The organism is Xanthomonas floridensis, from assembly GCF_001642575.1.
GTDB lineage: Bacteria > Pseudomonadota > Gammaproteobacteria > Xanthomonadales > Xanthomonadaceae > Xanthomonas > Xanthomonas floridensis.
On record NZ_LXNG01000001.1, the window covers coordinates 1 to 342870 of the forward strand.

Sequence of the window (342870 nt, forward strand, 5' to 3'; positions counted from 1 at the left end):
GTGCTTGATCAATCCCAGCAGGCGTTGGTCTTCCTTGGCGCGCTCACTGTCAGGCGAGCGTAACCAGGCGTAATAACCCGCCCGGTTGACGCGCAATACCCGACACATCGCGCATACCCTGAATTCCCTGCGATGGTCTTGCATGAACGCGTACTTTGCCTTCACCCCTTGGCAAAGTACGCGGCGGCCTTTTTTAGGATGTCGCGCTCCTCGGTCACGCGACGCAACTCTGCCTTCAGCCGCCGAACCTCGGCGCTCTGGTCCACCTCGGCGCGATGCACCACGCCAGGCTTGCCGAACTTGCGCAGCCAGGCGTACAGGCTGTGCGTCGTGACACCCAGTCGCTCGGCGACCTCTGCCACCTTGAACCCACGATCGGTCACTTGCCGGACCGCTTCGATCTTGAACTCATCCGTATACCGCTTGCTGCTCATGGACACCTCCGAATCTGCCATTTTCCATGGCCTTGAGATGTCTAGGAAAGCCTGGGCGTATCAGGTTTTACGGAGGTGGGTACCGCTGTTCGAGGAGTTTCTACGCTCCGGAGGGAGAGTTGCTGCTGGTCGATTGGGTTGTCAACTGAAAGAGATTGCAGCTTCAGTGCGGCCTATCGGCTCTGTCTAGGCACACTGCTCGTAGTGATCCAGAAGCAGCCGAAGATCTACACCATGGATGGCCCGGACAAACTGCGCATCAAGTTGCCGATGCCCGAAGGCGCAGACCGCTTCAACGCCGCACGCGGTTTGCTGGCCGCACTGACACCGGGCTGAAGCGCAAGGCCGCGTTTGACGGCGTCGCAACAGACTCGACAGCACTACACGTCATGCACGCAGGTGACCACCATCTGTGTGCATGACGTGCGCGGGAGTCATCTCCGATATCGCGCCAATCTGCGTCACCCGCAACGGGCTCGCAGCCCTTGCCGTTGCTCGATGCGCACTGCTCCGCCGTGTTTGAAACACGCGCACGTTGTCCCGGGACTGTCCAGGACAAACGCCTTATGAGCCTGCTTGCGACAAACCTGAGCAGTTAATTTCAAAACTGCTAGAAGATTTCACATTTACGTCATTCGACTGAATTTGGCCTAAATATTCCAGCTGGGCGCCGATACCTGCATAGACCGGCATGACCCTGTGTGCAGAGCACGCCACAGGTCCATGCCACCGCGACCTTCTCCCCGCGTCATCGCACCCAACGTGCGCCATCGCTTGAGGCACCCATGAACACTCCATCTCCCGATCTGCCCGCGCCGTTGACGCTTGCCCTAAAGGGCGAGATGACCATTCGCCGCGCTGCCGAACTCAAGCCGTTGCTGCAGCCGGCACTGGCGCACCCGGGCGGGTTGCATCTGGACCTGGGCGCGGTCAGCGAGATCGACACCACCGGGCTGCAGTTGCTGCTGGCCACCAAACAGGCGATCCAGGCCGATGGCCGGCCGTTTTCGCTCACCGATTCCAGCCGCGCCGTGGTCGATGTGATCGAACTGCTTGGCCTGCTCGAAGCCTTGTATCCGCATGCGGTTACAAGCCTCGACGCACGAATTCACTAACGGACTGGTGACGCGCGCATGGACATGAACCAGCTGATGCAGACCTTCCTGGCCGAAAGCCGGGATCTGCTCGAAGACATGGAACGCCACCTGCTCCAAGCCGAGCGTGGCGAGTCTTCGCCGGATGCGGTCAACGCGATCTTTCGCGCCGCGCATACCATCAAGGGCTCGGGCGGCCTGTTCGATCTGCCGCAGCTGGTGGGCTTCACCCATGTGGTGGAAAGCGTGCTGGATCTGGTGCGCGATGAAGCGCTGACGCTGAGCTCGGAACTGATCGCGCTGTTGCTGGTGTGCTGCGACCACATCCACGCCCTGGTGGAAACCGCCGCCGACCCCAGCCACGCCGATGCGGCGGCGTTGGCCGCCGAAGCCGAGCCACTGCTGGCGCAGTTGCAGACCTATCTGCAAGGCAGCGCCTGCGGCGTCACTGCCACCACCGTGCAGCACAGCACGCCGGAAAAACAGAGCGGTTACTGGCGCATCGGCCTGACGCTGTTCGCCGACGCGCTGCGCTTTGGCAACTCGCCGCTCAAGCTGATCCGCAATCTGCGCAGCCTCGGCTCGGTGGAATCGATCAGCACCGACTACAGCCAGCTGCCCACCTTCGAAGAGCTCGATCCGGAGGCCAACTATCTCGGCTTCCAGATCCTGCTGCGCAGCGATGCCGATCGCGCCGCCATCGACGACGTGTTCGAGTTCGTGCGCGACGATTGCGCGCTGGAGATCACCGCCGTCCCGGCCCCGACTGATGCGGCAGCCGTATTGGCCAGCGCGCCGGTGGCCGCTGCACCGGCCAGCGCACCCACCGCGGTACCGGCCGCTACGCCACCGCGCGCAGCAGCCGACGGCGGCGCACGCGGCGGCGCCGACGCGCGCTCGATCCGCGTGGATGCCGACAAGCTCGATCGCATGATCGACCTGGTGGGCGAACTCATCATTGCCGTGGCCAGCACCAATGCCAACGCGCAGCGCAGCGGCGATGCGCAGTTGCTGGAATCGGCCTCGATCCTTGCGGGGCTGGTGGAAGAGGTGCGCGAAAGCGCGCTGCAACTGCGCATGGTCAAGATTGGCGGCACCTTCAGCCGCTTCCAGCGCGTGGTACACGACGTGGCACGCGAGCTGGGCAAGGACATCGCCCTGGTGGTGGCCGGCGAAGACACCGAGCTGGACAAATCGGTGGTGGAAAAGATCGGCGACCCGCTCACCCATCTGGTGCGCAACGCGATGGACCACGGCATCGAACCGGTCGAGGTGCGCGTGGCGCGCGGCAAACCGGCGCGCGGCACGGTGGGCCTGAACGCGTATCACGACTCCGGCAGCATCGTCATCCAGATCACCGACGACGGTGGCGGCCTGAATCGCGACAAGATCCTGGCCAAGGCGCTGGAACGCGGCCTGGTCGAACCCGGCCGCCAACTCAGCGACCGCGAGGTGTTCGCGATGATCTTCGAGCCGGGGTTTTCCACCGCCGAAAAGGTCACCAACCTGTCCGGCCGCGGCGTGGGCATGGATGTGGTCAAGCGCAACATCACCGCGCTGCGCGGCACGGTCGAGATCGACAGTGCCGCCGGGCTGGGCACCACCATCTCGGTGCGCCTGCCGCTGACCCTGGCCATCATCAATGGCTTCCAGGTCGGCGTGGGCAAGTCGGTGTTCGTGGTGCCGCTGGATGTGGTGGAAGAGTGCGTGGAGTTCACGCCCGACTACGCCAGCGACTACATCGACCTGCGCGGCCGGGTACTGCCGTATGTGCGCCTGCGCGAGCTATTCGCGCTTGGCGGCAAGACGCCGGCGCGCGAAAGCATCGTGGTGATCCGCCAGGGTGCGCAGCGTTTCGGCCTGGTCGTGGACACCTTGCTGGGCGAATGGCAGACGGTGATCAAGCCGCTGTCCAAGGTCTTCGCCCAGGTCAAGGGCATCAGTGGCTCGAGCATCCTGGGCAGCGGCGATGTCGCGCTGATCCTGGACGTGCCCAGCCTGGTCCAGCAATTGCATCCGCAGCAGGACGCGCTGGCCGCCTGAGCCCCGCGCCACCACTGCAAAACGCCGGCGTCATCGTTCGCCAACCGCATCGTTCGTTTCGTTGTTCCCTGACCCCAGGAAGCTACCGCCATGTCACACCGTCTTCCGATCGCTACGCAGTTGTGGTTTACCGCCGCGCTTGCCGTTGCCCTGCCCGTCCTCGTGATCGTCGCCGGCTTTGCGCTGACGCTCTCGCACGCCGCCTTGCTGGCTGCCAGCCTGGTGGCGGCAGTACTCAGCGGCGTGCTGCTGGCCTGGGCCATCCGGCTCGCCAACGGCTCGCTGGAACTGGCCACCAGCACGCTGGATGCGTTCTCGCGCGGCAACTTCGATGTGGCCCTGCCGCAGCTGCGCGACGAGCAGGCTGGCGACGTGCTGCGCGGCCTGCGCAAGGTGCAGAGCGGCATCCGCCACGTCAACGAAGAGATCAACCGCGTCTCGCGTGAACACGATGCCGGGCAGATCGATGCGCGCATCGACGTGGCGCGTTTCGATGGCGACTTCCGCACCCTGGGCGATGGCATCAACCGCATGGTGGCCAGCCATATCGCAGTGAACAAGCAGGCCATGGCCTGCGTGGCCGAGTTCGGCCGCGGCAACTTCGGCGCCGAGCTGGAACGTCTGCCCGGCCAGAAGGCCTTCATCAACGAGGTGGTGGACCAGATCCGCGGCAACCTCACCGGCATGGTCGCCGAGGTCAACCGCATGTCGGCCGAGCACGATGCCGGCGATATCGACGTGGTCATCGACACGCAGCGCTTCACCGGCGATTTCCGCCGCATGGCCGAAGGCATCAATGCGATGGTGGCCGGCCACATCGCGGTCAAGAAGCAGGCCATCGCCTGCGTGGGCGAGTTCGGCCGCGGCAACTTCACCGCGCAACTGCCGCTGCTGCCGGGCAAGAAGCGCTTCATCAACGAGATCATCGACCAGGTGCGCGGCAACCTCACCGGGTTGATTGGCGAGATCAACCACATGTCGGCCGAGCACGAAGCCGGCGACATCGACGTGATCATCGACAGCAGCCGCTTCGATGGCGACTTCCGCAGCATGGCGCTGGGCATCAACCAGATGGTGGGCGCGCACATCGCGGTGAAGAAGCTGGCGATGGGCGTGATGGCCGAATTCGGCCGCGGCAACTTCGATGCACCGCTGGCGCAGCTGCCGGGCAAGAAGGCCTTCATCAACGAGACCGTGGAGCGCGCACGCGGCAACCTGCGCAGCATCTCCGAAGTGATCCAGGTGATGGGCGCGATGGCCGAAGGCGACCTCACCCACACCGTGGAAGGTCGTTACGAAGGCGCGTTTGCCGACATGCAGCGTTACGTCAACACCACCATGAGCCGCCTCACCGAGATCGTCGACGAGGTCAACCGTAACGCCGAGAACCTGGCCAGCGCCTCCGAGGAAGTCAGCGCCACCGCACAGGCGCTGGCCCAGGCGGCCAGCGAGCAGGCCGCCGGTGTGGAAGAAACCAGCGCCTCGCTGGAGCAGATGACCGCCTCCATCGCACAGAACACCGAAAACGCGCGCGTCACCGATAGCATGGCCGCCAAGGCCGCCAGCGAAGCGGCCGACGGCGGCGACACCGTGCGCGCCACGGTGGTGGCGATGAAGGACATCGCCAAGAAGATCGGCATCATCGACGACATCGCCTACCAGACCAACCTGCTCGCGCTCAACGCCGCCATCGAGGCCGCGCGCGCTGGCGAACACGGCAAGGGCTTTGCAGTAGTGGCTGCCGAAGTGCGCAAGCTGGCCGAACGTAGCCAGATCGCCGCGCAGGAGATCGGCGAGGTGGCCGGTTCCAGCGTGGAGCTGGCCGAAAGCGCCGGCCGCGTGCTCGGCGAGATGGTGCCATCGATCCGCCGCACCTCCGACCTGGTGCAGGAAATCGCCGCCGCCTCCGAAGAACAGACCGCCGGCGTCAGCCAGATCAACACCGCCGTGGGCCAGTTGAACCAGACCACGCAGTCGGCCGCGGCCAATGCCGAAGAACTGGCCGCCACCTCGGAAGAGATGAGCGCGCAGGCCGAACAGCTCCAGCAGTTGATGGGCTTCTTTCGGCTGGGCAATGGCGGGCGCGGCGCAAGCCAGACCAGCCGGCCGGGCCCGCGTCGGGTAGTGCAGCCCAGCCAGGCCACGGCCATCCATGCACCGGCGCGGCGCACCAACGTGCGCCAGATCGGCGCGGTGGCCGCGACCGCCGATGCCATCGACGAATCGCAGTTCGCCAGCTTCTGAAGGAGCCGATGATGCAACCGCACAGCAGCGCAGTCACCGGCACGCCATCGTCCACGGCGCCGCAGCAATACCTGACCTTTTCGTTGGGCAAGGAAATGTTCGGCCTGGGCATTCTCGGTATCAAGGAAATCATCGAATACCGGGTACCTACCGATGTGCCGATGATGCCGCCGGCCCTGCGCGGCGTCATCAACCTGCGCGGTGCGGTGGTGCCGGTGGTGGACCTGCAGCAGCGCGTGGGCCGCACCACCAGCCCGATCACCAAGCGCAGCTGCATCGTGATTGTGGAGATCGCCCATGGCGACGGGCATCAGGTGCTCGGCCTGCTGGTGGATGCGGTGAGCGAAGTGCTGGACATCGCAGCCGAGGACATCGTGGAAACGCCCAGCTTCGGCGCCGGCATCCCGCGCGACTTCATCCACGCCATGGGCAAGATCGGCGAGCGTTTCGTGATCCTGCTCGATGCCGATGCCGTGCTGGGCCACGATGCCCTGGCCCAGCTCCCCACCGCCGCACTGGCGGCCTGACAGCCGCATGTACGCAAGGACTCCCATGCGCCCCGCCCTTCTTTCCTGCAACTGCACGCTGGCCGGCCCGGTGCTGGTCGTCGATGACAGCGTGGTCCAGCGCGAACACGCCATGGCGCTGTGCCGCCAGCTGGGTGCCAACGTGGTCGATGGCGCCGCCGATGGCCACGCCGCACTGGAGTGGCTGGGCCGCACCAGCGCGCCGTCGCTGCTGTTGATCGACCTGGAAATGCCGGGCATGGACGGCGTACAGCTGCTCGATGCGCTGGCACGCGGCCAGTACGGCGTGCCGGTGGTGGTGGTGTCGCAACGCGGCGGCGCATTGATCGATGCGGTGATGCAGTTGAGCCGCAGCGCCGGCGTGCGCATGCTGGGCGGCATCGAAAAACCGATGAACCTGCAGGATCTGGCCACCGTGCTGGAGTGCGAACCCAACACCAGCGCCATCGTGCCGGCTGCGTTGCCGGCGGCGATCTCGCCGCTGATGTCCAGTGGCGGCGCAGCCGCCTCGCGGCTGGACCGTGCCATGCGTCGCGGCGAAATCCGCGTGGCCTATCAACCCAAGCTGGATCTGAAGGACGGCCGGCTGCGCGGCGTGGAAGCGCTGGCACGCTGGCGTCGCCCGCAGGGCGACATGATCGGGCCGGACCGCTTCATCCCGCTGGCCGAACGCGAAGGGCTGATCCACGCGCTGACCCAGCAGGTGATCGACAAGGCCATCGCGCAATTGGTCGACTGGCGCGCCGAAGGCTTCGAGCTGAGCCTGGCATTGAACCTGTCGCCCCGCTTGCTGGGCGAAGAGGATTTTCTCGAGCAACTGTGCGCCAAGTTGAGCGACAACGGCCTGAGCCCGGCCGACCTGGTGCTGGAACTCACCGAGAGCGCCATCGTGGAGCCGGCCAATGCGCTGAGCATGCTGGCGCGCCTGCGCCTGCATGGGTTTGGGCTGTCCATCGACGACTACGGCACCGGTTTCTCATCGCTGCAGCGCCTGGCCAGCATCCCGTTCACCGAACTCAAGCTGGACCGCAGCTTCGTGCAGGCCGCCCATCGCAGCCGCAGCCAGCGCACCGTGCTCGAATCCACGCTGGAGCTGGCGCATCGGCTGGAGCTGACCGCGGTAGCCGAAGGCGTGGAAACCCCGGACGACTGGCGCCTGCTGCGCGAGCTGGGCTGCGATCTGGCGCAAGGCTATCTGATGGGTTCGCCGATGCCCGGGCCGATGCTGTCGGACTGGTGGCGCGAACATGCCGTGCGCATCGCGCGCCTGAGCGAAGGCTCCTTCTCCACCGATGCGGATGTGGCCTGACCCATGAGTACCGCCACTGCCATCACCGAACAGGAGTTCGGCCGCTTCCAGCGCTTCATCTTCGAAGCGGCCGGCATCAGCATTTCCTCCGGCAAGAAAGCCATGTTGTGCGGCCGCCTGGGCAAGCGTCTGCGCGAGCACCAGTTCGACAGCTACACGCAGTACCTGCAGCTGCTGGAAAGCCGCCAGGACCGCGCCGAGATCCAGACCGCCATCGATCTGTTGACCACCAACGAAACCTATTTCTTCCGCGAGCCCAAGCATTTCGACCTGCTGCGCAAGCTGGCCGGCGAGCACCGCGGCGGGTTGCCGTTCCGGTGCTGGAGCGCTGCAAGCTCCAGCGGCGAAGAGGCCTACAGCATGGCGATGGTGCTGGACGACACCTTGCAGGGGCGCCCGTTCGACGTGGTGGGTACCGACATCAGCACCCGCGTGCTGGCCAAGGCGCGTACCGGGCACTACGCACTGCAGCGCATCGACGGCATTCCGCAGCCGTATCTCAAGCGCTACTGCCTGCGTGGCCAGGGCGAGTACGCCGGCACCTTGCTGGTGGAGCGGCGCCTGCGCGAGCGCGTGCAGTTCGTGCATGCCAACCTCAACACCGCGCTGCCGTCACTGGGCAGCTTCGATGCGATCTTCCTGCGCAATGTCATGATCTATTTCAACGGCCAGACCAAGCGCGAAGTGATCCTGCGCGTGCTTGCCAACCTGAAATCGGGCGGATATTTCTGCATTGGCCATTCGGAGAGCCTGAGCGAACTCGACATCGATCTGGTCCAGGTGGCACCCTCGATCTTCCGCAAAGCGTGAGCCAAGGATCCGCCGTGCCGACTGCGTTCAACCGCCCCGCCGCCAACCCTGCCACCAACACCATCAAGGCGATGGTGGTCGACGATTCGGCGGTGGTGCGCCAGGTGCTGGTGGGCGTGCTCAACGATGCGCAGGGCATCGAGGTGATTGCCACCGCCGCCGACCCGTTGCTGGCGATCGAGAAGATGCGCCAGCAGTGGCCCGACGTGATCGTGCTGGATGTGGAAATGCCGCGCATGGATGGCATTACGTTCCTGCGCAAGATCATGAGCGAGCGCCCCACCCCGGTGGTGATCTGCTCCACGCTCACCGAGAAAGGCGCGCGCGTGACCATGGATGCGCTGGCTGCCGGCGCAGTGGCGGTGGTGACCAAGCCACGGCTGGGGCTCAAGCAATTCCTCACCGATTCGGCCGATGAGCTGGTGGCCACGGTGCGCAGCGCCGCACGCGCCAACGTCAAGCGGCTGGCCGCGCGCGTCACCGCCGCGCCGCTGGAAGCGGAGGTCAAACACACCGCCGATGTCATCCTCCCCGCGCAAAGCGGCCGTGCACTGGCGCAGACCACCGAGCGTATCGTGGCCATCGGCACCTCCACCGGTGGCACCCAGGCGCTGGAAGAGGTGCTCACCGCCTTGCCGCGCGTGTGCCCGGGCATCGTCATCGTCCAGCACATGCCGGAAAAGTTCACCGCCGCCTTCGCCGCGCGCCTCAACGGCCTGTGCCAGATCGCAGTGAAGGAAGCGGCCAACAACGACCGGGTGATGCCGGGCCGCGCACTGATCGCGCCCGGCGGCAAGCACTTGCTGCTGCGCCGCAGTGGCGCGCAGTACTTCGTGGAAGTGATGGAAGGCCCGCCGGTCAACCGGCACCGTCCGTCGGTGGACGTGCTGTTCCGCTCGGCCGCACGCGCGGCCGGCAGCAATGCGCTGGGCATCATCATGACCGGCATGGGCGACGATGGTGCCGCCGGCCTGCTGGAGATGCGCCAGGCCGGCGCACGCACGGTGGCGCAGGACGAACACACCAGCATCGTGTTCGGCATGCCCAAGGAAGCGATCAAGCGCGGCGGCGCCGACCGTATCCTTCCGCTGGGCGCGATGGCACGCGAGATCGTCACGCAGTTGCAGTAGGCACCGCGTGTGATCCTCATGGCCCGGCCTGCCGGCGTTGCGGGCAGCCCCGTATCGGTCGCCAAGCACGATGGCCGACTGCAGACAACCTGCGCTGCAGTCGGTTCGGGTTTCCGCGGCTCCAGGCGGGCGTTGCGTATCGCGATAGCCTGATGGATGCGATTGCATTGGCAGCACGCTACGGCGCCGTTTCAGACATCATCGCCAGTACCGCTGGCGTGACGCCATCCGCCGAGACGCCCCCCCCTCTGCAGGCATCCGCTGCACGGCGATCTCCCCCAATGCATGACCCTGAGCCACCCACACCCTTGGTCGCCTGGCCCTAAAGATCCATCGCCGCTGCCGCTATCATTCTTGAAGACCCAGCATTGCGCGGGTCACCCGATGCGGCGCTGAGCGTCGTGCCGGGACAGGAGGTGCAGCATGGCAATACGCGCTCTCACCGACAGCCTGTGCATCGATCCGGTCAGCGTCGACTCGCTGTTCGTCGACCCCGTCATCGACGCAGGCGCCCCTCTCCACTGCGCCGCCGCGACAGTGGCGCCAGCCTGCACCTTCGAAGAACAACGTTTCCGGCCGCAGCATTTGCACCTGCAGCAGGCAATGGCCGTGCAGGATCCGCAATCACAGCCAGGCCTTCGCCCCGAGTGGGTGCAGGCACGCGCTGCCTTGCTCGCGATGAGCCATCAGCAATGCGATGAAACCACCGCGCCGGAATTACTCGACAGCTCACCGCGCGCCCGCCTGCACTGACAGTGGCCGGCGCCGCCGACGCACACCGCTTGCGTGCCGGCAGGTCTCATAGCTGCGAATCCAGCGGCAGCCATTCCAGTACCGTCGCTGCGCCGCGGCGCCACAGGCTGGCCGCTGGCTCGCGTGCCCACACCTGCGGCGGTTGTACCGCATCGTCGTGCCAACGCAGCGCGCCCTGTTCCAGCGTCACCCGATAACTGACCGGCGCGCTTATCTTGTGGTTGTACAGGCGCTCCAGCTCCGCAGTCACGGTGCGGTCCTCGAACAGCAAGCCCATCTCGGTATTGAGGTTCATCGAGCGCGGGTCCAGGTTGAACGAGCCGATGAAGCCACGCGCATCGTCCACCACGAACGCCTTGGTATGCAGGCTGGCGCCGCTGGAACCGAACAGGCTGCCATCGGGCTTGCCCATCGGCTTGAGCTCATGCAGGCGCACACCCTGCTGCAGCAACGGCACGCGGTAGTCGGCATAGCCGCTGTGCACGGCTACCACGTCGTTGGCGGCCAGCGAATTGGTCAGGATGTTGACGCGCACATTGCGCTGGCGCAGGTTTACGATCCAGCGCATGCCCTCGTCGCCCGGTACGAAATACGGCGAGATCACCTTCAACTCGCGTTGCGCGTGGGCCATCTCGCCGATCAGTATCGGTGTCATCCAGTCCGCCTGCGGCGGCGCGCCGTCGGCCTTTTCCGGCGGGTCGGAGACGATGCGTGCGTGGTCCAGCCAATGCACCGGGCGGTCGCCCTGCATCAAGGCCTGCACGCTGGGCGCATGCTGTAGCCGCTGCACATAGGGCTGTGCCCGCGCGGAGTCCAGTCCGGCATCCAGGCTGCCGCGCAACGCGTCCAGCGCCTGCGGCTTGGCGGTGACCAACGCAGCCAGCGGCAGCGCATTGGGGCTGTTCCAGTAGGCGTCGAACACCTGCTCGGCTTGGCCTACTGCCGGCCCCACCACCGCTGCATCCATGTCCATGAAATTGGTATCGCGCGCGGCATCGAAATACTCATCGCCCACGTTGCGTCCACCCACCACCGCCATGCGTCCATCGGCAATCCAGGCCTTGTTGTGCATGCGCCGATTGATGCTGACCATGCGCAGCACCATTTCCACCCCGCGCATCAGCGTGCCTTCGCGCGCACGGGTGGGATTGAATAGGCGGATCTCGATCAACGGGTGGCTGTCGAGCGCGGCCAGCACCGAATCGCTGCCGTGGATATTCATGTCGTCCAGCAGCAACCGCACGCGCACGCCGCGGTCGGCGGCACGCAGCAGTTCGTTGTGCAGCAGGTTGCCGGTGAAATCGGCATGCCAGATGTAGTACTGCAGATCCAGGCTACGCCCGGCCGCACGCGCGGTGAGCGCGCGTACCGCGAAGGCATCGGTGTTGTCCGGAATGATCACCACCCCGGTCTGTGCGGCATGCGTCTGCTGCAGCGGCGCCACCACCTTGTCGATGGCGGTGACCACTGCCGTGGCGGGCAACGCGTGGCTGACCGGCCCGCGCTGACGATCGGCAAAACGGCCATAGCCATAGAGCGACACCACGCTGCCCAGCACGAACACCAGCATGCCGATGCCGATCCATTTAAAGACGTTCCGCTTGGTCACTGCCGCCCCCAGGGCTTGCCAGCGCAGCAGTGTAGAGGTTGACCACGCAACTCCATGTGCACGCGCAGCTGCCCGCGCCGGGGCGGCGTCCGGGCACATCTGGCATTGGATGGTGTAGCAATGCTTTCGGGGGGGAGGCTTGCGGTCTGCAATTGCTTACTACAAACACAGCGCTCTGCCGCAGTCGAGCGGCCTCGCATGCGGCACCGGTAACGACTGACGGTATGGACGCAAGGCAGCACCCGCGCGACAGTTGCTCCACCGCCGTCCCTGGCCAGTGCTCACGCAGCAGTGCGTCGCCCATGGCCCAAGCGGTCGCGACAGGTCAGCTGCTGCGGCGTGCAGGCCAGCACGCCTGCAACGCATGCGCTGCATACCGCAGCCGCCAACCACCGCGCCCGCCGGAAGCGCGCGCGGTGGTTCAACCCACAGCGCTTACCAGATCGCGACGCGGTCCTTGTCACCGCGCACCATCGCATCGCCCGGCTTGCACTGGAACGCCTGCGCGAAGACCGGCATGTTCGATGGCGCACCGTTGGCGCGGAAATTGGCCGGTGCATGCGGGTCGGTATTCAGGCGCACGCGCAATTCGCCGTCGGTGAAGTTGCGGCGCCACACCGTGGCCCAGTTCATGAAGAAGCGCTGGTCCTGCGAATAGCCGTCGATCTGCTTGTTGGCATCGGGCTGTTTCTTCAGCGCCATCTGCAAGGCGTCGTAGGCCACGGTCAAGCCACCTAAATCGCCGATGTTTTCGCCAAGAGTCAGCTTGCCCTTGACGTGCACGCCAGGGATTGCCTCGTAGCCGTCGAACTGCGCCACCAGCTGATCGGTGCGCTGGGTAAACAGCTTGCGGTCTGCATCGGTCCACCAGGTGTCGAAATTGCCCTTGGCATCGAACTGGCTGCCGGAGTCGTCGTAGCCATGCATCATCTCGTGCCCGATCACCGCACCGATGCCGCCGTAGTTCAGCGCCGGATCGGCCTTGGGATTGAAGAACGGCGGTTGCAGGATCGCCGCCGGGAACACGATCTCGTTGCGGGTGGCGTTGTAGTACGCATTGACCGTCTGCGGGGTCATATGCCACTCGCGCTTGTCGACCGGCTTGCCGATCTTGTCCAGCATGTAGCGGTAGTTGAATGCCTGCGCGGCCTGCATATTGGCCAGGAATCCGTCGCCACGCGTCTGAAGGCCCGACCAGTCGCGCCACTGATCCGGGTAACCGATCTTGGGGGTGAAGCTGGCCCACTTTTCCAGCGCGCGCTGCTTGGTCTCGGCGCTCATCCAGTCCAGTTGTTCCAGCCGCGCCTTCAACGCGACCGACAAGTTCTGTACCAGCTGCTGCATCTGCGCTTTCGATTCGGCGGGAAATGCGGACTGCACGTAGAGCTGGCCCAGCGCCTCGCCCATCGCCTCGTTGACTGCGTTCAAGGTGCGCTTCCAGCGCGGCAGCATGTCCTGCTGGCCACGCAACGTCTTCGCATAGAAATCGAAGTTGGCCTGCTCGAACGGCTTGGCCAGGTAAGGCGCCGCTTCATCGATGCTGTGGAAACGCAGATACGCCTTCCAGGTCTCCACCGGCGTGTCGGCAAGCATCGCATCGAACTCGGCGAAGTAGCCCGGCTGGCTCAGCGAAAACGTCCCGGCCGGCACCTTGAGCGCCTTGAAGAACGCCTGCCAGTCGAAATGCGGCGTCACCGCGTTGGCGCCGGCCACATCGACCGGGTTGTAGCGCCTGGCCGGGTCGCGCAACTCGATCCGCGACAGCGATGCAGCGGCCAGCCGCGTCTCGAATGCCATGACCGCCTTGGCTTGCGTGGCCGCCTGCGCGGCGGGAATGCCGGACAACTCCAGCACGCGCGCGATGTAGGCCACATATTGCTCGCGGATCTTGGCCTGCGCCGGATCGGTGTAATAGCCCTTCTCGGGCAGGCCCAGACCGCCCTGCCCTGCGTAGGCGATCATCTGTTCGGAATTCTTGTAGTCGGCATTGGCACCGAACGAGAACACGAAGCCCTGGCCCTTGGCATAGCTGTCGCGCAACCACGCGGCGATGGACGGCGCATCGGCCAGCGCATCGATGGCCTGCAACTGCGGCTGCAACGGGGTGATGCCGGCCTTGTCGATGGCCGTCTCGTCCGAGCCGGTGCGCCACAGGTCGGCGATCTTGGCATCCACCGACCCGGCCGACAGATTACCGCGTGCCAGCTGCTCCACCAGCGCATGCTGGATGGTCAACGAGCGCTCGGCCAGCACTTCGAAGCTGCCCCAGCTGCTGCGATCGGACGGCACCGGGTTGGCCTTGAGCCACTTGGCGTTGACGAAGCCGTTGAGGTCCTGGCACGCGTTGATGCCCGGATCCAGGTCGCCGCTGCCGAACGCCACGATCGGCGCATCCAGCTTGGACACATCCACCCTGGCCGGTGCGGCCTGCGGCGCGACGGGCGTGGCCTTGGCAGTGTCGTCGGAGGCGCCGCACGCAGACAGCGCGACCGCGATGGCCAGCGCAAGCGACAGCGGCGCGAACGTGTTCAACCTCATTGAATTCTCCAAACCATGACCACGCCTGCGCGGTCGAAAAAAATCGGCAGCCGGTCGGGAGCCGCCAGCGAAGATCAGCGCATCAGACAGCGCTCGCTTCTTCGTCAGCTACTCTGCAACCGGCCACACCCAGATCACTGCAGCGACACCGCAACGCCATGACGTCCACTGCCGTGCCTCCGCCAACATCAGTGCAACGACAGGCTGCTGGCACGTCTACCACTGACGCCGCGACCGTCTGTTTCACCTAATACTTGCACCCCGGCGCAACGCGCGCCATCGCCTGCAGTCAACGCGGCGCGTAGAACGGCGCCATCAACAGGTACACCGGGTAAGCCAACACCATCAGCACCAGGGCTGCCTCATGCCCGGATGTCGCATCGGCCAACGCCTCCATCTGTCGCGTCGGCCCGACGATGCCAAACCCCAGCAGCAGCGCGCCCACCGCGCAGATCAGCAGCGCCAGCACCAGCCCGGTGTCGGAGATGTCGCCAGCGGCCAACGCGACGAAGGCAGCGCCGCCTGCCACCAGCATGCCCAGCGTCACCAGGTACGCGCGACAGTAAACAGCGGTCATCTGCTGGGTTTTACGCTTGCCGGACATCGTGTCTCGCCCTACCTGGCAGCACGGAGCATGCATCACGCCCACGCACCACTTCCATTCACCACAGCACGCAGCGCTTTGCAGCGTGCAAAAGACAGGCGCTGCGCACAACGCACGCAGCGCTTGAACCACGCAGCGTCGCTTACTTGGCCTTACCCTGGTTGGCCACTGCCTCGGCCGCACGCTTGGCCGCTTCCGGGTCGCCCAGATAGCGGTAGCTGCGCACCTGCAGGTTGTCGTCCAGCTCGAACAACAACGGAATGCCGGTGGGGATATTGAGCTCCAGGATCTGCTCGTTGGAAACGTCATTGAGGTACTTGTACAGCGCGCGCAACGAATTGCCGTGCGCGGTCACCAGCACGGTCTGGCCGGCCTTCAACTGCGGCGCGATGGCGTCGTGCCAGTACGGCAGCACGCGCACCAGCGTGGTGGCCAGCGACTCGGTGCCCGGTAACGCATTACGGTCCAGGGTGGCGTAGCGGCGATCGTGACACGGGTGACCCGGGTCGTTGACGTCCATCGCCGGCGGCGGAATGTCGTAGGAGCGGCGCCAGATCTTGACCTGCTCCTCGCCGTGCTTGGCCGCGGTCTCGGCCTTGTCCAGGCCCTGCAGCCCGCCGTAATGGCGCTCGTTGAGACGCCAGCTCTTGGACACCGGCAGCCAGTCCTGGTCGAGTTCCTTCAAAGCGCCCTGCAGCGTGTGGATGGCGCGCTTGAGCACCGAGGTGTGGGCAACATCGAACTGCAGCCCTTCGTCCTTCATCAGCTTGCCGGCCGCCGCAGCTTCCTGGCGGCCCTGCTCGGTGAGGTCCACATCCACCCAGCCGGTGAAACGGTTGTCCAGATTCCATTGGCTCTGGCCATGGCGCAGCAGTACGAGTTTGCGGGTCACTACGGTTCTCCGATTGGGGGCCGATCAGCCTGCGATTGTAGCGGCAGCCAGCGCATCGCTGGCGTGCACGAGCTGCCTACGCGCTGCACGCGATGCTGCGGCCATGCCCGACATCGCTCCCGTATTCGCCGGTTGGGACGGCAGTGTCACCCAGGCGCTACAGTTGCAGCGGCAACTGGCACGGCAGGTCGTGCTGCAGGACGCAGTCGCCGCAACGCCGCAGTTGCTGGCAGGATTCGATGTCGGTTTCGAGGACGACGGCCAGACCACACGCGCGGCAGCCGTGCTGCTGGATGCGCAGACCTTGCTGCCGCTGGAAATGCAGGTGGCACGCGTGGCGACCTCGATGGCGTATGTGCCCGGGCTGCTCAGCTTTCGCGAATTGCCGGCCTTGCTGCAGGCACTGGCGCTATTGTCGCGCACGCCGGACCTGGTGTTCGTGGACGGCCAGGGCATCGCCCATCCGCGTGGGCTCGGCATCGCCGCGCACCTCGGCGTGGTGACCGGCCTGCCGAGCATCGGCGTGGCCAAGCAACGGCTGGCAGGCACCTTCGTTGAGCCGGGTGCCGACCGCGGCGACCACAGCCCGATCCTGCTGGGCGGCACACAGATCGGTTGGGCGCTGCGCAGCAAGCCGCGCTGCAATCCGTTGATCGTCTCGCCCGGTCACCGCGTCTCCATGCAAGGCGCACTCGACTGGACCTTGCGCACCCTGCGGGCGTATCGCCTGCCGGAACCGACGCGTCTTGCAGATCGCCTGGCTTCGCGCCGCGGCGAGATTGCGCTGCCTGCGCAGGCGAGCCTGCTGTAGCACGCGTCCTGCGCACCGCCGGCGTAGTGAGCAGCGCCGTACGCGACCGTGGCAGTCAGAACATTCCGTCTTGACCAACGCCGTACGCCGCGCGCAAGTCGCGTGCGAAGCTTTGGCTCACCTTCCGTCACGAGCCAGCGCCATGACCACCCTGATCGCCCCACGCGTGCACGACATCGGCGGGTTGCAAGTCCGACGCGCGGTGCCCACCCTGCAGGCGCGCAGCGTGGGCCCGTTCGTATTCGTCGACCATATGGGCCCGGCCGTGCTGGAGCCGGAGCACGGCATCGATGTGCGCCCGCATCCGCACATCGGCCTGGCCACGGTGACCTTCCTATGGGCGGGCGAGATCGGCCACCGCGATACGCTGGGCTCGGATCAGGTAATCCGCCCCGGCGACGTCAACTGGATGACCGCCGGGCGCGGCATCGCCCATTCCGAGCGCACGCCCGGCCCCGAGCGCGCGCGCGAACATGCATTGCACGGCATGCAGACCTGGATCGCGCTGCCACGCTCGGCCGAGGAAACCGCGCCGGCCTTCCACCATCACCCCGCAGCCAGCCTGCCGCAGCAGCACCGCGATGGCGTGTGGCTGCGCGTGATCGCCGGCCGCGCCTATGGCGAAGAATCCCCGGTGCAGGTGTTCAGCGGCACCCTCAATGTTGCGCTGGACCTGGCGCCGGAGGCGGAGGTCGACCTGGACACCGGGCATGCCGAGCGCGCCCTGTACATCCTCGAAGGCGAGGCACAGCTGGACGGCGCCGACGTGCCCGCCCGCCACCTGATCGTGCCGGCCGCCGGTGCCCGCGGCCGGCTGCGTGCCAAGACCCCGCTGAAGGCACTGCTGCTCGGCGGCGAGCCGCTCGATGGCCCGCGTCACCTGTGGTGGAACTTCGTGTCCAGCTCCAAGGAGCGCATCGAACAGGCCAAGGAGGATTGGCAGGCCGGGCGCTTCGGCAGCATTCCCGGCGACCACCAGGAATTCATCCCACTGCCGGAAACGCCGGCCCCCAGGCCGGTTAATTACCCCTGAAACCATGCGCGAAATGTGCAGGCCTGCGGGATCGGTGACCAGGTCTCGCTACGCGGGTGCCGCACTGCACAAGGCGTGCCGCGCCCAGTTGCGACAGGGCTTGAGCTTGCTCGCACAGCTGTGGTAGTGATGCAGGTGTGAGCGGAGCGCGCGCCATGTGGGCGGCAGCCTTGAAGCGGGGAGCTTGAGGCGCTGCAGCGGCACGGAGTTGGCGTCGTCCCGCATCGTCATCCAATGCCGGGGAACCTTCGATGAAGTCTGCATTCTGCCTTGTCGGCCTGAGTCTGCTGCTGGCCGCCACCACCACCACCCACGCCCAAACCGCGCCGGTCTGCCCGCCGCTGCCACCCGCCTCGGGACTGCAGTGGAACGAACTGGCCGGTGCCGATTATCTGGTCTGCAAGGCGGTCAACGCCGAGGGCCGCCAGGTGGTCGGGGTGATGCTGACCACCCGCGACCCCGCCATGGTGCTGGCACGCGATCGCCGCGCCGAAAAGGGCCAGATCCAGCAGGAAGATTTCTACTGGTACAAGCTCGACCTGGGTGGCCGCGAAATACCGGGCATGGAATCGCGCCGCGTCACCGTGGTCGAACTGGGCAAGAAGCGCTACGCACAGCTGTGGATCGATGGCGCCAGCAGCGAGGAACTCACCTCGATGCAATCGCTGGTGCAGGCGATGGACCTGCAACCGGCCAGCCTGGCGTTGCAGCGCTGATGCCTTGAAGGCACGGCGCTGCCCTGGCCTGTAGGCAGCGCCGCGCTAGTGCAGCTGCGTGGCCCGGCGCGGTTGCACCCGCGGAGGGGCTCTGTGCGCGGGCTGGGCGCCGGGGGTCGCAACTACGGCGGTGTCGTTCCCGATCTCCAATGGCGTGTTGGGCTGCATCTCCAATGGCGCGTTCGGCCGCGCCTTCGCTGGACGCAAGACGCAAGACGCAAGACGCAAGACCAGGCTGCTTCGCAGCTGCATGCGCACGCGAGGCCGCGCCTCAACGCCTACGGCGCGACAGCACCGGGGGTGGCAGCAACCTCGATCTGTGGGCAGGTCGCAATGCGCACCTCGCCGGTCAACAGCCGATGGATCGGACACTTGTCGGCCACTTCCATCAGGCGTGCGCGCTGACCGTCATCCAGCGCGCCGTCCAGCACGATCTCGCGGCTGATCTCCGTCCCGCCTGCACCGCGCTGGGTGTAGTGCAGATGCACGTGCACGCCTGTCAGTGGCCATTGCTTGCGCGCCGCCACCATCGACACCGTGATCGCCGTACAGGCGCCCAGGGCACCCAACACCTGCGATTCCGGATCCGGCCCGGCATCGGCGCCGCCATTGGCAGGCTGTGCATCGCCAAGCCAGCGGTGCTGCCCATCGTGGATGGTGACGGTATATGGCACGCTGCCGGTGCTGACACTGACGGGACGGTCACTCATGACGCTCTCCTGTTGCAAGGGTGGATGACGACAGCTGCCGCTGCGGGTGGCCGTCGAACTGCCCCCCCGCAGCGGCTGTGCGCGATCTGCATTGCGCGTGCTGCTGATCGCGCCTGCCGATGCACGCACGACGGTGCAGCTTCACAAATCCGATGCTTCAGAAGCGCCCTTCCTGAAAATCGACGAACGCCTGCATCAATTCCTGCTTGGTGTTCATCACGAACGGGCCATGCCGCATCACCGGCTCGTTGAGCGGGCGGCCCGCCACCAGGATCAGCTGTGCTCCCTGTGTGCCTGCACGCAGCGTTAGCCGCTCGCCGCCCCCCAGCACCGCCAGTTCCTGCGCCGGCAGCGTGCGCGCAGCATCGCTTTCGCCCACTTCGACCTCGCCTTCAAACGCATACGCAAACGCGTTGTGCCCGTCGGGCAGCAGGTAAGTCCACACCGCATCCGGTGCCAGGGCGATATCCAGATACACCGGGCTGGTCGCAGGTTGCACGATCGGGCCGACCACCTCGTCCACCGTGCCGGCAATCACCTTGACCGTCACTCCGGGCGCCGGATGCGCCACCGGGATGTGGTCGGGCGCGTATTCCTGGTACTTGGGCTCGGTCATCTTGTCGCGCGCAGGAAGGTTCACCCACAGCTGAAAGCCGCGCATGCGTCCGGATTCCTGCTCGGGCATTTCCGAATGGATCAGCCCGCGCCCGGCGGTCATCCACTGCACGCTGCCCGGTGTCAGCAGGCCTTCGTTGCCGTGGTTGTCCTTGTGGCGCATGCGCCCGTCGAGCATGTAGGTCACCGTCTCGAAGCCGCGATGCGGATGGCTTGGAAAACCGCCGATGTAGTCCTCGGCCTGTTCGGTGCCGAATTCGTCGAGCATCAGAAACGGGTCCAGGTCCGGCAGCTGCTGGGTACCGATGACGCGGGTCAGCTTGACGCCGGCGCCGTCGGAGGTCGGCATGCCGCGGATGGTGCGCAGCACATGCGCCGGGGTGGTGATGGTGCTCATTGCAGTGTCCCTGTGCAGTGTATGGATGCCGACATCATGGGTGCGCGTGGCGACGCGCCCAACCGCGACGGTTGCAACCGATCGTTCCAAACGCCGGCCTGGCCTCGATGCCGCTAGCGTACCTTGCACCCAAACACCCTACGACCAAAGTTTTACCCTGCTGTCCGAGGCTGCCATTGACCGCAGGCGAGCGCGGGTGGACCCTTGGGCGAATCGTTTCCGAGGGGCATGCATGAAAGGGTTCTCGAAGCTGGCCTGGGGCGCGCTGGCGCTGCTGGCCGCGTTCTGCCTGGGCACCGTGGCACTACGGCGTGGCGAACACATCAATGCACTATGGATCGTCGTCGCCGCGGTCTCGATCTACCTGATCGCCTACCGGTTCTACAGCCTGTTCATCGCCGACAAGGTAATGCAGCTGGATCCCACCCGCGCCACGCCGGCGGTGGCCAACAATGACGGCCTGGACTACGTCCCCACCAACAAGCATGTGCTGTTCGGCCACCACTTCGCCGCCATCGCCGGTGCCGGGCCGTTGGTCGGCCCGGTGCTCGCCGCGCAGATGGGCTACCTGCCCGGGCTGCTGTGGCTGGTGGTGGGCGTGGTGTTTGCCGGCGCGGTGCAGGACTTCGTGGTGTTGTTCCTGTCCTCCCGCCGCAACGGCCGCTCGCTGGGCGATCTGGTGCGCGAGGAAATGGGCCAGGTGCCCGGCACCATCGCGCTGTTCGGCGCCTTCCTGATCATGATCATCATCCTGGCGGTGCTGGCGATGGTGGTGGTCAAGGCATTGGCCGAGAGCCCGTGGGGCATGTTCACGGTGATCGCCACCATGCCCATCGCGCTGATGATGGGCGTGTACATGCGCTACATCCGCGTCGGCAAGATCGGCGAGATTTCGGTGGTGGGGCTGATCCTGCTGCTGGCTGCGATCTGGCTGGGCGGCAAGGTCGCTGCCGACCCGACCTGGGGCCCGGCCTTCACCTTTACCGCCAAGCAGATCACCTGGATGCTGATCGGCTACGGCTTCGTCGCGTCGGTGCTGCCGGTGTGGCTGCTGCTGGCACCGCGCGATTACCTGTCCACCTTCCTCAAGATCGGCACCATCCTGGCGCTGGCGATCGGCATCCTGGTGGTGATGCCCGATCTCAAGATGCCGGCGCTGACCCAGTTCGCCTCCACCGGCGATGGCCCGGTGTGGAAGGGCGGCATCTTCCCATTCCTGTTCATCACGATTGCTTGTGGCGCAGTCTCTGGTTTCCATGCGTTGATCGCCTCGGGCACCACGCCCAAGCTGCTCGCCAACGAAGGCCACATGCGCTACATCGGCTACGGCGGCATGCTGATGGAATCGTTCGTGGCAATCATGGCGCTGGTGGCGGCCTCCATCATCGAGCCTGGCATCTATTTCGCCATGAACAGCCCCGCTTCGCTGGTCGGCACCGACACCGTGGCGGTGGCCGCCAAGATCAGCGAGTGGGGCTTTTCGATCACCCCGCAGGTGCTCGAGGCCACCGCACGCGATATCGGCGAACACAGCATCCTGGCCCGCGCCGGCGGTGCGCCCACGCTGGCGGTGGGTATCGCACAGATCCTGCACCAGCTGCTGCCGGGCGAAGACACGATGGCGTTCTGGTACCACTTCGCCATCCTGTTTGAAGCGTTGTTCATCCTGACTGCGGTGGATGCCGGTACGCGTGCGGGCCGCTTCATGCTGCAGGACCTGCTGGGCAACTTCATCCCGGCGTTGAAGAAGACCGAATCCTGGGCCGCCAACATCATCGCCACCGCCGGCTGCGTGGCGCTGTGGGGCTACCTGCTCTACACCGGCGTGATCGATCCGTTCGGCGGCATCCAGACGCTGTGGCCGTTGTTCGGCATCTCCAACCAGATGCTCGCGGGGATCGCGTTGATGCTGGGCACCGTGGTGCTGTTCAAGATGAAGCGCGACCGCTATGCGTGGGTGACCATCGTGCCGGCACTGTGGCTATTGCTGTGCACGACCTATGCCGGGCTGATCAAGATCTTCGACAGCAACCCGGCGCAGGGTTTCCTGGCGCAGGCGCACAAGTTCCAGGCCGCCATCGCCAGCAACACCATCACCGCACCGGCCAAAACGGTGCCGCAGATGCAGCAGATCGTCACCAATGCCTACGTCAACACCGGGCTGACGATGCTATTCCTGTTCGTGGTGGGCTCGATCCTGATCTATGCGGTCAAGACGATCGTGATTGCGCGCCGCAACCCGCAGCGCAGCGACCGCGAAACCCCGTACGTGGCCTTGCAGCCACATCAGATGGCGGACCTGTAATGGGCACCCAACTCGTTCTGGCCAGCCAATATCAGGTGCATCGCCGCATCTGGCGGCGGCTCATCCAGACCGCACGCCTGTGTTGCGGCATTCCCGACTACGACAACTACGTGCGCCACATGCTGGAAAAACACCCCGAAAAACCGGTGATGGATTACCCCGCGTTTTTCCGCGAGCGGCAGGATGCACGCTACGGCGGCAAGAGCGGGTTTCGTTGCTGCTGATCGGCTGATCGGCTGAGTGCCTGATCAGCGAGTGACTGATCATCTAGTGGAACCGCAACAGGGCGCGATGCGAATCGCGCCCTGTTGCGTTGCTAGCGTGAGTTAACCGCAGGGTGCTTGCCTGCCACCGTCGCCGGACGCACCGCAAGGCAGAGCGGCTGATCTGCGGCTTGGCTGCAAGGCCCTTGCCCGCTCACCGTCGCGGGACACGCTGCAAGCTAGAGCGGCTGATCTGAGGCTTGGTTGCAAGGCTCTTGCCCGCTCACCATCGCGGCACACGCCGCAGGTAGCGCGGCTGATCTGCTGCTTTGCTGCAAGGCCCTTGCCCGCCCACCATCGCAGGACACGCTGCAAGCTAGAGCGGCTGATCTGCTACTTGGCTGCAAGGCCCTTGCCCGCCCACCATCGCGGGACACGCTGCAAGTACGTCCTTGTAAGCTCTTACGCGGCATCCATGCCGCGTAAGGTCCCGCGACGGTGAACGGGCAAGGACCCGTCGAGATGGTCGGTGTGCAAGATGCAATCAATGCATGCGATGCTTCTAATTCGCTAACGCTCATGTCGTTGCGATCCCGCAGCAGCAAGCCAATGCAACTAGCGAGATGGCCCGCTTTTTACCTAGCGACCGACCAACTCTCTGGTGCGATGTCCTCACCGATTGCGGGACCGTGTGGCGGCATGGATGCCGCCACCGAGCCCCCAGGGACGGGTTTACGGCGTGTCCCGCAAGCGGTGAGGGCATCGCACGCTCGACCAACTAGGCTTTGATCCAAGAGCGGCCAATAAAACGTAGCGAGCAGTCGTCAGGTGGGGGTGGACGGCGCGGAGGAGCCGGAGTGTACGGGTGGTTCGTGCCGATTCCGAACACCGGTCGCGCCCGCCTGGCGGCTGCACAGCCGTTTTATCAGTTGCTCTGAGCATTCGACTGCAGCCAAACGATGCGACGACGCGACATCCTCACCCAGCGCGCTTTTGCGCGAGCCGCTCGAACAATGCGGGCAAATCGCGCATATCGTCGAATACCTCCAGCACGCCGATCCGACGCAAGGTCTCGCCGTGCCCCTGTGGAATATGCCTGGCACCGGTAAACCCCAACACCTGCATGCCTGCCGCCAGCGCGGCGGTGGCACCGGTTGGGCTGTCTTCGATCACCAGGCAACGCTCCGGGGCGACACCGGCCGTGCGCGCGGCCAGCAGGTACACATCCGGTGCCGGCTTGGGCCGCTCCACCATATCGGCGCTGAAGATGCGCCCGGCCGCACGCGCAGTCAGCCCGGCGCGCTCCACCGAGGCGATCACGTTGTGACGCCGGCTGTTGGAGGCCACCGCCAACGGCAACGGAATCTGCTCCAGCGCCTCGCGCATGCCTGGGATGGGCTGTACTTCGGCGGCGATCAGGGACTCGCTTCGTGCCTGGATCTGCGCCAGCAAGGTGTCTGGCAGCTGCAGCGCAAAGTGTTCTTCCACACGCCGCAACACCTCGCGCGTGGTCTGCCCGAACGTGGTTTCCAGCAGCTGTTCCAGCGGCTCGCTCGGCACAAAAGACGCGAGCGCCTCACGCATCACCCGATCGGCCAATATCTCGCTGTCGACAAGAACACCATCGCAGTCACTGATCAGTAGCTCGTAGCCCATTGCACCCATCTGCTTGCAAAGCGCCATTATGCCGGCCGCCTTGTGACCATTGGCTGTGCCGCGGCGCCTGCGTGACGCTGACCGCATCGGACGACCCCGGGGCTGCACAGCCGCGCAAGCAGGCCGGGCCGTACGCCGACGCTGCTGCAGACGCAGGTTACGAAATCTTACCGCGCCCGATTTTTACAGCTGGTAGGATCGGCCGCGCTGTGGCGGGACTTGCCGCAGCGTCACCAGGAATGCGATCAGGACAAGGAGATTTCGATGCAGACGCGATTCCCCACCCTGCTCGTTCTTGCGACCTCGTTTTTCGCGGTCTCATGTACCGCTTCAGCCGGTGCCAAGGAGCAAACCACCATGTCAGCTACGCTGCAGGACCACACTGTCGCCTTTCGCGACCCAGGCCTGACCGAAATTGCCGGCGCCATCGCACACGGCGATGTCGCACGGATCAAGACACTCGCCCCCACCGTCGATCTTGCCGCACACGGCGATCAGAACGTGACCCTGCTGGAATGGGCGATCTGGAACGAACAACCCACTGCACTGGACGCGCTACTCGATGCGGGCGCAGATCCGTCGCTACCCGGCATGGACCAGGAAACGGTCGTGCACATGGCCGCAATGGCGCAGGACCCGCAGTACCTGAAAATCCTGTTGCAGCACAAGGCACCGATCGATGTGGTCAGCGCGCGTGCCGGCTGGACACCGATATTCCGCGCAGTGCAAAGCAAACGCGATGCACAGATCGGCCTGCTGCTCGATGCCGGCGCCGATGTGAAGCGCGTCGACCATACCGGCAACAGCCTGTTGCATGTGGCGGCACAGAGCGGCGCCGCGAGCCCGGTTGTCCTTCAACTGCTCCAAGCCGGCGCGGACCCCACCGTGCGCAATGCGCAACAGAAGACCTTCCAGGCGTATTTCTTCACCACGCCGGATCGCCTGCTCAATGCAGCTGGCCTGCAGGTCAGATCGGATGTGCGCGCGTGGTTGAGCGCGCACAACATTCCCGTGGAAAGCAGCCGCTAAGCGCGCTTTTCGTACGACGAACGCAAGGAGCCGCGCATGAGCCCGCCAGATACATCGTCTTCCATTCCCGCATCCACCCCGTTTGCAGAATCGATGCGGGGACAACACCCTCAACCGCAGGATCGGCAGTTTCCCGAATTGCTGCAGGACCTCTACGCCACCGCGAACCAGCGTCGCGAGGGCGGCGCCGAGACCTTTGCCCCCTTGGCCAACGGCTGGTCGCGCATGGACGATAGCGCGCTGCAGCAGGCCGGCATCGATCCTGCACTGCTGCACGACGCCAAGAGCGGTTTCGATGCCGCGTTCTACCGCAATGACCAGGGTCAGGTCGTACTTGGCTTCTGCGGCACCGACGAAGGCAAGGACTGGAAACACAATATCGGCCAGGGCCTGGGGTTCGACGACGCGCAGTACGCGTCGGCAATCCAGCTCGGCAGCCAGGCACGGCAGGCATTCGGCGATCAGGTGGTCATTTCCGGCCATTCGTTGGGCGGTGGCCTGGCCGCAGCCTCTGCCATGGTCAATGACATCCCGGCCGTGACCTACAACGCAGCCGGCGTCAACGATCGCACGCTCGAACGCCAGGGTCTGGATGCATCGGCAGCCAAGGACTACGCCAGCAGCGAGTTGATCCGCGGCTATCACGTCAAGAATGAAATCCTGACCCACCTGCAGGAAGACAGCATCCCGCTGAAGTGGACGATGCCCAACGCCGCCGGCCATCAGATCGAGTTGCCGGAGCCGGACCCGCTATCGTTCGGACAGCGCCTGGTGCCCGGCATGATGCTCAAGCATCGCCTGGACCTGCATGGTATGGATTCGGTGATCAAGGCCCAGGACATGCAGGCCTCGGAGCAGACCCGTGGCGCCTCCCTGCAACCTGGCAGCCAGTTGTTCAACGATGCGGTGGTGCAGCTGGATGGCCAGCGCGAAAGGCTCGGGCTGCGCGACGACACCGCATTTATCAACACGGCGGCCAGCGTGGCGGCACGTGCGGGCAATGATGGCCTGCAGCGGATCGATCACCTGGTTCCCAACCGCAACGGCGACAGCCTGATCGCGGTCCAGGGACGCATGGACGACCCCACCCATCTGCGCAGCCATGTGCAGACTGCTGCTGCCGCCAACGAGCCTGCACATGGCAATGTCAGCCAGCTGCAGCAGCACAATCAACAGCAGGCCCAGCCGCCTGTGCAGCAGCAGGAAGAGCAGCGCAGGGGGATCCAGCAGTAATCCGGATCGCCGAGCGTGCAGGCAGACGTCTTGCAGGATCGCGACTGCCGGCGCCACTTCTGTGATCTCGCACTCGACAGCGGTGCCCGCGCGTGTGTTGCGGAGCCAGCCGGTGCGGTGGCGCTGTTCCGTCGAACAGCTCCACCGCATCGGCGGGTGTCCCACCCCAGCTACCCGGCCCCTGCCATCGCCCGCAGGGTGATGCCGACCAGATAGGCCAGGTAGGTGCCGGTGGCATAGCCCATCGTGCCCAGTAACACCCCCACCGGCGCCAACGCCGGGTGGAAGGCAGCGGCAACCACCGGCGCGGACGCCGGGCCGCCGATATTGGATTGGGAGCCGATGGCGAAATAGAAGAACGGCACCCGCAGCCAGCGACCCAGGCCCCACAGCAGGGCGATGTGCACTGCGATCCAGATCAAGCCAAGCAGGAACAGCCAGGGGCGGTCCAGCAGCGCCAGCAAATCCATCTGCATGCCGATGCAGGCGATCAGGAAATACAGCATCAGCGCGCCGATCCTGGAGGCACCGGCGCCTTCGAGATTGCGTGCGCGGGTGAAGCTCAGCAGCAGCCCCAGGCTGGTGGCCAGCACCACCACCCAGACGAACGGCGTGTCCAGACTGAACTGGGCGGCCCAGCTCAGCTGCGCCTTGCACCACGCGGCCAGCGGGGTGGCCAGCGCATGCGCCAGGCCGACACCGCCAAAGGCCACTGCCACGATCACCATCAGGTCGGTCAGGCTGGGAATCCGCGCATGCTCGGCCTGGAAGCGCGCCATGGGCTCCTGCAGCGCATCCAGCGCGCGCGTGTCGGCGCCGCTGCGCGCATCGATCGTTCGGGCACGCCCGGCCATGAAGATCAGCACTGCCATCCAGACATAACCGACCCCGACATCGACCACCGCGAACTGACCGAACGTGGTCGCGTCCACGTTGAAGACCTCGCGCATCGCCAGCATGTTGGCGCCGCCGCCGATCCAGCTACCCGCCAACGCCGCCATGCCCGCCCAGGTATCGCCCGCCACGGTGGCCGGATGCAGCCAGCGCATCACCCAGAATGCCACCACGGCGCCCAGCATGATGCTCAGCGACGCCCCGAGGTACATGGCCACCAGCTTGGGCCCCAGGCCGAGGATCGCGCGAAGATCGATGCTCAACGTGAGCAGGATCAGCGCGGCCGGCAGCAATACGTCGCGGGCGATGGGGTTGTACAGCCGGGTGGTGGCACCGTCGATCAGACCGATGGTGTTGTAGATGCCCGGCAGCAGGTAGCACAGCAGCAAGGCCGGCACCACGGCGTAGAACCGACGCCAAGGCCCCTGCTCGCGCGACGACGTCCAGAACACGGCGCCCAGGGTGGCGGCGATCAGGCCGAAGACCACGATGTCGTTCTGGATCAAGGCAGTCACAGGTGCAGTCACGACAGGCGGTGATCCGGCAGGAGGGCCGCCAATGCGGATCGAACCACGGCGGCCGATGACAGCGAATCTAACCGACGATGGCGATGGCGCAAACCCTCTACACCGCGCACGCCTGGTTCACGGGCAGCGATCGGGTTGACATAGTCGTTCGGGCCTCGGGCCATTGGCAGGCACCACGAGCGGGCACCTGCGAATGACCCAACGCGACGTACTCGCCTGCTGGCATGGCGCAAGGTCATGTGCCCGGCCTGTCGCGGCTGACGACTTCACGCCCGGCAAAAGCGTCTGCAGTCGTGCGACCGCAGTGCGCAAGACCTCATTCCGCCCCCTCCAGGGCGATGCCGGACCGCCCTTGCAAGCAAGGCAAGTCAGCAGCAATGGCGCTCAGCCGTAGCGACGCACCACCCGCTCGCCGTCGGCCGTATCCAGTACCACGCCGCTGGGCTGGCCGGTGGTCAGGCAGTGCAGCTTGGCCATCAGCTCGGCATTTTCCAGGGCACCTTGCTCGCGCAGGTAACGCAGCGGCGACCATTGCGGGCGGGTGACCCACCAGCCGCCCTGCTCGGGATGGATGCGTACGACGTAGCGAGATTCGTCCATATGGCCTCCGGCCAGTAGGTGCCGCGCTCGAACGATGGTGCGATGCCGCGCGGGAGAAGCGCATCACACCGGGGATCTGGGAACCAGCTCTGGCAGCCAAGCCAACTTGCCCTTACTCAAGGGGCCGCGGGAGAGTGGCCGAGGGCTCCGCGTTTGGCATAACCAGCATGCAGATTTGCTAATGGCAATGCCGTCGGGCGGACACTGGCGGCTGAGTAGGAAAATTCTTACGTGACACAGTTCACATCAAAGGCTACATTCCGACAAACGGAGTGAAGAAATCGTCACACACCGCCGTCATAGAGAGCGTGGACGGCGCGTCAGGAGAACCGGCGCTCATAGACACTGCCTCGGGGGAGGGGTTTCGCATGCATCTGCTCAGAAAGTTCCAGTTTCCGGTCAAGACCGCGATGGTGGTGGGCTATGTCCTGGTGGTCAGGGAAGCCCTGGTGCTGTGGTCCTGATCGGGCTTGGCTACATCGAGGCGTAAGCTGCCGGGTATCGCCGATCGATACCCGACGTTGCGTCTCACTCGCGGTCCACCCAACCGCGCTGGCGTGCCGCCTCCAGGTCGCTGGGGGTGTCCACATCCAGCGCCAGCGCCGGCGCGCTGATGCAGCCCAGGGTTTCTACATCCAGGCCTGCGAACAGGCCGCGCAAGCCGTTGTCGCCGGTCAGCGCCACGTCTGCCCAGGCGGCATGCGTGACCACGGCCGGGATGCCGCGCACACCGGCGTAGCCGCTGGTAGCACACCCGGAACTGGCCCGATCGGCCTCCTCCAGCAGGGCCCGCAGATGCGGCGCGTCCAATGCCGGTTGGTCGCAGCCCAGGATCAGGCTACGGCGCAGAGCGGCGTCGCCCTGGATATGCCGGCGCAACGCCGCAAGGCTGGACCCCATGCCATCGGACCAGTCCGCGTGCGTCAGCACTTCCACCTCAAGCCCGTGCAGCACCTCGGCAAGCCTGTCCGCATCCGCCCCCAGCACGACGACGCACCGGCGTGGCGCGGTCTGTAATGCGATACGTGCCGCACGTCGCAGCAACGTTTCGCCATCGCGCATCAGCAATTGCTTGGAACGTCCCAGCCGCCGTCCGGCACCGGCAGCCAATAGCAACGCCGCATGATCGTTGCTCATGCTCCAGGATCGCGTTGCATGGATTTAAGCGCTTGCCTGCAGCGTCGTGGCAAGGCCGAGGCTGACATAGAGCGTGGGCGGTGGCGCGGTTGGCGCGTGCGGCAGGCTGATGCATGCGAGTCGATGACGCATCGATCGCAGAGCACGTCGTCACTGGAAACAAAGACAGGAGACATGGCGACGTCTTACAAAGTGGAGACGAACCCAGCGTAGAGATCGGACTGTGCGTGCGAGGTGACTGCACACGGCAACCGCGGCATTGCGTGCTCGCGTAGTACGCGCATGACGCACATTGCGCGCAGCGCTGGAACGCTCTGCGTTCGTGATGCCCGGTCCTGTCAGCTGTCACGCACGGGCTTGGCACACATCAGAAGCGCGTTGCGCAGATGCACGCGCCGCACTGGATCAAGCGCAATGCCATTGGCGCAGCGCACTCACGGCAATCCACTTGGCGGCGGCAACACCGCCACCGGACGTGCGAGGCCAGGTTTCCATCGAATCGTGGCCGTGTGCAGGCGTATCGGATGCGCCTCGTGGGCATAGATCTGCCGCTTGTTCGTGAAGCAACACGGGCGCCAGACGCGCCCCCTTGTTGCGAACGTTATCTATGTGCGTGCACGCCTGCGAAACTGACCTGCACGTCCGCTACTGCCTGCGTGGCTTCGGCGATGATGCCGAGCGCGATGGTGTGCGGCGACGACCATCCCATGCGCCAGCCGGCAGGCAGCCGCAGGCGCGCGAGTGCTGCATCGTCATGCCCGAGGGCGCGCAGTGCCTGCAGGCGCGCTTCGCGCTTGTGCCGGCTGCCCAGGATCCCGATGCACGCAACGTTGGATGCCAGGCCGCGAGATGCAACCTGCAGGTCGATCTCGCTATCGTGCGCCAGGCTGTACAACGCAGTGTTGGCGTCCAGCTGCAAGGCCACGAGCGCATCGCCCAGCGCGCGGCGATCGTAGTGTTCCGGCGCCAGACCGGGCGGCGGTTCGCTGGGGCCGTGCGGCCGCAGGACACGCAGTTCAAAGCCCATCTGGCTGGCCAGGGACACCAGCACCAGTAGCGCCGGATCGGCACCCACCACCACCACCCGCAACGGAGGGCGATGCACACGCACGAATTCGCTCGCATGCGCGTCCTGGGCGCTAACGGGATAGCGTACCGCCCCGGTCATGCGATCAAGCGCAACATGAAATGCACGCCGGTGCTGGCGTGCATTGCGCCAACGTGCCAGGTGCTCCGCCAGATCCGGCACCGGCCACACCAGCACCCCAATGCGTCCACCACAGCTGAGCTGGATATCCAGCACCTCGCTACCTTCGCCGTAGTCCAGCCAGCGTGGCCGCCCATCGCGCAGGGCAGCCAATGCTTCGTGCGTCACGGCCGCTTCCACGCAACCGCCGGACACATAGCCAGCCACCCTGCCGTCGGCGCTGATCGCCATCTCGCTGCCCAGTGGCCGCGGCGAGGATCCCTGCACATCGATCAAGGTGGCCATCGCAACGCGCTGCCCGGCACGCTGCCAGGCCGTCAAGACCGGCAGCAAATCCTCGTGCAAGGCATAGCCCGGCCACGCTGGCCACGCCGAGTCGGCCGGCGCCCCCTGCGTAACCGGTGCGACGACCGCGCTCACGCGCGCAGCGACTCGGGCAGGTGCGGCAGCAGCTTCTCGAGCGTGACCGGGTAATTGCGCACGCGCACCCCGGTGGCGTGATAGACCGCATTGGCGATCGCCGCCGCCACGCCGCAGATGCCAAGCTCGCCCACGCCTTTGGCCTTCATCGGCGAGGACATCGGGTCGCTTTCTTCCAGGAAGATCACCTCCTGGTGCGGGATATCCGCATGCACCGGCACTTCATATCCGGCCAGATCGTGGTTGACGAAGAAGCCGAAGCGTTTGTCCACCGCCAGCTCTTCCATCAACGCCGCACCCGCACCCATCGTCATGCCGCCGATGACCTGGCTGCGCGCCGACTTGGGGTTAAGGATGCGCCCGGCGGCGCAGACCGCAAGCATGCGGCGAATGCGTATTTCCGCAGTGGCGATATCCACGCCGACCTCGACAAAATGCGCACCGAAGGTGGACAGCTGCTGTTTCTTCGCCAGGTCGCCGAATTCGATCTTGTCTTCCACCATCAATGCACCGTTGGCGGCCGCATCGCCAAGCGCGATGCGTTTGCCACCGGCACGCACATGGCCATCGGCGAACTCGGCCTTGGCCGGGTCCAGCCCGAGCCGGGCGGCCACGGCCTCGCGCAATTTCACCGATGCGGCATAGACACCGGCAGTGGAACTGTTCGCCCCCCACTGCCCGCCCGACCCAGCCGACGCGGGGAAACTGGAATCGCCCAGCCGCACATCCACCCAGTCCAGCGGCACGCCCAGCATCTCTGCGGCGGTCTGCGCAATGATGGTGTAGGAGCCGGTGCCGATGTCGGTCATGTCGGTTTCCACCACCACGCGCCCACCCTGCTCCAGCCGCATGCGCGCACCGGATGTCATCACCGGCGCATTGCGAAACGCCGCGGCCACGCCCATTCCGACCAGCCAGCGACCGTCGCGCGTACTGGCAGGCCTGGCACTGCGCCTGGACCACTCGAACCGTTTGGCACCTTCCTCCAGACACTTGACCAGCTGCCGCTGTGAGAAGGGACGCTGCGGATTTTCTGGATCGACCTGGGTGTCGTTGACGACACGGAATTTAACCGGATCCATCTGCAGTTTTTCCGCCATCTCGTCCATGGCGATCTCCAGCGCCATCAGCCCGGGCGCTTCGCCGGGCGCGCGCATCGCATTGCCTTCAGGCAAATCGAGCACGGCCAGGCGCGTGGCAGTCAGTCGATTGGCACCGGCGTACAGCAGCTGGGTCTGCGCGGCGGCGATCTCCGGTTCGCCATCGGGCAGGTCGCCAGACCAGGTTTCGTGGGCGATTGCGGTGAGCTTGCCGTCACGCGCCGCGCCGAGGCGGATGCGCTGTATGGTGGCCGGGCGATGCGTGGTGTTGTTGGCAATCAGCGGCCGCGGCAGCATCACCTTCACCGGGCGCCCAACCTCGCGCGCCGCCAGCGCCGCCAGCACCGCATCGGCACGCAGGAATAACTTGCTGCCGAATCCACCCCCCACGTAAGGCGACATGATCCGCACGTTCTCGCGCGGGATGCCGAGCGTGGTGGCCAGATCACGCGCGCCCCAGGCGATCATCTGGTTCGACGTCCAGACACTGAGCTTGTCGCCTTCCCACATCGCGATCGATGCGTGCGGCTCCATCATTGCGTGCGAGTGATCCGGGGTGGTGTATTCGGCGTCGAGCTGTACCGGTGCCGCGCCAAATGCATTCGCGAAGTCGCCCACGCTGCTATTGGGGGCCCCGCCGGACTTGGTGACCTTGGCAGCGCCGCGCGCCTTTTCCAGATCGTAGGCACCCACGTGGCGACCATACTCCACCTTGATGAGTTGGCCGGCTGCACGCGCCTGCTCGAAGGTCTCCGCAATCACCACGGCAATGGCCTGATGGTAATGCTGGATTTCCGGCCCGCCCAACAGCTTGGCGGTATTGAGCTTGCCCTTGTGCAACGCTCCGGCGTTCTGTGCGGTGACGATGCCCAGCACCCCGGGGGCATTGCGCGCTGCGCTCAGATCGATGCTGCGGATGGTGCCTTTGGCGATGCCTGCACCCACCACATGTCCATAGGCGGCGCGGCCAGGCAGATCGTGATGCTCGTAGGCGTACGGCGCCTGGCCGGTGGTCTTGAGTGGCCCATCGATGCGGTCCACGGGCTTACCCACGATCTTGAGTTGATCGATCGGGTTGGTTCCGGCTGGAGTGTCGAATTTCATGTCAGGCCCTCGCGTCGGCCAGGATCGCAGTCAAGGTGCGTTCGACCAGCGGCACCTTGAATGCGTTGTGTTCGGTGGGCTGTGCGCCTTCCAGCAGCACGGACGCAATGGCGCGCGCGCCCTGGCGCGATTGCGCTTCGGCAGCTTCGCTACGCCAGGGCTTGTGCGCCACGCCACCGACGCCAATACGGGCGGTTCCGTCGCGCTGCACGACGGCAGCCACCGACACCAAAGCAAATGCATAGGACGCGCGATCACGTACCTTGCGATACACATGCGTTCCGCCCAGCGGTTTGGGCAGCGTCACCGAGGTGATCAACTCGCCCCTCTCCAGGACTGTTTCCAGGTGCGGCGTGGTACCCGGCGCGCGATAGAACTCCGCCAGCGGCACTGCACGGGTCTGTCCGTCCGGACGCACGGTGTCCACCACGGCATCCAGTACACGCATGGCGATCGCCATGTCGCTGGGATGGGTGGCGATGCAGGACTCACTGGTGCCGATCACTGCCAACTGCCGATTGAAACCACCAATGGCCGCGCAACCACTGCCGGGCAGGCGCTTGTTGCACGGTTGGTTGGTGTCGTAGAAATACGGGCAGCGCGTACGCTGCAACAGATTGCCTGCGGTGGTTGCACGGTTGCGCAGTTGGCCCGACGCGCCTGCCAACAGCGCGCGCGACAACACCGCATAGTCGCGGCGAACGCGCGCATCGGCAGCCAGATCGGTATTGCGCACCAGTGCACCGATGCGTAATCCACCTTCCGGCGTCGCCTCGATGGTGTCCAGGCTCAAGCCATTGACGTCGATCAAATGCGACGGGGTTTCGATCTGCAGTTTCATCAGGTCCAGCAGATTTGTGCCGCCGGCAATGAATTTGGCCCCGGGTTGACGCGCGGCCTTGGCCGCAGCATCGGCTGGCGATGTAGCGCGCTCATAGCTGAAGGCCTTCATGCGCGTTCTCCCGCTACATCGTTGATCGCTTCGACGATATTGGAATACGCACCACACCGGCAGATGTTGCCGCTCATGCGCTCCTGCAATTCCGGGGTGGTGAGCCTGGCCCGGGCGGTGAGGTCTTCAGTCACGTGACTGGGGATGCCACGCTTGACCTCATCCAGCACCGCCACCGCCGAACAGATCTGGCCAGGCGTGCAGTAGCCGCATTGATACCCGTCGTGTTTGACGAATGCAGCCTGCATCGGATGCAACTTGTCCGGCGTTCCCAGGCCTTCGATCGTGGTGACCTTCGCCCCCTGGTGCATCACCGCCAACGACAGACAGGCATTCATGCGATGCCCATCCACGATCACCGTGCATGCACCGCATTGCCCGTGATCGCAGCCTTTCTTGGTGCCGGTCAACTGCAGATGTTCGCGCAGCGCATCCAGCAAGGTGGTGCGGTTATCCAGGGTCAGCGTCACCGGCTTGCCGTTGACCTCGAACGCGACCTGGCTGGACGTATTGGCCGGCTCCGCCGCCTGCCGTTGCGCCACCGCATTGGCAGCCATCGATTGGGTAGCGGCGACACTGGCTGCGGACGCCGTGCCAGCGATCAATACCTCGCGACGGGTCATCTTGATGTCTCTCATGGCTGGCATCTCCAACAATGCTGGCTTGTACAGTTCTTTATCAATGTGCAGGGCCACCGGTCACAGGCGCGTGAGTGCAGCCTGCGCGATCGAGCCTGGGGTCACCCGATTCTAGGGATCGCCTGCACCAGCATTGAAGTTGGAGTCTGCATGCGGTTATGAAACGTGCTCATCATTGGAGGTGTGTTGCCGTGCCGCTGTGTCATTGCGCGATGCGGTGGGACGTCAAGCGTTTGCAGCATCACCTGCGAACCGGGATTTGGGCGACACCTGCATTGCGGCGATGATGCGCGCGCCGCGCATCACCTGTCGGCGCGTCGCCAGCTCGCACGGTAGAGCGGCTGCCAAACCGTAAGCTCGCGGTCGCGGGTGCGCACGGCGCGCAGGAACCGCAGTGGACGCGTGCTACATGCCGCACCAAGCACCGGCCACGCCCGCCTGGCGGTGAGCGCAGTCGGCTTGTTGGCTGTTCAAAACTCCAGCACGATCTTGCCCAGGTGGCCGCCCGCCTTCTGCAGCGCGAATGCCTCGCCGATGGCATCCAGCGGGTAGGCGCGGTCGATCACCGGGCGCAGCGGCAGGCCGTCCAGTGCACGCACCAGATCCTGCTGGTGCCGCCGGCTGCCGACAACCAACCCCTGCAGACGCTGCTGGCGCCCCATCATTTCGGCGGTCGGCACCGGGCCGGCGGCACCGGTCAATACGCCGATCAGGGCGATGTGCCCGCCCACGCGCGCCGCGCGGATCGATTGGGCAAGCGTTCCCGGCCCGCCGACTTCCACCACATGGTCCACACCGCGGCCGTCGGTGATCTCCAGCACCTGCGCAGACCACTGCGCATGCTGCCGATAGTTGATGACATGGTCGGCGCCAAGCGCACGCGCCTTTTCCAGCTTCTGGTCGGATGAGGACGTGGCGATCACAGTGGCGCCCATGGCCTTGGCGAACTGCAGCGCGAAGATCGACACGCCACCGGTGCCCAGCACCAGCACCGTGTCGCCCGCCTTCAGCCCGCCATTGACCACCAGCGCACGCCAGGCGGTGACGCCGGCGGTGGTCAGGGTGGCGGCCTGCGCATGGCTATAACCGGCCGGCGCATGCGTGAACGCGGTTGCGGCCGCCACGACCGCAGACCGCGCATAGCCATCGACCCCGTCGCCTGGCGTGGTCGCAAACCCGGCCTGCAGCGGCTCACCGTCCAGCCACTGCGGAAAGAAGGTGGACACCACATGATCGCCCACGGCGAACTCGCTGACCTCCGGCCCCACCGCTTCCACCACACCGGCACCGTCGGACATGGGAATGCGCCCGTCTGCGGTCGGCATGTGCCCAAGCACGACGCCCAGGTCATGGAAGTTGAGCGAACTTGCCTGAAGGCGCACGCGGATCTGACCACGCGCAGGCTGCCCGGGATCGGGCATGTCGACCAAATGCAGTGCATCCAGGCCGGCGGGATGCGATAGACGAATGGCGCGCATTGGGGGCTCCTGAAGTGTGATCCAGGGACTGGATAGCATGCATGCCGTGATGCGAATGCAGTCGAGCTGGCTTGCATCGGTGTGCGCGGGATGCCGTGCGTCGCAGGCGCATCGTGCGCCGCCGTCAACCGAGCTGTTGCGCCCTGGTGAGCGGCCAATCACAGATCCGCATGCTGCCCCGGCGTCTGCACACGATTGCCGCGAGGCGCGCATAGGCTGGCACACCGGTTGCATCACCCTGCTGGACAGACAGGGAGCCACAGTGACGTCAACGACAAAGCGGCGGCGGCAACGTGCACAGCGCATCGCGTTGTGCTTCGTGCTGGTCGTGTCGTGGATGCTGTTGCTCGGGTCCGAATACTGGTCCATTCACGAGGAACGTGCGAGCGCACTGCGTAGTGCGGAGACGCAGTCGTCAAACCTGGCCAACTCGCTGGCGCAGCATGCCAGCGATACCTTGTCGATCGCCGATGCCGTGCTGTCGGGACTGGTGGCGCGTGTCGAACACGACCAGGGCGCTGCACGCGCGGGCGTGGCGATGCACGATTTCCTGGTGCGCGAGGCACGCCGCTCGGACCGGCTGCATGGCATCTTCATCTACGCCGCCGATGGCAGCTGGGTGAGTTCGTCGCTGGACAGCACGCCCCGAACGCACAACAACGCCGACCGCGCCTATTTCAAGTATCACCGCGATCACCGCGATGCGCTGTCGCTGGTCGGCCCACCGGTGCAGAGCCGCTCCGATGGCAGCTGGGTGATGACACTCAGCCGCCGGCTCAACACGCCCAACGGCGAGTTCGCCGGCGTGGTACTGGTCACGCTGCAATTGAAGTATTTCCAGCATTACTACAGCACGTTCGACGTGGGGCCGCATGGCACCATCGGCATGATCAACGACGACGGCATCGTGCTGGTACGCCGGCCCGACCGACAGGGCGTGGTGGGCGCCTCGATCGCCGGCACCTCCATCTATGTCACCATGCGCGCACGCAAGCACGGTACCGCAACCTATCGCTCGCCGATCGATGGTGTGGAGCGTATCTCCAGCTTCGCGCCGGCGCGCCCGTATCCACTGACCGTGTTGACCGGCGTTTCGGTAGACGACGCGCTGGCAAGCTGGCGGCAAGCAGCACAGCAGCGCATCGTGATCGCCACGCTCGGCTGCATGCTGCTGCTTGGCGTGGGGATCTGGCTGGACCTGCAGCTGCGCCGCATGCACCGCAACGAAGACCGGCTCAGCTCCGAGGCCTGGGTGGACGCGCTCACCGGCATCGCCAACCGCCGTGCGTTCGACCACCGGCTATCGCAGGCCTTGCAGGATGCCGTGCGCCAACAGTCGCCGTTATCGGTCCTGATGATCGATGTCGATCATTTCAAGCTCTACAACGACAGCTATGGGCATGTGAACGGCGATGCCTGCCTGCGCCTGATTGCCGGCGCCATCGCCGCTTGCTCGCGCCGCAGCGATGATGTTGCCGCCCGCTACGGCGGCGAAGAATTCGCCATGATCCTGCCGCATACCGACGCGGCCGGTGCGCTGCGCCTGGCTGATACGGTGCGTAGCGCCGTGGCCGAACTCGGCTTGATGCATCTGCCCAGCCCGACCAGCGCGCACGTCACCGTCAGTGTGGGCGCCGCCACCTTTGAGCCGGGCGAAGCTCCCCGCACCCCGGATGCGATCGTGCACGACGCCGATTCTGCGCTGTATCGCGCCAAGCAAGGCGGGCGCGATCGGACCTCTGCGTGAGTTGCCAGCGGGCTCCGTGTCCGGCCTGAGTGCGCACTGGTATTCCTGCCGGGCAGTACGTGGGCACCAGGTGCGGTGGAGGTGCGTGTTGCACACCCATCTACGGCTGGAAATCGATGATGGCCAGCGTGCCTTGGGTAGTGGAGGACTCCAGATGCAGCCGCCATCCGAAGCGTTCGCAGATCCGGCGGGTGAGGAACAGGCCCAGTCCCGCACCGCCGCCCTGCTTGACCGACTGCTTCAACGATGCGGTGTAGCGCTGCGCGGCTAATGCAGTATCGAAGCCGTCGCCGGAATCGCGAATGCTCAGGCGATGGCCGTGCAGACTCACCTCGATCTGGCCCACATAGGTGTGATCGGCCGCGTTGCGCAACAGATTGCCCACCGCGATGCGCACCATCGATTCGGGCGCATGCAGCGTGAGCGGCTCCAGCGCGCTGATGCAGTACTCCACCGGTTTGGCAGACACCAGATACAGATGATCCTGCACCAGCTCCGGCAGCAGCCCGTGCAGGATGGTCACCTGCTGACGCTCGGCGGGCGTTGGCTCGCGTGACAGGTAGAGCAGCGCTTCCATGATGCGGGTGAGGTTGTCCACCGCCTCATCGATGCGATGCAGCGGCCCTTGCGCCCGTTCCGGCAGCTGCTGCTTGTGCAGGACATCGGCCGCACCGGAAATCACCGCCAGCGGTGTGCGGAACTCGTGACTGGCCTGATCCAGCAGGCTGCGTTCGCGTTCGATCGCGCGCTCCACGCGCTCCAGATGCGCATTGGCTTCGCGCGCGATGGTGTTGAGCTCGCTCTTGCGGTAATCGGTGGGCAGCCGCTGCGCCGGTTGCAGCGGATCCAGCAGGCGCATGCGTCTGGCAAGGTCCTGCACCGGGCGCGCAAAGCCCAGAACCAGCCACCAGATCACCAACCCGATCATCGCCAGATTGCAGATGAAGAACAGCACACTGAGCTGCACGCCGCCATTTTGTTTGTCCTCCAGCGCGGTCAGTTCGATGCTCATGACCAACCGCCCCTGCGGCACGGCGGTCACCAACGCCGAATAGCTGCGGTCGTGGCGGGCGCTGTCGGCATCGCTGGCGAACGGCCCCCAGTGCGGCCGCACGATGGAGAGCAGTTTTGCCAGCAGGGAGGGGTCGCCCTGCGTATCCAGCTGGCCTTCCCCGTAATAGCCCGGCGCCAGCCCGGCGAAGAAGGCGGGCATGTCCGCAGGCAGCGGTGCGCCCGGCTGTAGTAGCCAGCCCTTGACCGGGCCGCTACGCGGTATCGCCTGCCGCAGCTCTTCCGGCGGCAGGCGAGTGAGGTTTTGCGTGCTTACCGTCAGCAATTGCCGCCAGATCGGGTCTTCGATCAACTCCTGACTCAGGAAACCCTGCACCGACATCCCCAACGCCAGCACGACACACGACAGCAACAAGCTGGCGCTGATCAACCATTGCAGGCTGCGCAGGCGAGCGCCGCGGCTCATTCGGCAGCCCCGCCCAGGCGATAGCCGATACCGGTCACGGTGTGCAGCAACTTCTGCTCGCCCTCGTGATCCAGCGCGCGCCGCAGCACATGCATATGCGAGCGTAGCAGGTCGCCTTCGGGCAACGCATCGCCCCAGATCAGTTGCTCCAGCCGGTCGCGCCGCACCACCCGTGGCGATTCCCGCATCAATAGCTCAAGCACCCCACGCAAGGTGCCCGACAGCACCACGCTCCGTGTCCCGCGCGCGATCGCCAGGCGATCCAGGTCGTAGCGCATATCGTGCACCTGCAACACGTTGCCGGCCGTTGCGCTGGCGCGGGCACGGCTCACCATGACCCGCAACCGGATTTCCAGTTCCGGCAGCGCGACCGGCTTGACCAGATAGTCGTCGGCGCCATTCTCGAAGCCCAGCAGCTTGCCTTCCAGTTGATCCTTGGCGGTGAGCATGATGATAGGCGTGCGACAGGCATGTTCTTCGCGCAACTTGCGCAACACACTCATGCCGTCCATGCGCGGCAGCATCCAGTCCAGGATGATCGCGTCGTAGCGATTGCCGATGGCCAGATTCAGGCCCGACTGCCCATCCGGCGCGGCGTCGGGACGGTGACCGCAGGCTTCCAGGTAATCAAAGATATTGGCCGCCAGCGCCCGGTTGTCTTCGATGATGAGGACCTGCAGAACCTGCGTGGTAGCGACCGGGTGCGTTATCGACATGGCAACTCTCAGGAAGAGGAACATCATACGCAGCGCACGGTCCAGCGCATCGACCAGCGCTTGCAGGCCAGATCGTCGCGGTCCTGCCTGCAAGCGCCGGCGCTCAGCCATGCAGCAACCAGCGCAGTGCGGCGGCCACCCCGGCAATCAAGCCAAGCGTGGTCAGCAACAGGCCCAGATTGATCGTCCATTTGAGCAGCACGTAGAGCGGGCGGTACTGCGCACGTAGGCGCTTGCCATAGGCCATCGCTGGCGCAACGCCGGCATACAGGGCGCTCACCGGGCCACGCCGGTCACGCGCGTCGTTGGGCGTCCTCGCCGCGCGCGCCAGCTGGCTGTAGGCGAGATTGAACAGCCGCCCCGGCCAGTGCATCGGCCGCTCTACATCGCACATCAGGATCAAGCGTGGTGCATCGGTGTCGTTGCGCACGAAATGCAGATAGGTTTCGTCAAACACGAAGGCCTCACCGTCTTGCCAGTGGCGGGCCTGTCCGTCGACGTTGATGAAGCACTGCGCTGCATTCGGCGTCGCCAGGCCCAGGTGATAGCGCAGCGAGCATCCCAGTGGATCGGCATGCGGGGTGAGCACCGAGTGCGGCGGCAACACGGCAAACATTGCCGCGCGGATCTGCGGATGGGCGGCCAATACCTCCAGGGTGCGTGGACAACTGGCACGTGCCGAGGCATGCGGGGCGCCATACCAGCGCAGGTAGTAGCGGCTCCAGCCATGTTTGTAGAAGGTGCGGAACCCGACATCGAATGAGGCCGGCGAGCCTTCGCGGCGCGCCTGCTCGAAGCTGCCACCGGCCACCAGCGCCAGGGCTTCATCGCGGATGCACTGCCAGTGCTGGGCCAGTGCCGGAAGCGTGCGGTACATCTGCACTGGCACGAACGGCCCGCGCGCCCCCGCGCGGGTGAAGGCATACAGGATGACGTTAGCCAGCGCGAACACCGGCCAGCTCTTGCGCAGGTACTGGCGCAGGCTGGCGTAGCGCGCCTGCCCACGAAAGCGGTAAACGTAGGTCATCGCCGCAATCCAGCTGGCGAGGACGCAGACCAGCACGGTCATGATCATGGCAGCGCGGCCGTCGCTGCGCCGCGCTGCGTGCGCTCGATGCGGCATGCCATCAGAAACCCCACGAAACGCCGACCATGACCGAGCCCACACCGTCGCGATCCGGTTCGAGCAAGGGGCTGTCGCTCAATGCACCGGGCAACACGCTGTACTGCAGACGCGTCAGGAACTGCCAGCGTTTGCCGATCGGGCGCAGATAGGTCAGACCCACCGTCGTCACGATTGCCGAACCGGGCGTGTACTGGACGCCACCACGCGCGACTTCCTCGTCAAGCGTGCCGTAGTAATAGTTGGCCAGGTCACTGGACAGATGACTGACGCTGATGCTCGGCGTCAGTTGGCCGCCGCCGACACCAATGGCGTAGCCGTAGCGTGCGGTCAGCTCGTAACCATCGCTGGTGCCGGTGACATCGCCCTTTGCGGTGAGCTCCAGCTCGCCACTCCTGCCGCGCCAGGCCGCGGCCAGGCCGACGTCCAGGCCGTCGTCACGGTCTTCCAGCAATGCACGATCGATCCCGTTACGGGCAAGCTCCGCCGCGCCCAGATCGTTTGCGTCCACCCCATCCAGGCGCAGTGCCACGATGGCATCCAGGCCGAAGCGGTCACCGGTCACCAGATGGGCACCGCCACTGATCCCGCGGAAGAAGAAACGCTCACCTTCAAACAGCACCAACGGAATCGGATTGATCCGCGTCCCTTCCCCGGCAAAGGGACTGTCCGCGGCCTCCGCACCAACCCCGAGCCCCCAGCGATAAGGTCCCTGCTCGGACAACGCAGGATCGGTTTGCGGAGTGGTCTGGGCAGCGGCGATGGCGGGCACCGCAAACAGCGCGGCAAGTGCAGGGCGGTAACGGATCATGGGCGATTGCCTTCAAGGGGAGGAGAGCCCGGGCGCATCGGCCGATGTGATCGGCGCCTGCAGCAGCGGTGCGGCGGCAGCGTGCCGCAGCGATGTCGGCCAAATGTCGGCGTTGCACCGACAGTGCCGGCGCAGGTCTGCGACATGACGCCGACATCGACGTGGCACGGTTGCCGCCGCCACGGAGATCCTGCATGCCCACCCCACTGCCCTCGCATCCAGTCCCGGCGCCTGGCCAGGACGCCGCCATCCTTCAGCTGGCCGGCCTGCTCGTGCCATCGCAGGAAGCGACCCGCTGGTTCCACCACGACCCCATCCACGAACTGGGCGGTTGGACCGCCGCACAGCTGAGCCGGATGCAGCGGCAAACGCAGGTGATTGCCTTCCTGCAGGCGGTACTGCGCGGCGAGCGCGATTGAGACTCCCATCGGGGGCCATCACCAGCTCACCGGAGCGCGGCAGCCTGGCAGCCTGGCAGCCTGGCAGCAGAATGATCGGATGCAGCTGTGCCTGTGGCATACGCTTGACCGCGCAGGCACTCCGGCATGTTGCGTAGGCGACTCCAGCGCGGTAAACCAGCCGCGCCCGCATCGCTCGACATCCGCGTATCGGCTTGGAGCAGTCAGGACGACTGCGCTCACCGCCGGGCACCGTGGTCGGTGCTCGCACTCGACACATCAGGTGATGCGCGCGCTGTCCCTGCCTACCTGGCGCCCGCTCGCCACGGTCTGGTCGCCGCTCCCAGCCGACAGCCACTGCGCCCGCCGTTCGCCGGCCTTGGCCGGACGCACGCGACCATTGAACGGAACGGGAGCCGCCGTCGGTAGTGACCGGTACGCTTGCCGCCGTGCATCCATCGCCTGCCGAGAGGCCGCTGCCCGGAGGGCATACACCACGAATCGGTCACTGCTTGAGTTCTTGCATCACCGCATGTTCGAAGGCCTTGCCCTGTTGCTCTGCACCGCCAGCATCGCCGGGTTGAAGCACTCCAGCCTTGAAGGCAGCCTGGAGCGCAGATTGCGGAGCGCCAACGACCCATGCGATCTGATCGTTCGTATGCAACGAGGCAAAACGCTCCGCTCGGGCACGATCTGCAAGCATCGCGTTGAGCAGGCGCAGAACCGCATCGATGTCATACCAATCGTCCAGATTGCGGGCAAGCATGTGGTAGCGCTTACCGTCGAGATAGGCAACCAGCCGATAAGGCCCACTCTCCTGATCGGGCGCCTGTTCTTCGAATACCGCGCCATCGAGCGCAGGCTGCACCAGGGGTGCCAGTGTGCGCAGCAGCGAATCGTGCGCATTGGGGAACTGCCCTGTCTCGGCATCGAAGCCATGGATGTAGCCGGAAGCGGCCAGTACCGAGGTAGCATCCGCAGCCTCGAACCGGGCATCGGCCAACCCTGCCACGCGGTGAAAGCCCAGGCCTGCGAGCGTTTGCCGCATCGCGGCGAGATCCGCAGCGGAAACCGCAGGCGGCGTTGCCGCATGTTCGTCGGTGTCATGCGGTGCGGGACCGGATTCGCACATCGGGTGCTGTCGCGGCATACGCGCACACGCGCTCCAGGCCAGGGCATGCAACTGAGGGTCGCGGGTACGGAAGAAGGCCATGGCGAGTTGGTCGGCTTCCTTGCGGTCGGAAATACGCGCATGCAGTGCGCGTAGGCTGGCCCATGCCGCAGGCTCGGCCCGATAGGCGAGTGCCCACGCCGCATCGCGTACCGCATCGTCGTCGCCCGCATCGATCGCCTGCAATGCGGCACGCGCCAGTGGATCGTGGTCCGGGGGCGGCGCAGCTTCGTCCGCGGTGTCTTCGTAGGCTTCGATAACGGCCCAGTACGCTGTGTCCGGACGCAGCAGGGAGGCAAGCTCCTGCGGCTTACGACAGCTCGCCGCATACGCGCCTGACAGCGCATCCCGCAATGGCGTTGCCGCTCCGTCCATGATCGACCGAACCCTCGAGCAATAGCGCTCGGTCCCCGACTTGAAGCGCGTCGACGCCCGCCAGGCGCTGACCCAACCCGCAACCTGGGAAGACGGCACGCGTGCTGCGGAACGCTCGACAGCAGCAAGCATCGCCGCGTCGCCTGCAAGCAGCAGATCGACGACATGCCCGACCGGCGGCAGCGTCGGATCGCCCTGTGCCCACGCGCGCATGCCATCCACCGTTGCCGGCAGCGCGGCGCGATAGCGTGCAGGCAGCGGAGAACGATCAACCATTACCGCTACCTGCGCACCGGCAGCGGTCACTGCGGTTTCCTGCGTACATCCAGCCAACATCGCAAGACAGCATGCGATCAGGCATCTGAGGACAAGCATGTAATCCGGCATATCGATCCTTCGTTGATTTTTCGGTCACGGCGACCGCTCTCGCGGACCGACCGTCGTCCTGGGGTGGAGCCTGCCCCGCTTGTGCGGGGGATGTCCCTCATCCTGATTGGCGTAAGGCCGGGGGCGCTTTGCCCACCACTGCCATCACCTACGCCGCGGCGCAGCAGTGGACCCGCGCAACATCAAACTGAAATCCAGCGTCTGCTGCGGCGGTACATCCACCCGTTCGATGATCGCAAGCAGCAGATTGACTGCGCGGACACCGATCTCTCGCATGGGTTGCCGGATGGTGGTCAAGGGGGGCGTGAGGTATTTGGACGACGCCAGGTCGTCGAAGCCGACAATGGACAGGTCATCCGGCACGCGGATGCCCAGGTCCCGGCAGGCCGCCAGCGCGCCCAGCGCAGCCTGATCGCTGAAGCAGAAGAATGCGGTCGGCGCGGACGCACGGGCCAACAGCGCCATCGCAGCCGCATGGCCGGATTCCACCGAAAAATCGCCCGGCACCACAACCAGCTTGCGCACACGGCCGCGCACCTTGGCGGACGCCCGCGCCCCTTCCAGTCGTTGCTGGTGCAGGGGGTTATCGGGCGGGCCGCCCACCACGGCGATGCGCTCGTGCCCCAATCCATACAGGTGGTCCATCACGCTGCGCGCAGCGGCCGCGTTGTCGATATGGACGCTGGGAATGCCCAGCGCCGGGTCGAACTCGCAGCCGTTGACCACCGGCGCGGCAGCGCCCAATTGCGTGACGATCTCACGCGCCGTCGGCGGGAGGCGATGCCCCAGCACGATCAGGCCGTCCGCCTCGTTGCGCCGGAGCATTTGCGCGTAGCGCTCCTCGCGGTCGGGCTGGTGCTGGGTATCGCCCAGCAACACCGCATATCCAACCGCCTGCGCTGCGTCCTCCGCGCCTTGCAGGATCTGCGCAAAGAATGGGTTGGCGATGTCCGGGACGGTGACCAGGAGCTTGCCGCTGCGCTGGGTCTTGAGCGTCCTGGCCACCGTGTTGGGAACGTAGCCCAGCGCGGCCGCGGCCTGCTCGATGCGCGCGCGCGTGGACGGCAAGACCTTGTCCGGCCGCGAAAGCGCCCGCGACACGGTGCCGGCGGTGACGCCGACGTGCTTTGCAATGTCGTAAATGGTGATTGCCATGACAGGGGTCTTCGTTCTGCTGTGCAGTGCACAACGGGTCTTGCGGGATGCCCATGCTAGGATAATTCAATCGATTGCATCAGGGCGAATCACGTTGAAGACGCTCAAAGGTCCAGCGCTGTTTCTCGCGCAGTTCATTGGCGACACACCTCCCTTCGATCGCTTGGACACACTGGCCGGCTGGGCCGCCGGCCTGGGGTACTCCGGCGTGCAAGTCCCCACCAGCGCGCCGCACCTGTTCGATCTGGCTCAGGCCGCGCAGAGCCAGGCTTACTGCGACGACCTCGCCGGCATGCTGGCCGGGCATGGCCTGCAGATCACCGAACTGTCCACTCACCTGCAGGGGCAGCTGGTCGCCGTCCACCCCACCTATGACCACCTGTTCGACGGATTCGCACCGCCGGACAAGCGCGGTGATCCCACCGCCCGCCAGGCCTGGGCGGTGGAGCAACTGCTGCTGGCCGCCAAGGCCAGCCAGCGCCTGGGACTGACGGCGCATGCCACGTTCTCCGGCGCGCTGGCCTGGCCTTACTTCTATCCGTGGCCGCAACGCCCACCCGGGTTGGTGGACGCAGCGTTCGCCGAACTCGGCCGCCGCTGGCGCCCCATCCTGGATGCCTTCGACGCCTGCGGCGTGGACCTGTGCTTCGAGATCCACCCGGGCGAGGACCTGCACGACGGCGCGACCTTCGAGCGCTTCCTCGATGTCGTGGACCACCATCCGCGCGCCAGGATCCTGTACGACCCCAGCCACTTGCTGCTGCAGCAGATGGACTACCTGGGCTTCATCGACCGGTATCACGCGCGCATCGGCATCTTCCACGTCAAGGACGCCGAGTACCGCGCCAGTGCGCGCAGCGGCGTCTATGGCGGCTACCAGGACTGGATCGATCGTCCGGGGCGGTTCCGCTCGCTGGGCGACGGCCAGATCGACTTCAAGGCAATCTTTTCGAAGTTCGCGCAATACGATTTCCCGGGCTGGGCGGTGCTGGAATGGGAGTGCTGCCTGAAGCATCCGGAAGACGGCGCACGCGAGGGTGCCGCCTTCATCCGCGACCACATCATCCGCGTGACCGAACGCGCCTTCGACGACTTCGCCGACAGCGGCGCCGATCCGCAATCACTGCGCCGCATGCTGGGAACATAGAAGCCTGGGAGGGCAAACCATGACGCACACCATGTCGCGCTTGGGCGCGATGATGTTTCTGCAGTTCTTCATCTGGGGGGCATGGTTCGTGACGCTGGGCACGTACCTGGTGCAGGGCCCCTTGCAGGCCAGTGCGAGCCAGGTGGCAACCGCCTTCCTCAGCCAGTCCATCGGCGCCATCCTGGCGCCATTCCTGGTGGGCCTGGTTGCGGATCGCTACTTCGCCGCGCAGCGCATCCTGGCGGTGCTGCACCTCGCCGGCGCGGTGCTCATGTGGATGGCGTCCACGGCGACGAGCTTCGGCATGTTCTCCGCCTGCGTCATGGCCTACATGCTGCTGTTCATGCCGACGCTGGCGCTGGCCAACAGCGTGGCGATGCGGCACATGCAATCGCCTGAAAAACAGTTCCCGCCCGTGCGGATGGCCGGCAGCGTCGGCTGGATCGTGGCGGGTGTCTTGATCGGCTGGCTGGGCTGGGAACAGGCGCACCGGCTCGAACTGACGTTCCGGATGGCGGCGCTGGCATCGTTGGCCCTGGGCCTGTATGCCTTCACCCTGCCACACACGCCGCCGCTGGCGCGGCAGCGCGACGCCGGGCTGGGGGAGATCCTGGGACTGGACGCGCTGCGGCTGCTGAAGTCGCGCTCCTATCTGGTGTTCTTCCTTGCATCCATCGCCATCTGCATCCCGCTGGCGTTCTACTACAACTTCACCAACCCTTATCTCAACGCTCTGGGCGTGCGCGGCGCGGCCGGCCTGCAGTCGCTGGGCCAGGTGTCCGAAGTGCTGCTGATGCTGGCCATGCCGTTCCTGTTCGTGCGGCTGGGGGTCAAGACGATGCTGGCGCTGGGCATGGCGGCGTGGGTGCTGCGCTATGCGATGTTCGCCTTCGGCGATGCGGGCAGCGGCTTTTCCCTGCTGGTCATCGGCATCGTGCTGCATGGCATCTGCTACGACTTCTTCTTCGTCACTGGCCAGATCTACACCGATGCGCACGCCGGCCCGGCGGCGCGCAGCAGCGCGCAAGGTTTCATCACCCTGGCCACGTACGGGGTAGGCATGTTGATCGGCACGTTCCTGTCCGGCGCAGTGGTGGAGCACTACACCACGGCGGCCGGTCCTGACTGGCAGCAGATCTGGCTGTTCCCCGCAGGCGTGGCGCTGGTCGTGCTGGTCGCTTTCCTGCTGCTGTTCCGCGACCGGCCGGTCGCAGCCCCTTCCACGCGCTGAGGCCCATTCGATGAGCAAGCTTGGAATCGCCATTGTCGGTACGGGCATGATCGGCGCCGTGCATCGTCGCGCGGCGCTGCTGGCCGGTGCGCAAGTCTGCGGCATCGCCGCCTCCTCCCCGCAACGCGCACGCGACGTGGCGCAGTCCTGGAATGTGCCGCGCGCGTATCGCGACATCGAAGAGGTGGTCGCCGATCCGCAGGTGCAGGTGGTGCACGTGTGCACGCCCAACCATCTGCACCGCGCCATGGCGCAGGCGGCGCTCGAAGCCGGCAAGCACGTGATCTGCGAGAAGCCGCTGGCCACGACGCTGGAGGATGCCCGCGCGTTGGCGGCCCTGGCCCACTCCACCGGACTGGTTGCCACGGTCCCCTTCGTCTACCGCTACCACCCGGTGGTCCGCGAGGCACGCGCGCGCATCGCGCAGGGCGACCTGGGGCCGCTGCGCCTGATCCACGGCAGCTATCTGCAGGACTGGCTATTGGATCCTGCCAGCAACAACTGGCGCGTGGACCCGGCGCTGGGCGGCGCATCGCGCGTATTCGCCGACATCGGCTCGCACTGGTGCGACCTGGTGGAATGGGTTGGCGGCGAGCGCTTCGTCGAGGTCAGCGCAGCCTTCGCGACCGTGATCGCCGAGCGCGGCGCACTCACCGGGCAGAGCTTCAGCACGCCGACGGCGGGCGGCGCGCTGCAGGCGGTGGCGAGCGAGGACGTGGCTGCGGCGATGTTCAGAACCGGCGCAGGGACGCTGGCCTCGTTGACGGTGAGCCAGGTGTCGGCCGGGCGCCGTAATCGCCTCTGGTTCGAAATCGACGGCGCCAGGGCCAGCGTGGCGTTCAACCAGGAGGATGCCGAACGGCTGTGGATCGGCCTGCCCGACCAGCGCGAGGAAATCTTCGTGCGCGGCCCGGGGGCCGGCAGTGCCGAACAACGCCGGCTGTCGACGTTGCCGGCCGGGCATGCGCAGGGCTACGGCGATTGCTTCGAGGCGTTCGTCGCCGACACCTATCGCGCCATCGAAGGCGAGCGGCCGGAAGGCTTGCCGACCTTCGAGGACGGGGTGCGCTCGGCGCTGATCGTCGATCGCGTCATCACATCGGCCAGAACACGTGGCTGGACATCCATCGATTGAATCCCGGGAGGACTTTATGATGAATCTGCCTATACGCAGGACCGCGACCCTCGCCCTGCTGCTGCTCGTCGCCCTGCCCGCCTTCGCACGCGACGCCGCCGGCCCGCAACAGCCCATTGCGGTGCAGATGTACACGCTGCGCAACGCCGGCTCGCTCGATCAACAGCTGAAGATCGTCCACGACGCGGGCGTGGCCGCGGTGGAAACGGTCGGCACACAGAACGTCAGCGCTGCCGAACTCAAGCAGCTGCTGGACAGGTACTCGATCAAGGCGATCTCCTCGCACGTGCAACTGGCCGAGCTGCGCAAGGACCTGGACGGCGTGATGGCGTTCAACCGCTCGATCGGCAACACGACCCTGGTGGTGCCTTACCTGGACGCGAAGGACCGGCCGACCGATGCCGCGGGCTGGACCGCATTGGGGCGGGAACTGGGCCAGATCGCCAAGCGGACACAGGCCAAGGGCATGCGCCTGGCCTACCACAACCACGACTTCGAACTGGTCGACTTCAATGGCAAGACCGGGCTGGAGCTGCTGTTCGCAGCCGCCGGCCCTGATCTACAGACCGAGCTGGACCTGGCCTGGGTCGCACGCGCGGGCTACGACCCGGCGGCGATGCTGGGCAAGTTCAAGGGCCGCATGTTCGCAGTCCACGCCAAGGACAATGCGCCGAAAGGCCAGGCCAAGGACGAAGGCGGCTTCGCCGCCGTGGGCCGGGGCGTGCTGGACTGGAACGCGATCCTGCCTGCGGCGGCCGATGCCGGCGTACGCTGGTACATCGTCGAACACGACCGTCCGCGCGATCCGGCCGCCGTCATCCAGACCGGAGCCGATTACCTGCGTCAGCACCTGCCCGCCAGCACGCATCGCTAGCACGCAAAGGAGCCTGGTTTGAAAACGATCCTGACAATGGCCGTGGCGCTGCTGGGGGCGACGCTTGCGACCACGGCGTGGTCCAAGGACGACCCGACGGCCGGCGCGCAGCTGTACGCAACACACTGCACCGCCTGCCACGGCGCAACGCGCGCAGGCGTCCCGCCCACGTTTCCGGCGCTCACCGACGTGGGCACGCGGCTGCAACCCGCGCAGATCAAGGAGAAGATCGTCAAGGGCGGCGGGCTGATGCCGCCCTTCCCTCAGCTGTCGCAACAGGATGTCGACAACCTCGCCAGCTTCCTGGCGCACTAGGGCGTGCCATCGATGCCCGAGCAGTTCGCGTTGGGTGTGTCAGATTGCCAGTCAGGTCACGCCGCGTGGCGCCGGCTGGTGGCCTGACACGCCCAATCCGCAGATCGGCTCTTGCGCGCCTGGTGCTACGCCATCGTCCCAGCCGCAGCCGCCACACATGCGCGCGCTTCACGCCTGCGTGCAGGCGCAAGAGCGGCGCGATCTGTGCGGGGATTGATGAAACGCCCCCCGATGCCGGCGGCAGCGTCGCACCGGCGCTACAGCGCGCGTACCCAGATGTTGCGGTAGCTGACCTTGGAATCATGCTCCTGCAGCAAGATCGGCGCGCACCCATGCGGTGCATACGACGGCGCGCCGATGTATTCGGTCTTGCCCGCCACGACGGTGTCGTTCTGCACCAGCACGCCGTTGTGCAGCACGGTCATGCGCGCGGGCGACGCGAGCCCGCCCCCCTGCGAGAAGCGCGGCGCCTTCCAGATGATGTCGTAGGCCTGCCACTGACCCGGCGCACGCGAGGCGTTCACCAGCGGAATGGCCTGCTTGTAGATCGCACCGGCCTGGCCATTGGGATAGGTCGGATTGTTGTCACTGTCGAGCACCTGCAGCTCATACAGTTCCTGCAGGAAGATGCCGCTGTTCCCCCGCTGCTGGCCTTCGAACCCCCGCGTCCCGGTGGGCGTGCGCCATTCGACATGCAGCTGGATGTCGCAGAAGCGCTGCTTGGTGCGGATGCCCTTGCTGCCCGGGACCACGGTTAGCGCGCCGTCGGCAACGCTCCAGGGCGCCCGCCCGCCCTGCTCCGACTCCCACGCCGAGAGATCCCTGCCATCGAACAGCACGATCGCGTCGGAGGGCGCGCCGCCCGGGGGCGTGGCCACGGTCGCGGGGACGGGCGTCCACACCTCTGTCCTGGCCGGATCGCGCGACGGATCGCCGCTGGTCTGCGCGAACGCAGGCGCCGCGGCCAACAGGCAGGCCGCCATCAGCAGGGCTCTGGTCATGGTGTTCCCGAGGAAGTGGGGCATGAGCGGCGCGTTGCGGTCCATCAGTTGGTCGCCCAGGCAGGCGTACCCGGGACATAGGCCATGTCGCCGTCGTAGCGGCCCGGCACGGCGACGTAGCGCAGCACGTCGGTGGCTGCGACCTTCGAGCTGAAGAAGCTGAAGATGGCCAGTTGCTTGATCATCGTGAAGTAGTGCGGCATTGCTTTCGCCTTTTCGGCGGTGCCGATATCGGTGGTTTCGACAGCGTGTTTCCTGGCTTCCGCATCCAGCGCGCGCAGCAGCTCGGTGCGCGCCTGCGGCGCGAGCGACACGAATCGGCCGCCAGCGCGTTTGTCGATCTCGCGCAGGCCGGCGCGGAACGTGGCCTGCTGCCGGGCGGTATAGCAATCGGTGACGAAGTGCGCCATGAACGCGCCGGCGCCGGCATCTTTGGCCCCCGGCGTTTTGGTCCGCGGCAGGATGGTCTCGGCGATCTCGTCCAGCGTGCCGACCTCGGCGGCGGAGAAGATGGTCTTCGCCCCCTCGGCCGGCGCCTGTGCCTGGCCCAGCGCGGGCAGACCGATCATGGCTGCCCCCGTGGCGGCGACGATCATCTTCAGCAGGTCGCGGCGTTCCATCACAGGTTCCCCGCTTTCAGTTCGCGCACCGCATGGTCCGCCGCGCGTGCCGTCAGCGCCATGTAGGTCAGCGAGGGATTGACGCAGGCGCTGGAGGTCATGCAGGCACCGTCAGTTACGTAGACGTTCGGCGCGTCCCAGACCTGGTTGTGCTGGTTCAGCACGGAATTCTTGCGGTCGCGGCCCATGCGCGCGGTGCCCATCTCATGGATGCCCTTGCCCGGCGCATAGTCGTCATCGTGCATCTGCACGTCCTTGACGCCGGCGGCCTCGAACATCTCGGCGGCATCGGCTGCCATGTCCTTGCGCATGGCTTTTTCGTTTGCGCGCAGGGATACATCCATCGCCAGCACCGGCAGCCCCCATTTGTCCTTGCGCTGCGCATCCAGGCGAATCGTATTGTCGTGGTGTGGCAGCATTTCGCCGAATCCGGTCATGCCGATACGCCAATCGCCCGGCTGCGTCAGCGCATCCTTCAGGTCGGCGCCGATGTTCAGCTCGGCGATCTCACGCGACCATCCGGTGCGGCTGGCGCCGCCCTGATAGCCGAATCCGCGCAGGTAGCCGCGCTTGTCCGCGGCGACATTGCGGAAACGGGGAATGTAGAACCCGCACGGGCGACGGCCGAAGTAGTACTTGTCTTCATAGCCCTCGACCCGGCCGGAGGCGCCCGCGCCGAAATGATGGTCCATCACGTTGTGCCCAAGCTCGCCGGACGAAGACCCCAGCCCACCCTCCCAGACATCGGTGGCCGAGTTCATCAGCAGCCAGGTCGAGTTGAAGGAGGACGCGTTGAGGAAGATCACGTTAGCCGTGTACTGATAGGTCTGCCCGCTCTCGGCATCGATGATCTCCACGCCCCGCGCACGCTTGCGGTCCTTGTCGTAGAGCACTTCCTTGACGATCGAGAACGGCCGCAAGGTCAGGTTGCCGGTCTTCATGGCCGCCGGCAGCGTCGCCGCCTGGGTCGAGAAGTAGGCGCCGAACGGACAGCCCAGGATGCATTTGTTGCGATACTGGCAGTTGACGCGGCCCTGCTCGGGCATCGGCTGGGTGATGTTGGCGGTGCGCGAGTGGATCAGGTGCCTGGTTCCGCCAAAGGCCTTCTTGATCCGCGCAGCCACGTCCTTTTCGACGATGTTCAACGGGATCGGCGGCAGGAACTGGCCATCGGGCAACACGTCCAGGCCCTCGCGCGTGCCGGCGATGCCGGCGAATTTCTCCACATAGTCGTACCAGGGTGCGATGTCGGCGTAGCGAATTGGCCAATCGGTGGCGATGCCGTCCTTGAGGTTGGCCTGGAAATCCAGGTCCGACAGGCGATAGCTCTGCCGCCCCCACAGCAGCGAGCGACCGCCCACGTGATAGCCGCGGAACCAATCGAATCGCTTGATCTCGGTGTAGGGCGATTCCTTTTCGTTGGCCCACATGCCCTGCAGGTTTTCGACCAGGGCGTAGTCGCGCTTCAACACCGGATAATCGGCCTTCATCGCCTGGGTCGGCCGGTTGTAGTGCGGGAAATCCCACACTTCCTTCATCGCATTGACGTAGTCCTTGACGTGCTCGATGTTGCGCCCGCGTTCCAGCATCAGGACCTTGAGGCCTTTTTCGGTCAGCTCTTTCGCCGCCCAACCGCCACTGATTCCCGAACCGACGACGATGGCGTCGTAGTGATTGTCTGCCATGGATTCTGCTTCACCTGGGTAGATAGCGTTTCAGACGTCGCACAGGCGGATCGCCTCGCGCAGCGAGCCGACGGGATCGGGCGCGGTAGGAATGAATTCCTGCGCCAGATAGCCGTCGAAACCGGTATCGCCGATTGCGCGACAGATGGCGGGATAGTGGAGTTCCTGAGCGTCTCCAATCTCGTGCCGACCAGGCACGCCCGCGGTGTGGTAATGCTTGAAGCATGCGTGATGCTTGCCGATGGTGGCGATGATGTCGCCCTCCATGATCTGCATGTGGTAGATGTCGTACAGCAGGCCGAAATGCTCAGAGCCAATCCGCCGGCACAGTTCGACGCCCCATGCCGAGTGGTCGCAGAGATAGTCCGGGTGATCGACCTTGGAGTTCAGCAATTCCATCACCAGCACGACGCCGCGTTTCTCGGCATGTCCGAGAATGCGCTTGAGTCCCGCTTCGGCATGGTCCATTCCGTCCTGGGGATCCATGCCATTCCGGTTGCCGGAAAAACAGATGAGGTTGCGATAGCCGGCATCGGCCACCAGGTCGATGTGCCGCGTGTAGCGCTCGACCAGCTGGTCGTGGAACTGGCGTCCGGCGAACCCTTTGTCCAGGCCCATCTCCGCGCCGTTGCACATCGCGCTGTACACGCCGTTGGCCTTTAACGTAGGCCAATCCGCCGGGCCGACCAGATCGATGGCGGCGAATCCAAGCTGTTTTACCGTCTTGCACAGCTGGGCGATCGACTGCTGCGGAAACGTCCAGCGGGCCACGGAATGCTTCAGCTTGCCCGTGCGCGGCGTGGCAGCGGCAAGCGCAGGCAGCACGCCCGAAACGCTGAAGCCAAGGCTCCCGGCGACACCCAAGCGCAGCGCATCTCGCCTCGTGAACCCCGCAGCCGGAACCGGCCCGTTCGATTGCATAGACATTCGTTTTCCGGCCTCCCAACCGGTCTCAAATGCTGAGGGTTTGCCTCGATTCAATCGATTGCACCATAGAGGAGGGAATTGTGTCTTTGCAAGACGCAGTGCACGAAAGCCCGGGAGCCAGCCACATTGGCTGTTGCGTCCGTTACGCCGTTACGCCGTTACGCCTGTTGCTCCTGTTGCTCCTGTTGCTCCTGTTGCTCCTGTCGCGCCTGGTGCTGACGGTGATGGAGCGTCAGGCAACGCAGGAACGCGGACTGCCCGGTGTACAGCGGAATGTGGGCATCCGTGAACCATGGCTCCCCATGCAAGCCAAGCGTGGCGACATGCCGGCGCAACCGTCGTTCTCCTCGAAGCCATGGCACTGCTGCGTGGATGATCCATGGGCCAGTTCGACAACGCGCGTCGGGCCTCTCCGCCACCTCGGCCAGGCGCATTCACACACGTGACCCGTTACGGCCGGACTGACCCTCGCCGTGAGCGCCAGCATGGGCCCGACACGAAAGACCACGCCAGATCGTTGCTTGAGCCAACCGCTCGCGATGCCACGCCGACGCCCCGCGAAGGCACGAACACAGAGGCAATGCCGCTTGCCGCCACGATTCGGTTTAAACGTTTCCCGTTGTGGGAAGGACGATGGCGATGCCTGCAATCGACCGCTATCGTCTGGCCGCGACCTGCGTTGGGGTACAGGACGCGACCTCGCACTCAGGATTCGCCGTGCCGCTCGAGCGATTGTCCTGGCACGCGAGGCAGTATCGACGACGCCCACCGGAGCGAACTCTTCCGCGCCCAGCTACCCGATCGCGCCAAGGTCGAGGCGGGCGTTGTAACCAACCGCAAAGGCGGCCGCAGCGAATCGATCGGAACCTTTCCTTCGATCGACACGTGATACGACGTCGATCGGCCAACAGCCGCATCGCCCCATCCCACCGAAGCGGCGCACGCCGTAGTCTTCCCAGCTGTCCTTCGACGAGAACGACGTTACACAGGCAGGCCAGCACCATCGAGCAAAAGAAAAGCCCCTAGAAAGGGGCTCTCCTCGGATCCCACCAACACGCCCTACCAGGCGTGTCTTAGAACGGGATGTCGTCATCCGCAAAATCGTCCATCGGCGGAGCCGACTGCTGCTGCGCCGGCTGCTGACGACGCGGGGCATAGTCCTGACCACCGCCGCCGCCACCGTAGCCGCCGCCCTGGCCGCCACCACCACCGCCCTGCTGGCGCGGGGCCTGCGAGCGCTGCGGACGGTCGCCGCCCATGCCGCCACCGCCGCCTTCACCACGGCCGCCGAGCATCTGCATTTCGTTGGCGACGATATCGGTGCTGTACTTCTCCACGCCGTCCTGACCGGTGTACTTGTCGTAGCGCAGTTCGCCTTCGACGTAGACCTGCGAGCCCTTGCGCAGGTATTCGCCAGCGATCTCTCCCAGCTTGCCGAAGAACACCACGCGGTGCCATTCGGTGCGCTCCTGGTTGTTGCCGTCGCGGTCCTTGCGCACGCTGGTGGTGGCCAGGCTCACGCGGGTGATCGCCATGCCGGCCTGGGTGTACTTGGTGTCGGGATCGTTGCCGAGGTTGCCGACGAGGATGACTTTGTTGATGCCGCGGGCCATAAATGCTTCCGATGGTGCGCCGGCGCCGAAGGGGCGCGGCGGTGAATGTCTTGGGGCCAATGTTACCGCACCTGCCCTGCCCGGGTGCCGCCGCGCGGCCCGCCGCCGGGCCGGGAAATCCCGCGCCGGCAGGTGGGAATCGGCATCGGCCGGCAACCCCGCGGGTCAGGCGCCGCAACGCTTTCCGCCCTGCCCCGGCGGCCGCGGCACACGCGGCGGGACGGATCCGGCCCGGGCACCTATAATCGATGCACATCACGAACGCCTGCGCATGACCATCGCCGAAGACCTCCCCACCGTTCTGGGCCTGCCCCAGATCCAGTCCCTCGCCGCGCCCGACATGGCCGCGGTCGATGCGTTGATCCGTCGCCGCCTGGCGTCGGACGTCGTGCTGATCAACCAGATTGCCGATCACATCATCTCCGCCGGCGGCAAACGCCTGCGGCCGATGCTGGTGATGCTGGCCGGCCACGCGGCTGGCGGCTCCGGCCCGGAGCACCATCAGCTGGCGGCTATCATCGAATTCATCCACACCTCGACCCTGCTGCACGACGACGTGGTGGACGAGTCGGACCTGCGCCGCGGGCGCAGCACCGCCAACGCGCTGTGGGGCAACGCACCCAGCGTCCTGGTCGGCGATTTCCTGTATTCGCGCAGCTTCCAGCTGATGGTCGAGCTGGACCGCATGGAAGTCATGCAGATCCTGGCCGATACCACCAACCGCATCGCCGAAGGCGAAGTGCTACAGCTGTTGCACGTGCACAACCCGGACACCGACGAAGCCGCCTACCTGCGGGTGATCGAGCGCAAGACGGCGGTACTGTTCGCCGCCGGCACCCGTCTGGGCGCGCTGGCATCGTGTGCGGATGCGCAGGTGCAGCAGAAGCTGTACGACTACGGCATGCAGCTGGGTTTTGCCTTCCAGATCGCCGACGACGTGCTTGATTACGCCGCCGAGGCCGAGGATCTGGGCAAGAACCTGGGCGACGATCTGGCCGAAGGCAAGGCCACATTGCCGTTGATCCACGCCATGGCGCACTCGGACGAGGCCACCCGGCAGCGCCTGCGTGCCATCGTCGAACAGGGCGATGCCGCGGCGATGCCCGAAGTACTGGCCGCCATCCATGCCACCGGCGGATTGGACTACAGCCGCCAGCGCGCCGCCGAATACGCCGCCGCCGCCGAGCAGGCGCTGGCAACCCTACCCGACAGTCCGGCAGTGGCCGCACTGCGCGGCCTGGCACGTTACGCGGTGGAACGCACGCATTGATCCGGCGCGCTTCGTGCGCCGGACGGGATTGGGGATTGGAGATTTGGGATTCGTAAAAGCGGCCTGACTTTGCTCTTACGCATCCCGGCATTCGATGGCCCAGCGATGTTCAACGCAAGCCCCTGAGCACGAACTCACGGAAAGATTCGAAAGACGGGACCACGCTTTTGCGAATCCCGAATCCCGAATCTCGAATCTCGAATCTCGAACCACCAATCACCAATCCCGGCTACCGACCAAAACGCTCGTCGAAGAAGTCACCCAACATGCGATAGGCACGCTTGGCGGCGCGCGGGCTGTACAGGCAGCCCGGCGGGCTGTTCGCATCGGCCTCGGCAAAACAATGCACCGCGCCGCTGAAGTTGACGAACTGCCAATCCGCGCCAGCGGCATTCATTTCGGTCTCGAACGCGGCGATGTCGGCCTTGGTCACGCTCTTGTCGTCGGCGCCGTTGAGCACCAGCACCGGTGTCTTGGCCGAGCCGGCTGACGCCGGGCTGGGCGTGGCGATACCGCCGTGCAGGCTGACCACACCGGCCAGCTGCGCGCCGGCGCGTACCAGTTCCAGCACCGTGGTGCCGCCAAAGCAGAAGCCCACCGCACCGATGCGCCCCGCATCCAGCGGCGTCTTGCCGGTCTGCGCCTTGAGTACCTCCACGGCCTTGAGCGCACGCGCCTGCAGGGTGGGCCGGTCGTCGCGCAGCTTCTTGGCCTGTGCGCCGGCTTCGGTATCGTTCTTGGGGCGGATGCCCTTGCCATAGACGTCGGCCACCAGCACCACGTAGTCGTCGCCGGCCACCTGCTTGGCTTTCTCTACGGCAGACGCGTTGACGCCGCGCCAGTTGGGCACCATCACCAGGCCGGGCCGCCTGGCATCGCCGGCGTCGTCGTAGACCAGCACGCCGCTGTAGGTGTCCTTGCCGATCGTCCACTCCAGCGGCTTGGCCTGCATCGCCGCCATTGCCGGACATGCCAGCGCTGCCAGGACGACACCAATCAGACCCACACGGCTCAACGACCATTGCTTGTGCATGTGCTTGCTCCCGGGGATGTGCGCGCAGTGTAGGCCGTGCCGGCGTGCAGACGCGGTCGCGATGTGCCTCGGCACCAGAACCGGCAGCCAGATTGCCGGCCGGCCTTGAGCCAGCGTGCACGTCCCTCGAACGTCTGCAAGGCACGCGCCTGGCAACGGCAGGGCGGCCATCTCTTCCTGCCCCTCTCTCCAGGATGCGCAGCGAAAGAAGCCGGCTTGAACCCTGCCAGTTGCGCTGAGCTTGCCTGGCACTCTCCACCGGTGCCGGCGGCACTGGCCATCGCGGCAGCAAAGGCACTTCTGCTTATCGCGCGCGTGTCCGCAAGTCACTTCGGCACCAGCCGGACCGAACGCAGCCAACTGCGCCAGGATCACCTCGTACTCCCAGCGCGCCGGCAGCACGATGGCCACCGCGTTGGCCCAGGCAACGCTTGTTACTGCACGCCCAGCCCGGGAATCGCACTGATCGCCGCCGGGTCGAACCCGGCCAGCTGGGCGAAATGCCGGCCGCGTGCCACATAGTCGCTGTACGCGCCGAAGCTGGGCGCACCTGGCGACAGCAGCACCACGCCGCCCTGCTCGCCCAGCGCCTCGCGTGCCAGCTGCATCGCCTGCTGCAGATCGCCGGCGGCGTGCAGGCCGAAATGCCCCGACGCGGCAAGCGGTGCCAGCAAGGCGTGGATGCGCGGGCCATTGGCGCCCATGGTGACGATTTCCAGCGGTGCCTGCTGCGCCATATGCTCGGCGAAATCCTGCCAATCCAGCCCACGGTCATGTCCACCGACCAGCAAGGCCACGCGCCGTTGCGCGAAGCAGGCCAGCGCAGCCAGCGAGGCATGGGGGGTGGTGCTGATGGAATCGTTGACGTAGCTGATGCCGTCCACGCGACCCAGCAACTGCAGCCGGTTGGGCAAGGGGCGGAAACTCAACGCGGCCGGCGCCAATCCCGCGGCATCCAGGCCCAGCGCTTCCACTGCGGCCAGTACCGCGCACAGATTACGGCGGTTATGTTCGCCGGGCAGCGGCACGTTGGCGGTATCGAAAATGGGCTGCTCGCCGCGGTACACCACGTCGCCGCGCAGATGCCAGCCGTCGGGATGATTGAACCAGCGCACCTCGCTATCGGGCAACTGCATGCCGCGCAACAGCGGATCGGCCGCGTTGAGCAAGGCGATCCGCGGGCGACCTTCGGTCACCAGCGACAGCTTGTCGCGCGCGTAGCGCGCCTCATCGCCGTGCCAGTCCAGGTGTTCGGGAAACAGGTTCAGCACCAGTGCCAGCTGCGGGCGCGCACCGCTGCGCGCGACCTCGCCGGTCTGGTAGCTGGACAACTCGATCGCCCAGTACGCCGGTGGCGGCTGCGGTGCCAGCACTTCCAGCAAGGGCTGGCCGATATTGCCGACCAGCGCGGTACGGTGCCCGGCGCTGCGCAGCAGGTGCGCCAACAGCGCAGTGGTGGTGCTCTTGCCCTTGGTACCGGTGACACAGATGGCGCCAGGCACGTCGCCATCGGCCTGCGCGTGCTCGGCGAACCACAGCGCGGTGCCGCCGATGAACTGCGTGCCGTGCGCGGCGGCGGCCAGCGCTTCGGCGCGATACGGGCTGATGCCGGGCGACTTCAGCACGATCTCGAACCGGCCCAGCGCCTGCGCGCTGGCATCGGTCTCTACCTGCACTGTCGCATCGTCCAGCGCCGCGAGTTCACGCGCCTCCTCGGCACTGCAGAACACTGTCAGCGGCTGGGCAGGCAGCGCGGTGCGCAACGCGCGATACGCCGCGCGCCCTTCGCGCCCCCATCCCCACAACGCAACCGCCCTGCCCTCAAGCTGCGAAATTCGCACGCACGCGCTCCCACAGCGCCGCCGGGATACGGTGCTCGCCATCGATGGACATCAACGGCTCCAGTTGCAGCTCCTGCGGATCCAGTTGCGGCTGGATCTCGCGGATGAAACGCGTCACCAGTGCGTCTTCCTTCCACTCCGCACGCGTTGCCAGCAACGCCATCGCAGCGCGCGATTCGCGGCCCTCGCCCACGCACTCGAACGGCTTGTGGTCCTGGAATTCCAGCAACGCGTCGTAGCCGCCAGTCTGCGCGGCATCGTCGAGCAGATTGCGCCCGAAGATCCCCACCAGTCGCGTCTTCGGCATGAAGGGGGCCAGCGCCAGGAATACGAAATGGCACTTCGGGCACACCCCGCACCAGCGGTGCACCGGGCGTTCTCCCATGATGTGGAAGTTGCGGTTGCAGCTGGAAAAATGCGCGTCGTAGTGATCGCTCTTGGCGAACTGCCGCGCCACCGCCAGCTCGGACAACGGCCGCAGCAACGAGTAGTAGCGCAGATCGGCCGCCACGTGCCGCTGCACATACTCGCCGAACGCCTGTTCGAAGGCCCAGCCCTTGGACCATTGGTGATTGACCTCGCCGGTACCCGGAATCTGGCTGCCGTAGCTGGCCGAGCGCTCGTTGGAAAACACCACCTGGTCCACACCGGTCAGCAACGCCGACAGCACCAGGATGGCCGAATTCACCGCAGTGACCGGAATATGCCCGTTCCAGGCGCCCTGGCGATTGAGCTCGAACAGCTCTGGCGCCAGGACGCGCCCGACATTGAGCACCGGCAGGCCAGTGCGCTCGGCGCAGGCACGGATGAGCTGCGAGCCACCGATCCAGCTCACGGTCTGATCGACACCGGCCTGGCGCAGGGCCTCGATGCTGACCAGCGAATCCTTGCCGCCACCGATGGCGACCAATGCATGCTCGCGCAAGCCCAACGCAGGCGCTTGGTCAGCTGCCTGCGCAGCCGCCGGAAAGTTGATCTTGCCGTGCAGGTTCAAGCCATTGCGGTAGGCGAATTCGCCCAGGCCATGCAGATACACACTTTCCACCAACGCGGCGGTGTCGGCATCGATGCTGTAGTCGTCGATGGCGATGGTCGGGGGCGCCGCGGCCTTGTAGTAACTCACGCCCGCGATCAGGTGCAGCAGGCGCAAGGCCTGTTGCACCGCCACGGCGTGTGCGCCCTCCAGCGCGAACGGTGCGCCCGGCACGGCGACGGTTTCCACCAGTTCCGGGCCCTGGTCGAAGGCATACACCAGCGTCGCCACGCCGGTCTGCGCGTCGAGCGCGCAGCGCACGAAACGGAATGTGGAGATCTGGTGTTTGTCGAAAGCGCTCATGGACTACCTGCAGGAACGTGCAAACGACGCAGATAACGTCGGCACAGGACATATTCAATCATGGAAAACGGCACCACGGCCCACAGCAGCGGCAGGCAACCGATCGCGAACAACAGCAGCATGACCTGCGAGCCGATCACCTTCGCATCGCCGGTCACCGCCAGCGCCAGCAACAGGTACATCAGCAGCGCCGGCAGATAGCTGAGCCCGCTCAGCAGCACCGTGCGCACTGCCATGCCGCCAGCCTGCCGTGCCGGCGCGCGCGCCTGGCGACGCTGCTGCCAGCGGCCGGAGCACCACGCGCCGGTGCCGGCGGCAAGCACTGCGGGCAGCACCCACTTCAGGCTGTCGGTCCAGGGGACGCGCAGGTCAACCATGTCGATGGCCGTGGACATCACCATCGACGCAGCGCCGGCAAGCATGCTGAGCACCACGAACTCAGCCAGCGGGCGCATCGATGACCTCTTCGCGCGGCAACTCACGCTGGTTGTAGGTGCTGGCCATCGAATAGCCGTATGCACCGGCATCGGCCACCAGCATCACATCCTCCGGCGCGGTGCTGGCCGGCAGACGGCGGCGCTTGCCGAATACGTCCGAGGATTCGCAGATCGGCCCGACAATATCGAAACTGCCGTCGGCCGGCGCGTCGAGCCGGCTGAGATTCTCGATGTCGTGCCAGGCGTCGTACAGCGCCGGGCGGATCAGCGTGCTCATGCCCGCATCCAGTCCCACGCGCTGCAAGCCGTCCTTTTCGATCACCTGGGTGACCTGCGCCAGCAGCACGCCGGCCTCGGCCACCAGATAGCGGCCCGGTTCGATCGCCAGGCGGTAGCCCGGGTGCACGGCCTTGACCTCGGCCAGGCCCTTGGCCCACACCTCCAGATCGAACGGCTCGTCCTCGGCGCTGTAGGGAATCGGCAGGCCGCCACCAATATCGATGGTCTCCACCGTACCGATGCGGCGCGCGAAGCCGGCCAGTTCGTCGTACATCATCCGCCAGTGTTCGCCGGTCTCCACGCCGCTGCCCAGGTGCGCATGCACGCCGGTGATGGTGACATCGAGCGTGCGCGCCGCCTCCACGAACTCGTCCACGCGCGTGGACGACAAGCCGAACTTGGACGCCTTGCCGCCGGTATTGACCTTCTCGTGGTGGCCATCGCCGTGGCCCAGGTCGATGCGCAACCACACGTTGCGGCCACGAAACACCTCCGGCCAGTTGCGCAGCGCCTCGACGTTGTCCACGGTGACGGTCACGCCCAGCGCAAAGGCGGCTTCGTACTCGGCCCTGGGCGCAAAGCTCGGGGTGAACAGCACCCGCCGCGGCGACAGCTCCGGCAGCGTCTGGAACACCCGGCGCAGTTCACCGTGCGACACGCATTCCAGCCCGAAACCAGCCTGTTCCAGCGCCATCAGGATCGCCGGATGCGCATTGGCCTTGATGGCGTAATAGCGCTGGTCCACCGCGGCAATCTGCGCCAGGGCGTGCGCACGCGCGCGCACTGTCGGCAGGTGATAGGCGTAACGCGGCGTACCGGCCTGCGCCAGCGACAGCAAATGCGCGCGCTCGGCATGCCACCACGGCGTGGGCCGCGGACGCACCGACCCGATGATCTCGCGCCAGCGCGGGCCGAACACCTCGCCTTCGCTGACCGGCATTGCCCCACTGTCGATCAATTCCGCGTGCAGGATCGGCAGCAGGCCATCGGCGTCGGCTTCATCGATGACGAAGGTCAGGTTCAAGTCGTTGGACGACTGCGAAATCATGTGCACGCGTTCCTGCCCGAACGTGGCCCACACATCGGACAGCTTGTGCAGCAGCGAGCGCATGCCGCGCCCGACCAGGGTGATCGCCGCGCAAGGAACAATGATCTTGACCTTGCAGATCTGCGACAGATCCGCCGACAGCGCGGCCAGCACGTCGGTATTGACCAGGTTTTCCGACGGATCCAGCGACACGGTGACATTGGTCTCGGCCGAACCGATCAGGTCCACCGACAGGCCGTGCTTCTTGAACAGCGCGAACACATCGGCCAGGAAGCCCACCTGCTGCCACATGCCGATGCCTTCCATCGACACCAGCACGATACCGTTGCGGCGGCTGATCGCCTTGACGCCAGGCACCGGCTCGGCGCTGCCGTCGATGCTGGTGCCGGGCAGATCGGGGCGCTCGGTATCCAGGATCGCCATCGGCACGCCGGAATCGCGGCACGGCTTGATCGACCGCGGATGCAGCACCTTGGCGCCGGTGGTGGCGATTTCCTGCGCTTCGTAATAGTCCAGCCGGGTCAGCAGGCGCGCGTCCGGCACCTCCTTTGGATTTGCGCTGAACATGCCGGGCACGTCGGTCCAGATTTCCACCCGGCTGGCGCCGAGCAGCGCACCGAAATACGCTGCCGAAGTATCCGAGCCGCCGCGGCCCAGGATGGCCGTACCACCATCGGCGTGCCGCGAAATGAAACCCTGGGTGATCAGCAAGCGCGTGGGCTGCGCATCGAAGCGCGCGCGCCAGTCCGCATCCGATTGCCACTGGCACGACACCGACAGGCGCTTGGACCATTCGCTCTGATTGGGCTGCGGCGGCAGCGCCGACAGCCACTGCCGCGCATCCAGCCAGCCCATGTCCAGGCCGCTGGCATGCAGATACGCCGCACCGATGGTGGAAGACAGCAATTCGCCCTGCCCAAGCACCTCGGCCTGCCAATCGAGCGTGCGCGTTGCGGCACGCGCATCCGCAAGCAAGGCGTGCAACGCGGCCAGCCGCTCGCCCAGCACCGTCTGTGCATCGAGCTCAAGCTCGGCAACGAAATCGCGATGACGCTGCTCCAGCGCGGCCACGCGCTGCGCGCTGTCGGCGGCGCCATCGGCAATGGCAGTGAGCTCGTTGGTCACGCCCGACAATGCAGACACCACCACCAGCACGCGGCCGCCGGTTTCGCTCGCCCGTTTGCCCGCCAGTTTTCCAATCGTGTCCCAGCGATGACGACGCGACACCGAAGTGCCGCCGAACTTGAGGACGATCCAACGATCGGTAGAGTGGGGAGCTGACATGGAGTAGGCGGTTAAGATTGGGGGAAAAAGCCGGTGTGCCGGGCGGAACCCCCGATTCTACTGCCAATATCCCTTGCATGACCTCGTCAGTGGTCGCAGTCCGCACTGTGCTATCGCCGCGCCACAACGGTTTACGCTGCAACCATCCGCATGAATGCCTAACCCGGGACCGCGTACAGATGAGCAAGCATCGCTACCTGCAACTGGACGTCTTCGCCAGCCGCACCGGCTCCGGCAATCCGCTGGGCGTCGTGTTTGACGCGGGCGCATTGTCGAGCGAACAGATGCAACAGATCGCCGCTTGGCTGAACCTGTCGGAGACGATTTTCTTTGTGCCCGTCAGCGTGCCGGATGCCGACTATCACATCCGCATCTTCACTCCACGCGCTGAGCTGCCGTTTGCCGGCCACCCCAGCGTCGGCGCGGCGTGGGTCGCGGCAACCCATGGACTGACCGGCTACACCGCCGATGGCCGGCTGCACCAGCAATGCGCAGCCGGCGTCTTGCCGGTGGACGTGTTCGACCGCCACGGCGCATTGCAGGTGCGGCTGCGCGCGCCACGTGCACGCGTCATCGCAACCGGCGACACCCACACGGCAGCATTGCAGGCAGCCTGCGCCGGATTGCAGGTGGCAGCGCAGCCGGCAGCGCTCTGGAGCAACGGCCCGAACTGGTGGCTGCTGGAGCTGGCCGATGCCGCGGCGGTGCGTCAGGCCGCGCCGGATCTTGCCGCGATCACCCGCCTGACCCAGGCCAGCGCCGCCACCGGGCTGGCCATCTACGCGCCCGTCGATGGCGGCAGCGAAGACCTGGTCGTGCGCGCGTTCTGCCCCGGCGACGGCATTCCCGAAGATCCGGTCACCGGCAGCGCCAATGCCTGCATCGCTGCACGCCTGCACGGCGAGGGACGCCTGCCGGGCGAGGACTCGCGCTATGTCGCCAGCCAGGGCCGCGAGGTCGGCCGCGACGGACGCATCCAGGTGGAACTGGACGATCAGGGCGAGGTTTGGATCGGCGGAACGACGCTGCAGGTGATCGACGGCCGCATCGATTGGTAAGCTGCCGCGCCCTGCCCGCGGATCGCCCCTCATGACCACCCGCCGTTTCCTGCAACTGGATGTGTTCTCCGCCCGCCCCGGCAGCGGCAACCCGCTGGCAGTGGTGCTGGATGCGCAGGGACTGGACGATGCCGCCATGCAGGCGATTGCGCGCTGGACCAAGCTGCCGGAGACCACCTTCGTGTTCCCTGCGGCCGATGCGCATAGCAGTTACCGGTTGCGCATGTTCTCGCCGCAAAAAGAAGTCCCGTTCGCCGGCCACCCCAGCGTGGGCACGGCGCATGCGGTGCTCGACGCCGGGCTGGCCACGCCCGACGACGGCCTGCTGGTGCAGGACGGCATCGCCGGGCAGTTGCCGCTGCGGGTGGAGCAGATCGATGGCCACCGCAGCATCGCCATCCGCACGCCACGCGCCCGCGTCGCCGAACAGGTCACTGCCGACGACCCGCGCCTGCACGCTGCGCTGCATGGCTGGCCGCTCGGCAGCCTTCCACCCGCGCTGATGGACGGTGGACGCACCTGGTGGGTAGTGGAACTGGCCAGCGAAACCGCCTTGCGCAGCTTGCAACCGAACTGGGACGCGATTGCCGCGCTGGCCGAATCCACCGGCAGCATGGGTGTGTTCGCCTATGCGCGCGCCGCGACCGCGGGCAGCTACGACCTGGCCGTGCGCGCGTTCGTCGGTAACGGACGGCGCTTCGAAGACGCCGCCTCCGGCGCGGCCAATGCCGTACTGGCCGCATGGCTGGACAGCCGCCATGCGCTGCCCGGCAGTGGCCGCCGCTATGTGGTCAGCCAGGGTCGCGAAATCGGATTCGATGCCTTGCTGGAGCTGCGTATCGACGCCGGCGGCGACGTGTGGTCCGGCGGCCAGGTGCAGACGGTGATTCGCGGGACCTTGGACTGGAGTTGAGCGCTGCGGGCTGCAGGGGCTGCGGCGTCACTGTCTCCGCCAAATCTGAGACGGGTGGTTTAGAGGCAACCCTGATCGACATTCTTCTGCGCTGGAGATCAGCCCGATCAGCATCCAATGCGCGGCGCGCCTGCGTTTGGCCGGCGAATCCAGAAATTTTTGCAGTCTTTTGCGTGCGACGTGCCATCAAGCACCATCGCACACTTGTTTACTGCATGGCTCCCAACCCAAAAAACGCTGCGGTCTCCCGCAGCGTTTTTACAAACAGCTAGATGCAGTCAATCAGTCGGGGCGTACGTCCACGCGCACGCGGATCCTGTCGCCCGGGTTGTAATCGCTACGTGTGTGATACATGCGGCCGCCGTATTCGTAGGTCACGTCGTAACCGTCCACACGTTCGCGCGTGGTGCGATACGCCACCGGCTCGCAGACACTGACGTTGCCCTGGTAGGTGCGGTGATTGGCTTCGTAGATCGAACGACCCGCTGCGACACCGGCCATGGTGCCAACAGCGGTGCCGACGAGACGCCCGTTACCGCCACCCACCTGACTGCCGAGTACCGCGCCGGCAATACCGCCGATGACGCTGGCGACGCCGCGGTTGGAGGCATTGGGCGAGCCATAACTCCCGCCATCGCGATAGTAGCCGTCATTGCTGGTGTAGTAGCCATCGGACGGGCGGTTGTAGCAACGCTCGCTGCTGCGTTCGTTGTAGGAGTCCGACACGATGATCGGATCCACGCGCACCACCCGTGCGTATTCGTAACGACCGTCCTCGTAGCCGCCGCGATAGGTGTCGCGGTAGCCGCTGTCATAGCGCTGCGCCGTTGCGTTGCCCGCTACGGCCAGACCCATTACCAGAGCACCAAGCACAAGAGTTTTCATTGCGGCAGCTTCACAGGGAGGACACGCTGCCGATGCTCGGCTTGCGGCAGTGAAACCGCCCTGAACCAGACGGGCTGTCGAAAGGCCTATTCAGGTTGTCGCCAGCTGCATGGCGCCAGCGCGCGCGCCGACGCCATGCACGCGCAGGGCATCAGTTGGAAAACTCGGTATCCAAACTGATCGGCACGGCGCTCAATGCCTTGGACACCGGGCAATTTTTCTTGGCGGTATCGGCCAGCTCGCGAAACTTGGCTTCATCGATTCCAGGCACCACGGCCTTGAGCTTGAGGCGGATCTGCGACAGCTGCGGGCCGCCTTCCATCGACAGGTCGACGTCCGCTCGCGTATCCAGCGAGGCCGGCGGGAAGCCCGCTTCGCTCAACTGCGCCGATAGCGCCATGGTGAAGCAACCCGCGTGTGCAGCGGCAATGAGCTCTTCCGGATTGGTGCCCTTTTCGTCGCCGAAGCGGCTGCTGAAGGCGTAGCGGGTGTTGTCCATCAGGCCGCTTTGCGGCGTGCTGAGTTGACCCTTGCCGGTCTTGAGGTCGCCTTCCCAATGTGCGGTGGCGTGACGCGAAATACCCATTGCGGTCTCCTGCGATGAAAGGGACCTCACGATAGGGGAGCGGGTGTTACGTGGTGGTGCTGGAGTCGGGAATCGGGAATCGGGAATCGGGAATCGGGAATCGGGAATCGTAAGAGCAGGCTAGCGGTTGGGTTTGTTGGCGAGGGCCTGGGCCATTGGTAGTGGACCTGAAAACCTGTGGCCGGGAAATGCGGTTACTGGGTTGTTATTTCGCCGCTAAATCAGGTGCACTGGCGTGCTGCAGCCTGGCGCGGCACACATGCATGGCGAATTTCATGACTTATGCGATCAATACGACGCAACGGCGTGGCTACACCTGGCACACAGTGCAGACGGTGATGCAGCGCTCACCACCAAGGCAGGCGTTTCAGCTGCACTAACAGCGGGCTACACGTCGTGGCTGACGACCCAGCGCTCGGGCGCGCAAACGTTCTGTATCGATCCGTGCGAGCTGTCTCGATTGCTTCACGTCCGCGCCCGCCTGGTGGCGGACGCGGGTGTTCTGCTGGCGGCATCAACCCAGCAGGGTTTCCAGCACCGCCATGCGCACCGCAACGCCGTTGGCAACCTGGCGCAACACGCACGATTGCGCGCCATCGGCGACGTCGTCGGTGATTTCCACGCCGCGATTGATCGGGCCCGGATGCAGCACCGCCGCATCGCGCCCGGCACGCGCCAGACGCTCGCGGGTGAGGCCGTATTCGGCGTGGTATTGCTCCAGCGAGGGCACCAGGCCTTCTTCCATGCGCTCGCGCTGCAGGCGCAGCATCATCAGCGCATCGGCGCCTTCCAGCATCGCGTCGAAGTCCTGGCCGACCACGCAGCCGTCCAGCATGTCGTCATCGGGCAGCAGGCTCGCCGGGCCACAGACGCGGATCTCGCCGGCGCCCAGTGTGCGCAGCGCATGCAGGTCAGAACGCGCCACGCGCGAATGCTTCACGTCGCCGACGATGACGACCTTGAGCCTGGAGAAGTCAGTGCCCTTGGCCTGGCGCAGGGTGAGCATGTCGAGCAGGCCCTGGGTGGGGTGCGCGCTGCGGCCGTCGCCGGCATTGATCAGCGCGGTGCCCTCGCCGGCTGCGGCGGCCAGCGCTTCCACCGCGCCGTCGTCGGGATGGCGCACCACGAACCCGCGCACGCCCATCGCCTCCAGATTCTTCAAGGTGTCGCGCGCAGTCTCGCCCTTGCGGGTGGAAGAGGTCGACGCGTCGAAGTTGAGCACGTCGGCGCCCAGGCGCTGCGCGGCAAGATGGAACGAGCTGCGCGTACGCGTGGACGGCTCGAAGAACAGCGTGCACACCGCGGTGCCGGCCAGCACGCTGCGCTTGCCGACGCGGCCCACCGCGGCATCGCGGATCTGGCCGGCGCGATCGAGCAGTTGCAGCAGCGTGGCGCGCGGCAATCCCTCCAGGGTGAGCAGGTGACGCAAACGTCCATTCGAATCGAGTTGCATGGCAGCCATCGCAGGTCAGGAATCAGGGAAGAAGAGTGGCCTGGTCGGGCGCGGCCAACCAGCGTTCGACGATCACGGCCGCAGCCATCGCATCCAGTGCCTCGGCATCGCGGCGACGCTTGCGCCCATCGGCGCGCTCGCGCGCGAAACGCTGGGCGGCCTCGACCGAACTGGAGCGCTCGTCGATCAACACCACCGGCAGCGCATAGCGCTCGCGTAGCTGGCGGGCGAATGCATGGGCACGCTTGCGTGCAGGCTGGTCCTTGTCGTCCAGGGTGAGCGGGTCGCCGACCACCAGGCCGTCGGGACGCCATTGCGTGTGCACGCGATCCAATGCCACCCAGTCCGGGCCGCCGGCATGGACGTTGATCACGGCCACCGCGCGCGCGCCTGCACCCAACGCGGTGCCGACCGCCACGCCGATGCGGCGCGACCCCACATCGAAGCCCAGCACCGTGCCATCGGGGCGGATGGTGCCCGCCTCAGGCATGCCCGGAATAATCCGTCAGCCGGAACAGGTCCACGCCGATGCGCCCGGCGGCGGTCTGCCAGCGATCTTCCAGGGCGGTATCGAACAGCACGTTGGCATCGGAGGGCGCGGTCAGCCAGCTGTTCTCGCCCAGCTCGAATTCCAGCTGCCCCGCCCCCCAACCTGCACAGCCCAGCGCCACCAGCGCATTGCGCGGGCCTTCGCCGGCGGCCATGGCTTCGAGGATGTCGCGCGAGGTGGTCAGGAACACGCCCTGCCCCACTTCCAGGCTGGAATCCCACTCGCGCGCATCGTCGTGGATGACGAAGCCGCGCTCCGGATGCACCGGCCCGCCACTGAGCACGATCTGCTCGCACAGCTGCGTGTCTTCGGTTTCGATCCCCATCTGCGACAGCACTTCGCCCAGGGTGTACTCGGACGGGCGATTTACCAGCACGCCCATCGCGCCGTTCTCGTCGTGCTGGCAGATCAGCGCGACGCTGCGTGAAAACGTGGGGTCGGACAGCGCCGGAAGCGCGATCAGCAGTTGGTTGGCCAGAGGCGTGGGTAAAACGGACATGGCCGCATTCTAGCCGTTCGTTCCGCCGCGCGCAGAGCCGCTGCCATACTGGCCGCTTGCCTCGAACAAGGACCGTGCATGCAAACCCTCCCCACCACCGACAACCTCGGCTCCGAGATCCCCCTGCCACGGCAGACCCGTGCCTTCATCGTGCTGGTCGCGCTGTTGCAGGGCGGGTTGCTGTACCTGGCCGCCCTGGGGGCGCAGCACGACGTGCGGCCGTTCACCGAACCCGGCGCGCGCATCTGCTGGTACACCCTGGTGATGACGGTGCCCAGCATGCTGCTGCTGAGCCTGCAGCAGCTGCGCGATCGCCGCCTGTGGCAGCACGTGGCCGGCAGTACGCTGGTATTGGCCGCACTGGGCAGCTGGGCGGCGTGGAGCGCCACCGGTGCCCCCGCCCTGCAGACCGCCAGTGTCCTGTGGCCGTTCGGCTTCACCGTCACGGTCGGGTGGTTCGTCGCCCTGCCCTGGCTGCAGTATCGCCAGCAGCACGGCCACTGGCGGGCGGACTACCGCACCCTGTTCGACCATGCCTGGCAGAACGCGTTGACCCTTGCGCTGGCGCTGCTGTTCGTCTGGGTGTGCTGGATGGTGCTGTGGTTGTGGGCCAGCCTGTTCGCCCTGGTCAAGATCACGGTCTTTCGCGAGCTGTTCCGCGAGCAGGCCTTCATCTACCTGGCGACGGGCGTGATGACGGGACTGGGCATCCTGATCGGGCGCACCCAGCACCGCGCCGTACAGGTGATGCGCCAGATCCTGTTCTCGCTGTGCACGGGCCTGCTGCCGCTGCTGGCCGCGGTGAGCGTGCTGTTCCTGCTGGTGCTTCCGTTCACCGGCCTGCAGGCGCTCTGGCAGACCCGTTCGGCGGCGGCGATCCTGCTGAGCCTGGTCTTCGGGCTGGTGCTGTTCACCAATGCGGTCTATCGCGATGACGACGTGCAGCCGCCGTACCCGCGCTGGCTGCGCCGGGTGGTCGAGGCCGGCCTGCTCAGCCTGCCGCTGCACGCAGCGCTGGCCGCCTATGCCCTGGTTCTGCGCATTGGGCAGCATGGCTGGACCGGCGAGCGCTTCTGCGCAGCCGTGCTGGCGACCCTGGCACTGGCGTACGCCTTGGCCTATGCGTTCGCGGTACTGCGGCCGCGCGCGGGCCACTGGCTGGCGCACCTGGCCGGCGGCAACATGCTGTTGTCGTGGGTGGTGATCGGCCTGGCGATCCTGATCAACAGCCCGTTGCTGGATCCTTACCGCATCACCGTGCACAGCCAGATCCAGCGGCTGGCGACCGGCACGCCCGAGAGTGTGAAAGCGAATCTGGAGTTCCTGCGTTTCGACAATGGCCGCCGGGGCTACCTGGCGGTGCAGTCGCTGCGCCAGAGCCCGGCATTTGCCGGCGATGCCGCACGCAGGCAGCTGGAACAGTTACTGGCACGCACCAGTCGTTGGAGCAGGGATCAACCGGTAGCAGACCAACAGGACAGACAGCTGACCGACCTGACCCAGATCCGCCTGCACGTGACCGTGGCGGCCGGCCAGGCAGCGCCGCCGCCGGATTGGTGGCAGTACCTGGTCAGGTCGCAAATGCTCTCCGGGGCTTGTACGCAGGGCAACAGCAACTGCGTGGTGAGCAGCAACGACCTGGATGGCGACGGCCAGCTCGACGTGCTGCTGTGCAGCCTCAACGCAGACCATGCGGTTGCCTGCGAGCTGCAGACACGCAACCGAGACGGGTGGTATCAAGCGGGCACGGCACAGCTCTACTCCCTCGACAGCGAGGCGATGAGCGAAGTGAGCCAGGCGCTGCGCAACAACCAGATTCGGACGCAGCCCACCCGCTGGCCAGACCTGGCATTGCCGGGAGACCGACGCATCCACATCAGGCCCAGCGAGGAAGGCATGCGACAGGAATCTCGGCCATGAGCGGCTATTGCGCCATCGCCCCGGGCCACCCGGTGCACGGCCATTACCACGACCACGAATACGGCTTCCCGCAACGCGACGAACGCGAGTTGTTCGGGCGGCTGGTGCTGGAAATCAATCAGGCCGGCCTGAGCTGGGAGACCATCCTGCGCAAGCGCGCCAATTTCCGGCAGGCCTATGACGGCTTCGATGTGGATACCGTGGCTGGCTACGGCGACACCGAGATCGCCCGCCTGCTGGGCGATGCCGGCATCATCCGCAATCGCCTGAAGATTCTGGCGGCCATCCACAACGCGCAGGTCATCCAGGCGATGCGTCGTTCGCACGGCAGCTTCGCGCAATGGCTGGACGCGCATCACCCGCTGGACAAGCCGGCCTGGGTCAAACTGTTCAAGAAGACCTTCCGCTTCACCGGCGGCGAAATCACCGGCGAATTCCTGATGAGCCTGGGCTACCTACCCGGAGCGCATCATGCGCAATGCCCGGTCTACAAGACGATTGCCAGGCTGAAACCGGCATGGATGCAGCACGCGTGAGCCGCCACCTGCACGGCGTCGCACGCAACGCCGGTCCGTTGTTTGGCATGCCAACGCTGCGTATCGCATTGCGCTCGCGCAGCGCGTGGCTGCTGCTGGCTGGCCTCACTGGCGTCATCGCGCAGAAGTCACCCTAGAAGCAGCGAACGGTTCGCCGTCAGCGGTCACGACGTGTGCGCGCCGCGCCGAACCGCAGATCACACCCCCATGTAGCGATGCGGGCGGTGATTGAACATCAGCACCAGACTCAGCATCAGCGCGCCGATCGCCGAATACAGCACCTTGTCCGGCTTCAATACGAAGAACGCCACCAGCATCAGCATGGCATCGAAGCTCATCTGCACCTTGCCCGCACTCCAGCCGCGCTCGCGCTGCAGGTAGACCGCCAGGATGCCGATGCCGCCCAGGCTGCCGCGGTGGCGAATGAAGAACAGGATGCCCAGGCCGGACAGCGCACCGCCGGCAATGGCCGAAAACGCGGTGCTCAGATGCGCGTAATCGGCCCAGCGCGGCAGCAGATTGGTCAGCGCGCCGCAGGCAGCGACCGCCGCGAACGTCTTCAGGGTGAATTCCCAGCCCATCCGGCGCACGCTCAACCAGTAGAACGGCAGGTTGACCAGCACGAACACCAGGCCGAAGTTCCAGTCCAGCGCGTAGTGCAGCAAGAACGCCACACCCGCCATGCCGCCAATCATCAACCCGCCCTTGGCGAAGATCGCCAGGCCGAGCGAAGCCACCAACGTGGCCAGCACCATGCCCTGCACGTCCTCGGCCACCGAGTGGTGATACGCGTGATCGTCGGCCGGGGTGCCGGCCGAATCCGGCGGTGGCGTCAACGGACCGGAGGTGACCACGGCGCCGTCATCGGGCAACGGCTCTTGCTCCGGACGCAGATCGGAATCGGGAAGGCTCACGGGTATGGGGACTGCAGTGGGGTGCGATATTAGACACTATCGGCCACTGCGGTTACATCTGAAACAGCACTGCTGTGCCATGCAAGCGTGAGGAAGCGGCGGAAGAACTGGCACGTCGTCCGGCTCGGCCGGCCAGCCCACCACTGCGCGCCACGACCAGACGCAATGCCGGGCGCCGGACCGGGAGGTCGTCTCCGGGTGACTGGCAACATGCGATCGGCCACTGTGGATCGGCTTAGCGACTCAGCTGTATCAGCGCAATCGCCAGCGCAGCAAGCGCGCTGAGCGTGAACAACAGTCCGCCACTGACCAGCCACAGGATGCTCAGCAGCGTGAAACGCTCGCGGCGCCATTCCGGAATGCCCTGCGCACGCTTGAAGCGCCGCAGCCGCGTATTGACCACGGCGATCGGCAGCCAGCCTAACACCAGGAAGAACGGGCGCGATTTTTCGGAGAACGTCAGCAGCAACAACGCGATGAAGACCACTGCGGACAGCCGGAAAAGCCAACGGGATCGTCCCTGCAGCCCAACGCACTGCCCCAGCAGCCTGAAGCAGCTCATCACCCACAGCGGCGCAAGCCCCGCCCGCCAGACCGGCCATATGCTCGGGCGCCCTGTGATCGCGCGTAACGCAATCCAGTTGCGGTAGAACCAGTAGCCGCCGTAGGCCCCGAAGCTGGCGACGAACATCGCAACCAGCTTCCAGTTGGAGGGCGCAAACAGCAGCGCCAGCGGATCGTCGACATCGTGCGTCGCGCTGGCAGCTTCCGGGACGTGCCCCTGCGTCAGTCCGGACGACCTCACCGAACCTCGGCGATCTCCACGCCATCGAGCCCCTGCGACAGGGTCTTGGCGTCGCCTCCCTGCGAGAGCTTGATGCGCAGGCGCACCTCGTTCTGCGAGTCGGCGTAACGCAGCGCGTCTTCGTAGCTGATTTCGCCGGCCTGGTAGAGCTCGAACAGGCTCTGATCGAAGGTGCGCATGCCCAGGTTGGTGGACTCCTTCATGATCTCCTTGAGCTTGTGGATCTCGCCGTCGCGGATGTAGTCCTGCACCAGCGGCGTGCCCAGCATGATCTCCATCGCCACGCGGCGACTGCGGCCATCCGGGGTCGGAATCAGCTGCTGTGCGACCACGCCCTTGAGGTTCAGCGACAGATCCATCAACAGCTGGTTGCGGCGGTCTTCCGGGAAGAAGTTGATGATGCGATCCATCGCCTGGTTGGCGTTGTTGGCGTGCAGCGTGCACAGCACCAGGTGGCCGGTTTCGGCGAAGGCGATGGCGTGGTCCATGCCCTCGCGGGTGCGCACCTCGCCGATCATGATCACGTCCGGCGCCTGGCGCAGGGTGTTCTTCAGTGCGTTCTCCCAGCTATCGGTGTCGATGCCGACTTCGCGCTGGGTGATGATGCAGCCCTCGTGCTTGTGCACGAATTCGATCGGATCTTCGATGGTGATGATGTGCCCGGTGGAATTCTGGTTGCGGTAGCCGATCATCGCCGCCAGCGAGGTCGATTTACCGGTACCGGTGGCGCCGACGAAGATGATGATGCCGCGCTTGGTCATCGCCAGCGTCTTGATCACCGGCGGCAGGCTCAACTCTTCGACCGTCGGGATGCGCGTCTCGATCCGGCGCAGCACCATGCCCACCTGGTTGCGCTGGTAGAAGCAGCTGACACGGAAACGCCCGACCCCGGACACGCCGATGGCGAAGTTGCACTCGTGGGTCTTTTCGAACTCTTCGCGCTGCGACGGCGTCATCACGTTCAACACCAGATCGCGGCTCTGCTGCGCGGTCAACGGCGTCTGCGTGATCGGGCTTATCTTGCCGTGCACCTTGATCGCAGGCGGCATGCCGGAGGTAATGAACAGGTCCGACGCCTTCTGATGCGCCATCAGCTTGAGGAAGGAGGTGAAGTCGATGGTGCTCATGGCGTGCTCCCTCGGAGCCGGGAATTGGGAATCGAGAATCGGGAATTGGAGAAGCCGGGCAATGGAATCGGTACCGGGAACGCGCTCTTGCAATTCCCCATTCCCGATTCCCTATTCCCGTATCACTCGAATATCCGCTTGTCCTTGGCGTATTCGCGCGCCTGGTTGCGCGTGATCAGGCTGCGCTTGACCAGGTCCTGCAGATGCTGGTCCAGGGTCTGCATGCCGTATTGCTGGCCGGTCTGGATCGAGGAATACATCTGCGCCACCTTGTCCTCGCGGATCAGGTTGCGGATCGCCGGGGTGCCGACCATGATTTCCCAGGCAGCGGTGCGGCCGCCGCCGACCTTTTTCAGCAGGGCCTGGGAAATCACCGCGCGCAGCGACTCGGACAGCATCGAGCGCACCATCGGCTTTTCGCCGGCCGGGAATACGTCGATGATGCGGTCGATGGTCTTTGCCGCCGAGCTGGTGTGCAAGGTACCGAACACGAGGTGACCGGTTTCCGCGGCGGTGAGCGCCAGGCGGATGGTTTCCAGGTCGCGCAATTCGCCGACCAGGATGATGTCCGGGTCTTCGCGCAGTGCCGAACGCAGCGCTTCGTTGAAGCCGTGCGTGTCGCGGTGCACTTCGCGTTGGTTGATCAGGCACTTCTGCGAGGTGTGCACGAATTCGATCGGATCCTCGACGGTGAGGATGTGGCCGTATTCGTTCTTGTTGATGTAGTCGATCATGCCGGCCAGCGTGGTCGACTTGCCCGAACCGGTCGGGCCGGTCACCAGGATCAGGCCCTGCGGCTGGTCGATCAGCTGGCGGAAGATCGGCGGGCAGCCCAGGTCTTCCAGCGTCAACACTTCGGAGGGGATGGTGCGGAACACCGCACCGGCACCACGGTTCTGGTTGAACGCATTGACGCGGAAGCGCGCCAGTGAGGGAATCTCGAACGAGAAATCGACCTCGAGGAATTCTTCGTAATCGCGCCGCTGCTTGTCCGACATGATGTCGTACACCAGCGCGTGCACCTGTTTATGGTCCAGCGCCGGAATATTGATGCGACGGACATCGCCATCGACACGGATCATCGGCGGCAGCCCTGCAGACAGGTGCAGGTCCGATGCCTTGTTCTTGACAGAAAACGCCAATAGTTCAGCGATATCCATGCGCTGCTTTTCCCCTAGGCTGCGATTGGAAGGTACTCCCCGGCCGGCAGTATAGCGTTCTGACAGCGCGCGGGAAGCGGCGGGACGCCGGTTCAGGCCGGCAGACCGGTGCAGGGCTGAAGGCGTTGTTTTCCGGACATGAGCGGCCTGCCCCTGCCCGTATCCGGACCTGGGCGCCGCCGAACGCGCCCGGCAACGGCCGTACATGTGCGCAATCCTTCCACCCGCCCTGTCAGCGTGCCTATCCCACCTCCTATATATAGGCAGCCGGACGCTGTGCGCTGGAAGCCAGTCACCGGCGGCGGCACACTAGCGCCCCCGCCTTTGCTGGATGTCCCCGTGCCGGTTTCGTCGCTACAGCAGATTCTCGATGCCATCCAGACCGCGGCAGCCCAGCATGCCCGCAGCGACGTCCGCCTGCTGGCGGTCTCCAAGACCAAGCCTGCCGAGGCCATCGCCGCGCTGGCCGCGCAGGGACAGCGCGCATTTGGCGAAAACTACGTGCAGGAAGCCGAGACCAAGGTCGCCACGCTCCGCGCACTACAGCTGGAATGGCACCTGATCGGTCACCTGCAATCCAACAAGGCCGAGCTGGCCAGCCGGTGCTTCGACTGGGTGCAGACAGTGGACCGCCCCAAACTGATCCCGCTGCTCGCGCGCCACCGCCCGGACGACCGCGCACCATTGAATGTGCTGATCCAGGTCAACATCGACGATGAGCACAGCAAACACGGCTGCGTGCCGGAGGCGATCGACGCGCTGGCCGACGCCGTCGCATTGCAGCCCACATTGCGCCTGCGCGGATTGATGGCCATCCCCGCGCCGTTTCCGGAAGCGGCGCGGCGCGCAGAAGCGTTTACCCGCATGCAGGTGCTATTCGAACAGCTGCAGCAGCGCTTCGCGCAGGTGGACACCTTGTCGATGGGCATGAGCTCGGATTTCACCGAAGCGATCGCAGCCGGCGCCACCATGGTGCGGGTGGGCACGGCGCTATTCGGTGCACGCGTGCCCGCGCCCGACGCATCCGCCTGATCCGCGCTGCATGCACGCACGCACCATCCATTCCTGCTTACTGGAGCTTCCAATGACCCTGCCTTCCGCGTCTGCGTCGTCCGCCAACGCCGGCTCCATCGCCTTCATCGGCGGCGGCAACATGGCGCGCAGCCTGATCGCCGGACTGATACGGCAGGGGGTGCCGGCCGCCTGCATCCGTGTCGCCGAGCCAGTTGCCGACCTGCGCGCGGCGCTGTCGCACGATTTCGGCGTGGAGACGCTGGACAACGCATGCGAGGCCGCCGATGGCGCGCAGACCTGGGTGCTGGCGGTCAAGCCACAGGTGATGGCGTCGGTTTGCGCGCAGCTGGCCGATCTTGCCCAGGCCCGGCAACCGCTGCTGGTCTCGATCGCGGCGGGTATCACCGCAACGCAGTTGCAGCGCTGGTGCGGCGGCGAGGTGGCCGTGGTCCGCGCAATGCCCAATACCCCTGCCCTGCTCGGTGCCGGCGTCACCGGCCTGTACGCCACTGCACGCGTCTCCCAGACCCAGCGCGCGCAGGCAACCGAGTTGCTGCAGAGTGCCGGCGTCACCGTGTGGATCGACGAGGAGACACAGATGGACGCGGTGACGGCCGTTTCCGGCAGTGGGCCGGCCTACGTGTTCCTGCTGGCCGAAGCGATGGAAGCGGCGGCACAGGCGCAGGGACTGCCGGCCGACACCGCCCGCACGCTGGTTCTGCAGACCCTGCTGGGCGCCTCGCGCATGCTCACCGAATCGGGCGAGGCACCGGAGGTACTGCGGCGTCGGGTGACCTCGCCCAACGGCACCACGCAGGCGGCCATCGAGACATTTCAGGCCGGTGGTTTTGAAGCGCTGACAGCACAGGCCATTGCCGCAGCCACCGAACGCGGCCGTAGCCTGTCAGCCGCCAACGATTAGGCGAGCTGTGCCTGCTGCACGGCTTGCGGTTGCTGCAAGGTGTGCGGTCAATGCAAACGCACAGCAACACGCTATTCCGGAGCGGGCTTCGGTCGACCGCGCTCCTGGACGCAGAGCCGCGGGCGATACGGGCTTGCAGTGCAAGGGCGCGATGCTGCCACCGAACTGCAGCGCCCAGCGCCCCATGCACCGCGCATGCGGACAGTGCAATCGATGCCAATCAATGCCACGCCGGCCATGTCCTGGCGCGGCATTGCTATTTCCCGCAATTGCCATTTCCCATAACGGCGCGTGCACCGACATCGTGTCCTGAGCCTGCGCGCGTTCGCGCAAATGCGTGCATGCGCGCGCAACCTGCCTGCTGCTTTGCGTCAGATGCGACGCAAACCTGCGCGTTGTGCGTGTTGGGCAGGGTGTTTTGCACGCGTTCTGCGCCGCTGGTGAACGAATCCCGGTCGAAAGACGCTTTTTTTCGGCTGTTTCATCGTTTGCCTATTGGCGGCGCGCAGCAGTTGCCCTACATTTCGCGTTGCCGACCGGGTCGGCAGACCCAACACCACCAACGAATACGGAACGCATAACTCATGGCAAAAACCGCCGCTAAGAAGGCTGCCCCCAAGAAGGCAGTGAAAAAGGTCGCCGCCACCAAGACCGCAAAGCCGGCCAAGGCCGCTACCAAGACCGCCGCGCCGAAGCCGATCAAGGAAGCCCTGAGCAAGACCGGCCTGGTCGCGCACATCGCCGAATCCACCCAGCTGGCTCCTAAGGACGTCCGCGCTGTACTGGCTTCGCTGGAAGCCACCGCACATGCGTCGCTGAGCAAGAAGGGCGCTGGCAGCTTCACCCTGCCGGGCATGCTGAAGATCACCTCGGTCAACGTGCCGGCCAAGCCGAAGCGCAAGGGCATCAACCCCTTCACCAAGGAAGAGCAGATCTTTGCCGCCAAGCCCGCGACCTGCAAGCTGAAGATTCGTTCGCTGAAGAAGCTTAAGGACGCCGCGCTCTGATCGAGCGCGCATCCGGTGTCATCGAGACGGCCTTCGGGCCGTCTTTTTTTTTGCGCAGTTCCAGGAGCGGCTACCGACACGTAGCGAGCAGTCGTCAGGTGGGTGCGCACGACGCACAGGATCCGGAATGTACGCGTGGCACATGCCAGGCGAGCACCGGCCGCGCCCGCCTGGCGATGCGCGCAGTCGATTTGTGAGCTGATCTAAACGCCATGGCAGCGCCGCACCACACGCCACTCATCACCGCTCGCCTACCATGAGCGGCATCCCCCAAACACCATCATCCGTGACATCTGCACCTCCCACTTCAAGCCCCGCACGCCGGCTTCGTCGCCGCCTGCTGTGGATCGCGGCGCTATGCGTCCTGGCGGTCGGTGCGCGCTGGGCGTGGCAGCTTCCGGTGGCCGAACGACTCCGCACCACCTGGGAACTGTCGCAGATGCCGGCACCGCAGGCGTTGCGGATTCCGGTGCAAGACGTGCGTGCCCGGCAGATCGCGGACACTTTCGGCGCGCCACGGGGACGCGACCGCACGCACGCCGGGGTCGACATCTTCGCGCCACGCGGCACACCGGTGCTGGCATCGACGCGTGGCGTCGTCAGCGCGATCCGCGATCGCGGCCTGGGCGGCAAGCAGGTCTGGGTGCTCGGTCCGGCGATGGAACGGCACTATTACGCGCATCTGGACGACTGGGCAACAGGCTTGGCGGTAGGCGATGTAGTCGCGCCCGGCACGCCACTGGGAATGGTCGGCACCACCGGCAACGCGCGCGGCACGCCGCCGCATCTGCACTATGGGGTGTATGGGCGCAACGGTGCGTACGATCCGCTGCCGCTGCTACGCAAAACCGCGCCTTCGTCGGCCGATTGAGCACGCTGGAACACTGCGTCATGGCCTGTCCTATCGAGTGCGTCGCGGGCTGCGCCTATGGTGGTGATATCCCGAAGTGACGCGGCCACCATGTCCCGAAAACGCTATCGCATTACGGTCACGCCCATCGAAAACGACGGCCGCCCCTGCGACGACCGCTGCACCATCGAGTTCGAACAGCGCTCGCGCGCCGACTGGATGCGCCTGCTCGAGGAATTGCATCTGCGCCGCGACCTCAGCAGCGATGAGTGCGCTGCACTGACGGTGGGATCGCAACTGCTGGAAGACCTGGCCGCGCGGCCACGCGCGCAGCCCAGTGACGCGCTGGACGCGTTGCGGCCCAGGCTGCAGTTGCTGCTGGAACGCCTGCAACGCGTGCACCCCGGGCCCTGAGCGCACAGCTGGCTGCATAGCACCGTTACACTGCGCGCTTCGGGGACGGAGAGGCGCCATGCGCTGGATCGCTATTGCCATATCGCTGGCCGCACTTGCCGGCTGCAGCTGTCAGCGCAGCGCAGATCACCAGATCGACGCGGCAACACCCCCGTCCACGGCGACCACGCCACCACCACCGACCGATGCGGCCGATCGCAGTGTATCGGCGCCACCTGCGGCCGATGCGCTCGCCGCTGCGCAAGCGCGTACCGACCTGGCCGAAGCAGGCGCCACCGTGCAACGCTACCTGGGCGCCCTGCCCGGCGTTGCCCGTGCCGATGCCGATGCGCTGTGGACAGGCGGGCGTCCGCCACCGGTGCCGGATGACGCTGTACTGCGTGCGACGACCGACATCCAGTCGATGCGGATCAATAACGACCCACCGGTCCTGCTGGACCCGGACAACCCGCAGCGACGGATCGAAGTGCCGGTGCGCATCATCGTGCGACGTGCGTCCGGTACGCAGCAGCTGGTTGGCGCTTATCGCCTGCAACCGCGCGCAGGCAGCAATACCCTGGAGATCTACTCGGCCACGCTGCACCCGGTACTGCGCTAACCCGTGGTTCACCGACGCAGACTAAGGTTGTCTCACCTGTTGCCGGAGTCACTCGATGAAACTGCGTTCGCTTGCCGGATCCGCGCTCGCCCTTGCCATGGCACTGCCTGTCAGCGGCGCGTGGGCGGCGCCACAGATCCAGGGACACCAGATCAGCGTGCAGGCCAGCGATCTGCAGCAGTATCTGGGTGGCCGCTTCCCGCAGACGCATGACGCGCTCGGCGGGCTGATCGAAATGACCGTCAGCAACCCGGCGCTGTCGCTGCCGCCGGGTGACCGGATGAAGATGGCGTTCGACCTGGCGGTTGCCACCGCAGGCGCCGCGCCGGCGCCAGTGGGCAATGTCACCTTGACCAGTGCGCTGCGTTACGACACTGCCAAGCAGGGCTTTTATCTGGACCAACCCAGCATCGACGATTTCCGCCCGGCCAACGCCGGTGCAAAGCTCGACCACAGTACCCGTCAGCTGCTCAATACCTGGCTGGCCGACTATGCACGCAAGGAACCGATCTACCGGATCGATCCGGCGATCGCCGCCTCCATGGGCGCGGTGCAGGTGGAGTCGGTGGGAATCCAGAACGGCCGCGTGGCCGTCAACTTCAACCAGAACATCGAGCAACTGGTGCCGGCAGCGGCGCTATCGGGAAAATAGGCCACTCACATCGTGTCTGCACCAGGCAGGACCGCCAGGTGCGACGCAATCAGCTCCTAGACGAAGGCCCGACGCGCAGCGCCGGGCCTTCCCTCATCAGATGCATGCTTATGCCGTCAGCGCTTCTGCGACTTCGGCCTTACGCAGTCAGTGCCTTGGCAACCGCAGCACTGAAGGCGGGAATGTCATCAGGCTTGCGACTGGTGATCAACTGACCGTCCACCACTACTTCCGCATCCTGCCAGCGCGCACCGGCGTTGCTCAGATCGGTCTTGACCGACGGCCACGACGTGACATTGCGGTCGCGAACCAGGTCGCTTTCCAGCAGCAGCCATGGCCCATGGCAGATCGCGGCAACCGGCTTGTTCGCCGTGGCAAATGCACGAATAAAGCTGATCGCCTGCGTGTTGGTGCGCAAGGTATCGGGATTGAGCACACCGCCGGGCAGCACCAACGCGTCGTAGTCTTGCGCCATCGCCTTGTCCAGCGAACGGTCCACCGCCACCGACTGGCCCCAATCGGTGTGATTCCAGGCGCGGATCGTGTCCGCATCGCCCGACGCGATCACATCGACCTTGGCACCCCAGGATTCCAGCAGGCGCTTGGGTTCCAGCAGTTCGGACTGCTCAAAGCCATCGGTGGCAAGCACTGCGATGGTCTTGCCAGAGAGCGAATACGACATGGGGGGCTCCTTACTGAAAGAAGCCCGCACCGTAGGCAGCGTGGCGTTGCGCACCCGTGAACCGATGTATGCGTCGCGTCAGCGCGCAACGCGCGTGCACATGTTCAGCGCTTGAGCTGCAGCATCGTGCCGGTGCAGTTCTTGGAGCCGCAACGGCATTCCCAGATCTTCTTCAGCCGCGGCGTATGCCGTTCGCTCAGGGTGATGCCGTAGTTGTAGGTCAGCTCTTCGCCGGGCTTGATGGCGCGCTTGGCCTCGATGAAGATCTTGTCCTTGCTGCGGTCATCACCCTCGGCCTCCTCGATCACCGCTTCGCAATTGGGATTGCAACTGTGGTTGATCCAGCGCGCGACGTTGCCCTCGTAGTTGGCATCCAGGACGTAATCGTCGCTGAGCGTAAACAGGAAGGTGTGCCCACTCTCCACATCGCCGGTGTCGTCTGCATCCACTTCGGCATGCGTGCGCAGGCGGCCCTTGTACTGGATGATCCGCTCGCCCTTGCGGAGCGGGGCGAGGGCGAACATGCCGTTGCCGTGGATACGTGACTTGCGGGCGGCAACTTTGCGCGACATGTAAGGGTCCGGTGATGGGGCCGCTCATTGTGACTGCAGCGCGCCCGGGCGCCAAGCACAAGCGCGCCAACGCCGGCAATGGATTGCGCTTGCCGTTGGCTGAACCGGGTGATTGGCCCTGCCGCGCCCAAAAGCGTACAATTTCGGTCCGCTTTCGGATTTCCCCGCCCGCTCATGCTGCGCGTCACCAAACTCACCGATTACGCCACTGTCGTGCTGACCGTGCTGGCTGCGCGCAGCGAGCAGGTGCTCAGTGCCAGCGAGCTGGCCGAGCAAGCCGGCCTGGAAGCGCCAACCGTGAGCAAGATCCTCAAGCCGTTGTCGCAGGCCGGCCTGGTCGAAGGCCTGCGCGGCGTGCATGGCGGCTACCGGCTCGCACGCGCGGCCAGCGAGATCACCCTGGTGGAAATCGTCGAGGCAATGGAAGGCCCGCTGGCGATTACCGAATGCAGCCAGGACCACAGCCAGTGCGGCATCGCGCAGACCTGCGGGGTGCGCTCCAACTGGCGTCTGATCAACGACGTGGTGGGCGATGCCCTGCGCCGCGTGACGTTGGCGCAGATGCTGCAGCCCCTCTCCCTCCCTGGCGACAGCCGCCGGCGTTCCATCGCCGCGCGCGTCGCGACCACCTGACCTGTAGGCAGCCCGATGGCCACCGAACTTGCTCCTCCGCAGAATGCGCAGATCCTCGAACGGCTGGGCCGGCGTTACGACGCCGGTTTCGTCACCGAGATCGAATCCGATTCGCTCCCGCCCGGCCTGGACGAAGATGTCATCCGTGCGCTGTCGGCCAAGAAAGACGAGCCGCAGTGGATGACCGACTGGCGTCTGGAGGCCTACCGCCATTGGCTGAAAATGCCGATGCCGGAATGGGCGAAGCTGCAGATCGCGCCGATCGATTTCCAGGCACTGAGCTATTACTCCGCGCCCAAGGGCCCGAAGTACGCCTCGCTGGACGAGGTGCCCAAGGAACTGCTCGACACCTACGACAAGCTCGGCGTGCCGTTGCACGAGCGCGCACGGCTGGCCGGCGTGGCGGTGGATGCGGTGTTCGACTCGGTCTCGGTCGGCACCACCTTCCGCAAGGAGCTGGCCGAAAAGGGCGTGATCTTCTGCTCGATGTCCGAGGCCATCAAGGAACATCCGGAGATCGTCAGGCAGTACCTGGGCAGCGTGGTGCCGGTGGGCGACAACTACTTCGCCGCGCTCAACTCGGCGGTGTTCTCCGACGGCAGCTTCGTGTTCATTCCGAAAGGCGTGCGTTGCCCGATGGAACTGAGCACCTATTTCCGCATCAATGCCGGCCACACCGGGCAGTTCGAGCGCACCTTGATCGTGTGCGAGGACAAGGCCTACGTGTCGTATCTGGAAGGCTGCACCGCGCCGATGCGCGATGAGAACCAGCTGCACGCGGCAGTGGTGGAGCTGGTGACGCTGGAAGACGCCGAGATCAAGTACTCGACGGTGCAGAACTGGTACCCGGGCGACGAGGAAGGCCGTGGCGGCATCTACAACTTCGTCACCAAGCGTGCGGAATGCCGTGGTGCGCGCAGCAAGGTCACCTGGACCCAGGTCGAAACCGGCTCGGCGATCACCTGGAAGTATCCGTCCTGCGTGCTGCTCGGCGACGATTCGGTGGGCGAATTCCATTCGGTGGCACTGACCCATCATCGCCAGCAGGCCGATACCGGCACCAAGATGATCCATATCGGCAAGCGCACCAAGAGCAAGATCGTCAGCAAGGGCATCAGCGCCGGGCGCGGCCAGAACACCTACCGCGGCCTGGTCAAGGTGGACCGCAATGCCGATGGCGCGCGCAACTACACCCAGTGCGATTCGCTGTTGATCGGCAAGCAATGCGGCGCGCACACCTTCCCCTATATCGAGGTGAAGAATCCCGGCGCCACCGTCGAGCACGAGGCCACCACCTCCAAGATCAGCGACGACCAGCTGTTTTACTGCCGTGCACGCGGCATCAGCCAGGAAGACGCGGTGTCGCTGATCGTGGACGGCTTCTGCAAGCAGGTGTTCCGCGAACTGCCGATGGAGTTCGCCGTGGAAGCCAAGAAGCTGCTGGAAGTCTCGCTGGAAGGCAGCGTCGGCTGACGCATCTCCCTTCTCCCCTCGGGAGAAGGTGGCGCGCAGCGCCGGATGAGGGTACGGGCGAAGCCTCGCGCCCCCAAATCCAGGAGACGCTTCGCGCCGACCCTCACCCCAACCCCTCTCCCGGCGGGAGAGGGGCTACATAAGAATTCTGACGGACCATCAGCATGCTCAACATTCAAAATCTCCACGCCAGCATCGCCGGCAAAGACATCCTCAAGGGCCTGTCGCTGGATATCCAGCCGGGCCAGGTGCACGCCATCATGGGACCCAACGGCGCCGGCAAGTCCACGCTGGGCAACGTGCTGGCCGGGCGCGATGGCTATGAGGTCGGCGAAGGCAGCGTGCAGTTCGAAGGCAAGGACCTGCTCGAGCTGCCGCCGGAAGAACGCGCGGCCGCCGGCCTGTTCCTGGCCTTCCAGTACCCGGTGGAAATTCCCGGCGTCAACAACACCTACTTCCTGCGCGCCGCACTCAATGCGCAGCGCAAGGCGCGTGGCGAAGACGAGCTGGACTCGATGCAGTTCCTCAAGCTGGTGCGGCAGAAGCTGGCCGTGCTGCATCTGAAGGACGAGCTGCTGCACCGTGGCGTCAATGAAGGCTTCTCGGGTGGCGAGAAGAAGCGCAACGAGATCTTCCAGCTGGCCGTGCTCGAGCCCAAGCTCGCCATCCTGGACGAGACCGATTCGGGCCTGGACATCGATGCGCTCAAGAGCGTGGCCGACGGCGTCAACGCGCTGCGCTCGCCGGAGCGTTCGTTCCTGGTGATCACCCACTATCAGCGCCTGCTCGACTACATCACCCCGGACGTGGTGCATGTGCTGGCCGAAGGCCGCATCGTGCAGAGCGGCGGCCCGGAACTGGCGCTGGAGCTGGAAAAGCACGGCTACCACTTCCTCAAGGACCGCGTGGTGCCCGAGGCGGCTGCCTGATGAGCGCCCTGCTGGAATCCCTCGCCCGCGGCTTCAGCGGTAACGATGCGCGCCGGGTCGAACTCGATGCCGCGCTGCAGGCCGGCCTGCCCGGCCCGCGCGCCGAAGCCTGGAAGTACACCTCGCTGCGGCAGCTGGAGCGGCGCAGCTTCCAGCCCGCACCGCTGGTGCCGACGCTGATCGATGCCGCCGTGCTGGACGAGATTCCGTCGCCGCGCCTGGTATTGGTCAACGGGCGGCCGTCGCAGGCACTGAGCGATCTGTCGACCTTGCCCGATGGCGTGCAGCTGGGCACCTTGTCCGCGTCGCTGGCCGAAAGCGGCCAGGCGCAACAACTGCTCGGCCGGCGCTTCGACGGCAGCGACGAGATCTTTGCCCGCCTCAATGCGGCACTCGCCGATGAAGGCGTGCTGGTGCAGGTGCAGGACGCTGCGCAGATCGCGCTGCCGTTGCATCTGGTGTTCGTCAGCGTGGCCGGCGAACACGACCTGGCCTGGCATCACCGGCATTTGATCGAGTTGCGTGCCGGCGCGTCGTTAAATGTGGTCGAACATCACCTGCATGTTGGTGATGCGGCGCACCTGGCCAACAGCTTGATGCATGTGCACTTGGCGCAGAACGCGGTGTTGTCGCATGCACGCGTGCAGGCCGACGGCGCGCAGGCGACCTCGCTGCTGCGCACCGATGCCGTGCTCGCGCGCGATGCGCGCTACCAGCGCGTGGATCTAGAGCTGGGCGCCGGCCTGTCGCGACACGAACTCAACGTGCGCCTGGAAGGCAGCAACGCCCGGCTCACTGCCAATGGCGTGCTGCTGGGCAATGGCCGCCGTCATGTGGACACGCGCCTGGGCATCGAACACATCGCCCGCGATACCGCCTGTGAGCTGGTATGGCGCGGCGTGGGTGCCGATCGCAGCCGCGTGGTTTTCCATGGCGGCATCCGCATCCGCCCCGGGGCCGACGGTACCGATGCGCGGCTGTCCAACAAGAATCTGCTGCTCTCGTCCAACGCCGAAATCGACACCCAGCCGGTGCTGGTGATCGACGCCGAAGAAGTGCAGGCCGCACATGGCGCCACCGTCGGCCAGCTCGATGACAATGCCTTGTTCTATCTGCGCTCGCGCGGCTTGCCGCAGGCGCAGGCGCAGCGGTTGCTGAGCGCCGCATTCTGCCACGAGCCGTTACGGGTACTGCCGGACGCGCTGACCGCGGTGCTGGCGCTGCAGCTGGACCGCGCCCTGAATTCGGCGGGCGTGGCATGAATGCACCGGCCGTCACGCAGGGCAGCGCTCCGGACTGGGAGCGCGTTCGTTCGGATTTCCCGCTGCTGATGCGGCAGGTGCACGGCAAGCCGCTGATCTATTTCGACAATGCCAACACCGGGCAAAAGCCGCTCCAGGTGATTGCGGCCACCGACGAGTTCTATCGCCGGCAGAACGCCAATGTCAGCCGCGCAGTGCATGCGCTGGGAACCGAAGCAACCGATGCGTTCGAAGGCGCGCGCAGCAGGCTGGCGCGCTTTCTCAACGTGCGCGCCGACGAGCTGGTGCTGTGCAGCGGCACCACGTTCGCGATCAACCTGGTGGCTTACTCGTGGGCGCTGCCGCGGCTGGGCCCGGGTGATGTGATCCTGATCTCGCGCATGGAGCACCACGCCAACATCGTACCGTGGCAGCTGGTGGCCCAGCGCACCGGCGCCAGCATCCGCGTGGCCGAGATCACGCCCGATGGCGCGCTGGATCTGGACGCACTGCGCAAGGCGATGACGCCCGAGGTCAAGCTGCTCGCCGTTACGCATGTGTCCAACGTGTTGGGCACGGTGAACCCGGTGCGCGAGATCTGCCGCGACGCGCGCAAGCGCGGCATCGTCACCGTGGTGGACGGCTCGCAGGCGGCGCCGCACCGGCGTATCGACGTGGCCGCGATCGGCTGCGATTTCTATGCCATCACCGGCCACAAGATGTGCGGCCCCACCGGTACCGGTGCGCTATGGGCGCGCCGCGAACACCTGCAGGCAATGCCGCCGTTTCTAGGCGGCGGCGAGATGATCAAGGAAGTCAGCTTCGAGGGCACCGTGTTCAACGATGCCCCGCACAAGTTCGAAGCCGGAACGCCCAATATCGCCGGCTTCGTGGGCCTGGGTGCGGCAGTGGACTATCTGGATACCCTCGGCCTTGCGCACGTGGAAGCCCGCGAGGCGGAGCTGCTGGCGCACTTCACAGAGGAGCTGCAGCGCATCGACGGCCTGCGCATCTTCGGCACCACGCCCGACAAGGCAGCGGTGGTGTCGTTCCTGGTAGAAGGCGCCCACGCGCACGACCTGGCCACCCTGCTCGACCTGGAGGGCGTGGCCATCCGCTCCGGCCAGCATTGTGCGCACCCGCTGCTGCAGTACTACAACGTGGCCGCCACCTGCCGCGCTTCGCTGGCGTTCTACAACACCCACGACGAGATCGAGCGGTTTGTTGCTGCGCTGAAGAAAGTGCGGACGCTGCTCGGGTAAGTAGCAGACCCTTCAGTTCTCTGCGCCGTTGCAGTTCCTTCTCCCGCCGGGAGAAGGTGCCCGTAAGGGGCGGATGAGGGTACGTGCAAAGCCTGGCGTTGCTCGGTAGTAGACCCTTCAGTTCTCTCTGCCATTGCGATCCTTCTCCCGCCGGGAGAAGGTGCCCGGAAGAGGCGGATGATGGTACATACGAAGCCTGGTGTTGTTCGACTGCGTGAGCGCTTCGCTGCGCACCCTCCCCCCCCCCCCCCCCCCCCCGGCCCGCGCTTGCGACGCGAGCGCTCCAAGGCACGCGCGCCCGTGGCGCGCAAGCCGTGCCTCTCGCGCCGACGGGAGAGTGGCTCGCTCAGCGGATCCTGCGCGCACCGAGCTAACTGGCATGCATAGCTGATGCAACCGACAAGCTCCAGCGATTCCCAATTCCCAATTCTCGATTCCCCATTCCCGATTCCCGATTCCCGCTAAACTGCCCCTCATGCAGACCACCACCTTCCGCACTGCCACCGTCGATGACATCGACGCCCTTGTCCAGCTGGTGACCTCGGCCTATCGCGGCGACAGCAGCCGTGCGGGCTGGACCACCGAGGCCGATATCCTCGATGGGGCCCGCATCGATCCGGCCGTGCTGCGTCAGGACATCCTGCGCGAGCGCAGCCTGGTGCTGCTGGTCGAACAGGATGGCCGCCTGCTGGCCTGCGCGCATATCGCCGACGACGACGGCACCGGGTATTTCGGCATGTTCGCGGTCGATCCGTCGCTGCAGGGCAGCGGGCTGGGCAAGACCTTGCTGGCCGAAGGCGAGCGCATCGTCTCCACCGAGTGGAGACTGCCGCTGATCCGTATGGCCGTGATCGACGTCCGGCACGAGCTGATCGCCTTCTACGAACGCCGCGGCTACCGCCGTACCGGTGTCTTCAAGCCCTTTCCGTATGGCGACGAACGCTTCGGCGTCCCCCTGCGCCAGGATCTGCGCTTCGAAGTCCTGGAAAAGCACTTCGAGCACGCCACGCCGTGAGCGAGACCTGGACCTTCGTCTGCGCCAGTGATGCGTTGCTGCCCGGCGAAGTGCAGACCGTCTGGGACGAAGTGACCGACACCCCGATCGTGGTGTTCAACCTCGACGGCGCGCTGTATGCGCTGGAAGACCGCTGCAGCCACGAGGACTACGAGCTGTCGCCCGGCAGCTTCGACCCGGTGGCAGGCACCATCGAATGCCAGCTGCATAGCGCCCGGTTCGATATCCGCGACGGGCGCCCGTTATGCGCGCCTGCCTACACCGCCGTCCCCAAGTTCCCGATCAAGCGCGAACACGACGGCATCTGGACCCGCGACGATCGCTGACCGCGACGTCGCATAGGCAAGCAGCGCAGCGGGCAAGCAGAGGTCCCGCTACCGCCTGTCGGCAGGATTGCAAAGAAGAATGATTTGCATTTAAGATCGCAGCCCTTCAGGCCTTCTTAACAACTGGCCTTCTGCGATCCCATGCGCCCAGCCCTGCCCAGCCCCTGCTCCGCCCCATTCTTCTGCCTGCGCCCAATGGCGCTGCGCCCCGGTGTGTCTGCGAGATCGCTGCGGCGCACTGCGTCGGACTAGCTGGCGCGTCATTTCTTTCGTCATCCCCATCCCGCATCCGCCGAGCCGCCGCCAGGCCGGAGCATCGTTTCCTTCTTCGAGACCTGCCATGACTCCCAGGATTTCCCCGCTCGCGTCGGCCGTACTGTTGACGCTGTCCGCTCCTGCAATCGCCCAGCCCGGCGATGCACCCGCGCCTCCGGGTGCGGTGGATCTGGATGCGATCCGGGTGCAGCAGGAACGCGCGCAGAAGCCGTCCTCCCCCAAGTACACCGAGGCGCTGCGCGACACCCCGCAGACCATCACGGTTGTCACCAAGCAGACCATGGACCAGCAGAACCTGCTGTCCCTGCGCGACGTGCTCAGCACCCTGCCCGGCATCACCTTCGGTGCTGGAGAAGGCGGCGGCGGGTATGGCGACAGTATCAACCTGCGCGGCTTCACCGCCAGCAGCGACATCACCACCGACGGCGTACGCGACAGCGCGCAGTACAGCCGCAGCGACACCTTCAACCTGGAATCGGTGGAACTGATCAATGGCGCCAACTCGGCCATGTCCGGTGCCGGTTCGGTTGGCGGCAACATCAACCTGGTCACCAAGACCGCCGGCCAGGGCGATTTCACCAACGTGCTGATCGGCGGCGGCAGCGACCGTTATGGCCGCCTCACCGTCGACAGCAACTACGATTTCGACAATGGCACCGCGGTGCGTCTGAACGCGATGGGCCACACCCAGGACGTGCCGGGCCGCGATGAGGAATTCCGCCATCGCTGGGGCTTCGCGCCGTCGGTGACGTTCGGCCTGGGCTCGGACACGCGCTTCACACTGAGCTACCTGCACCAGCACGACAACAACCTGCCGCAGTACGGCGTGCCGTTCGCGCTTAGCCCGTTCAACGATGGCCCGCTGCCGGGCGTGGACCCGGAGACCTTCTTCGGCTACCGCAACACCTCGCGTCAGGAGATCGACGTGGACATGCTGACCGGCGTGCTGGACATGGATTTCAGCGACACTTTCAAGCTGCGCAGCCTGGCGCGCCTGCAGCGGGTGGACCAGTTCCTCAACGCCACCGCGCCGCAGGGCACCTGGTGCCTGCCCAACGGCACCGACCCGTACACCGGGCGTGCCTGTGTCGGCCAGCCGCCGGCCACCTGGAACCCGAACAGCGGCCCGCGCGGGTTGGTGCGCGACACCGAGAACTTCATCGCGCACAGCCAGACCGACCTGACCGCGACCCTGCACACCGGCGCCATCGAGCACCGCGTGGTCGCCGGCGTTGCCTTCAGCAAGGAAGACTTCGAACTGGACAGCGGCACGCTGTTCCGTAATGCCGACGGTTCCACCACCGGCATCACCTACCCGCTGCAGTCCTTCGACAATCCGTACAACATCTGGACCGGCCCGCAGAACTATGTGCGCACCGGCCACAGCAAGGGCAGCCTGACCAACCAGGCGGTATACCTGTTCGACACCCTGCAGTTCAACGAGCAGTGGATGCTCAATGTCGGCGGCCGCTACGAGCACAACGAAGGCGACAGCACCACCTATACCGTCAATGCCGCGGGCAATGTCACCGGGGTTGCCGCCGGCTTCCCGGCCGGCAGCAAGGAAGACCTGTTCTCCTACCGTGCCGGCCTGGTGTTCAAGCCGGTCGACACCGCCAGCCTGTATCTGTCCTACGCCAACAGCAAGACGCCCTCCAAGGCCTCGGTCAACGGCTCGTGCACCCCGATCGCCACTGCCACCGCCGGTGCCAACTGCAATGTGGCGCCGGAAACGGCGGTCAATATCGAACTGGGCGGCAAGTGGGACGTACTGGATGAGCGCCTGGCGCTGACCGCAGCGGTGTTCCGCAACGAGCGCGAAAACTACAAGGTCAACAGTGGCGACCCGCTGATTCCCGAGCAGGTCCTGGACGGCAAGGCGCGCGTGGACGGTATCGCACTTGGCGCGGCCGGCTACCTGACCGACCGCTGGTCGATCTTCGCCAACTACACCTTCCTGGACAGCGAGGTGCTGCAGAGCGTCTCCAATCGCACCGAAAGCCTCACCGGCGACCCGGTCGCCGGACGCGAACTGGTGCAGACCCCGCGCAATGCCGGCAACATCTGGACCACCTACACGCTCAACCAGTGGACCTTCGGCTACGGCGTCACCTACCAAGGCGGGTTCTATCCGAACAACGCCTCGGCCGCCGCCTACGTCAAGACCGATGATTACTGGGTGCACCGCGCCATGGTCGGCCTGCGCGTCAACGACTGGCTCAGCCTGCAGTTGAACGTCAACAACCTGTTCGACGAGGAGTACTACACCAGCGTGCGCAACAACCTCACCGTCAATGCAGCCGGCACGGTCACCGCCGGCAGCGGCTGGGCCCTGCCGGGCGAAGGCCGCTCGGCAGTGTTGAACGCCACCTTCAGCTTCTGACCTTGTGAAGCGCCACCCGCCCTGCGCGGGTGGCGTGGAGACCACCGCATGCTGCTGCCCATTCCCGATGTCCTCGACGCCACGCAACTGGGCGCATTGCGTGCGCGGCTGGACGCGGCCGACTGGGCCGATGGCCGCATCACCGCCGGCCATCAATCCGCGCAGGCCAAGGACAATGCACAGCTGCCTGAAGACAGCACCAGCGCGCGCGAGGCCAGCGCGCTGGTGCTGGACGCGCTGTCGCGCAGCAGCACGTTCTTTTCCGCGGTCCTGCCGCGGCGGATCTATCCGCCGTTGTTCAATCGCTACAGCGGCGGGCAATCGTTCGGGTATCACGTGGACAACGCGGTGCGCTACGACCGCAGCCGTGGTGGCGCCGAGCCGGTGCGTACCGATGTTTCCGGCACGCTGTTTCTCAGCGACCCGGACAGCTACGACGGCGGCGAGCTGGTGATCGAAGACACCTACGGCACGCAATCGGTCAAGCTGCCCGCCGGACATCTGGTGATCTACCCCGGCACCAGCCTGCACAAGGTCAACCCGGTCACCCGCGGCACGCGCGTGGCGGCATTCTTCTGGACCCAGAGCATGCTGCGCGATGCGGCGCAGCGCCGGCTCTTGTTCGAACTGGATGTCTCGATTCGGCGGCTGACGCAGGACACGCCGGGGCACCCGTCGCTGATCCAGCTCACCGGCGTGTATCACAACCTGTTGCGGCAGTGGGCCGATGTCTGAGCCCGCGCCGGATCCCGCACTGCTGTGCACGCAGCCCGAGCAGGCCATCGCCTCGCTGCGCGGGGCCGCAGCCGGCCACGACAGCACTGCGCAGTTGCTGCTCGCACAGCTGTATGCCGAAGGACGCGGCGTCCCGGCCGACCCGGCCACGGCGATGCTGTGGTACGAAGTGGCCGCCAATGCCGGGCAGCCGGCGGCCATGAACCAACTCGGCCGTTGCCACGAGCTGGGCTTCGGCACGCCCGTCAACGATGCATTGGCGGCGCTGTGGTACCGCCGCGCCGCCGACCATGGCCTGGACTGGGGCATGTACAACCTGGCGCATCTGCATGCCTCCGGACGCGGAGTGGCACAGGACCAGACGCAGGCCCTGGCGCTGTATCGCCAGGCCGCCGAATGCGGGCATGCCAAGTCGATGAACTTCCTGGCGCGCTACCTCGACCAGGGCCTGGCCTGCACCGCTGACCCGCATGCCGCGCGCGACTGGTATCGCAGGTCTGCCGAGGCCGGCGACTTTCGCGGTCAGGCCAGCTACGCCACCTTGCTGGCCGATACGGGCGCGCTCGATCAAGCCGAGCGGTGGATGCGCCGCGCCATCGCCGGTGGGCATGCCGGCTTCCTGCGCCAGCTCACCGCCCTGCTCGGCAACGCGCCGCAGCCGCGCCTGCGCGCGCTGCTGGACGAGGTGACGGCGCGGCAATCGCAGTTGCAGGCAACCGCCGCTGCGGTCACGGCCTGAGCCCCTCATGTCGCGACCTGCCGCCACCACCGCCAGTGCCCAGCAACGCCGCGGATTCTGGCTGCGCATGCTGCATCAATGGCACTGGATCAGCTCGGCGCTGTGCCTGATCGGCATGCTGCTGTTTACGATCACCGGGCTGACCCTCAATCACGCTGCGCGGATCGAAGCCAGCCCATCCACCGAGCAACGCACGCTCACCCTGCCAGCGGCCTTGTTGAAAACCCTGGGCAGCCGGCAGGACGGCGATGCACCGCTGCCGCCCCGCGTGGCGCAGTGGCTCGGACGCGAGCTCGATGTCAGCATCGGCACACGCAACGGCGAATGGTCCGCAGACGAGGTGTATGTCGCGCTTCCGCGCCCCGGTGGCGATGCCTGGCTGAGCGTGGACCGCAACACCGGTGCGATCGAATACGAGCGCACCTCGCGTGGCTGGGTCGCCTATCTCAACGACCTGCACAAGGGCCGCAACGCCGGGCCGGCGTGGGGCTGGTTCATCGACGTGTTCGCCATCGCCTGCCTGGTGTTCTGCATCACCGGGCTGTTCCTGCTGCATCTGCATGCGCGCCAGCGCCGCATGACCTGGCCGCTGGTCGGCCTGGGCCTGTTGATTCCGCTGCTGCTTGCCCTGCTGTTGATCCACTGACCCCTTCCTCGGAGACGACCATGCGCGCCACCCTGACCATCGCCCTGAGCGGCCTGCTCGCCATGCCGGCGTATGCGGCCACGCTCGATATCACTGTCGAGATTCCCAAGCTCAATGTCGCCGAATACCACCGCCCCTATGTGGCGATCTGGCTCGAAGGCGCGGACCAGAAAGTCGCCGCCAACCTGGCGGTCTGGTATCAATCCAAGGACACCGCCGAAGGCCACGGCACCAAGTGGTTGCCGGATCTGCGTCAGTGGTGGCGCAAGAGTGGCCGCACGCTGGACGTGCCGGTCGATGGCGTCACCGGCCCCACCCGGCCTGCCGGCGCGCATGCGTTGTCGTTCACCGATACCAAGGGCGCGCTGAAGTCGCTGCCGGCCGGCCAGTACACGCTGGTGGTGGAAGCTGCGCGCGAAGTCGGTGGCCGCGAGTTGGTCAAGGTGCCTTTCACCTGGCCGGCCACCTCGGCGCAGTCTGCCAAGGCCAGCGGCAACAGCGAGCTGGGCACGGTGAGCCTGACCGCCAAGCCGTGATGCAGGTGCGCGCCGATGCAGTGCCGCCGTGCACGCATCCATGTGCAAGACCCACGCGCCGCATTGCGCAGACGCATATCCACTTTCATCCCCCACGCATCCACGCAGTGCCGCAGTGCGCTGATCAGACACGTGATCCACCCGCCTTATCGTCCTTCAAGGAGTTGTCATGAAACGTTCGCATGTCCTGATCGCGCTGCTTGCCGCACTTCCCGTCAGTGCGTTCGCGCACAAGGCCTGGCTGCTGCCCTCGCAGACCGTCATTGCCGGCGAAGCGCCGTGGATCACCGTCGATGCCGCGGTCTCCAACGACCTGTTCTATTTCAACCATGTGCCGTTGCGGCTGGACAACCTCAGCATTACCGCACCCGATGGCAGCGCGCTCAAGCCGGAAAACCCGGCCACCGGCAAATACCGCAGCGTGTTCGACCTGCAGCTCACCCAGCCCGGCACCTACAAGCTCGGCATCGTCAATGCCGGCCTGTTCGCCAGCTGGAAGGAAGACGGCAAGCCCAAGCGCTGGCGCGGCAACGAAGCCAGCTTCGCCACCGAAGTACCCAAGAACGCCCAGGACTTGCAGGTATCGCAATCGCTCAACCGCGTGGAAACCTTCGTCACCCGCGGTGCACCGACCACCACCGTCTTCAAGCCCAGCGGCAAGGGCATCGAGCTGGTGCCGGTCACCCATCCCAATGACCTGGTCGCCGGCGAAGCCGCGCAGTTCACCCTGCAACTGGATGGCAAGCCGGCCGCCGGGCTGGAGATCGAGATCGTGCGCGGCGGCACCCGCTACCGCGATGCGCAAAACGAGATCAAGCTCAAGACCGACGCCAAGGGCGGCTTCAGCGTGACCTGGCCGGAGCCTGGCATGTATTGGCTGGAAACCAGCAGCGAAGACAGCAAGACCTCGCTGCCGCAGGCAAAGCAGCGTCGCCTGGGCTATGTGGTGACGCTGGAAGTGCTGCCGCAATAAGAGCAGCCGACAACACCGCCGCGCCGCTATCTTGCGGGCGCGGCCGGTGCGCGGAATCGGTCTGTCCCGCTCGTACATTCCGGTTCCTGCGAGCCGTCCATGCCCACCCGGTCACTGCGCGCTACGTGCCTTAGCCGCAGTAACGGCAGCGCACGCAACGGTTCTGGCGACATGCCAGGCCTCTTGCACGATGGAGCCGTCTCCGCGTTGCTGTCCGCGTGGCGACTGACCACGCTGGCATGGTCGAAAGGTGCGCACGGCCGATGGCGTCGATCGCCGAACCATCAGGACGCTGATGCAATCGGCTGCGCCGCACGTCACCATCATGTTTCCTGCCGCAGTGCCCGCTCACACTCCACGTATGAACTCACTCGCTCCTGCAGACACCACGCTTGCCACCCTGGGCGGCCACAGCATGGGCACCACCTGGAGCGTCAAGCTGGTGGCGCCGCGCAGCCGCGACCTGCATCCGTTGCATGCGCGCATCCAGGCAGCGCTCGACCGCGTGGTCGCACAGATGAGCACCTGGGACGCGACCTCGGACATCAGCCGCTACAACCGTCTAGCGGCCGGCCACTGGCAGGCCTTGCCCGATGAGTTCCACACCGTGCTGCGCACCGCGCTGGACATTGCCCGGGCCAGCGACGGTGCCTTCGACCCCACCGTCGGGCCGATGGTCGAACTGTGGGGCTTCGGTGCAAGCGCGGGCCGGCGACGGGTGCCATCGCCCGAGCAGATCGCGCTGGTGAGCCTGCGCTGCGGCTGGCAGCGCCTGGAACTGGATGGCCCGCGTGTCCTGCAACCGGGCGCGGTGGCGCTGGACCTGTCCGGCATCGCCAAGGGCTATGGCGTGGACTGCGTGCACCACGCCCTGGTACAGGCCGACATCACCAGCGCCTTGATCGATGTCGGCGGCGAACTGTTCGGCTATGGAAACAAGCCCGATGGAAGCGCCTGGCGCGTGCTGGTCGAATCCGCCCCCGATGAAGACGCCGGTGCGGCGCTGCCACCCCGGGTGCTCACCCTGGACGGCGTCGCCGTGGCCACCTCCGGCGACCGCTGGCACCGCTTCGAAAGCGACGGTCTGCGCTACACCCACACCTTCGACCCGCGCACCGGGGCACCGATTCCGCACGCGCCCGCCGCGGTCACCGTCCTCGCCGCCGATGCCATGCAGGCCGACGCCTGGGCCACCGCCATGACCGTGCTCGGGACCAACGCCGGGCTTGCCTACGCGCACAAGGCCGGCCTCGCGGTGCGCTTTCTGACGCGCCACGACGGCAGCCTGCGCGAAGCCATGAGCCCCGCATTCGAGCAGCATCTGGCCGCCTCATGACAGCCGCACGCGCACGGGTCTGGCTGGGGAATGGAGCGTTGCTGATTGCCCTTGCCGCAATCGCTGCATGGCTTGCCAGCCTGCACCAAGGCGCATGGTGGAGTGCGCCGACGCTGCAGCGCTGGCAGTGGGCAGCACTGAGCATGACCGTGTATGCCGCGGTCTGCGCTGCCATTTTTATCCGTAACCGCCAGCGGGCCGGCGTGTCGAACGCAGACAGCAGCGGCATGCTCATCGCCTGGGCCAGCCAGACCGGATTTGCCCGCGAGCTTGCCGAGCGCAGCGCGGCCGCGCTGCAAACAGCCGGCGTCGGCGCGCATGCACTGCCACTGGACGCGGTGGATGCCGATTTACTCGCCCGCGTGCCGCGCCTGCTGTGCATCGTCAGCACCACCGGCGAAGGCGACGCACCGGATCATGCACAGGCGGCCGAGCGCCATTGGCTTGCCGGCAATGCGCAGGACCTGGCTGCCGTGCACTACGCGGTCCTGGCACTGGGCGACCGCCGCTACGCGCAGTTCTGCGCATTCGGCCGTCGCATCGACGCCGGCCTGCAAGCACGCGGCGGCACCCGCCTGTTCGAGCGCATCGACGTCGACAACGCCGACCCGCGCGCCTTGCTGCAATGGCAGCAACGGCTGGCGGAACTCACACCGGCGCTGGCAAGCCAGCCAGCGTGGAGCGTGCCGACCTATGCGATCTGGCAGCTGCGCGAGCGTGTCCATGTCAACCCTGGCAGCGCCGGCGCACCGATCTATCGGCTACGGCTCGTACCCCGCGACGGCGCGCTACCGCCGTGGAGCGCTGGCGACATCGCCGAGATCGCCCCGCAGAACGCGCCAGCGCAGGTGGAGGAGTGGTTGCAGCGGCACCGCTGCGATGGCGCGCAGATAGTCGATGGCCGTGCGTTGCGCGACTGGCTCGCGGGCGCGCAGCTGCCTGCAGATCCAGACGCAAGTGCGGGTGTATGTGCAGATCCAGCTGTATGCATGGAGGCAGACGCGAAATCGGATACAGCGATACCACCTGCTGAGCTGGCGGCAATGGTGCCCAACCTGGTCGCGCTGCCGCATCGCGCGTATTCGCTGGCATCGATCAGCGAAGAAGGATATGCCGAACTGCTGATCCGCCAGCATCTGCATGACGATGGACGGTTGGGGATCGGCAGCGGCTGGCTGTGCGTCCATGCGCGTGTGGGTGCCGCAATTACGCTGCGGTTGCGCAGCAACCCGGGGTTCCATCCACCTGCGCCTGGACACCCGATGCTGCTGATCGGCAATGGCACCGGCATCGCCGGATTGCGCGCACATCTGCGTGCGCGCATTGCCGCCGGCGCACGCGACAACTGGCTGATCTTTGGCGAACGCAATGCCGCACACGATGCGTTGTACGCCAACGAGCTGCAGCAATGGCAACAGCACGGCTGGATTGCGCGCATGGACCTGGCGTATTCGCGCGACCCCGCCTCCCCAATGCGTTACGTGCAGCACGCACTTGCCGCCGCGGCCGAGCCCCTGCGCGAATGGATCGACCGCGGTGCCTGCATCTATCTCTGCGGCAGCCTGCGCGGCATGGCGCCGGAAGTGGACCGCACCCTCGACACCATCCTGGGTGCGGCGACCAGGCAGGAGTTGCTGCAAAGCGGGCGCTACCGGCGCGACGTGTATTGAGCAGACGCAGCCAGATTTCAGGCAGGCGCCCTGATCAAACAGCGGTTTTGCCGGGATCTATCTCGGGGTTGCAACCACGCGCCCTGGATGATTCTTAAGTCGCCTTTCAACACCTGCTACTGCCAATGTCTTGATGCAGACCAAGAGCAGCCCGCAAAGCGACTGCGCGGCGCGCCAGGTGTGCACGGCCGGCATTCGGACTTCTCACCACCATGCCTGCGCGTCGGCTACCGAGCGCCGTCTGCACCCACGACGACGGCGCGCTACGCTTTATTCAGTCGCTCTAACCCGGATCGCCAGCAATTCACCGCCGCCATCCAGCACGTAACGGGTACGCGTCGACGCACTCAACCAGGCAGTATCGCCGGCCGCCAGGGCCGGCAAGCCACTCTCGCGCCCGAAGCTGGCCTGCCCGGCGAGCAGATGAATCGCCCAGGCACTGCCCGGGTCGGCGAAGAACAGCATGGTGCCGACCAACGGCCGATGCAGCAGCTCGGCCTGCAGCACATCGCGCCGCCACATCAGATTGAAATCCTGCGTCGGCCCATCCAGCAGCACCGCGCTTACCGCATCTTCGCCGGCAAATCGCACGCGTTGATAGGGCGGCATTAAATCGACGAAACGCCCAACGCACGCAGGGCTTGCGAGAAGATGCTCAGCGCCGCTCAATAGTCCACCGGCGTCAGCATGTTGGCCGACACTCGCTGCGCCAGTTGCATCCGGACGACCCCTTTTCCCGTCACCTGAACCAGTATCGGTGTCGGTGTCGGTGTCGGTGCTGGAATTGGAGTTGGAGTTGGAGTTGGAGTTGGAGTTGGAGGCGGTGTCGGTGTCGGTGTCGGTGTCGGTGTCAGCATCGACATCAGCGTCGACGCCGGCCCTGACGCTGGTATGGGCATCGACATCTACATTGCCAGCGCCATTGCCGAACTGCAGACGCATGCCATTGCCCCGCAGCAGCACCAGTTCACGATCGATGCCAGGAAATGCGGAGAACGCGGCATCCTGCTCGATCTCGGCGATCGACAGGCGCAATGCCCATTCCTCCGCGTCGCCCAGACGCAGGATCGCGCGCGTCCAGCCCAATTGGTTGCGCCACCGCTCGCGGCGGTAGTCGGTGGCCGGAATCACCCGGCTGCTCAGGTCTGTTAGCTGCATCGGCGCATTGTGCCCGAAGCGCCATACCTAGCGCGGTCTGCCCCGGCTACGTGCACGCTGCCGTTTGCCGTTTGCCGTTTGCCGTTTGCCGTTTGCCGTTTGCCGTTTGCCGTTTGCCGTTTGCACGAGCATTCAACACTGCCATGCCATCAGAATCCACGCGGCTGCAGCAGCATGGAGGCGAAAGCGTCCGCAGCGCATCGACATCTTGCGTGGGCAGATTTCAAGCGCCACTGTCCATGCGCCTTGTCGTGCCTTCCACCACGGCAGCATTGCGCTGGGCCCGGCCCAGATCCGCCCAACGAAAAACGCCCGGCTGCACATCCAAGTGCAACACCGGGCGATTCCACGTCCTTGTCGGCTTCCAGCCATCCCCCAGACATCCTGTCCAGTTAGGTTGCGGCCACGCATCCTCGCGTCGAACCGTATCTCGGATCCCTTCCCCTTAACGCCGTCCCACCGGTTTCACCGCCGCCCCCTTGGCAGCCTTCTTGGCAGGAGCCATCGTGGCTCCTACTTCGATCAGGTCGCGATTCCGTTCGACCGTCTTGAGTCCGATGCCCTTGACCAGTGCCAGTTCCTCGGCACTCTTGAAGGGACCGTTTGCCTGACGGTGCTCGACGATTGCCTCGGCTTTTGATCGCCCGACATTCGTCAGCGCCTTGTCCAATTCCTCAGCAGACGCGGTATTGATATCGACCTTTTCAAGCGCGTACGCATTCGAGGACAACAACAACGCCAGTAGCAGGGACTTCAGGACTACGGTAAATGACTTCATTGCAACGCTCCTTGTGGCTTGGGTGATGGTCCTAGCCAGCATTCCTGCCGGCGGAGCCAGTGTCCCGCGCCACATGCAGCAATCCTATCGCCAACGAACTTTTCACACAGCCGGTGAACTGCGCGCCGCCTTGTAGGGAAATCCCTACCCCATGTCACCGGCGTAGAATGTGCTGCTACGTCACGCATTCGGAGCCTCCATGGACAGCGCCAAGATCGACCAATTCATCAGCGACACCTGGGACCGCGAGATCGTCCCGCAACTGGTCGATTACATCCGTATCCCCAACAAGTCGCCGATGTTCGACGCCGACTGGGTGGCCAATGGCTACATGGAGCAGGCCGTGACCCTGATGGAAACCTGGGCGCGGGCGCAGGCCATCGACGGCATGCAGGTCGAGGTGGTGCGCCTGGAAGGCCGCACGCCGTTGATCTTCATCGAGATCCCGGCTACCGGCGCCGAATCCGGTGACGACACCGTGCTGTTGTACGGGCATCTGGACAAGCAGCCGGAGATGACCGGCTGGGATGCCGACCTCGGCCCCTGGGAGCCGGTGTTGCGCGAGGACAAGTTGTACGGCCGCGGTGGCGCCGACGATGGCTACGCGATCTTCGGTTCGCTGGCCGCGATCCTGGCGCTGCGTACCCAGGGCCTGCCGCATGCGCGTTGCGTGGTGCTGATCGAGGCCTGCGAAGAGTCCGGCAGCTATGATTTGCCGGCCTATGTAGATCATCTGGCCCAGCGCATCGGCAAGCCGTCGCTGGTGGTCTGCCTGGATTCGGGCTGCGGCAACTATGAGCAGCTGTGGTGCACCACCTCGTTGCGCGGCCTGACCGGCGGCAACCTGAGCGTGAAGGTGCTGGAAGAAGGCGTGCATTCCGGCGATGCCTCCGGCGTGGTGCCGTCCAGCTTCCGCCTGCTGCGCCAGCTGCTGTCGCGCATCGAAGACGAAGCCACCGGCCGCATCCTGCTCGACGGCCTGCATGTGGAGGTGCCCGCCGAGCGGCTGACCCAGGCCAAGGCGGCCGCCGCGACGCTGGATACCGCGATCTTCGACAAGTTCCCGATGGTCGATGGGTTGGTACCGATGCACGAGGATCTGACCGAGCTGGTGTTGAACCGGACCTGGCGGCCGGCGCTGTCGATCACCGGGGTGGATGGCATGCCGCCGCTGGCCTCGGCTGGCAACGTGCTGCGCCCGCACACCGCGGTGAAGCTCTCGCTGCGGTTGCCGCCGACGGCGGACGGCAAGGCTTGCGGCGAACTGCTCAAGGCTGCTCTGCTGCGCGACCCACCCAATGGCGCACAGGTGAGCCTGGAGCTGGAAAAGGCCTCGTCCGGGTGGAATGCGCCGGAGATGGCCCCGTGGCTGACAAAGGCCATCGACGACGCCAGTCAGGCGTTCTTCGCCAAACCGGCGATGTACATGGGCGAAGGCGGCTCGATCCCGTTCATGGGCATGCTCGGCGAGAAGTTCCCGGGCGCGCAGTTCATGATCACCGGCGTGCTGGGGCCGCATTCCAATGCGCATGGGCCGAACGAGTTCCTGCACATCCCGATGGGCAAGCGGGTGACGGCCTGCGTCTCGAAGGTGATCGCCGAGCATCACGCCGCCTGCCTGCGCGGGGAAACCAGCGGCTCGCCGGTGGCTGCCGATAGCGGCACCCGGCATGGTGGGCACGGCTGCTGCTGAGTCCCGGGGTTGGGCCTTGCATGCGGTTGGGTGCGAGGGTCATCGATTGAGCTGTGTTGTTCGGGGCTTGGGTGAGAGGTCGTTGGGCTTGGATTGGCTGGCGGCCGTACCCTCACCCCAACCCCTGTCCCGGCGGGAGAGCGGCTTGTGGTCGGTGTTTGGCTGTTTGTCCGATTTGCCGTCGTCTTCCGGGCGGCCATCGCCGTCCTGTCTCGCTGAGTGCAGATAGCGCTTATCGCATTGGCGGTGTGTTCGGTGTCGCCCTGTCTGGAAGGAGTTCAAGTGTCGCCCTGCCGGATGAGGGACTCACTGTCGGCACTCCATTCGTTGCCTCGCGTGCGCCGTTGTTCCGTATGCACGTGGCTGGTGAACAGCCGCCACCGCAGGCTCGGGTAGATCACCGGTATTGGCTGGGCGTCGGCGGCCGGCGCCGCCTCCAGGCAGCCTGCAATGGCTCCCCGCCTTCCTTTGCCCTGCATAGGCAATGTTGCCGTCGTACCGCCCATCTGCTGAATGCTGGAGCCCGGGCGGTCACCGCCGAACCAGTGGTAACGCCGTAAAGGAGGTGGCGCCTTCCCTGCGGCGTCGCTGGTGCCGTGCGGCGCGGACCACAGCTTGCAGCGAGTGCCTTATCAAGGTCGCCAGCATTGGGCGCGCAGCGCGGGTGGTAGGCATCCGAAATGCTAGTCTGCCGATCCCGTTCGCTCTGGTGCTGCGATGAACACATTGTTTGGTAGCGACAGCTGGCTCTACGTCCTGCTCGTCGGATTTGTGGTCGGGTTGCTGGCACGTTTCATCACGCCCGGCACGCAGCGTCTGGGGTGCCTGCTGACCATCGTGCTGGGCATTGCCGGTGCGGTGGTGGCGAGCTGGTTCGGCCGGTACATGGGGTGGTACCGCCCAGGCGAACCCGCCGGATTTCTGGGCGCGCTGCTCGGCGCCATCGCCATCCTTGCGCTGCTGCGGCTGTTCAGCGGCAGCAAGCGCTGAGCGCCGCGTGTCCATCACTTCACTACTCAGCAACGAACCATGACGTCTTCGCCTTCAGAGACCGCGCGCGACGCGCTTCGCCTGCAATGGGCGCGCCACGCGCTCGACGATCCGCATGCCAGCCTGCACCGCGCGTCGGTCGACGCGGGGTTTCGCAGCTATTGGCGCACCCACGGGCGCGGCGCGGATCGCATCCTGATGGATGCGCCGCCGGAGCTGGAAAACGTGGCGCCGTGGCTGCGGATGCAGGCCTTGCTGGATGCGCATGGCGTGCGCGTACCGCAGGTGCTTGCGCAGGATCTGCAGACCGGCTTCCTGCTGCTGGAAGACCTTGGCGTGCCGACGTTGGCACAGGTGCTCACCGAGGCCAATGCCGACGCACTGCTGGACCAGGCAATCGCGCAACTGCTGTTGCTGCAGCGCATTCCGCCGCCCGCCGAGAGCGGCAGCTTCGGCGAGGCCTTGCTGCAACGCGATGCCGGATTGTTCGAGGAATGGTTCCTGGGCCACCACCTGGGCGTGCAGCTGAGTTGCGCGCATGCTGAGCAGTTGCAGCTGGTGCAGCGCCGCCTGATGGACAACGCGCTGGCGCAGCCACGCGTGTTCACCCATCGCGATTTCATGCCGCGCAACCTGATGCCGGTATCCGATGGCCCGGCGGTGCTGGATTTCCAGGACTGCGTAATCGGCCCGATCGCCTACGATCCGATCAGCCTGTTCAAGGACACCTCGGTGAGCTGGCCCATCGCCCGCGTGGACGGCTGGCTGGAGCGTTACCACGCGCGCGCTATTGCGGCCGGATTGCCGGTTCCGCCACTGGCGCAGTTCCTGCGCGATGCGGACTGGATGGGCGTGCAGCGGCACCTGAAGAATCTGGGCATCTTCTCGCGCCTGAGCCATCGCGATGGCAAGCACTGGTATCTGGACAACGTGCCGCGCTTCATCGCCTACCTGGATGAGGTGCTGCCGCGCTACGCCGAGCTGGCACCATTGATCGGCATCCTGGACGAGGTGATCAAGCCCGCCCTGGCCGCGCGGACGTCGCAGGCCACGCCATGAAGGCGCTGATCTTTGCCGCAGGATTCGGCGAGCGCATGCGTCCGCTGACCGAGCGCACACCCAAGCCCTTGCTGTCGGTCGGTGGCACACCGCTGATCGTCTGGCACCTGCACAAACTCGCCGCACTGGGCGTGGCCGAGGTGGTGATCAATACCTCCTGGCTGGCCGAGCAATTTCCGCAGGTGTTGGGAGACGGCAGTGCGTTCGGCCTGCGCCTGACCTATTCCTTCGAAGGCGCCACACCACTGGAGACCGGCGGCGGCATGCTGCATGCGTTGCCGCTGCTGGGCGATGCGCCGTTCCTGCTGGTGAACGGCGATATCTGGAGCGACTTCGATTTTGCGCGCCTGTCCGACGAACCAGCCGGGCTGGCGCAGTTGGTGCTGGTCGACAAGCCTGCCTATGCGGCCCACCCCGACTTTGCCCTGGAGGCCGACGGCAAGGTGCGCGCCGATCTGCCAGCAACCCACACGTACGCCGGTATCGGTATGTACCTGCCGGCACTGCTGGGTGACTGGCAATCGGTGATCGGGCCATTGCCTGAGCAGGCCGGCGCGGCGCCACGGTTCGCTTTGGCGCCGATCCTGCGCGCGCAGATGGCACAGGGTCTGGTCGATGGTCTTTATCACGGCGGCCGCTGGACCGATGTGGGGACGCCACAGCGGCTGGCAGAACTGGACGAGCAGTTGGGAGCTGGCACGCGGTAATCGCAAGCACCTGGCGCTTAGACCTGGCGCGTGAGCTTGGCGCGTGAGCTAAGTGCCTGCGCTTGTATCTCGCCGGTTGGCCCCGCCGCAAGGCACCAACTCCCAAGATGCAAAAAAATCGCTGTTCCCAGCGTTAGATGGGCCGTGTAACCAAGAGCCGCTGATAGAACGTGGCGTTGGGTGGACTGCGCGCCCAGAACCAGAGGACGAATGTCCATTCCGATTCTGATCTCGAGCCGCGCCGGCCTGACGGCCGCGCAGTCGTCCTGTTAGCTGGGTTTTCGCTCGCCAGGACTCGTCGAACCACCCTCGACGTTTTCTTCGCGTGGCGAACCGTATCCGAATCGCGCGAGCAGACCACGAGGCTGGTGCCGGCGTCGGACGTGCCGAGCCCGGGATTCTTGCCGCGGAAAACCAAACGCGTAATGGCTACGGTCTGCTGCCTGGCGGCTAGCACCAGGCATGCACTGCGCGCCACCGAGCAGCAGCGCCGCGTCCAGTGCAACGTCCAGCGGGTCCCGGATCTTGGGCGCCCTATCCCGCTTCCATCAGCACACGCCGCAGAAACGGCACGGTGATGCGGCGCTTGGCCGCAAGCGACTCGCGATCCAGCCGATCCAGCAAGGCCACCAGGCCGGCCAGTTCGCGCTCGCTGTGGGTGAGCAGCCAGTCGATCGCCGCGTCGTCCAGCGCAAGACCGCGTCGCTGCGCCCGATCGCGCAGCACCGCCGCGCGTGCCGCGTCGTCGAGCACCGGTAATCCGATGCGGATGCACTGCGACAGCCGCGACCGCAGGTCGGGGAGCACCAGCGCCACCCCATCGGGCATCTGCCGGGCGGTATAGAGCAAGGTACTGCCGGCCGCACGTGCACGGTTGTGGAAATCGAACAGGGCAACTTCGTCGTCGCGTTGCCCGGCGATGCTGTCTACACCGTCCAGCGCCACCAGGCTGCGCCCTTCCAATGCTTCAAGCGCATCGCGCAGGCGGCCGGCAGCAGCCTGCAGCGGCAGGTACGCCGGCGTGCGCCCGGCCTGTTCGGCCGCCGCGCACATCGCCAGGGCCAGGTGGGTCTTGCCAGTGCCGGCAGGACCGGCCAGGTAGAGCCAATCGCCCACCTGCCCGGAGGCCAGGGCCTGCAACTGGGCGAGCAGGCCCTCGGGCGCGGCGATATAACTGTCGAAGCGCTGGTCGGGCGGCGCGCGCAACGCCAGCGGCAACTGCGGAACGCTCACAACCGATCTGCGTCCTTGGTCGGGTCGATGATGACGCTGCGTTCGGGCGTGGACTGCAGCACGATGCCGGCCCGCTCGCCCGCGTACAGATCGCTTTGGGTGTATTGCTCGTGCGCATAGCGCAGCAATACGTTGGCCACCGCGGCCACCGGCAGCGCCAGCAGCATGCCCAGAAAGCCGAACAACTGGCCGCCGGCCATCACCGCGAAGATCACCGCCACCGGATGCAGGCCAATCTTGTCGCCAACGATGCGCGGGGTGAGCACGTAGCTTTCCAGCAACTGGCCAACGGTGAACACCACGCCCACGCCGATCAGCAGCTTCAGGTCCAGCCCCTGCGCCTGCACGATGGCTGCCAGCAGCGCGAGCACGATGCCGGTGGTGGCGCCCAGGTATGGGATGAAGCTGATGAAGCCGGCGATGATGCCGATCAACAACCCCAGATTGAGCCCGATGATGGACAGGCCGGTGGCATAGATCGCCCCCAGCGCCAGCATCACCAGGAACTGGCCGCGGATGAAGCCGCCGAGCACGTCGTTGGACTCCAGCGCCAGCCGGCTCACGGTGCCGATGTAGGCACGCGGAATGACCGCCGCCACCCGCTCCACCAGCCGGTCCCAGTCGCGCAGGAAGTAAAACGCCAGGATCGGCAGCAGCGCCAGGTTGATCACCCAGGTCACCATCGCAAAGCCCGAGCGCGACACGTAGCCGAAGAAGGTCTTGGCAGCACCGCCGGCCTGCTCCCAGTGGCTGCGGATCCAGTCGATCAGGCGCTCCGGGTCCAGCCACGCCATCAGTTGCACGCCGGTTTTAGCCTCCAGCCAGGGAATGGCGGTGCCGATCGCCCAATTACGCATCTGCGGCAAGGCGTCGATCAGGGTCATGATCTGGCGTTCGATCATCGGTACCAGGATCATCAGCGCCAGCACGAACAGCAGTGTCGCCAGCACGAACACCAGCGCCACCGCCATGTTGCGCGAGCGCCCGGCACGTTCGATGCGATCCACCAGTGGGTCACCCAGCCAGGCCAGCAGCAGCGCCAACACGAACGGGGTCAGGATCGGCGCCAGCAGCGAGACCACCCACAGCACGCCGACGATCACCGCCGCCCATTTGAGGCGACGCAGGAAGATGGCGATTTCGGCTTCGGGAGTCAGGGTCATTTCAGGCGGTACTCGGCGTGCTCGTTGTCGAGGATGATCGGGCCCTCGGTCGGGACCGATACCGAGACCAGGGGACTATTGTCGCCGAGCATACGGTTGAGCCCGGAAATGCCCGTGAGCAATTCCAGGTCCACTTCCATGCGATCGCCATTGGCGCTGACCGGACGGATGCTGCGCACCACCGACACGCCCTGCAGCGCAGCGGCAACCCGCAGGTAATCGTCGGCGCTGTGGATGCCGGTGATCACTGCGCGATAGACGCCCGGCACGCCCGAATCCACCCGCTTGGCGTAGCGCTTGACCAGTGCGTCGGCGGCGCCATCGGCGCCGGCGGCCATCGCGCGGCGCGCATCGCCATCGCTGCTGGTCCAGCTGGACAGCACATTGCCGTTGTCCACGAATACCCAATCGGCGGTCCAGCCGGCCCCGCTGCGGTAGAGCTTGCCGATCAGCTGCATCGGCGGGCTGTACTTGGCCGAGGCGCGCGACACCGCAGCGGTGTCCTTGCGCCAGATCGCACCGGCCAGCGCCTGCTCGGCCGCCGCACCGCCTGGCAGGCCGAGCCGGTAGCCGCGCTCGATGGCGCGGTCGAGCACGCTGCGTGCAGCGTTGGCCTGGGCCACGCCGACCAGGCGCGGGCCGCTGCCATCGTCGATGGCCAGCCACAGCACCGGCTTGGGGCGCGGCAACGGCCACACCGGCAAGCCCAGCGCGGCGATCAGGCCATCTACGTCGGATTGCCGGAACCGTGCAACCAGGGTCGTGCGGAAGGTGGGCGCGCCAGTGCGCGAGGTGCCTTGGTCCTGGCGGTAGTCGTAGTGTTCGACGTAGTTGGGTGCGTTACGCAGCGCCTGCGGCACGCCGGGGCGGCTCATGACGCTGCGATCGCCGGAGACCTTGCCCAGCACGGCACCCAGCGCGCGCGCCAGGGCACCGGGGCGATCGGACTCGCTCTGGCTGTTGACCGGCACTTCGGCATCGTAGGCGCTCTGCGCCTTGGCAACATCGCCTTCGGTACGCAGGTCTGCCTGCGCAAAGGCCGGAACGACAGGCATGGCGACCACGAGGGCGAGAAAGAAAGCGAGACTGCGGCGCATCGACGGTTCCATGGCGTAAGCGTATCCGGGTGAATTGTTGCCCGAATGGGGCGCTAGCGCCAACGTGGCTGTTAAAATCGCCGCCTTTACTGCCGAGCCACCCACGCCCGTGACCAGCCCAACGCCTTCCACTCCCTCGCCCATGACCTACCGTGATGCGGGTGTCGACATCGATGCCGGCAATGCCCTGGTCGAACGCATCAAGCCACTGGTCAAGCGCAGCTTCCGGCCAGAGGTGATGGGCGGCCTGGGCGGTTTCGGGGCCTTGTTCGACCTGTCGGGCAAGTACAAGGAGCCGGTGCTGGTGTCCGGCACCGACGGCGTAGGCACCAAGCTCAAGCTGGCGCAGCAGCTGGGCCGGCACGACACCATCGGTATCGATCTGGTGGGCATGTGCGTCAACGACGTGCTGGTGCAGGGCGCCGAGCCGCTGTTCTTCCTGGATTACTTCGCCACCGGCAAGCTGGACGTGGACACCGCCGCGGCGGTGGTGGGCGGCATCGCGCGTGGCTGCGAACTTTCCGGTTGCGCACTGATCGGTGGCGAAACTGCCGAAATGCCGGACATGTACCCGCCGGGCGAATACGACCTGGCCGGCTTCACCGTGGGTGCGGTGGAAAAATCGCAGCTGCTGGATGGCGCGCAGGTGCGCGCCGGCGACGTGCTGATCGGCATCGCTTCGTCCGGCCCGCATTCCAATGGCTATTCGTTGATCCGCAAGATCTACGCGCGTGCCGGCGCCCCGGCCGAGCATGTGCTGGACGATGGCAGCAAGCTGATCGACGCACTGATGGCGCCGACCGCGCTGTACGTCAAGCCGGTGCTGGCCCTGCTCAAGGCGCACGGTGAGGCGATCCACGCCATGGCCCACATCACTGGCGGCGGGTTGACCGAAAACATCATCCGCGTCGTTCCGGACGGACTGGGCCTGGACATCGACGCCACCGCCTGGACGCTGCCGCCGGTCTTCGCCTGGCTGCAGCGCGAGGGCGCGGTGGCCGATGCCGAAATGTGGCGCACCTTCAATTGCGGCATCGGCTTCGTACTGATTGCCTCGCCCGAGCAGGCCGCCACGCTGGAGCAGGCGCTGGATGCGCAGTCGTTGGCGCACTGGCGCATCGGCCAGGTGGTCAGCGCGCAGGGCGACGAACGCGTGCGGATCGGCTGAGAGAAGACCTGCATGGACGCGTCCCCGATCGCCAACCCTTCCACTACCGCTGCAGCTGCCAGCGCCGAAGATCTGCAGCAGCTCAAGCTGCTGTCGATCTTTCACTACGTACTGGCCGGCATCACCGGGCTGTTTTCGTTGTTTCCGTTGATCCATCTGTTCATGGGCCTTGCCATCGTGACCGGCCATCTGCCCATGGAGAGCACCAGCCCGGACGCGCCGCCAATGGACCCGCGCTGGTTCGGCTGGTTTTTCGTGGTGTTCGCGGCAGCGTTTATCTGCTGCGGCCTGACGCTGGCAGGGTTCATTGCCTACGCCGGCCGTTGCATCGCCCAGCGCAGGCGGCATCTGTTGTGCCTGATCGTAGCCGGCATCTCCTGCACGTTCATGCCGTTCGGCACCGTCGTCGGTGTGTTTACGCTGGTGGTGCTGCTGCGTCCGCAGGTCAAGGCATTGTTCGGCGTCGCCGCACCCGCCGCCTGAGATCGATGTGAGCACACCCGCGTTGCGCCGCCCCAAGCTGGCGGCATTGCTCATCACGGTCGCGGTCTTTTCGGTGAGCTGGATCTCACCGCTGTGGCCGGTGGAACAGGCGCTACACAGTTCGTTGACAGTTCTGGGGCTGATGGCGTTGGTGTGGGCCGACCGTCGCTGGCCGCTGGGCACGGGTGCATTCGTGGCCATCTGCGTGTTCATCGCCATGCACTGCATCGGCGCGCGCTGGCTGTATTCCAACGTGCCCTATGAGCGATGGAGCCTGCAGCTGCTGCACTGGTCGCCCAGCGCCACGTTCGGCTGGACACGCAATCATTTCGATCGGCTGATCCATCTGCTGTTCGGGCTGTGCTTCACGCCAGCCATTGCGCAGCTGGCGATGCAGCGCTGGCCACGCCTGACGTTTCGGCAAGCGTTCGTGCTGACGGTGATGACCATCATGTGCGTCAGCCTGGTCTACGAATGGTTCGAATGGGGCATCGCGCTGCTGCTGTCGCCGCAGGCGGCCGAAGCCTACAACGGCCAGCAGGGCGACATCTGGGACGCGCATACCGACATGTTGCTGGCAACCCTCGGCAGCCTGGCTGTCTACCCCATGGTGAGGATATCGTTCAATGCACGCGACTGAACGGCGTCTGCGCCTGGCCGTGCTGGCCTCCGGGCGCGGCAGCAACCTGCAGGCCATCCTGGATGCGATCGCCAACGGGCGCCTGCATGCCGAGGTGGTCGGGGTGTTTTCCGATCGATCGCAGGCGCCGGCCCTGCACAGGGTCGAGCAGGCGCTGCGCTGGAGTGCCAGCCCGCGCGATTTCGCCGACCGCGCTGCCTTCGATGCCACGCTGGGCGATGCCATCGCCGCCGCGCAGCCGGACTGGGTGATCTGCGCCGGCTACATGCGCATCCTGGGCGAGCCGCTGGTGCGCCGTTTTGCCGGGCGCATGCTCAACATCCACCCGTCGCTGCTGCCCAAATACCGCGGACTGCACACCCACGCGCGCGCACTGGAGGCCGGCGACACCGAACACGGTGCCAGCGTGCACCTGGTGGTGCCGGAGCTGGATGCCGGCAGCGTGATCGCGCAGGCCCGCGTGCCGGTCCTGCCCGGCGACAGCGCCGAGCAGCTGGCCGCACGCGTGCTGGCGCGCGAACACCCGCTCCTGTTGGCCACCCTGGAACTGCTTGCCGCAGGCCGCATGCAGATCCACGGCGACGCGGTCCACCTCGACGGTCAGTGCCTGTTTACGCCTCTACGACTAGAGTCCGCTGACACCGCATTGACCTGAATGCGGATACGCCTTCCTCATCCTGTCTCGGACATCCTTGCGGCCCCGTGCCTCCTATCAGCGCATGAACGTCATTCCAATCGCCACCGCGCTGTTGACCACCGCCCTGCTCGCCCCGGCCGATAACGGCCGCGCGCAGCAGCTTCCCGCTGCGCCTGCGCCGACCCCTGCACCAGCGCCGACGGCGCCTGCAGCGGCTGCCGCGCCCCAGGCAGCACCGATGTCTGCCGCCACCCTGCCCGCCAGCACCTGGACCCCACCGCCCTTGGAGCCGTTCGTGGCGACCTACCAGGCGTTCTACCGTGGCAAGGAAGCGGGCGATGCCACCATGCAGGTCAGCCATGGCGACGGCAGCCAGTGGCGCATCGACATGTCGGTGCGTGGCCGCAAGGGCTTCGCCAGCATGCTGGGGCTGAACCTGGAACAGAGCACGGTGTTCCGCGTCGACGGCGGCACCTACGTGCCGTTGAGCCAGAGCACGGTGCGCAAGGCGGTGTTCTTCGGCAAGAAGGTCACCGGCGTGTACAACTGGCAGGCCGGCACTGCGCAGTGGGACGGCGATCTGAAGAAGGAACGCCAGCAACCGATCCCGTTGCAGCCTGGCGACCAGAGCGCGCTGTCCCTGAACCTGTCGCTGATGCGCGATGCGCAACCCGGCCGCAACCTGAGCTATCGCTACGTCGACGTGGGCAAGGTGCGCAAGTACGACTACCGCGCCGCCGACACTACCGAAGTGGTGCAGGTCGGCGACCTGAGTTACGACGCGTTGCGCGTGTACCGCGTCAACAGCGGCGACAACGAAACCATCCTGTGGATCGCCAACGGGGTTCCGACCCCGGTGCGCATCCTGCAACGTGACAAAAACGAGGATCAGGTCGATCTGCGCCTGGTCGAATACCAAGGAACCTGACCATGAACATCCTCCCCCGTACCAGCGCTCTGATCGCCGCCGCTGCACTGGCCGTGGCCAGCCTGCCGGCGTTTGCCGTCCAGCCATTCCAGGCCGACTACTCCGCCAATTACATGGGCATGCAGGCCAACGGCACCATGACCCTGGCGTCCGCCGGCGCCAACCAGTGGCGCTATACGCTGACCATCCAGAACCAGCTGGCCAACCTCACCCAGAGCACGGTGTTCGAGGAAGTCGGCGGCCAGCTGCGTCCGGTCAGCAGCAACGATACCTCCTCGATGATGGTCAAGCGCCGCAATGTCACCGCCAACTACGACTGGAAGACCAGTCAGGCGACCTGGAGTGGCGATATCAAGCCGGACCGTCGCGGCCCGGTCAAGTTGCAGCCCGGCGACATGGACGCACTGCTGATCAACCTGGCGATCACCCGCGACCTGGCCGCCGGCAAACCGCTCAACTACCGCATGGTGGACGAAGGCCGCATCAAGCCGATGAGCTACAAGGTGGTCGGCAAGGAAACCATCACCGTCAACGGCAAGCAGGAGCAGGCCACCAAGGTCTCGCGCGTGGATGGCGACAAGGAATTGATCGCCTGGGTGGTCAAGGACCTGCCGGTGCCCGCGCGCCTGCTGCAGAAGGAAAAAGGCCAGGACGCGCTGGATCTGACCATCAAGGGCCTGCGCTAAGCTCGCCAACCTTCGACCAGAGGCTTGATTGCCACCATAGTTCCGGTCGTAAAGTTATTGAGTGCAGTTCGCAAGTCGTTTAGTGCCGTCAAACGCTTGCTGCGTCGAGGGCGCGATGCCCTCACCGCTCGCGGGACACGCCGTGAATCCGTCCGTGGAGGCTCGGTGGCGGCCTCCATGCCGCCACACGGTCCCGCAATCGGTGAGGACACCGCGCCAGTCGAGTTAATCGGTCGCTTTATTAAAGGCCTGCGTGTTGCTCGGTGTGGGCTGGCAAGCTGACATGACACGCCATTATCCGCACAACCCATCTCACGCACTGCTTGCATCGTGCGTACCGACCATTTCGACGGGTCCTTGCCCGTTCACCGTCGCGAGACCTTACGCGGCATGGATGCCGCGTAAGGTCTAACAAGAACGTACTTGCGGCGTGTCCCGCGATGGTGGGCGGGCAAGGGCCTTGCAGCACAGCCGCAGATCAGCCGCTCTACGACTGATCCATCCGCACCGACCGATCACGCCTCAGGGCTTGGCCGCCGCCTTGTCATCGCCACTGCTGAACACCGTGCGGCAGTCCACGCGGATCTGCTCGTCGTTCTTGCGCCAATAGAACAGGTCGCAATGGCGCTTGCCCTCGACGGTCTTCTTGACCGCCACCGCGTAGAAGGACTGCGCGATCTCGTCGCGGCTGGCGGTACCGTCGCCGTTCCAGTCCATGTCCTTGAACTCGACGCCCTGGGTGATGGCCATGCCCACGCTCCAGGCGTAGGCCAGCCACGCCAGGATCAGCACGATCACGCCCAGCAGGATCTTGCGCCGGGTGGTGAAGCGTCCGCGCAGGATCATGCGGTGCGCCGGATGGTCGCGCCCAGCGCCCCCAGCTTCTCCTCGATGTTTTCGTACCCACGGTCCAGGTGGTAGATGCGATCGATGGTGGTGTCGCCGTCGGCGACCAGCCCGGCCAGGATCAACGAGGCCGAGGCGCGCAAGTCGGTGGCCATCACCGGCGCGCCGCTGAGCCGCTCGGCACCGCGCACGATGGCGGTATGGCCTTCGACCTGGATGTCAGCGCCCAGGCGCAGCAGTTCGTTGACGTGCATGAAGCGGTTCTCGAAGATCGTTTCGTTGATCACGCCTACGCCATCGGCCACACAGTTCAGCGCCATGAATTGCGCCTGCATGTCGGTGGGAAACGCCGGGTACGGTGCGGTGGTCAGGTTGACCGCACGCGGGCGCTTGCCCTGCATGTCCAGGGTGACGCTATCGCTGGTGGTGGTAATGGTCGCGCCGGCTTCGGTGAGCTTGTCCAGCACCGCATCCAGGGTGTCCGGGCGCGCGCGGCGCACGGTGACGCTGCCGCCGGTCATGGCCGCAGCGACCAGGAAGGTGCCGGTTTCGATGCGATCCGGCAGCACCGCATGGTGCCCGCCGCCCAGACGCTCAACGCCCTGCACCACGATGCGTGGCGTGCCGGCGCCTTCGATCTGCGCACCGAGCGCGATCAGGCAGTCGGCCAGGTCGGTGACTTCCGGTTCCATCGCCGCGTTTTCCAGCACCGTGGTGCCTTCGGCGAGCACGGCGGCCATCAGCACGTTTTCGGTGCCGGTGACGCTGACCATGTCGAACACGTAACGGCCGCCCTTCAGGCGCCCGTTGCTGGTGGCCTTGATGTAGCCGTTTTCCACGCTGATCTCGGCACCCAGCGCCTGCAGGCCCTTGATGTGCTGGTCGACCGGGCGCGAGCCGATCGCGCAGCCGCCGGGCAGCGACACTTCGGCGGTGCCGTAGCGCGCCAGCAACGGGCCCAGCACCAGGATCGAGGCGCGCATCGTCTTGACCAACTCATACGGCGCGACCTGGTGGGTGACCGAGCGCGGGTCGACCAGGATCGAGCGGCCCTTGGCCAGGGTGCCTTCGTCGATGGTGACCTCGGCGCCCAGTTCGCTGAGCAGTTTCACCGTGGTGATCACGTCGTGCAGGTGCGGCACGTTGCTGATTTCCACCGGCGCATCGGCCAGCAGGGTGGCACACAGGATCGGCAGCACTGCATTCTTGGCGCCGGAAATATTGACTTCGCCATGCAGCGCTTGGCCGCCGGTCACTACGATTTTTGCCATGGGAATCTGAGAAATCCGAAAGTAGAAGGATGTCGGGGGAATGAAGTGAGGGACGTATCGACCGTGGTGCACCGCGCGCGATGGAACCGGGGAATCGAGCGCCGCCAGGCAAGGTCCGGGACGCGCGGGATACCGTCACTGCGTGAGCGTGAACGACACCAGCAGAGGCGATGCAGGTGCCTACCGCTTACCGCCCCTGCCCCGCACACCGCTTTCGGCCCGGCCCGCCTGATGGCGAGCGCGGCGGCTGCGCTCAGCCTTCCTCGGGCGTCAGGGTCTTCAGCTGCAGCGCGTGGATCGCCCCGCCCATCAGATCGCCCAGGGTGGCGTACACCATGCGGTGCCGCGCCAGCGGGGCCTTGCCGGCAAAGGCCGGGCTGACCACGGTGGCCTCGAAGTGCACGCCGTCGTCGCCGTGCACGTCGACGCGGGCTTCGGGCAAGCCGGATTCGATGAGTTTACGGATGGTTTCGGCGTCCAAAGGGCGTTTCCTCATAAAATGAGCGCACATTCTACTCTTCACCCGAGTTCCCGCATGGCTGTCTCGCACCTGCCTTCTGCCACCGTCAGCGACGCCAGCCTGGTCGCCAGCGGCCAGCGCGTGCTCCAGATCGAGCAGGATGCGCTGGCCAGCGTGGGCGCGCGCATCGGCAGCGACTTCGCCGCGGCCTGCCGGCTGGTGCTGGCCTCGCGCGGGCGGGTCGTCGCCACCGGCATGGGCAAGTCCGGCCACATCGCGCGTAAGATCGCCGCCACCCTGGCCTCCACCGGCACCCCGGCCTTCTTCGTGCACCCCGGCGAGGCCGGCCATGGCGACCTGGGCATGATCACCGAGGCCGACATCGTGCTGGCGCTGTCGTATTCGGGCGAATCGGACGAGGTGCGCATGCTGCTGCCGGTGCTCAAGCGCCAGGGTAATCCGATCATCGCCATGACCGGGCGCGCAAGTTCCACCCTGGCCCAGGCCGCCGACGTGCACCTGGACGTCAGCGTCTCCGCCGAAGCCTGCCCGTTGCACCTGGCACCGACCTCCAGCACCACCGCCTCGCTGGCGATGGGCGATGCGCTGGCGGTGGCGCTGCTGGACGCGCGCGGCTTCACCGCCGATGACTTCGCCCGCTCGCACCCGGCCGGCAGCCTGGGCCGGCGCCTGCTGCTGCACATTACCGACGTGATGCACGCCGGCGACGACCTGCCTCGGGTACACAGAGACGCCAGCCTCAGCGAAGCGCTGATGGAAATGAGCCGCAAGCGGCTGGGCATGACCGCGGTGGTGGACGATGACGGCCGCCTGATCGGCCTGTTCACCGACGGCGACCTGCGCCGCGCGCTGGACAGCGACATCGATGTGCGCAGCGCCGGCATCGCCGAGGTGATGACGCGCAACCCGCGCACCATCGGCGCCGATCAACTTGCCGCCGAGGCCGCGCGGCTGATGGAGGACTACAAGATCAACGGTTTGATCGTGGTGGACGCGCAGCAGCGCGCGGTCGGCGCATTGAACATTCACGACCTGTTGCGCGCCAAGGTGGTTTAACAGGTTCAGTTTTCAACCGCCGGACCCCGTTCTCACCGATTCGTGCCGATGCCCTACTCTCCCCTGCAGCACCTTCCCGCCGACCTGATCGAGCGCGCCGCGCGCATCCGCCTGGCCTGCTTCGACGTCGACGGCACCCTGACCGACGGCAGTCTGTACTACGACCATGCCGGCAACGAGAGCAAGGCGTTCAACGTGCTCGACGGCCAGGGCCTCAAGCAGCTCGAACACGCCGGCATCCATGTCGCGCTGATCACTGCCCGCGCCAGCCTGTCGGCGGAAAAACGCGGACAGGACCTGGGCCTGCATGTGCAGATCGGGGTCAAGAACAAGCGCCTGGCGGTCCTGGCGCTGTGCCAGGAACACGGTCTGTCGCTGGACCAGGTGTTGTTCATGGGCGATGACCTGCCGGACCTGCCGGCCCTGCTGGCGGTCGGCCTGCCGGTGGCCCCGGCCAATGCACACCCATGGATTGCCGAACGTGTGCAATGGCATACCCGCGCACGCGGTGGCGAAGGCGCGGCCCGCGAGGTCTGCGACACGGTGCTGGCCGCGCAAGGCCAGGTCGAACGCATCATCGAAGGATTTTCGGCATGAGCTGGAACTGGCGGACCACGCTGGGCGTGGTGCTGTTCGTGGCCGCGGTCGTGTCCGGCTGGTCGGCGTGGCAGCAGCGCGCGCGTCCGGTCGAGACGGCAGTGGACGATTCCAAGGCCGACTACGTGCTGCGCGACTTCGAGCTGATCGCACTGGACAAGCAGACCGGCAAGGAATCGATGACGCTGCGCGCGCCGGAAATGCACCGTAACCGCGCCGATCAGACCTCGGACATCACCACGCCGGTGTTCCTGCTGCCCGACAACGCCAACCAGCCGTGGACGCTGCGCGCCAAGACCGGCTGGGTCAGCCCCAAGGGCGACGAGCTGCGGCTGCGTGGCGATGTCCAAGGCGACAGCCCCACCACCGGGCCAACCCCGCCCACCACCTTCCGTACCCAGAGCCTGGACGTGTTCCCGCAGCAGAATCTCGCCAAGACCGCTGCGCCGGTGACCATGACCCGGCCGGGTATCATGCAGAGCGGGGTCGGCTTCGAGGCTGACCTCAAATCACGCCAGTACAAGCTCCTTTCCCAGGTCAAGACCCGCTATGAACCGAATGCTGCCCGCTAAACTGGCGTTTGCCGCGCTGCTGTTGCCTGCCATGGCGATGGCAAAAACCAGCGACCGCAATCAGCCGATGGCGATCGATTCCAATGCCAATGATTGCAACATGCTCGACGACAGCGGCAAGTGCCGCTTCAGCGGCAATGTGGTGATCACCCAGGGCACGCTGGAAATCCACGCCGACACCGCCGATATCTTCCAGAAGAACGGCCAGACCGACCGCGTGGTGCTGACCGGCAAGCAGGCCACGCTCAAGCAGCAGATGGACGACGGCGCGATGATGAACGGCCAGGCCGACAATATCGAATACAAGGTCGCCGACGAGATCATCATCCTGACCGGCAACTACAAGGTCGACTCGCCCAAGGGCACCAACGCCGGCCAGCGCATGGTCTACAACACCAAGACCGGCAACATGCAAAGCGGTGGCGACGGCAGCCGCGTGCGCACCATCATCCAGCCCAAGAACGCAGCCCCTGCCGCGGCAACGCCGGCGCCGGCGCCGGCCGCCAAGCCTGCAGCCAAGCCGGCCACCAAGCCGCAGGGGAACAAGTAATGCTGGTCGCCACCGGTTTGCGCAAGAAGTACAAGCAGCGCGAAGTGGTCAAGGAATTCGGCCTGACCCTGGAGGCCGGCGAAGTAGTCGGCCTGCTCGGCCCCAACGGTGCCGGCAAGACGACGTGCTTCTATATGATCGTCGGTCTGGTCGAAGCCGATGCCGGGCGCATCGAGCTGGACGGCCGCGACCTGACCGCCGAGCCGATGTATGCCCGCGCCAAGCTCGGCGTGGGGTATCTGCCGCAGGAGCCGTCGATCTTCCGCAAGCTCACGGTGGCCGACAACATCCGGCTGGTGCTGGAGCTGCGTGAGGAACTGGACACTGCCGGCCGCGAGAAGGAACTGGTCTCGCTGCTGGAAGAACTGCAGATCACCCACGTGGCCGACCAGCTCGGCGCCAGCCTCTCCGGCGGCGAACGGCGCCGCTGCGAGATCGCGCGCGCGCTGGCGGCCAAGCCGCGCATGATGCTGCTGGACGAACCCTTCGCTGGCGTGGACCCGATTTCGGTCGGCGAAATCCAGCGCATCATCATTCACCTCAAGGAACGCGGCATCGGCGTGCTCATCACCGATCACAACGTGCGCGAGACCTTGGGAATCTGCGACCGCGCGTATATCCTCGCCGAGGGGGGCGTGCTGGCGCAGGGGGCACCGGACACGCTGCTAGCCAATCCCGACGTCCGTCGCGTGTATCTGGGGGAAACTTTCCGCCTTTGAGCGCGTCGCCGCGCCATCGCTTCTTCCAGTCAGTGCCCGCATGAAAGCCCGGCTTCAGACATCGCTAGGACAGCAGCTGGTCATGACGCCGCAATTGCGTCAGGCGATCAAGCTATTGCAGATGTCCACCACCGAGCTGGAACTGGAGATCGCCGAGGCGGTGGAAACCAACCCGCTGCTGGAATGGGCCGACGAAGCCGCGCATGCGGCAAGCGAGCCCCCGGCCGCGGCATCGTCTTCCAGCCAGGACACTCCGCGCGAGGACCCCGCACCGGCAGAACGCGATGACGACTGGGCGCAGGACGAGCTGCAATGGACTGGCACCGGTAGCGGCGGCAGCTTCGATGACGACGAGTCCGGCGATGCTGCCGAGCGCGTGGCCGAATCCGAAACCCTCGCCGACCATCTGCTGTGGCAGTTGCACCTGTCGCCGTTGTCGCCACGCGATCGCCAGATCGGCGCGACCCTGATCGACGCGCTGGACGAAGACGGGTATCTGCGCGAGCCGCTCTCGGCGATTCTCGAAACGCTGGCGCTGGGCGCAGCCGTGGACGAGGCCGAAGTCCTGACCGTGCTGCACCAGATCCAGCGCTTCGACCCGGTCGGCGTGGGTGCACGCACGCTGGGCGAGTGCCTGGCGCTGCAGCTGGCAGTGCTCGACCCGGCCACGCCAGGCCGTGAGCTGGCGCTGCAGATCGTGGCCGGCCCGCTGGAACGGCTGCCGCGCAGCGGCGTGGCCGGGCTGGCGCATGAACTCAAGCGCTCGGCCGCGGATGTGGACCAGGCCGTGCAGCTGGTACGCTCGCTGGACCCGCGCCCCGGCAAGCAGATCGGCGAGCTGTCGCAGGACACCTACGTGGTGCCCGATTGCGTGATCTGGCGCCAGCGTGGCATCTGGCGCGCATCGCTGGCCGGCCGCGCGCAGCCCAAGGTCACCATCCACCGCGGCTACGAAAACCTGATCCGCAGCTGCGGTGAATCGGACGCAGGCTATCTGCGCGGTCAGTTGCAGGAGGCACGCTGGCTGCTCAAGAGCCTGGAGGCGCGCGGCGAGACCCTGCTGCGGGTGGTGCGCTGCCTGCTGCAGCACCAGGCCGGGTTCCTGGAATTCGGTGCGCAGGCGCTGCGGCCGCTGACCCTGCGCGAGATCGCCGGCGAGCTCGGCCTGCACGAATCGACCATTTCCCGCGCGATCGCCCGCAAGTACGTGCGTACCCCGCGCGGCACCATCCCGTTGCGCTCGTTCTTTGCCTCCGGCATCGACACCGACAGCGGCGGAGAGGCGTCCAGCACCGCGATCCAGGACATGATCCGGCGCCTGATCGAAGCAGAGAACCCGCGCAAACCGTTGTCGGACGCCAAGTTGGCGGATCTGCTGAAAACCTCCGGCGTACCAGTGGCGCGGCGCACCGTTGCGAAGTATCGTGAGGCCATGAACATTTCCGCCTCCCACGAACGCGTGCGCATCGCCTGACGTTGCAACCACCGCAACGCCGGCCTGTGCCGGGTTTGACGGATCACCGGAACGGTTCATTGGCCCACCGACCAATGGAGGTATCCGATGCGCATCGAGACGTATGGCCACCAGCTTGAAGTGACCCCCGCCCTGCGGGACTACGTGGCAAGCAAGCTGCAGCGACTGCAGCGCCATTTCGACCAGCACTGTGAAGTCCGAACGCAGCTGGCCGTTCGCAAGCCGGACCACCATGTAGTCGCCACCGTCAACCTTCCCGGTCGCACGCTGCACGCCGACGCCAGCGGCTCCACCATGTACGCCGCCATCGACCTGCTGGTCGACAAGCTCGACCGTTTGGTCCTGAAGCACAAAGAAAAGAAATGTAACCACCATGCACGCGAGGTGCGCGACAATCCCGCATGACGCTTCCCGCTTGATGCCCTCATGCCCTTAACCGATCTGATGGCGGCCGTGCGCACCGTAGTGTCGCCGGCCGCCGATCGCGACACTGTCCTGCACACCGCCGCCGCCCTGCTGTCCTGCCGCCAGGCCGGCGCCGACGAGCTCTACACCAACCTGTGCGAGCGCGAGGCCCTGGGCAGCACCGCCATCGGCCACGGCATCGCCATCCCGCACGGACGCTGCCCCAACCTGACCGAGCCCCGTGGCGCCCTGCTGCGGCTGGAGTGCCCGGTGGCCTTTGGCGGCGAGGAGCCGGTGGACCTGGTGTTCGCCATGGCGGTGCCGGCGCACTACACCCACCAACACCTGATGCTGTTGTCGGAACTGGCCGAGCGCTTCTCCGACGCCCAGTTCCGTCAGCAACTGCGCGCCGCGCCGGATGCCGAGGCGCTGATGGCCCTGCTCACCGATGCCCCGCCGCCACAGGCCAGCGCAGCATGAATACCGCCATCACCGCACGCGAGCTGTTCGACCAGCAGCGCGACAAGCTGGCGCTGCGCTGGGTCGCCGGACAGAAGGGCGAGCACCGCGAGATCCAGGCCGGCAGCAACAACGCCCGCCGCCCCTCGCTGGCCGGCTACCTCAATGTGATCTATCCCAACAAGGTGCAGATCCTGGGCACCGAAGAGTTGGCCTGGCTGGATTCACTGGATGCGCGCCAACGTTGGGAAACCATCGAAAAGATCATCCAGGTGCAGCCGCTGGCGCTGGCGATCAGCAAGAACCAGTCCTGCCCGGAAGACCTGCGCGCGGCCGCCGACGAATCCAATACCCCGCTGTGGATCTCGCCAAAGCGCGGCCACGAACTGCTCAACCATCTCTCCTACCATCTGGCGCGCACGCTGGCGCCGCGGGTCACCCTGCATGGGGTGTTCATGGAGATCTATTCGATCGGCGTGCTGATCACCGGCGAAGCCGGCTCGGGCAAGAGCGAGCTGGCGCTGGAGTTGCTCAGCCGCGGCCACCGCCTGGTGGCCGACGATGCGCCGGAATTCACCCAGATCGCCCCCGACGTGCTCGACGGCACCTGCCCCGAGCTGCTGCAGGACCTGCTGGAAGTGCGCGGCCTGGGCGTGCTGAACGTGCGCGACATGTTCGGCGACACCGCGGTGAAGAAGAACAAGTACCTGCGCCTGATCGTGCACCTGACCCGGCCGATGACCGAGCCCACGCCCTCCGGCTACGAGCGCCTGACCGGCGATTCCGGCAGCCGCCACGTGCTGGACCTGGACGTGCCGCTGATCACCCTGCCGGTGATGCCCGGCCGCAACCTTGCAGTGCTGACCGAGGCCGCCACGCGGCTGCATATCCTGCGCACCAAGGGCATCGACCCGGCGGCGATGTTCATCGCCCGCCACAGCAACCTGCTGGAGCGACGCACGCCATGAGTACCGCGCCCTCCACGCTGATGATCGTGAGCGGGCTGTCCGGCTCGGGCAAATCGGTCGCGCTGAAGACCTTCGAAGACCTGGACTACTACTGCTCGGACAACCTGCCGGTCGAACTGCTGCCGGATTTCGTCAAGAGCCGCCTGCGCGGCAACCCGATCGGCGACCAGCGGCTGGCGGTGGGCATCGACGTGCGCAGCCGCAGCGATCTGACCCAGCTGGCGCAATGGCGCCAGGCGGCACAGGAATACGGCATCGAGGCGCGGCTGCTGTTCTTCGAAGCCAGCGATGAAGCGCTGATCAAGCGCTACGCCGACACCCGTCGCCGTCATCCGCTGAGCCATCTCGGCCTGGCACTGCCGGAGGCGATCACCCGCGAGCGTCAGTTGACCGAGCCGCTGCGCATGCAGGCCGATGCCATCATCGACACCAGCACGCTCAACGTGCATCAGTTGCGCCGCCGCGTGGTCACCGAATTCGCGCTCGGCTCCAACGACCGGCTGTCGCTGCTGTTCGAATCGTTCGCCTACAAGCGCGGCGTTCCGGCCGAAGCCGACTTCGTGTTCGATGCGCGCGTGCTGCCCAACCCCCACTGGGATCCGGAGCTGCGCCCGCTCACCGGCCGCGATGCCGGCGTGCGCGACTATCTGGACCACCAGGCGGACGTGCAGCGCTATAGCGCGCAGATCGTGGACCTGCTCGATACCTGGCTGCCGCGGCTGCGCAACGACACCCGCAGCTACGTGACGATTGCGTTTGGCTGCACCGGCGGCAAGCACCGCTCAGTCTACATGGCCGAGCGCATGGCGCGGCATGCGCGCGAGCAGGGCTGGCCGGAAGTGGCGACGTTTCATCGCGAGCAGGACTGAGGGGCTGGGAATCGGGAATCGGGAATTGGGAATCGTCAAAGCGGTATCCGGGGGTCTGTGGCTGCATGCATCCGTGGAGAAGTTGCGGATGCACGATCCTTTTTGAATCTGGCGGTTTGTGGATGGCTTGGGTTGGGGGTGCTGTGGAGAGTCGCTGCGCTGCATTCGGTGCTGCTGGAGTCCTGATGTGCCTGAAACCTTCCTCTGTGTTTTCGCGCAGGTGCTCGCGACGCGTTGAAAGCGTGCCTGGCATCGGTCATGCGTCGCCCTGCTCCGCTTCCCCTGTCGCAGGTACTGCAGCGCTCGCTTGCGAGCTGGTCTGCATTGGCAATGCTGCCCGCATCACGAATCAGTGTGCTCCAGGCTGAAAAACGCGATCGCTGCGCGGGGCCACACCGGTCGCTGCGATGGAGCTAAACGGCTATTCAGTTCGCAACGCATCGGTGCGGGCAAACGCTATCGCGCGGTCATGCCGACCTGTTAACGTTTCGGCATGGCCTGTGGCATTCTCCTCATTACTCATCCCGGCATCGGCGCAGCGTTGTTGAACGTGGCGACGGGGCTGTTGCGGCATTTGCCGCTGAAGACCGAAGCGTTCGACGTACCGTTCGATGCAGACCTGGACGCATTGCTGCCCCAGGCCTCGTCGGCGATGCGACGGGTCGACAGCGGTGACGGCGTGCTGGTCATGACCGACCTGTATGGCGCCAGCCCCAGCAATCTCGCCAGCCGGTTGGCAAAGCTCGGCACGCCGGTTCGTCGCGTGTCCGCACTGAGCCTGCCGATGCTGCTGCGGGTGATGAATTACCCCGAACAAGGTTTGCAGGAGCTGCCCGCCACTGCGGCGGCAGGCACCCGCAACGGAGCGATCATCGACGATGCTTGAACGCGAACTCATTGTGTCCAACCGACTCGGACTGCATGCGCGGGCAACCGCCAAGCTGGTGCAGACGCTGTCGTCCTTCCGCAGCAATGCCACGCTGGCGGCCAAGGGCCGCGAAGTCAACGCCAAGAGCATCATGGGCGTGATGCTGCTGGCCGCTGGCCAGGGCACCAGCGTGGTGGTGCGGCTGGATGGCGAAGACGAGGCGCAGGCCCTGCAGGCGCTGGTGGAGTTGTTCGAGCGTCGTTTCGACGAGGACAGCTGAGCATGCGTGGCGTCGGTGCCGTAGCGTCCGACACGGCGCGGCTGCGCCAGGGGCACGCATGAGTCTGCGCCTGCGCGGACACGGCGCTGCACGCGGCAATGCACTCGGGCGCGCGCGCGTACGCCAGAGCCACACACTGGAAGTGGCCGAGCAACGCGTGCCGGCCAGCCAGGTGGAGACCCAGTTGCAGCGCCTGCACACCGCCATCGATGCGGCACGCGGCGAAATGCAGCAGTTGCGCGACCGCCTGCATGGCGCGCTGGCACGCGAGGTTGGTGAATTCCTCGAACTGCATGCGCTGCTGCTGGACGACCCGGAACTGCTGCAGGGGCTGGATGAGCTGATCCGCACCCATCGCTACAGCGCCGACTATGCCCTGCGCGTGCAGCGCGACCGGCTGGCGGCGGTGTTCGACGGCATGGAGGACGCCTACCTCAAGAGCCGCATGGACGACCTGGATCACGTGATCGGGCGCATCCATGCGTTTCTGCACAAGCGTGCGCCCGACCTCAAGGGTGTGGCCGGGGAGATCCTGGTCTGCGACAACGTGGCGCCGTCCGAGCTGGCGCAGCTGCAGGCGCAAGGCGTGGTCGGCATCGTCACCACGGCCGGCAGTGCGCTGTCGCATAGCGCAATCCTGGCGCGCAGTCTGCACCTGCCGCTGGTGGTGGGCGTCAGCGATGCGGTACAGAAGATCGACGATGGCGATGTGCTGATCGTCGATGCCGGCTCCGGCCAGGTGATCGTCGATCCCACGCCCGACCACCTGCGCGACTACCGCGAGCGCCTGCGCGCGCTGGCCAAGGAACAACGCGAGCTGGGGCGGTTGCGCTCCAAGCCCACGCGCACGCGCGACAACATCGACATCACCCTGCTGGCCAACGCCGAATCGCTGGAAGACGTGGCGCGCGCGCATGCCTTGGGCGCCAGCGGGCTGGGGCTGTATCGCACCGAATTCCTGTTTCTGCAGCGCAACGAGCTGCCGGACGAGGACGAGCAGTTCCAGGCGTACCGCGACACCGTGCTGGGCATGAGCGGCCGGCCGGTAACCATCCGCACCCTGGACCTGGGCGCCGACAAGGCCGACCGCACCGGGTTGACGCTGAGCGACGAGGACAACCCGGCGCTGGGCCTGCGCGGTGTGCGCCTGTCGCTGGCCCGTCCTGCGGTGGCGCAGACGCAGCTGCGCGCCATCCTTCGCGCCTCCGGTTACGGGCCGGTGCGCATCCTGGTGCCGATGGTCAGCGGCCGCGAAGAAATCCAGCTGCTGCGCAAGCAGCTGAAGAAGCTGAGCGCGCAGTTGCGCGCCGAAGGCCACGAGATCGCCGAGCACATTCCGCTGGGTGCGATGATCGAAGTGCCTGCCGCAGCGCTGGCGCTGGACTGCTTCATCGACGACATCGATTTCCTGTCGATCGGCACCAACGATCTGGTGCAGTACCTGCTGGCAGTGGACCGCAATAACGAGGCACTGGGCGAGTTGTATTCGCCGTTGCATCCGGCAGTGCTGCGGCTGATCGCGCAGGTGATTGCCACCGGACGCAGCTATGGCAAGCCGGTGGCGGTGTGCGGCGAAATCGCCGGCGACCCGCGCTTCGTGCCGATGCTGCTGGCGCTGGGGCTCACCGAGTTCAGCCTGCACCCGGCCACCCTGCTGGAAGTACGCCGCGCCATCCGCGACATCCATCTGGGCGAACTGCGCGTACACGGCGAAAAATTGCTGCGCGCACGCGACCGCAAGGGTATCGAGAAATGGCTGGCCTGCAATGCGCAGGGAGTGCTGCGCTAGCCGGCGATCACGGCCCGTCGCCGCACGCGCCCGCTCCCTTCGGGCAGAACATGCAGGTCGCTGCACGCAGCCTGCGCCATGACCATGCCGGCACGTGCCAACCTCGATCCGCCCTGCCCGGCTTCGGCATGTTGCATCCACACGTGCGCATGGATGCGGCAACGCTTCGGCTATCGGCAACTGCCCGACCGCGGCACTGTATGTTTCGTCACCGCGCGCAAGTGATAATGCCGTGCTGACCCAGCACCGCGTCTTCCACTGACGGCGCGTCCACTCTTCCGGGGAGCCGCGCATGGCCGAAGCCGTCCGCCACGACAAGACCGCGCGCCAGCTACGATTGCTGTCCGATGCGCTGGATAGCGGACGCCTGGGGCCGGTGCGCCGGTTGGTCAATACGCTGGCGCCGGCGGAGATCGGCAACCTGCTCGAATCCTTGCCACCGGGCAAGCGTGAAGTGGTGTGGGGGCTGGTCGACCCGGAAGACGATGGCGAAGTGCTGCTGCACGTCGGTGACGAAGTCCGCGAAAGCCTGCTGGCCGACATGGACCCGGACGAAATCGTCGCGGCGGTCGAAGACCTGGACATCGACGACCTGGCCAACCTGGTCGAGGACCTGCCCGACACCGTCATCGACGAAGTACTCAAGTCGATGGATCGCGAGAACCGCGAGCGACTCGAACAGGTGCTGTCGTATCCGGAAGACACCGCCGGCCGCCTGATGAATCCGGACGTGGTGACAGTGCGCGCCGACGTCAACGTCGATGTGGTGCTGCGCTACCTGCGCCTGCGCGGCGAGCTGCCCGATCATACCGACCACCTGTACGTGGTAAGCCGTCGCCACCAGTATCTGGGCCGCGTGCCATTGGCAGCGCTGGTCACCCACGAGGACAGCACCCCGGTCAACCGGCTGATCGACGACGAGCAGCCTGCCATCGACGTGGGGGACGGCTCGGACGAAGTGGCACGCCGCTTCTCCGACCACGACTGGATCTCCGCGCCGGTGGTGGACGACAACAACATCCTGCTCGGCCGCATCACCATCGACGACGTGGTCGACATCATCCGCGAGCAGGCCGAGCACCAGGCGTTGAGCGCCGCCGGTCTGGACGAGGACGAGGACATGTTCAGCCCGGCACGGCGTGCGTTCCGGCGCCGCCTGATCTGGCTGGGCATCAACCTGTGCACCGCCTTCCTGGCCTCCAGCGTGGTCAGCCAGTTCGAGGGAACCATCGAAAAACTGGTGGCGCTGGCAGCATTGATGCCGATCGTGGCCGGCATGGGCGGCAACGCCGGCACCCAGGTGCTGGCGCTGATGGTGCGCGGCCTGGCGCTGGGGCAGATCGGCTCGTCCAACGTGATGACGCTGCTCAAGAAGGAACTCACAGTGGCGCTGATCAACGGGCTGTGCCTGGGCATCGGGCTTGGCCTGATCGTCCTGGTCTGGTTCCGCCAGCCGATGCTGTCGCTGGTGATCGGCACCGCACTGACCGCCAACATGCTCACTGCCGCCTTCGGCGGCGTGCTGGTGCCGGTGACGCTCAAGCGCCTGGGCTTCGATCCGGCCTTGGCGGGCGGGGTGATCCTGACCACGCTGACCGACGTGATGGGCTTCCTGAGCTTCCTGGGCCTTGCCACCTTGATCCTGCTGCCCTGACCGCGTGCAGCAGCGATCCCGCCTGCCGGCATCGGCCATCCTGGCGATCGCATGAATCGACGGCACCCACCGCTGCCGCGTGACGTGCCAGCGCACGTGCATGCGGTAATACTGCAGACCTGTACTCGATGGAGAGTCGTGCGTGATCTTACGTTGCGTCGTACTTGGATTGCTTGCGTTGGTGCTTGCCGGCTGCTCCAGCATGGGTGAGCGTCGACAGGATGGCCGCAGCGGCCACTTCGTCAGCCGCACCTTGCAGATGGAAGGGCGGCTGTATCGCTATCAGGTGTTTGTCCCGGCCGCCAAGGCGGCGCGGCCGTTGCCGATCGTGTTGTTCCTGCATGGTTCGGGCGAACGTGGCGACAACGGGCGCGACCAGGCTGAAGTGGGAGTAGGCCCCTACCTGAGCGAACACACCGCCCAGTTTCCAGCGCTGGTGGTGTTGCCGCAGGTGCCCGACAACGAAGAATGGCTGGGCATCAACGCGCGCATGGCGATCGCCGCGCTGGATGCCGCCAGCGCCGAGTTCGCTGCCGACCCGCAGCGCACCTACCTCACCGGCATTTCGATGGGCGGCTATGGCGCGTGGGAAATCGGGCTGATGCAGCCGCAGCGCTTTGCCGCGATCGTGCCGGTCTGCGGCGCACTCAAGGCGCCGCGTGATGAGCGCCGCACACTGTATGTCAGCCTGGTGGCCAAGGAAGCAGACCCGTATACGGCAGCGGTCACCCAGCTCAAGCACGTCCCGATCTGGACCTTCCACGGCGCCAAGGACACCTCCGTGCCGCCGCATGACGACCGCGCGCTGTACCGCGCTGCGAAAGGCGTGGGCGCCAACCTGCGCTACAGCGAATATCCGGAAGGCAACCACAACGTCTGGGACGTGACCTACGCCGACCCGGCGATGTGGGAGTGGATGTTCAAGCAGCGCCTGCGCTGAGGGCGGCTGCCCACACGATTGCGCAGCCGCCAGGCGGGCGCGGGCGGCGCTCGGAACTTGGTCGGCGGCGTACTGCGCATCGGCGACCTGCTCCGGCCAGGTCATCGGCGAGCCGTCTACCGCCTCGGCGATGGGCAATGGGCAATGGGCAATGGGCAATGGGCGATATGCAACATCGCATCGGCATGCGCCACATGCACACTTTGATTCTTGGCGCGCCGCCCACGCCCACCTGACGACTGCCCGCTACGTTCTGTTATCTCTGAGCGGAGGCATTGCAGCGTGATCGGCGCGATGCATGAATGCCGCTTGGCTTGATTGCGACGACGACCAGCGCATGCCGTTGTCGTCGCGCGGCGACCCCAAGCCACTGCATGCCGCACGCAGTGCCCGACTCCTGCGCGCCGCGTCTGGGCCGGGCGCCGACCATCAATGGTGATAGCCGGTCTCTGCAGTGATCTTGCCGCGGAACACCCGGTACGACCACACCGTGTAGCCCAGGATCAGCGGCAGTAACATGACCAGCCCCACCATCGCGAACAGCTGCGAGGACGGCGGCGCGGCCGCCTGCCAGATCGTGTAGACCGGCGGCACCAGATACGGCCACATGCCCAGCACCAGGCCAAGGAATCCAAGCACGAACAAGCCCATCGCCAGCAGGAACGGCGCCGTGTCCGCTCGCCCCGGTGCAGTCGCGCGCCACAGCGCATAGCCCACCACGGCAACCAGAACCGGCACCGGCATCAACCACAGGTAATGCGCATCGTTGAACCAGCGATCCATCACATGCGATTGCAGCGACGGCAGCCACGCGCTGACCAGGCCGATGAAGACCAGCACGCTGAGGGTCAATGGCCGGCTCAACTGACGCGCAAGCGCGTGCACGTGGCCTTCGGTCTTGAGGATCAACCAGGTGCTGCCGAGCAACGCATAACCGAACACCAAGGCCGCGCCGGTCAGCATCGCGAACGGGCTGAACCAGCCCCAGATCCCGCCGACATAGCGGTCGTTCTCGATCGGCAGGCCCTGCACCAGCGCGCCCAGGATCACGCCCTGCGCGAAGGTGGCAAGGATCGATCCGGCGGCGAAGGCATTGCTCCACAGCCGCCGCGAGCGATGCGCCTTGAAGCGAAACTCGAACGCCACCCCACGGAACACCAGCGCCATCACCATCAACAACACCGGCAGATACAGCGCCGACAGGATCACCGCATAGGCCTTGGGAAACGCCGCCAGCAGCCCTGCCCCGCCCAGCACCAGCCAGGTTTCGTTGCCGTCCCAGATCGGCGCGGCGGTGTTCATCATCAGGTCCAGCTGTGCCTCGTCGCTGCGAAACGGCGCCAGGATGCCGATGCCGAGCACAAAGCCGTCCAGCACCACGTACATCAGCACCCCGAAACCGATCACCGCAAACCAGGCCACGGGCAGGAAGGTCGTCATGTCCATCACGCAGCTCCATCGATCGTTTCGTCGGCTGCAGACAGCGGCCGTGCGGGGGTGTGTTCGCCATGGTCCAGGTGCGGCGCATCGTGCGGCGTCGGCCCGATCTTGCCGATCTTGACCAGGTACCAGATGCCCCAGCCGAACACGAACGCGTAGCCGGCCACATACACCGACAACGAGATGGCGGTCATCAGTGCCGACTGCGGGCCCACGGCGTCGGCCGTGCGTAGCAGTCCGTAGACCACGTACGGCTGCCGGCCCATTTCGGTAACGAACCAGCCGGAAATCAGCGCAATGAAGCCGCTCGGCAGCATCCAGCGCCAGGTCGCCAGCAACCAGCGCCACTGCACCAGCGTGCCGCGCCACAACGCGAACACCGACACCCAGGCCACCAGCAGCATCAGCGAGCCGATCCCGACCATGATGCGGAAGGCGAAGAACACCGGCGTCACCGGCGGGCGGTCGCGCGCCGGCACCGAGGTCAGCGGCGCGATGGTGCCATCCAGGCTATGGGTCAGGATCAGGCTACCCAGGCGCGGGATCGCCAGCGCGTAATCGTTGCGCTCGGCCTGCGCATTCGGCAATGCGAAGACCACCAGCGGAAACCCCTTGCCGGGTTCTTCGGCGTGCCAGTGCGCTTCCATCGCCGCGATCTTCATCGGCTGATGCTTGAGCGTGTTCAAACCATGCATGTCGCCGACGAAGATCTGCAGCGGCACGGTGATGGCCGCAAACACCACCGCCAGCTTGAGCATGCGCAGGCCCGCCTCGCGGTGCACGCCACGGTGCAGATACCACGCACCCACCGCGCCGACCACAAAACAGGTGGTGATGAACGAGCCCAGCGCCATATGCGCAAGCCGATACGGGAACGAGGGGTTGAAGATGATCTTCAACCAGTCCACCGGATGCACGATCCCGCCGATCACCTCGAAGCCGGCCGGCGTCTGCAGCCAGCTATTGGAGGAGAGAATCCAGAACGTGGAAAACAGCGTGCCCAGCGCCACCATGCAGGTGGCGAAGAAATGCAGGCGCTCGGAAATACGGCCCCAGCCAAACATCATCACGCCCAGGAAGCTTGCTTCCAGGAAGAACGCGGTGAGAACCTCGTAGCTCAGCAGCGGGCCGATCACGCTTCCGGCGATGCGGCTCAGTTCCGGCCAGTTGGCGCCGAACTGGAAGGCCATCACGATGCCGCTGACCACCCCCATGCCGAAGGACACGGCGAAGATCTTCTGCCAGAAGAAATACAACTCGCGCCAGACCGGCAGGCGGGTGCGCAACCAGCGCCATTCCAGAAACGCCAGCAGGCTGGAGAGGCCGATGGTGAACGCGGGAAACAGCACGTGGAACGCAATGACGAACCCGAACTGGATCCGCGACAGCAGCAAGGCGTCCATGGAGCAACCTCCAGGCAAATGGGAAGACCACCAACGCGTCAGTGCAGAGCGATTGCCGCCATGCCTGCGGTAATCGAGACTGCGACCGACTGCGCTACGCCTTCATGATAGGGACGCTAGAGCACGTTCCCGATGCGACACGGCGTCGCATCTGCGTCAAACCGTCGCGCCCTTGTGGCCAATCATGCGATGCAGTGGCAGGCGGCAATGCGATAAGCGCGATCACGCCAGCACCTGTGTATTGGCTGCGGCCAGCGTCACGGCGTCGCAGTCGCCCGATGTACGGCGCTGCGCACACCCGCGCCTTGCTGACGTCGTCGGCATGCGCGGACGTCCGGGAGTGCCCATCACCATGCGGTCCACGCAAGCCTGGCCTTGTGCGCCATCAGGCAGGCGACCCCGCACTGCGGTGCGGCATCCGGTTGCGCGGCCTAGTGCGTGCGGCGGATCCGCCGGGCGATTTCGCTGACCACCGCAATGGCAACGGTCAGACCCACCATCGACAGGAACTGCGTCCGCGTCTCGCCCGAGCTGGCCAGCAGCACGAAGATCACGCCCAGGATCGCCAACGCCAGCACGGTCAGAAATGGATACCCGCGCATCCGAAACGGCAAGGCGATGCCGGCGCGATCGGCACGGGCGCGCAGGATCAGCTGCGACAGCAGCGAGATCGTCCACACCAGCAGGCAGGTGGCACCGACGATATTGAGCAGCACCGGCAACACCTTGTTGGGATACAGCAGCTCCAGTGCGGCGGCCGCAAAGCCGAACAACACGCTGGCGATCACCGCCGTCAACGGCACCTGCTCGCGGCTGGTCCTGGCGAGCACGCGCGGCGCCTCGCCGCGTTGGGCCAGCGAGAAGATCATGCGCGACGCGCCATACAGATTGGCGTTGAGTGCCGACAGCAGCGCCACTACCGCCACCAGGGTGATCGCAGTGGCCGCACCGGGAATGCGCGCCACCTCCAGCACCGCGGCAAATGGCGAGCCGAGCGCCTTGCTGGTCCACGGCACCACCGCCACGATCACGCTGATCGAACCGATGTAGAACACCAGGATGCGCCAGGCCACGGTGCGGATGGTACGGGCCAGGCTGCGCCCGGGGTCGGCGGTTTCCGCCGCCGCCACCGCCACGATCTCGGTGCCACCAAAGGCGAACACCACCACCAGCAAGGCCGCGCCAACGCCGGCCAGGCCATTGGGCGCAAACCCGCCGTTCTGGGTGAAGTTGGACATTCCCGGCGAAGTCACGCCGGGCAGCCAGCCGGCCAGCAAGGCGAAACCGATCAACAGGAACACTACGATCGCCACGACCTTGAGGATGGCGAACCAGAATTCGAATTCGCCGAAATTACGCACACCCAACAGGTTGATTGCGGTAAAGGTCGCCATGAACAGCAGCGCCAGCAAGGGCACCGGCAACGCCGGCCAGACGGTCGCGAGCAGGCCGGCGGCGCCGACCGCCTCGGCTGCGATCACCACCACCACCTGGAACCACCACAGCCAGCCCACCGTGGCGCCGGCGGTCGGGCCCATCGCATCGGCCGCATACACCGAGAAGGCGCCGCTGGCCGGCTTGGCGGCCGCCATCTCGCCCAGCGCGTTCATCACGATGATCACCAGGGCACCGGCGATCAGGTAGGACACCAGCACCGCCGGCCCGGCTGCCCGGATGCCGACGCCCGACCCCAGGAACAGCCCGGCACCGATCGCGGTGCCCAGGCCCATCATCATCAACTGCCGCGGTTTGAGCGCATGGCGCAACGCAGGCGCGGCGGTCGAAGCGTTCTGGGCAACAGGATCGGTCGGAAGCGACATGGACGGCATCGGAGAGGTGGTAGCGCGACACGATACCGCGTCGCGGCGCCGGCCGCGCCTCTTGACGCAGCAGCCTAGTCCGGGCTGACGGTGTGGTCATAGGGCGGCGCAGCGCCCTTGTGCGCGGCACGACTGGTCCTGGTCAGAGCGACGCGCGGCAGCGGCACGCTCTGCTGCGGTGCACACCAAGCGGCGTGATGGTGCAGGCGGCGCGGCCAAGGAACGTGCTGCGTGCCAGCGACGCGCGGGATCTGCATCTGCGCATGGCCGCGAGATTGCTCAACTGCTCCTGGAGGTGGTGGCTCCCCGCACACGCGGGTAGCGGCACGTAGGTCAATGAAACCGTCGCCGTCTGCCGGGGCGGTTGCCATGCGCAATGCGCTTCGCACGGCTGCGTTCCAGCGTGAACGGATGCCAGCGCCCCCTACGCGCCGTCATCGGCATCGGCCGGTCAGTGCCTGCCGAGGTGTAGCGTTCGGCGACAGGCGATCAGCCTGCCTTGCGCTACAAGATGCAATAGACGCGGCTATCTGGGTGCATGCGCGCCAATGCGTTGTCACAGGGTCGCCTATCGCCATCCCACGCAGCCGTGCAATGCGGCTGGCACGCACAGCGTTCTGGCGCATCGCGAAAGATCTCCGCGCCGCCATCGGCATCAGCCGGTCAGTGCTTGCCGAAGTGTAGCGTTCGGCGACAGGCGATCAGCCTGCCTTGCGCTGCAAGATGCGATAGACGCCGACGTGCTGCGCGTGCAGTGCCATGCCGCTATCGCGAGGTCGCGTGTCTCTCATGCCACGCAGCCGTGCAATACGACCGCAACGCACTGCGACCTTTGCATCCCGCCCCCCCTGGGCGGCGCCGTCCTTGCCCACGCGTGGCCAGCTGCGATGGCTGCAGCCATCCCTGGCCTGCGCTGTGTCCTGCGAACGTCGGCGGGTACGCCAGGCGCAGGTCTGTGACGAGATTGCCGCCCATGAAAATCCCCGGCAGTGCCGGGGATCTTTGGCTAGGCCGCTGCGCTGGCGCTCACTCCGCCAGGTTCTTGCCCGCACCTGCGGTGGCGATCACCTTGGCCTTGACCTGCGCGGCCGGGGTGACGGTGTAGGTGTAGCCCAGTGGTTCGGGGAAGACCTTGGAGCTGATCCAGGTGGTGGCATTGGCATACGGCTTGCTGCCGTCCGGTGTGCCCCAGGTGATGCCGCTACCCACGTAGTTGTTGATCAGGTCCCAATAGCCGATCTCGCTGCTGTCACGCGACGTCACCGGGTTCTTGATGTTCTCGAAGTAGTTGGATTCGATCTTGGCCACGCCGCCCATGCGCACATTGATGCCGGAGGTGGTGACGTTGTTGAAGTAGTTGTTGTAGATGTGGCTCAGGCCACGGCGCTGCAGCGGCACGCGCGATTCCACATTCTCGAAGCGGTTGTGGTGATAGGTGGTACGTGCCGCCGCATTCTTGGTGTCGCTGTCGCTGAAACCGTTGAGCGCGACCTTTTGATAGTTGTAGACGTAGTTGTAGGACACGGTGACGTGGTGCACGCCCTTCTTCATGTCGATGCCGCCATCGAAAGAGGCATCGCCGGCGCCGGAGCACTTGGTGAGCGAGGCGAACACGGTGTTGTGGTCGACCCAGATCCTGGACGGCGACCCGCTCGAATTGCCCTCCAGAGAAATCGAATCGGCATCTTCGCCGCCTTGCAGCAAGCCGATGGTCATGTTCTGGATGATGATGTTGTTGGCGTTGCCCACCACCCATATCCCGAAGTTGGCCGCCGAGCCGTTCGCCCCCCTGATGGTGACATCGCTCTTGTTCTTGATCTGCACGGTCTTGGCCGGCAGCTTCCACTGCGCGCAGACGTCCTTGATGGTGCCGAAGTCGAACTTGCCGGTGTAGTTGAGCACCAGCCCGCCGCTGCCGGAATAACTGTCGATCGCCGCCTGCATCGCTTCGAAAGTGGCCACATTGACCGGTGTCTTGTTGCCGCCGCCGGTGGTGGCGGCGCCGTAGCCGACCGGGCCGGCGATGGCGCCCGCAGCGCAGGCGGACAGTGCGAGCGCAACGGCGCCCTGAAGCATCTTGCTGGTCATGCAGCCTCTCCCAAAGAAGTCGATGAGCGGCGCATGCCGCCTGCGCAGTGGCAGCGGCGACAGCGACGCGTTACGTGGGGGGCTGCATTCTTCGCGCGATTTAAAACATAAAACAATTATCCATCTCTGAAAGTTTGACGCACCACGGTGTTCTTCCCGCAGGACATGCAAAAGAGACAGCACGGGACAGGCAGGACAGGACACCGCTGCGCTGCGCGACCAACTGCCCACACACATCAACGCTGGCAAGGCAGTGCTTGCGCGTGGCGTGGATGGCGGCGTCAGCGCAAAGCGCTGATCAGGCGTATCGCTACAGCGCTGTGTGCTGCTGCATCTCGATGCAGATGCAGCGCGATGAGTGTGGTGTCAGGTTGGTATCGACGCAGCATGTCGTCGCTGGACGCGCCGCAGTGTCGACGTGCTGTGGGCAGGGAGCCGCCGGACATCGCATCGCTATCTGTGTCGGAACACCATCGTATCGCTCATGAGTGCAGACAGCGACACGCCACGATCAGCCTGACTGCCGCCAAGCCATCGCACGAAGAGGTTGGTGTTGGTGTTGGTGTTGGTGTTGGCGCCAACGCAAGCGTTGCTGGTGCAAGCCGCACCGATCTATCTGCGTGGATAAAGCGACATCGGCAGATGCATCCGGTGACTGCTGTCGGCTACTCCCCATGGCCACCAGCCCTCCGGCACGGCGCATGCTCCGCTCCGGACGCAGTGGTGCCAACAGCGCCGCAAGCACGACAGCAAAAGGATGCAGACCGCCGCAACAAACCGCTACCCAGCACGAAGCCAAGCGAAACAAACCGCTGCGATGCAGCGCTCTCAGACAGTGGGTCCCAACGCGACAGGTAATTTGCCCGCGCCCGTGCCGCGATGGAATGGCGCGCCAACACCGATCGTCAGCAACTTCATGCAGCTGCACCGATACCGCAGCCTACCGACACTACGGCCTCCCACTCCCAGCGCCCCGCCCTCTGCCGCGAGGCAGGACGTCAACGCGCAGACCAGCGGTGGTGCCCCGCAGCTCAGACTGCGCGGCTGGCCAACGGAGCGACGTGCGCCAGTTCCCGGCCGGGCCAGGGCGTGTGGTCGTCGAGGAAATCGCCGACCAGGCGCATGCAGGCCGCGCGTTCTTCCACGTGCGGCATGTGGCTGGAATTGGCGAACACGTGCCAGCGCGCGTCCGGAATCAACCGCGCATAAGGTTCCACGGTTTCCGGCGTGGCTTCGTCGTACTTGCCGGACAGCACCAGGGTAGGCGCCATGATGCGATGCAGGCGCTCGATGATGCTCCAGTTGCGCAGGCTGCCGACCACGTGGAATTCGGTGGGGCCATTCATGGCGTGATACACGGTGGGATCCGCCTCGATGGCGGCAAAGGTGCGCGCCACCTCGTCGGGCCATGGCAGCACCCGGCACACATGACGCGCGTAGAACGCCTGGCTTGCGGCCCGATACGCCGGGTGGTCCAGCGTGCCTGCGGCCTCGTGTTCGTCCAGTGCCGCCTGCACCTGCTCGGGCAGGCCGCCGCGCAGGCGCAGTGCGGCCGCACGCCACAGGCCCATGGAGGCCGGCGAATTGGCGATCACCAGCGCACGCAGCCCGCTGGGCCGACGCACCGCGTGCTCGGCCGCAAGCATCCCGCCCCAGGACTGACCAAGCAACGCGTACTGCGACAGCCCCAGATGCTCGATCAGGCGCTGCAGTTCATCCAGGAACAGGCCCACCGTCCAGAACGCGGGGTCGGCATTGGGAAGGTGGGTGGAATGGCCATTGCCGAGCTGGTCGTAATGAATCACGGCACGCCCGCTGGCAGCCAGATCCTTGAAGCTGTCGACATAGTCGTGCGTGCACCCAGGACCGCCGTGGGCAATCACCAGCGGACAGGCATCGCTGCGCAGATCGCCGGTGATGCGGTACCAGGTGCGATAGCCGCGAAATTCGACGTAACCCTCGGTGGACTGCATGACCTGCGCTGCCTGCGGCAATGATGAGCGCCGAGCCTAGCGGGCAGCCGGCCCGGCGTTAACTGGCAAATCTCACAGGTTTGCGCCGTTTCAGGGCTGCCGCGTCGGGTGCGGCCCACCGGCGTGGCCGGCGGTCCGATCGATCTTCTAAAGCCTTAAGGCTCTAGCAACCGATAGTGCATACCGCGCACCACCGCCTCGACGCGATTGCGCGCACCCAGTTTGCGCGCGGCAGAGTTCAGGTGCAGGTTCACCGTGGCCGTGGAGCGATTGAGCGCGGCGGCGATGCTCTTGGCGGTCAACCCCTTGGCCGAATACTGCAGGCATTCGCGCTCGCGCCGGGTCAGCGCGATGTGGTGGCAGCGGCGTTCCTGCGGATCCAGCAGTTCCTGGGCACGTGCCTGAAAGGCGTGCGCAAGCAGCAGGAACGGCGACAGCCGGGCTTCGGCCAGGCGCGGCGCTTCTGCAGCCACTGCATCCACCGCCCCACTGAAGGTTGCAAACGCGCCACCAGGCAGATGCAGCGGCACGGTGACACCGGTGCCCATGCCGCTGTCGCACAGATAGCGCGTCACCTGCCGATGCTGGCCGCCAACGTATTCCACGCCGTCGCAGTCGCCATCGGTGCGGTAGGACCATACGAACGGCGTGGTCCGCCGCGTGGCACGCTGCTGAACAGGGTCATGTTGGTAATAGCCGTGCTCGCACCAGACATGCTGCATGTCGCCAGGCGCATTGCGCTGCATGAATACCGTTGGGGTGATCAACGTCCCCTCCATGCTCAGCGGCACCGGCGCATAGTCGTACACCACCGACTGGAATCCCAATGCACACACGTCGCTGAACACCCGGTCCAGGCAGGCATTGAGCGTGTGCAGCGCCTGCAGATCGCGGCCCAGGCTGGCCAGAGTGTCGAACATGGGATTCCTTCGCGGGCACCAGAGGCACTGGACGTATCCAGCATGGAAAACCTAGCATTTTTACCAGTGGATGGGCTCGCCGGCCACATTATCGTCACAATGCCGGTCACACAGCTGCACTGCAGCATCGGCATCCTCGGCGCCCGCGCCCGCATCGACCCGGCCTTACCTGACAGCGGACACCCTGCATGACCGATACTCCCCGCCGCAACGATGCGGCTGCGCTGGAACGTTTTGGCTATACGCAGGAGCTCAAGCGCCAGCTCACGCTGAAGGACCTGCTGATCTACGGGCTGGTCTTCATGGTGCCCACCGCGCCATTTTCGATCTTCGGCGGGGTATTCGACATCAGTGCGGGCATGGTGCCGCTCACCTACCTGGTCGGCTTTGTGGCGATGCTGTTCACCGCGCTCAGCTACCAGCAGATGTCGCAGGCGTTTCCGGTGGCCGGCTCGGTGTATGCCTACGTGGGACGCGGATTGAGCAGCGGCATGGGCTTCCTGGCCGGCTGGGCGATTCTCCTCGACTACCTGCTGGTGCCCACCCTGCTCTACGTGGTCGGCGCCAACGCGATGCACAACGTGCTGCCGTCGGTGCCGCAGCCGGCGTGGATTGCGTTCTTCGTGGTGCTCAACACCGTGGTCAACCTGCGCGGGATCGAAACCACCGCGCGGGCCAACCGGGTGTTTCTGTATGCGCAGCTGGTGGTGCTGGCGGTGTTCGTGGTGCTGGCGACGCTGGCGATCCAGCGTGGCGTCAACGGCGCGCACTGGTCGTTGCGCCCGTTCTACAACCCACAGGCGTTCTCGCCGCAGCTGATCTTCAGCGCCTTGTCGGTGGCGGTGGTGTCGTTCCTGGGCTTCGATGCGATCTCCACGCTGTCGGAGGAGGCGCGTGGCGGCAACCGCGTGGTCGGCCGCGCCACCTTACTGGCCTTGTTGCTGGTCGCTGGATTGTTCGTGCTGCAGACCTGGCTGGCAGCCCTGTTGCAACCCACCTTGCTGCGCTACCCCAACGAGCAGGCCTCCAACGATGCGTTTTTCGAGATCGGCCACCTGATCGCCGGGCCCTGGCTGCAGATCGTGATTGCGCTGACGGTGGCCATCAGCGCGGCAATCGCCAATTCATTGGTGGCGCAGGCGGCGACCTCGCGGCTGTTGTTCGCCATGGCGCGCGATCGCCAATTGCCGGCGTTCTTGCGCTACATCCATCCCCGCACCGGCGTGCCGCAGCGCGCCATCCTGCTGGTGGCAGCGCTGAGCATGGTGCTGGGCGAAGTCTTCGTCGGCCAGATCGCCCTGCTGTCGTCGTTGTGCAATGTGGGTGCGCTGACCGCCTTCGTGCTGTTGCATGTGGCAGTGGTCTGGCACTTCCGCCGGCAGGGCCGCCTGGTCCTGCATGGCGTGGTGCCGTTGATCGGCAGCGTGATCCTGGCCTATGTGCTGATCAATGCGGACCGGCATGCGCAGCTCGGCGGGATGGCATGGTTGGCGGCCGGCCTGGCGGTGCTGGCCTTCCTGAAAGTCAGCGGGCGCTCGACCGAGTTCCGCGCCAGCGATGCGCTGGAGTAGCCCGCTTCAAGCCTGAAGCTTTCGCCTTCTTCCAGCGCTGTCATGCAGCCGAGATGCGGCCGATCTCGCACGCGTCGAGCGTGCGATCAGACGCGCGCGGCTCGGCGCGCTACGGCGTCGTCCTGCCACCGCACGCCGGCAGATCCAATGCTGCAAGCATCCCTGACGCAGGCGACTAAAGCGCTGCATCAGCATGGCGGAGCCTTGCGCCCTGCCTGCACTTTGACGCGAGCGCAGGTGCACAACGTTGGCACGGCTTGGCAACGCGAACTGCGTGAAGGCGACTATCGCTTTAACGAGAGATCATCTCTGAAAGAGATTTTCAGCACATATTCAGTTGTAGACATTCGCTAGTCTCGTCTGGCGCCAACGATGGCGCCGCAGGCCATGGCCCCCGCCACTGCCTGCCGTTCCCTGACGAAAAGGACTACCCATGATTCGCAAGAATGCGTTGTATCTCGCGCTGTTCTCCGCTGTTTCCGGCTCCGCGCTGGCTGCGCCGCCCACCGAGATGGATGCTGCACCGGTGAGCACTGCGCCGCAGGCGGCCACGCTCGGCGCAGCGACCTTGCAGTCGGCAAGCCTGCGTGGCGGCATCCTGCCCACACGCGTGGTGCAGCTGGCCGCGCCCAGCCGCCAGGAACTCGGCAGCGTGCGCGAAAAGCGCATTGCGCAAGTCAAACATGGGCAGCCGCTGCAGATCGGCTTTTCGCGTGCCGTGACGCAGCCGCTCGTCAACCTGGCCAAGCTGGATTGGCAGATGGCCGGCGATGGGTCGCGCGTTGCCACCTTGAAGCTCGGCTCGGCGCAGGCGGCCTCGCTCCGCGCGGCATTGGTACTGCGTGGTGCTGGCGCAACGCCGGGCGATCCGTCTCGGGTGACGCTGCGCTTTGCCGGCGACGACGGCCGCGTGTTCGAGCAATCCGGCGCCAGCTTCGTCGGTACCGGTAATGCAATCGGCTGGTCGCCGACGGTCAATGGCGACAACCTGCTGGTGGAGATCTCGCTGCCGGCCGGCCTGTATCCGGAAAACTTCAGCCTCAGCGTCCCGCAGCTATCGCATCTAGACATCAGCCCCACTGCCAGCCCGCGCGACATGATGACCATTGCCATTGGCGAAAGCGATTCGTGCCAGAACGATATCGTTTGCCGTGCCAATCCCACTGCCGGCTTCACCAGCGCTGCCAAGGCGGTCGCGCGCATGGTGTACACCACCAGCCAGGGCTCGTTCCTGTGCACCGGCACCCTGCTCAACAACACCAATTCGCCCAAGCGCAACCTGTTCTGGACCGCCGCACACTGCATCAGCACGCAGACGGTGGCCAACACGCTGCAGACCTACTGGTTCTACGACGCAGCCAGTTGCAACGGCAACACCGCCAGTTCGCAGGCGACCACGCTGACTGGCGGTGCATTCCTGCGCCATGCCAACACCACGCGCGATACCGCGCTGCTGGAGCTGAAGACGGCACCGCCCAGCGGCGCGTTCTACGCGGCCTGGAACAGCGCGGCAATCGGCTCGACCGGCACCTCGATCGTAGGCATCCACCACCCCTCCGGCGACGTCAAGAAATATTCGCTGGGCTCGGTCACCGGGCTGAACACCTCCATCGACGGCAAGAGCCCGCTGTATCGCGTGGTCTGGAACGACGGCGTCACCGAAGGCGGCTCGTCCGGCTCGGGCCTGTTCACCATCGCCAGCGGCGGCGCGTATCAGCTGCGCGGCGGCCTGTACGGCGGATATTCGTACTGCACGGCGCAGACCGATCCGGACTACTACTCGCGTTTCTCCGACGTGTATTCGTCGATCTCCACGTTCTTCGGCCAGTAAGCACGATGGTACGTGGCAGGCGCAGCGTCGCCTGCCACGCTTGCCTGCGTACCGGTTCGGCGGCTGCGTCCCGGCCGGACACACCTAGTGCGTCGCCAGCGGGCGCTGCTTATCGACCGCGATCGATGGACCGATGGGCTGACGCAACTACGGCAAGGCGGTGACGCGTTCGCGCGATGCGTCATTCCACAGCTGTGCTTTCGCGGCCTTGCCCAGCAAGGTGGTCGGGGCGCGATTGCCTGCACGATGCGTGTAGAGAATCCAGTTAGGCAAGCCGGGCAATGCCGTGTTCGCCTCCACCGCACGCGTCTGCTGGAAGCGCAGTAACCGATACACCCAGAAGGTATGCCAGCGGTGGTCGCGCGTGGCAGCCGGGTTGGCGGTAATCACCGACAGTTGCAGCAATGCGCAGCCGCTGCGTCCCGGTACACGCCGGTAATCCTCGGCACTGGGTTCGTGGGTGGGGCACGCGCAGCGCACGGTAGCGATCGCCCTGCGAGAGCACCACCGTGCGCCACGCATTTCCGCCGGCCAGGCCAACGCCGCCACTGCCCAATGTCACCACGTAATCCGCACGGCCGTCGCCATTGAGGTCGGCGCGCTCCACGCCATGAAAGCCGAGCAAGCCGCCGCCCAGTTCGACCGCTGCCAACTGCACGCGGCCGGCAGTGTCCTGGACGTGCAGCGTCGGCACCGCACCGCGGTTATCCATGGCAAGCACGGTGCCCGCATCGCGAAAATGGGTGACGCCCTCCCACTGCGTACTGCCCTCCTCCGCCGGCAATTCGGCCACCGGGCACTGCGAGCCAGCCGGCGGCCGAGACCACGGCGGATACTGCGGATGCCAGGCATGCGCACCGGTGGACAGTGCCAGCAGCGCAATCAAGGCGTAGCGCACGGCCGCCATGCGGCAGGTTGCCGGTAATCTCATCGCGCGCATTCCATGGCAGTGCCTGCGGTCTCGGTGGTGCCGCACTATGCGCAAGGCCCTTGCCTGCGGCAAGGGTGTCCTGCAGCACGATGCCTTTTGAACAACACCGGTCCGCTGCGCCAGTCCTGCAGAATCAGGCAGACTCGGCACTCACTTCTGGAGGTTGCCATGCCGTTTCATCATCATCGCTGCGTGTTGTGGACGCTTGCTCTGGCAACCGTAGCGTTGCAAGGCAACGCGCTGGCAGCAGGCAAGCCGGCCAATCGCGACGACGTCAAAGCCTATGCGCTGCAGCGCTGCCTGGATCACAACTACGTGCACAGCGGCAAGTATGCAGACGATCAGTTGCGCGACCGCTCGTATCTGCTGACCACCTACGCGATGGACAACGCCAAGACTGGAGCGACCGATCGCCTGAATCGTTTTGTCGACGCCAGCACCGCGCATTTCGACAAGAAGACCGTGCCGATGAAGGACGAAGCACGCCGCGGGCCATTCAACGCCATCTTCGCCCAGTGCATGGACTTCTACCGCTCGCCAGCACTGGCCGACTTCATCGCGCACCAGCTTTGACGCACGCGCAAGGTGCGGTGCGCCGTGCGATGCCCTGTGTGCGTGCGCTGTAGCATGCACACTGACCTAGCATCGGCACGTATAGATGGCTCGGGTGCGGGGATGCTGCATCTACTGCGTCGATGCCAGAGTCCAGTGTCTGGCCGGGCAGGCAGATCACGATGGCGACCCGGCGCCGCGGTCGGCACACTCTTCATTTCCGGTGCGCCCAAGGAATTCTCATGCCCGAACCTCTCATCTCGTGCTCCCGTCGGGCGCTGCTGCAGCTGAGCGTGTCCGCCGGGATCGTGACCACGGTCGGCCCGCTCGCGGCAGCATCCAGCTCCAGCGCCAGCCAGGTGCGTGCCAATGGCGACGCGGCGGCGCCCGCACCGTTTCCGGCCAAGGGCAGCGTATTGGTATTGCTGGGCACCAAGGGCGGGCCGACGCCGTCGCCGCTGCGTGCAGCGGCCGCCAATGCCCTGGTGATCGACGGGCAGCCCTACCTGGTCGATTGCGGCAACGGTGTCGCGTTGCAGCTGGTCAAAGCCGGCATCGCGCTGCCGGCACTGCGCGATATCTTCCTGACCCATCATCACTCCGACCACAACGCCGACCTGCTCAACGTGGTGTGGCTGGCCTGGGCCAGTGGCCTGCAGACGCCGGTGCATCTGTACGGGCCACCGGGCATCGGCGCCATGGTGGATGCGTTCGTGGCGATGAATGCCATCGACATCGAGGCGCGCATGCGCGAGGAGGGACGCCCGCCGTTCAGGCCGTTGATCCATGTGCACGAGTTTGACCAGCCCGGCACGGTGCTGCAGAACGATCAGGTGGAAGTCACCGCTGCCCTGGTGGACCACTACACGCTCAAGCCGGCGTTTGCGTACCGCTTCGCGGCGCGCGACCGCAGCGTGGTGTTCTCCGGCGACACGCGTTATCTGCCGGCGCTGGCCGAATTTGCCAAGGACACCGATGTCCTGGTGCATGAGGTGATGCACCTGCCCGCGCTGGAAAAGATGCTCAAGACCAGCGACAACGCGCCGACCTTGCTCGACCATCTGCTCAAGAGCCATTCCACCAGCGAAGAAGTCGGCAGGATCGCCGCCGCTGCGCACACGAAGCTGCTGGTACTCACCCACTTCGTGCCTGGTGGCGACCCTTCGATCACCGATGCAATGTGGAGCGAGGGCGCGCGCAAGCACTACGCCGGCCCGATCGTGGTCGGCGCCGACCTGATGCGGTTGTAGCGGAGCAGATGGCGGTGATCCAACCCGGGATGGCTAGCGGGCCATGACCGGCGTGCGCGCTCCCCACACTTCCGGCCTTGCCTTGCAATAGCGTTCGATGAATGCCTGCTGCGAGGGGAACTGCTCCACTGCGTGCTGGATCGGCTGGGCGATGCCGTCCAGCAGGCGTTGCAGATCCTGGTCGGAAAACGCGCGTGTCAGCGGGTGATGTTGTTCCGGCATCAGGCCCTGGCCCATCAGCACATGCGTCCAGGAATCGACCCGGAATAACTCGTCCGCCGCCTGCCAGGCGTGCGCACGCTCGCGCCAGGCGCGCAGGCGCACCGCCAGCGACTCCGGCAGCTCCATCTCGCGGCATTGCCGCCACAGCGGTTCCTTGCGCTGGGTGGCGTGGTAGTGCAAGGTGACGAAATCGCGCACATGCTCCATCTCGGCGCGGCTAACGTCGTTGAACAGTTGCACCTGCGAGGGCGCGATGCCCTGCGCCGGGAACAGCGTCAGCAGCCGCACCACCGCCGAAATGGTGAGGTGGATGCTGGTGGATTCCAGCGGCTCGATGAAGCCGCTGGCCAGGCCCAGCGATACCACGTTCTTGTTCCAGGCCTTGAGCCGGCGGCCGGTGCGGAATGGCACCATCCAGGGGTCTTTCACCGCGGGTGCGGCCACGTCGCGCAGCAGCTTGGCATGCGCCTCGTCGTCGGACAGGTGCCGGCTGGAAAACACCAGGCCGTTGCCCACCCGGTGCTGCAGCGGAATATGCCAGCGCCAGCCGGCCTCGTGCGCAATGGCGCGCGTGTATGGCACCGGCGGACCCAGCGCCTCGGTCTGCACTGCCACCGCGCGGTCGCACGGCAGCCAGTGGCTCCAGTCTTCGTAGCCGGTGTGCAGGGTTTGCTCGATCAACAGGCCGCGGAAACCGCTGCAATCGATAAACAGATCGCCGGCGATGACCTGCCCGTCTTCCAGCACCAGGCTGGCGACATCGCCGCTGTCCGGGTGCACCGTCACCTGCTGGATCCGGCCCTCGATGCGCGTGACGCCACAGGCCTCGCTGCGCGTGCGCAGGAAGCGCGCGTACAGCGCGGCATCGAGGTGGTAGGCGTAATTGACCGCCGGCTCGCGCGGCAAGGCGAAGCGGTCCACGCGCGAGGCCACGGTTTCCAGGCAGTAATCGCCAAAGCTGCCGCCCATGCCGCGGCGCTGGCTTTCCAGCCACAGATGATGGAACGCGCACACCAGGGTGCTCTGCCCGGTGATACCAAACGGGTGGATATAGCGATCGCCCTGGCGCAACCAATGCTCGAAGGAGATCGAGAGCTTGAAGGTGCCCGCCACCTCGCGCAGGAATTCCTGCTCGTCGATCTGCAGGAACCGGTGAAAGGTGCGGATCGGCGGCACCGTCGATTCGCCGACACCCACCGTGCCGATCTGCTCGGACTCCACCAGGGTGATGTCGAGCAAGTCGCGAAACTGGTGCGAAAGCGCGCAGGCGGCGATCCAGCCAGCCGTGCCGCCGCCGGCGATGACCACCTTGCGAATCTGAGCCTGAGTCACTGCGAACTCCCGTGGACTGCATGTGGAATGGCGGCTGTCATGTGGGGCTGTCCTGTTCGGGACCGCAAAAGAGTTGCACGCACAGCGATGCCAACACGGCCTGACGGCGCGCTGCCATGCGTCCTGACCAGGGACGGCGCAGTCATCCGGCAATCCGCATTGAACGCACTGCGTCCCATCAGCGATTGAGCCTGCCGATCAGCATGGCGCGCAGCTGGCGCGCAAGGATGGGATCGATCGGCCCCAGCGCCTGTCGCGCCGGTTCGGGGAGATGCGCGCCAGCACGCTCGGCCGGTCCGAACACGTAGTAATCGAACAAGGCACGCCACGCATCCTTCTCCGCCGCCGGGCGGTCGCGGATGGCCCATAGCGCGTGATACAGCGCGGGCATCGCCGCCGGCAACTGCGCAGGCGCCGTGCTCCACCAGTAATTGACCAGCACGTTGAACGGCTGCAGCGACTGCACGTGATGCCACCACATGCTCGGGATGAACAGCGCATCGCCCGGCTCCAGCACGGCGGTGCGCGCATGCAGCTGTGCCTGGGCGAATCGCGGGTAGCGCTGCAGGTCGGGAGTGGCGATATCCACCATGCTCACCACCTGCCCGCCCGGCGTGGGGTCGAGCGGCCCAGGGTAGAGATTGGCCACCTGCTCCGGGGGAAACAGCGTAAAGCGCCGCTGCCCGACCGCGCAGCACGCCAGGTTGTTGGGTGCATCGTAATGGCAGGACGCGGTGACGCGATTGCCGATCCAGATGCTGGGCTGCACGTTGACGCCGCTGGCCGCCAGGTCCAGATCGTTGTGTGCACGCAGGCCAGGCAAGCCATCGTCGACCGGCAGCGAGGCCAGATAATAGGTGGGCGGTTGCAGGTCATCGCGATGCGCGGCGATCGCATCCAGCAAGCTGCCCAGGCTGCCGCGCTGCACCTCGAAATTCAGCGCGCTGCAGTCCTCGGTGTAGAACGGGCGGCCGGCGATTACCGGCCCGCCATAGGAGTACTGCAAGGCGCGCCCCGTGTCGTGCGCGCGCAGCTGGTGCATCGCCTCATCCGGGCTGCGCAGGCCGGCCTGCACCAGCGACCAATCGCGTGCGATTCCGCGCAACACCACCGGCTCGGCCGCCTCGCAGAGTGCGGCAAGCGGCAGCGCCTGAGGCCGGCAATCGGTGCGCTCGGCAATCGCGGCGGCAGCAGGGCCATGACGTGCAGGTGCATCCATAAAATCAGGCATGGGCCGCGGCAGGCGCAGTGCGCGCGTGTTGCAGGCGGCGCTGTTTTTCGGCCATCAGGCGGCGCACGTTGTGCAGCGATGCCAGCATCAGAAAGGCACCTTCCAGATACCCTGCCTGGTGCAATTGCTGCAGGGGCTGCGCGTCGAGTCTGGCAAGTCGCTCGCGGTCGATGGCGAACAGGCCGTCCAGGTGGGCGGCATGGGTGGCATCCAGCGCGACATCCAGGCGCACTGGCTGGATCAGGCCCAGGGCATCGAAGGCTGCCGCCATGGCCTGCCCGGCATCCATGCCTTCGCGAATGCCGCGCAGCACACCGATGATGTGTTCCAGGTACGGGCTGTGGCCGCCCTGCGGCAGGAACACGGGCTCGCCCTCGCTGCGGCTGACACGCGGGTGCTCCAGGTCGATATGGATCACCGGCTCCTGCACCAGTGCACCGTCGATCCGCTGCTCCTGGAAGCCGATCAGAAAGGGGCCCTTGGCAACGACGCCGGGCAGATAGTTGGCGCTCCAGCGGCCGTCGTGCAGGAACAGGTTTTCATCCTGGGCAAAACCCAGCAAGGCCACCGACTGGTAGCCACCGGTGGCGGGGTCCTTGCGGAAGAACAGCGGGTATTCGCGCTGCAGGTCGGCGTACTCGGTCACAAACGCCGGCACCAGCCCGACCGCATCGCCGAACTCGGCCCCGAAGCGCAGGACCACGCGCACATCGTGATGCGCCACGTTGTTGAGCACTGCATATCGCGTCATCGACGACTCCAGCAGACATCCGCGGCGGACGCCTGCACTGAAAGATTGGCGTGCGGCGCACCCGCTGCACGCGACAGGCAACGAGCATTGCCAAAAAAACCCAGGCCGGCAAGCGGCACGGCAGCATGCGCGCCGCATCGGCAGCGCGAATCAACCGGTGCCTGCATGCGCCGCCCGGCCGGGAACGTTCACCACATCGCTGCGTGCAGGCCGAGCCTGCGTGTACGCAGCACGGCGGGCACAACCGTTGCGCCGGCCACCGGCAGCTGGTGTCTGCGCAGCAGCACCCGCACGCACGGTGAGCAAGCGATTCGCACGCGACGCACAGCCGTCAGCCAGGCGACGACCGCGCCATGGACGCAGCATATCCAGCGAACATGCCACTCCATGGCGCGGCCGCACCCATCTGACGGTGCCCGCCATCGCCTTGCCGCTGGCCTAGAACGCGTAGCGCACGCCCAGGGTGTAACGCGGCTGCTGATCGATCAGGCGGATGATCTGCTTCTCCGAACGCCCGTGCCAACGCACGTCTTCGCCGGTCAGATTGATCGCTTCAAAGCCCACCGACAGCTGCTTGCTGAGCGCGTAGCTGACGCTCAGGTCGAACTGCTGGTAAGCCTCCACGTAGTACGGGTTGCGATTGGAGGCGTCCTGGTTGGCCGCGATCAGGTATTCGTCGCGCCAGTTCCAGGCCAGGCGTGCGCTCCAGCCGTATTTTTCGAACATCAGCATTACGTTGGCGGTATCGCTCAGCCCGAGCAGCGCGAACTGGTCGCGGTCGATGACGTTGTTGTTGAACGCCACGTCGCCTTCGACGATGGTGTAGTTGGCGTAGATGCCGAAGCCGGTGCTGCCGAAGAAGTACTGCCCGCCCAGTTCCCAGCCATGGATATTGGCCTTGTTCTGGTTGATTGGCCGCGAGACATCGAACTGGTACAGCGGGTCGGCCGCCGTGCCGACCAGGTCGTAGGCGTTTTCCAGTGCCAGGCTCTGCGCCGAGCTGCCGTTGTAGGCGGCCAGGCCACCGGTGGCGGCAGCATTGCGCAACAGCGCCGTGGCCGCGAACAACGAAGTGTCGTTGGCCGAACAGGCCGCCGCCACGTCGTTGCCGGCGGCGCCGACCTGCGCGGCACACGCGCCGCTTTGCAGGAACGCCAGCGCCGCCTGCGCATCCGGGCCCGAGGTGGGATCGGTCAGCCCGTACAGGGTTTCGCGCGACACCGTGGTACCCAGGAAGTTGCTGACGCGCTTGTTCCAGAACGTGGCCGACACATAGCTTGCATCGGCGAAATACCATTCCAGTGCCAGATCGAGGTTGTCCGATTCCAGCGGGTCCAGCGTCGGTGTCTGCGAATCGCCACTGGCGCGGTTGGAAGGATTGATCAGGATCGAGCCAGCCGGGGTGTTCGGCGTGGGACCGGCGAGCAGGTTGTTGTACGGTGCGCGTGCAATGGTCTGGCCGAACGAGGCACGGCCCTTCAACTGATCGGTGATGTCGATGCTGAAGTCCAGGTTCGGCAGGATGTAGTTGTAGCTGGTCTTCTCGCTGAAAGGCTGCTGCTCGGTGGAACGCAGCAACTGGAAGTCGTTGTTGGCCTGCCATTGCAGCGCGACGGGCGTGGCCACCTGCGAGGTGGATTCAACGTCGGTCCGCTCATAGCGCAGGCCCAGCCGCGTGTTGGTGGTCATGCCGGAGATATCGCCGGTCAGTTCCAGCTGCACATAGGCCGCGCGGGTCTTTTCTTCGACCTGGTTGTTGGCGCTGTAGAGCGGGTTGTAGCGCGTGGCCGCCCCATATTGGCTGCCTCCCCACAAGGCCAGCTGGCTGGCGTCGCCACGCCAGGCGTTACGGGCAGCACCATTGGGATTGAAGTCGTCGAACATGCCGACGATGCTCACCGGCCGCAGCAAGTCCGTCATGCCCGGCTCTCTGCCGGCATTGGCCACGCCCCAGTCGCCCAATGCGGAATAGTTGTCGCTGGTCAACCGATGCATGGTGGTGTTGGACGAGCTGACACCGAACTGGAAGCGCCCGTCGTCGAAATCGAACTTGCCGTCCAGGCGACCTTCCTTGGTTTCGGTCACCTGCTTTTGATAATAGATGCGTTGTACCTGCGAGCCGAGATTGTTGGTGGTGAAATCCGGATTGACCACGCCGTTGGTGCCGGCCAGCGAATCGGCGACGGTGGGATACCAGGTGCGTGCGCCGATCGGCAGCGAGTTGTTGAACCACAGCTCCTGTGCCCACTGCCCGCCGCAGGACGGGCCGTTGGTGCAATTATTGGTGCCGGCAAAGCTGAAATAGGTGGCGCTGCCGCCGGTGACCGGATCGTTGGGCAGGCTCTGGGTCTTGGAGTTGTGCGCATCGAAGGTCAGCTGGAAGCGGTCGGTCACCTGCCAGTCCGCGTTGAAGCCGAGCGAGCCGAGCGTGTACTTCTGCTCGTTGCGCTGCTGCTCCATGCCGAAGTCCTTGGCGCCATTGGGCACGTCGCGCAGGTAGACCGGCGTGGCGACCGTCTGGCCGGTATCGAAGGTCAGGTCGGTGAAGCTGTTGGCGCGTTGCAGCCAGATGCCCTGCTCGCCGCGTTCTTCGCGGATTTCGTTGGACGAGTAGGTGTAATCCAGGGTCAGCGTGAGGCTGTCGCTGGGAGCGAACTGCATCACCGCCTGGCCGTTCATGCGCTCGCGCTGGAAATCGGCAAACGCATAGCGGATATCGTTGGGCATGCCGTACAACTGGCCGATTGCCGGTGCGTTGGTCACCACCGTGTCCGGACGCAACGCCGGATCGGTGCCGGTCCAGCGCTGGATATTCCAGCGGTTTTCGGTGGCCTGCACCGAGCCGCCATGGCGCTTCTGGTAGCTGGCGCTCAGGCCGATACCGAAGGTCTTGTCGGGGTTGGTATAGCTGAAGATGCCCGACACTTCCGGGGTCAGCGAATCGCCGAACGGCTCAGAGCGGTCGGACACCATCTTGGCGCCGGCATTGGCCACCACGCCATCGTGATTGAATGGCTTGTCGGTCTGGATGTTGATGGTGGCGCCGATACCGCCGCTGGGTGCAGTGGCGCGGCTGGTCTTGAACACCTCGATGCCGGTAATGGCCTCGGAGGCGAGCTGGGCGAAGTTGAACGCGCGCGTCCCCACGTCCACGCCACCGATCGGGGTCTGGCCAGGCGCGCCGAACGCATCGGCACCGGGAATTAAGCGGCCATTGAGCGTAACCGTATTGAACTGCGGGCCAAAGCCACGCGCGGTGACCTGCGCGCCTTCGCCATCGCGGCGTTCGATCGAGATACCGGTAATGCGCTGCAGCGATTCGGCCAGGTTGGTATCGGGAAACTTGCCGATATCTTCGGCGCTGATTGCATCCACCACGCCGGCGGCATCGCGCTTGATGCCCATCGATTGGTCGAGGCTGCTGCGGATACCGGTGACGGTCACGGTGTCGAGCGTGGTGGCGGCATCGCTGCTGGACTGCGGCGCGGGCGGCGGCGGAGCGACGTCTTGTGCAAATGCGGGATTGATGACCAACAGGCCACCGACGAAGGTAAACATGGCCTTCGACTTGAAGCTGCTCAGCGTACGACGCATCGATGTGTCCTCGGGAGTGGAGTCCAACCGCCTACGGCCGTTGTCGCGGCATGCGACACGGCAGAGTCATGACCACCGCCCGATCGGCGGTGGCGAACAGTACTGCTCTTGAATAAGGTCCCCTAGCGCGCACGCCGGCGATCGCCCCTTCGATCGCCCACCTGCGTTGTGCGGCGCATGCCTGCCGCAGACGTCACCGACACCACGGTGTCGCGAACGCGTGCGCACGGCATCCCCTGCACGGCGTGCCAGCCAGTGATAGCGCTAACACGCTGCGCAGCCTAGTGAGGCATCAAATGACTTGTCACCGTGCGTTGCAGCATAGTGATGGACAGGCACTGTTACAGCCGATACGGCAGTCGCTTGAGTCCGCATGCAGTCTTCAATGCCGGCGCGGCTGTAAGCGTTATCATTCAATTGCGCGAAAACTGGCAGCAGGTGCGGCGAAATTCGCACAATCAAACTGCAGCAGCATGGTCGTGCAGGACGACTGCGCAAACTGCACATCGACGACAACGCGATCGACCCGGACGCACGAGGCATACGATCGTCATGCGGCGCTGGCGACCGACCTCGTGGTGCTGGAAACCAGCACAGAGCTGACGGATGCAAAGGAAAACGGCGCCATCTTCGCAATCGATTGCGCCGTGGGTGGCGGTTGCAGCGCGCGGCGATTGCGCGCATCGGCGAACGTGATCTAGGCGCGGCTGGCAACGTAGCGCGCCGTCCTCGGGTGGGTGCGGACGGCGCGGAGGAACCAGAGCGTACGCGCGCCGCATCGAGCACCGGCTGCGCCCGCCTGTCGGTGAGCACAGTCGTCTTGCGAGTTGCCCTTGAGTCTGCCCGCGCTGGCGACGGTCAGCCGATCACATCCACGCGATCGTCGCTGCGGTCGGCATCCGGCAGCGCATGCTCCGGGTCCAGGGTCACGTGCAGCACTTTCTGCGTGGTCGGCAGGGTCAGCGTGGGCGTGGCGGTCTGCAGCCAGGTCTCTACCGGCACGCGACGGTCCAGGTGACTGCCGTCGGCCAGATCCACGCGCACGGTGACCGGCATGACCAGTTTTTGCCGGCTCCGCAAGGTCAGCTGCAGCCCCTTGGCCGGGTCGTGCTCGACGTACTGCGCGCGGGCGATGCCCATGTCCAGCTGCCAGTTGTTGAAATACCAACCGCGCCACCACTAGCCCAGGTCTTCGCCGCTTTCGCTTTCCATCAGGCGGAAGAAATCCGATGGGGTGGGATGCTTGTAGGCCCAGGTGGCGATGTACTTGCGGAACGCCGGGTCGAAGCGCTCCGGCCCCAGAATCTGCTCGCGCAGCAGCACCAGGCCCAGCGCGCCCTTGAAATAGGTCAGCGGATGACGGTAGGTCTCGCTGGTGGCATCGGCGATGTCCATCAGCGTCGGCGCGCTACGGTCGGCCAGCAACGGCAGGATCTCGTCGACCGGGTTGCCGCCCTTGGGCGCATATTCCGAATCGCGCTTGGGCGAGTACTCGCCCTTGTTGAAAGCGTCCGATGCATAGACATCGATGAAGGTGTTGAAGCCTTCGTCCATGAACGCATGCCGGCGTTCGTTGGAGCCGACGATCATCGGAAACCAGGTGTGACCGATCTCGTGTGCAGTGATCCAGAACAGGTCCTTGCCGCCGTCCTCGAAGCCGTCGAACACGATGCCTGGATATTCCATGCCGGCGCCATAGCCGCCCAGGTTGATCGCCGCCGGCCACGGGTACGCATACCACTGCGAGAAATGCTCGATCGCGCCTTTGACGTATTCGGTGGAGCGGTTCCACTTGTCCGCACCCACCGCTTCCACCGGGTATACCGACATCGCCAGCGACTGCGCGCCGCCCGGCAGGTTGATGCGTGCGGCGTCCCACACGAACGCAGGCGATGCGGCAAACGCCACGTCGCGGGTGTGCTCCATATGGAAGCGCCAGGTGCGCGTGCCGGTGCCCGCCGGTGCCGCCGCACGTGCAGCCACGTCTGCCGGCGTACGGATCAGCACCGTGCGGTCGCTGCCACGCGCCTGTTGCAGGCGTTGCTGCTCGGCGCGGCTGAGGACCTCGGCCGGGTTGGTCAACGCACCGGAGCCGGCAACCAGAAACCCCTCCGGCACCGTCACCGCGTAATCGAAGTTGCCGTACTCCAGATAAAACTCCGAGCCCAGATAGGGCTGCGTGTCCCAGCCGCGCAGATCGTCGTAGACGGCCATGCGCGGATACCACTGCGCCACTTCGTAGATCTCGCCCTGCTTGCTGGCGCTGTAGGCGGTGCGCCCGCCCCAGGTACCCGGCATGCGGTAGCGGTAGCGGATATGCAAGGTCAGCGCCTTGCCCTGCCCGGCCAGCGGCTGCGGCAGGTCCACGCGCATGCGGGTGTCGTCGATGAGGAAATGTGCAGGCTGACGCTTCCCGTCGCTGTCGATCTCCACGCTGGCGATCTGCATGCCGTCGGTGAACTGGGTGCGCCGCGACGGGCGGCTGGCAGCGGCACGTGAATCGGCGCGGTAGATGTTCTGATCCAGCTGCAGCCACACCACGTTCAAGGTGTCGGGGCTGTGGTTGGTGTAGTGGATCGCCGCCTCGCCGCTGAGCGTGTGGCTGGCCGGGTCGATGCTGGCCTGCAGCTGGTAATCGGCACGGTTCTGCCAGAACAGCGGGCCAGGCACGCCACTGCCGCTACGGTAGGCATTGGGGGCGTCGGGCAGTTGCAGCGGCGCGAACAGCGCCAGCGGGTCGAACCCGGCTGATGGCGCCGCGGGAGCGGTGGCGGCCACTGCGCAGGTGCAGACACTGGCACAGGCAAGCGAGACGGCAACGGTGAGTGCTCGGCGCATGGTGGGGAACATGGCGGGTCCTGCAACGGGGGAATGTCCATGCTACGGCCAATTGCAGCGACATCCATGCCATCGCTGGTCAAATGCCTGGCGCGGGACGCGCCTTCATGTCTGGGCTACCTGGCAGGCGCACCCGCCAGCGATACCTCAGCGTGAGGTTGCAAGTTGCGGCGACCAATGTGCGCCTCACCCAGCGCGTACAGCCACCTTGCTGCGATCACTCCTGGGCGAGAGCGCCCAATCGCAGGGCGCCATCGCCATCGTCGGCCAATCGATCGTCCGGATTGCTCAACCGGCAACGCCGCAGCGACAGGCAGCCGCAGCCGATGCAATCGGTGAGCTGGTCGCGCAAGGCCTGCAGTTCGTCGATGCGTGCATCCAGTTGCCCACGCCAGCGTGCGGACATGCGCGCCCATTCCGCGCGAGTGGGCGTGCGCTGATCCGGCAACACCGAAAAGGCGTCCAGCACTTGCTGCAATGGCACGCCCAGCCGCTGTGCCACGCGGATCACTGCAATCCGTCGCAGCACATCGCGCGCGTAACGCCGTTGATTGCCCGCGGTACGCAGGCTGCGGATCAGGCCTTTGCGCTCGTAGAAATGCAGTGCCGACACCGCCACGCCACTGCGCTTGGCCACTTCACCCACGGACAACTCACGCTGCATTGCCTTGACCTCAACCTTGGTTGAGGCAGGATGCTGCGCGGCCATGACCGATGCAAGCAGCACGGTCCTGGCCATACCCACCCGCCCTGGATGTTCGATGCCCACCGATACCGCCTTGCCTGCCGCCACGCGCCCCTCCTCGCCGCCCGTCTCGATTCTTTCCGCGCCGTATCGCGCTGCAGCCCTGGGCATGGTGGCGCTGGTCTCGCTCAATGCCTTCGAATCGTTGGCGGTCGCCGCGGCCATGCCGACCGTGGCGCGCGCATTGAACGGCCTGCCGCTGTACGCGCTGGCGTTCGGCGGCACGCTGGCCACCAGCGTGGTCGGCATGACCGCGGCCGGGCGCTGGAGCGACCGTCGCGGCCCCGGTGGTGCGCTGGGCGCCGGGCTGCTGTGCTTCGTGATCGGCCTGTTGATCGCCGGCCTGGCGCCGAGCATGCCGCTGTTGATCGCCGGCCGACTGTTGCAGGGGTTGGGCGCCGGTGCCTATTCGGTGGCGCTGTATGTCCTGGTCGGGCGGCTGTATCCGGAACACCTGCGGCCGCGCGTGTTCTCGGCGTTTTCTGCAGGCTGGGTGGTGCCATCCTTGATCGGCCCGAGCATCAGCGGCTTGATCGTGCAGCACGCTGGCTGGCGCTGGGTGTTCCTGTCGGTGCCGTTGCTGGCGATTCCGGCAGGGCTGATGCTGTGGCCGGCCTTGCGCGGGCGCACCTGGTCGAACACCACCACCGAATCGAATGCGGTCCTGGGCTGGGCGATCGGCGCGGCCACCGGCGTGCTCGGCGTGTATCTGGGCGGGCAACTGCACGGCATGCTTGCGCCGGTGGCGATGCTGCCGGCGCTGCTACTTACGGTGTATTGCGCCTGGCATCTGCTGCCGGCCGGCAGCTTGCGGCTGGCGCGCGGCCTGCCCAGCGTGATCGCTTTGCGCGGTATCGCGGCGGCGGCATTCTTCGGCTTCGAAGCGTTCCTGCCGCTGCTGTTGTCGCGCGAGCGCGGGCTGTCGCCGTTGCAGGCCGGTGTCGCGCTGAGCGTGGGTGCGCTGGGCTGGTTCAGTGGCTCGTGGTACCAGGGCCATAGCCGTACGGGCTGGTCGCGACCGCGCCTGCTCCAGGCTGGAGCAGTGTTGATGATGGCTGGGATCGCGATCGGCGCAGGCGCGGTGTGGCCGGTGTTTCCGGTGCCGCTGGCGATTGCCGGCTGGGCCCTGACCGGGCTGGGCATGGGGCTGCTGTATCCCAGCCTGTCGGTGCTGACCCTGTCGCTGTCGCCGCCCGATCGGCAGGGGGCCAACAGCTCGGCGATGCAATTGAGTGAAGCCATTGCGGTGGCCGGCATGCTGGCGCTGGCGGGCGCGTTATTCGCCGCGCTGCTGGCATCGGCCACAGTAGCCGCCTATCTGAGTGTGTTCGTGCTGGCCTGGTTGCTGGCGGTGCTCAGCCTGGTGGTGGCGCGGCGGGTCTGAGCCGTGCGGCACGCGCGGTGGCGCGCTTGTCCGCAATAGAAGGCGGGAGACTGACGCCCTGTTGATCGTGGCGTGCGCATGGCGTTGCCGCACTGTCGTCGCCGTTCGCTGAGCATCGTTTGCATCGCCTGCATCGCTGCCCCAACGCAAGACCTGACGCGCTGCCTCATGCCATCTCCGCATGCGACACACCGATGAGCGTGACACCAGCAAAGACTTTGCCGATCTTGCCGGTATTGCCTTGATCGGCACGGCGGATACAACACCGCAACCGATTGGTCATTTTTTCGCCACCCATCTTGACAGCCTTGCAGGCCGGGGCCTGCCGGCACTTGTCCACAGCCTTGTGCAACTTCCATCCACAGGGGGTGTGGAAAACCTGCACTGCATCGCACATCCGCAGGGGCTTGCCTGCGGCTGCGGCCTGTGCAAGGCAGCCCCTGCCCGTGTCTACATCTGCCGACGCCGCCTGCCTACGCCTCATCCGTCACACCGGACACTGGTGCCGGCGCCGCAATCGTCACGACATGGAGCGGCTCACAAACCCGGGGAGTGCCGCCAGGTGCGTGTCCACTGCAGTCAATGTTCGTGCGCCATCCGTACACGCCGGTTCCTGTGCGTCGTCCACACACACATCTGACGACTGCTCACAACGTTGGGTGAGCCATGCTCAGCAGCAGCAAGCCGGCAACAGCCTCACTCCAGGATCACATGTGGCACGAAGCGCGAGGTGTCGCGGGTGATCGGGCCATCGTCGTCGCGCATGCCCAGCCCGGCCGGGCGGTCGGCCACCACCCAGCTACCCACCAGCGCGTGACGGTCATCGAACACCGGCAACCGATGGTGCGCCTGCAGGATCGCCGGGCCGTCCACATACGGCCCGTCGGTTTGCGCGGCCTCGCCCTGTGCGGTCACCAGGGAAATATTGGCGCCCTCGCGCGACAGCAGCGGCTTGCGCACCCAACCGGCGCTTGCCGCCTCGTTTGCCTGCGCGAAACGCGCGGGCAGCAGGTTGGGATGGCCCTGGTGCCGCTCCCACAGCAACGGCAGGATGCCCTTGTTGCTCAACACCGATTTCCATGCCGGTTCGATCAGGCGCACGCGGTTGGCGATCAACGCCGGGCCAAAGCGTTCTTCCATCATGAATTCCAGCGGGTAGAGCTTGAACAAGGTCTGGATCACGCGGTCCTGGTCGTCGGTAAACCAGCCCTCGACACTCAGGCCGATATCCTCGATGGCGACTTCTTCGGTCGCGATGCCTACCTGGTGCGCGCAATCGCGCAGATAGCGCACGGTGGCGCGATCTTCCAGCGAGTCGCGCACCGCCGAAAAATGCATCTGCGCACCCAGCGCGCCATCCACCGCCAGCGCGCCCAAGGTTTCGCACAACAGATCCTGGATCAGGTTGTACTGATCGGTGCCTGCCGGCAGCACGCCGGCGGCGATCTGCTGCTCCAGCCACAACCACTGGAAATACGCAGCCTCGTACAGCGAGGTGGGCGTGTCGTAATTGAGCTCGTACAACTTGGCCGGGCCGTTGCCGGCATACGCCAGGTCCATGCGGCCGTACAGATGCGGGTCGCGGTTCTTCCAGGAGTTGGCGATCCAGTCCCAGTAAAACGGTGGGATGGCCAGCCTGGTCAGCAGCGCCTCGGAGCCGACCACCTCGTCCACCAGCTGCATCGCCATGTCATGCAGGTCCTGGGTGGGCGCTTCGATATCGTCTTCGATCTGCCGCAACGAAAACGCGTAATACGCGCGCTCGTCCCAGTACGGCTCGCCGCCGATGGTGTGGAAATGGAAGCCGAGCGACTCGGCCTGGCTGCGCCAATCCGGGCGCTCGGCGATGGCGATGCGTTGCATCAGCCGCCGAACCCGGAGCTGCGCCCGCCGCTGCCGAACGAACTGCGTGCCGCCGCGCTGGAGCCGAAGCCCGAGCGCGACACGGTGATCGCCCGCGTCGGCATGTCGATCGCGCCGCTGCGCCCGCGCACCGTGCCGATGCGGTTGCTGGCCAGATCACCGTTGGGCTTGTAGAAACCGCCGCTGCGGTAATCGCGATACAGCGGAATTGCGCCGCCGTAGCGATAACCACCGCCGCCGCTCATATTGCCCAGCGCATAACCCAGCAAAAACCCGCCCATCGGCGGAATCCAGCTCTGCTGGCCTTGCGCCGTCTGGATCGCGGTGCAGCTGCCAAATTGCGCATCGCACTCGTAGCGGGTACTGAAACGCGGCGCAGTCTGCTGGTGCTTGGCTGCGGCCTCGTCGTAGGCCTTCAGGCATTGCTCGATGCTGCCCTGCTCCTGCTTGATCTGGTAACAGTCCGATGCCGATTGCAGCACCACCCCAGTTTCCGGCTCCGAGCCGCAGCCGGTGACCAGCGCGGCCGGCAAGGCCGCCATCAGGGTGAGCTTGAGGTTGCGTGATCGCTTCATGGCGCAGTCTCCGTTACGGCGTGATCGCCGCGGCGTTGATCAGGCCCACAGCGATCGACACGCCGGCAGAGAAAATACCGGCGGCGGCGACGTTGTCGGTGATCTGGCGCGAGATGCGTCCGGCCACCAGGTTGGCCAGAAGATACGCCAGCACCTGGATGCCGCAGGCCACCACGCCCCAGATCAGCGCATCGAACAGACTCACCGAATGGGTGATGGCCGAATGCAGCGGCAATGCCACGCCGATCAGGTTGCCGGCCAGCGCCGCGGCGGCGGCCACGTTGCCCTGCCGCAGCAGGGTGAAATCCTTGTGCGGGGTGACCAGGGTCACCAGCACCACCGAGACGATCAGCACGCCCAGGCCGGTGCCGAAGTAGGAAAGAAACGCCAGAAAGCTCTGCAGGTTGATCGGGTTCATGACAGGACCGGTTGAGGAAGGGGCGAGCGCGTGCTCAGGTGATGTCCAGATCGGCAACGGTGACGTCGATCCCGACCGCATAGGTGACGCAGAATTCGTTGGGGCCGGAATCCTCGCCGGTCACCAGCAGGAATTCCTCGCGCTGCAGCTCCGGCACGTCGCGGCTGTAGAGCATGGCGTAATGAGTGAGGTCGCCATCGCGGCGCGGCGGCTGGTAGCGATACAGCACTTCGTCGTAGGCGATGGGCGGAATGCGCGCACTGTCGTCGGTGGACTGGGTGGCGCGCTCCCAGCGCTTGCCGGCGTACTCGATCTGCGCCGCGCCCAGATGCGGGTGCTGCATCACGAACTCCTGGAAGGCCTGCTTGCTCGGCGGGTTCACCGTCTCGCAGTACACGAACGCCTTCATGGCCTCCAGATCGCCGCCCACGGTGGTGACCTGCAGGAAGGCATCGTCATCCAGATAGAACCGGTGCAGCGCATAGCCATCGCCCAGATTGACGTGGCCGTAGCACGGGATGCCCTGGTTGCCACCCGGCAACTCGGCAGTCATCGCATCCGGTGCCATGCGATACAGCGTGGTATCGATGGCGACCTGCCCGCCCACGCGCAATCCCAGCGGCAGCGCATGCCCGATGGCGCCGTTGCCGGAACCGGGCAACGGCGGCGATTGCGATTGGCCGAACAATTTGCTGAAAAAACTCATCGTCAGACACCTCGTGGCGATGCGGAAACGGAACCCGCGGCGGTGCGCAGCGTCTGCCATGCGATGGCATGCGCAGGCACGCGCTGCTCGGCCAGGTAATACAGCATGGCACCGGCGGCCACCGGGGTGCCGGCCGGTGGATTCAGGCGCAAGCCGCTCTCGGGCGTGCGCAGGCCCAGCAACAGCGCGCCGCGCTGGCTGAAATCGGCGGCCAGCATGCTGTACTCCAGCACCTGCGCATCGGCCGGCACGGCCAGGCTGAACTGGGTGGGGCCATCGTCCACCGACAGCAACTCGGCGGTGATCGCCGCGCTGCCCGGGTCCTGCGCGGCGCGGGCCAGGATCTCGGCGGTCATCGGCCGCGTGCATTCGATGGCTGGATAATGATGATTGACCAGCCGCGCGGCACTGGCCGAATCGAAATGCGCCACCACATGCGCAGCCGGCGCGTGCGCCATCAACGCGAATACCGCCGCCAGGGTCTGGTCGTCGGATGGCGGATTGACGATCACCCGCGCCGCGCCGGCGATGCCGGCACGCTGGTACACCTCGGTGTGGGTGTACGACTCGGCTGCCACGAAGCGCATATGGTCGGGCATCGGATTTTCGGCGATGCCTTCTGCCACCAGCACCACACCTTCATCGTCGGTGGCGGTATCCGATAGCAACAACTCCAGCAGACGGGTGGACGCCGCGCCCTGCCAGCCGATCAGGATGGTGTGCCCGCGCAACGCGTCGTAGGCCATCTTGCCCATGGAGTGACGCCTCCAGAAAGTGATGAGCACCGCGCTGGTCTTGGCCAGCACCGTGGCGAACAGCGCCACCGCGCCCGGCATCAGCACGAACGCGGCAATATAGCGCCCGGCCACCGAACCCGGCGACAGGTCGCCATAGCCGATCGTGGTGGCGGTGGTCATGTAGTAATACGGAAACGCATCAAGGCCGACGAGCTTGTGCTCGCCAGCCAGTAGCAGCAACACCCAGCTCAGGCCCATGTGCGCCAGCAAAGCCAGCGCGACCACGCCCCAGCTGACGCGGCGCACATGGCGCCGCAAGACCCGGAACAGCTTTCCAACGATGATCATGGCGCGTCCTGTGCCGTTGCGCTGGGTTAGCTGTCGCTACGCGGAACCTGCTGCACGTCGCGTACCTGGCCGATCAACGGCGCGTTGCCGCTGGTGCCCTCATGACCCAGCTGCGCAGCCGGCTTCTTGAAGCGCGCCAGCACCGCGGCGGCGTTGGATTCGCCTTCCATCAGGCCGGCGGCAGCCAGACGACGGTTCAGATCGCCGTCGCCGCTGGCGGCTTCGAGTTCTTCGGCCGATTCGATACGTGCGGAGGTTTCGGCCTGGCGCGCCTTGATGCGCTCCAGCGATTCCAGTGCCGAGCCCATCTTGCTGCTGGCACCGGAATGCCGCGCAGCGATGGCGGCCTGCGCCTTCTGCACCGCATCGGTGGCCTTGACCGTATCGATCTGCTGGCGCATGCCGCGCAGCTGGTTTTCGGTCTTCTGGATGGTGGTCTTGAGCGTGGCTACCGACTGATCCAGCGCGGTCTTGGACGCCTTGTCGCCGGCGTCTTCGCTTTCCAGCGCAGCCAGCTTCACCGCCACGTCATGCGCCAGCGCCTCGTCGTTCTTGGCCAGGGCACCTTCGATATAGCGCGTGTACTCGGCCATCTTGCCGGCGCGCGCGTCGATTTTCTGCTGGGCGAGCTTGCTCTGCGCCATCAGCTTGGTCAGCTCTTCGCGCGAGCGCGTGAGCTGGGCGCCGGCATCGCGCATTTCCTGGTCGAGGATGCGCAATGCATTGGCATCGACGGCCTTCTGGCCGGTTTCGTGTGCAGTCCCACGCAGCAGCGTGATCAGCTTGGAAAAAATACTCATGACAACGCCTTATGAAAAGAACGGCTTGAGAGATTCGGCGGCATCCAGCGTATTGGCCGCCAGGGTCTGGATTTCCTCGTCGATCTGGTCGAGCGTCGACGATGCCGACAGCTCGCCGAACACCACGTAGCGGTCCTTGCCGTCGACCTGGACCAGTCCCAGGTTGGAGAGCGGATTGAGCGGATTGAGCCGCAGGCAGGCATCGTTGAATGCGGCGCGATCGTTGACCTGGTCGGCATGCGCCAGCAGCGTGGAGACGAAGATCTGCGACCCGGACGCGGCGACCTGGATCTGCATATCGCCGTGGTCGGCCAGGGTGAGGTTGATGGCCGGTTCCAGCCCGTCGATCAGTTCGACCTCGATCGGCTGGCCGCGGTAGCGCTCGGCCAGCAGGCCGTGCAATTCGACAGTGGTGTACTGCGTCATACGATGTCCTGTCCTTCGGTCATGCAGCGGTGGTGATGCAGATGCCGCTGCGGTGATGCAGCAGCAGCCGTGCAATGGGCGGACATACTACAGACTGTGCGCGACCGGCAGAATGGGCCGGAAGTCAGCGGGTCAGGCAAGCTGCAGGCGGAAGTAGACCACCCGTTCAGTTGGCTCGAAACCGCACGCCGCATGCGCCGCCTGGGCATTGCTGTCTTCCAGCCGCGCATCGGAGGCCAGCGCTGCACAGCCCTGATCCCGGGTCCATTCGGCCGCCGCTGCCACCAGCGCACGACCAAGCCCGCGGCCGCGCCAGGCCGGCACCACATACCACCCTTCCAGAAAGCCCACCGGCGTGCTGTCGGTGCCATTGACGTGGTCGTGGCGTACCGATACCTCGGCAAACCCCAGCGGCGCATCCGCATCGTCCACCACCACCAGGTGGCTGGCCGCGGACTGCGCGAGCGCGGCCTGCAGGTCGTCGAGGCCATCGTCGGCATCCGGCCACAACGCCAGGCGCAAGGCCAGCAAGGCGTGTGCATCGGCAGCGACCGCCGCGCGCACCCGCCATCCGGCCTGCGCGTTCATGGATACAGCATCCGCTTGGTCCAGTGGCTGGCCGCATCGGCCTCGTAACGCCAGCGCTCGTGCAGGCGGAATCTGGCGCCGTACCAGAACTCGAACGCCTGCGGCACCACCCGGAAGCCGCCCCAGCCATCCGGACGCGGTACGTCACGGCCGTCGAAGGTGGCTTCCACCTTGGCGATCGCCGCGTCGAATTCGGCGCGCGAGCCCAGCGTCTGCGACTGCAACGACGCCCAGGCGCCGATCTGGCTCATGCGTGGGCGCGAGGCGAAATACGCATCGGATTCGTCCGCGCTCACCAGTTGCACGCCGCCCTCGATACGCACCTGGATGCCGGCTTCGCGCAGACTGCGCCACAGGAACAGCAGCGCTGCCTGCGGATGGGTCTGCAGGTCGCGGCCCTTTGCGCTGTCCAGATGCGTATAGAACACAAAGCCGCGCGCGTCGAACGCCTTGAGCAGCACGGTCCGCGCACTCGGGCGCCCGTCCACATTGGCGGTGGCCACGGTCATGGCGCTGGCTTCCAGCTCGGCGCTGTCGTGCGCCTCGGCATACAGCGCGGTGAAGGTGGCAAGGGCTTCTGCGTACAGATCGGGCATGTCGGTGCGTGGCAGCAGGATGGGCGTCCATTGTGGGCGCATCGCGTGCGCTTGTCCCCTCGCCACGCCGCCGCGTGCGATGACCGCGGCGTCCGCTTCGTTGCCCCGCACATCCTGGCAAGCGCGGGCAGCACGGAGACAGGAATGGTTTCACCACGCCGCAACCGGCCCCGTGCGCGGGCGCGAATGCTAGGATCGGTGCGCATGAACCCCGCTCCCAATCTCGTGATGGTCGGCCCGATGGGCGCCGGAAAAAGCTGCATCGGCCGCCGCCTGGCCGAGCGCTTCGGGCTGGACTTCGTGGATGTGGACCAGGCCATCGTCGAGCAGGCCGGCAGCAGCATCCCGGCCATCTTCGAGCAGCACGGCGAAGCCCGCTTCCGGCAGCTGGAAACGGAGACCCTGCAGGCGCTGCTGCAGCAGGACAACAAACTGATTTCCACCGGTGGCGGCGCGGTGCTGGATGCAGGCAATCGGCAACGCATCCGCACACGTGGCTTCGTGGTCTACCTGCATGTCAGCGTGCCCGCCCAGCTGACCCGGCTGGCGCGCGACCGCAATCGCCCGCTGCTGCAGCGCGCCGACCGCGAGCAGGTGCTGCACACCATGGCCGCCCAGCGCACCCCGCTGTACCAGGAGGTCGCCGACCTCACGCTGGAAACCGATCATTTCTCCCCCAACGAGGCCACCGCGCAGCTGGTGCTGCGGCTGGCCGCGCAATGGCGCATGTCGAGTCCCCCTGCATGACACTTCCCCGTTCCTCGCGCAGCGTCGATGTCGACGGCGCCACCCCCTACACCATCACCATCGCCCCCGGCCTGCTGGCCGACGGCGCACGCCTGGCCAGCCATGTCCGCGGCCGCCACGTGCTGCTGCTCAGCGACTCGCAGGTGGCCCCGCACTACGCCGCCGGCGTGCGCAACGCGCTGCTGCAGGCGCGCCCTGAATTGCTGCTGGGCGAGCTGGTGATCGCCGCCGGCGAAGCCTCCAAGACGCTGGACAACTTCGGCGCCGCCATTGGCGCGCTGGCCGAGCTGGGCGCCACCCGCGACGCCTGTGTGTTCGCGCTCGGCGGCGGCGTGGTCGGCGACCTGGCCGGGTTTGCCGCCGCCTGCTGGATGCGCGGCGTGGACTGCGTGCAACTGCCCACCAGCCTGCTGGCAATGGTGGATTCCTCGGTCGGCGGCAAGACCGCGGTGGACATCCCGCAGGGCAAGAACCTGGTCGGCGCCTTCCACCCGCCGCGCGCGGTGATCGCCGATACCGACACCTTGCGCACCCTGCCCGCGCGCGAGCTGCGCGCCGGCCTGGCCGAGGTGATCAAGTACGGCGCCATCCGCGATCCGCTGTTCTTCCAGTGGCTGCATGCCGAGCGCCATGCCTTGCTGGACGGCGATGCCGCTGCGCTGGCACAGGCGATCGCCCGCAGTTGCGAGCACAAGGCCGAGATCGTGGCGCGCGACCCGCTGGAAAAAGGCGAGCGCGCCCTGCTCAACCTGGGCCACACCTTCGGCCACGCCATCGAGACCGAACAGGGCTACGGCGCGCCCGGCAACGACAACCTCAACCATGGCGAAGCGGTGGCGGTGGGCATGGTGCTGGCCGCCCGTCTGTCGGCGGCGCTGGGCATGAGCTCCGCGCAGGACACCGAGGCGCTGCGCGCCCTGCTGCGCGACTTCGAGCTGCCCACCGAGATCCCGCCCGGGCTGTCGCCCGATGCGTTGCTCGGCCGCATGCGCCTGGACAAGAAGAACGTGGCAGGACGCCTGCGGCTGGTGCTGTGGCGCGGTATCGGCAAGGCCGACGTGGTGCCGGATGTGGACGAGTCCGCAGTGCTGGAGATCCTGGCCGGCTGAGCGCTGCACCGGCTGGCGTTGGTGCCGCCTGCCCTGGCGCTGCCAATGCGCCGCGAAGCCCCCAAACCCAGCAAGCACCTGCCCCCACTGTCTTCGCGCCTGGCGCAGCCGCACCCCGTCCGGCCAACGCCGCCTTCAGCAGTGCCCGGCTACAATCGGCGGCATGCGCATCCTCCTGCAACACGATTCCGGCGGCAACGAGCCGCTCCGCTATGTCCAGCTGACCCTGCAACCGGACCTGTTCGGTGGCTGGGAACTGCTGCGCGAAAGCGGCCAGATCGGCGGACGCACGCAATTGCGACGCGACCAGTACCTGCTGCAGGACGAGGCCGACCGGGCCTTCGAAAAGGCCCGCGACACTCAGCTCAAACGCGGCTTCCAACTCATCACCGGCGGCGCCGACGCGCCGCTCTGAGGACATCTCTTCCCATGCTCAAGAACGATCGCCTGCTGCGCGCCCTCAACCGCCAGCCCGTGGACCGCACCCCCGTGTGGCTGATGCGCCAGGCAGGCCGCTACTTGCCGGAATACCGCGCCACGCGCGCACGCGCCGGCAGCTTCCTGGGCATGGCCAAGAACCCGGAGATCGCCTGTGAGGTCACCCTGCAGCCACTGCAGCGCTTTCCGCTGGATGCGGCAATCCTGTTCTCCGACATCCTGACCATCCCCGATGCGATGGGCCTGGAGCTGTACTTCGTCGAAGGCGAAGGCCCCAAGTTCCGTCACCCGGTGCGCGATGCCGCTGCCATCGCCCGTCTGGGCGTGCCCGACATGGAAACCGAGCTGCGCTACGTGATGGACGCGGTGCGCCTGATCCGCCGCGAACTGGACGGCGCGGTGCCGCTGATCGGCTTCTCCGGCAGCCCGTGGACGCTGGCCTGCTACATGATCGAAGGCGGCGGCAGCAAGGAATACGCGCGCATCAAGGCGATGGCCTTCAACGCGCCGGATGTGCTGCATCAGCTGCTCGGCACCGTCACCGATGCGGTCATCGCCTACCTGTCCGCGCAGCGCGCAGCCGGCGCGCAGGCGTTGCAGGTGTTCGACACCTGGGGCGGCGTGCTGTCGCCGGCGATGTACCGCGAATTCTCGCTGCCCTACCTGACCCGCATCGCACGCGAACTCGAACGCGGCATCGGGGCCGAGCGCACGCCGCTGGTGCTGTTCGGCAAGGGCAATGGCGCCTATGTGAGCGAGCTGGCCGCCAGCGGTGCCGAAGCGGTGGGCGTGGACTGGACGATCTCGCTGGCCGATGCCGCCCAGCGCGCCGGCGGCCGCGTCGCCCTGCAGGGCAATCTGGACCCGGCGACCTTGTACGGCTCGCCCGAGGCGATCCGCGCAGAAGTCGGCAAGACCCTGGACAGCTACGCGCAAGGCAACGGCGGCTCGCGCGAAGGCCACGTGTTCAACCTCGGCCACGGCATGTCGCCGGACATGAATCCGGAGCACGTGGGCGTGCTGGTCGAGGCGGTGCAGAGCTTGAGCAAGCGCTGATTTTCCGTACAGCCGACAGCACTGCGTGTGCTGCCGGTTCCTGAAGAATGCGACAAGCGGCAGTTCGGCAACGCCAGCGCGCAATGCGCTGAGAGCGTCTCACAAGCAGAGCTGTGACGGTTGCAGATTCTCTGCGCCTTCGGTGCGAGAGCACGCAGTGAGAGACCGCTGACGGCATCGAGCGTGCAGTCACGCAGAGGAGCCCTAGCGCCTGCGTGATGCATGCCGCACGAGCATCGACCGCGTCTGCCATACGTCATGCAGCGCTGCTGTGGGTCACTGTGCGATCCAAGCAGGCAACGGCGTGTTTCGGCGATGCGCATCCCCGTGCAGGTCCCTCACTGCTTGCTCGCTGCGCACGCATCGCGATCTGTGACGGTGTTCAACCCATCATCGAAACGCAGTCCCTGTACCTCGGCAGGTTCGCTTCGATCCTGCGCCAACGACGCGTGCCGCAACGGCCGGGCAAGCCATCGTCAAGCGAGCGCAAGCCGTCGGTGCAGCCGCAACGATGCACGCTCTCATGCGTTTCGCAGGGTGTTTTTGTAAACCCGGTTGCGATTCATAGACAAATTCCCCGCACCGCGTTCCAGAACGTGACACCGACTCGTATGCCGCTCTCAAGCCGTATCGGCTTCACGTCGATAAACCCGGCATTGCCGTGGTTTGCACCAATTCTTCGAAAGCACGGCGATCTACTGTGGCTCCACGGTGATGCGGTGCCACTGCAACACATCCGCAGCCAGGCAGGTCGCCTTTACAACCTCGACACCGTTACGTTTGTTCCAGCGTTTCGACATCCGCAAACCCAGGGAGAAAAGCATGGCCTTTCCAACTGCCGTCAACGACCAGATCACCGACTCCGTCACACAAGCCAATACCAAGGTGCTGGGCGATGCTCCGGCCATCGCCATGGGCAACCTGTACCAGGCCACCGCACAGGCACTGGCCAATGCCGCCCACAACGCGACCAATGCGCAGCAACAGAGTTATGTCACCGCGCAGTCGGCCACCACCATGGGCGTGGCCACGCTCTACTCCATCGATACCGCGACCACCGGAGTGGCGACCAAGCAGATTCTGAGCACAGGCGTCAAAGGCCTGGGTTGAACGTGATGCGCTGACCTTCGTCCACTAAGGAGCACCAAATGGCATTTCCCACTGCAGTCAACAACCAGATCACCGACTCCGTCACCCAGGTCAACACAAAGGTGCTTGGCGACGCCCCGGCCATCGCCATGGGCAACCTCTATCAGGCCACCGCGCAGGCGTTGGCCAATGCCGCCCACAACGCAACCAACGCGCAGCAGCAGAGCTATGTGACCGCGCAGTCGGCCACCACCATGGGCGTGGCCACCCTGTACTCCATCGACACCGCGACCACCGGCGTCGTTACCAAGCAGATCCTGAGCGTTTAACGACCAGGCTAACGCCAAGGACATTCGCCAATGGCATTTCCCACCGCCGTCAACGACCAGATCACCGACTCGGTTACCCAGGCCAACCTGCAGGTACTGGGGAGTTCCCCGGCTGCAGCCATGGGCAATCTGTACCAGGCCACCGCGCAAGCGCTGGCGAACGCCGCACATAACGCCACGCTCGCGCAACAACAGATGTATGTCACCGCACAGGCGGCAACCACGATGGGCGTCTCGCTGCTGTACTCGCTCGATACCGGCACCACCGGTGCCGCCACCAAGAAGATTCTCGGCTAACCGATAACGCCGCAGCGTCTTCATTCTTCCACCACCCTGTAAGGAGCTATCACCATGGCCTTTCCGACTGCCGTCAACAGCCAGATCACCGACTCCGTTTCCCAGGTCAATACCAAGGTCCTCGGCGATGCGCCGGCGATCGCAATGGGTAACCTGTTCGTCGCCACCAGCCAGGCGCTGTCCAACGCCGCGCACAACGCCACCAACAACCAGCAGCAGTCCTACGTGACGATGCAGGCATCGACCACCCAGGGCGTATCCACCCTGTATTCGATCGACACCGCCTCCGATGGCGTGGCCACCCGGGAAATTCTCAGCGCCGGGCTTCGGTAATCGACAGCCAGGCGCCGCTGCCAGCGTGTGAGCGGCGCCTGGTTCGGTACGCGATGCCCTTGTCACCTCCACGCATCTGGCTGGTCGAATCGAGAAAGGACGCCTCATGCTGCAACTACGTCATATCCCCACATCCAACACCCTGGACGTCGTCGTGAGACTGATTCGGGGCCGCACCATCGTGGCGACGTTTGCGCCACACCAGAAGGCGGTGATGAACGTCGAGTTCGACGGCATCCTGCCCGTGATTCCCGGCGCGCAGCCGTTGGTCTATCGCCAGAAGCCGGGCAACGTGATCGACGTGGCGCACGGCAATTTTGCATTTCTGGAACGCGTACCCGATGGCGTGGCCTTGCAGTACGCGGGCAGACACGAGCCACAGAATACCGTTCTGTTCTCGGCATCGGCCGGCGTTGAACAGCGCAGGCCGTCGTTGGCTTAGAACGCCGACGCTAGTGCCCCGTCATGGAGCCAAGCGCGCGTGCCGCAAACCTCGCCAGCCTGGTCGGCACTGCCGCAACAGGTGCAGCGATGGCCATTGGGCAGGCGCCGGCCTTCGCGATGGGGGCAACCTATCTGGCGTTGTCGGATTCCATCGCGCTGGCAATGGAAAACGCCGTCGCCAGCCAGCAACGCGGACAGGTACTCGCCGATGCCGCACTCACGCAGATCCTTGCCTTGATCATTCAGAAGGGAGCGACTTCGTCATGATCGACGACAGTAGCGTAAACAGTCAGATCGTCGACGCGGTGAGCAGCATCGTGACGCTGACCACCGGTCAAGCCCCCGCGCAGGCGCTCGGCATGCTCGATGCCGTGATGCTGGAAACGCTGGGCATGGCGATGCACAACGCCGTGAACCGGCAGCAAGGCGCCGGCATGATCAATGCTGCCGCGATTACCGCCGCCTGCGCCAAGATGATCTCGGCACCGTTTCCGGTTGCGCCACCGCCCCCGCCTGCACCACCCGGACCAGCGCCGACAGTTGCACCGTTGCCTGGCCCACCGCCTGTACCGCCCGCACCGGCAGCGCTGATCGCTGCTGCAGCGGCGGAAGCGAAGACGGCCGTCGACGTGTTGAAGACCCAGGCACAGGGCGCCTCGGCCGACGCCGCAACCGCGACTGCCGACCTGATGGAAGTGCATGCGCTGAGCGTACCGCCGCCGCTGCCTGCCACTCCCCCCGCCCCCGGCGCCGCCCCCAATGATGCTGCCACTGCTGATGCTCCTGCTGCTCCCCCCCCAGTTCCGCCCGCAGCCGCAGCTGCTGGCGCACCCACTCCTGCACCTGCACCTGCTGCTCCTGCTGCACCTGCACCTGCATCTGTGCCTGCACCTGCACCTGCATCTACAACGCCGCCTTCGCCATAAGCCGTCTGCGTAGAGGCGCGTTTCACCACCAGGCCTCATTGCCAGGCCGCCGATCAATCCACGGGAGCCGAGATGGAACCGAGCAAGGTCAATGCCCAGGTCATCGATGTGATCAACCAGACCCAGATGGCCACCATGAGCCCGCAGGTCGTGCTGACCAGCGGGGCCGGAAAGGCTTATCAATCGGTGGCGCAGTCCACGGCCATTGCGGTGCAGGATGCCACCGATGCGCTGCGCAATGTCTCGACCATCGCAACCACCGCCGTCGGCGTGGCGATGGCGCAGTACCTTGCCACCGGCGACGCGAAGTACGTCACCGCACTTACCCAGGCGCAGTCGCTGATGCAAGGCGCCACCGACGACTTCGCCAGGATCGGTTCGGCGGCCGGCCTGGTACTGAAGAATTTCCCCGCCGGTTGAATCCACAAGGAGTCCTGCAATGTCCGTTTCAATCACAGGCCGCCTGATTTCGATGCCGTCGATGCTGTCGACGCTCGGAAGGCAGTGCCTGGCCTTCATCGATGGAGGCACGCAGTGGCTGGCCTGGGCGATCCAGTCGCCCGGCGTGCGCTACGACTTTCCCGACGAGAGCAGCTTGCTCGACGAGGTGCAGCAAGGCCTGCACGGCTCGCGGCTGACCTTGCTGCCGCAGCTGGAGCTGAAGGTCAGCCCGGTCAAACTCATGAGCTTGAGCCCGACCGACCTAGGCACGCTGGCGCAGGCCGAAGCCGGCGACACCGGTTCGGTGGTCAAGGCGCGGCTGCAGCGGATCTTCCGCGACAACGCCCTGTACACGGCAAGCGACCTGGCCGCCGGCCGCAGCCTGCTGACGCAGCTGAAGCTCGATGGCGCTGCGGTGTTCCAGTCGTTGGATCTGGAGGACAGCCTGGCACTGCGCCAGCTGGCCGCCGACCCGCCGCCGGCCGACGTGACGCCGACACTGCAGCAGGAAGCGGCGGCATTCGCCGTCGAGCAGGCCCGCACGCCGCTGGAATTCTGCGACTACTACCGCTTCTATCTGGCCTGCACCGCCACCATCGCCGCCGCAGACGAGCGCGCGCATGCGGCGGCTTCGGCAGTGCAGGCGCTGCTGCCGCAGTTGTTCGGCACGCTGGATTGCCCACAGGTGCAGGGGCTGCCCTCGCCCAACGAGGTCGAACGCAGCGTTGCCGAGTGGCTGGCGCGCGGTCGCCAGATCGGCTTCGCGCGGCTATCGCTGGCCGCCCAGCAGATCGTCCAGCACATCCGCTACCGGGGCGATGGCGACGATCAGACGGCCAGCGATGCGATCCGCCGGTATCTGCAGTCTGCGCAGGCATTCCTGGCGGCCAACCGGCCCAGCCGCGGCGTGCTGGGCCAGGATGGCAACAGCTGCGTATTCGCCATGCACAACGACACCCTGGCTGCGCTGCTGCAGGTCAACGGGGGCGTTATCTCGCTGCGGGATTTCGGACCGGCACCTGCGTCCGATAGCAAGCCGGCCGCTGAGGAAACGGAGGACTGGGAGTGAACGCATCGCGCTCGCTGCCCGCGGCCAGCGACCAGGCCGCGCCTGCAATCAGCGCCGCCGACGCGGCCCGCGATGCGGTGCATTCAGGTCGCGCCGCTGCCCTGGCAGCCGCACGCCAGGGCATGTCGCAGGCCGACCGCGCACTGGGCGAGATGCTGCGCACGCTCGCAGCGCAGCGCCCGCCCGATACCGCACCAGTCACGATACCGATCCAGCCATTGCGTACCGATACCGTTGCCCCGCTCCATTCCGCGTCCACTTCAGGAGACACCAGTATGTCCGACGATACCCAGCCCACGCCGCCGAACCAGGCACCACCCTCCACTGCGCAATGGCCAGGATCGTCGCAGATCGAAGCCGCGCTGAAAGCGGCGCAAGCCCAAATCGATCAGGCCATGGCGGCCAGCGATATGGCCGTGCAGGCGGCCATGCGGGTCGCAGCCGCAGCGACCGCAGCAGCCGGCAACAATCAGGCGATCGATAGCGCAGACCAGGCCCTGCAGCAGGCCGACCAGGCTGCTGCCGCCGCGGTCGCCGCCGCGCAGCAGCAGACCGAGCAGGCGATGGCCGCCACGTCGCCAGCGAATCCGAACCCCGGCAGCGAGACAGCCGGCTAACCGATCGATGCAGTTCCAGGTGTCGGCGATGCCGGCACCTGCAGTGGACCGTCCGGACACGTCCGGACCGGTAGCGGCTCCTCCGCCACCAAGGCACTCCGACACCACGACCACACCGCCATCGCCGCGGCAGGCCCGACCAATACACGCTCCGAAGGAGTTGGACATGACGTGCTACGCAGGCTTCGACACGGATCAATTTCCCGGACTGCCCGCCCTCGACTGGCTCAAGACCCAGACCGAGCTGGCGTGGTGCGGCTACTACCTGGCACCGGCGCCGAGCCATGCCGACACCGGCTGGATGGGCCAACGTGCCGCGTTGATCGCGCAAGGCTGGGGCCTGGCGCCGGTCTATTTGGGCCAGCAGACGATCGGCCCCGGTTCGCACGACGTCACCGCCCGGCAAGGCAGCATCGACGGCGCACAGGCCGCAGCGCTGGCACGCGCCGAACGCTTTCCCGACGGCGCGGTCGTCTATCTCGACTGGGAAGATGGCGGCAGCCCGCCCCAAACCGCCATCGACTACATCCGCCTGTGGATCGCCGCGCTAGTGGAGAATGGATATTCACCAGGCCTGTATTGCTCGCACGCGCGCGCAGTGGAACTGCTGTCGCGGATCGGTCCCGGTCCATCCCCGCGCGTCTGGGCCTGGCGTGTCTCCACCGCGGGCCGTCATCGCTATACCGGCGACATCCAGCACATCCAGGCCGCCGATCCGGCCGGCTGCGGCTATTCCCAGGCCATGCTCTGGCAATTCGAGCAGGATGCGGTGCTGTCGCTTCCCGGTACCCCCTGCGACGGGCTGGAGGTCGACTTGAGTTACGCGATAACGCCAGATCCAAGCAGTCCATGAACCGAGGTGCTTCTCACACAATTCAAATCAAGGCTATCCAATGAAGGAATCTCTCCAGCAAGAAAAAATGCGCCGCGCGATTAGCGATAACCTGACCAAGCGGATCAACGACGTGGGACGCTATCCGCAGTTACGCAATGTGCGCTCGGCCGCAGTCCAGGCGCTGGGAATTCTGCAAGACCGCATCACAGCTTTATGTATGGAATTTCAAGAGAAATTTCCGCTACGTGCAGATCAGCCGCTTGCATATTTCTACATCAAGGGCGGCAATGCCTTCAAAGCATGCATGGATAACTTGCGAGGAAACAATCGGGAGCTATTCGACTCCGGCGACTCGGACTGGGACACCCAAATCGTCATCGACCCATGGCTCCCAGGACCTATTCAAGCAGCGCTCCAGGCGAGCATCGAGGAGATCGTGCTGGAGGAAATGCGCAATGCGGGAATCCACATTGCCACTGAAATTGCGCTGATCAGTCCTCCCGAGGACTCCCCATTGACACCCTACGTCTACGTGGATCCAGTTGGCGAGCCAAGGCAGCCTGGCACAGGCGTGGCCTATTTAATGCAGTGCGACGAACCACAGATGTTGCGCCGCATTTTTGACGGCGAACGTATCGGATTATCGACCGACGTCAGCCGTACGATCGGCGACGATCGTACGCCGCCGTCGGCCGCGCAGCCTGACCTTGTGCCGAATCAAAAATTAAGTATTCCCGGAATCTCGTTGAACGACGCCATCAAGCCCTTCATTCTCTATCGGCTCGGCTACACATGGCATGGTACACAGTTCGAGCGCGCCGTGGACCATATCATCGATCGACCTGCAAGCCCGCGCGGCATCTTGATGGAGTTGATCGATGTAAGCCTGCCGCGTCGCGACGCCATCGAGACGATTGCGATTTGGTCAGAAATCGGCCGTAGGCACCTCACCATCCTAACCGCTGGCGGCAGCGAGGAACGGTGGCAACTGCCACTACCGGATTTGGACTACCACCTGCGCGAAAACCTATGGATGCTGTGCGAGATCGCCTGCGATCCGAACGGCCCGGGCGCACACAAGGAAGCCAAGCGGCGCGAACGCGTCGCCACCATTCGCGCGTGGTATGACACGAATAGCCAGTTGCCGCATTTCCAGGCAGTACTCGACGGAATGGCCGGCACGCGCGTGGGTGCCCCTGGCAACGATGCTGCCACGCTGGTGGATGCGATGATGGCATCGGTGCGCGCCCGTACCGTGGGCGCCGCACCGGACTACGCACACGGCCAGCCAACCTCCGCCACTCGTGACCGCGTTCTGGCTGCGCGCCACGGCACCCGCACAATGATCGATCTGCTTGCTTCGGCATTCACCACGCCGGCCATGCTCTCGGCTGCTTTCAGCGACGACCTGCTGTTGATGTCCACGCTTGCGCAAAATCCGTATCTGGCCATCGCGCAGTTGCGTTTTTCCGGAGTAGACATGGCCGCGCTCGTACGGGTTAGCCATCAGGCCCTGCTGAGTCTGGACACCACAGCGTTCGCGCAAGCACTCGGGCGCTGGCTGGGCGAGGACGTTCAAGTCCTTGCCCAGCCCCACAACACGCCGCGCGTGGGCGGGCTCAGCTACGAATGCACGCTGGTGGTGTACCTCGACCAGAAAAAGCCACCGTTCGACAGGAAAGTTCTCGCGTTTCTGACTCTGACCACCGCTACCGATGCGCAAGCACCCTTTCATTCCAACGCCGCCGATCCCGGCAACGCGTATGCTGCACTGCTGGATATCGACAGCCAGCGCAAGGCCGCCGCTGCGGTGATCGACGAGTTCGTGCTGCGCTATCTGCTGTCCAAACAGCACGAAGCGATCAAGATGGTGTTACCGCAGGCTTAGAGCGGCTAACAGAACGTAGCGAGCAGTCGCCAGGTGGGTGTGGGCGGCGCGCAGGAACCAGAGTGTACGAGTGGTACATGCCGATCCCGAGCACCGACCGCGCCCGCCCGACGGCTGAGCAGTAGTTTTGTTAGCCGTTCTTAGAGTGTGTTACCTACAGCAGGCATATTGCGAAACGCTCTCGGGCTCACCCCCACCAACCGTCGGAAGCTCTTCTCGAAATGGCTCAGATCGCCGAAGCCTACCTTCAACGCCACTTCGGTGATGCGTAGCTTTCGTTGCTTCTGCAGCAGCTCTTTCGCCTTCTCGATGCGCAGTTGCTGCAGCATCGGTTTGAACGGGATGCCGAGTTCGTCGCGGAACAAAAAGCCCAGATGCGACTGGCTGACGTGCGCCTGCCGAGCCAGTTCGCCCAAGGTCAGCGACTCAGCGTAGTGCTCACCCAGATGTACCAGGGCGCGCCGCAGTGCATCGTGCAGGCTGGCGAGACGTTGGCCGGGGCGATGCGGGAGGCCGGCGATCCAGTCGACCGGGGTTTCCGGTGGCGCTGGCTCGCCTGGCGGATCGGCCTGTTGCGGCATAGTCGCGTGCGCATTGCGCTGCGCTCCTTGCGCCCGGTCTTCCAGCAGACGCGGCGCGTGGCGCTGGATATCGGCAATGCTGATCGGCCTGCCGGCAGTCATGACCGCCAGGCGCAGCACCACCCGCTGCAGCTCCTGAAGGTTTTCCGGCCATGGGTAGTGGAGCAGGGCGTCCATCAGCACCTCAGTGACCACCTGACCGTGATCCAAACCATGCCGATCCAGCATGCGTTCGACGTGAAAGCCGATGTCCACCCGCCGCTTACGCAACGGCGCGAGCTCGAACGCCAGGACATCCAGTTGCGAGAGCAGCGCCCGCGAAAAGCGTCCGGCCAGCACGCGGCGCGATAGATCGGCGGTGGTGGAAGCGACTATTCGGGGCAGGCCCTCGCCGCCCAACGCAAACCCGGTATTGCAGCGGCCTCGGAGATGTCCTGCCACCTGGCGTTGCAGCGCGTCGTCTAGCTCCTCCACGCCCTGCAGGAACAGCGTTCCTCCTGCTGCGCGCTCGAACCATGCTGCCGGCACGTCGGCAGGAGCGGTACAATCGATCGCAACGAACGGCCCATCGCGCCAGGGCGCAGTGGCGTGCAGCAGGGTCGCCACATGCTCTTTTTCGGTACCGAACTCGCCGCGCACGATGACTGGCAAGCAGCTGTACGCGGCCTGCTCGACGAATTCGTCGATCATCCAGACGTCTTCGCAAACCCCTACGATCATCCACGATCGAGCGAGGTGTTCTTCCGCCCAGGTCCGCGCTGCATCGCGCTTGATCAAATACGCACAATACGTTGCAATCTGCTCGCACAGCGTCATCGCTTGCGTGGTCATGCCGCAGTGGATCGGGGTCACGTGCAGCGTACCGAGCATTTGCCTGGCGTACTGGACGGGGAAACACTGCTCGAACGTCGTCTGGTTGTTCGCCTGATCCGGAGCAGGCAGATCGCTTTCCTCCGCCTCCAAAGAGAACTCGCATACCGCACCGTTCAAAATCTCGCTCTGCGATAGTTCCGCGGCAATTTTCTCCAGCATTTTTGCCAAGGAATCACCGGGAAGATAGGCGCGCTGTAAAACATCGAAGACTTGCTTTTCCATTGATAGTCCGACCTGATCACTGGCGCGCTGGGAAGGCGGCCATACCCAAGTCGCGCCATCCCTGACCAGACCGTCGGCAAAGCTCCAAGAACTGCATTCGCTTTTAGGTTCAACGCTCGCGCCTTCCGCTCGATCACTCCATCGCAACGCGAGGAAACCCACGCTTGCCTTGGCTGGATCTCTCGGAGGCGCAAAAGATTTGCCGGCGAATCCAACGCTTGTAGCAAGCCATAGCGGGCATTAGCACGTGGCCAATCCTCTGTCCCGACGATTCGTGACATGTGGCCGCCCGACATTCAATTGGGTGAGACGGGTCTCATTCGATGAAGGTGCAGCGCCCCTCGCTGCGGCGGACTCAAGCAACGACGTGCCGCGTATCGTTGCGACTTCCTGCACAGTGGTGTGGAGATAATGGGTCGTCCTTCATATGGCGATGCCCATGTCTCAGCCCGCCCCCACCTTGCGCGCCTATGCCACCATCAAGCCGTTGCTATGGCTGGTGTCGCTGGCGATCTTCATGCAGATGCTGGATGCGACCATCGTCAACACGGCGTTGCCGTCGATGGCGCGCAGCCTGCGCGAAAGCCCGCTGCAGATGCAGTCGGTGGTGTTCAGCTATGCGCTGGCGGTGGCGATGTTCATTCCAGCCTCCGGGTGGATTGCCGATCGCGTCGGCACCCGGCGCACCTTCCTGGCCGCCATCATCGTGTTCACGCTGGGCTCGCTGCTGTGCGCCGCTGCGCAACAACTGCCGCAGCTGGTGGCTGCGCGCGTGATCCAAGGTATTGGCGGGGCGATGCTGTTGCCGGTGGGGCGGCTGGCCGTGCTCAAGACGGTGGCGCGCGAAGACTTTCTGCGCGCGATGAGCTTCATCGCCATTCCCGCCCTGATCGGCCCGCTGATCGGCCCTACGCTGGGCGGATGGCTGGTGGAAGTGGCATCGTGGCATTGGGTGTTTCTGATCAATCTTCCGATCGGCATCATCGGTTTTATCGCTGCACTGAGAATCATGCCGGACCATTACGGCGACGCACGCCGGCGCTTCGATCTGGTCGGCTATCTGATGCTGGCGTTCGGCATGGTGGCGTTGTCGCTGGCGCTGGACGGTATCGCCGAACCCGGCATGCGCCATGCCTTCGTGATGTTGCTTGCGATCGGTGGGCTGGCCGCGCTTGCCGGTTACTGGCTGCATGCCGGCACGGCCGCCGATGCATTGTTTCCGCTAGCGCTGTTCAAGGTGGCGAGCTATCGCATCGGCATCCTGGGCAACCTGTTCGCACGGGTCGGCAGCGGCTCGATGCCGTTTCTGATCCCGTTGCTGCTGCAGGTGGGCCTGGAGATGAGCCCGATGCGCGCCGGGCTGATGATGGTGCCGGTGGCGCTGGCCGGCATGGCCGCCAAGCGCGCCGCGGTCAAACTGGTGGGCCGCTTCGGCTACCGCAACACGCTGATGGTCAACACCGTGCTGGTGGGTCTGGCGATGGCCAGCTTTGCGCTGATCGAGGCTGGCCAGCCGCTGTGGGTGCGGCTGCTGCAGCTGGCCTGCTTTGGCGGGGTCAATTCATTGCAATTTACCGTCATGAATACCGTGACCCTGCGCGATCTGGACCGCGAGCAGGCCAGCCCCGGCAACAGCCTGCTGTCGATGGTGATGATGCTGGCGACCGGGTTCGGCGCGGCGGCAGCCGGCAGCCTGCTCGCCGCGTTCAACACGCACCTGGGCGATACGCACGGCGCCACTGCCGCGCTGCATGCCACCTTCCTGTGCGTGGGCGGCATCACCCTGACCTCCACGCTGATCTTCTGGCAGCTGGCCGAAACCCGGCCGCATCCCAAGGATGTGGAGGCAGTGGCGGAATAAGAGCAACTGACAAAACCACTGCGCGGCCGCCAGATCGGCGCGGCATGTACCACGCGTGCACTCCGCCGTCCGCACCCACCTGACGACCGCTCGCTACGTTCTGTTAGCCGCTGTAGACGCAATCGCACGGGCTGGAGCCTGCAACGACATGCGAGATATTTGCAGGTGTCGACGTCTTGGCGCGATCTGCGCGCCTTGCAGAAGGATGGCGCAGGCGAGCGCCTTCGCAAACGCGGCAGGCGGTGTGGAACCGCGATGCTGCCAGAACACGATGCCGTCGCCCTCGCTCGCCTTCGATGCTCACCACGCAGCGGGTCGTGGACACACTGCCGGTATCCGGCGCCACGCTGCATCGCCGATTGGCGCAGCGGTGACGGCCACGCGCAGGAATGAGCGACGGCCTGTTCAAGACCTGGCGAAATCACCATGGGCCTGCCCTGAGGCGGCGCGCAGCTTTCCCCTTCAAGGCGCTTCAGCGCTGCGTCACCGCTGTCGTCAGTGGCGGGACCGCGACCTAGATGTCATCGCGCGCACGCACCCGTTGCAGCGCCTCGGCGATGGTGTCCGCCAGCAGTTCGCCGGTCAGCGGTTTGCGCAGGAAACTATCGAAACCCGCCTCCTGCGCGGCTGGTTCGGCAGCTTCGTCCGAGCGGGCGGTCACTGCGATCAGCGGCATGTCGTAGCCGAACACGCGCAGCTGCCGCGCCAGTGCGAAGCCATCCAGCCCGGGTAGATCCAGATCCAGCAAGGCGATGTCGAAGGTATTGTCGGCCGCCTCGGTGAGGGCCGCCAGCCCATGCGGCGCATGCACCACCGAATGGCCCTGGGAGCGCAACAACCCCAAGATGACCTCGGCGATGGTGGGGTCGTCTTCCACCAGCAGGATGCGCTGCGGCGCAACCGCCGCACTGGCGCGCGGCACCTCGCCGGCCAGCGTGGCATGGGAGATCACCCAGCGCAGCGGCAGGTCCACCACAAAGCGCGTACCCGCGCCGAGCCGGCTGATCACTTCGATATGCCCGCCCATTGCCAGCGCCAGTTCCTGGCAGATCGCCAGGCCCAACCCGCTGCCGCCGTAGCGCGAGGTGGTCTTGGCGCCGTCGCCCTGTTCGAAGCGCTGGAACAGCCGCGCCTTCTGGTCGGCATTGATGCCCGGGCCGGTATCGGCCACTTCGAAGCGCAGGCCCTGATACGAGCCCAGCGTGGTCAGCTTGAGCCCGACCACCCCGCGCTCGGTGAACTTGATCGCGTTGCTGAGCAGGTTGAGCAGGATCTGCCGGATGCGGGTGGGATCGCCGCTGGCGGTAATGTCGCCCAGCAGCCCCACTTCCAGGCTGAAATGCAGGCCGCGTTCCTGTGCCAGCGGCGCCATCAGGCTTTCCACTTCGGCCACCAGCTGGCGCACCGAGAACGGCTGCAGATCCAGCTCCAGGCGTCCGGATTCGATCCGCGCCAGATCCAGCGCGTCGTTGACCAGGCGCAGCAGGTGCGCGCCGGCACGGCGGATCGATTCGGTGTAGCTGCGCTGCTTGGTGTCCAGCGGGGTCTTGAGCAGCAACTCGCTCATGCCCAGCACGCCGGTCATCGGCGTGCGGACTTCGTGGCCGAGCGTGGCCAAAAAGCGGGTCTTGGCCAGCGACGCCTGCTCGGCCAGCTCCTGCTTGTGCACCGCCAATTGCCAGGCATTCAAGCGGCGCAGGCGACGGCGGTACAACAACACCGCAACGGTGACCAGGCACAGCACCAGCATCGCCAGCACCGCCAGGCCCCACGGCGACAACCACCACGGCGGCATGACCTGGAACCGCAGGCTCTGGCTGGCCGACCAGATGCCGTCGGCAGTGCGGCCCTGCACCTCAAGCACGTAATGCCCGGCAGGCAGGCGCGAAAACAGGCGCTCGCCGCTGGGGCCGACATCGATCCAGTCCGGGTCATAGCCGCTGAGGCGGAAGCGGTAACTGGTGGACTCGGGATTGGTGAAGGTCGGCATGCGCGCCACGATGTGCAGGTCGCGGTCGCCGTCCTGTATCTGCAGCGGCACGACGCCGGTGACATCCAGCCCACGCTCGCCACGTCGCAGCCCCACCTGTTCGATCAACAACTGCGGGCGACGTAAATTGGGGCGCATCGTGGACGGATCGAACACCACCATGCCATCGGAGGTGCCGCCCAGTATCTGCCCGCCGCTTGCCTGCACCAACGAGGCCACCTGCATGGGGGAGCTGGGCAGCCCGTCGTGCACGTTGTACACGCGGACCAGCTTGCTGCCAGGATCGACGCGGATCAGTCCACGATGACTGGACACCCAGGCCACGCCACCGGCATCGACCACCATGCCGGTCGGCGCCACTTTCGGAAACTCCTGCTCCTTGCCCACCGTATCCAGATGTTTGAGCTGCGCACCATCCCACAGGTACCGCCGCAGCTCGCCTGCCAGCCCCGCCCAGACGATGCCGCCATCTCCCAGGCGGAACACGTAGGTTGGCAGATCGGCGGCGCCGGGAACCGCGATGAACCGGTCCGATTGCGGGTCCCACCGCCACAGACCGGCGTTGTTGCTCAGCCAGATCTGCCCATCCGGCCCGGTCCGCATGTCCAGCACAGTCAGCGCCTTCAGGCCATGGCTTGCATAATCGATCGTCCTGAGCAGTTGCCCCTCGCCGCTCCACAGCTGTATGCCCTGGGTCATCAGCGCCACCCAGATGCGTCCTTGCGCATCTTCGGCCATCCGGCCGGGCCTGCCCGCCATCTCGGGGTCGGCCGCGGGATCCACGCTCTGCAGCAGCGGCCAGCGCTTGACCTGGCGCGTGCGCGGGTCGTAACGCACCAGCGTTCCCTGCACGCCGATCCAGACCATCCCCTGCCTGCTCTCGAACACGGTGTCGGGGACGCGCACCGGATCGATATTGGGCAGATGCAGCTTGACCCGGCCGGTCGCCGGATCGAAGTACTCCAGCGCGCTATGCGAGCCTGCCACCCAGACACCACCTGCCGCCGATGGCGCTGTGGCGGTAATCGACGGGTTGGTCAGCGACTGCGGGTCATCCTTGTGATGCGAGAACACCGCAAAGGTGTCCCACTGCGGCGGCAGATGCCACAGACCGCCCTCGAGGCTGGCAAACCACAGCCCTCCTTCACGATCCTGGTAGGACTCGAGCCAGTTGCGGTTGACCAGGCCGTGCGCCGACGCACTGTAGGTCGGCACCTTGGCGACGGACGAACCGTCGGTGCTGATGCCCAGCCCAGCGTCGATGTCCAGCCAGTAGCGCCCGCGTCGATCACGCAGCAGCACGCCCCTGACCTGCGGCCTGGTCGGAGCGCTCTGCCATGGGCGCGTGATGGACCGCTCAGCGGTATCGAGCCGGAACGCATTGCCTGCAAGGTCGCTAACCCACAGCACCTTGCCACCCGGCTCCATGTAGAGCCTGTTGACGGTCTGGTCCGCAACCGGAAGCGGCACGCGCTGCATGCGTTGACCGTCCCAGTGCACGAGCCCGCCCCAGGTGCCGATCCACATCGAGCCGTCAGCGGCCGCTTCCAACCCCACGACGCTGTCGGACGGCAGCTGGTGCGGCTCGCTGGCGGCCGCGGAAAAGTGCTGCATGCGCCCGTCCGGCCGATAGCGGTACACGCCCTGCTTGGCGGTTCCGATCCAGAGCGCGCCATCGGATGCCGTTGCCAGTGTCCACACCATGGCATCGCGCAGTTCCGGAAACTGCGGGTCTTCCAGCCGCTGGAAGGTGCGCGTCCTTGCATCCAGGAAGCCGACGCCTCCGTCCTCGAAGCCCAGCCATACGCGATCGTTGGCATCCACGCAGATGCCCCAGATCACGTTGCTGGTGAGGCCATCTTCCATCCGCCAGATGCGGTAGTTGCGGCCATCGAACCTGGCCAACCCGTCATCGCTGGCGATCCACAGGTAGCCCTGCTTGTCTTCGGCAAAATCGTTGATGGTGTCGGAGGGAAGTCCGTCGGCAACCGTCAACTGGCTGGGCACCGGTGTGGCCGGGGTCCGCGCCTGCGCCGGAAGCACGGCCAGACACAGGCACAACCAGAACGCAGCAAGTGGCCAATGGGCAAGGCGGGTCAGGAGGCGCACCGGATCAGTTTCACGACAAGTGCGCGCATAGTGCGGGCCACGCGCGGTGCGGGCAAGCCCGGGCCGGCCGCTGCCGATCCTGCGTGTCTGCAGACTCCGGGCACAGGTCTCGCACCTGATGTTGCCGGATGGCGAACGCCGCCAGGCACGTCGCCGAATGCGCCCAGTCGAAACATCCGGGGCGCTAGCCAGTTGCCCGGGGCGCACCGACGTACGGCTGATCCATAGCAGCGCGTGGGCGTCACCCTTTTACAGGCACAGCTGACGCTGGACGACGTTTTCAGCTACATGCCATCGCGTGCGCCTGCCTTGCGCAACGCGTCGGCAATGATGTCGGCGAGCATGTCGCCGGTCAGCGGCTTGCGCAGGAAACTATCGAAACCCGCCTCCTGCGCGGCTGGTTCGGCGGCTTCGTCCGAGCGGGCGGTCACTGCGATCAGCGGCATGTCGTAGCCGAACACGCGCAGCTGCCGCGCCAGTGCGAAGCCATCCAGCCCGGGTAGATCCAGATCCAGCAAGGCGATGTCGAAGGTGTTGTCGGCCGCCTCGGTGAGGGCCGCCAGCCCATGCGGCGCATGCACCACCGAATGGCCCTGGGAGCGCAACAACCCCACGATGACCTCGGCGATGGTGGGGTCGTCTTCCACCAGCAGGATGCGCTGCGGCGCAACCGCCGCACGGGCGCGCGGCACGTCGCCGGCCAGCGTGGCATGGGAGATCACCCAGCGCAGCGGCAGGTCCACCACAAAGCGCGTACCCGCGCCGAGCCGGCTGATCACTTCGATATGCCCGCCCATTGCCAGCGCCAGTTCCTGGCAGATCGCCAGGCCCAACCCGCTGCCGCCGTAGCGCGAGGTGGTCTTGGCGCCGTCGCCCTGTTCGAAGCGCTGGAACAGCCGCGCCTTCTGGTCGGCATTGATGCCCGGGCCGGTATCGGCCACTTCGAAGCGCAGGCCCTGATACGAGCCCAGCGTGGTCAGCTTGAGCCCGACCACCCCGCGCTCGGTGAACTTGATCGCGTTGCTGAGCAGGTTGAGCAGGATCTGCCGGATGCGGGTGGGATCGCCGCTGGCGGTGATGTCGCCCAGCAGCCCCACTTCCAGGCTGAAACGCAGGCCGCGCTCCTGTGCCAGCGGCGCCATCAGGCTTTCCACTTCGGCCACCAGCTGGCGCACCGAGAACGGCTGCAGATCCAGCTCCAGGCGTCCGGATTCGATCCGCGCCAGGTCCAGCGCGTCGTTGACCAGGCGCAGCAGGTGCGCGCCGGCACGGCGGATCGATTCGGTGTAGCTGCGCTGCTTGGTGTCCAGCGGGGTCTTGAGCAGCAACTCGCTCATGCCCAGCACGCCGGTCATCGGCGTGCGGACTTCGTGGCCGAGCGTGGCCAAAAAGCGGGTCTTGGCCAGCGACGCCTGCTCGGCCAGCTCCTGCTTGTGCACTGCCAATTGCCAGGCATTCAAGCGGCGCAGGCGACGGCGGTACAACAACACCGCAACGGTGACCAGGCACAGCACCAGCATCGCCAGCACCGCCAGGCCCCACGGCGACAACCACCACGGCGGCATGACCTGGAACCGCAGGCTCTGGCTGGCCGACCAGATGCCGTCGGCAGTGCGGCCCTGCACCTCAAGCACGTAATGCCCGGCAGGCAGGCGCGAAAACAGGCGCTCGCCGCTGGGGCCGACATCGATCCAGTCCGGGTCGTAGCCGCTGAGGCGGAAGCGGTAACTATTGGATTCGGAGTCGGCGAAGCTCAGCAGGCGCGCAACGATATGCAGGTCGCGATCGCCATCGCGCACCACCAGCGGCTGCACGTGACTGACGTCCAGCCCGCGCTCGCCACGCCGCAGCCCCACCCGTTCGATCACCAACGGCACGCGATGATCGTTGGGTTTGAGCTCGGCAGGATCGAAGATCACCAGACCGTCGGGCGTGGCACCGACGATCATGCCCTTGGACGATTGCACCAACGAGCGTGCCACGAACTGCGGGTTGGGCAGGCCGTCATGCACGCCGAACACCCGCACCCCGCGCGTGGCAGGATCCACGCGGATCAGGCCACGCATGCTCGACAGCCAGGCCACGCCATCACCATCGATCACCAGCCCTTGCGGCGCCAACGCCGGAAACTCCTGCTCGGTGCCCACCGTGTCCAGATGCTGCAGGCGGCCGTTCTTCCACAGGTACCGATGCAGCTTGCCCAGCCCGGCAAACCAGGCCACGCCGCTGTCGCTGAAGCGAAAGGTGAAGATCTGCTCCCGCGGCGCCCCGGCGATCGCCTCGAACCGTTCGCTGGCGGCATTCCAGCGCTGCAGGCCATGACTTCCTGCCAACCACAGCACGCCATCCGGGCCGTTCTGCAGATCGTGCACGACCACATCGCGCTCCAGCCCATGGCTGCCCCGGAACAACCTGCGCAGCAGCCTGCCCTCTTCATCGCGTTCCTGCAGCCCGGTGGTAGTGCGGACCCAGAGGTGCCCGTCGGCTGTCTGCTGCAGCGCTTCCATCGCTGCATCCTGGGTTTCATCCTGGCCATCCGCCTGCGGTTGCTCGTCGGCCATCTTCCAGCGCCGCAGCGCGCCGCTGGCCGGGTCATAGCGCACCAGTTCGCCGAAATGCCCCACCCAGACCCGGCCCTTGCGATCTTCGAGCACGCTGTAGGACCAGCTGCTCACCCCCAGGCTCGGCAATACCCGCTCCATCTTGCCGATGGCCGGATCGACCCGCTCGAGCGCGCCGGCGGTGCCCACCAGCCAGAAGCGTCCGTCGCGCGATTCGGCAGCGGCCTGGATGGCCAGGTTGCCACCATGCTGGCCGTCTTCCTTGGAGTTGAAGACCACCGCGAAGCGGCGCCAGTTCGATGGCAGGTGCCACAGCCCCCCATTGGGACTGGCGAACCACACCCCGCCTTCGCGATCCTGGTAGGCCGACTCCCAGTTGGGACGGATGCGGCCGTGCGCCGACAGGCTGTACAGCGGCACGTTGCTCACCTCATCGCCGATGGCGTGGCCCAACCCGTCCAGTGTATCCAGCCAGTAGCTGCCATCGTGGTCGCGCAGCAGCACGCCCAGCACCGGAAACTTGGCCGACACCTTCCAGTGATGCGGACGCACGCTGCCATCGGCAGCGCGTCGAAACAGATGATCGTCGCTGGTGCCGATCCAGAGGCTGCCATCGGGATCGGCGGTGAGCCGGGTGATGATCTGCGAGGTCGGCGTGGGAAATGCCTGTCGCTCGAAGTCCTTGCCGTTCCAGTGCGCAGCGCCGTCGGCGGTGCCCACCCACAGCGTGTCGCGGCGATCGACTTCCAGCCGGTAGATCGCGTTGTCGGGCAGGCTGCGCGGGTCATCGGCGCGATGTACGAAATGCTCCAGCGTTCCATCCGGCCGCAGCCGATACAGCCCGCTGCTTTCGGTGCCGAACCAGATGCTGCCGTCTTGGGTGGACTTGATGTTCCAGATCGCCGCACCGCGCAGCGCTGGATAACGCGCACTGTCGTAGAAGGTGAAGCGATGGCGCGAGGTGTCCAGCATCGCCAGCCCCGCCATCCCCGTGCCCACCCAGACCCGATTGCGCTTGTCGACATGGACCGCCCAGGCCTGGTTGTCGCGCAGGCCGTCCTCGATGCGCCAGATGCGGAAGTTGCGCCCGTCGTAGCGCGCCAGTCCATCGCTGCTGGCCAGCCACAGATAGCCATTGGCATCTTCGTCGAACCCGTACACCACGTTGGACGGCAATCCGTCGGCCACTGTCAGCTGCCGCGGCTGCGGCAGCACCGGCACACCGGCGCAGGCCGACATCGGCCAGGCGACCGCAGCCGTCAGGCACACCAACAGCACGCACCTGAGCAGCGACACGGTCGCCAGCACGCGGCAGGAGAAACGGATTGGTTGCAACGTGCGCCCTTGTTCCCTTTCAACGCATAGTGCGGACCGCGCTGCATGCTGGCAACACGCAGTGGTCTGGTGTGCCGCCGGCAAGGTTCCGGGTTGCAGGCAGCGGCGGCGAGCGGCAACCAGGTGCCCGCCAGGCACGGGGGCACGGCGCGTGGCGGGTAGCATCAGTCCGGCAGAGGAATCGACTGCCCGCGCGCACGCGTCACGCGTGCGGCGGCAATGGCCTCCACCAGCATGTCCGCGGTCACCGGCTTGCGCAGGAACCCATCGAACCCGGCGCTCTGCGCCTGGGTTTCGGCATCGCGGTCGGCGCGTGCGGTGACCGCCAGCAAGGGGAAGCCATGACCGAGCCGGCGTAACTGCGATGCCAGCGCGAACCCATCCAGCCCCGGCAGATCCAGATCCAGCAGCGCCACATCGAACTCGCCATCGACCGCCTCGGACAACGCGGCCAGCCCATGCGCAGCATGCACCACGCGATGGCCGCGCCCGCTCAGCAGCCCGCTGATCACTTCGGCCACAGTCGGGTCGTCTTCCACCAACAGGATGCGCAGCGGTTCACCGGCCAGGGTGCGCGCTCGGCCTGCAGTGGCGCGCGTGGTCGAACGGTCGATCGGCAAGGGCAGATCCACGGTGAACTGGGTGCCCACACCCAGCCGGCTGCGCACCCGGATCTGGCCCTTCATCGCCACCGTGAGTTCCTGGCAGATCGCCAGCCCCAGCCCGCTGCCGCCGTAGCGCGAGCTGGTGCGTGCGCCCTCGCCCTGCTCGAAGCGCTGGAACAGCCGCTTCTGCTGCTCGGGACCGATGCCGGGACCGGAATCGCGCACCTTGAAGCGCAGGAACTCGCCATGCTGCACAACCGCAAGCCCTACTTCGCCACGTTCGGCGAACTTGATGGCGTTGCCGAGCAGGTTGATCAGGATCTGGCGCACCCGCGTGGCATCGCCCAGCACCATCAGCCCGGAGGGCAACTGATTGCGGTAGCGGAACTGCAGCCCGCGCGCCTCGACGATGGGGAGCATGAAGTCGGCCAGTTCCTGGGTCAGCTGCGATGGATCGAACGGCTGTTGCACCAGCTCCAGCTTGCCGGCCTCGATGCGCGCAAGATCCAGCGCATCGTTGACCAGGCGCAACAGATGCGCGCCCGCCTTGCGGATCGCATCGACATGGCTGCGTTGCTTGGCATCCAGCGGAGTGGCCAGCAGCAGCTCGCTCATGCCCAGCACACCGGTCATCGGCGTGCGCACCTCGTGGCCAAGGGTGGCCAGGAAATGCGACTTGGCAACCGACGCCTGCTCGGCCAGCTGCTGGCGTTGCTGCGCCAGAACCCATTCCTGCTGGCGCCGTACGCGCCGTCGCCATCCCCACACGCCCAGGCAGAACAGCAACACGCACAGCAGCACTGCGGCCAGCTGGGTAGGCGTACTCAACCACCACGGCGGCCGCACTTCCAGCTGCAGCGCGGGTGCGGCGATCCATTGGCCATCGCCGGCACGCGCCTGCACCTCGATGCGGTAGTCGCCCGGCGGCAGCCGCGAAATGACCCGTTCGCCGGTGGCGCCCTGTTCCACCCAGCGCTCGTCGTAGCCATCTACCCGGTAGCGATAATGGGTTGCTGCAGGATCGACGAACGACAGCAAGCGCGCACTGACGCGCAAGTCGCGGTCGCGCGCGTGCAGCACGATCGGTCGCTTGTGCGGAATCGGCTGCGGCCGCTCGGCGTCATTGCGACGGACCTGCACCGACTCGATCACCAGCCGCGCCACCGCTGCCGGGGAGAACGGCCGCGATGGATCGAACAGCACGATGCCGCTGGTGGTCAGCGCCAGCACCTGTCCGCCGGGGCCGACGACCGGAGGACGCATCGAAAATTCGCTGTCCGGCAGACCGTCGCGCTGGCCGAACAGGCGCACCTGCGGCTGCCCCCGTTTGTAGGCAAACAGGCCACGCGAGGTGGTCGCCCACACGGTGTCGGTGCCCCCCAATGCCAGGCCACGGATTTCGGTCGACGGCAGGCCATGCGCGCGCCCTACGCGTTCCAGCAGCTGCGCCTGCTGCCCATCCCAGCTGTAGCGTTCCAATGCCCCGGAGCGTCCGACCCAGAATTCGCGCGGCGACACGAATGCCAGTGCATAGACCTCGGAGTCGTCGCCACCGATCACCCTGCGGAAGCGCTCGCCCTGCCAGACCCACAGGCCATCGCCGGCCGCCACCCACGCCGAACCGTCCGGACGGATGAGCAGCTGTTGCACCATGCCCCCAACCTCGCTCAGGTCGCTGCCGAAGCGGAAGCTCGCCAGCAGGCGGCCGTCTGCCGCACGCCGCTGCACCCCGCCTTCCACGATCGACAGCCAGAACTCGCCATCGACGCCGGGCGCCATCAGTTCCACCCGGTGGATATCCGAGATGTCGGGCCCCATCGCGAGTTTGCGCTTTCGCCCGGTCCTGGGGTGATACAGGGTGACGCCCTCACGCAGCGCGACCCACAGCGCACCATCAGCGGCCGGCAGCACTGACTGCACGGTTCCACCGCCGAGCACATCGCTATGCAACAGCGGCAGCACCTCGCCCTGATCGCCGACCCGATACACCCCTTCGCCGGTGGTCACCAGGAAGCTGTCACCGTCCACGGCTGCGTTCACCAGGTACAGGCCCTCCAGCTGCTTGCCCTGGGTCTCGAAGATGGTGGAAAAGCGCCGCCAGTCCGGCGGCAGGTAGGCCACGCCCTGCGAAATCAGCCCGAGCCAGAGTCCGCCCTGGCGGTCCTGCATGACATCGAGCACACCGCTGTGGGCAGTCAGAAAGCCGCTGCCGCGGTCGCCCTCCATGATGCGCAGCGTGCGTGTGCCAGGCGCAACACGAAAGAACCCATCGGCTGCTCCCACCCAATAGCCGCCATGGACGTCGTGCACCACGGTGCCGGCACGCACGCTGGACGCCCCGTCCCAGGGCGCAGGCTCGAGCACGTCGTCCGCTGTCACCCGGTACAAGCCCTTGCTGCTGCCCACCCACAGCGTGCCGTCGTCATCCTTGCTCAACTTGAACACCGTGGCGCTCAGGCGCTGCGGCGCGATGCGCACGAACCGTTCGCCATCGCGCATCACCAGGCCGCTTGCGGTACCGATCCACAGCCGGCCACGCGCATCGACCGCCATGCTGAAGATGGTGTCGCTGGGAAGCCCGTCCGGCGCATCGGGAGTGGCACGGAAGACCGTGACCCGGCCATCCTCCTCGCGGCGGCACAGGCCACCGCCACTGCCGCCGATCCAGATCGCGCCCTGCGCCTGCGCCAGTGCCCAGACCTGCCCGACGCAGGCGTCGGCCACGGCAGGAAAGGTTGCAAAGCGCGTGCGCTCTGCATCGAGCATGCTCAGCGGCGCGCCGTTGACGCCCAGCCAGACCCGGTCGCGATCGTCGACCAGCAAGGTTTCCACCTCGTTGCCGGGAATCGAGCCGGCGCTATGCGGGTCGTGCTGCCACACCTGCAGGCCGATGCCGTCATAGCGCGCCAGCCCGTCGCTGGTGGCTGCCCAGACATACCCCTGCCGGTCCTGGGCCAAGGCCAGCACCATGCGCGACGGCAGCCCCTCGGCCGGGCCGAAGCGACGCATCCGTGGCGTCTCTATCTGGTTCACCGCCATCGCATCCATGCCGATCCACAGCAGCACGAACGCAAGCGCGCACAGCACTCGATTGTTCATCGTCATCCTTGTCCCGGCCACCTGCGCGATCACGCACTCCCCGGCCGGACTGCACTGTACCTGCTCCGGCACGCGCGGTGACTACCCGCCAGCGCCAGCGTCCGACCCGCCCGCCGCCTCGGCGAGCACCCGCGCCAGCGCGTTGGCCAGCAAGTCCCCGGTGACCGGCTTGCGCAAGAAGCCGTTGCAGCCAGCCGCCATCGCCTGCGGCTCGGCATCGGCGTCGGCCCGGGCGGTCACTGCCACGATCGGGAAGCGCACCCCGCGTGCGCGCATCTGCGCCACCAGCGCGGCTCCGTCGATGCCGGGCAGGTCCAGATCGCACAAGCCCGCATCGAAACTGCGCATGCTCACCTCCGCCAGGGCCGCCAGACCATGCATCACATGCGTCACCGCATGCCCGCGCGCCTGCAGCAGGCCCACGATCACCTGCGCCACCGTCGGGTCGTCCTCGATCAGCAGCAGCTGCAAGGACGCCTGCTGCGGCGACGCCACCGCACGTGCCGCCTCCGCCGCGACCGCAGGCAGCGTGGTCACCCATCGCAACGGCAGCTCCACGACGAAACACGCTCCCTGCCCCAGCTCGCTGCTGACGCTCACCGCGCCCCCCATCGCCGCGGCCAGTTCGCGGCAGATGGCCAGCCCCAGTCCACTGCCGCCATGCCGCGCATGGGTGAGCGCCCCTTCGGCCTGTTCGAAGCGCTGGAACAGCCGCCCGTGCTGCTCGGCACTCATGCCCGGACCGGTATCGCGCACCTCCACCCGGATGCCTTGACGGGGGCGCTGCGGCACAGCGCAGACACGCAGATGCACGCTGCCACGCTCGGTGAATTTGACCGCGTTGAACAACAGGTTGAGCAGGATCTGCTGCACCCGGCTGGCATCGCCATGCAGTGCCGGCGGCAGCGCGTCATCCAGCTCGCACGCGAACGCCAACTGCTTCTGTTCGGCACTGGGACGCACCAGCTCGACCACCTGCCGGATCAACTGGCGCAGATCGAAATCGCGGTAGTCCAGTGGCAGCTTGCCGGCCTCGATGCGGGCCAGATCCAGCGCATCGTTGACCAACCGCAGCAAATGCTTGCCGGCAGACTGGATCGCACCGGCGTAGCCCTGCTGCCGCGTATCCAGCGGCGTCTGCAGCAGCAACTCGCTCATGCCCAGCACGCCGGTCATCGGCGTGCGCACCTCATGCCCCAGCGTCGCCAGGAAACGCGTCTTGGCCAACGATGCCTGTTCGGCCAGCTCGCGCTTGTGCTGGGCCAGCTGCCACTGCGCGCGCATGCGAACACGACGACGGTAGGCGGCGGCGAACAGCGCTGCCAGGAGCACGCCTGCCAGACAGATCAGCACGATGCCCGCTCCGCTGCGCCACCAGGGAGGGCTGACCGAGAACTGCAGCGAACGCACACGCGAAAGGTTGCCCAACGGATCCACGCCCTGCAAGGCAAGCTCGTAGTCTCCAGGCGGCAGGCTGGCAAATTCCCGGACACCGGTATTGCCGGAGGTCTGCCATTCTGTATCGAAGCCTTTCAGAAAACTTCGATACCGGTTGGATGCCGGATCGGTATACGACAACAACCGGCTGACGAACTGCAGTTGCCGGTCCCCGGGCCCCAACTGAAAAGGGCGATTGACCGGCAACTCAAGACGGGTTCCGTTGCGCAAAACGCTGACATGCTCCAACTGCAGCACCGGGACCACCGGCGCGCTGTCGGGCATTGCTGTATCCAGCAGTACCGTCGAGCCGTCGCTGGTCGCGCCGATCAAGGTATCGCCGCTCAGCAGCAGGCAGTGTTGAATGAACTCCTGACTGGTCAATCCATCGCGCGTGCCGATATTGCGCACTCGTGCCGGCGATACCGAAGCGTCGATTCGCCACAATCCTCTCAGACTGGAGATCCAGACACGCCCGCGTGAGTCGATCTGCATTGCAGACGCATCAAATCCACCCAGTCCTTCGGCTTCTCCGACGTGCTGCACGCGCTTCCAGCGCCCTTCTGCCAGTCTCCATTGTTCTGCGCCGGTGGCACGGTAAACCCAGAAAAGCTGCGAGGATTGCTTGGAAAATGCCTGGATTTGCGCACCTTCAAGGCCTGCTACCGGCACGAAACGCTGCGATGAAGACTCCCAAGCAAACATGCCGGTTTCGCCCGCTACCCAGATACGCCCATCGGGTCCTTGCGCCAGCTGCTGCACTTCGATATTGGGCAACCCTCGCAGGTCTTGCGCGGTAATGCGCTGCAGAATCCTTCCACTGTGCAAATCACGTTGCTGCACCATATCGATGAATGCCATCCATACAGTGTCGCCATCCTCGACAATCCATTCCGGCGGCGAGAGCGACGATGCCGGTTCCGGGCCATCCGAAGGCCAGTGAATGAACTCACTGGTGCTCAGATCCATTCGTGACAGGCCGAACGTCAGGTTACCGAACCAAACGCGCCCGAGGTGATCTTCCAGCGCCGACACCAATTCCATCCCCTTGAGGTGCGGGGACTGCAGACCGGTCTGGAACTTGTCTCCCGTACTCAGGTCGACGCGTAGCAGACGGCCCTCCGCATCCGCCTGCCACAGGCCTCCGGAGCGCAGCGCCGGGGCCAGATCGCAGTAGATCCCATCGCCGGACGGTACAGCAGGTTTGATCACCGCCGTGCGCTTCCAGTCTGCCGGCAGATAGCCCAGTCCGGTGCCATGCATCGGAACCCACAGCCCGCCGTCGGCAGCTCCCAGCAAACCAATGACGTTGCGGCGTGACAACGGCTCGTCGCCATTGAAGGCGGGCACCGGTGGCAGCATACCGCGCGTGCGCCACAGACCACGCCCGCTGCCTAGCCAGAATTCGCCATCGGCGCCAGCTACCACGCTCCAAAGTTCGTTACCCGGGCCAAACATGCCAGCCCAGGGCAACGGCTGCCATTGCTCGCTGGGCCCTCGGACATGCAAACCCGAATCGCTCCCGAACCACAAGCGGTCGCCAGTCCACTGCAGACCGAAGATAGACGCCTGCGGATTCTTCTCGCCTGGCACATACTCCCGGCGCAACTTTTTCCCGTCGTAGTACGCCAAACCGTTGCTGGTACCGATCCACAACCGATGCCGGTTATCGACGGTGAGGTTCACCACCATGGCCTGATCGAGCTCGCCGTCGACCGACCCAAGGTCGATCGACGACATGACATCATCGGCATTGACACGCACCAGCGCACCGGTTGTGGTCCCGACCCAGATATCGCCATCGAACTCGGCGATGCTGAAGATCTGGCCGTCCTTCAACAACGGATACGCTGCGGCGCGATAGTGACGAAAACGGCTGCGACCGGGATCCATGACGCTTAGTGTCTTACCGCACCCGATCCAGAGCCGATCCAGCGCATCGATGTAGAGCGCCTGGATCGCATTGCATGGCAAGGAGGCAGGATCGGCCGGATCGTGGCGCCAGGTCTTGAACCCGGCGCCGTCGTAGCGCACCAAACCATCCATCGTGGCAAGCCATACATAGCCTGCATGGTCCTGGGTGATCGCCACGACCATGGTCGACGGAAGACCATCACCGGGGCCTACGACCCGAAAACGCGGCACCTCCCGGATCTTGGCTGCACAGGGCAGCACACCCAGCAGCAAGGCCATGACGACGATCAGCACACGCATGTGGGAATCCCTTCCACGTCCAGCCGGCATGCTCGCAATGGATCGTTGCAAGCGCAAGCCGCGCGCGCGGCGCCGGGATGTGTCTAGAATCCGCCCATGACGCCCCTCGCCCACCTGTTGCTCCTTCCCGCCCTGGCCTTGACCAGCCTGGCCGCCAGCGCCGCACCGGTGCGCTACGCGCTGGATCCGGTGCATACCCGGGTGCTGTTCGCGGTTGAACATGCCGGCTTTTCCAAGGCGTTGGGCACGGTATCCGGTAGCACCGGCAGCCTGGTCTTCGACCCGGACGACTGGGCGTCCGCACGGCTGGACGTGACCGTGCCGCTGCGCCGCGCCGACCTGGGCGATGCCAAGTGGAACCAGGCTACCCTGGCACGTAACCTACTCGACGCCGAGCGCTTTCCCGACGCGCATTTCGTCTCCACGCGCGTGGAGGCCAGTGGCGACAACCGCGCCAGGGTCACCGGCAACCTCACCCTGCACGGCGTCACCCGCCCGGTCACCCTGGAGGTGACCCTCAACGCACTCAAGCGCCATCCGCTGCCGCCGTTTCGCCGCACCGCCGGGTTTTCCGCCACCGCCACGCTGAGCCGGGCCGAGTTCGGCATCGATGCATGGAAATCGATGATCGGCGACACGGTGGAGTTGCGGATCGAAGCCGAAGCGGTGCGCGAAGGCCGCGCCGACGATGGGCCAGCACCGCCACAAATCCCACCCATCACGCCGGACACAGCCGCCAGCCAGGAATCGGGAACATGAGCCTGAAGAACACCGACCGCTGGGGCGGCGTCAGCCAGACCCTGCACTGGTTGATCGCGCTGCTGATCCTGATACTGGGCATCGTCGGCCTGACCATGGGCGAGCTGCCCAAGACACCGAAATATTTCTGGGTCTACACCGCACACAAGTCGCTGGGGCTGACCGTGCTGGCGCTGGTGATCGCGCGGCTGGGCTGGCGGATCCATGCGGGCGCGCCGCCACCGGTGACCGGCACGCCGCGCTGGCAGGAGCGCGTTGCCGGGCTCACCCACTGGCTGCTGTACGCGATGATCTTCGCCATGCCGCTGTCGGGCTGGCTGTATGACTCCACCAGCGGCCTGCGACCGTTCCGCTGGTTCGGCCTGTTCGATGTGCCCAAGCTCAGCCCTCCGGACGAACACCTGCGCGCCATCGCGCACTTCATCCACGAGTGGGGCTTCTGGTTGCTGATTGCCGTGGTGCTGGCACATGCCGGCGCCGCGTTCTACCACCACCTGTTCCAGCGTGACGCCACCCTTGCGCGGATGTTGCCGCGCGGCTGGCTTTCCTCCAGACCCTAAGGATTTCCCATGTCGTCCAAGCTGTTCGCCTCTCCCATGCTGGTCGCTGCATCGTTGGTGGCCACCTTTGCAGCCGCCCCGGTGCTGGCGGCCGATTACGTCCAGGCCCCCGGCTCGACGCTGGTGTTCGCCAGCAAGTACGACGGCGAAGTGTTCACCGGCAAGTTCCCCGGCTTCGACACCACGCTGAGCTTCGATCCGGCCAACCTGGCTGGCGCCAAGCTCGATGTGCGCATTCCGCTGGCCAGCGCAGTCAGCGGCAACAACGACCGCGACTCGACCCTGCAGGGGCCGGACTTCTTCAACGTCGCCAAGTTCGCCACTGCGCGGTATCGCGCCGACAAATTCCGTGCCCTGGGCGGCAACCAGTACGCCGCCGACGGCACCCTGGAGCTGCGCGGTGTCAGCAAGCCAGTCACGCTGACCTTCACCTGGACGCCCGGCGCGCAACCGGTGCTGGCCGGCAAGGCAGTGGTGAAGCGGCTGGACTTCGGCGTGGGTGGCGGCGACTGGGCCGACACCAAGACCATTCCCAACGAAACCGCGATCAGCACCAAGGTCGTGTTGAAGGCGAAGTAAGGCCACAGGCCGCAACCGGACGCGGCCACTGAGCGGCGGACTACCTCGTCGGGTCCGCCGCTTTTTTGTGCCTGCAGTGCGGAATGACACCGCAAGACAGCTAGACTGGGGACCAATTTCAAGGACGCGAACGATGCGCACACACGGAACGTTGACCCGCTGGAATGCCGAGCGAGGCTTTGGCTTCATCACTCCGGCGCGGCCAGGCGATGATGTGTTCGTGCATGTTTCCGCCTTCGGTCGCGGCACGCCGCCGCCGCGCATCGGCGAGCTGGTCTCCTTCGAGACCGACGCCGGCCCGGACGGGCGCCTGCGCGCGGTGGGCATCACCCGCGCCGGTGCGCAGGCCGGCAGGCGCGCAGCTTCCGGCCATCGCCACGCGCCGCGCACGGGGACCAGCAGCGCTTTCCGGCTCGGGGTCGGCAAGGTGGCACTGTTGATGCTGCTGACCGGTGGCGCCGCAGTCGCCTACCTGCAGCGCGACGCCCTGAGCGCGGCGATGGCGCCCACCACCGTCGCCGAACCAGCGCCGGCACCCCGGGCCGCCACGCCTGCCGCCACCCCGGCGCCACCCAGCTGCGATGGCCGTACCCAGTGTTCGCAAATGCGCTCCTGTGCCGATGCCACCTATGTGTTGCAGCACTGCCCCAATACCCAGATGGATGGCGACGGCGACGGGGTGCCCTGCGAGCAGCAGTGGTGCCGTTGAACTGAACTTAGCCGGTGCCGTGGGCCTGGCGACATAGCGCGGTCAGCAGAACGTGGCGCGCGGTGGTCCAACCAGGGCTGGATGGCACGCTCTGAACCGCGGCGTAGGAGAGGTACGTGCCGATGCCGGGCACTGGCCGGGCCCCTCTGGCGGCGAGCGCAGTCGTGCTGTTAGCCGCTCTCACGTGTTGCCCGCGGATGTCGCCGGTCGCGCGGCGTAGCGCAGCAAGACGTATCGGGTCCCGCGCGCGGTGGACGCTGGGCAAGGCGCAAGCCGCGGGTCTTCCAACGCCATCACCAACGCAGGCGAGCAGCGCCGGCTGCACGCTGTTGCCCCGCTACCCGTGCCGGTCGCGGCCTTGCTCCAGCCATGCACGCAGCAGGGAGCCATCGAACGGCCACGCCAGTTCGCGCCCGTGCGCATCCCGTAACACCGGCACCCTGGCACCGTAAACGGCCTCGAGCGCGTCGTTGTGGTCGATGAACACGCTGCGGAAGTCGCCCGCGCCCACCTGCGCCAGCACTTCGATGGCCTGATCGCACAGGTGGCAGTCATCGCGCTGGTACAGGGTCAGGGCCATGCGGAAGTCTCATGCTGCGCTGCAGCCGTGCCGCAATCGCCGAACGACTAGAATAGCCGCCTTTACGCTCACCTCTCCGGCACGCATGGCTGTCAGCACGTTCGACCTGTTCAAGATCGGTATCGGTCCCAGTTCCTCCCACACCGTGGGGCCGATGCGTGCCGCCGAGCGCTTCGTGCACCGTTGGCTGCTCGACGCGGGCCGCCTGCACGAGGTGGTGCGCATCCGCGCCGAAGTGTTTGGCTCGCTGGCGCTCACCGGCCGCGGCCACGGGACCGACAAGGCGGTGCTGCTCGGGCTGGAAGGCCACCGTCCCAACCTGATCGACCCGGACATCATCCCGGCCACGCTGGAGCGCATCCGCGCCAGCAAGCGCATCACCCTGATGGGCCAGCACGCCATCGGCTTCGACGAAAAGCGCGACCTGCCGATGAACAAGCGCCAGAAGCTGCCCTACCACACCAACGGCATGCGCTTCACCGCCTACGCCGCCGACGACAGCGTGATCGCCACGCGCGATTACTACTCGGTCGGTGGCGGTTTCGTGGTCAACCAGGACGATGCCGCAGACGACCGCATCGTAGCCGATGAAACGCCACTGCCGTATCCGTTCCTCAGTGGAGATGAACTGCTGGCGCAATGCGCGCGCAGTGGTTTGAGCATTGCCGCGCTGATGTTCGAGAACGAAAAGAGCTGGCGCAGCGAGGACGAGATCCGCCACGGCCTGCGCGAGCTGTGGAATGCGATGCAGTCCTGCGTGACCCGCGGCATCCGCGAAGAAGGCACGCTACCGGGCGGCCTGAATGTCTCGCGGCGCGCGCCGGCGCTCTATCGCGAACTGTCCTCCAAACCGGAAGCGGCCATGCGCGACCCGCTGACCACACTGGACTGGGTCAACCTGTATGCGCTGGCGGTCAACGAAGAGAACGCCGCCGGCGGCCGCGTGGTCACTGCGCCCACCAATGGCGCGGCCGGCATCATTCCGGCGGTGCTGCATTACTTCGACCGGTTCTGCGCAGGCGCATCCGAACAACGCATCTTCGATTTCCTGCTCACCGCTGCGGCCATCGGCATTCTCTACAAGGAAAACGCCTCGATCTCCGGCGCCGAAGTCGGCTGCCAGGGCGAAGTGGGTGTGGCCTGCTCGATGGCTGCCGGCGGTCTGGTTGCCGCGCTTGGCGGCAACCCGGGCCAGATCGAAAATGCTGCGGAAATCGGCATGGAACACAACCTGGGCCTGACCTGCGACCCGATCGGCGGGCTGGTACAGATTCCGTGCATCGAACGCAATGCCATGGGCGCAGTGAAGGCCATCAACGCCAGCCGCATGGCCATGCGCGGCGATGGCAAGCACAAGGTCTCGCTGGACAAGGTCATCAAGACCATGCGCGACACCGGCCGCGACATGCAGGACAAGTACAAGGAAACCAGCCGCGGCGGCCTGGCGGTGAACGTCATCGAATGCTGACCCCATCGTGGACGGCGTGCTGATCGACGCCGCATGCGCAGCGACGAAAGAACCCACTCCACAGATGCTTGCCCTTGCGCACACCTTCTCCCGCACGGGAGAAGGTGTGCGAAACGCGGATGCGGGAACGCACCAGCCGCAGGGAACGCTCAGCCCTTCTCCCGCACGCGGGAGAAGGTGCGCGAAGCGCGGATGAGGGAACACACCAGTCGCAGGAAACGCTCTACCCTTCTCCCGCACACGGGAGAAGGTGCGCAAAGCGCGGATGAGCGAACGCACCAGCCCCAGGAAACGCTCTGCCCTTCTCCCGCACACGGGAGAAGGTGCGCGAAGCGCGGATGAGCGAACGCACCAGCCGCAGGAAACGCTCTGCCCTTCTCCCGCGCGCGGGAGAAGGTGCGCAAAGCGCGGATGAGGGAACGCACCAGCCGTAGGGAACGCTCTGCCCTTCTCCCGCACGCGGGAGAAGGTGCGCGAAGCGCGGATGCGGAAACGCACCAGCCGCAGGGAACGCTCTGCCCTTTTCCCGCACGCGGGAGAAGGTGCGCGAAGCGCGGATGCGGGAACGCACCAGCCGCAGGGAACGCTCTGCCCTTCTCCCGCACGCGGGAGAAGGTGCGCGAAGCGCGGATGCGGGAACGCACCAGCCGCAGGGAACGCTCTACCCTTCTCCCGCACGCGGGAGAAGGTGCGCGAAGCGCGGATGCGGGAACGCACCAGCCGCAGGGAACGCTCTACCCTTCTCCCGCACGCGGGAGAAGGTGCGCGAAGCGCGGATGAGGGCAACAAACGTCCGTGTACGCATTGGAGCCTGGTCGCTCGCCATCGTCAGCAACGCGCCTGCAGCGCCCGCTAACCGTCACCTGGCTGTACGTTCCCACCACATCCGCCGCTGTACCGTCAGAGCCCGGATTTGGATGGAGATCACGATGCGAAAGCACGTTTGCACCCTCATGCTCGCCCTGGCCAGCAGTCCGCTACTGGCGCAGGAAGGCGTTTATGGCCCGCGGCTGGAAGGCTTCGACTACCCGCATCCGGTCAAGACCTATGCATTCACCTCGCAACAGCAGCCGCTGGAAATGGCCTATCTGGATGTTGCGCCGACCGGCACGCCCAATGGCCACACTGCGGTGCTGTTGCATGGCAAGAATTTCTGCGCCGCCACCTGGGAAGACAGCATCGCCGCGCTGAGCAAGGCCGGCTACCGCGTCATCGCGCCGGACCAGATCGGTTTCTGCAAATCCAGCAAGCCGGCCACCTATCAGTTTTCGTTCGCGCAACTGGCCGACAATACGCATGCGCTGCTGAAGAAGCTCGGCATCGAACGTGCGGTGGTCGTCGGCCATTCGATGGGCGGCATGCTGGCCATTCGCTATGCGCTGATGTATCCGCAAGCCACCGAGCATCTGGCGCTGGTCGATCCCATCGGGCTGGAAGACTGGAAGGCCGAAGGTATCCCCTGGCGCAGCGTGGATGCGTGGTACGACAACGAGCTAAAAACCAGTTTCGAACGGATCAAAAAGTACCAGGTGGACGTGTACTACGCGGGTCAATGGAAGCCCGAATTCGAACGCTGGGCGCGCATGCAGGCCGGCATGTCGCTGGGCAAGGGCAAACAGGCCGTGGCGTGGAATCAGGCGCTGACCTACGACATGGTCTTCAACCAGCCGGTGGTCTACGAGCTGCCCAAACTCGCGGTACCGACCACGCTGTTCATCGGCCTCAAGGACCGCACCGCCATCGGCAAGGACACCGCATCGCCCGAGGTCAAGGCACGCGTGGGCGATTACACCAGGCTGGGCAAGCGCGCGGCGGCCGCGATTCCGAATGCGAAACTGATCGAGTTTGCCGACCTGGGCCATTCGCCGCAGGTGCAGGATCCGGCGCGCTTCAACGCTGCGCTGTTGAAGGCTATTGCGCAGTAAGCGTGTAAGTGGGTGAGAGGGCAACGGTTGATCGCCCTCTCATCTTCACCGCGGCCGGTCGAGAACCAGCTTCAGCCAGCACCGATGGGCAGATGGCGCCGGCACGGCGGGCAGGCAGCGTGCCGTCAGTTGGAAATCCGCACGCGTTAGCCTTCATTCACCGCGCACCCGTCTGGCACCGGATCATCTTGCGACCACGCCTGGACCGAGCGATCAATAGCCTGGCGTCCGCACATCCGAGGTTCCAGCGCGTCGGCATGCGCAGCATCGATCGGGCACACGCACTGCAACGCCGCAAGGCGCACGGCAACGCACTGGAGTCAGCTCGGTCGCGTCATCAGCCGGCGACGATCCGCAACACGTCATCCAGCAACGCGGCCGCAGTCACCTCGGCGCCCGCACCCGGGCCCTGGATCAGCAAGGGCTGCGCGCGATAGCGGTCACTGCTGATCGCCACGCGGTTGTCGGTGCCGGCACCACCGGCCAGGGGGTGGTCCAGCGCCAGCTCACGCAATCCCACGCTTGCACCGTGTGCATCCACGCGACCGACGAAGCGCAGGCAACGTCCTGCAGCCCGCGCCTGCTGCCAGCGCGCGCCGACCTGCGCGTCCAGTGCACCCAGGTGCGCCTCCAACTCCGCCAGCGGCGCTCTGGCGATGCTGGCGGGCACCAACGATTCCACATGCACTTGTTCGGCTTCCAGTTGCCAACCCGCCGCACGCGCCAGGATCAGCAGCTTGCGCCGTACATCTTCGCCGGACAGGTCGATCCGCGGATCCGGCTCGGTATAGCCCGCCGCCACCGCCTCACGCACGCAATCCGAAAAGGCGCCGCTGCCGTCATAGCGATGAAACAGCCACGCCAACGATCCCGACAGCACACCCTCGATCGAATGGATATGGTCTCCACCTGCCACCAGCGCGCGCACGCTGCTCAACACCGGCAACCCGGCGCCCACCGTGGCGCTGTCGCCATAATGCGCGCCGGTGGCATGGCGGGCGGCAAGCAGCGCCTGCGCACGCGACAACGCCGTGCCCTGGCCCAGCTTGTTGGCGGTGACCACATGCACACCGCGGCCCAACCACTCCACATGCCAATCGGCCACCACGTCGCTGGCGGTGGCATCCACCAGCACATCGCCAGCACGCAGCGCGACGGTTTCGGGCCACGGCTGCAGCACGGCGTGTCCACGCGGCGCGGCGTTGGCCTGCAGCAATGCCTGCTCCGCGCTCACGCCGCAATCCTGGGCGATCCGCGAGTTGGCCAGCCAATCGAAGCGCGGCAAGCGCAGCTGCCGCTGCTGCAGCGCGGTGTAGCGCGTCACGAAGGCGCGCCCCACGGTGCCGGTGCCCAGCAATGCCAAACGTGGCGTGGGTGCGACCGTCGCCGCAGCCGCATGTCGCGACACAGGCAGCACAGTGCTCACGCGTCGACCTGCTTGCGATTGGTGGCGGTCAGGGTCGCTTCGGCACGCGCCAACCCGGCGCGCAGGTCGATCAACAAGTCCTCTGCCGATTCGATCCCGATCGACAACCGCAGCAATCCATCGGAAATCCCGGCCGCCGCACGCGCTTCGGCGGTCATTGCCGCATGCGTCATCGAGGCCGGATGGGCGATCAGGCTTTCCACGCCGCCCAGCGACTCGGCCAGGGTGAAGTAGCGCAACCCGTCGACGAACGCGCGCACCGCTGCTTCGCCACCGTTCAATTCAAAACTCATCATCGCGCCGAAGCCCTTTTGCTGGCGCGCCGCCAGGGCATGGCCCGGGTGCGACGCCAGGCCCGGGAAGTACACCTGATTGACCGCCGCATGCCCATCCAGCAGCACAGCGATGGCATCGGCATTTTCCTGGTGCACGCGCAGGCGTGCATCCAGCGTGCGCAGGCCACGCAGGGTGAGGAAGGCATCGAACGGCGAGCCGGTCAGGCCCAGCGCATTGGCCCACCACACCAACTGCTGGTGCAACTCCGCATCGCGCGCCACCACCGCACCGCCCACCACATCGCTGTGGCCGTTGATGTACTTTGTGGTGGAATGCAGCACCAGATCGGCGCCGAATTCCAATGGCTTCTGCAGCGCCGGCGACAGGAAGGTGTTGTCGACCACGGTCAACGCGCCCACCTTCTTTGCCGCTTCAATGACAAAGCGCAGGTCGGTGATGCGCAGCAGCGGATTGGACGGGGTTTCGATCAACACCAGCTTGGGCGATTGCGCCAGTGCATCGGCCAGCGAGCGCGGGTCGGTGAGGTCGGCGGTGATCAGCGCGAAATGGCCCTTTTTGGCCAGCGCATTGAACAAACGCCAGCTGCCGCCGTAGGCATCGTGCGGCACCACCAGCGTATCGCCCGGCTGCAGCACCGCGTTGAGCACCAGATTGATCGCGCCCATGCCGGTGGAGGTGATCACCCCGCCCGCGCCGCCTTCCAGTTCGGCCAAGGCTTCGCCGAGCAGGTCGCGGGTGGGGTTGCCGCTGCGGGTGTAGTCGTATTGACGCTTGTTGCCGAATCCGTCGAAGGAGAAGTTCGACGACAGCACGATCGGCGGGGTCACCGCGCCGTAGGCGGTATCGCGGTCGATGCCTGCGCGCACGGCGGCAGTGGCGGTGGTACAGGGGGCGTCGGCGGGGTCACGATAGCTCATGCGGTTTCTCCGGTAATGCGAAGGGCAGTCGTCAGGATCGCGTCGATGCGATCGATTTCTTTCAGGAAGGCGTCATGACCATACGGCGAGCGCAACACGCGCAGGCTGCCGCGCGGCCCCAGGCCTTCGACCAGGCTGACCATGTCGGCCAGCGGCACCAGGCGGTCGCCCTCTACCGCCACCACCACGGTGGGCACGCGCACCTGCGCCGGGTCGATGCGATGCAGGTCGATGGATTCGGACAGACGCAGGTAAGCGGTCACCGGCGTGCGCGCCACGTACTGCGCACCGGCGGCATCCAGATAGTCTTCGGCGGCCACTCGCACGCGGCCATTGATCACTTCCGGCGGCGCGTCGAAGCGCTCGCTGAATTCTTCCGGCGTGCGGTAGCTGAGCATGGCGAACTGACGCGCCAGCGCCAGGCCGTGATGTTCCGCGCATTGCAGCTGGCCCAGCGCCACCGCGCGGCGCTGCAGGGCACGCCATGCGGCCGCATACGGATGCGCGCGGTGCGCGCCACTCACGGCGATCAGGGTGCCGACGCGGCCGGCATGGCGGGTGGCGAAGTGCAGCCCGACCAGCGCGCCATACGAATAGCCGACAAAGCCGTGCAGGCGGGTGATTCCCAGCGCGTCCAGCAATGCGGCGATCGCGTCGGCCTGGTCGGCGGTATCGATGGGCGCATCCAGGGTGCCGTCGGCACCCAGGAAGTCGAACGCCAGCAGGCGACGCGACGCCGGATCCAGCGCGCGGCCGGCGCCCACCAGCCCATCCACCCAGCCCCTCTCGGGGAACAGGGCATTGGCAGCCAGATGCCGGTGCGCAGAAATGCCGCCGGCCACGAACACCACCGGCGCATTGGCGGCGCCGACCAGCTCATAGCGCAGCCGCAGCTCGCGCAACCCGGCATGGCGCATCGGCAGCGATACGACAAGTTCGCTGCGCACGACGGCAGGGCCGGCCGTGTCGGCAGCGGGCGTTACAAGGTCATCAAAAGTGGTTGGCGATGCTGTGGTCACGAGGCTCATGGCGATATCCGGGGTGGATCGGCCATCGAGCTTCGCGGGAGCTCGCGTTCGACGTGCGCAAGGCACGATTCGAACCATCTTTCGGCGGACGCGGAGGTCCCCGCAGGATTTGGCACCAAACGCGGGCGCTTGCGCGCTCCGCTGGCTGCCCCGGCATCAAAGGGCCTGTCCCTCCGCCGGTCTCGATGGTGAGGCTAAGATGCCACCGCCTTTTTACGATGTCAATCGCTTCATGCGGATGGAGAGATATATTTTCATCCGATACCACTACGCGCTGTGACCGGCCGCATACTTGCGCCCTTTCGCCTGGCTCGATCGCGTGCCCCATCGTCTGTCTCGCCGCCCCATTCCCGCGATCTGCGCGACACTCGCCGTGGCGCTGCTGTTGCCCGCGCCCGCCACCAGCGCCCAGCAGCGCTGGCACTGGCCACGTGCTGCGGCATTGCCTCCCTCCTCCAGCGCCACGCGACCGCTCCCGGCGCCGACCAGCGCCGGGCCGGCGCTGCAACTGGAATGGCAGGCGCCGGTCTATCTGGTCTGGGTCAGCAATCCGCTCGCCGGGCCTGCACAGGGTCGGCTGAGCGCGCCGGCCAGCGAGGATTACCGCGCGGTGCCGCAATTGCCGCTAACGCCGTTGCTGGCGGCGCACGAACGCCGCCTGCTCGCCCGGCTCTACCCGGCCAGCAGCCAACGCACTCTGGCCGGGCTGGGCCTCAGGCTGGAGCTGATTCCCGGCGACCCGCAGGCCTGGCCCCAGCCGGTGCGCTATCAATTGCCCTTCCGCGACCGGCCGGTGCAGGTGGATCAGGGCTACGGCGGGCGCTTCAGCCACGCCGACCTGCCCAATTGGTATGCGGTGGACTTCGCCCTGCCGCAGGGCACGCCGGTGCTGGCCGCACGCGCGGGCGTGGTGATGGAGCTGCGTCAGGACGTAACCGATGGCAGCGCCGCCGACCCTGCTGCCGGTGGCGGCAACCTGGTGCGGCTACTGCACGCCGACGGCAGCATGGCGCTGTACGCCCACCTGGCGCCGGGCGGCGTGGCGGTACGACTCGGCCAGCAGGTCGGCGCCGGCGAGCGGCTCGGCAGCTCGGGCAATACCGGCTACAGCACGGCTGCGCACTTGCACTTCTCGATCCAGCGCAATGCCGGCCTGCAGCTGGTCTCGGTCCCGTTCCGCATGCTGGGGCCGCAGGGCGAGCTGCAGTTTCCCTCCCCGGCTCCCTGAGGGCGCGGCCAGCGGCCAGGCGGCGTGGGTTCGACCGGCAGCCGGCAAGGCCCGCCTCGCCGAAGCCGCTATAATCACCGGCTTCCTCAGTTTCCGCAGGCGTCCGACCGGGCGCGCCCCCGCCCATGTCCGAAGTCTCCAACGAAGCCGCGCGCCGCCGCACCTTCGCCATCATTTCCCACCCCGACGCCGGCAAGACCACGCTGACCGAAAAGCTGCTGCTGTTCGGCGGTGCGATCCAGATGGCCGGCTCGGTGAAGGGCCGCAAGGCCGCCCGCCATGCCACCTCGGACTGGATGGCGCTGGAAAAGGAGCGCGGCATCTCGGTGACCTCCTCGGTGATGCAGTTCCCGTACGAAGGCAAGATCGTCAACCTGCTCGACACCCCCGGCCACGCCGACTTCGGCGAGGACACCTACCGCGTGCTTACCGCGGTGGACTCGGCGCTGATGGTGATCGACGTGGCCAAGGGCGTGGAAGAACGCACCATCAAGCTGATGGAGGTCTGCCGCCTGCGCGACACCCCCATCATGACCTTCATCAACAAGCTCGATCGCGAGGGCAAGAACCCGATCGATCTGCTGGATGAAGTGGAAACCGTGCTCGGCATCCAGTGCGCGCCGGTGACCTGGCCGATCGGCATGGGCCAACGCCTGAAGGGCGTGGTGCATCTGATCAGCGGCGAGGTGCACCTGTACGAGCAGGGCCGCAACTTCACCCGCCAGGATTCGACCATCTTCCCGTCCCTGGAAGCACCCGGCCTGGCCGAAAAGATCGGCGAGCAGATGCTGGCCGAGCTGCGCGAGGAGCTGGAACTGGTGCAGGGCGCCAGCAATCCGTTCGACCTGGACGCCTATCGCGCCGGCCAGCAGACCCCGGTGTTCTTTGGCTCGGGCGTCAACAACTTCGGCGTGCAGCCGCTGCTGGATTTCTTCGTCGAACACGCACCGCCGCCGCAGGCACGCGACACCACCGGCCGCCGCGTCGAAGCCACCGAGCCCAAACTGAGCGGCTTCGTGTTCAAGATCCAGGCCAATATGGACCCGCAGCACCGCGACCGCGTTGCGTTCATGCGCGTGTGTTCGGGCAAGTTCACTGCCGGCATGAAGACGCTGCACGTGCGCAGCGGCAAGGACGTCAAGCTGGCCAATGCGTTGACCTTCATGGCCTCCGACCGCGAAATTGCCGCAGAAGCGTGGCCGGGCGATGTCATCGGCATCCACAACCACGGCACCATCTCCATTGGCGATACCTTCACCGAAGGCGAATCGCTGTCGTTCACCGGCATTCCCAACTTCGCACCGGAACTGTTCCGCCGCGCGCGCCTGCGCGACCCGCTCAAGCTCAAACAATTGCAGAAGGGCCTGGCGCAGCTGTCCGAAGAAGGCGCCACGCAGTTCTTCCGCCCCTTGATGAGCAACGATTTGATCCTGGGCGCCGTGGGCGTACTGCAGTTCGACGTGGTCGCCTACCGGCTCAAGGACGAATACGGCGTGGATGCCATCTTCGAGCCGGTGAGCGTCACCACCGCCCGCTGGGTGCATTGCGACAACGCCAGGAAGCTGGAGGAATTCCGCGAAAAGAATGCCGGCAACCTGGGCATCGACGCGGCCGGCCAGCTGGTCTATCTCGCACCCACGCGCGTCAACCTGCAACTGGCGCAGGAACGCGCGCCGGATGTGCGCTTCTCGGCCACCCGCGAACACGCGCATGCCAAGGCCATCGATTGACCCGCGCTTGAACCACACCATGCTTGCGCCATGGACGGCAATGCGAATTGCTCGCAGTTGCGGTACCTTTTTGGAATGAACGCAGACGCTTCCCCCTCGACCGACCTGCGCGACGAAATTGCCAGTGCCGTGACCCACGGCCTGGGCGCCATCGCTGCCCTGGCCGGTGGCTCGGTGCTGATCACGCTGGCCGCCATCTACGGCGATGGCTGGCAGCTGGCCACCTCCATCGTGTTCAGTGCCACGCTGGTGTTGCTCTACGTCGCTTCCACGTTGTTCCATGCCATTCCGCATCCAGGCGCCAAGGCGCGCCTGCAGGTGCTGGATCACTGCGCGATCTATCTATTGATCGCCGGCACCTATACCCCGTTCACGCTGATCAACCTGCGCGGCCCGTGGGGCTGGGGATTGTTTGCGGCCATCTGGACGATCGCCGCCGCCGGGGTGATCTTCAAGCTGTTCTTCACCGGCCGCTTCCGGTTGCTGTCGACGATCCTGTATCTGGCCATGGGCTGGCTGATCATCGTGGCGATCCAGCCACTGCTACGCTCGGTCGACACCTGGTCGCTGTGCTGGCTGCTGGCCGGCGGGCTGTTCTACACCTTGGGCACCTACTTCTACCAGCGCGACACCCAGCGTTACTTCCATGCGATCTGGCACCTGTTCGTGCTTGCCGGTAGCGCCTGCCACTTCGTTGCGGTGATCGAACAGGTGATGTGAGCATCGTGCGGGCGTTCGCGCGCCCTGCACGAGCCATCGCCAACCATGCGCACGTGAACAACGTGACTCATGCCGCCGATCCCCGCACCTCCCGCCCACCGCGTCGGCAACGCTGGCTAATCGGGCTTGGCATCGTGGCCGGCCTGGTGGTCATCTTTCTGGTTCTGTTCGACTGGAACTGGTTGCGTGGTCCGGTCGAGCGCGCCGTCAGCGCAAAGACCGGCCGTGAATTTCATCTCGGTCATCTGGACGTGGATCTGGGCCGCACCACGACCATCCGCGGCCAATCGCTGCAGTTGGGCAATGCCACCTGGTCCAAACGCGGTTCGATGGCGGAATTGAACGCGGCCGAGATCGATGTGGAGCTATGGCCGCTGCTGCGCGGCAAGGTCCGCCTGCCGGAAATTCGTCTCGATCACCCCAATGTGCTGCTCGAAGCCGGCAACGACAGCCACCCCGGCAACTGGGTGTTCGATACCAGTGATGGCGATGGCAGCATGCCGCGCCTGGGGCGGTTACTGGTGACTGACGGGCGGCTGCGCTACATCGATGACGCCAGCCGCTCGGATATCGACGTGGCGATCAACAGCCTGGCGCCACCGCGCAGCGACCAACGCGCCGCGCCGATCGGCATCGAGGGCAAGGGCCGCTGGAAGGGGTATCCATTTACGCTGAAGGGCGATACCGCATCGCCGCTGGAACTGAGCCAGAGCGAGCATCCGTTCCGCATCGATCTGCGGGGCCGCGCCGGCGCAACCCGCACGCATGTGCGTGGCACGCTGACCAATCCTTTCCAGTTCCGCATGTTCGACCTGCAGATGGCGTTGAGCGGCCAGGACATGCAGGACCTGTATCCGCTGACCGGTGTCGCCATGCCCTCCACCCCGCCGTACGCACTCGACGGCCGGCTGCGGCGCGATGGCGATGTGTGGCGCTATGAGGCATTCACCGGCACTGCCGGCGATAGCGACCTGTCCGGCACCGCCGAGATCGACCTGCGCAACAAACGCCCGTTCCTGCGCGCAGACCTGGCCTCAAAACGCCTGGATTTCGACGACCTGGCCGGCTTCATCGGCGCACCGCCCAAGACCGGCGCGGATGAATCGGCCAATGCGCAACAAAAGAAGCAGGCCAGCCAGCTTGCTGCCAGCGCGCGCATCCTGCCCACCACGCCGTACGACCTGTCCAAGCTGCGCGCCATGGATGCGCAGGTGCGCTGGCGTGCGCAACGCATCAATGCGCCGTCCTGGCCGCTGGATGACATGGATGCCTCGCTGAAACTGAAAGATGGCCTGCTGCTGCTGGAGCCGCTGAATTTCGGCGTGGCCGGCGGCGATATCCGCTCCACCATCCGCATGGATGCGCGCAATGAAGTGATCGCCACCCACCTGAAGGCCGGCATCCGCGGGATTCGGCTGGATCGGCTGTTTCCCGACGCCACCCTGGCCAAGCAAGCCTCCGGCGCCATCGGCGGCGACCTGGACCTGCGTGGTCGCGGCAACTCCATCGCCGCGATGCTTGGCAGCGCCGATGGCGCGATCGGCGTGGGCATGGGTCGCGGCCATGTCGGCAACCTGATCATGGAGCTGGCCGGGCTGGACATCGCCGAATCGCTGAAATACCTGATCACCAAGGACCGGCAGATTCCGGTGCGCTGCATCTTTGGCGACTTCGGCGTACAGGACGGCCTGATGCAATCGCGCGCGCTGGCCTTCGACAGTACCGATACCATCATCGTTGGCGAAGGCAACATCAGCCTGAAGAACGAAACCCTGGATCTGCTGCTGCGCCCGCGCCCGAAGGACCGCAGCATCCTCAGTCTGCGCTCGCCGCTGCGCATCGCCGGCACGTTCAAGGACCCGACGTTCCGCCCCGACGTCAAGGCCCTGGGCGTGCGTGGTGCGATTGCCATCGCCCTGGGCAGCATCGCCCCGCCTGCCGCACTGCTCGCCACCTTCGAACCCGGCCCGGGCAAGGACAGCGATTGCGGCGGCAAGTACGCGCAGTAAGCCTGATCGCGCATCCGCAACGAGCCCCCCGCGTTCGCGGGGCCTGCATAGCAGCTGGCCGCACTCCCCACAACGGGCGTCATTGCGGCCATGCGGACAGAGCTCGCATGATCGAGCATCGTCATCGCGCAGGTGGCGTCATCGCGGCACCTCGCCAACTTCGCCTCGGATGCGTCATGCCACGCGCACGCGCATGCCGTGAAACCAAGCCAGCCCAGCCGCCCTACAGCTTGCAATCGATCCGCCGCGCACTATCTGCCCGCGCTCTTCTGGCGGGACCGCAAGGCAACACCTGGCCAGCGACGCTGCAGCGCAGCCGGTGTGCTCAGCTGGCGATATACCGCTGCAGCTGGTCGATATCGCGCCGTTGATCTTCGATCACCGCCTTGACCAGGTCGCCGATCGAGATGACTCCCTGCACACGGCCATTGTCGACCACCGGCAGATGCCGGAAGCGGCCGTCGGTCATCAGCTGCATGCAGCGCTCCACGGTGTCCGAGGGCGACACCGTCACCACCTGCGAACTCATGATTTCCGCCACGCTGGTGCTGTGGGACGAACGCTCGCGCAAGACCACCTTGCGCGCGTAATCGCGCTCGGACACGATGCCGGCAAGCCGCGCGCCGTCCATCACCAACACCGCGCCGATGCCCTTCTCGGCCATCAGCCGGATCGCTTCGATCACCGCGGCATCGGCCGCAACGGCGAATACCTCAACCTGCTTGGTCCCCAACAGCTGTCGTACGGTCTGCATGGCCCGCTCCGCGCTTGGTCTGGTGATCGCAGCCTACTCCCACCGCGCCGCGCTGGGTATCGACCAGGTACAGCGGACGCTGCTTGGCCTCGTCGTACAACCGGCCCAGGTATTCCCCGATCAGGCCCAGCGCAATCAACTGAATGCCGCCCAGGAACAGGATCACCGACATCATCGTCGGCCACCCCGCGACCGGGTCGCCCACCAGCGCTGCCTTGATCATCACCCAGCCCCCGAACAGGAACGCTGCCAGCGCCGTCAGCAGGCCCAGATAGGTCGCTGCCCGCAGCGGCACCGTGGAAAAACTGGTGATGCCGTCCAGCGCAAAATTCCATAGCCGCCAGACCGTGAACTTGCTGATCCCGGACAGGCGCGGCGCGCGCCGGTACGGCAGCGCCACCTGACGAAACCCGACCCAGCCGAACAGGCCCTTCATGAAACGATGCCGCTCGCGCAATTGCTGCAACGCCTGTACCACCCGCGGCGACAGCAGACGAAAATCGCCGGTATCGGCGGGGATCGGCGTGCGCGACAGGCGCCGGATTACCCGATAGAACGCGTGGGCGGCACTGCGCTTGATCCAGCTCTCGCCCTCGCGGAACACGCGTGTTCCGAAGATATTGTCGTAGCCCGCCCGCCACAGCGCGACGAACTCCGGAATCAGTTCCGGCGGGTCCTGGCCATCGGCATCGAGCAGGACCACCGCGCCGGGCAGCACATGATCCAGTCCCGCCGAGACCGCCACTTCCTTGCCGAAATTGCGCGACAGCCGCACCGCGCCCACCCGCGCATCGGCCTGCACCAGCGCCTGCAAGACGTCCCAGGTACCGTCGGTGCTGCCGTCATCGACATACAGCACCTGCGTCTGCAGCCCATGCAGCTGTGCCAGCACCGCGCACAGCCGTGGATGCAACAACGGGATGCTGGTTTGCTCGTTATAGGCCGCAATCACCACGGTCAGGCGCTCGGCAACGGCAGGGGTGGCGCTGGTGTCGGTCGTGCTCATGCTCACTTGGTCTGAAGATAGGCCGCGCCGCCCAGCTGGCGTGCCTGCCGCTGGATCCACGCCGTGCGCCGCTGCACGTAGGCGCCCGGCCGCCGCGCGTCATAGCGCCGCGGCGATGGCAGCACCGCGGCCAGACGCGCCGACTCGGTTGGCGACAGCCCGGCCGCGTCCTTGCCCCAGAACTGCCGGGCAGCCGCCTGCGCGCCATACACGCCGTCGCCGAACTCGGCCACGTTGAGATACATCTCCAGAATGCGCTGCTTGGGCCAGAACAGTTCGATCAGTACCGTGTACCAGGCCTCCAGGCCCTTGCGTAGCCAGCTGCGGCCCTGCCACAGGAACACATTCTTGGCGACCTGCTGGCTGATCGTGCTTGCGCCACGCACCCGCCCGCCGCGCGCGTTGTGATCGCGCGCCTTTTCGATGGCCTGCAGATCGAACCCATGATGCATCGGGAACTGCTGATCCTCTGCCGCCACTACCGAGATCGGCAGGCTGGCGGCGATCTTCTCGTAGTCGCGCCATTGCTGATGCAGGGAAAACCCGACATCACCCTCGCCCCACGCTTCCAGATAGCGCCCCACCATCATGCTGCTGATCGGCGGATCGATCACCCGCAGCACCAGCACCTGCAACACGCTCGCGGCGGCAAACAGCAGCGGTGCAGCCAATAGCCAGCGCAGCCAGCGTCTGCGCCGCGGTGGCGTCCCCTGCTTGCCATCCAATGCATCCGTCCCCATTAGTTCGCTTCGACCTTCAATCCCGATGCCTGCCGCATTATCCGGCAACCGGCGTCCCTTACGTCCGATGTCTCCATGACCGATCACGATCAGCTTTCCCGTTTCCTGCTGCCTGCCGCCGGCGTGCGCGGAGTCCATGTGCGTCTGACCAAGGCCTGGCACGACATCCAGGGCGCCGCCGAGTACCCGCCCGCCGCACGCCAGCTGCTCGGCGAAGCCGCCGTGGCAGCCGCCCTGTTCACCGGCCACACCAAGGTGGACGGGCGCCTGTCCGTACAGCTGCGCGGCAACGACACGCTGCGCACCCTGTTTGCCGAATGCACCGCCGCCGGCACCTTGCGCGGCATCGTACAGCTGGCCGACGGCGCCGATGCGCCGGCCGACCTGCGCGACCTGGGCGAGGCCGCGCTGCTGGCAATCACTATCGAAAACCCCGGCCTGGACCCACGCGAACCGCAGCGCTACCAGAGCCTGGTCGCCATGCAGGCGCCGGACCTGGCCGAGGCCTTCGAAACCTACTTCCAGCAGTCAGAACAGCTGCCTACCCGCCTGTTGCTGGCAGCCGGCCCGGATCAGGCCGCCGGCCTGCTGCTGCAGAAATTGCCCGGCGACGAAGGCGACACCGACGGCTGGACCCGCATCGGCGCCCTGTTCGATACGCTCGGCGCGCCCGAGCTGCTGTCGGTCGCCGGCGACGACCTGCTGCACCGCCTGTTCCACGAAGAAGATACCCAGCGGATGGGCAGCAAGCCGCTCAGTTTCGGCTGCTCCTGCTCGCGCGAACGGGTCGCCTCGATGCTGCAGTCGCTGGGCGAAGAAGAGGCCCGCGCCGCTGCAGAAGAGACCGGCAGCGTAGACGTGCGCTGCGAATTCTGCGGCCGTGAGTATCACTTCCCGTTGACCGATCTGGCCGTACTTTTCAGTGCAGCGCAGCCCTCCCAGCAGGCGCCGGAACGGTTGCAATAGATAGCATGACGGGTGCGTTCCGGGGAACGTGACTACTTGTTAAATAATCATAAACACCCTAGCATTCTCCCTGCCCGCTCTCGGGAACTTAACAACTACCCCTGGGTCTGATCTCCGGTATGCGACACCTTCTGCGCCTTCCGCTCGCTTTGCTGGTTGCCCTTGCGGCAGCCACGGGTGTGCACGCGCAGTCGGCGCAGCAATTGCGCGAAAGCACGATCCTGCCGGTGTGGAACAAGGGGAGCGGCAAGGTCGAGGCGTTCCTGTATCTGGAGCCCACCGGTGAGCAGAAGGCTGGCGCGCGTTGGCACTTCGGCCGCAACTCGCTGGATGCGGCCTTTGGCCTGACTTCCGGCGATTCGCTGGGCCTGCTTTGCAACAGCAGCCGTGGCACCAATATCAGCGGGTTGGCCAGCCATTGCCTGCTGGCCGGCATCGGCGACGACGAGGAAGACAGCGCCGCCGCGTCGCGTCGTGTTTCCGGAACGCTGGGCTTCAATCGCGCCGGTGGCCGTGTCGGCGTTACCGCTGGCACCGGTCGCGACACCCTGCCCGCCTGGCTGATCGGCGCCGGCAAGGCACCACTGACGCGCATCGAACAGAATGACCTGACCGTGTTCGGCCAGAAGAACATCGGCCGCGAGGGCTTCGTCTCGATCGGCGGCACCTACGCCCGTGCTCGGCTGGTTCCGTTGGCAGACGTCTCACCGGCAATTGCCGACCAGTGGGACAGCAAGACCTTGAGCGTTGGCGGCGGCTACGGCGCCTTCAGCGCGAACGTCATCGGCCGTGTGGTGGACGTTCCCGGCCAGCCCGAGAAGTGGGAAGGCCTGGGCCTGGGCCTGACCTGGCGCACCCCCTGGAGCGGCCAGCTCACCGTCGGCGCCGAAAACGTCATCTCGCGCGGCAAGAATCCCTTCGCGCCCAATAACGACAGCAACAGTGACGGCACCGTTCCCTATGTCAGGTACGAGCAGGATCTGTAAGCATTCCTGATGCCCCAACGATCACGCCACCGCCATAGACGGTGGCGTTTTTGTTCTGGTTCTTGCAGAACCTAAGTGCTTGGTAACAGCTGCCTTCAGGGCGCGTCGCTATGTATTCGGAGAGCGCATCTGGTATCGCACGCCGTCAAGTAATGAAAAATCAGGCACGCACTTTTCTGGCCGATCGTCACTGCTTCCACGCAATACAGAACCCTTCTCGAAGATCCCAAAAGTCGTTCGATTCCGGTGCGGGGGTTTCCACCTTGCCCTGAGCTGCACGCAGCGTAATGACACTTGGCCAGGATTCCAGCATGGCGTGAAACTGCCTGTCATCGGTAGCGCGTCAGCAATCGCAATCAGCCTGCACGGTTGAACCGTCCCGCACTGCCTCACGCCTTCTAACTGGCTGCTGGGCCTATCTGACTGCTGCGCAAGCGGGGCTATAGGACCATCGCCAAAACGATGTCAGACGCCGCATACCCAGCCAGTCAGAGCGCTCCGTTCCGCTGGCGAATATGCTCACCGCATACTGATTCGGCAACGGCATCTTCAATATCCGCCCAGGACAACGCCCCGGTCCGCCTGACCAAGGCCCATAAACAGCTACGCCCCCGAAATCGGGGGCGTAGCTTAAGTCAAACGATCAAACGCCTATCAGAAACGCTGGGTGTAACGCATGTACAGGAAACGACCGATGTCGAAGCCGCCGAAGTAGGACACGTTGGAGCTCGGCTGGCTGTACAGGGTCGGACCAACGCGGTCGAACACATTGTTGGCGCCGGCAGAAATCGTCGCATTCCACGGGGCATTCCAACGCACCTGGACGTCATTGAAGACGGTGGCGCCACGCTCATTGGTCGGGTTACCCACCGAAGCGCCCTGGTTGTTCGGAGCGCGGTAGTTGGGATCGCTGCACTCGTCCGGGAACAGGGACGCACTCAGGCAGCTTTCCTTCAGGCCGGAGAAGTAACGCACCGTCCAGCTGGCACCGAAATCGCCCTTGTCCCAGTTCAACGCGACATTGGAGCGGACACGGAAGTGGGTACCCGTGGTGGTGCCCGCCCAGCCCACGCCCGTGAACGGGTTCGGATTGGTGACGGAGTTCCGGGTGGTGACCAGTTCGTCGCGGCTGGTGTAGGTGGTCGTCCACTTGACGCCGAAGGTTCCGGCCGTGTCAGTCGCCAGTCGGTAGCCCAGATCCAGGTCGTAGCCCTCGACTTCACGATAACCCGCGTTGATCGAAGTGCGGTTCAAGGTGTTGACGATGCCGGTGACGGGATCACGGGTGAACGCGTTGCAGCGTTCGGCGATACCGTTGATGTAGCAGTCGTTGAGGATCAGATTGGCGGTATCGCCGATGATGGTGTTTTCGACGCGGATCTGCCACCAGTCAAGCGACACGTTCAAACCGTTGACGAAGCCCGGGCTCCACACAAAACCCAAGGTCTTGGAGGTGGAGGTTTCCGGGGTCAGCTCGTCATTGGAGCCAGACAGGAACGCCAGAGGCGTCTGCGACGAGGCTGCCGTGGTCGGCACGAAACCCTGTGCTTGCTGACGGAAGGTGGCCGCGTTGACCGGCAGTGCTGCTGCGCAACGTGCGCGGACGGCGGTGCTGGTGCGAGAAGCACCAAACTGGACGTCGCAAGGATCGGTATACGAATCGAAGCTCTGCGAACCGCCACCGTAGAGGTCGGAGATGGTCGGCGCACGGAAGCCTTCGGCCCAGGTACCGCGGACCAGCAACGACTGGAACGGCTTCCACTTGAAGCCGAACTTGCTGTTCACCGTATCGCCAAAGGTGTTGTAGTCGGAGTACCGGGAGGCCAGGCTCAGACTCAGCTCCTGAGCGAACGGCAGATCAGCCAGGATCGGCACGTTGAGCTCGGCGTAGACTTCTTCCACCTTGTAGCTGCCGCCGGTGGGGAAGTTGGCCAGACCGGAGGTGTTGCCCGACTGCGCCAGCGCGTCCGGGCTGAATTCGCCCTCTTCCTTGCGCTGTTCCGCACCCACGGCAAAGCCGAGATCGCCAGCCGGCAGGGTGAACAAGCTACCCGACAAGTTGGCCGAGATGACCTTGGTCTTGGTGTCTGCAGTCGCGTGCGTGGTCGGGATCAGGAAGTCCTGCAGGGCCTGATTGCCCGTCAGTGCACCCGGACCGGACAGGCCAGCGGCGATGAACGGGTTGAACGGCACGCACTGCGCCAGAGCAATCGGAGCGGCAGCCGAACCGCACTGCGCGACGCCGGATGCATTGATGAAGGACGGGCCCACAGCCGCACGCAACGAGGTCAGGTTGAGATCGCCGTAGCCGCTCTGCACCAGCTTGTTGTTGTTGTAGAGGTAACCCACGTCCCAATCGAAGATGCGGTCGCCGACATTGAACGAGCCATCGAATGCGCCCGAGAAGCGATACGTGGTCAGCTCAGCGCGCGTGGTGCGCGGCACTTCGGTCGTACGACGCCACCAGTTCGGGATTTCACGATTGAGCGGATTGAACGCACTATCCACCGACATCGGCGAACCGAATGCGAGTGCCTGGTAAGGGTAGCCCGCGATCTGACGCTCGGAATCACGATTGCTGTACAGCACGTTGGTACGGAAGCGAACGTTGTCCGTCAGGTCGTACGAACCATCCACGAACAGCGAGCGACGCTCCTGCGGAGTCCGCAGGTCGGTCCAGCGGTTGGTGTTGGTCTTGTCCTGGGTAACGGTCTGGTCGGTGTTCTGGGCGCGGTAGTCGGCCGGATTGTCCGGATTGCCACCATCGCGCACCAGGACGCGGACTTCGCGGTTCGGATTGGTTGCAGTAGCAGCCGGGTAACGGACATTGGGAAGCGCATCCGCCGGGCGGCTGACAAATCCACCGAACTCACCGACTGCAGTCCAGCCAAAGTCTGGATGATTGGACGACCGCGGGAATTCCGAGTATGGACGGTCAGAAGCAGCGACCTTGTTTTCCTTGGCATATTCGATGCCAACGGTCAGCGTTCCACGCTCGCCGGTCACGCCCATCACGAAGTCGGCATTGGTTGTTTCGCCATCGCCCTGCGAGTACTGGCCGTAGTAGACGCTGCCGGTCGCGCCATCGAAATTGGTGCGGGTGATGATGTTGATGACACCGGCGATCGCGTCGGAACCGTAGATCGAGGACGCACCGTCCTTCAGCACTTCAATGCGATCGATCGAAGAGACAGGAACGGTGGAGATGTCCTGCAGGCCGTCAGTGGTGATGCCCAGACGCTTGCCGTTAACCAGGACCAGCGTACGCGCTGCACCCAGGTCGCGCAGGCTGATATAGGTACCACCGACTGCTTCGCCGGAAGACAGCGGCGAGGCGCGGCTGATCGGCGGCGTGCCGACTGCGCTGATGTTCTGCAGGATGTCGGCGACCGACGAGAAACCCTGCTTCTCGATATCGGCGCGGCTGACGGTCAGAATCGGCTGAGCGGTTTCGGTATCCACCTGGCGGATGCGCGAACCGGTCACTTCAATACGATCCAGGTTGGTCGCGCCGGTGTCCTGGGCGATGGCGATCGAAGGCAGTGCAGAGGCAGTAGCGCCAACCGCGATGGCGAATGAAATCGCGTCGCGAAGCTTGCTGGTCTTGTAAATCATTGAGCTCTCTCTCCAAGATCTTGGTAGTGGCGTGATGAACAACCGTTCGAGGGATCGAAAAAGCGAGCCCAAAACGAAAGGTGGAGCCGATAGTAGCTATCAAGTTGGAAAAATTAAAGATGCGTTAACGATAAATTGTCTTTCCGTGAATTCAGGGTGCGCTTAACTTTCTCTAGCGCCGTTGGAGATCGCTAAAGTTCCCTGCGCAGCTGCCGCTAAAGCTGCAAAACCTTGGCATTGCGGCAAGCGGCCCCAAGCAAAAAGACAAGAATTATCTTTGAAAGCAATCGCTTACGAACGCCAGAGCCGGTGCTCCAGCGATAGATAAAGCAAGCCCAAGCGGATATTGGTGCTGCGCTTAGCCCGGAATCAACGTCTGAATCACATGCTCGACGTAGGCCTCGAAATCTTCCCGGGCCTGCCTGGGTTGCTGCAGTTGCAGCGAAAGCTGCAGGAAGCCGACGTAGGCGGCGTAAGCCAGGCGGGCGCGGTGCTGGGCGTCGGTGCGGGACAGGCCGGCCTGGCGGAACGAGGCAATCAGGTAATCGAGGCGGCGCTGCGACACGCGGTCGATGACCGGGCGCACTGCCGGGTGATCGAGCGCCTTGAGCAGTTCGCTATAGATAACGTGTGGCTTGACTTCATGCGCGACCAGCTGGAACAACGCGCGCAGGCGGGCACTGGGGTCCGGAACATCTTCCAGGCTGCCGAACACTTCCTTTTGTTCGAAGATCTCCCAGCGCTCCAGAGCCGCCTGCAGCAGCGCGTCGCGCGATGGGAAGTGCCAGTAGAAGCTGCCCTTGGTGACGCCGAGACGGCGCGCCAGCGGCTCTACGGCGACCGCGCCCACGCCTTGTTCGGCGATCAGGTCCAGCGCAGCCTGCGCCCAGTCGTCCGCGCTGAGGCGGTTGCCGCGGCCGGAACTGGCCCGGGGGGTGGTGGGGCTGGATTCGGTAATGTCATTCATGCCGCGATTTAACCATACGCTTGAGTCAGTTGCAGTATGCGTCACGGAATCGACGCACAATCGCCACGATTCAATGGCTTAACCGTCCATACCAGAGAGTATTGACAGCCGGAGGGACGCATCCATACCATTAGGTATGGTCACTCTTCCTTCTACCCTCGCCCGCACTGCGTCTATGCCGCATATCAGCGCTGGCGATGCCGAATTGGCTGTGTCGGTGCGAGGCGCCGAACGTGCGCAGACGGTCGTGCTGGCGCATGGCTTCGGGCAGACGCGACATGCCTGGGAAGCGACTGCAAAGGTATTGGCTCAGGCTGGCTATCGTGCCCTTTCGTATGACGCGCGCGGACATGGCGATTCGAGTTTCAATGCCGCCGACCTGCGCTACTCGCCGACGCAGTTCACCGATGACCTGATCGTCGTGGCGGGCGAACACGCCGAACCGCCGGTGCTGGTCGCCGCCTCGATGGGAGGCTTGTTCGGCCTGCTTGCGGAAGCGCGTTGGCCGGGGTTGTTTCGCGCCATCGTGCTGGTCGACATCACGCCGCGCTGGGATACCAGTGGCGTCGAGCGCATCCTGCGCTTCATGACCGCGCACCCGGACGGCTTTGCCTCACTGGAGGCCGCCGCCGATGCAATCGCCCATTACCTGCCGCAGCGGCCACGCAAGACGGCAACCCAATTGCAGGCGTTGCTGCGCCAGCGCGACGATGGCCGCTGGCAGTGGCATTGGGATCCGCGCCTGGTCGAAGAACTGGCCGGACAGGATGCGCAGCTGCAGCAGCATGCCCTGCTGGAGGCCGCCGCACAGGTGCGTTGCCCGGTGCTATTGATCAGTGGCGGCCGCAGCGATCTGGTCACGCCGGCCACCATTACCGAGTTCCTGTCGATCGTGCCGCATGCACAGCATGTGCAGCTGCCCGAGGCCACGCACATGCTGGCCGGCGACGACAACACCACGTTTACCGCCACCGTGTTGCAGTATCTGGACGCATTACCCTCGGTTGGCACCATTGCAGCGTCCAACATCACCGAGCATGTCACTGGAGCAAGACCATGAGCATCGTTGCACCGTTCCTCCTCGTCATCCTGGCGGCGGGTATCGCTGCCTATCACCGCATGCGCCTTGCCACCTGGGTTGCGATCAGCGCCTGCGTGCTGGTGGCGTGCTGGCTGCTGGGTGCCAATCTCACCGCCACCATCGTCGCCGCTGCGCTAGTGGTGCTGGTGTCGGCTCCGGTGCTGTTGCCGTTCTTGCGCAAGCCATTGCTGACTACGCCGCTGATGGCGTTTTTCCGCAAGGTGCTGCCGCCGCTGTCGCAGACCGAGCGCATTGCGCTGGAAACCGGCTCGGTCGGTTTCGAGGGCGAGCTGTTCACCGGTGACCCGGATTGGCAAAAGCTGCTCAATTACCCCAAGCCGCAGTTGACCGCCGAAGAGCAGGCGTTCCTGGATGGCCCGGTGGAAGAGCTGTGCAAGATGGTCAACGACTGGGAAATCACCCATGTCCACGCTGACCTGCCGCCGGAGCTGTGGGACTTCATCAAGAAGAACAAGTTCTTCGGCATGATCATTCCCAAGCAGTATGGCGGCCTGGGCTTCAGTGCGCTGGCGCACCACAAGGTGATCCAGAAGCTGTCCTCGATCTCCAGCGTGGTCAGCTCCACCGTGGGCGTGCCGAACTCGCTTGGCCCAGGTGAGCTGCTGCTGCACTACGGCACTCCGGAGCAGAAGGACTACTACCTGCCACGTCTGGCCGTAGGTGCGGAAGTACCGTGTTTTGGCCTGACCGGCCCGTTTGCCGGTTCAGATGCGACCTCGATCCCGGACTACGGCATCGTCTGCAAAGGCGAGTGGAACGGCGCCAATGTGTTGGGCGTCAAGCTCACCTTCGACAAGCGCTACATCACCCTGGCACCGGTCGCCTCGCTGATCGGCCTGGCCTTCCGCGCGTATGACCCGGACGGCCTGATCGGCGACAAGAAGGACATCGGCATCACCCTGGCACTGCTGCCGCGCGAAACGCCCGGCGTGGAGATCGGTCGTCGCCACTTCCCGTTGAACTCGCCGTTCCAGAACGGCCCGATCCATGGCGAGGAAGTGTTCATCCCGCTGAGCCAGCTGATCGGCGGCGTGGAAATGGTGGGCAAGGGCTGGAACATGCTCAACGAGTGTCTGGCGGTGGGTCGTTCGATCACCCTGCCCTCCACCGCCAGCGGTGGCGGCAAGTATGCGGCGGTGGTGACTGGTGCGTATGCGCGCATCCGTAAGCAGTTCGGCCTGTCGGTCGGTCGCTTCGAGGGCGTGGAAGAAGCGCTGGCGCGCATCGGCGGCAAGGCGTATGCGATCAGTGCGCTGGCGCAGGCCACTGCCGCAGCGGTCGACCGTGGCGACGTGCCGTCGGTGCCGTCGGCGATTGCCAAGTACCACTGCACCACCATGGGCCGCGAAGTGGTCAGCGACATGATGGACGTGATCGGCGGCAAGGGCATCATCCTGGGGCCGCGCAACTTTGCCGGCCGCGCCTGGCAGGCCGCGCCGATCGGCGTGACCGTGGAAGGCGCCAACATCATGACCCGCAGCCTGCTGATCTTCGGCCAGGGCGCGATCCTGTGCCATCCGTGGGTGATGAAGGAAATGAAGGCGGCGCAGGATCCGGATACGCGCCGCGGTCTGGAGGAGTTCGACCAGAGTCTGTTCGGGCATATCCGCTTCGGTATTTCCAACGCCGTGCGTTCGTTCTGGTTCGGCCTGACCGGTGCGCGCATCGGCGCAGCGCCGGGCGATGCGTACACGCGTCGCTTCTTCCGCAAGCTGGATCGCTACTCGGCCAACCTGGCCCTGATGGCCGACGTGTCGATGCTGATGCTGGGCGGCAAGTTGAAGTTCAAGGAGTCGTTGTCCGGGCGCCTGGGCGATGTCCTGAGCCACATCTACATGACCAGCGCGATGCTCAAGCGCTATCACGACGAAGGCGCACCGGCCACCGACCAACCGTTGCTGGCCTGGGCCTTCCACGACAGCGTGCACAAGATCGAAACCGCGTTGTCGGCAGCGCTGCGCAACTTCCCGATCCGCCCGGTGGGCTGGCTGATGTGGGTGCTGATCTTCCCGCTGGGTCGTCGTGCCGAAGCACCGGGCGACCGCCTGGGCCACCGCGTGGCATCGATCCTGATGGCTCCCAACGAGGCACGCGATCGCCTGGCACAGGGTGTGTTCCTGACCCCATGCGCCAACAACCCGGGTGGCCGCATCGCCAGCTACCTGACCAAGGCGGTGATGGCCGAGCCGGTGGAGCGCAAGTTCCTCAAGGCGCTCAAGACCAAGGGCATCGAGGCACTGGAGTTCACCGCACAGCTGGACGAAGCAGTGGCCGAAGGCGTGATCACGCTGGACGAGCGCAAGCTGTTGGAAGAGCTGCGCGAGATCATGATGGATACCATCACTGTGGACGACTTCGATCCGCATGAGTTGCGCGCTGCCAGCTTCTACGACAAGCCGCAGGCACAGCAGCCGCGCGAAGCGGCCTGATTCGGCGCTTTCATCGACAAGGCAAGAACAAACGGCGAGCTTCGGCTCGCCGTTTGCGTTTGAGGGCACGGAAGGTGTGGCTGCAGCGCAGACGTCGCGTGCCGGATGTGCCGGGCAAGATCAACATAAGAGCGCCGGGCGGGCGTCCTGCAAGCTCATGACTGGGCCTGGGGCACCGAACCATCGCGCCGACCGCGTCAACTGTCATGTCTGATCGCGTATCAGGCGGGTGAGTCCACCGTGGAGGCGATCGCACATGGCTTGCCAGGCGAAGTACGCCCGCCTCCAGCAGATCAAGAAGGTCCGGACCATCCTGCAGATACAGCGATGCCATTGCGAACGGCGACCAGGCGCTACACCGTTCCGCCTCAGCGCCTCAGCGCCTCCGCGCCGCCGCGCCTGCGCACCTGACTGACGGGCCAGCGACTACCGCCAGGCCACCATCGCCCGCGCAGCCTCGCCCAGGGGCGATGGCCCAAGCGTTTCGCTCAGATCGGCAACCACAACAGCGCCAGCGCGATCAGCGCGGGCAAGGCCTGCACGAAGAAGATCCGGCGGTTGACGCTGTAGGCGCCGTAGCAGCCCGCTACCACCACACAGCCCAGGAAGAAGCTCAGCACGTCCGCGCGTTCGGCCAGTGCACCCCAGAACAGGCCAGCGGCCAGGAAGCCGTTGTAGAGCCCCTGATTGGCCGCCAGTACGCGCGTGGCCTGTGCCTTCTCCAACGTATTGCGGAAGGTCTTCAGGCCCAGTGGGCGGGTCCACAGCAGCATTTCCAGCACCAGGATGTAAACGTGCAGCAGGGCGACGCACAGGCCGGCAACGATGGCGAACAGTGACATGGCGGGCAGGAGTGATGGACGTGGCGGCAAGCATAGCCGCGATGGCATTCCATCTGCTGGGGAACCCATTCAAAGGCAAGGTGGCCGGCTCCTGCCGAGAGGCCCGGCAAGACATCGGCGCCCACAACCGTGGTCAGGCAACGTCCGATGGACCCTGGCAACGCAGACAAATCCGATGCATGGGCGTGACCTGCGCGCACAACCGCAGCCAGGATGGGGCGCAGATGTTGGTTATCCATCTGCCTGCGCCACCGGCAAGGCCGCACGCTACGCCATCGATCAGCGCTGCGAACCGGCCGGGGTCTGCTCCACAGCCGCATCGCGCTCTGCAGGCAGCTTGCGCGCTTGCCGCAACAAGCCAAACGCCCCGACGGTCATGCCCGCCGCCGCCAGCAGGCCGACGCCAAACACCGCACTGGAGCCCAAGGCCGAGACCAGCTTGTGGATCCACACGAAGCTGAGGTCGCCGCCCCGGTAGATCACCGTATCGATCGCCGCACCGGCTTTGTAGCGCCATTGCCGATTGACCCGCGTGTACAGCGTCTCGCGTGCCGGCTTGGCGAGCGCGAACTCGCTGGAGCGCGTGATCACCTGCACGATCGCGATCATCATCGGCAACGGCGAGGCGGCCAGCACGGCGTAGCCCAGGGTGATGGCCACACCCGGAATCAGCAGCGCCGGCGCAATGCCGAAGCGCGACAACAGCGCGCGCGTCACCAGCAATTGCAGCACCAGCGTCAGCGCGTTGACCGCCAGATCGATACTGGCGTAATACGCCGTGCTGGCCGCCGCATCCGTATACAGCCGACGGACCAACGCAGCCTGCTCGTTATAGAGCAAGGTGCCTACGCCCACGCCCAACAGGGTCATCAGCGCCAGCCAGCGCAACAGCGGCTCGCGCATGATCAGCTTGAGCCCGCCAAACACGTCGCCGCCCATGGGCACTTCGCCCGAATCCAACCGGAACTGCTGCTCGCGCGCCACCGCCCACAGCCGCAGCCGCAGCACGCACACCACGCACACCGTCAGAAACCCGGCCGAGACCAGCATCAGATGCGCGATGCCGATCCGCTCCACCAGGGTGCGGGTGAGGATCGGCCCGAGAAACGCGCCCAGCGTGCCCGCCGCACCGATGTAACCGTAGTAGTTGCGCGCCTCGGCATTGCTGAAGACATCGGCCATGAAGCTCCAGAACACCGCCACCGCGAACAGGTTGAACACCGTCACCCACAGGAAGAACGCCATGCCGCGACCAGGCACGCCGCTGTCGAACAGCACATAGAACAACAGCAAGGTCGCGATGAAGAAGCCATACACCGCCGGCAGGAACACACGCCGTGGGTAGCGGCTGACCAGCGCACCGTACAGCGGTTGCACCAGCACCATGATCAGGAAGGTGCAGGTAAACAGCACCTGCAAGGTGAAGTCCTTGAGCGGCATGCCGTGTGCGGCGAAGAACGCGATCATGCCGGTGGGGAAGATCGCTTCCACATCCGCAGAGGCGCTCATCGCCTCGCGCACCGGGCGCAACACGTAATAGCCGCTCAGCAGGCAGAAGAAATACAGGAACGACCACGCCAGCGGCGGCGAACTGCGCAGTGCTGCGCTTAGCCGACCAAGCGCAGAACGCGGCGCAGGCGAGTGCGTCATGGCGTCAGCATCCCCGCACGAACGAGCCCGACAGCAAGAACATGGCAGTCACAGCACCCGGCGGAGGAGCGCGCAAGTTAGCCGATGCAGCGCAGCACGACCAGCGGCAGCAGGACGCGAATGCCATGGCGCCATCGCCCGGCACGCCGCTTGCAGCGTTTTGCGCACAGGCCCACGCGCAGGTCATCGGCTGCGGTCCAGGCATGCGCAGCGACCGGATTTCTGAATCAAAATCGTCAATAGGATCAATATGATGCCCATTCATCTTCTGGCAGTTTGTGCTATTGCGAAGCGCGGCGCTAGAATCGCCGAAGGCAGTGGAACAGGCGGGACAACCATGACAGAAATGCGCAGGCGCCGACGGTTCCGTCCGTTGGCCATCGGGCTGCTTGGGGCGTTATTGCCTCTGGCCCTCTCTTCCACGGCACAGACGCCTGCGCCCACTGCTAACGCGTTGCAGCCGGCCACCATCGCGCAGTCTCCCACCGCCCCACTGGCGTACCGCGCGTCGTTGCCGGCCAGCAGCGTGTTGGCGCCAGCCGCCGGCTTCGACGTGGCGGCATTCGAATCGATGGCCGACCAGCTGACCTATGGCAACCGCGTGCCCGGCATGGCGATGGCCATCGTGCAGGGCGGCAAGGTGCTCAGCGCGCGCGGCTATGGCGTGACCGACGTCAATCATCCGCAACCGGTCGACGCCCACACCGTGTTTCGCCTGGCCTCTCTGTCCAAGGCGTTCGCCGGCACCATGGCCGGCCTGCTGGTCAACGACGGCGTGCTGCGCTGGGACAGCAAGGTGGTCGACTATGTGCCGGGCTTCCAGCTCAGCGACAACGCGGCTACCCGCCAGCTCACCGTCGCCGAAGTGCTCAGCCACCGCGTCGGCCTGACCCGCAATGCCTACGACCGCGACATCGAGTCCAACGCCGATTACTACTCGCTCAGCCACAAGCTGGCGGCCGCGCCGCTGCGCTGTGCGCCGGGCGATTGCTATGCCTACCAGAACGTCGCTTTCAGTCTGGTTGGCGATGTGGTGTTTGCCGCCTCCGGCAGCTTCTACGAGCAATCGGTGGAGCGCCGCATTTTCAAACCGCTGGGCATGAACGATGCCAGCATGGGCCTGGCCGGCATCCAGGCCAGCCCGCACTGGGCACGCCCACATGTGCGCAGCCGCAACGGCTGGGTGGCGTTGACGCCCAAGCCCACCTACTACCGCCTGGCACCGGCTGCCGGCGTCAATGCCAGTGCCAGCGACATGGCGCAGTGGCTGCTCGCGCATACCGGCCATCGCACCGATGTGTTGCCCGCCCCGCTGTTGGCCACCTTGCACGCACCGCTGATCTCCACCCCGGGCGAAATGCGCTCGGGCTGGCGCCACGAGCGCGTGGATGCCGCCAGCTACGCGCTGGGCTGGCGTGTGTTCGACTACGCCGGTCACCAGGTGGTCTTCCACGCAGGTGCCGTGCAGGGCTATCGCGGCCTGGTCGCCCTGTTGCCCGAGCGCGACCTGGGCATCGCGATCATGTGGAATGGCGAAAGCGGCCTGCCCTCCGGCATGATGCCGACCATTCTGGACCGCGCACTTGGGTTGCCGGCCAAGCGCTGGCTGGATATCGATGTGGATGGCGACTTCGGCAGCGAGAACATGCTGGCCGACAAACCCGATCCGGCCGGCAAGGGTGTTTCGTCCGGCAAGTCGGTGGCTTCGCCACGCTGAGCCCACCAGTGCGCCGGCACTGACTCACACACAGGCGGCTTCGGCCGCCTGTGTCGTTTCTGCCCGGCGCACCGCCTACGCACCAGTCGCGGGCCGCCCCACGTTGCAGCGCAGGACGATGCGAGAAACGCGCGACGCGATGCGTCTGCGGTGCAGGAATGGATGGCATCCGATCTGCGCCCATCGGAGCGGACGAATGCGCGGATGGACGACAGGGCGTTGCATCGGCATGCGTAGCGGATGCAGTACGGCTCCGCTTCCGGTTCGGTCCGGCCACGTGCGCATCTGGAATGCGGGAATGGCAACGCCGAGGCATCGCAATGCTTCAACTCGGGGAAGATGGCCTGACCGATGCGCGGCCAGACTGCGCGTCTGCTGCCGCAGCCACAGGCGTGGAACAGTAAATCGATACACTCCTCAGCGCGCGAGCCTGGCTGCGCTCTCGCGGCGTCGCACAGTGCAGCCGTGGAGACGGTTGCAGCCGCTCGGCGGAGCGCGGTCACCACGCCGCCCATCCGCCCTCCGGGCACCTTCCCCCGCAGGCCGGTGAAGGAAGACGACACACATCGATCTCCGGCTGCGCGAAGCGACCGATACGCTGGAAATCGACCAAGGCCGCGCTCAGAAAAGGCTGGCTGTGCCGCAGATCTGGCGGTTCTTTAGCTCTGACCACGCTGCCAATCCGGGCCATGCTGCAGCTCGCCTGTACTGTGCTGCGGCTGCGGCGTAGCCGGCGAAACAGCAGCCAGCCACTGGCGCTTTGGGCATCCTGCGCATGTTGCGCGGCGCGACTGCCGCAGATGTCGTGTTGCCGGTAGATACAGCCGGCGCAGGCATCGCGCGTCGCCCTCAACCCAGCTGCGTCCTAAAGGCATCTGCCAGCAGCCAGCAGCCTCGGCTTGCGTAACGCGCCGCCGCTACGAACCCTGATCGGCCCATCGCCAACACTCCGCACGCTGCAATCGATCTGAGGGCCGCGCAATAAAAAAGCTCCCTCCCCGCTGGGCGTCGGGGAGAGAGCTCGATGTTTACGGCGATCGGTTGTTGCAGATCAGATCAGCGGCGCCGGGGTTGCAGGCAGCGCGACCGGAGCGGCCTTCTTCTTGCGAACGGCCGGCTTCTTCTTGGCGACCTTCTTCGCGGCAGGCTTCTTGGCAGCGGACTTCTTGGTAGCCGCCTTCTTGGTTGCCTTCTTCGCTACTGCCTTCTTGGCAGTCTTCTTGACGGCCTTCTTGGCGGCTGTCTTCTTGGTCGCCTTCTTGGCGGTCTTCTTCACTGCCTTCTTGGCGGCAGTCTTCTTGGTTGCCTTCTTCGCAGTCTTCTTCACTGCCTTCTTGGCGGTTGCCTTCTTGGCAGTCTTCTTGACGGCCTTCTTGGCAGCAGTCTTCTTCACTGCCTTCTTGGCGGTTGCCTTCTTCGCGACCTTCTTGGTCGCCTTCTTGGCGGCGGTCTTCTTCACTGCCTTCTTGGCAGTGGGTTTCTTTTTCGCAGCTTTTTTAGTGGCCATGTAATTGGCTCCTCGTCAGTGAACTATGGAGGTGAAACGCCCAGTTGAACCAAACCCCGCGCCGGCATGCCGTCGTCGGGAACCGTCCGCAGGTGATGCGCGACGGGACGGATACAGAAACACCCGCATCGAACGGCGACACGGGTGCGTGATCGGGACGACTGCTGTTTTCTTGGAGGGAAGCGGACCCGACTCCACCATCGATCGTGCTTCGGTGGACGTCTTGAACAAGCTGGTCGGCTTGGTGTCGATTCTGCTCACTCTCTTTCGCAGCAATGTCTGCTGGGCGAAACCTAATCACGCTTTTTTTTACTGTCAACACTCTTTTGCAATTTTTTTTCAGCCGGCCATCGCAACGTGCGGCATCGACGCCGCGCAAGTGCGCCGTGCGCGGCAGGCGCGGCATGTGCGTGGCGCGCACCAGCACGATGGCGTTTTCAAAAAAGCACTTCTTTTCCGCTGTTTTCTGCAAGCGATGAAAAACCGTGCGGCTGGAGCCGCCGCATTGCCGGCACAGCGTGGCATGCGTTGCGGCATCGCCCGCCGCCTGTCCGCCAGCTGAAAATTTTTTATCCGCCAACTCCACTTCCGGCGTCGCACAAGCAGAAATGCGCAAACTTATTGCGTCATTCGATCGCCATGCATGCACTCTTGCGCGAGGTCGACGGCAACGCGCGCGAGGTGGAGAGGATCGTCGACGCGCATCGTCGCCGACAAAAGTTTTCACCGAGCGCACGCCAGACCCTCACGACTGACTCACGCCAGAAATCCGACGCGGCATCCGGCTGCTGCCGCGGAGTGCTTTCGACGATGCACGCAAGCGCGAAGCTCGTCGTGCGGCAGCACCGGCCGCAGCGATGGCGTCGATCCGAGCGCGCGGGTCCGATTGCCCACTCGATCACGCTCCGGCGCGCGCATCGCGCACCGCTTCCGCCCAAAAAAATGGCCGCTCGGGGAGCGGCCATCGGTAGTGCGGCAGACGAGGTGGACTCAGTGGTCGTCGTCTTCGAGCAGCTCGGCGTAGTCGTCCGGCGACAGCAGGTCGTTGAGCTGGTCCTTGTCGTCGATCTCGACGACGAAGATCCAGCCGTCGCCGTAGGCGTCTTCGTTGATGGTCTCCGGCTTGTCGCTCAGCGCGCTGTTGACCTCGACCACGGTACCGCTGACCGGGCTATACACGTCGGAGGCGGCCTTGACCGACTCGACCACCGCCGCGCCGTTGCCGACCTGCACGGTGTCGCCGACGCCCGGCAGTTCGACGTAGACCAGGTCGCCCAGCAGGCCCTGTGCGTGGTCGGAGATACCGACGGTCACGCGGCCGTTGCTTTCGACGCGGGCCCACTCGTGGGATTTGAGGAACTTGAGGTCGCCAGGAATCTCGCTCATGGGTGTGCTCCGGGGAAACTTGGGGTTGGGGACAGGTGGCTAGTTTAGACCGCGCGATGAGACAGGTGCACGCGCGTCGGTATGGCTGGGTTGCATGCGGTTACATGATGCCGACTGGTCTGCAGCCGACATCACCCGGCTCATTCGCCAAGCACGCCGGGCTGCGCCTGGCCTTCGCGCACGAACGGAAACTTCACCGCGCGCAAGGGCACCTGGCGGCCGCGAATGTCCACGCGCAGGTCGTCGATGCTGCCGGCCGGCACGCGTGCGAAAGCGATCGCCTTGCCCAGCGTGGGCGAAAAGGTCCCGGACAGGATCTCGCCCTGGCCGGCCGCGGTGAACACGGTCTGGCCGTGCCGCAGCACGCCCTTCTCGTCCATCACCACGCCGATCATCTGGCGCGGGGCGCCCTGCGCCTTTTGCGATTCGAGCACGCCGCGGCCGATGAAGTCGCGGCCTTCATCCAGTGCGATCGTCCAGGCCAGCGCGGCCTCAAACGGACTGACCGCGTCGTCCATGTCCTGACCGTAAAGATTCATGCCCGCTTCCAATCGCAGCGTGTCGCGCGCGCCCAGGCCGGCCGGCTTGACGCCCTGCGCGAGCAACGCATTCCAGAATGCGACCGCCGCGTCCTGCGGGAGCACGATTTCGAAACCGTCTTCGCCGGTGTAACCGGTGCGTGCAAGAAACAGGTCGATACCATCGCGCGAGCGCGTCTGCAGCGCGGCGAAACGGCCGAGCTTGCTCGCAGCCGCGGTGTCGGCCGGGTCCAGCAACTCGATGACCTTGGCACGCGCGTTGGGGCCCTGTACCGCGACCATCGCGAAGTCGCCGCGCTCTTCCACCTTTACCTCGAAGCGCGCGGCCTGCGCGCCGATCCACTGCAAGTCCTTTTCGCGGGTGGCGGCATTGACCACCAGGCGGAAGAAATCCTCGCGCATGAAATAGACGATGAGGTCGTCGATCACCCCGCCCTGCGGGTTGAGCATGCAGGTGTACAGCGCCTTGCCGGCGACCTTGAGCTTGTCCACCGAGTTGGCGAGCAGGTAACGCAGGAACTCGCGTACGCGCGCCCCGTGCAGGTCGACCACGGTCATGTGGCTGACGTCGAACATGCCGGCGTCGCGACGCACCTGGTGGTGTTCGTCGATTTGCGAGCCGTAGTGAATCGGCATGTCCCAGCCGCCGAAGTCGACCATCTTGGCGCCGAGCGCACGATGGGTGTCGTTGAGGATGGTCTTCTGGGTCATGAGCGCCGGTCCAAGGGAAAGACGCCCATTATCGCCGCCCGGCCGCACTTGCGGGGAAGCCGTGCATACGCACAGCCGGACTCAAAGGCAGATTCGCCTGACACTGCCACCCCGCACTGCAGCATCCAGCGCAGCACGGGACAGCTGCACACGAATCAGCCGGCCGCTTCCACCAGCAAGGTCATGCCATCCACACCGACGATACGCACCGGTGCGCCGGCCGGCAGCTCCGGACCGCTGACCACCCAGAACGCGTCGTCGACCTTGGCGCGACCGCGGCCATCGTGGATGGGCTGATCGAGCAGCACGCGCCGGCCGATCAATTGCTCGGCGCGCCGGTTGAGCAAGGGGCGGTCGCTCTGCCGCCCCTTGCCGCGAAACCAGCTGCGATAGACCTGCACCGACACGAAGCTGAGCAGCACGAACGCCACGATCTGCACCAGCAGCGACATGCCCGGCACTGCCAGCACCAGCACGCACACCGCCGCCGCGGCAATCCCCATCCACAGCAGGAATGCACCCGGTACCAAGGTCTCGGCGGCGATCAACAGCAGCGCCAGCACCGCCCATACCACCACATCCCAGCGCATGGCTCAGACTCCCGCGCGCGGCGGCATCGGCGGCACGCGTACGCCGGCGGCATCGGGCTTGGCCAACGCTTCCTTCGCCAGATCGGCGATGCCGGCGATCGAGCCGATGATGCCGCTGGATTCCATCGGCATCAGCACGAACTTCTGATTGGGTGCGGTGGCCAGGGCCTTGAACGCCTCCACATATTTCTGTGCGACGAAATAATTGATCGCCTGCACGCTGCCGTTGGCGATCGCATCGGACACCACCTGGGTGGCGCGGGCTTCGGCCTCGGCCAGCCGCTCACGTGCCTCGGCATCGCGGAAGGCAGCCTCCTTGCGGCCTTCGGCTTCGAGCACGGCGGCCTGCTTCTCGCCGTCGGCACGCAGGATCTCCGATTGCCGCGAGCCTTCGGCTTCGAGAATCTGCGCGCGCTTTTCGCGCTCGGCCTTCATCTGCCGCGCCATCGAGTCGATCAGGTCGCGCGGCGGCTGGATGTCGCGAATTTCGATCCGCGTCACCTTGATGCCCCACGGATTGGTGGCCTGGTCGACCACGCTCAACAGCTGGGCGTTGATGGTTTCGCGCTGGCTCAGCGATTCGTCCAGGTCCATCGAGCCGATCACGGTGCGGATGTTGGTCTGCACCAGCGCGATCGAGGCGATCTCCAGGTTGGAGACTTCATAGGCGGCCTTGGCGGCATCCAGCACCTGGAAGAACACCACCCCGTCCACGCGTACCACGGCGTTGTCCTTGGTGATGACGTCCTGGCTGGGGACGTCGAGCACCTGTTCCATCATGTTGATCTTGCGGCCCACGCCGTAGACCACCGGCACCAGGAAGTGCAGCCCGGGGCTCATGGTGTGGGTGTAGCGGCCGAAGCGCTCCACCGTCCACTGGAATCCCTGCGGCACCATGCGCACGGTCTTGAACAACACGATGACGCCGGCCACCAGCACGGCGATGGCCAGAAACGAAGTTGGAAACATGTGCAGCCCCTTTGCAGTGACGAGTCGGTCCTGCGCGAAGTATGCACCCGCTGCACACACCACACTGGCGGCAACGGGCCAGGCTGTGCGGCGCCGCCCCTGCCGTTGCGCACCGGCGTCGGCCGGCGTGCGCGAGCAGCGCCTACCCGGCTTAGGCGGTGCGTGGCGCGAACATGATGACCGCCATGCCCAACAGGCAGCAGCCAGCACCGAGCAGGTCCCAGCGTGTGGGCGTGATGCGGTCCACCCACCACAACCACAGCAGCGCACTGGCGATGTAGACCCCGCCGTAGGCCGCGTAGGTGCGTCCGCTGGCGGTGGGGTGCAGGCTCAACAGCCATACGAACAAGGCAAGGCTCAGCGCGGTGGGCAGCAGCAACCACCCACTGCCACCCTTGCGCAGCCATAGATAAGGTAAGTAGCAGCCCACCAGCTCGGCCACGGCGGTGGCGACGAACAGCAGCAGCGTGCCCAGCGCGGAGTTCATCGGCGTGCCACAGGGTCGGGATCGGGCATCGGGGCTGCGGCCGCTTCGTCCCGCTTGACCTGTTGCCACAAGGCTTCCTGCGCGCTCAACGAGAGCGCGTCCAGTGCGGTGCCCTGCGCCTGCGCGCGGGCCTCCATCGCGCGGAAGCGCCGTTCGAATTTCAGATTGGCGTGCCGCAGTGCGGCGCCCACGTCGACCTTGGCATGCCGCGCCAGATTGGCGCAGACGAACAGGACATCGCCGAGTTCGTCTTCCAGGCGCGCCTGATTGTCGGCCACCGGGCCGCGTGCGAATTCCACCCGCAGCTCTTCGATTTCTTCCTGCAGTTTTTCCAGCACCGGCGCCGGGCCAGGCCAGTCGAACCCGACCCGCGCCGCGCGCGACTGCAGCTTGGTGGAGCGCTGCCACTCCGGCAGGCCGCGGGCGATGCCGGCAAGCGCCGAGTCGTCCTGGTGCCCGGCGGCGCGGCGTTCATCGCGCTTGATCTGCTCCCAGTTGGCGCTGACCGCCTGCGCGTCATCGGCTGCCTGCGCCGCAAATACATGCGGGTGGCGACGCACCAGCTTGTCGCTGAGTGTGGCGACCACATCGGCAAACCCGAATGCGCCCTGCTCGGCCGCCATCTGCGCGTGGAAGACTACCTGCAGCAGCAGGTCGCCCAGTTCCTCGCGCAGTCCCGGCAGGTCGTTGCGATCGATCGCGTCGGCCACTTCGTAGGCCTCTTCGATGGTGTACGGGGCGATGCTGGCGAAGGTCTGCTGCACATCCCAGGGACACCCATGCTCACGGTCGCGCAGGCGCGCCATCAACTGCAGCAGGCCTTGGATATCGCCGGCGGAGGGAGTCTGGGACATGCTGGATTCCTGAAACGGGATGCGGAGAGAAGGCGCGGTCCGCGATCCACCGGCGCGGTGCGCTGCATCGGCGATCGCCCCACCCGATGCCACGCGAGGACGCCGCCGACGTGTCGCGGTCAGCCGATGACGACCCTGCCTACCAGCCGCGCGCAACGCGCACGACCGATGGCCACGCTCATGCCAGCCAATCGCGCCACGGCAGATTGGGGTCACCCAGCGCGATGAAATCGCCATTGAGCAAGGTATCGCGCCGGTTGTAGCGGAACGGTTTGCCGCTGGCGCCGGCCAGCAGGACGCCGCCGGCGGCGTGCAGCACGCACTGCCCCGCGGCGGTATCCCATTCGGAGGTTGGGCCGAAGCGTGGGTAGACATCCAGATCGCCTTCGGCGATGCGGCAGAACTTCAGGGACGAGCCTTGTGCCACCACGTCGATCTCGCCCATGCGCTCCAGCGCGGCGGCGGTGCGTGCATCGCGGTGCGAGCGACTGGCCGCCACCCGTAGCGGTGACGCAGCCGGCGTGCGCGTATGCAGCATCTCGTCGCGATCGCCGTCGCGGCGGTAGGCGTTCTCGCCGCGCGCGGCGTACCAGACCCGGCCATCCACCGGTGCCTGCACCACGCCCAGCACCGGCGCGCCCATGTGGATGAGTGCGATGTTGACGCTGAACTCTCCATTGCGCTTGACGAATTCGCGGGTGCCATCGAGCGGATCGACCAGCCAGTAACTGGTCCAGTACTGGCGCTCCGCCCATGCCACGTGCGCGGATTCTTCCGACAGCACCGGCACGTCCGGGGTGATCCGGCGCAGCCCTTCGACGATGACGCGGTTGGCGGCCAGATCGGCCAGGGTCAGCGGGCTGGCATCGTCCTTGATCTGGACCGCAAAGTCCTGTGCGTACACCTGCATGATGGCATCGCCGGCCTCGCGGGCGATGGCGATCACGGTTTCGCGCAACTCCATCGGGATGCGGATCATGGGTTGCGCTCCAGCCATTCGCGCGCAATGAACAGTGCCGCCAGCGAGCGGCCTTCGGAAAAATCGTCGCGCAGCATCAACTCGTCCAGGCGTGCCAGCGGCCAGGGGATCACTTCCATCTCTTCCGGCTCGTCGCCGGGCAGGCGTTCGGGGTAAAGGTCGCGCGCCAGCACCAGCCACGATTGGTGACTCATATAAGTAGGAGCGAGCGTCATCGCACGCAGCACCTGCACCTGGCGCGCGCCGTAGCCGGCTTCTTCCTTCAACTCGCGGTCGGCGGCCTGCTCGGGTGTCTCGCCGGCATCGATGCGGCCCTTGACCAGGCCAAGCTCGTAGCGGTGCACGCCGGCGGCGTACTCGCGCACCAGCAGCACGGTCTGTGCGTCCAGCATCGGCACCACCACCACCGCGCCATGGCCCTGGCTGAGCTGGCGTTCGTAGATGCGGCGCTGGCCGTTGGAAAATTCCAGATCCAGCTGCTGGCGCCGGAACGGCCCTTCGCCCAGATCGGTGGTCTTGTGGATGATCGGCAGGCGCGGGCTCATGCGCAGCACGCAGCCGCGGAGCGGGCCGATAGAATAGGCGGATGCATCGACATGTTCATGAGCCCGAAATCCTAGCAGACCCGGCAGCCTCCGAAGCTGCCGATCATTGGCGACAACGCGATCTTGCGGTGCTGTGGCACCCATGCACGCAGATGCGCGAGCACCCGCACACGCTTCCGTTGGTGCCGATCGCCCGCGGCGAGGGCGCCTGGTTGATCGGCCACGATGGCCGCCGTTATCTGGACGCGGTCAGTAGCTGGTGGACCAACCTGTTCGGCCATGCCGAACCGCGTATCGGCACAGCCATCGCGCAGCAGGCCGGCACGCTGGAACAGGTGATGCTGGCCGGCTTCACGCACGCACCGGCAGTGCAGCTGGCCGAGCGCCTGTTGGCGATCGCACCGCGCCAGCCCGGGCGCGCGCCGCTATCCAAGGTGTTCTATGCCGACAATGGCTCCGCCGGCGTGGAAGTGGCCTTGAAGATGGCCTTCCATTACTTCCATAACCGCGGCGAGCACGGCCGCACGCGTTTCATCGCGCTGGAAAACGGTTACCACGGCGAGACCATCGGCGCGCTGTCGGTGGGCGACATTCCCTTGTACCGGCGCGTCTACGCACCGCTGCTGCTGGAATCGATCTTTGCGCCCTCGCCCGATGCCTACCTGGCCGAGCCCGGCCAGAGCGCAGAGGAGTACGCGCTGCAGGCCGCCGATGCGTTGCAGGCAGTGTTCGAACGCTCGCCCGGCGAGATCTGCGCGCTGATCCTGGAGCCACGCGTGCAGTGCGCTGGCGGCATGCGCATGTATCACCCGGCCTACCTGCGTCGCGCACGCGAATTGTGCGATGCGCATGGCGCGTTCCTGATTGCGGACGAGATCGCCTCCGGCTTCGGCCGCACCGGCACCTTGTTCGCCTGCGAGCAGGCCGGGGTGATGCCCGATCTGTTGTGCCTGTCCAAGGGTCTGACCGGCGGCTTCCTGCCGTTGGCGGCGGTGCTGGCCACCCAGGCGGTGTACGACGCGTTCCTGGACGATTCGCGCGAACGCGCGTTCCTGCATTCGCACAGCTATACCGGCAATCCACTCGCATGCGCGGCCGCATTGGCGACCCTGCAGATCTTCGCAGACGACGACGTGATTGCGCGCAATCAACACACCGCTGCCCACATGACCGCGCTCGCTGCGCAGATCGGCGAACACCCGGCGGTGGCGGACGTGCGCCAGGCCGGCATGATCGTGGCGTTCGAGCTGACCCAGGGCGGCGACAAGCGCACGCCCTTCCCTGCAGCGGCACGGGTCGGGCTGAAGGCGTATCGCGCAGCGCTGGCACGCGGGGTGGTACTGCGACCATTGGGTGATGTGTTGTACTGGATGCCACCGTATTGCGTGGACGAGACGCAACTCGCGTTGCTGGCGGCCACCACCCGCCACGCCATCGAGGAGGCCGTTGCATGCGCCTGACCCGCTCGCATGTGGCACTGCCGCTGCAGTGCGACCAGGACGTCACCCTGCCCGAAGAGTCCGCCAATCACCTGCTACGTGTGCTGCGACTGCGCGAGGGCGATGCCTGCATTCTATTTAATGGCGACGGCAGCGATTACCACGCCCGTATCAGCGTGGCCGGCAAGCGCGAGGCGCGTGCGCGGGTGGAGCGTGTCGAGCCGCTGCACAACGAATCGCCGTTGCGGATCACCCTGCTGCAGGGCATCGCACGCGGCGAGAAGATGGACCTGATCCTGCAGAAGGCGACCGAGCTGGGTGTTGCGGCCATCGTGCCGGTCAATGCCGAGCGCACCGAGGTCAAGCTGGATGCGGCACGCCTGGAAAAACGCGTGGCGCATTGGCGCAGCGTGGTGGTGTCCGCGTGCGAGCAATCCGGCCGCGCGCGCATACCGGCCGTCGCTGCGCCGCTTGGCTTGCAAGAGGCAGCGCAGGCCTGCGACCCGCAGGCGCTGCGGCTGACCCTGGACCCGCAAGGCGAGCATCGCCTGAGCACGCTGAGTGCAGATGTCGACCAGGGGCTGATCGTGGCGATCGGGCCTGAAGGCGGCTGGTCGCCACGCGACCGCGCCACGCTGGCCGATGCCGGTTTCACCGGCCTGCAATTGGGTCCACGCATCCTGCGCACCGAGACCGCCGGGCTGGCCGCCATCGCCGCGTTGCAGGCGCGGTTCGGCGACCTGTAGCTTCGAGAACTTGCAGGACATCGCGTTCGCTGACGCGCAGTGCGGGTCGCGTCGCGCCTCGTGTGACCGGACGACAGGCGAGGCGAGCAACCCTCGTGGAAGCGCCCCTGGGCGCGAGGAGCCTTACAGCTAACGCCCGTCGCACCCAGGGGCGCTCCTACGGGATGCGGCGATACGGGTGCCGATAGACCCGATACAGCACAAATGGAATGACTGCAAAAACGCACGGCCGCCAACCGGGGTGCAGGAGCGCACCCAATCGCGTTAGGCACTATCGGTAACGTCCGTCGCGCCCGGGCACGCTCCAGCAGTGTGTCGTGCGTCAGCGCCCGTGCTGCAGAAACCAGCTGGCGGCGCCGATCACGCCGAGCTGGCCGTGCTCGACGACACGCACCGGCACCTGCTCCAGTGCGGGGCGCAGCGTGCCCTTGTCGAGCAGGCGGGCGACGAAATCACTGGCGGCAATGAAGTCGGCGATCTGCGGCAGGAACCCGCCGGCCAGATACACGCCGCTGCGAATGCCGTACAGCAGCATCATGTCGCCAACCACGCTGCCCATGAAGCCGCAGAATGCCTGCAGCGCATCGCGTGCGAGTACGTCATGGCCCGCCAGTGCGGCGGCCGTGACATCTGCCGGGCCGGCATGCACGGCCGGCTCGCCGCGCAGCATGGCCAGCGCCATGTAGAGGTTCAACAGGCCTGGGCCCGACAACAGCGTTTCGGTGCCCACGTGGGTGCGCGTGCGGCGCAGTTCCTGCAGCAAGGCCACCTCCAGGTCGCTGGCGGCGGCAAGCGCGGCATGGCCGGCTTCGGTCGGCAGCACGACTGCACTGGCACCATTGGGGATCCACACCGCCGCGCCCAGGCCCGTTCCCGGGCCGAGCACCAGTGCCGGGCCGGACGCGCCCTGCGCCGGGCCGGACAGCTGCATGACCTGATTGCCGGCCATGTAGTTGGCCGCATAGGCCACCGCTTCGAAATCGTTGACCAGATGCAGCGCCTGCATGCCGAGCTGGCGACGGATCTGTTCCGGTGCCAACACCCACGGCAGGTTCGCGGTGATCACACTGCCGTCCTCCAGCGCATACCCCGCACTGGCGATCACACCGCGCCGCACCGGCGCACATCCCAACTCGGCAAAGAAGGCCGACATGATCTCGGCCAGGCCCGGATAATCGGCGCAGCGGTACTTGCGATAGTCGAGCACCGTGACCGGCGTACGCGCATCGTTGCTCGGGCACACCAACGCCAGGCGCACATGCGTCCCTCCCACGTCTGCGGCAACGAAGGTGTCGGGGCGCGGAAAGGCCACCGCTTCCATTGGGCTGCTTGCGCTCACGCATTCTCCTGATAAGTAGCAGCGGGCTGGCGTCGAGTCCCGTTGTCCGACGAACGGCAGCGGGTAGACAACGTTGTCAGTAATCGCCCTGTAACGCAACCGTGGCGGCCACAATCCACACCACAGGGCGCTGCGACCATCATCCACGAAAATTCCGCATCCATCACAACGATTCCCGCACAAAAATCGCGCGGTGCATGGCTTCGCCCTTTCCAGCCATTGAAAGCGCCAATCGATGCGCGCCACCCTGTGCGCCATTGCGGCCGCGCGTACGTACTTCGGCGATCACGTCGCAAAAATGCTGCATTGCAGCGCAATCGCAGCCACTTCAGAGATCTGTGACGATGTGTTGACAACGCTGTCAGCGCTACGCGAGACTCGATCCAAATCGGGGTTCTGGCAGGAGGGGCCATGGACTGTTCGGTACTGAAGAACTGCCCTTCCCTCGCCAGTTCCAGATTCGCGGGAAGTGCGTGATCAGGCGCTCAACCCGCTGATGTCGCGTTCGCTCCACCGCTTCACCACACGGGGGACACCTCCTCTACCACGCGAATCGACACCGCCTGCTGCCATGCGGAGCACGGAGTGCGATCACCGCGACGGTCAGGGCGTGTTGTTTTGCCGGCCACGCCGAGCGTGTGACGCCTTCGAAGGCGGCGCGCTCACAGCACTAACCAACGAGGTTTAGCCATGCACAGCCGCACCACGACGTTAGCACTCTGTATCACCGCCGCTCTGTACTGCTCCGGCTCTGCAATGGCTGCCGGACAAGAACAACAAGCGCCCGCCAGCGCACCGTCGGCAACGACCGAACTGGACACCATCACCGTCACCGGCTACCGCGCGTCGCTGGAAAAGAGCCAGGCGGTCAAGCGCTCGGCCAACTCCATCGTCGATGCGATCAGCGCCGAAGACATCGGCAAGTTCCCGGACATCAATGCGGCCGAATCGCTGTCGCATCTGCCGGGCATCAGTGTCGACCGCCAGTTCGGCGAAGGCGAAAAGGTCAGCATCAACGGCACCGACCCGGCCTTGAACCGCGTGCTGCTCAACGGCCAGACCATTGCCTCGGGCGATTGGGGCGGCAACCCGACCGACACCAGTGGCCGCACCTTCAACTACACGCTGCTGTCGCCGGAAATCATCGGGCTGATGGAGGTCTACAAGACCCCGGAAGCGCGCATCGATGAAGGCTCGATCGGCGGCACCGTGATCGTGCACACCCGCAAGCCGCTGGACCTGCCCAAGAACACCATCCGCGGCTCGGTCGGCTACAACTACAACGACCGTTCGGAAGAAGGTAATCCGCGCGGCTCGGCGCTGTGGAGCTGGAAGAACGACGACGAGACCTTCGGCGCGTTGATCTCCGCCACGCACGACAAGCAGGACCTGGCACGCGCCGGTATCGAATACTTCGGTTACACCACCGGCGCCGGCATCCCGCCGACCGCAACCATCACCGGCGACGGCAGCGATGTCGCCACCGCCCGCGTGCCGGCCGGCATCAGCAGCGCGTTCTTCCAGCAGACCCGCGAGCGCAGCGGCCTGCAGGGTGCGTTGCAGTGGAAGCCTGACGAGCAGAACGAATTCAACCTGACCGGCCTGTACATCAAGGGCAAATACAACAATTTCAGCCAGGCGCGCTATGTCTGCCCGGCCTGCAACGACGACCGCCAGAAGATCACCCAGGCCAACGTGCAGAACGGCGTGGTGACCTCGGCCACAGTGAGCGATGGTGCGGCCGGTCAGCCGTATGCGCAGCTGGATGCCAACTACCGCGAAAGCACCGTCACCACCAAGAGCCTGAACCTGCGTCACGACTGGTCGGGTGAAAAGTGGGTGTTCACCACCCAGGCCGGTTACACCGAAGCCACCGGTGGCAAGAACCCCGAATACCTGATGAAGTACCTGATGCAGGACGGCGGGTACAACTACGCATTCGACGGCCGCAACACCTCGGTGAACTACGATAACGGCGGCGCTTCCAACTGGGCACTGCCGGGCAACCCCGCGGGCCTGGCTCCGGGCCAGGAAGGCAATATCCCTGGCACCACCACCGGCATCATGCAGGCCGGCGGCATCGCCTACCAGAAGAGCAAGGACGACGAGAAGTACTTCCAGTGGGACGCTTCGCGCGATCTGGAATGGGGCCCGTTCACCAAGCTGCAGTTCGGCTACAAGTACATCAACCACAACAATGGCGTGGATGCGCGCGGTAACCGCATCAACACCACTGACCCGGTGTCGTTGACCCAGTTCAATCCGGGCGCCACGCCCAGCAGCCTGTACGACGGCCTGGGCGCCAGCGGCGATCTGACCACCTGGCCAACCGCTAACCTGGGCGCCGTCCGCAACTACCTGCTGTCGCAGCCGCAGGGTCCGTACCGCACCGATTTCGGCGCCTCGTTCGACGTCAAGGAAATCACCCAGAACGTCTACACGCAGTTGAACTTCGAGTCGGGTCAATGGCGCGGTAATGTCGGCGTACGCCTGGTCGACACCACCGACAAGTCGCAGTTCTGGCAGAGCAATGACGGCGGCACTAGCTTCCAGCGCGTGGCCGAAACCAACGACTACCGCAAGGCGCTGCCGAGCTTCAATATCGCCTACGACATCACCGACGACACCGTGCTGCGCTTCTCGGCAGCCAAGGTCATCGCCCGTCCGCGTTATGCCGACCTTGCTGGTACGTTCACCGTGAACAGCGGTAACGGCAACCTGACCGCCAATGGCGGCAACCCGGACCTGAAGCCGTACGAATCCACCAACTACGATCTGGCCGCCGAGTGGTACTTCGCCCCGTCCAGCATGTTGTCCGGTGAAGTGTTCTATCGCGACATCAGCTCCTACATCGTCAACACCACGGTCACCCAGCAGCTGAATCCGGCGCCGCCGGCCATTGCCGGCCTGTACCAGGTGACCACGCCGGTCAACGTGTCCGATGCCAAGGTCAAGGGCGTGTCGGTCAACTACCAGCAGAGCTTCGGTCTGGGCTTCGGTTTGCAGGCCAACTACACGTTCGCCGAATCCGACTCCAGCTCGGGCTTGAACCTGCCGTACCTGTCGCGCGACACCTACAACGTGATCCCGTACTGGGAACATGGCGACTGGACCGTGCGTGTGAACTACAGCTACCGCTCGAAGTACTTCACCCAAATCGGTCGTCTGGAATCGCGTGACTTTGCCGATGCCTACAAGCAGCTGGATTTGAACGCCTCGTACCAGATCACCGACTACATGGGCATCACCTTCGGCGCGACCAACCTGCTCGACTCCACCTATCGGGTCTTCAGCAACACGCGTGATACCCCCACGGCGTTCTACAAGAACGGCCGCGGCTACCAGGCCCAGCTGAACTTCAAGTTCTGATGTAGTACCGGCGCGCCACCGACCCTCCACGGTGGCGCGCTTTTTTTTGCGCGGTGCGTTGCATGCAGCGCACCGCTTGATGTTGTACCAAGGAGTGGTACTGGCCACGCCCCTTCGCGGAGCATGGCCAGGCCCGCTTTTGCCATCCACGCACGGTTGCAGCATCGCCGGCGCGTCTTGCTCAACAGGAGTGCAGTTCCCATGACGACCGATAGCCGCGTGTTTGCGGCTCCATCCCGCCGCCACGCCGGAGCTGCACCCAGAACGCGAATGCTCGCGCTCGGTCTGCTGCTCGCATTGCCTGCTGCCACGCTCAGCGCGCAATCGCCCACCGCACCGACCGCCACCACGCTCAGTCCCGAGGTCATCGACCAGCAGTGGCTCGATGCCACCGCCAAGTACGCGCCCGAACGCGAGCGCCTGGTGCGCGAAGCTGAAGCCGGCGCACGCAAAGGTCCGTTCCGCCCCGACTGGGCCGCGCTGAAGGCGTATCAATCACCGGCGTGGTACGACAACGCCAAGTTCGGCATCTTCATCCATTGGGGTGTGTTCTCAGTGCCGGCGTTCGGCAGCGAGTGGTATTCGCGCAACATGTATCTGCAAGGCTCCAAGGAGTTCGCCCATCACGTGGCAACCTACGGCCCGCAGGCGACCAGCGGTTACAAGGATCTGATTCCCAAATTCACCGCACCCAAGTTCGACCCGAAGGGCTGGGCGAAGCTGTTCCGTGAGTCCGGCGCGCGTTACGTGGTGCCGGTGGCCGAACACCACGACGGGTTTGCGCTGTACGACTCCAAGTTGTCGGACTGGACCGCGATGAAGATGGGGCCCAAGCGCGACCTGCTGGGCGAGCTGTCCACCGCCATCCGTGCGCAGGGCCTGCACTTCGGGTTGTCGTCGCACCGCGCCGAACACAACTGGTTCTTCGATGGCGGGCGCAAATTCGACTCCGACGTCAACGACCCGCGCTATGCGGCGCTGTACGGGCCGGCGCAGGTGCGCCTACCGGGCAAGGACGATGCCGACGTCGCCAACGACTGGACGCCGGTGTCGCAGGCCTGGCTGGACGACTGGCTGGCGCGCACCACCGAATTGATCGATACCTATCAACCGGACCTGATCTATTTCGATTGGTGGATCGCGCACCCGACATTCCGGCGCAGCCTGCCGACGATGCTGGCCTACTACTACAACCAGGGCGCGGCGCGTACCGACGCCGACCGCGGCGTGGTGGTGAACTACAAGCTCGGTGCGTTCCCGGAAGGGGCCGGCACGCTGGACATCGAGCGCGGCCAGCTCACCGGCATCCATCCCACGCATTGGCAGACCGATACCTCGGTGAGCAATGCCTCGTGGGGCTACATCGAAAACGACACCTACAAGTCGCCCACCTTCATCATCCACATGCTGGCCGACGTGGTGGCCAAGAACGGCAACCTGATGCTCAACATCGGCCCGCGGGCCGACGGCTCGATCCCCGACACCGAGCGCGGCATCCTGCTGGCGATCGGTCGTTGGCTCAAGACCAACGGTAGCGCGATCTACGACAGCAAGCCCTGGCGCGTGTATGGCGAAGGCCCGACCGAAGTGGTGGGCGGTACCTTCCAGGACGTCAAGACCAAGCCGTATACGGCCGAAGATTTTCGCTTCACCACGCGTGATGGCGCGCTGTATGCGATCGAGCTCGGCTGGCCGACCGATGGCGAGGCGGTGATCCGCTCGCTGACACCGGCAGATGGCGTGCGCGGCGTGACCTTGCTGGCCAACGGCAAGAAGATTCCGTTCGAACAACGCGCCGATGGCCTGCATCTGCGCCTTCCCGTAAAGCCGGTCGGCGAGAGCGCGTATGTGTTCCGCATCGACCTTTCTTCCCCCACTCCCTGACGGATGTTGTCTTTCATGAGTAAGCGATTGACCTGGATGTTGCTTGCGTTGGCACTGACCTGCGCCCCGGCCCTGGCCAAAAACCCCACGGCGTTGTTCTATCTGATGAACACGCAGAAATCGACCAACTCGTTCATCGCCAATGTCGACAAGATCGATGTGGTAGTGCCCACCTGGTACGGCGTGGATCAGAACGGCCTGGTCAACGGCACCCCCAATATGTACCTGTACGACATCGCCAAGCAGAAGAAGCTGCGGGTGATGCCGATCCTGTCGATGACCACCGGCCGCGACGGCTTCCACAAGCTGATGCACGACGAAGCCGCCAAGAAGCGCATGATCGAATCGCTGCTGATCCACGGCAAGCAGCACAAGTACTACGGCTTCCAGTTCGATTTCGAGAACATCGCCTGGACCGATCGCGACGCCTACACCTTGATGGTCAAGCAGACCGCCGATGCGCTGCACAAGGCCGGGTTCAAGATGTCGGTGGCGGTGGTGCCTAACGCACCGGGCCATGCCGAAGGCGGCCAGTTCTCCAAGTGGATGTGGGAATACTGGCGCGGCGCGTACGACCTCAAGGCGCTGGGCCAGGCCGCGGATCTGGTCAGCATCATGACCTACGACCAGCACACCCGCTGGACCACGCCCGGCCCGGTGGATGGCATGGTGTGGATGAAGAAGCACCTGGATTACGCGATCACCCAGGTACCGAAGGAAAAACTCTCGCTGGGCATCGCCACTTATGGCTACCGCTGGTACACCGGCAACCCGGTCAAGGAAGACGGCACCGAGGCGTCGAACATTTCCGCGACCTATATCGATGCCGACGAATCCTTCCCGCTGGCGATCGAACAGAACGCTACCGTGCAGTGGGATCCGGTCGAGCAGGAATCGTGGTTCTACTTCTACCGCGACGACATGCGCGAGTGGGTGTTCCGCCCGGACGCGCGCAGCTTCAAGGCACGCTATGACATGGCCAAGCAGTATGGCCTGGAAGGCTTCAGCTGCTGGGTGCTGGGTGCGGAAGATCCGAAGGTGTGGGACGAATTGCCGGTCGCGCAGCGCTGAACCACGCACCCGACTGGCGCAGCGCGTTGAAGCGTGCGCCAGTCCCTGCGTGAAGCGTGGCGGCTTTGTTACTGTGCGTTGCACGATGCATGAGCAGACCGCCATGTGCACCCGATGCGGCAGGGGATGCGGCATGCGCTCGAAATCATCGGTCGCCACTCGTACACTGCAACGGGGTTGCAGCCATTGTCGCCACATGTGTGAGTCGCATCGTCGCGGCGGCCAGGCATCGCTGGCTTGCGGCACTGCACGATGCGGCTGCCCTACCCCGTTGCGTTGGTGTCTTGTCGCAGCGCCCCGCTCTCCGCCATATCGGGATGTGATTTCATGATGGTCAACAGCAGCCGGACTCCACACACGCCCTTGTCGAGAGTGCTGTGGCTGGACACGTCACCATCGGGCACACCCTTATCAAGCACGTCTGCATCGAACACGCTGTCATTGCGCATGCCGCCGTTGGGCATGCTGTCAGCAGGCGCGCTGCCGTCGCGCCTGCTTGCGTTGTCGCTGGTCGCGCTGATGCTGGCCGGCTGCGGTAAACGCGAAGCCGGCACTGCTCCAGCGGTGCCACGTGCAGGAGCCACAGCGGCCGCACCATCGGCCGATGCACCATTCCCCCTGATTCCAGCACCGGTCGAGGCGACGCCTGCGGCCGGTCGTTTCACCATCGACACCGGCACCGTGATTTCGATCGAGGCCGGCGACGCCGATGCGCGGCGCAGTGCCGAGTATCTGGCCGGCCTGCTCAAGCGCACCCGCGGGCTGACATTGGAAGTGCGTGCCGAGGCCACCCCTTCGCCGGTCAGCATCCGCCTGGAACGTAACGCGCAGGCACCGGTGACGCAGAAGGAAGGCTATAGCCTGGATGTCACTGCCAAAGGCATCCGCATCGCCGCACGCGATGGTGCCGGGCTGTTCTATGGCGCAATCAGCGCCTGGCAGTTGATGACCCCGGATGCCGGCAAGGGCGCCGTGGCCGTGCCCGGCGTCAGTATTGTCGACTGGCCGCGCTTTGGCTGGCGCGGCCAGCATCTGGACGTGGCCCGCCACTTCCACGACGTAGATACCGTCAAGCATGTGCTCGATGCGATGGCCGTGCACAAGCTCAACGTGCTGCACTGGCATCTCACCGACGACCAGGGCTGGCGTATCGAGATCAAGCGTTACCCCAAACTCACCGAGGTCGGCGCCTGGCGCACACCGCCGGGTGCTGGCAGACACGGCACGCCGGGGCGCTACGGCGGTTTTTACACGCAGGAGCAGATCAGCGAAATCGTCGCGTATGCGGCGCGCCTGCACATCACCGTGTTGCCCGAGCTGGACATGCCCGGACATGCGCAGGCGGCCGTTGCCGCCTACCCAGAAGAGGTGGGCGTCCCCGGTGTGGGCACCCAGGTGGGCGTGGACTGGGGCGTCAATCCGTATCTGTTCAACACCAGCGAACGCAGCCTGACTTTCATTACCAATGTACTGGATGAAGTGCTGACGTTGTTTCCGTCGACCTACATCCACATCGGGGGCGATGAGGCGGTCAAGGATCAATGGGAAGCCTCACCTGCAGTGCGTGCGCAGATGCGTAAGCTGGGCGTCAAGGATGCCCATGCCATGCAAGGCTGGTTCAACGAGCAGCTTGCGGCCTACCTCACCAAACACCGCCGGCGCATGATCGGCTGGGACGAGATTCTGGAAGGCGGCGTGCCGCCGAGTGCGTCGGTGATGTCGTGGCGTGGCGTCGAAGGTGCAGTGACTGCAGCAAAGCAAGGCCACGATGTGGTGCTTGCGCCGGGCGACTGGCTGTATCTGGACAACCTGCAGACCACGCGCAGCGACGAGCCCAACGGTCGCCTGACGGTATTGCCGTTGTCCAAGGTCTACGCGTTCGATCCGGTGCCGGCCGAGCTCAGCGCCGAGCAGGCCACGCATGTGCTGGGCGCGCAGGGCGCGTTGTGGGCCGAATACATTCCCTCGCGCTGGCATGTGGACCACGCGCTGTTCCCGCGCCTGTCGGCAGTGGCAGAGATGACCTGGTCACCACCCAGTGCACGCGACTGGAAAAACTTTCTGGCGCGGTTGCCGGCGCAATTGCAGCGCTACAAGGCACTGGACATCGCCTATAGCGACGGCGCCTTCGCCGCCGATATCGCGCTGGAAAACGGCCCCAACCCGGTGCTCGCCGGCGGCGCGGCCAAGGTCACATTGAGCACGCAGACTGGAGCGGGCACGCTGCACTACACCATCGACGGCAGCGATCCCACGCCGGCATCGCCGCGCTACGAGGCGCCGTTTACGATCAACCTGCCAACCACGGTCAAGGCCACCGCATTCACCGCCGACGGCGTGCCGCTGGCCGCCACGCGCAGCCGCAGCTTCGACCGTGCCTCGCTGTTACGCGTTGACACGCAAGGCCTGCGCGACTGCGTGGCACAGGGCGCGCTCGGCCTGCGCCTGCCGTTGCTGCCGGAAATGACCGGCGCCGACACGCCGGTCTACAACGTCGATCTGTTCCATGCCTGCCGGCTGTATCCGCAGGCACGACTGGATGGCGTCGGGGCGATCCGCATCGAGGCCGCACGCCTGCCCAACAACTTCGGCCTGGCGCACGAGCAGTCCAAGGTGGTGCAGTACCCGGCCAAGACCCGCGGCGGCGAGCTGGAAGTACGCCAGGGCTGCGACGGCGAGCTGATCGCCAGCGTGCAACTCCCCAGGAGCGACACCCTGGGCGAACAATTCACCCTGGAAACGCCGCTGCCCGCACGCACCGGCACCCACGATCTCTGCCTGCGCTTCACCGCGCCGATTCGCGGCCCGTTGTATGCCATCGGCGCCGTCCAACTGATTGAAACCACCGCGCAGGCGCCCCCCGCCGCCACGCGCTGACCCCTCCAAGGAGACTCACCCATGCCCCTGTCGCACCGCACTGCCCCCGCACTATCCCTGCTCACACCCGCACGTCTCGGGCTTGCCCTGACCTTTGCACTTTCGCAGGCCTGGGCTGCACCGCCGACGGCAGTGACCCTGGACAGCGGCTGGCAGGTGCGCCTGGTGCCGGGGCAGGACCAGGCCAAGCGCTATCCCAAGGCCGCCAGCTGGATGCCGGCGCAGGTGCCGGGCGTTGTGCAGACCGACCTGATCGCCGCCAAGGTGGTGCCGGACCCGTTCCTGCGCGACAACGAGGGCAAGATCCAGTGGGCGGGCCTGAGCGATTGGCAGTACCAGACCCGCTTCAACGTGGATGCGGCCACGCTCAAGCGCGAGCACGTGGAACTGGTGTTCGATGGCCTGGACACGCTGGCCGAGGTCACCCTCAACGGCAAGAAGCTGCTCAGTGCCGACAACATGTTCCGGCAGTGGCGCGTTGACGCCAAATCGCTGCTCAAACGTGGCGACAACGTGCTGGAAATCACCTTCTTCTCGCCGATCAAGAAGATTCAGCCGTGGCTGGCCAAGCAGCCGTATGCGCTGCCGGGCGCCTACGATTCGGCGTTCGGCGACGAGCCGGACGGGCGCCACAGTTCCACCTACGTGCGCAAGGCGCCGTATAGCTACGGCTGGGACTGGGGCCCGCGCATGGTCAATGCCGGCATCTGGAAGGATGTGCGCGTGGAAGCGTGGGATGCGCTGCGCGTGGACGGCTTGCATATCGCCCAACAACGCGTGGACGCCGACAGCGCACACTTGCAGGCGCAGCTGGAGCTGCAGGCAGGCCGCAGCGGGCCGGTGCAGGTGACGCTGGATGTGATTGGCCCGGATGGGCAGAAGGTCGGCCAATTCACCCAGGACGCAGTGGTCGACCCGGGCCAGAACCGCATCGACCTGGCCGTGCGCATCGCCAAGCCCAAGCGCTGGTTCCCGGCCGGCTACGGCGCGCAGGACCGCTACACCTTCGTGGCCAGCGTGCGCGATGCCGATGGCGACAGCCAGCAGATCAAGCGCGTCACCGGCCTGCGCTCGGTGGAGCTGCGCCGCGACAAGGACAAATGGGGCAAGAGCATGGAGATCGTGATCAACGGCATCCCGATCTTCGCCAAGGGCGCCAACCTGATCCCGCTGGATGCGTTCCCCTCGCGCGTCAGCCAGGAGCGCATGCGCAGCACCTTGCAGGATGCGCGCGATGCCAACATGAACATGCTGCGCATGTGGGGCGGCGGGCATTACCAGGACGATCACTTCTACGAGGTGGCCGACGAGCTGGGCATCATGATCTGGCAGGACTTCATGTTCGGTGGCGCAGTGCCGCCGTACGACGTGGAGTTCCGCGAGAACACGCGGCAAGAGGCGATCGAACAGGTCAAGCGCCTGCGCGATCACCCCAGCATCGTGTTGTGGTGCGGCAATAACGAGGTGCAGACCGGCTGGGAAAACTGGGGCGACCGGGTCAAGTTCAAGCAATCGCTGGACCCGGAAGAACGCACCCGTGTCGAACGCGGCATGACCACCCTGTTCGGCACCGTGTTCCGCGAAGTGGTGGCCACCTACGATAGCGACGTGCCGTACTGGGCCACCTCGCCCGGTACCGACTTCGATGGCGCCGCCGACCAGACCAACGATGGCGACATGCACTACTGGAAGGTATGGGGCGGCCCCGCGCTGCCGGTGACCGAGTACCTCAACGTCACCCCGCGCTTCATGTCCGAGTACGGGCTGCAGTCGTTCCCCGACATGCGCACCGTGCGCGTGTTTGCCGATGCGGCCGACATGGATCCGGAATCGCCGGTGATGCGTGCACACCAGAAGTTCGACAAGGGCAACGGCAACAAGCGGCTGATGCTGTACATCCGCCGCGAGTTCGGCGAGCCCAAGGACTTCGAGAGCTTTGTCTACCTGAGCCAGCTGATGCAGGCCGAAGGCATCAACCTGGCCGCCTCGCACCTGCGCGCCTCGCGTCCGCAGTCGATGGGCTCGCTGTACTGGCAGCTCAACGATGTGTGGCCGGGCGCGTCGTGGTCCAGCGTGGACTACTACGGCCGCTGGAAGGCGCTGCAGTACCATGCGCGCCGCTTCTATGCGCCGGAGATGATCGCCGCACTGCGCAACGACAAGGGCCAGACCGAGGTGTCGCTGGTCTCCGATCGCACCACTGCCTTGAATGCACGCTGGCGCATGCGGGTGATGGGCATGGACGGCAAGGTGCTGAGCAAGCGTGAGCAGAAGGCCACGATCAAGCCCCTGAGCAGCCTGCAGGTGGGCAACTTCAGCGATGCGCAATTGCTGGGCAAGGCCGACCCCAAGCGCAGCTATGCGGTGTTCGAGTTGCTGGAGGGCGACACGCTGCTGTCGCGTGAAGTGGTGTTCTTCGCACCGGCCAAGCAGCTCGCATTGCCAACCGCAAAGATCGACAGCCAATGGCGCGCCGATGGCGATGGCTATGCGCTGACCCTGACCAGCAATACGCTGGCGCGCGAGGTGTGGCTGTCGTTCGGCGACCTGGAGGTGAAGGTGGCCGATAACGCCTTCGACCTGCTGCCGGGCGAGCCGCTGACGCTGCACGTGTCCGGCAAGCTGCCGATGGCGCAGGTGCAGTCTGCGTGGCAGGTGCGCGATTTGGGATCGACGCTGGCAGGCGCTCCGCCGGAGCCGCCGGAGGCAGCGGCGGCGAAATGAGCGGCAGGACGGCCCTCATCCGCCCTTCGGGCACCTTCTCCCGCCAGGCGGGAGAAGGACGTGATGTCTGGCCATGCGCGTCCCCCGCGCATGGCTGCGTCCGCGACGCGGGAGAAGGGTTTGGCTTGCTGTCACGTACCCCGTTCGCGCCCCTTGCAGGGCCTCTATCGGATGCAGGAAGCAAGCCTTGATGTCCGGCCATGCGTGCCTTTCCCACCTGCGTGCCCTTCCCACCTGCGTGCCTTTCCCACATGCGTGCCTTTCCCACCTGCGTGCCCTTCCCACCTGCGTGCCCTTCCCACCTGCGTGCCCTTCCCTTGCACGCATCGCCTCGCCCGCAGTGGGTGTCCTTCTCCCGCTGGCGGGAGAAGGTGCCCCGCAGGGGCGGATGAGGGCCCGTCGCAGGACCAACAACACCCATTACAGCAATGGCGCGCATGACACCGCCGCGCCGGAACCCAAGCTCGCCGCAGCTGCTGCGGCGATACCAGAACAACGCCTGGCGGATCTTTCCGCGGCGCAGGAGTGAATCGATGTCATCCGTGTTTGTCTCGCGTCTTGCCATGGCACTGGGCCTGAGCCTTGGCCTGCCCTGTATCGCCCTCGCCGCGCCTGCCGACCGCAGCGGCACACCCGAACAGCGCGCCGCCGCGCTGGTGGCGCAAATGAGCCGCGAGGAAAAGGTCGCCCAGGCGATGAACGATGCGCCGGCGATTCCGCGCCTGGGCATTCCCGCCTACGAATGGTGGAGCGAAGGCCTGCACGGCATCGCACGCAATGGCTACGCCACGGTGTTTCCGCAGGCGATCGGCCTGGCTGCCAGCTGGAACACGGAGCTGATGCAGCAGGTGAGCACGGTGGTCTCCACCGAGGCGCGTGCCAAGTTCAACCAGGCCGGCGCCCCCGGTAAGGACCACAAGCGCTACGCCGGGCTGACCATCTGGTCGCCCAACATCAACATCTTCCGCGACCCGCGTTGGGGCCGCGGCATGGAAACCTACGGCGAAGATCCATTTCTCACCGGGCAAATGGCCGTGGGCTTCATCCGCGGCCTGCAGGGCGATGACCTGAGCCACCCCCGGACGATCGCCACGCCCAAGCACATCGCCGTGCACAGCGGCCCGGAGCCGGGCCGGCATGGTTTCGACGTGGATGTGTCGCCACGCGACGTGGAAGCGACCTACACGCCGGCCTTCCGCGCTGCGCTGGTCGAGGGACAGGCCGGCTCGGTAATGTGCGCGTACAACTCGCTACACGGCACCCCGGCGTGCGCGGCCGACTGGCTGCTCAATGGCCGCGTGCGTGGCGATTGGGGCTTCAAGGGCTTTGTGGTGTCCGACTGCGACGCGGTGGACGACATGACCCAGTTCCACTACTTCCGTCCGGACAATGCCGGCTCGTCGGCGGCCGCACTCAAGGCCGGCCACGATCTCAATTGCGGGCATGCCTATCGCGACCTCGGCACGGCGATCGAACGCGGCGAAGTGGACGAAGCCCTGCTCGATCAATCGCTGGTGCGCCTGTTCGCCGCCCGCTACCGCCTGGGCGAACTGGAAGCCCCACGCAAGGATCCGTACGCGCGGCTGGGCGCCAAGGACATCGACACCCGCAACAACCGTGCATTGGCCCTGCGGGCCGCCGCAGAGTCGATCGTGCTGCTGAAGAACGCCGATGCCACGCTGCCGCTGAAGGCAGGCACGCGGCTGGCGGTGCTCGGCCCCAACGCCGATGCATTGGCCGCGCTGGAAGCCAACTACCAGGGCACCTCCGCACAGCCGGTGACACCGCTGCTGGGCCTGCGCGCGCGTTTCGGTGCGCAGCAGGTGCGCTACGCGCAGGGCGCGCCGCTGGCCACCGGCGTGCCGGGCATGATTCCGGAGACCGCGTTGCGTAACGACGGCGCGCCGGGCCTGCGTGGCGAATATTTCGACAATGTCGACATGAGCGGCAACCCGGCGGTGGTGCGCCAGGACCGCACCGTCAGCTTCAACTGGGACCAGGTCAGCCCGGCCAAGGGCGTGCCGGCAGATCGCTACGCAGTGCGCTGGAGCGGCGAACTGCTGCCACCGGGCGCGGGCGATTACACACTGGCCGTGCGCGTGGCGCGCTGCTTCGACTGCACCGGGCACGACCCGGTGCGGCTGTACATCGACGACAAGCTGGTGGTTGCCGGCAACGCCGAAGACAAGCACGTGCCGGCCGGCATGCACAACGCCGATGGCCGCAGCGTGGAAACCGTGCTGCACTTCGACGATACGCGCCCGCGCAAGATCCGCCTGGAGATGGAACATCGCGGCCAGGACCAGGGCGTGCGCCTGGAATGGCTGGCACCGGCCGCCGCGCAACTGGCCGAGGCCGAGCAGGCGGTGGCGCAGGCCGACGCCGTGGTGGCCTTTGTCGGGCTGTCGCCGGACGTGGAAGGCGAGGAGCTGCGTATCGACGTGCCTGGCTTCGACGGCGGCGACCGCAACGACATCGCCCTGCCCACCCCGCAGCAGGCCTTGCTGGAGCGCGCCAAGGCCTCGGGCAAGCCGCTGGTGGTAGTGTTGATGAGCGGCAGCGCGGTGGCCTTGAATTGGGCCAAGACGCATGCCGATGCGATTGTGGCCGCGTGGTACCCGGGACAGGCCGGCGGCACCGCCATCGCCCGTGCGCTGGCCGGCGACGACAATCCCGGCGGGCGCCTGCCGGTGACGTTCTACCGCTCCACCAAGGACCTGCCGCCCTACGTCAGCTACGACATGAAGGGCCGCACCTACCGTTACTTCAAGGGCGAGCCGCTGTTTCCGTTCGGCTATGGGCTGAGCTACACCAGCTTCGCCTACGACGCACCGCGCCTGTCCACCACCACGCTGCACGCCGGCAACACGCTGCAGGTGACCACCACGGTGCGCAACACCGGCAGCCGCGCCGGCGATGAAGTGGCGCAGGTGTATCTGCAGTATCCGGATCGCCCGCAATCGCCGCTGCGCAGCCTGGTCGGCTTTCAACGCGTGCACCTCAAGCCCGGCGAACAACGCGAACTCAGCTTTACGCTGGATGCGCGTGCACTCAGCGACGTGGACCGCAGCGGCCAGCGCGCGGTGGAAGCCGGCGATTACCGCATATTCGTCGGCGGTGGCCAGCCCGGCACCGGCGCCGCCGGCGAGGCGGCAGCCTTGTCGATTTCAGGACGCTCGCCGTTGCCGAAATGATCGGCGCGTCTGATACGCAACCGGCGGCGGCCAGGAGGGCCGTCGTCGCCGACCTCATGCACGCGTGTTGCGGTGCACCGCACGAGAGCGACATCGCGGCGTTTTGCGGCCGAATTGGTGCGCAATCGGCGAGCAAGACGATGATGTCCGCACACACTTCACACCTGCTTGACAGACCCAAGCATGAGGTCTATCACTGGCTGCGGTCGGCAGCCGATGCCCTGGGCAATCGGCAACACGCACGACACACCTGGACGGCAACACCATTCCACACCGCACGCGCACTGGGAGAGGGTTGTATGCAGCAACGTCGTATCGACCAGCGCACCTGTGTTGCCGTGATCGCTGCCATGCCGGTGCAGCCCGCATGACCAAGCACTACAAACTGAGCGCCATGCGCTCGCGTTCCAAGTGCATCGCCGGCTACTCGCCGCCACGCCGCTGACGCCTGCAACGCTGTTCTAGCTGGCAGACGCTCCGGCGCCCTTTCCGTTCGGCCATTGGCACACGCATCCCGCGTGGCGTGCGATGCCGTGCGCGCGCACCGCCGTGCAGACCGTCTGCCCTGACGCAAGGCATCGCAAGGCCGTTGCCCCCGGCAACGTGGCCCAGCATCTGGCGAGGTGGCATGTGCACAAGCGTGAGCGTTTGACCCGCAAGCAGTTGATCGTGGCGATCCTGGCCGTGACCGGCATGACCTCGGCGGCCTGCGCCGTGGCAGGCACGGTAGAGGGAACCCTCAAGGAACGCAGTAGCGGCAAGCCGGCCGCCAACGCAAGGGTGCGCATCGCAGGTACCGCATACAGCGCGGTGGCCGATGCGCGCGGGCACTTCGTCATCCACGACGTGCCGGCCGGGCAGTACGCACTGGCGCTGGACTACCCGGGCTTCAGCGCGGCAGACACCCGCATCCAGGTCGATGGCAGCGGTACCGCTGCGGTGGACCTCGCACTGGACGAGGTCAAGCAACTCAAGGCGGTGAGCGTGGTGCGCAACCGTTACGACGCCAGCGATCTCAAGATCAATGCGGCCAACACCGTCGATGTGCTGTCGGCCAACGACCTGCAACGCACCGCCGTGCACAACGTGGCCGAAGCGCTAGGCCTGATCGCAGGCATCAACATCACCAGCACCGGCTCGGGGTACTTCGGCGGCATCGATGGCGCCGCACGCGGCGAAGGCATGTTCGCCTCGGTGCGTGGGCTGCCGTCCGAATACAACGTCAACATGATCGACGGCGTCACCGTGGCGCAAGGCATGCCGTACAGCCGCAGCGTGCAACTGAGCCTGTTGCCGCCCACCGGCCTGCAGACCATCGTCGCCAACAAGACCTCCACCGCCGACATGGACGGCGATGCGATCGGCGGCACGCTGGATTTCCGCACACCCACCGCCTACGACTTCAAGGACATCACCAGCGGCAGCGTCACCGGCAGCGGGCGGGTGGAAAGCCGTGCGCGTGACTACGGCGGCGACGGCCTGGGCGGCGGCTTCGGTGGTGAGTTTCAGCACAAGTTCGGCGACGCGCAACAGTTCGGCATGTATGCCAGCGCGTATTACGACTACCGCACCACCACCAACAGCGAGGTGGCCGCGGCCACCAGCGCGCTCAACGATGGCTCGTGGGAATATCTGAACACCGATGCCGACGGCCGCAACGCAGCCGGTTTCGATCCGCAACACAACCTCACCAGCACCGGCATGAACGTCGGCATCGCTGCCGGCTGGGAGCGTCGCTACGGCGGCAATGCCTCGTTCGACTGGCATGTGGACGACAGCCTGTCGCTGTACGCACGCATGACCTACGCCTATGCCAAGACCGATCAAGGCACCACCTTCGTGCAGCTGCTGCCGCAGGACGTGAGCTATGTGCCGACCGGCACAGCCGGGGTTTTCACACCGAACATCGGCCGCATCGCGGCACGGTTCTGGTACGAAACCAATCCGGAAATCGCCGACCTGGCCACCTTCCAGATCGGTGCGAAAAAGACCGTGGGCGGCTGGACCTTCATGCCCAACGTGTTCTACAGCTTCGGCGACAACGACCGCCCCGACCATGTCGAAATCGACGGGAGGCAGGACAAGTTCACCCAGGACAACTACCCCTATTCCGGCAATACCCTGGTGCGCTACGGCGGCGGTGCGTTCCCGTATCCGCAACTCACCCCTGCACTGCAAGCACAGGTCAACAACATCCCGGCGTTGTATGCCAGCAGCTATGGCGAACTGACCAAGATCTATTCCGGCCAGAAGAAAGGCGGCGCGCGTTTCGATACCCGCTACGACTTTGCCGATGGCGCGCTGCGCTCGCTGCAGTTCGGGGTGAAATACAGCAGGAGCCGTCGCAGCTTCAGCAACCGCGACTGGTATACCGGCGGCGTGGATGGCACCACCACGCTCGGCGATCTGGGTATCTTCACCGGCACCTACGCCTCGATCTTTCCCGGCAAATACGACTGGAACACGCCGCGCGTGAGCGAAGCGGCAGTGGCCGGCGTGATTGCGCAACACCTCACCGACGACGATCTGGACACCTGCGGCAGCGCGTTCTACGTCAACAACTTCAACTGCAACACCATGCGCGGCACCGAGGCGGTGAGCGCGGCCTATGCCAGCGCCACCTTCACCATCGGCAACCTGGATATCGTACCGGGCGTGCGCCTGGAGCACACCGCCATCGACAACACGTTTTGGGTGACCCCGGTGGATGCGGACGGCAACCAGGTCGTCGGCAACTTCGCCCATAACAGCACCACCTACAACGAGCCGCTGCCCAGCGTGTTCCTGACCTGGCGGCCGGATCTGCGCACCGCCTACCGCGCCTCGCTGTGGACCAGCTACACCCGCCCGGCATTCGTGCAGCTGGGCGGTGGCAGCCAGATCGGCATCTCCAACGGCGTCACCACCATCACCCAAGGCAATCCCGACCTGAAGCCGATCGAGTCCACCAACCTGGATCTATCCGGCGAATGGTCCACCGAGCGCGGCGGCTTCTTCTCGCTTGCAGGCTTCTACAAGCAGTTGCGCAACTACATCTACGATGCCGGCTCGGCCCAGGCCAACGGCAGCACCACCGGCAGCGGCACGGTGCTGTACCACATGCCCACCAATGGCGGCGACGGCACGATCTACGGCGTGGAGCTGGCCGCGCGACAGAAATTCCAGGACCTGCCCGCTCCGTTCGATGGCCTGGGCATCAGCGCCAACGCCACCCGCCAGCATGCGCGCGCCGATCTCGGCCTGGACGGCTTCGACAACGAGCACATGCAGTCGGCCCCGTCGGCGATGGCCAACCTGGAGTTGTTCTACGAACACAGCGGGTTCTCGTTGAACCTGAGCTACCACTTCAGCAGTTCGTATCTGCTGGGCTACGACTTCCTGCACGAAGGCGCGCCGTGGAACGACCTGTGGGCGCGCCCCACCCGGCGCGTGGATCTGCACACCGGCTACCGCTTCGACAACGGCGTGAGCATGGACCTGTCGATCTCCAACCTGACCAAGGAATACAGCTACTGGGCGCATGTGGGCCGCCGGAACCTGGCGATCTCCGACATCGTCGATGCCGGCAGTACCGCCTTGCTGACGGTCAAGTACGCGTTCTAGCGCACCGGCATGCAGCGCCGCGCCCCACCGGCGCGCGGCGCGCTGCAACGCGGCTGCGTCCTTCCCCTGGCTGGAGACACCATGAAGCGCAGGACCTTGTGTACGTTTGGCCTGCTCGCCCCGTTCGGGCTGGCGGCAGCGGTATCGCCAACGCCGTCGCTGCATGCACCGCAACCGGATGGGCAGGCGCATGCGTTCGGATTCGTGCAGGGGCGCTTCACCCTGGACGGGCAGCCCTGGCAGCTGCGTAGCGGCGAAATGCATCCGCTGCGCATCGCGCGCGCCGATTGGCCGCACCGCATCCGCATGGCCAAGGCGATGGGCCTGAATACCATCGCGTTGTATCTGATGTGGAACGCGCTGGAACGCGAACCGGGGCAGTTCGATCTGGACACCGGCGAGCGCGACTTCGTCGCCTTCATCCGGCTGTGCCAGCAGGAAGGCATGTGGGTGTACCTGCGCCCCGGTCCCTATGTCTGCGCGGAATGGACGCTGGGCGGGCTGCCACCGTACCTGCTGCGCGAGCCGGGCATGCGCCTGCGCGAGAGGACCGACGCGCGCTACATGGCGGCGGTGCAGCGCTATATCGCTGCGGTGGCACCGCGGATCGCACCGCTGATGGCCAGTGCCGGCGGCCCGGTGCTGATGCTGCAGATCGAAAACGAATACAACATGCACGGCGCCGATGCGGGCTACCTGCAGGCCCTGGCCGCGCTGTGGCGCGCGCATGGCATCGATGGCCCGTTCTCGTTGGCCGAAGGCATGAAGGATCTGCGCCGACGCAAGGCGTATCTGCCGGGCGCGGCGCTGGGTCTGGATGGTGCGGACATGGCAGACCTGCAGGCGGCCACGCAATTCGCAGGCAATGCGCCGGTGTGGGTGGCCGAAGGCTATCCGGGCTGGTTGACGCATTGGGGCGAGGACGCCTTCGCACAGCGCGATTACGCATCGATGTTGCAGCAGCTGATGGCCGCAGGCGAATCGTTCAACCTGTACGTGGTGCACGGCGGTACCAATTTCGGCGTGAGCGCCGGTGCCAATGCCGAAGACGATGGTTCGCAATTCCAGCCCGCGCTGACCAGCTACGACTACAGCGCACCCATCGACGAAGGCGGCCGCGCCACGCCTGCCTACGTGGCGCTACGCAAGATCATTGCCCAGCACAGCAGCACTGCGCTGCCAGCGATCCCGGCGGCACTACCGCGCGCACGCTTCGCATCGGTCACTGCTCGCGCGGTCGCCGCGCTCTGGGACAACTTGAGCACCGGGCCGGTACACACCGAGCGGCCCACCGACAACCAGACCCTGCTCAAGCAGAACCTGGGAGTGGTGGTGTACCGCCGCCGTATCGCGGCCGGCAGGCAGCTGGAGCTTGGCAAGGTGCACGACTACGCGACGGTGCAACTCGATGGTGAGGAAATCGGCCATGTCTCGCGCATGCGGCACGCGCGCCTCAACAGCACATCGCAGCTGGCGCTACCCAAGGCCACGCCCGATGAACGCACATTGGATGTTTTGGTCGACAGCTTCGGCCATATCAATTTCGGCCCCGCCCTGGGTGATGCAAAAGGTTTGCTCGGTCCGGTGCAACTGGATGGCAAGGAACTGCGCGATTGGCAGGTCCATGGCTTGCCGCTGGATGGCGACAACGCGCCTGCACTACGTGCGCTGCAGGGGCCACCCACACGGCCCGGCCTGTTCTTCGCAGCCGACATCGCGCTGGAAACCGTCGGCGACATCTACATCGACATGAGCCAATGGCGCAAAGGCTATCTGTGGGTCAATGGACGCCTGCTCGGGCGTTACTGGGATATCGGCCCGCAACAGTGTCTGTTCTGCCCTGGCGCGTGGCTGAAGCAAGGCAATAACGCAGTGCTGGTGCTGGACCTGCATCGGCTGCAACCCACCGCGATTCACTGCGCAGACGGGCTGACCTCGACACGCAAGGCGAAAACCTCAGCAGCAATCGCGCATGCAGAGCCAACCGCATGCTGACCGCACCCACCGTGTTGCCGGCGAATCCACAGGCCTCGGCACCGCCGCGCACGCTCGGGGTCTGGAGCGCGCTGTCGGCCAATCTGCTCAACATGATCGGCATCGGCCCGTTCATCACCATCCCGTTGGCGTTGTCGGCGCTGGCCGGGCCGGCGGTGTTGCTGGGCTGGGTCGCCGGCGCGCTGCTGTGCATATGCGATGGATTGGTGTGGGCCGAACTGGGTGCGGCGATTCCGCGCTCCGGCGGGCCGTATCACTACCTGCGCGAGGCCTACGGGCGCGAACGCTGGGGGCGGCTGTTCGGTTTTCTCTACCTGTGGCAGACGCTGTTGACCGCGCCACTGTCGGTGGGTTCGGCAGCGGTGGGCTGCGCGCAATACCTGGCGTTCCTGATGCCTGGGCTGAGCCAGAGCCGGCTCACTGCGATCGCGATGGCGCTGTGCGCGTTCAACACGTTGCTGCTGTACCGCAAGGTGCGCTCGGTGCAGCTGCTGTCGTTGCTGGTCAGCGCGGTGGTCCTGGGCGCCTGCCTGTGGATCATCGGCAGCGGCGTGCTGCATTTCGATATCCGCATCGCCGACGCATTCCTGCACGCACGCCCCGCCTCGCCGCATGGGTTCTGGCTGGGCTTTGGCGCGGTGGCGCTGATCGCGGTCTACGACTACGGCGGCTACAACAACGTGTGCATGCTGGGCGGGGAAATCCGCCAGCCGCGGCGCACGATTCCGCGCGCGGTACTGCTCTCGATCCCGATCGTGGCGCTGCTGTACCTGGGTCTCAACATCACCCTGCTCGGAGTGCTGCCTTGGCAGCAGGCCGCGCACTCCAAGGCGGTGATGGCCGACTTCATGCAGGCCATCTACGGCCCGGCCGGCGCCACGGTGGCCGTGGCGCTGATCGCGCTGGCCGCGTGGGGCTCGGCGCTGGTGGTGCTGCTGGGCTACTCGCGGGTGCCGTACGCCGCCGCTGCGGCCGGTCAGTTCTTCGGCGTGTTCGCGCGGCTGCATCCGCGCGGCGGTTTCCCCACCGTGTCGCTGCTGTTCGTCGGCGCGACCTCCACGCTGGCCTGTTTGCTGTCGCTGGACGATCTGATCGCCACCTTGATGATCATCCAGATCCTGTTCCAGTTTCTGGCGCAATGCCTGGCGGTGGTGCTGCTGCGTCGCAAGCGCCGCAGGCGTGCATTTGCGATGCCGCTGTATCCGTGGCCGCTGCTGATCAGCGTGTTCGGCTGGGTCTACCTGCTGGCGACCAGCCCGGGGCGACGCGTGCTCGCCGCGGTACTGGCGCTGTGCGTGGGTAGCGCGGTGTATCTGCTGCAGGCACGGAGGGAGCACGCATGGCCGTTCCAGCCGCAATGAGCGTTGTGCAGATCGCGGTGGTCGGCGAGGTCTACCTGGACCACATCTTCAGCGGCTTCGCACGCTGGCCGGCGCCTGGCGAGGAAGCGTTCGCGCAGCACTACCGGCGCGAACTCGGCGGCGGCACGCTCATCACCGCCTGCGCGCTGGCGCAGCTGGGCTGCAACGTGCGCGTGATCGGCGCGATCGGTGCGCAGGACCGTGCGCTGTTCGCGCACCGCCTGGGCGACTTCGGCGTTTCGGCCGACGGACTGGTCGACTCGCCCGGCGGTACCGGCGTGACCACCAGCGTCTCGCTGCAGGACGACCGTTCGTTCTTTACCTATGCCGGCGCCAATGCCGACCTGGCTGGGTTGCTGCTGCGTGACGACACCATCGCTGCACTGTGTGCGGCCACGCATGTGCACTTCGCACTGCCGCTGCCGGCCACGGTCGCGCGCAGCGTGCTGCCGCAGCTGGCGCGCGCCGGCTGCAGCACGTCGCTGGATGTCGGCTTCAGCCCGCAATGGCTCGCCGACCCGGACAACCGCGCCACCTGTCGCGCGGTGACCTGGTTCCTGCCCAACCACAATGAAGCCGCGCTGATGGGGTGCGGCGACAGCGTCGACGCCTGCGTGGCCTGGGCACAGGCGCAAGGCCTGCGCGAAGTGGTGATCAAACACGGTGCTGCCGGCGCGATGGTCGTCGATGCCGCCGGCGGCCGTTCGATTCCCGCGCCCCGGGTGCAACTGCGCGACAGCACCGGCGCCGGCGATGCCTTCGATGCCGGCTTCATCGCCGCGCGCCTGCACGGGCTGTCGCTGGACGCTGCCGCCCGGCAGGGCTGCCGGTGCGGTGCGGCGTGCTGCAGCGCGCTGGGCGCGCTGGACGGTCTGGCTTCCCTCCCTCCCCTTTTCTCCCCCACTGAGGACGTTCCATGAGCAGTTCTGTCGACAATCGCAAGCTGACCCTGATCGGCGGCGGCGGCGTGCGCACGCCGTTGGTGGTGTACGGCGTCAACGAAGCGGCCGAAGCGCTGGGCGCACGCGAGATCGTGCTGTACGACCCCGACCAGGAGCGCCTGGCCTTGATGGTGGCGATGGGCCGCGCCATCGTGGCCGAGGCCGGCGGCAGCCTGCAGGTGCATGCGGCGCCCTCGCTGGAGGCGGCCATCGAAGGCGCGCACTTCGTCCTCAACAGCATCCGCATCGGCGGCATCGCCCAGCGCGCGGCCGACGAGCAGACCATCATCGGCCACGGCTATTCCGGCCAGGAGACCACCGGCCCCGGCGGCGTGGCCAAGGCGTTGCGCACGGTGCCGGTGGCGATCGAGCAGGCGCGCATGATCGAGCGGCTGAGTCCGGACGCGTGGCTGGTCAGCTTCACCAACCCGGCCGGGCTGGTCACCCAGGCCATCACCGCACATACCCGCGCGCGGGTGGTCGGCATCTGCGACACCCCGGTGGAGCTGTTCCACAACATCGCCCGTGCGCTCGGCGAACCGGCGTCCGACGTGGAATGCGATTACGTCGGCCTGAACCACCTGGGCTGGATCCGTGCGGTGCGCCTGCGCGGGCAGGACATCATGGATCGCATCCTCGGCGACGACGCCATCCTGCGTCAGCTCTACCTGGCGCCGCTGTTCGATGTCCAGATGCTGCGCGCCTTGCGGCTGATCCCCACCGAGTACCTGTATTTCTTCTACGAGCGCCGCCGCGCCCTGGACAACCAGCGCGCCAGCGGCGCCAGCCGCGGTGGCGAGATCGAGCGGCTCAACCGCAGCCTGATCGGCGACCTGGGCAGCCGCCTGCAGGCCGGCGACACCGCCGGCGCGGTGCAGACCTACGGCGCCTACCTGGCGCAGCGCTCCGGCTCGTACATGAAGCTGGAGGCCGAAGCCGGCTCGGCCTTCGCACCCGACATGGCGCCGCAGCCTGACCCGTTCCGCGCCAGCACCGGTTATCACCGCATCGCGGTGGACGTGATGAGCGCGCTGACCGGCGCGCGCCCGGGCCGGCATGTGGTCAACGTGCGCAACCGCGGCGCGATGGCCGAGCTGGCCGACGACGATGTGGTGGAAATCGCCGCAGACATCGACCGCGACAGCATCGTGCCGATTCCTGCCGCGCCCCTGCCGGACGCGGTGCATGGCCTGGTGCGCGCGTTCAAGGCCTACGAACACGCCGCGATCGAGGCCGCGCTCAGCGGCAGCCATCGCGATGCCTGCAAGGCCATGCTGATCCATCCGGCGATCGGCGAGTGGAGTCCGTCGCAGCGCCTGCTCGACGCCTTGTTCGGGCACGACCACGACGACGGCCAGTGCGCAGGCCCGGCGCACTGGCGCGGGCATGCGGCTGGGTGATGCGCCGGCCCGCGGCCGTCGGCGTGGCTGGCCGGCACCACGCTGACGGCAGTGCCCGCTTCTCCAGTCGCGCCGCGCCACCTGCGCTGGCAGACATGCGGCGGCGCCCGCGCCCCGAATTGTGCGAGCGCACTATGCAGTTTCGTCGCACACGTTGTATGGTCATCGGGAATTGGTCATGCATAGGTCTCATCGCCCAGGCTGCCGTCTCGCAGTCGCCAGCGCAGGGAGGACCATCGTGCGGATCGCAGGTTGAACCCATGGAGTCTTGAGGTCATGCATACCCGCCGCGACATCCTTCAGCTGCTCGGCACCAGCGCCGGTGCCGGCCTGCTGGCCAGCGCCCTGCCCGCCTTCGCGGCCGCGCCCGCTGCCGGTACCCCCATCGCCGCTGGCGCCTTCGTCAGCAAGCGTCCGCCCAAGGCGCAGCGCCGCTTTGTCAGCAAGGCGGTCGAGCAGCAGATCGCGCAGGTCAGTGCGCGCATCGCCGACCCCGAGCTGGCCTGGCTGTTCGAGAACTGCTACCCCAACACGCTGGACACCACGGTGGAGACCGGCACCCGCAACGGCAAGCCGGACACCTTCGTCATCACCGGCGACATCCATGCGATGTGGCTGCGTGATTCCTCCGCGCAGGTGCATCCCTACGTGCCGCTGGCCAAGCATGACCCCGCGTTGCGGCGCATGTTCCATGGCCTGATCCAGCGCCAGGCCGCCTGCATCAAGCTCGATCCGTACGCCAACGCGTTCCTTCCCGATGGCCAGACCCAGCGCCTGAAGTGGTCGCTCAACGACATCACCGAGATGAAGCCCGGCGTGGGCGAGCGCAAGTGGGAGATCGACTCGCTGTGCTACCCGATCCGCATCGCGCACGAATACTGGCGCGCCACCGGCGATACCGCGCCGTTCGACGATGACTGGCGTGAGGCGATGCACGTGGTGGTGCGCACCTTCCGCGAGCAGCAGCGCAAGGACAACCGCGGCCCGTACGTGTTCCAGCGCCCCTCGCCGCTCGCCACCGAAACCCTGGTATTGGAAGGTTACGGCCAGCCGACCAAACCCAACGGCATGATCCACTCCATGTTCCGTCCCTCCGACGACGCCTGCGTGTTTCCGTTGTTCGTGCCGGCCAACCTGTTTGCGGTGGCCTCGCTGCGGCAGCTGGCCACGATGAGCACCGCACTGCATCGCGACGCCGTGTTTGCCGCCGAGTGCACCGCACTGGCCGATGAAGTGGAAACCGCCACGCGCCAGTTCGGCCAGCAACGCGACAGCGATGGCCAGGCGTATTGGGCCTTCGAAGTGGATGGCTTCGGCAACCAGTTGTTTATCGACGACGCCAACGCGCCGGGCCTGCTCAGCCTCGCCTACCTGGGCTGCTGCGACCGCGCCGATCCGGTATTCCTGCGCACCCGCCAGCTGGCCTGGAGCGAACGCAACCCGTATTTCTCGCGCGGCACCGCCGCCGAGGGCGTGGGCAGCCCGCACAGCGGCATGGGCACCATCTGGCCGATGTCGATCATCCAGTACGCGCTGGTCAGCGACGACGACGCGCAACTGCGCCAGTGCCTGCAGTGGCTCAAGACCACTCATGCCGGCACCGGCTTCATGCACGAGGCCTTCCACAAGGACAACCCGAGCACCTTTACCCGCGACTGGTTCGCCTGGGCCAACACCTTGTTCGGCGAACTGATCATCGACCTGCACCAACGCAAACCCCAGCTTCTGCGCAACGCCTGATCCATGCGCAACGCCTGATCCCAGCCCTTCTCCCGTATGCGGGAGAAGGTGCCCGAAGGGCGGATGAGGGCGCTCCCGCACCGGCCCATGATTTCCGAGAGCAACCACACATGGCAACACGACGCAGTTTTCTCCAAGGCGCCATCGCCGCAGCACTGTTCGGCAGCGTGGGCCTGCCCGGCCTGGCGCGTGCGCGCGCCGGCAATTACGCGCTGCCCGCCGATGCGCGCACACGCGCCGACCTCACCCGTCACGTGGATGTCTTCATCGGCACCGGCGGCCATGGCCACACGTTCCCAGGCGCCACGTTGCCGTTCGGGATGGTGCAGCTGAGCCCGGATACCTACAACGCGGTGTGGGATTCGTGCTCGGGCTATCACGAGTCTGATGGCTCGATCATGGGCTTTTCGCACACCCATCTCTCCGGCACCGGGATCGGCGACATGCTGGATTTCCTGCTGGTACCGGCCACCGGCGAGGTCAAGCTGGTGCCCGGCCCGCTGGACAACCCGGATGCGGGCTACCGCTCGCGTTACGACCATAGCGATGAAGCCGCCTCGCCCGGCTATTACCGCGTGCGTCTGAAGGACAGCGGCGTGCATGCCGAGCTCACCGCCGCCGCGCGCGCCGGCCTGCACCGTTACCACTTCCCCAAGGGCAAGCCGGCGCATGTGCTGCTGGACCTGTGCCATGGCATGCAGGACAAACCGGGCATTCCCACCCGCGTCAGCGATGCACAGCTGCGCGTGGTCGACACGCAAACCCTGACCGGCGGGCGCCGGGTCTATCAATGGGCCAAGGGGCGCTACATCTACTTCGCCATGCGCTTGTCGCGGCCGTTCGCCAGCGTGCAGCTGTACGACGACGATCAGGCGCTGCCCGCCGGCACGCACAGCCGCGACGGCACCCACCTCAAGGCCGCGCTGCACTTCCCCGATGCCTCCCAGGCGCCCTTGCTGATCAAGGTTGGCATCTCCGCCGTCAGCGCCGACAACGCGCTGGCCAACCTGGACGCCGAACTGCCGGACTTCGACTTCGCGCGCGTGCATGCACAGGCCGTGGCCGCCTGGGAAAAGGAACTGGCCCGCGTCCGCATCGAAACCGACGACGAGGCACAACGGCGAATTTTCTACACCGGGCTGTATCACAGCCTGCTCGCGCCGACGCTGTTCAGCGACGTGGACAACCGTTACCGCGGCATGGACCTGCAGATCCACACCGCACCCAAGGGCTACCACAACTACAGCACCTACTCGTTGTGGGACACCTACCGCGCCGCGCATCCGCTGCTCACCCTGGTGCAGCCCGAGCGCGTGCCCGACCTGGTGCAATGCCTGGTACGCGGCGCCAACGAATGCCCGGACGGCGTGGGCATCTGGCCGCTGCAAGGCGTGGAAACTGGCTGCATGATCGGCTACCACTCGGCCGTGGTGTTGGCCGAAGCGCATGCAAAGGGCTTTACCGGCATCGACTACACAGCTGCATGGCCGGCGTATCGAAAACGTGCGATGGACGACACCACCCACGGCCTGGGCGAGTACCGCACGCTCGGTTATATCCCCGCCGACACAGTGGACGAAGCGGTGAGCCGCACCCTCGAATACGCCTACGACGACTGGGCCTGCGCGCACCTGGCGCAGGCGGCCGGCGCAACCGACGATGCACGCGTATTGCGCGCACGCTCGCGCAACTACCGCAACGTGTTCAACCGCGACAGTGGCTTCGTACAGGCGCGGCTTGCCGATGGCAGCTGGGCCACACCGTTTGACCCGCGCGGCATGGGCCACATTGCCAAGTGGCGCGATTTCACTGAATCCAACGCCTGGCAGGCCACCTTCCTCAACCAGCACGACCTCTACGGCTACATGGACCTGTACGGCGGCCGCGAGGGTTTCGTCGCCAAACTGGACGAGCTGTTTTCCACCAGCTCCGAGCTGCCGGCCGATGCGCCACCGGATATCGACGGCCTGGTCGGCCAGTACGCACACGGCAACGAGCCCAGCCACCATGTGGCGTATCTGTTCGCCTACGCAGGCCAACCGTATAAAACCCAGGCAATGGTGCGCCGCTTGCTGCGCGAGCAATACCACGACGCGCGCAACGGGCTGTCCGGCAATGAGGACTGCGGGCAGATGAGCGCGTGGTTCGTGCTCAGCGCGCTGGGCCTGTATGCGGTGGACCCGGTCAGCGGCAACTACGTGCTCGGCAGCCCGTTGTTCAAGCGCGCCACCCTGGACGTGGGCAACGGCCGCACACTACGCATCGTGGCCAAGGACAACAGCGCGCAGAACGTCTATGTGCAGTCGCTGACCTTCAACGGCAAATCGCTCACCCGTGCCTGGCTACGTCACACCGAGCTGGCCGCCGGCGGCACGCTGGAATTTGCGATGGGGCCCAAGCCGAACCCGGCCTTCGGCGCAGACAGGAAGGATCTGCCGCCGTCGTTCGCGTAACGCCGGTGCGTCGCTTGCGCGAGCGGCGCGTTCGGTTCTTGCTGCGCGAACAGGGAACGCCCTTCCCCGCCTATGCAAGCAGCGATCGCTTGTCCATTCGCTAGTGGAAGTGGCTTTCTCATTCCGCAGGCGGAGATTGCTCTTCCTATCCCCCGCAAGCGGGTATTGCTCTTACCTTCTCCCGCAAGCGGGTATTGCTGTTCCCTTCTCCCGCAAGCGGCATTGCTCTTCCCTTCTCCCGCAAGCGGTATTGCTCTTCCCTTCTCCCGCAAGCGGCATTGCTCTTCCCTTCTCCCGCAAGCGGCATTGCTCTTCCCTTCTCCCGCAAGCGGCATTGCTCTTCCCTTCTCCCGCAAGCGGGAGAAGGTGCCCGCAGGGCGGATGAGGGCAGAACGCAAACACCGGCGCCTGCCATCCACCCGCACCACCGGCCCCACCTACATCGAGACCTCCATGCTGCGCACCACTCTTGCTCCCCTGGTTCTGGCCCTGGCGCTCGCGCTGCCCGTCGGCGCTGCCACACCCGAGTCCTGGCCCGCCTTCGGCACGCAGGGCACGCAGTTCGTGCGCGATGGCAAGCCGTACCAGATCCTGTCCGGCGCCATCCATTTCCAGCGCATTCCGCGCGCCTACTGGAAGGATCGCCTGCAGAAAGCACGCGCACTCGGCTTGAATACGGTGGAAACCTACGTGTTCTGGAATCTGGTCGAACCGCAGCAAGGGCAGTTCGATTTTTCCGCCAACAACGACGTCGCCGCCTTCGTCAGGGAAGCCGCCGCACAAGGCCTCAACGTGATCCTGCGCCCCGGCCCCTACGCCTGTGCCGAATGGGAAGCCGGCGGGTATCCGGCCTGGTTGTTCGGCAAGGACAACATCCGCGTGCGCAGCCGCGACCCGCGCTTTCTGGCCGCCAGCCAGGCCTACCTGGACGCGGTAGCAACACAGGTGCAACCGCTGCTCAACCACAATGGCGGCCCGATCATCGCAGTGCAGGTGGAGAACGAATACGGCTCCTACGATGACGACCACGCCTACATGGCCGACACCCGCGCCATGTTCGTCAAGGCCGGCTTCGACAAGGCCTTGCTGTTCACCTCCGACGGCGCGGACATGCTCGCCAATGGCACCCTGCCCGACACCCTGGCAGTGGTGAATTTCGCGCCAGGCGAAGCGAAGAGCGCGTTTGACAAACTGATCAAGTTCCGCCCCGAGCAACCGCGCATGGTCGGCGAATACTGGGCCGGCTGGTTCGATCATTGGGGCACGCCGCACGCCAGCACCGATGCCAGGCAACAGACCGAAGAACTGGAGTGGATCCTGCGCCAGGGGCATTCGGCCAACCTCTACATGTTCATCGGCGGCACCAGTTTCGGCTTCATGAACGGCGCCAATTTCCAGGGCAATCCCAGCGACCATTACGCACCACAAACCACCAGCTACGACTACGACGCCATCCTCGACGAAGCCGGCCAGCCCACGCCCAAGTTCGCACTGATGCGCGATGCCATCACCCGCGTCACCGGCGTGCAGCCGCCCGCGCTGCCGGCACCGATTGCGATGGCCGCACTGCCGGACACCCAGCTGCGCGAATCGGCCTCGCTATGGGACAACCTGCCCACGCCGATCGCCATCGACACCCCACAGCCGATGGAGCATTTCGGCCAGGACTACGGCTACATCCTCTACCGCACTACCATCACCGGCCCGCGCAAGGGGTCGCTGTATCTGGGCGAGGTGCGCGACGTAGCACGCGTCTATGTCGATCAACAACCGGTCGGCAGCGTCGAACGCCGGCTGCAGCAGGTCTCTACCGACGTGGACATTCCGGCTGGCCAACACACGCTGGATGTCCTGGTCGAAAACAGCGGCCGCATCAACTACGGCCCGCGCATGGCCGACGGCCGCGCCGGCCTGGTCGACCCGGTACTGCTGGACAAGCAACAACTCACCGGCTGGCAGGCCTTCCCGCTGCCGATGCGCTCACCCGACAGCCTGCGCGGCTGGACCCGCAAGCCGGTGCAAGGCCCCGCCTTTCACCGCGGCAACCTGCGCATCGGCACCCCCACCGACACCTATCTGGACATGCGCGCCTTCGGCAAGGGCATCGCCTGGGCCAACGGCGTCAACCTGGGCCGCCACTGGTCCATCGGGCCGCAGACGGCGCTGTATTTCCCAGCGCCGTTCCAGCGCAAGGGCGACAACGCCGTGGTGGTGTTCGACCTGGACAGCACCGCCAAACCCAGCGTGCGCGGCCTGCAACAGCAGGTGTGGATCAAACCGGAGAATTGATCGCGGCACCGTCGCGCAGACCCAGACGGTGGCAGGCACGTGCGGTCATAAAGGCCCCTCTCCCCTCGATGCGAGAAGGCACGGCTTACGCGCCACTGGCGCGTGTGCCTTGGAGCGCCCGCGCCGCAAACGCGGGCCGGGCCGCGGAGCGGGGGTTTGGGTGAGGGTACGAGGCAATCGGCCGATACCGGATCGCGGCGCGCGGCCCCCGCTAGACCCATCATGTCCTTGGACGCCAACAGCGCGCGCCAGCACTGTCCCAGTGCGTGATGTGCGCGACTCGAGGCACACCAGGCGACGCCGCACCCTCATCCGCCCCTGCGGGGCATCTTCTCCCAAGGGGAGAAGGGATCAAACCCGGCTGTCCTCGGGAGACGGGTTCGGGTTCGGGTTCGGAGCAATCCTCACGCACGTCATCACCGCATTCGGCCAGCCAGCCGGCCGTACACATCCCACACATCCACTGTCCCGCCAGCAGCGTCACTACACAGGCAGATCGCCCCCCCTCCTGCATCGCCGCCAAACCCACCACCGGCCAACGCCGCGTCTGCCCCCAAGACGCCCCCCCTTCAGACCGCGCCCTGCGCGCCGTTATCTGGGAGTCCGGTGCACCTGCACCGCCCGCTGCCACTCTGGTATCGGGCGGACCAGATTCCAGGCAAGATCACCGGCTGACCCCGTTACGGATGCGCTTGCTTGCGACGTAGACGGCTTGATTGCAGGTTCCAGGAGCGTTGCATGTCGTCGTCCACCGTTACGCAAGACCCCATTCCCGCCGATGCGGAACACACCCAGCACGCGTTCGCCGAGCAGGTCCACGGCAAGCCCATGGACAGCACCGAGGCGGCGCACCGGATGGCCTTCCTGTGCCAGACCGAGTCGGCAAAGAAGCCGCAGACGCTGTTGCCGCCGCAGGTCCGCGACGACAACGCGGCCTGAGCACACCGAATACGCGAACCACTGCCGAGCGCGATCTGCGATCGTCAGTGGCCGGCGGCTTGCTCACTTGAACGCCTGGAGCACCGTAAGCAGGCTGGTCAGGTTGTCGGCTACGCCGGTCTGCGCACTCTTTGCGCCGGCACCGGCTGCCGCCGTGGTATCCACGTTGTAGACCTGCGTCACGCCCTGATTGGCCGCGGCCTGGGCCAGGGTGGTTTGCTGTTGCTGCGCCGCGACGGCGTTCTGGAACAGGACGCCGGTCGACTGTGCCATTGCCTGGTAGAGCGAGCCCATCGCCACCGCCGGCGCTTCGCCTACAACCTTGACGTTGGACTGGGTGACGGCATCGGTCACCTGTTGATTGACTGCAGTTGGAAAGACCATGCTCGGCTCCTGAGTGGACGCAATGCACCAGGTGATGCGCGTTGACCACCAACGACCTGCGCGCGGCGTCGCGATACACAGGCCAGGCTGCAGCGCACTGCGGTGCCTTTTCGATAGCGGCGCACAGGCGTACCGCTGAATCCGCGCCATGCAGCTTCGCAATGCACGTCGCACTCCCGATGTGCCGTCGGGCCACCCATGGCGATCAAGCCACAGCACGAGGCCAGCACCAGCAGTTGTGCGGCATAAACGTGTCGCAGGCCTTGGCATCGGCGCACGTGGCCATCCCGACACATCACAGACATGCCAACGCCCACGACGTTCCTGCCTACCGCCGCGCTGGTGCGCTCGACCGGTTGCCCTGGCCGCACATGGTCGGCGACCAGGGCCTGCGCCTGGGATGACCAAGGCACAGGTATTCAATAGATGATAAATAGGTCTTTATTGAATCCACACCGCACAGGACCCCGATGTTTTCCACGCGCTTGCTGACCTGCCTTGTTGCCGGTCTTGCTGCCTGCAGCGCGCAGGCACGCTCTCCCGTGTTTCCGGCGTCGCCGATCGTGCGTAGCGAATTCATCGCTGACCCCGCCCCCACGCCACAGGCGCACGCCTCCACCCTGCTGGAAACCCGCGATGGGCAGCTGCTGGCGGCCTGGTTTGGCGGTGCACGCGAAGGCGCGCCCGACGTCGGCATCTGGCTCGCACGGCGTGGCCCGCAGCAGTGGCAGACTCCGCAACGCCTCGCCGACGGCGCGCACGCCGGCGAGCAAGGGACCGATGTGCCGGCCTGGAATCCGGTGCTGTTCCAACCATTTACCGGGCCGGTACAGCTGTACTACAAACTCGGCCCCAACCCGCGGCAGTGGTGGGGGCAGCGGCTCACCTCCATGGACAACGGCGCGACGTGGTCGGCGCCGCAGCGCTTGCCCGACGGCATCCTTGGCCCGATCAAGAACAAGCCACTGCAGTTGCCCAGCGGGCGCATCCTGGCGCCCAGCAGCAGCGAAGACCGCGGCTGGCGCGCGCATCTGGAATGGAGCGACGACGACGGCGCGCACTGGCAGCGCGGCATGCCGCTCAACGATCCGAGCGTGATCGGCGCCATCCAGCCCAGCCTGTTGCTGCATGCCGACGGCCGCGTCCAGGCGTTGGGCCGCAGCCAGCAGAACAACCTCTTCAGCACCTTCTCCGAGGATGGCGGCCTGCATTGGCAGCCGATGCAATTGCTGGATGTGCAGAACCCCAATTCCGGCACCGACGCGGTGATGCTGCGCGACGGTCGCGCTTTGCTGGTCTACAACCCGGCCATCGCCGGCAGGGACTGGTGGGAGGGACGCGGCACACTGGCGGTGGCACTGTCGGACGATGGTGTGCACTGGCAGCGGGTAGTGACGCTGGAGGACAGCGCCAAGGACGAATTCTCGTACCCAGCGGTCATCCAGACACGCGACGGCCTGGTCCACATCAGCTACACCTGGAAGCGCCAGCGCATCAAGCACGTGGTCCTGGACCCCACGCTGCTTGCGGGCCAGAACGGCAGCTGACAACGGCTGAGGCGATGCGAGGTTCCGGTACCAGGTCGATCACGCGCGCCTCGCGCCGGCGCTGTCCCGGCATCGCGACACGCTGCGCTTCAGTGTCTCGACGCCCCCGCAGTCCAGCGCCCCCGCCGCCATCGATCAACGTTGCTTCTTCCGCCCGCGGGAGAAGGTGCCCGAAGGGCGGATGAGGGCCGCGCTCCACCAGATGTAAAGCAGCAACCCGGAACGCTCAGCCAGCTGCAGCAGCCGACGCGCTCAACACGTCCACAATCCTGCGCACCCGCTGCGCGTCGGTACGCTGGTAATCGCCGCCCAGGTCGCTGATGTAGGCATGCGGCGCCGGCACCTGCGCAGCCACCGGACCCCGTGCAGACGCATGGAATTCGCAGGCACCGGTCCGTGCGCGCAAGCTGGCGACATTGTGCTCGGAGACACCCGCGCCCGGCATGATGCCGATGCGACCGGCCGCCTGCTGCACCAGCGCGGCGATGACGTCCACGCCCGCGATGGCGCTGGCGCGCGCACCGGAGGTCAGCACGCGTTCGCAGCCCAGCGCGATCGCATCTTCCAGCGCGCGCGCAGGCTCGGCACTGACGTCGATCGCACGATGGAAGGTCACGCCCAGCGGGCCAGCCGCCTCGATCAACACGCGCATCGTGTCCATATCGACCTGGCCATGACGATCCAGCGCGCCCAGCACCACGCCATCGCAGCCCAGCGCAACGCACTGCTGCACATCGCGGCGCATCGCCTCCACCTCATCGGCACTGAACACGAAGTCGCCCACGCGCGGGCGTATCAGCACATACAGCGGAATCTGCAAGCGCGCGCGCACTACCGCCAAGGTGCCGAACGACGGGGTCAGTCCACCGCCATCCAGCCCGCCGCACAGCTCAACGCGCATCGCACCGCCTGCTTGCGCGGCCAACGCCGAGGCCACCGAATCGGCCGCAACTTCAAGACCCAACGCACTCATGCCGCCGGCTCGCTGCGGTAATGGCTCTCGCCAGGCACTAACAGGTCCTGCCGCTGCGCATCGCAGACCGCGTAGCTGAAGCCCTTCTGGATCGCGAACGCACCCACCTCGCCACGCTTGTTCATCGCCAGGAATCCCACCTGCAGCGTGCGCGTCAGCTCCGGCTTGCGGCGGATCAACCGCATTACCACCTCGCGGCAGGCATCGGCCGGCGACCTGCCCTGTCGCATCATTTCCACCACTGCAAAGCTGCCGACATTGCGGATCACTTCTTCGCCCACGCCGGTGGAGGTCGCGCCGCCCACCTCGTTGTCCACATACAGACCAGCGCCAATGATCGGGCTGTCGCCGACCCGCCCGTGCATCTTCCACGCCATGCCGCTGGTGGTGCACGCGCCGGACAGGTTGCCGTGCGCATCCAGCGCAATCATGCCGATGGTGTCATGGTTGTCTTTACCGCCAGGCAGCTTGGCGTCGCGCCAGGCGCGGTTTTCGACATTGGCTTCCGGCGAATACTTCGAGGTCTTCAACCACGCCTTCCACGCCGCTTCCGAACTCGGCGTCAGCAACCTGGTTTGCTCAAAGCCCTGCGCAAGTGCGAACTGCCGCGCGCCGTCGCCGACCAGCATCACATGCGGAGTCTTTTCCATCACCGCGCGCGCCACCGATACGGCATGCACCACATCTTCCAGCGACGCCACCGCGCCGCAATTGCCCAGGTGGTCCATGATGCAGGCGTCCAGCGTCACCCGCCCATCGCGATCCGGATACCCGCCCAGGCCCACTGTCGGATTGTTCGGGTCCGCTTCTGGCACGCGCACGCCGGCCTCCACCGCATCCAGCGCCATGCCCCCGGCACTCAGCAGCTTCCACGCGGCCTGATTGGCGGCCACGCCGAAATCCCAGGTGGAAATCACCCGTGCCTGCCCGTTGGGCAATGCCGCAGGACGTACCGCCGCCGTGCCGGTGGCCGCGGCGTGCGCACGTGCGCCCCATCCGGCCAGGCCGGAAGCGATGGCGCCCAGGGTAGCGCTCTTGAGGAAATGACGACGTTGAATCATCCAGGCGAACTCCGTAACGGAAACAGATGCCGCGCATTGCGCCGCAGCCTCCCATCATGCGGCAGCAACGCTCGCGGATAAACCGCATTACCCCGCGCCGCGATGCGGATTGAGGCATAACCGCCGCGGGCATCACGCGCATAGCCGCGCCTCCTTTCGCAGGGTCGCAGCTTCGGCCAGCGGCTGTCGCGAAAGACAGCCTGCACGGACGTCGACGCGATGCAGGTCAGTGGACTCGGCACGCGGATGTCGGCGATGGCTGAGTTGCACACTCGCTGCTGCGGCGATGGCATGTGCAAAGACCTGCCCGCCACTACAGAGGGAAGGCGTCGGGCTGGCAAGCGGCGACACGCAAAGTCCACCGTATGCAACCGCCAGCTGCCACTGAACAAGCGACCTGATCCGTCGACGACACGCCCACGCTCGGCTCCCAGGACATTCCTTGCGCGAACGAAGGGTTTCGCACCAGTCCAACGCCCCGTCGCGGGCTCTCTACCCACGTCAACCCACCAGCGCGGCGACGCCCGCCGCGTGTCGCCGCGCCGGATCTGCAAACGCATCGAACACGGCCAAGCCACTGCCGCTGACGGCCATCGAGCGCCACGGCAGCGCTCCGAAAAAAAACTGCATCCGTTTAACCCCATTTGCCGCCCTGGCCCGTTTCACCTGCAGAGGCGCAGTGCACGGCGACCTCGGGCTGCCCGGTTGTTCACCCATTCGTTCTCGCCACGCAAAGGATTCCCATGCCACGTCACAGCCTTCTCGCGCTCGCCTTGCTGCTGAGCGCCTGCTCGCACGAGCCCACCTCACGCGTCGTTGGCGACCCGCCCGCATCGCCCGACGCAGTGGCGCCGCCACCTTCCATCGCCGAGATCGCGTACACGCCTATTGACCAGGCCATGCCGCCTCCGCCGGTCGCGTACACGCCCGCCCCCCCAGCTCCACCGGTGCACGCGCGGCCCGCACCGATGCACGGCAGCGCGCTTGCGCGGCAAGCGCCTGCTGCGGCGCTGATGGCACTCCCCGAAAGCCGCAGCATGGTCATGCCGGCGCCACCGGCCGCCCCGGTCGAGAACCGCGAAACCTACCAGACCCTCAGCGACAACCCGATCGTGCAGGCCGCGGAAACCCCGGTGTCCACCTTCAGCATCGATGTCGATACCGGCAGCTACAGCAACGTGCGGCGCTATCTCACCAGTGGCAGCCTGCCGCCGGTGGATGCGGTGCGCGTGGAAGAGATGATCAACTACTTTCGCTACGACGACCCCGCGCCCCGCGATGGCCAGCCCTTCGCGGTGCGCACCGAACTGGCTCCCGCGCCCTGGAACGGCAAGCACCTGCTGCTGCGCATCGGCATCACTGGACGCGATGTCCCGACCACCGCGCTGCCGGCAGCCAACCTGGTGTTCCTGGTCGATGTCTCCGGCTCGATGGACGCGCCCGACAAGCTGCCGTTGCTGCAATCCTCGCTCAAGCTGTTGACGCGCCAGCTGCGCGCGCAGGACCGCATCACCCTGGTCACCTACGCAGGCAGCACTGCGGTCGTGTTGCCGCCGACGCCGGGCAACCAGCAGGCACGCATCGTCGAAGCCATCGACAGCCTGCAGTCCGGTGGTGGCACCGCCGGTGCCAGCGGCATCGAGCTGGCCTATCGCGCCGCGCAGCAGAGCTACCTGCGCGACGGCATCAACCGCATCCTGCTGGCCACCGATGGCGACTTCAATGTCGGCGTTACCGACTTCGATACGCTCAAGGGCATGGTCGCCGAAAAGCGGCGTTCCGGCGTGGCGCTGTCCACGCTGGGCTTTGGCACCGGCAACTACAACGACACGCTGATGGAGCAACTGGCCGATGCCGGCGACGGTGCCTACGCCTATATCGACTCGCCGCTGGAAGCGCGCAAGGTCTTGACCCACGAACTGGGCGCCACGCTGGAGACCATCGCGCGCGACGTCAAGATCCAGGTCGAGTTCAACCCGGCAACGGTGCAGGAGTACCGGCTGATCGGCTACGAGAATCGTGCCCTGCGCCGCGAAGACTTCAACAACGACCAGGTCGATGCCGGCGACATCGGTGCTGGCCACAGCGTGACCGCGCTGTATGAAATCACCCCGGTCAACAGCACCGCGTCGGTCGATCCGCTGCGCTACGCCGCCAACCTGCTGCGTCCGGCGGGCAACGCAGACAGCGAACTTGCCCACCTCAAGTTGCGCTACAAATTGCCCAGCGCACACCGCAGCAGCCTGATCGACACCGTCATCCGCCGCGACCAGCAGGTAGCATTGGATGCCTCCAGCGAGGCCTTCCGTTTCTCTGCGGCCGTGGCCGGTTTCGGCCAGCGCCTGCGCGGTGGCAGCCAGCTGCACGGCTGGGATTTCCCGCAGGTGCGCGCCCTGGCCGCAGGCAGTATCGGCAAGGATCGGTACGGGTATCGCGCCGACTTCCTGCGCATGGTGCAGCAGGCCGAAGCACTCGGCAGCCGGCCGGTCGCAACCACGGACTGATGCACGCGGCGGTTGCCTATACTGCGCGCATGCATCCAGCCGATCTTGCGCCGCTGCCCGACGAGGAGCTCATGCTCCTCGTCGCCAATGGCTTTGTCGAACAACCGGCCACCGAGTTGTTCAAGCGCCATAACCGCGCCCTGTTCAACTTCCTGGCCTGGCAGTGCGAAGGCAATCTGAGCGAGGCCGAAGACCTTGCGCAGAAAACCTGGGTCAAGCTGATGACCCGCTGCAGCGACTATCGCCCCGGGCAGGCCGCCTTCACCAGCTTCCTGTTCCAGATCGCGCGCAATGCCTGGCTCGATACGCGGCGCAGCGCCTACGTCGCCACCTCGGTGCCGCTGGAAGACCCCCACCTGCAGCTGCCCGACGCTGACCTGTCCACCGAGCAACTGGCCATGCTGGGACAGCAGCAACAGCGCGTGCGCGCAGCCGTCATGGCCCTGCCCGATGCGCAACGCGAAGTGGTGGTATTGCGCTTCTTCGTCGGGCTGGCGGTGGAAGACATCGCACAGGTGGTGGGCGACGGCTTCGAGACGGTCAAGAGCCGGCTGCGCTACGCCTTCGCCAAACTGCGCCTGAGCCTGGACGCGGTGCAATGAACGCGGCCTTCGAACGCTTCCTCGCTGGCGACGACGGCCTCGCTGCACTGTTGCAGGCCCAGCCAGGCTATCTGCCGCCTGCACACATGGATACCTGGTTTGCACAGGCCGCGCAGCAGGCCGAGCGCGCACGTAACAGCGCTGCACAAGACGCCGCAGAACGCGAACCCTTCGCGTCGATGGACGCGGCAGTTGTCGCGTCGGCTACGCAATCGGATCGGAACCAGGCAGCGCCGCCGGCAGCAGGCGTGCGCGATGCGGCAATGCAAGAAACCGCGCAGTTCAAACGGCCCGTATCGATGGATGCGCCACTTGCTGCGTCAACTGCGCAATTCGACCAGACGCAGGTCACCCCGCCAACAGAAGGCGTGCGCGATGCGGCCATGCAAGAAACCGCGCAATCCGAGCCGCCCGCATCGATGGATGCCCGGTTTTTCGCAGCGGCTGTGCAGGCTGACAGACCCCACACCGCAACGCCGACTGACGACTCGCGCGACACAACGGCGCAGCAGTTCGAACCGCCATCATCGATGGCTGCGGTGTTTGCTGCTGCAGCCGCGCAGGCCGACCTGTCCCAGGCCGCACGGCGCGCCGCCATCCAGGAGCGCCTCGGTGCCGGCGAGGATGCGGCGCAGGCACTGGGCGCACCCGTGCAGGACGCGACGCGTGCATGGCTGCAGCAGCTGCCGTCGGCCACCGGCAGCAATTCCACCGATGGCGATGCACGGTATCGGCACGACGGCGCTGAAGCGGCTGCGTCGGCCGATGACAGTCAGCCAGCTGCGCAGGTTGCGAACACTGAGGTGTCCGGTCCTGCGGCGGGCGATTCCACGCGGAGCGCGGGCCAGGCCACTGCAACGGCCGAAAGGACGACCAACGCAACAACGCTCGACGCTGCGGCAGCAGCCGATGCGCTGCATGCGGCGACACCGGCGGTGCGGCGCGCGCGCCGGCAACGCTGGATGCCTGCGCTGGCGCTGGCCGCCTCGGTTACGCTGGCCGTGGGTGTCGGGCTGCACTGGCAGGCCACCGCGCCGTTGCCCGCGCCCCCCGTGGAGGCGGCACGCGTCGCCGTCCAGGAGCCTGCAGACCAGCTCAATGAATCGCAGTCTGCGCCGGTGGCGGCAAGCCCGGCCGGGTCCGACTCTGCATCTGCGTTCGAAGACGGCTTGGTCGCAGAACGCTCACCGGCGCCACCGCCATTGGCATCCATGCCACCACCCGTCTCGGCAAAGCCGTCGGCCGCATTCGCCGCTCCCCCGAGTCCAGCGCCGTCCGCCTCGCCCGCTCCACCGGCACCGCCCGCGCCGATGGCAGCCTTGCCGGAACCGATGGTTGCTGCACCGGCACCACCGATGCCTGCAGCCCCGATGGCAGCAATTGCCAACGCAGACGTCGACGCCACGCAGCCCCTCTCTGCCGAACGCGAATCTGTCGCGACTACCAACCGCAGCGCGCAGCAGACCACGCACGAGCGGCCGAACGCAGCGGCGCCCCCCTCGGCACACGTGCCCGGCGCCCCCCTGCCGGCAATCGACACCCGGCAGCGATCACTCGCCGAAGCCGGCAAGTCGCCCCCCTCCATCCAGGCTGACAGTGCCACCCCAGCCGCTCAGCCTTCCGGGCTGCTATCGCGCACTCCGCCGAAAACGGCGCCACTGAAAGCCCCCGCGGCGCAGCAACGGCAGGCAGACGACGCTGCAGCAATGCCGGACGAAGCAACAGCGGCGCCGGCAGCGGCGTCACAACCGATCTCGACCAGCAGGCTTGCGACATCCGACAGCGCACAGCAGCGCGCTGCGTCTGCCGCGGCAGCCCAACTGCTGCCACTGTCGAGCGCTCCAGGCGACTGGATCGATCGCCATCTGCACGCGGGCCATCGCGCGCCGACCAGGCTGCGCCTCGAAGCCGCCACACCGGATGCACCTGAGGTCAGGCGTTGGGTGGACCAGCTGCGTACCGCCTGCCGCGATCGCGGTTGGTCCACGCAGATCGAGATCGCACCCAATGCGCAGCTACCGGCCGATCGCCTGCGCATCGAAGTGCAGGCCGCCCTGAGCACCGATTGAGTCCGGCGCCTGCAGCTGGGTTTCGGCCGCCAGCCAGGCAGGCAGGCATAACCCTCGGCCCGAAGTTGGCGTGGACCAATCGCGAAATGGCTGTGGACGCTGCCTGATCTTGAAGGCCAACCGCAGCCGTTCGGCAGCAACCGCTTACCTGCGCCACCGCAAGAGCAAAACCTGTAGCCCAGTGCGTATCGATGTATTGGACCCGTGCGGTTCGCTGTTGTGCAGAGGATCGATGACGACAGCTGAGAGTGCAGCGACTTGCTGCAAGCACGCGAGCGGCAGGCGGCAGGCGGCAGGCGGCAGGCGGCAATATCCTAAGCCCAGCGCATCGCGTACAAGCGTTCCACCTTCAGGCTCACAGCGCGTCGGTGCGCGTGCGCCTGAAGGCGCTGATGCCAACGCACTCCATCGAGTACAGCGGCTCATCGGCGGACTTGGCCGTTGACTGGGCGGATCATCGCGCGCAGTCCACCAAACGTTCCGGCCAAGGCATGCCCATGCGGTGCGCCCCTACCCGCACCGTCCGGCATCGACGCATGGTGTAACGCGACTCCAGGCGTCAACGCTCGCCAGCAGTGTGCAACGGCCAGTAACAGCAGAGACGTCACCCACCGCCCGCCTTCGCTGCGCCAATCAGCCCTCGGCCACCTCACCGTTCTCGCCAGCCTCGCCGTCCTCGCGCAACAGGCTGCTCAGCACGTGGTCGCGCCACACGCCATTCAACTGCAGGTAACGCCGTGCGCGGCCTTCGATCTGGAAGCCCAGCCGCGCCAGGACCTGCGCGCTGCGCACATTCTCCGGCACGTACTGCGCCATCACCCGGTGCAGACCCAATGGACCGAACACGAACGCGATGCCCTGCGTGGCAGCCCAATGCATCAGGCCACGCCCTTGTGCCGCGGCATCCAGACCATAGCCGAGATGGCAGGCCTGAAACGCACCGCGCTGGATCTGGGTAAACCCCACCATACCAATCACCTGCTGCGCCGCGACCAACACCAGCTGCAGTTCGCGCTCGCCAGGAACCGAATTGCGATAGGCGATGCAGAGCCGCCGCCAACCGTCTGCGGTGTAGAACGCCTCCGGCCGCAGCGGCATCGCATCGGCCAGATGCGTGCGGTTGCGCGCGTGATAGTCGGCGACCGCTGCAGGGTCGACACTGGCAAGGTCGCAGAGCAGCACACCGTCGGCATGCCGCCGCGGCAAAAATGCCGGCAAGCTCATGGCCTGCCTCCATCACCGCGTTGTTGCAGATAGCCGCCTGCGTGAGACACGGCTAAAACAAAAAACCGTGTTCGCCGCTCTCAGGCGGCGTCGGCCGCTGCAAGCGCCTGCGCCACCTGCCACTCGATGGCATCCAGGTTCGGCAGCAGCGCGCTCTGCTCGCCGAGCAGCACGCGCATGTGCACGCCTTCCGGCAACGCGTCTTCCGACGCGTCGGCCAGCAGTCCGTCGCGCGGCACCGAAATCAGCTGCGGGAACGAGGCCGTCAGCAGGGCGAAGTACGGCAGTGCGGGATTGCCGCCCAGCGCCTTCAGCACGATGACCTTGTTGTTGAGCGCGGTGGGCTCGTCGCCCAGGCCGCTGAGGCGTGCGAACGACAACAGCGGCACCTTCCAGCCGTACCAATCGATGCGCCCGACCACCCAGCGCGGCATGTCCGGCAGCGCTTCGACCGCCACGCGCGACATCACCTCGGCCACCGTCGCGTTGGGCAGCAACACGCGCTCGTTGCCCGCCTGAATCAGGACGCCGCGGATTTCGTCGTTATTGGCGTAGCTCATCGCACTGTTCCGATCTGAGAGGGAGCGCCCGGCTTACGCCGGCCAACGCTGTGCCAACGCCTGCGCCAACTGCGCGGGGTCGCCGGTCAAGATACCTTGTCGCGCCAGCCGCGCTGCCGCAGCCGGGTCGTAGCAGCCATCGGCGGACTGACCCGCCAGCCAGGCGCCCTGCTCGGCCAGCGCCAGCGAGGCCTCCACCAATGCTTCGTTGGCACCGCTGAGCATCAGCACGGCGCTGTCGGCCGCCGGCAATGCGGCGATCAACCCGGCCGGATCGCTCTGCACCACGAAGGCCAGTGCGCCGGCGTGCTGCTGCAGGCCGATCTCGTCGGACAACACATAGGCCTTGCCCGGCGCGACGGTCTGCCCGGCTTCGCCCAGCTCTACCGGCAGTGCGGACACCCGCCCCATCTGCCGCACCAGGTTGCCGTACTGGCCACCATCGAGCGTCATGCGCACCAGGACGGCACGCGGAAATTCCGGCGGCAATGCGGCCAGCAGGCGACGGATCGCATCCGGCCCGCCGATCCCGGCCATCACCAGCACCGCGCCCGTGACCTCGCCGCTGTGCTCCAGATCCACCAGCGACAAGCCGCCGGTGGACAGGGCAGCCACATCGGGTTCGGCGCGCGGGCGCACCACCACGGCCACCTCGTCCACCAGGCCCCAGGTGCTGGAATCGCCCAGCGTCGGGCCCGGCTTGTCGGCAGCAGCTGGGGTCTGCGGGTGATCGACCGCGCGCGTGAACATCGCATCGCCCGGCATGCTTTCGAAGGCATGCGCGGCCGCTTCCAGATGTTGATCCAGTTGCAGATCCGAATGCTGTCGCGGTGCCAGCGTCAGGCCGGGCTCGGGCTGCAGCGAGGGCTCGCTTTCGGTGCCGGGCGGCAACACATCGGCATGGCCGTGCAGCTTGGCGGCCAGATGGCGCACCCAACGCTGCGCTTCCCAACCCTCGCGACGCACCGTCAGTTCCGCCTCGTCGAAGATCACCGTCACGCCGGGCATGTTGAAGGCCGGCTCCAGCGCCTCGAGTGCGTCTTCGATCGCCGGTTCCAGCGCGACCAGCACCGCCACCGGCTCTGCATCGCGCAGCATCTGCACGTCCACGGCCGCGGGCTCGTCTTCCAGCACCACCTGCGCGCCGGCCAGGCCAAGCGCTTCGCGCAGGCGCTCGCGCGCCTGTCCGGGCCGGCCTAGCAAGGCGACCGGAGTTCCCATTGCGCCATTAGTCTCGGACACGGGCGATCCCCAGCAGGTCATACACGTTTCGCATCAGATCCAACTCTTGGTAAGGCTTGCCCAGGTAGCGCTGCACGCCGATCTCGAAGGCGCGCTGGCGATGCTTCTCGCCACTGCGCGAAGTGATCATCACGATCGGCACCGCCTTGAAGCGCGGGTCGGCACGCATCGCGGTGGCCAGCTCGTAGCCGTCCATACGCGGCATTTCGATGTCCAGCAGCATCAGGTCGGGCACGCGCTCTTCGAGCAGTTCCAGTGCCTCGACACCGTCGCGGGCGGTGGTGACGTCCAGGTTGTGGCGTTCCAGCACGCGGCTGGTGACCTTGCGCATGGTCAGCGAGTCGTCCACCACCATCACCAACGGCACCTGACGCTGTGCCTCGGCGGGGGTGTCCAGCGCCGGACGCGCCGGCTGGCTGAGGTAACGACGGACCAACGGCGCCACGTCCAGGATCACCACCACGCGGCCATCGCCGGTGATGGTGGCGCCGTAGATGCCCGGCACCGAGGCGATCTGCAGGCCGACCGGCTTGACCACGATTTCGCGGTTGCCCAGCACCTGATCGATCGCCACCGCGGCGCGCAGGTCGCCCGCACGCACCAGCAGCAACGGCACCTGCGCCTGGCCATCGGCACGCGCGGCGGCCTGGCCGACCAGCGAGCCCAGGTCGTGCAGCACGTACTCTTCGCCGGCGTAGTGGTAACCGCCCTCGCCCGACTCGTAACGGGTGCGCGAGATCCGCCCGATACCGCTGACCGATGCCACCGGCACCGCAAAGGTGGTTTCGCCGATCCGCACGAACACCGCCTGGGTAACCGCCAGCGTCTGCGGTAGGCGCAGGGTGAAGGTGACGCCCTGGCCACGCACCGAGTGGATGTCCACCGAGCCGCCAAGCTGGCGCACCTCGTTGCGCACCACGTCCATGCCCACGCCACGGCCAGCCAGCTGGCTGACCTGCTCGGAGGTGCTGAAGCCGGAGGCGAAGATCAGGCCATCGAGTTCGGCCTCGCTCAGTTCCTGGCCCGGTTCGATCAGGCCGCGCTGCTCGCCGCGGCGACGGATCGCGTCGCGGTCCAGCCCGGCGCCATCGTCGGCCACTTCCAGCACGATTTCCGAGCCTTCGCGGCGCAGACGGATCGCGATGCTGCCTTCTTCTGCCTTGCCTGCATCGCGCCGTTGCTCCGGCGTTTCCAGCCCGTGCGCCACCGAGTTGCGCAGCATGTGTTCCAACGGCGCGACCATGCGATCAAGCACGTTGCGATCCAGTTCGCCCTGGGTACCTTCCAGCACCAGATGCACCTGCTTGCCGGTGTCGCTGGCCGCCTGGCGCACCACACGGCGCAGACGCGGCACCAGGCCATCGAACGGCACCATGCGCGCACGCATCAGGCCGTCCTGCAGCTCGGAGCTGACGCGCGACTGCTGTTGCAGCAGGCCGTCGTACTGGCGCGACAGATCTTCCAGCACGCCCTGCAGACCGCCCAAGTCGGCCGCCGATTCGTTCAGCGCGCGGCTGAGCTGCTGCAGGGTGGAGAAGCGGTCCAGTTCCAGCGGATCGAAGGTGCGATCGCCCTGGTCCTGCTCACGCTGGTAACGCGCCACGATCTGCGCTTCGGTTTCCAGGTCCAGACGCCGCAACTGGTCGCGCAGACGGGCGTTGGTGCGATCCAGTTCGCCCATGGCGCCACGGAATGCACCCAGCTGCTGTTCCAGGCGCGAGCGGTAGATCGCCACTTCGCCGGCATGGTTGACCAGGCGATCGAGCAGATCGGCGCGTACGCGCACCTGCTCCTGCTGCACGCGCGGCAGGAAGTCTTCTTCGCTCTGGCCTTCGACCGGAATCGGTGCCGACAGCGGAGCCGGTTCCACCGACGCCTTGGCGATCGCACGCACGTCTGCGTCGCTGGGCTCTGCGGCATTGCGGCCACGGGTGCGGGTTTCGAAGGCTTCCACCAAATCGGTGGGCATCGCCACCGCGCGATGCATGCCGGTGCGGGTCAGCAACTGGTGCAACCGGTCGAAGCCACGCTCGAACAGGCGTACGTCATCGCGGTCGATGTCGGTACGGTTGGCCGCCACCGCTTCGAGCAGCGATTCGATCGCATGCCCGAGGTCGCCGATGGCATTGATGCCAGCCATGCGCGCACCGCCCTTGAGCGTGTGCAGATCGCGCTGCAGTCCGTTGAGGACCTCGCGGTCTTCCGGCACTTCGCGCATGCGCGCGATCAGGCCATCGCAGTGGTCCAGCAGGTCGCGGCCTTCCTCGACGAAAATGTCGACCAGTTCGCCGTCGAGTTGATCGAAGTTGAGCGGACCCATATCGAACGCGGCACCGACGTCATTGCCGACGGTGGCGACACGCGCGGCGTCTTCCACCGGCGCACTGAAGGCGGCGGCAGTGTCGGCCGGCTCGGCCGCATGTTCGCTGGCAGAGGCCTCGTGTTCGGCAGCGTCGGGCTGCTCGGCCAGCTCCAGGTGCTCGACCTGGTCTGTCGTGGCCGTCGCATCGATGGATGCAGGCTCGCCATCGTGTTGCGCGTCGGTTTCGGCGACCGGCTCGGTGTGCACCTCGGGCGCGATGTCCGATTGTGGATCGCCCGCCTGTTCGACCTGATCGGCCGCATGCGCCATTTCGAACGCCTGCACCGATTCGATGGTGTGCTCGGGCAGCGCCGCATCGGCATGCACGAAGTCGTCATGCTGAGCGGACTGCGCATGCGCCGCATCGGCGTGTTCGGCCTCGATCTCGGCAATTTGCTCGCCGTGCGTCGCGTCCTCGACTGCCGTGTGTTCGGCCGTCTCGGTGTGCTCGCCGGACGCTGCGTGTGTCTCGGACGGCATGTCCCAGGCAGCGGGCTGCTCCAACTGCGATGGCTCCGCCTGTGCCTCGGCGTCCGCATCCGACTGCGCAGCATGCTGTGCGTCGGCGTCGGCGTCGGCATCGTGCGACGGTGCAGCCGCGTCTTCGCTTGCCTGCTCGGCGACGTCCTCGGAGTGGACCGGCGCGGTGACATCGGCATCGGACGGTGCGGTGGTGTAGTGCGCCTCGCCTTGATCGGTCAGCGACAGATCGTGATCGGTCGACACGCTGTCCAGCGCCGTGGTTTCCGGCGTCCAGTCTTCGGCGATCGCGGCAGGTGCCTCCTCGCCCACCGGGGCATCGGTGTGCACTGCTTCCAGCGCGTCGATGCTCTCGACCGTTGCATCGTCGGCCACGGCGTGGGCGTCGTCCGCGCTGGCAAGCGTCTGCGTCTGACCAAGCGCGGCTTCCGCGTCGGCCAGCTCGTCGACTACCACGGTGTCCTGCGTGGAAACGCCGGAGTCCGTGCCGTCTGCAGCAGCATCGCGCGCTGTTGCGTCGTGCGCAGCGAACGACGCATCCGCATCGGACACGGCGTGCGCCTGCGTGTCAGCCGAATCGGCCGGCACCTGCGCTGCATCGTGCGCCAGCGCCGCGTCGGCAACCTCGGCAGGCTGCCGTTCGGTGGCGTCCCAGGCATCGGCGTCGACCGCCGGCTCATCGGCCAGCGTGTCATGTGCGTCATCGGCCGGCGCCACAGTTTCGTGGTGGTCGTCGCCCACGGCGTCGCCCTGCACGGCTGCTGCGTCGTCGACTGCCGTCTCCGCAGTGTCGACGTGCGCAGCGTGCTGATCCTGCGAGAGTGCGTCGTGATCGTCCGGCGCCGGTGCCTGCAGCGCATGGGTCGCGCCTTGGTCGGCCTCGGCTTCGGCCAGTTCGTCCACCGCAATCGGCGCCTCGGCAGCGGGCTCGGCGTCGTGCGTGTGGTCGGCCAGCTGCATCGGCGAGGCGGAGTCAGACGGCAGTGCGCTGGCATCCAGGTACTGCGACAGGTCTTCCACGCCGGTCAGTTCGACCGTCGCGTCGCCGGCGGCAGCCTCTTCGCTCGCCGCGTCGACGTCGTCCAGCTCTTCCAGGAACGCCTGTGGCGGCCACTGCGCTTCCGGCAGGGTGTCCACCAGGGCGCGCAGGCGCTCGGTCAACGGCGCGAACGACGGAATCAGCGGTGCCTCGGCACGCAATGCGGTCACCGTGGTGGCGATCGCCGCGGCCATGGCGGCAATCGCATCGATCCCGTCGGGCGACGGCGTCGCCGATGCCGCGAGCAGACGCTTCACATAGCTTTCGGCCGGGGTCGTCACCAGGGTGATTTCCGGCACGTCGGTCATTGCGAACGCGCCACTCATGGTGTGCACGGCACGCAACAGTTCCTCGGTCGCCAACTGCGGCGCCGCCTGGGTGGCCTGCAGCCACGCGTTGACGGTTTCCAGATGGGTGGCGACTTCGGCTTCAAGGATTTCGCGCAGCACGCTGTCCACCGATGCCGGGGTTCCGCCGCTGGCGGCAGATGCGCCGGCCACGGTCGCAACCGCGGACACCTCGGTGCTTACCGGCGTTGCCGCCACAGGCACGTAATAAACCTCTTCACCGGCAGCCACGCGCTCGGCAATCGCCTGGATTTCCGGCAGATCTGCATGGATGCGGCCCTGGTCGCGCAGCGCTGCATTGAATTGCGGCAGCACCTCGTAGGCCAGCTCGACCATCGCCACCACCGCCGGACTGGGCGGACGCGAGTTGTCGAGCACGCGGTTGAGCATGCTTTCGATCTTCCAGCTGAACTCGCCAAGCACGCTGGCGCCGACCAGGCGACCGCTGCCCTTCAGGGTGTGGAAGACGCGGCGGATCGGACGCAGGTTGTCCGGGCTGTTCGGCGCAGCGCGCCAGACCGGCAGCAACTGCCCCAGGTTGACCAGTTCCTCGTCGAATTCCTCGAGGAACACCTCACGGATGTCGTCATCGATATCGCTGTCGCCGAAGCCGCCGAAGATGCCGGCATCGGCCGCCACCGGCACCGACTCGCCAGGCGCCTGCACCGGCGTGGTGTCGGCTGCCGTATCGGTACTGCTCGGCGAGACCTGCGGCCGCTCGGTGTCGAACTGCGCAGCAGCTGCATCGAGATCGGCCAGAAACGCAGCCGATGCCGCATCCAGCTCGAACTCGCTGACCACGGCCTGCTGCACGCGTGGAGTGGTCTGCTCGGCAGTCGCCTCGGCCGGTGCGTCCGGCGCGTCGGGCACGGTATCCACGAACGGGCCCTCCGGCTCCTGCGGCAGTGCAGGCGGAGCTGGCGGCGGCGAGAACGCATCTTCGATGCTGACCTGCGCACGGCGCGTTTCGTTTTCGGCAATGAAATCCAGCGGCGCGTCGCTCTGATCGGCGTCGCCCGGCAACGTAATCTGCTCGATCTGCAGCGGCGCCTCATCGGCCACCACCGGCGCAGCGGCATGCTCCTGTTCCAGCGCGCTCAGGTCCACGGTGTAGCTGACCTGCGCGGCCTCGCTTGCGAGATGGCCATCCTGCTCGGCCGACACCGGGTCAAACGCGGAAGAGGCGATCGGTGCCACCTGCTCGGTGGTCTCCAGCTGCCAACCGCCGGGCGCCTGCGCGCCATCGTCGGACAGCTCCAGCGGCGCCACCGTAAACGGCACGTGCGCCTGACCGGACACGGTTTCCTCGGCGGCAACCGGGTCGAACGAAAACACCGTGTCGGTCGCTGCCGCGCCGGTGTCGTTCACCGCGCTGGCCGCGAACGGCGATTCCACCACGGTCTCGTTGGCCCACTCCAGCGCTGCGACCGGCGCGGCGTCGTTGGCGGCCGCATCCGGGGTGCCGGCAAGCTGCAGTCCGCCGACGGCGACCTGTTGCGGCTCGACGACGCTACCCGGCTGGTCGGTACCCACCGGCAATTCGGACGGCTGTCCGGACGGCAGCGGCCAATAGCGCAGTGTTTCCAGGCTGTTGCGGGTGATGTCCAGAATCTCCTCGCGGCCGGGACGGCGCTCGCGCAGGGCTTCCAGGTAATACTCCAGGCTGGCCATCGCATCGGCCAGCGTGTCCAGCTGGCGACCGCTGGGCACGCGTTGCTTGCCGATCAGTTCCAGATCGACGTAGCGACGCACGCCTTCCAGATAATCGGCCGCCTGCGGCAGTTCGAGGATGCGCAAGGCACCGCCGACTTCGCCCAGCAGGTGAGGCACATCGGCCAGACGGGCGTGATCCCAGTTGGTTTCGATGAAGGCGACGAAGTGCTCACGCGCCGCACCGAAATTGGCGATCGCTTCCTGCGCCAGCACGTCCACGGTGCGGCGCACCTCCGACGAGGTGGCGCTGTTGCTGGCTTCGTTGCCATCGCCGATGTCGGCGCCAAGACTGGCGACCTGGTCATCCAGCGAGGCATCCACGTACAGCAGCGCGCCGGCGATATCCAGCAGCACGCCTTCGTCCATCTGCACCTGGCCGTCGACCACGCGCGCCAGCGCATCGCGCTGCTGCACGACGACATTGCGTGCCACGCCCAGGCCCATCATGCCCAGGGTATCGGCCACGCTGCCGAGATCGTTGACCTGGGTCTGCAGCTCGGCGATCTCGCCGCCGGTGCGCAGGTGCAAGTCCAGCGCGTCCTTGACGCGCAGCAATTCTTCCTTGACCGCGCTGCCGACCGTATCGAGCAGTTCGCGATTGCGCCCGCTCAGGCTGCCGCGGGCGTGATCCAGCTCGGCTTCGGTGGCGACACCGGCCTGCGGATCGAACGCGAACAACACGCTTTCATTCAGACCCGGCTGGCCACGCGTGGCGCGGATTTCGTTGAGCAGCGGCAGCAGCACGATCGGAATGTCGCGATGACCGTTCTGCAGACGCTCAAGATAATCGGGCAGCAGCACGGTGCCGCGCATCAGCATGGCGCAGGCTTCGTCGCGGTCGGCCACCTCGCCGGCCTGCACGGCCTGGGCCAGCAGTTCCAGTTCCTCGGCGACCATTGCCGGCGCATACAGCTCGACCATGCGCAAGGTGCCCTGCACCTGGTGCAGGTAGCCCGCGCAGAAACGCATCCGACTGGTGTCGGACGGTTCTTCGGCGAAGTACTCGATCTCGTTGCGCGCCTGGCGCAAGGTCTCGTCCAGCTCCGGCTTGACCCAGCCCAGCGCGGCGTGGCTCATCGCATCGCGAAGCGCACTCATTGCAGCCCCCTGACTACGGCCGGCACGCCGCTTGCGCGGCCACCGGTCACTTCCTGCATCGACGTAATGCGACTACGCGCCATCTGCTGATCCTTTCCCGTTCCGCGTCGTGGTCACGCCGGCAGCTTGAAGTCGGCGACCGAGCGGCGCAGATCGGCGGCGAGCTGAGCCAGGTTGCCGATCGACTCGGCCGTCTGCTCCGCACCCTGCGATGTCTGGCTGGTGATCTGTCGGATCACGCCCATGGTCTGTGTGATGTCCGTCGCGGCAGCCGACTGCTGGTGCGCAGCGATGGAGATGTTCTTGATCAGGTTGTTCAAGGCGTTGGACACGCGCTCGATTTCGGTCAGCGCGGTACCGGCGTCTTCGGCCAGGCGTGCACCGGACACCACTTCGGAGGTGGTCTGCTCCATCGAGCTGACCGCTTCGTTGGTATCGGCCTGAATGGTCTGCACCAGGCCTTCGATGCGTCGGGTCGCACTGGAGGTGCGTTCTGCCAGGCGCTGCACTTCGTCGGCCACCACCGCGAAACCGCGACCGGCCTCGCCCGCCGAGGCGGCCTGCACCGCGGCATTGAGCGCCAGGATGTTGGTCTGCTCGGAAATGTCGTTGATCAGTTCCACGATCGAGCCGATCTCCTGCGAAGACTCGCCCAGGCGCTTGATGCGCTTGGAGGTTTCCTGGATCTGGTCGCGGATCTGGTCCATGCCCTGAATCGTTTCGCGCACCACGCCGGCACCCTCGGCGGCGATGACCACCGAGCGCTGCGCCACTTCGGCCGACTCGGTGGAGTTGCGCGACACCTGTTCGATGCTCGCAGCGATTTCGCTGATGCGCTCGGAGGCGGTGGTGATCTGGTTGGCCTGCTGGCCGGCCGCTTCAGCCAGCTGCATGGCCGTGGCCTGGGTTTCCTGGGTCGACACGGCCACCTTGGCCGAGGTGTCGTTGATGGTGGTCACCAGGTGGCGCAGTTCGTCCACGGCGTAGTTGATGGCGTCTGCAATCGCGCCGGTCATGTCCTCGGTCACCGAGGCCTTGACGGTCAGGTCACCCTCACCGAGCGAGCTGATTTCGTCCAGCAACCGCATAATCGCCTGCTGGTTGCGGCTGTTGAATTCCACCTGTGCCTGGTAGCGCACGTCCTGCTCGCGGGTCCGCACCCGCACCGAGCTCCAGACGAAGCCGATGATGGCCAGCAAGGCGACCAGGCCGGACACCACGCCCAGCCAGAAGTTGGGAAACAGGCGGGTGTCGCGCACCGAACCGAACGCGGAGAACGCGTCGAACAGCTTCTTGCTGTCGTCGAGCATCTTGCCCGAGCCGGCGGTCAGTGCCGCGGCCGAGGACTGCGCCGCAAACAGGTTGCGCGAGCTGGCGAGGATGGCGTCGACGTCCTTCTTCATCGTCGCCCACTGCGTCTGCGACTGTTCCAGCGCCGCCAGCGCGGCCGGGTTACGTACCGCAGCGATGCCGAGTTCTTCGTTGCCTGCGCGCAGGCCTTCCAGCATCTGGGTGAACACCACCGAGTCGCGTGCCAGCGCGTCGCCGGACGCGGCCGCATTGGCGCCACCGGCGCGCATTTCGGTCACCCGGCGCGCCATGGTGCCAGCGACCACGACCTGCTGCAGGGTGTTGTAGATCTGCGAGGCGGGCGCGCCGCTGACCGTCATCGCGCGCACCACTTCGTTCAACTGCGCCTGCAGCTGCGGCACGCTGCCGGAGAAGCGTTCGGCGTTGCCGGCCAGACCGAGCACCGCCGGTTCGCTGGCGATGACCTGGTCGGCGTTCTTGCTGAGCGGCACCCAGGTCGCCTTGAGCTGCGCCATCGAACTGGCCACCGAGCCTTCCTGGCCGTAGCGGCCATCGAGCTCGCTCACCGTGCTGTCGATGCGGCCCTTGGTTTCCTTGAAGGCGGCAAAGGCCTTGGCGTCACCGGACACTGCTTCGCGGCCCTGGTTGGCCAGCTGCTGCGAGAGCACCTGCAGGTCGGCTGCGCCGGTGCCGGCACCGGCAAGACGACTGCCCTGCCAGGTGGCGACGCCGGTGTTGGCGCCGAACACGATCATCGACAACACCAGCAGGCCAAGCCAGAAGCTGGTGCTGACGCTGCCGAGCTTGTTGGTCTTGCGGGCGTCCGGGGCGGTACTCATGGTTCGACCTCGATCTGTATGACGTGGCGGGGTCGCGGCTTAGGCCGCGGCCTGCCGGAATTCAGGAGTGCGCGACAGCAACGCCAGGGAGAACACACCCCAGTCCTGCGTCTCGTTGCGGAAGGCACGATCGATGAAGTGGGCGTAGCGGCCCTGGGCCAACTCGCCGGGTTCGACCGCCTGGGACTGTTCGAAGCTGCGCTGGCCGTACAGCTCATCGATGGTCAGCGCGACGTCGCCGCCGCTCTGACGCATGATCAGCACACGCTGGCCTTCCTGCAGCACCGTGCGACGGCCCTCCAGGAACTGCTTCAAATCGATGACCGGAAACAGATTGCCGCGCAGGTTGCCCACGCCCAGCAACCAGGGTTGCCCGCCGGGCACCGGCGTCACCGGCGGCATCGGCACGATTTCCGCCACTTCGCGGAAATCCGACACCAGTCGCCGGGTCCCGACGCGATAGCCAACGCCACGCCAGATGTCTGCGGAGAACTGGCGCTCCGGCAGCGGCGTGGCGTGCGCAAGACTACGACGCTCGTAGTCTTCGAGAATATCGAATGGAGAGCGCATCAACGCACCAGTTGTTTGATGCGCGCGATCAGATCGTCTTCGCGCGGCGGCTTGACGATGTAGTCGCTGGCACCCTGTCGCAAACCCCATGCCTTGTCGGTTTCCATCCCCTTGGTGCTGACCAGCAGCACCGGAATGTCCTTGGTGGCCTGGTCGCGTGCGAGTGCACGCGTTGCCTGGAAGCCGCTCATACCGGGCAGCACCACATCCATCAGCACCAGATCGGGCGCCTGGCTGCGAACCAGCTCAAGTCCCTCTTCGGCGTTGTCGGTGGCGACGACCGTATGGCCAGCTTTTTCCAGCCATTGACTGAAGACTGCCCGATCGGTGGGCGAGTCCTCGATCAATATAATTCGAGCCATGTTGCCTTTCCCCCTGGTCAGGCGTGGACGTACGTGCGGATCGCGCTCAGTAGTTCTTCACGTGTAAATGGCTTGGTCAGATATTGCTCGGAACCGACGATGCGGCCGCGTGCCTTGTCGAACAGGCCATCCTTGGACGACAACATGATCACCGGCGTCGACTTGAAGAGCTGGTTGCCCTTGATCAACGCGCAGGTCTGGTACCCATCCAGACGCGGCATCATGATGTCCACAAAGATGATCTGAGGTTGCTGGTCCGCAATTTTGGCCAGTGCCTCGAAACCATCCGTCGCTGTCACTACTTCACACCCTTCGCGCTTCAGCAGCGTTTCGGCGGTGCGGCGAATGGTTTTCGAATCATCGATCACCATCACCTTCAGTCCTGCGAGTTCCCCACCCGCAGCAATGTTTTCACTCATGCAAATATCCCCGGGCGCGCAACGCTTCATCCCTTCCGACGTCGCTACGAAACTGCATGTATATCCCAAGACCCGCATCGACTGTCAAGGGCGCGTTGCCGGGGCCCCGCCAGGCGGACGTTCCGACCGCGTCCGGGTGCGTTTCGGCCGGCAAGTCGCGCATTCGCAACCGGCCGGGCGCGCCATCGCCCGCCGCTTGAAGTTACCATCGGCAGCCTGTTCGAAAGGTTTAGCCCCATGTCGCTCGACGTCGTTGTGGTGATGGATCCCATCGCCTCCATCAAGATCGCCAAAGACACCACCTTCGCCATGCTGCTGGAAGCCCAGCGCCGTGGCCACCGCCTGCATTACGTGCGCCCGGGCGGGCTGAGCCTGCGCGAAGGCCGCGCGGTGGCGCAGGTCGCGCCACTGGGCGTGCGCGAGGACAAGACCAGCTGGTTCACGCTGGGCGAGTTCGCCGAACTGGCGTTCGGACCCGGGCAGGTGGTGATGATGCGCAAGGACCCGCCGGTGGACGCGGAGTTCATCTACGACACCCAGGTGCTGAGTGTCGCGCAGCGCGCCGGTGCGCAGATCGTCAATGACCCGCAGGGCCTGCGCGACTACAACGAGAAGCTGGCCGCGCTGCTGTTCCCGCAGTGCTGCCCGCCGACCCTGGTCAGCCGCGATGCGGCCGCGCTGAAGGCCTTTGTGCTGGAACATGGCCAGGCCGTGCTCAAGCCGCTGGACGGCATGGGCGGGCGTTCGATCTTCCGCAGCGGCACCGGCGACCCCAACCTCAACGTGATCCTGGAAACGCTGACCGACGGCAACCGCAAGCTGACCCTGGCGCAGCGCTTCATCCCCGACATCACCGCCGGCGACAAGCGCATCCTGCTGGTGGACGGAGAGCCGGTGGACTATTGCCTGGCGCGCATCCCGCAGGGCGACGAATTCCGCGGCAACCTGGCCGCCGGCGGCCGCGGCGAAGGCCGACCGTTGTCCGAACGCGACCGCTGGATCGCCGCGCAGGTAGGGCCGGAAATGCGCCGCCGCGGCATGCGCTTCGTCGGCCTGGACGTGATCGGCGATTACCTGACCGAGGTCAACGTCACCAGCCCCACCTGCGTGCGCGAGCTGGATGCGCAGTTCGGGCTGAACATCGCCGGGCTGCTGTTCGACGCGATCGAGGCCGGCGCCGCGCAATGAGCACGGCCGCGGCCCTGCCTGCAGCGATGGACGAACGCCGGCGGCTGACCACCACGCTGGTGATCTCGCTGTTGCTGCACGGCGCGCTGATCCTGGGGGTGGGCTTTGCGGTCAGCGAGGACGCGCCATTGGTCCCGACCCTGGACGTGATCTTCAGCCAGACCAGCACACCGCTGACGCCCAAGCAGGCCGACTTCCTGGCCCAGGCCAACCAGCAGGGCGGCGGCGACCACGACACCGCCCAGCGCCCGCGCGACAGCCAGCCCGGCGTGGTGCCGCAGGACCGCACCGGCCTGGCGCCGCAGGCGCAGCGCGCGACCAGCGTGCAGGCCCCGGCCCCCACCCAGACCCGCGTGGTGAGCAGCCGTCGCGGCGAGCAGCGCATGCCGACGCCGCAACCCAACCCGCAGACCGACCCGCTCACCCCGGCCGATGCGCAACGCATCCAGCGCGATGCGGAGATGGCCCGGCTGGCGGCCGAGGTGCACCTGCGCTCGGAACAATACGCCAAGCGCCCGAACCGCAAGTTCGTCTCCGCCAGTACCCGCGAATACGCCTACGCCAACTACCTGCGCGCCTGGGTGGACCGCGCCGAGCGCGTGGGCAACCTGAATTATCCGGACGACGCACGCCGCCGCCGGCTGGGCGGCAAGGTGGTCATCAGCGTGGGCGTGCGCCGCGACGGCAGCGTGGAAAGCAGCCGCGTGCTGGTCTCCAGCGGGGTCCCGACGCTGGACTCCGCTGCGTTGCGGGTGGTACAGCTGGCACAGCCCTTCCCGCCCCTGCCCAGAACCAAGGACGACGTGGACATTCTCGAGGTCACGCGCACCTGGCTGTTCCTGCCCGATGGCGAGTTGCACGACGACCGCTGAGCCCCCCGCGGGCGTTCACTGCCCGATGCACGGCACCACAGCCGAGCGGCACCGGCCTGAAACAAGACAGCAGCCCAGGATCAGCGGCGCTGCGGCGCGCCCCCCTCGTGCCGTGATGCCGCCGGCCTGAGCGTGGACGCCAGCCAGACAGGCGACCCTGCGCAGCCTGGTCACCATCGTGTACGCCTGCGTGACACCAACCCGCCATAGCGGCGCGGACATGCAGCAGGCCGGCAATGACAACCTGCGATCGGCTTGCACACCCGCCTGGACCGCGCCACGGCATGGCCGATTGCGTCATCTGCCGCGTGCAGCAACGGGCGCGGCAGATCTGCGGTGGCCGGTGTCTCAGGCCACCTGCGCCGCGGCGTGCAATCGGTCGGCCAAGGCCATGATCTCGGCTGCGTCCTGCACGCGTTCGCGCCAGGCGGCGGGAATGCCCTCGACACCGTAGAACGCACCAGCAAGCTGGCCGCAGATCGCCGCGGTGGTATCGGCGTCGTCGCCCAGGTTGGCCGCGCGCAACACCGCATCGGCGAATGTGTCGGTGGTGGCGAAGCACCACAGGGCGGCCGACAGCGCGTCGACCACGTAGCCGGTGCCGCGAATCTGCGCTGCCGGCACCGCTGCATGGTCGCGCGCGGCCAGGGCATGCACCGCCGGGGAGACCATTGCTTCGCAGGACGTGCGCAGCACCTGCTCGCGCGTTGCGCCGAGCAAGGCGGCCCGCACCTGGGCCGCGAACAACCGGCAGGCGTCCAGTGCTTCGGCAGCGGCATGGGTGGTGCGCGAACTGTCGGCGGCACGGTCGCCCAGCTCGTCGGGGCGATGCGCGTAGTACATCGCCACCGGCGCCAACCGCATCAGGGATCCATTGCCGGCCGCGCGCGGATCGGCGCTGCCACTGAAGGCGGGGCCGCCATCGAGATAGCGCTCCAGCGCCTGGCGCACCGTGTTGCCGATATCGAAACAGTGGCCGGTGCTACTGAGATAGCCGTGCTAGTACCAGTTGCAATAGTGATTCATCTGGTCGGCAGGGTCGAAGCCTTGCCGGTGCAGCAGGCTGTGCGCCAGGCACAGCGCCATCGAGGTGTCGTCGGTCCACTGCCCTGCACGCAGGGCGAACGGACCACCGCCGTGCATGTCGTCGATCGGCGTAAAGCTGCCGGGCGCCTGGAATTCCAGCGTAGTGCCCAGCGCATCGCCGGCCGCCAGGCCGAGCAGACAGCCGCGAAACCGCGCACGTTCGAGATCGCCGTGTGTCATGGCGCGGCGGCGGCCGCCTTCGCTGCGCGTGCGGCCTGTTGCTCGATCAGCGTCAATGCAACGTTATCGCGCAGGTACGCCGGTTCCACGCGCTCCGGCGCCAGCCCTTCGCCGCGCTGCAGCGCGGGCACCGCAAGCGTGAGCAGATCGGCGGCATGCGGCAAGGCGCTGGCATCCACGCTGCTCAGCTGCGCGGCAAGGCGCTGCTGCAGCAGTCCGTCGGCGGCCGCAAATCCGGTTCCCACCCCGGCCACGCGCGGCGCCGTCGCGGGCATGACCACCGCGTCGGGCGTGCACACGCGCTCCGGGGCAAGTTCCAGCAGCCCTTCCTCGTTGCGCGCAAACACCCCGGCATAGACCTCGCCCATGCGCGCATCGATGCAGGCCAGCACATGCCTCGCCTCGGCCGGCGCGCGCAAGGCCAGCACCTGCAGCGTGGACACCGCCAGCACCGGCAGATCCAGGGCCAGCGCGATGCCCTGCGCAATGCCGATCGCCAGCCGCACGCCGGTGAAGGCGCCAGGCCCGCGGCCGACCGCGATCGCATCGAGCTGACGCCGGGTGATGCCGGCGTCGGCCAGCAGCGCGTCGGCCCAGGGCAAGGCCAGTTCGGCGTGGCGACGCGGTGCCAGTTCGAAGCGCTCGATCACGCGTCCATCCACGTGCAGCGCAACGGAGCAGGCTTCGGTGGAGGTTTCGAAGGCGAGGATGTTCATGGGATAGCCGGGACCGGGGATCCGGGACTGGGGACCCGGGAAGGCGCAAAGTTTAACTGATCGATTCGAGAGGCCGAGGCGGCATCCGGAGGTGCCACCCAGCGCACACGGGCGCTTGTGTGCACGCGCTGGTGCGGGTCGAAAGGCAAATAGATCAGGGACTGGGGAACCCGGCAAGGCGCAGGTCAACGGATCGATTCGAGGGGGCCGAGGCGGCATCCGGGATGGGCCACCAGGTGCACGCGGGTGCTCGTGTGCATGCGCTGGTGCCGGCCGAAAGGCAATGCGACTGGCGCCGTTGCTATTGCACGCGAGCGCGACACACGACCGCCCAGGGCACTCGGCCCCGCGCCTACCCGGATCCCGGGTCTCCGATCCCCAGTCCCGGCTCCTCGAAAAACGCCTGCACGTCGGCAAGCTCCCGCGTGCGCGCAAACGGCGGCAGCGACTTCATGAAGGTGCGCCCGTAGCTCTTGGTGATCAGCCGCGGATCGCACAGCACCAGCACGCCGCGATCGGTTTCGCTGCGGATCAGCCGGCCCACACCCTGCTTCAGCGCGATCACGGCCTGCGGCAACTGCTCGTCGCGGAACGGGTTGCCGCCCTCGCGGCGGATCGCATCCAGCCGCGCTTCGAACACCGGGTCGTCGGGCGCGGCAAACGGCAGCTTGTCGATCACCACCACGCTCAGCGCATCGCCGACCACGTCCACGCCTTCGCGGAAACTGGCCGACCCCAGCAGCACGCCATTGCCGGAATCGCGAAAGCGTTGCAGCAGGGTCGCGCGCGGCGCCTCGCCCTGCACATACAGCGGCCACGGCGCACCGCGCAGCGCGTCGGCGGCCTCGCGCAGCGCGCGGTGCGAGGCGAACAGCAGGAATGCGCGGCCATTGGAGGCCTCCAGCACCGGCGTCAGCGCCGCGATCAAGGCAGTGCCGAAGCCGCGCGCAGCCGGGTCGGGCAGATTCGGCGGCAGATAGCACAGCGCCTGGCGCGCCCAGTCGAACGGGCTTGGCTGCAGCAAGGTCACCGGGTCGCTCAAGCCCAGCCGCAGCGCAATGTGATCGAACTCGCCGCCCACCGCCAGCGTGGCGGAAGTGAACACCCAGGCCGCCTGCGACTTTTCGCGGTGCTCGCGCAACGGCCCGGACACGTCCAGCGGCGTGCGCTGGCAGCGGAATCCGCGCGGGCTCAGTTCGTACCAGAGCACATCGTTGTCGACCGTCTGTTCCGGCGGATCCTGCGCAAAGTCCGCCACCGGCAGGTCTTCGCCCAGCCAGCGCGACAGCCGGTTCAGGGCTTCCTGTGCACGCGCAGTGCAGCCATCGAACCCCGGCGAGGCCTCGCGCAATGGCAGCAAGGCCTCGCCCAGCCGCGCCAAGGCCGACAGCACCGCATCGAAGCCTTCGCGCACTTGCGGCTTGGCCAATGCGCGCCACTGCGTGCCACGCGGCGGCAGCCCCTCCATGCCGGCGCGCAGGCTGCGCAGTGCTTCGTCCAGCGCCAGGATCGGCGCCTGCAGGCTGGCCTGTGCGCCGGCGACCAGACGCGCTTCGACCATGCAATCGCGCGCCAGCTCCTGCCACGGGCGCATGCCGAAACTTTCGCCGAAGAAATTGGCCGCCAGCTCCGGCAACTGATGCGCTTCGTCGATGACGAAGGCCTGCGCGCCCGGCAGGATCTCGCCGAAGCCTTCCTGCTTGAGTGCCAGATCGGCCAGCAGCAGATGGTGATTGACCACCACCAGATCGGCGGCCTGCGCACGCTGGCGTGCCTGCACCACGAAGCACTCGCTGTAGAACGGGCATTCGGTACCCAGGCAGTTGTCGACCGTGGAGGTCACCATCGGCAGCAGTGGCGAATCGTCCGGCAGGGCATCCAGTTCGGCCATGTCGCCGTACTGGGTCCGCCCGCTCCAGGCCACGATGCGCTGGAACTGGGTGACCTGCTCGGGCGTGGCCAGGCGCGGTTCGCCACGCGCCTGCTGGGTGCGGTACTTGCACAGATAGTTTGCGCGGCCCTTCAGCAACGCGCTGCGCAGGCCCACGCCCAGGGCAGCGCGCACGCGCGGCAGATCGCGGTGGAACAGCTGGTCCTGCAGTGCGCGCGTGCCGGTGGAGACGATGGTCTTCAAGCCCGATAGCAGCGCCGGCACCAGATACGCATAGGTCTTGCCGGTGCCGGTACCGGCCTCGGCCAGCAGCACGTCGCGTTGCTCGAACGCCTCGGCAATGGCGCCAGTCAGGCGCAGCTGCGCAGCGCGCGGCGCAAATGCATCGAGCTGGCGCGCAAGCGCCCCGCCTTCGCTGAGCGCCTCGATACTGGCAGTGGCAAGTTGGGACATGGGATCGAACGGATGCAGGGCGGAAAGCACGACAGCCTAGCGCGTGCGCGGTGATGCTGCCCGATCACAGCGGGCATCCTGCCGGTACGCGAGATAGCCATCGGTGCGAGAAGCCTTGCGCTGAGGGCACTGCGGTGTCGCGTTGCGCCCGCCCCTTCAAGACCGAACCGTGGCGCTGGCAGGACGCAAGCGGCACCTCGGCCGCGGTACAGGTGCCCGAGGCAAGCGCATGCCTTGCCGTGAGGGTCCAGCAGTCACACCTGTGCGGCAGCACTATTGCTTGACCGCTCGGGCGGCCAGGATGCGGGCATCAGTGGTGCTTGCGTTGGACGGCGCAGACCGATACAGGGCAACCATCGGATTTCCACCGAGTACGACACAGTCAACGCGCCCTGCCGCGCACATGCACGCCCTGAAGCGCAGAGTGCGGGGCCACGCGGCAGGCAGCGACCACTGGCTTGCCAGCACTGCACTGGAGGGCGCCGGCCGTTCCGCATGATCCGTAGCCTCGCCGCGCACTCATCCAGCCGCAGCAGCACCGTCGACAAGGACGCGCGATGCCTGCCGCCAGACACGCACCTTGATGACTATCGAAAAAAGCGAGACATCAACACGAGTCCCCGAATCCGGCGGGACGGTGTGCCCACATTCCAGTGCGCGGCACCTGCAACGCGCGCCCTGGCCTCAACCTGTGCGCGAAAGCGATACGGCGCTACTTTCGCGCGACAACCTGCATCTTCGCGCCGCGCGCATGGCGCTTTGCGGGGGTGGCAGGACATCAGACCCGCAACGGCAGCGACATCGCCAACACGCCGTCGTCGCATCCCTGGCCATGTCTGACACGCAGCAGCCCGAACGACCAACGACGCTTCATGCAGACACGCAGATGGCCGCAGCCGAGGCGACTACCGCCCCAAAAGGCGCAATCGCCGTGCCAGCGCGGCGTAACCGGGCGCCCTGCACCCGGCGGGCATCTCAGTACCGCTTCATTCCCGGCACGGTGCAACCGACAATCTGCGCCTTGGCCGAGGCGGCGTTTTCCTTCTCGCCACGCGCCAGCCGCGATTGCTCGATGGTGGCCCAGTGACGGCGGCACAGCGGGCCCGTCTTGGAACCCAGCTCGATCGCCTGCTTGGCAAAGCGTTCGGCGGCCGGCCAATCGGCCTGCAGCACCGCCACTTCGGCACGCTCCTGCAGGATCGCCGGGTCGCCGGACACCAGCCCCAACGCCTGATCCAGCGCCGCAGCCGCACCGGTCAGATCGCCGGCCTGGCGCTTGCTCTTGGCGGTGTCGCGCAGGTCGTCCACCTGCGGGTCGCGCAGCGGCTGCACTGACAGCTCGGTGTCGTCAGCGCCGGCCTCGCGTTCGATCAGCAGCAAACGCTGCGTCGGCGTGGTCGGGTCCACCGGGGTGGGTGGCGGCGTGGGCGGCGCGCTGACGCAGGCAGTGACTGCGGCAAGCACACCGATCAGGGCAAGACCACGGTGCAATCGGTTCATTTAATCACTCCCATCAACGTGCAGGGGGCGCCGACGCGGGCGCCGGCGCAGGTTCTTCCGGCTTCTTCTCCAGGCCGAAGAAACGCCGCCAGCCGCCGCTGGACTGCTCGGCAGGCGCGGAGGACGCATCGGCAGGCGCGCCTTCGATCGGTGGCGCATTGCCCGCGCAGGGAGCATAGGCAGGCGTGAAACCGACCACGAACGGGAACTGGCGCGCGCCAGGACAGCCGGCATCGGTCACGCCGGTACCAGCTGCATCGACCGATTGCCAGTCCAGCCCCTTGCCGCTGACCTTCAGCGGCGCGCTGGGCAGGCGGGCGAAGATACTCGACCACACCCGCATCGCGCCGGTGGCGCCATACAGGCCGGTCTCGGCGTTCTGGTCGTTGCCCATCCAGATCACTGCCAAATGATCGCCGGTGTAGCCGGCATACCAACTGTCGCGACCGTCGTTGGAGGTACCGGTCTTGCCGGCCGGCGACAGACGACCCAGGCCATCGCCCAGCAACTGTCGCGCGGTTCCGTTACTGACTACCTGCTGCAGGCCGATGCTGATCAGGTTGGCAGCCACCGAATCGCCCTCCTGCGCCGGTGCCGGAGTCTTGTCGTAGCGCTTGAGCAGCTTGCCCTGCGGATCGAGCACACCGCGCACCGCATGCAACGGCTGAATCTCGCCGCCGGCCGCCAGGAACTGGTACAGCTGCGCCATGCCGTACGGGCTCTGGTCGGTCGCGCCCAGGATCAGCGAGGGGTTCGGGTCGGCCTTGATGCCGGCCAGCACCTGGATCAACTGGGCGATACGGTCGGCGCCGACCTGCATGCCCACCCGCACCGTGGCCTGGTTGTAGGAATGCGCCAGCGCATCCACCAGCCGCACTGTGCCATGGCTGCGGTTGTCCGAATTACCGGGCGACCAGGTCTTGCCCCGGCCGAGCTGCACCGTGACCGGCGAATCGTCGACCCAGCTGGACAATGCCCAGCGGTCCGGCGAAGCCAGCGCCAGCATGTACACGAAGGGCTTGAGCAGCGAGCCCACAGGACGCTGCGCTTCCACGGCGCGATTGAAGCCCGGCTTGGCCACATCGCGGCTACCGACTACCGCCAGCACATCGCCGTTATGCACATCGGTCAGCACCAGCCCAGCCTGCAGCGGCGGGCGTTTCTTGTTGTCCAGCCGCTTGATGGTGCCGGTGATGGCACCCTCGGCATACGCCTGCGCGGACGGCGACATACCGGTGAGCACACTCATGCCGGCGCCTTGCAGCACGCCTTCCGGGTAATCGTGCGCCAGCTGGCGCCGCACCAGATCCACATAGGCCGGGAAGCGGTTGGCCGCGACCAGGCCGGGCTCGGTGGGCACGCCCAGCGGTGCGGCCAGCGCGCGCTTGTACTCGGCGTCGTCGATCAGCTTGTTTTCGTGCAGCTTGCCCAGCACGAAGTTGCGCCGGTCCAGCGCACGTTCCGGGTTGCGCCGCGGGTCGTAGTACGACGGCCCCTTGACCAGCCCGATCAACAGCGCGATCTGCTCGGTGGTCATCGAATTGAGCTCGCGGCCGAACCACAGCTCGGCACCCGACGACACCCCGTGGATTGCCTGCCCGCCCCGCTGACCCAGATAGACCTGGTTGAGATAGGCCTCCAGGATGGTGCGCTTGTCGTAACGCGCCTCCATGATCACCGCGTACAGGATTTCGTTGAACTTACGGGTGACGGTCTGCTCCTTGCCGATGCCGAGCAGGCCGCTGCGCGCCAGCTGCTGGGTCAGCGTGCTGGCGCCCTGGCGCACCTGGCCGCCCGAGCGCAGCATGATCCAGGCCGCACGCACCATGCCGCTCAGGTCGATACCGTGATGGCTGTTGAAGTCGCGGTCTTCCACCGCCTGCAGGCCGGTGACCAGCAACTCCGGCACCTCTTCCATCCGCACCAGGCGGCGCTCTTCCTGCTTCTGCCCGTACAGCGTGGCGATCCGCGCCGGATCCAGCCGCGCGCTCTTCAGCGCCTTGCGGCTGCCGGCATCGCGCAGACTGGCCACGCGCCCGCCCGACAGGGCAAGCTCGATCCGCCGTGCAGGCACGCGCCCATCCACATCGATATAGCCGCGGCTGGCGATGATGAAGCGGCTGCCGTCCTGCTGGTAGGTGCCGGCCAGCGTGGCCTGTCCGTCGTCACGGTAGGAGGCCGCGTCCAGTTCGGTCTTGAGGGTGGCCGCATCCAGCGCATTGCCGGGTGCCAGCACCAACGGACGCCCGTACACGCGGGTGGGAATCTGCCAGCGCAGTTCGCCGAAGCGCTGGCTGACCTGCTTGTTCAGATACACCGTGTACGGGATCAGGAAACCAAGCGCCAGCGCAATCGCGGCAAATCCCCAGACAATCAGTCTGCGCTGCCAGCGGGAGCCTTGCTCGTCGGTGTCGTCCTGGAAATCGTCGGAATCGTCGTTGTCGTAGCGTCGGGGCACGGGGATGCGAGAATGTAGGGTGCGGCGAGTCTAGCGCAGCGGTGTCGTGGGTGCGGTCTGCCTGCCCGTTCCGACTTAAGCGCGGCTAACAAAGTGCCGGCGCTGGAGCTCGGGCCGGCGTGGGCCGGGCGCAAGGCGGCGGGATCTCCCCCGCTACACTGCCACGCCCTGCCGCTGCGCCCGGTGGGTCATCGCCACCACGTTCCACCTGTCCTCTACGCCGGAGTTCCACCGCAATGTCGATGTCCCTGGCCGATGCGCGCTATCTGTTCAATCGCGTGCTCGGCCTGATCCACCGCTCTGTGGCCAGCATGCGGACGCGTGGCTGGCGCGCCACCTGGCAGCGCATTCGCGTGCACACGCAGGCACCTCCGGCCGCACTGGGCACCCCGCTGTGGTTGCCCGACGCAACACCGTTTGCCCCCTTCGCGCTGCCGCACAGCGCCACGCCACGCGTGACGGTGGTGATTCCGGTCTACAACCACATTGCCCACACCCTGGCCTGTCTGCGCGCACTGGCCGCGCATCCGCCACTGCTGGCGATGGAGATCATCGTGGTGGACGATGGCAGCAGCGATGCCACCGCAGTGCAGCTGCCGCAGATATCCGGCCTGCACTATCACCTGCGCGCCAGCAATGGCGGCTTCATCGCGGCCTGCAACGACGGCATCGCGCTGGCGCGCGGCGATTACGTGGTGCTGCTCAACAACGACACCATCCCCCAGCCCGGCTGGCTGGATCGGCTGATCGCCACCTTCGATCAGCATCCGGGCGCGGGACTGGTTGGCGCCCAGCTGGTCTATCCGGACGGGCGGTTGCAGGAATCGGGCGGCGTGGTGTTCGCCGATGGCAGCGCCTGGAGTTATGGGCGCTTCGAATCGGCCGACGACCCGCGTTACGCCTATGTCCGCGCAATGGATTACTGCTCGGGCGCAGCGATTGCCCTGCCACGTGCGCTACTGCAGACGCTGGGCGGGCTGGATCAACTCGCCAACGCGGCTCCAACCACGGTGTGGAATGCTGCTGATCTTGCCTTTGCAGTCAGCGCCGCCGGCCGCCAGGTTCTGGTTCAGCCGGCCAGCGTGGTGGTGCACGACGAGGGCACCAGCAACGGCACCGACGTCCGTACCGGGGTCAAGGCGTATCAGGTGCGCAACCAGCGTGTGTTCGCTGAGAAATGGCAGCCCACCTTGGCAGCGCACTTGCCGGTGGGCACCGTTCCCGGACCTGCGCAGCTGCACCGCGGGCAACGCCAGGTGTTGATCCTGGACGAATGCGTGCCGCAGCCGGACCGCGACTCGGGGTCGCTACGGCAGTTCAACCTGATCCGGTTGCTCTGCGAGGAGGGCGCGCATGTGGTGTTCGTGCCCACCCGTCGCGAGCACGCCGGGCGCCACACCCAGGCGCTGCAGCAGCTGGGCGTGGAGGTCTGGTATGCACCGTTTCTGGACGGCATCGGCAGTTGGCTGCGTACGCATGGCCCGCGCTTTGCGGTGGTACTTCTGGTGCGCCACCACGTCGCGCACGCCTGCCTGCCGCTGCTGAGACACTATGCTCCGCAGGCGCGCACGCTGTTCGACACCGTCGACCTGCATTATCTGCGCGAGCGACGCGGCGCCGAACTGGCCGGCGATGCCAATCTGCTGCGCAGCGCAGAACGTACCCGGCTGCGCGAACTGGAGATCATGGCCGCTACCGATGTCACCGTGCTGGTGTCCGATGCGGAACAGGCACAGTTGCACGCGGACGCGCCGCAGATCCGCACCGCCCTGCTCTCCAACCTGCACGAAGTGGCCGGCAACGGCCCCACCTTCGAGCAACGTCGCGACCTGGTCTTCGTCGGCGGCTTTCGTCACCCGCCCAATGTGGATGCGGTGCAGTGGTTCATCAGTGCCATCTTCCCGCAGGTGCGTGCTCAATTACCGGATGTGGTGTTCCACTGCATCGGCGCGGATCTGCCCGAGGCACTGAAACTGCTGGCCGAGGAATGTCCCGGCGTGCAGTTGCATGGCCATGTACCGGATCTGCTGCCGTTCATGGACACCGTCCGCATCGCGGTGGCACCGCTGCGCTTCGGTGCTGGCGTCAAGGGCAAGATCAATCTCAGCATGGCACACGGGCAACCGGTGGTCGGCACGACCTGTGCGGTGGAAGGCATGCACCTGCGCGATGGCCAGGATGTGTGCGTGGCCGACGACGCCGATGCCTTTGCCAGCGCGATCGTGCACCTGTACCAGGATGCGACGCGATGGCAGCGCCTGGCCGACAACGGCCTGCGCAACGTGGCCGAGCATTTCTCGCTGGATGCCGCGCGCAAGACGGTGCGTGCATTGTTCATTGCCGATTGAGTCGGCACTGTTGAATCAGTGCATCGCCGGATGAAGCGGCATGCGGCGGCGTTGGCACATCGCCGCTGATTCTCAGCGCGATTCCGAGTGCAACCGCAGACACGCATCGCACGTCTGGCCGCACATCCGCTGGCAACAGCTTGCGGTAGCGAAGTCACTTGACTCAGTGGAATAAAAATCTGCTTGGCCGCTCTCCTGCTGGAGCCGGTTGTAGTGCGTTATGAACGCAGGCCGGGCATTGTGCTGCCACGCCCGCCCCCCATCACCGCTGTTCGGTCACCGCCCTGACCCGCCGCGTGAACTCGGCCAGTTCCGGCAGTCCCGGGTCCAACTGGTGTGCTTCGTCCTGCGCACGCCGCGCGAACGCGGCATCTTCCTGGCCCAGGCGTTCGCTGCCAACGGCAATCCAGCGCTGCGCCAGGCGCCGGCGTGCGGCGGCCAGCGCCTCGCCCGTCGGCGTCAACGCCTGCCAGGCATCCAGGCAGCCGCGCGCCGCGCGCAGGCGGTTATCGCGAAGCTCGTCTTCGAAACAGCGTCGACTGGCCGGCGCCACGCGCGCAGCGGCCTGCAGCACGCGCGCATCGCGCGGCGCCAGCGCCTGTGCGGCGCGCACGGCATCGTAGGCGCTGGCGCCCGGCGGGGTCATCCATTGCTGTCGCGCCTCGGCGTCGGCCACGCGTTGCAGCAACACGCGCAACCGGCGTTCGCGGACGCCGCGCGACAAACCGGTTTCAGGCCCACGCTGGGCATCGCGCGCGCGCGCGATCGCCTGCTCGGCCTGGGCGATGGAGGCGGCGCCCGGCACCAGCACCCGCGCCTGCTGCAGCGACTGCATGGCCTCGTCAAAATGGAAATCCGCGGCCTGGCGTCCCGCCTGGGCGGCATACTCGCTGACCACCTGCTCGAGTCCGCGACGTGCGCCGGCATCTTCCGGCTCGGCCGCCAGCACCGCCATGAAATCGCGCGCCGCCGGTGCCAAGCGACCACGTCGCAGCAAGCTGTCGGCACGCTGCCGCCGCTGTTCGAGCGCACGGTGGTAATGGCCTTCGGTCGACGGCACATCGGCATGGCCGGCGTCATAGCGCTTGGCCGCCACCAACAGCGCGGCGGCCTCGCCAAGCGCATCGCGCGCCAAGGCGTGCCGCGCCTGCGCCAGCAGATCGGTCAGGGCATCTTCGCGCCCTTCCAGTGCGTCGGTACGGTTCGGTGCCAGGCTGAGGACGCGTTGATACAGCGGCAACGCACTATCGGGCGTGCCATCCAGGCGGCCCTGCTGCTGGGCGGCGACCGCTTGCGCAACCAGGGCATCCAGGCCGGCGCGGCGCGCCTGCAGGTCGCGCAGACGCAGGGCGACCGGGGCCATCTGCGCCTGCGGCACCTCCAACGCGGTTGCCAGCGCCAACGCACGTTGCGCACCGGCCACATCGCCGGCCGCGATCGCCGCACGCGCCTGCACCACCGCAGACGCGCCGGTACGCGCCAGCCCGGCGCGGGCCTCGCTGCGATCGCCATCCAGCGCAAGTGCGGTGGCAAACAGTTCGCGTGCCCCGTTGCCGTCGGCAGCACTGAGCTTGCCCCGTGCCAATGCGGCATTGCCACGCTGCAGCAGTTGCTGAATCCGGGTGTCCGGCCACAGCCAGTCGGCGAGCGGCTGGCGCAACACGATCACACCCATCAGCAGGCAGAGCGAGAGCGCCAGCACCACGCGCCAGAGCGCGCGGCTGCGCAGCGGTGCCCAGAGGCGGGGCGACCTGGCCCAGCGCGGTAGCGGAAACATGCGGTTGCGTCCATCCTTGGCGCGACCTGACGGGGACGCGTTCACCCCGCCATGGTAGCGGGGTGGCGCGAAGGTGGCGTGGGTTGTTCTGGAATCGGGAATCGGGAATCGGAGTTCGGGATTCGGGATTCGGGGATCGTTGAGGCGAGCACGGTGAGAACGGGTGGAGGCGCCTCGAACTCTTTCGGCGAATGTTCAAGGTGACTGCAGTGCGGGCAGGCGCAGCTGCAGCGTGCGGCTGCCCGGATCGCTGGCAGGCCGGACGGGGGCGTGTGAGAGTCGCGCACGCCGTATCGACAGCATCGGCCGGAGGGGCACCTTGACGCAGAACGCTGCGGTCTTGCCGGCCGCTCAGCCCAGTCGTCGCACTTCGCTGACGCCGGGCAAGGCATCCAGCTTGCCCAGCAGCGCAGACAACTGGTCGTAGTCGCTGACCTTCAGCCGCAGTCGCAGCTGCGCCCTGCCGGTGTCGCGCACGTTGTCGCTGTTGATCTCCAGCACGTGGGCGTCTTCCTGCGCGATCAGGTTGGTGATGTCCTTGAGCAGCCAGCGCCGATCCACTGCGCGCACCTGCACATCCACCTCGTAGCCGCTGCCCGCCTTGCCCCACTCCACCGGCAACACGCGTTGCGGGTGGGCGGCCGCCAGCCGCGCCAGCGCCACGCAGTCGGTGCGGTGCACGGTGATGCCGCGGCCGCGGGTGAGGTAGCCGGCAATCGGCTCGCCGGCCACCGGCTGGCAGCACCGCGCCAGTTGCACCAGCAGGTTGCCCACGCCCTGCACGGTAAACTTGGACTTGCCCAGGCCCTCGCGGCGCGCAGTCGGACGCGGCGGCGCAGGTACCGCCGGCTGCGAGGCCGCGCGCTCGGCTTCCAGCAGCGCACGGCTGACCTGGTTGGGGCCGGTATCGCCCAGCGCTACCTGGATGTAGAGATCATCCACGCCATCGGCGTGGAACTTGCGCGTCGCCACGCCCAGGTCGGCGTGCTGCAGGCCCAGCCGCTTGAGTTCGCGATCGAGCAAGTCCTTGCCGGCCTGCACATTGCGCGCGCGGTCGAGCTTGTGGAACCAGGCACGCACCTTGTCGCGCGAACGCCCGCTGGCCAGGAAGCCGTTGGCGGCCAGCAGCCAGTCGCGGCGCGGGTCGGCTTCCTTGGCGGTCATGATCTCCACCCGGTCGCCGCTGCGCAGCCGGTAGGTCAGCGGCACGATGCGGTCGTTGACCCGCGCGCCACGGCAGCGGTGCCCGACCATGGTGTGCACGTGATAGGCAAAATCCAGCGGGGTGGCGCCCTGCGGCAGATCAATGACCTCGCCCTTGGGGGTCAGCGCATAGACGCGGTCCTCGATCAGCTCGGCATCCAGCGCGCCGGCCAGCTCGCCGTGGTCGCCTTCCTGCACCTGCTCCAGCAGTTGGCGCATCCACAGGATCTTGCGATCGAAGGCCTTTTCGGCGCCCTTGCCGCCTTCCTTGTACTTCCAGTGCGCGGCCACGCCGAGCTCGGCCTGGGCATGCATTTCGTGGGTGCGGATCTGGATTTCGATGGTGCGCCCTTCCGGGCCGACCACGGCGGTATGCAGCGAGCGGTAGTCGTTGGCCTTGGGCCGGGCGATGTAATCGTCGAACTCGCTGGGCACCGGTGCCCACAACGAATGCACCGCCCCCAGCGCTGCATAGCAGGCCGCCACGTCCTCGACCATCACGCGCACCGCGCGCACGTCGTACAACTGGTCGAACGACAACCGCTTTTTCTGCATCTTCCGCCAGATGCTGTAGATGTGCTTCGGCCGCCCGCTGACCTCCGCGCGCAGGCCCTGGTCCGCCAGCGCGCTGGAAAGGGTGCGCTTGACCGCCTCGATATAGCGTTCGCGGGCGATGCGGGTCTCGTCCACTTCGCGGGCGATCCGGCGGTAGGTGTCCGGCTCCAGATGCCGGAACGCCAGGTCTTCCAGCTCCCATTTCACCTGCCAGATGCCCAGCCGGTTGGCCAGCGGCGCATGGATGTCGCGGGTGAGCTGGGCCAGCGCGCGGCGCTGATCTTCGCTGAGGCGGTCGGCCACGCGCATGCGCGCCAGCTGCCGTGCCAGCAGGATCGGCACCACACGCAGGTCGTGGATGATGGACAGCAGCAAGCGGCGCAACCCCTCGCTGTTGCGCCCGGCCTCGCGACCGGCATGCAGCGCCCACACCTGATCGGCCGCATCCAACCCGTCGAGCAGCCCCTCCACTGCCACCCGGCGTTCGGCCGGCTGCCAGGGCAGGCCGGCCATCGCACCGCGTAATGTCGGCAGGTCGAACAGCAATGCCGCGATCACCGTGGCCTCGTCGGCAGCCAGCAGTGCCAGTGCATCCAGCGTGTCGCCAAGCAGCGACCACGCCACGCTATCGGATGGCGCAGGCGGCGCGTCCTGCCAGGCGCGCGCCAGCGCTTCGCGCAACACGGGAGCAACCGATGCCAGCGCGGGGCGCTGCAGCACTGCCTGCAGGCGATCAAATGAGGAACTGGTCACAACGGTGGACACGGCGGCAGGCGATGACTGGGGTCTGGCAGCTACGGTAACGTGCGCGTCACCATCTCCACAACGCGCAATTTCCAGCCTGGCGCGCACGGGTTATCTGGGCGCACTTATGGTCGGTTCACCCGCCAAAGGCTTGATTCGTAACCGCTGCGCGCCATGACGTGTGCACTGGCGCACACCCAGCGCCGCACGGATTCGGCTTTTTACGCGCTCTTTACAACTTGGCCAAACCGGCTGCCTATGCTCCCTGCACGTCATCGCCGCATTGCGCAGCGACGGCGTTTTTCCATCAACAGCGAGGTAGCCGATGAAGACCTGGAAGAAGCCTGTCGTTCGTGAAGTGAATTGTGGCGCCGAAATCAACTGCTACGTCTCCGGCGAGTTTTGATCCGGCCGTTTCTTGCTCACCTGCCACCATCCCCTTGATGCATGACCGGCCGCGGCCGGCAGTTTAGGTAACAGCTCTCCATGCGCATCATTGTCCTGGGATCGGCGGCCGGCGGTGGGCACCCGCAGTGGAATTGCCATACCCCCGCAAGCCAGCGGGCGTGGCAACAAGCAGACGGTGCCCAGCGTCGTACCCAGGCCAGCATCGCCGTCAGTGCCGATGGCCAGCGCTGGGTCCTGATCAATGCCTCACCCGATTTTCGTCAACAGCTCCTTGCGACACCTGCGCTCTGGCCGCAGCACGGCCTGCGGCATTCGCCGATCGAGGCGGTGCTGCTGACCAGCGGCGAGATCGACCATATCGCCGGGCTGCTGTCGATGCGCGAGAGCCAGGCGTTCTCGTTGCATGCCAGCAGCCGCGTGCTGGACCTGCTTGCGCAGAACCCGATCTTCGACGCCCTCAATCCGCACTACGTGTCGCGGCAGCCATTCGCGCTGGACACGCCGCTGTCACTACTGGGGCTGCAGCTGACGCCATTTTCGGTGCCGGGCAAGGTCCCGCTGTTCATGGAATCGCGCAGTGGCGGCGACCTCGCCGGCTCCAATGAAGAGACCTTGGGCCTGACCATCGACGATGGCCGCCACCGCGTGCACTACATTCCCGGCTGCGCGGCCATGACCGACGCGCTGCGCGCGCGCCTGCGCGGCGCCGAGCTGGTGTTCTTCGACGGCACGCTGTGGTGCGACGATGAGATGGTGCAACTGGGCGTCAGCCAGAAGACCGGCCAGCGCATGGGCCATCTCAGCATCGATGGCCCGGAAGGCACCATGGCAGCGTTCGTCCCGCTCGATGTGGCGCGCAAGATCTTCATCCACATCAACACCACCAATCCCGTGCTCGATATCCATTCGCCCGAATACGCCAGCGCGCGCGCCAACGGCTGGGATATTGCGCACGACGGCCTGGAGATCACCCTGTGACCGCCCTGCTCACCCCGGACCAACTGGAAGCTGACCTGCGCGCCATCGGCGCACGCCTGTATCACGACCAGCACCCGTTCCATGCGCTGCTGCACGATGGAAAACTCGATCGCGGCCAGGTGCAGGCCTGGGCGCTCAACCGCTTCGAATACCAACGCTGCATTCCCTTGAAGGACGCGGCAATCCTGGCGCGCATGGAAGATCCCGCGCTGCGCCGCATCTGGCGCCAGCGCATCCTCGACCATGACGGCAACAGCGCCACCGACGGCGGCATCGCGCGCTGGCTGCATCTGACCGACGCACTGGGCCTGGACCGCCACCTGGTGGAATCCGGACGCGCACTGCTGCCGGGCACGCGCTTCGCGGTGCAGGCGTATCTGCAGTTCGTGCGCGAAAAGAGTCTGCTCGAAGCGATTGCCTCCTCGCTCACCGAGTTGTTCGCTCCCAACATCATCGGCCAGCGCGTGGCCGGCATGCTGAAGCACTACGACTTCGTCTCGCCCGAGGCGCTGGCCTACTTCGAGCATCGCCTGACCGAGGCGCCGCGCGATTCGGATTTTGCGCTGGATTACGTCAAGCAACATGCCAACACCGCCGAGAAGCAGGAGCTGGTCAAGGCTGCGCTGCACTTCAAGTGCTCGGTGCTGTGGGCGCAACTGGACGCCTTGCACGTGGCCTATGTCTCACCGGGGATCCTGTGGCCGGATGCCTTCGTACCCGACCGCGCTGCCAGCCGGGTCGCCGCGTGAGCAGCATCGGCCGCGACAGCCAGCCGGCCCTGCGCGCAGGCGTGCGCCTGCAACACGACCGTGCACGTGACCAATGGGTGCTGCTCGCACCCGAGCGCGTGGTCGAACTGGACGAGATCGCCGTCGTGGTGGCACAACGTTTCGATGGAGCGCGCTCGCTGGCGCAGATTGCGCAGGAGCTGGCGGCGGAATTCGATGCCGACCCTGCGCAGATCGAGGCAGATGTGATCGAACTCACCGGCACCCTGCATCAAAAGCGGCTGCTGCGCCTATGAGCAATGCCGTGCCGCCACCGCCGCTGTCCGTGCTGCTGGAGCTGACCCACCGCTGCCCATTGGCGTGTCCGTACTGCTCCAATCCGATTGCACTGGCAGCACTGCGCGAAGAGATGGATACCGATGGTTGGCGTTCGCTGCTGCAGCAGGCCGCCGACATGGGCGTGCTGCAGGCGCACTTTTCCGGTGGCGAACCGATGCTGCGCAAGGATCTGCCGGAGCTGGTGGCGCACGCGCGCGCACTTGGCCTGTACAGCAACCTGATCACCTCCGGCGTGGCCGGCGGCGAGCCGATGCTGGACCAATTGCAGGCCGCCGGGCTGGAGCACGTGCAGTTGAGCGTGCAGGACGTGGACCCGGCCGGTGCCGATCGTATTGCCGGGTATCGCAACAGCCTGTCCAAGAAGCGCGACTTCGCAGCCGCCGTGCGTGCGCGCGGCCTGCCACTGACGCTCAACGCGGTGCTGCACCGGCATAACGCCGAACGGGTGCCGCAGATGATTGCGCTGGCGCTGGAATGGCAGGCCGAACGCATCGAAGTGGCCCATACCCAGTACTACGGCTGGGGGCTGCGCAACCGTGCTGCACTGATGCCCAGCCGTGAACAGGTGATGGCTACCATCGCGGCCGTGGAGGCCGCACGCCGCGAACTTGGCGACCGCCTGGCGATCGACTTCGTCACCCCCGACTATTACGCACGCCAGCCCAAGCCCTGCATGGGCGGCTGGGGCCAGCGCTTCGTCAACATCTCTCCGCGCGGCGACGTGCTGCCCTGCCATGCTGCCGAAACCATCGAGGGCATGCGCTTCGACAATCTGCGCGATCGCACGCTGGCCGAGATCTGGAACCATGGCGACGCCTTCGTGCGTTTCCGCGGCACCGCATGGATGCCCGAGGTGTGCCAGGGCTGCCCCAAACGCGAGATCGACTGGGGCGGCTGCCGCTGCCAGGCGCTGGCGCTCAGCGGCGATGCCGCCACGCTGGACCCGGTGTGCGAGCGCTCACCCGCGCATGCGCAGGTGCGCGCCACTGCCGAGCGCGAAGCTGCGGCAGTGGCACCGGAATTCGTTTACCGCCGCCCGGCACGTGCCGAACGCGCGCCTTCCACCGCCGACGTAACGCCGGATTAGCCCCACCCAACCACGCTCGCGCGTTGCCAGCGCATATCGGTTGCTGCGCGGCACACAGCGACACGGTCATTCTCTGGCTCGGCATGGCCATCCTGCTGCCCACCCGCCGTGCCTGCTGGTCAAGCGGCTGCGCTGGGCAGGACCCGGCAGCCGCCAGACAGTCAGCCAGCCGCAGTTGCCTGGCCGCCCAGCGTCTACACTAGCGGCCTCTTACTGACGGATGGCTCCCATGTCGCTCGCGCGCCGCATTCCACTGCTGGTCTGCCTGACCCTTGCATTGACCGCCACACCGGCGTTGGCCCAGCGCGCCGTGCAGGGCGACCTGCAGTCACAGATGAGCGCCGAGCAGTTCAAGGCCGCCGGCCTGGACAAGCTCACCGCCAGCGAGCTGACCGCGCTCAACGACTGGTTGCAGGGCAAGGTTGCCAAGGAAGCGGCCGTGGTGGTCGAACAGGCCAAGGAAGCCGGCCGTCAGGAAGTCATCGTCAAGAACCGCGGCTTCTTCGACTTCGGCAGCAAGGAGCCGATCGAAAGCAGTCTCGTGGGCGAGTTCAAGGGATTCTCCAAGGGCCGTATCTACACCCTGGCCAACGGTCAGGAGTGGGAACAGACCGATGCGGCCAGCCTGTCGGGCGTGCGCAAGGACGCGCCGAAGGTGAAGATCAAACCCGGTCTGGTCGGCGTGTGGTATCTGCAGATCGAGGGCTATAACACTCCGGCCAAGGTGCGGCGGATCAAGTAAAGAGCCGCTGACAAAACCCTTGCGCGGCCGTCAGGCAGGCGCGGCCGGCGCTCGGAATCGGCGTGTACTGCACTCGCGCACTCCGGTTCTGAGTGTGCCCGCCACGGCACCCGACGACTGCTCGCCCCGTTCTGTTGGCCGCTCCCGGGCGCATGCTGACGCCGCTGCCCACTGACCCTACAGGAGGCATGGCGCGCCGACCTCGGGCACGGCCACGCCAGCCCTTGCCATCGCGATGTGCACGCGGTTGCTGCTGGCATGCACTCTCGTCCGAACGACCAAGGCCACCGGCACGGCGTAACCGGCGCCTGCGCACATCGGATGCGCCATTACGGTCGCACTCTGTGCATTTGACTGTTGGCAGCTTCGCTTGGGCCGCCACCATGCAGGCCTAGGTCGCCGCGGCATGCATGCGTCTGCCAGACTTCGGCACAGCCGTCTGTTGCCCTGCCGCGCACGTCTGGTGGCTGCCTACCTGCTGACAACGCAGCGCCCTGCGCTGTATCCGGAGAACGCCGAATGTCCCTGACGACACGTTGTGCCCTTGCACTGCTGCTGTTCACTCCCGGATCGGCGCTGGCCGACACCGCTGCCGAACAATGCACGCGACCGGAGGTCGGATTCGACCAGGCGCTGGTCTGCTATCACGACGCAGTGGAGCGACAGCCGCTGGTGTATACCCGCGTTGCCACCAGCACGGTGAACGGTGTGGAGCGGCGCGACTATCTGCTGACCTCGCAGACCTGGTCGCCCGAATCGCTGGTCGCCCCGGCCGTGTGGCAGCACGCTGTGGCGATTTACGTCCCCACCGATGCGCTCCCCACCCGCGCCGTGCTGCTGTCCACCAATGGCACCCGCAATGCGGCTGCGGGCAGCGCGGCGCAACCGGCCAGCGAGCTGCAACCCGACGCGCTGGCAGCGCTGGCGCAGCGCAGCCGCACCGTGGTGATCGCGCTGAGCGACATTCCCAATCAGGCGCTGACCTATCGAGGAGACGACACGCCACGCCGCGAGGATGACAGCGTTGCCTATACCTGGTCGCAGTTCCTGCAAGCGCCGCAACAGCGCAAGACCCTGCTGCTGCATGTGCCGATGGCGGCGGCGATTGCCCGCACCATGTCGCTGGCCGAGCGCGAGCTGGCGCCGCTGCAGATCCATCGTTTCATTCTCGCCGGTGCCTCCAAGCGTGGCTGGGCGAGCTGGCATGCCACCATCGCAGACCGGCGCGTGGAGGCAGTGGTGCCGTTCGTGATCGACATCCTCAACATGCCGGCCGTGCTGGACCATATGTACCGGACCTATGGCGGCAATTGGCCAATCGCATTCGCCCCCTACGCCAGGCAGGGAATCACCGCGCAGCTGCAGACGCCGCAGTTCGCGCAGCTGGTGCAGGTGCAGGATCCGCTCAGCTACCTGCGCACGCCGTACCGCAAGCGCCTGTCGGTGCCCAAGTACATCGTCAACGCCAGTGGCGACGATTTCTTCCTGCCGGACAACACGCGGTTCTTTTACGACGCATTGCCTGGCAGCAAGGCCCTGCGCATGGTGCCCAACAGCGCGCATAACGGCATCCGGGCGTCGGTGGTCGACAGCCTGGTGCCCTTTGTCACGCGCTTGCAGCAGCGGCGTGCGCTCCCGCAGCTCAGCGATGCACTGCAGGCAGGAACGGCGCCGCAGATTCGCCTGCGCTTCTCCGAGCGCCCTACCCAATTGCGGCTCTGGAGTGCCAGCAATCCCCAGGCGCGCGATTTCCGCTATGCCTGCGGCATCCGTTACAGCGCGACCCCGCTACCGCTACCACGCGGCAGCAAGGTGGCGGTGCCGGTGCAGGTTCCGGCAGCCGGCTGGAGCGCGTATTTCGTCGAAGCCACCTACGCCGATGGCTTCGTCGCCACCAGCCAGACCTATGTGCTTGGTCAGCAGCAGTACCCCAGCCAGGCTCCGCCCACCGACAACGCCGCCTGCAGCACGCTACCGGGCGTTGCCGGCAGTGCCGCAGCGCGCTGAGAAGCGGAACGCGCCGTGCGCTGACGCGAGGACCGACGCGCCGCGCCGTGCGATGTCTAGCCGCGATCGTTGTCCCTAGCGCATATGGCGTGTCTACATCTTGGTCATCGAGCACTGCCGTCCGCCTGCAGGCAAAGCGCCGACGACAGCACGGCCGCAACTGCTTCGGAGCCTGTGGGTCTCGCACTCTGCCAGCCAGCTGACTCGCCAATGCGCACCATTGAACGCAGGGGCAATCCACCAACTCGACGATGTTGATCAGCCTGCGCAACGAAGTCCGCACACAACCGGTCAAAAGCTCTGATTCGGCACCTGAGCTCGCCAGCAAGATCGATCCAACCCGACTGGACCATTGACATCGTTGTCACCAACTCCTACACAGGCCCCTACTCGCTGACGGCACGGGCCGATCAGACGGATCAAAGGACTGCATGTGGCTGCGACCTCGCACTCTGCTCAGGCTTCTGTCTTGCCCGCCCTTCCCGCCGCACCCGGCTTCATCGCCGCCGATGTCGGCGGCACGCATGTGCGTCTTGGTCATGCCCTGCAGGCCGACGGCGGCGCGATCGAGCTGGCGCATTACCGCACCTATCGCTGTGCCGAGTACCCCAGCCTGGACGCCATCCTGGCCGACTTCCTGCCACAGGTGAGCCGCGTGGATGCGGTGGTCATCGCCAGTGCCGGGGTTGCGCTGGACGAAGACACCTTCATCAGCAACAACCTGCCGTGGAGCATTTCGCCCAAGCGCCTGCGCAGCGCGCTCGACCTGCGTAGCGTGCACCTTGTCAACGATTTCGAAGCGGTCGCCTATGCCGCCCCGCTCATGGAGCCGCGTGCAGTGCTGCAGCTGAGCGGACCCACCCCGCGGCATGCACGCGCCGCCGGTCCCATCCTGGTGGTCGGGCCGGGCACCGGGCTGGGGGCAGCGGTGTGGATCGATGCCAGGCCGCGCCCGATCGTGCTGGCCACCGAAGCAGGCCAGGTCGCGCTGGCTAGCACGCACGCGCACGAGGCGCAGTTGCTGCACATCCTGCTGCGCGATCGGCACTACCTGCCGCTCGAACATGTCCTGTCCGGCCCCGGCCTGTTGCGGCTCTACACCGCCGCCTGCGAACTGCATGGCACCGCCCCGCGGCTCGCGTTGCCCGCGGCAATCACCCACGCCGCCCTGCACGAAAACGATGCGCTGGCACGCGAAACGTTGCAGGTGTTCTGCGCCCTGCTCGGCCATGCCGTGGGCGACATGGCCCTGGCCTACGGCGCGGCCGGCGGCATCTATCTGGCGGGCGGCATCCTGCCGACCATCGGCAGCTTCCTGGCGGCCAGCGCATTTCGTGCGCGCTTCCTGGACAAGGGCGGCATGCGCGAGGTGCTCGAACGCATCCCGGTCAAATTGGTCGAGCACGGGCAATTGGGCGTGTTCGGCGCGGCCAATTGGTATCTGCAGCACCACGCTGACGTGTCGTAAGCGATTGGCCGCGCGTTTCCCGAACGCGCGGCGGCAACACCCCGCATCCGGCGAGCAGCGGCCCGCCGTCCATCCCTGTGCGTGATGAGGAGAGACATCATGAAATACAGCACCACCCTGCTGTCCAGTGCGATTGCGTTGTCGTTGGCATTCACCGTGCAAGCCCAGGACGCTGCAGGCCAGCAAGCCACCGACCTGGACGCCGTCCAGGTGGTCGGCATCCGTGCCAGCCTGGAAAAATCGCTCGACACCAAACGCAACAACGCAGGCATCTCCGAGGCGATCACCGCCGAGGACATCGGCAAATTCCCCAGCACCAACGTGGCTGAAGCGTTGTCGCAGATTCCCGGCGTCACGTTAGACAGACGCTTCGGCCAGGGAGAGCGAGTCAGCATCGACGGCACCGACCCGAGCCTGAATCTGTCGTTCCTGGACGGCCACCCGGTGGCGCAGGCGATCTGGCTGTACGGCGAACAGCCCAGCCGCGGCTTCGACTACACCTTGCTGGCGCCGCAGATCCTGGGACGGGCGGAAATCCTCAAATCCTCCGAAGCGCGGCTGACCGAGGGCAGCCTGGGCGGCACCGTGCTGATGCATACCCGCCAGCCGCTGGATCTGGACGTCAACGAAGTCGCCGCCTCGATCGGCTATAGCTACAGCGACCAGGCCAGTCAGGGCAAGCCCAACGCGGCCTTGCTCTACAGCTGGAAAAACAGCGCGCAGACCTTCGGTATCGCGGTGTCGGCGCAGCATTACGAAGAGCGCGTGGACCGCCGCGGCATGGAAGTGTTCGGCTACGCACCGGCCAGCAGTTTCGCCAATGCCGCAGGCACGGTGCCGCCCGATGCCGATGTGCCCAACTCGATCAATGCGGCCTGGTTCCAGCAGGACCGCGAGCGCGACAGCGCCGTGGTCAACCTGCAGCTCAAGCCCAGCCAGGCGCTGGAGTTCAATCTGAGCGGCCTGTACATCAACGAGAGTTTCGACAACTACAACCAGTCGATGTACAGCTTTCTGACCTGGAATCCCGGCACCGTTGCCGCGGTGGACCGCTTGGGCGATGTGCGCAATGGCGTGGTGACCAGCGGCCATTCCAGCGCCAATGCCGACCCGCTCGGCGGCACGGTGATCTACGACAACAACGTGCGCGAGTCCGAGGTCACCACCAAGGGCCTGGACCTGCGCGGCGCGTTTCGCGGTGAGGGCTGGGGCCTGAATGGACAGATCGGCCAAAGCAAATCCGAGAACAAGGACCTGTCGCAATACTTCATCGAGCCGTTCTACAACGGCGGTTTCAGCTGGGATACGCGCCGCGGTATCCGCTTCGACGACCCGGCCGGGGCACGCGACCCGGCCAACTGGGGCTCGGCCGGCGGCTGGTTCGGCAACAACGGCATCTTCTCCACGCAAAGCAAGGACACCTACGGCCAGCTGGATGTCAACCTGCAGTTCGACAGCGTATTCAACCAACTGCTGCTGGGCGTGCGCCACGGCAAACACGAGGAGCGCTTCGAACTCAATGTCTATGGCGGCGTCACACCCGGCACGCTGGCCGACGTGGGCACCATCGGCCTTACCGATCTGGACGGTTTCTATCCCGACCATGGCCGGCATGTGCAGGCGGGCCGCAACAATGTGCTGAACTGGATCCGCAACAGTCCGGTGGATTACGCCGCACCCGATCCGGCCAGCTATCTCAACAACACCTGGGCGCTGCAGCAGACCAACAATGCCGCCTACGCGCAGTTGAATTTTTCCGGCGGCGGTCTGCGCGGCAATCTTGGCGTGCGCTATGTCGATTCCAAGACCGAGGGCAGCGGCTTCGTCTACAGCGGAACGCCCTCGCTGGCCAACGCCGACAGCCTGTGGCAGACCCGCACCCGCAAGGAAGATTTCCTGCTGCCCTCGCTGACCCTGTCGTATGACACCAGCGCGGATTGGGTGTTCCGCTTCGCCGCGGCCAAGGTGATCGCGTGGGCGCCATACAACCAGATGGTGAACAACACCTTTCTCAACGACACCACCCTGACCGGCAGTGGCGGCAACGCAGAGTTGTCACCGTACGAATCGTGGAATTTCAACCTGTCGGCCGAGTACTACTTCGCCCAGCAATCGGTGGTGGCCTGGTCGGTGTTCTACAAGAAGATCGACAACTACATCGACACCAGTGCCAGCGTGGAGCGCCAGTACAACGCACTGCGCGATACCGCGCCTCAGAGCTGGGCGCAGTTGGTGGGCAGCAATGGCTGCACCGCAGACGGCTATTGCGACTACAGCATCCAGCGGCCGCGCAATGCCGGCCAGGGCGAGGTCAAGGGCTTCAATCTCTCGTTCCAGCAGCCCTTCGGCGACAGCGGCTTTGGTCTGACCGGCAACTACACCTACGCCAACGGCGAGAACAACACCGGCGATGCCCTGCCCTACCAGTCGCGCAACAGCGTGGCGTTCAGCCCGTACTTCGAAAAGGGCCCGCTCAACGCACGGTTGACCTACAACTGGCGCGACAGTTACCTGGCCGGCGGTTACGTGGCCGGCGCTGCTCCGGCCAGCGTGGACGACTACGCCGAGCTCGGTGCCAGTATCGGTGTTGCGTTCAGCCCGAACTGGTCGCTGCAGCTGGATGCACAGAACCTGCTAGATGAAGAATACCTGCAGTATCTCGGCGACAAGGACCACCTGGCCGGCCGCTACAAGAGCGGGCGGCGGTATATGGCGACCCTGCATTTGAAGTTCTAAGGTCGCTGGACAACAGCGCATCGGCCACCATGTCAGGAGGCCGATGCAGGCGATGGCATGCTGGCCCTAGCGCATGCCGCGCCTTCCCAGTGTCCGGCTCAAGGTGGAGCCCTTGGCGGAGTGCCATCGCTGGAAACCGGCCCGGCTGCGCCGCGCCCCCGGCACCATGCACCGCACCGAATGAGGCGCCCACGCCTGCGACCCTGCAGAGGCCTTGGGCAACGCCGAAGCGATCAGCCAGCGGAGGCGGCACGAGGGCGTCGTGCATGGGCCGCAAGCAGGTCCCGCAGACGGCGGCATTCCACGAACAGGTGCACGGTCGTGGTGGCATTGCCCGGCATTGCGCAGGACGACTCGTACTCCTGTGCGTTACGGCGGCAGTGTTGCCGATTGCGATGACCTCGGCAGCCGTGCTGCCAAGCGCGGACCTAACAAACACCCTGTTCGCGCACGCCACGGCCCCTGATGGGCGACCGCGGAGGTCGCCCTTATCCGCGCAACGCCGCCACCCGCTGCGCCAGTTTCTTCGCCGAGACGCCGGACTTGGCGCCCAGTTCCTGCGCAAAGACCGACACCCGCAGTTCTTCCAGATCCCAGCGCAGCGCCTGCCAATCGGGGCGCTGCTGCAGCCCGCGCGCAGCCGCGTCTTCCAGCGCGTCCACGAACGGCTTGAGTTCCAGCATGCGTGCCTGGTCGCGCGCCGGATCGCGCTTGGCGCGTTCGGTGCGCAGGATCATTGCCTTGAGATAGCGCGGGTAGTTGGCAAGCGCTTCGGCCGGGGTCTGCCGCAGGAAGCCGGCATGCACCAGGGCGCGCAACTGCTGCTCCATGTCGTCCAGGTTGCCACGTGCCCAGCCCATCAGCGGAGCTTCCAGCAGCGGCTTGAGTTCGGCCACCGCACCCAGGATGCTTTCGGCCAGCTTCAGGCGGTCCATCGCTTCGCCGAACAGGCGCTTGCCGGCATCGTCGCGCCGATGCGCGAACGCGCCCGGGGCGCGGATTGCGCCCAGGCCTTCGGCCAGCACCGCATTGAGCGCGGCATCGACCAGATCGCCGCGCAGGCGCTCCTGCGATTCGATCGCCGCATACAGCAGGCCGGTCTTGGGCGACACCGGCAACTGCTTGCGCGCCTGCTTGATCTTGTCGGCCAGGGCGATTTCCAGCAGCCGCCGCACGCCGCCCGGATGCGCCTGCGCCGCTTCGCTGCGGTCGGCAAAGATGCGTAGCGCGGCATCCTCGCCCTGATCCACCAGCGCCGGATACGCCGGCACACCGGCTTCGCCTGCCACCTGCTCGGGGATCGGCGCGGGCGGAAAGTCGCGCAGACCTTCGGCGGCCAGCGCACGCCCCGCACGTGCGGCAAATGCCTGGCCGGCACGTTCTCCAAAGTGCGCGCGCAGCCCGTCCAGATCGCGCGATTCGGCCAGCACCTTGCCGTCGTCGTCGCGCAGTCGCAGGTTCATCAGCAAATGGGTATCCAGCGCTTGCTCATCGAAATCCAGCGCCGCCACCTGCACGCCGGTGGCCTTGGACAGAAAGCGCGCCAGCTCGCCGCGCATATCGTCGGCCGACGGCAGGCTATAGGCCTCGTAGAATGCCCGGCCAAAATCCGGCGCCGGTACGAAATTACGCCGTTGCGCCTTGGGCAGGCTGCGGATCAGCGCCGACGCCTTGTCGGCGACGAAGCCCGGCGCCAGCCAGGACAGACGCGCCGGATCCAGCGCGTTGAGCAGATGCAGCGGCACTTCCAGCGTCACGCCATCGTCGATGGCGCCTGGCTCGAAGCGGTAATGCAACGGCAGCCGCGCATCGCCCAGCGGGAAGTACTTGGGGAATCGATCGGCCTCGCTACCTTCGCCGGGCAGCAGATCGTTCAAGCTCCAGTGCAGGCTGCGGCGCTTGTCGGCCGGCAGCGTCTTCCACCAGGCGTCCAGCCCGCTGGCCGAATGCAGCTCGGCCGGAATGCGGTCCAGATACCAGCGCGCCTGCCAGTCCTCGTCGGCCACGATACCGGCGCGACGCAGCTTGGCTTCTTCCTCGCGCGCCTGTTCCAGCACGCGCAGGTTGTCGGCCACGAACGCCGCACGCGTGGTGATCTCGCCGGTCACCAGGCCCTGGCGCACGAACAGGTCATGCGAGGCCACCGGATCGATCTTGCCGAAGTGCACCGGCTTCTTCGGCGCCAGCACCAGCCCGAACAGACTGATCTGCTCGGACGCCACCACCTGCCCCTGCGCACGCGACCAGTGCGCATCGAAATGCTTGCGCGCCAGCAGGTGTCCCAGTTCGGCGATGGCCCAATCCGGCTCGATTGCCGCATTGGTCATGCCCCAGACTTTTTGTGTATCCAGCAGCGTGGCGGCCAGGATCCACGGCGGCGGCTTGCGTGCCAACGCCGAGCCGGGGAACGGGACGAAACGGCGCTGGCGTGCTGCCAGGAAATCCCCTTTTTCGGTGCGGTGGCCGATCTGCGTCGGCAGTCCGGCCAGCAGCGCGCGGTGCAGCGCCTGATACGCAGCAGCACGTTCCCGCTCGCTGGTGCGCGCCGACGCCTCGGCGGCCTCTGCCTGCCGATTGGGCGCCACCGCTGCAGGCTGCACAGATGGCGCGGCCGGATCGGCCTTGCCCTCGCGTGCCAGCCGCGCAGCACGGTGCAGCTGCCCGCGCGTAGGCCGGTTGGCGTTGTGGCCATCGGCGCGCGCCGGCGCGCTGGCGCCGGCCAGCAGCGGGGCCAGCATTGCCGTGGCAGGCTCCTCGCTCCAGCCCAGTTCCTCGCACAGCAGACGCAGCTGCCGATGCAGTTCGCGCCACTCGCGCATGCGCAAAAAGCCCAGGAAATGCCGGCCACACCAGTCGCGCAACTTGGACTGGGTGAGGTCTTCATGCACCTGCCGGTACGCCTCCCACAGCCGCAGGATGCCGACGAATTCCGAGCGCGCATCGGCAAACAGCGCATGCGCATTGTCGGCGGCCTCGCGCGCTTCGGGCGGACGCTCGCGCGGATCCTGGATGCCCAGGAACGAGGCGATGATGATCATCTCGCGCAGGCAGCCATGCTGCTGCGCGGCCACCAGCATGCGTGCCAGCTTGACGTCCACCGGCAGGCGCGCCATCTGCCGGCCGATGGCGGTCAGACGCCGATCGGCATCGATCGCCCCCAGCTCCAGCAATTGCTGCCAGCCGTCGGCCACCGCACGCTCGTCCGGCGCTTCCAGGAACGGGAAGTCTTCGATCCGTCCCAACCCCAGCTGCAGCATGCGCAAGATGACGCCGGACAACGACGAACGCCGGATCTCCGGGTCGGTAAAGGCCGGGCGCGCGGCAAAGTCCGCTTCCGCATACAGCCGGTAGCAGATGCCCTCGGCAATCCGCCCACACCGGCCCATGCGCTGGTTGGCGCTGGCCTGCGAGATCGGCTCGATATGCAGGCGGTCCAGCTTCTGCCGCGGGCTGTAGCGCTTGACGCGCGCAAAGCCCGGGTCCACCACATAGCGGATGCGTGGCACCGTCAGCGAGGTTTCGGCCACGTTGGTGGCCAGCACCAGGCGCCGACGCGGGCCGGGATTGAACACGCGGTCCTGGTCGGCGGCGGAGAGCCGCGCATACAGCGGCACCACTTCGGTATCGCGGTACTTGCGCCGTTCCAGGGAATGATGCGCATCGCGGATCTCGCGCTCGCCGGGCAGGAACATCAACACGTCGCCACGCGGATCGAGGCGGGTGATCTCATCGATCGCCGCCACGATGGCATCGTTGACGGTGCGTTCGCCATCGCGCCCGGCAGCGTCGTCATCGCCGCCCGCTTCGCCTTCGAGCGGCCGGTAGCGTACCTCCACCGGGAAGGTCCGGCCTTCCACGCTGATCACCGGCGCGCTGTCGAAATGCTGGGCAAAGCGCTCGGTATCGATGGTGGCCGAGGTGACGATCAGCTTCAGGTCGGGGCGCTTTTTCAGCAGCTGCTTGAGATAGCCCAGCAGGAAATCGATGTTGAGGCTGCGCTCGTGCGCCTCGTCCACGATGATGGTGTCGTAGGCGGACAACCAACGGTCGCTGGCGATCTCGGCCAGCAGGATGCCGTCGGTCATGAACTTGATGCGGGAGTGCTCGCCCACCCGATCGGTGAAGCGCACCTGGAAGCCCACCGTGGTGCCGAGTGGGGTGTTCAGTTCGTCGGCCACGCGTGCGGCCACTGCGCGCGCGGCGATCCGGCGCGGCTGGGTGCAGCCGATCATGCCGGCCGCACCGCGCCCCGCTGCCAGGCACAGCTTGGGCAGCTGCGTGGTCTTGCCCGAGCCGGTCTCGCCGGCGATCACCACGACCTGGTGGTCGCGGATCAACGCGATGATGCGCTCGGCCTCGCGCGCGATCGGCAACTGCTCATCCAGCGTGATCGCCGGCTGCTGCTCGGCACGCGCCTGGCGCTGCGCCTGCGACGCTGCCAGTGCTTGCTCGAATGCCTCTCGCGCCTGCACATTACCCGGCTTGCCCTGCCAGCGTGACCACAGGCCCAGCAAGCGCCCACGGTCGCGGCTCATCGCGCCATCGACAGCGCGGCGGCGCTCGCGCAAGGTGTTGGCAAGATCGGTGTCGATAGCGCTCATTGATTGAGGAGTGTGAAAGATTGAATGACGTTTGATCCTTTAGCCTGTCTATTGTGACGCCATATCTGTTCCATCAGACATCCAACCCTCGGTAAGGACCATCCCATGTCCAAGAAAAAGAACGCCAACAAGCCTGTCGTCGTCAACGATGCCCTGCCGGTCGCTGCCGCATCGGCGCCGCATATCGATATCGGGATCAAGGACGCCGATCGCAAGCAGATCTCCGACGGTCTGGCCCGCTACATGGCTGACGCCTTCACCTTGTATCTGAAGACCCACAACTTCCATTGGAATGTCACCGGGTCGATGTTCAACTCGCTGCACACCATGTTCGAAACCCAGTACACCGAACAATGGGCGGCGCTGGACGAGGTGGCCGAGCGCATCCGCGCCCTGGGCTACAACGCACCGGGCTCGTACCGCGAATTCGTCGCGCTGACCTCGATCCCGGAAGAGCCGGGCCTGAGCGACAGCGCTGACTGGCGCGAGATGGTGCGCCAGCTGGTCAGCGGCAACGAAGCGGTCTGCCGCACCGCGCGCAAGGTGCTGGGCACCGCCGACGACGCCGGCGACGACCCGACCGTGGACCTGCTGACTCAGCGCCTGCAGACCCACGAAAAGTACGCCTGGATGCTGCGCTCGCTGTTGCAGTAAACCCTCGGGCTTCGCCCCTTCGGGTTCGCCCAAGGTTTCGCTGCTGCGAAACCTTGGGCCTGTGCTTAATTGCCTGCCACACCCCGCGCCTTCGGCGCGCCCACTGACTCAGGGGCTGCGGCCATCTCCGCTTCGCCGACATGGCCCCCAATGGTTGCCTTGCAAACGTCGGGCCCCGCTACGCACCTCCACACCCCCCGCCTTCGGCGCGCCCCCTGACTCAGGGGGTGCGGCCATCTCCGCTTCGCGGACATGTCCCCCAACGTTTGCGTTGCAAACCTCGGGCCCCGCTACGCACCTCCACACCCCCCCCGCCTTCGGCGCGCCCCCTGGCTCAGGGGGTGCGGCCATCTCCGCTTCGCGGACATGTCCCCCAACGTTTGCCTTGCAAACGTCGGGCCCCGCTACGCACCTCCACACCCCCCGCCTTCGGCGCGCCCCCTGACTCAGGGGGCTGTTGGTGCGCTGTCGGTTGCTGAGCCCCTCTCTGCCGGGGCGAGAAGGCACGGTCTGCGCACCACTGGCGCGTGTGCCATGGAGCGCGCGCGGAGCGGGGGTGGGGGTGCGGAGCGAAGCTCAGTGCCCTCAACGCGCAGCCACCGGCCCTGCACTGCGCCGCATGCTCCATCCCGGTCACACCGCATTGCGCACGCGCCCGCCGCGTCGGCCACATCGCGGCAATCTCCGACCCGCTATCGAGCAACGCTGCCGACATGACACCGGCCAGGGCTTGACCCGCGCGGTATCCTAGGTCGATGTCTTCTCCCGCACACGAATTGCTCAGCCGCGTCTTTGGTTACGACGCCTTCCGCGGCCCGCAGCAGGCCATTGTCGAACACGTCGCCGCCGGCAACGACGCGCTGGTGCTGATGCCCACCGGCGGCGGCAAGTCGCTGTGCTACCAGGTCCCGGCACTGCTGCGCGACGGCATCGGCATCGTGGTCTCGCCGTTGATCGCATTGATGCAGGACCAGGTCGAGGCGCTGCGCCAGCTCGGGGTGCGCGCCGAATTCCTCAATTCCACCCTGGATGCGGAGAACGCGCAGCGGGTGGAACGCGCCCTGCTCGCCGGCGATCTGGACCTGCTGTACGTGGCGCCGGAACGGCTGCTGACCCAGCGCTTCCTGTCGTTGCTGGAGCGCAGCCGCATCGCCCTGTTCGCCATCGACGAGGCCCACTGCGTCTCGCAATGGGGGCACGACTTCCGCCCCGAGTACCGCCAGCTCACCGTGCTGCACGAGCGCTGGCCGCATATCCCGCGCATGGCCTTGACCGCCACCGCCGACCCGCCCACGCAGCGCGAGATCGCCGAGCGCCTGGACCTGGTGGACGCGCGCCACTTCGTCAGCTCCTTCGACCGCCCCAACATCCGCTACACCGTGGTGCAGAAGGACAACGCGCGCAAGCAGCTGCAGGAGTTCCTGGGCCGCCATCGCGGCTGCGCCGGCATTGTCTATGCGATGTCGCGGCGCAAGGTGGAAGAAGCCGCCCAGCAGCTGTGCGCGCAAGGCTTCAATGCCCTGCCCTACCATGCCGGCCTGCCGGCGGAGGTGCGCGCCGAGAACCAGCGCCGCTTCCTGCGCGAGGACGGCATCATCATGACCGCCACGATTGCTTTCGGCATGGGCATCGACAAACCCGACGTACGCTTCGTGGCGCATGTGGACCTGCCCAAATCGCTGGAGGGCTATTACCAGGAAACCGGGCGCGCCGGCCGCGACGGCGAGGCGGCTGAGGCCTGGCTTTGCTACGGTCTTGGCGATGTGGTGTTGCTCAAGCAGATGATCGAACAGGGCGAAGCGGCCGAGGAGCGCAAGCGACTGGAGCGCGCCAAGCTCGACCACCTGCTCGGCTATTGCGAATCCATGCAGTGCCGCCGCCAGGTGCTGCTGGCCGGCTTCGGCGAGACCTATCCCAAACCCTGCGGCAATTGCGACAACTGCCTTACCCCGGCCGCCGCCTGGGACGCCACCGTGGCGGCGCAGAAGGCGCTGAGCTGCGTGTATCGCAGTGGCCAGCGCTTCGGCGTAGGCCACCTGATCGACATCCTGCGCGGCAGCGAGAACGAGCGCATCAAGCAGCTCGGTCACGACCAGCTGAGCACCTATGGCATCGGCCGCGACCTGGACGAACGCACCTGGCGCAGCGTGTTCCGGCAACTGGTTGCGGCCAGCCTGCTGGAGGTTGACAGCGAAGGCCACGGCGGCCTGCGCCTGACCGATGCCAGCCGCCAGGTGCTCAAGGGCGAGCGCCAGGTGATGATGCGACGGGAAAACCCGTCCGCCGGCCGCGAGCGCGACCGCAGCACCCAGCGCACCGGCCTGCCGGTGCAGCCGCAGGATCTGGTGCTGTTCAACGCCTTGCGCGGATTGCGCGCGGAGCTGGCCAAGGAGCAGAACGTGCCGGCCTTCGTGATCTTCCACGACAGCACACTGCGCAATATCGCCGAGCAGCGCCCCACCAGTATCGATGCGCTGTCGCGCGTGGGCGGTATCGGTGGCGGCAAGCTGGCCCGTTATGGCGCGCAGCTGATCGATATCGTGCGCGAGCAGGGCTGATGCAACAGCCTGTGCCAGCGGCAGCCATGCGCCGGCACACCATTCGCCTGGATCGACAGCGGGCATTCAATCACCCGTTGCTAGTTTCACAGGGCGAGCTGGCACGCGCTGCCAGTCACTTGAGTAGAGCCGAACCGATGAAACGCAGCCTGCTTCTCCTGGCCACTCTATTCGCCGCCGGTGGCGCACTCGCCCAGAACGGCGACGGTAGTGCCGAGCCGGCATCCGCACGTGCACTGGACCTCAGCGTCCCGCAGGCACCGGTGCAGTACCGTTCGGACCCGGAATACAGCACCGATCCGCCGGGCACGTTCTACGGCGACAAGAGCGGCCCCCGGCCTGCACTGGCACGCCCGAGCGCGGCGTCGCTCGCTGCCGAGCGCGCCGAACAATGCCAGGGCAAGCTTCACGGCGCCGTCGAGACCGGCATCGGCTATTCCAGTCGCGGCGGCAACAGCAACTGGCAGGCCGCCAACTTGAATTCCTGCAAGACCTATTACGACGACGACGGCAAGGCACACCAGATCGGCGTCAGCATCAGTGTCGGCCGCGGCGAAGGGCCGGTGTTCGGCCCGCGCTACGCGCCTGGCGGCTATGGTCCCGGCCCCTTCGGTTGGTAACCATACGGCTGCGTCTGCGTTGACGAAGGGTTCACTGCTGCATCGCTGAGAATGTGGCCTGCCTTACGAGACGTGCTCATGTCACAGAACAAGGATCGGCCGGTTGTATTCGTTGTCGAAGACGGCGACGGCACCCGACAACTCAGCTGCCTTGTGCTGGAAAGTTACGGCTTTACCTGCCGCAGCGCCGGTTCGGTGGAAGAAGCGCTGACATTGATCGAAAGCGACCCGCGCGTCGATGTGCTGTTTTCCGACATCCACTTTCCCGGCGGACTGACCGGCGTGGATCTTGCGCTCAAGACCGCGCACGCGCCGTACAACCTGCCGGTATTGCTGACCTCCGGGCTGGCGGTCGAATACGTCGAAGAAATCCTGCCCGACGGCGTGGCTTTCCTGGAAAAGCCCTACACCCCCGAACAACTGCTCACCGCCATCCGTAGCGTAATGGCAAAACGCCGCGTGCTCGCCACCCCGGGCGTCTGACGCGCACGGCCGCAACTGGACGGCGGCCCACAATCCCGGTATGAAATGCCAGCCGTCGCGCGATGTGGCAGCAACGGGGATTGATCACGCACAGCTGTGCCATGGCCGCGGCGCAATGCCCGCCTGGTGCCGCTGTGCTTACGCCAGGGGACAGCATGAAACAGCTAGTGACCGCAGCCATTGCCATGGCTGCGTTGAGCGGGTGCGCGACGGTGATGAACGACGCGACCCAACCGATTCGCATCGACACCAGGACCGCCGATGGCCAAACCATCACCGGTGCCGATTGCGCCATCAGCAACGACAAGGGACGCGCCACCCTGAAGTCCGGCCAGACCGCCCAGGTGCGCCGTTCCGCACGCGATCTGGATGTCACCTGCGTGCTGCCCGGCCAGCGCGATGCGGCAGGCCGCTCCATCTCGCGCGCCAACATGGGTATCTGGGGCAACATCCTGATCGGCGGCGCCATCGGCGCCATCGTCGACCACACCAAGGGCACCGGCTACACCTACCCCAGCTGGATCCAGCTGGTGTTCGGGCAGACGCTGAGCTTCGACCGCCACCGCGAGGAGCGCGGGCAGCCACTGCAGGGCGAGACCGCGCCAGGCGGGGTAGTGGCGGCAAGCGGCCGCACGCAGATCGAAGCGGTGACAACGCCGCTGGCAGCCGATGCCTCCTCCGCTGCACCTGTCAGCATTGCGACAGTGCCCACTACCGCTGCGGCTCCGACAACGTCTGCGGGCCCGGCGATGTCGAGCGAATCATCGATGCAACGCGCCCAAAGCATCAGCAGCGGCTTGCACTGCGGCACGGTGCAGGCGGCCGGCCCTACCCGCTTCACTGCGACCTGCCAGAGCGGCAGCACCGTACAGATCGACTGTGCCGGCTTCCGCTGCACGTCCAGCTTTCAGTAGTCTCCCGCGACTGCGCTCGGAGGCGAGCGCAGTCCAGGACGGCGCGCGTGTCGGAAATATCCCGATAGCCTGTCAGCGCGCTCCCGATTTACGTGATGCACGTCTCACTTAAACTGCAGCCACCGGACGCGAGGCCAGTTGGGCCGCTCAACTCGCGGGGCGCTGAGCACGCCCCCGCCGGGACACTGGTGGTACGAACTGCGTCGCGCATTGCATCTGGCGCCAGACGATAGGCTCGTAGACCACTGCGTCGCGATCACTGCCCTGCCGGGTTACATCTGATCGCATGCACGTGTTTCTCCGTGCAAAAGCAGTTGCGCTTGTCGAGCTGGGCTCGCACATCGATCGGATGCGGCGAAATGCGCCTGGTGATTCGAGCGACCTCACTGTGGCAGGCGACACGCGTGGCGGCCATCACTGGTCGGCTGGCCGATCCAATCGATCTCTTCTGTCGGCTGCTCTCATCGGTTCACGTGGTGGCCCGGTGCATGACCTGCTCGCGCGTAAGTCGCGCTGCTTGAATGCCACCGCTCGCAATACCACAGCAGTTGCCACACATCGGTCCGCAGCTTCGTGACGTCGCACGGCGCTGACTGCATACATCGCATCGGGCGTCTTCGTATCAAATAGCCCGGCGCAGACGGCTCCCACTGCATCGAAGCGACTGAACCGAGCGACAGCGCTGCTGGCCTTCCATCAGGGCAAAAGCGCGCCAGCATGCGAATGCAGCGCATTTCACGCGATCAAGCAGGCCGCTCGCTAGGCTAACGTCAGTGCAGCGCTTCGCTGCAGATGACTTTCGGGAGATTTTCATGGGCGACAACGCGTTTCTGACACCGGCATTCGCCATCTTGGTCATCGGAATCATCGCCGTGGTGTTCTGGCTGGTGACCCGCGCCAAGAAAAAGCGCAACAAGAAGTAGGCGAGCCGGGCGATGGCCCGCAGGCGAAGGACGCGACGCGCTGCATACGATTGCCTGCGACGCAGCTCGTCAGGCATCGGTCGACCTGCGTCGGCCGCTACGCGAGACAGACTTCAGGAGTTTACTTTGCGGCGTAGCGAAGCATTGGCACAAGCATCCTGCCGCTGACACGAACGCATGCACTCCACGCGCACGACCTGACCGATATGGACGCTGCATTCGAGCGCGCTGCCTGGAAAGCTGCACACGCGCAGCAAGATGCGCCTCAGAAACGCTCACCCACAGGCAGATAACGCCACTGGCCGATCGCCAGCTTGCCCAGCGACACGCGGCCCACACGTAGCCGACGGATGCTGACCACGTCCAGTCCCACCTCACCGCACATGTAGCGCAGTTGGCCTGGCTGCACGTGCTTGATCGCAAAGCGCAGCCGTTCTTCGTTCTGCCAGCTCACCTTGCACGGCGGCAGGCTGCGCTGCTGATACACCAGACCGTGCGCCAGCCGCGCCATGCCATAGGGGCGCAGCTCGCCGCGTACTTCCACCAGAAATTCCTGCTCGATCGAGCCTGCATCGGCCGTCAGCCTGCGCAGTACCCGCCCGTCCTGGCTCAACACCAGCAGGCCGCTGGCATCGTCTTCCAGCGGCAGCGGCGCATGGAGGCGCAGGAAATGCCGTTTGAGCACGCGCAACTCGGCGTTGTCCAGTTCGCTCCGGCTTGCCGGATTGGCCAGTGCCAACGCGGCGTCGGCCGTCATTCCTGCCGGCTTGTGCAACAGCAAGGTGGCGGGCTCGGCGGGTTCCAGCACCGCATCCGGCGCAAGCGTTACCTGCGCCGCGGTCGCCAGGGCCTGCGGCTCTTCGACAACCACCCCATCCACGCTGACCCAGCCGCCCTCGATGTACTGCTGCGCCTCGCCACGCGAGCAGCCGAACTGCGCGGCAACGCATTTATCGAGACGGATGGGATCGGACATCAGACAAGCTCGGCATCAGGGCACGGCAGTGTACGTGCTGGCCCAGCGAATGCGAGGGGCAGCCATCGCTCCGGACACGGACCGCACAGCCGGGCCGCACCCCCAGATCGCAGCACGCTGCGGCCTTGTACCACCCTGCCGCCTGCGTCGACCGCTGCTTCTGCCCTGCTCCACAACGTGGGAAACTCGGCACTCACACAGGAGCTCGCAGATGTTCATCAAGTTCGGCACCACCCGGGTCCGCCTCACCCACATCTCGGTCATCAGCGATCCGTTCAACGCAGGCGAAAGCTTCGGCTCGTACTGCCACTCCGTGCGGGTCGGCCTGCTCTCCGGCGAAGAAGTGTTTGCGCGTTTCAACAGCGAGTCCGACGCACAACAGCTGCATGCCAAGGTGCTGGCTGCACTGGAGGGCTGACGCCGGTCCGCAACGCAGCGCGCTCGCCCCGCTGCTGAGGTTTGCCTCGTCGCCAGATGGAATGCGCGCTGCCGACACTGCTCCAAGCTCGCACACATCGCCCTGCACTGCGGGGCACTGTCGCCCGTGCAGATCGACCCAGACGTTTGCCGAGGCTCCAGCGCGCCTGCGCAAGGTGTGTTTCTGGTGGTAGGCAAGACGCACTCCGATACACGTATCAGCCCTTCACCTGCCGCATGACAAGCGTTCTGCAGATGACACGCATCGATCCAGCCAGGGCTTACAAGCGCGGCTGACAAATGACGCATGCAATCGATCATCGATGCCGAATTCTGCACACACGCTACGATGACATGCGTATTGCGCCGGTTGTTTCCGGCATCGGCAACATCTGTTTAACGTGCACGCAAAAGCGGCGTTAGCTGCACTCCCAGGCGATGAGCAGATCACGATGTCAGGCGCCGATGGACAGCTGTCGGGGAATCTCTTCCGCGCACTGAATCGGCTGTAACTATTACAGAACGGAAGGCTTTAGCACGTCGGTATCGAGCCGCTAGCTGGGCAAGACGCTTGAGTGGACGCACCCCGCATCCACTGGGCTCCTCAGCTGCACTAACTGGATGCGGTTATGAACGATTATTTGCAACGCCTCAATGTCGGCCGTCGCCTGGGCATGGCCTTCGGCATCTTGATTCTCCTGTCGGGCCTGCTTGTTGCAACCGGCCTGATCACCATGTCCAACGCCCGCTATGAGCTGGACACCATCGTCAACAACAATATGGAGCGGATCCGGCTGTCGAGCGAGATGCTCGATGCCAATACGAACGTGGCGATCGGCCTGCGCGACATCGTGATGGTGTCCGGCGATGCGGCCAACCGCCGCGCCCTGAAGATGATCGAAGACAACCGCGCACGCTACCGCCAGTCCCACGATGCACTGGCAGCCATGCCCAGCAGCGATGTCGAAAAGGCCGCTCTGACGCTGGTGCAGGAAAAGCGCGACATCTCGGTCAAATTCAACAACCAGATTCTCGACTACGGCATTCACGACCAGAACCAGCAAGCGCAGGCGTTGCTTCAGGGCGACGCCGCAACGGCCATGGATGCGCAGCAGGCGGCGATCCGCGAGAACGCCGAACTGGAACGGCGTCTCAGCAAGGATGCCTATGCCGCAGCGGTCGCATCGATGCATCGAGGAAAAATCACCCTCGCCACCGGCGGCATTGCCGCACTGGTCATCAGCGGGCTGCTCGCGTGGCTGATCACACGCAGCCTGACCCAGCCGCTCAGCCAGGCCACGCGCACCGCCGAAGCCATCGCCGCCGGCGATCTGCACAACGATGTCCACACCACCGCCAACGATGAAACCGGCCGTCTGCTGCAGGCCATGGACAAGATGCAGCTGCAGGTACGCAACCTGATCGCCGCACAGACCGAGATGGCCAGGCATCACGACGCCGGCACGATCAGCTTCCGTATCGATGCGGCGGCATTCCCGGGCGACTACGGCCGCATGGCCAACGACACCAATCTGCTGGTGGCCGCGCACGTGGCCGTGCAGACGGACCTGGCGCGCATCATGGGCCGCTATGCCGTGGGCGAACTGTCCGAAGACATGCAGCCGCTTCCCGGCGAAAAAGCGGCATTCAGCGACACCATGGCGCAGGTCAAGCTCAACCTGTCGGCGATGAATCACCAGATCAAGCATCTGGCACAGTCCGCCGCCAACGGCGACTTCAGCGCACGCGGCGATGTCGAGCGCTTCCAGTTCGACTTCCGCATCATGGTCGAAAGCCTCAACCACCTGATGTCCACCGCCGACGGCAACCTGCAGTCGTTGTCGTCGCTGCTGCAGTCCATCGCCGCGGGGGATCTGACTGCGCGCATGAGCGGCGACTTCCGTGGCGTCTTTGCGCAGATGCGCGACGATGCCAATGCCACCGCCAGTCAGTTGGCGCAGATCGTCGGCAACATCCAGCAATCGGCAGTATCGATCAACGCGGCTGCCAGCGAGATCGCGGCCGGCAACCAGGACCTGTCGCAACGCACCGAACAACAGGCGGCCAATCTCGAAGAGACCGCAGCGTCGATGGAAGAACTCACATCCACCGTCAAGCAGAACGCCGAGGGTGCGCGCCAGGCCAATCAGCTGGCGATCGGTGCCGCGCGCGTCGCCTCGCAAGGTGGCGACGTCGTGGGCAAGGTCGTGGAGACCATGAGCGGCATCGAAGCCTCATCCAAGAAGATCGCCGACATCATCAGCGTCATCGATGGCATTGCGTTTCAAACCAACATCCTCGCGTTGAACGCTGCGGTGGAAGCTGCACGTGCAGGCGAACAAGGTCGTGGCTTTGCCGTGGTCGCCTCCGAAGTGCGCACGCTCGCGCAACGTTCCTCCGGTGCGGCCAAGCAGATCAAGGACCTCATCGACGACTCGGTGCAGCGCGTGGCCGATGGCTCGGCGTTGGTGCGCAGTGCCGGCAAGACCATGGACGAGGTGGTTGCGAGCGTGCAACGCGTCACCGACATCATGGGCGAGATCTCCGCGGCATCGCAGGAGCAATCGGCCGGCATCGAACAGGTCAACCAGACCATCACCCATATGGACGAGACCACGCAGCAAAATGCAGCGCTGGTGGAAGAAGCGACGGCAGCCGCACGTTCGATGGAGGAGCAGGCAGTGCAACTCACCGACGCGGTGGCGATCTTCAGGATCGATGCGCGCCAGGCGCAAGACGCCAACACGCGCTCAGCCGCTCCGGTCGCAAAGCTGCTCCATAAAGTAGCCAACGCCTGATCCATCCATAGCGGCAAGATTGCCGGTGCACCGCAGCAAAGGGCGGCATGTCAGCAAGAGAGCGCCAACCGGCGCTCTCTTGCTTTGACCTTTCACTCAGCACGCCATCGGCAAGCGCTTGCCCTTCACGCCAATGCGTTGACGAACCGTCGCAATACGCATCTGTTCGACCAAACACGCGCGACATGCACGGCCTGACAGCTTCACGGGTGCCGCAACCGTCAACGCAACGCCTATAGCCCCGCAAGACATGGCGTCGACCTCGTTCCCGGTGCGCGTCACCGGCACCTCGCATCACCCTTCGCTTATGAGTTCATCGGTTCGCACTTCGGCGCGGTCGCGGGATAGATGTTATGCATCATCATTACCTCATCATTTAACTTTCGGAGAGTGGTTATTTCTTTTTTATAACCGTGCACAGTTATTGAATTACATATCGGTAATACATAAGCGCATAACTAGGGCGCAAGCCTGGCAGCAGAAATTGCTGGATTGCGTGCTTCGACGCTCCCCGCCAGTGGTTGCACACGCGCCCAATGATTCGCTGGGAGAGCTGCGCGGGCGAGGTCCACACTCATGCGCCATCCCGACGGTGCCGACCGTCATCTCCCTGCCGCTTGCCCAGGGCGTTATCTAGCGAGGTCTTCACATGGAATTTCAGGTCCACATCGGCACGGCATTGGGCATCGCCCTGCTCGCCACCGCCGGCGCTTCGCAGGCGTCCCCCGTCGACACCTACCCAGCCCGTGGCACGGTCTTGTCGAGCAACGTTCTGGCCAGCTATTCCCGCGATGCCATTGCGAACATGCTACGCGACGCCCCATCGCATGAGCAGCCCGACTGCAATGTCCGCGTAGCGGAATTCACCTATGCCACCATCGGTATCTATGGCGAACCGGCCACCGCCTCGGCCGCGCTGCTGGTTCCAGGCGGGCCACAGTGCCAAGGCCCATACCCACTGCTCGCATGGGGCGAAGGAACCCAGACCTTGCGCAGCACGGAACAGGCAAGGGACATCCGCGCCGCAGCGGGTAACGACCCGTTGGTCACCCGACTTGCCAGCCAGGGCTACGTCGTCGTCGCCACCGATTATCTCGGTCTCGGCAAATCGAATTATCCGTATCACCCCTACATGCACAGCGCTTCGCAAGCCAGCGCCATGATCGATTCGATGCGCGCCGCCCGCAGTGTCTTACGTCGCTTGAACACACCGCTCTCGGGCAAGGTGATGCTCTCCGGCAACTCTGCCGGCGCCCACGCCGCGCTGGCAACACAGCGTGAGATCGAAGCGCACCTGTCGCAGGAATTCAATCTAGCCGCCAGCTCCGGCATCTCCGGACCGTATGCGCTCAGCGAATCGGCGATGGACGATCTGACAGGGCGTAACACCGTGGCCGAAAGCACCTTTGCCTTGGTCTTTTTGAGCTACGCAATCACCTCCATGCAGCGCACTTACCACAACATCTATCTGGCGCCCTCGCAAACGTATCAAGACCCCTGGGCCGCACAGGTGGAAGCGTTCTTCCCCGGCACACGCAGCGTGGGCGATCTCGTCACCACGTTGCCGCCGGTCGGCAAGATCAAGGACTACTTCACCGCGGCCTTTCTTCAGGACGTCGCAAACAATCCGTTCAACCCGTTGCGGCTGGACCTGCAACGCAACGATCTGCTCGATTGGCGCCCGCAAACCCGCACCTTGCTGTGCGGCTCATCCAACGATGCGAGCGTACCGTTCAAAAACGCCACCAGGGCGGTCGACGCGTTCAAGCGCAATGGCAGCAACCAGGTGACAACGCTCGATCTGGGCACGGGCAAGCGGGAAGACAATAGTGCCTTCGTGCATCTGGCCGTCGAAGAAAGCTGCATCGTGGGCGTGCGTCAGCAGTTGCTGGACCCTAGCCGCTAAACGTTACAAATCCGCGTTTGTGCGCCATCTCGACCATCCCGCCGTTACCTGCGGGATGGTCGATCTTGATTCTTCACCGGGGTCGCAGCTGCGCCAGCGCATCCTTCAGGTCGCGAAACTGGAAGGGCTTCTGCAGTCCGTGCCGATGCCGGAACTTCTCTGGGATTCCGCTTTGCGCATAGCCGGTCACGAAGATGTAAGGCACGCCACGCGCATCCAGTTCTTCTGCAATCGGAAACGACAGCGTTCCACCCAGATTGACGTCCAATACCGCCAGATCCAGGTTGCCCTGCTGTACCACCTCAAGCGCGGCATCGACATCGCCCACCGTCGCCGCAACTTCATAGCCCAGCTCGGCAAGACAATCTTCCAGCAGCATCGCGACCAGCGATTCGTCCTCGACCAACAACACGCGCACGGTCACAGCCGCACCTCGGCAAGCTCGATCGACAACGGAATGGATACCCGAAACCGTACGCCGGTGGGCTCGAAGGCAAGTTCCACGTCGCCCTTGAGATCGTGCTTCAACCCACGCTCCAGCATGCGCGACCCGAAGCCCTTGCGCGTGGGCGGCTCCACGGCCGGGCCACCGGACTCCTGCCATGTCAGCTCAAGTATGTGTTGGTCGTCTCGCGTCTGGCGTTCCCATGCAATTTGCACGGAGCCCTCGGACGACGACAGCGCGCCATATTTGAGGGCATTGGTGCACAGCTCGTGCAGCGCCATCGAAAGCGCCAATGCGCGCCGCGGGTCGAGACGGCAAGAATCGCCCAGCAGCGTAAAGCGCTGACTGTCGCGCGGTGCGTATAGCGCCGCCGCATCGCGGGTCAGCTCCAGAATATCTGCGCTAACCCAGTTCTCGCGGGTCAGCGTGTCGTGCGCACGCGACAGCGCGAGCAGGCGCGCGTCGATCTTTTCCTGTGCATCGGCCAGGCTGTCGGCATTACTGAAGGACTGACGCGCCAACGATTGCACCATCACCAGCGAATTCTTGACCCGGTGGTTGAGCTCGTTGATCAACAACTGCAGATGCTGTTCGTGCTGTTTGTGCTCGGTGATGTCGCGGGTGGCACCGGCGATCGCCTCAACCTCGCCTTCCGGCCCGAATACCGGCGTAAAGATGTAGTCGTAGACACGCAGCCCCTTGACCGTGTGCGGGAACGGCACCTCACCGCGAATGGGCTGACGCGTGGCGATGACGCGCTCGATTTCCTCGTCATGCATCGCGGCATGCCAGGGCTCGTAGCCGAGTTCCAGGCACGTTTTGCCGCACGCGTCCTCCCAGCGCATGCCCCACATCGTCAACAGCGCCTGGTTGGCGTAGACGAAGCGATGCTGGGTATCGAACACGTATAAAAGATCCGGCGTGGCCTGTAGCAAAGCCTCGTAAATCCGCGACTTTGCGGCGTCTTCCTGATACTCGGCCATTCCCGTCATGGTCCTAAGGTTGGATCGCACAATAAAGTGATTGCCGTGAACGCGCGATCATGCCGGCACCGGAATCTTGACCGCCTAAAAATGCATACCTGCCGTGCGCCTTATACCTGGCGAATCAGACAGATACGTCAACTACCGGGAAGCGGCCCCAACCAATGCAGGCGCCGGCACCGCTGCGCCAGAGCTTGCACGCACAGAGGTCTGGCGCGATACGCCGCCTTCGCCCTGCCATCCAGGTAGTTGAAAGGTCTGACGGATCAGCACCTGGATGCCCGAACGCAGCGGCTTGCGCTGCCATCGCCATCGGGCGATGAACCCCCGAATAACCCATTCGATTCGCAAACCCACGGTCACCATGGCGTCTTATGCGCATCGTAGCCTCCCGCCGAAAGTGACCAACACCCCCACCCTTCCATCACTCGAATCGGCCAGACCATGTCTTCGTTCTCGCGCAAGAACTCCCTTCACACCTCGATGCTGGCATTCGCAATCATCCTCTGCTCCAACGTGGCCACGACTGCCGCCGCAGCATCGCTGCATGTCGTCTCCCGCACCGAGCAGATGACATCGTTTACACACACTGGCCCCAGCAGGACCGAGGTGTTCAATCAGCAATGGGCCGACGGTGCAGCGCAATGCCGCGACGCGTTTCCGCAAACCACCTCGGTGCAGCTCGGTCAGGTCAACACCCGCGCGATCAACGCAAACACCTTCAAGGTCACCGGCAAGTGGATCTGCCGGGGCTGATCGCTGCTGCGAGTCCGCCCGCACACAGGCATAGGCTGCTCGTTGCCAGGAGCGTTACGACATCCCGGCTGCGGCAACGCCCCTGTCGACCTCGGTGCCGCCACAGGCGGGGTCTGGCAAAGGACGCAAAGCCCGCGCCTCGACCGCTGCCCTCGAGCTGCGCGAGCGGGTGCATCGTTGGACCGGCGTCCAACTGCCTCGGCATCGCGTCGACAAAGGCCGTGTTCAAGCTGGCCTACCGCGTTGCAAGGATGCCGCGAGAAACCCCGCCAGCTCCCCCGCGTGAGAGGCCGGCGCCTACGATCGTGCGACGGTGATCCGGGGGCGAGCTGGATGACGTGCTGCGTGCAACAAGGACCCCACCGATGGACGGCGGTGATCGGTTGCGTGTGGAGTGCAGATCCAGAAGCGACGCTGCCCAAAAAATCGCGCGCCCAGCGAACAAAGGCAATTTTGGATGAGAGCATCGGAAAGAGATAATCCAGAAAACCAAATCCACGAAATAATAATTAATTTATAAATTTATTGATTTTCCGAGAATTACCTCTGCCCACCTCGAAAACCACCGATCACTTCCATTATTCATTAATCACCCAGACTTGGTTCACTGGCGGGAGTTACCGATCACCCACTCCGGTGGTCACATCGATAGTTTCTCTACAGCACGATGACCTCCTAGGGAAGGTCTGAACAACTCCATCTGATACTGCCACAATGGATCAACGAACCGAGCGGACGATCTCGATGCAGCTGAGCTTTGGCGACGCGGAGTACAACGGCAAGCGCAAGCAGACACGGCGCGAGGTGTTTTTGTCGGAGATGGAGCAGGTGGTGCCGTGGAAGGGTCTGCTGGTGCTGATCGCGCCGCACTATCCGACGTCTGGGCAGCCGG

At 65.9% G+C, this 342870-nt stretch carries 280 protein-coding genes, 9 other RNA genes, 5 pseudogenes and 1 riboswitch; of the genes and pseudogenes, 166 read left to right on the top strand and 128 right to left on the bottom strand.

Features of this window, described 5'->3' with window-relative positions; translation table 11 throughout:
- Positions 1-434: pseudogene (locus tag A7D17_RS22275) on the bottom strand (transposase); the annotation flags it as partial.
- Between the two features lie 138 nt (positions 435-572).
- Here A7D17_RS22275 and A7D17_RS24375 point away from each other — a divergent pair.
- From A7D17_RS24375 to A7D17_RS00050, 9 genes are all read left to right on the top strand, one after another.
- Positions 573-770 carry a hypothetical protein gene (locus A7D17_RS24375; RefSeq protein ID WP_161946506.1) on the top strand — a complete coding sequence of 66 codons (198 nt, stop codon included), beginning with the start codon at positions 573-575 and terminating at the stop codon, positions 768-770.
- A 449-nt stretch (positions 771-1219) separates the two neighbouring features.
- Positions 1220-1549, top strand: coding sequence for an STAS domain-containing protein (locus A7D17_RS00015; protein WP_064507215.1), 330 nt, complete (start codon positions 1220-1222; stop codon positions 1547-1549).
- Between the two features lie 18 nt (positions 1550-1567).
- On the top strand, positions 1568-3571 hold the full coding sequence (locus A7D17_RS00020) for a chemotaxis protein CheA (RefSeq protein ID WP_064507216.1): 2004 nt from the start codon (positions 1568-1570) through the stop codon (positions 3569-3571).
- 90 nt (positions 3572-3661) lie between these two features.
- Entirely contained in the window at positions 3662-5815 is a 2154-nt protein-coding gene (locus A7D17_RS00025; protein ID WP_064507217.1) for a methyl-accepting chemotaxis protein, read from the top strand.
- 11 nt (positions 5816-5826) lie between these two features.
- Entirely contained in the window at positions 5827-6342 is a 516-nt protein-coding gene (locus tag A7D17_RS00030; protein ID WP_064507448.1) for a chemotaxis protein CheW, read from the top strand.
- A gap of 25 nt (positions 6343-6367) precedes the next feature.
- Entirely contained in the window at positions 6368-7651 is a 1284-nt protein-coding gene (locus A7D17_RS00035) for an EAL domain-containing response regulator (RefSeq protein WP_064507218.1), read from the top strand.
- Positions 7652-7654: 3 nt separating this feature from the next.
- Positions 7655-8461, top strand: coding sequence for a CheR family methyltransferase (locus A7D17_RS00040; protein ID WP_064507219.1), 807 nt, complete (start codon positions 7655-7657; stop codon positions 8459-8461).
- Positions 8458-9591: a protein-glutamate methylesterase/protein-glutamine glutaminase gene (locus tag A7D17_RS00045; protein ID WP_064507220.1), complete on the top strand. Its 1134-nt coding sequence runs from the start codon at positions 8458-8460 to the stop codon at positions 9589-9591. Before A7D17_RS00040 ends, A7D17_RS00045 begins: the two co-directional genes overlap by 4 nt.
- 423 nt (positions 9592-10014) lie before the next feature.
- Positions 10015-10344, top strand: coding sequence for a hypothetical protein (locus A7D17_RS00050; protein WP_064507221.1), 330 nt, complete (start codon positions 10015-10017; stop codon positions 10342-10344).
- 46 nt (positions 10345-10390) lie between these two features.
- Here A7D17_RS00050 and A7D17_RS00055 read toward each other — a convergent pair whose 3' ends face one another.
- The 4 genes from A7D17_RS00055 to gpmA form a co-directional block, all read right to left on the bottom strand.
- Entirely contained in the window at positions 10391-11953 is a 1563-nt protein-coding gene (locus A7D17_RS00055; RefSeq protein ID WP_064507222.1) for a phospholipase D family protein, read from the bottom strand.
- Positions 11954-12388: 435 nt separating this feature from the next.
- The gene (locus A7D17_RS00060; RefSeq protein WP_064507223.1) at positions 12389-14491 is read right to left on the bottom strand and encodes a M13 family metallopeptidase; all 2103 of its coding nucleotides are present in this window, start codon (positions 14489-14491) and stop codon (positions 12389-12391) included.
- 289 nt (positions 14492-14780) lie between these two features.
- Entirely contained in the window at positions 14781-15095 is a 315-nt protein-coding gene (locus tag A7D17_RS00065; protein WP_064507224.1) for a hypothetical protein, read from the bottom strand.
- Between the two features lie 142 nt (positions 15096-15237).
- On the bottom strand, positions 15238-15987 hold the full coding sequence (gene gpmA / locus A7D17_RS00070) for a 2,3-diphosphoglycerate-dependent phosphoglycerate mutase (protein WP_064507225.1): 750 nt from the start codon (positions 15985-15987) through the stop codon (positions 15238-15240).
- 103 nt (positions 15988-16090) lie between these two features.
- Here gpmA and nfi point away from each other — a divergent pair, with 103 nt between their 5' ends.
- The 3 genes from nfi to A7D17_RS00085 all read left to right on the top strand — a co-directional run bounded on the left by nfi (position 16091) and on the right by A7D17_RS00085 (position 18547).
- Positions 16091-16798: a deoxyribonuclease V gene (nfi, locus tag A7D17_RS00075; protein WP_064507226.1), complete on the top strand. Its 708-nt coding sequence runs from the start codon at positions 16091-16093 to the stop codon at positions 16796-16798.
- 142 nt (positions 16799-16940) lie between these two features.
- Entirely contained in the window at positions 16941-17831 is an 891-nt protein-coding gene (locus A7D17_RS00080) for a pirin family protein (RefSeq protein WP_064507227.1), read from the top strand.
- A 251-nt stretch (positions 17832-18082) separates the two neighbouring features.
- Positions 18083-18547: a hypothetical protein gene (locus A7D17_RS00085; RefSeq protein ID WP_064507228.1), complete on the top strand. Its 465-nt coding sequence runs from the start codon at positions 18083-18085 to the stop codon at positions 18545-18547.
- Positions 18548-18825: 278 nt separating this feature from the next.
- On the opposite strand, the gene A7D17_RS00090 is transcribed toward A7D17_RS00085, so the two are convergent.
- Together A7D17_RS00090 and A7D17_RS00095 are read right to left on the bottom strand one after the other, a co-directional pair.
- Entirely contained in the window at positions 18826-19257 is a 432-nt protein-coding gene (locus A7D17_RS00090; RefSeq protein ID WP_064507449.1) for an OsmC family protein, read from the bottom strand.
- A 157-nt stretch (positions 19258-19414) separates the two neighbouring features.
- Complete coding sequence (locus A7D17_RS00095) at positions 19415-20269, bottom strand: pirin family protein (protein ID WP_064507229.1); 855 nt, start codon at positions 20267-20269, stop codon at positions 19415-19417.
- A gap of 232 nt (positions 20270-20501) precedes the next feature.
- On the opposite strand from A7D17_RS00095, the gene A7D17_RS00100 reads away from it, so the two are divergent.
- Positions 20502-22574: a carbon starvation CstA family protein gene (locus tag A7D17_RS00100; RefSeq protein WP_064507230.1), complete on the top strand. Its 2073-nt coding sequence runs from the start codon at positions 20502-20504 to the stop codon at positions 22572-22574.
- Positions 22574-22798: a YbdD/YjiX family protein gene (locus A7D17_RS00105; RefSeq protein WP_064507231.1), complete on the top strand. Its 225-nt coding sequence runs from the start codon at positions 22574-22576 to the stop codon at positions 22796-22798. The genes A7D17_RS00100 and A7D17_RS00105 overlap by 1 nt, the downstream gene beginning before the upstream one ends.
- A 777-nt stretch (positions 22799-23575) precedes the next feature.
- Here A7D17_RS00105 and A7D17_RS00110 read toward each other — a convergent pair.
- Both A7D17_RS00110 and A7D17_RS00115 read right to left on the bottom strand, forming a co-directional pair.
- Positions 23576-23651, bottom strand: a non-coding RNA gene (locus A7D17_RS00110) — sX9 sRNA.
- A gap of 104 nt (positions 23652-23755) precedes the next feature.
- Positions 23756-24460, bottom strand: a complete 705-nt coding sequence (locus A7D17_RS00115) for an HAD family hydrolase (RefSeq protein WP_064507232.1) — start codon at positions 24458-24460, stop codon at positions 23756-23758.
- A 192-nt stretch (positions 24461-24652) separates the two neighbouring features.
- Between A7D17_RS00115 and A7D17_RS00120 the strand changes: the two genes are divergently transcribed.
- Both A7D17_RS00120 and A7D17_RS00125 read left to right on the top strand, forming a co-directional pair.
- Positions 24653-25462 carry an ankyrin repeat domain-containing protein gene (locus A7D17_RS00120; protein ID WP_161946507.1) on the top strand — a complete coding sequence of 270 codons (810 nt, stop codon included), beginning with the start codon at positions 24653-24655 and terminating at the stop codon, positions 25460-25462.
- A 36-nt stretch (positions 25463-25498) separates the two neighbouring features.
- A complete protein-coding gene (locus A7D17_RS00125) occupies positions 25499-26695 on the top strand; it encodes a Tle-like phospholipase domain-containing protein (protein ID WP_064507233.1) in 1197 nt (398 codons plus the stop codon).
- 170 nt (positions 26696-26865) lie between these two features.
- Here the strand turns inward: A7D17_RS00125 and A7D17_RS00130 are convergent, their stop codons facing one another.
- The 8 genes from A7D17_RS00130 to A7D17_RS00170 all read right to left on the bottom strand — a co-directional run bounded on the left by A7D17_RS00130 (position 26866) and on the right by A7D17_RS00170 (position 36752).
- A complete protein-coding gene (locus tag A7D17_RS00130; protein ID WP_064507234.1) occupies positions 26866-28116 on the bottom strand; it encodes a DUF819 family protein in 1251 nt (416 codons plus the stop codon).
- A 384-nt stretch (positions 28117-28500) separates the two neighbouring features.
- Positions 28501-28716: a hypothetical protein gene (locus A7D17_RS00135; protein ID WP_029220776.1), complete on the bottom strand. Its 216-nt coding sequence runs from the start codon at positions 28714-28716 to the stop codon at positions 28501-28503.
- 528 nt (positions 28717-29244) lie between these two features.
- A complete protein-coding gene (locus A7D17_RS00145; RefSeq protein WP_064507235.1) occupies positions 29245-29853 on the bottom strand; it encodes a nucleotidyltransferase family protein in 609 nt (202 codons plus the stop codon).
- A gap of 601 nt (positions 29854-30454) precedes the next feature.
- Positions 30455-31480, bottom strand: a complete 1026-nt coding sequence (locus A7D17_RS00150; RefSeq protein ID WP_064507236.1) for an XdhC family protein — start codon at positions 31478-31480, stop codon at positions 30455-30457.
- On the bottom strand, positions 31477-33684 hold the full coding sequence (gene paoC / locus A7D17_RS00155) for an aldehyde oxidoreductase molybdenum-binding subunit PaoC (protein WP_064507237.1): 2208 nt from the start codon (positions 33682-33684) through the stop codon (positions 31477-31479). The genes A7D17_RS00150 and paoC overlap by 4 nt, the downstream gene beginning before the upstream one ends.
- Before the next feature lies 1 nt (position 33685).
- The gene (locus A7D17_RS00160) at positions 33686-34636 is read right to left on the bottom strand and encodes an FAD binding domain-containing protein (protein ID WP_064507238.1); all 951 of its coding nucleotides are present in this window, start codon (positions 34634-34636) and stop codon (positions 33686-33688) included.
- A complete protein-coding gene (paoA, locus tag A7D17_RS00165; protein ID WP_064507239.1) occupies positions 34633-35274 on the bottom strand; it encodes an aldehyde dehydrogenase iron-sulfur subunit PaoA in 642 nt (213 codons plus the stop codon). Before paoA ends, A7D17_RS00160 begins: the two co-directional genes overlap by 4 nt.
- Positions 35275-35744: 470 nt before the next feature.
- Positions 35745-36752 (bottom strand): zinc-dependent alcohol dehydrogenase family protein, encoded by a 1008-nt coding sequence (locus tag A7D17_RS00170; RefSeq protein ID WP_064507240.1) that lies wholly within the window; start codon positions 36750-36752, stop codon positions 35745-35747.
- 262 nt (positions 36753-37014) lie between these two features.
- On the opposite strand from A7D17_RS00170, the gene A7D17_RS00175 reads away from it, so the two are divergent.
- Positions 37015-38499 carry a GGDEF domain-containing protein gene (locus tag A7D17_RS00175; RefSeq protein WP_064507241.1) on the top strand — a complete coding sequence of 495 codons (1485 nt, stop codon included), beginning with the start codon at positions 37015-37017 and terminating at the stop codon, positions 38497-38499.
- A 100-nt stretch (positions 38500-38599) separates the two neighbouring features.
- Here the strand turns inward: A7D17_RS00175 and A7D17_RS00180 are convergent, their stop codons facing one another.
- The 4 genes from A7D17_RS00180 to A7D17_RS00195 form a co-directional block, all read right to left on the bottom strand.
- Positions 38600-39976: a sensor histidine kinase gene (locus tag A7D17_RS00180; protein ID WP_064507242.1), complete on the bottom strand. Its 1377-nt coding sequence runs from the start codon at positions 39974-39976 to the stop codon at positions 38600-38602.
- The gene (locus A7D17_RS00185; RefSeq protein WP_204377345.1) at positions 39973-40656 is read right to left on the bottom strand and encodes a response regulator; all 684 of its coding nucleotides are present in this window, start codon (positions 40654-40656) and stop codon (positions 39973-39975) included. Before A7D17_RS00185 ends, A7D17_RS00180 begins: the two co-directional genes overlap by 4 nt.
- Positions 40657-40795: 139 nt before the next feature.
- Positions 40796-41767 carry an aspartyl/asparaginyl beta-hydroxylase domain-containing protein gene (locus tag A7D17_RS00190; RefSeq protein ID WP_064507453.1) on the bottom strand — a complete coding sequence of 324 codons (972 nt, stop codon included), beginning with the start codon at positions 41765-41767 and terminating at the stop codon, positions 40796-40798.
- 52 nt (positions 41768-41819) lie between these two features.
- Entirely contained in the window at positions 41820-42626 is an 807-nt protein-coding gene (locus A7D17_RS00195; protein ID WP_064507243.1) for a MipA/OmpV family protein, read from the bottom strand.
- 194 nt (positions 42627-42820) lie between these two features.
- On the opposite strand from A7D17_RS00195, the gene A7D17_RS00200 reads away from it, so the two are divergent.
- Complete coding sequence (locus A7D17_RS00200; protein ID WP_239692108.1) at positions 42821-43045, top strand: hypothetical protein; 225 nt, start codon at positions 42821-42823, stop codon at positions 43043-43045.
- Positions 43046-43529: 484 nt separating this feature from the next.
- On the opposite strand, the gene A7D17_RS00205 is transcribed toward A7D17_RS00200, so the two are convergent.
- Together A7D17_RS00205 and A7D17_RS00210 are read right to left on the bottom strand one after the other, a co-directional pair.
- The gene (locus A7D17_RS00205; protein ID WP_064507244.1) at positions 43530-44846 is read right to left on the bottom strand and encodes a hypothetical protein; all 1317 of its coding nucleotides are present in this window, start codon (positions 44844-44846) and stop codon (positions 43530-43532) included.
- Between the two features lie 255 nt (positions 44847-45101).
- Positions 45102-46112 carry a LacI family DNA-binding transcriptional regulator gene (locus A7D17_RS00210; RefSeq protein ID WP_064507245.1) on the bottom strand — a complete coding sequence of 337 codons (1011 nt, stop codon included), beginning with the start codon at positions 46110-46112 and terminating at the stop codon, positions 45102-45104.
- A 94-nt stretch (positions 46113-46206) separates the two neighbouring features.
- Here A7D17_RS00210 and A7D17_RS00215 point away from each other — a divergent pair, with 94 nt between their 5' ends.
- From A7D17_RS00215 to A7D17_RS00235, 5 genes are read left to right on the top strand one after another with little or no spacing between them, the layout of a single operon-like run.
- Positions 46207-47259 (top strand): sugar phosphate isomerase/epimerase family protein, encoded by a 1053-nt coding sequence (locus A7D17_RS00215; RefSeq protein WP_064507246.1) that lies wholly within the window; start codon positions 46207-46209, stop codon positions 47257-47259.
- A 19-nt stretch (positions 47260-47278) separates the two neighbouring features.
- Complete coding sequence (locus A7D17_RS00220) at positions 47279-48490, top strand: MFS transporter (protein WP_064507247.1); 1212 nt, start codon at positions 47279-47281, stop codon at positions 48488-48490.
- A 10-nt stretch (positions 48491-48500) separates the two neighbouring features.
- Entirely contained in the window at positions 48501-49625 is a 1125-nt protein-coding gene (locus A7D17_RS00225) for a Gfo/Idh/MocA family protein (RefSeq protein WP_064507248.1), read from the top strand.
- A 19-nt stretch (positions 49626-49644) separates the two neighbouring features.
- Complete coding sequence (locus tag A7D17_RS00230) at positions 49645-50499, top strand: sugar phosphate isomerase/epimerase family protein (RefSeq protein ID WP_064507455.1); 855 nt, start codon at positions 49645-49647, stop codon at positions 50497-50499.
- Positions 50500-50535: 36 nt separating this feature from the next.
- Positions 50536-50814 (top strand): c-type cytochrome, encoded by a 279-nt coding sequence (locus A7D17_RS00235; protein ID WP_064507249.1) that lies wholly within the window; start codon positions 50536-50538, stop codon positions 50812-50814.
- A 257-nt stretch (positions 50815-51071) separates the two neighbouring features.
- Here the strand turns inward: A7D17_RS00235 and A7D17_RS00240 are convergent, their stop codons facing one another.
- The 5 genes from A7D17_RS00240 to A7D17_RS00260 form a co-directional block, all read right to left on the bottom strand.
- Complete coding sequence (locus tag A7D17_RS00240) at positions 51072-51815, bottom strand: 3-keto-alpha-glucoside-1,2-lyase-like domain-containing protein (RefSeq protein ID WP_193395294.1); 744 nt, start codon at positions 51813-51815, stop codon at positions 51072-51074.
- 44 nt (positions 51816-51859) lie between these two features.
- On the bottom strand, positions 51860-52435 hold the full coding sequence (locus A7D17_RS00245; RefSeq protein WP_064507250.1) for a gluconate 2-dehydrogenase subunit 3 family protein: 576 nt from the start codon (positions 52433-52435) through the stop codon (positions 51860-51862).
- Entirely contained in the window at positions 52435-54120 is a 1686-nt protein-coding gene (locus A7D17_RS00250; protein WP_064507251.1) for a GMC oxidoreductase, read from the bottom strand. The genes A7D17_RS00245 and A7D17_RS00250 overlap by 1 nt, the downstream gene beginning before the upstream one ends.
- A gap of 30 nt (positions 54121-54150) precedes the next feature.
- On the bottom strand, positions 54151-55047 hold the full coding sequence (locus A7D17_RS00255) for a hydroxypyruvate isomerase family protein (RefSeq protein ID WP_082861610.1): 897 nt from the start codon (positions 55045-55047) through the stop codon (positions 54151-54153).
- A gap of 1073 nt (positions 55048-56120) precedes the next feature.
- Positions 56121-56660: a single-stranded DNA-binding protein gene (locus tag A7D17_RS00260; protein WP_029218838.1), complete on the bottom strand. Its 540-nt coding sequence runs from the start codon at positions 56658-56660 to the stop codon at positions 56121-56123.
- Between the two features lie 271 nt (positions 56661-56931).
- On the opposite strand from A7D17_RS00260, the gene A7D17_RS00265 reads away from it, so the two are divergent.
- Positions 56932-57930 (top strand): polyprenyl synthetase family protein, encoded by a 999-nt coding sequence (locus A7D17_RS00265; protein ID WP_064507253.1) that lies wholly within the window; start codon positions 56932-56934, stop codon positions 57928-57930.
- Between the two features lie 229 nt (positions 57931-58159).
- Here A7D17_RS00265 and A7D17_RS00270 read toward each other — a convergent pair whose 3' ends face one another.
- The 5 genes from A7D17_RS00270 to A7D17_RS00290 all read right to left on the bottom strand — a co-directional run bounded on the left by A7D17_RS00270 (position 58160) and on the right by A7D17_RS00290 (position 65188).
- Positions 58160-58963, bottom strand: a complete 804-nt coding sequence (locus tag A7D17_RS00270; RefSeq protein ID WP_064507254.1) for a dienelactone hydrolase family protein — start codon at positions 58961-58963, stop codon at positions 58160-58162.
- 434 nt (positions 58964-59397) lie between these two features.
- Positions 59398-60804, bottom strand: a complete 1407-nt coding sequence (gene murD, locus A7D17_RS00275; RefSeq protein WP_064507255.1) for a UDP-N-acetylmuramoyl-L-alanine--D-glutamate ligase — start codon at positions 60802-60804, stop codon at positions 59398-59400.
- Positions 60785-62140, bottom strand: coding sequence for a UDP-N-acetyl-alpha-D-muramoyl-L-alanyl-L-glutamate epimerase (gene murL / locus A7D17_RS00280; protein ID WP_064507256.1), 1356 nt, complete (start codon positions 62138-62140; stop codon positions 60785-60787). The genes murD and murL overlap by 20 nt, the downstream gene beginning before the upstream one ends.
- Positions 62137-62595: a hypothetical protein gene (locus A7D17_RS00285; protein ID WP_064507257.1), complete on the bottom strand. Its 459-nt coding sequence runs from the start codon at positions 62593-62595 to the stop codon at positions 62137-62139. The genes murL and A7D17_RS00285 overlap by 4 nt, the downstream gene beginning before the upstream one ends.
- Complete coding sequence (locus A7D17_RS00290; RefSeq protein ID WP_064507258.1) at positions 62579-65188, bottom strand: bifunctional aspartate kinase/diaminopimelate decarboxylase; 2610 nt, start codon at positions 65186-65188, stop codon at positions 62579-62581. The genes A7D17_RS00285 and A7D17_RS00290 overlap by 17 nt, the downstream gene beginning before the upstream one ends.
- A gap of 179 nt (positions 65189-65367) precedes the next feature.
- Here A7D17_RS00290 and A7D17_RS00295 point away from each other — a divergent pair, with 179 nt between their 5' ends.
- Together A7D17_RS00295 and A7D17_RS00300 are read left to right on the top strand one after the other, a co-directional pair.
- A complete protein-coding gene (locus A7D17_RS00295) occupies positions 65368-66246 on the top strand; it encodes a PhzF family phenazine biosynthesis protein (protein WP_064507259.1) in 879 nt (292 codons plus the stop codon).
- Between the two features lie 31 nt (positions 66247-66277).
- The gene (locus A7D17_RS00300; protein WP_064507260.1) at positions 66278-67159 is read left to right on the top strand and encodes a PhzF family phenazine biosynthesis protein; all 882 of its coding nucleotides are present in this window, start codon (positions 66278-66280) and stop codon (positions 67157-67159) included.
- Between the two features lie 282 nt (positions 67160-67441).
- On the opposite strand, the gene A7D17_RS00305 is transcribed toward A7D17_RS00300, so the two are convergent.
- The 5 genes from A7D17_RS00305 to A7D17_RS00325 form a co-directional block, all read right to left on the bottom strand.
- A complete protein-coding gene (locus tag A7D17_RS00305; protein WP_064507261.1) occupies positions 67442-68044 on the bottom strand; it encodes a glycine zipper 2TM domain-containing protein in 603 nt (200 codons plus the stop codon).
- A gap of 151 nt (positions 68045-68195) precedes the next feature.
- A complete protein-coding gene (locus A7D17_RS00310; protein WP_064507262.1) occupies positions 68196-68630 on the bottom strand; it encodes an OsmC family protein in 435 nt (144 codons plus the stop codon).
- Between the two features lie 514 nt (positions 68631-69144).
- Complete coding sequence (locus A7D17_RS00315; protein WP_064507263.1) at positions 69145-70092, bottom strand: aspartate carbamoyltransferase catalytic subunit; 948 nt, start codon at positions 70090-70092, stop codon at positions 69145-69147.
- 13 nt (positions 70093-70105) lie between these two features.
- Entirely contained in the window at positions 70106-70573 is a 468-nt protein-coding gene (gene ruvX / locus A7D17_RS00320) for a Holliday junction resolvase RuvX (protein ID WP_064507264.1), read from the bottom strand.
- Positions 70566-71132, bottom strand: a complete 567-nt coding sequence (locus A7D17_RS00325) for a YqgE/AlgH family protein (RefSeq protein WP_064507265.1) — start codon at positions 71130-71132, stop codon at positions 70566-70568. Before A7D17_RS00325 ends, ruvX begins: the two co-directional genes overlap by 8 nt.
- Positions 71133-71210: 78 nt before the next feature.
- Here A7D17_RS00325 and A7D17_RS00330 point away from each other — a divergent pair, with 78 nt between their 5' ends.
- From A7D17_RS00330 to A7D17_RS24380, 3 genes are read left to right on the top strand one after another with little or no spacing between them, the layout of a single operon-like run.
- Positions 71211-73052, top strand: coding sequence for a DUF4153 domain-containing protein (locus A7D17_RS00330; RefSeq protein ID WP_064507266.1), 1842 nt, complete (start codon positions 71211-71213; stop codon positions 73050-73052).
- A complete protein-coding gene (locus A7D17_RS00335) occupies positions 73049-73588 on the top strand; it encodes a DNA-3-methyladenine glycosylase I (RefSeq protein WP_064507267.1) in 540 nt (179 codons plus the stop codon). The genes A7D17_RS00330 and A7D17_RS00335 overlap by 4 nt, the downstream gene beginning before the upstream one ends.
- Positions 73585-73725 (top strand): hypothetical protein, encoded by a 141-nt coding sequence (locus tag A7D17_RS24380; RefSeq protein ID WP_161946508.1) that lies wholly within the window; start codon positions 73585-73587, stop codon positions 73723-73725. Before A7D17_RS00335 ends, A7D17_RS24380 begins: the two co-directional genes overlap by 4 nt.
- 60 nt (positions 73726-73785) lie before the next feature.
- Here A7D17_RS24380 and A7D17_RS00340 read toward each other — a convergent pair whose 3' ends face one another.
- From A7D17_RS00340 to A7D17_RS00355, 4 genes are all read right to left on the bottom strand, one after another.
- Positions 73786-74460, bottom strand: coding sequence for a YitT family protein (locus A7D17_RS00340; RefSeq protein ID WP_064507457.1), 675 nt, complete (start codon positions 74458-74460; stop codon positions 73786-73788).
- 277 nt (positions 74461-74737) lie between these two features.
- Entirely contained in the window at positions 74738-75307 is a 570-nt protein-coding gene (locus A7D17_RS00345) for a hypothetical protein (RefSeq protein WP_064507268.1), read from the bottom strand.
- The gene (locus A7D17_RS00350) at positions 75304-76434 is read right to left on the bottom strand and encodes a PilT/PilU family type 4a pilus ATPase (RefSeq protein WP_064507269.1); all 1131 of its coding nucleotides are present in this window, start codon (positions 76432-76434) and stop codon (positions 75304-75306) included. Before A7D17_RS00350 ends, A7D17_RS00345 begins: the two co-directional genes overlap by 4 nt.
- Positions 76435-76556: 122 nt before the next feature.
- Positions 76557-77594 (bottom strand): type IV pilus twitching motility protein PilT, encoded by a 1038-nt coding sequence (locus tag A7D17_RS00355; protein WP_003489919.1) that lies wholly within the window; start codon positions 77592-77594, stop codon positions 76557-76559.
- Positions 77595-77933: 339 nt separating this feature from the next.
- Between A7D17_RS00355 and A7D17_RS00360 the strand changes: the two genes are divergently transcribed.
- The 3 genes from A7D17_RS00360 (at position 77934) to A7D17_RS00370 (ending at position 80537) form a co-directional block, all read left to right on the top strand.
- Positions 77934-78626 (top strand): YggS family pyridoxal phosphate-dependent enzyme, encoded by a 693-nt coding sequence (locus A7D17_RS00360; protein WP_064507459.1) that lies wholly within the window; start codon positions 77934-77936, stop codon positions 78624-78626.
- A 52-nt stretch (positions 78627-78678) separates the two neighbouring features.
- Positions 78679-79530 (top strand): pyrroline-5-carboxylate reductase, encoded by an 852-nt coding sequence (gene proC, locus A7D17_RS00365; RefSeq protein WP_064507270.1) that lies wholly within the window; start codon positions 78679-78681, stop codon positions 79528-79530.
- A 584-nt stretch (positions 79531-80114) separates the two neighbouring features.
- Positions 80115-80537, top strand: coding sequence for an HU family DNA-binding protein (locus A7D17_RS00370; protein ID WP_064507271.1), 423 nt, complete (start codon positions 80115-80117; stop codon positions 80535-80537).
- Between the two features lie 68 nt (positions 80538-80605).
- On the opposite strand, the gene A7D17_RS00375 is transcribed toward A7D17_RS00370, so the two are convergent.
- Positions 80606-80681, bottom strand: a non-coding RNA gene (locus A7D17_RS00375) — sX9 sRNA.
- Between the two features lie 112 nt (positions 80682-80793).
- Between A7D17_RS00375 and A7D17_RS00380 the strand changes: the two genes are divergently transcribed.
- From A7D17_RS00380 to A7D17_RS00395, 4 genes are all read left to right on the top strand, one after another.
- Positions 80794-81408 (top strand): M23 family metallopeptidase, encoded by a 615-nt coding sequence (locus A7D17_RS00380; RefSeq protein ID WP_064507272.1) that lies wholly within the window; start codon positions 80794-80796, stop codon positions 81406-81408.
- A gap of 90 nt (positions 81409-81498) precedes the next feature.
- Entirely contained in the window at positions 81499-81801 is a 303-nt protein-coding gene (locus A7D17_RS00385; RefSeq protein WP_425479546.1) for a DUF3861 family protein, read from the top strand.
- A 256-nt stretch (positions 81802-82057) separates the two neighbouring features.
- The gene (locus A7D17_RS24655) at positions 82058-82399 is read left to right on the top strand and encodes a hypothetical protein (RefSeq protein WP_082861629.1); all 342 of its coding nucleotides are present in this window, start codon (positions 82058-82060) and stop codon (positions 82397-82399) included.
- A 55-nt stretch (positions 82400-82454) separates the two neighbouring features.
- Complete coding sequence (locus tag A7D17_RS00395; protein WP_064507275.1) at positions 82455-83051, top strand: DUF1439 domain-containing protein; 597 nt, start codon at positions 82455-82457, stop codon at positions 83049-83051.
- 139 nt (positions 83052-83190) lie between these two features.
- Here the strand turns inward: A7D17_RS00395 and A7D17_RS00400 are convergent, their stop codons facing one another.
- Positions 83191-83733, bottom strand: a complete 543-nt coding sequence (locus A7D17_RS00400) for a type 1 glutamine amidotransferase domain-containing protein (protein ID WP_064507276.1) — start codon at positions 83731-83733, stop codon at positions 83191-83193.
- Positions 83734-83837: 104 nt separating this feature from the next.
- Complete coding sequence (locus A7D17_RS00405) at positions 83838-84305, bottom strand: SET domain-containing protein (RefSeq protein ID WP_064507277.1); 468 nt, start codon at positions 84303-84305, stop codon at positions 83838-83840.
- Between the two features lie 174 nt (positions 84306-84479).
- Here A7D17_RS00405 and A7D17_RS00410 point away from each other — a divergent pair, with 174 nt between their 5' ends.
- The 16 genes from A7D17_RS00410 to A7D17_RS00485 all read left to right on the top strand — a co-directional run bounded on the left by A7D17_RS00410 (position 84480) and on the right by A7D17_RS00485 (position 100478).
- On the top strand, positions 84480-84938 hold the full coding sequence (locus A7D17_RS00410) for an SUF system Fe-S cluster assembly regulator (RefSeq protein ID WP_029218812.1): 459 nt from the start codon (positions 84480-84482) through the stop codon (positions 84936-84938).
- Positions 84939-84953: 15 nt separating this feature from the next.
- On the top strand, positions 84954-86411 hold the full coding sequence (sufB, locus tag A7D17_RS00415; protein ID WP_064507278.1) for a Fe-S cluster assembly protein SufB: 1458 nt from the start codon (positions 84954-84956) through the stop codon (positions 86409-86411).
- Between the two features lie 164 nt (positions 86412-86575).
- Positions 86576-87340, top strand: coding sequence for a Fe-S cluster assembly ATPase SufC (gene sufC / locus A7D17_RS00420; RefSeq protein WP_064507279.1), 765 nt, complete (start codon positions 86576-86578; stop codon positions 87338-87340).
- Complete coding sequence (gene sufD / locus A7D17_RS00425) at positions 87340-88602, top strand: Fe-S cluster assembly protein SufD (protein WP_064507280.1); 1263 nt, start codon at positions 87340-87342, stop codon at positions 88600-88602. Before sufC ends, sufD begins: the two co-directional genes overlap by 1 nt.
- Complete coding sequence (locus tag A7D17_RS00430; protein WP_064507281.1) at positions 88599-89843, top strand: cysteine desulfurase; 1245 nt, start codon at positions 88599-88601, stop codon at positions 89841-89843. The genes sufD and A7D17_RS00430 overlap by 4 nt, the downstream gene beginning before the upstream one ends.
- A gap of 475 nt (positions 89844-90318) precedes the next feature.
- Positions 90319-90858: a GNAT family N-acetyltransferase gene (locus A7D17_RS00435; RefSeq protein WP_064507282.1), complete on the top strand. Its 540-nt coding sequence runs from the start codon at positions 90319-90321 to the stop codon at positions 90856-90858.
- On the top strand, positions 90855-91184 hold the full coding sequence (locus A7D17_RS00440; protein WP_064507283.1) for a non-heme iron oxygenase ferredoxin subunit: 330 nt from the start codon (positions 90855-90857) through the stop codon (positions 91182-91184). The genes A7D17_RS00435 and A7D17_RS00440 overlap by 4 nt, the downstream gene beginning before the upstream one ends.
- Before the next feature lie 340 nt (positions 91185-91524).
- On the top strand, positions 91525-93843 hold the full coding sequence (locus tag A7D17_RS00445) for a TonB-dependent receptor (protein WP_064507284.1): 2319 nt from the start codon (positions 91525-91527) through the stop codon (positions 93841-93843).
- A 48-nt stretch (positions 93844-93891) separates the two neighbouring features.
- Complete coding sequence (locus A7D17_RS00450) at positions 93892-94578, top strand: Fe2+-dependent dioxygenase (RefSeq protein WP_064507285.1); 687 nt, start codon at positions 93892-93894, stop codon at positions 94576-94578.
- Positions 94571-95317: a tetratricopeptide repeat protein gene (locus A7D17_RS00455; protein WP_064507286.1), complete on the top strand. Its 747-nt coding sequence runs from the start codon at positions 94571-94573 to the stop codon at positions 95315-95317. The genes A7D17_RS00450 and A7D17_RS00455 overlap by 8 nt, the downstream gene beginning before the upstream one ends.
- A 7-nt stretch (positions 95318-95324) precedes the next feature.
- Positions 95325-95963 carry a PepSY-associated TM helix domain-containing protein gene (locus A7D17_RS00460; protein ID WP_064507287.1) on the top strand — a complete coding sequence of 213 codons (639 nt, stop codon included), beginning with the start codon at positions 95325-95327 and terminating at the stop codon, positions 95961-95963.
- A 20-nt stretch (positions 95964-95983) separates the two neighbouring features.
- Positions 95984-96499, top strand: coding sequence for a DUF2271 domain-containing protein (locus tag A7D17_RS00465; protein WP_064507288.1), 516 nt, complete (start codon positions 95984-95986; stop codon positions 96497-96499).
- 169 nt (positions 96500-96668) lie between these two features.
- The gene (locus A7D17_RS00470) at positions 96669-97472 is read left to right on the top strand and encodes a DUF4198 domain-containing protein (protein WP_064507289.1); all 804 of its coding nucleotides are present in this window, start codon (positions 96669-96671) and stop codon (positions 97470-97472) included.
- Positions 97473-97533: 61 nt separating this feature from the next.
- Positions 97534-97608: non-coding RNA, sX9 sRNA (locus A7D17_RS00475), on the top strand.
- Between the two features lie 225 nt (positions 97609-97833).
- The gene (locus A7D17_RS00480; RefSeq protein WP_064507290.1) at positions 97834-98808 is read left to right on the top strand and encodes an FAD:protein FMN transferase; all 975 of its coding nucleotides are present in this window, start codon (positions 97834-97836) and stop codon (positions 98806-98808) included.
- Complete coding sequence (locus tag A7D17_RS00485) at positions 98805-100478, top strand: flavodoxin domain-containing protein (RefSeq protein ID WP_064507291.1); 1674 nt, start codon at positions 98805-98807, stop codon at positions 100476-100478. Before A7D17_RS00480 ends, A7D17_RS00485 begins: the two co-directional genes overlap by 4 nt.
- Positions 100479-100748: 270 nt before the next feature.
- Here A7D17_RS00485 and A7D17_RS00490 read toward each other — a convergent pair whose 3' ends face one another.
- Both A7D17_RS00490 and A7D17_RS00495 read right to left on the bottom strand, forming a co-directional pair.
- Positions 100749-101636 carry a HutD/Ves family protein gene (locus A7D17_RS00490; RefSeq protein ID WP_064507292.1) on the bottom strand — a complete coding sequence of 296 codons (888 nt, stop codon included), beginning with the start codon at positions 101634-101636 and terminating at the stop codon, positions 100749-100751.
- Between the two features lie 445 nt (positions 101637-102081).
- The gene (locus tag A7D17_RS00495) at positions 102082-102456 is read right to left on the bottom strand and encodes a ComEA family DNA-binding protein (RefSeq protein ID WP_323208946.1); all 375 of its coding nucleotides are present in this window, start codon (positions 102454-102456) and stop codon (positions 102082-102084) included.
- A gap of 157 nt (positions 102457-102613) precedes the next feature.
- Between A7D17_RS00495 and A7D17_RS00500 the strand changes: the two genes are divergently transcribed.
- The 4 genes from A7D17_RS00500 to murU all read left to right on the top strand — a co-directional run bounded on the left by A7D17_RS00500 (position 102614) and on the right by murU (position 106863).
- Positions 102614-104107, top strand: a complete 1494-nt coding sequence (locus tag A7D17_RS00500; RefSeq protein ID WP_064507293.1) for a M20 family metallopeptidase — start codon at positions 102614-102616, stop codon at positions 104105-104107.
- 717 nt (positions 104108-104824) lie between these two features.
- A complete protein-coding gene (locus tag A7D17_RS00510) occupies positions 104825-105097 on the top strand; it encodes a GlsB/YeaQ/YmgE family stress response membrane protein (protein WP_064507295.1) in 273 nt (90 codons plus the stop codon).
- Positions 105098-105136: 39 nt separating this feature from the next.
- A complete protein-coding gene (locus A7D17_RS00515) occupies positions 105137-106156 on the top strand; it encodes an aminoglycoside phosphotransferase family protein (RefSeq protein ID WP_064507296.1) in 1020 nt (339 codons plus the stop codon).
- Complete coding sequence (gene murU, locus A7D17_RS00520; RefSeq protein WP_064507297.1) at positions 106153-106863, top strand: N-acetylmuramate alpha-1-phosphate uridylyltransferase MurU; 711 nt, start codon at positions 106153-106155, stop codon at positions 106861-106863. Before A7D17_RS00515 ends, murU begins: the two co-directional genes overlap by 4 nt.
- Positions 106864-107397: 534 nt before the next feature.
- On the opposite strand, the gene hda is transcribed toward murU, so the two are convergent.
- From hda to A7D17_RS00535, 3 genes are read right to left on the bottom strand one after another with little or no spacing between them, the layout of a single operon-like run.
- On the bottom strand, positions 107398-108096 hold the full coding sequence (gene hda / locus A7D17_RS00525) for a DnaA regulatory inactivator Hda (protein WP_064507298.1): 699 nt from the start codon (positions 108094-108096) through the stop codon (positions 107398-107400).
- A complete protein-coding gene (locus A7D17_RS00530) occupies positions 108093-109259 on the bottom strand; it encodes an AI-2E family transporter (RefSeq protein WP_064507299.1) in 1167 nt (388 codons plus the stop codon). Before A7D17_RS00530 ends, hda begins: the two co-directional genes overlap by 4 nt.
- Positions 109256-110368 (bottom strand): DUF2066 domain-containing protein, encoded by a 1113-nt coding sequence (locus A7D17_RS00535; RefSeq protein WP_064507300.1) that lies wholly within the window; start codon positions 110366-110368, stop codon positions 109256-109258. Before A7D17_RS00535 ends, A7D17_RS00530 begins: the two co-directional genes overlap by 4 nt.
- A 22-nt stretch (positions 110369-110390) precedes the next feature.
- Here A7D17_RS00535 and purM point away from each other — a divergent pair, with 22 nt between their 5' ends.
- The 6 genes from purM (at position 110391) to A7D17_RS00565 (ending at position 114898) form a co-directional block, all read left to right on the top strand.
- On the top strand, positions 110391-111524 hold the full coding sequence (gene purM / locus A7D17_RS00540; protein WP_193395291.1) for a phosphoribosylformylglycinamidine cyclo-ligase: 1134 nt from the start codon (positions 110391-110393) through the stop codon (positions 111522-111524).
- Positions 111525-111536: 12 nt separating this feature from the next.
- Positions 111537-112007, top strand: coding sequence for a hypothetical protein (locus tag A7D17_RS00545; protein ID WP_064507302.1), 471 nt, complete (start codon positions 111537-111539; stop codon positions 112005-112007).
- Positions 112008-112029: 22 nt separating this feature from the next.
- Positions 112030-112647, top strand: coding sequence for a DUF2238 domain-containing protein (locus A7D17_RS00550; protein ID WP_064507303.1), 618 nt, complete (start codon positions 112030-112032; stop codon positions 112645-112647).
- Complete coding sequence (gene purN, locus A7D17_RS00555; RefSeq protein ID WP_064507304.1) at positions 112634-113302, top strand: phosphoribosylglycinamide formyltransferase; 669 nt, start codon at positions 112634-112636, stop codon at positions 113300-113302. The genes A7D17_RS00550 and purN overlap by 14 nt, the downstream gene beginning before the upstream one ends.
- A 64-nt stretch (positions 113303-113366) precedes the next feature.
- Positions 113367-114212, top strand: a complete 846-nt coding sequence (locus tag A7D17_RS00560) for a DUF3108 domain-containing protein (protein ID WP_064507305.1) — start codon at positions 113367-113369, stop codon at positions 114210-114212.
- Between the two features lie 2 nt (positions 114213-114214).
- The gene (locus A7D17_RS00565) at positions 114215-114898 is read left to right on the top strand and encodes a DUF3108 domain-containing protein (RefSeq protein WP_064507306.1); all 684 of its coding nucleotides are present in this window, start codon (positions 114215-114217) and stop codon (positions 114896-114898) included.
- A 522-nt stretch (positions 114899-115420) separates the two neighbouring features.
- On the opposite strand, the gene A7D17_RS00570 is transcribed toward A7D17_RS00565, so the two are convergent.
- The 3 genes from A7D17_RS00570 to A7D17_RS00580 form a co-directional block, all read right to left on the bottom strand.
- Positions 115421-115744, bottom strand: a complete 324-nt coding sequence (locus A7D17_RS00570; RefSeq protein WP_064507307.1) for a hypothetical protein — start codon at positions 115742-115744, stop codon at positions 115421-115423.
- Positions 115741-117015, bottom strand: a complete 1275-nt coding sequence (gene murA / locus A7D17_RS00575) for a UDP-N-acetylglucosamine 1-carboxyvinyltransferase (RefSeq protein WP_064507308.1) — start codon at positions 117013-117015, stop codon at positions 115741-115743. Before murA ends, A7D17_RS00570 begins: the two co-directional genes overlap by 4 nt.
- 253 nt (positions 117016-117268) lie before the next feature.
- A complete protein-coding gene (locus tag A7D17_RS00580) occupies positions 117269-117496 on the bottom strand; it encodes a BolA family protein (protein WP_057679285.1) in 228 nt (75 codons plus the stop codon).
- A gap of 54 nt (positions 117497-117550) precedes the next feature.
- Between A7D17_RS00580 and A7D17_RS00585 the strand changes: the two genes are divergently transcribed.
- From A7D17_RS00585 to A7D17_RS00660, 16 genes are all read left to right on the top strand, one after another.
- Positions 117551-118552: a KpsF/GutQ family sugar-phosphate isomerase gene (locus A7D17_RS00585; protein WP_064507309.1), complete on the top strand. Its 1002-nt coding sequence runs from the start codon at positions 117551-117553 to the stop codon at positions 118550-118552.
- Positions 118553-118600: 48 nt separating this feature from the next.
- Entirely contained in the window at positions 118601-119149 is a 549-nt protein-coding gene (locus A7D17_RS00590; RefSeq protein ID WP_064507310.1) for a KdsC family phosphatase, read from the top strand.
- The gene (lptC, locus tag A7D17_RS00595; protein WP_064507311.1) at positions 119146-119721 is read left to right on the top strand and encodes an LPS export ABC transporter periplasmic protein LptC; all 576 of its coding nucleotides are present in this window, start codon (positions 119146-119148) and stop codon (positions 119719-119721) included. The genes A7D17_RS00590 and lptC overlap by 4 nt, the downstream gene beginning before the upstream one ends.
- Positions 119699-120271 (top strand): lipopolysaccharide transport periplasmic protein LptA, encoded by a 573-nt coding sequence (gene lptA / locus A7D17_RS00600; protein ID WP_082861613.1) that lies wholly within the window; start codon positions 119699-119701, stop codon positions 120269-120271. Before lptC ends, lptA begins: the two co-directional genes overlap by 23 nt.
- Positions 120271-120990 carry an LPS export ABC transporter ATP-binding protein gene (gene lptB, locus A7D17_RS00605; protein ID WP_064507313.1) on the top strand — a complete coding sequence of 240 codons (720 nt, stop codon included), beginning with the start codon at positions 120271-120273 and terminating at the stop codon, positions 120988-120990. The genes lptA and lptB overlap by 1 nt, the downstream gene beginning before the upstream one ends.
- Positions 120991-121030: 40 nt before the next feature.
- Entirely contained in the window at positions 121031-122464 is a 1434-nt protein-coding gene (locus A7D17_RS00610) for an RNA polymerase factor sigma-54 (protein ID WP_064507314.1), read from the top strand.
- An 87-nt stretch (positions 122465-122551) separates the two neighbouring features.
- Positions 122552-122869, top strand: coding sequence for a ribosome hibernation-promoting factor, HPF/YfiA family (gene hpf, locus A7D17_RS00615; protein ID WP_011037930.1), 318 nt, complete (start codon positions 122552-122554; stop codon positions 122867-122869).
- Between the two features lie 21 nt (positions 122870-122890).
- Entirely contained in the window at positions 122891-123349 is a 459-nt protein-coding gene (locus A7D17_RS00620; RefSeq protein WP_064507315.1) for a PTS sugar transporter subunit IIA, read from the top strand.
- Entirely contained in the window at positions 123346-124296 is a 951-nt protein-coding gene (hprK, locus tag A7D17_RS00625) for an HPr(Ser) kinase/phosphatase (protein WP_064507316.1), read from the top strand. Before A7D17_RS00620 ends, hprK begins: the two co-directional genes overlap by 4 nt.
- On the top strand, positions 124293-125165 hold the full coding sequence (gene rapZ, locus A7D17_RS00630; RefSeq protein ID WP_064507317.1) for an RNase adapter RapZ: 873 nt from the start codon (positions 124293-124295) through the stop codon (positions 125163-125165). Before hprK ends, rapZ begins: the two co-directional genes overlap by 4 nt.
- Before the next feature lie 493 nt (positions 125166-125658).
- Positions 125659-126051 (top strand): PTS sugar transporter subunit IIA, encoded by a 393-nt coding sequence (locus A7D17_RS00635; protein ID WP_064507318.1) that lies wholly within the window; start codon positions 125659-125661, stop codon positions 126049-126051.
- A complete protein-coding gene (locus A7D17_RS00640; protein WP_064507319.1) occupies positions 126044-126313 on the top strand; it encodes an HPr family phosphocarrier protein in 270 nt (89 codons plus the stop codon). The genes A7D17_RS00635 and A7D17_RS00640 overlap by 8 nt, the downstream gene beginning before the upstream one ends.
- A gap of 58 nt (positions 126314-126371) precedes the next feature.
- Positions 126372-128102: a phosphoenolpyruvate--protein phosphotransferase gene (gene ptsP / locus A7D17_RS00645; protein WP_064507320.1), complete on the top strand. Its 1731-nt coding sequence runs from the start codon at positions 126372-126374 to the stop codon at positions 128100-128102.
- 292 nt (positions 128103-128394) lie between these two features.
- On the top strand, positions 128395-129756 hold the full coding sequence (gene mgtE, locus A7D17_RS00650) for a magnesium transporter (RefSeq protein WP_029218768.1): 1362 nt from the start codon (positions 128395-128397) through the stop codon (positions 129754-129756).
- Between the two features lie 202 nt (positions 129757-129958).
- Entirely contained in the window at positions 129959-130696 is a 738-nt protein-coding gene (locus tag A7D17_RS00655; protein ID WP_082861632.1) for a carboxylesterase family protein, read from the top strand.
- A 185-nt stretch (positions 130697-130881) separates the two neighbouring features.
- Positions 130882-130958, top strand: a non-coding RNA gene (locus A7D17_RS00660) — sX9 sRNA.
- A gap of 167 nt (positions 130959-131125) precedes the next feature.
- On the opposite strand, the gene cydB is transcribed toward A7D17_RS00660, so the two are convergent.
- The 6 genes from cydB to A7D17_RS00695 all read right to left on the bottom strand — a co-directional run bounded on the left by cydB (position 131126) and on the right by A7D17_RS00695 (position 140340).
- On the bottom strand, positions 131126-132142 hold the full coding sequence (gene cydB, locus A7D17_RS00665) for a cytochrome d ubiquinol oxidase subunit II (protein WP_064507322.1): 1017 nt from the start codon (positions 132140-132142) through the stop codon (positions 131126-131128).
- The gene (locus tag A7D17_RS00670; RefSeq protein ID WP_064507323.1) at positions 132142-133539 is read right to left on the bottom strand and encodes a cytochrome ubiquinol oxidase subunit I; all 1398 of its coding nucleotides are present in this window, start codon (positions 133537-133539) and stop codon (positions 132142-132144) included. The genes cydB and A7D17_RS00670 overlap by 1 nt, the downstream gene beginning before the upstream one ends.
- Positions 133540-133970: 431 nt before the next feature.
- A complete protein-coding gene (locus A7D17_RS00675) occupies positions 133971-135359 on the bottom strand; it encodes an amino acid permease (RefSeq protein ID WP_064507324.1) in 1389 nt (462 codons plus the stop codon).
- A gap of 1026 nt (positions 135360-136385) precedes the next feature.
- Entirely contained in the window at positions 136386-137447 is a 1062-nt protein-coding gene (locus tag A7D17_RS00685) for a pectate lyase family protein (protein ID WP_064507326.1), read from the bottom strand.
- 1031 nt (positions 137448-138478) lie between these two features.
- On the bottom strand, positions 138479-139420 hold the full coding sequence (locus A7D17_RS00690; RefSeq protein WP_064507461.1) for a proline iminopeptidase-family hydrolase: 942 nt from the start codon (positions 139418-139420) through the stop codon (positions 138479-138481).
- A 155-nt stretch (positions 139421-139575) separates the two neighbouring features.
- Entirely contained in the window at positions 139576-140340 is a 765-nt protein-coding gene (locus A7D17_RS00695; RefSeq protein ID WP_064507327.1) for a LuxR family transcriptional regulator, read from the bottom strand.
- 188 nt (positions 140341-140528) lie between these two features.
- Between A7D17_RS00695 and A7D17_RS00700 the strand changes: the two genes are divergently transcribed.
- Both A7D17_RS00700 and A7D17_RS00705 read left to right on the top strand, forming a co-directional pair.
- A complete protein-coding gene (locus tag A7D17_RS00700) occupies positions 140529-141911 on the top strand; it encodes an APC family permease (RefSeq protein ID WP_064507328.1) in 1383 nt (460 codons plus the stop codon).
- A 433-nt stretch (positions 141912-142344) separates the two neighbouring features.
- Complete coding sequence (locus A7D17_RS00705; RefSeq protein ID WP_064507329.1) at positions 142345-143742, top strand: trypsin-like serine peptidase; 1398 nt, start codon at positions 142345-142347, stop codon at positions 143740-143742.
- 265 nt (positions 143743-144007) lie between these two features.
- Here the strand turns inward: A7D17_RS00705 and A7D17_RS00710 are convergent, their stop codons facing one another.
- The gene (locus tag A7D17_RS00710; RefSeq protein ID WP_153041866.1) at positions 144008-144673 is read right to left on the bottom strand and encodes a hypothetical protein; all 666 of its coding nucleotides are present in this window, start codon (positions 144671-144673) and stop codon (positions 144008-144010) included.
- Between the two features lie 168 nt (positions 144674-144841).
- Here A7D17_RS00710 and A7D17_RS00715 point away from each other — a divergent pair, with 168 nt between their 5' ends.
- Together A7D17_RS00715 and A7D17_RS00720 are read left to right on the top strand one after the other, a co-directional pair.
- Positions 144842-145246, top strand: a complete 405-nt coding sequence (locus A7D17_RS00715) for a hypothetical protein (protein WP_064507331.1) — start codon at positions 144842-144844, stop codon at positions 145244-145246.
- 221 nt (positions 145247-145467) lie between these two features.
- Entirely contained in the window at positions 145468-146475 is a 1008-nt protein-coding gene (locus A7D17_RS00720) for an MBL fold metallo-hydrolase (RefSeq protein ID WP_064507332.1), read from the top strand.
- 33 nt (positions 146476-146508) lie between these two features.
- On the opposite strand, the gene A7D17_RS00725 is transcribed toward A7D17_RS00720, so the two are convergent.
- The 4 genes from A7D17_RS00725 to A7D17_RS00740 form a co-directional block, all read right to left on the bottom strand.
- Positions 146509-148029, bottom strand: coding sequence for a tryptophan halogenase family protein (locus A7D17_RS00725; RefSeq protein WP_064507333.1), 1521 nt, complete (start codon positions 148027-148029; stop codon positions 146509-146511).
- Between the two features lie 178 nt (positions 148030-148207).
- Entirely contained in the window at positions 148208-149248 is a 1041-nt protein-coding gene (locus tag A7D17_RS00730) for a cupin-like domain-containing protein (protein WP_064507334.1), read from the bottom strand.
- Positions 149249-149252: 4 nt separating this feature from the next.
- On the bottom strand, positions 149253-150011 hold the full coding sequence (locus A7D17_RS00735) for a SapC family protein (protein ID WP_064507335.1): 759 nt from the start codon (positions 150009-150011) through the stop codon (positions 149253-149255).
- Between the two features lie 438 nt (positions 150012-150449).
- Positions 150450-153605, bottom strand: a complete 3156-nt coding sequence (locus A7D17_RS00740; protein WP_064507336.1) for a TonB-dependent receptor — start codon at positions 153603-153605, stop codon at positions 150450-150452.
- Between the two features lie 473 nt (positions 153606-154078).
- On the opposite strand from A7D17_RS00740, the gene A7D17_RS00745 reads away from it, so the two are divergent.
- Positions 154079-154306 (top strand): hypothetical protein, encoded by a 228-nt coding sequence (locus A7D17_RS00745; protein WP_064507337.1) that lies wholly within the window; start codon positions 154079-154081, stop codon positions 154304-154306.
- 4 nt (positions 154307-154310) lie between these two features.
- Here A7D17_RS00745 and A7D17_RS00750 read toward each other — a convergent pair.
- From A7D17_RS00750 to soxR, 3 genes and pseudogenes are all read right to left on the bottom strand, one after another.
- A non-coding RNA gene (locus tag A7D17_RS00750) (sX9 sRNA) lies at positions 154311-154384 on the bottom strand.
- A gap of 79 nt (positions 154385-154463) precedes the next feature.
- A pseudogene (locus A7D17_RS00755) lies at positions 154464-156455 on the bottom strand (M1 family metallopeptidase).
- Positions 156456-156660: 205 nt separating this feature from the next.
- Positions 156661-157107 carry a redox-sensitive transcriptional activator SoxR gene (soxR, locus tag A7D17_RS00760; RefSeq protein WP_064507462.1) on the bottom strand — a complete coding sequence of 149 codons (447 nt, stop codon included), beginning with the start codon at positions 157105-157107 and terminating at the stop codon, positions 156661-156663.
- Between the two features lie 97 nt (positions 157108-157204).
- Between soxR and A7D17_RS00765 the strand changes: the two genes are divergently transcribed.
- Complete coding sequence (locus tag A7D17_RS00765; protein ID WP_064507338.1) at positions 157205-158572, top strand: MFS transporter; 1368 nt, start codon at positions 157205-157207, stop codon at positions 158570-158572.
- Positions 158573-158738: 166 nt separating this feature from the next.
- Here A7D17_RS00765 and A7D17_RS24510 read toward each other — a convergent pair whose 3' ends face one another.
- Complete coding sequence (locus tag A7D17_RS24510; RefSeq protein ID WP_064507339.1) at positions 158739-158924, bottom strand: hypothetical protein; 186 nt, start codon at positions 158922-158924, stop codon at positions 158739-158741.
- 236 nt (positions 158925-159160) lie between these two features.
- Here A7D17_RS24510 and A7D17_RS00775 point away from each other — a divergent pair.
- Positions 159161-159238: non-coding RNA, sX9 sRNA (locus A7D17_RS00775), on the top strand.
- A gap of 30 nt (positions 159239-159268) precedes the next feature.
- Here the strand turns inward: A7D17_RS00775 and A7D17_RS00780 are convergent.
- From A7D17_RS00780 to pdxH, 9 genes are all read right to left on the bottom strand, one after another.
- Positions 159269-160435, bottom strand: coding sequence for a glutathionylspermidine synthase family protein (locus A7D17_RS00780; RefSeq protein ID WP_064507340.1), 1167 nt, complete (start codon positions 160433-160435; stop codon positions 159269-159271).
- Complete coding sequence (locus tag A7D17_RS00785; RefSeq protein WP_064507341.1) at positions 160435-161010, bottom strand: DUF1190 domain-containing protein; 576 nt, start codon at positions 161008-161010, stop codon at positions 160435-160437. Before A7D17_RS00785 ends, A7D17_RS00780 begins: the two co-directional genes overlap by 1 nt.
- Before the next feature lie 13 nt (positions 161011-161023).
- Positions 161024-161428, bottom strand: coding sequence for a DUF350 domain-containing protein (locus A7D17_RS00790; protein WP_064507342.1), 405 nt, complete (start codon positions 161426-161428; stop codon positions 161024-161026).
- Between the two features lie 34 nt (positions 161429-161462).
- Entirely contained in the window at positions 161463-162140 is a 678-nt protein-coding gene (locus A7D17_RS00795; RefSeq protein ID WP_193395295.1) for a DUF2491 family protein, read from the bottom strand.
- Entirely contained in the window at positions 162137-163219 is a 1083-nt protein-coding gene (locus A7D17_RS00800) for a potassium channel family protein (RefSeq protein WP_064507344.1), read from the bottom strand. The genes A7D17_RS00795 and A7D17_RS00800 overlap by 4 nt, the downstream gene beginning before the upstream one ends.
- 26 nt (positions 163220-163245) lie before the next feature.
- Positions 163246-164019, bottom strand: a complete 774-nt coding sequence (locus A7D17_RS00805; protein ID WP_064507345.1) for a PspA/IM30 family protein — start codon at positions 164017-164019, stop codon at positions 163246-163248.
- Positions 164020-164028: 9 nt separating this feature from the next.
- On the bottom strand, positions 164029-164445 hold the full coding sequence (locus A7D17_RS00810; protein ID WP_064507346.1) for a YjfI family protein: 417 nt from the start codon (positions 164443-164445) through the stop codon (positions 164029-164031).
- 132 nt (positions 164446-164577) lie between these two features.
- Positions 164578-165033: an aminoglycoside 6'-N-acetyltransferase gene (gene aac(6'), locus A7D17_RS00815; protein ID WP_064507347.1), complete on the bottom strand. Its 456-nt coding sequence runs from the start codon at positions 165031-165033 to the stop codon at positions 164578-164580.
- Positions 165030-165629 (bottom strand): pyridoxamine 5'-phosphate oxidase, encoded by a 600-nt coding sequence (pdxH, locus tag A7D17_RS00820; protein WP_064507463.1) that lies wholly within the window; start codon positions 165627-165629, stop codon positions 165030-165032. Before pdxH ends, aac(6') begins: the two co-directional genes overlap by 4 nt.
- Before the next feature lie 204 nt (positions 165630-165833).
- Here pdxH and A7D17_RS00825 point away from each other — a divergent pair, with 204 nt between their 5' ends.
- The 17 genes and pseudogenes from A7D17_RS00825 (at position 165834) to A7D17_RS00900 (ending at position 177247) form a co-directional block, all read left to right on the top strand.
- Positions 165834-166376, top strand: a complete 543-nt coding sequence (locus A7D17_RS00825) for a shikimate kinase (RefSeq protein WP_064507464.1) — start codon at positions 165834-165836, stop codon at positions 166374-166376.
- Positions 166373-167485, top strand: a complete 1113-nt coding sequence (aroB, locus tag A7D17_RS00830; protein WP_064507348.1) for a 3-dehydroquinate synthase — start codon at positions 166373-166375, stop codon at positions 167483-167485. The genes A7D17_RS00825 and aroB overlap by 4 nt, the downstream gene beginning before the upstream one ends.
- A gap of 163 nt (positions 167486-167648) precedes the next feature.
- Positions 167649-167900, top strand: coding sequence for a WGR domain-containing protein (locus tag A7D17_RS00835; RefSeq protein ID WP_005995035.1), 252 nt, complete (start codon positions 167649-167651; stop codon positions 167898-167900).
- A 14-nt stretch (positions 167901-167914) separates the two neighbouring features.
- Positions 167915-168979, top strand: coding sequence for a uroporphyrinogen decarboxylase (gene hemE, locus A7D17_RS00840; RefSeq protein ID WP_064507349.1), 1065 nt, complete (start codon positions 167915-167917; stop codon positions 168977-168979).
- An 822-nt stretch (positions 168980-169801) separates the two neighbouring features.
- Complete coding sequence (locus A7D17_RS00845) at positions 169802-170089, top strand: RebB family R body protein (RefSeq protein ID WP_064507350.1); 288 nt, start codon at positions 169802-169804, stop codon at positions 170087-170089.
- Positions 170090-170127: 38 nt separating this feature from the next.
- Positions 170128-170397 (top strand): RebB family R body protein, encoded by a 270-nt coding sequence (locus tag A7D17_RS00850; RefSeq protein WP_064507351.1) that lies wholly within the window; start codon positions 170128-170130, stop codon positions 170395-170397.
- A gap of 30 nt (positions 170398-170427) precedes the next feature.
- Positions 170428-170694 (top strand): RebB family R body protein, encoded by a 267-nt coding sequence (locus A7D17_RS00855; RefSeq protein ID WP_039414371.1) that lies wholly within the window; start codon positions 170428-170430, stop codon positions 170692-170694.
- Positions 170695-170748: 54 nt separating this feature from the next.
- Complete coding sequence (locus tag A7D17_RS00860) at positions 170749-171027, top strand: RebB family R body protein (RefSeq protein WP_022973268.1); 279 nt, start codon at positions 170749-170751, stop codon at positions 171025-171027.
- Positions 171028-171181: 154 nt separating this feature from the next.
- Positions 171182-171469, top strand: a complete 288-nt coding sequence (locus A7D17_RS00865) for a hypothetical protein (protein WP_239692110.1) — start codon at positions 171182-171184, stop codon at positions 171467-171469.
- A gap of 89 nt (positions 171470-171558) precedes the next feature.
- Entirely contained in the window at positions 171559-171738 is a 180-nt protein-coding gene (locus tag A7D17_RS00870) for a RebB family R body protein (protein WP_162841723.1), read from the top strand.
- Positions 171735-171944 (top strand): annotated as a pseudogene (locus A7D17_RS24720) (RebB family R body protein); the annotation flags it as partial. The gene A7D17_RS00870 and the pseudogene A7D17_RS24720, both read left to right, overlap by 4 nt.
- 286 nt (positions 171945-172230) lie before the next feature.
- Positions 172231-172410, top strand: coding sequence for a hypothetical protein (locus A7D17_RS24725; RefSeq protein WP_064507354.1), 180 nt, complete (start codon positions 172231-172233; stop codon positions 172408-172410).
- Between the two features lie 59 nt (positions 172411-172469).
- Complete coding sequence (locus A7D17_RS00880) at positions 172470-172817, top strand: hypothetical protein (protein ID WP_064507355.1); 348 nt, start codon at positions 172470-172472, stop codon at positions 172815-172817.
- A gap of 19 nt (positions 172818-172836) precedes the next feature.
- Entirely contained in the window at positions 172837-173907 is a 1071-nt protein-coding gene (locus tag A7D17_RS00885) for a hypothetical protein (protein WP_064507356.1), read from the top strand.
- Positions 173904-174524, top strand: coding sequence for a hypothetical protein (locus A7D17_RS00890; RefSeq protein WP_064507357.1), 621 nt, complete (start codon positions 173904-173906; stop codon positions 174522-174524). Before A7D17_RS00885 ends, A7D17_RS00890 begins: the two co-directional genes overlap by 4 nt.
- 166 nt (positions 174525-174690) lie before the next feature.
- Positions 174691-175377 carry a glycoside hydrolase domain-containing protein gene (locus A7D17_RS00895; RefSeq protein ID WP_064507358.1) on the top strand — a complete coding sequence of 229 codons (687 nt, stop codon included), beginning with the start codon at positions 174691-174693 and terminating at the stop codon, positions 175375-175377.
- Between the two features lie 40 nt (positions 175378-175417).
- Positions 175418-177247 carry a hypothetical protein gene (locus A7D17_RS00900; protein WP_064507359.1) on the top strand — a complete coding sequence of 610 codons (1830 nt, stop codon included), beginning with the start codon at positions 175418-175420 and terminating at the stop codon, positions 177245-177247.
- Positions 177248-177250: 3 nt separating this feature from the next.
- On the opposite strand, the gene A7D17_RS00905 is transcribed toward A7D17_RS00900, so the two are convergent.
- Positions 177251-177326, bottom strand: a non-coding RNA gene (locus A7D17_RS00905) — sX9 sRNA.
- 61 nt (positions 177327-177387) lie between these two features.
- Positions 177388-178923 (bottom strand): AraC family transcriptional regulator, encoded by a 1536-nt coding sequence (locus A7D17_RS00910; protein WP_064507360.1) that lies wholly within the window; start codon positions 178921-178923, stop codon positions 177388-177390.
- A 439-nt stretch (positions 178924-179362) separates the two neighbouring features.
- Between A7D17_RS00910 and mdtD the strand changes: the two genes are divergently transcribed.
- A complete protein-coding gene (gene mdtD, locus A7D17_RS00915; RefSeq protein WP_064507465.1) occupies positions 179363-180784 on the top strand; it encodes a multidrug transporter subunit MdtD in 1422 nt (473 codons plus the stop codon).
- Positions 180785-180828: 44 nt separating this feature from the next.
- A non-coding RNA gene (locus tag A7D17_RS00920) (sX9 sRNA) lies at positions 180829-180893 on the top strand.
- A gap of 405 nt (positions 180894-181298) precedes the next feature.
- Here A7D17_RS00920 and A7D17_RS00925 read toward each other — a convergent pair.
- From A7D17_RS00925 to A7D17_RS00940, 4 genes are all read right to left on the bottom strand, one after another.
- Positions 181299-184835: a hybrid sensor histidine kinase/response regulator gene (locus A7D17_RS00925; RefSeq protein WP_064507361.1), complete on the bottom strand. Its 3537-nt coding sequence runs from the start codon at positions 184833-184835 to the stop codon at positions 181299-181301.
- A gap of 332 nt (positions 184836-185167) precedes the next feature.
- Positions 185168-188683, bottom strand: coding sequence for a hybrid sensor histidine kinase/response regulator (locus tag A7D17_RS00930; protein WP_082861635.1), 3516 nt, complete (start codon positions 188681-188683; stop codon positions 185168-185170).
- A 260-nt stretch (positions 188684-188943) separates the two neighbouring features.
- Positions 188944-192483, bottom strand: coding sequence for a sensor histidine kinase (locus A7D17_RS00935; RefSeq protein WP_064507363.1), 3540 nt, complete (start codon positions 192481-192483; stop codon positions 188944-188946).
- 81 nt (positions 192484-192564) lie between these two features.
- Complete coding sequence (locus tag A7D17_RS00940; protein ID WP_064507364.1) at positions 192565-196134, bottom strand: hybrid sensor histidine kinase/response regulator; 3570 nt, start codon at positions 196132-196134, stop codon at positions 192565-192567.
- 96 nt (positions 196135-196230) lie between these two features.
- Here A7D17_RS00940 and A7D17_RS00945 point away from each other — a divergent pair, with 96 nt between their 5' ends.
- The 4 genes from A7D17_RS00945 to A7D17_RS00960 all read left to right on the top strand — a co-directional run bounded on the left by A7D17_RS00945 (position 196231) and on the right by A7D17_RS00960 (position 198741).
- Positions 196231-196893, top strand: coding sequence for a YceI family protein (locus A7D17_RS00945; protein WP_064507365.1), 663 nt, complete (start codon positions 196231-196233; stop codon positions 196891-196893).
- A complete protein-coding gene (locus A7D17_RS00950) occupies positions 196890-197453 on the top strand; it encodes a cytochrome b (RefSeq protein WP_064507366.1) in 564 nt (187 codons plus the stop codon). Before A7D17_RS00945 ends, A7D17_RS00950 begins: the two co-directional genes overlap by 4 nt.
- 9 nt (positions 197454-197462) lie before the next feature.
- Complete coding sequence (locus A7D17_RS00955) at positions 197463-198032, top strand: YceI family protein (protein WP_064507367.1); 570 nt, start codon at positions 197463-197465, stop codon at positions 198030-198032.
- Between the two features lie 133 nt (positions 198033-198165).
- On the top strand, positions 198166-198741 hold the full coding sequence (locus A7D17_RS00960) for an excalibur calcium-binding domain-containing protein (RefSeq protein WP_064507368.1): 576 nt from the start codon (positions 198166-198168) through the stop codon (positions 198739-198741).
- Between the two features lie 337 nt (positions 198742-199078).
- Here A7D17_RS00960 and A7D17_RS00965 read toward each other — a convergent pair whose 3' ends face one another.
- Positions 199079-199321: a glutaredoxin family protein gene (locus tag A7D17_RS00965; RefSeq protein ID WP_064507369.1), complete on the bottom strand. Its 243-nt coding sequence runs from the start codon at positions 199319-199321 to the stop codon at positions 199079-199081.
- A gap of 85 nt (positions 199322-199406) precedes the next feature.
- On the opposite strand from A7D17_RS00965, the gene A7D17_RS00970 reads away from it, so the two are divergent.
- A complete protein-coding gene (locus A7D17_RS00970; protein ID WP_064507370.1) occupies positions 199407-200789 on the top strand; it encodes an L-serine ammonia-lyase in 1383 nt (460 codons plus the stop codon).
- 917 nt (positions 200790-201706) lie between these two features.
- Positions 201707-202714, top strand: a complete 1008-nt coding sequence (locus A7D17_RS00975; protein WP_064507371.1) for an alpha/beta fold hydrolase — start codon at positions 201707-201709, stop codon at positions 202712-202714.
- 337 nt (positions 202715-203051) lie between these two features.
- Here the strand turns inward: A7D17_RS00975 and A7D17_RS00980 are convergent, their stop codons facing one another.
- The 3 genes from A7D17_RS00980 to metX are packed head-to-tail and all read right to left on the bottom strand — an operon-like array spanning position 203052 to position 206382.
- Positions 203052-204140: a homoserine dehydrogenase family protein gene (locus A7D17_RS00980; protein ID WP_064507372.1), complete on the bottom strand. Its 1089-nt coding sequence runs from the start codon at positions 204138-204140 to the stop codon at positions 203052-203054.
- Positions 204137-205354, bottom strand: a complete 1218-nt coding sequence (locus A7D17_RS00985; protein WP_064507373.1) for an O-succinylhomoserine (thiol)-lyase — start codon at positions 205352-205354, stop codon at positions 204137-204139. Before A7D17_RS00985 ends, A7D17_RS00980 begins: the two co-directional genes overlap by 4 nt.
- Positions 205351-206382: a homoserine O-succinyltransferase MetX gene (gene metX / locus A7D17_RS00990; protein ID WP_064507374.1), complete on the bottom strand. Its 1032-nt coding sequence runs from the start codon at positions 206380-206382 to the stop codon at positions 205351-205353. The genes A7D17_RS00985 and metX overlap by 4 nt, the downstream gene beginning before the upstream one ends.
- Positions 206383-206453: 71 nt before the next feature.
- A riboswitch (SAM riboswitch) is annotated at positions 206454-206574 on the bottom strand.
- A 127-nt stretch (positions 206575-206701) separates the two neighbouring features.
- On the opposite strand from metX, the gene A7D17_RS00995 reads away from it, so the two are divergent.
- The 4 genes from A7D17_RS00995 to A7D17_RS01010 all read left to right on the top strand — a co-directional run bounded on the left by A7D17_RS00995 (position 206702) and on the right by A7D17_RS01010 (position 212069).
- Positions 206702-207610, top strand: coding sequence for a M23 family metallopeptidase (locus tag A7D17_RS00995; protein ID WP_064507466.1), 909 nt, complete (start codon positions 206702-206704; stop codon positions 207608-207610).
- Between the two features lie 125 nt (positions 207611-207735).
- Positions 207736-209340 (top strand): peptide chain release factor 3, encoded by a 1605-nt coding sequence (locus A7D17_RS01000; RefSeq protein ID WP_064507375.1) that lies wholly within the window; start codon positions 207736-207738, stop codon positions 209338-209340.
- A gap of 75 nt (positions 209341-209415) precedes the next feature.
- Positions 209416-210060, top strand: a complete 645-nt coding sequence (gene trhA / locus A7D17_RS01005) for a PAQR family membrane homeostasis protein TrhA (RefSeq protein WP_064507376.1) — start codon at positions 209416-209418, stop codon at positions 210058-210060.
- Between the two features lie 62 nt (positions 210061-210122).
- Positions 210123-212069, top strand: coding sequence for an AsmA family protein (locus tag A7D17_RS01010; protein WP_161946513.1), 1947 nt, complete (start codon positions 210123-210125; stop codon positions 212067-212069).
- Positions 212070-212394: 325 nt separating this feature from the next.
- Here the strand turns inward: A7D17_RS01010 and A7D17_RS01015 are convergent, their stop codons facing one another.
- Genes A7D17_RS01015 through mtgA form a run of 3 tightly spaced genes read right to left on the bottom strand, consistent with a single transcriptional unit; the run spans position 212395 to position 214569 of the window.
- On the bottom strand, positions 212395-212823 hold the full coding sequence (locus A7D17_RS01015) for a CBS domain-containing protein (protein ID WP_064507377.1): 429 nt from the start codon (positions 212821-212823) through the stop codon (positions 212395-212397).
- Positions 212783-213829, bottom strand: coding sequence for a glycosyltransferase family 2 protein (locus A7D17_RS01020; protein WP_064507378.1), 1047 nt, complete (start codon positions 213827-213829; stop codon positions 212783-212785). The genes A7D17_RS01015 and A7D17_RS01020 overlap by 41 nt, the downstream gene beginning before the upstream one ends.
- A gap of 2 nt (positions 213830-213831) precedes the next feature.
- On the bottom strand, positions 213832-214569 hold the full coding sequence (gene mtgA, locus A7D17_RS01025; RefSeq protein WP_064507379.1) for a monofunctional biosynthetic peptidoglycan transglycosylase: 738 nt from the start codon (positions 214567-214569) through the stop codon (positions 213832-213834).
- Between the two features lie 75 nt (positions 214570-214644).
- Here mtgA and hslO point away from each other — a divergent pair, with 75 nt between their 5' ends.
- On the top strand, positions 214645-215535 hold the full coding sequence (gene hslO, locus A7D17_RS01030; protein WP_064507380.1) for an Hsp33 family molecular chaperone HslO: 891 nt from the start codon (positions 214645-214647) through the stop codon (positions 215533-215535).
- A 152-nt stretch (positions 215536-215687) separates the two neighbouring features.
- Positions 215688-216521: an XOO1806 family protein gene (locus A7D17_RS01035; protein WP_064507468.1), complete on the top strand. Its 834-nt coding sequence runs from the start codon at positions 215688-215690 to the stop codon at positions 216519-216521.
- 654 nt (positions 216522-217175) lie between these two features.
- Here A7D17_RS01035 and A7D17_RS01040 read toward each other — a convergent pair.
- Both A7D17_RS01040 and A7D17_RS01045 read right to left on the bottom strand, forming a co-directional pair.
- Positions 217176-220136, bottom strand: coding sequence for a TonB-dependent receptor domain-containing protein (locus A7D17_RS01040; protein WP_064507381.1), 2961 nt, complete (start codon positions 220134-220136; stop codon positions 217176-217178).
- Between the two features lie 358 nt (positions 220137-220494).
- Complete coding sequence (locus tag A7D17_RS01045) at positions 220495-221103, bottom strand: TetR/AcrR family transcriptional regulator (RefSeq protein ID WP_064507382.1); 609 nt, start codon at positions 221101-221103, stop codon at positions 220495-220497.
- Between the two features lie 136 nt (positions 221104-221239).
- Here A7D17_RS01045 and A7D17_RS01050 point away from each other — a divergent pair, with 136 nt between their 5' ends.
- The gene (locus A7D17_RS01050) at positions 221240-222163 is read left to right on the top strand and encodes an alpha/beta fold hydrolase (RefSeq protein ID WP_064507383.1); all 924 of its coding nucleotides are present in this window, start codon (positions 221240-221242) and stop codon (positions 222161-222163) included.
- Entirely contained in the window at positions 222160-224634 is a 2475-nt protein-coding gene (locus tag A7D17_RS01055) for an acyl-CoA dehydrogenase (protein ID WP_064507384.1), read from the top strand. The genes A7D17_RS01050 and A7D17_RS01055 overlap by 4 nt, the downstream gene beginning before the upstream one ends.
- 488 nt (positions 224635-225122) lie before the next feature.
- Here the strand turns inward: A7D17_RS01055 and A7D17_RS01060 are convergent, their stop codons facing one another.
- Positions 225123-225476 (bottom strand): DUF1304 domain-containing protein, encoded by a 354-nt coding sequence (locus A7D17_RS01060; RefSeq protein WP_064507385.1) that lies wholly within the window; start codon positions 225474-225476, stop codon positions 225123-225125.
- Between the two features lie 279 nt (positions 225477-225755).
- Positions 225756-227126 (bottom strand): NTP/NDP exchange transporter, encoded by a 1371-nt coding sequence (locus A7D17_RS01065; protein WP_064507386.1) that lies wholly within the window; start codon positions 227124-227126, stop codon positions 225756-225758.
- A gap of 337 nt (positions 227127-227463) precedes the next feature.
- Here A7D17_RS01065 and A7D17_RS01070 point away from each other — a divergent pair, with 337 nt between their 5' ends.
- Positions 227464-228843, top strand: a complete 1380-nt coding sequence (locus A7D17_RS01070; RefSeq protein WP_064507387.1) for a serine hydrolase domain-containing protein — start codon at positions 227464-227466, stop codon at positions 228841-228843.
- Between the two features lie 1051 nt (positions 228844-229894).
- On the opposite strand, the gene A7D17_RS22315 is transcribed toward A7D17_RS01070, so the two are convergent.
- Positions 229895-230350, bottom strand: coding sequence for a hypothetical protein (locus A7D17_RS22315; RefSeq protein WP_029218708.1), 456 nt, complete (start codon positions 230348-230350; stop codon positions 229895-229897).
- A 223-nt stretch (positions 230351-230573) separates the two neighbouring features.
- Here A7D17_RS22315 and A7D17_RS23820 point away from each other — a divergent pair, with 223 nt between their 5' ends.
- Entirely contained in the window at positions 230574-230912 is a 339-nt protein-coding gene (locus A7D17_RS23820; protein ID WP_153041868.1) for a hypothetical protein, read from the top strand.
- Positions 230913-231340: 428 nt separating this feature from the next.
- Here A7D17_RS23820 and gcvH read toward each other — a convergent pair whose 3' ends face one another.
- The 8 genes from gcvH to nudE all read right to left on the bottom strand — a co-directional run bounded on the left by gcvH (position 231341) and on the right by nudE (position 237410).
- The gene (gcvH, locus tag A7D17_RS01080; protein ID WP_064507388.1) at positions 231341-231736 is read right to left on the bottom strand and encodes a glycine cleavage system protein GcvH; all 396 of its coding nucleotides are present in this window, start codon (positions 231734-231736) and stop codon (positions 231341-231343) included.
- A 140-nt stretch (positions 231737-231876) separates the two neighbouring features.
- On the bottom strand, positions 231877-232986 hold the full coding sequence (gcvT, locus tag A7D17_RS01085; protein WP_064507389.1) for a glycine cleavage system aminomethyltransferase GcvT: 1110 nt from the start codon (positions 232984-232986) through the stop codon (positions 231877-231879).
- 155 nt (positions 232987-233141) lie between these two features.
- The gene (locus tag A7D17_RS01090) at positions 233142-233576 is read right to left on the bottom strand and encodes an NfeD family protein (RefSeq protein ID WP_064507390.1); all 435 of its coding nucleotides are present in this window, start codon (positions 233574-233576) and stop codon (positions 233142-233144) included.
- 3 nt (positions 233577-233579) lie between these two features.
- Positions 233580-234545 (bottom strand): SPFH domain-containing protein, encoded by a 966-nt coding sequence (locus tag A7D17_RS01095; RefSeq protein ID WP_064507391.1) that lies wholly within the window; start codon positions 234543-234545, stop codon positions 233580-233582.
- A gap of 151 nt (positions 234546-234696) precedes the next feature.
- On the bottom strand, positions 234697-235032 hold the full coding sequence (locus A7D17_RS01100) for a YnfA family protein (RefSeq protein ID WP_064507392.1): 336 nt from the start codon (positions 235030-235032) through the stop codon (positions 234697-234699).
- Positions 235029-235886, bottom strand: a complete 858-nt coding sequence (gene mazG / locus A7D17_RS01105; RefSeq protein WP_064507393.1) for a nucleoside triphosphate pyrophosphohydrolase — start codon at positions 235884-235886, stop codon at positions 235029-235031. Before mazG ends, A7D17_RS01100 begins: the two co-directional genes overlap by 4 nt.
- A gap of 178 nt (positions 235887-236064) precedes the next feature.
- The gene (gene cysQ, locus A7D17_RS01110) at positions 236065-236865 is read right to left on the bottom strand and encodes a 3'(2'),5'-bisphosphate nucleotidase CysQ (protein WP_064507394.1); all 801 of its coding nucleotides are present in this window, start codon (positions 236863-236865) and stop codon (positions 236065-236067) included.
- Positions 236862-237410: an ADP compounds hydrolase NudE gene (gene nudE, locus A7D17_RS01115; protein WP_064507469.1), complete on the bottom strand. Its 549-nt coding sequence runs from the start codon at positions 237408-237410 to the stop codon at positions 236862-236864. The genes cysQ and nudE overlap by 4 nt, the downstream gene beginning before the upstream one ends.
- A 41-nt stretch (positions 237411-237451) precedes the next feature.
- On the opposite strand from nudE, the gene bioA reads away from it, so the two are divergent.
- Both bioA and A7D17_RS01125 read left to right on the top strand, forming a co-directional pair.
- Positions 237452-238870, top strand: coding sequence for an adenosylmethionine--8-amino-7-oxononanoate transaminase (gene bioA, locus A7D17_RS01120; RefSeq protein WP_064507395.1), 1419 nt, complete (start codon positions 237452-237454; stop codon positions 238868-238870).
- Positions 238861-239595 (top strand): 16S rRNA (uracil(1498)-N(3))-methyltransferase, encoded by a 735-nt coding sequence (locus A7D17_RS01125; protein ID WP_064507396.1) that lies wholly within the window; start codon positions 238861-238863, stop codon positions 239593-239595. Before bioA ends, A7D17_RS01125 begins: the two co-directional genes overlap by 10 nt.
- 322 nt (positions 239596-239917) lie before the next feature.
- Here A7D17_RS01125 and A7D17_RS01130 read toward each other — a convergent pair whose 3' ends face one another.
- Positions 239918-240916, bottom strand: a complete 999-nt coding sequence (locus A7D17_RS01130; protein ID WP_193395297.1) for a glucokinase — start codon at positions 240914-240916, stop codon at positions 239918-239920.
- 708 nt (positions 240917-241624) lie between these two features.
- Between A7D17_RS01130 and A7D17_RS01135 the strand changes: the two genes are divergently transcribed.
- The 3 genes from A7D17_RS01135 to A7D17_RS01145 all read left to right on the top strand — a co-directional run bounded on the left by A7D17_RS01135 (position 241625) and on the right by A7D17_RS01145 (position 247258).
- Complete coding sequence (locus A7D17_RS01135; protein ID WP_064507398.1) at positions 241625-244303, top strand: TonB-dependent receptor; 2679 nt, start codon at positions 241625-241627, stop codon at positions 244301-244303.
- A gap of 201 nt (positions 244304-244504) precedes the next feature.
- Positions 244505-246187, top strand: a complete 1683-nt coding sequence (locus A7D17_RS01140; protein ID WP_064507399.1) for an alpha-L-fucosidase — start codon at positions 244505-244507, stop codon at positions 246185-246187.
- Positions 246188-246190: 3 nt separating this feature from the next.
- A complete protein-coding gene (locus A7D17_RS01145) occupies positions 246191-247258 on the top strand; it encodes a glycosyl hydrolase family 18 protein (protein ID WP_064507400.1) in 1068 nt (355 codons plus the stop codon).
- Between the two features lie 263 nt (positions 247259-247521).
- Here A7D17_RS01145 and A7D17_RS01150 read toward each other — a convergent pair whose 3' ends face one another.
- The gene (locus A7D17_RS01150) at positions 247522-247707 is read right to left on the bottom strand and encodes a hypothetical protein (protein WP_064507401.1); all 186 of its coding nucleotides are present in this window, start codon (positions 247705-247707) and stop codon (positions 247522-247524) included.
- A gap of 13 nt (positions 247708-247720) precedes the next feature.
- Here A7D17_RS01150 and A7D17_RS01155 point away from each other — a divergent pair, with 13 nt between their 5' ends.
- The 14 genes from A7D17_RS01155 (at position 247721) to A7D17_RS01210 (ending at position 272774) form a co-directional block, all read left to right on the top strand.
- Positions 247721-250135, top strand: a complete 2415-nt coding sequence (locus tag A7D17_RS01155) for a family 20 glycosylhydrolase (protein WP_239692111.1) — start codon at positions 247721-247723, stop codon at positions 250133-250135.
- A gap of 21 nt (positions 250136-250156) precedes the next feature.
- The gene (locus A7D17_RS01160) at positions 250157-252859 is read left to right on the top strand and encodes a beta-mannosidase (protein ID WP_064507403.1); all 2703 of its coding nucleotides are present in this window, start codon (positions 250157-250159) and stop codon (positions 252857-252859) included.
- 388 nt (positions 252860-253247) lie between these two features.
- Positions 253248-253388 (top strand): hypothetical protein, encoded by a 141-nt coding sequence (locus A7D17_RS24385; protein WP_161946511.1) that lies wholly within the window; start codon positions 253248-253250, stop codon positions 253386-253388.
- Positions 253389-253392: 4 nt separating this feature from the next.
- Positions 253393-256053: a glycoside hydrolase family 3 C-terminal domain-containing protein gene (locus A7D17_RS01165; protein ID WP_064507404.1), complete on the top strand. Its 2661-nt coding sequence runs from the start codon at positions 253393-253395 to the stop codon at positions 256051-256053.
- Positions 256050-256424, top strand: coding sequence for a hypothetical protein (locus tag A7D17_RS23825; RefSeq protein WP_153041870.1), 375 nt, complete (start codon positions 256050-256052; stop codon positions 256422-256424). Before A7D17_RS01165 ends, A7D17_RS23825 begins: the two co-directional genes overlap by 4 nt.
- 322 nt (positions 256425-256746) lie before the next feature.
- Positions 256747-259656, top strand: a complete 2910-nt coding sequence (locus A7D17_RS01170) for a TonB-dependent receptor (protein ID WP_239692115.1) — start codon at positions 256747-256749, stop codon at positions 259654-259656.
- 81 nt (positions 259657-259737) lie between these two features.
- Positions 259738-261651 (top strand): beta-galactosidase, encoded by a 1914-nt coding sequence (locus A7D17_RS01175; protein WP_064507405.1) that lies wholly within the window; start codon positions 259738-259740, stop codon positions 261649-261651.
- Positions 261645-263012: an APC family permease gene (locus tag A7D17_RS01180; RefSeq protein WP_064507406.1), complete on the top strand. Its 1368-nt coding sequence runs from the start codon at positions 261645-261647 to the stop codon at positions 263010-263012. Before A7D17_RS01175 ends, A7D17_RS01180 begins: the two co-directional genes overlap by 7 nt.
- Positions 262991-263932 carry a carbohydrate kinase family protein gene (locus A7D17_RS01185; protein WP_239692112.1) on the top strand — a complete coding sequence of 314 codons (942 nt, stop codon included), beginning with the start codon at positions 262991-262993 and terminating at the stop codon, positions 263930-263932. Before A7D17_RS01180 ends, A7D17_RS01185 begins: the two co-directional genes overlap by 22 nt.
- Positions 263929-265353, top strand: coding sequence for a 6-phospho-beta-glucosidase (locus tag A7D17_RS01190; RefSeq protein ID WP_064507408.1), 1425 nt, complete (start codon positions 263929-263931; stop codon positions 265351-265353). Before A7D17_RS01185 ends, A7D17_RS01190 begins: the two co-directional genes overlap by 4 nt.
- A 276-nt stretch (positions 265354-265629) precedes the next feature.
- Positions 265630-267093: a glycoside hydrolase family 125 protein gene (locus tag A7D17_RS01195; protein WP_064507409.1), complete on the top strand. Its 1464-nt coding sequence runs from the start codon at positions 265630-265632 to the stop codon at positions 267091-267093.
- Between the two features lie 110 nt (positions 267094-267203).
- A complete protein-coding gene (locus tag A7D17_RS01200; RefSeq protein ID WP_064507410.1) occupies positions 267204-269546 on the top strand; it encodes a GH92 family glycosyl hydrolase in 2343 nt (780 codons plus the stop codon).
- A gap of 453 nt (positions 269547-269999) precedes the next feature.
- Positions 270000-271835, top strand: a complete 1836-nt coding sequence (locus A7D17_RS01205) for a glycoside hydrolase family 35 protein (RefSeq protein WP_064507471.1) — start codon at positions 270000-270002, stop codon at positions 271833-271835.
- A 738-nt stretch (positions 271836-272573) separates the two neighbouring features.
- Positions 272574-272774, top strand: a complete 201-nt coding sequence (locus tag A7D17_RS01210) for a hypothetical protein (protein WP_064507411.1) — start codon at positions 272574-272576, stop codon at positions 272772-272774.
- Positions 272775-272837: 63 nt separating this feature from the next.
- Here the strand turns inward: A7D17_RS01210 and A7D17_RS01215 are convergent, their stop codons facing one another.
- Positions 272838-273158, bottom strand: a complete 321-nt coding sequence (locus tag A7D17_RS01215) for a RebB family R body protein (RefSeq protein ID WP_064507412.1) — start codon at positions 273156-273158, stop codon at positions 272838-272840.
- 470 nt (positions 273159-273628) lie between these two features.
- Here A7D17_RS01215 and A7D17_RS01220 point away from each other — a divergent pair, with 470 nt between their 5' ends.
- Positions 273629-274705 (top strand): sialidase family protein, encoded by a 1077-nt coding sequence (locus A7D17_RS01220; RefSeq protein WP_064507413.1) that lies wholly within the window; start codon positions 273629-273631, stop codon positions 274703-274705.
- Between the two features lie 226 nt (positions 274706-274931).
- On the opposite strand, the gene A7D17_RS01225 is transcribed toward A7D17_RS01220, so the two are convergent.
- The 3 genes from A7D17_RS01225 to A7D17_RS25010 all read right to left on the bottom strand — a co-directional run bounded on the left by A7D17_RS01225 (position 274932) and on the right by A7D17_RS25010 (position 277369).
- Positions 274932-275678 carry a copper homeostasis protein CutC gene (locus A7D17_RS01225; protein ID WP_064507414.1) on the bottom strand — a complete coding sequence of 249 codons (747 nt, stop codon included), beginning with the start codon at positions 275676-275678 and terminating at the stop codon, positions 274932-274934.
- Positions 275675-276739, bottom strand: a complete 1065-nt coding sequence (locus tag A7D17_RS01230; RefSeq protein WP_064507415.1) for a glycosylasparaginase — start codon at positions 276737-276739, stop codon at positions 275675-275677. Before A7D17_RS01230 ends, A7D17_RS01225 begins: the two co-directional genes overlap by 4 nt.
- 501 nt (positions 276740-277240) lie before the next feature.
- Complete coding sequence (locus tag A7D17_RS25010) at positions 277241-277369, bottom strand: hypothetical protein (RefSeq protein WP_275655072.1); 129 nt, start codon at positions 277367-277369, stop codon at positions 277241-277243.
- Between the two features lie 113 nt (positions 277370-277482).
- Between A7D17_RS25010 and A7D17_RS01235 the strand changes: the two genes are divergently transcribed.
- The 3 genes from A7D17_RS01235 to A7D17_RS24730 are packed head-to-tail and all read left to right on the top strand — an operon-like array spanning position 277483 to position 281914.
- Complete coding sequence (locus A7D17_RS01235; protein WP_064507416.1) at positions 277483-279243, top strand: vWA domain-containing protein; 1761 nt, start codon at positions 277483-277485, stop codon at positions 279241-279243.
- A gap of 29 nt (positions 279244-279272) precedes the next feature.
- Positions 279273-279845 carry a sigma-70 family RNA polymerase sigma factor gene (locus tag A7D17_RS01240; RefSeq protein WP_064507472.1) on the top strand — a complete coding sequence of 191 codons (573 nt, stop codon included), beginning with the start codon at positions 279273-279275 and terminating at the stop codon, positions 279843-279845.
- Positions 279842-281914, top strand: a complete 2073-nt coding sequence (locus A7D17_RS24730; protein ID WP_064507417.1) for a hypothetical protein — start codon at positions 279842-279844, stop codon at positions 281912-281914. The genes A7D17_RS01240 and A7D17_RS24730 overlap by 4 nt, the downstream gene beginning before the upstream one ends.
- A 633-nt stretch (positions 281915-282547) precedes the next feature.
- On the opposite strand, the gene A7D17_RS01250 is transcribed toward A7D17_RS24730, so the two are convergent.
- The 8 genes from A7D17_RS01250 to pilG all read right to left on the bottom strand — a co-directional run bounded on the left by A7D17_RS01250 (position 282548) and on the right by pilG (position 295480).
- Positions 282548-283138, bottom strand: a complete 591-nt coding sequence (locus A7D17_RS01250) for a GNAT family N-acetyltransferase (RefSeq protein ID WP_064507418.1) — start codon at positions 283136-283138, stop codon at positions 282548-282550.
- 80 nt (positions 283139-283218) lie between these two features.
- The gene (locus tag A7D17_RS01255) at positions 283219-283698 is read right to left on the bottom strand and encodes a chemotaxis protein CheW (protein ID WP_064507419.1); all 480 of its coding nucleotides are present in this window, start codon (positions 283696-283698) and stop codon (positions 283219-283221) included.
- 33 nt (positions 283699-283731) lie between these two features.
- Positions 283732-284919, bottom strand: a complete 1188-nt coding sequence (locus tag A7D17_RS01260) for a chemotaxis protein CheB (RefSeq protein ID WP_064507420.1) — start codon at positions 284917-284919, stop codon at positions 283732-283734.
- A 7-nt stretch (positions 284920-284926) separates the two neighbouring features.
- Entirely contained in the window at positions 284927-291979 is a 7053-nt protein-coding gene (locus A7D17_RS01265) for an Hpt domain-containing protein (RefSeq protein WP_064507421.1), read from the bottom strand.
- 113 nt (positions 291980-292092) lie between these two features.
- Positions 292093-294129, bottom strand: a complete 2037-nt coding sequence (locus tag A7D17_RS01270; protein WP_064507422.1) for a methyl-accepting chemotaxis protein — start codon at positions 294127-294129, stop codon at positions 292093-292095.
- 39 nt (positions 294130-294168) lie between these two features.
- Positions 294169-294699: a chemotaxis protein CheW gene (locus A7D17_RS01275; RefSeq protein ID WP_005988637.1), complete on the bottom strand. Its 531-nt coding sequence runs from the start codon at positions 294697-294699 to the stop codon at positions 294169-294171.
- Entirely contained in the window at positions 294699-295061 is a 363-nt protein-coding gene (locus tag A7D17_RS01280) for a response regulator (protein ID WP_029220782.1), read from the bottom strand. The genes A7D17_RS01275 and A7D17_RS01280 overlap by 1 nt, the downstream gene beginning before the upstream one ends.
- Positions 295062-295078: 17 nt before the next feature.
- Positions 295079-295480, bottom strand: a complete 402-nt coding sequence (gene pilG / locus A7D17_RS01285; RefSeq protein ID WP_005913706.1) for a twitching motility response regulator PilG — start codon at positions 295478-295480, stop codon at positions 295079-295081.
- 237 nt (positions 295481-295717) lie between these two features.
- On the opposite strand from pilG, the gene gshB reads away from it, so the two are divergent.
- Both gshB and A7D17_RS01295 read left to right on the top strand, forming a co-directional pair.
- On the top strand, positions 295718-296668 hold the full coding sequence (gene gshB, locus A7D17_RS01290) for a glutathione synthase (RefSeq protein ID WP_064507423.1): 951 nt from the start codon (positions 295718-295720) through the stop codon (positions 296666-296668).
- Positions 296665-297540: an energy transducer TonB family protein gene (locus A7D17_RS01295; protein ID WP_064507424.1), complete on the top strand. Its 876-nt coding sequence runs from the start codon at positions 296665-296667 to the stop codon at positions 297538-297540. The genes gshB and A7D17_RS01295 overlap by 4 nt, the downstream gene beginning before the upstream one ends.
- A 348-nt stretch (positions 297541-297888) precedes the next feature.
- On the opposite strand, the pseudogene A7D17_RS01300 reads toward A7D17_RS01295, so the two are convergent.
- The 5 genes and pseudogenes from A7D17_RS01300 to mrcB form a co-directional block, all read right to left on the bottom strand.
- Positions 297889-298806 (bottom strand): annotated as a pseudogene (locus tag A7D17_RS01300) (ADP-ribosylglycohydrolase family protein).
- Positions 298803-299522, bottom strand: a complete 720-nt coding sequence (gene tsaB, locus A7D17_RS01305) for a tRNA (adenosine(37)-N6)-threonylcarbamoyltransferase complex dimerization subunit type 1 TsaB (RefSeq protein WP_064507425.1) — start codon at positions 299520-299522, stop codon at positions 298803-298805. The pseudogene A7D17_RS01300 and the gene tsaB overlap by 4 nt, the downstream one beginning before the upstream one ends.
- A 352-nt stretch (positions 299523-299874) precedes the next feature.
- Positions 299875-301866, bottom strand: coding sequence for a DNA repair helicase YoaA (gene yoaA / locus A7D17_RS01315; protein WP_064507426.1), 1992 nt, complete (start codon positions 301864-301866; stop codon positions 299875-299877).
- A 975-nt stretch (positions 301867-302841) separates the two neighbouring features.
- Positions 302842-303366, bottom strand: a complete 525-nt coding sequence (locus A7D17_RS01320) for a tetratricopeptide repeat protein (RefSeq protein WP_064507427.1) — start codon at positions 303364-303366, stop codon at positions 302842-302844.
- Between the two features lie 13 nt (positions 303367-303379).
- Positions 303380-305824: a penicillin-binding protein 1B gene (gene mrcB / locus A7D17_RS01325; RefSeq protein WP_064507428.1), complete on the bottom strand. Its 2445-nt coding sequence runs from the start codon at positions 305822-305824 to the stop codon at positions 303380-303382.
- A gap of 236 nt (positions 305825-306060) precedes the next feature.
- Between mrcB and A7D17_RS01330 the strand changes: the two genes are divergently transcribed.
- Positions 306061-308172: a glycosyltransferase gene (locus A7D17_RS01330; RefSeq protein WP_064507429.1), complete on the top strand. Its 2112-nt coding sequence runs from the start codon at positions 306061-306063 to the stop codon at positions 308170-308172.
- A gap of 262 nt (positions 308173-308434) precedes the next feature.
- On the opposite strand, the gene A7D17_RS24390 is transcribed toward A7D17_RS01330, so the two are convergent.
- Positions 308435-309949 (bottom strand): hypothetical protein, encoded by a 1515-nt coding sequence (locus A7D17_RS24390; protein WP_161946512.1) that lies wholly within the window; start codon positions 309947-309949, stop codon positions 308435-308437.
- 351 nt (positions 309950-310300) lie between these two features.
- Positions 310301-312541 (bottom strand): RelA/SpoT family protein, encoded by a 2241-nt coding sequence (locus A7D17_RS01340; protein WP_323209727.1) that lies wholly within the window; start codon positions 312539-312541, stop codon positions 310301-310303.
- Between the two features lie 235 nt (positions 312542-312776).
- Here A7D17_RS01340 and pqqA point away from each other — a divergent pair, with 235 nt between their 5' ends.
- The 10 genes from pqqA (at position 312777) to A7D17_RS01385 (ending at position 322944) form a co-directional block, all read left to right on the top strand.
- Complete coding sequence (pqqA, locus tag A7D17_RS22330; protein ID WP_002812057.1) at positions 312777-312857, top strand: pyrroloquinoline quinone precursor peptide PqqA; 81 nt, start codon at positions 312777-312779, stop codon at positions 312855-312857.
- A gap of 80 nt (positions 312858-312937) precedes the next feature.
- Entirely contained in the window at positions 312938-313837 is a 900-nt protein-coding gene (pqqB, locus tag A7D17_RS01345) for a pyrroloquinoline quinone biosynthesis protein PqqB (protein WP_064507430.1), read from the top strand.
- The gene (gene pqqC / locus A7D17_RS01350) at positions 313834-314586 is read left to right on the top strand and encodes a pyrroloquinoline-quinone synthase PqqC (protein WP_064507431.1); all 753 of its coding nucleotides are present in this window, start codon (positions 313834-313836) and stop codon (positions 314584-314586) included. The genes pqqB and pqqC overlap by 4 nt, the downstream gene beginning before the upstream one ends.
- The gene (gene pqqD, locus A7D17_RS01355; protein WP_064507432.1) at positions 314583-314861 is read left to right on the top strand and encodes a pyrroloquinoline quinone biosynthesis peptide chaperone PqqD; all 279 of its coding nucleotides are present in this window, start codon (positions 314583-314585) and stop codon (positions 314859-314861) included. The genes pqqC and pqqD overlap by 4 nt, the downstream gene beginning before the upstream one ends.
- Positions 314858-315991, top strand: coding sequence for a pyrroloquinoline quinone biosynthesis protein PqqE (gene pqqE / locus A7D17_RS01360; protein ID WP_064507433.1), 1134 nt, complete (start codon positions 314858-314860; stop codon positions 315989-315991). The genes pqqD and pqqE overlap by 4 nt, the downstream gene beginning before the upstream one ends.
- Before the next feature lie 229 nt (positions 315992-316220).
- Positions 316221-316733 (top strand): hypothetical protein, encoded by a 513-nt coding sequence (locus tag A7D17_RS01365; protein ID WP_064507434.1) that lies wholly within the window; start codon positions 316221-316223, stop codon positions 316731-316733.
- A 67-nt stretch (positions 316734-316800) separates the two neighbouring features.
- Positions 316801-316873: non-coding RNA, sX9 sRNA (locus tag A7D17_RS01370), on the top strand.
- A gap of 379 nt (positions 316874-317252) precedes the next feature.
- On the top strand, positions 317253-318740 hold the full coding sequence (locus A7D17_RS01375) for a PhoPQ-activated pathogenicity-related family protein (RefSeq protein ID WP_064507435.1): 1488 nt from the start codon (positions 317253-317255) through the stop codon (positions 318738-318740).
- A 433-nt stretch (positions 318741-319173) separates the two neighbouring features.
- Entirely contained in the window at positions 319174-320208 is a 1035-nt protein-coding gene (locus A7D17_RS01380; RefSeq protein WP_064507436.1) for a glucokinase family protein, read from the top strand.
- A gap of 99 nt (positions 320209-320307) precedes the next feature.
- Positions 320308-322944 carry a TonB-dependent receptor gene (locus A7D17_RS01385; protein WP_064507437.1) on the top strand — a complete coding sequence of 879 codons (2637 nt, stop codon included), beginning with the start codon at positions 320308-320310 and terminating at the stop codon, positions 322942-322944.
- A gap of 488 nt (positions 322945-323432) precedes the next feature.
- On the opposite strand, the gene hrpA is transcribed toward A7D17_RS01385, so the two are convergent.
- On the bottom strand, positions 323433-327545 hold the full coding sequence (gene hrpA / locus A7D17_RS01390; RefSeq protein ID WP_064507438.1) for an ATP-dependent RNA helicase HrpA: 4113 nt from the start codon (positions 327543-327545) through the stop codon (positions 323433-323435).
- 105 nt (positions 327546-327650) lie between these two features.
- Here hrpA and A7D17_RS01395 point away from each other — a divergent pair, with 105 nt between their 5' ends.
- The 5 genes from A7D17_RS01395 (at position 327651) to A7D17_RS24735 (ending at position 332774) form a co-directional block, all read left to right on the top strand.
- On the top strand, positions 327651-328199 hold the full coding sequence (locus tag A7D17_RS01395; protein ID WP_029220802.1) for a Dps family protein: 549 nt from the start codon (positions 327651-327653) through the stop codon (positions 328197-328199).
- Between the two features lie 755 nt (positions 328200-328954).
- On the top strand, positions 328955-330757 hold the full coding sequence (recQ, locus tag A7D17_RS01400) for a DNA helicase RecQ (RefSeq protein WP_064507439.1): 1803 nt from the start codon (positions 328955-328957) through the stop codon (positions 330755-330757).
- Positions 330758-330894: 137 nt separating this feature from the next.
- Positions 330895-331377 (top strand): hypothetical protein, encoded by a 483-nt coding sequence (locus tag A7D17_RS01405; protein ID WP_064507440.1) that lies wholly within the window; start codon positions 330895-330897, stop codon positions 331375-331377.
- Positions 331378-331455: 78 nt separating this feature from the next.
- Positions 331456-331860, top strand: coding sequence for a response regulator (locus A7D17_RS01410; RefSeq protein ID WP_064507441.1), 405 nt, complete (start codon positions 331456-331458; stop codon positions 331858-331860).
- 320 nt (positions 331861-332180) lie between these two features.
- Positions 332181-332774, top strand: a complete 594-nt coding sequence (locus A7D17_RS24735) for a hypothetical protein (protein ID WP_064507476.1) — start codon at positions 332181-332183, stop codon at positions 332772-332774.
- Between the two features lie 1188 nt (positions 332775-333962).
- Here A7D17_RS24735 and A7D17_RS01425 read toward each other — a convergent pair.
- Positions 333963-334673: an rRNA pseudouridine synthase gene (locus A7D17_RS01425; protein ID WP_064507443.1), complete on the bottom strand. Its 711-nt coding sequence runs from the start codon at positions 334671-334673 to the stop codon at positions 333963-333965.
- A 211-nt stretch (positions 334674-334884) separates the two neighbouring features.
- On the opposite strand from A7D17_RS01425, the gene A7D17_RS01430 reads away from it, so the two are divergent.
- The 3 genes from A7D17_RS01430 to A7D17_RS01440 all read left to right on the top strand — a co-directional run bounded on the left by A7D17_RS01430 (position 334885) and on the right by A7D17_RS01440 (position 339794).
- The gene (locus A7D17_RS01430; protein WP_046963009.1) at positions 334885-335091 is read left to right on the top strand and encodes a hypothetical protein; all 207 of its coding nucleotides are present in this window, start codon (positions 334885-334887) and stop codon (positions 335089-335091) included.
- Positions 335092-335719: 628 nt separating this feature from the next.
- The gene (locus A7D17_RS01435) at positions 335720-337888 is read left to right on the top strand and encodes a methyl-accepting chemotaxis protein (protein WP_064507444.1); all 2169 of its coding nucleotides are present in this window, start codon (positions 335720-335722) and stop codon (positions 337886-337888) included.
- 649 nt (positions 337889-338537) lie between these two features.
- The gene (locus A7D17_RS01440; RefSeq protein WP_064507445.1) at positions 338538-339794 is read left to right on the top strand and encodes a lipase family protein; all 1257 of its coding nucleotides are present in this window, start codon (positions 338538-338540) and stop codon (positions 339792-339794) included.
- Between the two features lie 73 nt (positions 339795-339867).
- On the opposite strand, the gene A7D17_RS01445 is transcribed toward A7D17_RS01440, so the two are convergent.
- Positions 339868-340218 (bottom strand): response regulator, encoded by a 351-nt coding sequence (locus A7D17_RS01445; RefSeq protein WP_064507446.1) that lies wholly within the window; start codon positions 340216-340218, stop codon positions 339868-339870.
- A complete protein-coding gene (locus A7D17_RS01450; protein ID WP_064507447.1) occupies positions 340215-341222 on the bottom strand; it encodes a sensor histidine kinase in 1008 nt (335 codons plus the stop codon). Before A7D17_RS01450 ends, A7D17_RS01445 begins: the two co-directional genes overlap by 4 nt.
- Positions 341223-341666: 444 nt before the next feature.
- Between A7D17_RS01450 and A7D17_RS24740 the strand changes: the two genes are divergently transcribed.
- Positions 341667-341978, top strand: a complete 312-nt coding sequence (locus A7D17_RS24740; RefSeq protein ID WP_239692114.1) for a hypothetical protein — start codon at positions 341667-341669, stop codon at positions 341976-341978.
- Between the two features lie 744 nt (positions 341979-342722).
- A pseudogene (locus A7D17_RS23550) lies at positions 342723-342870 on the top strand (IS5/IS1182 family transposase); the annotation flags it as partial.

Coding starts and splice junctions, on each gene's coding strand:
- A7D17_RS00260 (WP_029218838.1), bottom strand. CDS start 56,660: ATGGCCCGCGGCATCAACAAAGTCATCCTCGTCGGCAACCTCGGCAAC.
- pilG (WP_005913706.1), bottom strand. CDS start 295,480: ATGAGTGAAAACATTGCTGCGGGTGGGGAACTCGCAGGACTGAAGGTG.
- A7D17_RS00570 (WP_064507307.1), bottom strand. CDS start 115,744: ATGATCCTGCGCGGACGCTTCACCACCCGGCGCAAGATCCTGCTGGGC.
- A7D17_RS24725 (WP_064507354.1), top strand. CDS start 172,231: ATGATGCTGCCACTGCTGATGCTCCTGCTGCTCCCCCCCCAGTTCCGC.
- A7D17_RS00195 (WP_064507243.1), bottom strand. CDS start 42,626: ATGATCCGTTACCGCCCTGCACTTGCCGCGCTGTTTGCGGTGCCCGCC.
- A7D17_RS00040 (WP_064507219.1), top strand. CDS start 7,655: ATGAGTACCGCCACTGCCATCACCGAACAGGAGTTCGGCCGCTTCCAG.
- A7D17_RS00065 (WP_064507224.1), bottom strand. CDS start 15,095: ATGTCCGGCAAGCGTAAAACCCAGCAGATGACCGCTGTTTACTGTCGC.
- A7D17_RS00785 (WP_064507341.1), bottom strand. CDS start 161,010: ATGAAGCGATCACGCAACCTCAAGCTCACCCTGATGGCGGCCTTGCCG.
- purN (WP_064507304.1), top strand. CDS start 112,634: ATGCACGCGACTGAACGGCGTCTGCGCCTGGCCGTGCTGGCCTCCGGG.
- A7D17_RS00035 (WP_064507218.1), top strand. CDS start 6,368: ATGCGCCCCGCCCTTCTTTCCTGCAACTGCACGCTGGCCGGCCCGGTG.
- A7D17_RS00685 (WP_064507326.1), bottom strand. CDS start 137,447: ATGACCAGCAAGATGCTTCAGGGCGCCGTTGCGCTCGCACTGTCCGCC.
- A7D17_RS25010 (WP_275655072.1), bottom strand. CDS start 277,369: ATGCAGTTTTTTTTCGGAGCGCTGCCGTGGCGCTCGATGGCCGTCAGC.
- A7D17_RS00025 (WP_064507217.1), top strand. CDS start 3,662: ATGTCACACCGTCTTCCGATCGCTACGCAGTTGTGGTTTACCGCCGCG.
- A7D17_RS01045 (WP_064507382.1), bottom strand. CDS start 221,103: ATGAATGACATTACCGAATCCAGCCCCACCACCCCCCGGGCCAGTTCC.
- A7D17_RS00585 (WP_064507309.1), top strand. CDS start 117,551: ATGGCTGTCTCGCACCTGCCTTCTGCCACCGTCAGCGACGCCAGCCTG.
- A7D17_RS24390 (WP_161946512.1), bottom strand. CDS start 309,949: ATGTTTCCGCTACCGCGCTGGGCCAGGTCGCCCCGCCTCTGGGCACCG.
- A7D17_RS01000 (WP_064507375.1), top strand. CDS start 207,736: ATGTCCGAAGTCTCCAACGAAGCCGCGCGCCGCCGCACCTTCGCCATC.
- A7D17_RS00735 (WP_064507335.1), bottom strand. CDS start 150,011: ATGACGCGATATGCAGTGCTCAACAACGTGGCGCATCACGATGTGCGC.
- A7D17_RS00435 (WP_064507282.1), top strand. CDS start 90,319: ATGCAGACCACCACCTTCCGCACTGCCACCGTCGATGACATCGACGCC.
- A7D17_RS00305 (WP_064507261.1), bottom strand. CDS start 68,044: ATGAAAACTCTTGTGCTTGGTGCTCTGGTAATGGGTCTGGCCGTAGCG.
- A7D17_RS00910 (WP_064507360.1), bottom strand. CDS start 178,923: ATGGAAAAGCAAGTCTTCGATGTTTTACAGCGCGCCTATCTTCCCGGT.
- A7D17_RS00710 (WP_153041866.1), bottom strand. CDS start 144,673: ATGAGATTACCGGCAACCTGCCGCATGGCGGCCGTGCGCTACGCCTTG.
- A7D17_RS01165 (WP_064507404.1), top strand. CDS start 253,393: ATGTCATCCGTGTTTGTCTCGCGTCTTGCCATGGCACTGGGCCTGAGC.
- A7D17_RS00885 (WP_064507356.1), top strand. CDS start 172,837: ATGTCCGTTTCAATCACAGGCCGCCTGATTTCGATGCCGTCGATGCTG.
- A7D17_RS00850 (WP_064507351.1), top strand. CDS start 170,128: ATGGCATTTCCCACTGCAGTCAACAACCAGATCACCGACTCCGTCACC.
- A7D17_RS24385 (WP_161946511.1), top strand. CDS start 253,248: ATGAGGGCCCGTCGCAGGACCAACAACACCCATTACAGCAATGGCGCG.
- A7D17_RS00455 (WP_064507286.1), top strand. CDS start 94,571: ATGTCTGAGCCCGCGCCGGATCCCGCACTGCTGTGCACGCAGCCCGAG.
- A7D17_RS00895 (WP_064507358.1), top strand. CDS start 174,691: ATGACGTGCTACGCAGGCTTCGACACGGATCAATTTCCCGGACTGCCC.
- A7D17_RS00935 (WP_064507363.1), bottom strand. CDS start 192,483: ATGAACAATCGAGTGCTGTGCGCGCTTGCGTTCGTGCTGCTGTGGATC.
- A7D17_RS01250 (WP_064507418.1), bottom strand. CDS start 283,138: ATGAGCTTGCCGGCATTTTTGCCGCGGCGGCATGCCGACGGTGTGCTG.
- A7D17_RS00640 (WP_064507319.1), top strand. CDS start 126,044: ATGCTTGAACGCGAACTCATTGTGTCCAACCGACTCGGACTGCATGCG.
- A7D17_RS01255 (WP_064507419.1), bottom strand. CDS start 283,698: ATGAGCTACGCCAATAACGACGAAATCCGCGGCGTCCTGATTCAGGCG.
- sufD (WP_064507280.1), top strand. CDS start 87,340: ATGAGCGCCCTGCTGGAATCCCTCGCCCGCGGCTTCAGCGGTAACGAT.
- A7D17_RS01170 (WP_239692115.1), top strand. CDS start 256,747: ATGACCTCGGCGGCCTGCGCCGTGGCAGGCACGGTAGAGGGAACCCTC.
- hemE (WP_064507349.1), top strand. CDS start 167,915: ATGCTCAAGAACGATCGCCTGCTGCGCGCCCTCAACCGCCAGCCCGTG.
- nfi (WP_064507226.1), top strand. CDS start 16,091: ATGCCCGACATCGCTCCCGTATTCGCCGGTTGGGACGGCAGTGTCACC.
- A7D17_RS00670 (WP_064507323.1), bottom strand. CDS start 133,539: ATGGACGCCTTGCTGCTGTCGCGGATCCAGTTCGGGTTCGTCATTGCG.
- A7D17_RS00095 (WP_064507229.1), bottom strand. CDS start 20,269: ATGAGCACCATCACCACCCCGGCGCATGTGCTGCGCACCATCCGCGGC.
- A7D17_RS01225 (WP_064507414.1), bottom strand. CDS start 275,678: ATGAGTGCGTTGGGTCTTGAAGTTGCGGCCGATTCGGTGGCCTCGGCG.
- ptsP (WP_064507320.1), top strand. CDS start 126,372: ATGAGTCTGCGCCTGCGCGGACACGGCGCTGCACGCGGCAATGCACTC.
- A7D17_RS00395 (WP_064507275.1), top strand. CDS start 82,455: ATGAAACTGCGTTCGCTTGCCGGATCCGCGCTCGCCCTTGCCATGGCA.
- A7D17_RS01405 (WP_064507440.1), top strand. CDS start 330,895: ATGAAACGCAGCCTGCTTCTCCTGGCCACTCTATTCGCCGCCGGTGGC.
- A7D17_RS00020 (WP_064507216.1), top strand. CDS start 1,568: ATGGACATGAACCAGCTGATGCAGACCTTCCTGGCCGAAAGCCGGGAT.
- A7D17_RS01450 (WP_064507447.1), bottom strand. CDS start 341,222: ATGGCCGAGTATCAGGAAGACGCCGCAAAGTCGCGGATTTACGAGGCT.
- A7D17_RS00050 (WP_064507221.1), top strand. CDS start 10,015: ATGGCAATACGCGCTCTCACCGACAGCCTGTGCATCGATCCGGTCAGC.
- A7D17_RS00855 (WP_039414371.1), top strand. CDS start 170,428: ATGGCATTTCCCACCGCCGTCAACGACCAGATCACCGACTCGGTTACC.
- pqqE (WP_064507433.1), top strand. CDS start 314,858: ATGAGCAATGCCGTGCCGCCACCGCCGCTGTCCGTGCTGCTGGAGCTG.
- A7D17_RS00870 (WP_162841723.1), top strand. CDS start 171,559: ATGGCCATTGGGCAGGCGCCGGCCTTCGCGATGGGGGCAACCTATCTG.
- gshB (WP_064507423.1), top strand. CDS start 295,718: ATGTCGCTCGACGTCGTTGTGGTGATGGATCCCATCGCCTCCATCAAG.
- A7D17_RS00635 (WP_064507318.1), top strand. CDS start 125,659: ATGGCCTGTGGCATTCTCCTCATTACTCATCCCGGCATCGGCGCAGCG.
- A7D17_RS00955 (WP_064507367.1), top strand. CDS start 197,463: ATGTCGTCCAAGCTGTTCGCCTCTCCCATGCTGGTCGCTGCATCGTTG.
- pqqA (WP_002812057.1), top strand. CDS start 312,777: ATGAAGACCTGGAAGAAGCCTGTCGTTCGTGAAGTGAATTGTGGCGCC.
- sufC (WP_064507279.1), top strand. CDS start 86,576: ATGCTCAACATTCAAAATCTCCACGCCAGCATCGCCGGCAAAGACATC.
- A7D17_RS01150 (WP_064507401.1), bottom strand. CDS start 247,707: ATGCGCAATGACAGCGTGTTCGATGCAGACGTGCTTGATAAGGGTGTG.
- A7D17_RS00500 (WP_064507293.1), top strand. CDS start 102,614: ATGGACAGCGCCAAGATCGACCAATTCATCAGCGACACCTGGGACCGC.
- A7D17_RS00300 (WP_064507260.1), top strand. CDS start 66,278: ATGACCACCCGCCGTTTCCTGCAACTGGATGTGTTCTCCGCCCGCCCC.
- yoaA (WP_064507426.1), bottom strand. CDS start 301,866: ATGTCCCAACTTGCCACTGCCAGTATCGAGGCGCTCAGCGAAGGCGGG.
- A7D17_RS00030 (WP_064507448.1), top strand. CDS start 5,827: ATGCAACCGCACAGCAGCGCAGTCACCGGCACGCCATCGTCCACGGCG.
- A7D17_RS00975 (WP_064507371.1), top strand. CDS start 201,707: ATGGAGATCACGATGCGAAAGCACGTTTGCACCCTCATGCTCGCCCTG.
- trhA (WP_064507376.1), top strand. CDS start 209,416: ATGAACGCAGACGCTTCCCCCTCGACCGACCTGCGCGACGAAATTGCC.
- A7D17_RS01205 (WP_064507471.1), top strand. CDS start 270,000: ATGCTGCGCACCACTCTTGCTCCCCTGGTTCTGGCCCTGGCGCTCGCG.
- A7D17_RS00675 (WP_064507324.1), bottom strand. CDS start 135,359: ATGTCGCTTCCGACCGATCCTGTTGCCCAGAACGCTTCGACCGCCGCG.
- A7D17_RS01050 (WP_064507383.1), top strand. CDS start 221,240: ATGGTCACTCTTCCTTCTACCCTCGCCCGCACTGCGTCTATGCCGCAT.
- A7D17_RS01145 (WP_064507400.1), top strand. CDS start 246,191: ATGTTGTCTTTCATGAGTAAGCGATTGACCTGGATGTTGCTTGCGTTG.
- tsaB (WP_064507425.1), bottom strand. CDS start 299,522: ATGAACATCCTCGCCTTCGAAACCTCCACCGAAGCCTGCTCCGTTGCG.
- A7D17_RS00295 (WP_064507259.1), top strand. CDS start 65,368: ATGAGCAAGCATCGCTACCTGCAACTGGACGTCTTCGCCAGCCGCACC.
- A7D17_RS00085 (WP_064507228.1), top strand. CDS start 18,083: ATGAAGTCTGCATTCTGCCTTGTCGGCCTGAGTCTGCTGCTGGCCGCC.
- A7D17_RS00430 (WP_064507281.1), top strand. CDS start 88,599: ATGAATGCACCGGCCGTCACGCAGGGCAGCGCTCCGGACTGGGAGCGC.
- A7D17_RS01220 (WP_064507413.1), top strand. CDS start 273,629: ATGTTTTCCACGCGCTTGCTGACCTGCCTTGTTGCCGGTCTTGCTGCC.
- A7D17_RS01140 (WP_064507399.1), top strand. CDS start 244,505: ATGACGACCGATAGCCGCGTGTTTGCGGCTCCATCCCGCCGCCACGCC.
- A7D17_RS00620 (WP_064507315.1), top strand. CDS start 122,891: ATGCCCTTAACCGATCTGATGGCGGCCGTGCGCACCGTAGTGTCGCCG.
- A7D17_RS01185 (WP_239692112.1), top strand. CDS start 262,991: ATGGCCGTTCCAGCCGCAATGAGCGTTGTGCAGATCGCGGTGGTCGGC.
- gcvH (WP_064507388.1), bottom strand. CDS start 231,736: ATGAGCGAGATTCCTGGCGACCTCAAGTTCCTCAAATCCCACGAGTGG.
- A7D17_RS01425 (WP_064507443.1), bottom strand. CDS start 334,673: ATGTCCGATCCCATCCGTCTCGATAAATGCGTTGCCGCGCAGTTCGGC.
- paoA (WP_064507239.1), bottom strand. CDS start 35,274: ATGAGAGACATCAAGATGACCCGTCGCGAGGTATTGATCGCTGGCACG.
- A7D17_RS00225 (WP_064507248.1), top strand. CDS start 48,501: ATGAGCAAGCTTGGAATCGCCATTGTCGGTACGGGCATGATCGGCGCC.
- A7D17_RS01100 (WP_064507392.1), bottom strand. CDS start 235,032: ATGAACTCCGCGCTGGGCACGCTGCTGCTGTTCGTCGCCACCGCCGTG.
- mtgA (WP_064507379.1), bottom strand. CDS start 214,569: ATGGGGACGGATGCATTGGATGGCAAGCAGGGGACGCCACCGCGGCGC.
- A7D17_RS00325 (WP_064507265.1), bottom strand. CDS start 71,132: ATGTCCGTTTTACCCACGCCTCTGGCCAACCAACTGCTGATCGCGCTT.
- metX (WP_064507374.1), bottom strand. CDS start 206,382: ATGAGCCTCGTGACCACAGCATCGCCAACCACTTTTGATGACCTTGTA.
- A7D17_RS00965 (WP_064507369.1), bottom strand. CDS start 199,321: ATGGCCCTGACCCTGTACCAGCGCGATGACTGCCACCTGTGCGATCAG.
- A7D17_RS00465 (WP_064507288.1), top strand. CDS start 95,984: ATGCGCGCCACCCTGACCATCGCCCTGAGCGGCCTGCTCGCCATGCCG.
- A7D17_RS00790 (WP_064507342.1), bottom strand. CDS start 161,428: ATGAACCCGATCAACCTGCAGAGCTTTCTGGCGTTTCTTTCCTACTTC.
- A7D17_RS01265 (WP_064507421.1), bottom strand. CDS start 291,979: ATGAGTGCGCTTCGCGATGCGATGAGCCACGCCGCGCTGGGCTGGGTC.
- A7D17_RS01190 (WP_064507408.1), top strand. CDS start 263,929: ATGAGCAGTTCTGTCGACAATCGCAAGCTGACCCTGATCGGCGGCGGC.
- A7D17_RS01065 (WP_064507386.1), bottom strand. CDS start 227,126: ATGACGCACTCGCCTGCGCCGCGTTCTGCGCTTGGTCGGCTAAGCGCA.
- gcvT (WP_064507389.1), bottom strand. CDS start 232,986: ATGACCCAGAAGACCATCCTCAACGACACCCATCGTGCGCTCGGCGCC.
- A7D17_RS00235 (WP_064507249.1), top strand. CDS start 50,536: ATGGCCGTGGCGCTGCTGGGGGCGACGCTTGCGACCACGGCGTGGTCC.
- A7D17_RS00810 (WP_064507346.1), bottom strand. CDS start 164,445: ATGACGCAGTACACCACTGTCGAATTGCACGGCCTGCTGGCCGAGCGC.
- hpf (WP_011037930.1), top strand. CDS start 122,552: ATGCGCATCGAGACGTATGGCCACCAGCTTGAAGTGACCCCCGCCCTG.
- A7D17_RS00205 (WP_064507244.1), bottom strand. CDS start 44,846: ATGGTTGATCGTTCTCCGCTGCCTGCACGCTATCGCGCCGCGCTGCCG.
- murA (WP_064507308.1), bottom strand. CDS start 117,015: ATGGCAAAAATCGTAGTGACCGGCGGCCAAGCGCTGCATGGCGAAGTC.
- A7D17_RS01270 (WP_064507422.1), bottom strand. CDS start 294,129: ATGAGTACCGCCCCGGACGCCCGCAAGACCAACAAGCTCGGCAGCGTC.
- A7D17_RS00450 (WP_064507285.1), top strand. CDS start 93,892: ATGCTGCTGCCCATTCCCGATGTCCTCGACGCCACGCAACTGGGCGCA.
- A7D17_RS00485 (WP_064507291.1), top strand. CDS start 98,805: ATGACAGCCGCACGCGCACGGGTCTGGCTGGGGAATGGAGCGTTGCTG.
- pqqB (WP_064507430.1), top strand. CDS start 312,938: ATGCGCATCATTGTCCTGGGATCGGCGGCCGGCGGTGGGCACCCGCAG.
- recQ (WP_064507439.1), top strand. CDS start 328,955: ATGTCTTCTCCCGCACACGAATTGCTCAGCCGCGTCTTTGGTTACGAC.
- A7D17_RS00745 (WP_064507337.1), top strand. CDS start 154,079: ATGGTCGTGCAGGACGACTGCGCAAACTGCACATCGACGACAACGCGA.
- A7D17_RS01155 (WP_239692111.1), top strand. CDS start 247,721: ATGCTGTCAGCAGGCGCGCTGCCGTCGCGCCTGCTTGCGTTGTCGCTG.
- A7D17_RS01375 (WP_064507435.1), top strand. CDS start 317,253: ATGTCCCTGACGACACGTTGTGCCCTTGCACTGCTGCTGTTCACTCCC.
- A7D17_RS00690 (WP_064507461.1), bottom strand. CDS start 139,420: ATGCAGTCCACCGAGGGTTACGTCGAATTTCGCGGCTATCGCACCTGG.
- A7D17_RS00245 (WP_064507250.1), bottom strand. CDS start 52,435: ATGGAACGCCGCGACCTGCTGAAGATGATCGTCGCCGCCACGGGGGCA.
- A7D17_RS00930 (WP_082861635.1), bottom strand. CDS start 188,683: ATGTCGGCCTGCGCCGGTGTGCCGGTGCTGCCGCAGCCGCGGCAGCTG.
- A7D17_RS00160 (WP_064507238.1), bottom strand. CDS start 34,636: ATGAAGGCCTTCAGCTATGAGCGCGCTACATCGCCAGCCGATGCTGCG.
- A7D17_RS00825 (WP_064507464.1), top strand. CDS start 165,834: ATGAACCCCGCTCCCAATCTCGTGATGGTCGGCCCGATGGGCGCCGGA.
- A7D17_RS00950 (WP_064507366.1), top strand. CDS start 196,890: ATGAGCCTGAAGAACACCGACCGCTGGGGCGGCGTCAGCCAGACCCTG.
- A7D17_RS01070 (WP_064507387.1), top strand. CDS start 227,464: ATGACAGAAATGCGCAGGCGCCGACGGTTCCGTCCGTTGGCCATCGGG.
- sufB (WP_064507278.1), top strand. CDS start 84,954: ATGGCCACCGAACTTGCTCCTCCGCAGAATGCGCAGATCCTCGAACGG.
- A7D17_RS22315 (WP_029218708.1), bottom strand. CDS start 230,350: ATGGCCACTAAAAAAGCTGCGAAAAAGAAACCCACTGCCAAGAAGGCA.
- murU (WP_064507297.1), top strand. CDS start 106,153: ATGAAGGCGCTGATCTTTGCCGCAGGATTCGGCGAGCGCATGCGTCCG.
- A7D17_RS00255 (WP_082861610.1), bottom strand. CDS start 55,047: ATGTCTATGCAATCGAACGGGCCGGTTCCGGCTGCGGGGTTCACGAGG.
- hprK (WP_064507316.1), top strand. CDS start 123,346: ATGAATACCGCCATCACCGCACGCGAGCTGTTCGACCAGCAGCGCGAC.
- A7D17_RS01430 (WP_046963009.1), top strand. CDS start 334,885: ATGTTCATCAAGTTCGGCACCACCCGGGTCCGCCTCACCCACATCTCG.
- A7D17_RS00900 (WP_064507359.1), top strand. CDS start 175,418: ATGAAGGAATCTCTCCAGCAAGAAAAAATGCGCCGCGCGATTAGCGAT.
- A7D17_RS00355 (WP_003489919.1), bottom strand. CDS start 77,594: ATGGATATCGCTGAACTATTGGCGTTTTCTGTCAAGAACAAGGCATCG.
- A7D17_RS00240 (WP_193395294.1), bottom strand. CDS start 51,815: ATGACCAGAGCCCTGCTGATGGCGGCCTGCCTGTTGGCCGCGGCGCCT.
- A7D17_RS00510 (WP_064507295.1), top strand. CDS start 104,825: ATGAACACATTGTTTGGTAGCGACAGCTGGCTCTACGTCCTGCTCGTC.
- A7D17_RS00805 (WP_064507345.1), bottom strand. CDS start 164,019: ATGAGTATTTTTTCCAAGCTGATCACGCTGCTGCGTGGGACTGCACAC.
- A7D17_RS00970 (WP_064507370.1), top strand. CDS start 199,407: ATGGCTGTCAGCACGTTCGACCTGTTCAAGATCGGTATCGGTCCCAGT.
- A7D17_RS00960 (WP_064507368.1), top strand. CDS start 198,166: ATGCGCACACACGGAACGTTGACCCGCTGGAATGCCGAGCGAGGCTTT.
- A7D17_RS00590 (WP_064507310.1), top strand. CDS start 118,601: ATGCCCTACTCTCCCCTGCAGCACCTTCCCGCCGACCTGATCGAGCGC.
- lptB (WP_064507313.1), top strand. CDS start 120,271: ATGCTGGTCGCCACCGGTTTGCGCAAGAAGTACAAGCAGCGCGAAGTG.
- A7D17_RS01095 (WP_064507391.1), bottom strand. CDS start 234,545: ATGTTTCCAACTTCGTTTCTGGCCATCGCCGTGCTGGTGGCCGGCGTC.
- A7D17_RS00515 (WP_064507296.1), top strand. CDS start 105,137: ATGACGTCTTCGCCTTCAGAGACCGCGCGCGACGCGCTTCGCCTGCAA.
- A7D17_RS00370 (WP_064507271.1), top strand. CDS start 80,115: ATGGCAAAAACCGCCGCTAAGAAGGCTGCCCCCAAGAAGGCAGTGAAA.
- aroB (WP_064507348.1), top strand. CDS start 166,373: ATGACACTTCCCCGTTCCTCGCGCAGCGTCGATGTCGACGGCGCCACC.
- A7D17_RS01295 (WP_064507424.1), top strand. CDS start 296,665: ATGAGCACGGCCGCGGCCCTGCCTGCAGCGATGGACGAACGCCGGCGG.
- A7D17_RS01180 (WP_064507406.1), top strand. CDS start 261,645: ATGCTGACCGCACCCACCGTGTTGCCGGCGAATCCACAGGCCTCGGCA.
- A7D17_RS00170 (WP_064507240.1), bottom strand. CDS start 36,752: ATGCGCGCCATTCGTCTATCGCATCCCGCCGGCCTGGATGCACTGCAT.
- A7D17_RS00350 (WP_064507269.1), bottom strand. CDS start 76,434: ATGAGCACCATCGACTTCACCTCCTTCCTCAAGCTGATGGCGCATCAG.
- cydB (WP_064507322.1), bottom strand. CDS start 132,142: ATGGACATGACGACCTTCCTGCCCGTGGCCTGGTTTGCGGTGATCGGT.
- A7D17_RS00715 (WP_064507331.1), top strand. CDS start 144,842: ATGCCGTTTCATCATCATCGCTGCGTGTTGTGGACGCTTGCTCTGGCA.
- A7D17_RS01330 (WP_064507429.1), top strand. CDS start 306,061: ATGTCGATGTCCCTGGCCGATGCGCGCTATCTGTTCAATCGCGTGCTC.
- cysQ (WP_064507394.1), bottom strand. CDS start 236,865: ATGATCCGCATCCCGATGGAGTTGCGCGAAACCGTGATCGCCATCGCC.
- A7D17_RS00115 (WP_064507232.1), bottom strand. CDS start 24,460: ATGGCGCTTTGCAAGCAGATGGGTGCAATGGGCTACGAGCTACTGATC.
- A7D17_RS00610 (WP_064507314.1), top strand. CDS start 121,031: ATGAAAGCCCGGCTTCAGACATCGCTAGGACAGCAGCTGGTCATGACG.
- mazG (WP_064507393.1), bottom strand. CDS start 235,886: ATGTCCCAGACTCCCTCCGCCGGCGATATCCAAGGCCTGCTGCAGTTG.
- A7D17_RS00410 (WP_029218812.1), top strand. CDS start 84,480: ATGCTGCGCGTCACCAAACTCACCGATTACGCCACTGTCGTGCTGACC.
- A7D17_RS00100 (WP_064507230.1), top strand. CDS start 20,502: ATGAAAGGGTTCTCGAAGCTGGCCTGGGGCGCGCTGGCGCTGCTGGCC.
- A7D17_RS00190 (WP_064507453.1), bottom strand. CDS start 41,767: ATGATCATGACCGTGCTGGTCTGCGTCCTCGCCAGCTGGATTGCGGCG.
- A7D17_RS00385 (WP_425479546.1), top strand. CDS start 81,499: ATGTCCCGAAAACGCTATCGCATTACGGTCACGCCCATCGAAAACGAC.
- A7D17_RS01020 (WP_064507378.1), bottom strand. CDS start 213,829: ATGAGCACGACCGACACCAGCGCCACCCCTGCCGTTGCCGAGCGCCTG.
- A7D17_RS01125 (WP_064507396.1), top strand. CDS start 238,861: ATGCGCCTGACCCGCTCGCATGTGGCACTGCCGCTGCAGTGCGACCAG.
- A7D17_RS00285 (WP_064507257.1), bottom strand. CDS start 62,595: ATGCGCCCGCTGGCTGAGTTCGTGGTGCTCAGCATGCTTGCCGGCGCT.
- A7D17_RS00335 (WP_064507267.1), top strand. CDS start 73,049: ATGAGCGGCTATTGCGCCATCGCCCCGGGCCACCCGGTGCACGGCCAT.
- A7D17_RS00740 (WP_064507336.1), bottom strand. CDS start 153,605: ATGCGTCGTACGCTGAGCAGCTTCAAGTCGAAGGCCATGTTTACCTTC.
- A7D17_RS00530 (WP_064507299.1), bottom strand. CDS start 109,259: ATGACCCTGACTCCCGAAGCCGAAATCGCCATCTTCCTGCGTCGCCTC.
- rapZ (WP_064507317.1), top strand. CDS start 124,293: ATGAGTACCGCGCCCTCCACGCTGATGATCGTGAGCGGGCTGTCCGGC.
- A7D17_RS00835 (WP_005995035.1), top strand. CDS start 167,649: ATGCGCATCCTCCTGCAACACGATTCCGGCGGCAACGAGCCGCTCCGC.
- lptC (WP_064507311.1), top strand. CDS start 119,146: ATGAGCTGGAACTGGCGGACCACGCTGGGCGTGGTGCTGTTCGTGGCC.
- hslO (WP_064507380.1), top strand. CDS start 214,645: ATGACCGATCACGATCAGCTTTCCCGTTTCCTGCTGCCTGCCGCCGGC.
- A7D17_RS00720 (WP_064507332.1), top strand. CDS start 145,468: ATGCCCGAACCTCTCATCTCGTGCTCCCGTCGGGCGCTGCTGCAGCTG.
- A7D17_RS01200 (WP_064507410.1), top strand. CDS start 267,204: ATGGCAACACGACGCAGTTTTCTCCAAGGCGCCATCGCCGCAGCACTG.
- A7D17_RS01040 (WP_064507381.1), bottom strand. CDS start 220,136: ATGATTTACAAGACCAGCAAGCTTCGCGACGCGATTTCATTCGCCATC.
- A7D17_RS00780 (WP_064507340.1), bottom strand. CDS start 160,435: ATGCAACGCATCGCCATCGCCGAGCGCCCGGATTGGCGCAGCCAGGCC.
- A7D17_RS00265 (WP_064507253.1), top strand. CDS start 56,932: ATGACCATCGCCGAAGACCTCCCCACCGTTCTGGGCCTGCCCCAGATC.
- A7D17_RS00180 (WP_064507242.1), bottom strand. CDS start 39,976: ATGAGCCGCGGCGCTCGCCTGCGCAGCCTGCAATGGTTGATCAGCGCC.
- proC (WP_064507270.1), top strand. CDS start 78,679: ATGACCCTGCCTTCCGCGTCTGCGTCGTCCGCCAACGCCGGCTCCATC.
- A7D17_RS00940 (WP_064507364.1), bottom strand. CDS start 196,134: ATGCGTGTGCTGATCGTCGTCATGGCCTTGCTGCTGGGTGTGCTGCCC.
- A7D17_RS00250 (WP_064507251.1), bottom strand. CDS start 54,120: ATGGCAGACAATCACTACGACGCCATCGTCGTCGGTTCGGGAATCAGT.
- A7D17_RS00445 (WP_064507284.1), top strand. CDS start 91,525: ATGACTCCCAGGATTTCCCCGCTCGCGTCGGCCGTACTGTTGACGCTG.
- A7D17_RS01195 (WP_064507409.1), top strand. CDS start 265,630: ATGCATACCCGCCGCGACATCCTTCAGCTGCTCGGCACCAGCGCCGGT.
- A7D17_RS23825 (WP_153041870.1), top strand. CDS start 256,050: ATGATCGGCGCGTCTGATACGCAACCGGCGGCGGCCAGGAGGGCCGTC.
- A7D17_RS01055 (WP_064507384.1), top strand. CDS start 222,160: ATGAGCATCGTTGCACCGTTCCTCCTCGTCATCCTGGCGGCGGGTATC.
- A7D17_RS00470 (WP_064507289.1), top strand. CDS start 96,669: ATGAAACGTTCGCATGTCCTGATCGCGCTGCTTGCCGCACTTCCCGTC.
- A7D17_RS00310 (WP_064507262.1), bottom strand. CDS start 68,630: ATGGGTATTTCGCGTCACGCCACCGCACATTGGGAAGGCGACCTCAAG.
- A7D17_RS00015 (WP_064507215.1), top strand. CDS start 1,220: ATGAACACTCCATCTCCCGATCTGCCCGCGCCGTTGACGCTTGCCCTA.
- A7D17_RS01365 (WP_064507434.1), top strand. CDS start 316,221: ATGTCGCTCGCGCGCCGCATTCCACTGCTGGTCTGCCTGACCCTTGCA.
- A7D17_RS00730 (WP_064507334.1), bottom strand. CDS start 149,248: ATGGATGCACCTGCACGTCATGGCCCTGCTGCCGCCGCGATTGCCGAG.
- A7D17_RS00315 (WP_064507263.1), bottom strand. CDS start 70,092: ATGGCTGCCATGCAACTCGATTCGAATGGACGTTTGCGTCACCTGCTC.
- A7D17_RS01160 (WP_064507403.1), top strand. CDS start 250,157: ATGCCCCTGTCGCACCGCACTGCCCCCGCACTATCCCTGCTCACACCC.
- A7D17_RS00845 (WP_064507350.1), top strand. CDS start 169,802: ATGGCCTTTCCAACTGCCGTCAACGACCAGATCACCGACTCCGTCACA.
- A7D17_RS00700 (WP_064507328.1), top strand. CDS start 140,529: ATGACCGATACTCCCCGCCGCAACGATGCGGCTGCGCTGGAACGTTTT.
- paoC (WP_064507237.1), bottom strand. CDS start 33,684: ATGAAATTCGACACTCCAGCCGGAACCAACCCGATCGATCAACTCAAG.
- A7D17_RS00800 (WP_064507344.1), bottom strand. CDS start 163,219: ATGATCATCGTTGGAAAGCTGTTCCGGGTCTTGCGGCGCCATGTGCGC.
- A7D17_RS00495 (WP_323208946.1), bottom strand. CDS start 102,456: ATGCTGGCTAGGACCATCACCCAAGCCACAAGGAGCGTTGCAATGAAG.
- A7D17_RS00655 (WP_082861632.1), top strand. CDS start 129,959: ATGGGTGAGCGTCGACAGGATGGCCGCAGCGGCCACTTCGTCAGCCGC.
- murL (WP_064507256.1), bottom strand. CDS start 62,140: ATGAGCGCTTTCGACAAACACCAGATCTCCACATTCCGTTTCGTGCGC.
- lptA (WP_082861613.1), top strand. CDS start 119,699: ATGAACCGAATGCTGCCCGCTAAACTGGCGTTTGCCGCGCTGCTGTTG.
- A7D17_RS00090 (WP_064507449.1), bottom strand. CDS start 19,257: ATGAGTGACCGTCCCGTCAGTGTCAGCACCGGCAGCGTGCCATATACC.
- A7D17_RS00695 (WP_064507327.1), bottom strand. CDS start 140,340: ATGTTCGACACTCTGGCCAGCCTGGGCCGCGATCTGCAGGCGCTGCAC.
- A7D17_RS00945 (WP_064507365.1), top strand. CDS start 196,231: ATGACGCCCCTCGCCCACCTGTTGCTCCTTCCCGCCCTGGCCTTGACC.
- A7D17_RS00200 (WP_239692108.1), top strand. CDS start 42,821: ATGCCCACCCCACTGCCCTCGCATCCAGTCCCGGCGCCTGGCCAGGAC.
- A7D17_RS00135 (WP_029220776.1), bottom strand. CDS start 28,716: ATGGACGAATCTCGCTACGTCGTACGCATCCATCCCGAGCAGGGCGGC.
- A7D17_RS01260 (WP_064507420.1), bottom strand. CDS start 284,919: ATGGGAACTCCGGTCGCCTTGCTAGGCCGGCCCGGACAGGCGCGCGAG.
- A7D17_RS01175 (WP_064507405.1), top strand. CDS start 259,738: ATGAAGCGCAGGACCTTGTGTACGTTTGGCCTGCTCGCCCCGTTCGGG.
- A7D17_RS01280 (WP_029220782.1), bottom strand. CDS start 295,061: ATGGCTCGAATTATATTGATCGAGGACTCGCCCACCGATCGGGCAGTC.
- A7D17_RS00270 (WP_064507254.1), bottom strand. CDS start 58,963: ATGCACAAGCAATGGTCGTTGAGCCGTGTGGGTCTGATTGGTGTCGTC.
- A7D17_RS01275 (WP_005988637.1), bottom strand. CDS start 294,699: ATGCGCTCTCCATTCGATATTCTCGAAGACTACGAGCGTCGTAGTCTT.
- A7D17_RS00480 (WP_064507290.1), top strand. CDS start 97,834: ATGAACTCACTCGCTCCTGCAGACACCACGCTTGCCACCCTGGGCGGC.
- A7D17_RS00220 (WP_064507247.1), top strand. CDS start 47,279: ATGACGCACACCATGTCGCGCTTGGGCGCGATGATGTTTCTGCAGTTC.
- A7D17_RS01395 (WP_029220802.1), top strand. CDS start 327,651: ATGTCCAAGAAAAAGAACGCCAACAAGCCTGTCGTCGTCAACGATGCC.
- A7D17_RS01215 (WP_064507412.1), bottom strand. CDS start 273,158: ATGGTCTTTCCAACTGCAGTCAATCAACAGGTGACCGATGCCGTCACC.
- A7D17_RS01230 (WP_064507415.1), bottom strand. CDS start 276,739: ATGATTCAACGTCGTCATTTCCTCAAGAGCGCTACCCTGGGCGCCATC.
- A7D17_RS00105 (WP_064507231.1), top strand. CDS start 22,574: ATGGGCACCCAACTCGTTCTGGCCAGCCAATATCAGGTGCATCGCCGC.
- A7D17_RS00765 (WP_064507338.1), top strand. CDS start 157,205: ATGCCCACCGATACCGCCTTGCCTGCCGCCACGCGCCCCTCCTCGCCG.
- A7D17_RS00405 (WP_064507277.1), bottom strand. CDS start 84,305: ATGTCGCGCAAAGTTGCCGCCCGCAAGTCACGTATCCACGGCAACGGC.
- A7D17_RS01090 (WP_064507390.1), bottom strand. CDS start 233,576: ATGCGCTGGGATGTGGTGGTATGGGCGGTGCTGGCGCTGCTGTTGATC.
- A7D17_RS01235 (WP_064507416.1), top strand. CDS start 277,483: ATGCCACGTCACAGCCTTCTCGCGCTCGCCTTGCTGCTGAGCGCCTGC.
- A7D17_RS01240 (WP_064507472.1), top strand. CDS start 279,273: ATGCATCCAGCCGATCTTGCGCCGCTGCCCGACGAGGAGCTCATGCTC.
- A7D17_RS00230 (WP_064507455.1), top strand. CDS start 49,645: ATGAATCTGCCTATACGCAGGACCGCGACCCTCGCCCTGCTGCTGCTC.
- mgtE (WP_029218768.1), top strand. CDS start 128,395: ATGGCCGAAGCCGTCCGCCACGACAAGACCGCGCGCCAGCTACGATTG.
- A7D17_RS00290 (WP_064507258.1), bottom strand. CDS start 65,188: ATGTCAGCTCCCCACTCTACCGATCGTTGGATCGTCCTCAAGTTCGGC.
- A7D17_RS00880 (WP_064507355.1), top strand. CDS start 172,470: ATGGAACCGAGCAAGGTCAATGCCCAGGTCATCGATGTGATCAACCAG.
- A7D17_RS01385 (WP_064507437.1), top strand. CDS start 320,308: ATGAAATACAGCACCACCCTGCTGTCCAGTGCGATTGCGTTGTCGTTG.
- A7D17_RS01135 (WP_064507398.1), top strand. CDS start 241,625: ATGCACAGCCGCACCACGACGTTAGCACTCTGTATCACCGCCGCTCTG.
- A7D17_RS24740 (WP_239692114.1), top strand. CDS start 341,667: ATGTCTTCGTTCTCGCGCAAGAACTCCCTTCACACCTCGATGCTGGCA.
- A7D17_RS00460 (WP_064507287.1), top strand. CDS start 95,325: ATGTCGCGACCTGCCGCCACCACCGCCAGTGCCCAGCAACGCCGCGGA.
- A7D17_RS00080 (WP_064507227.1), top strand. CDS start 16,941: ATGACCACCCTGATCGCCCCACGCGTGCACGACATCGGCGGGTTGCAA.
- hrpA (WP_064507438.1), bottom strand. CDS start 327,545: ATGAGCGCTATCGACACCGATCTTGCCAACACCTTGCGCGAGCGCCGC.
- nudE (WP_064507469.1), bottom strand. CDS start 237,410: ATGAGCCCGCGCCTGCCGATCATCCACAAGACCACCGATCTGGGCGAA.
- A7D17_RS00490 (WP_064507292.1), bottom strand. CDS start 101,636: ATGCAGCTAACAGACCTGAGCAGCCGGGTGATTCCGGCCACCGACTAC.
- A7D17_RS01210 (WP_064507411.1), top strand. CDS start 272,574: ATGTCGTCGTCCACCGTTACGCAAGACCCCATTCCCGCCGATGCGGAA.
- bioA (WP_064507395.1), top strand. CDS start 237,452: ATGCATCGACATGTTCATGAGCCCGAAATCCTAGCAGACCCGGCAGCC.
- A7D17_RS00400 (WP_064507276.1), bottom strand. CDS start 83,733: ATGTCGTATTCGCTCTCTGGCAAGACCATCGCAGTGCTTGCCACCGAT.
- A7D17_RS00705 (WP_064507329.1), top strand. CDS start 142,345: ATGATTCGCAAGAATGCGTTGTATCTCGCGCTGTTCTCCGCTGTTTCC.
- A7D17_RS01130 (WP_193395297.1), bottom strand. CDS start 240,916: ATGGAAGCGGTGGCCTTTCCGCGCCCCGACACCTTCGTTGCCGCAGAC.
- A7D17_RS00125 (WP_064507233.1), top strand. CDS start 25,499: ATGAGCCCGCCAGATACATCGTCTTCCATTCCCGCATCCACCCCGTTT.
- A7D17_RS00380 (WP_064507272.1), top strand. CDS start 80,794: ATGAGCGGCATCCCCCAAACACCATCATCCGTGACATCTGCACCTCCC.
- A7D17_RS00060 (WP_064507223.1), bottom strand. CDS start 14,491: ATGAGGTTGAACACGTTCGCGCCGCTGTCGCTTGCGCTGGCCATCGCG.
- soxR (WP_064507462.1), bottom strand. CDS start 157,107: ATGCAGCGTGAGTTGTCCGTGGGTGAAGTGGCCAAGCGCAGTGGCGTG.
- A7D17_RS01410 (WP_064507441.1), top strand. CDS start 331,456: ATGTCACAGAACAAGGATCGGCCGGTTGTATTCGTTGTCGAAGACGGC.
- A7D17_RS01015 (WP_064507377.1), bottom strand. CDS start 212,823: ATGCAGACCGTACGACAGCTGTTGGGGACCAAGCAGGTTGAGGTATTC.
- mdtD (WP_064507465.1), top strand. CDS start 179,363: ATGTCTCAGCCCGCCCCCACCTTGCGCGCCTATGCCACCATCAAGCCG.
- A7D17_RS00210 (WP_064507245.1), bottom strand. CDS start 46,112: ATGGCAATCACCATTTACGACATTGCAAAGCACGTCGGCGTCACCGCC.
- A7D17_RS01060 (WP_064507385.1), bottom strand. CDS start 225,476: ATGTCACTGTTCGCCATCGTTGCCGGCCTGTGCGTCGCCCTGCTGCAC.
- A7D17_RS00565 (WP_064507306.1), top strand. CDS start 114,215: ATGAACATCCTCCCCCGTACCAGCGCTCTGATCGCCGCCGCTGCACTG.
- A7D17_RS00985 (WP_064507373.1), bottom strand. CDS start 205,354: ATGAGCTATCGTGACCCCGCCGACGCCCCCTGTACCACCGCCACTGCC.
- A7D17_RS24730 (WP_064507417.1), top strand. CDS start 279,842: ATGAACGCGGCCTTCGAACGCTTCCTCGCTGGCGACGACGGCCTCGCT.
- A7D17_RS00860 (WP_022973268.1), top strand. CDS start 170,749: ATGGCCTTTCCGACTGCCGTCAACAGCCAGATCACCGACTCCGTTTCC.
- A7D17_RS00560 (WP_064507305.1), top strand. CDS start 113,367: ATGAACGTCATTCCAATCGCCACCGCGCTGTTGACCACCGCCCTGCTC.
- A7D17_RS00145 (WP_064507235.1), bottom strand. CDS start 29,853: ATGAGCAACGATCATGCGGCGTTGCTATTGGCTGCCGGTGCCGGACGG.
- A7D17_RS01435 (WP_064507444.1), top strand. CDS start 335,720: ATGAACGATTATTTGCAACGCCTCAATGTCGGCCGTCGCCTGGGCATG.
- A7D17_RS00545 (WP_064507302.1), top strand. CDS start 111,537: ATGGACGCGTCCCCGATCGCCAACCCTTCCACTACCGCTGCAGCTGCC.
- ruvX (WP_064507264.1), bottom strand. CDS start 70,573: ATGCCTGAGGCGGGCACCATCCGCCCCGATGGCACGGTGCTGGGCTTC.
- A7D17_RS01320 (WP_064507427.1), bottom strand. CDS start 303,366: ATGAACCGATTGCACCGTGGTCTTGCCCTGATCGGTGTGCTTGCCGCA.
- A7D17_RS00330 (WP_064507266.1), top strand. CDS start 71,211: ATGCAAACCCTCCCCACCACCGACAACCTCGGCTCCGAGATCCCCCTG.
- A7D17_RS01440 (WP_064507445.1), top strand. CDS start 338,538: ATGGAATTTCAGGTCCACATCGGCACGGCATTGGGCATCGCCCTGCTC.
- pdxH (WP_064507463.1), bottom strand. CDS start 165,629: ATGCCCGATCTGTACGCAGAAGCCCTTGCCACCTTCACCGCGCTGTAT.
- A7D17_RS00535 (WP_064507300.1), bottom strand. CDS start 110,368: ATGGAACCGTCGATGCGCCGCAGTCTCGCTTTCTTTCTCGCCCTCGTG.